This window comes from Streptomyces triculaminicus, from assembly GCF_017349075.1.
In the GTDB taxonomy this organism is placed as follows: domain Bacteria; phylum Actinomycetota; class Actinomycetes; order Streptomycetales; family Streptomycetaceae; genus Streptomyces; species Streptomyces triculaminicus.
In genome coordinates this window covers 631,633-1,089,746 of record NZ_JAFMOF010000001.1, presented here as the reverse complement: position 1 = coordinate 1,089,746, position 458,114 = coordinate 631,633, and the positions used below count along the sequence as shown (strand labels likewise).

The following is a 458,114-nucleotide window of genomic DNA, read 5'->3' as shown; positions in this document are numbered from 1 at the left end:
TTCAGTAGGTGCGATAGCTGCTCGCTCATCACGTCACGCGAGCCGACGGTTCGTCGCACCACTGACTCGTCGAGGATCACCCACAGGTGCGGTGGGCTGGTGCGCTTCAGGATCTCCTGGCGCTTCATGCGGATGTCGACAAGCCGCTCGATCTCTTCGGTGGAGAACCGCATCTCGGAGGCGTGCTGCACAGCCTCGGTATATCGACGCGTCTGCAACAAGCCGGGAACGTAGAGACAGGCGAAATGGTCTTCGCGGACAGCTTCGTCCTCGAGCGTGAGCAGCAGATTGATGTGCTCGGGGATGGAGTCGGCGAAGGAGTTCCACCACCCTTGCTGTTTCACGTCCTTCGCCAGCGCGACGACGGCTGTGCGCTCGGCTTCGGTCGCCCCGTACTCCCGGCACAGGGCATCCACGATGGGCCACTTCACGGGCCCGGCCTGCGTCTCGTACCGGCTCACGGTGGCCTTCGAGACGCCGACGATCCGCCCTGCTTCCTCCAATGTCATGCCTTTGCGCGCCCGCAGCTTGCGCAGGGTCGCACCAAGCTGGCGGCGCCGTGTTGTGCTTCGCGCGGGCATGACATCTGCCTCTCATCGTTGGCCTGGCTTCAGCTCTGACAAGCCAACCAGGCTAAGAGGTCGGCAAGTTGCGTCCCATCAGATTCACTCTCCCGGTTCGTGAGAAGTTGCATGACGAGACTTCTCAGTCGCCATACTCGCCTCAGCGATGCTTACGCAGTGCGGTCGTACGGACACGACCAGGCGCAGCGCTGCCGTGGCGGAGGGACTGGTTCGCATGAGCATGTGTCAGTGCGACGTGCCACCTATGACGTGGGAACTTCCATTCGTGGCGGTTCCCGAACACGTGGCTCGTCTCCGACGGATCGTCGTCACTCCCTTGAGACTCTGGGGAGTCTCGAACCTCGTGGCGGTGGTGCAGCTCTGCCTGACGGAGCTCATCACCAACGTCATCACCCATGTGGGCGCCAAGACCCCGGTCTGGATTGCCCTCTCCCTGCACGGAACGCGGGTACGGGTCGAAGTACGCGACCCCGACCGGCAGGGCTTCCCGGTACTAAGGCAGGCCACCTCGGCACAGGAGACCGGCCGCGGTCTACGTCTGGTCGACGCCGTAGCCGACCGTTGGGGCGTGACCCCCAACGACCACGGCAAAACGATCTGGTGTGAGTTGCCGATTGGCCCTACGCCCACCGCAGGCCGATGTGACTCCGGCCCACGGGTGTCGCCCGCGGAAGCGCTCCTAACTCTGAACAGGCGGACTCCCGTGGTGGGAGGAAGTAGCTCTCTTCTCGGTCATGCGGTCGCCGAAGGAGCGGTAGCTGGGTTGATCGCAGACCTGCTCCACTGGTGTCAGATCCACGGTGATGACCCCAAAACGCTCCTCCGCCATGCGCGGGCACGTTTGACGGCACAGGTGGAACGGACGTGAGGGCCGGCTTCGGTGGCGCAGACCTGGCTGCCATATCTAAGGCGTACGAGAGGGAACGGAGACGGTCGGCCCACGGACTCGACGTGGAGTCGCTTGTTTCAGCAGCGCAGTCATGTGGGTTCTTGGAAGGCATCGTTGTCTACCCCCTGATCCCCGTCAGCGTGGATGACGACAGCCTCTTGGTGACCGCGATCATCGGCCCCTCGGTGGTCGCAAGCTCAACCCCAGTTCAGAGGAGTGAGGTGCTGCCACCGCCGCATCTGGGTGGGTGCGATGCGTTGCACTACGCCCTGGTTCGGATCTGCAACATCGGGTGGCAGCTGCGGTCCGACTTCGCCAAGTGCGTGCGCCTGTGGGGGACTTTCTAGGCGCTGAGCGCCCTTGTGGGGGCGCTCACACTTTTGTTCGCCTGTGTGCCATGGTGATCGCCTCGTTGACACCATGACTCCATGTCGAAACCGATCAAGTTCGGAACCCCGCCTGGCGTGAAGGAAGGCGACTGGTTCGCGGACCACGATGACCTCTATGCCAAGGATGTGCACCGGGGACGGGGGCGGGGCATCTCTGGGACTGCCAAGACGGGCGTCGATTCCATCGTCATGTCAGGTGGATATATCGACGATGATGACCGTGGGGACGAGATCTTCTATACGGGGGCAGGCGGACGTGACCGCGACACTGGTCGCCTCATCAGTGACCAAACTCTTGAAGAACGAGGAAATGCAGGGCTGGTCTTCAATCAGGCCGCCGGCCACCCTGTTCGAGTAATCGAGGGCCTCGAAATACGCGGTAAGAAGCGGCGCCGGGCGACGGGTGGGTATCGGTATCGAGGGCTCTATCGAGTCGCCGATCACTGGATGACGCCCGGTAAAGAGGGGTTTGTCATCTGCCGATTTCACTTGGTGAAAATGGAGCACGATGACGATATATCTCCGCAGCCGGAGGCTGTGTCGACTACCGAAGGTGTAGACGCCGACATGACCCCCTTGGAGGCGCAGGTGCGCCGATACATCAATTCGCGGCAGCTGGCGCGGGACACGGCTGCCGCGAACAGGATTAAGGACATGTACGGGCAAACTTGCCAGATGTGTGACCTGAGGTTGGTCGTGTCCCCTACAGGCGAGGCGTACAGCGAGGCTGCCCACATTCAAGCTCTAGGGAAACCTCACGGTGGACCGGACGTGATAGAGAATATCCTCTGTCTTTGCCCGAACTGTCATGCACTATTCGATCGTGGTGCACTCCAGATAAGCGATTCACTAGACGTCATTGACGGGCTGAGTGGGCAATATCGAAGAGCGCTAACCCGCCTTAGTGAACACCGGATCCAGGTGTCCTATGTCCGCCAACATCGGTCTCGCTGGGCGGATCGTAATGGGCAGATAGGCGTGTTCGAGCTCTAGAAGAGCCCTCTCTGCTGGTTTCGCCAGCAGAGAGGGCCGTCTACTTCCCTGACAGTGCTGTATCGATGTCGCCGAAGCCGTTTAGTATTTCGCGAACTGTCTTCAGTTCGCGCTCGGGGTTTGGCTGGACGCGCGTCTTTCCTGATGTGTGAGCAGTAGCTCCTCGCTGCCTGGCCCATGCATCTGTGGCCGCCAGCCACTCAGTGTCGATTTCGTCCTCCAGGACGCCCAGTGGGAGCAGCATCCGGAGCAGATTTTTCTCTCTTATGCCGTGATTTTTGGTGCGTGCGTAGCTCGTCAGTGAGCTCCTTGCAGAAGAAACCCGACTCGCAAGGTCTGGCGATTTCTTCTGCGGCGGCTGGAGGAGGGATGTCGGCTCACCATATCCAGCCTCGTTGTAAGCGAGGAGAGCGAGTAAGCAAGGTGATATTTGGTTGTAATTGACCCATGCTTCGAAAGCTGTGTTAGCTACGTCAACAACGCGATCCTCTATGAACGATTCGAACTCGGCGTGTGCCAGGACGCGAAATGCTCGAGTGTGGTCGTAGATGTCGTCGCCATAAAGGCCGGTCGGCTCGAAATCCTCTTCTTTTGGAAGTAGGTTATTCCGAAGCTCAGATATTCTCTCCGAGAGGTCATTGAAGCGGCTTGAGTACATTGCGCCGCCTAAGACGACAGTCGGTTGTCGATGAAGCTAGGGATCCTTACCGGTACTCCCAGCTCATCTCGCAAAACCAGGCCCCAGGCAGCCAAGCGTCGGTGAGTCGCCTCGGGGGTCTTTGTGGTGGTTTGAATCGACTCAACAAACTTGGTGTCTCGTGCGCAGAGCTCCTCGAAGGCGCGCTTTACGCTGGCACGATTTGCTGGGAGCGCGTCACGTACTTCTGGGCGACTGAAGTAGTACGTCATGATGTCGAATACTGCGCGATTAAACCGACCTTCGTACCCGCCCTCGGACCAGCGGTGGAAAGAATCGGAGCCAAAGATGTCAAATGTCATCTCGATGGCACGATCGCATTCGCCTGCTGCATCCTTGATCTGAGTGGGGTCTGACGCCCAGATTGTGTTCAATTTTTGCACCGTTTCGTCCAGGAACTTCTTGAGGTTGCCTGAATAGTGCGAAAGGCGGAAGTGGAACGCATAGAACCTCAGGAGTACCTCTACGTCGCGCATCCTGAAGTCTGGGCGATCGATACGGAATGCTTTTTGCAGCCAGACACTACTCGAAGCTGCATCGTCTAGATAGTCGGTGAACTCTCCGGGGTGCAGAGCTTGGCGCAGCTCCTGAGGTGAGAGGCTAACGCTTCCCGTGTTAAGGCGCAGGAATACCAGGTTGAGGAAATCCTCGTTGGGCCAGCTGCGAACGACGACTGTTCGTATCGTTTGGTTGAGGAATGCATTGAGATCGTCGACGCGTTCTGGGTCACTCTCAAGCTTATCGAGAGTCATGCGGCTTAGGTCGTCTCGTACCTCCAGGCCGCTGAGGCCAAACTTGCGGAATCCGGCCTCTCCGCTGCTTGAGCCGAAGGAGGAGCCGGAGGCGAACTGGCTTATTGCCAAGAGTCGCTGTTTTCCGTCGAGAACGATAAACTTACCGCGCCTCTCTTTGTCTTCAGCGAGGACGATCTGAGGAATCGGAAGCCCTAGAATTAGCGATTCAACGAACCGACTCTTGCGCGCCTTATTCCAGGCGTCGCGTCGTTGGAATCTTGGGTTAAGCTGAATGTTCCCCCGGCGGAGTTGGCTAAGGATCGTCTCCGTAGTCCAGTCGGTGTCCGTGACAACTGCCCTCATGGCGTCATCGGAACGGACTTCGCTAGGGTCGCTATTCTCCTCGCCGTCAGCGTCATCCCAGTCGTTCAATTCTGCCACGGTATTCACCTTTCTGTTGATACAGATTTGATGGATGCGTTTTTAGAGACGCGACTGGCAAATCTCACCGATGTAGCCCCGGTCGCTGGGGCCACTCCGCCCCTGGGACAGGCATCGCGGGCGGTGCCCCCCACTGCTGCACCGGAAGCCCCCCGAACGGCGTCGCCCCCACCATCGGCCCCCCGAACGGCCGGGGTACTCCCGCCGTGGCCTGGGCCAGGGCCGGCTGGGCCAGCGTCTTGCGCTGCCACAAGTGGTGGAGCAGTTCCTGCTCCCGTGCCGTGAAGTCGGGGTCGGGGGTGCCGCGGTGGGCGCGGTGGCGGAGGAAGGCCAGGGAGGTGGCGAACGAGATGTACTCGGCGACGGTGCGGGCCGCGGCCGGGCCGCCGGTGCGGCGGGCCACGTCGCGGGCTATGCCGCGGGCGCGCATGGAGGAGAGGGCGAGGGGCTCGGGCGGGGTGAGCCAGCCGGCGGCCTGGTAGGCGGGGAGGTGGGCCTGGATGATGCGGAGCTCGTTCTGGCGGGACCAGATGGTCAGCCAGGTCAGGAGGCCGAAGACCGGGACCATGAAGAGGGCGTAGACGGCCAGGAAGCCGAGGCCGCCCAGGCTCGCCGAGCCGTTCCACAGGCCGTGCAGGAGCATGGCGGTCAGGAGGGCGGTGACGGGTACGAGCACGCGCAGGACGCGGCGCCGCGGTGCCAGCGTCGCGGCCAGGCCGAAGCCGAGGCCGGTCATCGCGGTGAAGAGCGGGTGCGCGAAGGGCGACATCAGCACGCGGATGAAGAAGGTCGCCGCCGTCGTGGAGTGCAGGCCCGAGTAGCCGAAGCTCTGGTCGGAGGCGAAGGCGTTGCCGAGGTAGAGGATGTTCTCCGTGAAGGCGAAGCCGGTCGCCGTGACGCCGGCGACGACCACGCCGTCGACGATGCCGTTGAAGTCCCGCCTGCGGAAGAGGTAGAGCAGGAGGACGGCCGCGGCCTTGCCGCTCTCCTCGACCACCGGCGCGACGAAGGTGGCGCCCACGCTCGAGGCGTCGCCGCGCTCGGAGAAGTCGATCGTGGTGACGAGCCACTTCGTGGCGATGCCGTTGGCCAGCAGCGCCACGAGCGTGGCCGCGCAGGCGCCCCAGGCGAAGGCGAAGATCAGGTTCCGCCAGGGCTTCGGGTCGACCCGGTCCATCCAGCGGAACGCGGCTATGAGCAGCGGTACGGGCAGTACGGCCAGCCCCAGCCCGACCAGGAAGCCCTCGGTGCCGGTCTGCTCGCGCACGAGCGCGAGGATGATCAGACCGCAGAGGGCGAGCAGCAGGAACAGTCCGCCGACGCGTACTGCCTTGTTGTCCCAGAGCGTGTCCCACAGCGCGCGGCGCGGCTTGTAGTGGGCGAACGCCGGAGGGGGCGGGGGCTGCTGGTGGGGCGCGGTGGCGGACTCATGCACGCGTCGACCCTAACCAAGCCCCGCCCGGTGCAGTGACCGTTTTCCGGCCCGGGCGGGGTGGGGCCGCCGGCGTGCTCCCGCCGGGTTCCTACTGGTGCGCGCGGCGGCGGAACAGCAGGTCGTGCACCACGTGCCCCTTGTCCAGGCCCTGACCCTCGAACCGGGTCAGCGGGCGGAACTCCGGGCGCGGGGCGTAGCCGCCGTCGGCCTGGGTGTTCTCGAAGTCCGGGCTGGCCGAGAGCACCTCGAGCATCTGCTCGGCGTACGGCTCCCAGTCCGTCGCGCAGTGCAGCAGGGCACCGGGCGCCAGGCGGGTGGCGGCGAGCGCCAGGAACTCCGGCTGGATCAGGCGGCGCTTGTGGTGGCGCTTCTTGGGCCAGGGGTCCGGGAAGTAGACGCGGAGGCCGGCGAGGGAGTCGGGGGCGAGCATCTCGCGCAGCAGGATGATCGCGTCGCCGTTGGCCACCCGGACGTTGCTCAGGCCGTTCTGCTCGGCGAGGTTGAGCAGGTTGCCCTGGCCGGGGGTGTGCACGTCGCAGCCGAGGATGCCGGTGCCGGGGTCGGCGGCCGCCATCTTGGCCGTCGCCTCGCCCATGCCGAAGCCGATCTCCAGGACGACGGGCAGCTCGGGGTCGCCGAAGAGCTCGCCGAGATCCAGCTTGCTCAGACCGTCGATGTCCAGGCCCCACTTCGGCCACAGGCGGCGCAGAGCTTCGCCCTGCCCGGTCGTGACGCGGCTGCGGCGCGGCTGGAACGAGCGGATGCGGCGCTCGTGGTGCGAACCCGCGGGGTCCGGGGCCGGGCCGTCGGGGAACATCGGTTCCCGCCGGGCGCGGGGCATGGCCGGGCTTGCGGCGGGAGCGGCGGGGGCGGGGGAGGCGTGGTTCTCGGACACAGTTCCCCAAGTCTACGGGCGCCCGGCCCGTCCCCGGAGGGCTGAGGGAAGCGGCGGCCGTCACACCGTTTCGACCCTCGTGACGCCGCATGACGCCGTCCTGGACAGCCGATCATGCGCTCAGCCGATCGTGTGATCAATCGTGTTGGTGGTGTGGCGTCGCCCCTGCCTCGGCCGTCGCCCCTCTTACGCTCCTCGTGGCCCGGCCCACCAGGGCGGAGAACCCTCCCCCTCTTCCTCCGACGGAACCCCCGGAACCCCTCATGCGACTGCGCCTCCCCTCCCTGACCGTGGCGATCACCGCAGCCATCGCCGTCCTCACGCTCGCCGGCACGGGCTGCGGCCCGACCCACTCCGGTGACGACGTCCGCGACGACGACGCCGCGCCGCGCAAGCGCGCAGCCTCCGTCGCTCGCGCCGCCCGCGAAGCCCGCGACGATCAGAGCGACCAGGACAGGTGGAAGCTCGTCTGGTCCGACGAGTTCCAAGGCCCCGCCCGCCGCGGCCCGGACCGCACCAAATGGGGCTTCGAACTGGGCGGGGAGCCCAAGTGGGGCAACCACGAGTGGCAGTACTACACCGACCGCCCCTCCAACGCCTCGCTCGACGGCCACGGCAACCTCGCCCTCACCGCCCGCCACGAACGGCTGCGCGGCATGAGATGCGGCGTCGGGCCCTGCGACATCACCTCCGCGCGGCTGACCACCAAGGGGAGGTTCGCCCGCGCCTACGGCCGCTTCGAGGCCCGCATCAAGATCCCCAGGGGGCAGGGGCTGTGGCCCGCCTTCTGGATGCTCGGCGCGAACTCCGACAGGGTCACCTGGCCCGCCAACGGCGAGATCGACGTCATGGAGGCGCTCGGCAGGGAGCCCGGCACGGCCCACGGCGCCATCCACGGCCCCGGCTACGTCACGCAGGGCCTCGAACGGCACACCGCGCTGCCCAGAGGAGCCAGCCTGGCCGACGGCTTCCACACGTACCGCGTCGACTGGACCCCGGACAAGGTCACCTGGTACCTCGACGGCACGACCTACGGGAACGCGTGCAAGAACCAGCTGCGGCGCGGCCAGAGGTGGGTCTTCGACCACCCGCACTACCTGCTGCTCAACCTGGCGGTCGGCGGCGACTGGCCCGGACCGCCCGACCGCTCCACGCCCTTCCCCGCCCGGATGCTCGTCGACTACGTACGGGCGTACGCGCCCCAACGCTGACCCGCGCCCGGCCCGGCCGTCACCCCCAGGCCGACCCGCACGCCGCCCCCACACCCTTCACTCGAGTCACTCGAGCCCCGCCAGCACCCTCCGCGCCACCTCCCGCCCGATCGGCAGCGACGCCGTCGCCGCGGGCGAGGGGGCGTTGAGGACGTGCACCATGCCCGGAGACTGGGCGAAGAGGAAGTCGTCGACCAGCGTCCCGTCGCGCAGCACCGCCTGCGCCCGTACGCCCGAAGGCGCCGGTATCAGGTCCTCCGCCCGCACCGCCGGCAGCAGCCGCCGCACCGCCGTAGTGAAGGCGCTCCTGGACAGCGAGCGCCGCACCTCGCCCGCGCCGTACCGCCAGTGGCGCCGGGCTATCCGCCACGCGCCCGGGTACGTCACCGTCTCCGCCAGCTCGCCCGGCCGCACCGTCCCCCAGTCGTACCCCTCGCGCGCCAGCGCCGGCACGGCGTTCGGCCCCACGTGCACCGTGCCGTCGACACCCCGGGTGAGGTGGACGCCCAGGAAGGGGAAGGCGGGGTCGGGCACCGGGTAGACGAGGCCGCGCACCAGGTCCGCACGGTCGGCGGCCAGCTCGAAGTACTCACCCCGGAAAGGGACGATCCGCATGCCCGGGTCGTCGCCCGCCAGCCGGGCGATCCGGTCGCTGTGCAACCCCGCGCAGTTGACCAGCGCCCGGGCCCGCAGCACCTCGCCGCCCGCCGTGCGCACCGCGACGGTCGCGCCCCGCCGCCCCACGGTACGCACCTCCGCCCCGTAGCGCACCGAGCCGCCGGCGTCCTCCGCCAGGCGCGCCAGCTGCCGCGCCACGGCGCCGTAGTCGCACACGCCCGTCGTGCCGACGTGGATGGCGGCCAGACCCCGCACCGCCGGTTCGTACTCCGCTATCTGCGCCGGGCCCAGCTCCCGCACCGGAATGCCGTTCTCCCGGCCGCGCTGGACCAGGGCGTGCAGCCGCGGCAGCTCGGACCGCTCGGTGGCGACGATCAGCTTGCCCGTCACCTCGTGCGGCAGGTCGTGCTCGGCGCAGAACCCGACCATCTCCGCCGCGCCACGCACCGCGAAGCGGGCCTTGAAGGAACCGGGGCGGTAATAGATCCCGCTGTGGATCACGCCGCTGTTCCGTCCGGTCTGGTGGCGTGCCGGGCCGCTCTCCTTCTCCAGCACCACCACGCGCGTGCCCGGCGCGGCGCGTGTGATCGCGTAGGCCGTCGACAGGCCCACGATCCCGCCGCCGATCACCAGCACGTCGCAGTCGTACGCCACCCTCACGTCACCTCCCCGCGCTCGCCGCCGTGCATGCCCCTCAGCGCCTCACCCACGCACCCATGATGACCTGTACCACTGACATCGACGCGCCTGATGAGAACACTGAAGATCACTCACGGGCAGCCGGACAGCGATCCGGCCAGCGCGCCGAGGTCGATCGGACAGTGATCCGGCTATGCCGGAGCGAAGAGCAGCGGCCGGGCCCGCTCGCGCAGCTCCGCCACCCGCGGCTCGTTGCCGTACGGCTCCAGCCGGTGCAGCAGATCGCGTACGTACTCCGTCGTACGCGCCGAGGAGATCCGTCCGGCGACCTCCACCGCCCGCGTGCCCGCCGCGCATGCCGCGTCCAGGTTCCCCGACTCCAGCTCGGCGACCGCCGAGACCACCAGCCGCAGGCCGTGCGAGCGTACGAACTCCTCCGTCGGACGGGCCAGCGCCTGCTCCGTGAAGCGCTGCACCTGCCGCGGCATCCGCAGATCGCGGTAGCACTCCGCGGCGTCGGCGGCGAACCGTTCCGGGGAGTAGAAGTCCAGCCAGGACGGGTCGGCGTCGCCCGGACGGGCCCGTTCCAGCCAGCCTTCGGCGGCCTTGAGCGCGGCACCGCAGGCCGGCGCGTCGCCCGCCCTCGCCTGGGCACGCGCCTCGACGAGCCGGAAAAAGCTCATCGTGCGGGCGGTGGCCAGGCCGCGGTTGCGCTCGAGGGCCGCCTGCGCGAGATCGACGCCCTCGTCGCCGTAGCCGCGGTAGGTGGCCTGCAGGCTCATCGACGCCAGGACGTAGCCGCCCAGGGGGACGTCCGCCGCCGCGCGGGCCAGCCGCAGCGCCTGGATGTAGTAGCGCTGGGCCGCCTCCTGCTGGCCGGTGTCGAAAGCCATCCAGCCCGCCAGCCGGGTCAGTTCGGCCGTCGCACCGAACAGCGCGCGCCCCACGTCGTCGCTGTACGAACCCAGCAGCAGGGGAGCCGCGTCGACGCGCAGGCACTCGGGGACCATCGACGAACGCCAGTCGCCGCCGCCGTACTTGGAGTCCCAGCGGCGGGCGTCGTCGGCGGCCTCCCGCAGCTTGGTCACGTCGCTGTGGCCGACCCGCTGCGCTAAAGCGGAGTCCGGGCCGGCGCCGTGGGCGCCGCCGGCACCGTCCGCCCGGATGCTCTCGGCCTCCCTGGCCGCCTGCTGCGGCTCGCGGGCCACCGAACTGTCGGCCGGCGTTATCAGCCAGCGCGAGGCGGGGGTCGAGTAGGCGCTGACGGAGAAGGATCCGGCCAGGCTCTGCCAGATGCCCCCGCCGCCGCGCCGACCGGCGAGATCAAGCCGGTAGAGCTCGGTCGCGGAGCGCACGGCCTGGCCGACATCGCGCGGAAAGGAAAGCCCCACCTCCGGCGCCGGATCCGCGTCCGCGAGCCCGATCTCGTGCAGCGGCACGGGGCGGCCGAGCTTGGCCGCTATGGCCGCGGCGATCAGGTGAGGGGCCGCGCCCTGGGGAACCATGCCCTTGGACACCCAGCGGGCGACGGAGGTCTTGTCGTAGCGGAGGGTCAGTCCGCGCTGCGCACCCAGGTCGTTGACCCTGCGCGCGAGACCGGCGTTGCTGATCCCTGCGAGGGCGAGGACAGTGCCCAGCTTCTCATTCGGCCCGCGTGGCTCCCTGGACATGCGCACCCCTCGACGACACGACGCCCGCCCCGGCATAGGCAGGAGGCATTCGTAAACCCAGCGTAGTTCGCCGCATCCCGACCGTTAAGAGGTGATGTCCCGGATGGCGAGATTCTGGTCCGTATGTGCGTGCATTGAGGGGCACGTGCTCCGGTTGTGTGTGGCCGTGCGCCCATCGTGCGCTCTGTCCGCGCCAACGCGGACGGAGGTTCCATGGAGGAGCGTGGGTCGGCCCGCTGCATTGGATTCAGTGGGCTGGGGGAAGCCGCCGCCTCATTCCCCGCGGGCGGCGGAACGGTCCGGGAGGTGGCTCGCGCCTCCCGGACCGTGATGCCGCAGGCCGCGCCGACGGAAGCGGAAGGCCGCCCGGAATCCGCCCGGGGGCGGCCCGGCCGGCGCCGGCGGCGCGCAGTGCCCCGGCCGCGCCCGCGCGAGCGCACCGGCGGGTGCTCCGGGCGGTGCGCCAAGTGCGCCGCGAGGCTGCGACAGTTGGCGAAAGGTCCGGATTCAACCCCCGCCGTGCGGACGAATCGAATTTGGCCGGATCCGGCCGCCGCAGCAGCCCGCACTCGCATCGTGCGCCACCCGCCCCTGCCGCCAGGCGAGTTGGAGGGGCGAGCGCCCGACGCATCGCCGCAATCAATGTGTTGCACGCCGGATGTCGCAACGGCCGTATCGCTGTGCATGATGACTGCTACCTGTTGGTTGTCCACAGCCTGTGGAGGCGGCGATGCGCTGGTTGGTGGGCTGGAGCCGCACCGCCGCAGGAACCGGACACGGTTCCGGTCCAGGCCCCGGACCCGGTTCCGGTCCAGGCCCCGGACACGGCTCCGGTGAACCCGCCGGCCCCGGCGACCCCGCCGTCCGTCCCGTCGGCGGCCGGCTCCTGTGGGGCGGTACGGCGCCCCTGTGGGCCGTCGGCGACTGGCGCCCCGACGAGATCCGCGTCGTCCAAGCCGATCATGCCACCCGTCTCGCCGTCCTCGGCCGTTGCGGCGCGAGCGACGAGACCCTGCGCTCCGCCCTGTTCGCCGCCCGCGGCGGCGCGCTGCGCCACCTCACCGCCTGGCCGGGCAGCTACACCGCCGTCGCCCAGGCCGGCCGGCGCGTCACCGTCGCCGGGGACCTCGCCGGCGCCCGGCCCGTCTTCCACACCGCCTTCTCCGGCGGCACCGCCTACGCCACGGCCGCGCTGCCCCTGGCCGACCTCGTCGAGGCCCAGCTCGACATCGGCCACCTCGCGGCCCTCCTCGCCTGCCCCGACTCGCCGGAGGCCCTGAGCGACGGCACCCCCTACCTCGGCGTACGGCGCGTCCCGCCCGGCCACGCGCTGATCCTGCGCGACGGCGCCCGCGACATCACCGGCTACGAGCCCACCGCCTCCCTCGCCGTCGCCGCACCCCGACTCGACGTGCGCCAGGCCGTCGAGGACGTACGGGACGCGCTGGTCGAGGCGGTACGCACCCGCCTCGCCGCACCCCACACCACCACGACCCACGACGGGCCGGGCCACAACGGCAACGGTCCGGGCCACCGCGCCCCCGGCCCCGCATCCGAAGGCTTCGGGTCCGGCGCGCCCGGCTCCGCTCCCGCCCCCGGTGCGAGCACCCACCGGCACCGCCAGGCGCTGCACGGACCGGTGCCCGGCGTGGGCGCCGACCTCTCCGGAGGCGTCGCCTCCAGCACGCTGGCGCTGCTGGCCGCCGGGCTGCCGGGCATGCCGGGCCCGCCCTACGGGCCCGGGCGCGGCACGGGAGCCGGGGAACGGCTGCTCGCCGTCACCTTCAACGACCTCGCGGCGGGCGGCGGCCCCGCCCGCGAGTCCGAGCTGGAGCGCGCCCGCGCCATCGCCGCCGACCCTCGCCTGCGGCACGTGATCGTCGCGGCCGGCGCGGAGGCGCTGCCGTACGCGGGCCTGGCCGGCGGCCCGCTGACGGACGAACCCGGACCCGCCCTCGCCACCGCCGGACGGCACCTGCGGCGGCTGGCCGCCGGCAGCGCCGACCACTTCGTCGGACACGGCGCCCGTCAGGTCCTGGACGCCCATCCGGCCCGGCTGGCCGACCTGCTGATGGACCGTCGACGCCGCTATCTCCTGCGTCCGGTCTCGGCGCTGGCCCGCGCGGACAGCTCGTCGACGCACTCGCTGTCCGTCCCGTTCACCGTCTACCGGGCGGCGCGCCGGCTGGCCCGTACGACCTACCGGGAGGGTGTGGAGGAGGCCGCGGCCCGGCTGCTGGCGCCCGGCTTCCGCACGGGCGGGGCCGGGGCGGTGGACGCCTCGCTCGCGGCGCTCGCCTGGTGCCGGCCGGGGCCCGCCGCGCGCTGGCTGACGGGTGAGGCGCTCGCTGAAGTATCGGTTCGCCTTCAGCGCGCGGCCGTCCGCCCGGCGGGTCAGCACCAGCGCCCCGGCGAACGCCGCGCCGCCGCCGCGCTCACCCGCCACGCCGCCGACCACCGCGTCTTCGAGCAGGCCGCGGAGGTACGCGGCCAGCGGCTGCACGCCCCCTTTCTCGACAACCAGGTCGTACGCGCCTGCCGCGCCCTCCCCGAGTCGCTACGGGTACGCCCCGGGGCGCGCGCATCCGTACTGCGCGCCGCCCTGGCCGGTGCCGGCATCCGCGACCTGCCGCCCGGCTGGGGAGCGACGTCCCACGCCTCGCACGCGTCGGCGCTACGGGCCGGGCTCGCTGCCGCCGCCGGCCCGCTCCTGGACCTCTTCGACGCGCCCCTGCTGGCCGAGGCGGGCCTGATCGAGGCCGCGGTCGTCCGGGACGCGCTCCGCGCGGCGGCCGCCGGAGAACCGCTGCCGCTCGACGGACTCGCGGAGATCGTCTCCACCGAGGTCTGGCTGCGCCGCCTCCTCGCCCGGCGCGGCTCCTGCTGGACGGGCACGGCCCCCGAGTCCGGCAGGCGCTCGGTCGTGGGCGGCGGCGCGCCCCATCCCGGCCCGTGAGGGGCGTGCGGGGGCGCGAGGGCTGGCGCTGCTCAGCGGACCGCGCGCGACGCACTCCGTAAAATGACTGGACGGGCGCGAGCGCGCCGGGCTCTACTCGGGCCCCGACCAGGCAAAAGGAACCACGGTGGGCACGGTGGCAGGAATTCCCGAAGACGCGGAGACCGGCAAGGGCGGTCCCGCCCTGCGCGGAGACTGCGAGAGCTGCTTCGGGCTGTGCTGCGTCGCCCTGCCCTTCGCCGCCTCGGCGGACTTCGCGGTCAACAAGCCCGCCGGAAAGCCGTGCACCAACCTGCAGACGGACTTCCGCTGCGGCATCCACACCCGCCTCAGGAAGCAGGGCTTCCCCGGCTGCACCGTCTATGACTGCTTCGGCGCGGGCCAGAAGGTCTCCCAAGTCACCTTCGGCGGGCAGGACTGGCGACAGGCCCCGGACACCGCTCAGCAGATGTTCGACGTGTTCCCGGTCATGCGGCAGCTCCACGAGCTGCTCTGGTACCTGAACGAGGCGCTTGCCCTCCCCGCCGCCCGCCCCGTCCACGCCGACGTGCGCCGCCTCCTCGACGAGACCGAAGCCCTCACCCGCCGCGACTCCGCCTCCCTCCTGGAGGTCGACGTGCCGGGCCACCGGCAGAAGGTCAACGTCCTGCTGCTGCGTACGAGCGAACTCGTCCGCGCCAAGACCGGGCGCAAGACGAAGAACCACCGGGGCGCCGACCTCATGGGCGCCCGGCTCAAGCGGGCCGACCTCCGCGGCGCAAACCTGCGCGGCGCCTACCTCATCGCGGCCGACCTCTCGGGCGCGGACCTGAGAATGGCCGACCTCATCGGCGCCGACTTCCGCGACGCCGACCTCTCGGGCGCCGACCTGACCGGGAGCATCTTCCTCACCCAGCCCCAGATCAACGCCGCCAAGGGCGATGCCGCCACCAAGCTGCCGCCCGCGCTGACCCGTCCCCCGCACTGGACGCCGTCGGCGACCGCAGCGACCCGCAGCTGATCCGCGCGTCGGCCCAGTCCGCGACCGCGACGCGATCCGCCGCGGACCTCGGCTCGACGACCAGGCGCAGCGTCCTGTGGCCCGCCAGAGGCGTGTGGACGGGGACGGCCGGACGGCCGCCCCGCACCAGGCCCGAACTCCACAGGCGCTCGCCGTCCGCGTAGACGGAGAAGGTGACGGCGCCCAGGCCCAGCGTCATGTCGTCCACGCCCGCCAGCGCGTCGTAGGACGTGCAGGAACGGTTCAGTTCGATGGCCACCGACGACGCCGCGTGGACGCTCGCCCCGTCGCGGTACGTCGTACCGCCCACCCGCAGCCCGTACCGCTGCCACAGCCAGCTCCCGCCGAGCCGCACCTCCGGCTCGCCGCCGTCACCGTCACCGATGCCGCTGTACCGCAGCTCATTGAGCGCATAGACGTGCGAGGGAGGCGGCGGGGGAACGGGCGTCGGCCGGTGAGGAGTGGCCGGCGTGGACGGTTTCGCCTTCGGCAGGCTCGGCGACGGCCGGGGCGAGGGCGAGGCAGGCGGTGTGGGAGAAGCGGAAGCGGAGGGGCCGGCGGAAGCGGACACCGACGGCGACGGCGATGGTGACGGTGACAGTGCCGGGGAGGACGACTTCGGGGCGGACTTCGCCACCAGCGCGGGAGGGGCACTGGGCGCGGGCGAGGCCGTCAGGCCCGGCCGTGGCCCCGGCTTGTGCGGCGGCGCCGGTACGACCGGAGCCGCCGTGGCTCTCGCCTGCGGTCTGTCCGGCGGCGCGGGGAGTGCCCGGCGACGGCGTACGCGATGACGGCCCCGGCAGCGGCCAGCACCCCCGCCCCCAGCGCCACCTTCACCGGAAGCCCCAGCCCCTCACCCACCACGGCCCCGGCCCCGGCCCCCGACCGAACCACCACCGGCCCCGGCCCCGGCACTGGCGCCTGCCCCGGCAGCAGCCCCGGCACCAGAGCCCGCACCAGCGGAAGCCGCCCCAGCCCCACTCGCTGCACCGGCCGCCCCCGTGGCACCGGCCGACCCTGCGCCAACCGACCCGGCAGCACCCGCAGCGGCTCCCGCACCAGCGGCCCCGGCCGCCGCACCCGCCCCGACCGCACCAGCCGCCGCACCAGCCGCCGCACCCGCCGCGAGTCCCGCGGCGGCCTTGACCGACCAGCCGGCGGCGAACCAGCCGATGACCGCGACCGGCAGCAGCGCGCGCAGCCGCTCGTTGACGTCCGCGACCTCCAGCGCCGCCGTACGGCACTTCGCGCAGCCCTCGAGATGCCTGCGCATCCCCCGCTCGGCACGCGTACGCAGCCTGCCCCGGGCATACGCGCCGAGCCGGTCGGCGTACTGCGCGCAGTCGCCGCCCGCCATCAGCTGCGTATTCACATGCGCCTGCAGATAGGCCTGCTTCAACCCCTCCCGTGCCCGGTGGGCGAGCACCGCCGTCGCGTTGGCGCTCAGCCCGAGCAGCGGGCCGACATCGCTCGGCGACTCCTCCTCCACCGTCGTGTGCCACAGCACCGTCTGCCATCGCTCGGGCAGGCTCCGGAAGGCCTGCACGGCCAGGGACTCCTCGGCCTCCTGCATGGCCCGCACGTCCGCGCCCAGGTTGAGCGTGTCCTCGTCGGCCGTCACCGACGAGGACGCTGCCGACGTGGCGAACACCGCGAAGTCCTCGACCAGCTGCTCGCGCTTCGCCGTCCTCGCCCAGGCCGCCGCGACCCTTCGCACGGTGGTCAGCAGATACGCCCGTACCGCCGAGTCCGGGCCCGAACCGCCGCGCACCGCCTGCAGGGTGCTGGTGAAGACCTCGTTGGTCAGGTCCTCGGCGGTGTGCTCGTCGCGGCAGCAACTACGGGCGTACCGGCGGACCGCGTCGGCATGGCGTCGGTACAGCTCCTCGTACGCCTCACCGCCCTCGCCGCTGCCACGCAGCTGGGCGACCAGCTCGAGATCCGACGGAGGCCCGTCCGCGTCGCCGGCACCGACCTCGGCACCGACCTTGGCACGGACGCCACTACTGGCGTCGGTCCCGGCACCAGCATCGGCGTCGGTCCTGCCGTCGGCCCCGGCATCAGTACTGGCATCGGTACCGCTACCAGACGGCTCGCGACCTGCCTTGGCGGGAAGGGCCGGAAGCCCCGACCGCGCAGGCGTCCGCTGCTGCGGAACCTCGGGATCAGGGCCGTCGCTCCACAGATCCAAGGAGGCGGAAGCGAACGGACCACCCTGGCCGGGCACCTTGTGCGGCGCCGGTGGGTCGTCCGACTCCTCGCTTCTGCGCGGCTCTTCTCGCCCGTCAACACCCATAGCGGATGCTCCCCGTACACGCCGTCACACACGAATACCGAGCAGCGTGACACACGGGAGTGCCTCGGAATCATTTCGCGAACGGCAACCACTCATCCGGGTTCTGTTCGCGCGCTCGAGCACGGGACGTCACTCGAACAGATGAGGATTACTGAACACCAGCCCCCTTCTGCCGACCTCTTCCGTGGGCTCTCCGGAGAAGGAGGCCCACGGAAGCTCCGCGTCGACGGTGATGACTGCCGTGACGACTGCAGTGAAGACCGCTGTGATGACTGCGATCGCGCCGCGGTTACTGCACGGGCCGCGAACGGAGGCCTTCCAGCAGGATGTCCAGCAGCCGCGAGGACGCCGCCGCCTGCTGCGCCGCGTCCGGAAGCGACGGAGCCGCCGTCGCGATCACCAGCAGCACATCGGCGACCGTCACGTCGGCGCGCAGCTCACCGGCCGCCCGCGCCCGCTCGACCAGCCGGCCCACGACGTCGAGCAGCGCCGCGGCACCCGCGTCGTCCCGCTCGTCGACCGCTGTCGGCCGCTGCTCGACCAGCCGCAGCTCGTGCAGCTGACCGCCACCGATCCCCGGCTGCCGCTGCTGCGGCACACGGGCCCGGTCCGGCACTGCGGCCTGCAGGCGCTGCTCCTCGGACTCCACGTCGACGCCGACCCGCAGGACCTGCGGCGGCAGCAGCCGGCCGGCGCCGGACGCCACCGACGTGCGCAGGAACCGGGACAGCGCCGACCACGGCTCGTCCTCCTGCCCCAGTGCCGTCCGCGCCTGCTCGGTGAGCCGGGCCGTCTCTTCCTCGGCTATGCGCCGGACCAGCACGTCCTTGCTCGGGAAGCGGCGGTAGACCGTCCCCACTCCGACCCGGGCCCGGCGCGCCACGTCCTCCATCGGCGCCCCGTACCCCAGCTCGCCGAAGACCTCGCGAGCCGCCCGCAGCACATGTTCCAGATTGCGCTGTGCGTCCACGCGCAACGGCGTATTACGGCCACCCGTGCCGTCAGCCGTCGCGACAGCAGCAGACCAATGAGAGCTCTGAATGTGCATACGTTCCCCCGGTTATGACGTCTCCCCCCGGAGACTCCCCGCCCTGACTGCCGGGGCACGTCTCGACACCCCGACGGAGTACGAACATAGTTGAGCCCAGGTCAAGAAAGAAGGGGGTAGCTCCGCACAGGCCGTCCCCGATTGGAGTACGGACCTGCTCCCCCTTGATTCTGCACCACCGCACCACCCCGCCGCATCCCCCCTGACCTGCGAGCCTTTCCCGCAGAGCGGCTTTCTCGAGACGGACGGATCAGCTCCGGCACCGGTCATACATTTCGCGAGTCCTGTGGACAAACCACCGACGTCGATGCGTCATGAGGAGGAGTTGTGCCACAACGCGAGAACGACCGAGTACGAGCGAGCACGACGGGTACCCGAGTAGAGCCGAGTACAGCCGACAACTGCCGAGGACGACGCGACGACGCGAGGAGGAAGAGGCCTTGGTGAACGAACCGGCGCGGGAGGGGCAGGCAGGACACGAGGGGCAGACGGAGGAAGCAGGCCGGACAGCGCCGGAAGAGCGGGAAAAGCAGGAGCGGCAGGAACAGCAGCAACCGCAGGAGCGGCAGCAACAGCCCACGCGGCAGGCGCAAACACAGCCCACGCCCCCCGAAGGAAACGCGCAGCCCCCCATCCCCACCCGCATCCTCGTCATCGGCGGCGGCTACGTCGGGATGTACACCGCCCTGCACCTCCAACGGAAGCTCAGGCGCGGCGAGGCGGAGATCCTGGTCATCGACCCCGAGCCGTACATGACCTACCAGCCCTTCCTCCCCGAGGCCGCCGCCGGCTCCATCTCTCCCCGCCACGTCGTCGTCCCGCTGCGACGGGCGCTCGGCGAGTGCCAGGTCGTCACCGGTGAGGCGGTCGCCATCGACCACGCCAAGCGCACGGCCAGCATCAAGACCCTCGCCACCGAGGACGAGGGCACCGGCCCCATCGACATCCACTACGAGGAACTGGTCCTGGCCCCCGGCTCCATCTCCCGCACCCTCCCCATCCCGGGCCTCGCCGACTACGGCATCGGCTTCAAGACGGTCGAGGAGGCCATCGGCCTGCGCAACCATGTCCTCGAACAGCTGGACATCGCCTCCTCCACCCGCGACCCCGAGGTGCGCGACGCGGCGCTGACCTTCGTGTTCGTCGGCGGCGGCTACGCGGGCGTCGAAGCGCTCGGCGAGCTGGAGGACATGGCCCGCTACGCCACGCGCTACTACTACAACATCGAGCCGGACGATCTGAAGTTCATCCTGGTCGAGGCCACCGGCCGCATCCTCCCCGAAGTCGGCGAGGACATGGGCCGGTACGCCGTCCGGGAGCTGCGCGGCCGCAACATCGACGTACGCCTCGACACCCGGCTGGACTCCTGCGAGAACCGCGTGGCCGTCCTCAGCGACGGCTCGCGCTTTCCCACGCGCACGATCGTATGGACGGCCGGCGTCAAGCCGCATCCGATCCTCGCCGCCACCGACCTCCCGCTCGACGAGCGCGGCCGGCTCAAGTGCGCCCCGACCCTGCGGATCGAGGGCGTCGAGCACGCGTGGGCGGCGGGGGACGCCGCGTCCGTCCCCGACCTCACGGCCGAGAACGGCGGTACGACCTGCGCCCCCAACGCCCAGCACGCCGTGCGCCAGGCCAAGGTCCTCGCCGAGAACATCCTGTCGTCGCTGCGCGGCAAGGACCTCCAGGACTACCGCCACAAGTACGTCGGCTCGGTCGCCTCGCTCGGCCTCCACAAAGGCGTCGCCCATGTGTACGGGAAGAAGCTCAAGGGCTACCCCGCATGGTTCATGCACCGCGCCTACCACCTCAGCCGGGTGCCGACCTTCAACCGCAAAATGCGCGTCCTCGCCGAATGGACCCTCGCGGGACTCTTCAAACGTGAGATCGTCTCGCTCGGCTCGCTGGAGAACCCCCGGGCCGAGTTCGAACTGGCCGCAGGCACCGGCCGTCACCCGGAAGCGAGTTGAAGCACGGTCCGCCGGCGGGACATCGCGGCAGGTCGCGGGCGGGGACGGGAACACGCGGCGCGTTCACCCGACACGGCGCCTGACGGATGTCAGTCCTGTCGGCCACACTGGTCGTGTGACCATGGGTGGGCTGGTATCAGCGAAGAGTAATAATCATGAGGATTCGGACGTTTGCTGCATTCCTTCGGGGGCCGTTCCCCGCACCGCCGGCGGCGGCCCCACACCGGGCCCGCGGCTGAGCCACCCCACGTGCCCCGCGCGGCACACCACGCGGCACCCCCTGGGGCAGCACTCCACACGGCACCCCACGTGGCATCCCGCGTCGCCGAGCTGATCCGGAACGACTCCGCGAGGTAATCCTCAGTGAACTTCACCCGCTGGAGCGCCCGGCTCCCCGGCACACAGCGCCGAGCAGCGGCCCGCGCCGACCGCACACCCGCCGCGGCCCCACAGGCCTCCGCCGCGTCCACCGCCGCCGGCACCGGATCTGCAACCGGATCCGGGACCGGTCCCGGGACCGGCACCGGCTCCGTGCCCGCCGCCCGGGCCGAGGCCGCCCCGGCCAAGGACGCCGAGCCCGTCACCCTCGACGGCCTCTCCGTCCACGACATCCTCGGCAAGGTCCCCGCCCTCGCCACCGTCGTCTACGGCCCCGACCACCGCATCGCCTACGTCAACGACGCCTACGCCGCCCTCTTCGGCCCCCGCCCCACCGGAACCCGCGCCCGCGACACCCTCCCCGAGCTCGAGGAACTCGGCCTGCTCCCCCTCATGGACCAGGTCCTGCGCAGCGGCAAGCCCCGCACCGTCAAGTCCCGCCGCGTGACCGTCCCCGCACCACCGGACGGGACCACCGCCCAGCCGGCCACCATCGACCGCGGCCCCCGCCCCCGGCACGGCTACTACACCTTCACCTGCTCCCCGATCGCGGTGGGAGAGGGCAAGGACGCCCAGCGCGGCGTCCTCGTCTTCGCCGCCGACGTCACCGACCAGGTGGAAGCGGCAGAGCGCCTGCGCGTCAGCGAACGCCGCCAGCGCGAGGCGGCCGTCACCCTCCAGCGCAGCCTGCTCCCCCAGGAGCTGGAACAGCCCGACGACCTCCGCGTCGCCGCCACGTACCAGCCCGGCGGCAAGGACACCGCCGTAGGCGGTGACTGGTACGACGTGATCACCCTCGGCGCCGGCCGCACCGCCCTCGTCATCGGCGACGTCATGGGCCGCGGCGTTCGCGCCGCAGCCGTCATGGGCCAGCTGCGCACGGCCGTACGGGCCTACGCGCGCCTCGACCTCCCGCCCCACGAGGTCCTGCAGCTCCTCGACGGCCTCGCCGCCGAGATCGACGCCACCCAGATCGCCACCTGCGTCTACGCCGTCCACGACCCCAACGAGGGACGCCTCGTCTACGCCTCCGCCGGGCACCTGCCCATCCTCGTCCGCGACCCCGACGGCACCGTCCGCCGCGCCGCCGAACCCACCGGCCCCCCGCTCGGCACCGGCGGCTGGCTGCACACCTCCGGCACGGTGCCCCTGTGCCCCGGCTCCAGCGCCGTCCTCTATACGGACGGACTCGTCGAACGCCGCGACGAGGACATCGACGAAGGCGTCGCCGCCCTCGAACGCGCCTTCGCCGGAGCCACCGGCTCCCCTCAGGTCATGTGCGACCGCCTCATCCGCGCCCTCGGCGTGACCCAGGAACACGACGACGACGTCGCCGTCCTCGTACTCCAGCACCCCGCCCGCACGGGACACGACGCCGAGCTCTTCCACAACGCCGCGCTCGAGCTCCTCGGCGGAGTCGAGGCCGCACCCCGCGCCCGCGCGTTCGCCTCCGGCGTCCTGGCCAGCTGGCGCTTCCCCACCGACCTCCGTGACCTGGGCGTCCTGGCGGCGAGCGAGCTCGTCGCCAACTCCCTCCAGCACGGCACACCCCCCATGCGCCTCCGCCTGCGCCGCACCGACCGCCGCCTGATCATCGAGGTCACCGACGGCGACGACCACCTCCCGCGCCGACGCCGCGCCGAGCCCGCGGACGAGGCCGGCCGGGGCATCTCGATCATCGCCACGATCGCCTCGTCCTGGGGCTCCCGCCGCACACCGGGCGGCGGAAAGGCGGTGTGGTGCGAGTTCGCCCTGCCGGCAGGGCACGGATGACGGCAGATGACGACATACGAAAGCGCCGGGGGCGGGAAGTAACGACTTCCCGCCCCCGGCGCTCGCGCATCGGCGCGCAGCTATCTGCAGATACAGATCAGGCAGCTACAGGTCAGGTAGCTACGGATCAGGCGGCTACGGCCACGCGATCGGCTGACTCAACCGGCTCGACCGAGTCCGCCGGCTCAACCGAATCCACGGATCCTGCAGCCGCCAGAGCCTCCGCCCGCCGGGTCCGGCCGACGAACGGGTTGTCCTGGGAGGCGGTGAGCCGACGGCCCAGCCGCAGCGCCAGAACGGTGATGCCGAGCGAGAACATGATCAGCAGCGACACGTACGCGACGTGCAGGCCGAGCCCCACCAGCAGCGCGCCCAGCAGCGGCCCCGAGGCCATCGCCAGCTGCTTCACCAGGGCGAAGGCCGAGTTGTACTGACCGATCAGCGACGCCGGCGCCAGGTCGGCCACCAGCGGTGCCACGGTCGGGGACAGCATCGACTCGCCGACGCCGAACAGCACGTACGTCGAGATCAGCAAACCCGTCGCCACCGCCTGGGCCCCGTGCACCAGACCGGACAGCGCCGCCGCGACCCACGCCACGGTCCAGATCAGCCCGACCAGCGCCATGACCCGGCTGCGCCGGCGCCGCTCCACCAGCTTCAGGACGACGAACTGCGTCACCACGATGGCGGCCGTGTTGGCGAACAGCGCGATGCCCAGCATGGCGGGGGAGACCCGAGTGACCTCGGTGGCGTACGCCGCCAGGCCCGCCTCGAACTGTCCGTAGCAGGCGAAGAACATCACGAAGCCCAGCGCGCACAGCCACACCATCGAGCGATCCCGCATCAGGGCGCGCCACGCACCCTCGGGCCGCTCGCCGGTCGGCACCGCGTCCTCGACCTTGGGGGCGGCGGGCAGCCGTACGGTCGCCACGGTCGCACCCAGCACCAGGAACATCACCGACTCGATCCCGAACAGCCGGATGAAGCTCGACGCGGCGTGCTCGTCGACCATGAGGCCACCGATGAGGCCGCCGACGCCGAGGCCCAGGTTGTTGAGGAAGAACTGCGTGGCGAACGAGCGCGAGCGGGTCAGCGGCGTCGAGCACCACACGATCATCGTCGCGAGCGCCGGCTGGATCACCGCTATACCCGCACCGAGCGCGGCGGCGGAGGCGATCACCAGCGGAGTGCTGCCGGACAGCCCCATCCCCAGCGAACCGATCGCCGCCGAGACCGTACCCACGATGGCCACGGGCAGCGGACCCCGCCGGTCGATCGCCCGACCGGTGAAAGGCAGCACGATCAGCGCCGCGACGGCCAGCGTGAACAGCGTCAAGCCCGCTGTCCCCGCTCCCAGGCCCCGCACCTTCGCCACATAGACGTAGAGATACGGAACCGTGAAGCCGTTGCCGAACGCGCTCAGCGCGTTGCCCAGCTGGATCCGGCGCAGAGCCGCGCCCATCGCGGTGGTCACACTCACCCCTTGAACTTGAAGACTTCAGACCTAAACTTCGAAGCTAAACAGTACATGGCGAAGGTCTTTATGTCGAATGGTTTCTGCCATACTGCGGCTCATGGCTGACACCCCCGGGCCCGCCGAACCGAGCCTCGAAGAGCAGATCGCCGCCTACCAGCGCGAGTTTCAGGGCCTCGATCCCCAGGTGGAGCGGGTCGTCTCCGCCCTCAGCCGCCTGAACCGGCGCATGAACGTCGCGTACGGCCGCCAGACCGCCGAGCTCGGCATCAGCAACGCGGAGTGGGAGGTCCTCAAGGCCCTCGTCCTCGCCGGCGAGCCCTACCGCCTCGGCCCCGGCGACCTCGCCAGGCGCCTCGGCCTCACCCCGGCCGCCATGACCCACCGCATCGACCGCATGGTCGCGGAAGGCCTTGTCACACGGGAGCGCGACGAGAGCAACCGCGTGCGCGTCATCGTGGGCATTACAGAGGAGGGGCGAGCCAAGTGGCTCGAGGGCCTCCGGATGGCCACGGTCTTCGAGGAGGAACTGCTCCAGGACCTCTCCGGCGACGAGCGCACCCAGCTCGGCGCGATGCTGACCCGGCTCCTCCGCCGAGTCGAAGAGGCCCAGCCGGACGCCGGCGGACGCCTCACCGACCTGGACTGAGGGCCGGTCAGAGGCGAGTTGACACGGGTCTACCGGATCCGTAGTGTTCTCCGAGTTGTCGCGGGGCCAGTCGGCTCAACGGCGGCACTTCGAGCCGCACTGGCGGCGATCACCACTTGCACGGCCCTTGAACGGGATGAATTTCGGCGTGCCCGGAATTCTGAACGGGATGGCTCGGGACTCCGATTAGGAGCCGCCGGGAAAATCCGCTAAAGTAGTGATCACGCCGGAAGGCGCGAGAAACCCCGCTCCAACAGGGGGCCGGAAACGAAATCCGAACCGACTGCTTCGAATGTGAAGCGGTAAGGAACGGAAAACGGATCTGGTAAGGTTGGAAACAACGAAGGGAAGCGCCCGGAGGAAAGCCCGAGAGGGTGAGTACAAAGGAAGCGTCCGTTCCTTGAGAACTCAACAGCGTGCCAAAAGTCAACGCCAGATATGTTGACACCCCGTCCATCTCGATGGATGAGGTTCCTTTAAAAGTCCTACCGGGTCCGATTACGGATCGGGTGGGCACACACAGCGAGGACGCTGTGAACGACCGGGCCTATTCCGCCTGGTTGTTCCGCTCAACGCGAGTGTGAACCGGATTACCGGTAAACATTCACGGAGAGTTTGATCCTGGCTCAGGACGAACGCTGGCGGCGTGCTTAACACATGCAAGTCGAACGATGAAGCCCTTCGGGGTGGATTAGTGGCGAACGGGTGAGTAACACGTGGGCAATCTGCCCTGCACTCTGGGACAAGCCCTGGAAACGGGGTCTAATACCGGATACGACCTTCGAGCGCATGCTTGAAGGTGGAAAGCTCCGGCGGTGCAGGATGAGCCCGCGGCCTATCAGCTTGTTGGTGGGGTAATGGCCTACCAAGGCGACGACGGGTAGCCGGCCTGAGAGGGCGACCGGCCACACTGGGACTGAGACACGGCCCAGACTCCTACGGGAGGCAGCAGTGGGGAATATTGCACAATGGGCGAAAGCCTGATGCAGCGACGCCGCGTGAGGGATGACGGCCTTCGGGTTGTAAACCTCTTTCAGCAGGGAAGAAGCGAGAGTGACGGTACCTGCAGAAGAAGCGCCGGCTAACTACGTGCCAGCAGCCGCGGTAATACGTAGGGCGCAAGCGTTGTCCGGAATTATTGGGCGTAAAGAGCTCGTAGGCGGCTTGTCACGTCGGATGTGAAAGCCCGGGGCTTAACCCCGGGTCTGCATTCGATACGGGCAGGCTAGAGTTCGGTAGGGGAGATCGGAATTCCTGGTGTAGCGGTGAAATGCGCAGATATCAGGAGGAACACCGGTGGCGAAGGCGGATCTCTGGGCCGATACTGACGCTGAGGAGCGAAAGCGTGGGGAGCGAACAGGATTAGATACCCTGGTAGTCCACGCCGTAAACGTTGGGAACTAGGTGTGGGCGACATTCCACGTCGTCCGTGCCGCAGCTAACGCATTAAGTTCCCCGCCTGGGGAGTACGGCCGCAAGGCTAAAACTCAAAGGAATTGACGGGGGCCCGCACAAGCAGCGGAGCATGTGGCTTAATTCGACGCAACGCGAAGAACCTTACCAAGGCTTGACATACACCGGAAACGGCCAGAGATGGTCGCCCCCTTGTGGTCGGTGTACAGGTGGTGCATGGCTGTCGTCAGCTCGTGTCGTGAGATGTTGGGTTAAGTCCCGCAACGAGCGCAACCCTTGTCCTGTGTTGCCAGCATGCCCTTCGGGGTGATGGGGACTCACAGGAGACTGCCGGGGTCAACTCGGAGGAAGGTGGGGACGACGTCAAGTCATCATGCCCCTTATGTCTTGGGCTGCACACGTGCTACAATGGCCGGTACAATGAGCTGCGATACCGCGAGGTGGAGCGAATCTCAAAAAGCCGGTCTCAGTTCGGATTGGGGTCTGCAACTCGACCCCATGAAGTTGGAGTTGCTAGTAATCGCAGATCAGCATTGCTGCGGTGAATACGTTCCCGGGCCTTGTACACACCGCCCGTCACGTCACGAAAGTCGGTAACACCCGAAGCCGGTGGCCCAACCCTTGTGGAGGGAGCCGTCGAAGGTGGGACTGGCGATTGGGACGAAGTCGTAACAAGGTAGCCGTACCGGAAGGTGCGGCTGGATCACCTCCTTTCTAAGGAGCACATAGCCGACTGCGAGCGAATGACTCGCACGGTTGCTCATGGGTGGAACGTTGACTATTCGGCACAGTTCTTGAGGGATCACTAGTACTGCTTCGGCGTGGAACGTGAATCTTGAAAGACTGGGCCGGGCACGCTGTTGGGTATCTGAGGGTACGGACTTCGGTCTGAACCTTCGCGATGCCGGCCCCGGTAAAGCTTTGCTTCGGCAGAGTGTGACGGGTGGCTGGTCGTTGCTTGAGAACTGCACAGTGGACGCGAGCATCTGTGGCCAAGTTTTTAAGGGCGCACGGTGGATGCCTTGGCACCAGGAACCGATGAAGGACGTGGGAGGCCGCGATAGGCCCCGGGGAGCTGTCAACCGAGCTTTGATCCGGGGGTGTCCGAATGGGGAAACCCGGCAGTCGTCATGGGCTGTCACCCGCTGCTGAACACATAGGCAGTGTGGAGGGAACGCGGGGAAGTGAAACATCTCAGTACCCGCAGGAAGAGAAAACAACCGTGATTCCGGGAGTAGTGGCGAGCGAAACTGGATGAGGCCAAACCGTATGTGTGTGATACCCGGCAGGGGTTGCGCATGCGGGGTTGTGGGATCTCTTTTTCATGGTCTGCCGGCCATGAGACGAGTCAGAAACCGTTGGTGTAGGCGAAGGACATGCGAAAGGTCCGGCGTAGAGGGTAAGACCCCCGTAGCTGAAACATCAACGGCTCGTTTAAGAGACACCCAAGTAGCACGGGGCCCGAGAAATCCCGTGTGAATCTGGCGGGACCACCCGCTAAGCCTAAATATTCCCTGGTGACCGATAGCGGATAGTACCGTGAGGGAATGGTGAAAAGTACCGCGGGAGCGGAGTGAAATAGTACCTGAAACCGTGTGCCTACAAGCCGTGGGAGCGTCGCGCATCAAGCTTGCTTGGTGCGTCGTGACTGCGTGCCTTTTGAAGAATGAGCCTGCGAGTTTGCGGTGTGTTGCGAGGTTAACCCGTGTGGGGAAGCCGTAGCGAAAGCGAGTCCGAATAGGGCGATTGAGTAGCGCGCCCAAGACCCGAAGCGGAGTGATCTAGCCATGGGCAGGTTGAAGCGGAGGTAAGACTTCGTGGAGGACCGAACCCACCAGGGTTGAAAACCTGGGGGATGACCTGTGGTTAGGGGTGAAAGGCCAATCAAACTCCGTGATAGCTGGTTCTCCCCGAAATGCATTTAGGTGCAGCGTCGTGTGTTTCTTGCCGGAGGTAGAGCACTGGATAGGCGATGGGCCCTACCGGGTTACTGACCTTAGCCAAACTCCGAATGCCGGTAAGTGAGAGCGCGGCAGTGAGACTGTGGGGGATAAGCTCCATGGTCGAGAGGGAAACAGCCCAGAGCATCGACTAAGGCCCCTAAGCGTACGCTAAGTGGGAAAGGATGTGGAGTCGCAGAGACAACCAGGAGGTTGGCTTAGAAGCAGCCACCCTTGAAAGAGTGCGTAATAGCTCACTGGTCAAGTGATTCCGCGCCGACAATGTAGCGGGGCTCAAGCGTACCGCCGAAGTCGTGTCATTCACACAATAACCCCAACGGGTGTGTGGATGGGTAGGGGAGCGTCGTGTGCCGGGTGAAGCAGCCGCGGAAGCGAGTTGTGGACGGTTCACGAGTGAGAATGCAGGCATGAGTAGCGATACACACGTGAGAAACGTGTGCGCCGATTGACTAAGGGTTCCTGGGTCAAGCTGATCTGCCCAGGGTAAGTCGGGACCTAAGGCGAGGCCGACAGGCGTAGTCGATGGACAACCGGTTGATATTCCGGTACCCGCTTTGAAACGCCCAATATCGAATCAGGCGATGCTAAGTCCGTGAAGCCGTCCTGGATCCTTCGGGTGAAGGGGAGTGGTGGAGCCGACGAACCAGACTTGTAGTAGGTAAGCGATGGGGTGACGCAGGAAGGTAGTCCAGCCCGGGCGGTGGTAGTCCCGGGGTAAGGGTGTAGGGCGTTGTGTAGGCAAATCCGCACAACATACAGCCTGAGACCTGATGCCGAGCCGATTGTGGTGAAGTGGATGATCCTATGCTGTCGAGAAAAGCCTCTAGCGAGTTTCATGGCGGCCCGTACCCTAAACCGACTCAGGTGGTCAGGTAGAGAATACCGAGGCGTTCGGGTGAACTATGGTTAAGGAACTCGGCAAAATGCCCCCGTAACTTCGGGAGAAGGGGGGCCATGTCCGGTGATGAGTCTTGCACTCTGAGCTGGGTGTGGCCGCAGAGACCAGCGAGAAGCGACTGTTTACTAAAAACACAGGTCCGTGCGAAGCCGTAAGGCGATGTATACGGACTGACGCCTGCCCGGTGCTGGAACGTTAAGGGGACCGGTTAGCTCTGTTTCGACAGGGCGAAGCTGAGAACTTAAGCGCCAGTAAACGGCGGTGGTAACTATAACCATCCTAAGGTAGCGAAATTCCTTGTCGGGTAAGTTCCGACCTGCACGAATGGCGTAACGACTTCTCGACTGTCTCAACCATAGGCCCGGTGAAATTGCACTACGAGTAAAGATGCTCGTTTCGCGCAGCAGGACGGAAAGACCCCGGGACCTTTACTATAGCTTGATATTGGTGTTCGGTTCGGCTTGTGTAGGATAGGTGGGAGACTGTGAAGTCATGGCGCCAGCCATGGTGGAGTCGTCGTTGAAATACCACTCTGGTCGTGCTGGATGTCTAACCTCGGTCCGTGATCCGGATCAGGGACAGTGTCTGGTGGGTAGTTTAACTGGGGCGGTTGCCTCCTAAAGAGTAACGGAGGCGCCCAAAGGTTCCCTCAGCCTGGTTGGCAATCAGGTGTTGAGTGTAAGTGCACAAGGGAGCTTGACTGTGAGACCGACGGGTCGAGCAGGGACGAAAGTCGGGACTAGTGATCCGGCGGTGGCTTGTGGAAGCGCCGTCGCTCAACGGATAAAAGGTACCCCGGGGATAACAGGCTGATCTTCCCCAAGAGTCCATATCGACGGGATGGTTTGGCACCTCGATGTCGGCTCGTCGCATCCTGGGGCTGGAGTCGGTCCCAAGGGTTGGGCTGTTCGCCCATTAAAGCGGTACGCGAGCTGGGTTTAGAACGTCGTGAGACAGTTCGGTCCCTATCCGCTGCGCGCGCAGGAGTCTTGAGAAGGGCTGTCCCTAGTACGAGAGGACCGGGACGGACGAACCTCTGGTGTGCCAGTTGTCCTGCCAAGGGCATGGCTGGTTGGCTACGTTCGGGAGGGATAACCGCTGAAAGCATCTAAGCGGGAAGCCTGCTTCGAGATGAGGACTCCCACCCACTTGATGGGGTAAGGCTCCCAGTAGACGACTGGGTTGATAGGCCAGGTGTGGAAGACCGGTAACGGTTGGAGCTGACTGGTACTAATAGGCCGAGGGCTTGTCCTCAGTTGCTCGCGTCCACTGTGTTAGTTCTGAAGTAACGAACTCGCCTTGCTGGCTGGAGTTCTAACTTTATAGTGTTTCGGTGGTCATAGCGTTAGGGAAACGCCCGGTTACATTCCGAACCCGGAAGCTAAGCCTTTCAGCGCCGATGGTACTGCAGGGGGGACCCTGTGGGAGAGTAGGACGCCGCCGAACTCCTTTTGAAGAAAGCCCTGGCAGGGTTCCCCTGCCAGGGCTTTCTTGCGTTTCCGGACCTTTTCGCGTTCAGCGCCTTTTATGCGGTCTGGCGCTCATACCGCCACCACTTGGCCCGTCGCCTCACCGTCGCCGTTCTCGTCGCCCCTCCGCACCGCGGCGTTTCGTTCCGCCCAGCCCAGAAGCGCGGTGCGGCAGGCGCGGTCCATGTGCCGTAGCCCGCTCAGGTCCAGTTCGACGCCGTAGCCCGTGCGGGGCAGCGCGTCGAGCTCGTCCAGCAGCCTGGGCAGGCGCAGGAAGTTGGCGTTGCCGAGCACGCGCGCGTGGATGACGCCGTCGGGACGGGTCACCGTCTCGATGTGGACGTGGGAGGTCTCCCAGGCCGCCTTCACGACGGCGGTGAGCAGGCCGACGATGACGCCCTCGAAGAGGTTGGTGACCACGATCGCCGTGGTGGTCGTCAGCAGTACGGCCACTTCACCGCGGTGGTCCCGCCACAGCGGGCCGAGTTCCCTCCCCGGCAGGAGCTTCCAGCCCGCGTGGACGAGCACGCCGGCGAGAGCGGCGACCGGGATGAGCTCGAGGGCCCAGGGCAGAAGGGTGACGAAGACCAGCATCCAGACGCCGTGCAGTACGCGGGAGGCCTTCGTCCGCGCGCCCGCGTTCACATTGGCCGAGCTGCGGACGATCACGGCCGTCATCGGCAGTGAACCGAGCACGCCGCACAGGGTGTTGCCGGCACCTTGCGCGATGAGCTCCTTGTCGTAGTCCGTGTGGGGGCCGTCGTGGAGCCGGTCGACGGCCGCCGCGCTGAACAGCGTTTCCGCGGAGGCGATGAGGGCGAAGGCCAGGACGGTCCCGAGCACGCCGAACTCCGTCAGCCGCGCGAAGTCCCCCCCGCCCGGTGGCTGGATCGCGTCGAAGAGACCGCGCACCTGCACTCGGTCGACGGGCAGCCGCAGCAGTGCGACCACGGCGGTGGCCAGTGCGACCGCCACCAGCGGTCCGGGCACCACCCGCTGGGCCTGCCGCCAGCGCGGCCACAGGGCCAGTACGGCCGCGGTGCCGGCGCCGACCGCGACGGCGGCCATCGCGTCGCCCGAGGCGAGGGTGTCGGTGAGCAGGGTGACGAGGCCGCCCAGCTTCTCCAGGCCCCCGGCGGGCGGGTCCGCGTCGGCGAGCGCGTAGAGCTGACCGGCGATGAGGACGACGCCGATGCCCGCGAGCATTCCCTGCACCACCGCTACGGAGATGGCCCGGAACCAGCGCCCCAGTTTGAGCAGACCCATGGCGACCTGGAGCAGTCCGGCGGTGAGCACCAGCACGCCGAGGGCCCTGAGCCCGTACTCCCGCACGGCTTCGTAGACGAGCACGGTCAGGCCGGCCGCCGGCCCGCTGACCTGCAGGCTGCTGCCCGGTAGCAGCCCGGTGAGGAGGCCGCCGACGATGCCGGTGACGAGGCCCAGTTCGACGGGGACGCCGGACGCGACGGCGATGCCGACCGAGAGCGGCACGGCTATGAGGAAGACGACCAGCGACGCGGTGAAGTCGGCCCGGAGGTTGGCCTTGAGGGTGCTCATCAAGCCAACGCGGGGTCCGGCATTTCGGGCATGGCGGAAGGATTTCTTCTGCATGAGGATGGCCTCCAGCGCGCTCCAGGCGCGCAGCGATGCGATGGGGATCGTTGCGTCGTTGCGGGACAGGCGGAGTGGGGTGTGGCGGCGGTGGGGAGTGAGGTCGAGCAGAACGGTGGTGAGCCGAGGCGAGCGGGGAGCGGTGAATCCGTTAATCACTCGACCATATTTTGGCCAAGTTGTGGTGCGGATCAGCGAGTTGATGTGTAACCACGATGTAAACGCGGTGTCGAGCAAGGTGCCGAACAGCAGGAGCGGACGGTTCCGATCACCCCGGCGGAATCCCACGGGCATGGGTCCGCCACCTCCGCCTCATGCGTACCGATGCCCGGACAAAGAACCCGCACCGCGCCGACGAATGCGAAGATGACCGGCCTACGACCCGTCGATGCCGGCCGGCGCGCACTCGGCCCCCCGCCGGACGACCAGCGCAGCGAGAAGGTGAGCCCGTGAGCCCCGTGGCACAGAAAGTCGCCGTCCTCGGTACCGGAAAGATCGGCGAGGCCCTCCTCAGCGGAATGATCCGCGCCGGCTGGTCGACGGACGACCTGATGTGCACCGCCCGCCGGCCGGAGCGCGCCGAGGTCCTCCGGATCCGCTACGGCGTCGAGGCCGTCACCAACACCGAGGCCGCCAAGGCCGCCGACACCCTCATCCTGGCCGTCAAGCCGCAGGACATGGCGACCCTGCTCGGTGAACTGGCCCCGCACCTGACCGCCGACCGGCTGGTCATCAGCGCCGCGGCCGGCGTGCCCACCGCCTTCTTCGAGGAGCGGCTCCCGGCCGGCACGCCTGTCGTGCGGGTCATGCCCAACACCCCCGTACTCGTCGACGAGGGCATGTCCGTCATCTCCGGCGGCTCCCACGCCACCGAGGAGCACCTCCTCCGCACCGAGGCGATCTTCAAACCCGTGGGCAAGACGCTCCGCGTCCCCGAGACCCAGCAGGACGCGGCGACCGCGCTGTCCGGCTCCGGCCCCGCGTACTTCTACTACCTTGTCGAGGCCATGACCGACGCCGGCATCCTCCTCGGCCTCCCGCGCGACAAGGCCCACGACCTCATCGTCCAGGCCGCCATCGGCGCCGCCGTCATGCTCCGCGACAGCGGCGAGCACCCGGTGAAGCTCCGCGAGGCCGTCACATCCCCCGCCGGTACGACGATCAGCGCGATCCGCGAGCTGGAGAAGCACGGCGTACGAGCCGCCCTGATCGCCGCCCTCGAGGCGGCCCGCGACCGAAGCCGGGAGCTCGCCTCGGGGGGCGCCTGAGAAAACCGGTCCTGAGGAATCCGGTCCTGACGAACCGCTTCTGAACGAGGAGGAGGCCCGGTCCCATGACCGGTGAGGCGGAACGGGCCGGGCGGCGGCGCCTGCGTTTCGCTGTGCTCGGGCCTGTTCGCGCCTGGCGGGGAGACGAGCCGCTGAACACCGGGGCTCCGCAGCAGCGGGCCCTGCGAGCCGCCCTGCTGCTGCGCGGCGGACGGACCGCCACCGCGCCCGAGCTCGTCGACGCCTTGTGGGGCGAGGACCACCCGCGCGCTGCGCCGGCGGCGTTACGGACGTACGCCGCGCGGCTGCGGAAGATGCTCGGCCCGGATGCGGACGCGCTGGTGAGCGAGTCGAGCGGTTACGCGCTCCAGGTCGGCCCCGGCGGGCTCGACATCGACGCGGCCGAGCGGCTGGCGGCGGAGGCCGACACGGCACGCGGCAGCGGGAACCCGGCGCGGGCGCGGGGCCTGATGAACGACGCCCTGGCGCTGTGGCACGGCGAACCCCTGGCCGAGGTGCCGGGACCGTACGCGCAGGCGCAACGAGCACGCTTGGCCGAGCGGCGGCTGAGCCTGCTGGAGACGCGCCTCGCCCTGGACCTCGACGTGGGCGCGCGTGCGGAGTCCGTCTCGGAGCTGACCGCCCTGACGGCCGCGTATCCGCTGCGCGAGCTGCTGCGGGAACTGCTGATGCTCGCGCTGTACCGCAGCGACCGCCGGAGCGAAGCGCTGGCGGTCTACGCCGACACCCGGCGCCTGCTCGCCGACGAACTGGGCGTCGACCCCCGCCCGGAACTCACCGAGCTGCGGCAGCGCATCCTCGACGGCGACGCCGGCCTCGGCGTCTCCTCGACCACGGCCGGCGGCGCTCCGCCCGGACCGGCCTTCATCCGGCCCGCGCAACTCCCGGCGAGCGTCTCCGACTTCACCGGCCGCGCCGCCGCCGCCGTCGACGAGCTCGGCTCTCACATCGCCGCCGCGGCCGGCGAACGCGGCCATGGCGCCGTCGTGGCCGTGGCGGGCATCGGCGGCGTCGGCAAGACGACTCTCGCCGTCCATGCCGCGCACACCGGCCGCCGCCACTTCCCCGACGGCCAGCTCTACGCGGACCTGCAAGGCGCGGGTACGTCCCCGGCCGCCCCCGAGGCCGTCCTCGGCTCTTTCCTCCGCGCCCTGGGACTGCACGATTCCGAGATTCCGGACGGATTGCCGGAACGCGTCGCCCGCTATCGATCCGTCCTCGCCGACCGCCGTGTTCTCGTCCTCCTCGACAACGCCCGCGACGCGTCCCAGGTCCACCCCCTGCTGCCCGGCAACGCCGGCTGCGCGACCCTCGTCACCAGCCGCAACCGCATGATCGACCTTGCCTGCGCGCACGTCGTCGACCTCGGCGTGATGCCCCCGCCCGAGGCACTCGAGCTGTTCACCGCGATCGTCGGAGCCGAGCGGACCGCCGCCGAACCCGACGCCGCGATGGCCGTCCTCTCCGCCTGCGGCTTTCTCCCTCTCGCCATCCGCATCGCCGCCGCCCGCCTGGCCTCCCGGCGCAGCTGGAGCGTCTCGGTACTCGCGCTCAAGCTCGGCGACGAACGCCGCCGCCTCGACGAACTGCACGCCGGCGACCTCGCCGTGACCGCGACCTTCGAACTCGGCTACGCCCTCACCCCCGAGCAGGCCCGGGCCTTCCGCCACCTCAGCGTGGCCGACGCCCCCGACCTCTCGTCCTCCGCGGCCGAGGCCCTCCTCGGCACGCGGACCGCCACCCCCGCCGGCGAATTGCTGAAAGCGCTCGTCGACACCTCACTCCTGGAGACCCCAGCTCCCGGTCGCTACCGCCTGCACGACCTCGTACGCCTCTACGCCCGCACGCGCATCGACAGCGACGAGCAGGCGCAACGGGAAGCCGACGCCGCCACCTCCCGCCTCCTCGACTTCTACCTGGCCACGGCCGCCCGGGTGTACGCGCTGGCGCGCCCCGGCGACCGACTCGTGCACCATCTGGCCCCCACACACCACCCCGGCCTTCCTCTCAGGACGCAGAGCGAGGCCGTCGACTGGCTGTTCACCGAAGCCCGCTGCCTCCTGACCACGGCCGCCCAGGCCTGCCAGGGGAACGCCGGCGTGCGCGGGCCTGCTGGCAGGAGGCGCTGTCGGTCCACGAACGCCTGGAGTCAGCAGAACAGGCCGAGGTCCGTCACCTCCTCGAGTGAACGGGTGACCGGCCCTACCGGGAAGAGCCGCCCGACGGCAGGGGCGGCATCAGGCCGATCGCCCGGTACGCCGCGTCGACCGTCGGCCGGGCGAGCGACCGCGCCTGCTCGGCACCCGCCCGCAGGACCTCGTCCACATGTCCCGGATCGGCGCACAGCCGCGCATGCCGTTCCCTGACGGGTCGCAGCAGCTCAACGACCGCGTCGGCCGTGTCCCGTTTCAGCGCGCCGTACGAGGCGTACGACGCCGCCAGCTCCACCGGACTCCGGTGCGTGCACGCCGCCAGGATCTCCAGCAGGTTGGTGACGCCGGGCTGCCCCTCGCGGTCGTACGTCACCTCGCTCCCGCTGTCGGTCACCGCCCGCATCACCTTCTTGTGCACGACATCCGGCTCGTCGAGCAGATAGACGATGCCGGACGTCTCCGCGTGCGACTTCCCCATCTTGGAGGTCGGGTCCTGCAGGTCCATGACCCGAGCGGCCACCGTAGGGAGCACGGCCCTGGGGACGGTGAAGGCGTGCCCGTAGCGCTGGTTGAAGCGGGCGGCCAGGTCGCGCGTCAGCTCTACGTGCTGAGCCTGGTCGTCACCCACTGGGACCTCGTCCGCCCCATAGGCGAGGATGTCCGCCGCCATGAGGACGGGGTACGTCAGCAGCGACAGCCGTACGCTCCCGCCCGTGGCCCGCTCCCGTGCCGCCTTCTCCTTGTACTGGATCATCCGGCGCATCTCCCCGTCGGTGGCGGTGCACTCGAGGAGATACGCCAGCCGGGTGTGCTCGTCCACGTGACTCTGTACGAACACGGTGCAGTGCGCCGGATCGAGCCCGGCCGCCAGGAGAAGCGTCGCGGCTTGCCGGCTGAGCCTCCGCACGCGGGCCGGGTCGTGCTCGACGGTCAGCGCGTGCAGGTCGACGACGCAGAAGAGGGCCTCGGCGCGGTGCTGGTCCGTGTCCACCCACTGGCGGACGGCGCCGAGGTAGTTGCCGAGGGTCAGGTGGCCCGTGGGCTTGATGCCGCTGAAGATGCGTGTCATGGGTCGGTGCGCTCCTTGTGGATGAGGACGCCACCGCCACAGACAGCAAACCGGCCGCCGAGGCGGCGGCCGGTCGCGTGCATGCGCAAGAGGTGGGCCGCCGTCAGGCGGCCCACCACTGCTGGACGAGCGCATGCTTGGTCATGGGCTGACGGTACGCCGCCGAAACCCCCTTGCGCCACGGGTTTGATGCGGCCTACGCGAGCGTGTAGAGTTCTTCGAGTTGCCGCGGCGTCCCCTGAGGAAGCCGGGGCGGCACTTCGAGCCGCACTGGCGGCGATCACCACTTGCACGGCCCTTGAACGGGATGAATTTCGGCGTGCCCGGAATTCTGAACGGGATGGCTCGGGACTCCGATTAGGAGCCGCCGGGAAAATCCGCTAAAGTAGTGATCACGCCGGAAGGCGCGAGAAACCCCGCTCCAACAGGGGGCCGGAAACGAAATCCGAACCGACTGCTTCGAATGTGAAGCGGTAAGGAACGGAAAACGGATCTGGTAAGGTTGGAAACAACGAAGGGAAGCGCCCGGAGGAAAGCCCGAGAGGGTGAGTACAAAGGAAGCGTCCGTTCCTTGAGAACTCAACAGCGTGCCAAAAGTCAACGCCAGATATGTTGACACCCCGTCCATCTCGATGGATGAGGTTCCTTTAAAAGTCCTACCGGGTCCTTTGCGGATCGGGTGGGCACACACAGCGAGGACGCTGTGAACGACCGGGCCTATTCCGCCTGGTTGTTCCGCTCAACGCGAGTGTGAACCGGATTACCGGTAAACATTCACGGAGAGTTTGATCCTGGCTCAGGACGAACGCTGGCGGCGTGCTTAACACATGCAAGTCGAACGATGAAGCCCTTCGGGGTGGATTAGTGGCGAACGGGTGAGTAACACGTGGGCAATCTGCCCTGCACTCTGGGACAAGCCCTGGAAACGGGGTCTAATACCGGATACGACCTTCGAGCGCATGCTTGAAGGTGGAAAGCTCCGGCGGTGCAGGATGAGCCCGCGGCCTATCAGCTTGTTGGTGGGGTAATGGCCTACCAAGGCGACGACGGGTAGCCGGCCTGAGAGGGCGACCGGCCACACTGGGACTGAGACACGGCCCAGACTCCTACGGGAGGCAGCAGTGGGGAATATTGCACAATGGGCGAAAGCCTGATGCAGCGACGCCGCGTGAGGGATGACGGCCTTCGGGTTGTAAACCTCTTTCAGCAGGGAAGAAGCGAGAGTGACGGTACCTGCAGAAGAAGCGCCGGCTAACTACGTGCCAGCAGCCGCGGTAATACGTAGGGCGCAAGCGTTGTCCGGAATTATTGGGCGTAAAGAGCTCGTAGGCGGCTTGTCACGTCGGATGTGAAAGCCCGGGGCTTAACCCCGGGTCTGCATTCGATACGGGCAGGCTAGAGTTCGGTAGGGGAGATCGGAATTCCTGGTGTAGCGGTGAAATGCGCAGATATCAGGAGGAACACCGGTGGCGAAGGCGGATCTCTGGGCCGATACTGACGCTGAGGAGCGAAAGCGTGGGGAGCGAACAGGATTAGATACCCTGGTAGTCCACGCCGTAAACGTTGGGAACTAGGTGTGGGCGACATTCCACGTCGTCCGTGCCGCAGCTAACGCATTAAGTTCCCCGCCTGGGGAGTACGGCCGCAAGGCTAAAACTCAAAGGAATTGACGGGGGCCCGCACAAGCAGCGGAGCATGTGGCTTAATTCGACGCAACGCGAAGAACCTTACCAAGGCTTGACATACACCGGAAACGGCCAGAGATGGTCGCCCCCTTGTGGTCGGTGTACAGGTGGTGCATGGCTGTCGTCAGCTCGTGTCGTGAGATGTTGGGTTAAGTCCCGCAACGAGCGCAACCCTTGTCCTGTGTTGCCAGCATGCCCTTCGGGGTGATGGGGACTCACAGGAGACTGCCGGGGTCAACTCGGAGGAAGGTGGGGACGACGTCAAGTCATCATGCCCCTTATGTCTTGGGCTGCACACGTGCTACAATGGCCGGTACAATGAGCTGCGATACCGCGAGGTGGAGCGAATCTCAAAAAGCCGGTCTCAGTTCGGATTGGGGTCTGCAACTCGACCCCATGAAGTTGGAGTTGCTAGTAATCGCAGATCAGCATTGCTGCGGTGAATACGTTCCCGGGCCTTGTACACACCGCCCGTCACGTCACGAAAGTCGGTAACACCCGAAGCCGGTGGCCCAACCCTTGTGGAGGGAGCCGTCGAAGGTGGGACTGGCGATTGGGACGAAGTCGTAACAAGGTAGCCGTACCGGAAGGTGCGGCTGGATCACCTCCTTTCTAAGGAGCACATAGCCGACTGCGAGCGAATGACTCGCACGGTTGCTCATGGGTGGAACGTTGACTATTCGGCACAGTTCTTGAGGGATCACTAGTACTGCTTCGGCGTGGAACGTGAATCTTGAAAGACTGGGCCGGGCACGCTGTTGGGTATCTGAGGGTACGGACTTCGGTCTGAACCTTCGCGATGCCGGCCCCGGTAAAGCTTTGCTTCGGCAGAGTGTGACGGGTGGCTGGTCGTTGCTTGAGAACTGCACAGTGGACGCGAGCATCTGTGGCCAAGTTTTTAAGGGCGCACGGTGGATGCCTTGGCACCAGGAACCGATGAAGGACGTGGGAGGCCGCGATAGGCCCCGGGGAGCTGTCAACCGAGCTTTGATCCGGGGGTGTCCGAATGGGGAAACCCGGCAGTCGTCATGGGCTGTCACCCGCTGCTGAACACATAGGCAGTGTGGAGGGAACGCGGGGAAGTGAAACATCTCAGTACCCGCAGGAAGAGAAAACAACCGTGATTCCGGGAGTAGTGGCGAGCGAAACTGGATGAGGCCAAACCGTATGTGTGTGATACCCGGCAGGGGTTGCGCATGCGGGGTTGTGGGATCTCTTTTTCATGGTCTGCCGGCCATGAGACGAGTCAGAAACCGTTGGTGTAGGCGAAGGACATGCGAAAGGTCCGGCGTAGAGGGTAAGACCCCCGTAGCTGAAACATCAACGGCTCGTTTAAGAGACACCCAAGTAGCACGGGGCCCGAGAAATCCCGTGTGAATCTGGCGGGACCACCCGCTAAGCCTAAATATTCCCTGGTGACCGATAGCGGATAGTACCGTGAGGGAATGGTGAAAAGTACCGCGGGAGCGGAGTGAAATAGTACCTGAAACCGTGTGCCTACAAGCCGTGGGAGCGTCGCGCATCAAGCTTGCTTGGTGCGTCGTGACTGCGTGCCTTTTGAAGAATGAGCCTGCGAGTTTGCGGTGTGTTGCGAGGTTAACCCGTGTGGGGAAGCCGTAGCGAAAGCGAGTCCGAATAGGGCGATTGAGTAGCGCGCCCAAGACCCGAAGCGGAGTGATCTAGCCATGGGCAGGTTGAAGCGGAGGTAAGACTTCGTGGAGGACCGAACCCACCAGGGTTGAAAACCTGGGGGATGACCTGTGGTTAGGGGTGAAAGGCCAATCAAACTCCGTGATAGCTGGTTCTCCCCGAAATGCATTTAGGTGCAGCGTCGTGTGTTTCTTGCCGGAGGTAGAGCACTGGATAGGCGATGGGCCCTACCGGGTTACTGACCTTAGCCAAACTCCGAATGCCGGTAAGTGAGAGCGCGGCAGTGAGACTGTGGGGGATAAGCTCCATGGTCGAGAGGGAAACAGCCCAGAGCATCGACTAAGGCCCCTAAGCGTACGCTAAGTGGGAAAGGATGTGGAGTCGCAGAGACAACCAGGAGGTTGGCTTAGAAGCAGCCACCCTTGAAAGAGTGCGTAATAGCTCACTGGTCAAGTGATTCCGCGCCGACAATGTAGCGGGGCTCAAGCGTACCGCCGAAGTCGTGTCATTCACACAATAACCCCAACGGGTGTGTGGATGGGTAGGGGAGCGTCGTGTGCCGGGTGAAGCAGCCGCGGAAGCGAGTTGTGGACGGTTCACGAGTGAGAATGCAGGCATGAGTAGCGATACACACGTGAGAAACGTGTGCGCCGATTGACTAAGGGTTCCTGGGTCAAGCTGATCTGCCCAGGGTAAGTCGGGACCTAAGGCGAGGCCGACAGGCGTAGTCGATGGACAACCGGTTGATATTCCGGTACCCGCTTTGAAACGCCCAATATCGAATCAGGCGATGCTAAGTCCGTGAAGCCGTCCTGGATCCTTCGGGTGAAGGGGAGTGGTGGAGCCGACGAACCAGACTTGTAGTAGGTAAGCGATGGGGTGACGCAGGAAGGTAGTCCAGCCCGGGCGGTGGTAGTCCCGGGGTAAGGGTGTAGGCCGTGTGATAGGCAAATCCGTCACACATTAAGGCTGAGACCTGATGCCGAGCCGATTGTGGTGAAGTGGATGATCCTATGCTGTCGAGAAAAGCCTCTAGCGAGTTTCATGGCGGCCCGTACCCTAAACCGACTCAGGTGGTCAGGTAGAGAATACCGAGGCGTTCGGGTGAACTATGGTTAAGGAACTCGGCAAAATGCCCCCGTAACTTCGGGAGAAGGGGGGCCATGTCCGGTGATGAGTCTTGCACTCTGAGCTGGGTGTGGCCGCAGAGACCAGCGAGAAGCGACTGTTTACTAAAAACACAGGTCCGTGCGAAGCCGTAAGGCGATGTATACGGACTGACGCCTGCCCGGTGCTGGAACGTTAAGGGGACCGGTTAGCTCTGTTTCGACAGGGCGAAGCTGAGAACTTAAGCGCCAGTAAACGGCGGTGGTAACTATAACCATCCTAAGGTAGCGAAATTCCTTGTCGGGTAAGTTCCGACCTGCACGAATGGCGTAACGACTTCTCGACTGTCTCAACCATAGGCCCGGTGAAATTGCACTACGAGTAAAGATGCTCGTTTCGCGCAGCAGGACGGAAAGACCCCGGGACCTTTACTATAGCTTGATATTGGTGTTCGGTTCGGCTTGTGTAGGATAGGTGGGAGACTGTGAAGTCATGGCGCCAGCCATGGTGGAGTCGTCGTTGAAATACCACTCTGGTCGTGCTGGATGTCTAACCTCGGTCCGTGATCCGGATCAGGGACAGTGTCTGGTGGGTAGTTTAACTGGGGCGGTTGCCTCCTAAAGAGTAACGGAGGCGCCCAAAGGTTCCCTCAGCCTGGTTGGCAATCAGGTGTTGAGTGTAAGTGCACAAGGGAGCTTGACTGTGAGACCGACGGGTCGAGCAGGGACGAAAGTCGGGACTAGTGATCCGGCGGTGGCTTGTGGAAGCGCCGTCGCTCAACGGATAAAAGGTACCCCGGGGATAACAGGCTGATCTTCCCCAAGAGTCCATATCGACGGGATGGTTTGGCACCTCGATGTCGGCTCGTCGCATCCTGGGGCTGGAGTCGGTCCCAAGGGTTGGGCTGTTCGCCCATTAAAGCGGTACGCGAGCTGGGTTTAGAACGTCGTGAGACAGTTCGGTCCCTATCCGCTGCGCGCGCAGGAGTCTTGAGAAGGGCTGTCCCTAGTACGAGAGGACCGGGACGGACGAACCTCTGGTGTGCCAGTTGTCCTGCCAAGGGCATGGCTGGTTGGCTACGTTCGGGAGGGATAACCGCTGAAAGCATCTAAGCGGGAAGCCTGCTTCGAGATGAGGACTCCCACCCACTTGATGGGGTAAGGCTCCCAGTAGACGACTGGGTTGATAGGCCAGGTGTGGAAGACCGGTAACGGTTGGAGCTGACTGGTACTAATAGGCCGAGGGCTTGTCCTCAGTTGCTCGCGTCCACTGTGTTAGTTCTGAAGTAACGAACTCGCCTTGCTGGCTGGAGTTCTAACTTTATAGTGTTTCGGTGGTCATAGCGTTAGGGAAACGCCCGGTTACATTCCGAACCCGGAAGCTAAGCCTTTCAGCGCCGATGGTACTGCAGGGGGGACCCTGTGGGAGAGTAGGACGCCGCCGAACTCCTTTTGAAGAAAGCCCTGGCAGGGTTCCCCTGCCAGGGCTTTCTTGCGTTTCCGGCCATGTTGATGGGCTGCGTTTATAGAGCCGTTTAGGGTGGCGCCATGCGCTATGACCTCGTCATCTTCGACAACGACGGCGTGCTGGTCGACAGCGAGCCTCTCGCCAACAGGGTGCTCGCGGAGTACCTGACGGAGCTCGGCCATCCGACGGCCTATGAGGAGTCGATACGCGACTACATGGGTGGTGCCGTCCACCGGGTGCACGACCTGATCCTCGAGCGGACCGGCCGGCGGCTGCCCGCGGAGTTCGACGACACGCTGCACTCGCGTACGTTCGCCGCTTTCGCCCGTGAGCTCCGGCCCGTCAAGGGCGTCACGGAGGTCCTCGAACTGCTGGCCTCCTCCGGCGTTCCCTATTGCGTCGCCTCCTCCGGCAGCCATGAGCGCATCCGGACCGGGCACCGTGCGGCGGGTCTGACGGAGTGGTTCGCGGACGAGGTGATTTTCAGCGCCGAGGACGTCGGCCGGGGCAAGCCGGCGCCGGACCTGTTTCTGCACGCCGCCCGGTCGATGGGGGTGGACCCGGCCCGTTGCGTCGTGGTCGAGGACAGTCCGCTGGGTGTTCAGGCGGCCGTCGCGGCGGGCATCGACGTCTACGCGTTCACGGCGATGACACCCGCCGAGCGTCTGTCCGGTGCGGCCGGCTTCTTCGGCGAGATGACAGAACTCTCCGATTTTCTCGTATGAGTCGTCCATTTGGGTGGGGCCCGTGAGCGCATTACGGTGTCGCCCATGAGCGGCGGCCAGGCACAGTTGATGTGGGACGAGGCGGTAACGGGCTACGACTTCGGTCCGGGGCATCCCATGGATCCCGTGCGCCTGGCGCTCACCATGCGTTTGGTCGAGGCGTACGGGCTGGACCGTGCGGTCCGTACGGTCTCGGCCGCCGCCGCCGGCGAATCGACGCTCCGGCTTGTGCACCGGGCGGACTACATCGCGGCCGTGCGGGCGGCCTCCGCCGACCCGCGGGCCGCCGACGGCTCGTACGGGATCGGCACTGTGGACGATCCGGCGTTCGCGGGGATGCACGACGCGGCCGCGTTGATCGCGGGACAGTCGGTCGCCGCGGCCGAGGCGGTATGGCGCGGGGAGGCCCTGCACGCGGTGAACTTCTCCGGCGGGCTGCATCACGCGATGCCGGGCGGGGCCTCCGGGTTCTGTGTGTACAACGACGCCGCCCTCGCCGTCGCCCGGCTCCTCGAGCTGGGGGCCCAACGGGTCGTGTACGTGGATGTGGACGTGCATCACGGGGACGGCGTCCAGGCGGTGTTCTGGGACGACCCCCGGGTGCTGACGATCTCGCTGCACGAGCATCCGCGCACGCTGTTCCCGCAGACCGGGTGGCCGGAGGAGACGGGCGGTGCCCAGGCGGAGGGCACGGCCGTCAATGTCGCGCTCCCGGCGGGGACGGGGGACGCCGGGTGGCTGCGGGCGTTCCACGCGGTCGTGCCGGAGCTGCTGGCGGCCTTCCGGCCCGAGGTGCTGGTGACCCAGCACGGCGCCGACACCCACTTCGAGGACCCGCTGGCGCACCTCGCCGTCTCCGTCGACGCCCAGCGCCTCGTGGCGGAGGCCTGTCACCGCCTGGCGCACGATCACGCGGGGGCCGCTGGGTCGCGCTGGGCGGCGGGGGTACGCGGTGGCGGAGGTCGTGCCGCGGTCGTGGACCCACCTGGTGGGCATCGCGGCGGGGCGGCCGGTCGACCCGGAGTCCCTCGTGCCGGAGGAGTGGCGCAGCGAAGTGTTCCGTCGGACCCGGCAGTTGGGGCCGTTGCGGATGACGGACGGCCGGCAGCCCGTCTGGCGGGACTTCGCGGAGTCCGGGTACGACCCCGCCGACCGGCTCGATCAGGCGATCCTGGCGACCCGCCGGGCCGTCTTCCCCTCCCACGGGCTCCTTCCGTAGGCCGCAGGGGCCTGCTCATGCCCGCCGTCGGCCCCGCCGTCGGCCGTGTCCGTTAGCCCACCCGTGGGATCCGTGGGGTGAATTCGGCGCGCGGGCGGGTTCGTTGGGCGAGCATCGGCGGCGTGCCGAGCCCCGTTGCCCGCTCCGTCCCCAGTCCGCGAGCTCTGCGCTCGCACCTCCTCTCCAGTAGCCTCGCCGGTGCCGTGGCGACGTCGCGGGAGCGGAGCCTGACGCGTTACCGGATGTTCGCGGCCCGCGACCCCCGCGTGCTGATCGGTCTGGAGCCGAAATACGACTGGTGTTTCGCCGACTTGTTGCACCTGATGAGCCAAAGGTGTGGAGTTTCGGCCGATCCCAAGGACACTTCCGGGCATGATGTGATCGACCCGGATCGCACGATGGTGGCACTCGATGCCTTCGCCGACCGCCTCGCGACGGTGGCCGCGACCGGGGCGCCGGTGCTCCTCGGCACCGGGCACCCGCACCGACTCCTGGGCTTCTACGCCGCCTTGGCGGCAGGCCTCTCGGCGGCCGGGTGCGATGTCCTCACCCCCGCGCAGGGTAGAAGTGTCGACATAACGACCCGGTTCGGCGTACGCACGTACAACCTTGACTACGTCCGGGGAGTCGCGCTGATGCGTGAGCCCGGCGCGCGAAAAGCCGGGAGTGAGCCGGGCGCGCATACGCATTCACCGCTCCCGGTTCGGGTCGTGCTGGCTGCCGCCGCCGACGGTGCCGGGCCCCTGCCGGCCTTGGTCGTCGGGGACCACGGATGGGTCTGCGGGGCAGGTCAGCTGGGCATTGAGGCCATCGGGCTGGCCGACTCGGACGACCCCGCGCTGTTCGTCGGAGAGGCCGAGGGCCGGGTGTCCGTAGCCGTTCCGCTTGATGACACTGTGCGGTCTGATTACTACCGACCGCTTACTCGCTATGTACTCAATCGAGCGTGTCTGTCACAGTAGGCGGCCGATGGCTGCTCCTCTTCCCCACTCGCATCACCCGCCCCTAATCTGGGGAGTGAGCGCGCAGCGACGAGGAGTCACCGGAGGGGAAGCCGGTGCGCGTCATGTGCGGAAGGTTCAGGTGTGTCATGGCTGCTGGCGAAAGGCCTCTCAACGAGGTCGTGTTCCTGACCGTGGCGGAAGTCGCCGCGGTGATGCGAGTCTCCAAGATGACCGTGTACCGCTTGGTGCACAGCGGTCATCTGCCGGCGATCCGGGTGGGCAGGTCGTTCCGGGTCCCAGAACAAGCGGTGCACGAGTACCTCCGAGAGTCCTACGTGGGGGTGGAAACAGCCTGAGGATCCCCTCGGATTACGCTGTTCGCCCGGTGCCGGGTAGGCTGGCCCGATGTAGGTCGTGTGGGCTCGGACGCCCCGCACCGAGTGAATCGATGTAAGCGAGGGTAGTCGTGGGCTCTGTTATCAAGAAGCGGCGCAAGCGGATGGCCAAGAAGAAGCACCGCAAGCTGCTCAAGCGCACGCGTGTTCAGCGTCGCAACAAGAAGTAAGCACGCCGCTAGTGCTCGTCCCGCAGCCCTTCCGCCGGTTCCCGGCGGGAGGGCTGCGGTGCGTTGCGGGGAGTAAGGCCTTCGCTACGGCTTGAAATGACGCCCGACCTGTCCGGCGGTCATCACAGTGCAACAACGACCCGCTACGGTGGCCGCGGCAGGCACCTCTCGGGTCGGAAGGAAGGCGCTGATCTTGGGCAAGGTCGTGCTCGTCACCGGAGTCGCACGGCAACTGGGCGGTCGCTTCGTCCGCCGGATCCAGCGCGAGCCCGACGTCGACCGGGTGATCGGGGTGGACGCAGTGCCACCCGAGCACCATCTCGGCGGGGCCGAATTCCTACGGGCGGACATCCGCCACCCCACGATCGGCAGGGTCCTGGCCGAGCAGGCCGTGGACACCGTCGTCCACATGGACGTCAACGGCACCCCCCTGGGCAAGCGCGGCAGCCGGGCCACGGTCAAGGAGACCAACGTCATCGGCACCATGCAGCTGCTCGGCGCCTGCCAGAAGACTCCGAGCGTCAAGCGACTGGTGGTGAAGTCGAGCACGAACGTGTACGGCTCCGCGCCCCGCGATCCCGCGATCTTCACGGAGACCACGCCTCCCAAATCGCTGCCCAGCGGCGGCTTCGCCAAGGACGTCGTCGAGGTCGAGGGGTATGTGCGCGGCTTCGCCCGCCGCCGCCCCGACGTCGCGGTGTGCGTGCTGCGCTTCGCGAACATCCTCGGGCCGTGCGCCGACTCGCCGCTCGCGGAGTACTTCTCCCTGCCCGTCCTGCCCACGGTCCTCGGCTTCGACCCGCGCCTGCAGTTCGTGCACGAGGACGACGCGATCGAGGTGCTGCGCATCGGCGCCGGCGAGCCCGCCCGCTCCACCCTCAACAGCGGCACCTTCAACATCGCGGGGGACGGCGTGCTGCTGCTCTCCCAGGCCGCCAGGCGCCTCGGGCGCCCCACCCTGCCCTTCTTCCTGCCCACCGTCACCTGGGTGGGCTCGGCGCTGCGGTCGGCCGGTTTCCTGGACTTCTCGCCCGAGCAGATCCGGCTGCTCACCCACGGCCGTGTCGTGGAGACGACGCAGATGCGCGACACGCTGGGCTTCCGTCCCCGCTACACCAGCCCGGAGGCATTCGAGGACTACGCCCGCAGCCGCGGCCCGGGGCTGCTGCCGCCCGAGACCCTCGCCCGTACCGTCGACCGGATCGCCGCGCTGATGCCTGCCGGCCGCGGCCAGAACTGAGGAGCGCACGCACCATGGCCGATGCGAAGGTCATCCCGTTCGGCGAGGAGCCCCGCACCAAGAGGAGGGCCCGGCGCGGCGGTACGGGCCGTACGAACCGGGCGGCCGCGCCGCTGGCGCCCGTACCGGCCCCCGCGACCGAACAGCCGTCGGCCGCGGCCGCCGACGGCGGGCCGGAGCAGGGCGGCGCCGGCGAGGCCCCGGCCGGGGTCGGCGGCTGGGAGCGGAAGGTCGCCCACGGGCTGAACTTCCTGCGGCGCAGGATCACCGGCGAGTACGAGGTCGACGACTTCGGGTACGACCAGGAGCTCACCGACCAGGTGGTGATGTCCGTCCTGCGGCCCTTCAAGGAGAAGTACTTCCGCGTCGAGGTGAAGGGCATCGAGAACATCCCGGAGAAGGGGTCGGCGCTGATCGTCGCCAACCACTCCGGCACCCTGCCCGTCGACGGGCTGATGCTCCAGGCCGCCGTGCACGACCATCACCCGGCCGGGCGCAACGTCCGCATGCTCGCCGCGGACCTGGTCTTCATGCTGCCCGTCATCAACGAGCTCTCCCGCAAGCTCGGGCACACCCTCGCCTGCGCCGAGGACGCCCAGAAGCTGCTGGAGCGCGGCGAGGTGGTGGGGGTGATGCCCGAGGGCTTCAAGGGGATCGGGAAGCCGTTCTCCGAGCGCTACAAGCTGCAGCGCTTCGGGCGGGGCGGCTTCGTACAGACGGCACTGCGTGCCGGGTCGCCGATCGTGCCGTGCTCGATCGTCGGGGCGGAGGAGATCTACCCCATGATCGGCAACTCCAGGACGATGGCCCGGCTGCTGGGCATCCCGTACTTCCCGCTGACGCCGGCCTTCCCCTGGCTCGGGCCGCTGGGGCTGGTGCCGCTGCCGACGAAGTGGACCATCCAGTTCGGCGAGCCGATTCCCACGGACGGCTATCCGCCGGAGGCGGCGGACGACCCGATGCTGATGTTCAACCTCACCGACCAGGTCCGGGAAACCATTCAGCACACGCTGTACAAGCTGCTGGTGCAGCGGCGGTCGGTGTTCTTCTGACGGTGCTTTTCCCAGCGCGGCCATCTCAGCGCGACGACGGTCGGCGTCCCTCCGAGCGGTTCGCTGCGGAGGGACGCCGACCGTCGGCACCCGTCGGTATTACTTGTCGTCCTCGCCGTGGATCCCGAGCCCCGGGAGGATGTCCGGGAGCAGCGGCGGGATCGTGATGTCGGGCTGCTTGGACGGCTTGCCGTCCTTGCCGTGGGCGCGGTCCGGCCCGGCGCTGCCGGAGCTGGGGGGCGGCTGCAGGAGGCCCGTGCCGCCCAGCAGGCCGTCCTGCTCGGCGTGGGCACCCGGCGACGACTGCTGGGGCCCCGCGCCGGGGCGCTTGCCGTCGGAGCGCTCGGGAGCCTTCGAGGCGGGCGCCGAGTGGCCCTTGCTCCCGGGAGAACCGTGGGAGGAGGGCCCCCCGCGGCTCGCGCCGCCCGCCTTGCCGTGCTTGTCCTCCGGCAGCAGCGAGCGCAGCGGCTCGACCTCGTCGTCTATGGCGGCGAAGACCGACGTCACGTCGTCGGCCACGTCGGTGAGCTGGACCGGCAGACGGTCGCGCAGCCGGCTCCAGCCCTCGCGCTGCGAGGAGGAGAAGGACGACAGCCGCTGGATGGCGCCGAGCGAGCCGTCGCGTTGGTAGACGCCGTGCAGCAGGCGGTGGCCCTCGGAGGCGTCGTGGCGCATGCCGGCGAGGGTCCTGCGGATCTCGGTCAGGGACTCGTGGTCGAGCTCGCCGGAGCGGCCGCGCTCCATCAGCCGACGGGCCTCGCCGAGGCGTGTCGTGGCCTGGTCCAGGAGCAGACCGCCCCGGGCGGAGTCACCGTCGGCCATGCCGAGCCTGAAGTCCTCCATCCCGCGCTTGAGGCCGTACAGGGTGTCGCCCGGCAGGGCGTTGGAGCTGGCCGCGGCCACTCCGCCGAAGGCACCCGCCGCCACGCCCACCGTGAGCCCGCCGGCGGCGAGCCCCTTGGACCAGCGGGAGCGCGGCCTGAGCCGGCTCAGCGGGCTCGCCCGGTGCGCCCCGCGGGCGGCACGCTGCTGAGGGACGGCCGCCCCTCCGGCGAACTGGGCTTCCATGGCGGCGATCAGCTGCGCCCGCTGCACGGTTTTGACCTCGGCGTCCAGCTCGGGCGACGGCAGTGCGCCGAGCCCGCTCGCCACGGCCAACAGCTTTGCCCGCTCGGCGTCTTCCGCCGGTGGCTCGGGCTGTGCGGCCGCGGCACTGTGGACTTCCTGGTCCTCCAGGGCCTGGGCGAAGGCGTTCGCCCGCCGGTGCGCCGATACATTCGCGATCACAGGCGGCACCTCCTCTCGTCATGACGATCGACTCCCCTGGGCACCTGAAGGGTTGCACGCCGGGAGAACATCCACTCGATCGAGTGAGTGTTCAGAGGCGTGACGCGGCAGCGGGAAGTCTGCATCCCGGACAACGAGCGGCGCGGCAGTCGGGTTACGCGGCCGGGGCGAGGTGTCCGCCGGTGAGTGAAAGGGGGCATCGGGGGCTGGGGGTGTCAGCGGGCGTCGTCCGGGAGGAGCCGTGCCAGGGTGCGCACCGCGCGGTACTGGAGGGTCTTGATCGCGCCCTCGTTCTTTCCCATGACCCGGGCGGTCTCGGCGACCGAGAGGCCCTGCAGGAAGCGCAGGGTGACGCACTCCTGCTGCTGTGGGTTGAGCTTGCGCACCGCCTCCAACAGGGCGGCGTTGGACAGGGATTCGAGAACCGAGTCCTCGGGGCTGCGCTCGACCTCGTTGGCGTCGAGCATCTCTCCCGTGGTCACCTCGAGCCGGAACCTTGACGACTTGAAGTGGTCGGCGACCAGGTTGCGGGCGATGGTCACGAGCCAGGCGCCGAAGTCGCGGCCCTGCCAGGTGAAGGTGCCGATCCGGCGCAGGGCGCGCAGGAAGGTCTCGCTGGTGAGGTCCTCCGCGGTGGCCCGGCCGCCCACGCGGTAGTAGATGTAGCGGTAGACGGTGTCGGCGTACTGGTCGTAGAGGCGGCCGAAGGCCTCGGCCTCGCCGGCCTGGGCCCGCTCGACCAGGTCGAGCATGCGGGCGCTGTCGCTGTCGGCGCTCGGGCGGCGGGTGGTCGTGGATGTGCCGGTGCCGGAGCCTCGGCGGGCGCGTCTGCCGACGGCCGCGCTGCTCTCGGCGAGGGCGTAGCAGGGGCCGGCGGGTCCGCCCGCTACGGCCGGGGACGGCGTGGCGAAGGCGGGGACGGCGTACGCGGTGGGGACGAAGACGCGCAGACGGTCGAGGACCGCTGCGCGCAGCGTAGCCAGGCCCGAGGCGTCAACCCCGACGTGTGGGTACACGGGACTCCCAGAGGCAGAGCTTCCATCACGTGCAGTGCGGGACCGTTCACTCGTCGTAGGGACAAGCGGGTACCGGCTTGCGTCTGAGGAGAATAACCCTTCGTACAGGCAGCGCTACACCGAGTTGCTCAAATCATCGTTTCCGTTCGTTCTGGGACCTATTGATGACAGATCAAATATCGAACTGAGAACGGAAGTTGACCGGATTTGCCGCTGGTGTGGCCGATTGGGCAGCGTGTTGTGGCAATCCGGACACCGCAGGACTGTCGTGGGCCATGTGGGGGTATGACAACAGGATTGCCTGTGCGGCCTGTTCGGTTACTGGCCGTGGCCAGGAGGCGCGCCGGAGTTGTCGCCCGTTCCGGTGATGTGGCTGATGTGCCCGTGGAGGCCCGGGCGTTCAGCGGCGACGGCGGTGCAGCGCGACGGCGGCAGCGGCGCCGCCCGCGAGGGCGCCCACGCCGGCCGCGGCCGGGAGGCCGATCCGGGCCGCCTTGCGGCCCGTGCGGTAGTCCCGCAGCCGCCAGCCGCGCTCGCGCGCGTGCCTGCGCAGCCTGCTGTCGGGGTTCACCGCGTAGGGGTGGCCGACGAGCGAGAGCATCGGGATGTCGTTGGCGGAGTCGCTGTAGGCCGCGCAGCGCTCCAGGTCCAGGCCCTCGGCCGCGGCCAGCGCCCGGACGGCCTCGGCCTTCGACGGGCCGTGCAGCAGCTCGCCGACGAGCCGGCCGGTGTAGACGCCGCCGATCGACTCGGCGACCGTGCCCAGCGCGCCGGTCAGGCCCAGCCGGCGGGCGATGATCGTCGCGGTCTCGACGGGGGCCGCGGTCACCAGCCAGACCTTCTGCCCGGCGTCCAGGTGGGCCTGGGCCAGGGCGCGGGTGCCGGGCCAGATGCGCTCGGCCATGTACTCGTCGTAGATCTCCTCGCCGATGGTCATCAGCTCGGAGACGCGGTGGCCCTTGACGATCGACAGGACGCTGTCGCGGGCCTCCTGCATGTGCTCGGGGTCCTCGATGCCCGCGAGCCGGAACCAGGTCTGCTGCCAGGCGAAGCGGGCGAGCTCGCGCTTGCCGAAGAAGTGCCGTTTGTACAGTCCGCGGCCGAAGTGGAAGATGGCGGCGCCCTGCATGACCGTGTTGTCGAGGTCGAAAAACGCGGCGGCGCGCTCGTCGCCCGCCACCGGGAACTCCGGCTCCGGCTCCCGGTCGCCGGGGGTGGCGCCTCCGGCCAGGGCCTCTTCGTTTTCCTGCGCGGACTTGCGGGCTGCCTCCGCCGCGGCCTCGCCTGCCAGCACGCTGCGTGCGGTGGCGGAGCGCCTGCGGTGGGTGAGCCATCCGAGTGCGGCCATGCGGCGAGCATAGTCACTTTGTTCGGGGTAACCGGAAGTCGGGACGGTGCGATGGCGTGAACTCTGCGCGTCGGTCCGGTTACCCACCGCGCGGCGCGCCGCGCTCAGCCGCCCAGGGCCTTGCGCAGCCGGTCGGGGTTCACCCGCCAGAAGTCGTGCTGGGCGCCGTCGACGAGGATCACGGGGATCTGCTCCCAGTACTTGCTGTGCAGCTCGGCGTCCTCGGTGATGTCCTTCTTCTCCCAGCGGGCGCCCAGCTCGGCGCAGACCTCGGCGATGACGGCCTCGGCGTCGTCGCACAGGTGGCAGCCGGGCTTGCCGACGAGCGTGACGAGGCTGTCGGCGGGGTTCTTGCGGGGGCTACGGCGCAGCAGGGGGCTCATGGCGGCAATTGTGCCGCCTTCGCCGACGGTCGCGCGGCCGGAATGGGTGCCTGAGTCGACTACCATCATGGGCGATTTGTAGGTGTCCGGGGGTATCGAGGTGAGGAGTGAGCGCCCGTGTCCCCGTCCGCGTGCCCGTGGTGCTCATGTGGCCTGTGTGATCGTCGAGTCCTGCCCGTCCATGGTTCCCGGACCGGGCGGAATCACCGCGTGACACCCATCACGTTGGCCGGGCAAATCGGACACCATCTTTGTGCACGCGTTCACAAAGGCATAGCCTGCGTTCGACGGGGCGGTCCTGGGACAAGGCGCCGCCTACAGCCCCGCTCTACCCGCAGGAGCACCGTGGCAACTGGCCGAACTCACCGACCGGCGACCCGAAGCCGAGGAATCCCCGAGGCCACCGTCGCCCGGCTTCCGCTGTACCTGCGTGCGCTGACCGCGCTCTCCGAGCGTTCGGTCCCCACGGTCTCCTCCGAGGAGCTCGCCACCGCGGCCGGTGTGAACTCCGCCAAGCTCCGCAAGGACTTCAGCTACCTCGGCTCGTACGGCACCCGCGGGGTCGGCTACGACGTCGAGTACCTCGTGTACCAGATCTCCCGTGAGCTCGGCCTGACCCAGGACTGGCCGGTAGTGATCGTCGGTATCGGTAACCTCGGCGCCGCCCTGGCCAACTACGGCGGCTTCGCCTCGCGCGGCTTCCGTGTCGCGGCGCTCATCGACGCCGACCCGGCCATGGCCGGCAAGCCCGTCGCCGGGCTGCCCGTGCGACACACCGACGAGCTCGAGTCGATCATCACCGACAACGGCGTCTCCATCGGCGTCATCGCCACCCCGGCCGGCGCCGCCCAGCAGGTGTGCGACCGCCTGGTGGCCGCCGGGGTCACCTCGATCCTCAACTTCGCGCCGACCGTGCTGTCCGTGCCCGAGGGCGTGGACGTGCGCAAGGTCGACCTCTCCATCGAGCTGCAGATCCTCGCCTTCCACGAGCAGCGCAAGGCCGGCGAGGAGTCCGGGCAGACCGCGACGACGCCCGCGCAGCCCCGCACCGGCGCCCCGGCCCGTACGGCCGCGGCCGCCGTGGGCAGGAAGGGACCGGAGGGGGACGTCCCCGCCGTGATGCCGGCATGAGTCTTCTGGTCGTCGGCCTCAGCCATCGCAGCGCGCCGGTGAGCGTGCTGGAGCGGGCCGCCCTCAGCCGCGAGACCCAGGCGCGTCTCGTGCACGACGCCCTGGCCGCCGAGCCCGCCACCGAGGCGGCGGTGCTGGCCACGTGCAACCGCATCGAGCTCTACGCCGACGTGGACAAGTTCCACGCCGGCGTCGCCGAGCTGTCCACGCTGCTCGCCCGGCACTCGGGCGTGCCCCTGGACGAGCTCACCCCCTACCTCTACGTGCACTACGAGGACCGGGCCGTCCACCACCTCTTCTCGGTGGCGTGCGGACTGGACTCGATGGTCGTCGGCGAGGGGCAGATCCTCGGCCAGATCAAGGACGCCCTCGCCCTCGGCCAGGAGCTGCACACCGCCGGACGGCTGCTGAACGACCTCTTCCAGCAGGCGCTGCGGGTCGGCAAGCGCGCCCACAGCGAGACCGGCATCGACAAGGCCGGCCAGTCGCTGGTCACCTTCGGCCTCGAGCAGCTCGCCGGCCCCGTGGCCGTCGCCGACTGGGCGGCGGGCAAGCGCGCCCTGGTCATCGGCGCGGGCTCGATGTCCTCGCTCGCCGCGGCCACCCTCGCGCGCGCGGGCGTGGCCCACATCGCCGTCGCCAACCGCACCCTGGAGCGGGCCGAGCGCCTGGCCGCCATCCTCACCGAGCCCGGCGGCCCCGGCGCCGGCGCCCTGACGGCCGCGGCCGTCGAGATGGCCGCCGTCCCCGCCGAGCTCGCCCTCGCCGACATCGTCGTCTCCTGCACCGGCGCCACCGGCCTGGTCCTGACGGCCGAGGCGATAGGGCGCGCGCTGGCGGCCCGCGCGGACGTGTGCGCCGTCGAGCCGGGCTGCGGCGCGGTGGCGCTCGCCCTGCTCGACCTCGCCATGCCCCGCGACATCGACGCCGCGGTCCACCGCCTGGAGGGCGACGGCGTCCGCCTGGTCGACATCGAGACCCTCGCCGAGGCCTCCGCCGACGCGCCCATGGCCGCCGACGTCGACCAGGTGCGCGCGATCGTCTCCGACGAGGTCGCCGCCTTCGGCGCCGCCCAGCGGGCCGCCCACATCACGCCCACCGTGGTGGCCCTGCGCACCATGGCCGCCGACGTCGTCGCGGGCGAGATGGCCCGCCTCAACGGCCGGCTGCCCGACCTCGACGACAAGCAGCGCGCGGAGATCACCCAGACCGTCCGCCGCGTCGTCGACAAGCTTCTGCACGCGCCCACCGTGCGGGTCAAGGAGCTCGCCTCCACCCCCGGCGGCGCCGGCTACGCCGACGCCCTGAGGGAACTCTTCGACCTCGACCCTCAGGCGGTCGCGGCCGTCAGCCGGGCTGATCTTCGGCAAGGCAGCCCCAACACAGCACGGGAGTCGGCATGAACGACACCACAACCCCGCAGCGCCCGCTGCGTCTCGGCACCCGCCGCAGTCAGCTCGCCATGGCCCAGTCCGGACAGGTGGCCGAGGCCGTCCGGCGTGTCACCGGCCGTCCGGTCGAGCTGGTCGAGATCACCACGTACGGCGACGTCTCCCGCGAGGCCCTCGCGCAGATCGGCGGCACCGGAGTCTTCGTCTCCGCGCTGCGCGACGCGCTGCTCGCGGGTGAGATCGACTTCGCCGTCCACTCGCTGAAGGACCTGCCGACCGCGCAGCCCGACGACCTCCTCCTGGCCGCGATCCCGCGCCGCGAGGACCCGCGCGACGTACTCGTCGCCCGCGACGGGCTCACCTTCGGGGACCTCCCGCGCGGGGCCCGTATCGGCACCGGCTCGCCGCGCCGCATGGCGCAGCTCAACGCCTGGGCGCGCTCGCTCGGGCAGGAGATCGAGACCGTGCCGATCCGCGGGAACATCGACACCCGAGTCGGCTTCGTCGAGAGCGGCGAGCTGGACGCCGTGGTGCTGGCCGCGGCGGGTCTCACCCGCATCGGCCGGATCGGGGAGGCCACCCAGTTCCTGGAGCCCGACCAGGTTTTGCCCGCCCCCGGCCAGGGGGCCCTGGCGATCGAGTGCGCCGTGACCAACGCACCCCTCGCCGCCGCGCTCGCCGAGCTCGACGACCCGCACACGCGGGCCGCCGTGACCGCCGAGCGTGCCCTGCTCGCCGCCCTGGAGGCCGGCTGCAGTGCGCCCGTTGGCGCACTGGCCGACCTGCTGGCCAGCGGGCAGGTTGTCACCGAAATGCGCCTGCGCGGCGTCGTCGGTTCCACCGACGGCTCGACGCTGGTGCAGCTGTCCACCACCGGTCCCGTACCCGCGTCCGAGGAGGACGCTCTTGCTCTCGGCCGCGGACTCGCCGCCGAGATGCTCGACAAGGGTGCGGCCGGTCTTATGGGGGAGCGAGCACTTTGAACCCCACCGCCCCGAACCACCCCGCGCACGGGCACGTCACCTTCCTCGGTGCCGGCCCCGGAGACCCGGGACTGCTGACGCTGCGCGCCGTGGAGGCACTGGCGGCCGCGGACGTCCTGATCGCCGATCCGCAGGTGCTCGACGTGGTGCGTACGCATGCGCGCGGCACCGTGGACATGCCGGCCCAGACGGTTACCGACGAGTCATCAAAGACCGTTGGTGTGCCGGTCCTTAGGGACACCGCCAATCTTGTCATGACGGCCGCGCGCAGCGGCAAGCGGGTCGTCCGTGCGGTTCTCGGCGACCCCGGCCTCGACGGCAACGCCGGCGACGAGATGCTCGCCTGCGCCGACGGCGGCATCACCTTCGAGGTGGTGCCCGGCGTCGCCACGGCTGTCGGCGTGCCCGCCTACGCCGGAGTGCCGCTGCGTGACGGACAGGGCGGCGACGTCCGCTTCGTCGACGCCCGCACCGCCACCGCCGTCTGCTGGGCCGAGGTCGGCACCAGCGAGGCGACCGCGGTGGTCTCCACCACCCTGGACTCCGTCGTCGCCGCCGCGGGCGAGCTGGTCGCCGGGGGCCGCCGGCCCGAGACGCCCGTCAGCGTCACCGTCGCCGGCACCACCACCCGCCAGCGCACCTGGACGGCCACCCTCGGCACGCTCCAGCAGACCCTCAAGGCCGCGAAGGTGCTGCCGTCCGCGGACGGCTCCCAGCCGGTCATAGCCGTGGTCGGCGAGCGCAGCGCCGCCGAGCGGCGCGAGCGGCTCTCCTGGTTCGAGTCCAAGCCGCTCTTCGGCTGGAACGTGCTCGTGCCGCGCACCAAGGAGCAGGCCGCCTCGCTCTCCGACCAGCTGCGCTCGTACGGCGCCGTGCCCAGCGAGGTGCCGACGATCGCCGTCGAGCCGCCGCGCACCCCGCAGCAGATGGAGCGGGCGGTCAAGGGCCTGGTCACCGGCCGCTACGAGTGGATCGCCTTCACCTCCGTCAACGCCGTCAAGGCGGTGCGGGAGAAGTTCGAGGAGTACGGTCTCGACGCCCGTGCCTTCGCCGGCATCAAGGTCGCGGCCGTCGGCGAGCAGACCGCGAAGTCGCTGATCGAGTTCGGCGTCAAGCCCGACCTGGTGCCGTCCGGCGAGCAGTCCGCCGCCGGCCTGCTCGAGGACTGGCCGCCCTACGACCCGGTCTTCGACCCGATCGACCGCGTCTTCCTGCCGCGCGCCGACATCGCCACCGAGACCCTGGTGGCGGGCCTGATCGAGCTGGGCTGGGAGGTCGACGACGTCACGGCCTACCGGACCGTGCGCGCCTCGCCGCCGCCGGCCGAGACCCGCGAGGCGATCAAGGGCGGCGGTTTCGACGCCGTGCTGTTCACCTCGTCCTCCACGGTGCGGAACCTCGTCGGCATCGCCGGCAAGCCGCACAATGTCACCGTCATCGCCTGCATCGGCCCGGCCACCGCGAAGACCGCGGAGGAGCACGGCCTGCGGGTGGACGTGCTGTCGCCCGAGCCCTCGGTGCACAAGCTGGCCGAGGCGCTCGCGGAGTTCGGCGCGGCCCGGCGCGACGCGGCCCTCGAGGCCGGCGATCCCGTCACCCGCCCGAGCGAGCGGCGGCCCGGATCGCGCAGAAGGGCACGGAGTTGAGCACCACGTACGGCACGTTCCCGGGGTCCCGGCCCCGGCGCCTTCGCACCACCCCCGCCATGCGCCGCATGGTCGCGGAGTACCGGCTGCACCCGTCCGACCTGATCCTTCCCGCCTTCGTGCGGGAGGGCGTCAGCGAGCCGGTGCCGATCTCGGCGATGCCCGGGGTCGTCCAGCACACCCGTGACACCCTGCGGAAGGCCGCCGTCGAGGCGCTGGAGGCCGGCGTCGCCGGCATCATGCTCTTCGGCGTTCCCGAGGAGGCCAAGAAGGACGCGCTCGGCACCCCCGGCACGGACCCCGACGGCATCCTGCAGGTCGCCATCCGCGATGTGAAGGCCGAGGTCGGCGACGAACTCGTCATCATGTCCGACCTGTGCCTGGACGAGTCCACCGACCACGGCCACTGCGGCGTCCTCGACGCCGAGGGCCGTGTCGACAACGACGCCACCCTCGAGCGCTACGCCGAGATGGCCCAGGTCCAGGCCGACGCCGGCGTCCACGTCGTCGGCCCCAGCGGCATGATGGACGGCCAGGTCGGCGTCGTCCGCGACGCCCTCGACCAGACCGGCCACGAGGACGTGTCGATCCTCGCCTACACCGCCAAGTACGCCTCCGCGTTCTACGGCCCCTTCCGCGAGGCCGTCGGCTCCTCGCTGCAGGGCGACCGCAAGACGTACCAGCAGGACCCGGCCAATCTCCGCGAGTCGATGCGCGAGCTGGCGCTCGACCTCGCCGAGGGCGCCGACATGGTGATGGTCAAGCCGGCGCTGCCCTACCTCGACGTCCTCGCCAAGGTCGCCGAGAGCGTCGACGTGCCCGTCGCCGCCTACCAGATCTCCGGCGAGTACGCGATGGTCGAGGCCGCCGCCGCCAACGGCTGGATCGACCGCGACCGCGCGATCATGGAGACCCTCACGGGCATCAAGCGCGCCGGCGCGAACATGATCCTCACCTACTGGGCCACCGAGGTCGCCCGGCAGCTGTAGCGGCCGCTACGGTCGGCACGGCCGCCGCCCGTCACGCAGCGCAATGGCGGTGCCCCCGGACCACGAGGTCCGGGGGCACCGCCATTCGTGTCTCCGAGCCGGACCCGCCGACTGCGAGGGACTCGCGTTTGCGCAGCTCACGCGAGACGGGGTGCATAGTTCACGATCGTCACCCACACAGGTCGTCTCTCGCGGAAACGACGCGGGCGTACCGCACGGGCTCCGACCATCGTTACCGTGTGTGTCAGGCCGCTTACGCTACGGAGGCGTGCATGAGTCATGACCCCGAACTCACGGAGGACTGGGAGTACACGCTCCAAGTCCCCTCCGATCCCATGGCGCCGTGCATCGCACGACGCACGCTCCGCACCATCCTCGAGGAACACGGCTTCCTCGAGCTCGCCGACACCGCCGAGCTCCTCACCTCCGAGCTCGTCACCAACGCCTACCGCTACTCCGACGGCCCCGCCTCGGTACGCGTCAAGCGCGAAGGCGACCGCGTACGGGTCGCCGTATGGGACACCAACCCCCGGCTCCCCGCACTCGACGGCGTCGCCCTGCCCGACGCCACCGAAGCCGCCGAACGCGGCCGCGGCCTCGGAATCGTCCAGTGGTGCGCCGACAGCTGGGGCGGCTTCGCCCTGCGCGACCAGCCCCAGGGGCTGGTCGGCAAGCTCATCTGGTTCGAACTCGGAGCGGGCGCCGGATGACGCCCCCGGCGGCTAGAGCCGCTCGGGCGTACGAATGCCCAGCAGCGCCATGCCCCGGTGGAGCGTACGAGCCGTGAGGTCGCACAGGAACAGGCGGTTCTCCACGACCTCGGCCGGGTTCTCCTCGCTCAGCACCTGGCACTGGTCGTAGAACGACGTGTAGAGCGAGGCCAGCTGGTACAGATACCCGGCCAGCTTGTGCGGCGCGTACTCCCCGGCCGCCTCCGCCACCGTCGCCGCGAACTGGTCCAGGTGCAGACCCAGCGCCCGCTCGGCCGGGGCCAGCGCCAGCTCCGGGTGCGCCACCGGACCGGCCGTCCCCGCCTTGCGCAGGATCGACTGGATACGGGCGAACGCGTACTGCAGGTAGACCGAGGTGTCGCCGTTGAGGGACACCATCTGGTCCAGGTCGAACTTGTAGTCACGGGCCGCCGACGTCGACAGGTCCGCGTACTTCACCGCGCCGATGCCCACCTGGGCGGCACGATCGGCGATCTCCTCCTCGGTCAGGTCCCGGGCCTTCTCCCGCACCACGGCCGCCGCCCGCTCGATCGCCTCGTCGAGCAGGTCCACCAGCCGGACCGTCTCGCCCTCACGCGTCTTGAACGGCTTGCCGTCCTTGCCCAGCACCGTGCCGAAGCCCAGCTGCACGGCCTTGACGTCATCCGTCAGCCAGCCCGCCCGGCGCGCGGTCTCGAAGACCATCTTGAAGTGCAGCGACTGCCGGGTGTCCACCACGTACAGCAGCGTGTCGGCCTTCAGGTTGAAGACACGGTCACGGATCGCGGACAGGTCCGTCGCCGCGTAGCCGAAACCACCGTCGGACTTCTGCACGATCAGCGGGACCGGGTTGCCCTCCGGACCCTTCACATCGTCGAAGAACACGCACAGCGCACCCTCGGAACGCACCGCGACACCCGACTCCTCGAGCATCCGGCAGGTCTCGGCCAGCATGTCGTTGTAGCCCGACTCGCCGACGATGTCCTCGTCGCGGATCTCCACGTCCAGCTTGTCGAAGACCGAGTAGAAGTAGATCTTCGACTCGTCGACGAACTTCTGCCACAGCGCGATCGTCTCCGCGTCGCCCGCCTGCAGATCCACCACCCGGCGCCGGGCCCGCGTCTTGAACTCCTCGTCCGAGTCGAAGAGCGCGCGCGAGGCCTTGTACAGCCGGTTCAGGCTCGACATGGCCTCCTCACCGGACACGCCGCCCTTGTGGTCCAGCTCGTGCGGGTGCTCGATCAGGTACTGGATGAGCATGCCGAACTGGGTGCCCCAGTCGCCGATGTGGTGACGGCTGATCACCTTCTCGCCCGTGAACTCCAGAAGCCGGACGACCGAATTACCGATCACCGTGTTCCGCAGGTGACCGACGTGCATCTCCTTGGCCACGTTCGGCTGCGCCCAGTCGATCACCGTGGCACCCGGGTGCTCCTTGAACGGCACGCCCAGCCGCTCGTCCGCCGCACGCGCGGCCAGCGTCTCGGTGATCGCCCTGTCGGACACCGAGATGTTGAGGAAGCCGGGCCCGGAGACCTCGATCTCCCGCATCAGCTCGCCCTCACCGACCGGCAGCCCCTCGACGACCTTCGCCGCCAGCTCGCGCGGATTGCCCTTCAGCTTCTTCGCCAGCGCCAGCATGCCGTTGGCCTGGAAGTCCGCCCGGTCGCTTCGTCGCAGCAGCGGATCGGCGGCACCGGCCTCCGGCAGGGCAGCCGAGAGAGCGTCCGCGATGCGCTGGTGGAGCGTGGAAGCGAGGGAAGGAACCGAAGCCATGGGATGGGAGCCATTCCGGTAGGCGGCATTTTCGACCCCCCGAGTATCCCATGCATGTACCACAACCCCGCCGGGAATTCCCTCGCGCCCGGGCAACCCAGGGAGCACCCTGACCGTCTGGGACAATGGTCATGCCAGGACCGTAAGGAAGGAAGTGCCGTGGCTCAGGCTCAGAGCACCGAGGCCGACTGGGTCTCCCGTTTCGCCGACGAGGTCATCGCCGAAGGTGAGCGCCGTGCCCCCGGCAAAACCATCGTCGTCGCCTCCGGCCTGTCCCCCTCCGGCCCGATTCACCTCGGCAACCTCCGCGAGGTCATGACCCCGCACCTGGTCGCCGACGAGATCCGCCGCCGCGGCCACGAGGTCCGCCACGTCCTGTCCTGGGACGACTACGACCGCTACCGCAAGGTGCCGGCCGGCGTCGAGGGCATCGACGAGTCCTGGGCCCAGCACATCGGCAAGCCCCTGACCTCCGTCCCCGCCCCCGCCGGGTCCGCGTACGCCAACTGGGCCGAGCACTTCAAGGCCGCGATGGTCGACGCCCTCGCCGAGCTCGGCATCGAGTACGACCCCATCAGCCAGACCGAGCAGTACACCACCGGTGTCTACCGCGAGCAGATCCTGCACGCCATCAAGCACCGCGGCGACATCGACGCGATCCTCGACCAGTACCGGACGAAGGACAAGGCCACCGGCCAGCCGAAGAAGCCCCAGCAGAAGCAGCAGCAGAAGCCCGTCGACGAGGCCGAACTCGAGGCCGCCGAGGGCTCCGGCGCCGCCGCCGAGGACGACGGCAGCTCCGGCGCGGGCTACTTCCCGTACAAGCCCTACTGCGGCGTCTGCGAGCGCGACCTCACCACGGTCACCTCCTACGACGACGACACCACCGCACTCGCCTACACCTGCGTCTGCGGCCACGCCGAGACCGTGCTGCTCAGCGAGTTCAACCGCGGCAAGCTCGTCTGGAAGGTCGACTGGCCCATGCGCTGGGCCTACGAGGGCGTCATCTTCGAGCCCTCCGGCGTCGACCACTCCTCGCCCGGCTCCTCCTTCGTCGTCGGCGGCCAGATCGTCCGTAAGGTCTTCGGCGGCGAGCAGCCCATCGGCCCCATGTACGCCTTCGTCGGCATCAGCGGCATGGCCAAGATGTCCTCCTCCAAGGGCGGCGTCCCCACCCCCGGCGACGCGCTGAAGATCATGGAAGCGCCCCTGCTGCGCTGGCTCTACGCCCGCCGCAAGCCCAACCAGTCCTTCAAGATCGCCTTCGACCAGGAGATCCAGCGGCTCTACGACGAGTGGGACAAGCTCGAGGCCAAGGTCGCCGACGGTACCGTCCTGCCCGCCGACGCCGCGGCCCACAGCCGCGCCGCCCGCACCGCCGCCGGCGAGCTCCCGCGCACCCCGCGCCCGCTGCCGTACCGCACGCTCGCCTCCGTCGTCGACATCACCGCCGGCCACGACGAGCAGACCCTGCGCATCCTCAGCGACCTCGACCCGGCCAACCCGGTCACGTCCCTCGACGAGACCCGGCCCCGCCTGGACCGCGCCCAGCACTGGATCCTCACCCAGGTCCCGGCCGAGAACCGCACCATCGTCCGCGCCACCCCCGACGCCGAACTCCTCGGCTCGCTCGACGACGAGGGCCGCGCCTCCCTGCGCCTCCTCCTCGAGGGCCTGGACGAGCACTGGTCCCTCGACGGGCTCACCACCCTGCTCTACGGCATCCCCAAGGTCCTGGCCGGGCTCGAGCCCCACGCCAAGCCCACCCCGGAGCTCAAGGCCGCCCAGCGCGCCTTCTTCGTGCTCCTCTACCAGCTGCTGGTCAGCCGGGACACCGGCCCGCGCCTGCCCACGCTGCTGCTGGCCGTCGGCGCCGACCGCGTCCGCGAGCTCGTCACGGCGCCGTAAGCGCCCCACGGCACGCGCCCACGCGAAAAGGGCCGCCGCCCGGTGAACATCACCGGGCGGCGGCCCCTTTTTCCGTACCCTTCGCGACTACTTCTTGTTGGCGTCGCCCACCGAGGTCACGACCTCCTTGGCCGCGTCCTGCGCGCCCTTCTTCATGTCGTCCGTGCTCGGCGACTTCGCACCCTCGTAGCCCGCACCGCTGTACTTCACGGTGATCACCACATTCTTGGTCCGCGCGACGACGGTCGCGTTCTTGAAGTCGTTGTCGCCCTTCTTCGAATCCGCGGTCACCACGTTCGCCTCGTCACCGATGCCCGAGGCCTTCTCCGTCTTCGCGTCCTTCGCGCCGTCCGCCGTGGCCGCCACCGTCGTCTGCTTCGCCACGAAATCACCCGCACGCTTCTCGCCCGTACCCAGCGTCGGGTCCGAGACGAACCGCTTCAGCGAAACGGTCATCGTGCGGAACTGCATGTCCTTGACGTCCTCGTCGTCGAGACCGCTCCAGATGCAGCTCGCCGCGTCATTGGTGTCCGTCGCGGGAAGGGCCTTGCCCTCCTTCTTCTCCGCCTTCGGCACCAGCTTGTCGACCGTCTTCTCCGAGACCGTCTTGCAGACCTCCGGCAGCTTGGCGAAAGCCGCCGCCTGCATCGTCGGAGAGGTGTTCGGCGCGGCCGACTGCGTGGGCTTGCCCGATTCCTTCTTCGCCCCCGAATCGTCGTCCGAGGAGCAGCCGGTGGCGACGAGCATCACCGGTACTGCGGCGCAGGCGAGGATTCGGGCGAGTCGCGGGGCTGTACGTCGGTGCATGGGTCCTTCGCTCATTCGGTCAGAGGTGACGGGGGCGCCTGACGGTGCCTACCGGCACGGTACGCGGCCCGCGCCCGGCCTGGGCCGAAGCGGGCCCTGTCGAGGGGGCTAATTGCCGAAGTGCCCCGCATCCAGCTCCCGGGCCAGGCCCTGGGCCTTGCCCTGCAGATCCTGGCTCGCGGGCACATGCTGCTTGTCCGTCGTCCACTGGTCGTACGCGATCGTCACCAGCACGTTCGACGACCGGAAGACCACCGTCACATCCCGGTGCACGCCCGAGCTCGTCGTCGCCAGCACATCGTTGACGAACGCGTCGTCCCCCAGATCGTCCAGCACCCGCGGCGCCAGCCGCGGATCCGCCGACATCGACGGATTCGCCGACGACGGCGCCACCGACGCGTCCGCCAGCTGCGGGCCCGGACCCGGATCGCTCGAACCCGCGCTCCTGCTCGCCCCCGGCGAGGGCGAGGCGGACGCCTTCGGGGAGGGGGACGACTTCGCCGAGGGGGCGGCCGAAGGGATGCGCGCCGCCGTCGCCTGGCGCTCGTACAGCTGCTGCGCCCGCGCCTCGTCGCTCACGCCCGGCTGGTACGACACCACGCGCTCGAAGTCGACCGTCAGGTGCCGGGTGCCGTTGGGCGTCTCCAGCTTCCATCGGCAGCCGACCCGGCGGTCGGTGTCATAGGTGATCGCGGCCGTCCCGCGCAGGAGCTTCTCCGCCTCCTGCTCGTCGCCCTCGCCCGCGCCGGGCAGCATCCGCCGCACCGTCTCCGGGCTCACATAGCCGCACGGCTCCGGCAGGCTGTGGTACTTCCCGGGCGGTCCCGCGGGCACCGCCGAGCCCGCCTGTCCGGCCTTCGCGTCGATGCCCTTGCCGCCGGCCCCGCCGCCCCCGCCGCACCCGGCGAGCGCGGCCGACATCACCGCCGCGGCCAGTGCGGCTACCGGTGCGTACGCCCTCCGCTGCACTGTCCGTGGCTCCCTTCGCCCGAATATTTGGTTGCCGCCGTTGACCGGCGACCGGAAACAATGTCTACCGCACGCGCCGCCGAGTCTGCCGTCCCAGTGTCCTGGACGAGCACTTACGTCCGGCTTTTGCGCTTTGTAGACTTTTCGGGGGAATGAGGAAGTTATGTCGTACACCGAGGTACCCGGAGCCCGCGTACCGATCCGCATGTGGGCGGATCCCGACACGGTCGAGCCCGTGGCCATGCAGCAGCTGCGGAACGTCTCCACCCTGCCCTGGATCCAGGGCCTCGCCGTGATGCCCGACGTCCACTTCGGCAAGGGCGCCACGGTCGGCTCGGTGATCGCCATGCGCGGCGCGGTCTGCCCGGCGGCGGTCGGCGTCGACATCGGCTGCGGCATGTCCGCGGTGAAGACCTCGCTGACGGCCAACGACCTGCCGGGCGATCTCTCGCGACTGCGGTCGAAGATCGAGGAGGCGATTCCGGTCGGCTTCTCGATGCACGACGACCCGGTGGACCCGCGCCGGCTGCACGGACTGCCGACGGCCGGGTGGGACGACTTCTGGGGGCGGTTCGACGGGGTCGCGGAAGCGGTCAAATTCCGTCAGAGTCGGGCGCTGAAGCAGATGGGATCGCTCGGCGGAGGAAACCACTTCATCGAGTTCTGTCTCGATGAGTCGGGTTCGGTCTGGCTGATGCTCCACTCCGGCTCCCGGAACATCGGCAAGGAGCTCGCCGAGTACCACATCGGCGAGGCGCGCAAGCTCTCGCACAACCAGAACCTGGTCGACCGCGACCTGGCCGTCTTCATCGCGGACACCCCGCAGATGGCCGCCTATCGGCACGACCTGTTCTGGGCGCAGGAGTACGCGCGCCACAACCGCGAGATCATGATGGCGATCTTCAAGGACGTCGTCCGCAAGGAGTTCAAGAAGGCCAAGCCCATGTTCGAGGAGGTCATCTCCTGCCACCACAACTACGTGGCCGAGGAGACCTACGAGGGCGTGGACCTGCTGGTCACCCGCAAGGGCGCGATCCGCGCGGGCGGCGGCGAGTACGGCATCATCCCGGGCTCGATGGGCACCGGCTCGTACATCGTGCGCGGTCTGGGCAACGCGGACTCGTTCAACTCCGCCTCGCACGGCGCCGGCCGCCGGATGAGCCGCAACCAGGCGAAGAAGCGGTTCTCCGAGCGGGACCTGGCGGAGCAGACGCAGGGCGTCGAGTGCCGCAAGGACCGTGGCGTGGTCGACGAGATCCCGGCCGCCTACAAGCCGATCGAGCAGGTCATGGAGCAGCAGCGGGACCTCGTCGAGGTCGTGGCGAAGCTCAAGCAGATCGTCTGCGTGAAGGGCTGAGGCCCGGGCGGATCCGCCCGGGCCCGTGCCCCGCCTACGCCTGCTGCTCGCGGTCCTCGGCGTACCAGCGGAGCTCGACCGTGTTGCCGTCCGGGTCGAGGACGTAGAGGGACTCGGCGGTGCCGCGGGCGCCGAAGCGGGGGCCGGGGCCGTCGACGACGGTGAAGGTGCCGGCGGCGACGACCTCCTGCCAGTCCAGGGGGGCGACGGTCAGGCAGATGTGGTCGACGTTGGACTCGCCGCGCTCGCGGGCCACCAGGTCGATGATCGTGGTGGGGCTGACGCGGACCGAGGGGAAGGAGACCTTGCCCGCGCGCCATTCGTCCACGCGGACCGGCTCCAGGCCGAGCGGGCCGGTGTAGAAGGCCAGGGCGCGCTCGACGTCGGAGACGTTGAGGACGAGGTGGTCGAAGGCGATGACGCGCATGGGGCTCCCCCTGTTTCGTACGGGCCGCCCCGCTGCCGGGGCGGCTGTGCGTACGACGGTAGCGCTCCATGATCAACTGCGCATCGGTCGCGGGTCCTGCGACCTCGGTCCCGGCCGGGTCAGCCCTCGCGGTGGACCTTGTAGTTGGAGGCCTGGGCGCGGGGGCGGACGACGAGCAGGTCGACGTTGACGTGCGGGGGGCGGGAGACGGCCCAGGTGATGGTCTCGGCGATGTCGTCGGCGGTGAGGGGGTCGGCCACGCCGGCGTAGACGGCGTCGGCCTTGTCCTGGTCGCCGCGGTAGCGGGTGAGGGCGAATCCCTCGGTGCGGACCATGCCGGGGGCGATCTCGATGACGCGTACGGGCTGGCCGCACAGTTCCAGGCGGAGGGTCTCGGCGAGGACGTGGGCGCCGTGCTTGGCGGCGACGTAGCCGCCGCCGCCCTCGTAGGTGGCGAGGCCGGCGGTGGAGGACAGGACGACGAGGGTGCCCTCGGCCTTGACGAGGCGGGGGAGGAGGGCCTGGGTCACGTTGAGGGTGCCCAGGACGTTGACGTCGTACATGGTGCGCCAGTCGGCGGGGTCGGCGGTGGCGACGGTCTCGGTGCCGATGGCGCCGCCGGCGTTGTTGACCAGGACGTCGATGGGGCCGTATTCGTCGAGGAAGACGGCGAAGGTCATGACGGCGGCGCGGTCGGTGACGTCGAGGGCGTAGGCGACGGCCTGGTGGCCGGCGGCGGTGAGTTCCTCGGTGAGGGCGTGGAGGCGGTCCTCGCGGCGGGCGGTGAGGACGACGCGGTAGCCGGCGGCGGCCAGGTGGCGGGCGGTGGCGGCGCCGATGCCGCTGCTCGCGCCGGTGATGACGGCGGTGGGGGCTGCGGTGCGGGTGCGCATGGGTGGGCCTCCTGGGGCTGGCGTGGTCTGTGCGCAGCATAGGCCGGGAGGCGTCCGGGGTCAGCGGCCGCGCGGCGCGTACATGATCACCGCCACGCCGGCCAGACAGATCAGGGCGCCGGCGATGTCGTAGCGGTCGGGGCGGAAGCCGTCGGCGGCCATGCCCCAGGCGAGGGAGCCGGCGACGAAGACGCCGCCGTACGCGGCGAGGATCCGGCCGAAGTGCGCGTCCGGCTGGAGGGTGGCGACGAAGCCGTAGGCACCCAGGGCGATGATGCCGGCGCCGGCCCAGGTCCATCCGCGGTGCTCGCGGACGCCCTGCCAGACGAGCCAGGCGCCGCCGATCTCGAGGAGGGCGGCGAGGAGGAAGAGGGTGGTGGAGCGGGCGATCGGCATGGGGGAAGGTTAGGGCGTGTCCGCCCCGGGCCCCTCGCCGCCCTTGGGGTGGTTCGGGGTGGTTTCTACGGCCAGACCAGGCAGTACGGCTGGTGTCCCGCCTCGTGCAGGCGGTGGGAGAAGTCCTGCCATTCGTGCAGCAGCCGGTAGACCGAGAAGGCGTCGCGGGGGCCGCCGCGGTCGGGGACCGTGGACCAGATGAACGCCGCCGCGCCCACCGATTCCTCGCCAATACCGCGCAGCGGGTCGACCACGGTCATGGGGAGCTTGACCACGGCGTAGTCGGGGTGGAGAACCACCAGTTCGAGCGGGGGGACCTTGTGCAGGGGTATGCCCTCGATGCCGGTGAGGACCATGGCGGCCACCGTCTCCGGCTTGATCTTGGTGAACATGCCGCCCATGCCCAGCTCGTCGCCGCCGAGCTCCTCGGGGCGCATGGAGATGGGAACCCGGGCCGCGGTCGCGCCGTTGGGGGCCCCGAAGTACTTGTAGGTCACCCCCACTCGGCCACTCCTGCTTCCCGTGCTGTGCTCGATGTGCTCCTGGTGGTGCTCTTCGCGGCGGTGCCGGCCCCGCTGGGCGCGCTGGGCTCGCTCGGGCCCCAGGTCATCGGTGCCCTCGCCCAGTCCGCCACCGCGATGCATATCTCCACCCGACCGCTTTTTTACGCAGCACAGCCCCCGCCGCGCAACCAGATCATCGTCTCAGAGACCTCCCCCGTGGGCGCCGTGCGAAACGCCCGGACGCGACCGGCCGGGACGCTCTGAGACCATGGCTAGCGTGAGCTACCCATACAGTGCCCCAGTCTCGCAGACGCTCTTCGACCGTGCGGCGGTCGTGACGCCCGGTGGCGTGAACTCTCCGGTCCGGGCGTTCCGCGCCGTGGGCGGTACGCCCCGGTTCATGGTTTCCGGCACCGGTCCGTACCTGACGGACGCGGATGGCCGGGAATATGTGGACCTCGTGTGTTCATGGGGGCCGATGATTCTCGGCCATTCCCACCCCGAGGTGATCGCCGCGGTGCAGGAGGCCGTCGCGCGCGGCACCTCCTTCGGTACGCCCGGTGAGGGCGAGGTGGCGCTGGCCGAGGAGATCGTCGCCCGGATCGAGCCGGTCGAGCAGGTGCGTCTGGTGTCCTCGGGCACCGAGGCGACGATGTCGGCGATCCGGCTGGCGCGCGGCTTCACCGGCCGGGCCAAGGTGATCAAGTTCGCGGGCTGCTACCACGGTCACGTGGACGCGCTGCTGGCCGCGGCCGGCTCCGGGCTGGCCACGTTCGGCCTGCCGGACACGCCGGGTGTCACGGGCGCGCAGGCCGGGGACACCATCGTGCTGCCGTACAACGACCTGGAGGCGGTGCACGCCGCCTTCCACGCCCACCCGGGTGAGATCGCCTGCGTGATCACCGAGGCGTCGCCGGGCAACATGGGCGTCGTCCCGCCGCTGCCGGGCTTCAACGCGGGGCTGCGGGACGCCTGCGCCAAGAACGGCGCGCTGTTCATCTCCGACGAGGTGATGACGGGTTTCCGTACGTCGAAGGCGGGCTGGTACGGCATCGACGGCGTCAAGCCGGACCTGATGACGTTCGGCAAGGTCATGGGCGGCGGTTTCCCGGCGGCGGCGTTCGGCGGCCGGGAGGACGTGATGGCCCACCTGGCCCCGGCGGGCCCGGTCTACCAGGCCGGCACGCTCTCGGGTAACCCGGTGGCGACCGCGGCGGGCCTGGCGCAGCTGCGGCTGCTGGACGACGCGGCGTACGAGCGGGTGGACGCGGTGTCCGCCGAGATCAGCGGGCTGGTGGGCGAGGCGCTGACCAAGCAGGGCGTGGCCCACCGTCTGCAGACGGCGAGCAACATGTTCTCGGTGTTCTTCACCAACCGTGAGGTGCGGAACTACGACGAGGCGAAGGCGCAGGAGTCGTTCCGCTTCAACGCCTTCTTCCACTCGATGCTGTCGCAGGGCGTGTACCTGCCGCCGTCGGCGTTCGAGTCGTGGTTCGTCTCGACGGCGCACGACGCGGCGGCGGTGGAGCGGATCGCGGCGGCGCTGCCGGCGGCGGCGCGCGCGGCGGCCGAGGCGACCGAGGAGGGGAAGTAAGTGAGCACGGAGAAGAAGCGGGACGACATCACCGTCGTCCACCTGATGCGTCACGGCGAGGTGCACAACCCGGACGGCGTGCTGTACGGGCGGCGGTCGGGCTATCACCTGTCGGACCTGGGCCGGCGGATGGCGGACCGGGTGGCGGAGCACCTGGCGGACCGGGACGTGACGTACGTCGTGGCCTCCCCGCTGGAGCGGGCGCAGGAGACGGCGATGCCGGTCGCCAAGGCGCACGGGCTGGACCTGGCGACGGACGAGCGGCTGATCGAGGCGGCGAACGTCTTCGAGGGCAAGACCTTCGGGGTGGGCGACGGGGCGCTGCGCAAGCCGGCGAACTGGAAGCACCTGACGAACCCCTTCCGCCCGTCGTGGGGGGAGCCGTACGTCGAGCAGGTGGTGCGGATGATGGGCGCGCTGGACGCGGCGAAGGACGCGGCGCGCGGTCATGAGGCCGTGCTGGTGAGTCATCAGCTGCCGATCTGGATCGTGCGCAGCTTCGTGGAGAAGCGCCGGCTGTGGCACGACCCGCGCAGGCGGCAGTGCACGCTGGCGAGCCTGACGACGTTCACCTACCGGGGGGACAGGATCGTTTCGGTGGGCTACAGCGAGCCCGCGCGTGATCTGGTCCCGGCGCATCTGCTGGCGGGTGCCAAGCCGGTGAAGGGCGGCGCGAAGGCCTTCGGCGCCTAGGGCGTGTCCGATGCGCGGGGGTGTGCGCCCTGGCGCTCGGTCAGGTCCGCACTGCGATACCCCCCTAAAGGCGAGTAAAAGAGCGCAACCGTCGTAGCTCGGCGCGCCCTCATACCCAATGTCCATTTATATGGACGACATATGGTATTGGGGCGCATCGATCTGGACGGAGACGACATGCGCGACATCAGCCGACGAGGTCTCCTCGAACTGGGGGTGGGGGCGGCCGCCGCGCTGGGCACGGTCGCGGGGTGTTCTTCGGGCTCGGGCCCGGCCGGCGGGCCGGGCCCGAAGCAGGTGGATCCCGCCGCCAAGCCGGCCGCCAAGGCCCGGCTCCTGGGCGACGGCTCCACGGCCGACGCGGGCAAGCAGCCCCACCAGCCCCCCAAGCCGGAGCCGCTGGAGCCCGGTCAGAAGCCCCCGCAGTTCGTGATCTTCTCCTGGGACGGGGCGGGCGAGGTCGGCAACGGCCTCTTCCCCCGCTTCCTGAAGCTGGCCCGGGAACACGACGCGAAGATGACGTTCTTCCTCTCCGGCATCTACCTTCTTCCCGAGTCCAAGAAGGAGGTCTACGAGCCGCCGAACAACCCTGTGGGCGCGTCCGACATCGGCTACCTGACCGACGGGCACATCAGGACCACGCTCACCTGCCTGCGCCAGGCCTGGCTCGAGGGCCACGAGGTCGGCACGCACTTCAACGGGCATTTCTGCTCCGGCAGCGGATCGGTCGCCCACTGGACGCCCGCGGACTGGGAATCCGAGATCGAGCAGGCCGTCTCCTTCGTCACCCGCTGGCGGACCCACACCGGATTCACCGACCTCGAGCCGCTGCCCTTCGACTACCGCAAGGAACTCGTCGGCGCCCGCACCCCCTGCCTGCTCGGCCAGGACAATCTCCTGCCGACCGCCGCGAAACTCGGCTGGCGCTACGACGCGAGTTCCGCCGGCGGCCAGCAGGTGTGGCCGGGGAAGAAACACGGGATCTGGGACCTTCCGCTGCAGCAGATGCCCTTCCCGGGTCACTCTTTCGAAGTCCTCTCGATGGACTACAACATCCTCGCCAACCAGTCGAAGAACACGACGCGGGGAGCCTCGTACAACTACCCCGCCTGGCGAAAGCAGGCCACCGAGGCGTACATCGCCGGCTTCGACCGGGCCTACGAGACGAACCGGGCGCCGTTCTTCGTGGGAAACCACTTCGAGGAATGGAACGGCGGGATTTACATGGACGCCGTGGAGGAGGCGTTCAAATACATGGCCGACGACAAGCGGCGTGACGTCCGCGTGGTGTCCTTCCGGCAATTCGTCGACTGGCTCGATGTGCAGAGCCCGGCGGTGCTGAAGAAGCTGCGCCGGCTCGACGTGGGCGAGAAATGGAGCGCCAAGGCCGACTGAGAACGGCGGGCCGCCGCAGGCCGGGCGGTGGAGGGGGCCGAAGCGGACCGAGGGGGGTGCGGAAGATCCCCAAACCGCCCATGCGAAACTTTTCACATGAGTGCCTGCCGCGCCCTTCGACGCCCACTTTCACGCCGTCGTACCACCCTGCCGGCCGCCGCCGTCGCCGTCCTGGCGGCGCTGACGCTCAGCGCCTGCGGTTCCGGCAAGACCTCCGGCAGCGGGGGGCAGACCCAGTTCGTGCAGGGCACGGGCGGGGTGAGCGTGGTCAAGGAGCGCGGGGACCGACAGGCCGCGCCGGACCTCACGGGCAAGACCCTGGAGGGCAAGGACCTCGACGTCGCCGGCGACTACAAGGGCAAGATCGTCGTCCTGAACGTCTGGGGCTCGTGGTGCTCGCCCTGCCGCGCCGAGGCGCCCAACCTCGTCAAGGTCGCCAACGACTACAAGGCCAAGGGCGTGCAGTTCGTCGGGCTCGACACCCGCGACCCCGACCCCGCCCCCGGCCTGAAGTTCGAGAAGGAGTTCGAGGTTCCGTACCCGAGCCTGTACGACTCCTCCGGCAAGCTGCTGCTGCGCTTCCCCAAGGGCAGCCTCAACCCGCAGGCCATCCCCTCGACGATCTTCATCGACCGGGACGGGAAGATCGCGGCCCGCGCCCTGAAGGCGCTGACCGAGGACGAGCTGCGCAAGACGCTCGACCCGCTGGTCGCGGAGAAGTGACCCCGGTGACCGCCACGATCACCCTGGCCGCCGTGGGCGACGTGAACCAGACCGTCGAGACCGGCGCCCTGCTCCTGGCCCTGCCCGTGGCGGTGCTCGGCGGGCTGGTCTCCTTCTTCTCGCCGTGCGTGCTGCCGCTCGTCCCCGGCTACCTCTCCTACGTCACCGGCGTCAGCGGCGCCGACATGGCCGACGCCAAGCGCGGCCGGATGGCCCTGGGCACCTCGCTCTTCGTCCTCGGCTTCACCGCCGTCTTCGTCTCCTTCGGCGCCCTCTTCGGCTTCTTCGGCGAGACGCTGCTCGCCCACAAGCAGACGATCTCCCTGGTGCTGGGCGGCGTGACGATCCTGCTCGGCCTCGGCTTCATGGGGGCCTTCAACCTCTTCGGCCAGCGCGAGTTCCGCTTCCACACCCGGCCCACCATGGGCCTGGTGGGCGCGCCGCTGCTGGGCGTCCTCTTCGGGCTCGGCTGGACGCCGTGCATCGGGCCGACGCTCGGCGCCGTGCTCTCCCTGTCCTCGCAGCAGGCCAGCGCCGGCCGCGGCGCGCTGCTGACCGTCGCCTACTGCGCGGGGCTGGGCGTGCCGTTCGTCCTGGCGGCCGTGGCGTTCCGGCGGGCGCTGGGCGCGTTCGGCTGGGTCAAGCGGCACTATGCGTGGGTCATGCGGATCGGCGGCGGGATGCTCGTCGCGGTCGGCCTGCTCCTCGTCACAGGTTTGTGGGACAGCATGGTCGCGGACCTGCAGACGTGGTCGAGCAACTTCACCCCTGGGATCTGATCGATGGCCAAGACCGATAAGAGCGCATCCGCACCGGCCCCGGAGGAATCCGAGGCCGGCGCCGCGGGCGCGCGGATGTCCACCGCCCCCGCCGAGGACCGGGGCCAGGCGATGCCCGGCTCCTTCGGCGGCGTGCGCGCTCCCGGCGCGCTGGGGTGGCTGGCCTGGTCCGCGCGCGAGGCGACGGGCTGGGTGCGCTGGTTCTGGCGCCAGCTGACGTCCATGCGGGTGGCGCTGCTGCTGCTGTTCCTGCTCTCGCTCGCCACCATCCCCGGCTCGCTCGTGCCGCAGACCGGCGTGGACCAGCTCAAGGCCGAGCAGTGGCAGAAGGAGCACGAGACCCTCGCGCCCCTGTACGAGAAGCTCGGGCTCTTCCACGTCTACAGCTCGGTGTGGTTCTCCGCGATCTACATCCTGCTGTTCGTCTCCCTCATCGGCTGCATCATCCCGCGCACCTGGCAGTTCGTCGGCCAGCTGCGCGGCCGCCCGCCGGCCGCCCCGCGCCACCTGGACCGGATGCCCGCCCACGCCACCTGGCGCACGTCGGCGGAGCCGGAGCAGGTGCTGGCCGCGGCCGGCCGGATCCTCAAGCGGCGCCGCTTCCGCACCGAGACGGCCGCGGACTCGGTCGGCGGCGAGAAGGGCTACCTCCGCGAGGCGGGCAACCTCCTCTTCCACATCTCCCTGATCGTGCTGCTGGTGGCCTTCGCCTCCGGCCAGCTGTGGAAGTCCGAGGGCGGCAAGCTCGTCGTCGAGGGCGACGGCTTCGCGAACAACCTCACCCAGTACGACGACTTCAAGGCCGGCTCGCTGTTCGACGCCGACGACCTCGACCCCTTCGACTTCGACCTCGACAGCTTCTCCGGGAGCTACGAGCGCACCGGCCCCCAGAAGGGCACGCCGCGCGACTACGCCGCCCACGTCACCTACCGGGACAAGCCCGGCGCCGAGCGCCGCAAGGCCACCATCAAGGTGAACGAGCCGCTGGAGACGACCCGCTCGAAGGTCTACCTCATCGGCCACGGCTACGCCCCGATGGTCACCGTCCGCGACGGCAAGGGCGACATCGCCTTCAAGGGCCCGATCCCCTCGCTGCCGCTGGACAGCAACGTCACCGAGACCTCGGTGCTGAAGGTGGCCGACTACCGCGACAAGGACGGCAAGCCCGACGACCTCGGCTTCCAGGGCAACTTCGTGCCGACGCTGGACCTGCGCACCGGCACCATGTTCAGCCAGTTCCCCGCGCTGGACAATCCGCGGCTGGTGCTGACCGCCTACCGGGGCAGCCTCGGCGTCGACTCGGGCGTGCCGCAGAGCGTGTACCAGCTCGACACGACGAAGATGAAGCAGTTCAAGAACCCGGACGGCAGGGCCTTCGCCCAGGCCATGAAGGTCGGCGACACCATGACGCTGCCGGACGGCGCGGGCACGCTGCACTTCGACGGCATCCGGCAGTGGGCCACCTTCCAGGTGTCCCAGAAGCCGGGCAACGGCGCCGCGCTGGCCGGCGCCGTCGCCGCGCTGGTCGGCCTGGCCGGGTCGCTGTTCATCCAGCGCCGCCGCGTGTGGGTGCGGGCGGTCAGGGGCGCGGACGGCACCACGGTCGTGGAGCTGGCCGGCCTCGGCCGCAGCGAGTCCGCCCGGCTGCCCGAGGAGCTCGCCGACCTGGCCGCGGCCCTGCAGCCCGACGCCCCGCAGGTGGCCGGCGACGCCACCGGTGACGCCGAGGGCGACGACTCCGGGGCCGCCGCGCCGGACGCGCCCGCCGACGACGCCCGCGAAGGCGCCTCCCCAGCCCCCGAAGCCCCCGCCGAAACGTCCGAAGGAGCGCGCGCGTGACCCTCGCCGCCGCAACCAACGAGAACCTGGCCCACATCAGCAATGTGCTGGTCTACTCGGCCATGGCCGTCTACACCCTCGCCTTCCTCGCGCACATCGCGGAGTGGGTCTTCGGCAGCCGCAGCGCCGTCGGCCGGACCGCGGCCGCGCTCACGGCGCCGGCCGCGGCCGCGGTGACCGTCACCACCGCCAAGAGCGCGCAGAGCGGCGGCACGGCCGTCCTGGAGCGCCCCAAGGTCGTCACCCGCTCCGCCCCCGGCAGCCGTGACGTCCCCGACGGCCCCGGCGCCGCGGGCGGCAGCGAGAAGGGCGACCTCTACGGCCGCATCGCGGTCTCCCTGACCGTGCTGGCCTTCGCCCTGCACGTGGGCGGCGTGCTCAGCCGCGCCCTGTCGGTGCAGCGGGCGCCGTGGGGCAACATGTACGAGTTCTCCACGACCTTCGCCATGGCCGCCGTCGGCGTCTACCTCGGCCTGCTCGTCGCCAAGAAGAACGTCCGCTGGCTGGGCCTGCCGCTGACCACGTCGATCCTCCTCGACCTGGGCCTGGCCGTCTCCGTGCTCTACACCGACAGCGACCAGCTGGTGCCCGCCCTGCACTCGTACTGGCTGTGGATCCACGTCTCCTGCGCCATCCTCTCGGGCGCGGCGCTGTGGGTGGGCGCGACGTCGAGCCTGTTCTACCTCTTCCGCGACGCCCACGAGGCGCACGCCGCCGAGGGCCGCCCCGCCGGCGCCTGGGACAACGTCCTCTCCCGCCTGCCGTCGGCCGCCACGCTCGACAAGTTCGCGTACCGCATCAACGCCACCGTCTTCCCGCTGTGGACGTTCACGATCATCGCGGGCGCGATCTGGGCCGAGGCCGCCTGGGGCCGCTACTGGGGCTGGGACCCCAAGGAGGTCTGGTCCTTCATCACCTGGGTCGCCTACGCCTGCTACCTCCACGCCCGCGCCACCGCCGGCTGGAAGGGCCGCAAGGCCGCCTACCTGGCCCTGCTGGCCTTCGCCTGCTACCTCTTCAACTACTACGGCGTGAACATCCTGCTGAGCGGCAAGCACTCCTACGCGGGGGTGTGACCGTACCCTCGCGCCACGCGCGCGTACGAAGGCCCGCTTCCTCGTTCGGGGGAGCGGGCCTTCGCGCGAGCGCCGGCAGGCGAGCCGCTGCCGACCGTGTTAGACGTGGACCCATGGAGATCCCCTCCCCCTACGGCGCGTCCGAGACCAAGGGCGACATCCACGTCCTGCGCTACGAGCTGTCGATCCCGTACCCCGTCGACGAGGTGTGGGCCGCCATCGCCACCCCCGAGGGGCTGCCGGCGTGGCTGGCCGTCGCCGATCCGTTCGAGCAGCGCGAGGGCGGGGCGATCACGCTGCGGTGGCAGAACACCGACGCCAAGGGCCACGCCACGGTCGCTCCCGGCCGGGTGACCGCCTGGGATCCGACGCAGCTCGTCGAGTACACCGTCGAGATCCACGGGCGGATCCGCTTCGAGCTGGAGCGCGGGCCGCTGGGCGTGGGCGGGACGCTGCTGCACTTCACCAACGAGATGACCGGGCCCGACGACGTCCGCCTGGACTGCCTCGCCGGCTGGCACCACCACTTCGAGTACCTGCTGCAGGCCCTCGGTGGGCAGCCGGCCGACTGGTCGCAGTGGACGATGGACCGCTGGCGCGAGCTGAGGGAGCGCTACGAGTCCGGGCGGCTGGACTAGCCCGCCGGCCTAACCCTTCGGGCCCTCGCCGCCCGGGTCCTTGTCGTCGTCCTTCCTCAGCGAGCGCAGGAACTCCGGGTTGTCGTCCGGTGCCACCCACTCCCGGCGCGCCGGGCGGGTGTGCGTACGGGTGCGGGGCCGGCCGGCGACCAGCCAGGCCACCGGGCCCACGAGCACCTCGCCGAAGAGCAGGATGACGAACACCCACGCCAGCTTCGGCAGGCCCCGTACCTCGTTCTCCGGAGTGTTCAGGCAGTCGATGAAGGCATAGATCCACAACGCCAGGATCAGCAGGAACGGCAGATACCTGAGCATGGCGGCGGCCCCCGGAGAGCGGTGATGCGGGCCGCTCGGCGGCCCCCGTGACGGGTCCAGGGTAGTGCGTGCTCGATACTGGAACGCATGGCTTACGACGATCTTCGCTCCTTCCTGCGGGCACTGGAGCGCGATGGCGATCTCAAGCGCATCAAGGCTGAAGTCGACCCGTACCTGGAGATCGGGGAGATCGTCGACAGAGTGAACAAGTCGGGCGGTCCCGCGCTGCTCTTCGAGAACGTCAAGGGCGCGGCGATGCCGCTGGCCATGAACGTCTTCGGCACCGACCGCCGGCTCCTCAAGGCCCTCGGCCTCACGTCCTACGAGGAGATCAGCGAGAAGATCGGCGGGCTGCTCAAGCCCGAGCTGCCGCAGGGCTTCATCGGCATGCGGGAGGCCTTCGGCAAGCTGGGCGCGATGGCGCACGTACCGCCGAAGAAGGTCAAGGACGCGCCGGTCCAGGAGGTCGTCCTCACCGGCGACGACGTCGACCTCGAGCAGCTGCCGGCGCTGTTCACCTGGCCCGAGGACGGCGGCTCCTTCTTCAACCTCGGTCTCACCCACACCAAGCACCCCGAGACCGGCGTCCGGAACCTCGGCCTCTACCGCCTGCAGCGCCACGACAAGCGCACCATCGGCATGCACTGGCAGATCCACAAGGACAGCCGCAACCACTACCAGGTGGCCGCCAAGCGCGGCGAGCGCCTGCCGGTCGCCATCGCCTTCGGCTGCCCGCCGGCGGTGACGTACGCCTCCACCGCGCCGCTGCCCGGCGACATCGACGAGTACCTCCTCGCCGGCTTCATCCAGGGCAAGCGGGTCGAGATGGTCGACTGCAAGACCGTGCCGCTGCAGGTCCCGGCCAACGCCGAGGTCGTCATCGAGGGCTGGCTCGAGCCCGGGAAGATGCTTCCCGAGGGCCCCTTCGGCGACCACACCGGCTTCTACACGCCGCAGGAGGACTTCCCGGCGCTCACCATCGACTGCGTCACCATGCGGCGACGCCCGCTGCTGCAGTCGATCGTCGTCGGCCGTCCGCCGACGGAGGACGGGCCGCTGGGCCGGGCCACCGAGCGCTTCTTCCTGCCGCTGCTGAAGGTGATCGTCCCCGACATCGTGGACTACCACCTGCCGGAGTCCGGCGGCTTCCACAACTGCGCGATCGTCTCGATCGACAAGAAGTACCCCAAGCACGCCCAGAAGGTCATGCACGCCATCTGGGGCGCGCACATGATGTCGCTGACCAAGCTGATCATCGTCGTCGACTCCGACTGCGACGTCCACGACCTGCACGAGGTGTCCTGGCGGGCCCTGGGCAACACCGACTACGCCCGCGACCTCACCGTCGTCGAGGGCCCGGTCGACCACCTCGACCACGCCTCCTACCAGCAGTTCTGGGGCGGCAAGGCGGGCATCGACGCCACCGCGAAGTGGCCCGAGGAGGGCTACACCCGCGACGGAGGCTGGCCGCGGATGGTCGAGTCGGACCCCGAGACGGCCGCCACGGTCGACCGCCGCTGGAAGGAGTACGGGCTGTGACCACGGCCGTCGTCGCCCAACCGGGCCGGACCAAGGCGTTCCTGCGCCTGGTGATGATCGAGCACTCGGTCTTCGCGCTGCCCTTCGCCTACATCGCCGCCCTGACGGCGATGTTCCAGCTGGACAGGAACATCCACTGGGTGCGGCTGCTGCTGGTCACCGTCGCCATGGTGGGACTGCGCACCTTCGCGATGGCCTGCAACCGCGTCATCGACCGTGAGATCGACGCCCGCAACCCCCGCACGGCGGGCCGGGAGATGGTGACGGGCGCGGTGTCGGTGCGCTCGGCGTGGACCGGGGCGGGGGTGGCCGTGGTCTTCTTCCTCGGTGCCGCCGCGCTGCTGAACCCGCTGTGCCTGGCGCTCGCGCCGATCGCCGTGATCCCGATGGTGGTCTATCCGTACGGCAAGCGCTTCACCCACTTCCCGCACGCGATCCTGGGCCTCGCCCAGGCCATGGCGCCGGTGGGCGCGTGGCTGGCGGTGACGGGGAAGTGGTCCTGGGAGTCGGTGATCCTGGGCCTCGCCGTGGGCGTCTGGATCGGCGGCTTCGACCTGATCTACGCCTGCCAGGACGTGGAGTCGGACCGTGAGCACGGGGTGAAGTCCACCCCGGCCCGCTTCGGCGTCCCGGCCTCGCTGTACGGCGCGCGGGTCTGTCACGCGATCACCACGGGCCTGCTGGTCTGGTACGCGCTGGCCGTCGGCGCCGGAGTGTTCTTCTGGGCCGGGCTGGTGGTCGTGGCGGGCGCCTTCCTGTACGAGCACACGATCGTCAAGCCGCACGACCTCTCGCGGCTCAACCGCGCGTTCTTCACGGTCAACGGTTTCGTCGGTATCGCGCTTTTCGCCTGCGCGCTGCTCGACCTGCTGGTGCGGGGCCTGACGGTGTCCTGACCGCACGTACGGACACAGCCGTACGGACGTAAAGGGGCGGCCCCACCTTGAGAGGTGGGGCCGCCCCTTTGTGTCCGTCCCGCCGTCAGATGCCTTCGAAGCCGGTCTTCTCCGGGCGCCCGTGCGCCCCGCCCTCGTCGGCGAGTCGGTCGGCGCCCATGGTCATGAGCGCGCGGAGGAGGTCCTGCGGCTTGAGTTCCTGGGCGCCGGAGGGGGCCTCGACGGCCGCGGCGTCGCCGTTCTTGACGGTGATGGTCAGCGGCAGGTGGCCCTTGGCCTTCTTGTCGAACTGGGCGGCGTCGACGGTCAGCCCGGTGAGCGTGCCGTTCTTGATGGCGACGTCGGCCGTGAGCTTCTCGGGGAGGTCCTCGAGGCTGTCGTCCTTGCCCTTGTCCTGCTTGCCGAAAGGATTCAGCTTGTCCTTCAGCGGCTTGAGGCCCTCCTTGACGTCCTCGGCGACCTTCTTCGCGGGGACGGTGACCAGCACGTGGTCCACGCCGTTCTTCTTGCCCGCGTCCTTGAAGTGCGCCTCGTCGCCGAGCGCCTTGCGGAAGGCGTCGAGGAACCGCTTCTGGGACTTGCCGTCCGGCGAGAGGGGGTTCGGCGCGCCGGGGGTGTCGCCGGCGCCCTGGGACTTGGCGAACTCCTCGGCGGCGGCGTTGTCGAGGACGACCCACTCGCCCTTGAGGGCGCTCTTGACCCCGCCCATGTCAGCGGGCAGCCGGTCGGCCTTCTTCGTCATCTCGTCGATGACCGCCCCCGGAGCGCCCGGCTCCGAGCCCCCGCCGTCCTTGCCGGACTTCTGGACGAGGGAGACGACCTCCTTGAGGTCGGTGCGCACATAGGACTTGCCGTCGGTGGAGCGGACCTCGACGAGCTGCTTGCCGCCGCGGACCACCTTGTAGGCGATCTTCGCGCTCTTGTCGTCCTTGTCGGTGACGTCCTTGAGCGGCTTGTCGTAGGTGGCCGAGAAGGAGTACTTCAGGCCCGCGAGCATGTCGGCGTCGCCGCGGTCGAAGTCGTCCGTGTCCTTGAGGACGTCGTAGATCTTCTCCGCGTTCGCGTCGACGGACATCTCGGCGGAGTAGGCCTTCTGCTTGCCCAGGTTGTCGAAGGCCCGCTGGACCTTGGCCGCGGTGCCGACCTTGCCGGGCTCGCAGGCGGTGGATGCGGCGGCTATGAGCGCCAGGCCGCCGAGTGCGGCCAGGCCCTTGTGCGTGCGGTGGATGATGGCCCCCCCAATTGACTGATCCTGGGCAAAACCTAATCAATGCCAGGAAGATTAAGCATGTCAAAGGACTTTTCGGCCGTGACTGCGGCCTGCGGATAGGCTCGGGGCGTGGAGCGGTATGAACACACAACGCAGCGCCGGCCGTGGGTGGTGGGCGTCTCCGGCGCGTCCGGGACGCCGTACGCCGCGGCAGTGGTGCGCGGGCTGCTGGCGGCGGGCGAGGCGGTGGACCTGGTGGTCAGCCGGGCCTCGCGGCTGACGCTGCTGGACGAGACCGGGATCGCGTTCCGGGACGCGCACTGGCGGGACGACCTGCGCGCCTGGCTGGCGCTGGGGGCGGACGGCAAGCCGGCGACCTTCGACGCCGACGTGTCCGACGTGCGGTACTGGGCGGCGGGCGACCTCGCCGCCGGGCCGTCGTCGGGCTCGTACCCCGTGAAGGGGATGCTGATCGTCCCGGCGAGCACGGCCTGTGTGGCCGGAGTGGCCATGGGTCTGTCGAAGGACCTTCTGCAGCGGGTGGCGAGCGTGACGCTCAAGGAGCGACGGCCGTTGATCGTCGCGGTGCGCGAGACGCCGCTCAGCGGTCAGACGCTCAGGCAGCTCGTGGCGCTCGACGAAGCGGGAGCCGTGGTGCTGCCCGCCTCGCCGGCGTTCTACGCGGGGGCGACGCACATCCAGGATCTGGTGGACTTCGTCGCCGGGAGGGTGCTGGACGCGGCGGGGGTGCCGCACCGGCTGTACCGCCGGTGGGAAGGAGAACTCGGTGGTGCCAGTGGTCCCCGCCGCGCGGGTTAGCGCTTCTTGGCGCGGCGGAAGCGGGGCTTCTCGTTCGCGCGGTGCGCGTCGGCGGACTGGTGGGCACGCGAGCGGTTGGCCAGGTCCTGCAGCTCACGCATGCGGGCGTAGGCCATCTCGATCGAGTACACGGGCGCTTCACTCCTGAGATCGAAGGATCGTCGTTGATTCGCTGATCTGGTGAAAGATTTATGGGGCCGGGAGCCCCGTACGCCTTAGATTCTACACGTAAACCGGCGACTTCGCTGATTATTGAAAGGTGCCAGGCAATGGACGCGGTGGACAGGCAGCTCATCCAGGCTCTACGGGAGAACGGCCGGGCCTCGTACGCGGAGCTGGGCAGGCTGGTCGGCCTGTCCGGGCCGAGCGTCACGGACCGGATCAACCGCCTGGAGGCGGCGGGCGTCATCACCGGCTACCGCGCGACCGTCAACTCCGCGTCGCTCGGCCTGGGCGTCACCGCCCTGATCGGCATTCAGCTCTCGGACGCCGCCGACCACGAGGACGTGGCCCGCCGACTGCGCGACCTGGAGGAGATCGAGGACTGCTGGTTCATCGCCGGCGACGACTCGTACATGCTCAAGGTCCGCGTCGGCGACGTGGACGGCCTGGAGCGCACCATCCGCCGCCTGTCCGGCACCAAGGGCGTCAGCCGCACCAGGACGACCATCGTGCTGTCCACCAAGTGGGAGAACCGGGTGGGTGAGCTCCCCGAGGAGGCGTGAGAGCGGGGGAGTACGCTCGTTGAGGTTGCCGCAGCAGCGGAAGTGACAGAGAGGCGGGCGCATCCATGGACGCGGGGCTCAAGCGTGAGCTGGAGGAGAAGGTGCACGCCGGTGAGCGGCTCACCCGCGAGGACGGCATCGCTCTGTACGAGTCCGACGACCTGGCCTGGCTGGGCGGCCTGGCCAACGAGGTGCGCACGCGCAAGAACGGCGACGTCGTCCACTTCAACGTCAACCGCCACCTCAACATGACCAACGTGTGCACGGCGTCGTGCGCGTACTGCTCGTTCCAGCGCAAGCCGGGCGAGAAGGACGCGTACACCATGCGCATCGAGGAGGCCGTCCGCCTCGCCAAGGCGATGGAGAACGACAACCTCACCGAGCTGCACATCGTCAACGGCCTGCACCCGACCCTGCCCTGGCGCTACTACCCGCGCTCCCTGCGGGCGCTGAAGGAAGCGCTGCCGAACGTCTCCCTGAAGGCCTTCACCGCCACCGAGATCCAGCACTTCGAGAAGATCTCCGGGCTGCCCGCCGACGAGATCCTCGACGAGCTGATCGACGCCGGTCTGGAGTCGCTGACCGGTGGCGGTGCGGAGATCTTCGACTGGGAGGTCCGCCAGCACATCGTCGACCACGACACCCACTGGGAGGACTGGTCGCGCATCCACCGTCTGGCGCACTCCAAGGGCCTCAAGGGCCCCTGCACGATGCTCTACGGCCACATCGAGGAGCCCCGCCACCGCGTGGACCACGTGCTGCGGCTGCGCGAGCTGCAGGACGAGACCGGCGGCTTCCACGTCTTCATCCCGCTGCGCTACCAGCACGACTTCGTGGACATGAAGGACGGCAAGATCCGTAACCGCCTGCAGGCGCGCACGTCGATGGCGACGGGCGCCGAGGCGCTCAAGACCTTCGCGGTCTCGCGGCTGCTGTTCGACAACGTGCCGCACGTGAAGGTGTTCTGGGTGATGCACGGCGTCCAGACCGCCCAGCTCGCCCTGCAGTACGGCGCGGACGACATGGACGGCTCGGTCGTGGAGTACAAGATCACCCACGACGCGGACAACTACGGCACGCCCAACAAGCTCACCCGCGACGACCTGCTCGAGCTCATCCGCGAGGCGGGCTTCCGGCCGGTCGAGCGCAACACCCGCTACGAGGTCATCCGCGAGTACCCCGGTCCGGACGCCTCGCTGCGGGAGTCGCCGCAGCCGATGCGGGTCTGAGATCCACTTCGCGGCGTGCTGTACTGGCTGTACCAAAGCCGCACCTTTCGGTCGTCGTCGAGAAGAAGGTCCCGTCCGTGAGTAGCCAGAAGTACGCGTCGCTCCGCTACACCGCCCTGCGTCTGGGCCTGCTCGTCGCATGCTTCGCCCTGGTGTGGGTGCTGTGCTACGCGCACGTCATCCCGCTCGGGGCCGGCGACTCCAACCTGGTCTGGATGGTGCTGCTCGCGCTCATCCTCTCCGCCCCGCTGAGCTGGGTCCTGCTGCGCAAGCAGCGCGACGCCATGTCGGTGCAGATCGTGGAGCGGGTGGACCGGGCCAAGGCCCGCCTCGACGCCAGCGCCGGCCAGGAGGACGGCGCCCAGAACGGCGCGTAAGTCTTCTCACACCTCATCGACGCCCTGTCGCGGAATACCCCTTTCGCGCCAGGGCGTCGACGCGTTTCGGGCATCGTGCGTCTCAAAGTTTCCCTTTGGGTGGCTCAAAGCGCCGGTGTTACCGTGGTCGGCATGTCGACGCCCCCGTCCAACCCGGCGTCCGCTCAGCGCGGGCGCATATCGCGCATCCTCAATGTCCCCTTCTGGGCCCAGATCCTGCTCGCCCTCGTGCTGGGCGCCCTGCTGGGCTGGGTCGCCAAGAGCGGTGACGTCTCCTGGCTGCAGACCGCCCTCGACAAGACCGGCGGCATCTTCGTCCAGCTGCTGATGGTGGTGGTCGCGCCGCTGGTGTTCTTCGCCATCCTGGTGTCGATCACCAACCTGCGGAACGTCTCCAACGCCGCCCGGCTGGCCACCCGGACCCTGCTCTGGTTCATGATCACGTCGCTGATCGCGGTCGTCATCGGCCTCGCCATCGGCCTGCTCACCGACCCGGGCGCCGGCACCGGCCTGACCGCCGCCGACGGCGCCGAGCCCAAGAAGCACGGCTCCTGGCTGGACTTCCTCACCGGCATCGTCCCCACCGACGTCATCACGCCCTTCACCGAGCTGAACGTCCTGCAGATCGTCTTCATGGCCGCCGTCGCCGGCGTCGCCGTGCTGCAGATCGGCGAGAAGGCCCAGCCGCTGCTGACCTTCAGCGAGTCCGTCCTCCAGCTGCTGCAGAAGGTGCTGTGGTGGGTCATCCGCCTCGCCCCGCTCGGCAGCCTGGGCCTGGTCGGCAAGGCCGTCTACACCTACGGCTGGGGCCTGATCAGCAAGTACGCGACCTTCACCGCCGACATCTACGTCGGCTGCGCCATCGTGCTGTTCGGCGTCTACCCGCTGCTGCTGGCCACGGTCGCCAAGGTCAACCCGCTGCGCTTCTTCAAGGGCGCCTGGCCGGCCATCCAGCTGGCCTTCGTCTCCCGCTCCTCCGTCGGCACCATGCCGCTGACGCAGAAGGTCACCGAGCGGCTCGGCGTGCCGAAGGAGTACGCCTCCTTCGCGGTGCCGTTCGGCTCGACGACCAAGATGGACGGCTGCGCCTCGATCTACCCGGCCATCGCCGCGATCTTCGTCGCCCAGGTCTTCGACGTGCCGCTGGAGATCAAGGACTACGTCCTGATCGTCTTCGTCTCGGTCATCGGCTCCGCCGCGACCGCCGGCCTGACCGGCGCCACGGTGATGCTGACCCTGACCCTGTCGACGCTGGGCCTGCCGATGGCGGGCGTGGGCCTGCTGCTGGCCATCGACCCGATCGTGGACATGATGCGCACCGCGACGAACGTCGCCGGGCAGTCGGTGATCCCGATCCTCGTGGCGTCCCGGGAGAAGATCCTGGACCGCGAGGCGTACGAGACGGCCGACGGCTCGCGGCTGGAGCCGGCCGTGCAGGCGGCGCCGGAGCCGGCCGCGGCGTGAGCCGGGCGGCTTGATCCCTACCCTTGACGTCCCTCCTCCCCGTGATATTACCTGCCGGTAACGTGACGGGGGGGAGGGATTTTGTCGTGAATGTCATGAGTTCCATCGAGCCCGTGGAGTCCAGGGCCAAGCGCAAGGCCGGCGGCAGGACCAAACGGATGCCCCGGGAGGTGCGCGAGCGGCAGATGCTCGACGCGGCCGTCGAGGTGTTCGCCCGGCGCGGCTACAACGCCGCGTCCATGGACGAGATCGCCGAGCTGGCCGGCGCCTCCAAGCCACTGGTCTACCTCTATCTGAACTCCAAGGAAGACCTGTTCAGCGCGTGCATCCGGCGCGAGGCCGAGGCGCTGCTCGCGGCGGTGCGGGGCGCGACCGTGCCGGACGCGCCCGCCGACCGGCGGCTGTGGTGCGGGCTGCTCGCCTTCTTCGCGCACACCGCCGAGCACCCCGCGGGGTGGGCGGTCCTCAGCTGCCAGGCGCGGACCCACGGGGAGCCGTTCGCGCTGGTGGTGGCGGGGCTGCGGCAGCAGATCGTCGACCTGGTCACCCGGCTGATCGCGGAGACCGCCCGCTCCGCCGCGCCCGCCGTGCCGCTGGCGCCCCACGAGGCCGCCGGGCTGGCGCACGCGGTCGTGGGCGCCGCCGAGTCCCTGGCGGGCTGGGCCAACTCCGGGGCCGACACCGGCCCCTCGGAGAAGGCGACGGCGGAGACGCTGATGAACGTGGTGTGGGTCGGCCTGGACAACCTCATGAACGGGCGTCGCTGGACGTGTACCGCCCGTCCGTGAGTCGTCCGGCGCCGGCGCGGCCCTGGCCGCCCCCCGCCACCGCGCGTACATTTACGGCCATAGATTTACCGCTGAGTAAGGTTACTTGCCGGTCTCGCATGTGGGTCAGGAGCCGCACGTGTCCGTACCGCCCAGCACCACCTTGCCTCCGCTCGTCCCGCCCCGCACGACGGCCGTCGCCGGCGTCGTCCGCGAGGCCTTCGTCCCCCCGCTCGCCGGACCCGCCCCGCGCGGCTCGCTCGGCGACCTCCCCTTCGACAACGCCGCCGAGGCCCCCGCCGACGTGGTGCTCGGCCGCAGGCAGCCCGACGGGCTGTGGCGCGACGTCACCGCCGCCCGCTTCGCCGCCGAGGTGCGCTCGGTCGCCAAGGGCCTCCTCGCCCACGGGCTGAGGCCCGGCGACCGGCTCGCCATCATGGCCCGTACGTCCTACGAGTGGACGCTGCTGGACTTCGCGGCCTGGGCGGCGGGCCTGGTCACCGTCCCCGTCTACCCCACCTCCTCGCCCGTCCAGACCCACTGGATCCTGCGCGACTCCGGCGCGGTCGCCTGCGTGGTCGAGACCGCCGGCCAGGCGGAGGTCGTCGCCGCCGGGGACCTGCCGGACCTCGCCCACCTCTGGCGCCTGGAGGAGGACGCCGTCGGCGCGCTCGTCGCCGCCGGACGGTCCCTGCCCAACGCCGCGGTGGACGAGCGGCGCGCCGCCCGTACCCCCGACGACATCGCCACCCTCATCTACACCTCCGGCACCACCGGCCGCCCCAAGGGCTGCGTCCTGACGCACGCCAACTTCTTCGCCGAGGTCGACAACGCGACAGGGCTGCTGCACCCGGTCTTCAAGGCCACGACCGGGGAGGCCGCCTCCACCCTGCTCTTCCTGCCGCTCTCGCACGTCTTCGGGCGCATGGTCGCGGTCGGCTGCCTGCGGGCGCGCGTCCGGCTGGGGCACGCCCCCAGCATCCGCCCCGAGGAGCTGCGCGCCGACCTCGCCGGGTTCCGGCCGACGTTCCTGCTGTCCATCCCCTACGTCCTGGAGAAGATCTACAACACCGGCCGGGCGACGGCCGAGCGCATGGGCCGGGCCGGCTCCTTCGACCGCGCGGCCTCCGTCGCCCGCCGCCACGGCGAGGCCGACGCCGCCCGGCGGCACGGCACCGGGCCCGGCCCGGGGCCCCGGCTGAGGGCGGCCCGGGCGCTGTACGACCCGCTGGTCTACCGCCGCATCCGCGCCGCGCTCGGCGGCCGGGTCCGCTATGTCATCAGCGGCGGCTCCCCGCTCGGCCCCCGGCTCGCCGCCTTCTACGCGGGCGCCGGCATCGAGGTCTTCGAGGGCTACGGCCTGACCGAGACCACGGCCGCCGCCACCCTGACGCCGCCGCTGCGCCCCCGCCTGGGGACGGTCGGCTGGCCGCTGCCCGGCGGCGGGGTGCGCATCGCCGAGGACGGCGAGGTGCTGCTGCGCGGCGGGCATGTCTTCGCCGGGTACTGGGACGCCGGCCGGCGGGAGGCGGTGCGGCCGGACGCGGGGGAGTGGTTCGCCACCGGGGACATCGGCGCGCTCGACGACGACGGCTATCTGACCATCACCGGCCGGAAGAAGGAGCTGATCGTCACCTCGGGCGGCAAGAACGTGGCCCCCGCCCCGCTGGAGGACCGGCTGCGGGCGCATCCGCTGGTCGACCAGTGCGTGGTGGTCGGGGACGACCGGCCCTACGTCGGCGCGCTGATCACCCTCGACGCGGACGGCTTCGCGCACTGGCAGAAGATGAACGGGCTGGAGGACGTGCCGCTGCAGGAGCTCGTGGCGGACCCGGCGCTGCGGGCCGCGCTGCAGGAGGCGGTGGACGACGCGAACTCGCTGGTGTCGCGGGCGGAGTCGATCCGGCGGTTCACGGTGCTGCCGGTCGCCTTCACGGAGGAGTCGGGGTACATCACGCCGTCGCTGAAGCTCCGGCGCGCCGCCATCGCGCGGGACTTCGCCGCGGAGATCGCGGCCCTGTACGGCGGGTGAGCCCGGGGCGGGTCCGGGGGCCGCGGCCCCCGGACCCGCCCCGTCCCGCTAGCAGTTGCCGGCGGCGGGCTTGCCCGCGAAGCGGTCGGCCAGCCAGTTGGCCGCCGGTATCGACTCCGTGATCACGCCCAGGACGTGCTCGCCGAACGGCAGCGACTTCCACTGGACCGCCGCGCCCTTGGCGCACCAGTCGGCGCGCAGCTGCTTGCCCACGCCGTACGGGATCAGTTCGTCGATCACCCCGTGGTAGAGGTACACGGGGTGGTCCGGCGCATGGGTGCCCAGGTCGGAGTCGTGCAGGGCGCGCTGCCAGTCGGCGGCCTGGAGGGGGTTGGTGACGGTGACGTCCGAGATGCGCTTGAAGAGGCCGGCGACGGCGCCGACGGCGACGCAGTTCTTCTTCATGAAGTCGATGTAGGAACGGCCCTTGGCGTTGAGGTAGCGGTCCAGGTCGAGCTCGGGGTAGGCGGCGTTCTGGCCGGCGGCGGCCATCAGGGCGAGGCCGGCGCCGATGCCGCCGTCGTTGTACTGGGCGGTCTTGAGCAGGTCGGCGGGCACGCCGCCGGTGGCGGTGCCGCGCACGTCGAGTTCGGGGGCGTACGAGTCGTGCAGCTCGGCCGCCCAACTGGTGGCCTGGCCGCCCTGGGAGTAGCCCATGATGCCGACGGGGCTCTTCGCGCCCAGCCCGGCGGCCGGCAGCCGCTGCGCGGCGCGGGCGGCGTCGAGGACGGCGTGGCCCTCGGCGCGGCCGACGGCGTAGGTGTGATCGCCGGGGGTGCCCAGGCCCTCGTAGTCGGTGACGGCCACGGCCCAGCCGCGCAGGGTGAGTTGCTGGATGAGGTTGGCCTCGAGGGTGGTGCCGCGGGGGAAGCCGGCCGAGGGGGCGCAGTGGTCGGCCAGGCCGACCGTGCCCACGGCGTAGGTGACCAGGGGGCGCGGGCCCTTTCTGCCGTCCTGGGGGACGATCACGGTGCCGGAGACGATGTTGGGCGCGCCCTGGGCGGTGGTGGAGCGGTAGGTGATGTGCCAGGCCTTGGTGAAGGTGGGCTGGCCGGGCAGGGGGTGGAAGGAGGTGGGGGCGGAGGTGACGATGTCGCCGGGCGATCCGGCCGTCTGCCCGGTGGCGGAGGCGGTGCCGTTCGTCAGGCCGAACGAGACGGCCAGCGCGGCGAGCGCGGTGAGGGCTCTGGTGCGCAGGTGCATGCGGTTCTCCCAACTGTCCGGTGTGGCTGAGGCAGTTGGGCCGACGGTAGTGACCGGCGGGTAACACGGCGTTGACCAGGAAGCTCAGCTTCGCTGACCGCGGAGCCGGTAGACGCCCGGGGTGACTCCGGTCCAGCGGCGGAAGGCGCGGTGGAAGGCGGTGTCCTCGGAGAAGCCGAGCCGCGCGGCGAGCTCGGCGATGGGCTCCCGGCCCTCGGCGAGTCCCGCGATGGCCGCGTCCCGCCGCACCTGGTCCTTCAGCCGCTGGTAGGAGGTGCCCTCCTCCTGCAGTCGGCGGCGCAGCGTCGCCGGGCTGACCGCGAGGCGGGCGGCCAGCTGGGCGACCTCCGGCAGCCGGGCCGGGCGGCCCTCGCGCAGCGCCCGTACGAACGTCCGCCGCACCTGCTCGGTGACGGTCGTGCCGTACTCGCGGTGGCTGAGCAGCTCGGCCGGGGCGCCCCGCAGCAGTTCGCGCAGGCTTTCCTCGTCGCGCACCAGGGGTGCCGCGAGCCAGCGGGCGTCGAAGGCGGCGCCCGTGCTCGCCGCCCCGAACCGCACGGGGCAGCCGAGCATCAGGGAGTACTCACCGGCGTGCGGCGGCTCCGGGCAGGAGAAGCAGGCCCGCAGCAGGGGGATGCGCCGTCCGGTCAACCAGCTCGCCAGCCGGTGCCAGACGACGAGGACGCACTCGGCCAGGAAGCGGCCCTCGGGGTGGTCGCGCGGGTCGTCGCGGACGGTGAACACCGCTTGGCCGTCGCGTCGTTCGAGGCACAGGTCGGGGCCGCCGGGGAAGAGCCCGTAGAAGCGGGCGGCCCGTTCCACGGCGCTGCCCAGGTCGCGGCAGCCCAGGCAGGCGTAGCACATCATGGCGAAGCTGCCGGGTCTGCTGGGCGCCGGTCCCAGTCCGAGGAACTCGTCGCCCGTGGCGCGCTGCAGGGCCCGTATCAGGTCGGCGAACCGCTCGGCCGGCACCCGCGCCCGGTCGTCGCCGAGGAGCAGCGGGGGGATGCCCGCCCGCTGCAGCAGCGGCACGGCGTCGATGCCGAGCCGTCGCGCGCCGCCGAGCGCGGCCCGCAGGTGGTGCACGCTGATCGTCGGCATGCTCATGCCCTGCACGGTAGCCCGCCTGAGCGCCGGGGTCAGTGGCGCTGACGTTTCCGGTCATCCCTGTGGGATGGTCGTGCTGCCTAGCGTCGGGTGGGGTGGGACCTATTCCAGGAGGCGGCATGGAGCGCGCACGGCCCGGCACACTCGCGACCTTCATCGACTGGGCGGCCGAACGGTACGGGGGGCTGCCGGCCCTGCGCTTCCGCTCGCGCGAGGAGGGCGGCGGCTGGGCCGAGACGACCTTCACCGCGCTGCGGGAGGAGGTACGGGCGGTCGGGCGCGGCCTGATCGCGCTGGGGGTGCGGCCGGACGACCGGGTGGCCATCGTCTCCGAGACCCGGCCGGAGTGGACGGTGGCCCAGTTCGGCGCGCTGTCCGCCGGGGCCGCGGTGGTGCCGGTCTACCCGACGGCCGGGGAGGACGAGCTGGTCTGGGTGCTGGGCGACTCGGGGGCGTCGGTCGTCGTCTGCGAGGACGCCGCGCAGGCGGCCCGGGTGGCGGCGGTGCGGGCCAAGCTGCCGTTGCTGCGGCATGTGGTGCTGATGGACACGGACGGCTGCGAGCCGGGGGAGCCGGCCCTGCGCCGGCTGCCCGGCGGGGTGGGGCAGGGCGAGCTGGAGAAGCGGAGCGCGGCCCGCCGGGGCGAGGACCTGTGCACCATCATCTACACCTCCGGCACCACCGGCCTGCCCAAGGGCTGCCGCCTCACCCACACCAACGTCATCTCCAACCAGGACGCCACCGTCCACCTCACCGAGAGCGGCCCCGGCGACACCACCTACCTCTACCTCCCGCTCGCCCATGTCCTCGGGCAGATCATCCAGCTGACCTCGCTGCGTCAGGGCGGCACGCTGTGCTACTTCGGCGGGAAGGTGGAGAACGTCGTCGCCGAGCTGGCGGAGGCCCGGCCCACCCACCTGCCGTCGGTCCCCCGGCTCTTCGAGAAGATCCACGCCGAGGTCGTCTCCCTCGCCGAGGCGCAGGGCCCGGGCGGGCGGGCGCGTCTGGAGGAGGCGGTACGGACCGGGGTAGCCGTGGCGGACGCCCGGGCGCGCGGCGAGGAGCCGGCGGGGGAGCTGCGGGCGGCGTGGGAGACGGCGGAGGAGAGCCTGTTCTCGCTCGTACGGGCGGCCTTCGGCGGGCGGCTGCGCTGGGCGCTGACCGGGGCCGCGCCGATCGCGCCGCAGACGCTGGACTTCCTGCGGGCCTGCGGCATCGGCGTCTACGAGGGCTACGGGATGACCGAGGGCTCGGGAGTGATCACGACCAACCACCAGCGCGCGGCCCGGCCCGGCACCGTGGGGCGACCGGTGGAGGGCTACGAGGTGCGGATCGCCGAGGACGGCGAGGTGCTGGCCCGGGGGCCGGGCGTCTTCGCCGGCTATCACAACAATCCGTCCGCGACGGCCGGGGCGGTCGACGCCGACGGCTGGCTGCACACCGGTGACCTGGGCACGCTGGACGCCGACGGCTATCTGACGATCACCGGCCGCAAGAAGGACCTGATCATCACGTCGAGCGGCAAGAACCTCGCGCCCTCGCCGGTGGAGTTCGCCATCCAGCGCTCGCGCTTCGTCTCCCGCGCGGTGATGGTGGGGGACCGCCGCCCGTACCCGGTGGCGCTGCTGACCCTGGACGCGGCGGAGGTCGCGGCGTGGGCGGCCCGCGAGGGGCTGGACCTGGGGGAGGCGGGGCCGGCCCGGCACCCGGAGGTGCGGCGGCTGTGCCAGGAGGCGGTCGACGAGGCCAACGCCCGGGCGGCCCGGCCCGCCCGAATCCGTGCGTTCGCAATCCTGAACGAGGACTTCAGCGTGGAGAACGGCGAGCTGACGCCCACCCTGAAACTCCGCCGGGCGGTGGTCGGTGAACGCTATGCGGCCGAAATCGATGCGCTGTACGAACGAGGGGACAAAAGTTCGGGTGAGGGAAGTGGCGTCAGTGATGGCAGTGACGGCAGTGAAATGAGCGATAAAGCGAGGTGAAAAGGCAGGAGCCCTGCCCTCCGCGGAAACGGAAGGCAGGGCTCCTTGGGTACAGCACGATCGACCGCGATCCGGTCGGCCGGAGAGATCCGAAGATCAGACCGGGGTGACGTTCTCGGCCTGCGGACCCTTGGGGCCCTGCGTGACGTCGAAGTTGACCTGCTGGTTCTCCTCGAGGGAGCGGAAGCCAGAGGCGTTGATCGCGGAGTAGTGAACGAAGACGTCGGGGCCCCCGCCGTCCTGGGCGATGAAGCCAAAGCCCTTTTCAGCGTTGAACCACTTCACGGTTCCGGTAGCCATAAAGCCCTCCTTGGGCCCAAAGGGTTGCCCTGCTCCAGAACCTGCGAGAAGTCTGAAAACTACAAAAGCCTGCGGGTCACATGCTCCGCAGGCTCTGTACTGCAAGGGAAACCAAACTGCAACTTGCGGCGAGCCTAGCACGCCACGTTCTTCCGGGGAAGGAGTCAAAGATCACGCTCACGGGGGGTTTTCCGGCCCTTCGCTCCGGAAAAGATGTCCGATCGGGCCGGAGTGGCGGCACCCCGCCCCGGCGGTCGCCGGAGCCCGGGGCTAGCCTCCGGATGTGGACAATTCAGCCTCAGACGTAGCGATCGCCGACGATGTGCCCGAGCCGCTCCGCAGCCGCCCGCGCGTCGGCCACATCCAGTTCCTCAACTGCGTGCCCCTCTACTGGGGCCTTGCCCGCACCGGCGCGCTGCTCGACCTGGATCTGACCAAGGACACCCCGGAGAAGCTCAGCGAGCAGCTCGTCCGGGGCGACCTCGACATCGCCCCCGTCACCCTGGTCGAGTTCCTCAGGAACGCCGACGAGCTCGTGGCGCTGCCGGACATCGCGGTCGGCTGCGACGGACCGGTCATGTCCTGCGTGATCGTCTCGCAGCTGCCGCTGGAGAAGCTGGACGGCGCCCGGGTCGCCCTCGGCTCCACCTCGCGCACCTCGGTGCGGCTGGCGCAGCTGCTGCTCGCCGAGCGCTACGGCGTGACGCCCGAGTACTACACCTGCCCGCCCGACCTCGGCGCGATGATGCAGGAGGCGGACGCCGCCGTGCTGATCGGGGACGCCGCCCTGCGCGCCTCCCTGCACGACGCGCCCCGGCTGGGCCTGGAGGTCCACGACCTCGGGCAGATGTGGAAGGACTGGACCGGTCTGCCGTTCGTCTTCGCGGTCTGGGCCGCGCGCCGCGACTACCTGGCCCGCGAGCCGCGGATCGTGGCCAAGGTGCACGAGGCGTTCCTGGCCTCCCGGGACCTGTCCCTGGAGGAGGTCGGCAAGGTCGCCGAGCAGGCCGCGCGCTGGGAGGCGTTCGACGCCTCGCTGCTGGAGCGCTACTTCACCACGCTGGACTTCCGCTTCGGCCCGGCGCAGCTGGCCGGGGTCGAGGAGTTCGCCCGCCGCACCGGCGCGGACACCGGCTACCCCGCCGACGTGCGGGTGGAACTGCTGAAGCCCTGACCCCCGCGAGGGGTCAGGGCTTCGGAGCGAGTGACGCGCGGGCCGCCGGGCGGGCGGCGCCGCCGGGCTCCCGGGGAACAGACCGGGGCCCGGCGGGGTGGGGATCAGGGAGCGACGGGGCCTTCCATGTGCTCACTGATCCACTGCATGCTGCCCGCGTCCATGCCCTCGATGTAGGTCTTGGCGTTGTGCCGACCGCCCTCGATCTTCTGCAGGCGCGTGTGGACGGGGCCCCTGTTGCCGTAGGTGGCGAGGAACTTGTCCACGTGCGGGATGACGCTGGACTCCTTCGTTCCGTACTGGAACGCGAGGTAGACGTCCGGCCCCTTGGCGGCGATCAGGTTCTTCGCCAGCACCTCGGGGTTGTTCTCGGCCTTCTCCTTCTCGTGGCCGTTCCACAGCCGCGAGTCCGGGACGATGTCCGGGCCGGAGGCGATCACGGCCTTGAACTTGTCCGGGTGCTTGAGCACGGCCTTCAGGCCGGCGAAGGCGCCGGAGGAGGAGCCCATGAAGGACCAGCCGTCGCGCGACTTGATCGTGCGGAAGTTGGCGCGGATCAGGTCCGGGACGTCCTCGGTGAGCCAGGTGCCCATCTTCGGCTGGCCGGGGATGTCACTGCCGTCCCAGTACAGGCCGCCGGTGTCCGGCTGCGGGTTGAGGACCGGCATGGCGAGGATGAAGGGCTTGCCCTTGCCCTCGTTGTACCACTTGGTGATCGACGACTCGAGGTGCAGGCCTCCGTCGTCCATCCAGTAGTTGTTCGGGAAGCCGGGACCGCCGGGCAGCGCGACCATCACCGGGAAGCCGTGGTCCTTGAACTTCGGGTCGTTGTACGCCTTGGGCGCCCAGACCCACACCTTGCCCTTGAACCCGGACTTCTTGCCGTCCAGGGTCGTGACGGCCACCTGGGTGCCGTCGGACAGGGTGCTGGTGTTCTTGAACTCCGCCTTGGGGCCGGTCGGCAGCGAGACCTTGGAGTCCGGCTTCTGCGCACCGGCGCCGCCCGCCTGGCCGCCGCCGGCCTGGTCCTGGCCGAAGCTGACCGGCTTGCCCTTGTCCGAGAACGGGCCGATCTTGAAGTAGCTCAGGACGCCGGCCGTGATCAGGCCGAGCACGGCTATGGACGCCACGATGATCGTCCATTTTTTGGCGCGGCCGGCCCGGGCGCGGCCCTGGGACTGGTAGGACCCGTCGGGGTCCCAGTCGCCGTCCGGGCGCTGGTACGTCTGGGTCTGCTGGTAGCCACCCTGGTGCGGGGGATAGTCCCCGCCGCCCTGGTAGCCGCCGTGCGGCTGCTGGTATCCCCCGTTGGGCGGCCCGTAGCCCCCGTTGGGTGTGTGCGTCATCGCGTCGCTCCGGATGATGCTGCTGCCCCGAAGGACATGACGGTCTGTTCCGTCCTAGTGGATGGGCAAACCAGGCGTCGGGGTTCCTGGCGGGTGCCGTGAAATGAGTCATAGGCTGATTTCGGGGCCGCAGGGCCCCGCCCGGGGGGAGGCGAAAGGCCCGATGCAGCCACTGACGGCAGAAGATCCGCAGGTCATCGGCGCGTACCGGCTGCTGGGCCGGCTGGGGGCGGGCGGCATGGGCCGGGTGTACCTCGGGCGCAGCGCCGGCGGCCGCACGGTGGCCGTCAAGGCCGTACATCCGCATTTCGCCCTGGACGAGCGGTTCCGGGCCAGATTCCGCCGGGAAGTGGAATCCGCCCGTAAGGTCGGCGGCGCCTGGACGGCGCCCGTGCTGGACGCCGACCCGGACGCCGCCGTGCCGTGGGTGGCCACGGGGTACGTGGCCGGGCCCTCGCTCACCCAGGCCGTCGCCGAGGTGGGGCCGCTGCCGGAGGCGACCGTGCGCACGCTGGGCGCGGGGCTGGCCGAGGCACTGGCGGCGGTGCACGCGCTGGGGCTGGTGCACCGGGACGTCAAGCCGTCGAACGTACTGCTGGCGCTGGACGGCCCCCGGCTGATCGACTTCGGCATCGCCCGCGCCACGGAGGGCACGGCCTCCCTGACCACGACCGGGGTGTCGGTCGGCTCGCCCGGCTACATGGCCCCCGAGCAGATCCTCGGCAAGGGCGTCACCGGGGCGGCGGACGTCTTCTCGCTGGGCGCGGTCCTGGCGTACGCGGCCACCGGCGCGCCGCCCTTCCCCGGCGAGAGCTCGGCGGTGCTGCTGTACAAGGTCGTGCACGAGGAGCCGGTGCTGGGCGAGGGCCTCGGCGGCGAGCTGCGGGAGCTGGTCGTCCGCTGCCTGTCCAAGGCGCCGGAGGACCGGCCGGGCCCGCCCGAGGTGGCCCGCCGGCTCGCCCCCGCCGCGGGCGCGAGCGGACTCGTACGGTCCGGCTGGCTGCCGGCGCCGCTGGTGGAGACGGTGAGCCTGCAGGCGGTGGAGCTGCTGAACCTGGAGGCGGCTGTGGTGGGCGGGGCGTTCGGGCCGCCGGACGGCGCGTACGGGCCGGGGTCCACGCAGCCCTCGCACTCGCCGCGCGCCCCCGGGCGGCGGTGGCCCAAGCGGCGGTCCGCCCCCGCCGCGGAGCCCGCCGCGGACGCGCCGCAGGGCGGCAGGCGGATCTCCCTGGCCGCCACGGCGGGCGGCACCGAGCGGCGCAAGGTGAGCTGCTCCCTCGTGCTCACCGTCACCGGAGTGCTGGCCGCCGGCCTGCTGACCGGCGCCTTCCTCAGCGGCCTGCTGCCCGGCACCGGCGACGGCGGCAGAGACGCCGCGTCCCCGCCCGGGACGACGGCGTCGGCGTCGGCGCCGGGCACCGGGGCGAGCCGCTCCGACGTGCCGGGAGAGTTCCTCGGCACCTGGACCGGCCAGGTCATCCAGGCCGACGGCACGCCCAACGGCACGATCACCAGCACCATCACCTCCGGGGACAAGGGCTCCTACGTGGTCCGCGCGACCTACTCCGTGCTCGGCGTCATGGAGTGCCGGGCCAAGGCGAAGCTGGTCACGGCGACCGCGAACAAGATCACGCTGGAGGAGGTGACCGACGGCGAGCGGAAGGCGCTGTGCACGGGGGCGAAGGCGACCGTGACGTACTCCCTCGCCGGGGGCGGCCACCTCACCTACACCTCCGACGACGCCCAGGGCGGCCGGCCGACCGCCACGCTCGCCAAAGCGGGTGGCTGACCGGCCCGGGCGGGGCCCGGCGGGGCCCCTCGCGTAGGCTGACCCGGTATCGCATACCCCCTCCGAAGGGACGCCCGGTGACCGACGCCGACCTCAAGTCCTTTGATGTCACAGCCGTCCTCGACCGCGCCGCGGCCGGTGGCCGGATCACCCCGGAGGAGGCGCTCGAGCTCTACCGCTCCGCGCCGCTGCACGCCCTGGGGCAGGCGGCCGACGCCGTGCGCCGCCGGCGCTACGCGGGCACCGAGCACATCGCGACGTACATCATCGAGCGCAACATCAACTACACGAACGCATGCGTCACCGCGTGCAAGTTCTGCGCCTTCTTCGCCCCGCCGAAGAGCGAGAAGGTCTGGACCCGCCCGATGGACGACATCCTGCGCCGCTGCGCGGAGACCGTCGAGCTCGGCGGCACCCAGATCATGTTCCAGGGCGGTCACCACCCCGACTACGGCGTGGAGTACTACGAGGAGCACTTCTCGGCGATCAAGAAGGAGTTCCCGCAGCTCGTCATCCACTCCCTCGGCGCCTCCGAGATCGACCACATGGCGCGCATCTCCGGCGTCAGCGCCGAGGAGGCCATCCGCCGCATCCACGCCGCCGGCCTCGACTCCTTCGCGGGCGCCGGCGCCGAGCTGCTGCCGGAGCGGCCGCGCAAGGCCATCGCGCCGCTGAAGGAGTCCGGCGAGCGCTGGCTGGAGATCATGGAGCTCGCCCACAACCTGGGCGTCGAGTCGACCTCCACCATGCTGATGGGCACCGGCGAGACCAACGCCGAGCGCATCGAGCACCTGCGGATGATCCGGGACGTGCAGGACCGCACGGGCGGCTTCCGCGCCTTCATCCCGTACACCTACCAGCCGCAGAACAACGTGCTGAAGGGCCGGACGCAGGCCACCGTCTTCGAGTACCTGCGCATGATCGCCGTCGCCCGGCTGTTCCTCGACAACGTCGCCCACATCCAGGGCTCGTGGCTGACCGTCGGCAAGGAGGCGGGCCAGCTCTCCCTGCACTACGGCGCGGACGACCTGGGCTCGGTGATGCTGGAGGAGAACGTCGTCTCCTCGGCCGGCGCCAAGCACCGCTCCAACCGCATGGAGCTCATCGACCTCATCCGCAAGGCCGGCCGCGTCCCGGCGCAGCGCGCCACGACGTACGAGCACCTCCTCGTCCACGACGACCCGGCCAACGACCCGGTCGACGACCGCGTCGTCTCGCACCTGTCCTCGACGGCGATCGAGGGCGGCACCGCGCACCCCGAGCTGAAGATCGTCCAGGCGAGCTGACGCGCGGACGATGTCCACGGTCCACCGCGTCCGCGCGGTCCGGCTCACGGAGGACGGCGAGCTCCTCGAGGCGCCCGGCGGCTACGCCGTCGCCGTCGCCGGGAGCCTGCTCGCCGCCATCGGCCCGTACGAGCGGGTGCGCGCGGAAGCCGGCGAGCACGCGCGCGTGCGCGAATGGGACGGCGTCCTCGCGCCGGGCCGCCACGAGCCGGACGCCGCCGCGTACCTGGAGGCCGCGTACCACCCCGACCCCCGCGAGGCCGACGCCCTGGGCACCGAGCCCCTGACCGGAGCCGCGCTGGCGGCGCTGGAGATGACGGACACCCGCTGGGGCGGCAGCGCCCGGCGCGGCGTCCAGCGCCTCCTGGCGGCGGGCACGACCAGCCTGTCCGGCCCGTTCGTCCGGGCCTCGGTCCGCACCGCCGTCGAACGCTCCGGCATCCGCGTGCTGCCCGGCCCGCGGCCGGCGGCGCTGACGGTGTCCGCACCCGCCGACTTCGTGGTGTTCGCCGCCGACGGCACCGCGCTGGTGACCGTCCTCGACGGGCGGCTGGTGTACCGGCGCCGATGAGGGCGGCCGGGGCGGCGTGGAAACCCGTTCATTACTTCGGGTGACGCTACCGTCGTATATGGGACCGCGATCCGTACCCGCGTCCACACTCGCGTCCATGGGAGCAGCGATGATCGCAGAACGGCTGGAGAAGGCCACTCCTGAGAACTGGATGTTCCCGCCTGAGGAGGGCTGGACGGTCGACCAGGTCGAGGACCTGGAGCTGCCGTTCGACTGGGAACTCGTGGACGGAGTGATCGCGGTCCGGGGGAGGACGGTGCCGTGGCACAACTTCGTGCGGGCGGGCATCGAGAGGCGTCTGGCGGAGTGCCTGTGTGAGCCCTGTGCCGTGCTGTCGGAGCAGTGCGTGCTGATCGACGGGAAGAACCCGCCGGTTCCCGACATCGTCGTCTTCGACAAAAGGGATTTCGACCTCTTCCAGGCGAAGTACATCCCGGTGGAGAAGGCCGTCCTCCTGGTGGAAGTGGTATCGACGGGTTCACGCTATGACGACCGTGTCCGTAAGCCGGAGATGTACGCGGCCGCGGGCGTGAAGAACTACTGGCGCGTGGAACGCGGCGAGAACGGCATCCCCGAGGTGCACGAGTTCTGGCTCCACAGCGAGACGGGCGAGTACATCTCCGCTCCCGACCGCCCTGTGCATCTCGGGAAGCTGGAGACCGACCGGCCCTTCCCCGTCACGATCGACCTTGCGAGCCTGGTCGAGCTCTGACCAGCCCGTCAGTGATCCGTAAGGACGGCGTCCGCGCACGTCAGGGCCTCATCAAGGGGAGCCGTTCCGGCCGGTTCCGCCCGGCAGGATGAACGGCGCGGGGGCGGCCGCCGAGAACGGCCTCCCGGTGCGGATGTGGAGGGCCCGCCGTCAGGGCGGGCCGTTGAGGACGCGCACCGCCGGTCAAGGAGTCCGATCGCCGAGGGGGCGACGGGCAGGGGGACCGGTGGTCCCGTGGGCGTGGGGGTCCACCGGAACGCGCAACCGCACCGCGAGGCCGTCCGTCCTTCCCGGGCGAGCCGTCCCCGTCCAAGAGCGCCGGGGCCCGTGGTGAACAATGGGCACGTGACCCGAGCATCCCTGGACAAGCAGCCGCATGAAGTCGCCGCGATGTTCGACGACGTGGCGGCGAAGTACGACCTGACCAACGACGTCATCTCGCTCGGCCAGGCCCGGCTGTGGCGCAAGGCCGTGGCGCAGGCGGTCGCCGCCCGCCCGGGGCAGAAGGTCCTCGACCTCGCCGCCGGCACGGGCACGTCCTCGCTGCCCTTCGTCGCCGACGGCGCGTACGTCGTGCCGTGCGACTTCTCCCTCGGCATGCTGCGCGAGGGCAAGAAGCGCAACCCCTGGCTGCCGCTGACCGCCGGCGACGCCACGAAGCTGCCCTTCGCGGACGACGTCTTCGACGCCGTCACCATCTCCTTCGGGCTGCGCAACGTCCAGGAGACCGACACCGCGCTGCGCGAGCTGCTGCGGGTGACCAAGCCCGGCGGGCGCGTGGTGATCTGCGAGTTCAGCCAGCCCACCTGGGCGCCGTTCCGCACCGTCTACACCGAGTACCTGATGCGCGCCCTGCCGCCGATCGCCCGCACGGTCTGCAGCAACCCGGACGCGTACGTCTACCTCGCCGAGTCGGTCCGCGAATGGCCCGACCAGCCCGCGCTCGCCGCGCGGCTGCAGGGTGCCGGCTGGTCGAACGTCGCGTGGCGCAATCTGACCGGTGGCATCGTCGCGCTGCACCGCGGGTTCAAGCCGGCGAACTGAGCCGAAAACGGCGCAAAGGGCGCTGAAACGCCGCGAACAGGTGGTGACCGAGGGGCGAACGAGCGTCCGGAACATGGCGGGAATCCCCGCATGGTCCCGGAGATAGTCCCGCATAGGGGACTTGCTGCGCGTGTCGACGATTGTCATGGGCAGGCTGCGCCGGATCGGTACGATCATGATCGGCCAACTCCGGCCATGCCCCTCCCGCCTCTCGCCCCAGCCTCGGAGCGCCCTATGCCGTCGTTCTGTCCCGCCTGTGGTTCCGCGTTCGTTGAGGACGCGCGCTTCTGCATGAAATGCGGGAAGGAGCGGCCTGAGGGCGACGCGGCGGCCGGTGCCGCCCCGTCGGCCGTGGCCACGGCACCGGCCCCGGCGGCGGTTCCCGCCCAGGCCCCGGCGGCACCCGCCGCGCCCCCGATGCCGGCGACCGTGCCGCCCCGGCCGCGCCCCCGCCGGCCGCGCCCCGGCCCGGACAACCGCCCTTCCCCGCCGCCCCGCCCGGGTACGCCCCCACCCGCAACCCTCCCGCGCCGGCCTGTTCCTGAGCCGCACCTTCGCCGGCGACTGGGTGGGCGCGCTCAAGGTGACCGTGTGGCCCACGGCGCTGCTCCTCTTCCTCGCGACCGTGATCGCGGCGCCGTCCGCCGACGCCTACGAGGCCGCCGAGTTCGGCAACTTCTCCGACCGCTTCCAGGTCGTCCTCGCGCTGCTCCTGCAGGGCCTCGGCGCCACGCTCGAGGTCGAGATGCGCAGCGGCGGGCTGCTGTCGATGTTCATCCGGGGCAGCGGCTCGGTCTCCGTATGGCCGCTGACCATCACGCTCCTGTGGGCCTTCATGGTGGCCCTCGGCGCCAAGCGGCTGCGCGACGCCCGCCCGGCCGGTGCCGGCGGCGGCGCCGAGGCGGCGGTGCGGGTCGCGCTGGTGTGCGGCGTCGTGGTGCTCGTGCTGGGCCTGATCGGCCAGCCGGACGTGCCGGTCGTGGCGGCCTCCACCAACCCCGCCCTCGCCGCGCTGTTCTCGTGCGCGCTCGCGGGCGCGGTGAGCGGTGCGGTGCTCTGCCGCGACGCGCTGGCCGCCCGCCTGGGCCCCGACGCGCGGATGGCCGTACGGGCCTGGGGCACGGCCCTGCGCGCGCTCGGGCTGACGACCGGACTGTGCGCGATCGTCGCCTTCATCGTCGTCGCCTCCCACCAGGAGGACGCCGGCGACTGGGGCTGGCTGATCATCCTGCCGCTCCTGGTCAACGCGGGCGTGGCGACGCTGGGCCTGTCCTGGGGCGCGGGCATCGAGGCCTCCTCCAACGAGGGCAGCCGCCAGGAGGGCGGCACCCTCGGCCTCTCCGAACTCGGCGAGGCGGCGGGCGGTTGGGCCCAGGCCGGTGCCGTGCTGCTCGGCGTGGTGTGCGCGGTGCTGCTGGCGGTCCTGGTGGCGCGGCGCTCGGCGGACCGCCGCGAGCAGGTGCTGTCCGGGGTGTTCTTCCTGGCGGCGCTGTGGCTGCTGTCGCTGGTCTCCGGTGCGTCGATGGAGATGACGGCGGGGACGTCGCTGTCGTACCGCTCGCGCGGGGTCGAGGCGTCGGTCGCCACGAACGCGGGCGAGCTGCTGCTGTTCGGCCTGCTGTGGACGGCGGGTGCGGTGCTGCTGGCGACGCTGGTGATCCGCACGCCGGGCGGCGGCGGGTTCGGCGGATTCGGTGGGTTCGGTGGCCCGGGCGGTCCGGGTGGCGGCGGTGGCGGTACGAAGGGCTTCACGCCCGCGCCGCCGATGCCGGGGTTCGCGCCGGAGGGTTCGACGACGGCGACGCCGGTGGTGCCGCCGCAGGCGCCGGCGCCTGCGTCTGCGCCCGCGGCTCCGGCCACTCCGCCCGCCCCGGCTGCTCCTTCCACTCCCACCGCGCCGCCGGCGCAGGCCCCGGCGCAGCAGCCTCCGGCAGCTCAGCCGCCCACGACCCAGTGGACCCCTCCCGGCCCGCCCTCCGCTTCGTTCACTTCCTCCGCTCCTTCGGCTCTTTCGGTTCCTTCAGGTCCTTCCGCCCCGCGTCCGCGGATGGTCCGGCGGCCGCTCGTGTGGGTGGCGGCCGGCCTGGCGGCGTTCCTCGTCGGCGGCGTCGTGACCGGTGGCCTGATGCTGGTCCGCAAGGGCGACGACAAGCACGACAGCGCGCGCAAGAACGACAAGAGCGTGGTCGTCACCCCCTCGGGCGGGGCGAGCGGGACGCCGTCGCCGGCCGCGCCGAGCACAGGGCCCACGACCGGGCCCTCCCCCTCCGACGCTCCCTCGCCGCTGGCCTCCGGCTCGGCCTCCGTGCCCTCCGGCTACTCCATGGTCGACGACCCGATGGGCTTCAAACTCGCGATCCCCGAGGGCTGGCAGCGCAAGGAGCAGGGCAGCTTCCAGACCGACTACGAGGCGAGCACGGGCGGCTCGTACGTCAGGGTCGGCCTGGTGCTCAAGAGCAAGCAGTCCTCCTACGACCACTTCCTGGAGCTGGAGAAGACGCTCCAGGAGAAGAACAGCACGTACAAGCGGGTCTCGCTGGAGTCCAACACCTTCCAGGGCCTCCCCGGCGCCCGCTGGGAGTTCACCTGGACCGAGCGGAACACGGGCAGGACGATGCACGCGATCGACCAGGCGTACGCGAACGACGCGGGCACGGAGTACGCGATCTACTTCCAGGCGCGCGACGAGTACTGGTCCGGTTCGCGGAAGGTGTTCGACACGGCCGTCTCGACGTGGACGGTCATGCCGGTCGACTTCAACTGACCCCCGCAGGCCGGGCGGGGCCTCCCCCATAGACTGCAGGTGTTTCTCCAACCGACGAGTCTTCGGGAGTCCCCGCCGTGACCGAGTCCCCCTCCGAACACAGCGCTGATGTGATCGTCGTCGGGGCGGGCCCGGCCGGCTCCACGACCGCCTACTACCTGGCCAAGGCGGGGCTCGACGTCCTCCTGCTGGAGAAGACGGCCTTCCCGCGCGAGAAGGTGTGCGGCGACGGCCTCACCCCCCGCGCCACCAAGCAGCTGGTGGCGATGGGCATCGACATCTCCGAGGAAGCGGGCTGGCTGCGCAACAAGGGCCTGCGCATCATCGGCGGCGGCGTCCGCCTCGAGCTCGACTGGCCCGACCTCGCCTCGTACCCGGACTACGGACTCGTCCGCAAGCGCGACGACTTCGACGAGCAGCTCGCCCGCCAGGCGGTCAAGGCCGGCGCCCGGCTGTACGAGCGCTGCAACGTCGGCGCCCCCGTCATCGACGACCGCACGGGCCGGATCACCGGCGTCGAGGCGAAGCTGGGCGAGGAGAAGACCCCCGTCACCTTCCACGCGCCGCTCGTCGTGGCGGCCGACGGCAACTCCTCCCGGCTCTCGCTGGCCATGGGCCTGCACCGGCGCGAGGACCGCCCGATGGGCGTGGCCGTTCGCACATACTTCACCTCCCCGCGTCACGACGACGACTACCTCGAGTCCTGGCTGGAGCTGTGGGACCGCCGCGGCCCCGGCCCGGACCGGCTGCTGCCCGGCTACGGCTGGGTCTTCGGCATGGGCGACGGCACCAGCAACGTCGGCCTCGGCGTTCTCAACACCTCCGACTCCTTCAAGGAACTGGACTGGCGCGAGGTCCTCAAGGCGTGGTGCGCCTCCATGCCCGAGGACTGGGGCTACACCCCGGAGAACATGACGGGCCCGATCCGCGGCGCCGCCCTGCCCATGGCCTTCAACCGCCAGCCGCACTACACCCGCGGCCTGCTGCTCGTCGGTGACGCGGGCGGCCTGGTCAACCCCTTCAACGGCGAGGGCATCGCCTATGCGATGGAGTCCGGCCAGCTGGTCGCCGACGTCATCGTGCAGGCCCACGCCCGGGCCTCGTACGCCCAGCGGGAGCTGGCGCTGCAGCGCTACCCGAAGATCCTCAAGGACACGTACGGGGGCTACTACACCCTCGGCCGCGCCTTCGTGAAGCTCATCGGCAACCCCAAGGTCATGAAGATCGCGGCCGAACGCGGCCTGACCCACCCGCTGCTGATGAAGTTCACGCTGAAGATGCTGGCGAACCTCACGGACCCGACGGGCGGCGACGCCATGGACCGCATCATCAACGGCCTGTCGAAGGTGGCCCCGAAGTCCTGACGACGGGGTCCTGACGATCCGGTTACGGGGGCCGGCCGCTTCTGCGGTCGGCCCCCGCGGCATGTCCGCCCCCGGGCTCAGTGGGCGGCCTTGGCGTGGCGGGCGCGGACACGGTCGGGGTAGCGAGCGGTGAAGGCGGCGGGGAGCGCGAATCCGGCGACCTGTATCGCCGTGGTCACTCCGCTGCCGAGGTGGTTGGCGTCGGCGACGGCGAGCGCGGCGGCGGCCAGGGTGAAAGCGGCCGCCCAGGCGGCGGTGATCGCGACGTTGATGTGGCGGAAGACCGGGGTGTTCCAGACCTCCGGCGGGGCCTGGCGCTTGGCTATGCCGGTGGTGAACGGGCGGCCGACGGCCAGCGTGGCCCAGGCGGTCAGGGCGAGCCAGCCCAGCGACATGGCGCCCCCGAAGTCCTGCAGTGCGCTGTGCGGGAGGGTGAAGGCCAGGGCGGTCAGCGCGGTGAAGAAGCCTGCCGTGCTGAACTCGAGTATCAGCGATTCCCCGGCGGTGCCCGCCGTGCGCTCCTTGATCAGCAGGGCGACGGCGGTGACGAGGCCCGCGGCGGCGCCCCACTGCCAGCCGGAGGAGGAGACGATCGCGAAGGCGATCCAGGGCAGAAAGCCGCGCAGGTAGTTCATCGGAAATCCCCTCGTCAGGTGGCCGTGGCCGGCCGTGTCGGCGCCGGCCCCCGGCCGACGTTCCAACTATGACATGTCAGTTGTGGACTGTCCACCCTCGACATGTCTGTTGTGGAGGGTAGAGTGGGGTCATGAGCCTGAGACACGCGATGCTGGGCCTGCTGGCGAACGAACCGGCCAGTGGATACGACCTGATGAAGGGGTTCGAGACCTCCCTGAGCAATGTCTGGCCGGCCACGCAGAGCCAGGTCTACGGCGAGCTGGCCAAGCTCGCGAAGGCCGGCCTGCTGGAGGTCTCGGCGGAAGGCCCCCGCGGCCGCAAGGAGTACGCCATCACGTCGGATGGCCGCATGGAGCTCCACCGCTGGCTCACCGAGCCCCAGCCCGACACGCCCCGCCGCAGCGACGCCCTGCTGCGGGTCTTCTTCCTCAATCACCTCACGCCCCTCGAGGCGATCACCTATCTCACGGGCGAGGCCGAGCGCGCCTCCCGGCAGCACGAGGCGCTGACGGAGTTGGAGGGGCGGATCGACTGGGGCGACGACCCGCTGTCCGTCAACGGCCGTCTGGCCTTCGAATACGGCCTGCGCTTCACCGCCATGCGCGAGGAATGGGCCCGCTGGGCCGCCGAGGAGCTCGACAAGACCCGGGGGGAGTGAAGGGTGCGATAGCGCCGCACCCCCGCCAACGCACGGCGAAACAGCCGACATTCACCCCTTCGAGTAATTTCCGCACGGTTTCGGCGTGTCCGCTTTGCGGAAATATCGAGGTAAGCCCGGTTCCGGTTGGGGTCGGAACGGCTACCACGTGGAGGGGATGTGGTCGTCATGCGCGACGCGAGGAGACGTGCCCGACGGCTCGTCACCGTCGCGGCGGCAGCCCTGTTGCCGACCGTGGCCCTGCCGGTGACGCCAGCCCGCGCCGAGACCGCCTGCACGGTCAACGGCGTTCCGGCCTCTGGGCCGCTCGTCGCCGGCACCGAGCTTGAGGACCTGATCGTCTGCCACGCCGTCGACGATGGGACCGTCGTCGACGCCCGCGGCGGGGACGACACGGTGATCCTCGACGGCGTCGTGAGCGGCCGGGTCCGCGCCGGCTTCGGCGACGACCGCGTCACGCTGGGCGTCACCGGCGTGGTGGAACCCGGCGCGTTCGTCGACGCCCAACGCGACGACGACGTCCTCGACATCGCCGGCGTCGTCCGCGGCGACGTCGGAGGCGGCGCCCAGAACGACGCCCTCACCGTCCGCGACACGGCACGTATCGAGCCGGGCGGCTCGGCCTTCGGCGCCGCCGGCGACGACGTCCTCCGCGTGGAGACCGGCCCGAACGCCTACGCCGGCCGCGCCGACGGCGGCCCCGGCGCCGACCTCCTCGACCTCCGCACCACGCTGGCCCCCACCGGCCGCGCCCTCGGCGGCGACGGCAACGACTTCCTCCACGTCCACGTCGACCTCGGCGTGACGGACGGAGGCCCAGGCTTCGACGTCTGCCGCGTCGACGCGGGCAACCCGCCGATCGGCTGCGAGCTCTGACCTCCCGCCCGGATTCCGCCAGCTCTGACATCTCGCCCGCACTCCGCCAGCTCTGAGCTTCCGCCCGCACTCCGCCCGCCGTGCGAACGCCCCCGCACGGCGGGCGGTTCCACGCCGGGCCAGGCCCTGGGCGGGGGCATTGAACGTCACTCTCCGGGTTGGCAGGTCAAGTGTGCCGCGCCTCAGTCTCGCGGGTTCGAGCTGGGGGACGGCCGCGCCCATTGACGATCACGTGCGGCGGCGCCAGGTCGCGTACAGGCCCGACAGTGCGATGGCGACCGTCGCCAGCGACTCGGGCGGGACGCCCCGGCAAACGAGGACCGTTCCGGTGAGAAGTACGGAGAGGAAGACGATGAGGTCGTGAACTCGCCTATTGTCGTTGCTCATTCGTCCAGCGTGGGCGGTGGCGGTGGTGCTGCGGCAGTGACAGCGGTGTTGCCGGACTGTCGGCAGCAGTGGTGATCAGGGGGACCAGTGGGGGAGTTACAAGCATTTGGCGGTGGCCTGGCGCCCGAGACACGCGCCCTGGCCCAGGCGTTGCGTGATCTCTTCTCGGGTCTCGGTATCTCCGAGCGTCGCTACGCGGCCCGCCGCAGCTACGACTCCTCCACGATCTCCCGCTATCTGAGCGGACAGCGGCTTCCTCCTTGGGAGTTCGTCCTCCACCTGCTTCACGACGTCGCCGAGGAGCGCGGCACCGTACCGACCGTCGAGACGACGCGGATGCTGCGCGCCCGGCACATGGCGGCGCTGAAGGCCGGCAAGAGTCCGAGCCACAAGGTGCAGCTGCTGGAGCAGCAGCTGGCGTTGGCCGATCAGGAGGCCCGGCGCGTCTCCGCGCGGGAGCGGGTGCTGGAGGACGCCCTGCGGGACCGCGAGTACCGCATCCGGGACCTGCAGCTGCAATTCCGCCAGCTTCAGGCCACGTCGGAGCCGGCGATGACCGACGACGCGCCGGATGACGAGCGGGAACGGCTCCAGGACGAGATCCGCCAGCTGACGGAGGAGCTGGAGCGGACGCGGGAGCTGCACCGGCAGGCGGAGTCGCGGTGCGACCAGCTGGAGCGGCAGCTGGCCGAGTCGGAGCGCCGCACGGACCGCCCGGACGCGCCGGCCGCCCCCGGGTCCGGTGCGGCCGGGAGCGGGGCGACGTCTCCCTTCGCGGATCCCTTCGCGCGAACCGTCATCCACGGTGACGTGCACATGAATACCGGGATCTGGAACGTCGACGAGTCGTTCGTCGACTCCGTCACCGTTCAGGTCGCCGGGGACGCCGTCGGAAACGGGCTGCTCATCGACCCGGTGACCGTGGTGACCACATGGTGGGCCATCTGGACTTCGCGGGGGACGAAGCCCGAGAAGGTGCACGTTTTCGACTTTTCCCGGCGGGTGAGTCTCGCCGCGCAGGTGGTCGAGTCGCTGCCGGCCGAGCATGATGACGCAGCCCGCGGCGCACCTTTTCCGGCCCTTGCGGTGCTGCGGCTGGAATCACCCTGGGAACGTCCCGTCCCAGCGTTCGGCCTCGGCGGACAGCCGGCCCCCGGAAGCCAGCTGATCATCAGCGGGAGAGGTGCGGAAGGCGAGGACTGGGAACCCTACTCCTGCCTGCTGGAGGTGAAGGGTCGCAGTGGAGCGTTGTTGCGCCTCGAGGGAGATTTCATCCACGGGCTGCGAGGGGCTCCCGCTTTCCATACGGGCACGGGCCGGCTGGCGGGGCTGGTGAGCGGCTATTCGCGGCAGGAAAGGCGAGGCGCCCTCGTCCCCGCCGACGCCCTCCGCGGTCTCACCACCCTCGGTTACGGGCCCACCCCCTGATCCGCCCGCACCCACGGCACTACCCGTCCGACCTGCGACGTTTCGCCTCCCGCCCCATCGTTCATACGCCCGATTTCGACTCGGGCCGAAGGGGTTTGCGGGCTCGTTCGCCGGGTGCGCACACTCCAGGTACCGGCACGGGGGGTCCGGGTGCCCGGGGTAACGGGGGTGGGCACCCGGGCACGACAACCCGTCCGGACCATGCGGAAGGCCGCCGCTCCCGAGCGGGGAGAGCGGCGGCCTTCCGGATGAGGCGTGAAGCCCGGTGACGAGGGGGCGGGTCAGAGGACGCGCACGGCACCCGTCGGCGGGGAGTAGCTCAGGGACCGCTCGACGACGCCATCATTCGAGTTCTGCGCGCCGATGAAATTGCCGCCACCCACGTACACGGCCACGTGGGTCGCGCTGCCCGCGGGGCCCCAGTAGAGGATGTCGCCGACCTGCAGGTTCGAGGTCGACACCTGGGTGCCGACCGTCGACTGGTCCTGCGAGACGCGCGGCAGGTCGATGCCGATCTGGCTGTAGGCGGCCATGACCAGGCCGGAGCAGTCGTAGGCGTTCGGACCGGTGGAGCCCATGACGTAGGCCTTGCCGACCTTGCTGTACAGGAAGTCGACCAGGGTGGCCGCGCTGCCCGTCGCGCTGGACTTCTTGGTGGACACGGAGGTGCCCGACTCGTCGGCGGACGCCGACTTGGTGCCCAGGGCAGAGCGCTCGCCGCCGCGGGAGGCACGTGCCTCGTCCGCCTCGGCCTTCTCCTTGGCCTTGCGCTCCGCCTCGGCCTTGCGCTCGGCCTCGTCCTTGGCCTTCTTCGCGTCGGTCTTGGCGTTGTCGAGGGCCTCCTCCACCTGCGCGCGGACCTGGTAGTCGACGGCGGTCTGCTGGGTGGCGACCGCGCTCTGCGCGATGGACGTGGCGAGGTCCGCGTTGAACGCGGGCATCTCCATCGTCGCCTCGGTGGGCTTGTCGGCACTGGCGGAGGCGGAGCCCGCGCCGGCGACGGCCAGGGTGCTGAGGACGCCACCGGCCACACCCGTGCGGACGACCCAAGACTGGGACGCGGGGCGACGGGGCTTCCGGTGGCTGGTTATGTGCGCGTTCGGGGACATGGGACAAGGGACTATCAGTCCGCACTGGGTGAGTTCAAGGTAAGTGACCTGCGCCACATTTGGCGTGTACGCGTCGGAAATTCCCGACTTTGATCACGGGACGGTCACGACGCGGGGGAGGCCCGGACGGCGGAACAGGCGCCTCAGCACGGCTTTTGGACTCCGGCGGCGCATGGATGGCCTCTTATCACCTTTACAGCTCGCGCGTCGAGACTACCCATCAGAACCGGTCGCCGAACCTCCCGTCGCGTGGCGGAACTCACGCAACGCACGTCTCTGTGGAGGCTTGTGAAGCGGTATGCGGATCGGTCGTGCGACGGGAGTGAAGCGGCCCGCCGGGAACGGCACGGGAGCGGTCCGGAAGGATGCCCGGGACGCGTGCTGACCGCCGTCGCCCCAGCGGGTTGCGCACGCTTATCAGTTGACAGTGGATCATGTCAATTTGCGTGCGGGCGGCACTTCTTGATAGTGGCTCACCGCCTCCGACCAGCGCTTCGACCCCCGGATGTCACCCTTGGTCACCGCTCGACCGCTTCGCGTATGAAGATCGCCGATCATCCGACTTGATGATCGTTCGTCAGGTGGTGGAGATCACAAACGTGGTCGTGTACGCCGTGTCGCAGATCACAGACCGGCGGGCATAGGATGCAGTCGACCCGGGCTTGTGAACTGCCTCACATGTCGGCGATCTTCGCCGAGGACCTCCGCCGCCGGGTCCGGTCAGCCAGCAGTCAGCGTCGACAGACTGGAAGGAGCGAGGAGCGGTGAACGCCTACGCGCCCATCCTCGTACTGGGAGCCCTCGGTGCAGGCTTCGCGATCTTCTCCGTGGTCATGGCGTCGATCGTCGGGCCCAAGCGCTACAACCGGGCCAAGCTCGAGGCCTACGAATGCGGCATCGAACCGACCCCGCACCCGGCCGGTGGCGGCCGCTTCCCGATCAAGTACTACCTGACGGCGATGCTCTTCATCGTCTTCGACATCGAGATCGTCTTCCTCTACCCCTGGGCGGTCACCTTCGACTCCCTGGGGATGTTCGGGCTCGTGGAGATGCTCCTCTTCGTGCTCACCGTCTTCGTCGCCTACGCCTACGTATGGCGGCGCGGCGGCCTGGAATGGGACTAAGGGGGCCCCGGATGGGACTCGAGGAGAAGCTGCCGAGCGGCTTTCTGCTGACCACCGTCGAACAGGCCGCGGGGTGGGTGCGCAAGGCATCCGTCTTCCCCGCCACCTTCGGCCTGGCCTGCTGCGCCATCGAGATGATGACCACCGGCGCGGGCCGCTACGACCTGGCCCGCTTCGGCATGGAGGTCTTCCGCGGCTCGCCCCGCCAGGCCGATCTGATGATCGTGGCGGGCCGGGTGAGCCAGAAGATGGCGCCCGTGCTGCGGCAGGTCTACGACCAGATGCCCAACCCCAAGTGGGTGATCTCCATGGGGGTCTGTGCGTCCAGCGGCGGCATGTTCAACAACTACGCGATCGTGCAGGGCGTCGACCACATCGTGCCGGTGGACATCTATCTGCCGGGCTGCCCGCCGCGCCCCGAGATGCTCCTGGACTCGATCCTCAAGCTGCACAAGAAGATCCAGAACGAGAAGCTCGGCGTGCACCGCGAGGAGGCGGAGGAGGAGGCGGAGCGCGTGGCGCTCAAGGCCCTGCCGCTGATCGAGATGAAGGGGCTGCTGCGATGAGCGAGCCGAACCCCAAGAACTCGAACCCCAAGAACTCGGACTCCGAGGGCCCGGACGCCAAGGGATCGAAGCCCAAGGGCCCGACCACCAACGGTTCGAAGGCCAAGGCGGCGGAAGCCAAGGCCCCGGACGCCGCAGGAGCGGCTCCCAAGGCGGCCGACGGGGCCACCGCGGCCAACGCCGCCAACGGCGTCAACCCCGACAAGGAGGCCGCCGCCCAGAACCTCCCCGGCCAGCGGCTCGACCACGGCGAGGTCATCGGCGTCCGGCACGGCATGTTCGGCCCCGACGCCGGCGGTGACACCACCGGCTACGGCCGGCTCGTACGGACCGTACGGCTGCCCGGCCAGGCCACCCGGCCGTACGGGGGGTGGTTCGACGAGGTCGCCGACGAGCTGGAGGGCGCCCTCGAGGAGCAGGGCCTGGTGCCGGAGAACGCGATCGAGAAGACCGTCGTCGACCGCGACGAGCTCACCTTCCACATCGCCCGTGAGCACCTGCCGCGCGTCGCCCGGACCCTGCGCGACGACCCCGCGCTGCGCTTCGAGCTGTGCACGGGCGTGAGCGGGGTGCACCTGCCCGGCGACAAGGGGCGCGAGCTGCACGCCGTCTACCACCTGCGCTCGATCACCCACAACCGGCTGATCAGGCTGGAGGTCGGCGTCCCCGACGACGACCGGCATCTCCCCTCGATCGTCGACGTCTATCCCACCAACGACTGGCACGAGCGCGAGACCTACGACTTCTTCGGTCTCGTCTTCGACGGTCACCCCGCGCTCACGCGGATCATGATGCCGGACGACTGGCAGGGCTTCCCGCAGCGCAAGGACTATCCCCTCGGCGGCATCCCCGTCGAGTACAAGGGCGCCCAGATCCCGGCTCCGGACCAGCGGAGGTCGTACAGCTGATGACCACCCCGAACGACGCCGGCCCCCGCGAGACCACCGAGGGCCCGGTCTACACCGTCACCGGCGGCGACTGGGACGAGATCGCCTCCGCCGCCAGGCAGGCCGACGACGAGCGCATCATCGTCAACATGGGCCCCCAGCACCCCTCCACCCATGGGGTGCTGCGGCTGATCCTGGAGATCGACGGCGAGACGGTCACCGAGGCCCGCTGCGGCATCGGCTACCTCCACACCGGCATCGAGAAGAACCTCGAGTTCCGGACCTGGACCCAGGGCACCACGTTCGTGACGCGCATGGACTACCTCACGCCCTTCTTCAACGAGACGGCGTACTGCCTGGCCGTGGAGAAGCTGCTGGGCATCGAGGGCGAGGTCCCCGACCGGGCCTCGGTGGTCCGGGTCATGCTCATGGAGCTGAACCGAATCTCCTCCCACCTGGTGGCCATCGCCACCGGCGGCATGGAGCTCGGCGCCACCACGATCATGATCTACGGCTTCCGCGACCGCGAGCTCGTCCTCGACATCTTCGAGCTGATCACCGGCCTGCGGATGAACCACGCCTACGTACGCCCCGGCGGCCTCGCCCAGGACCTGCCGCCCGGCGCGGTGGACCAGGTGCGCGAGTTCGTCAAGAAGATGCGCCGGAACCTTCCCGAGTACGACAAGCTCGCCACCGGCAACCCCATCTTCAAGGGCCGCATGCAGGACGTCGGCTACCTCGACCTGACCGGCTGCATGGCGCTGGGCGCCACCGGCCCCATCCTGCGCTCCGCCGGCCTCCCGCACGACCTGCGCAAGGCGCAGCCGTACTGCGGCTACGACACGTACGACTTCGAGGTCCCCACCGCCGACACCTGCGACGCCTACGGGCGGTTCCTGATCCGCCTGGAGGAGATGCGCGAGTCGCTGCGCATCGTCGAGCAGTGCCTGGACCGGCTCCAGCCCGGCCCCGTCATGGTCGCGGACAAGAAGATCGCCTGGCCCGCCCAGCTGGCCCTCGGCCCCGACGGGCTCGGCAACTCCCTCGACCACATCAAGAAGATCATGGGCACCTCGATGGAGGCCCTGATCCACCACTTCAAGCTGGTGACGGAGGGCTTCCGGGTGCCGCCCGGCCAGGCGTACACGGCGGTGGAGTCGCCCAAGGGCGAGCTCGGCGTGCACGTGGTCAGCGACGGCGGCACCCGCCCCTACCGGGTCCACTTCCGCGACCCCTCCTTCACCAACCTGCAGGCCATGGCGGCGATGTGCGAAGGCGGCCAGGTCGCCGACGTCATCGTGGCCGTTGCCTCGATCGACCCCGTCATGGGAGGCGTGGACCGGTGAGCGACGTACAGCTGGGGATGCCGCAGCTCCCCGCGCCCGACTATCCCGCCGACGTACGGGCCCGGCTCGAGGCGGACGCCCGGGAGGTGATCGCCCGTTACCCCGACAGCCGTAGCGCCCTGCTGCCGCTGCTGCACCTGGTGCAGGCCGAGGAGGGGCACGTCAGCCGCACCGGCATCCGCCTGTGCGCCGAACTCCTCGGCCTCACCACGGCCGAGGTCACGGCGGTCGCGACCTTCTACACCATGTACCGGCGCGCGCCCGGCGGCGACTACCAGGTCGGGGTGTGCACCAACACCCTGTGCGCGGTGCTGGGCGGCGACGCCATCTTCGACGACCTCAAGCGCCACCTGGGCGTCGCCAACGGCGGGACCACCGAGGACGGCAGCATCACCCTCGAGCACATCGAGTGCAACGCCGCCTGCGACTTCGCGCCCGTGGTGATGGTCAACTGGGAGTTCTTCGACAACCAGACCGTCGAGAGCGCCCGGCGGCTCGTCGACGACCTCCGCGCGGGCCGCACCGTCGAGCCCACCCGCGGTGCGCCCCTGTGCACGTACAAGGAGACGGCCCGCATCCTGGCCGGCTTCCCCGACCGGCGGCCCGGCGCCGTCGAGGCGGGCGGCGGCGCCGGACCCGCCTCGCTGGCGGGGCTGCGGCTGGCCAAGGGCGAGGCCGGACCGGCGCGCGTCGGGCCCCCGCGCGGCGCGCCGCCCCACGACGAGCGCCCCCCGGAGCACCTCAGCTCCCACGACGCGCCCCAGAAGACATCCGCCTCGGACCCCGATCACCCCAGCGGGCCGGTCGCCGAGGAGGGGGAGGGATGACCGTGGCACCCGAGATCTTCGAGACCAGCCCCGAGAAGCTGCTCGCTCCCGTCCTCAGCGCGTTCTGGGACGAGCCCCGCTCCTGGACGCTGGAGACCTACCTGCGGCACGAGGGCTACGAAGGCGCGCGCAAGGCGCTCGCCATGACCCCCGACGACGTCATCGCCTACGTCAAGGACTCGGGTCTGCGCGGCCGCGGCGGCGCCGGTTTCCCGACCGGCATGAAGTGGCAGTTCATCCCGCAGGGCGACGGCAAGCCGCACTACCTCGTCGTCAACGCCGACGAGTCCGAGCCCGGCACCTGCAAGGACATCCCGCTCCTGTTCGCCAACCCGCACTCCCTCATCGAGGGCATGCTGATCGCCTGCTGGGCGATCCGCTCCAGCCGCGCGTTCATCTACCTGCGTGGCGAGACCGTGCCCGTGCTGCGCCGGCTGCACGAGGCCGTGCGCGAGGCGTACGCGGCGGGCTACCTCGGCCGGAACGTCCTCGGCAGCGGGCTCGACCTGGACATCACCGTGCACGCCGGGGCGGGCGCGTACATCTGCGGCGAGGAGACCGCCCTCCTCGACTCCCTCGAGGGCCGGCGCGGCCAGCCCAGGCTCCGGCCCCCCTTCCCGGCCGTCGCGGGCCTGTACGCCTGCCCCACGGTGGTCAACAACGTCGAGTCCATCGCCTCCGTGCCCGCGATCCTCAACAAGGGCAAGGAGTGGTTCCGTTCGATGGGCAGCGAGAAGTCCCCGGGCTTCACGCTCTACTCCCTCAGCGGCCACGTCGCCAACCCCGGCCAGTACGAGGCGCCGCTGGGCATCACGCTCGGCCAGCTGCTCGGCATGAGCGGCGGCATGCGCCCCGGCCACCGGCTCAAGTTCTGGACGCCCGGCGGCTCCTCGACCCCGCTGCTCACCGACGAGCACCTGGACGTGCCGCTGGACTACGAGGCCGTGGGCGCGGCCGGCTCGATGCTCGGCACCAAGGCCCTGCAGTGCTTCGACGAGACCACCTGCGTCGTGCGGGCCGTCACGCGCTGGACCGAGTTCTACGCCCACGAGTCCTGCGGCAAGTGCACCCCCTGCCGTGAAGGGACGTACTGGCTGGTGCAGTTGCTGCGCGACATCGAGGCCGGCAAGGGCCGCATGAGTGACCTCGACAAGCTCGCCGACATCGCCGACAACATCAACGGCAAGTCCTTCTGCGCGCTCGGCGACGGCGCGGCGAGCCCCATCTTCTCCTCGCTGAAGTACTTCCGCGCGGAGTACGAGCAGCACGTCAAGGGCCGGGGCTGCCCCTTCGACCCGGCGAGGTCCACCGTCTGGGCCGACGACCCCGACAACCACCGGCACTCTCCCGTGGGAGTGAACGCATGACCGTCACCACGTCCGCTCCCTCCGGCGGGGGGAGCGCGCCCGTACCGCCCGAGGACCTGGTGTCCGTCACCATCGACGGCATCCAGATCTCCGTCCCCAAGGGGACGCTGGTCATCCGGGCCGCCGAGCTACTCGGCATCGAGATCCCGCGCTTCTGCGACCACCCGCTGCTGGACCCGGTCGGCGCCTGCCGGCAGTGCATCGTCGAGGTCGAGGGCCAGCGCAAGCCGATGGCCTCCTGCACGATCACCTGCACCGACGGCATGGTGGTGCGCACCCAGCTCACGTCGGCCGTCGCCGAGAAGGCGCAGCGCGGCGTGATGGAGCTGCTGCTGATCAACCACCCGCTCGACTGCCCGGTCTGCGACAAGGGCGGCGAGTGCCCGCTGCAGAACCAGGCCATGTCCGCGGGCCAGGCCGACAGCCGTTTCGAGGGCCGCAAGCGCACCTACCAGAAGCCGGTGCCCATCTCCCCGCAGATCCTGCTGGACCGCGAGCGGTGCGTGCTGTGCGCGCGCTGCACCCGCTTCTCCAACGAGATCGCCGGCGACCCGATGATCGAGCTGCTCGAGCGCGGGGCGCTGGAGCAGGTCGGCACGGGCGAGGGCGACCCCTTCCGGTCGTACTTCTCCGGCAACACCATCCAGATCTGCCCGGTGGGCGCGCTCACCTCGGCGGCGTACCGCTTCCGCGCCCGGCCGTTCGACCTGGTCTCCTCGCCGACGGTGTGCGAGCACTGCGCGGGCGGCTGCGCGACGCGTACGGACCACCGGCGCGGCAAGGTGATGCGCCGCCTGGCCGCCGAGGACCCGGAGGTCAACGAGGAGTGGCTGTGCGACAAGGGCCGCTTCGCGTTCCGCTACGCGCAGCGGCCGGAGCGCTTCGGGACGCCGCTGGTGCGGGGCGCCTCGGGGGCGCTGGAGCCGGCGAGCTGGCCGGAGGCCCTGGCGGCGGCGGCCCAAGGGCTGGCGGCGGCCAGGGGCCGGGCCGGGGTGCTGCCGGGCGGGCGGCTGACGGTGGAGGACGCGTACGCCTACGCCAAGTTCGCGCGCGTGGCGCTCGACACCCATGACGTCGACTTCCGGGCGCGGGTCCACAGCGGCGAGGAGGCCGACTTCCTCGCGGCCCAGGTGGCCGGGCGCGGGCGGGACGTGGACGGCACGGGCGTGACGTACACGGCGCTGGAGCAGGCGCCGGCCGTGCTGCTGGCCGGCTTCGAGGCGGAGGAGGAGGCCCCCGGCGTCTTCCTGCGGCTGCGCAAGGCCTGGCGCAAGCGCGGCCTGCGGACGTTCTCGCTGGCCACCCACCTCACCCCGGGGCTGGTGAAGGCGGGCGGCACGCTGCTGCCGGCGGCGCCGGGCACCGAGACCGAGTGGCTGCGGGCGCTGGCGGGCTCCTCGGGCCTGGACGCGGACGGGCGGGCGGCCGCCGAGGCGCTACGGGCACCTGGCGCGCTGATCGTCGTCGGCGAGCGCCTGGCGGGCGTGCCGGGCGCGCTGACGGCCGCCGTGGCGGCGGCCGGGGCCACGGGCGCGCGCCTGGTGTGGATCCCGCGCCGGGCGGGCGAGCGCGGCGCGCTCGAGGCGGGCGCCCTGCCGGGCCTGCTGCCGGGCGGCCGGCCGACGACCGACCCGCGGGCGCGGGAGGAGACGGCGGCGGCCTGGGGCGTGGACGAGCTGCCCCGCAGCCCCGGCCGGGACACGGGCCAGATCCTGGAGGCGGCGGCCCGGGGCGAGCTGGGCGCGCTGCTCGTGGGCGGCGTGGAGGTCGCGGACCTGCCCGATCCGGCGCGGGCGCGCGAGGCGCTGGACGCGGTCGGGTTCCTGGTCAGCCTGGAACAGCGGCCGAGCGAGGTGTCGGACCGCGCGGACGTGGTGCTGCCGGTCGCGGCCGTGGTGGAGAAGGCGGGCACGTTCCTGAACTGGGAGGGCCGGGCCCGGCCGTTCGAGGTGGCCGTCAAGCCGGACCAGGTGACGCGGCGGCACACGCTGCCGGACGCCCGGGTGCTGCACATGCTGGCCGACGCGATGGGCACGGACCTGCGGCTGCCGGACGTGCACGCGGTGCGGGCGGAGCTCGCGGGGCTGGGCGCGTGGTCCGGTGAGCGGGCCGCGGGCCCGGACGAGCCGGGGCGGCCGCTGCCGCGCCCGGAGAAGGGCGAGGCGGTGCTCGCCGGGCACCGGCTGCTGCTCGACCGGGGCAGGCTGCAGGACGGCGACGAGGCGCTGGCCGGCACGCGGCACGAGGCGCTCGCCCGGCTGTCGCCGGCGACCGCCGCCGAGGCGGGGGTGCGCGACGGCGAGGTGCTGGCGGTGACCGGCCCGGCCGGCACCGTACGCCTGCCGCTGCGGGTGACCCCGATGCCGGACCGGGTGGTATGGCTGCCGCTGAACTCCGTGGGCGGCGGCGTGGCCTCCGACGCGGGGGCGCGGCCGGGGGAGCTCGTACGGATCGGCGCGGATGTCGACGAGAGCGCCGGCGACACCGGCGACGCGGGACGGGAGGTGCGGCCGTGAGCCCTGCGCTGAGTGGTACCGGACTGGTGGGGCTGGCCGCGGAGGACCTGTCGGTGTTCGGCAGGGATCCGTGGTGGCTGGTGGTGGTGAAGGCCGTCTTCTGCTTCGCGTTCCTGATGGTGACGGTGCTGTTCTCCATCGTCTGGGAGCGCAAGGTCGTCGCCTGGATGCAGCTGCGCATCGGCCCCAACCGGCACGGCCCGTGGGGGATGCTGCAGTCGCTGGCCGACGGCATCAAGCTGATGCTCAAGGAGGACGTGATCGTCCGGCGCGCCGACAAGGTCGTCTACGTGCTGGCGCCGGTCGTGGCCGCGATCCCGGCCTTCATGGCGATCGCCGTGATCCCCTTCGGCCCCTCCGGCAACGAGGTCTCGATCTTCGGCCACCGCACGACCATGCAGCTGACCGACCTGCCGATCGCGGTGCTCTACATCCTCGCGGTCGCCTCGGTCGGCATCTACGGCATCGTGCTGGCCGGCTGGTCGTCGGGCTCGACGTATCCGCTGCTGGGCGGCCTGCGGTCGTGCGCGCAGATGATCTCGTACGAGATCGCGATGGGCGCGGCCTTCGCTTCGGTGTTCCTCTACTCCGGCTCGATGTCGACCTCGGCGATCGTCGAGGCGCAGCACGACCGCTGGTACGTCCTGCTGCTGCCGGTGTCGTTCCTGATCTACATCGCGACGATGGTCGGAGAGACCAACCGGGCCCCCTTCGACATGCCGGAGTCCGAGGGCGACCTGGTCGGCGGCTTCAACACCGAGTACTCCTCGATCAAGTTCGCGATGTTCATGCTCGCCGAGTACGTGAACATGGTGACGGTCTCGGCGGTCGCGGCCACCCTCTTCCTGGGCGGCTGGCGGGCCCCGTACCCCGTCTCCACCTTCTGGGAGGGCGCCAACCACGGCTGGTGGCCGATGCTGTGGTTCGTCATCAAGGTGCAGCTGCTGCTCTTCTTCTTCATCTGGCTGCGCGGCACGCTGCCCCGGGTGCGCTACGACCAGCTGATGAAGCTGGGCTGGAAGGTGCTCATCCCGGTCTCGGTGACCTGGCTGATGCTCGTGGCGACCGTCCGGGCGCTGCGGAACGAGAACTACGACTTCCAGGACATCGTGCTCTACGTCGGGGGCGCCGTCCTCGCCGTCCTGCTGCTGTCGATGCTCGCCGACCTCTTCCGCGGCCGCGGCCGGGACGGCGAGCGGGGCGGGGAGCCGGCCGCGGGCCCGCCGCCCGCGTTCGACCCGATGGCGGGCGGCTTCCCTGTGCCGCCGCTGCCCGGCCAGACCCCGCCCCCCGTGCCCCGGCGCCGCTCCCGGCAGGACCGGGAGCTCATTGTCAGTGGCGGGGTGGACACTCCTCGTGACCGAAAGGAGGCCGACGGTGTCTGAGTTCCAGAACCCCGTGGCCGGCTTCGGCGTGACCTTCAAGGCCATGTTCAAGAAGCGGCTGACCGAGCAGTATCCGGAGGAGAAGAAGCACACGGCGCCGCGCTTCCACGGCCGCCACCAGCTCAACCGCCATCCGGACGGGCTGGAGAAGTGCATCGGCTGTGAGCTGTGCGCCTGGGCCTGCCCGGCGGACGCCATCTACGTCGAGGGCGCGGACAACACCGACGAGGAGCGCTACTCCCCGGGCGAGCGGTACGGCCGCGTCTACCAGATCAACTACCTCCGCTGCATCCTGTGCGGCCTGTGCGTCGAGGCCTGCCCGACCCGGGCCCTGACGATGACGAACGAGTACGAACTGGCCGACGCCAGCCGCGAGTCGCTCATCTACACCAAGGAACAGCTGCTGGCGGGGCTGGAGGACCGCATGGTCGACACCCCGCACGCCATCTTCCCCGGCATGACGGAGAAGGACTACTACCGCGGCCTGGTGACCGAGGCCGCGCCGGGGACGGAGCGCCAAGTGGCCGTCTCCAAGGGGGAGAAGCCCGAGGGCGAAGGGGTGGAGGCATGAGTTCGCTCGCCGCTGCCGCCTCGAGCACCTCCACCGGCGAGGCGGTCCAGTTCTGGGTGCTGGCGGTCGTCGCCGTGGCGGGCGCGCTGGGCGCGGTGCTGATGAAGAAGGCCGTGCACAGCGCCCTCTCCCTCGCCGGGACGATGATCGTCCTGGCGGTCTTCTACCTCGCCAACGGCGCCTACTTCCTGGGCATCGTGCAGATCGTGGTCTACACCGGCGCGATCATGATGCTGTTCCTGTTCGTGGTGATGCTGGTGGGCGTCACCGCCGCCGACTCGCTGAAGGAGACGATCCGGGGCCAGCGCCTGCTCGCCGGGCTGTGCGTGCTGGGCTTCGGCATCCTGCTCGGGGCCGGCATCGCCAACGCCTCGCTGCGGGACTTCAACGGCCTCGGCCAGGCCAACGCCGGCGGCAACGTCCAGGGCCTGGCCGCGCTGATCTTCACCAAGTACGTCTTCGCCTTCGAGATCACCGGCGCCCTGCTCATCACCGCGGTCGTCGGCGCGATGGTCCTCACCCACCGCGAGCGCACCGGCCGCCCCGCCACCCAGCGCGAACGCTCCGAGGCGCGCGTGCGCGGCAAGCACCTCCCGCCGCTGCCCGCCCCCGGCGTCTACGCCCGGCACAACGCCGTCGACATCCCCGGCCTGCTGCCCGACGGCACGCCGTCGGAGCTCACGGTCAACCCGACGCTGCGCGCCCGCGGCCAGGTCCGCGACGTCTCCGGCGAGGCGCTCGAGGACCTGGCGGCCCTGGAGCAGCGCTCCAAGGAATGGCTGGAGAGGAACAACGACCGTTCCGAGGAGCGTGCCCAGTGAACCCGGCCAACTACCTCTACCTGGCGGCCCTGCTGTTCACCATCGGCGCCGCCGGCGTGCTCATCCGGCGGAACGCGATCGTCATCTTCATGTGCGTCGAGCTGATGCTGAACGCCTGCAACCTGGCCTTCGTCACCTTCTCCCGGCTGCACGGCAACCTCGACGGCCAGATCATCGCCTTCTTCACGATGGTCGTGGCCGCCGCCGAGGTCGTGATCGGCCTGGCCATCATCGTGACGATCTTCCGCTCCCGCCACTCGGCCTCGGTCGACGACGCCAGCCTGCTGAAGCTGTAAGGGGACACCACGGTGGAGAACCTCATCGGATTGCTCGTCCTGGCCCCCTTGCTGGGCGCGGGCGTGCTGCTGTGCGGCGGCCGACGGCTCGACCGCACCGGGCACTGGATCGGCACCCTGCTCGCGGCCGCGTCCTTCGTCATCGGCGTGGTGCTCTTCGCCGACCTCCTCGGCCGGCCCGCCGACGACCGCGAGCTGGGCACGACCGTCTTCAGCTGGGTGCCCGTCGGCGGCTTCCGCGCCGACGTGGGCTTCCAGCTCGACCAGCTGTCGATGACCTTCGTGCTGCTGATCACCGGCGTGGGCTCGCTGATCCACCTCTACTCGGTCGGCTACATGGAGCACGACGAGCGGCGGCGGCGCTTCTTCGGCTATCTGAACCTCTTCCTCGCGGCGATGCTGCTGCTGGTCCTCGCCGACAACTACCTCCTGCTGTACGTGGGCTGGGAGGGCGTCGGCCTCGCCTCGTACCTGCTGATCGGCTTCTGGCAGCACAAGCCGAGCGCCGCCACGGCGGCCAAGAAGGCCTTCCTCGTCAACCGCGTCGGCGACATGGGCCTGTCGATCGCCGTGATGCTGATGTTCACCACGTTCGGCACCTTCGCCTTCGGCCCGGTGCTCGAGCACGCGGACCAGGCGGGCGAGGGCAAGCTGACCGCCATCGGGCTCATGCTCCTCCTCGCCGCCTGCGGAAAGTCGGCGCAGGTCCCGCTGCAGAGCTGGCTCGGCGACGCCATGGAGGGCCCGACGCCCGTCTCCGCGCTCATCCACGCGGCGACGATGGTGACCGCCGGCGTCTATCTCATCGTCCGGTCCGGGGCGATCTTCGACGCGGCCCCCGACGCGCAGACGGCCGTGGTCACGGTGGGCGCGGTGACGCTGCTCTTCGGTGCGATCGTCGGTTGCGCGAAGGACGACATCAAGAAGGCCCTGGCGGGCTCGACGATGTCCCAGATCGGCTACATGATCCTCGCCGCCGGCCTCGGCCCGATCGGCTATGTCTTCGCGATCATGCACCTGGTCACCCACGGCTTCTTCAAGGCCGGGCTCTTCCTCGGCGCCGGCTCGGTGATGCACGGCATGAACGACGAGGTCGACATGCGGCGTTACGGCGGCCTGCGGACGTACATGCCGGTCACGTTCGTGACGTTCGGGCTCGGCTACCTCGCCATCATCGGCTTCCCGGGCCTGTCCGGCTTCTTCTCCAAGGACAAGATCATCGAGGCGGCCTTCGCCAGGGGCGGCACCGAGGGCTGGATCCTGGGCGGCGCCGCGCTGCTGGGCGCGGCCATCACGGCGTACTACATGACGCGGGTGATGCTGCTGACGTTCTTCGGCGAGAAGCGCTGGCAGCCGGACGCCGACGGGAAGCTGCCGCACCCCCACGAGTCCCCCCGGACGATGACGATCCCCATGATCGTCCTCGCCTTCGGATCGGTCTTCGCCGGCGGCCTGTTCAGCCTGAACGACGCCTTCCTGAAGTGGCTGGAGCCGGTCACCGGCCACGCCGAGGGCGACTCCCCGCTCACCGCCACGCAGGTCACCGCGGCCACGATGGTGGTGCTCGTGGTGGGCGTGGCGCTGGCCTGGGCGCAGTACGGACGCCGGCCGGTGCCGGTCACGGCGCCGCCCGGCGGGCTGCTGGTGCGGGCCGCCCGGCGCGACCTGCTGCAGGACGACTTCAACCACGTCGTGCTGGTCCGCGGCGGCGAGCACCTCACCCGCAGCCTCGTCTACGTCGACCACACGCTGGTCGACGGCGTCGTCAACGGCACCGCCGCCTCCGTCGGCGGCCTGTCGGGCCGGATGCGCAGGCTGCAGAACGGCTTCGCGCGGTCGTACGCGGTCTCGATGTTCGGCGGTGCGGCGGTGCTCATCGCCGCGACCCTGCTGATGAGGGCGGTCTAGTCATGTCATTTCCCCTCCTGACGGCCACGGCCGTGGTGCCCGCGGCCGGCGCCCTCGCCACGGCCGCCGTCCCGGCCGCGCGGCGCACGGCCGCCAAGTGGCTGGCGCTGGGCGTCTCGCTCGCCACGCTGCTGCTCGCGGCGGCGCAGCTGGTGCGCTTCGACCCGGACGCCGCGGGCCCGTTCCAGCTCACCGAATCGCACGCCTGGATCAAGGACTTCGGGGTCCGCTACGACCTGGGCGTGGACGGCATCTCGGTGGTGCTCATCGCGCTCACCGCGCTGCTGATCCCCTTCGTCGTCCTGGCGGGCTGGCACGACGCCGACCCCCTCGAGGACTCCTCCACGCGCTGGCGGCCCACGCAGGGCTTCTTCGCGCTGATCCTCATGGTCGAGGCGATGGTGGTGATCGCCTTCGAGGCCACCGACGTCTTCCTCTTCTACATCTTCTTCGAAGCCATGCTCATCCCGATGTACTTCCTCATCGGCGGCTTCGGGGACCGGGCGGGCGAGCGCGGCGAGGCCGAGACGGCCGCCCAACGCTCGTACGCCGCCGTGAAGTTCCTGCTCTACAATCTCGTCGGCGGCCTGATCATGCTGGCCGCCGTCATCGGGCTCTACGCGGTCACCGCCCACCAGCTGGGCACCGGCACCTTCTCCCTCACGGAGATCGTCCAGGCCCGCGCCGACGGCAGGCTGGAGTTCGCCACCACCACCGAACGCGCCCTGTTCCTCGGCTTCTTCTTCGCCTTCGCGGTCAAGGCGCCGCTGTGGCCGCTGCACACCTGGCTGCCCAACGCCATGGGCGAGGCCACCGCCCCCGTCGCCGTGCTGATCACCGCGGTGGTCGACAAGGTCGGCACGTTCGCGATGCTGCGCTTCTGCCTCCAGCTGTTCCCGGAGGCCTCGAAGTGGGCCACGCCGGTGATCCTGGTGCTGTCGCTGATCAGCATCCTCTACGGGGCGCTGCTGGCCGTCGGCCAGCGGGACATCAAGCGCCTGATCGCCTATGCCTCGATCTCCCACTTCGGCTTCATCGTCCTGGGCATCTTCGCGATGACCACCCAGGGCCAGGGCGGCGCCACGCTCTACATGGTCAACCACGGGATCTCCACGGCCGCGCTGATGCTGGTGGCCGGCTTCCTGATCTCCCGGCGCGGCTCGCGGCTCATCGCCGACTACGGCGGCGTGCAGAAGGTCGCCCCGGTCCTGGCCGGCACCTTCCTCGTCGGCGGTCTGGCCACGCTCTCGCTGCCGGGGCTCGCGCCCTTCGTCTCCGAATTCCTGGTGCTGGTGGGCACGTTCAGCCGCTACCCGGTCATCGGCGTCCTGGCGACCGTGGGCATCGTGCTCGCCGCGCTGTACGTCCTCGTGCTCTACCAGCGCACGATGACCGGGCCGGTGGCCGAGCCCGTGCGGGGGATGCCGGACCTGCGGGTGCGCGAGCTCGTCGTGGTGGCGCCGCTGATCGTGCTGCTGCTGGTCCTCGGCATCTACCCCAAGCCGGTGACCCGGATCGTCGATCCGGCCGTCGAGCACACGATGTCGCAGGTGCACCAAAGCGACCCGAAGCCCGACGTACACGTGAACGATGTGGAGGCCGCGAAGTGAGCCACGCAGCAACCGTCCACAGCCTGTGGACAGCGGCGGCGGCCGAGCCGCCGGTCAGGATCCCCGGGCCGCACATCGAGTACGCCCAGCTCTCGCCGACGCTCATCGTGCTCGGCGCCGCCCTGCTGGGCGTCCTCGCCGAGGCCTTCCTGCCGCGCCGCGTCCGCCACCACGCCCAGCTCCTGCTGACCGTGGTCGGCCTGGCCGCCGCCTTCGCCGCAGTGATCGCGCTCGCCGCGGGCGGCTACGCCGGCGACAAGGCGCGCATCGCCGCCATGGGGGCGGTCGCCGTCGACGGCCCGGCGCTGTTCCTGCAGGGCACCATTCTCCTCGTCGGCCTGGTCGCGGCGTTCACCTTCGCCGAGCGCCGCCTCGAGCCGATGGCGCACGGCCGGCCCGTCGACTCCTTCGCCGCGCAGGGCGCCGCCGTGCCGGGCGGCGAGGCGGAGCGCAAGGCCGTGGCGGCGGGCATGACGACCACCGAGGTCTTCCCGCTCGTGCTGTTCGCCATCGGCGGCATGCTCGTCTTCCCCGCCGCGAACGACCTGCTGACCCTCTTCGTCGCCCTCGAGGTGTTCTCCCTCCCGCTGTACGTGCTGTGCGCGCTCGCGCGCCGCCAGCGGCTGCTGTCGCAGGAGTCGGCCGTCAAGTACTTCCTGCTGGGCGCCTTCTCCTCGGCGTTCCTGCTGTTCGGGGTGGCGCTGCTGTACGGCTACGCCGGCACGGTCACGTACTCCGGCATCGCCGACGTCGTCGGCGGCACCACGCGGACCCTCGACCCGGCGCTCGCGTCGACGACCGGCAATGACGCGCTGCTGCTGATCGGCGGCGCGATGGTGCTGGTGGGGCTGCTGTTCAAGGTGGGCGCGGTGCCGTTCCACATGTGGACCCCCGACGTCTACCAGGGCGCTCCCACCCCGGTCACGGGCTTCATGGCGGCCGCGACGAAGGTCGCCGCGTTCGGCGCCCTGCTGCGGCTGTTGTACGTCGTGCTGCCGGGCATGCGCTGGGACTGGCGGCCGGTGATGTGGGGCGTCGCGATCGTCACGATGCTGGTGGGCGCGGTCGTGGCCGTCACCCAGACCGATGTGAAGCGGCTGCTGGCCTACTCCTCCATCGCCCACGCCGGGTTCATCCTCGCCGGCGTCATCGCCACCACCCCCGACGGCGTCTCCTCGGTGCTCTTCTACCTGGGCGCCTACTCCTTCGTCACCCTGGGCGCCTTCGCGGTCGTGACGCTGGTGCGCGACGCGGGCGGCGAGGCGACGCACCTGTCGAAGTGGGCCGGGCTGGGCCGCCGTTCGCCGCTGCTCGCGGCAGTCTTCGCGGTCTTCCTGCTGGCCTTCGCGGGCATCCCGCTGACCAGCGGCTTCGCCGGGAAGTTCGCCGTCTTCAAGGCGGCGGCGCAGGGCGGCGCGGCGCCGCTGGTCATCGTGGGCGTGCTGTCCTCGGCGATCGCCGCGTTCTTCTACATCCGGGTCATCGTGCTGATGTTCTTCAGCGAGCCGAAGGCGGAGGGCCCGACCGTCTCGGTGCCGAGCCCGCTGACGTCCACGGCCATCGCGCTGGGCGTCGTGGTGACGCTGGTGCTCGGTGTGGCCCCGCAGTACTTCCTCGATCTGGCGGGCCAGGCGGGGACGTTCGTGCGCTGATTGCACCGCGGCCGGCCCGCCGGTCCGTACGACGACGCCGCTGCCCGGCACCCCCGCGAGGGGTGCCGGGCAGCGGCGTATACGTCCGACCGGAAGGTCAGTTGCCGGGCTTGACGGGGAGGCCGGCCGGAAGCCCCGCGAGCTTGGTGAGCTTGTCCTGCGTGCCCGAGTCCCAGGCCACCGTGAAGGACTTGCCGTCGAAGCTCTTGACGGTGCCCGTGGTGTGACCGGGGCAGTTCTTCATGGTCAGGGTGACCGGCTGGGCGTTGTCGACGACCTGCCCGGTGCACGTGGCCTTTCCGGCGATCACCACATGCGACTTGGTGAAGGTGTAGGACTGCAGGCTGTTGTCCCCGTGCTTGCCGCCGTTGGTCCAGCTGCCCTCGAGGTCGGCGGCCGTGACCTGCTTGGCCGGGGTCTCGGCCGGCTTGTCCTTCGGGGCGTCGGCGGGCTTCGAGGCCTCGGTCGGGGCCGGCTGGCCCGTCTCCTTGTCCTTCTCGCCGCCGCTGCTGCCGCAACCCGTCATCAGTACAGCGGCGATGACCGCCGCCCCCGTGATCTGTACTGCCTTGCGCACGTGCGCCCTTTCCTTTGTCATGTCCCGGCCCGGGTGGGCCGGGCACGACAAGCTAGCAGCACCCGGACGGCTCAATCGCCTCCGCCGCAGCCCCCGCCACAGCCTCCGTGGCCGCCGCACCCGTGGCCTCCGGCATCGCCGCCGCCCCCGCTGCTGCCGCCGCCGGAATCGGAGTCGCGCAGGACGTTGCGGTACACCGCGGAGGCGATCCACGCCTCACGCCGCAGGCCGCGCAGTCGCTTGCGTTCGCTCCGGCCGCCCCAGCCCGGGTAGAGGGCCTTCGCGACGCCCGTCGCGGACACCAGGGCGGCCAGCGCCTGGCTGCGCGGGTCGGGGAAGCCCGCCTGCCGGGCGGCCTCGAAGCGCTGCCGGGTCGGCGCGGTCAGGTCGTTCGGGCCCACGACGTAGCGCCGCCCGCGGATGACCGCGAACCGGTCGGGAGCCTGCGCGGTGAGCGCCTGGCGCTCCAGCAGCCCCAGGAGCCACGGTTCCTCCACCTGGCGGGAGGTCTCCCGTATCCACTGGTGCGCCTTCTTGCGCCCCTTGGCGCCGTGCGCGGGCAGATCCGCCAGCGGCTGGGCGAGCCGCGGGTCCGCCGGGCGGGTGCCGGCGGCCCTGCCCGGCCGCCCGCCCTCGTGCGTGATGAGCCCGTGCAGCTGCAGCTCGGCCAGGACGGCCCCGGCCAGGCCGTACTGCAGGTTCCGGCCGGGGGCCAGCCGCTTGCCGTCGGCCGGGCCGTGGGCGAGCAGGAGGAGCTCCTCCGGCAGCGTCAGGCCGGAGGCGGGGAGGGCGCTCACGCGCCCGGTGGCGCCGTGCGCGCCGGGGTGATGCGACCGGTGACCTCGCCGAGGCCGATGCGCGCGCCGTTCGCGCCGGGCGCCCACGCCGTGAGCGTGACCTCGTCGCCGTCGGCGAGGAACGGGCCCTTGCCCCGGGTGAGCTCGAGCAGGCAGCCCAGCTGGTCGGGCTCGGGGCCGCTGACCGTGCCGGAGGCGTAGAAGTCGCCGGTGCGCAGGGAGGCGCCGTTGACGGTCATGTGGGCCAGCTGCTGGGCGGCCGTCCAGTACATGGCGGAGAACGGCGGCCGGGAGACGGTCTCGCCGTTGATGGTCACCTCGATGCGCAGGTCGATGCCGCCGGGCTCGTCGGCGGAGTCGTCGAGGTAGGGCAGCAGGGGGTACGTGCGCGCCGGCGGCGCCGTCCGGGAGGCGTCGAAGGCGTCCAGCGGGGTGATCCAGGCCGAGACGGAGGTCGCGAAGGACTTGCCCAGGAAGGGGCCGAGCGGCACGTACTCCCAGGACTGCAGGTCGCGGGAGGACCAGTCGTTGACCAGGCAGACGCCGAAGACATGCTCGCGGAAGTCGCTCAGCGGGACGGGAGTGTTGTCCGGGGCGGGGGTGCCGACGACGAAGCCGACCTCGGCCTCGATGTCGAGGCGCAGCGACGGCCCGAAGGTGGGCAGGTCGTCGCCGGGCGCCTTGCGCTGGCCCTGGGGGCGCACGACGTCCGTGCCGGTCACCACGACCGTGCCGGCGCGCCCGTGGTACCCGATCGGCAGGTGCTTCCAGTTGGGCGTGAGGGCCTCACCGCCCGGGCGGAAGATGCGGCCGACGTTGGCGGCGTGGTGCTCGCTGGCGTAGAAGTCGACGTAGTCGGCGACCTCGAACGGCAGGTGGAGGGTGACCTCCTCCAGCGGGTGGAAGTACGGCTCGTCCAGCCAGCCGCGCACCTCGGCGCGTACGGCCTGCCACGCGGGGCGGCCGGCGGCCATCAGCGGATTGAGCGTGGGCGCTGCCAGCAGGTCCGCGTAAGCGGAACCGTGCGCGGCGGCTGCCGCCGCGGCGTCCAGGACGTGCGCGCCGTAGCGGACGCCGACCCGGGGGCGGTCGGGCGCGTCAGGGGTGGTGAACACGCCGTACGGGAGGGTGTCCGGGCCGAAGGGGTCGCCTTCGGCCAGGTCACGCGGGTGGTGCTGGGGCATGGAACGCTGCCTCGCCTTCGTCCTGGACGGTTCGTCAGCCGGGGGCCGGTTGGAGCGGTGCTCACACTACGTCGCGGTGGCCTTTCGGCACGAGGGCCAGGACAGGTGTCCGACCGCTGGCTAAAGGGAGGGCAATGTCCGGTAACTCCTTGCTGGAGGTGTCGATTCCGAAGTAGCGTCCTAAGTCGGGTCACACACAGTGGGGGGCCGCTGAGGCTGGGTGGCCGAGGGGGGTGCTGGTGGCGAGCAGGAGCGCGCCGGTGGCGGTGGACCGGTCCGTACCCGGGTTGATTCTCAAGATCGGCGACTATCCGCTCCACCACGGTGGGGTCGGCGCGATCCGCAGCCTCGGACGGCTCGGCGTCCCGATGTACGCCGTCACCGAGGACAGATGGACTCCCGCCGCCGTCTCCCGCTATCTGCGCTCCGGTTTCGTCTGGCCGACCACCGGCACGGAACGTCCCGAGGAGCTGGTGGCCGGGCTGCTGCGGATCGGGCGGCGGATCGGCCGTCCGGCCGTGCTGATCCCCACCGACGAGGAGGCGGCGGTGCTGATCGCCGAGCACGCCGCGGAGCTGGCGGGCTCGTTCCTCTTCCCGCCCGTGGAGCGGGGGCTGCCGCGCCGGCTGGCCAGCAAGCAGGGGCTCCACGAACTGTGCGTGGAGCACGGTGTGCCGTCGCCGGCGACGCTGTTCCCGGCCTCGTACGAGGAGATCGAGAAGTACGCGTCGGTCGCCGTCTTCCCGCTGGTCGCCAAGAACCGCGAGGCCTTCGAGCGGCGTCGGCACCCGGCCGTGCAGGGCACCACGCGCATCGGCGGCCCCCGGGAGCTGCTGGGGCTGGCGCGCGACTGGGGGCCCTCGCCGGGGGTGATCCTGCAGGAGTACCTCCCCCGCGAGGAGGCGGAGGACTGGATCGTCCACGCCTACTTCGACGCCGAGAGCACGCCGCTGGCGATGTTCACCGGAGTCAAGGTGCGCTCCTGGCCGCCGCACGCGGGCATGACCGCCAACGCGTACATCGTCGACAACCCCGAACTGGCCGCCATGGCCGCGCAGTTCATCAAGCAGATCGGCTTCAGCGGGATCGTCGACCTGGACTGGCGCTTCGACCGCCGCGACGGGCGGTACAAACTCCTGGACTTCAACCCCCGCATGGGCGCCCAGTTCCGCATGTTCGAGAACGAGGCGGGCATCGACGTCGTCCGCGCCCAGCATCTGGACCTCACCGGGCGGGCCGTGCCCGAGGGCGAGCAGCTCACGGGCCGCCGCTTCGTCGTGGAGAACATCGACCTGCCCGCCTTCGCGGCCTACCGCCGCAGCGGCTACACCACCCCGCACGCCCCCGCCCGTGCCAGCGGCACGGAGCTGGCCTGGGCCGCGCGGGACGACATGAAGCCGTTCTTCACCATGCTCGCCCGGTTCGTCCGGCCGGGCATGCGCCATCTGTGGCAGCTGTGGCGTTCCAGGCGCCGCTCCGCCGCCGTCTCCGAATGACCGAGCGACCGAGCGACCGAGCGGCCGAGTGACCCAGCGACCCGCGTGACCGAATGACCATGTGATCGACCGTGTGACCGAGTGACAACCGCGTGCAATGTGCCCGGCAGCAACGCCCTGGAGGGGACTCGTGACACTTCCGGTAGCCGTCATCGGGGCCGGCCCGTACGGCCTGTCGACCGCAGCCCATCTGAAAGCGCGCGCCGTACCGACGCGCGTCTTCGGCTCGCCGATGGTGAGCTGGCGCGAACAGATGCCCGTCGGGATGCTGCTGAAATCCACCCCCTCCGCGTCGAACATCGACGCACCGCAGCCCGGGCACACCCTCTTCGACTACTGCCAGGACATGGGGGAGCGGCGCTTCGAGTCGGACTGGGACACCATCCCCGTCGAGACCTTCGCCGGCTACGGACTGTGGTTCCAGCAGCGGCTGGTGCCCCAGCTGGAGCACGAGCGGGTGGTCTCGGTGGAGCGGCGCGACTCCGGCGGCGGCTTCGAGCTGAAGCTGGACTCCGGGGAGCAGTTCGCCGCCCGTGCCGTGGTCGTGGCCACGGGCCTGAGCGGGCTGGCCCAGCTGCCGCCCGAGCTGGCCTCCGCCGTCCCGTCCGGGCCCTCGCCCGCCGGGCCCGTCTCGCACAGCTCCCAGCACCGCGACCTGTCGGTGTTCGCCGGGCGCGAGGTGGTGGTCGTCGGCGCCGGGCAGTCGGCGCTGGAGAGCGCGGTGCTGCTGGCCGAGGCGGGCGCGGCGGTGCGGGTGGTCGCGCGGCGGCGCGGCGCGGTCCGCTTCGGCGCGGCGCCGGACGGGCAGTCGCCGTTCAAGCCCGACACCCCCTTCGGGCGGGCCTGGTCGCTGTACGCGTTCTCGTACCACGCGGACGGCTTCCGGCACCTGCCGGCGCCGACGCGGCGCTATCTGGTGCGCCGGGTGCTGGGGCCGCTGGGCGCGTGGTGGCTGCGCGAGAGGTTCGTGGGCCGGGTGCGGGTCACCGAGGGGAAGCGGATCGTACGCACCCGGGTGGAGTCCGGGCGTCCGGTGCTGACGCTCGCCGGTGAGGGCGAGGGCGCGCCCGAGAGCGAGCTGCGCGCCGACCACGTGATCGCCGCGACGGGCTACCGGGTGGACGTGGCGGCGCTGGACTTCCTCGGCCCCGGCCTGCGCACCCGCCTCGCGGTCGCCGCGGGCGGGCCGCGACTGGGCGCCGGCTACCGCTCGTCGGTGCCGGGGCTGTTCTTCACCGGGCTGCCGGCGGCCGCGAGTTTCGGGCCGGTCATGCGGTTCGTGTGCGGCACGGAATACGCCTCGCCCCGGCTGGCCAGGGCGGTGGGTCAGGGATAGACCGGGCATTTCCCCAGACACCGGGCGGGCTGAGTCGTCAGCCCGCCCGGTGTTCGATGGCTGGGGAGCGCCACGGGGAGGTCGGCGGGGAGCGTCTGAAAGGGACGGCGCCCACGGTGATCGAGAGCCGACCGGATACGCTGACTTTTGGTGAAGACAGCGACACATCGACAATCCCCGTGTTCGCAGGCAGACAGGAGTACCCCTCGTGACCGTCGTCGGGCCTTTCGGGCTGAGCGTGCGGGACCAGGCTCTTGAAGCCGATGTCCAGGCCGGGTTGGCCGCCGTCGAGGAGGGCCTCCTCGAGGCCACCAAGAGCGGCGTCCCCTTCATCACCGAGGCCGCCCAGCACCTGGTCCGGGCCGGAGGCAAGCGGTTCCGCCCGCTGCTGGTCGCGCTCGCCGCGCAGTTCGGCGACCCCTACGCCCCGGGCGTGGTGCCCTCGGCCGTGGTGGTCGAGCTCACCCACCTGGCCACGCTCTACCACGACGACGTCATGGACGAGGCCGACGTGCGCCGCGGCGTGGCCAGCGCCAACGCCCGCTGGGGCAACTCCCTGGCCGTCCTGACGGGTGACTTCCTCTTCGCCCGCGCCTCGCACATACTGGCCGATCTCGGCCCCGAGGCCGTACGCATCCAGGCCGAGGCGTTCGAGCGGTTGGTAACCGGCCAGATCCTGGAGACCGCCGGCCCGCGCGACGGCCGCGACCCCATCGAGCACTACCTGGACGTCATCGCCGGCAAGACCGGCTCGCTGATCGCCGTCGCGGGGCGCTTCGGCGCGATGATGTCCGGCGCCGACGAGCGGACCGTGGAGATCCTCACCCACTACGGGGAGCGGCTCGGCGTCGCCTTCCAGCTCGCCGACGACGTCCTCGACATCGCCAGCGACTCCCACGAGTCCGGCAAGACCCCCGGCACCGACCTGCGCGAGGGCATCCCCACGCTGCCCGTGCTGCACCTGCGCGCCCGCGCCGCGGCCTCCGGCGACCGGGACGACGTCGAACTGTGCGAGCTGCTCGACGGCGACCTCGCGGACGACGCCCGGCTCGCCGAGGTGCTGCGCCGGCTGCGCACCCACCCCGCGCTCGAGCAGGCCCGGCGCGACACCGTCCGCTACGCCGAGGAGGCGCGGGCGACGCTGGCCCCGCTGCCGCAGTGCTCCGCCAAGGCGGCGCTCGAGGAGCTCTGCGACCTCGTGGTGCACCGCGCCGGCTGACCCGGGCCGGCGCCGGTGCGCGTCCCGCCGCTCCGCCCTCCGGCGGGCGTGCCCCTAAGGGGCGTCATACCGAAGGCGTACGGTGACTTGATCCCGTCGGCTGACGACTTCTGGTGGCCGGTTTGGTGGAATCGAAAGCGTCTTCCTCCGGGGGAAACCCCGGACTCCAGCGCCTCCACCGTGCGGTCGGGCCACAATGAGCCTAGGTGTGGGCGTGTGCACGACGCGAAAGACCGCCGCCGACGACGGAGGTAGAGCACATGGCACGGATCCAACCGACACCGGGCACCGACGGCGCCACCGGGCCCGACGGGGACGGTACGGGAACGGGCCGCCGCCGTAAGGCCGTCCGCTACGCGGTCCCGGTCGCGGTGGCGGGCGTGGCGGCCGCGACGATCGGCATCACGTCGGCGTTCGCCGGCACGGGCGACCCCGATCTGCCGAGGATCAGCGCGCAGGACCTCATAGCCAAGATGGCCCAGTCCGACACCCAGCGGATGTCGGGCACGGTCAAGATCAGCACCGACCTGGGCCTGCCCTCGCTCCCCTCCGGCGCCTCCTTCGGGGCGGACGGCAAGGACGGCAAGGGCGGCAAGGGCGGTGGCCACGACGGCGGGAAGGGCGGCGCGGCCCCCTCCCCGGAGTCCAAGCTCACCGAGCTCCTCTCCGGCACCCACACGCTGCGCGTCGCCGCCGACGGCCCCGACAAGCAGCGCCTGTCGCTCGTCGAGCGCGCCGCCGAGTACAGCGTCATCCGCAACGGCGACCAGCTCTGGGCGTACGACAGCGCGAGCAACACCGTCTACCACTCCGAGGCCCCCAAGGCCCCGGCCGAGGGCAAGGGCGGCAAGGCCGGGCAGGACATGCCCAAGGGCCTCGGCGCGGCCTCTCCGCAGGAGCTGTCGAAGAAGGTCCTCGCCGCGGCCGACGAGTCGACGTCCATCACCGTCGACGGCACGGCCAAGGTGGCCGGCCGCGACGCCTACCAGCTCGTGATCAAGCCCAAGCAGGGCGAGTCGACGGTCGGCTCGGTGCGGATCGCGGTCGACGCCAAGAGCGGCGTGCCGCTGAAGTTCACCCTCGCCGCCAAGAGCGGCGGCAAGGCGGTCGTCGACGCCGGCTTCACCAAGGTCGACTTCGGCAAGCCCTCCGCCGGCACGTTCGCCTTCACCCCGCCCAAGGGCGCCAAGGTGACGGAGGCCGACGAGAAGGCCGTCGGAGCCGGCCGCGACCACAAGAACGACCACAAGAGCGGCCTGCCCGAGGCGCTGGGCCTGCCCGGCGTCGGCGGCGACGCCTCCGTCGCCCCCGAGGTGACCGGCGAGGGCTGGGCGTCGATCGCCCGGTTCTCGGCGGGCAAGGACGCCGGGACGGCCGTCACCGGCAAGGCCAAGAGCGGTGCCAAGGGCGGCGAGAAGAACGCCGCCGACGCCGGGGCGCTGCTCGACAGCTTCGGCACCAAGGTCTCCGGCGGCTTCGGCTCCGGCCGGGTCTTCAGCACGAAGATCGTCAACGCCCTGGTGACGGACGACGGAAAGGTCTACGTCGGCGCGGTCGACAAGGACGCGCTGGTCAAGGCCGCGAACGCCGCCAAGTAGCGGGCTGTTTGCCCCGTGTGGCCCGGGCTCCGGCGATCGTCGCCGCGCCCGGGCCCGACGCGGCCGCGGGCCGCACACCCGAGAGGAGACAGCGTGGAGGGCCGGTCCAGGCCGGAGCCGTGGCCCGGCGCCACCGAAGGGGCTCCCGTGGTCGAGACGCGTGCGCTGACCAAGCGCTTCGGCGGTCAGCTCGCCGTCGACGGCCTCGACCTGGTCGTGCCGCGCGGCAGTGTCTTCGGCTTCCTCGGGCCCAACGGGTCCGGCAAGACCACCACCATCCGCATGCTCATGGGCCTCATCGAGCCGACCTCCGGGACCGCCCGGGTGCTGGGCGAGGAGATGCCCCGCGGCACCCGGCGGGTGCTGCCCAGGGTGGGCGCCCTGATCGAAGGGCCCGCCCTCTACGGCTTCCTGTCCGGCCGTGACAACCTCACGCGCTTCGACGCCGCCGACCCCACCGCCGACGCCCGCACCCGCCGGGCCCGCGTCGGCCACGCCCTGGACCGGGTGGGGCTCACGGGCGCGGCGGGCAAGAAGGCCCGCGCGTACTCCCTCGGCATGAAGCAGCGCCTGGGCCTGGCCGCCGCCCTGCTCCAGCCCCGCGAGCTGCTCGTGCTGGACGAGCCCACCAACGGCCTCGACCCGCAGGGCATGCGCGAGATCCGCACGCTGGTGCGCTCGCTGGCCTCGGAGGGCACCACCGTCTTCCTCTCCTCCCACCTCCTCGACGAGATCGAGCAGGTCTGCACGCACGTCGCCGTCATGGCCCGGGGCCGGCTCCTGATCCAGGGGACGGTGGGCGAGCTGGCCTCCTCCGCCCGCGGCAGGCTGGCCGTCACCACCCCCGACACGGCGGAGGCCGTGCGGGTCCTCAAGGAGCACGGAGTGAACGACCTCGCGGTCCTGGACGACCGGGTCACCGGCGAGCTGCCGGCCGGCCCGGCGACGGAGCTCGCGGACCTCAACGCCGCGCTCGTCCGGGCGGACGTGCGCGTACGGGCCTTCGGCGCCGAACGCGCCTCGCTGGAGGACGCGTTCGTCGCGCTCACGGGGGAGGGCTTCGATGTCGCGGGCTGAGGCGGCGCCCGCGGGCGCGACGGCGGTCCCGGCCTCGGCCGCGGCCCGGCGGTGGGGGCTCTCGCTCCTGATCAGCGAGGTGACCACGACCTTCCGGAGGTGGCGCACCCTTGCCCTGCTGGGGGTGCTCGCGGCCGTCCCGGTGCTGATCGGCATCGCCGTGAAGATCGAGACCGGCGACGACGGCGCTCACGGCGGCGGGGGACCGGCCTTCATCAGCCAGGTCACCAACAACGGTCTCTTCCTGGTCTTCACCTCGCTCGCCGCGACCCTGCCGTTCTTCCTGCCGATGGCGATCGGGGTGATCGCGGGCGACTCCGTCGCGGGCGAGGCGGGCTCGGGCACGCTGCGCTATCTGCTGGTGGCCCCGGCCGGACGGACCCGGCTGCTGTTCGCCAAGTACGCGACGACGATGGCGTTCTGCTTCGCCGCGACGCTCGTCGTGGCCGTCTCGGCGCTGGCGGTGGGGGCGCTGCTCTTCCCGCTCGGCGAGGTCACGCTGATCAGCGGTACGACCATCGGATTCGGCGAGGGGCTGCTGCGCGCGCTGGCGATCGCCGTGGTGGTGGCGCTGTCGCTGGTCGGCGTCGCCGCGCTGGGGCTGTTCGTCTCCACGCTCACCAACAGCGGCGTGGCGGCGATGGCGACCACGGTCGGGCTGCTGATCACGGTCCAGATCCTCGACCAGTTCCCGCAGCTCAGTGCCATTCAGCCGTATCTCTTCCCGCACTACTGGCTGAGCTTCGCGGACCTGCTGCGCGACCCGGTCCTCTGGGACCAGGTGCTGCGCAATCTGGGCCTGCAGGCGCTGTACGCGGCCGTGTTCGGCTCGGCGGCGTGGGCGCGCTTCACGGCGAAGGACATCACCGTGTGAGCCGCATGAGCGGACCGTATGGGACGAACGGGTGTGGACGGCATGGGACGAACGGGTGCCGGGCCGTGGTGGGCCGGCCCGGCACCCGCTCCATGGGGGGTTAGAACGTGAGCTTCCAGCTGGCGATGTGGCCGGAGTCCTGCGCGGCCACGTCCTGGACGCGGAGTTTCCATGTGCCGTTCGCCGTCTCGGCCGAGGCGTTGACGGTGTAGGTCTCGGTGACGTCCGCCGCCGAGTCGTTGCTGCTGGAGTTCTTCAGCCGGTACGCCTTGCCGCTCGGGCCGACCAGGTCGACGACGAGGTCGCCGCGGTAGGTGTGCCGGATGTCGACGGTGGCCTTGAGGGCGCCGGGGGCGTTGCCCTGCACGCCGCCGACGGTGATCGAGGACTCCACGGCCGCGCCCGCGTCGGGGATGTCGACCTGGGACTTGCTCTCGAAGACCTTGCCGGTGGGCGGCGTGGTGGAGCCGCTGCTCAGGGTCCACACCGCGTGGGCGATGGCGTCGGAGTTGTTGTCCAGCGCCGTGTCGTTGATGTTCGCCGTGGTGTCGCAGGAGGCGTGGTAGCAGCGGTCGAAGGGCTGGCCCGCGGTGCCGCCCCACTTGGCCGCCTGGTCGGCGGTCTTGGTGTAGTCGGCGCCGCTGAAGAGGCCGCCGACGCGGACGCCCGCGTTCTTGAAGGGGGCGTGGTCGGAACGGCCGTCGCCCTCGGTCTCGATCTCGGTGGCGATGTTCTTGGTGGCGAAGTAGTCCTTGAAGACGCCCTCGAGCTGGGGGTCGTCGTCGTAGACGAAGTAGCCGGGGTTGGGCGAGCCGATCATGTCGAAGTTCAGATAGGCGTCGATCTTCGACCGCTCGGCGGCGGGCAGCTGCCGGACGTAGTTCTGCGAGCCGACCAGGCCCAGCTCCTCGGCTCCCCACCAGGCGAACCGCAGGTGCTTGCCGGGCTTGTAGCCCTCCTTGGCCACGGTGAGGGCGACCTCGAGGATGCCCGCCGAGCCGGAGCCGTTGTCGTTGATCCCGGCGCCGCGCGAGACGGAGTCGAGGTGGGCTCCGGCGAAGATGACGTGGTCGGCGTCGCCGCCGGGCCAGTCGGCGATGAGGTTGTAGCCGGTCGAGCCGTTCGAGGTGAACTGCTGGACGCTGGTGGTGAATCCGGCGGCGTCCAGCTTGCCCTTCACATAGTCGATGGACGCCTTGTAGCCGCTGCGGCCGTGGGCGCGGTTGCCGCCGTTGGCGTTGGCTATGGACTGCAGCTGGTTCAGGTGGGCCTTGACGTTGGCCACGGAGATGTCGGGCGCGGCGGCCGCCCGGGCGGCGGTCTTCCCGGCGGTCGCGGTCGCGGTCGTGGCGGCGGCGGTGGTGGGAACCGCGTTGGCCTGGACCGAGGAGACGCCGAGCAGCGCGGCGGTCACGGCCGCGCCGGTGGCGAGCAGGACCGCGGCGCGTCGTGATCTCCGGGGCAGGGTTGGTCCGTTGAGTTCAAGCATGGGGGGCTCCCAACTCCATTTGACGTGGCCATGATGTTGAGGTCCTCCTGACGCTCCGTCAAGGGCGGTTTTCGGACGCCGATCACCGGTTTCCGGATATCGGGCAGGTGCTCATGCCCCCTGAGCTGTGGTTTCTGTGATTTCTGCGCTCTGCGGGGCAATTGTGTTTTCTGTGTTACCAGTTGTCGCGCGCACCCGGGCCGCCTCCAACTCCACCCGAGCGTGACGGGCCGTACGCACCGCGTCCCAGGTGAGCATCGCCAGCGCCAGCCACACAAGTGCGAAGCCCGCCCAACGCTCGGCCGGCATCGCCTCGTGGAAGACCAGCAGTCCGAGGGCGAACTGGAAGACGGGGGCGAGGTACTGCAGCATGCCCAGCACCGACAGCGGCAGCCGCACGGCCGCCGCGCCGAAGGAGATCAGCGGCACCGCGGTGATGATGCCGGTGCCCAGCAGGAGCAGGGTGTGGCCGCCGCCCTCGGAGGCGAAGGTGGAGTGCCCGCGCGCCCCCAGGAAGATCAGGACGGCGAGTGCCGGGAGGAACTGCACGGCCGTCTCGACGGCCATCGACTCCAGCCCGCCGAGGCCGACCTTCTTCTTCACGAGGCTGTACGTGCTGAAGGTGGCCGCGATCGCGAGTGCGATCCACGGCGGCTTGCCGTAGCCGACGGCCAGCACGACGACGGCGACCAGGCCGACGCCCACCGCCGCCCACTGTGCCGTCCGCAGCCGCTCGCGCAGCACGAGGACGCCGAGGGCGATGGTGGCGAGGGGGTTGATGAAGTAGCCCAGGGACGTCTCCACGACGTGCCCGGAATTGACGGCCCAGATGTACACCCACCAGTTCGCCGAGATGACGACCGCGCCGAGCGCGGCGATGCCGAGTCGCTTGGGCTGCCGCAGCAGCGGGCGTATCCACTGCCAGCGCCGGGTGACGGCCAGGGCGGCCGCGACGGTGACGAGCGACCACACCATGCGGTGGGCGAGGATCTCGATCGCTCCGGCCGGCTCCAGCAGCGGCCAGTAGAGGGGGAAGAGCCCCCAGATCCCGTAGGCGGCGACGCCGTACAGCAGTCCTGTACGGGTCTCGCCGGATGACGGAGTGGGTGGCGGCGTGGGTGACGGAGTGGGTGACATCGGGGGTCCTTCCCGGGGGCTCGGCGCAGGCGACCTTGCGACGGTAGACCCCGGTGCGGCGGGCTGTCATGCCCGTATCGCATTACGGTCGTGGCGTGCCCTCCCCGGCGCCGGACCGCTGCCGCTGGATCGCCCGGGTGACGTCGAACGGCAGGATCGTCACGGCCACGTTCGGCAGCTGCTCCAGGACCCTGGCCATCTCCTCCGCCGTGCCGCGGTGCAGCAGCCGCCCCCAGGACGTGGAGTACGTGCGGCGCGGGATCAGCAGGGTCAGGGCCGTCGTCCCGTCCGCCGTGGTGCGGGCGGCGTGCGCGGCCACCGCGTGGCGCAGCCGGCGGTCGGGGCAGTCGACGAGCTCCAGCGGCACGGTGGTGCCGGAGGAGCGGTCCCAGCGTTCGGCCAGGTGCCGGCCCCGGGACTCGTCGATGACGAAGTGCAGGGCCCGCACCTCGTCGGGCCGCAGCTCGTGGGCGTAGCGCAGGGCCTTGATCGTGGCCAGGTCGAGGGAGTCGACGAGGATGTGGACCACGTGCCGGCGCCAGTGGGGGCGGTCGGTGGTGAAGGAGGGCACGTTGTCCAGGGCGGCGGCCTCCTGGCGGTACTGCCGGTTGATGCGGATCAGTGCCCACACCCCGAGGGGGAAGACCACCACGACCAGCCAGGCGCCCTCGGTGAACTTCGTGACCGCGAAGATCGCGACGACGAGCGCGGAGACCACCGCGGCGGCCAGGTTGGCCGCGATCTTCGCGTGGCTCTCCCGGCGCCGCCAGTGGTGGGCCGTCATCCCGGAGGCGGCCATGGTGAAGCCGGTGAAGACGCCGATGGCGTACAGGGCGACGAGCCTGTCGACGCTGGCGCCGGTCACCAGCAGCAGCGCCAGCGAGATCACCGTCAGGCAGATGATGCCGTTGGAGAAGGCCAGCCGGTGTCCGCGCCGCGTCAGCTGGCGGGGCAGGAAGCGGTCCTCGGCGACGAAGCTGGCGAGGAAGGGGAAGCCGGTGAAGGGCGTGTTGGCGCCCGTGTAGAGGATGAGGGCGGTGGCGAGCTGGACGTAGACCAGTCCCACCGTGCCCGCCCAGCCGTCGCCGAAGACGAGGTGGGCCTCCTGGGCGATGACGGTGGGGTTGCCGTCCTCGTAGGGGATGGCGTGGGTGAAGTGGGCGAGGGTGGAGACGCCCAGCACCATCATGCCCAGGACGCAGCTCATGACGGTCAGGGTGCGCCGGGCGTTGACGCCCTGGGGGCGGCGGAAGGCCGAGACGGAGTTGGAGATCGCCTCGAGGCCGGTCAGCGAGGAGCCGCCGTTGGCGAAGGCGCGCAGCACCATGAACACCGACACCCCGTACAGCCAGCCGTGCCCGGGCTCGCCCAGCGGAACGGCCCCCGCCGCGTGGATGTCCGCGTGCGGCAGGCCGCCGTCCAGCGCCCGGATCAGGCCCACGACGAGTATCAGCGCCACCGCGAGCATGAAGAGGTACGCAGGCGTCGCGAAGGCCCGTCCCGCCTCCCGGACCCCGCGCAGATTCCCGTACATCAGGATCACCACCACTCCCGCCGTGATGGGGAGCTTGAGGTGGTCGATGCCGGTGTAGCCCTCGCCGGTGAGGTGGGCGAGGGAGATCAGGGCGTCGGTGCCGGCGGCGGTCTGCACGGCGACGGTGACGATGTAGTCGACGAGCAGGGCGACGGCGGCGATCTGCGCCACGCGCGGCCCGAAGTTCTCGCGGGCGACGACGTAGGAGCCGCCGGCCCGGGTGTACACGGAGACGACGTCGCGGTAGGAGAGGGTCAGCAGCACCAGGACGAACAGGATCGCGCCGGTCACCGGCATCAGCAGGCTGAAGGCGGCCGCCCCCGCGACGGGGACCAGGATGCGCAGCATCTCCTCGCTGCCGTAGGCGGTGGAGGAGATGCAGTCGGAGGCGAGGACGCCGAGCGCCATCGGGTTGGAGAGCTTCTCGGTCGCCAGCTGCTCGGTGACCAGCGGCGGCCCGAGGACCAGGCGCTTGACGCGGTACGCGAGCCGGTCGCGCACCTCCGGCGCCGGGGGCGTCGTGGCGGCACGCGGATCGGCGGCATCGGGATCGGCCATACCCATATGAGAGCGCCTTCCCCGCCGAAGCCCCGTCAGACGCCCCGGCCGGGCACCCGTTTCGGGTGTCCGGCCGGGGAACGGGCGGGCGTACGGGCGTACGGGCTAGCCGACGACCGTCCAGGTGTCGTTGCCGGCCAGGAGCGCGGCCAGGTCGCCCTTGCCCTTCTCCTCGATGGCGGCCTCGAGCTGGTCGGACATCAGGGTGTCGTAGACCGGGCGGTCGACGCTGCGCAGCACGCCGATGGGCGTGTGGTGCAGCGTGTCGGGGTCGGCCAGGCGCGAGAGGGCGAAGGCGGTGGTGGGGGAGGCGGCGTGCGCGTCGTGCACCAGGACGTCGGAGGCGTTCTCCGGCGTGACCGTGACGACCTTCAGGTCGCCGGTGGCCCGGTCGCGTACGACGCCCTTCTCGTTCTCCGCGCCGAAGCGGATCGGCTGACCGTGCTCCAGGCGGATGACCGCCTCCTGGGCCCGCTGCTTGTCCTTGAGGGCTTCGAAGGCGCCGTCGTTGAAGATGTTGCAGTTCTGGTAGATCTCCACCAGCGCTGTGCCGGGGTGGGCGGCGGCCTGGCGCAGCACCTCGGTGAGGTGCTTGCGGTCGGAATCGACCGTACGGGCCACGAACGAGGCCTCCGCGCCGATCGCCAGGGAGACGGGGTTGAAGGGCGCGTCCAGCGAGCCCATCGGCGTGGACTTGGTGATCTTGCCGACCTCGGAGGTGGGCGAGTACTGGCCCTTGGTCAGGCCGTAGATCCGGTTGTTGAACAGCAGGATCTTCAGGTTGACGTTGCGGCGCAGCGCGTGGATGAGGTGGTTGCCGCCGATGGACAGCGCGTCGCCGTCACCGGTGACGACCCACACCGACAGGTCGCGGCGGGAGGAGGCGAGGCCGGTGGCGATGGCGGGGGCACGGCCGTGGATGGAGTGCATCCCGTAGGTGTTCATGTAGTACGGGAAACGGGAGGAGCAGCCGATGCCGGAGACGAAGACGATGTTCTCCTTCGCCAGGCCGAGCTCGGGCATGAAGCCCTGCACGGCGGCGAGGATGGCGTAGTCGCCGCAGCCGGGGCACCAGCGCACTTCCTGGTCGGACTTGAAGTCCTTCATGGACTGCACGGCCTCGGCCTTGGGCACCAGCGAGAGCGCCTCGATCATCGACCCTGTCGTCTCAGCCATGGTGGATGGCCTCCTTCAGCACGGTGGCGAGCTGCTCGGCCTTGAACGGCATTCCGCTCACCTGGGTGTAGGAGCGGATGTCGGTCAGATATCTCGCTCGCAGCAGGGTGGCGAGCTGACCGAGGTTCATCTCCGGTACGACCACCTTGTCGTAACGCGCCAGCACCTCCCCGAGATTCCCGGGGAAGGGGTTGAGGTGGCGCAGATGGGCCTGGGCGACGCGCTCGCCCTCGGCGCGCACGCGGCGCACGGCCGCCGTGACGGGCCCGTAGGTGGACCCCCAGCCGAGCACGAGCGTGCGGGCCTCGCCGGAGGGGTCGTCGACCTCGACGTCGGGCACGGCGATGCCGTCGACCTTGGCCTGCCGGGTGCGGACCATGAAGTCGTGGTTGGCCGGGTCGTAGGAGATGTTGCCCGTGCCGTCCTGCTTCTCGATGCCGCCGATGCGGTGCTCGAGGCCGGGGGTGCCGGGCACGGCCCAGGGGCGGGCCAGGGTGTGCGGGTCGCGCTTGTACGGCCAGAACACCTCGGTGCCGTCGGCGAGCTCGTGGTTGGGGCCGGAGGCGAACTGGACGCGCAGGTCGGGCAGTTCGTCGGTGTCCGGCACCCGCCAGGGCTCGGAGCCGTTGGCGAGGTAGCCGTCGCTCAGCAGGAAGACCGGGGTCCGGTAGATGAGCGCGATGCGGGCCGCGTCGATCGCCGCGTCGAAGCAGTCGGCGGGCGTGCGGGGGGCCACGATCGGCACCGGCGCCTCGCCGTTGCGCCCGTACATCGCCTGCAGCAGGTCCGCCTGCTCGGTCTTGGTGGGCAGGCCGGTGGAGGGGCCGCCGCGCTGGATGTCGACGATCAGCAGCGGCAGTTCGAGGGAGACGGCCAGGCCGATGGCCTCCGACTTCAGGGCGACGCCCGGGCCCGAGGTGGTCGTCACGGCGAGCGCGCCGCCGAAGGCCGCGCCCAGCGCCGCGCCGATGCCGGCGATCTCGTCCTCGGCCTGGAAGGTGCGCACGCCGAAGTTCTTGTGCTTCGACAGCTCGTGGAGGATGTCCGAGGCCGGGGTGATCGGGTACGAGCCGAGGTAGAGCGGCAGGTCCGCCTGGCGGGAGGCGGCGATCAGGCCGTAGGAGAGCGCGAGGTTGCCGGAGATGTTGCGGTAGGTGCCGGGCGGGAAGGCCGAGGTGGCCGGGGCGACCTCGTAGGAGACCGCGAAGTCCTCCGTCGTCTCGCCGAAGTTCCAGCCGGCCCGGAAGGCCGCGACGTTGGCCTCCGCGATCTGCGGCTTCTTCGCGAACTTCTTCCGCAGGAACGCCTCGGTGCTCTCGGTCGGCCGGTGGTACATCCACGACAGCAGGCCGAGCGCGAACATGTTCTTGCTGCGCTCGGCCTCCTTGCGGGACAGGCCGTAGTCCTTGAGCGCCTCGATCGTCAGCGTCGTCAGCGGCACCGGGTGGACGTTGTACGCGTCCAGGGAGCCGTCCTCCAGCGGGCTGGCGTCGTAGCCCACCTTGGCCATGGGGCGCTTGGTGAACTCGTCCGTGTTGACGATGATCTCCGCGCCGTGGGGCACGTCCGCGATGTTGGCCTTGAGCGCGGCCGGGTTCATCGCGACCAGCACGTTCGGCGCGTCGCCGGGGGTGAGGATGTCGTGGTCGGCGAAGTGCAGCTGGAACGAGGACACGCCCGGGAGCGTGCCGGCGGGAGCCCGGATCTCGGCGGGGAAGTTCGGCAGGGTGGAGAGATCGTTGCCGAACGACGCCGTCTCGGAGGTGAACCGGTCTCCCGTGAGCTGCATGCCGTCACCGGAGTCGCCCGCGAAACGGATGATGACCCGGTCCAGCCGGCGCACCTCCTTGGCGGGCGGATCGGCTGGTGCGGCCCCCTCGGCCGTGCTGCTGACCTGGCTGGTCACTGCTTCGGACCTCCCTCGTGGCGGCGCCGCGCCTTCGGTGGCGCCCAACGGCGTTCCCACGGTCATCGTATGTTCGGACGATCATGTACGGGTATGAAGTTTGCCTCGGCGCTCTGATGCCGCACTGACGGCCGATGCCGCGTCGGTGCGGACCGCACCGCCGACAGTAGGCCGTCACCCCAGACGGTAGGCCGTCGCCGCCGACGGTAGGTCGTCACGACCGGAGGTAGGTGAGAACCGCGAGCACCCGCCGGTGATCCCCGTCGCTGGGCGACAGCCCCAGCTTCAGGAAGATGTTGCTGACGTGCTTCTCCACCGCTCCGTCGCTGACCACCAGCTGCCGGGCGATGGCGGAGTTCGTGCGCCCCTCGGCCATCAGCCCGAGGACCTCCCGCTCGCGCGGGGTGAGCCCGGCCAGCACGTCCTGCTTGCGGCTGCGGCCCAGCAGCTGCGCGACGACCTCCGGGTCCAGCGCCGTGCCGCCCCGGGCGACCCGGACCACCGCGTCCACGAACTCGCGCACCTCGGCGACCCGGTCCTTCAGCAGATACCCCACGCCCCGGCTGCTGCCGGCCAGCAGCTCCGTGGCGTACTGCTCCTCCACGTACTGCGACAGCACCAGCACCCCCAGCTCGGGGTGGTCCCGGCGCAGCCGCACGGCCGCCCGGACGCCCTCGTCGGTGTGGGTCGGGGGCATCCGCACGTCCGCGACCACCACGTCCGGCAGGCCGTCCCCGGCGGCGAGGTCCGTGATGGTCTTGATCAGCGCCTCGCCGTCGCCCACCCCCGCCACCACGTCGTGGCCCCGGTCGGTCAGCAACCGGGTCAGGCCCTCCCGCAGCAGCACCGAGTCCTCGGCGATGACCACCCGCACCCTGTCCTCAACGATCACGATCTTCCGGCCCCCAGGCAGCGACGCTTGAACGAACGCCCCCAGCATCGCAGCATCCGGCCCCGGAGCGGGCGGCTCCGGGGCCGGTCGGCGGGGCGGGCGGGCGCCCGCGCGGGGATCAGCCGCGCCAGGGCAGCTCGGCCGTGACGACCGTCGGGCCGCCGGCGGGGAGTCCACGAGCAGCAGCCCGTCCACCGCCTCCAGCCGCTCGGCCAGCCCGGCCAGTCCGCCGCCGCCGGCCGTCCGGGCGCCGCCGCGCCCGTCGTCGGTGACCTGCAGCATCAGCCGGTCCGCCGTGCGCCACACGTCCACCCGTGCCGAGGTCGCCTGGCTGTGCTTGCTGATGTTCTGCAGGAGCTCGGAGACGGTGAAGTAGGCGATGCCCTCGATGGCCGGCGCCGGGCGCGCGGCCAGGTCCACCTCGGCCGTCACGGGCACCGTGCAGCGCGCGGCCAGCGCGGACAGGGCGGGGCCGAGTCCGCGGTCGGTGAGGATGGCGGGGTGGATGCCGCGGGCGAGGTCGCGCAGCTCCTGGAGGGCGAGCTTCACCTCGCCGTGCGCCTCGTCCACCATCCGGGCCGCCGCCTCCGGGTCCTCGTCGAGCTTCTCCTTGGCCAGCCCCAGGTCCATGGCGAGGGCGACGAGGCGGGCCTGGGCGCCGTCGTGCAGGTCGCGTTCGATGCGGCGCAGGTCGGCGGCGGCGGTGTCGACCACCACGCCCCGGTCCTCCTCCAGCTCCCACACCCGCGCCGCCAGCCGCGACGGCCCCAGCAGCCCCGACACCATCAGCCGGTCCACCTGCGCCAGGCCCCGGACGACCCACGGCGTGCCCAGGACCACCAGCAGGCCGAGGCCGCTGGTCACGAGGATCTCGAAGGGGCTGTCGAGGTAGAAGCTCTGCCCACCCGCCTCGCCGTAGAGCTGGATGCCCGGCTGGTCGAGGTACGTCGGATGGATCCACTGCCACGCCGGGTAGAGGAACAGCCCCCAGCCGACCGTCATCAGCACCAGCGACGTCACGAACGTGAAGATCGCCCACGGGAAGTGCAGCACCATGTACAGCAGGTGCCGCCAGGACGTCCCGCTCTTGAGCAGCGCCCCCACCCACGCCATCAGGCCGCCCCGCTGCCTGCCCCTGGCGCTCACGCGCCGGGGCCGTACGGGCTCGGGATCGGCGACGTCCAGCCGCAGCAGCCCCCGGGCGCGCATCCGCTCCAGCGCGCCCAGACCGCGCGCCCCCGCGAGCGTCGCCGCCAGCACCGGCACCCCGAGGAAGGTGACCAGCAGGCCGACGCCCAGCGCGGTCATCGTCACGGCGTACGAGAACAGGACGACCGAGACCGGCAGACCGGTCAGGAAGTAGAGGAACTCCCGCCAGGTGCGGCCCTCCAGCGGCGCGCGCAGCACGGCGGGCACGCGCGGCGGGCCCGCCGCCGCCCGTCGCCGGTCGGTTCCGTAGTCGATGGCCATCCTCGCCGTCCTCGTCCTCGTCGTCCGCGGTGCCGGTCCCGCCCGTCGCGGGGCTCCCGGCCTTCCGCAAGGCTCCCGTCCGAGGGGGGTGCGCGGCCATGCGGCGAGTCGGTGTTCCGGGGGTGGGGCTGTCCCCACCCCCGCCGTGACGTCAGCCGCCGGTACGGTCCCGGGCGTCAGCCGCCGGCACGGTCCCGCCAGGGCAGCTCGGCCGTGACGACCGTCGGGCCGCCGGCGGGGGAGTCCACCACGAACAGCCCGTCGACCGACCCCAGCCGCTCGGCCAGCCCGGCCAGTCCGCTGCCCCCGGCCGTGGAGGCGCCGCCGCGCCCGTCGTCGCGCACCTGGATCAGCAGCCGGTCCCGCTTCCGCCACACCTCGACGTCCGCCATGGCCGCCCGGCTGTGCTTGCTGACGTTCTGCAGGAGCTCGGAGACGGTGAAGTAGGCGATGCCCTCGATCGCGGGCGCCGGCCGGGCCGGCAGGTCCACCGCGACCCGCACCGGGACCGTGCAGCGCGTCGCCACCGACGACAGCGCCGGGCCGAGCCCCCGGTCGGTGAGGATCGCCGGGTGGATGCCGCGGGCGAGGTCGCGCAGCTCCTGGAGGGCGAGCTTCACCTCGCCGTGCGCCTCGTCGACCATCCGCGCCGCCGCGTCCGGATCCTCCAGCAGCTTCTCCTTGGCCAGGCCGAGGCCCATGGCGAGGGCGACGAGGCGGGCCTGGGCACCGTCGTGCAGGTCGCGCTCGATGCGGCGCAGGTCGGCGGCGGCGGTGTCGACCACCACGCCCCGGTCCTCCTCCAGCTCGGCCACCCGCCGCTCCAGCTCGCTCGAGGGGGACAGCAGGCCGCGCACCATCGCCCGGTCCACGAGCGTCAGGGCCCGCGCCAGATGCCCCAGAACCGGCCAGGCGACGAACAGCGAGACCAGGGTGACGCAGAACGTGAGAACACCCCATGGCAATCGTATGAACGCGTACAGCGTGCTGCGCCACGCCACCGGGTCCTTCAGCGTCGCCCACAGCCAGCCGAAGAAGCCCCGGTCCGCCCGGCCGCGCGCCAGCGGGCTGGGCTCGTCGATCCGCACGCCCAGCAGGCGGCGCGCCCGCCCCGCTCCACCCGCCCCAGCACCCGGGCCCCCATCAGGCCCAGCGCCAGCAGCGGCAGGCCCACGACGGTGACGGCCAGGGCGACGCCCGCGTAGAGCCAGAGGGAGACGTAGAGGAAGCCGAGGATGCCCTCGGGCAGGTTGAGGAGGAGGTGTGCCACCTCCTTCCAGGTCCGCGCCCCGAAGGCGAAACGAGCGGGTGGCAGGTGGTCCTCGGCGGAAGCGGAATCAGCGGTTTCGCTGCCGGCGCTGCTGGCGTTCATACGGCAAGCCTGCCCGGCCCGTACCGGCCGTCGCCATGGGGGCCATGGGTGGGGGCGGGTGGGGATAACCCCACCTCCGGCCGGACAGCGCGGCTCACCCCGGCCCTGGCAGGGCCTAGACTCGCGTGCGTACAGATCGTCGAACAAACAGGACAGGGAACGAGGGGCGGACGTGCCGGAGGCAACCGTGCGCACCAGCAGCGCCGATGTCCAGCTCGCGTCGGAGTACTTCCACGCCTATTCCGTGGTCGGCCTCGTCGCGGTGATCGGAGTGCTCTTCGTCGCCGTGGCCTTCGGGGCCGGACGGCTCCTGCGGCCGGTGGCGCCGACGCCGGAGAAACTGCTCACCTACGAGTGCGGCGTGGACCCCGTCGGCGAGGGCTGGGCGCACACCCAGGTCCGCTACTACGTCTACGCCTTCCTATACGTGATCTTCGCGGTGGACTCGATCTTCCTGTTCCCCTGGGCGACGGTGTTCGCCGCGCCGGGCTTCGGCGGAGCGACGCTGGTGGAGATGTTCATCTTCCTCGGCTTCCTCGCCGTGGGCCTGTTGTACGCATGGAAGAAGGGCGTCCTCGAATGGACGTGACACCCCCAGTGACCGCGCCCGTGGACCTCCCGGAGCCGCGCCGCCTCGGGCCGCTGGCCCGCCTCGCGCCCGAGCCCATGAAGGTCGTCCTGAACTGGGGCCGGCGCTACAGCCTGTGGGTCTTCAACTTCGGGCTGGCCTGCTGCGCGATCGAGTTCATCGCCGCCTCCATGGCCCGGCACGACTTCATCCGCCTCGGCGTCATCCCCTTCGCGCCGGGCCCCCGGCAGGCCGACCTCATGATCGTCTCCGGCACGGTGACGGACAAGATGGCACCGGCCGTCAAGCGGCTGTACGAGCAGATGCCCGAGCCGAAGTACGTCATCTCCTTCGGCGCCTGCTCGAACTGCGGCGGCCCCTACTGGGACTCGTACTCCGTGACCAAGGGCGTCGACCAGATCATCCCCGTGGACGTCTACGTACCGGGCTGCCCGCCGCGCCCCGAGGCGCTGCTGCAGGGAATCATCAAGCTGCAGGAAAAGATCGCCCAGGAGTCGCTGGGCGAGCGGTACGGCTCCGCCGCGGGCGGCCGGGCCTCGGTCGGCCAGCTGCGCAGCGGCCTGGTGACCCCGCCGGCGGCGCCCACGGCGCCGCAGGCGCCGGACACGACGGGCCAGGGTGCCGAGGAGACGGACCGATGAGCGAGCCGACCCAGCCGGATGCGACACCGTCCGACGCGACACCGCCTGACGCGACGGTGGCCGACGTGACGTTGGCCGACGTGACCCAGCCGGCCGTGGGCTGGCTGCCCGCCGGCGCCGCCGAGCTGTTCGGCGAGGGCGCGAGCGCCGAGGAGGCCTACGGCCTGCTCACCGTCGACGTCCCCGCCGAGGCCTGGATCACCGCGCTCGAGACCGCCCGGGACCGGCTCGGCTGCACCTTCTTCGACTGGCTCAGCGCCGTCGACGAGCCCGGCACGGGCTTCCGCGTGTGCTCCCACGTGGCCGCACTGCCCGGCGCCGGCGAGGGCCCGCACGGCATCCGCCGACTGCTCCTGCGTACGACCGTGCCGCACGACGCTCCCGCGCTGCCGACCGCCGTCGGCGTCTACGCCGGCGCGGCGTGGCACGAGCGGGAGACCCACGAGATGTTCGGCGTCGACTTCACCGGCCACCCCCACCTCGTGCCGCTGCTCCTGCCGGAGAACTTCGAGGGCCACCCCCTCCGCAAGGACTTCGTCCTCGCGGCCCGCGTGGTCAAGGCCTGGCCGGGCGCCAAGGAGCCGGGCGAGGCGGCGGAGGGCGGCCCCAAGCGCCGCCAGATGCTCCCGCCGGGCGTCCCCGACCCCAACGAATGGGGCCCCCTCAAGGGCCAACTCCCACCGGCCCCCGCCCGCCCCACCCGCACCCCCGCGCGACCGCCGGCGCGGGCGCCGGCACGGACCGCCCGGTGCGCCGTGCGCGCAGCGTGACGGAGGGCTCGGCGAGCCAGGCCGGCGAGGCCGCGCCGCGCCGTGCGCGGAGTGCGACGGAGGGTTCCGCGAGCCAGGCCGGCGAGGCCGCGCCTCGGCGTACGCGGAGCGTGGCGGACGGCTCGGCGAGCCAGGCGGAGGGCGCTGCGCCCACGCCGCGTCGCACCCGCAGTGCGGCAGAGGGCTCGGCCAGTCAGGCCGGCGAGGCTGCGCCCCGGCGTACCCGCAGTGCGGCGGACGGTTCGGCGAGCCAGGCGGAGGGCGCTGCGCCCACGCCCCGGCGTACCCGCAGCGCGGCGGACGGTTCGGCCAGTCAGGCCGGCGAGGCGGCCGCGGAGCCGCAGGCCACGCGCCCGCGCCCGGCGCCCCGCTCGTCCGACGCCCCCTGGCACCACGCCCGCCCGGCCTTCGACGACCCCACGGCGAAACCGGCCCCCGAGACCCCGGCGAGGCCGAGCCCGCTTCTTCCCGCCGCGACGGCGGCGAGCCCACGCGGCCCGCCCCGGCGGTGCCGACCGGCCCGGAGCCCCAGGCCCCGGCCCCGGCCGCGGACGCCCCCGGCGAAGCCGAGCCCTCAGCCGCCACCGGCGAACCCGGCAAGCCCGGCGCAGCCGAACCGGCAGCCGAACCCGCTGAGGCCGAAGAACCCCGCAAGCCCGGCGCAGCCGGAAGCGGCGGGACCGAGAACGACACGAACCCCGCCGGAGGCGACCCCGCATGAGCGACATTCTGGACGTCGTCCTGCGCCTCGCCGCCGTCTTCGTCGTCTTCCTGGTGCTGCCGCTGGCCATCGGGCAGACGGAGCACAAGGTGATGGCGCACATGCAGGGCCGTCTGGGCCCGATGTACGCCGGTGGGTTCCACGGCTGGGCGCAGCTGGTGGCGGACGGTGTGAAGTTCGCGCAGAAGGAAGACATCGTGCCGACGGGCGCGGACCGGAGGATCTTCCAGCTCGCGCCGGCGGTGGCGTTGCTGCCGTATCTGCTGGTGCTGGTGGCGATCCCGGTAGGGCCCGGCAACGCGGTGGGTCAGTTCATCGACGCGGGCATCTTCTTCGTGCTGGCGGTCATGGGCGTCGGCGTGCTGGGTTCGCTGATGGCGGGCTGGGCCTCGGCGAACAAGTTCTCGCTGCTCGGCGGCCTGCGGACCGCGGCACAGCTGATGGCGTACGAGCTGCCGATGCTGCTGGCGGCGGCCTCGGTGGCGATGGCGGCGGGCACGGTGTCGCTGCCGGGGATCGTGGACGCCTTCCACTGGTGGTGGGTGCCGTGGCAGATCGTCGGCGGGCTCGTGTTCTTCACGGCGGGTCTGGCGGAGCTGCAGCGGCCGCCGTTCGACATGCCGGTGGCCGACTCGGAGATCATCTTCGGCGCGTACACCGAGTACACGGGCCTGCGCTTCGCGATGTTCCTGCTCGCGGAGTACGCGGGCATCGTCGTGCTGTGCGGTCTGACGACGGTGCTCTTCCTCGGCGGCTGGCACGGCCCGTTCGGGGCCGACGGCCTGGGCTGGCTGTGGACGCTGCTGAAGACGGCGCTGCTGGCCTTCGTCGTCATCTGGCTGCGGGTGAGCTATCCGCGGTTGCGCGAGGACCAGCTGCAGAAGCTGGCGTGGACCGTTCTCATTCCGCTCGCACTGGCGCAGATCGCGCTGACCGGCGTCGTCAAGGTGGTGACCCAGTAATGCCCATTCCCGGCTCCGGCCTGGCCAAGGGCCTGGCCGTCACCCTGCGGACGATGACCCGTCGCTCGGTGACCGCGCAGTACCCCGAGGTGCAGCCCGAGCTGCCGCCCCGCACGCGCGGCGTCATCGGGTTGTTCGAGGAGAACTGCACGGTGTGCATGCTGTGTGCGCGCGAGTGCCCGGACTGGTGCATCTACATCGACTCCCACAAGGAGACGGTGCCGGCCGCCACCCCGGGGGGCCGCGAGCGCAGCCGTAACGTCCTCGACCGCTTCGCGATCGACTTCGCCCTGTGCATGTACTGCGGCATCTGCATCGAGGTGTGTCCGTTCGACGCGCTCTTCTGGTCGCCGGAGTTCGAGTACGCGGAGACGGACATCCACGAGCTGACCCACGAGCGGGACAAGCTCCGCGAGTGGATGTGGACCGTGCCCGAGCCGCCCGCGCTCGATCCGGCGGCCGAGGAGCCGAAGGAGATCGCGGCGGCCCGTAAGACGGCCGAGAAGCTGGCCGCGCAGGCCCAGGAGAAGGCCGAGGAAAAGCCCCAGGAGAAGCCCCAGGAGAAGGAGGACGACGCATGACCGGCACCACCGTGCTCGCCGCGAACGCGCCCGGCTTCCTCTCCCCGTCCGGTGTCGAGATCGCCTTCCTCCTGGTGGGCATCGCGACCCTGGGGGCGGCCGTCGTCACCGTCACCACCAAGCAGCTGGTGCACGCCGCGCTCTGGCTGGTGATGGCGCTCGGCGGGCTGGCCGTGGAGTACCTGCTGCTGACGGCGGAGTTCATCGCCTGGGTGCAGGTGCTGATCTACGTCGGCTCGGTCGTGGTCCTGCTCCTCTTCGGGCTGATGCTCACCAAGGCGCCCATCGGCCGCTCGCCGGACGCCGACTCGGCCAACCGGTGGCCCGCCCTCGGCGTGGCCGTCGCGGCCGCCGCCGCGCTGGTCTGGGTGGTCGTGGACGCCTTCCGTACGACCTGGATCGACCTGCGCGGCGCGCCTCAGGGCTCCACCAAGGTCTCCGGGGAGATCCTCTTCCGGCACTGGGTGCTGCCGTTCGAGGCGTTGTCCGTGCTGCTGCTCGCCGCGCTCGTCGGCGCGATCGTCCTCTCCCGCAGGAAGAAGGAGGAGCGCTGATGCACCTCGTCTACGCGGCCGTCCTCGCGGCCCTCCTCTTCTGCGTGGGCCTGTACGGCGTGCTCGCCCGGCGCAACGCGATCCTCGTCCTGATGTCCGTCGAGCTGATGCTCAACGCCGTCAACCTCAACCTCGTCGCCTTCGATGTGTGGCTGCGCGACACGCTCCACGCGGGTCAGGCGCTCACCCTCTTCACCATCGCCATCGCCGCCGCCGAGATCGGCATCGGCCTGGCGATCGTCCTGCAGGTGTACCGCAACCGCGGCACCGCCGACGTCGACCGGCTCCGCGACCTCGGCGAGGACGCCCACCGACCCGACCCCGACCGCGCAGACCGCGAGGAGAAGGCCGAGGCCGCCGCGTGAGCACCACGACCACCGCCGTCCTCGTCCCCCTGCTGCCCTTCCTCGGCGCCGCCGCCGGCCTTCTGCTCGGCCGCCGCGCGCCCGGAGCCGTACGGCCGCTGGCCGTGCTGCCGACGCTGGCCGCCGCCGTGCTCGCGGTCGTCGTCGCCTGGCAGCAGGGCGGGGAGAAGCCCCTCGACGCCTCGACCCGGCTCACCCCCACCGGGTCCGTGCCCATCGACCTCGCCCTGCACCTGGACGGCTTCGCCGTGCTGGTCGCCGTGCTCGTCGGGATCGTGGCGACCTGCGTCCAGCTCTACTCGACCGCCTACCTGCGCGACGACCCCCGCTACCCCTCGTACGCGGCCCTCGTCTCCCTCTTCACCTCGGCGATGCTGCTCGTCGTCTACTCCGGCGACCTGATGGTGCTGCTGGTCGGCTGGGAGGTCATGGGCATCTGCTCGTACTTCCTCGTCGGCCACTACTGGGAGACCCGGGCCGCCCGGTCCGCCTCCCTCAAGGCCTTCCTGGTCACCAAGCTGGGCGACGTCCCCTTCCTGATCGGCGTCTTCGCGCTGGCCGCCGACGCCGGAACCTTCCGGATCAACGGCATCCTCACGACGGCCGTCTCGGGCGGCATCGAGCACCCCACCCTGGTGGCGCTGCTGCTCCTGGCCGGCGTCGCGGGCAAGTCCGCGCAGTTCCCCCTGCACACCTGGCTGCCCGACGCGATGGCCGGCCCCACCCCGGTGTCGGCGCTGATCCACGCCGCGACGATGGTCGCGGCCGGCGTCTACCTCATCGCCCGGCTCCTCCCCGTCTTCGCCGCCTCGGCGGCGGCCCTGGTCGTGATGGCCGTGATGGCCGCGGTCACCATGGCCGGCTCGGCGCTCGCCGCCCTCGCCCAGGACGACATCAAGCGCGTCCTGGCCTATTCGACCGTCGGCCAGCTCGGCTACATGACCGGCGCCCTCGCCGTCGGCGACCGCGGCGCGGCCGTCTTCCACCTCATCTCGCACGGCGCGTTCAAGGCCCTCCTCTTCCTCGGCGCGGGCGTGATCATCCACGCGGCGGGGACCAACTCGCTCGCCGCGATGTCGCGGATGAACCACCTCGCCAAGCGCGTCCCCGACGCCTACTGGACGATGACCGTCGGCCTCCTCGCCCTCGCCGCGATCCCGCCCTTCAGCGGCTTCTTCTCCAAGGAGGCCGTCCTCGGCGCGGCCGAGCACGCGACCACCGGCGACGCCCACGGCATCCCGGCCGCCGCCGGCTGGATCGTGCTGGTCGCGGGCCTGCTCACCGCCCTGCTCACCGCCGGCTACGCCACCCGCCTGTGGCTGCTGGCCTTCCACGGCAAGGGCGCCGAGGCCGCCGGGCACGGCCGCGAGCCGCTCGCCATGAACGCCGTCCTGTGGGTCCTCTTCCTCCCCACCGCCGCGCTCGGCCTGGCCGCCTGGAAGCTGCCCGACTGGTTCGACGGGGGTTCGCTGACCCCGACGCTCACCACCTCCGTCCTCTCCACCGGCCTCGCCCTCGCCGGCGTGATCGTCATGTACGCGGCCTGGCGCAGGACCGCCGCGTACGCCGCCCGCACCCCCTTGGGCGCCGTGGCCGCGGACCCCGGAGCCGCCCCGTACGTCTCCGAGGAGGAGACCATCGCCACCCACGAGGCCGCCTACGGCGGCATCGCGGGCGCCCCCGACCCCGCCGACCCGGGCAGGCTCCTGCTCGGCCCCCTGCACCGCCACGCGGTCGGCGGCTTCCACCTCGACGCCGTGTACTCCGTGCTCTTCGTCCGGCCGACGCGTGCCGCCGCCCGCCTCGCCCGCTTCCTCGACCGCGAGGTCGTCGAGGCGTACGTGCGCGGCGCGGGCGGCGCCCCCCGCCTGCTCGGCGCGGCCGTCCGCCGCGCCCAGACCGGCAACGTGCAGACCTACCTCAGCGCCCTGCTCGCCGGCTCCGTCGTCCTGGCCGTCGCCGCCGTACTCGTCGCCACCGGAGCCTGACCGTGAGTCATACCGTGCTGCAGATCCTCCTCGCCGCGATCGTGGTCCTCCCCCTCGTCGGCGCCGTCGCCGCCCTGCTCCCCGCCCCGCCCGGGCTGAAGGGCAAGGACCCGGACCAGGCCGTGCTCCGTCACGGCGTGACCGTCACCGGCGCCGTCCTCGCGCTGTCCGTGGCCCTGGCCGCCGGCTTCGACCACGACCACCCGGCGCGCATGCAGGCGACCACCGACATCAGCTGGATCCCGGCGCTCGGCGTGCGGATCCACCTCGGCGTCGACGGCATCTCGCTACCCCTCCTCGTCCTGACGGCGCTGCTGACCTTCCTCTGCGCGCTGTACAGCTACTCCAAGATGCCGTCGGGCCCGTCCCCCAAGGCATTCGTCGCGCTGCTCCTCGTGCTCGAGTCCGGCACCCTGGCGACCTTCGCCGTCCTCGACCTGATGCTGTTCTTCCTGGCCTTCGAGATGGTGCTCATCCCGATGTACTTCCTCATCGCCCGCTGGGGCGGCGAGGGCAGGGAGCGCGCCGCGTGGCGGTTCATCCTCTACACCCTGCTCGGCTCCGTCGTGATGCTGCTCGGCCTCCTCCTCATCGGCATCAAGGGCGGCACGTTCGACATGGTGGCACTGGCCACTGACAACGGGTCCGGGCTCGGTCACACCACGCAGGTCATCGCGGTCCTGGCCATCGGGATCGGCCTGGCCGTCAAGGCCCCGATGTGGCCCCTGCACAGCTGGCTGCCCGACGCCCACACCGCCGCCCCGACCGCCGGCTCGGTGCTGCTGGCGGGCGTCCTGCTGAAGATGGGCACATACGGCTTCGTCCGGATCGTCCTGCCGATCGCGCCGGAGGGCGCCCACGCCTTCGCGCCCTACCTCGCGGCCTTCGCCGCCGTCGGCATCGTCTACGGCTCGCTGGTCTGCCTGGCCCTGGCCCGTTCCGGCGGGAAGGGCGACCTCAAGCGCCTGATCGCCTACTCCTCCGTCGGCCACATGGGCTTCGTGCTGCTGGGCATCGCCACGCTCACCCCCACCGGGATCAACGGCGCGCTGTTCGCCAACATCGCCCACGGCCTGATCACCGGCCTGCTCTTCTTCCTCGTCGGCGCCATCAAGGACCGCTACGGCACCAGCGACCTCGACGAGCTCTCCGGCCTCACGGGTGCGGCGCTCTACGGCAGGGCCCCCCGCCTGGGCGGCCTGCTGGCCTTCGGCGCCGTGGCCTCCCTCGGACTGCCCGGCCTCGCCGGGTTCTGGGGCGAGATGCTGGCGATGTTCGGCTCCTTCCGCCCCGCCGACGGGCTCAGCCGCCCCGCGTTCCTCACCTTCATGGCCCTGGCCGGCCTCGGCACGCTGTTGACGGCCGCGTACCTGCTCGTCGTCGTCCGCCGGGTGTGCATGGGCGGCGACGGGGACGGGGACGGCGTCACGCCCGCCACCGCCCCCGGCCCGTCCGGCGCGCTCGCGGACGTCCGTCCGTACGAGTTCGCCGCCTGGACCCCCCTCGTCGCCCTCACCGTCCTCGCCGGACTCTGGCCCGCGGCCCTCCTCGGCCTCACCGACCCGGCCGTTCAGCAGCTCCTCGGAGGTGGCAACTGATGGGCTCCTCCCTGGTCCAGTCCGTCGACTGGCTCGCCATCGCCCCGCCCACGATCACGGCCGTCGTGGCGCTGGGCATCCTGGTGGCCGACCTCTTCCTGCCGGAGGGCAGGAAACCCCTCCTCGGGTGGATCGCCGTCACCGGCCTGATCCTCGCCGGGCTCTCGCTCCTGCCGCTGCTGGACGGCGACCGCTCGACGTTCTGCCTCACCGGCACCACGGGCGGCGGCGCCTGCAGCTACACCGCCGACCACTTCACGCTCGTCATCCAGCTGCTCGTGCTGGGCGGAGCGCTGCTGACGGCCCTGCTGTCCTTCAGCGACATCGCGGATTCCGAACTCCCCGCCGGGGAGTTCTGGTTCCTGCTCCTGTCCTCCGCCGCCGGCGCGGCGCTGCTGCCCGCCTCCCGGGACCTCGCGACCCTCGTCGTGGCCCTCGAGGTGGCCTCGCTGCCCGCCTTCGCGCTGGTCGGCCTGCGCCGCGGCGACAGCCGCTCCTCCGAGGCGGCGCTGAAGTTCTTCCTCTCCTCCGTCACCGCGACTGCGGTCACGCTGCTGGGCGCGAGCTTCGTCTACGCCGCCACCGGCACCCTGCACCTCACCCGCATCGCCGACGGCCTCACCCACGTCGACCCGCGCCTGGCCGTCCTGGCCCAGGCGGGCGTCGCCCTGACGCTCGTCGGCTTCGCCTTCAAGACCGCGGCCGTCCCCTTCCACTTCTGGGTTCCCGACACCTACGCGGGCGCCCCGCTGCCGGTCGCCGCCTACCTGTCGGTCATCGGCAAGGCCGTCGGCTTCACCGGGCTCATCCTGGTGACGGTCGTCGCCTTCCCCTCGTACGCCGACGTGTGGGCCCCGGCCCTCGCCGTGCTCGCCGCGCTCACCATGACCGCCGGCAACGTCGCCGCCCTGCGCCAGCGCTCCGACCGCGAGCGCAGCGCCGTCCGGCTGCTGGCCTGGTCCTCGGTCGGCCAGGCGGGCTACCTGCTGGTCCCGATCGCCGCCGCCGGCTACGCCGACGACGCCTCCCGGGCCATCGGCTCCACCGTCGCGTACGCCCTGATGTACGCCGCCGTGAACCTCGGCGCCTTCGCCGTCGCCGCCCTGGTGGCCCGCACGAGCCCGGCCAACCGGATCGACGACTACCGCGGCCTGTACGCCCGTCGCCCGCTCGCCGCCCTCGCCCTGGGCTTCTTCCTGCTGTGCCTGGCGGGCCTGCCGCCGGGCGTCATCGGCCTGTTCGCGAAGGTCACCGTCTTCTCGGCGGCGGTCGACGCGGGGCTGGGCTGGCTGGCGGTCGTCATGGCCGTCAACGTCGTGATCGCCCTCTACTACTACCTGCGGTGGACGGCGGTGCTCTTCCGCGGCGCCGGGACCGAAGCGGAGCGGGTGCCGCTGCGCACCTCGCGCAGCCTGACCGCGGCCATCGCCCTGGCGGCCGTGACCGGCGTGGTGCTCTCCGGCGCCCCGCAGCTGGTGCTGCGCTTCGCCTCGCAGGCGCTGCTGTAGGAGCGCTGCCGCAGGCGGGCGGCCGGGCGGTCGGGCCGCGGCGGAATCACCCGGTCGCGGCGGGAATCACCCGGCCGGTCCAGGGCCGGGCGGGGTGGGCGGGGGAACTGGCGGTCCCCGCCTGGCGTTGACCAGTTCGAAAGGTTCCACTGGTTCAAGGGTTCCCCTGCCGCACCATTTGGAGGGCGTACCGTGCACCGCCGGCACAACGGGCTCCGGACGGCCGTGCTCCTCGGAGGGCTGTCCGCGCTCATCATCGTCATCGGCAGTATGTTCGGGCGTACGGGCCTGATCGTCGCCGTCCTGGTGGCGCTCGGCACCAACGCCTACGCCTACTGGAACAGCGACAAGATCGCCCTGCGCGCGATGCGGGCCCGCCCGGTCAGCGAGTTCGAGGCCCCCCAGCTCTACCGCATGGTGCGCGAGCTCTCCACGGCCGCCCGCCAGCCCATGCCCCGCCTCTACATCTCCCCGACCGAGGCCCCCAACGCCTTCGCCACCGGCCGCAATCCCCGCAACGCCGCCGTCTGCTGCACCGACGGCATCCTGCGCCTGCTCGACGAGCGCGAGCTGCGCGGCGTCATCGGCCACGAGCTCAGCCACGTCTACAACCGCGACATCCTCATCTCCTCCGTGGCGGGCGCGCTGGCGTCGGTGGTGATGTTCCTGGTCAACTTCGCCTGGCTGATCCCCATCGGCCGCTCGGACGACGACGAGGGCCCCGGCATCATCGGCATGATCATGATCATGCTGCTGGGCCCCATCGCGGCCTCCCTCATCCAACTGGCCGTCAGCCGCTCCCGGGAGTACGAGGCCGACGCCTCCGGCGCCCGCCTGACCGGCGACCCCCTGGCCCTCGCCTCCGCCCTCCGCAAGCTCGAGGCGGGCACCCAGCGGCTGCCCCTGCCGCCCGAGCCGCGCTTGGAGACGGCGAGCCACATGATGATCGCGAACCCGTTCCGCGCGGGGGAGGGCATGACCAAGCTCTTCTCCACCCACCCCCCGATGCGCGAGCGCATCGGCCGCCTGGAGCGGATGGCCGGCGGCCAGGGCGGCTAGGGCGCGTCCGAACCGGGGACGGGAACGTCAAAGCCGAGGATCTGGCCGTCCTGCGAGCCCCCGGCGCAGACCTTCTGCAGGGTGGGCGCGAGGAACGTGCCGCCCACGCTCACCCCGATCGTCCCGCCCCCTTCCAGGCACTCCTTGGGCCCGGTGTCCCCCGGCCCCGCCGCGTGGGCCCGGGCGCCGCCGAACGCGCCCAGGGCGGCCAGCGCCACTGCCGCGAGGGCCGTTGCGGTCATGAGGTGTACGCGCATGGGAGCTCCTCGGTCGCGGTCCGCGCGGACGGGGTCATTCCCCCCATGACCGCACGCGCGAGGGGAAGCGGCACGCCGCGTTGCCCCATCCGGGGGCCGGGCGAGGGCCGCCGTTCCGTCCCCGCCATCCCCTAGGGGGCATCTCAGGGTCTCCCACCTGCGGGAACCCGCAACCGCGGATCACCCTTCCGGAGTCTCACTGGTCGGAGAACCGGTCGCCTGAGAGGCTTGGAAACATGAGGTTGATCCTGAATCTTGTCTGGTTGGTCCTCTGCGGACTCTGGATGGCGATCGGGTACGTCGTCGCGGGCGTGATCTGCTGCCTGCTCATCGTGACCATCCCGTTCGGCATCGCGTCCTTCAGGATCGCCGGCTACGCCCTGTGGCCCTTCGGCCGTACGACGGTCGAGCGGCGGGACGCCGGTGCGGGCTCGCTCATCGGCAACATCATCTGGATCGTCTTCGCCGGGTGGTGGCTGGCGCTGGGGCACATCTTCACCGGCATCGCGCTCTGCGTGACGATCATCGGCATTCCGCTGGGCATCGCGAACTTCAAGCTGATCCCGATCTCGCTGATGCCGCTGGGCCGTGAAATCGTCCCGACGGACCGGCCGTTCGCGACGCGCTGAGCCACCGGGCGCCGGTACGTGACACACGAGAGGGCGCGCCGGGAGCGGAGACAACTCCGCTCCCGGCGCGCCCTCTTGGCGTGCGGTTCCGCCTGCCGGCCGACGGCTAGCGGTAGTTCACGAACTGGATCGCGAAGTCCAGGTCCTTGCCCTTGAGAAGGGCGATGATGGCCTGCAGATCGTCGCGGCTCTTGGAGGAGACGCGCAGCTCCTCGCCCTGGACCTGGGCCTTGACACCCTTCGGGCCCTCGTCGCGGATGATCTTGGCGACCTTCTTGGCGTTCTCCTGGGAGATGCCCTCCACGATCGAGGCGAAGAGCTTGTATTCCTTGCCGGAGGGCTGCGGCTCGCCGGCGTCCAGGGCCTTCAGGGAGATGCCGCGCTTGATCAGCTTGGACTGGAAGGCGTCGAGAATCGCGTTGACCCGCTCCTCGGAGTTGGCCCGCATCTCGATCTTCTCGCCCGACCATGCGATCGAGGCGCCGACGCCCTTGAAGTCGTAGCGCTGCGAGATCTCCTTGGCGGCCTGGTTGAGGGCGTTGTCGACCTCCTGCCGCTCGACCTTCGAGACGATGTCGAAACTGGAGTCGGCCATATTGAGTTGGCTCCTCGTGCGTAGATCCGTCAGGGGGGAGCGGCCCGGCGAGGGCCGCGTGGTCAGCCTAGTCACCCGGGGGGTGATCGAGGGGCCGCGAACCGAGTGGCGGACCACCCCAGGTCATCGGGTATGGTTTACGTCGTTGCCCCGGAGCGGCTCGAAAGAGCGACCGAGGCGACCACCCATGGCGGTGTGCCCGAGTGGCCAATGGGAGCGGACTGTAAATCCGTCGGCTTAGCCTACCCAGGTTCGAATCCTGGCGCCGCCACGGAATGAGGCCCCTGACCTGAAAAGGTCAGGGGCTTCTTTCGTTGTTCGGGACCGTGCCGGGGTCGTCCCGGGGCCGGTGTCGCGGCCCGTCTAGGGCGCCACTGCCTTGACCGCCTCCGCCACCGGCGTGTCGCCGCCGATCAGCTCCAGCGTCAGGCCCACGCTTCCCCGCTCGTCCTCCAGCAGGGCCGCCAGCACGGCCGCCACGTCGTCGCGGGGCACCGCGCCCCGGCCCGTGGAGCCCGTGGAGAGGGTCACCAGGCCCGTGCCGGGTTCGTCCGTCAGGGCGCCCGGGCGCAGGATCGTCCAGTCGAGCCCGGGCCGGGAGCGGATGTCCGCGTCGGCGGCGCCCTTGGCCCGCAGGTAGGCGGCGAAGACGGGGTCCGTGCCCGGCGGGGGCTCGCGGTCGGCGCCCATCGAGGAGACCACGAGGAAGCGCCGCACCCCGGCGGCCTCCGCCGCGTCGGCGAAGAGGACGGCGGCCGCGCGGTCGACGGTGTCCTTGCGTTCGGCGCCGCTGCCGGGGCCCGCGCCGGCCGCGAAGACGGCGGCGTCCGCGCCCTCCAGGTGCCGGGCGATGTCCCCGACCGTTGCCGACTCCAGGTCGCACACGACCGGCTCGGCGCCGGCCGCCAGCAGGTCTCCCGCCTGTCCCGGGCGGCGGATGACGCCCGCCACCTCATCGCCGCGCCCGGCGAGCAACCGCTCGAGCCGTAGCGCGATCCGACCGTGTCCTCCAGCGATGACAATGCGCATGATCCGACCGTACGCCCCGGCCTCCCGGCTCAGGCCGGATCTCCGCCGCGTGGCGACTGGCGGGGCAGGTCGAGGGCCACGGTGGCCTGGACGTCGCCGTACTCCCGCACCGCGCTCGTACGGGCCACCACGCGCCCCTTGTGCACCACGAGCCGGCTGTAGCCCAGGGACAGCACCGCGGCCACCCCGCCGCCCCGCACCGCCAGCAGCTCGGCCGGGAACCCCGCCTCCACCCGCACCTCCGGCAGCCCCAGCGCCGCCCGGGCGTGCCCGCTCACGGCCTCGTACGCCTGCTCCGGGCTCAGCTCGCCGCGCGAGGCCAGCAGGAAGGCCGCCTCCAGGGGATCGCCCCGGCCGACGGGGTTGGCGGCGTCGCGCAGCGCCCCGCTGCCCGCGGTCACCCGTACGCCCGCCGCCCGCAGCAGCCGTACGGGCACGCCCCACGGCCCCCTGGCGGCCCCCGGAGCGCCGCAGTCGCCCTGGGGCAGGCAGACCACCGTCACCCCGGCCGCGGCCAGCTGCTGGGCCGCTCGCACGGCCTGGTCGTACGGAAGCCGCGCGAGGCCCCCGCACGGGCCGATGGTCACGCCCGGCCGCAGCCCGCCCGCCATGGCGGCCAGGCGCCCCAGCCGGGCCGGGTCGGCGGCGTCGGTGTGCAGGTCGACGGCGCAGCCGTGCTCGGCGGCGATGCCGAGGACGGCCTCGGCGTAGCCCGTCGGGTCGGGGTCGAGGTCGGGGCAGCCGCCGACGACGGTGGCGCCCATCTTGACCGCGTCCCGCAGCATGGCCAGCCCGTCGGCCCCGGCGGCGCCCGTCAGCAGCCGGGGCACCGCCACGGCGCTGAGCTCGGTCAGCCCGCGCAGCGCCCGCCGGGCCTGCAGCACGGCCTCCAGCGCCCGCAGCTCCCGCACGTCGCCGATCCGCACATGGGAGCGCACGGCGGTCACGCCGTGGCCCAGCTGGAGCAGCGCGGCCTCGGTGGCCCGGCGCTGGACCTCCTCGGGGGCGTGCGGGACGGGCCCGCCGAGGTCGGCGGTGAGCGCGGTGTCGTAGTGGGCGTGCGGCTCGGCGGGGGCGGGCAGCAGGACGTAGCCGCCGAGGTCGACCCGCGGGCCCGGGGCGAGGCTGCCGGCCGTGCCGACGGCCTCGATGCGGCCGCCGCTCAGGCGCACGTCCACGACCCGGCCGTCGGCGAGCCGGGCGCCGCAGAGCACCAGGGGGCCGTCGCCGGACTGCGGGGCGGCGGCGTCGCCGTCGGGGCTTCTGGCGGGCTGCGGCTGACTGTCGGGCATCGCGATCCTCCGGTCTGCCGGGGCGGGCATGATCACGCAGCGTGGTCCGAGCGTAGGCCGCCTAGGAAGCCGGTTCGAGCAGGCGACGAATAGTCGTACTGGTGTGGTCCTCGGGCCGGGCGGGAGAGCCGTGGAGAAGGGCCTGGCGGGGGCGGCCGGATACGGATTTCACCTTCGGCCGCAGACCGTGTAATGTCTTCCTCGCTCGCCCCAATAGCTCAGTCGGCAGAGCGTCTCCATGGTAAGGAGAAGGTCAACGGTTCGATTCCGTTTTGGGGCTCTGGTGTGGAAGGTTTCCCCGTCTTAGGACGGGGAAGCTCTCCCGCATCAAAGCGGTGTAGCTCAGTCGGTAGAGCAAGCGGCTCATAATCGCTGTGTCACCGGTTCAAGTCCGGTCACCGCTACACACAGTAGCCGATTGTGGGGTCGGTCCTCCGATCGGCTACTCTTTTCTGCGTTAAATCCGTCCATTCCGTCAAGGAGCACTCACGTGGCTGCCACCGACGTCCGCCCGAAGATCACGCTGGCCTGCGTGGAGTGCAAGGAGCGGAACTACATCACCAAGAAGAACCGGCGCAACGACCCGGACCGCCTTGAGATGAAGAAGCACTGCCCGCGCTGCAACGCCCACACGGCGCACCGCGAAACGCGCTGACGCAAAGTCTCGACCATGAGGCCGCCCCCAGATGCTGGGGGCGGCCTCATGGTGTATTCACTCCCGGTTCCACCAGTCCAGCAGGAGGTACCGAGCCAATGGCGCTCGACCAGTCCTTCGTCGGACGGATCTACCCGGCCACCGACCCCTACGAAGTCGGCCGGGAGAAGATCCGCGAATTCGCCGAGGCCGTCGGCGACGCCAATCCGGCCTACACCGACTCCGCGGCGGCCGTCGCGCTCGGCCATCCGGATGTGATCGCCCCGCCGACTTTTGTGTTCGCCATCACTTTCAAGGCCGCCGGCAAGGTCATCGAGGACCCGCAGCTGGGACTGGATTACTCGCGTGTGGTGCACGGCGACCAGAAGTTCGTCTACACCCGCCCGATTCACGCGGGCGACCGGCTGACGGTCACCTCCACGATCGAGTCGATCAAGTCCCTGGCGGGCAACGACGTGCTGTCGGTGCGCGGCGAGGTCCACGACGCGGACGGCGGGCACGTCGTGACCGCGTACACGACGCTGGTGGCGCGCGCCGCCGAGGAGGCGTGATGGCCGCCAAGATCTCCTACGCCGACGTCGAGGTCGGCACCGAGCTGCCCGCTCAGTCCTTCCGTGTGGACCGCGCCACCCTGGTGCGCTACGCGGGTGCCTCCGGCGACTTCAACCCGATCCACTGGAACGAGAAGTTCGCCAAGGAGGTCGGCCTCCCCGACGTGATCGCCCACGGCATGTTCACCATGGCCGAGGCGATCCGCGTGGTGACCGACTGGGCCGGCGACCCGGCGGCCGTGGTCGAGTACGGCGTCCGCTTCACCAAGCCGGTCGTCGTCCCCAACGACGACAAGGGCGCGGTCATCGAGGTCAGCGGCAAGATCGCGGCCATGCTCGACGACGAGGCCCGCACGGTCCGCGTCGACCTGGTGGCCATGAACGAGGGCCGCAAGGTCCTCGGCATGTCCCGCGCGGTCGTCCGGCTCGCCTGACGCGACACACGGTAAGGGGCGCACCTCCTTGGAGGTGCGCCCCTTACTGCGTGAAGGCGGTGGCGAAGGCCGGTCCCCGCGTCCCCGTACCCTGGTGCGCGTGCAGGAACGACACGACGCCCCCCTCGCCCCCCTGACCACCTTCCGCCTCGGCGGCCCGGCGACCCGTCTGATCACGGCCGTCACCGACGCCGAGGTGATCGACGCGGTCCGCGAGGCCGACGCGAGCGGCACCCCGCTGCTGATCATCGGCGGCGGAAGCAACCTCGTCATCTCCGACAAGGGCTTCGAGGGCACCGCCCTGCGCATCGCCACCACCGGCTTCGACCTCCAGGGCACCCGCCTCGAGCTCGCCGCCGGCGAGAACTGGTCCGACGCCGTCGCCCGCACCGTGGAGGCCGGTCTCGCCGGCATCGAGTGCATGGCCGGCATCCCCGGCTCGGCCGGCGCCACGCCCATCCAGAACGTCGGCGCCTACGGCCAGGACGTCTCCGCCACGATCACCGAGGTCGTCGCCTACGACCGCCGGTCCGGCGAGACGGTGGTCGTCCCCAACGCCGAGTGCGCGTTCTCCTACCGCCACAGCCGGTTCAAGGAGGACCCCACGCGCTACGTCGTCCTGCGCGTCCGCTTCGAGCTGGAGGACGCCGGAGGGCTCTCCGCGCCCCTGAAGTACCCCGAGACCGCCCGCGTCCTCGGCGTCGAGGCCGGAGACCGCGTCCCGGCCGCCCGCGCCCGTGAGACGGTCCTCAAGCTCCGCGCCGGCAAGGGCATGGTCCTCGACCCCCAGGACCACGACACGTGGTCGGCCGGGTCGTTCTTCACCAACCCCGTCCTCACCGCCGCCGAGCACACCGCGTTCCTGACCCGCGTGGCCGAGCGCCTCGGCCCGGACGTGGCGCCGCCGGCCTTCCCGGCCGGGGACGGCCTGGTCAAGACGTCCGCCGCGTGGCTGATCGACCGGGCGGGCTTCACCAAGGGCTACGGATCCGGGCCCGCCCGGATCTCCACCAAGCACACGCTCGCCCTGACCAACCGCGGCGAGGCCACCACGGAGGACCTGCTGGCCCTGGCCCGCGAGGTCCGTGACGGTGTCCACGAGGCGTTCGGGGTCACGCTCGTGAACGAGCCCGTGACGGTGGGCGTCAGCCTGTAGGGGCCAGCCAGGCGTCGATGTCCGCCAGCAGCCCCGCCCGGACGTCCGCCGGCGCCGCCGAGCCCCGTACGGACTGCCGCGCCAGCTCCGCCAGCTCCGCGTCCGTGAAGGCGTGGTGCTCGCGCGCCAGCTCGTACTGGGCGGCCAGCCGGGAGCCGAAGAGCAGGGGGTCGTCCGCGCCCAGCGCTATCGGCACGCCCGCCTCGAACAGCGTGCGCAGCGGCACGTCGCCCGGCTTGTCGTAGACGCCCAGGGCGACGTTCGACGACGGGCAGACCTCGCACGTCACGCCGCGCTCCGCGAGCTTGCGCAGCAGCCGCGGGTCCTCGGCGGCCCGCACGCCGTGCCCGACACGGGCCGCGTGCAGGTCGTCCAGGCAGTCCCGCACGCTGCTCGGCCCGGTGAGCTCGCCGCCGTGCGGGGCGGCCAGCAGACCGCCCTCACGGGCGATCTCGAAGGCCCGGTCGAAGTCGCGGGCGAGCCCGCGCCGCTCGTCGTTGGAGAGCCCGAAGCCGACGACGCCGCGGTCGGCGTAGCGCACCGCGAGCCGGGCGAGGGTCCGGGCGTCCAGCGGGTGCTTCATGCGGTTGGCGGCGACGAGCACCCGCATGCCCAGGCCCGTGTCCCGGGAAGCCGTCTCCACCGCGTCGAGGATGATCTCCAGCGCCGGGATCAGGCCGCCCAGCCGGGGCGCGTACGAGGTGGGGTCGACCTGGATCTCCAGCCACCGGGAGCCGTCCCGGACGTCCTCCTCGGCGGCCTCGCGCACCAGCCGCCGGATGTCGTCCTCGGAGCGCAGGCACGAGCGGGCGATGTCGTAGAGCCGCTGGAAGCGGAACCAGCCCCGTTCGTCCGTGGCCCGCAGCTTCGGCGGTTCCCCGCCCTGCAGCGCCTCCGGCAGGTGCACGCCGTACTTGTCGGCGAGCTCCATCAGGGTCGAGGGGCGCATCGACCCCGTGAAGTGCAGGTGCAGATGGGCTTTCGGCAGCAGCCGGACGTCACGAACACTCTCCATCCCAGGATCTTGCCGTAACCGTCCGGCAACCGGAAGGGACTTTTCCCGAAGGACGCCGAAGGGGCGCCGCCCCGAAAACACATGCGGGAACACATGCGGGAACACGTGCGGGCCGAAAAAACGTGCGGGCCCCGGCCGGAGCCGGGAGCCCGCACGGAAGCGAGGGGGACGGCGGCTACGCCTTCGCCTCCGCCAGCAGCTTCTGGATCCGCGAGACGCCCTCGACGAGATCCTCGTCACCCAGCGCGTAGGACAGGCGCAGGTAGCCCGGCGTGCCGAACGCCTCACCCGGGACCACGGCGACCTCGGCCTCGTCCAGGATCAGCGCGGCCAGCTCGACGGACGTCTGCGGCCGGCGGCCGCGGATCTCCTTGCCGAGCAGCTCCTTGACCGACGGGTAGGCGTAGAAGGCGCCCTCGGGCTCGGGGCAGAGGACGCCGTCGATCTCGTTGAGCATCCGCACGATCGTGCGCCGGCGCCGGTCGAAGGCGACCTTCATCTCCTCGACGGCCGTCAGGTCGCCGGAGACGGCGGCCAGGGCGGCCACCTGGGCCACGTTCGAGACGTTCGACGTGGCGTGCGACTGCAGGTTGGTGGCGGCCTTGACGACGTCCTTCGGGCCGATGATCCAGCCCACGCGCCAGCCCGTCATCGCGTACGTCTTGGCGACGCCGTTGACGACGACGCACTTGTCCCGCAGCTCCGGCACGACCACCGGCAGCGAGGAGAACTCCGCGTCGCCGTAGACGAGGTGCTCGTAGATCTCGTCCGTGAGCACCCACAGGCCGTGCTCGGCGGCCCAGCGGCCGACGGCCTCCACCTGCTCGCGGGAGTAGACCGCGCCGGTGGGGTTCGAGGGGGAGACGAAGAGCAGGACCTTCGTCCGCTCCGTGCGCGCCGCCTCCAGCTGCTCGACCGAGACCCGGTAGCCCGTGGTCTCGTCGGCGACGACGTCCACCGGCACGCCGCCCGCGAGGCGGATCGACTCGGGGTAGGTGGTCCAGTACGGGGCCGGGACGATGACCTCGTCGCCCGGGTCGAGGATGGCGGCGAAGGCCTCGTAGATGGCCTGCTTGCCGCCGTTGGTGACGAGCACCTGGGAGGCCTCGACCTCGTAGCCCGAGTCGCGCAGCGTCTTGGCGGCGATGGCGGCCTTGAGCTCGGGGAGACCGCCGGCCGGGGTGTAGCGGTGGTAGCGGGGGTCGCGGCAGGCCTCGATGGCGGCGTCGACGATGTACCCGGGAGTGGGGAAGTCGGGCTCGCCGGCGCCGAAGCCGATCACCGGACGCCCGGCGGCCTTGAGGGCCTTGGCCTTGGCGTCCACGGCGAGGGTGGCGGACTCGGAGATCGCACCGATGCGGGCCGACACCCGGCGTTCGGTGGGGTGCTGGGCGGGAGGAGTGGCGTCGCTCATGGGGGCATCGTCCCAGACCGGCAGGGGGCCGGACACACACGTTTCGGATGCCGGGCGAGGCCCTTCGCGGACGGCCCCGAAGGCCCTTCCGGGGGTCCGTCGCAGGCCGCCGCGCCCCCGGCTGTTCGACGGCAGCGCCAGGACCACGTACACTCATGCGTCGTTGGCCCCTCACAGGCGAATCGCTCCATGCATGCACACCGTGCCCCGTGCACACCGTGCTTCCGGGTGGATGCGGTACGTTGGGGGAACCACAAAGGGTCGTAGCTCAATTGGTAGAGCACTGGTCTCCAAAACCAGCGGTTGGGGGTTCAAGTCCCTTCGGCCCTGCTACACGCATCGTCACCAGGGTGCGTGCATGCGTACGCACTGAAATGCACCGCCGTGCGGCTCAAACCGGGCGCGGCACGGCCACGACCCGGATTCAGGTGAGGACGTAGTGACGGAAGCCCTTGGCTCCACCGCGACGCCTGAGAGCGGTCGTCCCGAGGACGAGGTGGCCGCCAAGAAGGGCCGCCGTGGCGGGAAGCGCGGGAAGAAGGGCCCTCTGGGACGCCTCGCGCTCTTTTACCGTCAGGTAGTAGCAGAGCTCCGTAAGGTCGTCTGGCCCACCCGGAGCCAGCTGTCGACGTACACCACCGTGGTGATCGTCTTCGTTGTCATCGTCATTGGTCTGGTGACCGTGATTGACTATGGGTTTGAGCAGGCCGTCAAGTACGTCTTCGGCTGAGCCGGCCCCGTGCGTAAGGCGGCCCTCCCCGAGAGCCGCCTCTTCGCTCGTTCCACCCCTTGAAGCCAGGAAGAAGCAGCCACGTGTCTGACCCGAACCTGAACGACGCCGCCGAGCCCGTCGCGGCTGAGGCCAACGTTGACGAGGCTGTCTCGGCCGAGGTCGAGGACGACACCGCGCAGGAGATCGTCGAGAACGCCGACGGCGCCGACGAGCTGGACGCCGAGGAAGCCGCCGCGGGCGAGCCGGCCGAAGAGGCCGCGCTGCACGTCGAGGGCGACGAGGCCGAGTCCGGCTCCGAGGAGGCCGCCGAGGCCGTCGAGGCCGAGGAAGCCGCTCCGGTCGACCCGGTCGACGCGCTCCGCGACGAGCTGCGTGGCCTGCCCGGCGAGTGGTACGTCATCCACACCTACGCCGGTTACGAGAACCGCGTGAAGACCAACCTCGAGCAGCGCGCCGTCTCGCTGAACGTCGAGGACTACATCTTCCAGGCCGAGGTGCCGCAGGAAGAGGTCGTCCAGATCAAGAACGGCGACCGCCGCACCGTCCGCCAGAACAAGCTCCCCGGCTACGTGCTGGTGCGCATGGACCTGACGAACGAGTCCTGGGGCGTCGTCCGCAACACCCCCGGCGTCACCGGCTTCGTGGGCAACGCCTACGACCCGTACCCGCTGACCCTGGACGAGATCGTCAAGATGCTCGCCCCCGAGGCCGAGGCGAAGGCCGCCAAGGAGGCCGCCGAGGCCGAGGGCCGGCCGGCCCCCAGCCGCAAGGTCGAGGTCCAGGTCCTGGACTTCGAGGTGGGCGACTCGGTCACGGTCACCGACGGTCCGTTCGCGACGCTGCAGGCCACGATCAACGAGATCAACGCCGACTCGAAGAAGGTCAAGGGCCTCGTCGAGATCTTCGGCCGCGAGACCCCGGTCGAGCTCAGCTTCGACCAGATCCAGAAGAACTGACACTTCTGAGCAAACGCTTCCGAACAGGTCAGACCGTGCATACAGCCGGTCTGACCTGTCGGTTTTTGGCCCGGCCGCGTTACCCGTTATCGTGGTGCGGTATGCCTGCGCGCAGTGTGCGTAGGCAAAAAAACTCTCACTAGGACCCGGAGAGAGCAATGCCTCCCAAGAAGAAGAAGATCACGGGGCTTATCAAGCTCCAGATCAACGCCGGTGCCGCCAACCCGGCTCCGCCGGTCGGCCCCGCGCTGGGTCAGCACGGCGTCAACATCATGGAGTTCTGCAAGGCCTACAACGCCGCGACCGAGTCGCAGCGTGGCATGGTCGTGCCGGTGGAGATCACGGTCTACGAGGACCGTTCCTTCACCTTCGTGACCAAGACTCCGCCGGCCGCCAAGCTGATCCTGAAGGCCGCGGGCGTGCAGAAGGGCTCCGGCGAGCCGCACAAGACCAAGGTCGGCAAGATCACCGAGGCTCAGGTCCGCGAGATCGCCACGACCAAGATGCCCGACCTGAACGCCAACGACCTGGACGCCGCGACGAAGATCGTCGCCGGCACCGCCCGTTCCATGGGCATCACGGTCGAGGGCTGATCTCCACCCCCCTGTAGCACCCCGTGGAAGGGCCTGCGCGGCCCGCACCACGACTCCAATCACCACTGAGGAGTTTCAGTGAAGCGCAGCAAGACTCTTCGCAACGCGGACGCGAAGATCGACCGGGAGCGTCTGTACGCCCCGCTCGAGGCCGTCCGTCTGGCGAAGGACACGACCTCCGTCAAGTTCGACGCGACCGTCGAGGTCGCCATGCGTCTGGGTGTCGACCCGCGCAAGGCCGACCAGATGGTCCGCGGCACCGTGAACCTTCCGCACGGCACCGGTAAGACCGCCCGGGTCCTGGTCTTCGCGACCGGTGACCGTGCCGAGGCCGCGCGTGCCGCCGGCGCCGACATCGTCGGCGCCGACGAGCTCATCGACGAGGTCGCCAAGGGCCGCCTGGACTTCGACTCCGTCGTCGCCACCCCGGACCTCATGGGCAAGGTCGGCCGCCTGGGCCGCGTGCTCGGTCCCCGTGGTCTGATGCCGAACCCGAAGACCGGCACCGTCACCCCCGACGTGGCGAAGGCTGTCACGGAGATCAAGGGCGGCAAGATCGAGTTCCGCGTCGACAAGCACTCGAACCTGCACTTCATCATCGGCAAGGTCTCGTTCGACGAGGCCAAGCTGGTGGAGAACTACGCCGCCGCGCTCGAGGAGATCACCCGCCTCAAGCCGTCCGCCGCGAAGGGCCGCTACATCAAGAAGGCGACCCTGACCACCACGATGGGCCCCGGCATCGCGCTGGACCCGAACCGCACCCGCAACCTCCTGGTCGAGGACGAGACCGTCTGAGGACTCTCTCGTAGCGCGTGACGCGACGTGGGCCGGGCCCCGCACCCCTTTCGGGGGGTGCGGGGCCCGGTTCGTTGGCGGGCCGCACACGGGGCCTTTACAGGCCCGCAGGGCCGGTTTCCGCTCGATTTGCGTCTTCGTGACGCCATCACCTAAGGTATCGAAAGCCAAAGACCGCTGGTCGTTGCTGTGCCTCCTCCTGGAGGTGTGGTGACCGAAGGATCCGCTAGCTGCGGGCGACCTGCGCAGGTGATTTGTGGTTGCACTCCCGTCGAGACGTAAGAGCATTACGTCCCCGCGGTCGAGTCACGCCCCGAGCGCCTGCGCCGGGGCGTTTCGTTTTGCCCAGGTCCCTTCTCGCGCCTATGCGGTCCGATGAATCACCCGGAAGGAGGCCGAGGCTCATGGCGACGTCCGCCAAGGCTTCTGCGGTTGCCGAGCTGACGGACAAGTTCCGCAGCTCGAACGCCGCAGTGCTGACTGAGTACCGCGGTCTCACCGTGGCGCAGCTCAAGACGCTGCGCCGTTCGCTCGGTGAGAACGCCCAGTACGCCGTGGTGAAGAACACGCTGACCCAGATCGCCGCCCGTGAGGCCGGGATCACGCTGGAGGACCAGCTCTTCGCTGGCCCGACGGCCGTTGCCTTCGTCACCGGTGACCCGGTGGAGTCGGCGAAGGGTCTTCGTGACTTCGCCAAGGAGAACCCCAACCTGATCATCAAGGGCGGTGTCCTTGACGGTAAGGCGCTGTCCGCCGATGAGATCAAGAAGCTTGCGGACCTCGAGTCCCGCGAGGTTCTGCTCAGCAAGCTGGCCGGTGCCATGAAGGGCAAGCAGTCCCAGGCTGCCTCGCTCTTCCAGGCGCTGCCGACGAAGCTCGTCCGCACTGCGGACGCGCTGCGCGCCAAGCTCGCCGAGCAGGGCGGTGCCGAGTAATTCGGCTCGCGCATTGATCGGTGCCACCCGGCACCGGTCGTAGCGGGCCGTACGCCCGCCGACATGTACATCCGGCACCTGCCGAATTAGTGGAAGGACCGCCATCATGGCGAAGCTCACCCAGGACGAGCTGCTCGCGCAGTTCGAGGAGATGACCCTCATCGAGCTGTCCGCGTTCGTCGCGGCGTTCGAGGAGAAGTTCGACGTCACCGCCGCCGCTGCCGCGCCGGTCATGGTCGCCGGTGTCGCCGGTGGCGACGCCGCCGCCGCCGTCGAGGAGCAGGACGAGTTCGACGTCATCCTCACCGCCGCCGGTGACAAGAAGATCCAGGTCATCAAGGTCGTGCGCGAGCTGACCTCCCTGGGTCTGAAGGAGGCCAAGGACCTCGTCGACGGCACCCCGAAGCCGGTCCTCGAGAAGGTCGCCAAGGACGCCGCGGAGAAGGCCGCCGAGGCCCTCAAGGGCGCCGGCGCCTCCGTCGAGGTCAAGTGACTTCACGGAGTCCGTTGACTCCTGTCTGACGTAAGTCAGTAACCTAAGGGCGATCACCCATGCGGGTGGTCGCCCTTAGGCGTTCCCGGGAGGGATGCGCGCGGTAGCTCGCGGGGACGAGTATGGTGATCTTCGTTGTCCTGTCGTGGCCGCGTCCACCGGGGCCGCCGTCGGCGGGCCGTGCGGCCGCCACGAGGGGCCGGCCGGAGGCCGAGAGGCCTTGACGAACGGCACGCCGCGCGCGATTCTCAGGACGCGTCGCAGGACGCACCGCCGCATCGGTCCTCCCTCCGAGGCATGGATCGAAGGCGGAGAGGGAAGTATGGTCATGCGCTCGTGGCGCATGGCATTGCGTCGGGCAGGCGCCGGGCGAAGAGAACAACAGAGGATCCCGGAGGGAGAGATTGGTATCGCACCGGTCTCCGGAAATCCGCTCTGGACATCAGTGGGCCAAGTGGCTACACTGACCCTTTGCGCTGCCTGTTAGCTGCTCCCTGCCCGTCACCAGGGGCATGCCCACTTCCGAGCACAGCTGATGGAAACCCCCTGAGCTGGGATTTCTCTCCTATGTGCGGAGTGGGACCGGTACGCGCGTAGTGAGTCCGAGCCCTCGGAAGGACCCCCTCTTGGCCGCCTCGCGCAACGCCTCGACCGCCAATACGAACAACGGCGCCAGCACCGCCCCGCTGCGCATCTCTTTTGCGAAGATCAAGGAGCCCCTCGAGGTTCCGAACCTCCTTGCGCTGCAGACCGAGAGCTTCGACTGGCTGCTCGGCAACGCCGCCTGGAAGGCTCGCGTCGAGGCTGCGCTGGAGTCTGGTCAGGACGTCCCCACCAAGTCCGGTCTGGAGGAGATCTTCGAGGAGATCTCCCCGATCGAGGACTTCAGCGGGTCGATGTCGCTGACTTTCCGCGACCACCGTTTCGAGCCCCCGAAGAACTCCATCGACGAGTGCAAGGAGCGCGACTTCACGTACGCGGCTCCGCTCTTCGTCACGGCCGAGTTCACGAACAACGAGACCGGTGAGATCAAGTCCCAGACGGTCTTCATGGGCGACTTCCCGCTCATGACGCCCAAGGGCACCTTCTGCATCAATGGCACCGAGCGTGTCGTCGTCTCGCAGCTGGTCCGCTCGCCCGGTGTCTACTTCGACTCCTCCATCGACAAGACGTCCGACAAGGACATCTTCACCGCCAAGATCATCCCGTCCCGGGGTGCCTGGCTGGAGATGGAGGTCGACAAGCGCGACATGGTCGGTGTCCGCATCGACCGCAAGCGCAAGCAGTCCGTCACCGTCCTCCTGAAGGCTCTCGGCTGGACCACCGAGCAGATCCTCGAGGAGTTCGGCGAGTACGAGTCCATGCGCGCCACCCTGGAGAAGGACCACACCCAGGGCCAGGACGACGCGCTGCTCGACATCTACCGCAAGCTGCGTCCGGGCGAGCCGCCGACCCGTGAGGCCGCGCAGACGCTGCTCGAGAACCTCTACTTCAACCCCAAGCGCTACGACCTCGCGAAGGTCGGCCGCTACAAGGTCAACAAGAAGCTGGGCGCCGACGCTCCGCTCGACGCGGGTGTGCTGACCACGGACGACGTCATCGCGACGATCAAGTACCTGGTCAAGCTGCACGCCGGCGAGCAGGAGACCATCGGCGAGAACGGCACCTCGATCGTCGTCGAGACCGACGACATCGACCACTTCGGTAACCGTCGTCTGCGCAACGTCGGCGAGCTCATCCAGAACCAGGTCCGTACCGGCCTGGCTCGTATGGAGCGCGTCGTCCGCGAGCGGATGACCACCCAGGACGTCGAGGCGATCACGCCGCAGACCCTGATCAACATCCGGCCGGTCGTCGCCTCCATCAAGGAGTTCTTCGGCACCAGCCAGCTGTCCCAGTTCATGGACCAGACCAACCCGCTGTCGGGTCTGACCCACAAGCGTCGTCTGTCGGCGCTGGGCCCGGGTGGTCTCTCCCGTGAGCGGGCCGGCTTCGAGGTCCGAGACGTTCACCCGTCGCACTACGGCCGCATGTGCCCGATCGAGACGCCCGAAGGCCCGAACATCGGTCTGATCGGCTCGCTCGCCTCGTACGGCCGCGTCAACGCGTTCGGTTTCGTCGAGACCCCGTACCGCAAGGTCGTCGAGGGCGTCGTCACCGACGAGGTCGACTACCTGACGGCCGACGAGGAAGACCGCTTCGTCATCGCCCAGGCGAACGCCCCCCTCACCGAGGACATGCGTTACGCCGAGTCCCGCGTGCTGGTCCGCCGCCGTGGCGGCGAGATCGACTACATCGCCGGCGACGACGTCGACTACATGGACGTCTCCCCGCGCCAGATGGTGTCGGTCGCGACCGCGATGATCCCGTTCCTCGAGCACGACGACGCCAACCGCGCGCTCATGGGATCGAACATGATGCGCCAGGCCGTTCCGCTGATCAAGGCGGAGGCCCCGCTGGTCGGCACCGGCATGGAGTACCGCTGTGCGGTCGACGCCGGCGACGTCATCAAGGCCGAGAAGGACGGTGTCGTCCAGGAGGTCTCCGCCGACTACGTGACGGTGGCCAACGACGACGGCACGTACAACACGTACCGGGTCGCCAAGTTCTCCCGCTCGAACCAGGGCACGTCCTTCAACCAGAAGGTCGTCGTGGACGAGGGCGCCCGCGTGACCACCGGCCAGGTGCTCGCCGACGGCCCGTCCACGGACGAGGGCGAGATGGCGCTGGGCAAGAACCTGCTCGTGGCGTTCATGCCGTGGGAGGGTCACAACTACGAGGACGCGATCATCCTGTCGCAGCGCCTCGTGCAGGACGACGTCCTCTCCTCGATCCACATCGAGGAGCACGAGGTCGACGCCCGTGACACCAAGCTGGGCCCCGAGGAGATCACGCGGGACATCCCCAACGTCTCCGAGGAGGTCCTCGCCGACCTCGACGAGCGCGGCATCATCCGCATCGGTGCCGAGGTCGTCGCCGGCGACATCCTGGTCGGCAAGGTCACCCCGAAGGGTGAGACCGAGCTGACCCCGGAGGAGCGCCTGCTCCGCGCGATCTTCGGTGAGAAGGCCCGTGAGGTCCGTGACACCTCGCTGAAGGTGCCGCACGGTGAGATCGGCAAGGTCATCGGCGTCCGCGTCTTCGACCGCGAAGAGGGCGACGAGCTGCCGCCGGGCGTGAACCAGCTGGTCCGCGTCTACGTCGCGCAGAAGCGCAAGATCACCGACGGTGACAAGCTCGCCGGCCGTCACGGCAACAAGGGTGTCATCTCCAAGATCCTCCCCGTCGAGGACATGCCGTTCCTCGAGGACGGCACCCCGGTCGACATCATCCTCAACCCGCTCGGTGTCCCGTCCCGAATGAACCCGGGACAGGTCCTCGAGATCCACCTCGGCTGGCTCGCCAGCCGCGGCTGGAAGGTCGAGGGCGACGAGGAGTGGATGAAGCGACTCCAGGCGATCGGCGCCGACGACGTCGCCGCCGGCACCAACGTCGCGACCCCGGTCTTCGACGGCGCCCGCGAGGACGAGATCGCCGGTCTCTTCGAGTCCACGATCCCCAACCGCGACGGCGAGCGCCTGGTGCTCCCGTCCGGTAAGGCCCGGATGTTCGACGGCCGCTCCGGCGAGCCGTTCCCGGACCCGATCTCGGTCGGGTACATGTACATCCTCAAGCTGCACCACCTGGTCGACGACAAGCTTCACGCCCGTTCGACCGGCCCGTACTCCATGATCACCCAGCAGCCGCTGGGTGGTAAGGCTCAGTTCGGTGGCCAGCGCTTCGGCGAGATGGAGGTGTGGGCGCTGGAGGCTTATGGCGCCGCGTACGCCCTCCAGGAGCTGCTGACCATCAAGTCCGACGACGTCACCGGCCGCGTGAAGGTCTACGAGGCGATCGTCAAGGGCGAGAACATCCCCGAGCCCGGCATCCCCGAGTCCTTCAAGGTGCTCATCAAGGAGATGCAGTCCCTCTGCCTCAACGTGGAGGTGCTGTCCTCGGACGGCATGTCCATCGAGATGCGGGACACCGACGAGGACGTCTTCCGCGCGGCGGAGGAGCTCGGTATCGACCTGTCCCGGCGCGAGCCGAGCAGCGTCGAAGAGGTCTGACGGGTCTGGTGGGGGGCTTCCCCGGAAGCCCCCCACCGTCCCCGGACCCCCAGACCACTGATGTAGAGCCCATAACTCGCTAGCGCGAGGGGGCACGAACCCTGAAAGAGGGATTGACGACAAGTGCTCGACGTCAACTTCTTCGACGAGCTGCGGATCGGCCTGGCGACCGCGGACGACATCCGAACCTGGTCCCACGGCGAGGTCAAGAAGCCGGAGACCATCAACTACCGCACCCTGAAGCCCGAAAAGGACGGACTCTTCTGCGAGAAGATCTTCGGTCCGACCCGGGACTGGGAGTGCTACTGCGGCAAGTACAAGCGTGTCCGCTTCAAGGGCATCATCTGTGAGCGCTGTGGCGTCGAGGTCACCCGCGCCAAGGTGCGCCGTGAGCGGATGGGCCACATCGAGCTTGCCGCTCCCGTCACCCACATCTGGTACTTCAAGGGCGTCCCGTCGCGTCTGGGCTACCTGCTCGACCTGGCCCCGAAGGACCTCGAGAAGGTCATCTACTTCGCCGCCTACATGATCACGTGGGTGGACGAGGAGCGCCGCACGCGCGACCTGCCCTCGCTGGAGGCCCACGTCTCCGTCGAGCGTCAGCAGATCGAGCAGCGCCGCGACGCCGACCTCGAGGCTCGCGCCAAGAAGCTCGAGTCCGACCTGGCCGAGCTCGAGGCCGAGGGTGCCAAGGCCGACGTGCGCCGCAAGGTGCGCGAGGGCGCCGAGCGTGAGATGAAGCAGCTGCGCGACCGCGCGCAGCGCGAGATCGACCGCCTCGACGAGGTGTGGAGCCGCTTCAAGAACCTCAAGGTCCAGGACCTCGAGGGCGACGAGCTGCTCTACCGCGAGCTGCGTGACCGCTTCGGCACGTACTTCATGGGTGCGATGGGCGCCGCCGCGCTGCAGAAGCGCCTGGAGTCCTTCGACCTCGACGAGGAGGCCGAGCGCCTCCGCGAGATCATCCGGACCGGCAAGGGCCAGAAGAAGACCCGTGCGCTCAAGCGCCTCAAGGTCGTCTCCGCCTTCCTGCAGACCCGCAACAGCCCCACCGGCATGGTGCTGGACTGCATCCCCGTGATCCCGCCGGACCTGCGTCCGATGGTGCAGCTGGACGGTGGCCGCTTCGCGACCTCCGACCTGAACGACCTGTACCGCCGTGTGATCAACCGCAACAACCGTCTGAAGCGTCTGCTCGACCTCGGTGCCCCCGAGATCATCGTGAACAACGAGAAGCGGATGCTCCAGGAGGCGGTCGACGCCCTCTTCGACAACGGCCGTCGTGGTCGCCCGGTCACGGGCCCCGGCAACCGTCCGCTGAAGTCCCTCAGCGACATGCTGAAGGGCAAGCAGGGTCGTTTCCGTCAGAACCTGCTCGGTAAGCGTGTCGACTACTCGGCCCGTTCCGTCATCGTCGTCGGCCCGCAGCTGAAGCTGCACCAGTGTGGTCTGCCCAAGGCCATGGCGCTGGAGCTCTTCAAGCCGTTCGTGATGAAGCGCCTGGTCGACCTGAACCACGCGCAGAACATCAAGTCGGCCAAGCGCATGGTCGAGCGTGGTCGCACCGTGGTGTACGACGTCCTCGAAGAGGTCATCGCCGAGCACCCGGTGCTGCTGAACCGTGCGCCCACGCTGCACCGCCTCGGCATCCAGGCCTTCGAGCCGCAGCTGGTCGAGGGCAAGGCCATCCAGATCCACCCGCTCGTCTGCACCGCGTTCAACGCGGACTTCGACGGTGACCAGATGGCCGTCCACCTGCCGCTCTCCGCGGAGGCGCAGGCCGAGGCCCGCATCCTGATGCTGTCCTCGAACAACATCCTCAAGCCGGCCGACGGCCGTCCGGTCACCATGCCGACCCAGGACATGGTGCTCGGTCTGTTCTTCCTCACCACCGACGAGGAAGAGCGCAAGGTCATCGGCGAGGGCCGGTCCTTCGGCTCGGTCGCCGAGGCGATCATGGCGTTCGACGCCCGTGAGCTCTCGCTCCAGGCGAAGGTCGACATCCGCTTCCCGATCGGCACCGTTCCCCCGCGCGGCTGGGTTCCCCCGGTCGCCGAGGAGGGCGAGCCGGAGTGGCAGCAGGGCGACTCGTTCCGCCTGCGCACCACCCTGGGCCGCGCGCTCTTCAACGAGCTGCTGCCCGAGGACTACCCGTTCGTCGACTACTCGGTGGGCAAGAAGCAGCTCTCCGAGATCGTCAACGACCTGGCCGAGCGCTACCCCAAGGTCATCGTGGCGGCGACGCTCGACAACCTGAAGGCGGCCGGTTTCCACTGGGCCACTCGTTCCGGCGTCACCGTCGCCGTCTCCGACATCGTCGTGCCGGAGGCCAAGAAGGAGATCGTCAAGGGCTACGAGGCCCAGGACGAGAAGGTCCAGAAGCAGTACGAGCGCGGTCTGATCACCAAGGACGAGCGCACGCAGGAGCTCATCGCGATCTGGACCAAGGCGACCAACGAGGTTGCCGAGGCGATGAACGCGAACTTCCCCAAGACGAACCCCATCTTCATGATGGTTGACTCGGGTGCCCGAGGAAACATGATGCAGATGAGGCAGATCGCCGGTATGCGTGGTCTGGTGTCGAACGCGAAGAACGAGACCATTCCGCGACCCATTAAGGCGTCGTTCCGTGAGGGTCTCTCCGTGCTGGAGTACTTCATCTCCACCCACGGTGCCCGTAAGGGTCTCGCGGACACCGCCCTGCGTACCGCCGACTCGGGTTACCTCACCCGTCGTCTGGTCGACGTCTCCCAGGACGTGATCATCCGCGAGGAGGACTGCGGCACCGAGCGCGGCCTCAAGCTGGCGATCGCCGTCAAGGGCGAGGACGGCGTCCTGCGCAAGACGGACGACGTCGAGACGAGCGTCTACGCCCGCATGCTGGCCGAGGACGTCGTCGTCGACGGCAAGGTCATCGCGCCGGCCAACGTCGACCTCGGTGACGTGCTCATCGGCCAGCTCGTCGCCCACGGCGTCGAGACGGTCAAGACCCGTTCGGTCCTCACCTGTGAGTCCGCGGTCGGCACCTGTGCCTTCTGCTACGGCCGCTCGCTGGCGACCGGCAAGCTGGTGGACATCGGTGAGGCGGTCGGCATCATCGCCGCCCAGTCCATCGGTGAGCCCGGTACCCAGCTGACGATGCGTACCTTCCACACCGGTGGTGTGGCCGGTGACGACATCACCCAGGGTCTGCCCCGTGTCGTCGAGCTCTTCGAGGCCCGTACGCCCAAGGGTGTCGCCCCGATCTCCGAGGCCGCCGGCCGCGTGCGGATCGAGGAGACCGAGAAGACCAAGAAGCTCGTCGTCACTCCGGACGACGGCAGCGACGAGACGGCGTTCCCGATCTCGAAGCGTGCCCGTCTGCTGGTCAGCGAGGGTGAGCACGTCGAGGTGGGCCAGAAGCTCACCGTGGGTGCCACCAACCCGCACGACGTCCTGCGCATCCTCGGCCAGCGCGCCGTCCAGGTCCACCTGGTCGGCGAGGTCCAGAAGGTCTACAACTCGCAGGGTGTGTCGATCCACGACAAGCACATCGAGATCATCATCCGGCAGATGCTGCGCCGCGTGACGATCATCGAGTCCGGCGACGCGGAGCTGCTGCCGGGCGAGCTCGTGGAGCGTTCGCGCTTCGAGTCCGAGAACCGTCGTGTGGTCACCGAGGGCGGTCACCCCGCCTCCGGCCGTCCGCAGCTGATGGGTATCACCAAGGCCTCGCTCGCGACCGAGTCCTGGCTGTCGGCGGCGTCCTTCCAGGAGACGACCCGGGTTCTGACCGATGCGGCGATCAACGCCAAGTCGGACTCCCTGATCGGCCTCAAGGAGAACGTCATCATCGGTAAGCTCATCCCGGCCGGTACGGGCCTGTCCCGCTACCGCAACATCCGGGTGGAGCCCACCGAGGAGGCCAAGGCCGCGATGTACTCGGCCGTCGGTTACGACGACATCGACTACTCGCCCTTCGGCACCGGCTCCGGCCAGGCGGTCCCGCTGGAGGACTACGACTACGGTCCGTACAACCAGTAGTCATCGCTGCCTCGTCAGGGCGGTCACCCCGATCATGGGGTGGCCGCCCTGCGGCGTTTCCAGGGGTGCTTCCAGGGGCCGGGTCAGTACGCAGGCCCCAGCAGGAGCGTCGCCTCCCGGATCTCCGCTATCGCCGCCTCCACCTCGTAGTACCGGTCGGCGACCGCCCGGTCCGGCTCGAGGTCGACGACGCCGGCGTCCAGGTCGCGCAGCCGGTCCCCGATGGCGTTGAGCCGCACCTCCAGCGCGAACTTGCCCTGGGTCGCGGGCCCCGCCCAGGCCAGCTCGCCGGCCGCGGCGGACAGGGCGGCGTGCGCCCGCTCGCGGATGGGGGTGAGCGTGCGGAGCAGCTCCGCCAGCGTGGCGTAGAGGTCGCCGAGGCCGTTGACGAGCTCGTTCAGCCGCTCCATGGTGGGAGCGCAGGAGGAGATGTACTCCGTGAGGTACTCGGCGGCCGGTGTCAGCGACTCGAAGTCCGCCTCGTCCGCGCCCTCGCGCCACGAGACGCGCACCTTCTCGTACTCCGCAGACCTGTCGCGGGCGTCGCGCCGGAGGTTCTCTACGTCCGGCAGCCGCGCGCGGATCGACCGGGCCGGCAGGCCGGCGCCCTCGTCGAGCAGCTCCTCGACGGCGGCCCGCATGTCGGTCAGCGTCTCGAAGGTCTCCATGGTCATGCGGAGCGAGTCGTCCGCCATGTCGAGCATCCCCGCGAAGCCCTCCCGGGCCTCCGCCAGCATCTCCTCGTAGGAGGGCTTCGCCCGCTTGCGTCCCCACATGACCGCTTCCCCGCCCCTCTCCCGTATCCCCGGCATCTCCCCGCGCCTGGCGGCGTAATCGATCTTACGTTCAAACCGGTCGTCCGGTCTGTATCACAGAACGTCCTCCTGAGGAGACGGAGTGTCAGAGTGGCGGTTTGTTGCGTCTACGCAATGAACCGTCCTCAGCTTGCGTGCGAGAGCGCAACAAGCGAGCTTCGGGCGACTCTCCGCGCCTGCCGTCACGGCGGCAACGCACCAGATAGCCCAACCTCTGGCGTGGATTTCCCCCGCGAGGTAGCCAGTTGCGGGCACGCACTCCATCCTGGTTATTGCGTGCGCGATCGGACGCTAGGGTGCTGGGTGCGGAGGGAGCGTGTCATGGGCGAAAAGGGCTCGGACATGGAGCGGTTCGCGGGCTGGGTCGAGCATCTGATGCGGGAGCGCGGATACGACATCGACAGCCCGCGGGGCGGTGGCAGGTCGCGGCTGGCGGAGGACGCCGGGGTGCATCGCGCGGCGGTGACCCGGTTGCTGCAGCGCCGGAGCCTGCCGGACCTGGAGACCATGCGCGCGCTGGCGCGGGTCCTGGGCGTCGGGCTGCGCGACATGCTGATCGAGTCCGGGAAGGCGTCCGCGGAGGACCTCCCGCTGCCGGGCGGGACGCCCGCCGGGCGCGTGACGCCGCCGGAGGCCGCCGAGATGCTGGGCATCCCGGACAGTCACCGCCGCCAGTTCGTGGAGATGACGGAGATGATCCTCGCCGTCAGTGGGGCCCGTCCGGAGGAGACCCGCCCCGCTCCGGGGGGCGTGTCGGCCGACCGCCGAGTGTGGCCGACGTCACCCGTTCGGCGACCCCCGGCGCGCCCCGCGAGGCCCCTTTGATCCGCGACCTGCGCAGGCCACAGGGGTGTCCTCCGTGTGTGCATTTGTTTTGACCCCAGCCCATGCGGTAGGTACGCTCTGACCTTGTGCCTGGGGTGTCCCTGGGCTCTCGTGCGTGCCTTCAAACCGTGCGAGAAGCTCGGAACCGGACGGAGCTGAACCGTTCGGAGACACCGAAATCTGCTCAATCCACCATTCGGTGGGATCTGCAGCCTTCGACACACCCGACCGCGTGGGTCGGTGGTTCCAGGTTAGTTTTATCGTGATCGGCACACAGAAACCGGAGAAACGGTGCCTACGATCCAGCAGCTGGTCCGAAAGGGCCGGCAGGACAAGGTCGAGAAGAACAAGACGCCCGCACTCGAGGGTTCGCCCCAGCGTCGTGGCGTCTGCACGCGTGTTTTCACGACCACCCCGAAGAAGCCGAACTCGGCGCTCCGTAAGGTCGCGCGTGTGCGTCTGACCTCCGGCATCGAGGTCACCGCTTACATTCCGGGTGAGGGCCACAACCTGCAGGAGCACTCCATCGTGCTCGTCCGCGGTGGCCGTGTGAAGGACCTGCCGGGTGTTCGCTACAAGATCATCCGTGGTTCCCTCGACACGCAGGGCGTCAAGAACCGTAAGCAGGCTCGCAGCCGCTACGGCGCCAAGAAGGAGAAGTAAGAATGCCTCGTAAGGGCCCCGCCCCGAAGCGCCCGGTCATCATCGACCCGGTTTACGGCTCCCCCCTGGTGACGTCGCTGATCAACAAGATCCTCCTGCACGGCAAGCGCTCCACCGCCGAGCGCATCGTGTACGGCGCCATGGAGGGTCTGCGCGAGAAGACCGGCAACGACCCGGTCATCACCCTCAAGCGCGCTCTCGAGAACGTGAAGCCGGCTCTCGAGGTCAAGTCCCGCCGTGTCGGTGGCGCCACCTACCAGGTGCCGGTCGAGGTCCGTCCGGGCCGCGCCTCCACCCTGGCGCTGCGCTGGCTGGTCGGTTACTCCCGCGCCCGTCGCGAGAAGACCATGACCGAGCGCCTCATGAACGAGCTGCTGGACGCCTCGAACGGTCTCGGCGCCTCGGTCAAGAAGCGTGAGGACACGCACAAGATGGCCGAGTCCAACAAGGCCTTCGCGCACTACCGCTGGTAGTCGCTACCCCCATCGAGAACCGAGAGAAGACTGAGCCATATGGCCACCACTTCGCTTGACCTGGCCAAGGTCCGCAACATCGGGATCATGGCCCACATCGACGCGGGCAAGACGACCACCACCGAGCGGATCCTGTTCTACACCGGTGTTTCGTACAAGATCGGTGAAGTCCACGACGGCGCTGCCACGATGGACTGGATGGAGCAGGAGCAGGAGCGCGGCATCACGATCACGTCTGCCGCGACGACCTGCCACTGGCCGCTGAACGACGTCGACCACACCATCAACATCATCGACACCCCGGGCCACGTCGACTTCACCGTCGAGGTGGAGCGTTCGCTGCGCGTGCTCGACGGTGCCGTGACGGTGTTCGACGGCGTCGCCGGTGTTGAGCCCCAGTCCGAGACCGTTTGGCGTCAGGCGGACCGCTACGGCGTGCCGCGTATCTGCTTCGTCAACAAGCTGGACCGTACGGGTGCCGAGTTCCACCGCTGCGTCGACATGATCGTCGACCGCCTCGGTGCGGTTCCGCTGGTCATGCAGCTGCCGATCGGTGCCGAGGCCGACTTCAAGGGCGTGGTCGACCTCGTCCAGATGAAGGCTCTGGTCTGGTCCGCCGAGGCTGCCAAGGGCGAGATGTACGACGTCGTCGACATCCCGGCCACGCACACCGAGGCTGCCGAGGAATGGCGCGGCAAGCTCCTCGAGGGTGTCGCCGAGCACGACGACGCCATGATGGAGCTCTTCCTCGAGGGCCAGGAGCCCACCGAGGAGCAGCTGATGGCGGCCATCCGCCGCATCACGCTGGCCTCCCGTGGCGGCGCCGACTCCGTCACCGTCACCCCGGTGTTCTGTGGCACCGCGTTCAAGAACAAGGGCGTTCAGCCCCTGCTCGACGCGGTCGTGCGCTACCTGCCGTCGCCGCTCGACATCGAGGCCGTTGAGGGCCACGCGGTCAACAACGCCGACGAGGTCGTCAAGCGCAAGCCGTCCGACGACGAGCCGTTCTCCGGTCTTGCCTTCAAGATCATGAGCGACCCGCACCTCGGCAAGCTCACCTTCGTCCGGGTCTACTCGGGCCGCATGGAGGCTGGATCCCAGGTCCAGAACTCCGTGAAGGGCAAGAAGGAGCGCATCGGCAAGATCTACCGGATGCACGCGAACAAGCGTGAGGAGATCGAGTCGGTGGGTGCCGGTGACATCGTCGCCGTCATGGGTCTGAAGCAGACCACCACCGGTGAGACCCTCTGCGACGCCGCGAACCCGGTGATCCTCGAGTCGATGGACTTCCCGGCGCCGGTCATCCAGGTCGCCATCGAGCCCAAGTCCAAGGGCGACCAGGAGAAGCTGGGTGTCGCCATCCAGCGCCTGGCCGAGGAGGACCCGTCCTTCCAGGTCCACACGGACGACGAGACGGGCCAGACCATCATCGCGGGTATGGGCGAGCTGCACCTCGACGTGCTGGTCGACCGTATGAAGCGTGAGTTCAAGGTCGAGGCCAACGTCGGCAAGCCGCAGGTCGCGTACCGCGAGACGATCCGCAAGGCCGTCGAGCGTATCGACTACACGCACAAGAAGCAGACTGGTGGTTCCGGCCAGTTCGCGAAGGTGCAGATCGCGATCGCGCCCCTCGAGGGCGACGGTTACGAGTTCGAGAACAAGGTCACCGGTGGTCGTATCCCGCGGGAGTACATCCCGTCCGTGGACGCGGGTTGCCAGGAGGCCATGGAGTTCGGTGTTCTGGCCGGCTACCCGCTGACCGGCGTCAAGGTGACGCTGCTCGACGGTGCCTTCCACGACGTCGACTCCTCGGAGCTCGCGTTCAAGATCGCCGGTTCCATGGCGTTCAAGGAGGGTGCTCGCAAGGCGTCTCCGGCTCTGCTTGAGCCGATGATGTCGGTCGAGGTCACCACCCCCGAGGACTACATGGGCGACGTCATCGGTGACATCAACTCCCGCCGTGGCCAGATCGAGGCCATGGAGGACCGTCACGGCGCCAAGCTCGTCAAGGGCCTGGTTCCGCTGTCGGAGATGTTCGGCTACGTCGGCGACCTCCGCAGCAAGACCTCGGGTCGCGCAAGCTACTCGATGCAGTTCCACTCCTACGCCGAGGTTCCGCGGAACGTCGCCGAGGAGATCATCGCGAAGGCCAAGGGCGAGTAACGAGCTCCGTCTCCACAGACGAGGCTCACGCCGTAGGCTTGACACCGACTGTTGGGGCATACCACGGCAAACCGTAAGGTTTCGCCGCGGGTGCCCCGGCAGCCGGCTCCCCAGCAAAGATCCCTGGCGCCGATCGAAGTAAGGCGTACAGAACCACTCCCAGGAGGACCCCAGTGGCGAAGGCGAAGTTCGAGCGGACTAAGCCGCACGTCAACATCGGCACCATCGGTCACGTCGACCACGGTAAGACGACTCTTACCGCGGCGATCACCAAGGTGCTGCACGACGCGTACCCGGACCTGAACCCCTTCACGCCTTTCGACGAGATCGACAAGGCCCCGGAGGAGCGTCAGCGCGGTATCACCATCTCGATCGCGCACGTCGAGTACCAGACCGAGTCGCGTCACTACGCCCACGTTGACTGCCCGGGTCACGCGGACTACATCAAGAACATGATCACCGGTGCCGCCCAGATGGACGGCGCGATCCTCGTGGTCGCCGCGACCGACGGTCCGATGCCGCAGACCAAGGAGCACGTGCTCCTCGCCCGCCAGTCGGGTGTTCCGTACATCGTCGTCGCCCTGAACAAGGCCGACATGGTGGACGACGAGGAGATCCTGGAGCTCGTCGAGCTCGAGGTTCGTGAGCTCCTCAACGAGTACGAGTTCGCCGGTGACGACGCTCCGGTCGTCCGCGTCTCCGCGCTGAAGGCGCTGGAGGGCGACAAGGAGTGGGGCGAGAAGCTCCTCGGCCTGATGTCGGCCGTCGACGAGCACATCCCGCAGCCCGAGCGTGACGTCGACAAGCCGTTCCTGATGCCGATCGAGGACGTCTTCACGATCACCGGTCGTGGCACCGTCGTCACCGGTCGTATCGAGCGTGGTGTCCTGAAGGTCAACGAGACCGTCGACATCATCGGCATCAAGACCGAGAAGACCACCACCACGGTCACCGGTATCGAGATGTTCCGCAAGCTGCTCGACGAGGGCCAGGCCGGTGAGAACGTCGGTCTGCTCCTCCGTGGCATCAAGCGCGAGGACGTCGAGCGCGGCCAGTGCATCATCAAGCCGGGTTCGGTCACCCCGCACACCGAGTTCGAGGCCACGGCCTACATCCTGTCGAAGGACGAGGGTGGCCGTCACACCCCGTTCTTCAACAACTACCGTCCGCAGTTCTACTTCCGTACGACTGACGTGACCGGTGTTGTGACCCTCAAGGAGGGCACGGAGATGGTCATGCCCGGCGACAACGCCGACATGTCCGTCTCCCTGATCCAGCCTGTCGCGATGGAGGAGGGCCTGCGCTTCACCATCCGTGAGGGCGGCCGCACCGTCGGCGCCGGCCAGGTCACCAAGATCAACAAGTAAGTTCTCTCTTACTTGACGGTCTGAGAGGGCCCGCACACCTTCGGGTGTGCGGGCCCTCTCGCCTTTTCCCGGACCGTTTCGGGCTCTTCCCGGACCGCTTCCGGCCGCTCAGGCCTCTTCCGGGACGTACGGCAGGATCTGCCGCAGCAGCCCCTTGGGGTGGCCCCGGCGCCGCCATTCCCTCGGATAGCCGATCGAGACCTCCTCGAACCGGACCCCGTCGTACCAGGTGGTCCGGGGGATGTGCAGATGGCCGTACACCACCGCGGCGGTGTTGAACCGGGTGTGCCAGTCCCGGGTGAGGACGGTGCCGCACCACTGGGTGAACTCCTGGTACGTCATGACCTCCGTGGGCTCGCGCACCAGCGGCCAGTGGTTGACGAGCACCAGCGGTACGGACGGGTCGTGCGCCGCCAGCCGCTCCTCGGTGGCCGCGACCCGCGCCCGGCACCAGTCCTCGGCGCCCTCGTACGGCTCGGTGTGCAGCAGGTACTCGTCCGTGCACACGATGCCCGCCGCCCGGGCCTGGGCCAGCGACTCCTGCTTGGTGGCGGCCGTGGGGGTGCGGAAGGTGTAGTCGTACAGCGTGAACAGCGGCGCCACGGCCACCGGGCCGCCCTCGCCGTCCCATACCGGCCAGGGGTCCTCCGGCGTCACCACGCCCATGCCCCGGCACAGCTCGACCAGCCGCTCGTAGCGGGCCGGGCCGCGCAGGGCGACCGGGTCCGGGCGGGGCGTCCACAGCTCGTGGTTGCCCGGGGTCCAGACGACCTTGGCGAAGCGGCCGGCGAGCAGCTTGAGCGTGCGCTCGACGTCCGCGAACTTCTCGGCGACGTCGCCGGCCACGATCAGCCAGTCGTCGTCGGTGGTGGGGCGCAGTGATTCGGCGATGGGCACGTTGTCGGTCATGCCGGTGTGCAGGTCGCTGACGGCCAAGAGCCGTCGGCCTGGGCTGGGCGAATTCGGCTGCTGCATGGGCCTACGGTAGGCCGTACGATCCGACGGTCCGTCAGCAGCCGGTCCGTGGGCGGCCCGGGCGGCCGCGCGGCTCAGCCGGCCCCGCCCCGCGCGAGCGGCCCCCGGCCGTTGAGCAGGTCCCGGCCCAGGACGCTGAGGGTGTGGTACGCCCGGCCGTTCGTACGGTTCGTGGTGATCAGCCCGGCGGCCCGCAGGACGGTGGCGTGGTGGCTGGCCGTGGCCATGGCGATGCGCACCTTGCGGGCGAGCTCGCTGGTGGTGCAGCCGCGCGCGGTGGCCTCCAGGACCTCGGCCCGGGTACGGCCCAGCAGGGCGGCCAGCGGCGGCTCGCCGCGGTGCTCGCGTGGGCCGTGGACGTCCAGGAGCCAGCCGGGGTCGTGGACGACCGGGTAGACGAGTACGGGCGGCAGCTCCGGATCCCGCAGCACGGTCGGGGCGCGCCAGCAGAAGAAGGAGGGCACGAGCCTCAGCCCGCGCCCCTCCAGATGGACGTCCTCGTCGGTGCCGGGGATCGCCACCTCCAGCACGGGCGGGTTCCAGCGCACGGCCGGGTGGAGGGTGGACAGCAGGTGCTCGCCGCCGCTGTGCAGCATGGACTGCGAGCGGGCGGCCCGGTCGGCCGAAATGTGCTCCCGCAGCTTGTCGAGGTAGGGCCGCACCGCCAGGTCGTGGAAGGCGGTGATGCCGTCGCCCAGGGCGTGCAGGGCCGTGCTCTCGCCCTCGGCGAGGGCGCGGACGAAGTGCAGGTCACGGCGGTCGGGCGTCAGCAGCGCCAGGTCGCGGCGGAGGGTGCGGCGGGGCAGCGACAGCATGGCGTCGAGGCCGTCGCGCAGCCCCTCGGCGGATTCCGGCGGGGTGAGGAAGTCGGGGGAGTAGCCCCGGGGCGGGGCCAGGGCCAGCAGCCGGCGCATGGGGTCCGTCAGCCGGCCGCGGATCCGCTCGCGCCACTGCCCGAAGACCAGGGGCCCCTGGCCCGTCTGGACCATGTGGGCGGCCAACAGGTTCTCCCACATGATGTCGGGCTCCGCCGACACCCTGATCCGGCCGAGGTCGACGCCCGTGAAGTGAATGCGCACGCCCTTGCCATTGCCCCTGTGGGGCGCGGCTTGAACGTGGCGGTGGCCGAGGAGGGGTCCTCCTCGGCCATTCGGGTGAAACCGGCGCGTACGGAGCCTCAGGCGCCGGAGCCCGGCGCCGGGCGCCACACCCAGGGGGTGGCGTCCGGGCTCAGGCCCACGGCGCACAGCCGGTGGGCCGCGTCGGTGAGCAGGGCGGGGGAGCCCACGGGCACGTAGGCGGTGGGCGGGAGCAGCGGGGAGTCCCCGGACTCGGCGTCGGTGAGCTGTATCCCGCCGCTCACCGCGCGGCCGAGGACCATCATCGAGTCGGTGCGGCCGCGCCGGGGGACGGTGGCCGCGGAGAGCTCCCCGTAGCCGGCGAAGGAGCGCAGGCCGGTGCCCGTGGTGCGGTCGGTTCCGGAGCCGTCGGCGGTGAGGCGGTAGGCGGCGGGCTCGGCGGTGGCCGGCGTGCGGTAGACGACGGTGAGCGCGCCGTCCGGGCCGAGGGCGGCGCCCACCCGGTCGCCGCCGGGGCCCGGCAGGCCCTTGAGCGGCATGTGGCGCACCGGCTTGCCGGGGGCCTCCTGGCTCCAGTGGTGCACGGTGTCGCGGCCGACGCCGAAGACGTGGACGCGGTTCTGCCGGTCCAGGGTGACGGTCAGCCCCTCCTGGATCTCCTGGCCGTGCAGGCTCTGCCACTTGCCCCAGGTGCCGTCGGCCTCGCGGACGCGGCTGGAGAGGCCCTTGCCGGCGTTGCGGACGAAGAGGTGGACCCGGCCGTCGGGGGTGGCGACGGCGGCGGGCATGCCCACCCGGCGGCCGCGCTCGGTCTTGCGCTCGGGGTTGCCCAGGCCCGTCCAGGCCTTGAAGGAGCCGCCGGGGGTGCGCTGCTCCAGGACGACGATCTCGCGGCTGTTGGAGCGGCCCTGGCCCTCCAGGCCGGAGAAGCGCAGGGCGAACAGCAGGCGGCGGCCCTTGGCGTCCTTGACGGCGGCCAGGGAGGGCGCCAGCGGCCCACCGCCCAGGTTCTGCGGCGCGCCCCAGCGGCCGCTCCCGGGGGCGGACTCCTGCCAGCGCACGGCCTGCAGGCCGAGGACGCCGTAGGCCTCCAGCCGGCCGGAGCGGTCGCTGTCGGCGGCGACGGTGGCGCCGGGGTAGCGGTAGTGGGTGGAGCGGATCCAGCCCTTGCGGTTCTTCAGGGGGCGGTCGCCGCCCTGGCCGTAGTCGCCGCAGCCGGCGGTGTTGCCGCACTGCCAGGAGGGCTCGCCGCCGTAGGCCTCGACCAGGCGGTGCTTGCCGTCGACGACCTCGGTGGGGAGGTTGTGGGGCCAGCGCTGGTTGTAGTAGCCGCGGAAGGAGTTGACCGTGAAGCGCGGCGGGTGCCCGGCCCGCCGGGTGGTCTCCCCGACCCACTGGGAGAGCGCCTTCCAGGTGAAGAGGGCGGTCGGGGTGTGGTCGCGGTGGTCCGAGCACGCCCCGTAGTCGTTGTCCTTGGGGTGCGTGGCGTCGTGGACCTGGTAGTCGGGGTCGGGGTCCATGGTGTGCACGACCGTCGGCTCGTACTTCGCCATGATCCCGGCGAGCGCGTCCACCAGGGTCTTGTGGCGGTAGCTGCTGACGGTGGTGCACGGCGAGCCGGTGGCCACCATGCTCTGCATCACGGCGTACGGGCGCTCCCACAGCTGGGGCAGCCGGGTGTTGCCGGCGGAGAGCATGGCGATGTTGAGGAAGATCAGCCGGGCCGCGCGTCTGCCGTTGGTCAGCTCGTCGATCTCGGCCCGGACACCACCCGGAAGGTCGATCACGGACTTCTTCCAGGGGGTGAACCTGTCCTTGCCGATCATCTCGGCGTAGGCCTGGCGCAGGCCCTGGTGGCGGGCGGAGGAGTAGGCGGCCTTGTCGGTCCTGGGCGGGGGCATGCCCGGGATCCAGTTCTGGCCGACGGCCTCGCCTGCGGTGACGTAGACGGAGACGACGGGGACGCCCGCGGTGACCAGGTGCTGGGCGTCGGGGTTCATGAAGAACAGGTCGTCGTCGGGGTGCGCCATGATCTGCAGCAGCAGGGCGTCCTTGGCGTTGTTGAACGACTGCGTAGCGCGGGGGTCCACGGACTCCATGGCGTCGGGGGAGGCCACCCGCCCCGAGCTCGAGCCGCTGCAGCCGGCCGCCGTCGCCGCCGTCACGGCGGTGATACCGGCGAGTACGGCCCGGCGTGATACGCCCCTGCGCTGTGAGATGTTCAACTAAGTGTCTCCGTCCCGTCGTGCAGCGCGCGCGGCCCCCGGCTGCCCCAGCGTGTTAGGGAGACGGTGGAGGCCGGACATGGGTTGCCCAAGCCACGACAAAGCCTTCTCGTACTCTTGGAACCGGCGGGTGGCCTGCCCGGCCGTGCCGCCGAACGGGTGACGGCCGTGATGCCGGGTTGTTCGGCACCATAGTGTCCCGTATGTCGGCGGGGTGGTTTGACAAGTGCGCCGGTCGGGGTACGGTCTTCTGCTTCGATTGGCGTCTCTTCGGGACCGTATGGCACACTGTTCAGGTTGCTCGGTTGAGTGCCGATGCTGCGCGCCTCCCGCCGGGAGGACTGGAAGCGAGTCCCGCAGTACTCGTCGTCCCTTATGAGGGGCGGAAGTACGGGAATCTTCCGGGAAGCGTCAGCGGGGCCCCAACCAGGCGCTCGGTGGGTGTTCTTCCCCCACAAACCCCTTCATCAGGGAATTCCTTAGGGAATTTTGCTGGAAGGGGCGCGACACGCCCGACCGCGTGGGTCGGAGGTGGAGTGAGGAAGGGCAGCATCCGGAAGGCCTCCGGAGGCAGCCGACCGAGTCCCAGAGCGTTACGAGAGACAGGACTACTGAGTAGCCATGGCGGGACAGAAGATCCGCATCCGGCTCAAGGCCTACGACCACGAGGTCATCGACTCCTCGGCGAAGAAGATCGTCGAGACGGTGACCCGCACTGGTGCGTCGGTCGCGGGCCCGGTGCCGCTGCCCACTGAGAAGAACGTGTACTGCGTCATCAAGTCGCCGCACAAGTACAAGGACTCGCGCGAGCACTTCGAGATGCGCACGCACAAGCGCCTCATCGACATCCTCGACCCCACGCCGAAGACGGTTGACTCGCTCATGCGCCTCGACCTGCCGGCGGGCGTCGACATCGAGATCAAGCTCTGAGGTGACGCGCGAGATGGCTAAGAACATTAAGGGCGTCCTGGGCGAGAAGCTCGGCATGACCCAGGTCTGGGACGAGAACAACCGTGTCGTCCCGGTGACCGTCGTCAAGGCCGGGCCCTGTGTCGTCACCCAGGTCCGCACCAACGACAGCGACGGCTACGAGTCGGTCCAGATCGCCTTCGGCGAGATTGACCCGCGCAAGGTGAACAAGCCCCTCAAGGGTCACTTCGCCAAGGCCGACGTCACCCCGCGCCGCCACCTGGTGGAGCTGCGTACCGCTGACGCCAGCGAGTACACGCTCGGCCAGGAGATCACCGCTGCCGTGTTCGAGTCCGGCGTCAAGGTTGACGTCACGGGCAAGAGCAAGGGCAAGGGCTTCGCCGGTGTCATGAAGCGTCACAACTTCAAGGGCCTCGGCGCCGGTCACGGCACCCAGCGCAAGCACCGCTCCCCCGGTTCCATCGGTGGCTGCGCCACCCCGGGCCGTGTGTTCAAGGGCCTCCGCATGGCGGGCCGCATGGGCAACGAGCGGGTCACCACCCAGAACCTGACCGTCCACGCCGTTGACGCGGAGAAGGGCCTGCTCCTCATCAAGGGCGCGGTTCCTGGTCCGAACGGCGGCCTCGTCCTGGTCCGTACCGCGGCCAAGGGGGCCTGAGGTAACGATGAGCACCATTGACATCCTTTCGCCGGCAGGCGACAAGGCCGGGACCGTCGAGCTCCCCGCGGAGATCTTCGACGCGAAGGTCAGCATCCCGCTGATCCACCAGGTCGTCGTCGCGCAGCTGGCCGCTGCCCGTCAGGGCACGCACAAGACCAAGACTCGTGGCGAGGTCCGCGGCGGTGGCCGCAAGCCTTACCGCCAGAAGGGCACCGGTCGCGCCCGTCAGGGTTCGACCCGCGCGCCGCAGTTCGCCGGTGGTGGCGTCGTGCACGGTCCCGTGCCGCGTGACTACTCGCAGCGCACCCCGAAGAAGATGAAGGCCGCCGCCCTGCGCGGTGCCCTCACCGACCGGGCGCGCCACAGCCGCATCCACGTCGTCTCCGGCGTGGTCGACGGTGCGGTGTCCACCAAGGCCGCCAAGGCCCTCATCGGCAAGGTCAGCGAGCGCAAGAACGTGCTCCTGGTCGTCGAGCGTGCCGACGAGGCCGCGTGGCTGTCCGCCCGCAACCTGCCCCAGGTTCACATCCTGGAGCCGGGCCAGCTGAACACGTACGACGTGCTCGTCTCCGACGACGTGGTCTTCACCCAGGCCGCCTTCGAGTCCTTCGTGTCTGGCCCCAAGGCCGTTGAGACCGAAGGGAGCGAGGCCTGATGACTGAGGCCGTCGTCACCAGCAAGACCTTCTCGGACCCGCGCGACCTGCTGGTCAAGCCGGTTGTCTCGGAGAAGAGCTACGCGCTGCTGGACGAGAACAAGTACACGTTCATCGTCGACCCGCGCGCCAACAAGACCCAGATCAAGCAGGCCGTCGAGGCGGTCTTCTCGGTCAAGGTCACCGGGGTCAACACGATCAACCGTCAGGGTAAGCGCAAGCGCACCAAGACCGGTTTCGGCAAGCGCGCCAACACCAAGCGCGCCATCGTGACCCTCGCCGAGGGCGACCGTATCGACATCTTCGGCGGTCCGACCGCCTAAGGGCGGTCTGGATCGTCCGGAATCGGACGAGGACTGAGAAATGGGTATCCGCAAGTACAAGCCGACGACCCCGGGCCGTCGTGGCTCCAGCGTCGCCGACTTTGTCGAGATCACGCGGTCCACGCCGGAGAAGTCGCTGGTCCGCCCGCTGCACAGCAAGGGCGGCCGTAACAACACCGGTCGTGTGACCGTCCGCCACCAGGGCGGTGGCCACAAGCGCGCCTACCGAGTGATCGACTTCCGTCGTCACGACAAGGACGGCGTGCCGGCGAAGGTCGCTCACATCGAGTACGACCCGAACCGCACCGCGCGCATCGCGCTCCTGCACTACGCGGACGGCGAGAAGCGCTACATCATCGCTCCGGCGAAGCTCAACCAGGGCGACCGGGTTGAGAACGGCCCCACGGCCGACATCAAGCCGGGCAACAACCTCCCGCTGCGCAACATCCCGGTCGGTACCACGATCCACGCGATCGAGCTCCGTCCCGGTGGTGGCGCCAAGTTCGCCCGCTCGGCCGGTTCGTCCGTCCAGCTGCTGGCGAAGGAGGGCACCTACGCCCACCTGCGCATGCCGTCCGGCGAGGTCCGCCTGGTCGACGTCCGCTGCCGCGCCACCGTTGGCGAGGTCGGCAACGCCGAGCAGTCGAACATCAACTGGGGCAAGGCCGGCCGTATGCGCTGGAAGGGCGTTCGCCCGACCGTCCGCGGTGTCGCGATGAACCCGGTTGACCACCCGCACGGTGGTGGTGAGGGTAAGACCTCCGGTGGTCGCCACCCGGTCTCCCCGTGGGGTCAGAAGGAGGGTCGTACTCGTTCTCCCAAGAAGGCGAGCAACAAGTACATCGTCCGCCGCCGCAAGACGAACAAGAAGCGCTAGGAGCGGGTTTAGATGCCGCGTAGTCTCAAGAAGGGACCCTTCGTCGACGGACACCTCATCAAGAAGGTGGACGCTCAGAACGAGGCTGGTACCAAGAACGTCATCAAGACCTGGTCCCGTCGCTCCATGATCGTGCCGGCCATGCTCGGCCACACGCTCGCGGTGCACAACGGCAAGACGCACGTCCCGGTGTTTGTCACCGAGTCGATGGTCGGCCACAAGCTCGGCGAGTTCTCGCCGACCCGCACCTTCCGCGGCCACGTCAAGGACGACCGCAAGTCGAAGCGCCGCTAAAGGCGGGGTGTGAACGACTATGACTGACACCGAAGGGACAACCATGGAAGCCAGGGCCCAGGCGCGGTACATCCGCGTCACGCCCATGAAGGCCCGCCGCGTGGTGGACCTCATCCGTGGCATGGATGCCACGGAGGCTCAGGCGGTCCTGCGTTTCGCCCCGCAGGCCGCGAGCGTGCCGGTGGGCAAGGTGCTTGACAGCGCCATTGCCAACGCCGCGCACAACTACGACCACACGGACGCTTCGTCGCTGTACATCAGCGAAGCGTTCGTGGACGAGGGCCCGACCCTGAAGCGGTTCCGTCCGCGTGCTCAGGGCCGTGCCTACCGGATCCGCAAGCGGACCAGCCACATCACCGTGGTCGTCAGCAGCAAGGAAGGAACCCGGTAATGGGCCAGAAGGTTAACCCGCACGGGTTCCGGCTCGGCATCACCACGGACTTCAAGTCCCGTTGGTACGCCGACAAGCTGTACAAGGACTACGTCAAGGAAGACGTTGCCATTCGTCGCATGATGACGAAGGGCATGGAGCGCGCCGGTATCTCGAAGGTTGAGATCGAGCGCACCCGCGACCGCGTCCGCGTTGACATCCACACCGCCCGCCCGGGCATCGTCATCGGCCGCCGTGGCGCCGAGGCCGACCGCATCCGTGGCGAGCTGGAGAAGCTGACCGGCAAGCAGGTCCAGCTGAACATCCTCGAGGTCAAGAACCCCGAGGTCGACGCTCAGCTGGTGGCCCAGGCCGTCGCCGAGCAGCTGTCCTCCCGCGTCTCCTTCCGTCGCGCCATGCGTAAGAGCATGCAGTCGACGATGAAGGCCGGCGCCAAGGGCATCAAGATCCAGTGCGGTGGCCGTCTCGGCGGCGCCGAGATGTCCCGCTCGGAGTTCTACCGCGAGGGCCGTGTGCCCCTGCACACGCTCCGCGCGAACGTCGACTACGGCTTCTTCGAGGCCAAGACCACCTTCGGCCGCATCGGCGTGAAGGTCTGGATCTACAAGGGCGACGTCAAGAACATCGCCGAGGTCCGCGCCGAGAACGCTGCCGCTCGTGCGGGCAACCGCCCGTCGCGTGGTGGCGCCCAGGACCGCCCGGCCCGTGGTGGCCGTGGTGGCGAGCGTGGCGGCCGCGGCCGCAAGCCGCAGCAGTCCGCCGAGGCCCCCAAGGCCGAGGCCACCGCTGCTCCGGCTGAGTCCACCGGAACGGAGGCCTGACCGACATGCTGATCCCTCGCAGGGTCAAGCACCGCAAGCAGCACCACCCCAAGCGGAACGGCATGGCCAAGGGTGGCACCGAGCTCGCGTTCGGTGAGTACGGCATCCAGGCCCTGACCCCGGCCTACGTGACGAACCGGCAGATCGAGTCCGCTCGTATCGCCATGACCCGTCACATCAAGCGTGGCGGCAAGGTCTGGATCAACATCTACCCGGACCGTCCGCTGACGAAGAAGCCGGCCGAGACCCGCATGGGTTCCGGTAAGGGTTCTCCGGAGTGGTGGATCGCGAACGTCAAGCCCGGTCGGGTGATGTTCGAGCTGTCCTTCCCGAATGAAAAGGTCGCTAAGGAGGCGCTCACCCGCGCCGCCCACAAGCTTCCGATGAAGTGCCGCATTGTTCGGCGCGAGGCAGGTGAGTCGTGATGGCCGCTGGTATCAAGGCGACCGAGCTGCGCGAGCTCAACGACGAGGACCTCGTCGCGAAGCTCCGTGAGGCCAAGGAAGAGCTGTTCAACCTCCGCTTCCAGGCGGCGACCGGGCAGCTTGAGAACCACGGTCGGCTCAAGTCCGTCCGTAAGGACATCGCCCGGATCTACACCCTGATGCGCGAGCGCGAGCTGGGCATCGAGACGGTGGAGAGCGCCTGATGAGCGAGAAGAATGTGACTGAGACGAACGAGCGCGGTTTCCGCAAGACCCGCGAGGGTCTCGTCGTCAGCGACAAGATGGACAAGACCGTCGTCGTCGCCGTCGAGGACCGCGTCAAGCACGCGCTGTACGGCAAGGTCATCCGCCGTACGAACAAGCTCAAGGCGCACGACGAGCAGAACGCTGCCGGCGTCGGCGACCGCGTCCTCCTGATGGAGACGCGTCCGCTGTCGGCGTCCAAGCGCTGGCGCGTCGTCGAGATCCTCGAGAAGGCCAAGTAATTTCTGAGGGGTTTCCCTCGGATAAGTTCCGCCAGGCTCGGCAGGGGCTCCTCGGAGCCCCTGCCGGGAACCGGCAGACGATCAGGAGATAGACGTGATCCAGCAGGAGTCGCGACTTCGGGTCGCCGACAACACTGGTGCCAAGGAGATCCTTTGCATCCGTGTTCTCGGTGGTTCGGGTCGCCGCTACGCGGGCATCGGTGACGTCATCGTCGCCACCGTCAAGGACGCGATCCCCGGTGGCAACGTGAAGAAGGGTGACGTCATCAAGGCCGTCATCGTTCGCACCGTCAAGGAGCGCCGCCGTCCGGATGGCTCGTACATCCGTTTCGACGAGAACGCCGCTGTCGTTCTCAAGAATGACGGTGACCCCCGCGGCACCCGTATCTTCGGCCCCGTGGGCCGAGAGCTGCGCGAGAAGAAGTTCATGAAGATCGTCTCGCTCGCGCCGGAGGTGCTGTAACCGATGAAGATCAAGAAGGGCGACCTGGTCCAGGTCATCACCGGTAAGGACAAGGGCAAGCAGGGCAAGGTCATCGTGGCCATGCCCAGCGAGAACCGCGTCCTCGTCGAGGGTGTCAACCGGGTCAAGAAGCACACCAAGGCCGGCCAGACCGCTCGTGGTTCGCAGACCGGCGGCATTGTCACGACCGAGGCCCCCATCCACGTGAGCAACGTTCAGCTCATCGTGGAGAAGGACGGCAAGAAGGTCGTCACGCGTGTCGGTTACCGCTTCGACGAGAACGGCAACAAGATCCGCGTTGCCAAGCGCACCGGTGAGGACATCTGATGACTGCCACCACCAACGCGCCGCGTCTCAAGCTGCGCTACCGCGAAGAGATCGTCGGCAAGCTGCGTGAGGAGTTCTCCTACGAGAACATCATGCAGGTTCCCGGCCTGACCAAGATCGTGGTCAACATGGGTGTGGGCGACGCCGCCCGCGACTCCAAGCTGATCGAGGGCGCCATCCGCGACCTCACCACGATCACGGGCCAGAAGCCCGCCGTCACCAAGGCTCGCAAGTCCATCGCGCAGTTCAAGCTGCGTGAGGGCCAGCCGATCGGCGCCCACGTCACCCTCCGTGGTGACCGCATGTGGGAGTTCCTGGACCGTACCCTGTCGCTCGCGCTGCCGCGCATCCGCGACTTCCGTGGTCTGTCCCCGAAGCAGTTCGACGGTCGGGGCAACTACACCTTCGGTCTCACGGAGCAGGTCATGTTCCACGAGATCGACCAGGACAAGATCGACCGTGTCCGGGGTATGGACATCACCGTGGTGACCACGGCGACCAACGACGACGAGGGCCGCGCCCTCCTCCGTCACCTCGGCTTCCCCTTCAAGGAGGCGTGACCGAGATGGCGAAGAAGTCTCTGATCGCGAAGGCCGCGCGCAAGCCCAAGTTCGCGGTCCGTGCGTACACCCGTTGCAACCGCTGCGGCCGTCCGCACTCCGTGTACCGCAAGTTCGGCCTCTGCCGCGTGTGCCTTCGTGAGATGGCTCACCGTGGCGAGCTGCCGGGCGTGACCAAGAGCTCCTGGTAACAACCCACTTGGGTTGACCAGGGCTCTCGGTAAGCATCAAGGATGGTGGGGCCCAGTCCTTCACTCGCGTAGAGTTGAAGGGTTGGGCGCCCGCCGCCCATGACCGTCTTACTACGCCGTAGGTCCCCGCACCGCACCCGCTCCGACTGATGTTCGGGGAGAGGGATGGCGCAGATAGGAAACCACGGCGAGAGAGGCCGAAGGCCAAACATGACCATGACCGATCCGATCGCAGACATGCTGACCCGTCTGCGGAACGCGAACTCGGCTTACCACGACTCCGTGGCGATGCCCCACAGCAAGATCAAGGCGCACATCGCCGAGATCCTGCAGCAGGAGGGCTACATCGCCGGCTGGAAGGTCGAGGACGCCGAGGTCGGCAAGAAGCTCGTCGTCGACCTCAAGTTCGGCCCGAACCGTGAGCGCTCCATCGCGGGCATCAAGCGGATCTCGAAGCCGGGCCTCCGGGTCTACGCAAAGTCCACCAACCTGCCGAAGGTCCTCGGCGGCCTGGGCGTGGCGATCATCTCCACGTCCCACGGTCTCCTGACCGGCCAGCAGGCCAGCAAGAAGGGCGTGGGTGGGGAAGTCCTCGCCTACGTCTGGTAATCGGGAACGGAGGAAAAGCTAATGTCGCGTATTGGCAAGCTGCCCATCCAGGTTCCCGCTGGTGTGGACGTCACCATCGATGGCCGCACGGTTTCGGTGAAGGGTCCCAAGGGCACCCTGACCCACACCGTGTCCGCGCCCATCGAGATCGCCAAGGGTGAGGACGGCGTCCTGAACGTCACCCGCCCCAACGACGAGCGTCAGAACAAGGCCCTGCACGGCCTGTCCCGCACGCTGGTGGCGAACATGATCACCGGCGTGACCCAGGGCTACAGCAAGGCTCTTGAGATCAGCGGTGTCGGCTACCGCGTCCAGGCGAAGGGCTCCAACCTGGAGTTCGCCCTGGGCTACAGCCACCCGATCCTGGTCGAGGCCCCCGAGGGCATCACCTTCAAGGTCGAGTCGCCCACCAAGCTCAGCGTCGAGGGCATCGACAAGCAGAAGGTCGGCGAGGTTGCCGCCAACATCCGCAAGCTTCGCAAGCCCGACCCCTACAAGGCCAAGGGCGTGAAGTATGCGGGTGAGGTCATCCGCCGCAAGGTCGGAAAGGCTGGTAAGTAAGCCATGGCATACGGTGTGAAGATCGCCAAGGGTGACGCGTACAAGCGCGCTGCCAAGGCCCGCCGCCACATCCGCATCCGCAAGAACCTGTCGGGTACGGCCGAGCGCCCGCGTCTCGTCGTGACGCGCTCCAACCGTGGCATCACCGCCCAGGTGATCGACGACCTCAAGGGTCACACCCTGGCGTCGGCGTCCCACCTGGACGCGTCCATCCGCGGTGGCGAGGGCGACAAGAGCGCCCAGGCCAAGAAGGTCGGCGCCCTGGTTGCCGAGCGTGCCAAGGCCGCCGGTGTCGAGGCTGTCGTGTTCGACCGCGGTGGCAACCAGTACGCCGGGCGCATTGCCGCTCTGGCGGACGCCGCCCGCGAAGCCGGGCTGAAGTTCTAAGCCCCGGTTCCGGAGCTAGCGGACGTAACAGAGAGAGGTAAATCCAATGGCTGGACCCCAGCGCCGCGGAAGCGGTGCCGGTGGCGGCGAGCGGCGGGACCGGAAGGGTCGCGACGGTGGCGCTGCCGCCGAGAAGACCGCGTACGTTGAGCGCGTAGTCGCGATCAACCGCGTCGCCAAGGTTGTCAAGGGTGGTCGCCGCTTCAGCTTCACCGCGCTGGTCGTGGTGGGCGACGGTGACGGCACGGTCGGTGTCGGTTACGGCAAGGCCAAGGAAGTTCCGGCTGCCATCGCCAAGGGCGTGGAAGAGGCCAAGAAGAACTTCTTCAAGGTCCCCCGTATCCAGGGCACCGTGCCTCACCCGATCACTGGCGAGAAGGCGGCCGGTGTCGTGCTGCTCAAGCCTGCTTCCCCCGGTACCGGTGTTATCGCCGGTGGCCCGGTGCGAGCGGTGCTCGAGTGCGCCGGCATCCACGACATCCTGTCGAAGTCGCTCGGTTCGTCGAACCCGATCAACATCGTGCACGCCACGGTGACGGCCCTCAAGGGACTGCAGCGTCCCGAGGAGATCGCCGCTCGTCGTGGTCTGCCGCTGGAGGACGTCGCCCCCGCCGCACTGCTGCGGGCGCGTGCAGGGGCGGGTGCGTAATGGCTCGCCTCAAGGTCACGCAGGTCAAGTCCTACATCGGTAGCAAGCAGAACCACCGCGACACCCTTCGTTCGCTTGGTCTCAAGCGCATGAACGACGTGGTGGTCAAGGAGGACCGTCCCGAGATCCGCGGCATGGTGCACACCGTCCGCCACCTCGTGACGGTTGAGGAGGTCGACTGACATGGCGGAGAACAACCCGCTGAAGGTCCACAACCTCCGGCCCGCCCCGGGCGCCAAGACCGCCAAGACCCGTGTCGGTCGTGGTGAGGCGTCCAAGGGTAAGACCGCCGGTCGTGGTACCAAGGGCACCAAGGCCCGTTACCAGGTTCCGGAGCGCTTCGAGGGTGGGCAGATGCCCCTCCACATGCGCCTCCCGAAGCTGAAGGGCTTCAAGAACCCCGCCCACAAGCAGTTCCAGGTCGTGAACCTGGACAAGCTGGCCGCGCTCTACCCGCAGGGTGGCGAGGTCACGGTGGCCGATCTGGTCGCCAAGGGCGCGGTGCGCAACAACGAGCTCGTCAAGGTCCTGGGCCAGGGCGAGATCACCGTGGCGCTGCAGGTGACGGTGGACGCCGTCTCCAGCTCCGCCAAGGAGAAGATCGCTGCCGCCGGCGGCAGCGTTTCCGAGCTCATCTGAGTTCGTTGATCTGACAACCGGGGATGTCCCAAAAGGGGCATCCCCGGTTGGTCGTTCCAAGGGGGGCACGGTCGCCGGTAAGGTGGCGTGCACTGTTGCTGTATCAGTGGAGGCCCATGCCTCCGAGCCGCCCGGCCTGTGTCCGGGTGGACTTGACAGTTAAGTATTCGTCGAACCACAACACCGTCACCTCTCACGTGGCTGCGTGAGAGGCGCAGGAGGCACCGTGCTCACCGCGTTCGCCCGGGCGTTCAGGACGCCCGACCTGCGCAAGAAGCTGCTGTTCACGTTGGGCATCATGGTGCTCTTCCGGCTCGGCGCCCATGTGCCCGTGCCCGGTGTCGACTACCGCAATGTCCAGACCTGCATGGACCAGGCCAAGAGCGGGATGGGCCTCTTCGGCCTCGTGAACATGTTCAGCGGTGGTGCGCTGCTGCAGATCACGATCTTCGCGCTGGGCATCATGCCCTACATCACGGCGAGCATCATCCTTCAGCTGCTCACCGTCGTGATCCCGCGTCTGGAAGCCCTCAAGAAGGAGGGCCAGTCGGGCCAGGCCAAGATCACGCAGTACACGCGCTATCTGACCGTCGCCCTGGCGATCCTGCAGGGCACCGGACTCGTCGCGACCGCCAGCAACGGCGCGCTGTTCGGCAACTGCACCGTCGGCAACCAGATCGTCCCGGACAAGTCGGTCTTCGCCACCGCCGTCATGGTCATCACCATGACCGCCGGCACCGCGATCATCATGTGGCTGGGCGAGCTCATTACCGACCGCGGCATCGGCAACGGCATGTCGATCCTGATGTTCACCTCCATCGCCGCCGGCTTCCCGGGCGCCCTCTGGGCGATCAAGATGCAGGGCAAGCTGATGGGCGGCTGGCTGGAATTCGGCCTGGTGATCCTCTGCGGTCTGGCCATGGTCGCGCTGGTGGTCTTCGTGGAGCAGGCTCAGCGCCGCATCCCCGTGCAGTACGCGAAGCGCATGATCGGCCGCCGTTCCTACGGCGGCACGTCCACCTACATCCCGCTCAAGGTGAACCAGGCCGGTGTGATCCCGGTCATCTTCGCCTCGTCGCTGCTCTACATCCCGGCCTTGCTCGTGCAGTTCACCGGCTCCAAGGCGGACTGGGCGAACTGGGTCCAGGCCAACCTGGTCAAGGGTGACCACCCGATCTACATGGTCACGTACTTCCTGCTGATCGTCTTCTTCGCGTTCTTCTACGTCGCCATCTCCTTCAACCCCGAAGAAGTTGCCGACAATATGAAGAAGTATGGTGGCTTTATCCCGGGCATCCGGGCCGGCCGTCCCACGGCCGAGTACCTGAGCTACGTGCTGAACCGCATCACGTGGCCGGGTTCGCTCTACCTGGGTCTGATCGCCCTTGTGCCCACCGTGGCACTGGTCACACTCAACGCGAATCAGAACTTTCCGTTCGGTGGAACCAGCATCCTGATCATCGTGGGTGTCGGTCTTGAGACTGTGAAGCAGATCGAGAGCCAGCTTCAGCAGCGCAACTACGAAGGGTTCCTCCGCTGATGCGAATCGTCCTCGTCGGGCCGCCCGGCGCCGGCAAGGGTACGCAGGCCGCGTACCTCGCCAAGAACCTCGCCATCCCGCACATCTCCACGGGCGACCTGTTCCGGGCGAACATCAGCCAGGGCACGCCCCTGGGCCAGAAGGCCCAGGAGTACATGCGCGCCGGCCAGCTCGTGCCGGACGAGGTCACCATCGGGATGGCCAAGGACCGCATGCACCAGCCGGACGCCGCGAGCGGCTTCCTGCTGGACGGCTTCCCGCGAAACCTCGCCCAGGCCGAGGCGCTGGACGGGATCCTCAAGGCCGACGACCTCAAGCTGGACGCGGTGCTGGACCTCGAGGTCCCCGAGGACGAGGTGGTCAAGCGGATCGCCGGTCGCCGGATCTGCCGCAAGGACAGCAGCCACGTCTTCCACGCGATCTACAACCCGCCGGCCGCGGAGGGTGTCTGCGACACCTGCGGCGGCGAGCTGTACCAGCGCGAGGACGACAGCGAGGACACCGTCCGCAAGCGGCTCGAGGTCTACCACAGCGAGACCGAGCCGATCATCGACTACTACAAGGCCCAGGGCCTCGTGGTGACGATCTCGGCGCTCGGCAAGGTCGCCGAGGTCACCCAGCGCGCGATGGCCGCGCTGGAGCGTGAAGGTTCCTGACCCACTCGGGTCGCATACGGCCGCGATGCCCTGCCGGGCATCGCGGCCGTATTGTGTTGTGGCGGGCGGGCCCGTGCCCCGGGCGGCCCGCCACGGCTTCGCCGGGCGGGTGCGGACACCCCGCCCGTGCCGCGGGTCGCCGCCGGGAGCGGCGGGTGCCCGCGGACACGTTTCATCCGTCGTTCAGAAAGGCGCCAGCCGTCATGGTCGAGATCAAGACCCCGGAGCAGATCGCGAAGATGCGTGAGGCGGGGCTGGTCGTCGCCGCCATCCACGCGGCCACCCGGGAGGCCGCCGTGCCCGGTGCCACCACCAAGGACCTGGACGAGGTCGCCCGCAAGGTGCTGGCCGAGCACGGGGCCAGGTCGAACTTCCTCGGCTACGGCGGCTTCCCCGCCACCATCTGCACCTCGGTGAACGAGGTCGTCGTCCACGGCATCCCGGACACGAAGACCGTCCTGAAGGACGGCGACATCATCTCCATCGACGCCGGCGCCATCGTGGACGGCTGGCACGGCGACGCGGCCTTCACGGCCTTCGTGGGCACCGGTCACGCTCCGGAGCTCATCGAGCTCTCCCGGGTGACCGAGGAGTCCATGTGGGCGGGCATCGCGGCGGTCAAGGGCGGCAACCGCCTGGTGGACATCTCCAAGGCCATCGAGGGCTACATCCGCCGCCAGCCCCGCCCGGCCTCGGGGAAGTACGGGATCATCGAGGACTACGGCGGCCACGGCATCGGCTCCGAGATGCACATGGACCCCCACCTGCTGAACTACGTCTCCCGCAAGCGCGGCAAGGGCCCGAAGCTGGTGCCGGGCTTCTGCATCGCGATCGAGCCCATGGTGAGCCTGGGCACGGCGAAGACGCACGTCCTCCCGGACGACTGGACGGTCCTCACGGACGACAAGAGCTGGTCCTCCCACTGGGAGCACTCCGTCGCCCTGACGGAGGACGGCCCGCTGGTCCTGACGGCCGTCGACGGCGGCCGGGCGAAGCTGGCCCAGTACGGGGTGACGGCGGCGCCGGATCCCTTGGCTTAAGGATCTCTGCGGCGGGGCAAGCACCCTGGATTAGGCTTTCCGGTTGCCCTGACGTAGACTGATGCGTCGGCTCTCGTGTATCCGCATGCCTGCGTGCATATGGGGGAGTCGATCAAGGTAGCCGATTCGAAAGGCGAAGCGTGGCCAAGAAGCAAGGTGCCATCGAGATCGAGGGCACCGTGATCGAGTCTCTGCCGAACGCCATGTTCAAGGTAGAGCTCCAGAACGGTCACAAGGTCCTCGCGCACATCAGCGGCAAGATGCGGATGCACTACATCCGCATCCTTCCGGATGACCGGGTCGTCGTGGAGCTTTCTCCCTACGACCTGACGCGTGGCCGGATCGTCTACCGCTACAAGTAGATCTTGTCGGCGCCCCACCGCTGTGGGGTGACGGCACTGACCCGGAGAACCTCACACCCATGAAGGTCAAGCCGAGCGTCAAGAAGATCTGCGACAAGTGCAAGGTGATCCGCCGCCACGGCCGGGTCATGGTCATCTGCGACAACCTGCGCCACAAGCAGCGCCAGGGCTGACGCAGAACCTGCACTCCGCAGTTTCTTCGCGCGACGCACAGCAATACGTACATACGCAGAGCCCGTCCAGCCCAGGCTGGCGACACCTCCGGCGGGGGCCGGGGACCCGGAACGTACCTAGTACGGCGGCCGGGAACGGCTCTGTGTCAGACCCCCGAGAACATCTGGAGCCATTGAATGGCACGCGTTTCCGGTGTTGACATCCCGCGCGACAAGCGCGTGGAGGTTGCACTCACCTACGTCTTCGGTATCGGCCGTACCCAGTCGCAGGCGACTCTCGCCGCCACTGGCGTGAACCCGAACACCCGCGTTCGTGACCTTCCCGAAGAGGACCTGGTCAAGATCCGCGAGTACGTGGACGCCAACCTCAAGACCGAGGGTGACCTCCGTCGCGAGATCCAGGCCGACATCCGCCGCAAGGTCGAGATCGGCTGCTACCAGGGTCTGCGTCACCGTCGTGGCCTGCCGGTCCACGGTCAGCGCACCAGCACGAACGCTCGTACCCGCAAGGGCCCGCGTCGCGCGATCGCCGGCAAGAAGAAGCCGGGCAAGAAGTAGTCCGCAGCGGACGCTCACCAGCGGTCTTCGCTGTAGGACCGATCACCTCCACTCCACAGGAGTAAGACATGCCCCCCAAGGGTCGTCAGGGCGCTGCCAAGAAGGTGCGCCGCAAGGAAAAGAAGAACGTCGCTCACGGCCACGCGCACATCAAGAGCACGTTCAACAACACCATCGTTTCGATCACCGACCCCACGGGCAACGTGATCTCCTGGGCCTCCGCCGGCCACGTCGGCTTCAAGGGCTCGCGCAAGTCCACCCCGTTCGCCGCGCAGATGGCCGCCGAGTCGGCCGCTCGCCGCGCGCAGGAGCACGGCATGCGCAAGGTTGACGTCTTCGTCAAGGGCCCGGGCTCCGGTCGCGAGACCGCCATCCGTTCGCTCCAGGCGACCGGCCTCGAGGTTGGCTCCATCCAGGACGTCACCCCGACCCCGCACAACGGCTGCCGTCCGCCGAAGCGCCGCCGCGTCTGATCCGTCGGGCCGCGAGGCCCGCTGATCATCATCGCGCCGCTTCGTAACGGCACACGGGCGGTACGGCTCCTCGGGGCCGTATCGCCCGTACCCTTGTAGTACCTCAGGACATCAAATAGTGGGTGTCCATGACTGAAGGATTCACACCATGCTGATCGCTCAGCGTCCCTCGCTGACCGAAGAGGTCGTCGACGAGTTCCGCTCGCGGTTCGTGATCGAGCCGCTGGAGCCGGGCTTCGGCTACACCCTCGGCAACTCCCTGCGTCGTACGCTCCTCTCCTCGATCCCGGGTGCGGCGGTCACGTCCATCCGCATCGACGGTGTCCTGCACGAGTTCACCACCGTGCCGGGCGTCAAGGAGGACGTCACCGACCTCATCCTGAACATCAAGCAGCTGGTCGTCTCCTCCGAGCACGACGAGCCGGTCGTGATGTACCTGCGCAAGCAGGGTCCCGGCCTGGTCACCGCTGCGGACATCGCCCCCCCGGCCGGCGTCGAGGTGCACAACCCCGACCTGGTCCTGGCGACCCTGAACGCCAAGGGCAAGCTGGAGATGGAGCTGACCGTCGAGCGCGGTCGCGGCTACGTCTCCGCCGTCCAGAACAAGCAGGTGGGCCAGGAGATCGGCCGTATCCCGGTCGACTCCATCTACTCGCCGGTTCTCAAGGTCACCTACAAGGTCGAGGCGACCCGTGTCGAGCAGCGCACCGACTTCGACAAGCTGATCGTCGACGTCGAGACCAAGCAGGCCATGCGCCCGCGCGACGCCATGGCGTCCGCCGGTAAGACCCTGGTCGAGCTGTTCGGTCTGGCCCGCGAGCTCAACATCGACGCCGAGGGCATCGACATGGGCCCGTCCCCCACGGACGCCGCCCTGGCCGCCGACCTGGCGCTGCCGATCGAGGAGCTCGAGCTCACCGTTCGGTCGTACAACTGCCTCAAGCGCGAGGGCATCCACTCCGTGGGTGAGCTCGTCGCCCGCTCCGAGGCCGACCTGCTCGACATCCGCAACTTCGGTGCGAAGTCGATCGACGAGGTCAAGGCGAAGCTGGCCGGCATGGGCCTGGCCCTCAAGGACAGCCCGCCCGGATTCGACCCGACCGCTGCCGCCGACGCCTTTGGTGCCGACGACGACGCGGACGCCGGGTTCGTGGAGACTGAGCAGTACTAAGAGCTCGGGCCTCACGGTTCTGTAGCCTTCCCGCGCCCCTTCGGGGGCGCGGGTCTTCGACGGGCGACCGCCCGCTCGGATACTGACTCCGGTACCTGATACGGCCGGGGCAGACACCTAGGAGAAACACCATGCCGCGTCCCACCAAGGGTGCCCGTCTGGGCGGCGGTGCCGCGCACGAGAAGCTGATGCTGGCGAACCTCGCCAAGTCGCTCTTCGAGCACGGCCGCATCACGACGACCGAGGCCAAGGCCCGCCGCCTGCGTCCGGTCGCCGAGCGCCTGATCACCAAGGCGAAGAAGGGCGACATCCACAACCGTCGCCAGGTGCTGCAGACGATCACCGACAAGGGCATCGTCCACACCCTCTTCACCGAGATCGCCCCGCGTTTCGCCGAGCGTCCGGGTGGCTACACCCGTATCACCAAGATCGGTAACCGTCGTGGCGACAACGCCCCGATGGCCGTTATCGAGCTGGTCGAGGGCGAGATCGCGAAGAAGGCGACCGTCGCCGAGGCCGAGGCCGCCACCAAGCGTGCGGTCAAGGAGTCCGAGGCTGCTGCCGAGGCTCCGGCCGAGGAGTCGAAGGACGCCTGACAACGCTGATGCGTGTCAGTGACGGGCCCGCCCCTTCCGGGGGCGGGCCCGTCCCGCATTTCTGAGAGGAACACTCGGTGAGTGACGAGGTGGCGCCCGGTTTCGTCCGGGTGCGGCTGGACCTGTCCTACGACGGCAAGGACTTCTCCGGCTGGGCGAAGCAGCGCGAGGGACAGCGCACGGTCCAGGGTGAGATCGAGGCCGCGATCCGGACCGTGACCCGGTCCCAGGAGACGTACGAGCTGACGGTCGCCGGGCGTACGGACGCCGGGGTGCACGCCCGCGGGCAGGTCGCGCATGTCGATCTGCCGGCCGAGGTGTGGGCCGAGCACGAGGACAAGCTGCTGCGCCGGCTCGCCGGCCGGCTGTCGCACGACGTCCGCGTGTGGAAGGTCGCCGAGGCGCCGGCCGGTTTCAACGCGCGCTTCTCCGCGATCTGGCGGCGCTACGCGTACCGGGTCGTCGACCACGTCGGTGGGGTCGACCCGCTGTTGCGCGGTCATGTCCTGTGGCACGACTGGCCGTTGGACGTGGACGCGATGAACGCCGCCGCGCGTGCGCTCGTCGGCGAGCACGACTTCGCCGCGTACTGCAAGAAGCGCGAGGGCGCGACGACCATCCGCACGCTCCAGCAGCTGAGCTGGGAGCGGGACGCGTCGGGTGTCATCACAGCGACCGTGCGCGCGGACGCGTTCTGCCACAACATGGTGCGTTCGCTGGTGGGCGCGATGCTGTTCGTCGGCGACGGTCACCGTCCGGTCGACTGGCCGGGGAAGGTGCTGGCCGCCGGGGTGCGGGACTCGGCGGTGCATGTCGTGCGGCCGCACGGGCTGACGCTGGAGGAGGTCGGCTATCCGGCCGACTCCGAGCTGGCGGCGCGGAACCTGGCGGCCCGCAACAAGCGGACGCTTCCCGGCGCGGGCTGCTGCTGATCCATCAGGTGGGCCTGGCGATGCGTCAGGCCCACCTGATGTCGTATCAGGCCTCTTCGGTGGCGGGAACGTTCACGGCCAGGTCGCTGGACATGGTGAAGTACGGGCGGACGCCCGAGACCGTGGGGTAGAGGTCGGTCTTGTTGCGGTCGACGATGTCGCCGATGAGCCGGCCGACGCGGATCGGCTCCGCGTCGGGGGTGATCCGCAGGGCCAGGTCCCACGTCGTGGCCTCGCCGTCGGACCGCGCGGCGCGCAGCGCCTCGTAGGGGAGGGTGACGCGGAAGGACGCGGGGTCCACGACCTCGACGTCCGCCGACACCTCGGACGCGGTCTCGCCGCGCGGGGTGCCGATGACCACGGGGTTGCTCTCGGAGGTGAACTCCGCGCCGTGCAGGGTGCCTTCGACCGTGAGCGCGTCGTCGCCCGAGCGCACCGAGCGGGCCTCGGCGTGGGCGTCGCGGTGCCAGGCGCGCAGGGCGAGGTAGCCGTCGACGGTGGGGTAGGGCACCCACCAGGTGAACGGGCCGCCCGGCAGGGGCTCGAGCTCGACCAGGCCGCGGCCCTCGGCGAGGTGCGAGACCACGCGGCGGCGGGCCTTGTCCTCGGCGCGCACCACGTGCAGGTCCCAGCGGCCCTCGCCCAGGCGCAGCGCGCTCCGTTCGAGTACGGCCGTCCAGGGGGCGCCGTCGGTGGCGGGCGGCCGCAGCGGCACGGCGATCGGCTTGCCCTCCTTGCGGCGGGTGACGGTCAGGGAGAGCGTTTCGCCGCTGACGCCCTTGGGCTGGACGAGGACGTGGATGTCGCCGGCGGCGTCGACGCGGCAGGAGGCCACCGGGCGCAGCGGCTTGCGGACGACGATGTCCTTGAGGACGGTCTTGACCGGCGGCTTGGCGGCCTTGGCCACCGGGCGGCGCAGCGGTCGGATGATCTTTCCGGCGGTGCGGCGCAGCAGCTTGCCGAGCGGGATCTGCTCGGGCTCGGCGGCGGCGGTGGCGGCGGGCGCGGACGCGGGCTCGGTGGTGCGGGGGCGGGGGCCGCCGAGGCTGTCGATCAGTTCGAGGTACGCGTCGGCGATGCGTTCGGGGGCGTATCGCTGGGCGGATTTCCTGGCGGCGGCGCCCATGGCGCGGCGCAGCTCGTCGTCCTCGATGAGCTTGAGGAGTCCCTTGGCGATGGCGTCGCTGTCGCCGACGGGGACGAGCAGGCCGTCCGTGCCGTCGGTGATGATCTCGCCGGGGCCGTGCGGGCAGTCGGTGGCGACGACGGGGACGCCGCAGCCCATGGCCTCGACGATCGTCATGCCGAAGGACTCCTCGCGGGAGGTCACGGCGGCGATGGAGCCCTTGGCCCACTCGGTCTCGATGGGGGAGTGGGCGCCCATCAGGGTCACGGCCTCGGCGAGGCCGAGCCGATCGATCTGGGCGCGGAGCTTGGGCAGCTCGGGGCCGCGGCCGTAGATGCGCAGCTTCCAGTCGGGGCGGGTGGCGGCGACGGTCTCCCAGGCCTTGACCAGCAGGTCGTAGCGCTTGACGGGGATGAGGCGGCCGGCGGCGACGACGAGCTTGGCGCTGCCGTCGGAGGGCTCGACCTCGGACGGGGGGCAGCCGTTGGGCAGGCAGACGAGCTTGGTCCTGACGTCCGGGAACCGCTCGCGGTGGGTGCGCGCGTCCGCCTCGGAGACGGTGGTGTGGGCGTCCAGGTGCGGGATGGCGGCGTCCTGGTAGGCGCGGATGGTCGGCTCGTGGGTGCCGTAGATCCGGTGCTCCTGGCCGATCCGCAGATAGCGGTCCTGGCCGAACTCCGCGAGGTACATCACCAGGCCGGGGCGGGTGGCCACCACGACGTCGGCGTCGGTCTCCGCGAGGTGTGCGGCGACACGCTGGTCGGTGAGGGCGTTGAAGTGGGCGCCCTTCGCCTCCACCGGCGGGATGTACCCGCTGTCCTGCGTGAGCAGGGCGTTCTCGCGGTCTGCGCCCTTCTCGGCCCGCTGGTCGATGAGGTTGACCAGCTTGACCTTGGGGTGCAGGGGGAGGCTGGGCTTCTCGCCGGTGCGCATGGTGGACACGATCTCGACGTCGTGCCGGGCGGCGAGTGCGCTCGCGACATTGAACGTGGACCGGATCGTGCCGCCGATGCCGTAGGCGTTCTGCAAAAGGAAAGAGATCTTCATGGCGGTGTGTGCGCGGCCCGTCGTCGGCGGCGCGTCCGTCCTTCCCCCGTGGCCTGGGTGATGTCCGGGTCGTCCCGTGCTGATCGGCCCGATGGTTTGGTTGTGCGGTCCGATCCGCCGGTTAAGACCGTTGGGAGGGATTTCGGTTGCCTGCGCAGCCTACATTGTGGCTTGGGTCACGTCGCAAGAAGGTGTGAGGAGGACCGGCGCGGTGGGTGCTGGGAGGCGGGGAAGAGTGCGGAGGCGGTCGGTGGCGGCGGGTGTCGCCACGGCCGCGGTGCTGGGGCTGGTGGTCGGCTGTCAGGGCGGCGGGCCCGGCGCGGAGGGCGGTGCCGGGAGTGCCGAGACCGTCGAGGGCAAGGACGAGCCACGGGTGGTGGGGGCCCGGGAGGCCGGCCGGCTCGGGCATGTGGAGCTGGGGCCGGGGGAGGTGCCGGGCCTGGTGATCGAGCGGGGCTCCGCGGCCACCGCCGGGCACGGCCGCCCGGACACGGACCGGGAGGCCTGCCGTCCGCTGGTGGTCGCGCTGGGCTCGCAGCCGCAGCCCGCGCCCGTGGCGTCCGTCGTGGACACGTTCGCGGCGCCCGCCGGGGGCCGGGGCTCCCAGGGGCTGCTGGGCACGATCCGGGTCTCCGCCTACGAGGGCGACGGCGCGAGCAGGACGCTGGGCGAGCTGCGCGAGGCCGCGGCGGAGTGCGCGGACGGCTTCGGGATGACGACGGGCGAGGGCGAGCCACAGCGGTTCGAGGCGGTTCGGGTCCTGGGCGCGCCGGCGCTCGGCGACGAGGCCATGGCGTACCGGCTGGTCAACGCGGCCGAGCGGGCGCCGAGCCTGGTCACGGTCGTGCGCAGCGGGAGCACCCTGTCGATGTTCTTCGCCACCAATCTGGCCGATCCCGGGGGCGTGGAGATCCCGGAGCGGCTGGTGGCCGCGCAGGTCGCGAAGGTGGAGCGACCGGTCCGGTCCGGCCGGCCGGCGGTCGTGGCGACCGCCCGCCCGCACCTCGCCGAGGCGGGGGAGGCGGGTGCCGACGACGGCGGCGAGGCGGCGGAGTAGCCGGGCGGTCGGTGGCCGGGCGGTCAGCTCTCCTCCTTCTTGGGGGAGGCCGATCCGGACGGCGAGCCGGAGGGGCTCGCCGGCTGCGAGGGCTTCGTGGACGCCGCGGCGGAAGGCTTGCCGGAGGCGGCCGCCTGGGCGTTGGCGCGGGCCATGATGCGGCGGAAGGTGTAGCCGGACACGTCCCGGCCGGCCTGGAGGGCCTTGGTGTCGTCGGAGGGCACGGCCTCGCCGTTGGTGTAGCCGGCGACGGTGAAGTAGGCGTAGCGGCCCTCGGCGTTCGCCGTCAGCCGGCAGGCGGTGTTGCGGCAGAAGTCGGGCGCGTCGCCGCCGGTGAGGGACTCGATGTTGCCGGTGGACTTGGCCTTGGCCTTGTCGGCGGCGGCCTTGTCGTCGAACACGGCGACGCCGACGGTGACCGCGACGCCGTCGCGTACGTAGGTGGCGCGCAGCACCTTGCGGCAGCCGCTGTCCTTGAGGACCTGGCCGAGGCCGTTCTGGGCGGCCGTGTCGCAGTCGTCGGTGGTGGCCGTGTCGACGCGCTTGTAGACGCGCTTGTCGAGGCTGGGCCGGGAGTGCGGGAAGAGCGTCTTGGTGGTGAGCGGCGCCTTGTCCTTGTCCTGGCTGGCGATGAACTCACGGGGGTTGGGCGGGGCCACCGGGGAGAAGGTGGGCTCGGGGCTGCCCGAGGCGCTGGGGCGCTTGTCGGCGACCGACTTGCTCTTGTCGCCCTTGTCCGACATGACCACGGCCGTGGCCACGACGGCGGCCAGCGCTGCGGCGGCCAGCACGCCGCCGCCGATCATCAGCACCTTGCGGCGCCGGCCGCGCGCGGCGGTGGAGTCGGCGAGGTGGTTCCAGTCGGGGCCTGGCCGCCGGGCCGGGTATCTGGTGCGGCGTGCCGCCGCCGAAAACGGGCGGCTGGGGCTGGGGCTGGGGGTGCGGCTGCGGCTGGTGCGGGGCTGGGCCGCGGCTTGGGGGTGGGGCTGGGGCTGCTGAGCCGGCTGAGGCTGAGGCTGGGGCTGGGGCTGTCCCCAGGCCGAGCGGGGGTCGGGGGCGTGTCCGGGCGCGGGCTGCTGCGGCTGCCACGGGGGCAGGGGGCGCCCCCGCCCTGCGGCGCGGCGGGAGGCTGCGGTGCGGGTGCGGGTGCGGGTGCGGGTGCGGGTGCGGGGACCGGAGCGGGCGCGGGGGCCGGGGCCGGAGCGGGCGGCTGCGGCTGCTGGGGCTGCTGCGGCCCTTGAGCCTCCGGGGTCTGCCCGGCCGGGGCCGGTGCGGCCCCTGGTGCGCCCCCCGGTGCGGCCGGCTGCGCCGGCGGGGGCGGCGGCCCCCACGGCGGCGTGGACGGCTGAGACTCCCCCGGGGGCCCGTACGGCCCTGCCTGCCCGAAACTCATGGCGTGCATCGTAAACCGTTGGTCAAGGGCCCTCGGCACCGGCGAGAATCGCCCTCATGGGACATGTGGAAGCGGCGCATCTGGAGTATCACCTTCCGGACGGGAGGACGCTGCTCGGCGATGTGTCGTTCCGGGTGGGCGAAGGGGCCTCGGTGGCCCTCGTCGGGGCCAACGGCGCGGGCAAGACCACGCTGCTGCGGCTGATCTCCGGCGAGCTCCAGCCGCATGGCGGCTCGGTGACGGTCAGCGGCGGTCTCGGCGTGATGCCGCAGTTCGTGGGATCCGTCCGGGACGACCGTACGGTCCGTGACCTGCTGGTCTCCGTGGCCCACCCGCGCATCCGCGAGGCGGCCCGGGCCGTCGACGTGGCCGAGCTCGCGATCATGGAGCGGGACGACGAGGCCGCGCAGATGGCCTACGCGCAGGCGCTCAGCGACTGGGCCGAGGCCCACGGCTACGAGGCCGAGACCACCTGGGACATCTGCACCATGGCCGCGCTCGGCGTCCCGTACGACCAGGCCCAGTGGCGCAAGGTGCGCACGCTCTCCGGCGGTGAGCAGAAGCGCCTGGTGCTCGAGTCGCTGCTGCGCGGCACCGACGAGGTGCTGCTGCTGGACGAGCCGGACAACTACCTCGACGTCCCCGGCAAGCGCTGGCTGGAGGAGAGGCTGCGCGAGACGAAGAAGACCGTGCTCTTCGTCTCCCACGACCGCGAGCTGCTGGCCCGCTCCGCCGAGAAGATCATCAGCGTCGAGCCGGGCCCGGCGGGCAGCGACGTATGGGTGCACGGCGGCGGCTTCGGCACGTACCACGACGCCCGCAAGGAGCGCTTCGCCCGCTTCGAGGAGCTGCGCAAGCGCTGGGACGAGAAGCACGCCCAGCTGAAGAAGCTGGTGATCAACCTGCGGCAGGCCGCGGCGGTCAGCCACGAGATGGCCTCCCGCTACGCCGCCGCCCAGACCCGGCTGCGCAAGTTCGAGGAGGCCGGTCCGCCGCCGGAGCCGCCGCGCGAGCAGGACATCCGGATGCGGCTGCGCGGCGGCCGCACCGGCGTGCGGGCGCTGACCTGCGAGAAGCTGGAGCTCACGGGGCTGATGAAGCCCTTCGACCTGGAGGTCTTCTACGGCGAGCGGGTGGCGGTGCTGGGCTCGAACGGCTCCGGGAAGTCGCACTTCCTGCGCCTGCTCGCCGGGGACGCCGAGAACCCGGTGGCCCACACGGGCATGTGGAAGCTGGGCGCGCGCGTCGTGCCCGGGCACTTCGCGCAGACCCACGCCCACCCGGAGCTCATGGGGCGCACCCTGACCGACATCCTGTGGACCGAGCACGCCCGGGACCGGGGCCAGGCGATGTCGGCGCTGCGCCGCTACGAGCTGGAGAAGCAGGGCGACCAGCCCTTCGAGAAGCTCTCGGGCGGGCAGCAGGCGCGCTTCCAGATCCTGCTGCTGGAGCTGGTGGGGACGACGGCCCTGCTGCTGGACGAGCCCACGGACAACCTGGACCTGGAGAGCGCGGAGGCGCTGCAGGAGGGGCTGGAGGCGTACGACGGGACGGTGCTGGCGGTGACGCACGACCGCTGGTTCGCACGCTCGTTCGACCGCTTCCTGGTCTTCGGCGCGGACGGGACCGTCCGCGAGGTCCCGGAGCCGGTGTGGGACGAGGGCCGGGTGGCCCGTAAACGCTAGGGCGCGGGTGTCCGGTGGGACCATGTTTTGACCCGGCCAGTGGGCGCCCGGTACTCTACGAGTTCGTTATGCGTATTGGCTTGGTCGTTCTCACGCGAGGGGCCCTTACGCTTGTCCGCCAGGGTGATCGCCGCTGGCCGGCACGCGGGTTGCGTCCCCGTTGTGCGGCCGTTGCTGCGTGATCGTCCCAGGCGGGCCGTGTCAGGACCCACTCACTGAAGAAGCGAAGGCTACGACCGTGCGTACGTTCAGCCCCAAGCCCGGCGATGTCCAGCGCCAGTGGCACATCATCGACGCGCAGGACGTCGTCCTGGGCCGTCTGGCCTCTCAGGCCGCCTCCCTGCTGCGCGGCAAGCACAAGCCTGTGTACGCCCCGCACATGGACATGGGTGACTTCGTCGTCATCATCAACGCCGACAAGGTGCACCTGTCCGGCAACAAGAAGACCCAGAAGATGGCCTACCGCCACTCTGGCTTCCCGGGTGGTCTGCGCTCCGTCCGCTACGACGAGCTGCTCGACAAGAACCCCGAGAAGGCCGTCGAGAAGGCGATCAAGGGCATGCTGCCCAAGAACTCCCTCGGCCGTCAGATGCTCACGAAGCTGAAGGTCTACTCGGGCGACCAGCACCCGCACGCCGCCCAGCAGCCGCAGCCGTTCGAGATCACCCAGGTCAAGCAGGGCTAAGTCCCGGCCACCGCCGAACCAGAAAGTCTGAGGAGAATCGTGGCTGAGACCACCGCCGAGATGCCGGTCGAGGGCGTCGAGGAGTACACCACCGAGACCGAGGTCGTGGAGTCGGAGTACACCTCCGAGTCCCTCGCGTCCCGCTTCGGCGACCCGCAGCCGGCCGCCGGCCTGGGCCGTCGCAAGAACGCCATCGCCCGCGTCCGGATCGTTCCGGGCTCCGGCAAGTGGAAGATCAACGGTCGCACCCTTGAGGACTACTTCCCCAACAAGGTGCACCAGCAGGAAGTCAACGAGCCCTTCAAGGTGCTCGAGCTCGACGACCGCTACGACGTCATCGCCCGCATCGCGGGTGGCGGCGTGTCCGGCCAGGCCGGCGCCCTGCGCCTCGGTGTGGCCCGCGCCCTGAACGAGGCGGACGTGGACAACAACCGCGGCCCGCTGAAGAAGGCCGGCTTCCTGAGCCGCGACGACCGTGCGGTCGAGCGCAAGAAGGCCGGTCTGAAGAAGGCCCGCAAGGCTCCGCAGTACAGCAAGCGCTAAATCCGCGCTTTGCAGCACTGCCCGAACGCCCCGGCGGCACGTTCCGTGCCCGCCGGGGCGTTCGGCCATTACCGGTCAGTACTTGGTACGTATGTTCGGGGCCTCGCGGCGTGGCCCCGCCCCGCTTTTTGGGAGGACACCAGTGGGACGACTCTTCGGTACGGACGGCGTGCGCGGTGTCGCCAACGCCGATCTGACGGCTGAGCTCGCGCTCGGCCTGTCGGTCGCGGCGGCGCACGTGCTCGCCGAGGCGGGTACGTTCGAGGGCCATCGGCCGGTGGCGGTGGTCGGGCGTGATCCGCGTGCGTCCGGGGAGTTCCTCGAGGCCGCCGTGGTGGCCGGACTCGCCAGCGCGGGCGTGGACGTCCTGCGGGTGGGCGTGCTGCCCACCCCGGCCGTCGCCTACCTCACCGGCGTGCTCGGCGCCGACCTCGGCGTGATGCTCTCCGCCAGCCACAACGCCATGCCCGACAACGGCATCAAGTTCTTCGCCCGCGGCGGCCACAAGCTCGCCGACGAGCTCGAGGACCGCATCGAGGAGACCTACCGGTCCCACGCCTCCGGCGAGCCCTGGGACCGCCCCACCGGCGCCGGCGTCGGCCGCGTCCGCGACTACGACCAGGGCTTCGACAACTACGTCGCCCACCTGATCGGCGTCCTGCCCAACCGCCTCGACGGCATCAAGGTCGTCATCGACGGCGCCCACGGCGCCGCGTCCCGCGTCTCGCCCGAGGCCTTCTCGCGCGCCGGCGCCGAGGTCGTCACCATCGGCACCGAGCCCGACGGCCTCAACATCAACCACGAGTGCGGCTCCACCCACCTGGACAAGCTGCGCGCCGCCGTCGTCGAGCACGGCGCCGACCTGGGCGTCGCCCACGACGGCGACGCCGACCGCTGCCTGGCCGTGGACGCCAAGGGCACCGAGATCGACGGCGACCAGATCCTCGCCGTCCTGGCGCTCGCCATGCGCGAGGCGGACTCGCTGCGCAAGAACACGGTCGTCGCGACCGTCATGTCCAACCTGGGCTTCAAGCTGGCCATGGAGCGCGAGGGCGTCCAGCTCGTCCAGACGGCGGTCGGCGACCGCTACGTCCTGGAGGAGATGAAGGCGAACGGCTTCGCCCTGGGCGGCGAGCAGTCCGGCCACGTCATCGTCCTGGACCACGCCACGACCGGCGACGGCACCCTCACCGGCCTGATGCTGGCCGCCCGCGTCGCCGCCACCGGCCGCACGCTGGCCGACCTGGCCGGCGTCATGGAGCGCCTGCCGCAGGTCCTGATCAACGTCCGTGACGTCGACAAGTCCCGCGTGGGCTCCTCCACCGAGCTCGCCGCGGCCGTCAACGCCGCCGAGCAGGAGCTGGGCTCCACCGGCCGCGTCCTGCTGCGCTCCTCCGGCACCGAGCCGCTCGTCCGGGTGATGGTCGAGGCCGCCGACATCGAGCAGGCGCGCGCCGTGGCGCAGCGCCTGGCCGACGTCGTGAAGTCGGCGCTGGGCTAGCTTCCCGCCTGTCGCGCGGTGCGCTCGCGCTGCCTCGCCCAGAACCACTTCTGGGCGAGGAGCGTGAGCGTGCCGGCCGCGATGATCCCCAGCAGGTTCAGCGCCAGCTGCACGGCCGAGCCGCGGGTCTCCGACCAGTTGCCGTAGGAGAGGGCCACGGCGGCGTTCGCCGCTGCCGGAACCGTCGTCACGGAGATCGCCACGCCGATCAGCGCCCCCGACTTCGCCGACGTCAGGGAGAGGATTCCGGCGATGCCGGCCAGGAACGCCACGATGAAGGAGAAGGCGTCCGGCTGCCAGATGAACGCCGTCTGGGGGCGGGGCGCGAGGAACCTCGCCTCGTGGAAGAGGCCCAGCCAGTCCATCAGCACGCTGAAGCCGCCCGTCAGCGCCATCGCCACGGGGAAGCCCACGAGCAGCGCGGTCAGCGACCGCCAGGCCAGGCGCGGCGCCCGTCGCACGACGGCCGTGCACAGCCCGGCGAGCGGGCCGAACTCCGGGCCCACCGCCATCGCGCCCACGATCAGGATCGCGCTGTCGATGATCACGCCGCACGCGGCGAGCATCGTGGCGACCGTGAGGAACACCAGGAAGGTCACGGTCAGCGAGGACTCCTCGTGGGTCTCGCCGACCAGCGACTCCCAGACGACGGCGTCGGCGCCGTCGCCCGGCGCCTCCTCCTCGGCGACGTCCGCGCGCCGGGAGAGCACCAGGTCCGGCTCCTCGACGGAGACCGCCCCCCAGTCCCGCACCCCGGCCTCGCCCAGCTTCTCCAGCAGTTCGTCGGCGGCCTCGCGGGCCACGTCGCACAGCACGACGTCCCCCTGAGGGTCGCGGGCGGCCCCCGTCAGCACCGCCAGGTGGGTGGCGCCGACGGTGCGCTCGACGAGGGCGACGACCTCGTCGGTGCGGTCGGCGGGCGTCATCATCCGCAGATGGAGCATGGGCGAAATCGTCCCCGGAGTCTCAGAGCTTGCGCAACGACAGCCGCTGCACCTTGTGGTCCGGTCCCTTGCGCAGGATCAGGTTGGAGCGGCCGCGGGTGGGCGCCACGTTCTCCAGCAGGTTCGGCTTGTTGATGGTGCGCCAGTTGCGGCGCGCGTAGTCCAGCGCCTCCTCCTCGGAGACCTGGGTGTAGCGGCGGAAGTAGGAGTCGGGGTCCTGGAAGGCCGTGGCCCGCAGCTTTCTGAACCGCTCGTAGTACCAGCGCTCGATGTCCTCGGCGCGGGCGTCCACGTAGACGCTGAAGTCGAAGAAGTCGGCGAGCGAGACGCGGGTGCGGCCGTCCTGGCCGGGCTGGGCCGGCTGCAGGACGTTGAGCCCCTCGATGATCAGGATGTCGGGGCGGTGCACGGTCAGCCGCTCGCCGGGCACGATGTCGTAGATGAGGTGGGAGTAGACCGGCGCGGAGACCTCGTCCTTGCCGGCCTTCACGTCCGCGACGAAGCGGGTCAGGGCCCGGCGGTCGTAGGACTCGGGGAAGCCCTTCCGCGACATCAGGCCCCGGGCCTGCAGCTCGGCGTTGGGCAGCAGGAAGCCGTCCGTCGTGACCAGCTCGACGCGCGGGTGCTCGGGCCAGCGGGCCAGCAGGGCCTGCAGCAGGCGGGCCGTGGTCGACTTGCCCACCGCGACGCTGCCGGCGACGCCTATGACGAAGGGCGTGCCGCGCTGGGCCCCCTTCTCGCCCAGGAAGGTGTTGAGCGCCCCGCGCAGGCTGCCGGTGGCCCCGACATAGAGGTTGAGCAGGCGGGACAGCGGCAGGTAGATGTCGCGGACCTCGTCCAGGTCGATGACGTCACCGAGTCCGCGCAGGCGCTCGACCTCGTCGGCGGTCAGCGGCAGGGGGGTGTTCTCACGCAGCGCGCTCCACTCCGCCCGGGTCAGGTCCACGAACGGCGAGGAGTCTGCGCGGCGCCTTTGCTGCGGCTGCTCAATGGTGGTCGGCACGGGCCCATTGTGCGCGGCGGGCGCGTCGGCATCACTTCGGGGGGCCCGAGGGGCTCGCGCGCAGGCAGTGACGCAAGGGATCGGAGGGGTACCAGTGGGTGAAGTTTCTCGCCGGGGTCTGTACTTACTTGCCGGTCAGGAATAACGTCCAGCGTCCTGTCCGCACGCATCACGCGAGGAGCCCGGCTCCGTGTTCGTCTTCCTGCTCGTACTCCGCCGCGTCCGACTCGCCCGGCAGGGCGTCCTCCGCCTCGTGCGCCGCGGGGCGCCGCCCGCGCACACCGCCCTCGGGACGCGGCCCTCCCTCGCCGACCGGGTGCACGGCGACCTGTCCGCCGAGCTGCCCGACGAGGACCTCGGGCAGGACCTCGACGACTGCCTCGACCGGTACGTTCTCGGCAGCAAACCGCGCTGCGAGGAGGTCGAGTACCTGGAGCTCGTGCAGGAGGCCATCGACCGGATCGAGCGCGGGCGTTGACCCACGGGCGCCGACCCCCGGCCCGTACGCTGCACACCATGTGCGGAATCGTTGGCTATGTGGGAGGGCAGTGCGCCCTCGATGTCGTATTGGCAGGGCTGCGGCGCCTGGAGTACCGCGGCTACGACTCGGCCGGGGTGGCGGTCCTGGCCGACGGCGGGCTGGCGTCGGCGAAGAAGGCCGGCAAGCTCGCCAACCTGGAGAAGGAGCTCGCCGACCGGCCGCTCCCGTCCGGGCCGACGGCCATCGGGCACACCCGCTGGGCCACGCACGGCGGCCCGACGGACGCCAACGCCCACCCCCACCTCGACAACCCGGGCCGGGTGGCCGTCGTCCACAACGGCATCATCGAGAACTTCGCCGCGCTGCGCGCCGAGCTGGCCGAGAGGGGGCACGCCCTGGGCTCGGAGACCGACACCGAGGTCGTCGCCCACCTGCTGTCCGAGGCCTTCTCCTCGTGCGGCGACCTCGCCGAGGCCATGCGGCAGGTCTGCCGCCGGCTCCAGGGCGCGTTCACGCTCGTGGCGGTGCACGCGGACGAGCCGGACGTGGTCGTGGGCGCGCGGCGCAACTCCCCGCTGGTCGTCGGCGTCGGCGACGGCGAGAACTTCCTCGCCTCCGACGTCGCCGCCTTCATCGCCCACACCCGCGAGGCCATCGAGCTCGGCCAGGACCAGGTCGTCGAGCTGCGGCGCGACGGCGTGACCGTCACCGGCTTCGACGGCGCCCCCGCGGACGACGTGCGCACGTACCACGTGGACTGGGACGCCTCGGCGGCCGAGAAGGGCGGCTACGACTACTTCATGCTCAAGGAGATCGCCGAGCAGCCCAAGGCCGTCGCCGACACGCTGCTGGGCCGCATCGACGCGGCGGGCTCCCTGACGCTGGACGAGGTGCGCATCCCCGACTCCGTGCTGCGGGAGGTCGACAAGGTCGTCATCGTCGCCTGCGGCACGGCCTACCACGCGGGCCTGATCGCCAAGTACGCCATCGAGCACTGGACGCGCATCCCGTGCGAGACGGAGCTGGCCAGCGAGTTCCGCTACCGCGACCCGATCCTCGACCAGCGCACGCTCGTCGTCGCGATCAGCCAGTCCGGCGAGACCATGGACACCCTCATGGCGCTGCGGCACGCCCGTGAGCAGGGCGCCAAGGTGCTGGCCATCTGCAACACCAACGGTTCGACGATCCCCCGCGAGTCGGACGCCGTCCTCTACACCCACGCCGGCCCCGAGGTGGCGGTCGCCTCCACGAAGGCGTTCCTGACCCAGCTGGTCGCCTGCTACCTGGTGGCGCTGTACCTGGGCCAGGTGCGCGGCACCAAGTGGGGCGACGAGGTGCGCGGCGTGGTCCGCGAGCTGTCGGTGATCGGCGCCCAGGTGGAGGAGGTGCTCGCCACCATGGAGCCGGTGCGCGAGCTGGCCCGCTCCCTGGCCGACAAGAACACCGTGCTCTTCCTGGGCCGTCACGTGGGCTACCCGGTGGCCCTCGAGGGCGCCCTGAAGCTCAAGGAGCTCGCCTACATGCACGCCGAGGGGTTCGCGGCCGGAGAGCTCAAGCACGGGCCGATCGCGCTGATCGAGAAGGACGTGCCGGTGGTGGTGGTCGTGCCCTCGCCACGCGGGCGCTCGGTCCTGCACGACAAGATCGTCTCCAATATCCAGGAGATCCGGGCGCGCGGCGCCCGCACCATCGTGATCGCCGAACGGGGCGACGAGGCGGTACGCCCCTACGCCGACCACCTGGTGGAGGTCCCGGCGACGCCGGTGCTGCTGCAGCCGCTGGTGGCCACCGTGCCGCTGCAGGTCTTCGCGTGCGAACTGGCGACGGCCCGGGGCAACGAGGTCGACCAGCCGCGCAACCTCGCGAAGTCGGTGACGGTCGAATGATCGTCGGAGTGGGGATCGACGTCGCCGAGATCGAGCGGTTCGACGCGGCGCTGCGGCGCACGCCCGCCATGGCGGGCCGGCTGTTCGTGGAGCGCGAGCTGTACCTGCCCACCGGCGAGCGGCGGGGCATCGCCTCGCTGGCCGCCCGCTTCGCCGCGAAGGAGGCCCTGGCCAAGGCCCTGGGCGCGCCCGGCGGGCTGCTCTGGACGGACGCGGAGGTCGTGACCGAGGGCAGCGGCCAGCCGCGGCTGGTGGTCACGGGAACGGTGGCCGCGCGCGCGGAGGCGCTGGGGGTGACGTCCTGGCACGTCTCGCTGAGCCATGACGCGGGGGTGGCCTCGGCGGTGGTGATCGCGGAGAAGTAGGGGGTCCGAGGGGCCGGGGGCCGTGGCCTGCGGCTCCTCACACCTCCCCGGCGTCGTGGACCAGCAGCGCGATCTGCACCCGGTTGTTCAGGTCCAGCTTGGTGAGGATGCGCGAGACGTGCGTCTTGACCGTGGGGACGGACATGTAGAGCTCCGCCGCGATCTCGGCGTTCGCCTTGCCCCGCCCCACGGCGGTGGCGACCTCGCGCTCCCGCTCGCCCAGGACCGCCAGCCGCTCGCGGGCCGCCTCCGCCCGCGGGCGCCGCTGCGCGTCGCCGCCCGACACCTGGGCGATGAGCTGCTGCGTCACAGCCGGGGACAGCACGGGCTCCCCGGCCGCCACCTTCCGTACCGCCTCCACGATCTCCCGTGGCGGGGTGTCCTTGAGGACGAACCCGGCCGCGCCCGCCCGCAGGGCGCGCAGCACGTGCTCGTCGGTGTGGAACGTGGTCAGCACGATCACCTCGGGCGGCTCCGGCCGCCCGCGCAGCGCCTCGGTGGCGGCCAGCCCGTCCGTGCCCGGCATCCGGATGTCCATCAGCACGACGTCGGGGGAGTGCGCCGCGACCAGCGGCCCCACCTCGCCGCCGTCGGCGGCCTCGGCGACCACCTCGAGGTCGGGTGCGCCGCCGAGCATCAGGCGCAGCCCGGCCCGTACCAGCGGGTCGTCGTCGACGAGGAGCACGCGGATGCTCACGGCGGGGCCTCACATTCGGGGGCGGTGCGGGCGGTGCGGGTGCCGGACCGGGCGCGGCGCTCCCGGCCGTCCGGCCTCATCCGGCCGGCGGCGGTTCGCGGTGCGGGTCCGCGGGCCAGGGTAGCCAGGCGGCCAGCCGGAAGTCCGCCCCGTCCCGGCCGTGCTCGAGCCGTCCGCCGGCCAGCGCGGCCCGTTCCCCGAGCCCGATGAGCCCCTGCCCGGCCCCGGGAATGGCCGGCCCGGCCGACGAGGGCCCGCCCGCCGTGGCATCGGGCAGGGCGTTGCGCACCTCGATGCCGAGGCCGCCGCCCGGCCCGCCGGAGATCCTCACGCGCACCGGGACGTCCGGGGCGTGCTTACGGGCGTTGGTGAGGGCCTCCTGGACGATGCGGTAGGCGGTGCGTCCCAGGGCGGCCGGGGCCGCCCCGGTCTCCGCCTCGCCGGGCGGCTCGTAGTCGATCCGCGTGCCCGCCTTCCGCGCCTCCTCCACCAGCCGGGCCACGTCGCCGAGCGTCGGCTGCGGCCGCCCGTCGCCCACGGGCGCGCGCAGCACCCCGATGACCTCGCGCAGGTCCTGCAGCGCCTGGTGCGCGCTGTCGCGGATCACTCCGGCAGCGCGCCCGATCTCGGCGGGTGGGGCCCCCGGGTTGTACTCCAGCGCCCCCGCGTGGACGCTCAGCAGCGACAGCCGGTGCGCGAGCACGTCGTGCATCTCCCGCGCGATCTCCTCACGGGCCCGCTGGGTCGCCCGGGCGGCCCGCAGGGCCGACTCGGCCTCCGCCAGTTCGGCCCGCTCCCGCAGCGAGTCGATGAGCTGCCGCCGGGAGCGGCGGAACAGCCCCCACCCGAGGGCCCCGGCGATCAGCGCGAAGTAGGTGAGCGCCGCGCCGGCCCGGCTCTCGTCCGTCTCCGGCAGCTCGTAGAGGAACACCGGCAGCGGGGCGAACGCGAGGGCCGCGACCCACGCGGTGACGCGCCACGGCCGGCCGGCGGCGACGGTGAACACCGCGACCAGGGCCGGGCCCGTCATGTAGTGCGCCAGGCTCCCGGCCACCAGCAGCGCCACGGCCAGCTGCACCGGCCACCGCCGCCGCAGGAACACGGCCGCGCACCCGAGCCCGCCCACCACCTGGTCGGCGGCCTGCCAGCCCGGGCCCATGTCCTGCGGCAGCGGGATCGACCGCGAGCTGATCGCGGCGAAGCAGGCCGCGAAGAGGAACAGCCCGATGTCGGCGGCCCAGTCGCGGCGGGTTCGGTGAACGTGGTGCATGACGGCGAATCTACGGTTCTGTTCGAGGGCGCCGGGCCGCCGCCGGGCGGGCGGATACTTTCGGATGACGGGCGGCCGTGCGGCCGGAGACTTTGGTCGCCTCACGGCCCTCGAACCGGCTCCCTACGGCCGATGCGGGGCACGGCCCGCCCTTCGTACCGTCGGGGCATGAACAATCCCCTCAAGCGCCTGCTGGGCTTCGTCAGCTTCGTCCTGATCGTCGGCGGCATCAGCTGCCTGCTCCACGAATGGCTCGGATGGTTCCGCCTGTTCGGCTTCCTGCGCTTCCTCGCGCCCGGCGGCTACGAGGTCTACAGCTACGTCGTGATGATCGCCCTGGGCATAGCGGTGGGCGCGGCGAGCGAGGCCGTGGGCCGGGAGCGGCCCCGCCCGTAGGACCGCCAGGACGGTCCGAAGCGGTGTCCGTGCCTACGCTTTGACTCTCCAGCGACGGGAGACACCAAGGTGGCGGGCATGGACGGCGACACCTCCCTCTACTCCATCGGCGAGCTGGCTCGTCTGACCGGTCTCACGGTCAAGACGATCCGGTTCTGGTCCGACGAGGGCGTGGTGCCGCCGGCCGACCGTACGCCCGCCGGCTACCGGCTCTACGGGCAGGACGCCCTGGCCCGGCTCGGCCTCGTCCGTACGCTGCGCGACCTCGGGGTCGGCCTCGCGACCATCCGGCAGGTGCTGGAGCGCGAAGTGACCGTCGCCGAGGTCGCCGCGGTGCACGCCGAGGCGCTGGAGACGCAGATCCGCACCCTGCGGCTGCGCCAGGCCGTCCTCCGAGCCGTCGCCGGACGCGGGTCCACACCGGAGGAGATGGAACTCATGCACACTCTCGCCCACCTGACCGACCGGGAACGCCGCCGCCTCATCCACGACTTCATCGACAACGCCTTCGAGGGCCTGGACGTCGACCCCGGCTTCCTGGCCACCCTGCGCGACGCCATGCCGGTCCTGCCCGACGACCCGGCGCCGGAGCAGGTCGACGCCTGGGTGGAGCTCGCCGGGCTCGTCCAGGACGAGGACTTCCGCGCCGGCATGCGACGCGCCGCCGAGGACCAGATCCGGGCGCGGGACGAGGCCGGGCAGCCCGAGCCGGACGAGGCGCGAAGGCTGGCCGACCTGATCCGCGAGCGGACCGCCGAGGCGCGGAAGGCCGGCCTCGCACCGGAGTCGGAGGCGGCGCGGCCGCTCGTCGACGAGCTGGCGCGGCAGTGCGCCGGGCTCGCCGGGCGCGAGGACGGCCCGGAGTTCCGGCGGTGGCTGCTGGAGCGGCTGGAGATCGGCAACGACTCCCGCTACGAGCGCTACTGGCGGCTCCTCGCCGTGATCAACGGCTGGCCCGCGCCGGATATGGGGCCTGCCGTCGAATGGCTGATCGCCGGGCTGCGCGCCGCCTGATGTGATCCCCCGTCCCCCGCCGTCCTGCTGTCGTATCGTCAGGTGGGACGGCGGAGGCGAAGGGGGCGGCGGCGTGCATCCGGCAAGGGAGCGCATTGCGGCGGTGTTCGGCGGGCGAACCCAGGGCAGCGGCTATCTGCTGGCACCGAACCTCGTCCTGACCGCGGCACACGTCGTCGGCGACTGCGAGGCCCCCACGGTGATCGTCCCCGGCGGGGTCGGCAAGGTGCGCTGCCGGGTGGCATGGGCGCGCGACGACAACCGCCGCTGTGACGTCGCCCTGCTCGTCGCCGAGCGGGACGTCGTCGACGAGGAGACGGCCGCCGCCTTCGAGCCGCTGGTGTGGGGGCGCGCGTACGACCTGCGGGCCTGGCCCGGCGCGCAGGCCATCGGCTACCCGCACGTCCAGCGGGACGCGGCGGGCGACCTCGACACCGAACAGGTCGTCGGCGCTCTCAAGCCCGGCAGCCATCTCCTCAGCGGCCGGCACGTCCTCGACAGCGACCACGGCGCGCCGGCGCCGCAGCCCGACGGCGGTTCGCCGTGGGCCGGGATGTCGGGGGCCGCCGTCTTCGTGGACGGGCTGCTCGCCGGCGTCGTGTGCGCCGACCCGGGCGGGTGGCGGCACGGGCGGCTGACGGTCACGCCGTCGGAGACGCTGTGGCAGGACTTCCGCTTCCTGCAGGAGTGCCTGCTCGCCGGCCACAAGCCGGAGTCGCGTTCGCTCGCCTCGCCCCAGCAGCTCGAGGTGGAGGCGTTCGAACGCCGGTTACGCGACTTCATCGTCGGCAAGTCCGGCGAGCTGACCATCATCGGGCTGACGCTCGGCGACGGCGACGGGGAGACCTGGCCGCTGGACGCCGCCTACCTCAGCCTCGAGCTGTCGGGCGGCGGCCGGGTCATGACCGCGGAGGGCTTCGAACTGCCCGGCGGCGGCCCGACGGCCCGGTCCGTGCCGTCGCCCAAGCGCGCGGAGGAGGCGCTCTCCGGGCACAAACGGGTGCTGCTGCGGGGCGCGGCCGGCTCGGGCAAGACCACGCTGCTGCAGTGGCTCGCCACGATCACCGCCCGGGGAGAGCTGCCCCCGGGGTTAGGCCACCTGAGCGGATGCATGCCGCTGACCCTGCCCCTGCGGACGCTCATCCGGCGCGGCGAACTCCCACAGCCCGAGGAGTTCCTCGAGGCCGCCGCCCGACCGCTGGCCGGACTGCCCGCCGCCCGGGGATGGGCCACCCGGCGGCTGACCGAGGGCACGGCACTGCTGCTCATCGACGGCGTCGACGAGGTCCCCGAGGCCGACCGCCGCCGCACCCTGGCCTGGGTCAAGGATCTGCTGGCCGCCTACCCCGAGGCCCGGTACGTCATCACGACCCGCCCCTCCGCCGTACGCGAGGGCTGGCTGGCCGACGCCGGCTTCACCGAGCTCGAGCTCCTGCCCATGAGCCGCGGCGACGTCCTGGCCTTCATCCACCGCTGGCACGACGCGGCGGGCCTGCGGCACGACGAACGGCTACGGGCCTTCCGCGACGCCCTGTCGGCGGCGGTCGTCGCCAAACGCGACCTGGGACGGCTGGCCACCAACCCCCTGATGTGCGCCCTGATCTGCGCACTCAACCGCTCGCGCCGCGGATACCTCCCCCACGGCCGCATGGAGCTCTACCGCGCCGCACTGGACCTCCTCCTCATCCGGCGGGACCGCGAGCGCGAGATCGCCGTCGGCCTGGAGGGCCCCGAGCTGGAACAGGCGCAGACCGCCCTCCTCCAGAAGATCGCCTACTGGCTGATCAGAAACGGCCGCTCCGAGATCGAGTGGCACAAGGCCGTGGAGATCCTGGAACGGGCCCTGCCCGCCATGCCGGCGGTGGCGGCCCGGGGGAGCGCCGAGGACATATTGCGGCACCTGGTGGTACGCAGCGGCCTGCTCCGGCAGCCGACGAGCGAGACCCTGGACTTCGTCCACCGCACCTTCCAGGACTACCTGGGCGCCCAGGCCGCCGTCGACGACTGGGACTTCGACCTGCTCGTCAACCACGCCCACGACGATCAGTGGGAGGACGTCCTGCGCATGGCGGTGGGCCACGCGCCGCCCCGGGCGCGGGCCGAGCTGCTGCGGATGCTGCTGGAGCGGGGGCAGAAGGAAGAGGCCTATAGGGCTCGCCTGCACCTGCTGGCCGCCGCCTGCCTCGAGCACGCCACCGAGGTCGACTGGGAGGTGCGTACGCGAGTCGAGCAGGCGGCGGCCGAGCTGGTGCCGCCGCGCGACATGGAGTCCGCGAAGGAGCTCGCGACGGTAGGGCCGGTGGTGCTGGACTTGCTGCCGGGGCCGGAGGGCCTGTCGGAGGAGGTTGCCTACGCGGTGGTCGTCGCGGCGACGACGGTGGCGGACGACCAGGCGATTCCACTGCTGGCGCGGTACGCGGACCACCCGTCGCTGGGGGTCCGGGCGCAGCTGGCGTGGGCCTGGGACCGCTTCGACACGCAGCGGTACGCGGACGCGGTGATCGCGCGGCTGGCCCACGAGGACAATGGCTGGGGCCGGCTGGCCTTCGTGGTGAAGTCCGGCGAGCACGTCGCCGCGCTCAAACGGCTCGGGGGCCGGCCCGAGGTGCAGGTCGACGGCCTGCTGACCGCCGAGGACCTTGCCGACCTCGACACTCCGGCGCTGACGAACCTCAACGTCCGCTCGTTCGATCCGTCAGGGGAGCTGCCGTTGCCGCCCGGGCTGACGTATCTCTCCTTGGGCTCTGACGCCGGCGGCATCCGGCTGACAGGCCTGAGTCACCACTCTCGTCTGGAGACGGTGTTCTTTGGCCACCCGGGCGCGGATCTGCGGCAGTACGGCCTGGAGACGCTCCCCCGGCTGACCGGGCTGGGCTGGTGCGAGGCGGACCTGACCTCGCTGGCGCAGGTGCGGCCGATGCCCCAGGTGCGGCAGCTTTACTTGCAAGCGCCCACCGGCCTCGAGGGCCTGGCCCTTCTGTCGAAAGCCTTCCCGATGATCGAACGCGTGACTGTCGTTGCTGATGGCGCCGACAGCGAGCCGATCGACCTGGCACACCTGCGGGACTCCACACCATTCAGTCTGTGCATCCACTACCCGGGGCCCATCCTGAACCGCGAGCTGCTCGGCGACGGCTGGGACCTGGACTTCGAGACACTGTTCTAGCCGACGGACCCCTGACCGCCCCCTCACCCCTCTGCCACATCCCGCCAAACCTCCCGCAGCGCCCCCGCCACACCAAGAGCCGTGAGCGGCGCGGTCCCGAGCCGGCGGGCGGCCAGGCCGTGCAGGTACGCCCCCACCGCCGCCGCGTCGATCGCCGGGAGGCCCGCGGCCAGCAGGGAGCCGGTCAGTCCGGACAGGACGTCGCCGCTTCCGGCCGTGGCCAGCCAGGGGGTGCCGGTCGGGTTGGCCCGGACCGGGCCGGTGGCGTCGGCGACGAGGGTGGTGGAGCCCTTGAGCAGGGCGGTCACGCCGTAGCGGTCGGCCAGCGCCCGTACCGAGGCCAGGCGCTGGGTCTCGACCTCCTCGCGGGAGACACCGAGCAGTACGGCGGCCTCGCCGGCGTGCGGGGTGATCAGCGTCCGGGCGGCCCGGGCGCGTACCGCCTCCGGGTCGAGCAGTCGTAGGCCGTCCGCGTCGATGAGTACCGGCACGTCGGAGGCGAGGACGTCCTCGAGTGCCTGCCGGGCGTCCGCGCCGTCGCCGAGGCCGGGGCCGACGACCCAGGCCTGTACGCGGCCGGCCTTGGACGGCGGGCCGGTCGTCACCAGGGTCTCGGGGAAGCGCGAGATCACCGCGTCGACCGCCGGGCCCGCGTAGCGCACGGCGCCCGCGCCGCCGCTCAGGGCGCCGGCGACGGCGAGGACCGCCGCGCCGGGGTAGCGGGCGGAGCCGGCGACGATGCCGATGACGCCGCGCCGGTACTTGTCGCTCTCGGCGGCCGGGTACGGCAGCAGGCGGGCGATGTCGGCGTGCTGCGGCGCCTCCACGTCCGGTTCGGCCGGCAGCCACGGGCCCAGGCCGATGTCGACGAGCCGCAGCGCGCCGGCGTACTCGCGCGCCGGGTCGATGAGGAGGCCGGGCTTGTACGCGCCGAAGGTCACCGTCGCGTCCGCCCGTACGGCCGCGCCGCGTACCTCGCCCGTGTCGGCGTCGACGCCGCTGGGCAGGTCGACGGCGACGATCAGCGCGCCCGCGTCCTCGGCGGCGAGGACCAGGGCCTCGGCCTCCGGGCGCAGCCCGCCCTTGCCGCCGATTCCGACGATGCCGTCGACGACGAGGTCGGCGCGCCGCACGGCGCGTACGCCGTCGTCGGCGGGCACGACGCGCCCGCCGGCCGCGCGCAGGGCGCGCAGGCCGCCCTCGTGCGCCCTTCCGGGGGCCGTCAGGACCGCCGTGACGCCCGCGCCGCGCCGGGCGAGGCGGGCGCCGGCGTAGAGGGCGTCGCCGCCGTTGTCGCCGCTGCCGGTCAGGAGGGTGACGCGGGCGCCGTAGACGCGGCGGCCGAGCAGGTCGGCGCAGGCGGCCGCGAGACCGGCGGCCGCGCGCTGCATCAGGGTGCCGGGTGGCAGCTCGGCCATGAGAGCTCGCTCGGCGGTCCGTACGGTTTCCACGCTGTGGGCAGTCCTCATGGGGCCAGCCTGGCGCAGGCGGGCGGCCTGTGACCACCGGGCCGGTGGCCAGGGGGGAGCGGGGTCGCCCCGGCGGCAGCCAGACCAATACGTTCCCGGCAAACGGACCGCTGCGTTCCCCCAGGCGATCCGCCCGGCGGCCCGGCCTGAGACACTGGCGGGGATGAGTGAGACACCGATGCGCGCCCGTGCTGTGGTCGACCTGGCCGCCCTGCGGGCCAACGTACGTGCTCTGCGGGCTCGCGCCCCCCGGGCGCAGCTGATGGCCGTCGTCAAGGCCGACGCGTACGGGCACGGGGCGGTGCCCTGTGCGCGGGCGGCCCGGCAGGCCGGTGCCGAGTGGCTCGGTACGGCCACGCCGCAGGAGGCGCTGGCGCTGCGTGCCGCGGGCGACACGGGTCGGCTGCTGTGCTGGCTGTGGACGCCCGGCGGGCCGTGGCGGGAGGCCGTGGAGGCCGACATCGACGTCTCGGTCAGCGGCCTGTGGGCCCTGGAGGAGGTCACCGCGGCCGTGCGCGCGGCGGGCCGTCCCGCCCGCGTGCAGCTGAAGATCGACACCGGTCTCGGTCGCAACGGCTGCCAGCCCGGCGACTGGGAGAAGCTCGTCGCCGCCGCCCGTGACGCCGAGCGGGCCGGTCTGGTCAAGGTCACCGGCGTGTGGTCGCACTTCGCGTGCGCCGACGAGCCGGGCCATCCCTCGATCCGCGCCCAGCTGGGCGTCTTCGAGGACGCGCTGTCCTATGCCGCGCGCGAGGGGCTGACCCCCGAGGTCCGCCACATCGCCAACTCGCCGGCCACCCTCACCCTCCCCGAGACCCACTACGACCTGGTGCGGACGGGCGTGGCGATGTACGGCATATCGCCCAGCCCCGAGGTCGGCCTTCCCGAGGACTTCGGCCTCAGGCCCGTCATGACGCTCACCGCGTCCCTGGCCTCCGTCAAGCGGGTGCCGGGCGGGCACGGGGTCTCTTACGGCCATCTCTACGTCACCCCCGGCGAGACCACCCTCGCGCTGGTCCCCGTGGGCTACGCGGACGGCATCCCGCGCGCCGCCAGCGGCACCGGTCCGGTGCTGGTGGGAGGCAAGTGGCGGACGGTCGCGGGCCGTGTCGCCATGGACCAGTTCGTGGTGGATCTGGGCGGCGACACCGCCCGCGTCGGCGACGAGGCGGTGCTGTTCGGCCCCGGTGACCGGGGCGAGCCGACCGCCGAGGACTGGGCCAGGGCGACCGGAACCATCGCCTATGAAGTCGTCACGCGCATCTCGGCACGCGTGCCCCGCGTCTATACCGGGGAGATCCCGGAGGACAGCACGAGCCACGACACGGGGGAGTGACGACATGGGCGAGGGCGGCGACAGCGCGGGCACGGCGGCGGAAGCGGTAGCGGCCGCGGCGGCGGCCGCGAGGACCGGCGGGGTCGCGGGCATGGGCGCCGCGGCCTGGCGGCGCGGGGCGGGTGTCGCCGGGGCCGCGGTCGGCCTGGTCGCCGCCGGGGCCGCGGTCGGCGTCGCCGTCGAGCGGCTGACCGTGGGGCGCGGAATGCGCCGCAAGGCCCGGCTCGCCCTGGACGCGGTGGGCCCGTACGGCACCCTGCGCGGCACGCCCGGCGTCGCCGTCGCCGACGACGGAACGTCCCTCCACTACGAGGTGGACGAGGTGGAGGGGCAGCCGGCGGACGGCGGGCGTCCCCGGTTGCTCGGGCGGAAGCCGGCCCCTCCCGTCACCGTCGTGTTCAGCCACGGCTACTGCCTCAACCAGGACTCCTGGCACTTCCAGCGCGCCGCCCTGCGCGGCGTCGTGCGCACGGTCTTCTGGGACCAGCGCAGCCACGGCCGCTCCGGGCGCGGCAAGGCGCGGCGCGACGGCGGCGAGCCCGTGACCATCGACCGGCTCGGCCGTGACCTCAAGGCCGTCATCGACGCCGCCGCCCCCGAGGGGCCGCTGGTGCTGGTGGGGCATTCGATGGGCGGCATGACGATGATGGCGCTGGCCGACCAGTTCCCGTCCCTGATCGCGGAGCGGGTGGCCGCGGCGGCCTTCGTCGGCACGTCCCCGGGCCTGCTGTCCGAGGTGACGTACGGGCTGCCGGTCGCCGGGATGAACCTCGTGCGCCGGGCGGTGCTGCCCGGGGCCTTCAAGCTGATGACGGACCGGACCGACCTGGTCGAGAAGGGTCGCCGGGCCACCTCCGACATCGTCGGCGCGATCATCAAGCGCTATTCGTTCGGCACGCGGGACGTCGATCCCGTGGTGGCCCGGTTCGCCGAGCGGCTGATCGAGGCGACGCCGGTGGACGTGGTCGCCGAGTTCTATCCGGCCTTCGACGCGCATGACAAGGTCGCCGCGCTGAGCGCCTTCGCGGGCCGGCCCGTGCTCGTCCTCGCGGGCGAGAAGGACCTGATCACCCCGAGCTCCCACAGCGAGGTCATCGCCGACGCCCTGCCGCACGCGGGCCTGGTGGTCGTGCCCGGCGCGGGGCACCTGGTGATGCTCGAGCAGCCGCAGCTGGTGTGCGAGAAGCTGTCGGAGCTGCTGGCGCAGGTGCCCGCCGGCCTGGCCGGCAGCCGCTCCGGCGGCCGCGGAGCATGGGCGCGCGGCGAGCACCGGGCCGCGCCCGAGTAGGGCTCCGCGCCACGCCACGGCACCCCGTACCATCGGCGGATATGAACGTCCCGCACGACACCTCCGCCGCCACGGCCGCGCGGCTCACCGTCAAGTCGGCTGAAGACATGCGCGAGTTGGGCCGCAGGCTGGCCGCGCTGCTCCGGCCGGGCGACCTGGTCCTGCTCTCCGGCGAGCTGGGTGCCGGCAAGACGACGATGACCCGCGGGCTGGGCGAGGGCCTCGGCGTGCGCGGCGCCGTCACCTCCCCGACCTTCGTCATCGCCCGCGTCCACCCGCCGCTCGGCGACGGCCCGGCGCTGGTCCACGTCGACGCCTACCGGCTGTCCGGCGGCCTGGACGAGATGGAGGACCTGGACCTGGACGTCTCGCTGCCCGAGTCGGTCGTCGTCGTGGAGTGGGGCGACGGCAAGGTCGAGGACCTGTCCGAGGACCGCCTGCGCGTCGTCATCGAGCGGGCGGTCGGCGCGGACGCCCCGACTGTCGTCGACGGGGACGACGCCGACGCGGCGGACGACGTGCGCAGCGTGACCGTCACCGGCGTCGGCGAGCGCTGGACGGGCGTGGACCTCACCCCGCTGGGCTAGGGCCAGGGCGACGGGGGCTGGGCAACGGGTCGGGAACGGGCCGGGGAACGGGTCGGGCTGTACTTTCCGACAAGCCGTCGGGAAGATGTTGCGCGCGCGGTGTCGCGCGTGGTCACATGGAGAACGGAGAGATGGTTAGGCCTGCCTAACCGCTCTCCCGGCCCGAGCTGCTCCAGGAGGCATTCATGACGGCCCACGAGCCCGCTGCCCCCCTGACGGACCGCTCGGAGGAGCGTCCGCGCCCCCTGTCGGTGCGCGATGTCCTCGCCGCCTGCGCCGCGGCCGACGCGGTCTCCACGCCGCCGAAGGCCCCCCGCGCCACCCGCGAGCCCGACGAGAACACGTCGCACACCCCGCACACCGGCCACCACGCCGAGGAGCGCGACGCCGCCTGACGCGCCGACGCGCGCGACACGGCCCCGAATAGCCCGAACGGGGGACGCGGCCGCTGCCACGCCCCCCGAACGCCAGGTCTTTACGTTCGTCGCCCGGCTACGGGACGACGACCACCTTGGTGTTGTTCACCGCGAACTCCCACATCGCCCGCCCGTCCGCGGGCTGCTCGCGGATGCCGCCGGTCTTCTTCGCCGGGTCCGGCTTCGGCGACGAGCCGTCGACGGCGGCGCTGAAGCCGAAGACGATCCCGGTGGCGTCCTTGTGGAAGCGCACCACGTGCTCGATCGGAATGCCGTCCGAGCCGGTGACCTGCGGGGAGCGCGAGGTGACCGTGTACGCGCCGGGCGGCGGGCTGACGGTGCTGGGCGCCACCTCGTACGTCCGGGTGGCCTTGCCGTCCGAGCCGACCAGCCACACGCGCTTCTGCGCGAGCCCGTAGACCACTCGCAGCCCGGTGCCGGAGTTCTCCGGAACGGCGTTCTGCGCCTGGCCCTGGTCCGCCCCGGCGCCGCCGGTCTTGTCCTTGCCGCCCGTGTCCTCGGTCTTGTCCTTGCCGGCCTTGGCCGGGGCGTGCGCGCTCGCGGGGCGGTCCGGAGCGGCCTCCGCCTGGAACGCGAGGAAACCGACCCCGCCCAGCGCCGCCGCCGTGAGCACGGCCACGATCGCCCCCGAGCTGCTGCGTGCCACGGTGCGCACCCTTTCGTCCCGCGTACGGGTCCGTCCGTACCGGCCCGTGCCGGTCGTACCCGCCCGTACTCGTCGTACGTCCTGCTCATACAGCCGCTCGCACGGCTATGCGGCTGACGGTAGCACCCACCCGCGACCCCGCCGCGCCCCCGGCGAAGGCCAATGCGCGCACCGGACGCCCCATGGCGCGCCGTAGGCTTGTCACGTGCTGCTGCTCGCTCTGGATACCGCCACCCCCGCTGTCACCGTCGCCCTCCACGACGGCGAGTCCGTCATCGCCGAGTCGAGCCAGGTCGACGCCCGCCGGCACGGGGAGCTGCTGCTGCCCGCCGTGGACCGGGTGCTGGCCGAGGCGGGGCGCAAGCTGGACGCCGTGACCGGCATCGTCGTGGGCGTCGGCCCCGGCCCCTACACCGGCCTGCGCGTCGGCATCGTCACCGCCGCGACCTTCGCCTCCGTGCTGGAGGTGCCCGTCCACAGCCTGTGCACGCTCGACGGCATCGCCTTCGCCGCCGGGCAGGCGGGCCTCGAGGGCGAATTCGTCGTCGCGACGGACGCCCGCCGCAAGGAGGTCTACTGGGCGCGGTACGCCGACGCCCGCACCCGCGTCACCGAACCCGCCGTGGACCGCCCGGCCGAGCTCGCCGAGCGCGTGGAGGGCCTGACCGCCGTCGGCGCGGGCGCCGCCCTCTACCCCGACTCCTTCACCGACGTACGCGCCGACCTGCCGCAGCACCAGTCTGCGGGCGCGCTCGCCGCCCTGGCGGTCGAGAAGCTGCGCACCGGCGGCGAGTTCCTGCCCCCTCAGCCGCTGTACCTGCGCCGCCCCGACGCCCAGGTGCCGGCCAACTACAAGGTGGTCACACCGCAGTGACCGGGTCAGCCGCGGCGGTCGGCATCCGCGAGATGCGCTGGTGGGACATCGGGCCGGTGCTGGAGCTGGAGAAGGCGCTCTTCCCGCAGGACGCCTGGTCCAAGGGCCTGTTCTGGTCGGAGCTGGCGCACGCGCGCGGCGCGAACGCCAACCGCCGCTACGTCGTCGCGGTCGACCCGGACGGCCGGATCGTCGGCTACGCCGGCCTCGCCGCCATCGACGGCACGGGCGACGTGCAGACCATCGCCGTCGCCCAGGAGCACTGGAGCACCGGCCTGGGCGCCCGGCTGCTCACCGAACTCCTCACGACCGCGACCGCCTTCGAGTGCCGCGAGGTACTGCTCGAGGTGCGCGTCGACAACACCCGCGCCCAGCGCCTGTACGAACGCTTCGGCTTCGAGCCCGTAGGCGTCCGCCGGGGCTACTACCAGCCCGGCAACATCGACGCGCTCGTGATGCGTCTGACCGATCCGAACTTCGCAGTGCAAGGAATGACCCATGGCTCGTAAGGCTGACGAACCCCTCGTCCTCGGCATCGAGACCTCCTGCGACGAGACCGGCGTCGGCATCGTCCGAGGCCACACGCTGCTCGCCGACGCCGTCGCCTCCAGCGTCGACGAGCACGCCCGCTTCGGCGGCGTGGTCCCCGAGGTCGCCAGCCGGGCGCACCTGGAGGCCATGGTCCCGACGATCCAGCGCGCCCTGAAGGACGCCGGGGTCAGCGCGAAGGACCTCGACGGCATCGCCGTCACCGCCGGCCCCGGCCTCGCCGGCGCCCTCCTCGTCGGCGTCTCCGCCGCCAAGGCCTACGCCTACGCCCTGGGCAAGCCGCTCTACGGCGTCAACCACCTCGCCTCGCACATCTGCGTCGACCAGCTCGAGCACGGCGCCCTCCCCGAGCCGACCATGGCCCTGCTGGTCAGCGGCGGCCACTCCTCCCTGCTGCTGGCCCCGGACATCACCGCCGACGTCCGCCCCCTCGGCTCCACCATCGACGACGCGGCCGGCGAGGCCTTCGACAAGATCGCCCGCGTGCTGAACCTCGGCTTCCCCGGCGGCCCGGTCATCGACCGCTACGCCCGCGAGGGCGACCCCGACGCCATCCGCTTCCCGCGCGGCCTCACCGGCCCGCGCGACCCGATATACGACTTCTCCTTCTCCGGCCTCAAGACCGCCGTCGCCCGCTGGATCGAGGCCAAGCGCGCCGCCGGCGAGAACGTCCCCGTCGCGGACGTCGCCGCCTCCTTCCAGGAGGCGGTCGTGGACGTCCTCACGAGGAAGGCCGTCCGCGCCTGCAAGGACCACGGCGTCGACCACCTCATGATCGGCGGCGGCGTCGCGGCGAACACGAGGCTGCGCGCCATGGCCCAGCGCCGCTGCGAGGACGCCGGCATCACGCTGCGCGTCCCGCGCCCCAAGCTCTGCACCGACAACGGCGCGATGGTCGCCGCCCTCGGCGCCGAAATGGTCGCCCGAAACCGCGCGGCCTCCTCCTGGGACCTGTCGGCGGACTCCTCCCTGCCGGTCACGGAGCCGCACGTACCGGGTGCCGACGGGCACGACCATGAGCACGGGCACGGGCACGGGCACGGTCATGAGCACAGCCACGACCACTTCCACGAGCTGAGCAAGGACAACCTGTACTCGTAGACGGCCGTCGGGCGGGCGTTCGCGCGCCTGCCCGATCAGGTGGTCGTATGCCTGTTTGACCTGGGTACGGTGGGCGCACGGAACAGAATCCTGTCCATGGGAGAACCTATGACCGCCGATGTTCCCGAGCGCCCGCTGATCCCGCAGCCGCCGACTACGGTGACCCATTTGCGGCGAGCCGTCGCGAAGATCATGCCTGCCTCGCTGCCCGAATTCGCCAGTCAGCTGGACGACGCGGTGGACGAGGCCGTGGATCCGGCTCAGCAACGAGCGGAATTCGGCCCCCTGTGGCGGTTCACCACGCGCTGGGCCGTCTACGTGTGGATCCAGCGCCAGCCGCGCGTGGCGGCACGGTTCCAGGAGCTCGAGGACCTTGCGGTCACGTTGGACGATCGGGAGCAGATCCGCGCGGCGACATCCGAGCTCGGCCGCATTCTCGACGATGCCCACGAGGCGATCGGGTACGGGCGGCGTTGAGCGATGTCTGGTCCTGGGAGTACGACCCGGACCGCGAGCACGTCGCGGGAGGCGTTCCCGGCGACTTTGTGGCTGAAGTCGAGCGTCTCGTCGCCGAACTCGTCGAGCTGGCGGGCATGGGGGCGGATATCGAGAACGTGGGAATCGGCCCGAAGCGCGGGGGTGGGATGAGGGAGTTGCATGCCTATGGCGGCTACTTCTACTTTCTCCCACTGCGTCGAAAACGATTGATCGTCGTCACGAGAATCACCCCGCCCTTCAAGGACCTCTGACGCGGACGGTGCGTGCGCCCAGGGACACCTGGGCACCGCCGGGTGGCCCCCGCCCGCTCAGCCGCGCGGGCGGACGTGCAGGTCCAGCCCGGTCGTCCCCGCCGCCTCCACGCCCGGCAACAGCCGCATGTCGTGGTCGTAGTCGCTGCCGACGAGCGTGCGGTACGGGACCGGCTCGTCCGTGAACAGCGTGTCGAGCCGCCGCCCGTACGCCCGCTTCGCGGCCTCGAAGCGCTCCTCCGGCAGGTCGTTCGAGCCGTACACCGCGAAGGGTTCGAGCGGTGCCATGCCGGTGAACCAGAACAGGCCGTGCTGCAGAGGGTGGAGGACGTCCTCCAGCCGCCCGTGGATGCCCCGGTCGGAGAACGCCGACTCGCGGGCGCCGGCCGTCACCGATATCAGCGCCCGCCGCCCCGCCAGGGTGCCCTCGCTGTAGGGCGGGGGGACCTTCGGGCCGTAGGCGAACCCGCTGGTGAACACCCGGTCGATCCAGCCCTTCAGGATTGCGGGCGCCGAGAACCACCACATCGGGAACTGCAGGATCACCGCGTCCGACCAGCGCACCTTCTCCTGCTCCTCCGCGATGTCCGGCGACAGCCGCCCCGCCAGCGTGGCGCGCTCCGAGGCGCCCATCACCTGCAGCCGCCGGTCCCCGGTGTGGTCGGGGAAGTCGTCGGCGTCCACCGTCGCCTTCCACTTCATCGCGTGGAGGTCGGACACCCGCACCTCGTGCCCCGCCGCGCGCAGCCTCTCCACCGCGAACGCGGCCAGCGCGGCGTTGAGCGAACGGGGTTCGGGGTGGGCGCTGACGACGAGGATCTTCTTCGGCTGCTGCGGCGTGGTTTCGGTCATGCCGCTACGTTCTCCCGGGCGCGACCGGGCAGCCAGCACCCTGTTCAACGGCGGAACGACAATCCTGGTACTGCGAGGGCCACCCATACTGGAACGCATGAACGGGGTGGACCGCATCGACGGGATCGGCGACAACGGACGGGCGCTCGGCGGCTTTCTGCGCGCCCGCCGGGGCCGTGTCGCACCGGAGCACGTCGGCCTCACCGGCGGCCGTCGCCGACGCGTACGCGGGCTGCGCCGCGAGGAGTTGGCCCAGCTCGCCGGGATCAGTGTGGACTACTACGTGCGCCTCGAACAGGGCCGTGCCACCCAGCCGTCCCCCGAGGTGCTCGATGCGCTCGCCACGGCACTCGGCCTCGACGCGGCGGAACGCGGACACCTCGCCACCCTGGCCTGCGCCGGGCGCGGCCCCGCGCCCCGTGCCCGGGTCAGCCCCCTCCTCCAGCGGCTTCTCGACGCCATGGCCCACTTTCCGGCCTTCGTGACGGACCACCGGCTCGACGTCGTGGCCTGGAACAGCCTGGGCGACGACCTCATGGGCGGCCTCTCCGACCCGGCCCGCCGCGACCGGAACCAGGCCCGGTTCCTCTTCCTCGACCCCGCCTCCCGCGCCGTCTTCCCGGAGTGGGAGGACCGGGCGGTGGAGGCCGTGGGCCAACTACGGGTCGCCGCGGGCCGCTACCCCGACGACGCGGAACTCTCCGCCCTCATCACCGACCTGTCCGCCCGCAGCGACGACTTCCGGCGCATCTGGGCCACCGGCGAGGTCGTGATGTGCGCGGCGGGCCGCAAGCGCGTACGGCACCCGACGGCCGGCCTGCTCACCCTCGACTACGAGACCCTCCACGTCCCGGCGGCGCCCGGCGAGACCGGCCTGGTCGTGCACGTCTTCAGCGCCGAGAGAGGCAGCCGCGAGGCCGCCGCCCTCGCCCGTTCGGGGCGGGAGGATCAGGGCGTTCGGGGCGCGAGCCCGTGATGGCCGCCTCAGGCCGTCGGCTGCAGGAGCAGCAGCGCGATGTCGTCCGCGTGCTGGCCGGTGGGGCAGGCGTGCTGGACGAGGCTGTCGATGACGTGGTGCAGGGGGAGGCCGCTCGCGTCGGCGAGGGCGCGCGCGATGTCCGCGGTGGTCTCGTCGATGTCGGTGCCGGACGTCTCCACGAGCCCGTCGGTGTAGAGGGCGAGGACGGCCCCGGCCGGCACGGACAGCGTGGTCACGGCGTACGGGGCGTCGAAGCCGATGCCCAGCGGTGGACCGGGGTCGACGTCCACGGTGCCGGCCCGGTGTCCCGGCCGGTGCAGGAGCGGGGGCGGGTGACCGGCGCTGGCGAGGGTGATCCGCCGGCTCGCGAGGTCCAGGTGGGCGTAGAGGCAGGTGATGAACCGGCCGGGGTCCATGTCCGTGAGGTCGCGGTTCGTCCGGCCGAGGACCTCGTCGGGGTACGCGCCGGCACCGGACGTGGCGTGGGAGTGGATCACCGTACGGACCTGCCCCATCAGCGCGGCGGCGGTCACGTCGTGGCCCTGCACGTCGCCGATGACGGCGGCGACCGTGGTGTCCGTCAGGCGGACCAGGTCGTAGAAGTCGCCGCCGATGTCGAGGCCGTGGCTGGTCGGGAGGTAGCGGGCGGCGACGTTCAGCCCGGCGACGGTGGGCAGGGCGCGGGGCAGCAGGCGCTTCTGCAGGGCGTGGGCGAGGTTGTGCTTGGCGTCGTAGAGCCGGGCCCGGTCCAGGGCCTGGGCGATGAGGCTCGCCAGGGGGGTGAGGGTGGCGCGTTCGTCGACGGAGAAGTCGTGCGGCCGGCTGTAGGCGAGCACGCAGCAGCCGATGGGGCGCCCCGAGGTGATCAGCGGCAGGAACGCCCATGCCTGCTTGTCGCTGAGCTGTGGAGTGTCGGGGTAGCCGTGGGACAGTTCGGCGCGGTTGGCGAAGAAGGACGGGGCACCGGTGGCCAGGGCGTGCCCGACGGGGGTGGTGTCGGCGTCCATCGGCAGCCCCTCCAGCTGGTCGATCAGCGCCGGGTCGTAGCCGAGGGAGCCGATGGACACCAGCCGGCCGGCTTCGGCCGTTGCCATGATCAGGCCGTCGGCGCCGAAGGTGGGGAGGACCAGCTCCTCGATCAGGTCGACGACGTCCTGCACGCTCACGGTCTCCGTCAGCGCCGCAGCCAGGTGCATCAGCTGGTGGATCCGGCCCGCGGCGGCGGCGGATTCCGCCGCTGCCCCGACCGGACGGCGCTGCGCGGCGTCGGCGGTCCGGCTGGGGGCGATGAGAACGCTGATGCCGCCGGCATCCGGGTAGAGACGGATGTCGAGCCACCGGCCCGGCGGGCGCTCAGCGGTGCAGGCCACCGGCTCACCGCTGAACCAAGCGGCGCGGTACGTCTCCATGCACGCACCGGTCCCCAGCCACGGCACGGCCTCCCACAGCACCCGGCCCAGCAACTGCTCGTGCGTACGGCCCAGCAGGTCGACGGCCGTGTTGCTGACGAACGTGACGCGTCCCGTGCGGTCCATGGCCAGGACGCCCTCCGGCAGGCGCTCGACCAGGTCGGCCGCCGCGAGGGCGGGCTGCACCGGCTCCGCGGCGGCCAGGTGCACGGGGACGACACGCGGGCGGTCCGGGATCTCCGGACGGTCGCCGGCCTCGTCCAGAACGCGGGCGATGCGCCGGGCGCTGAAGAGGATCTGACCGCGCTCCCGCCGGGTGATCCGCGACGACCGGCCGACGTGCCACGACAGCGAGAGCGCCCCCCAGCAGCGGTGTACGCCCCTGAGCGGAGTACACGCCATCGTCGTCCGATGGGGGAAGGTCGCCGCACCGCGCGGATACTGGCGCGCCATGTCCTCCTGGGAGCCCACCCACACCAGACGGTCCTCGCGCACGGCCTGCGGCGCCGGGCTCTGGCGACTGACAGCCAGACGCCACCACGGCTCGGTGACCTCGGCGGGCCCACCACACATCACCGCCGTGACCAGCGTCTGCTCCTCCTGGTCCAGCAGATAGACGCTGCCGCCCGAGGCGCCTGTGCGGTGCACGGCCCTGACCAGGGCCTCATCCAGAAGACCGGCCGCGTCCGGCTGCTTGCCGCGACCGGACATACCTGAACGATATGCCGGACGGGCGGTCGCGGCACATCGGGCCCCACCTGGGTCAGGGCGCCGTGAGGGGGTGACGTTGCCGATCCCCGGCGCCGGGGCGCTCATGCGTGGCTACTTTGAGTGGTAGCGATGGGAAGGGGTGGCCCATGGGAGAAGCGGACTCTCAGCCGCCGATCGGGTGGCGGTACTGCGGAGACCAGCTGAAGCGGTGGCGGGAGCGGTCCGGGGTCTCGCGGGAAACGCTCGCCAAGGAGGCCGGATACGGCTACGAGGCCATCAAGTCGATGGAGCAGGGGCGGCGGCGGCCGAGTTTGCGGGTGCTGCAGGTCGCGGATCAGATGTGCGGGGCGGGTGGGTTGCTCGAGGCGGCGCATCCATATCTGACTCCGGAGGGCCCCCGGCCTGCGGCGCAGGACTTCTTCCGGTACGAGGCCGAGGCGATCGCGATCAGTTCGAGTGAGCCGATGCTCATTCCCGGCCTGCTGCAGACGGAGGAAACCGCACGGGCGCTGTTCGGCAGGTGCTGGCCGCCGGTGGATGACGAGACGATCGAGGAGCGGGTCTCCGTCAGGTTGGGGCGTCATCGCGTGCTGGACACGCAGTCGACAGCGTTCTCCTTCGTCATCGGCGAGATGCCTTTGTGCCGCCCACTTGCCGATGTCGCGACCCATAAGGGGCAGTTGCGTCACCTGCTGGAAGTTGCGGTACGGCGCAATGTGAACATCCAAGTCATGCCGATCGGTGCACTACAGGTGGAGCTCAACGGTTCAGTCGTCATGATGGAGCTGCCCGGCCAGGAGCGGATTGCCTACCAGGAGGGCGGCTTCGCGGGTGTACTGGTAACCGACCCTGAAAGGGTCGGTCTCATTGCGCATGGGCTCTCGCTGATCCACCAAGTTGCCCTCAGCCCGGTTGAGTCCACGCGTTTCATCGCGGCCCTGTTGGAGAAGCTGTGAACGGCACGTTGGCATGGTTCAAATCCAGCTACAGCAACATGACGGGTGACAACTGCGTCGAGGTGTTGCGCTCCGGGCCCCGGGAGGTGCGGGTCCGGGACTCGAAGCGAATAACCGGACCGGAACTGACCGTCCCGACGCCGTCCTGGACGGCGTTCGTCGCGGCGCTCGGCGGGGCCGGGGCTTGAGCTCCGGGCTCCGAGCCCTTTCTGTAAGGAATGGGTGGTCGGGTCTGAACCCACCCACCCTCCCCAATGGCGCGTATACCACGCGGAGTTCACTTTGTGTGATCCGGTTGCGACGCACGGTCGCAACCCTCTAGCGTCCGGAACAGCAAACGACCCCGGCAGGTGCTAGCAACACCAGGCCGGGGTCTGACCATCAAGATCGAAAAGGACTCGATCTCATGGCTGACGCCAACCCTAGCGCCGCCGTGCGCTCCCCGCACGCCTTCCCGATGGCCAAGCCCGGCTACGGCAAGAAGAGCGCGCCGGGCCAAGCCCCGCGTACCGCCACCGACTTCGCGCACCTGCCGCCCCGTGAGGCGCAGATCGCCGCGTTCGTCGACCGCCTGCCCGAGGGCGCGGCCATGGACGCCAAAACCCTCGCCGCCCAGCTCCCCGCCTACGGCCAGGCCGCGTGCCGCACGGCGCTGCGGCGCCTGTCGGAGGCCGGGCACCTGCGACGGGTGAAGGAGCACCTCAAGGGTGACGACGGGGCGTATCACTGGGTGACGCGCACGTACTTCTCGCGCACCGCGCGGGACGACGCCTGGTGGACCGCCGTCCTCACGGGCAACACACCCCGGCCGGAGGCCCCACCCGCACCGCGCTCACGCGCGTACGCCCTCCTGGCCACCCTCGGCCGCACGGACCCCCGCATGACGCTGTCGCACGCCGACTGCGTCGCCCTCGAACCGCTGGCAGCGCCATGGCTGGAACGAGGCGCCACCGAAGCCGAAGTCGTCCGCGCGCTCACGGCCGGGCTGCCGCCGGAAGTGCATCGCGCCGCCGCGCTCGCCCGCCGTCGACTCGTCGACAAGTTGCCGCCCGAGCCGCAGCCGGCGGCAGCCACACGCCTCCTGCTCGTCGAGTGCACCGTCTGTGCCACCCCCGGCCGCCCCGAAGCACTCCCCGGCGGCCTCTGCCGGGACTGCCGGGGCGAACCACACACGGCCGCCCTGGCGGCGCCCCTCTCGCCCGAGGAGGTCCACGCCAGGGCGGCCCTCCTCCGGTACATCAACCGCGAACCCGAAAGGAATCACGCATGACCGCTGTGCATGACGCGCCACCCGATGTCGGGGCACGATGGGGGCAAGGAGGCGACACCATGACCCCCAGCACCGCTGATCAGCCCCTGCTCCTCGCCGAAGAGTTCGAAGAGCTGGCCCGCATGGCGCCCGAGACCGTGCGCCTGGAGTTCATCAACGGAAAGATCGAGGTCAAGCCGGTGCCGGACGGGGATCACGACGAGATCATCATGTGGCTCCGGGATATCTGCACGGAACGATTCCCGAACCTGCGTCTATACGGTGAGAGGGGCTTGAAGGTCGAGAGCTACCGGAAGGGACGTGCCCGCCCCGATGGACTTCTCGCGCCTCACCGGCACTTCTCCGGGCACGGCGAGTGGTCCGACCCCGACGGCCTCCTGATGGTCGTCGAGGTCACCTCGCACGACACCGACACGAACCGGCGCGACCGCATCGAGAAGCGCGACGGTTACGCGGCGGCGGACATCCCCGTCTACCTCCTGATCGACCGCGAGCATGGCACCGTCACCGTGTACTCGGAGCCGAAGGACGGGACGTACCAGAGCCTGACGGCGCGTCCGTACGGCACGCCGATCGAGCTCCCCGCCCCGGTGGGGTTCACGCTGGAGACCGAGGAGCTCAAGGCTTTCGCTCAATAGGCAACGGAGGCGTTCCATGACCACACCGCGGGACTTGTTGATCACCGTCATGGACGAGGTGCCCGGCGACCCCGCCGAGCGAGGCGAGGTGTCGCTGGGGCTGGCAGGTGCCGAGCTGATCGACCTGCTGGCCGCCGGGGCCGTCACGCTGGGCGGCGATGAGGGCGATCGGATCGTGCCCGGCGGGCCGACGGGCATGGACGACCGCCTGCTGGACCAGGCGAGGGCGTCGCTCGTTGCGGAGGCGCCGTACGAGTCGGTCGGCGACTGGCTGTGGCGCAGGGGACGGGACCTGGCCTCGGCCTATCTGGCCGCCCTTGAGGCGGACGGGCTCGTGACGCGTCAGCGCCGCGGCTGGATGTCCTTCAGGCCCGGCCAACCCGTGCTGGCCGATTCGCTCGAGCACCGCCTGGCGGGGGACCACCGGCGGTCGAACGAGCCCGTCCTCGCCGCTCTCGTCACGGCCGTCGGGATCCGCGACGAGGAGGACGACGGGGACGCCCCGGGCGTGGCCGACGACGCGGTGGACACCGTGCTCGCCGCCGTCAACGACGCAGCGCTGGAACTGGAGGCCCTGCGGCAGCGGCGGGAGATCGAGCAGTCGGCCTTCGACAACATCTGGCGGGGCGAGTGACCCCTGGGGCGTGTCCGCCCTAGCCCTTCGCCACCGCCTGCCCCAGCAGCATCGTCGGCGCGCCGGCGACCCGCGTCAGCACGACGACGCAGGAGTTCGGCCCGTCGAGCTTGAGCTTCTTGCGCAGGTCCTCCGGCTCGACGGCCGAGCCGCGCTTCTTGATGACGGCCACGCCGATCCGGCGCTCGCGCACGATCGCCTTCAGCCGCTTCAGATTGAACGGCAGTACGTCCGTGATCTCGTACGCCGCCGCGTAGGCCGTCTCGCGCAGCTCGTCCGACGTCACGTACGCGATGGTCTCGTCGATCAGGCCGCCGTCGCCGAGCTGCGCCGCGACGTCCGCGACCAGGTGCGCGCGGATGACGGCGCCGTCCGGCTCGTAGAGGTAGCGCCCCACCGGCCGTACGGCCGGATCCGGCAGCCCCTGCCCCACCAGTGACGCGCCGCCCGGCAGCAGGGTCGCCCGCCGGGCGCCCGGTTCCGTGCCGAACCACAGCACGGCTTCCTTCACGTCGCCGCCGTCCGAAATCCATTCCGCTTCCGCGTCGTCCGGGATCGCCTCGTGCGGCACGCCCGGGGCGATCTTCAGGGCGGCGCGGGGGGCCGTACGGGCGGCCTCGATGGCCCAGGACAGGGGCGGCGAGTACGCCTCGGGGTCGAAGATGCGGCCGCGGCCGCCGCGCCTCGCCGGGTCGACGAAGACGGCGTCGTACGTCGACGTGTCGACCTCCGCGACATCGGCGCAGCGCACCTCGATGAGGTCGGACAGGCCCAGGGCCTCGGCGTTGGCGCGGGCGACCTCGCAGGTCAGGGGGTCGCGGTCGACGGCCAGTACGGAGATGCCGGCGCGGGCGAGGGCGATCGCGTCGCCGCCGTTGCCGCAGCACAGGTCGGCGAGGCGGCGCACGCCCAACGCCTGGAAGCGCTGGGCGCGGTGGAGCGCGACGGAGGCGCGCGTGGCCTGTTCCACGCCGTGGGGCGTGAAGAACATGCGGTACGCGTCCTCCGCGCCGAACTTCGCAACCGCGCGCTGCCTCAGCCGCGCCTGGCCGAGCGCCGCCGAGACCAGCTCGGCGGGGTGCTCGCGGCGCAGCCGGGTGGCCGTGGCGAGCTCCTGGGAGGGGTCGTAGTCGCGCAGGCCGTCGAGGAGGGCGCGCCCCTCGGCCGTCAGGAGGGCGGTGAAGGCGGCGGTGGCGTCGGCGGCGGGGTTCGGCGCGGGGTTCGGTGCGGGCACGTGGCTCATTCTCCCTTGCGGGCCACGACCGCACGTCGCGACCGCACGCCGCAACCGCCCGCCACCGCAGGCCCGGCCCCCCGCGCGCGGATCGAACGTATGCACAAGAATCGTTCGGGTGAGCCTGTCTGTTTCCGGCCGTCGTGGCCGACGCCCCGCCGCCGTCCTCGCCTGTGCCGCCCTGCTGCTGACCGGAGTCCTGTCCGGGTGCTCCGGATCGTCGTCCTCCGGCTCCTCGGGGCCGTCCGGCCGCGCGGGGGCGTCGCGGCCGGCGGGGACGCCCGCGCCGTCCGCCACGCCCGACGACGCGTACCGCCGCTGGGGACTGGACAAGCCCCTCGCCGCCCCGCCGGCCCCGCCCGCGAAGAAGCCCGTGGCGACCGCAGGCCCCGGCGGCACCCCTCCGATCGTGCGGCGCATACCGACCAACGACAAGGTCGTCTTCATCACCATCGACGACGGGGCCGAGAAGGACCCGGAGTTCGTGAAGATGGCGCAGGACCTGAAGCTGCCCTTCTCGATGTTCCTCACCGACGACATCGCCCGCGCGGGCAGCGGTTACGGCTACTTCGACCGGCTGCGCGCCCTCGGCAACGGCGTCCACAACCACACCCTCAGTCACCCCAACCTGCGCACGCTGTCGGCGGATGCGCAGCGGCGCGAGATATGCGGGCAGCAGGACGCCCTGGAGAAGCGGTTCGGCACCCGGCCCGCGCTCTTCCGGCCGCCCTACGGCAACTACAACGACGCCACTCTGACCGCGGCCGGCGGTTGCGGGGTGCGGGCGGTCGTGCTGTGGGAGGTCACGATGCAGATCAACGACATGCGCTACCAGGACGGGGACAAGCTGCGGCCCGGCGACATCGTGCTGGCCCACTTCCGCGGGCCGGGGGAGCTCAAGGGCACCTCGATGACCAAGATGGTCACCAACATGCTGCGCAGCATCCAGCGGCAGGGATACACGGTGGCCCGGCTCGAGGACTACCTCTAGGGCCGCGAGGGGGAGTGCGGTGATCCCGGGCTGGGTAGAGCACCCCTCGGCCACGCCGACGCCGCCCCCAGCCACCGAAACCAGGGGCTCGCCGCACGGCGAATTGGCACTCCGCTTGACCGAGTGCTAACCGCGTCATAGTCTCGGCACCGTTGGCACTCTCCACTGGTGAGTGCCAAACACAGCGACGGGCAGATCCGGCACCCGCGACGACGGATCTACCAGGTCGCCACCTCAGACAATTGACCCCGTGAGATCTCCGAAGGGGGAGGTCGGATCGTGACGACCGCCAGCTCCAAGGTTGCCATCAAGCCGCTTGAGGACCGCATTGTGGTCCAGCCGCTCGACGCCGAGCAGACCACGGCCTCCGGCCTGGTCATTCCGGACACCGCCAAGGAGAAGCCCCAGGAGGGCGTCGTCCTGGCCGTGGGCCCGGGCCGCTTCGAGGACGGCAACCGCCTTCCGCTCGACGTCCAGGTCGGTGACGTCGTGCTGTACAGCAAGTACGGCGGCACCGAGGTGAAGTACAACGGCGAGGAGTACCTCGTCCTCTCGGCCCGCGACGTTCTCGCGATCGTCGAGAAGTAGTTCACTCGAAGCTGTTCGAGCTCTCGAAGAGGCTTTCGAAGCTTTTGATCTGTGCCCCTGGTTCCCGTGCCTGCTAGCCGGGCGCCGGGGGCGCAGTTCGTTTGAGATTACGGCGAAGGATACGTAACCCATGGCCAAGACCCTGAAGTTCGACGAGGACGCCCGTCGCGCCCTTGAGCGCGGCGTCAACAAGCTCGCCGACACCGTGAAGGTGACGATCGGCCCCAAGGGCCGCAACGTCGTCATCGACAAGAAGTTCGGCGCCCCCACCATCACCAACGACGGCGTCACCATCGCCCGTGAGGTCGAGCTCGACGACGCGTACGAGAACCTCGGCGCCCAGCTCGTCAAGGAGGTGGCGACCAAGACCAACGACATCGCGGGTGACGGCACCACCACCGCGACCGTCCTGGCCCAGGCGCTGGTCCGCGAGGGTCTGCGCAACGTCGCCGCCGGCGCCTCCCCGGCCTCCCTGAAGAAGGGCATCGACGCCGCCGTCAAGGCCGTCTCCGAGGAGCTGCTGGCGACCGCCCGCCCGATCGAGGACAAGTCCGACATCGCCGCCGTGGCCGCGCTCTCCGCGCAGGACCAGCAGGTCGGCGAGCTCATCGCCGAGGCGATGGACAAGGTCGGCAAGGACGGTGTCATCACCGTCGAGGAGTCCAACACCTTCGGCCTGGAGCTCGACTTCACCGAGGGCATGGCCTTCGACAAGGGTTACCTCTCGCCGTACATGGTCACCGACCAGGAGCGTATGGAGGCCGTCCTCGACGACCCGTACATCCTGATCCACCAGGGCAAGATCTCGTCCATCCAGGACCTGCTCCCCCTGCTCGAGAAGATCATCCAGGGCGGTGCCTCCAAGCCGCTGCTGATCATCGCCGAGGACGTCGAGGGCGAGGCCCTCTCCACCCTCGTCGTCAACAAGATCCGTGGCACCTTCAACGCCGTGGCCGTCAAGGCCCCCGGCTTCGGCGACCGCCGCAAGGCGATGCTGGGCGACATGGCCACCCTCACCGGTGCCACCGTCATCGCCGAGGAGGTCGGCCTCAAGCTCGACCAGGCCGGTCTGGACGTGCTGGGCTCCGCCCGCCGCGTGACCATCACCAAGGACGACACCACGATCGTCGACGGTGGCGGCAACCACGCCGACGTCGAGGGCCGCGTCGCCCAGATCAAGGCCGAGATCGAGACCACGGACTCGGACTGGGACCGCGAGAAGCTCCAGGAGCGCCTCGCCAAGCTCGCCGGTGGCGTCTGCGTCATCCGCGTGGGTGCGGCCACCGAGGTCGAGCTCAAGGAGAAGAAGCACCGTCTGGAGGACGCCATCTCCGCGACCCGCGCCGCGGTCGAGGAGGGCATCGTCTCCGGTGGTGGCTCCGCTCTCGTCCACGCCGTCAAGGTGCTGGACGGCGGCCTGGGCAAGGAGGGTGACGAGGCCACCGGTGTCGCCGTCGTCCGCCGCGCCGCCGTCGAGCCGCTGCGCTGGATCGCCGAGAACGCCGGCCTCGAGGGCTACGTCATCACCTCCAAGGTGGCGGAGCTCGAGAAGGGCCAGGGCTTCAACGCCGCGACCGGCGAGTACGGCGACCTGGTGAAGGCCGGCGTCATCGACCCGGTCAAGGTCACCCGTTCCGCGCTGGAGAACGCCGCGTCCATCGCCTCCCTGCTGCTCACGACCGAGACCCTGGTCGTCGAGAAGAAGGAAGAGGAGCCCGCCGACGCCGGTCACGGCCACGGTCACGGCCACGCGCACTGACGCACGCCTTCCGTAACGGCCCGGCCCGGTCTCCCCGCGAGGGAGGCCGGGCCGGGCCGTTTCTCTGTGAGTTCAGAGTTTTCGTGAGCTCAGGGTTTTCTACGAGCTCACGGCACCCAGCCGACGCAGCAGCCCCAGCATGTCGTAGACCCACCAGCTCTCCGCGATCTTCCCGTCGACGAAGCGGTGGATCGTCACCCCGTCCATGGTGACCGTCTGCCCCGTCGGCTGCAGGCCCATGAAGTCGCCCTGGTGGCTGCCCCGCCACGTCCAGTGGGTGGTGACCTCGTCGCCCTCGGCCAGCTGACGGTGCAGGGTGAAGCCGAAGTCGAAGGCGTCCCGCCAGCCCGCCACGTCCTGCTTCATGGCCTCGCACCCGACCACGGCCTGCTCCGCCTTGCCGATGTCGTGGTCGACGTGGTCGGCGGTGAGGAGCTCGTCGAGGAGGTCCAGGTTGCCGCCGACGGCCACGTCGTCGTAGAAGCGCCGTGCGGTCGCCTTGTTCAGCTGCTCGTCGCGCACCACGTCGAGGTCGGTGAAGGTCGGCATCCCGTCGCAGAGCGAGACCATCTCCTCGAAGATCCGGTTGGTCTCGGGGAGGTTCGAGTTCTCCATCGCCTTGGCGTAGGAGGGGAACTCGATGATCTCCACGAAGTGCTCGCTGTCGGTGTGGTCGCGGCCGACGATGGAGTGGGTGGCGGTGCGCTTGCCCTCGGTGGCGGCGACCCAGTCGTCCATGAGCCGGTTCATGTCGTCGTACCGACGCGTCTTGCAGTCGATTACCTGTACGAAAGTCATGGCGCCTCCCGGGTGATATATCCAGGTTAGTCCTGGATCGGCACACCCGAGAGGCCCGCTGTTCCGTCAGTTCGGCTCCGGCTGTCCGGCTCGCCGGTTCGCTTCCGTCAGTTCGGCCCGTACCTGCGCCCGGTCGTGGCCCCCGCCCGCGAGACCGCCCGGCGCGGGGCCAGCTTCATCAGGCCGGCCAGCGCCTTGTAGCGCGGGTCCGGAATGGACAGCGACTTGCCGCGCGCCAGGTCCTTCAGCGCGGCCTCCACCAGCTTGTCCGCGTCCAGCCACATCCAGCCCGGGACGTTGTCCACGCCCATGCCGGCCCGCTGGTGGAACTCCGTCCGTACGAAACCGGGGCACAGCGCCATCAGCCGCACCCCGCTCCCCGCCAGGTCCCGCGCGGCACCCTGGGTGAACTGCACCACCCACGCCTTGCTCGCCCCGTACGTCCCGCGCGGCACGAACGCGGCCACCGACGCCACGTTGACGACTCCGCCGCGCCTGCGCTCGCGCATGCCCTTGGCCGCGGCCGACGTCAGCCGCAGGACCGCCTCGCAGTGCACCTTGAGCATGGTCAGCTCGTCGGCCATCGAGACCTCGAGGTAGCGGCCCTTGTTACCGAAGCCGGCATTGTTGACCAGCAGGTCCACCGGGTTCTTGCGGTCCGAGAGCCGGGCCTCGACGGCCGCGATGCCCTCCTCCTCCGACAGGTCCGCGCGGAGCACCTCCACCTCCACCTGGTGGCGGTCGTGGAGTTCGGTCGCCTGTTCGTTCAGCCGCTTCTCGTCGCGCGCCACGAGCACCAGGTTGTGCCCGTCGGCCGCCAGACGCCGGGCGAAGGCCGCGCCGATGCCCGCCGTCGCCCCCGTGATCAGTGCAGTCGTCATACAGGAACGTTAGTGCTCGGCGTGACCCCGTGAAGCCCTTCCCGTCCCTCTCGCCGCCCCTGGGGGCCCTACGCGCCGGGCTCCTGACGTGCCGTACCCGCCTCCTGGCGCTCCACATAGGTCAGCGCCTTCCGCCGCACCTCCGGATCGAGCGCGTCACCGGCGGCCAGGACGGCGGGCAGCAGCGCACGTTCGGTCGTCATGGCGCGGAAGACGACGGAGACGGACACCTCGTGGCCGGGCCGGTGGACGACCGTGACGGGGTCGCCCGCCCGGATCTCGCCGGGCGTGACGACGCGCAGGTACGCGCCCGGCGCCGCCTGCTGGGTGAACCGCCGGATCCAGCCGGCCTCTCCCAGCCAGTCCGCGAACGTACGGCAGGGAATGCGCGGCGAGGCCACCTCCAGCACCAGATCCGTACCTATGCGCCAACGCTCCCCGATCCGCGCGCCGTTGACGTCGAGCCCGCCGGTGGTCAGGTTCTCGCCGAAGGAACCGTCCGGCAGCCGCCGGCCCAGCTCGCGCTCCCAGCCGTCGAGGTCCTCGCGCGCGAACGCGTACACCGCCTGGTGGTCCCCGCCGTGATGGCGCAGGTTCACCACCGTGTCGCCGGCGAGGCCGCTGCCCGCGACGCCCTTGGGGCCGGGCGCGGCCACGGCGACCGGGCCGGTCACCGGGCGCTTGTCGATGCCGGTGCGCAGGCCGTCCGCGAAGGCGCCGCCGGGGCCGGAGCGGTCGTCGGAGGTGCGGTCGCGGCCGGTGTTCACGGAGATCAGGTGCATGGGGAAAGGGTAGGCGGGAGGCTCTCCCCGCCGGCGGGTAACCGTCCTCAAAGTCACTGGCCGGTATTTCCTGATCGGCCCCAAGGTGGGCTTATGCTCGAGGCATGATCGAGGCTCGTCATCTAAGGGTGCTGCGCGCGGTGGCCGGCACCGGCTCCTTCTCGGCCGCGGCCCGCGAGCTGGGCTGCACACAGCCCGCCGTGAGCCAGCAGATGAAGGCCCTGGAGCAGTCCACGGGCACGCCCCTGCTGATCCGTACGGGCCGGGAGATGCGGCTGACGGAGGCGGGCGCGGCCCTGGTGCGGCACGCCGCCGGGATCCTGGCGGGGCTGACCGCCGCCGAGGAGGAGATCGCGGCGATCGCCGGGCTGCGGGCCGGGCGGGTGCGGCTGGTCTCCTTCCCCAGCGGCAGTTCGACGCTGGTGCCGACCGCGCTCGCGGACATGCGCGCGGCGCACCCGGGCACCCAGGTGTCGCTGGTGGAGGCGGAGCCGCCGCGTTCGGTGGAGATGCTGCGCGAGGGCGACTGCGAGATCGCCCTGGCCTTCCGCTACCCCGACGTGCGCGGCGCCGATCCGGCCGCCGGCGCCGAGTGGGACGACCTGGTCGTACGGCCGCTGCTGACCGATCGCCTCATCGGCGTGGTCCCCGAGGGGCACCGGCTCGCCGGGGCGGAGCGGATCGCGATAGCGGAGCTGGAGAAGGAGCCGTGGATCGCGGGCTGCCCGCGCTGCCGGCGGCATCTGGTCGAGGTGTGCGAGTCCGCGGGGTTCACGCCGCGCATCGACTTCGCGACGGACGACTACCCGGCGGTCTTCGGTCTCGTCGGCGCCGGCCTCGGCGTGGCGGTGATGCCCGAGCTGGCGCTGGAGTCGGTGCGGCCCAAGGGGGCGCGGATCGTGCCGGTGGAGCCGGTGGTGCAGCGCGAGATCGTGGCGCTCACGCTGCCGGACCTGGCCCGGGTGCCGGCGGTCGGCGCGATGCTGGACCGGCTGGCGGCCGCGGCGAGCCGGTGAGCCGGTGAGGCTGTCCGGACCGTGCGAGGCGGCCTTGCCCGCGCGAGCTGCCCGGCCCGCGCGAGGCCGGCGGGCCGGCGCGGTGAGCGCCCGGTCCGGAGCCTGCGGGTGAGCGGGGAGCCGCTCGACTACTGAAACGTTTTTTCGTGGAGCCCGGCGTGGCGGCGGGAGCTCAGGCGGTCATCGCGCCGGCGCCGGCGCCGCTCGCCGTGATGGAGCGGTGCCGTGCGCGCCCCATGAGCTCCTCGCGCTCGTCCTCGGTGAGGCCGCCCCACACGCCGTAGGGCTCCCTCACCGCCAGCGCGTGCGCCGCGCACTCGGCGCGTACCGGGCAGCGCATGCACACCTCCTTCGCCGAGGTCTCCCGAGCGCTGCGGGCGGCACCGCGCTCGCCCTCGGGATGGAAGAAGAGCGAGCTGTCGACCCCTCGGCACGCCGCCAGGAGCTGCCAGTCCCACAGGTCGGCGTTGGGACCGGGAAGGCGGGAGAAATCTGCCATTGCTTATCCCCTCGAAGCGATCGTCGCAGCGATTGGTGCTGTGACCTTGACGGGTGACCTGGTCGAAGCGATCTCATGCAGTGCCCATGCCGTTCATCCGCTATGTGAGCAGATGAAAATATGACTCATTGCGAATCTAGCCATAGACAGCAGCAAATGGGAAGAAAAACAGGCCCGAGTGGGCAAATGGGGCATAGCTTGGTCCACGGGCCGGGCGCCCCCCGTGCGCCCTGCTCCGTGTCCGCGCCCTCACGTAGAGTGCCGAACACGACCGACCGAGACCGTAACTCTTTCGGGTGACCGTCGTTGAGAGTGCGGAGACGGTTGACGCGTGAAGCAGTCGGGCGGGTGGCAGGTGCCCGGGCGTCGTCAACCGCACAGGTGACGATCAGTACCAGCCTCTGGAGGCTCAAGGTGACGCGCATCAGCTGCGGAGGGCGGCCATGACATCCGTCCTCGTCTGCGACGACTCCCCGCTTGCCCGAGAAGCGCTCAGGCGCGCGGTGGCGACCGTGCCCGGCGTCGAGCGCGTGACGACGGCGGCCAACGGCGAGGAAGTCCTCCGCCGCTGGGGCGCCGATCGTTCGGACCTCATTCTGATGGACGTACGCATGCCCGGACTGGGCGGTGTGGAGACCGTGCGCCGGCTGCTCTCCGCCGACCCCGGCGCCCGGATCATCATGCTCACGGTGGCCGAGGACCTGGACGGCGTCGCGCTCGCGGTCGCCGCCGGGGCGCGCGGCTACCTCCACAAGGACGCCTCGCGCGCCGAGCTGCGCGCCACGGTGACCCAGGCCCTCGCCGACCCGACCTGGCGGCTCGCCCCGCGCCGGCTGCGCTCGGCGGAGATGGGCGCGGCGCCCACGCTCACCGCGCGTGAGATCCAGGTGCTGGAGGGCATGAGCCACGGGCGCTCCAACGCCGAGATCGGCCGGGAGCTGTTCCTCTCGGAGGACACCGTCAAGACCCACGCCCGGCGACTGTTCAAGAAGCTGGGCGCCTCGGACCGGGCCCACGCGGTGGCGCTCGGATTCCGCTGGGGTCTGGTCCGCTAGGGCGGGACGTGGCGCGTGGCGCCGTGCGGTCGCGGTACGCGTCACTCGGACAGGTGGTGCGCACCGCGGCCTCATGTCGCCGCTCACGGCCCCGTCGGCCCCGGTCCCCCTGGTCGCGGGTCCGCGATCACGCCGGTCGAGGGTGCGCGCTCAGGCGTGCGATCACCCGGTGACGGGCGTCCGACTCCGAAACCCCGAGGGATGCCGCATCCTTGGAGTGTGACTCCTCCCCGGCGGAGGCCGAGGTTTCTCACTCGGCCGGAAGAGACCTCATGACGGACAGGCCCTGCCCGATGCCACGCGGCACGGGCTCAAGCTATCGGTGGAGTCGTGGGCGCGGGGCGGGTATACCCGGAAGGGGGCGACGCGAGACGTGAGTGCGAGGACACCGACGCGTAACGGTTCGACGTACAACGATGAAGGCGATGCCGTGGATCGCTTGACGTCAAGGCACCATGGACCGATGCGTGACGACGAGACCCCGGAGCCCCCCGTGGCTGCCGGACCGGGGGAGATCGGCGCCCTCGTCAGCCGCGCGGTCGAGGGGGACCGGCGGGCCACCCACGATCTGCTCGCCCTGGTGCACCCGCTCGCCCTGCGCTACTGCCGCACCCGGCTGTCGCGGCTGCCGGGCGACGCCCGGCACTTCGTGGACGACCTCGCCCAGGAGGTCTGCCTCGCGGTGCTGTGCGCCCTGCCGCGCTACCGCGACACCGGGCGCCCCTTCGAGGCCTTCGTCGTGGCCATCGCCGCGCACAAGGTCGCCGACCTGCAGCGCGCCGCCATGCGCCACCCCGGCAGCACGGCCGTGCCCTCCGACGAGATGCCCGAGCAGCCCGACGACTCGCTGGGGCCGGAGGAGCGGGCGCTGCTCAGCAGCGACGCCGAGTGGGCCAAGAAACTGCTCGCCAACCTGCCGGAGAACCAGCGCGAGCTGGTCCTGCTGCGGGTCGCGGTCGGGCTGACGGCGGAGGAGACCGGACAGATGCTGGGCATGTCGCCCGGTGCCGTGCGGGTGGCCCAGCACCGGGCGCTCAGCAGGCTGCGCGCGCTCGCCGAGCAGTGAACGCGTGCGAATTCGTAGGAATCTCTAAGTGATGCGGGACTCAGTCATCGTGGAATGGGACACGCGTGGCGGCCGTTAGCATGGGAGTCCTCGCTGGGGCAAGACCATTTGGGAAGGTGTCATGACTGACAACGTCGACGGAATGCCCGGAAAATTCGCGATGCTCGGTCTGACATACGACGACGTCCTGCTGCTGCCGGGCGCCTCCGAGGTCCTGCCGAACGGCGTGGACACCTCCTCCCGGGTTTCGCGGAACGTACGAGTCAACATCCCGCTGCTGTCCGCCGCCATGGACAAGGTCACCGAGGCGCGCATGGCCATCGCCATGGCCCGTCAGGGTGGCGCGGGCGTGCTGCACCGCAACCTCTCCATCGAGGACCAGGCCAACCAGGTCGACCTCGTCAAGCGCTCCGAGTCCGGCATGGTCTCGGACCCGATCACGGTCCGCCCGGACGCCACGCTGGCCGAGGCGGACGCCCTGTGCGCCAAGTTCCGCATCAGCGGCGTGCCGGTCACCGACCCGGCGGGCAAGCTGCTGGGCATCGTCACCAACCGCGACATGGCCTTCGAGGTGGACCGCAGCCGCGCCGTCCGCGAGATCATGACCCCGATGCCGCTGGTCACGGGCAAGGTCGGCATCTCCGGCGAGGACGCCATGGAGCTGCTGCGCCGCCACAAGATCGAGAAGCTGCCGCTGGTGGACGACGCCGGCGTGCTCAAGGGCCTCATCACGGTCAAGGACTTCGTCAAGGCCGAGAAGTACCCCAACGCCGCCAAGGACGCCGAGGGCCGCCTGGTCGTCGGTGCCGCGGTGGGCGTCGGCCCCGAGGCCTTCGAGCGCGCCCAGGCGCTCGTCGAGGCCGGTGCCGACTTCCTGGTCGTCGACAGCGCCCACGGCCACAGCCGCGGCATCCTCGACATGATCGCCAAGGTCAAGTCCAACATCAACGTCGACGTGGTCGGCGGCAACGTCGCCACCCGCGACGGCGCCCAGGCCCTGATCGACGCCGGCGTGGACGGCGTCAAGGTCGGCGTCGGCCCGGGCTCGATCTGCACCACCCGCGTCGTCGCCGGCATCGGTGTCCCGCAGGTCACCGCCATCTACGAGGCAGCCCAGGCCTGCCACGCCGCCGGCGTCCCGCTGATCGGCGACGGCGGCCTGCAGTACTCGGGCGACATCGCCAAGGCGATCGCCGCCGGCGCCGACACGGTGATGCTCGGCTCGCTGCTCGCGGGCTGCGAGGAGTCGCCGGGCGAGATGGTCTTCATCAACGGCAAGCAGTTCAAGTCGTACCGCGGCATGGGCTCCCTGGGCGCCATGCAGTCCCGCGGCCAGGCGCGCTCCTTCTCCAAGGACCGCTACTTCCAGGACAACGTCCTCTCCGAGGACAAGCTGGTCCCCGAGGGCATCGAGGGCCAGGTTCCCTACCGCGGCCCGCTCTCCTCGGTGGCCCACCAGCTCATCGGCGGCCTGCGCGCCTCCATGGGCTACGTCGGCTCGGCGGACATCCAGGAGCTCAAGGACAAGGGCCGCTTCGTGCGGATCACGTCCGCGGGCCTCAAGGAGAGCCACCCGCACGACATCCAGATGACGGTTGAAGCCCCGAACTACTCCCGCCGGTAGTAGTAGGAGCTTCGCACAGCGCCCCCGGAGCCCGCAGCCGCCAGGCCGCGGGCTCCGCCGCGTCGGGGATACTGGTATGCGGCAGACGGAGCGCCAAGGAAAGTGAAAGGCCACAGACGTGACTGAGATCGAGATCGGGCGCGGCAAGCGCGGCCGCCGGGCGTACGCGTTCGACGACATCGCCGTCGTCCCGAGTCGCCGTACCCGCGACCCCAAGGAGGTCTCGATCGCCTGGCAGATCGACGCCTACCGCTTCGAGCTGCCGTTCCTGGCCGCCCCCATGGACTCGGTCGTCTCGCCCGAGACCGCCATCCGCATCGGTGAGCTGGGCGGCCTGGGCGTGCTGAACCTCGAGGGTCTGTGGACCCGCCACGAGGACCCGGAGCCGCTGCTCGCCGAGATCGCCGAACTGGACGAGACCGCCGCGACCAAGCGTCTCCAGGAGATCTACGCCGAGTCGATCAAGGAAGAGCTGATCGGGCAGCGCATCAAGGAGGTCCGCGACTCCGGTGTCGTGACCGCCGCCGCGCTCTCCCCGCAGCGCACCGCGCAGTTCTCCAAGGCCGTCGTCGACGCCGGCGTGGACATCTTCGTCATCCGCGGCACGACGGTCTCCGCCGAGCACGTCTCCGGCGCCTCCGAGCCGCTGAACCTGAAGCAGTTCATCTACGAGCTCGACGTGCCGGTCATCGTCGGCGGCTGCGCCACGTACACCGCCGCCCTGCACCTGATGCGGACCGGTGCCGCCGGTGTCCTCGTCGGCTTCGGCGGTGGCGCCGCGCACACCACCCGTAACGTCCTGGGCATCCAGGTCCCGATGGCGACCGCCGTCGCCGACGTCGCCGCCGCCCGCCGCGACTACATGGACGAGTCCGGCGGCCGCTACGTCCACGTCATCGCCGACGGTGGCGTGGGCTGGTCCGGCGACCTGCCCAAGGCCATCGCCTGCGGTGCCGACGCCGTGATGATGGGCTCCCCGCTCGCCCGCGCCACCGACGCGCCGGGCCGGGGCTTCCACTGGGGCATGGAGGCCGTCCACGAGGACGTGCCGCGCGGCAAGCGCATGAACCTGGGCACGGTCGGCTCCACCGAGGAGATCCTCACCGGTCCCTCGCACACCCCGGACGGCTCCATGAACATGTTCGGCGCCCTGCGCCGCGCCATGGCCACCACCGGCTACAGCGACCTGAAGGAGTTCCAGCGTGTCGAGGTGACGGTCGCTCCGTCGCAGCACGACAAGCGCTGACGCCTCGTCGGTGACTTCGCGCAGGGCCCGGGCCGCTTCGGCGGTCCGGGCCCTTTGCCGTGTCGCCTTGTCGTGACTGCGGGGGTTGTTCGCTCTGTTCGCTCCGTATAAAGGTTCGAGCATAGGGAATACTGGCGACTTATGGCGCAAAGCAAGTCGTTCAGCGGCAGGGACATGGGCATCGACCTCGGCACCGCCAACACGCTGGTGTATGTGCGGGGGAAGGGGGTGGTGCTCAACGAACCGTCGGTCGTCGCCGTCAACGCCGAGGACGGCAGCGTGCTGTCGGTCGGCTTCGAGGCCAAGGAGACCATCGGCCGCACGCCCTCGAACATCGTGGCCATCCGCCCGATGCGGGACGGCGTCATCGCCGACTTCGAGGTGGCCGAGCGGATGCTGCGGCACTTCATCAAGAAGGTCATGGGCAACCGCCGCTTCTCCCGGCCGCGCGTCGTGGTGTGCGTCCCGTCCGGCATCACGGGCGTCGAGCGTCGCGCCGTCATCGAGGCCGCGTCGCAGGCCGGAGCCCGTCAGGTGCACCTGGTCGAGGAGCCGATGGCGGCGGCGATCGGCGCGGGCCTGCCGGTCAGCGAGCCCACCGGCTGCATGGTCGTCGACATCGGCGGCGGCACCACCGAGGTCGCCGTGATCTCCCTGGGCGGCATCGTCACCGCGCGCTCGGTGCGGACGGCCGGCGACGCGATGGACGCGGCGATCATGTCGTACATCAAGAAGGAGTACGCCCTCGCGATCGGTGAACGCACCGCCGAGGAGATCAAGATGAGCATCGGCTCGGCCTCGCCCACCGGCTACTCGTCGTCGGACGCGGCCGGCGGCGACCCGGAGGAGACCCAGGGCCTGCGGCCCGGGGACCGGCTCACCATCCGGGGCCGCGACCAGGTCAGCGGCCTGCCCAAGACGCTGGAGCTGACCGCCGACGAGATCCGGCACGCCCTGACCGAGCCGGTGGACGCGATCGTGATGGCCGTGCGCCAGACCCTCGACGAGACGCCGCCCGAGCTGTCCGGCGACATCATGGACCGCGGCATCGTCCTGACCGGCGGCGGCGCGTTGCTGCGCGGCCTCGACGTGCGGCTGAGCCAGGAGCTCGACATTCCGGTGATCGTCGCCGACGAGCCGCTCGACTGCGTGGCCGTCGGCACCGGGCGTTGCGTGGAGAACTTCGCCTCGCTGCGCACGGTCCTGGACGCGCAGCCCCGGATGCTGTCGGGACGGCTGTAGGGGCGGCTGTAGGGACGGGCTTTCGACAGGCCGTACAACCCCAGGCCTAGAGCCGGTGGGCGCCGGCGGGGCTCGCGCCGCGGGTGTCCAGCAGGAGCTGGGCCTTGACCGTGAGCCCCTGCAGGTCGTACGAGCGGTGGTGCTGGAGAAGCACCGTCAGGTCGGCGGCGGCAGCGGCCTCCAGCGGGCAGTCGGCTCGGGGCACGGGCTGGCCCAGGACGCGCCACTGCGGCACGTGCGGGTCGTGGTACCTCAGCTGGGCGCCCATCTCCGTCAGCCGGGCGGCGATCTCCCGGGCGGGCGAGCCCTCCTGGTCGCCCAGGTCGGCCTTGTAGCCGACGCCCAGCAGCAGCACGCGGGCCCCGCGCGCGGACTTGCCGTGCTCGTTGAGCAGGGTGGCGCAGCGCTGGATGACGTAGCGCGGCATCCGGCCGTTGACCTCCTGCGCCAGCTCCACCATGCGCAGCGGGTAGCCGAGGCTGCGGCCCCTGTAGGAGATGTAGTTGGGGTCGATGGGCACCCCGTGGCCGCCCACGCCCGGGCCCGGGCGGAAGGCCTGGAAGCCGAACGGCTTGGTCTCGGCGCAGCGCACGACGTCCCAGAGGTCGACGCCGATGTCGTGGCAGAAGACGGCCATCTCGTTGGCGAGCGCGATGTTGACGTGCCGGTAGTTGGTCTCCAGCACCTTGACCGCCTCGGCCTCCCGGGGGCCGCGCGCGCGGACGACGCGTTCGCAGATGCGTCCGTAGAAGGCGGCCGCGGCCTCCGTGCAGGCCGGGGTGAGGCCGCCGATGACCTTGGGGGTGTTGGTGTAGCCGTACTCGCGGTTGCCGGGGTCGAGGCGGCTGGGGGAGTAGGCGAGGTGGAAGTCCTTGCCGGCGCGCAGGCCGGAGCCCTCCTCGAGGATGGGGCGGAGGTAGTCCTCCGTGGTGCCGGGGTAGACGGCGGACTCCAGGAGCACGGTGGTGCGCGGGCGCAGCCGGGCCGCGAGGGCACGGGCGGCCTCGCCGATGGGGCTCAGGTCCAGCGCCCGGTCCTCGCCGAGCCGGGTGGGGGCGCAGATCACGGCCGTACGCACCCTGCCGAGCTCGGCGTCCTCGGTCGTGGCGCGGAAGCCGGCCGAGAGCATGCGGCGGATGCCGGCGGCGGTCAGGGATCCGTCGCAGACCTCGGAGGGGACGCGGCCGGCCCGCAGCTCGGCGACCCTCCGGGGGTCGGTGTCGTAGCCGACGGTGGCGATGGCGGCGGCGGTGGCGGCCTGGGCGAGGGGCAGTCCCAGGTGGCCGAGACCGATGACGGCGAGATCTGCGGGCATAGGGGGAGGCGGTCCTTCCCGGAGGGGATTACCGGCGGGTTTCCGGCGGGTAGGCCGTTACATCAGGTTAGGCGGATATATGACTGTTTTCCGGTATTGCCGTGGGAGAGTCGGTGCCGCGCCGGGGTGGTGACGCGGTTCCGGCGCGGCCCGCACGGCGGATCTGGGGCAGCATCGAAGGAGGACGGGTGCCCGCCCGGCGCGGCGAGGGAGCGACGGGCGGCGTGCGGCGGCGGCAGTGACGGGTCACCGGCAACGACGGCGAGAGCGGTCAGGCGGGAGGCAATGGTGAGGACGGCGACACTCGGTCCGGCCGAGCGCGGTGAGGCGCTCGCCCGGATGGCGGAGCGGGAACTGGACATCCTGGTGGTCGGCGCCGGCGTCGTCGGCGCGGGCACCGCGCTGGACGCGGCCACGCGCGGGCTCACGACCGGGCTCGTCGAGGCGCGCGACTGGGCCGCGGGCACCTCCAGCCGGTCCAGCAAGCTCATCCACGGCGGCCTGCGCTACCTGGAGATGCTGGACTTCGCCCTGGTGCGCGAGGCCCTGAAGGAGCGCGGCCTGCTGCTGCAGCGGCTCGCCCCGCACCTGGTGAAGCCCGTGCCCTTCCTCTACCCGCTCCAGCACAGAGGCTGGGAGCGCTTCTACGCCGGGTCGGGCGTGGCCCTCTACGACGCGATGTCCGTCTCCTCCGGCCATGGCCGCGGCCTGCCCACGCACCGTCACCTCACCCGCAGGAAGGCGCTGAGCGTCGCGCCGTGCCTGCGCAAGGACGCCCTGATCGGCGCCCTGCAGTACTACGACGCCCAGATGGACGACGCGCGCTACGTCACCACCCTCGTGCGCACGGCCGCCGCCTACGGCGCCGACGTCGCCAACCGGGCGCGGGTCGTGGGCTTCCTGCGCGAGGGCGAGCGCGTGGTCGGGGTGCGCGTACGGGACCTGGAACAGGGCGGCGAATTCGAGGTCCGCGCCCGCCAGATCGTCAACGCCACCGGAGTGTGGACGGACGACACCCAGCAGCTCATCGCCGAACGCGGACAGTTCCACGTACGCGCCTCCAAGGGCATCCACCTGGTCGTGCCCAAGGACCGCATCCACTCCACCACGGGCCTGATCCTGCGCACGGAGAAGAGCGTGCTCTTCGTGATCCCCTGGGGCAGGCACTGGATCATCGGCACCACGGACACCGACTGGGACCTGGACAAGGCCCACCCCGCCGCCTCCAGCGCCGACATCGACTACCTGCTGGAGCACGTGAACTCCGTGCTCGCGGTCCCCCTGACGCGCGACGACGTGCAGGGCGTCTACGCGGGGCTGCGCCCGCTGCTGGCCGGCGAGTCGGACGCCACCAGCAAGCTCTCACGAGAGCACACCGTGGCCCATCCGGTGCCCGGGCTCGTGGTCGTGGCGGGCGGCAAGTACACCACGTACCGCGTGATGGCGAAGGACGCCGTGGACGAGGCGGTGCACGGGCTCGCCCAGCGGGTGGCGGACTGCGTCACGGAGGACGTCCCCCTGGTGGGCGCCGAGGGCTACCGCGCGCTGTGGAACGGCCGCGCCCAGCTCGCGCGGCGCACGGGCCTGCACGTGGCCCGCGTGGAGCACCTGCTCAACCGCTACGGCTCGCTGGTGGACGAGGTGCTCTCCTACGTCCTGGCCGACCCCGCGCTCGGCGAGCCGCTGACCGGGGCCGAGGACTATCTGCGCGCGGAGGTCGTCTACGCCGCCTCGCACGAGGGGGCGCGCCATCTCGACGACGTCCTCACGCGGCGGACACGGATCTCGATCGAGACCTTCGACCGGGGGACGCGCAGCGCCCGGGAGACCGCCGAGCTCATCGCGCCCGTGCTGGGCTGGGACGCGGCGCAGGTCGACAAGGAGGTCGAGCACTACGAGAAGCGCGTGGAGGCCGAGCGCGAGTCGCAGCGGCAGCCCGACGACCTGACGGCGGACGCGGCCCGGCTGGGGGCGCCGGAGATCCAGCCGGTCTAGCCGGTCCGGCCGGTGCGGTGGGTGGGGCAGAACGCCGTGCTCAGGAGCTTCGCTTCGGCCGTCCGGGAGATGTCCGCGTCGCTGTTGGCGCGGTAGCTGACCACACGTCGGCCGTCGGCGGTGGCGAGGGTCTGTACGTACGAGCCGTTGATCTCGCCGTTGTGCCCCCACACCGTGCGCCGGCAGGGCAGCCGGACGGGGAACAGGCCCAGGCCGTACCGGCCGCCGGACGCCGTGGTGTCCCGCATGGCCCGCAGCTGCGCCGGGGGCAGCAGGCCCCCGCCGAGCAGGGCAGCGAAGAAACGGTTGAGGTCGGGGAGGGTGGAGACCAGCTCGCCCGCGGCGCCCGCGGCGGACGGGTTGAGGTCCGTGACGTCGGTGACCCCGTCGTCCCGGCCGGGGCCTGACGGGCTGTACGCCCGGCCGTGCGGGGCGGGGAGCGTGGTCCGGACGCCGGGGAAGCTGGTGCCGGTGAGGCGCAGGGGGGTGATGACCCGGTGCCGGGCCTCGGTGGCGTAGGACCGTCCGGTGACCTGACGGATGACCATGCCGAGGAGGAGGTAGTCGGTGTTGGAGTAGCGGTAGCCGCTGCCGGGCGGCGCGTACGCGGGGTGGGCGAGCGCGGTCCGCAGCAGGGTGCCGGCGGTGTGGCGCTCGTAGCGGTGGGCGGCGAAGCCGGCGCCGAAGACGCGACCGAAGAAGGCGCTGTCGTCGGTGTAGGAGAAAAGGCCGCTGGTGTGCCCGAGGAGTTGGCGGACCGTGACCGGGCGGTCGTGTTCCGGGAGGTCGTGCCCTGGGCGTTCGTATTCCGAGCGATCGGGCCCTGAGCGGCGCAGGGCGGCTGCCGCGTCGGCCGGGAGGTGGCGGGTGACCGGATCGTCCAGATCGAGCCGGTGTTCGGCCACGAGCTGGAGGACGACGGTGGCGATGACCGTCTTGGTGATGCTCCCGGCGCGGAAGCGGTCGGTGGGAAGGATGCGGCGTCCGGTACGGACGTCCGCGACGCCCGCCGTGGTGAACCGGACCGCCCCATGAGCGTCTTGTGACAGCTCGGCCGCGCCGGGAACCGTACGTTCCGAAACGAGGTCCTCTACAGGGGAGCGGGCGACGGCGCCACCGCCTCCCGTCGTCACCGAAACCGCCACGGCGCAGCTCAGCGCGGCCATGGCCGCCGTGAGGCGTGGGAAGGCGGCACGCGTCGGCATGCGCTTATCATCCATGGCCTCTCGGACCCTGGCCTTCCGCCGGTCCGCGGATGAGAGACAATGGTCGCTCTGCCAGGGTCGGTTGGTCGCAGAGCTGATTGCCAGAGGGGACGCATGTCGGAGGCGGAGCAGACGCAGGGCACGGCAGGGCGCCTCCTCGCCGGGCGGTACCGCCTCGGGGACGTCCTCGGGCGTGGTGGCATGGGCACGGTCTGGCGGGCTACGGACGAGACCCTGGGCCGAGTGGTCGCGGTGAAGGAGCTGCGCTTCCCGGCCAACATCGACGAGGACGAGAAGCGCCGCCTCATCACGCGCACGCTGCGTGAGGCGAAGGCCATTGCCCGCATCCGCAGCGCCGGCGCGGTCACGGTCTACGACGTCGTGCACGAGGACGACCGTCCGTGGATCGTCATGGAGCTCATCGAGGGCCGCTCCCTCGCCGACGTCATCCGCGAGGACGGGCCGCTGAAGTGGCGCAGAGCCGCCGAGGTGGGTCTCGCCGTGCTCGACGTGCTGCGCGCCGCGCACCGCGAGGGCATCCTGCACCGCGACGTGAAGCCGTCCAACGTCCTCATCGCCGACGACGGCCGTGTCGTCCTCACCGACTTCGGCATCGCCCAGGTCGAGGGCGACCCGTCGGTCACCTCGACCGGCATGCTGGTCGGCGCCCCCTCGTACATATCCCCCGAACGGGCCCGCGGCCAGAAGCCCGGCCCCCCGGCCGACCTGTGGTCCCTGGGCGGCCTGCTCTACGCCGCCGTCGAGGGCGTTCCGCCCTACGACAAGGGCTCGGCCATAGCGACCCTCACCGCCGTCATGACGGAGCCCCTGGGGCCGCCGCGCAACGCCGGGCCGCTGGCCGAGGTGATGTACGGACTGCTCGCCAAGGACCCGCAGAAGCGGCTCGACGAGGCCGGCGCGCGGGCGCTGCTCACCGACGCCGTCAACGCCCCGGACGAGCGCCTGCCCAAGCCTCCGGAGCCCGTCACCCCCGACCTGGACGCCACCCAGGCCATCGCCGTTCCGGTCATACCGGAGAAGCCCTCCGCCTCGTCCTTCCGCTCGTCGTCCAAGGCGAAGAGGGACGACTACGGCTACGGCGGCCGTTCGTCGTCGGCGTCCTCATCGGCCCCGTCCACGGGCTCCTCGTCCGGACGGTCCTCCTCCCGGTCCTCGTACTCGGCCTCCGCCGGCGGGGCGCGCCCCGGCGACGCGGCCACCGAACGGACCCGCGGCGCCTTCCGCCCCCTGCGGGACGACACCCCCTCGAGCTCGTCCGTCACGGCCGACCCGGAGGGGTCGGACCAGCCCGTGCGGCTGCGCGTGGGGAGCGTCGCCGCCAACGCCCGCAGCAACCGTGGCGGGCGCGTCACGACGTACGGCCGTGCGTCGATCACCGACGTCGTACCGCGCCGCGTCCTGCTCGTCGCGGCGGTCGTCGTCGTGCTGGCCGTCATCGGCACCGTCCTCGCCCTCGCCCTGAGCGGCGAGGACAAGGGCGACAACGGCAAGAGCGGCTCCACCCCGCACAAGAAGGCCTCGGTCTCCGTCTCCGTCCCCGTCGTGGCACCCCTGGACGGGGTCGGGGCGTACGAAGAGTAGGACGGCGCCCGCGGATCGTTCCGCGCGCAAACGGACGGCGCGAACAGCGTGAACCGGCCCGCCCTCCCCGCGGGAGCCGCCCCCGAGGCATACCCGTTGCCGGGCCGGGGGACGTACTGAGCCGTACGGGCCCGAAGGGGCGGGTTCGGCACGTATCGTGAGTCCTCGTGGACCGTACGCAGCCGCAATAAGCAGTGGAACGACCGGCTTTGACGGTTGTTCGGGCAATGGTGGTGGATCGCACGTTTGGGCGGATCGCACGATTGGGGAGGCGTCGTGGACGACTACGCGGGCCGGGTGCTCGCCGACCGCTACCGCCTTCCGTTGCCACCTTCCGAGGCGTTCGACCTCGTGGAGACCCGGGCCTTCGACACATACAGCGGTCAGGAGGTCCTGGTCCGGCAGATCCCCCTGCCGGAGGTCGTGGACGCCGAGGTCGTCGGCGACGGGAAGCCGTACGGCGGGGCAGGGCCCCGGGGCGGCGGCAGAGCGGGGAGCGCAGGCACGGGGCGTGGCGGCGCCGACCCCGCGGTGCGCCGTGCGCTGGCGGCCGCGACCGCCGCCGCGCAGGTTCCCGACCACCCTCGGCTCGACCAGGTCTTCCACGTCTTCGCCGAGGCCGGCAGCCTCTGGATCGTCAGCGAACTGGTCTCCGCCCGCCCCCTCGCCGCTCTCCTCGCCGAGCGCACCCTCTCCCCGCACCGCGCCGCCGAGGTGGCCGCCGACGTCCTCGCCGCCCTGCGCGCGCTGCACTCCCAGGGCTGGACCCACCGCAACATCACCGCCCGCACGGTCCTCATCTGCGACGACGGCCGCGCCATCCTCACCGGCCTGGCCGCCGGCGCGGCCGAGGAGGCGCTGTGCGGCTACGACCCCGTCCCCGGCCCCCGGCGGCCCGGCGTCCCCGTACGCCCCGGGCCAGGGCGGCGCCGTCCTGCCGCGTCAGGGCGTGCCGGGTGCCGCGGGCAGCGGACCGGCCGCAGGGCGCGGGGCCGGCGTTCAGGGCGGTGCGGCCGGTGGCGGCTCCGGCACCAGGCCGGGCAGTGGGGCCGGAGGGAAGACGGCCGGTGTGCCGCCGCAGGGCGGCCCCGCCTACCGGGACCAGGGACCGGCGGGCCCCGCCGCGCGCACCGACGCCGCCGGCGGTGGCCCGAACGCACCCCAGAGCTCTCGGGCCGTACGCTCCGGAGCCATCGCCGCCTACCACGCGGCGGCCCGTGCCGCCGCGCGCGCGGCCGCCGAGAACGGCTCCACGCCGTCGACCGGGGCGTCCACCTGGGGCGGCGGCAGCGCCGCCAGCGGCACGGCGCCCGCGCCCGACGCCACGCCGCCGTGGAGCGCGGGATCCCTGGTGCACGGCCCGCCCTCGAGCCGCGACGCGCGCCCCGGCAACGCCGCCCCGCCGTCGGCGGGCGTCCGGCCCGACAGGCCCGGGGCCCCGGATGCGGCCGCGCCGGGGAAGGCCCGGCCCGGCGGCGAGTCGGCTGTCCCTTCCGCCACTCCTGCCGCTCCCTCTGCTTCCGCCGTCCGGCCCTCCGGCGAGAGCTGGGGCCCGCCCGCCGGCCCCGGCAGCGCCCTCGACGCCGAACGGACCCGGCAGGCGCGCATGGTCGTCGTCGGCGCCGTCACCGAGCGCTGGGCACCGGAACAGGCCTGGCCGGTGCGGGAGAACTGGCAGCTCGCGCCGCCCGTGGGCCCCGCCGCCGACCTGTGGGCGCTGGGCGCCCTGCTCTTCCGCGTCGTCCAGGGCCACGCCCCCTACCCCGAGGAGAGCACCGCCGAGCTCGTCCAGGTCGTCTGCGCGGAGCCGCCCGCGTACGCCGAGGAGTGCGGCGCCCTGCGTCCCGTCGTCGAATCACTGATGCGCAAGGACCCGGGCGAGCGGCCGGAGTTCGAGGAGCTCCGTGGCTGGCTCCGCTCGCTGATCCGCTCGGCCCCGGAACCGGACATCGGCAGCCGTACGGTCACCGTGCCGTCGATCGGCCCCGCTGCGCCGACCGACGTGCGCCGCCTGCCGGTGGTCCGGCGACGCGGTGAGGTGGCCCGCCGCCGCGGCCGTACCTCCGCCGCCGGCCCGGCGGCGCCGGGCGGTCACGGGCGCCACAAGCGGACGGCCAAGGAGCGGGGCGGAGCCGCGCAGAGCCACGGCCACGGCGGCTTCACCACGGGACACCTGCAGGAGCAGTTCGTGGGCACCGCGCCCTCCCCGCAACGCCTGGGACGGCTGCTGCTGGGCCTGATCCTGCTCGCCCTGATCGGAGCCGTGCTCTACGCCCTGCTGTTCATGCCGCGAACGGACGAGAGCGCGGGCGGGGCCCCGGCCGACCGTACCGGCACCGCCGGAGCGCTGAGCGCGGCCACCGGCAGCCCCGCCGCCGCCGAAGGCCGGAGCGGCCGTGCCACCGCCACCGGTGCCCAGGAGGAACGGACCGAGGGGACCGGCAGCCTCCCCAAGGAATTCGCCCTGCGCAAGGACCCCAGGGGATTCAGCGTGGCCGTGGCGGAGGACTGGCGGCGGCGCGGCGAGAACGAACGCGGCCAGGTCGTCTACGTCGGCGGGGACTACGAGCTGATCATCGTGCCCGGCCGGGACAAGGTCGCGGAGTTCGGCAGCGACCCGATGGCCTACCAGCAGGACAAGGAGCCCGAGCTCGCCCCCTACCGGTCCTCCTCCTGGTCCGGCTCCTCCGGCCTGCGCCGCGGCGACGTCGGCGGCTCGGCGACCGCCGAGGGCGCCTTCAACTGGAACGACAGCAGCGGCCGTCAGGTCTACGTACGCAACGCCGCCATGATCCTTTCGGGCCGCTATCACCTCGTGCAGGTCAGGGGCCCGATGGACGAACAGCGCTCGGTCGACGCCTTCTTCGAGCGGGCCAGGGACACCTACCGCGCCCAGGAATGAGTCTGCTGCGGTAACTGAGCCAGGCGGTCAGGGTGATCAGCCGGAGAAGCGCTCGCGCAGCTGGTACTTGAGCACCTTGCGAAGGGTGTCGTTGCGCGGCAGTTCCTCCACGAGCTCCAGCTGCTCGGGGAGCTTGTGCACCGCCAGCCCGGCGGCCCGCAGGTGGGTCGTCACGGCGTCGAGGGTCAGCGGCTCGGCCGCCGGGGGCTGCTGGACGACCGCGCAGACGCGTTCCCCCCGGGCGGGGTCGGGCAGACCGATGACGGCGACGTCCGCCACGCCCGGATGACCGTGGAGCAGCTGCTCGATCTCCAGCGCGGAGACGTTCTCGCCCTTGCGGATGATGATGTCCTTCGTGCGCCCGGTGAGCACGAGGTACCCGTCCTCGGTGAGGTGTCCGAGGTCGCCGGTGATGAGCCGGCCGTCCGCGTCGAACGCCTCGGCGGTGCGCTCCGGGTCGAGGTACCCCTGGCACACGGCTTCGCCCCGCAGCCGTACCTCCCCCTCGACGCCGGCCGGCACCGGGCGTCCGTCCGCGCCCACGACGCTGATCTCCATCCCGGCGGGAGGACGCCCCTCCGTGGTGGCCAGCCTGTCCGGGGGATCGTCCGGGGAGCCCATCGTGATCATGGGCGCCTCCGTCATGCCGTAGCCGTGGGCCAGGACGCACCCCAGCTCGCGGACGACCTCGTCGTACAGCCCCGGCGGCCGGGGCGCGCCCCCGCCCGCCAGGAGCCGGAGGGTGGGGATCAGCCTGCGGGTGGGGTCCTTGCGCTGTTCGGCGAGGAACATCGCGTAGAAGGCGGTCGAGCCGCCCGCCATGGTCACGCCGTGCCGCCGGTACGCGCCGAGCGACTCCGGCAGGGCGAAGTGCTCCAGCAGGAGGGAGGGGATGCCCTCGAGGAGCGTCATCACCGTGTAGTCGGGGCCGGCCACGTGCGCGTAGGGGAAGGCCATGGAACCCACGTCGTCGGGCGTGAGGCCGAGGGCGTCGGCGAGGCAGGATCCGGCGGCGATGAGGCCCCGGTCCGTGTGGAGGGCGCCCTTGGGGGCGGAGGTCGTGCCGGACGTCCAGTACACCCAGCGGACCTCCGTGCCGTCGGCGGGCGGCGGCGGGAGAACCGTGGCGTCGGCCTCGGGGAGGGTGCCGTGGACGGTGAGGACCAGGGGCCGGGCGGCCAGGGTGGGGGTGAGACGGCGGGCCATCGCGAGGTGGTCGAACCCGCGCCACACCCCTGGCACCACGAAGACCTGGGCCCCAGTGGCCCGCAGGGCGTGGCCGACCTCCCGGTCGCGGCAGGAGGGGATGAGGGGCGTCTGCAGGGCGCCCAGCCGGGCCAGCGCGAACGTCAGGACGACGGTCTCGATGCGCGTGGGCAGCTGCCAGGCCACCCGGCTCCCGGGCCGCACCCCCAGGAGGTGGAGCCACGCCGCGACACGTTCCGCCCGGGCCCGCAGGTCGCCGAACGTCAGGCTCCGGTCGCCGTCGGCTTCGCCGGCACGTCCGCCCATGGGGCCCCGGGTGGGTTCGCCGGCCTGGATCAGCGCGAGCGCCCGTGGTGTGAGGGCGGCACGGCGGTCCAGCAGCTCCCACAGGGCGCGTGAGCCGGCCAGTTCGTGTGCGGTGCCGGACAGCATCGCGGCCCCCCTCCTCGAGATGACGCATCGTCACATCCGCCGGGAGCGTAGGCCCACACGCCTTGTCGGTCCAGGGGGTGCGGTCTAGCCTCGCTATAACTGACGGAACGTCAGATGTGGAGGGAGTCCCCATGGACCTGCCGCGCATCGTCAGCGTCGACGACCATGTCATCGAGCCCGCCCACCTCTTCGAGACCTGGCTGCCGGCCAAGTACCGCGACCGCGGCCCCCGGCCCCTGACCCACGGCATCGGCGAGCTGCGGTACATCGGCGGCGCGTACCGGCTCACCATGGACCCCGACGGGCCGCCGGCCGACTGGTGGATCTACGAGGACCTCCGCTTCCCGTACAAGCGCACCATCGCCGCCGTCGGATTCGACCGCGACGACATGACCCTCGAGGGCATCACCCGCGAGGAGATGCGGCCCGGCTGCTGGGATCCCGCGGAACGCCTGAAGGACATGGACCTCAACCACGTCGAGGCATCCCTGTGCTTCCCGACCTTCCCCCGCTTCTGCGGCCAGACCTTCGCCGAGGCGCACGACAAGGAGGTGGCCCTCGCGTGTGTCCGCGCCTACAACGACTGGATGGTCGAGGAGTGGTGCGGCGACAGCGGCGGGCGGCTCATCCCCCTGTGCATCGTCCCGCTCTGGGACGTCGGCCTCGCCGTCGCGGAGATCCGCCGGAACGCTGCCCGTGGCGTCCGCGCCATGACCTTCAGCGAGCTCCCCACCCACCTGGGTCTGCCCAGCATCCACACGGGCTACTGGGATCCCCTCTTCGCCGCCTGCCAGGAGACCGGCACCGTCGTCAACATGCACATCGGCTCCTCCTCGCAGATGCCCGCCGCCTCCCCCGACGCACCGGCCGCCGTCCAGGCGACCCTGTCCTTCAACAACGCCATGGCGTCGATGTCCGACTACCTCTTCAGCGGCGTCCTCGTCCGCTTCCCCCGGTTGAAACTCGCCTACAGCGAGGGCCAGATGGGCTGGATACCGTACGCCCTGGAGCGGGCGGACGACGTCTGGCGCGAGCACCGGGCCTGGGGCGGCGTGCGCGACCTGATCCCCGAACCGCCCTCCACGTACTACTACCGGCAGATCTTCTGCTGCTTCTTCCGCGACAAACACGGCATCGCGTCCCTCGACGCGGTGGGCCGCGACAACGCCACCTTCGAGACCGACTACCCCCACGTCGACTCCACCTTCCCGCACACCAAACAGGTGGCTCTCGACCACGTCCGCGGCCTGGACGAGGAAACCGTCCACAAGCTGATGCGAGGCAACGCCATCCGGATGCTCGGCCTGGACCTCGACGCGGCCCCGTCCCCGGACCCGATTTCGGAGCCGATTTCGGACTCGGTGCCGGCCCCGGAGCGCGGCGTCGGACCTGCGGACGTGTGACCGCTGTGGACCTCACCCGCACCCGCGAAGAGGAAGACTTCCGCCGCCGGCTGCGCGACTGGCTGCACAGGACGCTTCCCACCCTGCCCCCCAAGCCGTCCCCGGCCGACTGGCCCGCCCGGCGCGCCTACGACTGCGCCTGGCAGCGGGCACTGTACGACGCCGGATATGCGGGCCTGCACTGGCCGGCCGACGCGGGCGGACAGGGTGCCACCCCCACCCAGCACCTGATCTTCCTCGAGGAGACCGAGCTCGCGGGGGCGCCCTACGTGGGCGCCAACTTCGTCGGGCTGCTGCACGCCGGCCCCACCATCGCCGTGGAGGGCACCGCCACCCAGCGGGCCCGCTGGCTGCCACCCATCCTGCGCGGTGAGGAGGTCTGGTGCCAGGGCTTCTCGGAGCCCGAGGCCGGCTCCGACCTGGCCTCCCTGCGTACCCGCGCGGTCCGCGACGGGGACGCGTACGTCGTCACCGGCAGCAAGACATGGACCTCGCACGCGGAGGTCGCCGACTGGTGCGAGCTGCTCGTCCGCACCGACCTCTCGGCCCCCGGCCACCGGGGCCTGTCCTGGCTCGCGATGCGCATGGACGCCCCGGGGGTCACTGTCCGCCCGCTGCGCACCCTCGCCGGATCCACGGAATTCGCCGAGGTGTTCCTGGACGAGGTACGCGTGCCGGTCGCCCAGCGGGTCGGCGCGGAGAACGACGGCTGGCGCGTCACCATGGTCACCCTCTCCTTCGAGCGCGGCACCGCCTTCGCCGGAGAAGTCGTCGCCTGCCGACGCACCCTGGCCCTGCTCGCCCGCGCGGCACAGGAGAACGGACAATGGGAGGACGCTGCCCTGCGCCGCCGCCTCGGCCGCCTGAACGCCGAATTCACGGCCCTGTGGCGGCTCGCCCAGTGGAATGCGAGCGAGGCCGCTCACGCGTTGCGGACGGGTGGCCGTGGTGTACCGGGTGTGGGCGCCTCGGTCTTCAAGTTGCGCTATTCCCATGCCCGTCAGGACCTTTACGACGCGGCCGCCGAGGCTCTCGGCCCTCTGTCGCTCGACGCCGGCCATGAGTGGACCCTCGAGCGCCTCTCCTCCCTCTCGTACACCATCGCCGCCGGCACGTCCCAGATCCAGCAGAACATCATTGCCGAGCGCATCCTCGGACTTCCCAGAGGGCGGTGACAGCGATCATGGATTTCCGGCTGAGTGAGGACCAGCGGGCCCTGCGAGCGGGAATGCGCGATCTCCTGGCGGCGCGTTTTCCCCGAGAGAAGCTACGGAAGTCGGCCGAAGCCGATCCGGCGAAGCGGGCTCCTCTCGACCGCGCCCTGTGGCGGGAGTTGGGGGAGATCGGGATGTTCTCACTGCGCCTTTCGGAGAAGGAAGGGGGCGCCGGGCTCGGACTGCCCGAAGCGGTGCTCGTCTTCGAGGAAGCCGGCCGAGCCCTGCTGCCGGGCCCGCTGGCCGCCACGCACCTCGCCGCGGGGCTCGTGCCAGGTGCCGCGGACGGCGCGACGGTGGTGACGGCCCTGGAGGGAGACGGAGTCGTCGAGCAACTCGACGCGGCCGACGCCGTGCTGCTGCTCGAGGGCCCGACGGTCCGGGCGCTCCCGGTGGACGACGGGACGGGGGCCCTGGCAGCGGCCCGGCCCTTGCGATCGGTGGACCCGACCACCCCGCTCCACTACCTGCCGCCCGCCGATGAAGCCATGCAGGGGGCCGAAAGGGCGGGTCAGGCAAAGGGGTTGGCCGTCGGTCGTCTGTGCGGTGAGGCGGCGCTTCTGACCGCCGCCCAGCAACTCGGCAGCGCGGCCCGCACCCTGGAGATGGCCGTTGCCTACGTGAAGGTCCGCACCCAGTTCGCCAGGCCGATCGGAGCCTTCCAGGCCGTTCAGCATGTGTGCGCGCGCATGCTCGCGCGTACGGAAATCGCACGCAGTAGCGTCTATGCGGCCTCCTTGACGATGACGCTCGGTGACACATGTGCGGCCAAACTGCTCGCTGATGAGGCTGCTGTCCGTAATGCCCGTGACTGTTTGCAACTGCATGGAGGCTTGGGTTTCACCTGGGACGCCGATGTTCATCTCCATCTGAAGCGAGCATGGGTCCGGCAGGCTCAGTGGCAGTCGGCGGCGAAGGCCGAGGAGGCCCTGGCGGCGGCCCTCCTGGAAGACCCCGGGGATTGCATGACGGAAACCGCGAACCGAGCGAATGGGGCCGTGTAATCGGTGTGGGTGAATTACCGCCTTCCACCCGATAAGTGATCACTCTGCGTCGATATCGACTTGTGTTCTTCGTGTAACTCGTCACGGTACGGAGTCGGGCCGGACCTCGGGTACTCTCCGTCGGGTGCGAGTGGTTCAAGGGTGGAACAAAGTCGGTACGGCCGAAGCGGCGGTGCCGAGTGCGGTGGAAACCCTCGCTCGCCATGTTCCGGGGCGTACAGCGCCCCTCTGTTCGAGTCCCCGCAGTGCGCGTCGCACAGTATGCAGTACGCATACTCCTTTGCGCCGGAATATGCCCGAAGCGCTTGTTGGGGTAACTGTACGTCAACCATGCTGTCCTCGACGGGGATCACGTTCAGTGATCTCTTCGGGACGCGAGGCGTTGTGTCCGCCGGTTCGGATGGTGTGAGCGGTGCAGGTGCTTCAGATGCAGATGGAGGTCCGGGCCGACCCCGCGGAAGTGGGGCGGGCTCGCAGGTGGGCGCGGTCCCGGCTGGCCGGGTCGGGCATAGGGGTCGACGAGCCACTGGCCGAGACCCTGATCCTGCTGATCTCCGAGCTGGTCACCAACGCCGTGGTGCACACGGGGTGCCCCGCTGTGCTGCGGATGCTCCTCCCCGGTGTGGCCGGGCCCGCCGGCGCGGCGGCCGGAGGCGTCGGTACGGTCCGCGTCGAGGTGGCCGACATCAGCGCTCGTGCGCCGCGACGACGACGGGCCCAGGGCGACGAGACCGGGGGCAGGGGCCTGGAGTTGGTGGACGGCCTCGCCGACCGCTGGGGCTGGCATCGCGAAGGCGCCGGCAAGCGCATCTGGTGCGAGGTCGATCGCGGAGAACCGTGCTGGAGTGGCGCTTTTGAGCCACAACACGCAGCGACAAATCGGGCTTAGTCGACAAAGTCCAGACCAGGTGTTGACGTGAAGTGGTCACGTGATCACCCTTGGATGCAGCGATTCGTTGCGAGGGGACGTCGAGAGGCCCGTCTGTCGGGCTGCTTGGCGAGTGCGGGTCGCGATCCGGCGCGACAACAGGGCTCAGGCGCCGGAGCTGGGTGGCGGCGCACGGTGCCGTGCTCGGGGTGCGCATCTGTGCGCCGCCGCCCGCCCGTCTTCCGAACGGGCCCGGGAGCCCGCGTGATGGTGCCGCGTGAGGCGGTCTCCTCAGAAGACGGCCACCGGCGCCACCGGTGTTCCCGTCCCGCCCACGAACGGCTCCGGCATCGCCGCCAGCAGGAACGCGTAGCGCCCTGATGTGGCGCAGGCCTCGGAAAGCGCCTCCAGATTCCAGTTCTGGCCCTGCGGCATACCCATCTCGACCAGGTCCAGTGCGTGGACGGGCATCCACAGGTTCTCGATCTCCGGCGGGAAGATCTCGAAGGTGAGGGTGTCATTGGCGACGGCGGCGACATCGCGCGTGTGGAACCACTCGGGCGTGCGGATCGAAAGGCCGGGCGAAGGATAGGCGTACGCCTGTTTGTCTCCCGCCAGGTAGTGCTGGATCTGGCCAGTCCGCACCAGCACGATGTCGCCGGGCCGCACGGTCACCCGCGCCAACTCCTCGGCCGCCTCCAGGTCCTCGGGCGTCACGGCGTGTTCGCCGGCGAGCCGGTCCACCCCCCTGGCGCGGGCGACGTCCAGCAGGACGCCGCGCGAGACGATGTGCCCGGCCTTCTCGACGCCGTGGAACGCGGCGCCCCCCTGGGCGGTGATCGAATCCGCCGGCCGGCCGTTGTAGAGCCTGCCGCCGTGCGAGACATGGGAGAGGCCGTCCCAGTGGGTGCCGGCCTGAAGGCCCATGGTCACGACGTCGTCGCTGGTGGCGACGGTCCCCGGCCCGAAGAACTCGGCGTTGATCGCGACCATGGTGTGCAGGGGGTTGACCCTGCCGGGTATCAGCCCGGTCTGCACGCCGTCCTGCCGGAGAGGCAGGGCCAGCGGGACGCGGCGCCCGCTGGTGACCGTCGACGCGGCGGCCCGTACGACCTCGTCCGTGATGAGGTTGAGCGTACCGATCTCGTCGTAGTCGCCCCAGCGACCCCAGTTGTTCAGTCGTTTGGCCAGCTCGTGGAACTCCGTCGGCAATGACATGGATTCCTCCCGCAGTCGTGGCCGTGTCGGCCGTTTTCCGCTTCTCCAGGTCTTGTGCTCGGGACCGCCCTGCTCAAAAATCTAACGGTCCGTCAGAAAATGCGGGAAGGGGGCGCGCCATGGGGAACTTCCTGGCCGGCAAGGTGGTCGCCGTCACCGGAGCGGGGCGGGGCATCGGCCGGGCGGTGGCCCTGGCCTGCGCCGCCGAAGGTGCTCGTGTCGTCGTGAACGACTACGGCGTGTCCGTCACGGGCGACGAGCCGGCGAGCGAGGTCGCGGCAGCCGTGGTCAAGGAGATCGAAGCGGCGGGCGGGGAGGCCGTCGCCGTCGCCGACGACGTCTCGACCATGGCCGGTGGCCAGCGGATCGTCGACACCGCCCTGGCCCGGTACGGACGGATCGACGGTGCCGTATGCGTGGCGGGGATCCTGCGTGAGCGCATGATCTTCAATATGACCGAGCAGGAGTGGGATCCGGTCGTCGCCACTCACCTCAAGGGCACCTTCACCGTCTTCCGCGCCGCCTCCGCGGTGATGCGCAGACAGCGCGGCGGCGCCCTCATCGGCTTCACCAGCGGCAACCACCAGGGCAGCGTCTCCCAGGCCAACTACGCCGCCGCCAAGGGCGGCATCATCTCCCTCGTGCGCAGCGCCGCCCTGGGGCTGCACAAGTACGGGGTGACGGCCAACTGCGTGGCCCCCGTGGCCCGTACCCGCATGTCCGCCAACGTGCCCATGGAGCTCAAGGAGATCGGCGAGCCGGAGGACGTGGCCGCGCTCGTCGTCTATCTGCTCAGCGAGCGCGCCCGTCAGGAGGGGATCACCGGGCAGGTCTACACCGTCGCCGGCCCGAAGATCGCGGTCTGGGCCCAGCCCCGCGAACTGCGCGCCGCCTACGCGGAGGGCTCCTGGACCCCCGAGCGGATCGCCGACCTCCTCCCGGGGATGGTCGGCACCGACCCGATGCCCATGCTGGACAGGCTGGGAGCGATGGCCGACGCGGCCGCGGCCGGCGAGCGTCCCAACGCCTGAGACCTCGAACGGCGAAGGAGTGGGGATGGACTTCGCATTCGGACCGGAGGACGAGGCGTTCCGCCACGAGGCGCGTGCCTGGCTGGCCGAGCACCTCGCCGGCGACCTGCCTCCCGTCCCCGGCCGCGCCTGGGAGCGCGAACTGGGTACGGGCGGCTGGATCGGCCTCGGCTGGAGCGACGCACGCGGCACCTACGGGAACCGGACCGCGACCCTCGGCGGGCAGGTCGTCTGGGCGGAGGAGTACGCCCGGGCCCACGCGCCCGCCCGCCTCGGCCACCTCGGCGAGAACCTCCTGGGCCCCACCCTCCTCGCTCACGGCGACGCCGCTCAGCGCACTCGCTTCCTCCCCGCCATCGCCCGGGGCGAGGAGCTCTGGTGCCAGGGCTACAGCGAACCCGGCGCCGGGTCGGACCTCGCCGCCGTACGGACCGTCGCCGTGCGGGCCGATGGTGGCGGTGCGTACCGGATCAGCGGACAGAAGACCTGGACCTCCCATGCCCACGAGGCCGACTGGTGCTTCGTCCTGGCGCGCACCACCCCGGGGTCGCGACGCCATCACGGACTCTCCCTTCTTCTCGTGCCGATGGGCCAGCCCGGCCGGATCGAGGTCCGCCCGATCCGGCAGCTGTCGGGCGACGCCGACTTCAACGAGGTGTTCTTCGACGGCGCCGAGGCCCGTGCCGAACACGTCGTCGGCGGAGAAGGCAATGGCTGGCGGGTCGCCCTGGGCCTCCTCGCGCGCGAGCGCGGCGTGTCCACCCTCACCCAGCAGATCGGCTTCGCCGCCGAACTGGCGAGAGTGATCCGGCTCGCGGTACGGACCGGCGCCGCAGAGGAGCCGGCGGTACGGGACCGGCTCGTACGGCAATGGGCCGAACTGCAGACGATGCGCTGGCACGCCCTGCGGACCCTGGCGGGCGACGACGCACCGGGGGCGCCCAACGTGGCCAAGCTGCTGTGGGCCGGCTGGCACAGGCGGCTCGGCGAACTGGCGATGCAGGTGCGCGGCGCACCCGCCGTCCTGGGACCGGACGACTGGCACCCCGACAGGCCGTACCGACTGGACGCCCTGCAACGCCTGTTCCTCTTCAGCCGAGCCGACACCATCTACGGCGGCTCGGACGAGATCCAGCGCGGCATCATCGCCGAGCGCGTGCTCGGCCTGCCGAAGGAGGCCCGGCCATGACGACGTACGGTCACTGGACCGCCGGCGCGTGGCGTGCGCCGGAAAAAGGGCACTATCCAATTGTCAATCCGGCGACCGAAGAGGTCGTCGGGGAGGCCCCGGAGTCGACTCCCGCCGAAGTCGCCGACGCCGTGGCCGCCGCGCAGGCCGCGCGGAGCGGCTGGTCCCGCACCGATCCGCGCGAGCGCGCGGCGGTCCTGGACCGGATCGCAGATCTGTTGTCGGAACGCAGAGGGGAACTCGTCCCTCTGCTTCAGGCCGAGACGGGCGCGACCCTGTGCGTCGCCAAGAGCCTGCAGATGACTCCGGCCGTGGACCGCTTCCGGCGCTACGCCCGGGGCGCCCTGGAACCGGACGTTGTCCCGCTCGCGCCGTCGCCCGTCCCGGCCGGGCCGCCGGCTCCCGGCGGCCTGATGAACGCCGCCGCGGTCCGGCGCCCGGTGGGCGTCGTCGGTTGCATCACCTCCTACAACTTCCCGGTCGTCAATCTCGCGGGCAAAGTGGGCCCCGCCCTGGCCATGGGAAACACGGTCGTCGCCAAGCCGGCCCCCCAGGACCCGCTCTGCTGCCTCGAACTGGGCCCCCTCTTCCAGGAGGCCGGCCTGCCGGACGGGGTGTTCAACGTGGTCACCGGATCGGGCGCGGACGCCGGAGAGGCGCTCGTCGCCCACCCCGGCGTCGACATGATCAGCTTCACCGGCTCCACCGGAGTGGGAAGGAAGATCGCCGAGACCGCGGGGAGGTCGATGAAGCGCACCCTGATGGAGCTGGGCGGCAAGGGCGCGGCCATCGTCCTGGAGGACGCCGACGACAAGGTGCTCGAGTCGGCGATCGGGGCGGTCGGTTCGGTCTGGTCCTTCCACAGCGGGCAGTTCTGCACAGCGCCGACCCGGGCGCTCGTCCATCGATCGCTGTACGAGCGGGTCGTCACCGGTCTGCAACGCTACGCCGGAGCGCTGACGATCGGGAGCCCTGTGGATAACTCCACGATCGTCGGCCCGTTGATCTCCGCCGCGCAGCGCGATCGCGTCGAGGCCTACATCGCCGGGGCCCGTGACCAGGGCGCCCGCATCGTCGCGGGCGGCAGCCGCCCCGCCATGCGGCCCGGCTTCTACGTCGCACCGACCCTCATCGCCGACGCCACGCCGGAGATGGCCGTCGCCCGCGAGGAGATCTTCGGACCCGTCGTCGTGGTCATGCCCTTCGACGACGAGGACGAGGCGGTCCGTATCGCCAACGGGACCTCGTACGGCCTCTACGACTATGTCTTCAGCGCCGACACCGGCCGCGCCTGGGCCCTCGCCGCCCGGCTGCACAGCGGAAACGTGGGTATCAACACCGTCCGCAGGCACCCCGAGACGCCGTTCGGCGGATTCAAGAAGAGCGGCATCGGCCGCGACGGCGGCTCCTTCGCCCTCCACGCGTACAGCGAACTCCAGTCGCTCGTCTGGCCGTCCTGACCACCCAGCCTGCCGGAGAGGACAACCAACCATGCGAGGCGTCATCTTCGACGGCAAGTCCCCACAGGTCGTCGACGATCTGGAAGTCCGCGATCCGGGCGTCGGCGAGGTCCTGGTCGCCGTCGCCGCCGCGGGTCTGTGCCACAGCGACCTGTCGGTCATCGACGGCACCATTCCGTATCCCGCGCCCGTCGTCCTCGGCCACGAGGGCGCGGGCGTGGTGGAGGCCGTCGGGCCAGGCGTCACACACGTCACGCCCGGCGACCACGTCGCACTGTCCACGCTCGCCAACTGCGGTGCCTGCGCCGACTGCGACCGCGGCCGGCCCACCATGTGCCGCTCGGCCATCGGCAGGCCCGGCCGGCCGTTCGCCCGGCGAGGACAAAGGCTGTTCCAGTTCGCGTCCAACTCCGCCTTCGCGGAGCGCACCGTCCTCAAGGCCGTACAGGCGGTCAAGATCCCCGACGACATGCCGTTGCTCTCGGCGGCTGTCATCGGCTGCGGCGTCCTGACGGGCGTCGGGGCGGCCCTCAACCGCGCCCGGGTGGGCCAGGGCGAGTCCGTACTCGTCATCGGTGCCGGCGGCATCGGGCTGAACGTGCTGCAGGGCGCGCGGATCGCCGGGGCCTCCACCGTCGTCGCCGTCGACGTGGACGCGCGCAAGGAGCCACCGGCCCGCCGCTTCGGCGCCACGCACTTCATCGACGCCTCCGCCGTCTCCGACATCCCGGCCGCGGTGCGGCGGATCCTCCCCACAGGCGTCGACCACGCCTTCGAGTGCGTCGGGGACACCCGCCTCATCCGGCAGGCGATCGACCTCCTCGACCGGCACGGCCAAGCGGTTCTGCTGGGAGTGCCGCCCGCCGACGCGGAGGCGTCCTTCCGCGTCTCCTCGCTCTATCTCGACAAGTCGATTCTGGGCTGCCGCTACGGCTCCTCCCGTCCCCAGCGCGACATCGCGCTCTACGCACGGCTGTACCGCGAGGGCCGGCTCCTCCTGGACGAGCTGGTCACCAAGGTCTATCCGGTCGAGGATTTCGAGCGCGCGGCAGCCGAGCTGAACAACCCTTCGGTGGCGCGCTGCGTCCTCTCCTTCGACCGGAAGCCGGGGCTCCCCGACGTGTGATCCCTGCCGCAGTTTTCGCACAGAACGCTGCCTGAGTGCGGGGTGTGATCGTACTGTTGCCCGAGCCGCCTTGATTCGGGGCAACCTGGATCATTCGGCAGGAATGCACCGCCCGGGCAGCTCATTTGTGCTGCCCGGACTCACAGTCGGTGGGCCGATGAGCACCGAGCGCGGTCTTCGGGCTCTTCGCAGCGGAACCTCTCGACCTCTGGGGGACTCATTTCGGGAGAGGGAGGGGCGGAGATGACACAGCAGGCCGAGCCGCATGTGATAGGGGGCGACGCGCCCGACGCCACGTCCGCCGAGAGGTGTGACCGGTCCGGGCGCGCGCCGCACGGCGACGGCTTCGGTGCCGCGTTCTGCGCCTCGATGGCCGCGCTGTGCGCGGAGGCCGTCATCGGCGGGACGGCTGCCGTGCTGGTCATGCTCTCCCGCGAACACGACGGAATTCCCGGGAACATCCCGCTGGTTCTGGCCCTCGCGCTGGGGGTGCTGCTCCTGACCGTGCTCGTCAGCGGCTTCGTCACCGCTTCGGTCGTGATGCCCGCACTGGCGCTCGCCCGCAGGTTCGCGCGTACCCGTGACACCGCCGGCCCGTGGTGGACCGTCGGCGCCGTGCCCGTGGTCTCGGCCGTGACGGTGGCCGTATTCGGTGCCGTGGCGGCGCTCGGCAGCCTTTCCTTGGCGCCGCCGCTCGCCTACCTCCTGTGGTGGGGGGCGCTCACCGGCGTACTGCTGCCCGCGACCCTGGCCGGCCGGGCCGCCGCTCGGCGGGTCCGCGAGGGCCGCGCCGGGAGCGTGGCCCGGAGGGTGACGCGCGACGGCCTGCTGGCATCGCTGGTCGTCGGCGCGCTGGGGGCGGGGGCGTACGGAACGGGTCTGGTGAGCGTGTACGAGCCGCCGCGGCTGGCCACGTCGGACTTCGCGGGTATGTGGACCGACGGCCGTGGGGGCACCGTCAGACTCGCGTCCGACGGGAACGCCGTCGCCCATGGGCTCGACAACTTCGTCTGGGACGGCACGGGCAAGGACAGGCCGACGGACTGCGACGGCTCCGGAACCTGGAAGCCGGTCAGGACGGAGGGCACGGTGCGGGGCGTCTTCCTGAGGATCGGCGCCTGCGACCTCACGCGCGACTGGACCGCCATCGGTACGCAGAAGGGGCCGCGGATCTACCACGAGATCGGCAAGCCGGGCTCGGGCAAGCGGTACGTGCTGACCAAGGTGGTCAGGCACAGGAAGTAGCGGGGCCGCCGCACCGCCTGGTCCGGCCTTCGTACGTCGCGAACTCAGCCCTCGTATGTTCCGAACGCGTCGAAGGCGCCGAACGCGCCCCGGTGGAACAGCAGTGGCCCGGCGTCCGCCGCGCCCGGATCGGCTCCGAGAGCCTCCACGCGTCCGACCACGATGAGGTGGTCCCCGCCGGTGTGCACGGCGTGGATCGTGCAGTCGACCCAGGCGGACGCGTCAGCGAGCCGTGGCGAACCGGTCACCGGAGACGGCTCGTGTGTCACTCCGGCGAACTTGTCGGCTGTTTGTGAGCTTCTGGCGGCGAAACCTCTGCAGAGGTCCTTCTGCCCGGAACCGAGGATGTTGGCGCAGAAGACTCCGGCCCGCGCGATGCGCGGCCAACTCGTCGACGCACGGCCCACCATGAACGTGACGAGAGGCGGGTCGAGTGACAGCGAGCAGAAGGACTGGCAGGCGAACCCCGCAGGGGGTTCCCCGTCTTCGCCCGGTGCGGTGATGACGGTCACCCCGCTGGCGAAGTGGCCGAGGACGTTCCGGAATTCCTCCGGCGTCGGCGGGGGCGGCTCGTCCGCCCGTACGGCCCGCAGTCGGGGGCGGGGCGAGGGGTCGCGAGGCTGCGCGGTGAGGGCCGGTGAGCCCGTGGACCGCAGACAGCGCACCGCGATGGCCGCCATTCCGGCGTGTCCCATCATGCGGCCCATTGAATCCGATGAGCCATGAGATCGGAACCCTTCCGGCACGCGCCGCGACCGCCGTGAGCCGGTGCCTCGCACGGCATACGTTCAGCGCCCCCGGAACGCGGCGTCGCGCCGCTCCACGAAGGCGACCACGCCCTCGGCCGCGTCCGCCGTCGCCGAATTGATCTCCTGCGCGGCCGCCTCGGCGGCGAAGGCCGCCGCCCTGCCCCCTTCGAGAGAGGCGTTGACCAGCTGCTTCGTCAGCGCGAGCGCTCGGGTCGGGCCGCTCGCCAGCCGTTCGGCCCAGGTGCGGGCAGTCCCGGCCAGCTCCTCGTCCGGCACCACGCGATTGACCAGCCCGAAACGTTCCGCCTCGGCCGCGGAAAGGGTGTCGCCGAAAAACATCAGCTCCTTCGCGCGCTGCGGCCCGACGAGCCGTGGCAGGAGATAGGCGCCGCCGCCGTCGGGGACCAGGCCGCGCCGCACGAACACCTCGGTGAACCGCGCCGATTCCGCGGCCAGCACCAGGTCGCAGGCGAGCGCGAGATGCGCCCCGAGCCCCGCCGCGGTGCCGTTCACGGCCGCGATCACGGGCTTCTCGCAGTCCAGCACCGCGCTGATCAGCCGCTGGGCGCCGTCCTTGATCATGCGGGCCACGTCGCCGGGTACGCGCTCGGCCAGCCCCGCGGCCGGGGCCGCGCGCAGGTCCGCGCCGGAGCAGAAGCCCCGGCCGGCACCGGTGATGACCACCGCTCGGACGGCGTGGTCCGCCGAGTCGCGAAAAAGCCGGGAAATCAGGTGTTCGCGCTGGTCGGAGGTGATGGCGTTGAGTGCGTGGGGCCGGTTGAGCGTGATCCACGAGACTCCGTTGTCAGTGGTGTGCAGTACCAATGACTCAACGGATTCGGTGGACGTCGCGGACCCGTCGGCTTCGCCGTGTCCATCGCAGCCGACGGGTGTCTCACGGGGGGAGAGGCTCATGCGAAGGCTCCTTGGTTCGGCGGCAGAACGTGGTTCAGCGGCAGAACGCCAGCGCGTCGAGTGCCACGGCGCCCTGGCCTCGCTCGAGCACCACGAGGGGGTTGATGTCGAGCTCGGCCAGGCCGTCGAGCTCGAGGGCCATGTGCTGGACGCGCAGGACGGTCTCGACGAGGGCGTCCACGTCGGCCGGGGGAGCCCCCCGGACGCCGCCCAGCAGGGCTTTTCCACGGAGTTCGCCGATCATCGTCCGTGCCTGGCCCTCGTCGAACGGCGGCACGCGTACGGCCGTGTCGGCGAGGACCTCCACCAGCACGCCGCCCAGGCCCGCCGTCACCGTGGGGCCGAAGAGGCTGTCGTGGGTGATGCCCACGGCCATCTCGACGCCCGGGCCGACCATCTGGCAGACGAGGACGCCGTCCAGGGGAAGGTCTTCGTAGCGCGCGATGTCGGTGAGCTCGCGATAGGTGTCGCGCACCTGGCTGGCGGAGGTCAACGCGATCCTGACGAGACCGAGTTCGCTCTTGTGGGCCAGCTGCGGGCCCGAGGCCTTCATGACCACCGGGTAGCCCACCTGGGCCGCCGCTCGCACGGCCGCCGCGGCGCTGGTCACCAGCTGTTCGCGGGGCACGCGGATGCCGTACGCGCGCAGGAGTTGCTTCGCCGCGTGCTCGCTGAGCTGCTCGCCCGGGCGCAGCAGTGCCTGCGCCTTGCGCGCCGAGGGGGAAAGGGAGCGGGGCGCGTCGTCGAAGGGGGAGCGGTAGCCGGCCGTGAAGCGGTGGTGGTCCAGATAGGCGCGGACGGCCGTGACGCAGTTGGAGAAGGTGCGGAAGGTGGCCACGCGCGAGGAGCCGAGGAGGGTGGTGCGGTAGGCGTCCTCGGTGCCGACCGGGGAGCCCCACACCACGCACACCAGCTTGTCCGTGGTCTCCGCCGCGTCGACGAGGTCCCGAACGAGCCTGTCGCTCAGGGGCGGGAAGGGGCCGGTGACGGGGCACACGAGGACGCCGATGGCGGGGTCGGCGAGCACGGCGTCGATGATCTTGCGGCCGCGCCAGTCGCCGACGGGGTGACCGCCGTTGTCGATGGGGTTGGCCACGCTCAGGTAGCCGGGTATCCACTGGTGCAGTTCGCTCTGTTTGCCGGGGGACAGGACGGGCAGTTCGAGGCCGGCCGCCGTGGCCAGGTCCGCGAAGTGGGCGCCGGTGCCGCCGGAGATCGAATACACGGCGACGCCCGTGGTCCGGGGCGGCCGGGCCCGGGCGAGCAGGGCGGCGGTGTCCTGAAGCTCGTCCAGGCCGTTCACCCGGATCACGCCGAACTGCCGCATGGCGGCGTCCACCACATCGTCCGCGCCGGTCAGCTTGCCGGTGTGGGTCGCGGCGGTGCGGGCGCCGGTCTCGGTCCTGCCGACCTTGACGGCGACGACGGGCACCTTGTGGCGGGCGGCGCGGTCGGCGGCGAGCAGGAAGGCCCGCCCGTCCTTGAGGCCCTCCACATAGGCGGCGATCGCCCCGACCTCGGGCCGGGTGGCGAAGTAGGAGATGAAGTCGGCGCATTCCAGGTCCGCCTCGTTGCCGGTCGGGGCCCAGTGGGAGAGGCGGATGCCCAGCTCCTGCAGGGCGAAGACCGGCCGGCCCTGGTGGCCTGACTGGGTGATCAGGGCGATCGCCGGGCCCTGGAGATCGTCGCGGAAGTGCTCGAAGGCGTTGAGGTTGGTGTTCGGGCCGAGGAGGCGGATGCCGGCGCGTCGGACGGCCGCGGCGAGCCGGGCCTGGGCGGCGGCGCCCTCGCCTCCGGCCTCGGCGAATCCGGAGGCGAAGGCGACGGCGAACTTGATCTTGCAGTCGGCCAGTTCCTCGATGACGGGGGTCGGGTCGCCGACGAGGAGGACGGCGAGATCGACCTGCTCGGGCAGGTCGCGGACCGAGGGGTGGCAGGGGAGGCCGAAGACGGTGGTTCTCGTGGGGTGTACGGGGTGGACGCGGGCACCGACGCGCTCGGCCCAGGCGATCAGTTGGCGGGTGATGCCGGTGTTGGGGCGTCCTTCGGTCTCCGAGGCGCCGATGACGGCCACGGACTCGGGCCGGAAGAACCGGTCCAGGTCGGGGACGTCCGACCGCAGAGGACGTCCGCTGACGTCCACGTCCTCGGCGGCAGCGGTGCCGTGGACCACCGGGCCGGGGCGTTTGCCGCAGGCCACCACGCGGGCCGGACGGGAGGTGGTGGTGAGGGTGCCGTGAGTCGATCCGAGCATCGTTCTCGCCCACTCCTGCTCGCTGGCCGATAAGCTGACGTTGAGTCAGATTACAGATTTGACAAGCCGTCAGGAACGGTCTTGCGCCGGAACGGTCCGAACAGTCCGGAACAGATGACGAGGTGGGCACCGTGAACGGATCGCCGCGCTCCGACGTGCCGGAGATCGACGACTTCACACGGCCGTACTGGGACGCCGCGGCCGTCGGCCGGCTGCTGATACGCCGCTGCCACGCCGCCGGCTGCGGGAAGGCGCACCACTATCCGCGCGAATTCTGCCCGCGGTGCTGGAGCGCGGAGGTCGCCTGGGAGGAGGCGAGCGGCCGCGCCCGGCTCTACACCTGGTCCGTGATCCATGTGAACGACCTTCCGCCCTTCGGGGCCAGGCTGCCGTACACGGCCGCCGTGGTCGATCTCGAGGAAGGGCCGCGCATGATGACCGAGGTGATCGACTGCCCCGAGCGGGAACTGCGCATCGGCATGCGGCTTCGGGTGGCCTTCCGCCGGGATCCCGGCGTCCCGGTGGCGATACCGGTGTTCCGGCCGGAGTGAGGCGGCCGGTCGGGTGCGAGGGGGGTGAGGGGGGCGGTCAGTCGCGGCCGAGGACGACCGTGCCGGAGGAGCAGAACCAGCCGCCGGTCCCCGAGGCGACGGCGAGCCGGGGCGCGGCGCCGTCGGCCGTCCGCACCTGGCGGCCCTCCTCGGCCTCGCCGCGCAGCTGGCGCACGGCCTCCACCAGGAGGAACAGTCCTCGCATGCCGGGATGGCAGGCGGAGAGGCCGCCGCCGTCGGTGTTGACGGGAAGGCCGCCGTGGACGGTCAGCCGCCCGTCCGCGGCGAACGCTCCGCCCTCGCCCTTCGCGCAGAAGCCCAGGTCCTCCAGCGTCACAAGGGTCATGTAGGTGAAGGCGTCGTAGAGCTCCGCCACGTCGATCTCGTGCGGTGCGACGCCGGCGCGCTCGAAGGCCAGGCGTCCGGACACGGCCGCGGGGGTGACCGTGAAGTCCTCCCACTCGGACATCGCGGTGTGCGACACGGCCGTGCCCGCTCCCAGCACCCACACCGGCGGCTTCGCGACGTCGGCGACGTACTCCTCGGCCGCCAGGAGGACGGCGCAGCCGCCGTCGGAGCGGATGCAGCACTGGAGCTTGGTGAAGGGGTCGGCGATCACGGGGCCGGAGAGCACGTCGTCGATCGTCAGGGGGGTGCGGTACATGGCGTGCGGGTTGTGTGCGGCGTTGGCGCGGGCCTGCACGGCGATGTCGGCCAGCTGGGCCGGGGTCGTCCCGTACTGGTGCATGTGGCGCCGGGCCGCCATCGCGTACTTGGCGATGAGGGTGTGGCCGTAGGGGGCTTCGAACTGCGCGGGGCCCCGGTTGCCGAAGGAGAGGGCGGCGGTGCGGCGGCCGGCCCGGATGTCGGCGCGGGCGGTGGAGCCGTACACCAGCAGGACGGCGTTCGCGTGCCCGGCGGCGATGGCGTCGGCGGCGTGGGCGGCCATGACCTCCCAGGTGGAGCCGCCGACGGCGGTGGAGTCCACCCAGGTGGGCCGCAGGCCCAGGTATTCCGCGACGTCGGCGGGGGCGAGCGTGCCCAGCCCGGCGGAGGCGAATCCGTCGACGAGGTCCTTGCCGAGGCCGGAGTCGGCGAGGGCGCGGCGGGCGGCCTGGGCGTGCAGGGCGTACGGCGTGGTCGTGTCGAGGCGGCCGCAGTCCGCGAGGGCGACACCGAGGACGGCGGCTCTGCGCTTGCCTGGAGTCATGGATCTGACGGTACATCAGCTGCGCTCTGGGAAAGCCGGTCGTGCCAACCTAATATGACTGCCCGTCAGTTCCGCCGAGAGGGGTGCCGCTCATGGATGCCACGGTCAGCGAGGAGCAGCGGGAGATCCGGCGTACCGTCCGTGATGTGCTGCTCAAGCACTGCGGTTCCGGTGATGTCAGAGCGGCGGCACTGACCCCGGGCGGCTACGACGAGGAGCTGTGGCGGCGGCTCGGGTGCGAGCTGGGGCTGGCGGGGCTGGCGGTGGAGGAACGGTACGGGGGAGCCGGCTACGGGCCGATGGAGCTCGCCCTGGCGTGCGAGGAGACCGGGCGCGCGCTGTGCCCCTCGCCGCTGTTCGCGACGGCGGCGCTCACCACGCCGCTCGTGGCCGCGCTCGGCACCCGGGAGCAGCGCGAGAGGCTGCTGCCTCGCCTCGCCTCCGGCGAGCTGACCGGAACGCTCGTGCTGCCGAGCGGCACCCTTCCGGCCGCCCTCGGCCTGACCGACCGGGCCGCTGCCATCAGCAGGAAGGAGGCCGGCGGGAACGCGGCCGACTGGTCCGGCGGGGGCCGGTCGGGCGGCGTGCAGGCACGGCGGACGGACGACGGCTGGCGGCTCTACGGCGAGGCCGGCCAGGTGCTGGACGGGCACAGCGCCGGCCTCCTGCTGGTCGCCGCGCACACCGGCGGATACGCGCGCGGCCGGACGCTGCTCTTCCTCGTCCGGCCGGAGGAGGCGCGCGGTGCGGTCCGCAGGCGGCTGACCGCTCTCGACGAGACCCGGCCCCAGGCCCGCGTCCAGCTGCGGGACGTACGGGCCGAGCGGCTGGGCGAGGCGGACGACGCTGCGGACGACGACGTGGGCGGCGCCCTGGCGGCGCTGGGCGGCACCGTGGCGGCCGTCCTGGCGGCGGAGGCGGTCGGCGCGGCGGACCGGGTGCTGGAGAGAACTGTGGAGTACGCGCGCGTGCGGGAGCAGTTCGGCAGGCCGATCGGCTCCTTCCAGGCCGTGGGGCACCGGCTGGCGGATCTCCACGTGGCCGTACAGGCGGCCCGCTCGGCGGCGTACTACGCGGCGTGGGCCGCCGGTGCGGGGCAGGCGGCCGCCGGCGCGGCCGTCGCGGGCGTGGCGCTCGCGAGGGCGCTGGAGACGGCCCGGCTGGTCGCCGGGGAGGCCATTCAGCTGCATGGAGGCATAGGGGTGACCTGGGACCACGACGCGCAGCTGTACTTCAAACGGGCGACGTCTGACGAGCTGCTGTTCGGGCCGGTGCACGGTCTGCGCGCGCGGGCGGCGGCAGCGGCCGGGCTGTTTGACGCGACGGACGACCGGGAAGCGGTGGTGCTGTGATGGCCGCCTTGGTGCGCCTGGTGCAGAGGGTGTCCTCGAGTCGTACGTTCGCCAGGGTCGCCCCGCATTTCCTCCCGGCCGTGGACCGGGCGGTGCACCGGTTGACGGGCGGAAGGGCGCTGCTGAGCGCTCGCATGCTGCCCAGCGTCGTCCTGACGTCCACGGGCGCCAGGAGCGGCCAGGCCCGGCGGACCCCCCTGGCGTGCATGCCGGAGCGGGGCACGGGCGATGACACATGGGTTCTGATCGGCAGCAACTTCGGGCGGCCCGGTCACCCCGCCTGGACGGTGAATCTGCTGAAGCACCCGGACGCGGAGATCAGCTGGAAGGGGCACGACATTCCCGTGCGGGCACGGCTGCTGCGGGGGGCGGAGCGGGAGGCCACGTGGGCGGCGGTGCTCGACTTCTGGCCTCCGTACGCGCGGTATCAGGCGCGTATCGAGCGGGAGATCCGGCTCTTCCGGCTGGAACGGCGATAGTCGCGGTGAGCGGGCGACAGCCGCGGTGAGCGGACGCGGGCGACGGGCGCGGAGGGCGAGCGCGGTGGGTGCGGTGCGGAGTAGGCGAACGCGCGAGCGGCGTCCGCTGACGCGTCGCACCGCGGCGGGCCGCACGGGGCCGAGCCCGAGCGGCCCGCCGCTGCGATGACAGGACGTGCGTGGTGCGGCGCTCCCGCGCCGGATCGCCGTGCGCCGGGGCCTGTTCGGCCGGCGGCTCCGGGCGTTACTTGGTCGGCTTCTTGCCCGTGATGCCCAGGTGCACCAGGAGCGCCAGGTTGGGCTTGAGCTCGGCCTGCTTGACGCCCCAGCTCTGGAAGCCCTTCTGGTGCGAGGCCACGGCGGCGAGCATGGCGACGAGCGCGCCGGCCACGGCGGCCGGGTTGACGTCCTTGTCCACCTTGTTCTTGGCCTGGAGCTCCTTGACGGAGTCCGTCAGGGAGTTGGTGACGGCGTTGAGGATCTTCATGCGGATCTTGTAGAACCGCTTGTCGCCCTCGGCCGCCCCGAGATCGACGACGCGGAGGATCGCGTCGTGCTTCCGCCAGAAGGCCAGGAAGCCGTCGACGAGTTCCTCGGCCGTCTGCCAGCCGGACCTGCCCACCCATGAGCGCCCTGCGACGAATTCGGTCAGGCTTGCGCCTTCCTTCGCCATTTCCTCCGCGATCTCGAGGACGGCGCCCTCGACGTCGGGGAAGTACTGGTAGAAGGTCGCGGGTGAGGTGCCGGCCCTGCGGGCGACGTCGATGACCTTGACATCCCGGTAGGGCGAGGAGCTGAGCATTTCACTGAGGCAGTCGAGCAGCTTCTGCCGCGTCGCCTGGCCGCGCCGACCGGCCACCCGGCCGTCGACGGTGCGTACTTGTCCTGTCATGCCGTCAGCTTACCGAGGGGTGATCGGAGCGCGATTCGGCCGCATGCAAATGGGGGCGGGGGTCTGCGGTGGGGTACAACCGCAGGTCAGAGCCGTTGTGAGAGCCCGGGAAGACAGTTGAACCGGATTGGCCCGTACCGGTGAATTGTCCTATGAACAAGCTGTAGACGCGGATATCCACAGGCCCATTCCCGGCGCTGTCCACAGGCCGCGCGGGATCGGGGAAAGCCCCTTACCGTGGCAGCGAGAACACCCGGTGCGCCGGGTGTCGTGTCCACCTCGCACAGCCCGGTCGCGCAGTCCGGTCGCGCGGGAAGGAGCCGACCATGAGCACAGCCACGGACGGAATCCAGGAAGGCGTGCCCTGCTGGGCGGATGTGATGCTGTCCGACGTCGAGGCCGGCAAGCGGTTCTACGGCGAACTCCTCGGCTGGACCTTCCAGGACAGCGGCGGCGAGTACGGCCACTACACCCAGGCCTTCCACGACGGGAAGAACGTCGCGGCGCTCGCGCCCAAGCCCGACGGCCGGATGCCGACGGCCTGGTCCGTCTACTTCGCCTCCGCCGACGCCGCCGCCACGGCGGACCGGATCCGGGCCGCGGGCGGGCAGATCATCATGGGGCCGATGGCGGTCGGCCCGTTCGGCACGATGCTCATGGCCGTCGACCCCGGAGGGGCGGTGTTCGGGGTCTGGCAGGCGGGCAGCCACAAGGGCTTCGAGAAGCGGGGCGAGCCCGGCTCGTTCGGCTGGGCCGAGGTGTTCACCTGGGACGTCAAGGCGATCGACCCCTTCTACGAGGCGGTCTTCGGCTTCAGCACCCATGACGTGAGCGACGAGGCGGGCATCGAGTTCGCGATATGGACGCCCGCCGGAAAGGCCGCCGCCCCGGAGAACGCCGTGGTGGGCCGGGCCGTCATGGACGGTCGGTTCCCTCAGGAGATGCCCGCCCACTTCCTCGTCTACTTCGTCGTCGAGGACTGCGACGACACGGTGCGCACGGCGCTGCGTCTGCGCGGCCGGGTCCGCCGGGATCCGCAGGAGACGCCCTACGGGCGCTTCGCCGTGCTCGCCGACGACCAGGGGGCCGACTTCGCCGTCATCGATGTCTCCGACGTCACCGGGCCGGGACAGGGGTAGCCGGGGCTGGGCGGGACGGGGGAGGGGAGAAAAACGCGAGGTGAGGAGGGGGTGTAGGGGTGAGTGATCCGCATGTGATGGCATATGACCGGATATGGCGGAGACACGGCGAAGCGTGCCCCGGGTTCGCAACCGGGGGCTTCGCCAGGAAGAATCAGGGTGCGTACCCCGGGATAATTTCGCGGTGAGACGCTGCACGGGGCTGAAACTCTTCAAGCCCCCACGGGGAGGTGGCAGGTCAGTGGTGGAGCAGCTTACGCAGCACGACCCGAGACGGATCGGCCCGTTCGAGGTGCTCGGCCGACTCGGTGCCGGCGGCATGGGGCTGGTCTATCTCGCCCGCTCGGCGTCCGGCCGGCGCGTGGCGATCAAGACGGTGCGTACGGAGCTCGCGGAGGACCAGCTCTTCCGCGTCCGCTTCACCCGTGAGGTGGAAGCGGCTCGTGCGGTCAGCGGTTTCTACACCGCCGCCGTCGTGGACGCCGATCCGCGGGCGGCCGTGCCCTGGCTGGCCACCGCGTACGTCCCTGCGCCCTCGCTCGAGGAGATAGTCAATGAGTGCGGGCCGCTCCCGGCCCAGGCCGTGCGCTGGCTGGCCGCCGGCATCGCGGAGGCGCTGCAGTCCATCCACGGCGCCGGGCTCGTGCACCGCGACCTCAAGCCGTCGAACGTGCTCGTGGTGGAGGACGGTCCGCGGGTCATCGACTTCGGCATCGCGTCGGGTGTCTCCAACACGCGACTGACCATGACCAATGTGGCCGTCGGCACCCCCGCGTACATGTCACCCGAACAGGCGCGCGATTCCCGCAGCGTCACGGGCGCCAGCGACATCTTCTCCCTGGGCTCCACGCTGGTCTTCGCCGCGACCGGGCACGCCCCCTTCCATGGCGCCAACCCCGTCGAGACGGTCTTCATGCTGCTCAGGGAGGGCCCGGACCTGAGCGGCCTGCCGGACGAGCTGCGACCGCTCATCGACTCCTGCATGCAGATGGCGGCGGAGAGCCGCCCCAGCCCGGCCGACCTGCAGTCCCAGCTCGCCCCGCACCTGTTCGCCTCCGGCGGGGACGACGACAGCGGCACGGCCTCCGCGTGGCTGCCCGACAACGCCGTCTCCCTGATCGAGCAGCGCCGGGCCGGGCACCGCCCGCCCGCCGCCGGAGGGGCCCGTGGCGGCGGCCGGAGCCGGTCGAGCGTGCCGCCCCGGCCCGCCCAGCCGCCGACTCCCGCCCGCACCCCCGAGCCGGCCTACGAGCCGTCGGGCGGCCGCGCCCCGGCCGGCTGGGGCGACGGCCATGCGAGCGGCCCGGTCGCCGGCCGGTCCGCCGTGGGTGCGCCCGACCCCCGGGGCGGGCTGAGCGGTCCGCACGCCGCACGCTCCGGGGTGGCCCCCATCAGCCCGCAGGGCCGGCACGCCGCCGTCCCGGCGGCCGCCGCGCCCGACGGGACCGTCCGGCTGGCGGGCTCGCAGGTGCCGATCGGGCCGGGGCCGCGCGTCGCCGACGCCCGCGATCCGCTCGACCGTACGGGCGCGAGCTCCACGACCGGCTGGGTACGCCCCCCGGCCGGCTCGCCCATGGCGGCCGTGCCCGCCCAGCCGCCGGCGCCCGCGCCGGAAGCGACGCCGGACAGCGGCGCCAACACCCAGGAGACCCCGGGACGTTGGCGGCCGTGGCGGTTCCGCATGTCCAACGACGTGTGGGGCACCCCCGTCGTCTCCGAGGACCTGCTGTACGTCACGTCCTTCGAGGTCCACGCCCTCGATGTGGCCAGCGGACGACGGCAGTTCAAGACCCGCGACGTGGCCTGGGCCATGGCCGTCGCCGACGGCCGCATACACGCCTCCGACGGCCCGACCCTCTACGCGCTCGACGCCGCCGACGGTACGGAACGGTGGCGGCTGGCGACCGACGGGTGGGTGTACTCCCTCAAGGCCGACCGGGGCACCGTGGTCACGGGCACCCGTGGCGGCGGCGTCCAGGCGTGGGAGGCCGCCAACGGCGAGCTGCTGTGGGAGATGAGCGGGGCGCAGACCGACTTCGAGACCCCCGACTGCGGGCCGGTCGTCCACGACGGCACGGTGTACGTGTGGGCCGACGCGCGGCTGCGCGCGCTCGAGGCCCGCACGGGCGTGGAGCGCTGGTCGTACCCCGTGGGCGACACGGCGGCCTGCGGCGGCGTGCCGGTGCGGCTGCTGCAGGCGCCCGACGGCGTCGTCTACGTCGCCGCCGGGACGCGCGTCCTCGCGATCGACGTGGCGCGGGGCGACGTGCGCTGGCGCTTCGAGGCGCCGGCGGTGTTCCTGAGCGCGCCCGCGTTCGCCTCCGGGCCCGCGGTGACCGGCGGCGGCGTCTACATCGCCGACTACCTGGGCACGGTGTACGCCCTGGATGCGACGACCGGTCGGGACCGCTGGCGTATCGCCACCGAGGCCCGCCAGTCGACCGAGCCGGTGCTGGTCTCGGCCGGGGCGGTGCACCTGGGCAGCGGCAGCGCGCTGTACACGCTGGACGCCGTCACGGGCACGCCCAGGTGGCGGTTCGCGGCGGGTGGCGAGATCGTCGGGGCCCCCGTCGTCGCCGACGGCAGGGTCCACTTCGGCTCGGCCGACCACTGTCTCTACACGGTGGACGCGGCGGGCGGGCAGCTCCGCTGGAAGCTGGCCACGGGCGGCGAGATCACCGGCTCGCCGGTGGCGGCCGCCGGCGTCGTCTACGCGTGCAGCAAGGACCGGTGCGTCTACGCGCTGGACGCGGCGAAGGGGACGGGTCTGTCGCGGCGGTGACGGCCCGCGGTCACCGCACCCGGTGGTCGCGGGTGCGGGCGGCGAAGCGTGCCGCCTGGTCCGCCGGCGGCAGGCTCCCCAGCGAGACGAGGTGGGGGGCCAGGGCGAAGGCGTGCGCGCGGGCGGCCTCCTTGGCCGCCCACAGGGCGCGCACGGTGCCCTGGACCGCCTCGGTCGGACAGGCGGCGATCACGGCCGCCACGCGCAGGGCCGAGGCCACGGCCTCGCCCGGCGGGGTGAGCTCCGAGACCAGCCCGATGTCGTACGCGCGGCGGGCGGAGAGGCGCTCGGCCGTGCCCGTCAGCGCCATGCGCGCGGCCTCGCCGAACGGCATGCGCTGGGCCATGTGAAGGGACTCGTAGGCGCTGACCATGCCGTACGAGGTGTGGGGGTCGAAGAAGGTCGCGTTCTCGGAGGCGACGAGGAACTCCGACTCGCCCAGCAGGTAGAACGCCCCGCCGCAGGCCATGCCGCCGACGGCCGCCACGACCGGTTTCCACAGGTCGGCGGCCTTGGGGCCGACGTCCAGGAGAGGGTCGTCCAGGGAGTACGGGGAGCCGGGCTGCGGGACGTCCGCCGAGCGGTCGATGCCCGTGCAGAAGGCGCGGTCCCCCGCACCGGTCAGCACGACGGCCCGGACGCCGTCGTCGCGGCGGAACTCGCCCCACAGCCGCTTCAGCCGGGCGGCCGTGGGGAGGTCGATGGCGTTGTGGCGTTCGGGCCGGTCCAGCGTGACGAGCGCGACCCCGTCCGGCCGGACGTCGGTGCGGACGGTCATCGGCCCTCCAGGATCCAGCGCGGCACGGTGACGCCGGGCGCGACCTCGGCGAACACCGCCGTGACGGGAGCGCCGATCCGCAGCCGCGAGGGCGGTACCGAGCCGAGGCCGGCATCGGCCGCCGCCACCACATTGCCGACCAGACGGATGCCGGGGGAGTCGGCGAGCTCCACGATGACGACGTTGTACGGCACCTGTGCGGCGTACGCGGGCAGGAGAGGCGGATGGGGCAGGACGTACGACCAGATGTGCCCGCGCCCGGACATCCGGCGCCACTCGGTGGCGAACGAACCGCAGCCGGGGCAGCAGGGGCGGGGCGGGAAACGCGGCGCGTGACAGTCCGCGCAGGCCTGAACGCGCAGCTCACCACGTGCGGCGTACTCCCAGAACGGCAGGCCGTCCGCGTCCGCCACGGGCAGCAGCGGCCCGTTGTCAGTGGTGCCCCTCATCATGGAGGACATGAGCACTCAACTCCTCAGCAGAAGTGCCGAAGTGGGGACGCCCTCGCCCGCCGTGACCAGGCACGTCGTGGCGCCGGGCACCTGCGCGGTGGAGCTGCCGCGGAGTTGCCGGACACCTTCGGTGATGAGGTTGAAGCCATGGACGTAGGCCTCGCTCAGCCCGCCGCCACCGGTGTTGATGGGCAGCCGGCCGCCGATCTCGAGGGCGCCGCCCTCGGAGAAGGCCGCGCCCTCGCCGCGCCCGCAGAAGCCGTAGCCCTCGAGCGAGAGCGGGATCAGCGGGGTGAACGCGTCGTAGATCTGGGCCACATGGACGTCGGCGGGGCCGAAGTCGGCGTGCTTCCACAGCTGCCGGGCGGCGGCCCAGGAGGGGCCGGTCAGCGGGTCGTCGGTCCAGTAGTTGACCATGCCGTGGTGCTGGGCGGGCAGCCCCTGGGCGGCGGAGTGCACATACACGGGGGCGCGGCGGCAGTCGCGTGCGCGGTCGGCGGAGACGACGACGCAGGCCAGTGCGCCGTCCGTTTCCAGGCAGTTGTCGAAGAGGCAGAGCGGATCGCTGATCCAGCGCGAGGTCATGTACATCTCGCGGGTCAGCGGACGGTCGTACATCATCGCGGCGGGATTCTGGTTGGCGCGGTTGCGGCAGGCCAGAGCGACGTCGAAGAGGTGGTCCCGGGTGGCGCCGTACTCGTGCATATAGCGGCGGGCGAGCATCGCGATCTCGTCCACCGGGCGCAGGAGTCCATAGGGGCGGGTCCACTGGGCCGGGGTGGGGAGCTGGGCCCGGGTCTCGGTCCACGGGCGCGGGCCGGAGCCGCGCTTGCGTGAGCGCCAGGCCACGCCGACGGTCGCCTGACCGGTGGTGATCGCGGCGGCGAGGTGCGCGACGGTGGCGCAGGAACCGCCGCCGCCGTAGCCGACGCGGGAGAAGAAGGTCGCGTCGCCCGCGCCGATGGCCTTGGCGAGCTCGACCTCGTCGGTCTCCTCCATGGTGTACGAGGCGAAGGCGTCGACCTGGGAAGGGGGGATGCCGGCGTCGTCCAGCGCGGCGAGGACGGCGCGACAGGCCAGGGTTTTCTCGGATTCGGGGAGTTGTCGGGCGAAGGGGGTCTGACCTATGCCGACGATCGCAGTGGTGTCCTTGAGCGTTGCCGTCATCGCGGCCTCCGGACTGCTGGTCCTGCTGACAGCGCGGAAGGGTATCGCTAATCTGACGAACAGTCAGCTCATGGGGATGCCGGGTACGGGGCGCCGGGCGACGCCTGGGGCCCGGGAGGGCGTGCGATGCGCGGTGACCTGGAATTCGGCTCGATACCCCGGCTCGTCCATACGGCGGCCGCCCGGTACGCCGATCGCGAGGCCGTCGTCGACGGCCGCACCCGCCTTACGTACCGGGAGCTCGGCGAGCGGGTCGACCGGGCCGCCGCCGCGTGCCTGGCCCTCGGGGTCGAAGCGGGTGACCGGGTCGCCGTATGGGCACCGAATACGGTGGACTGGATCGTCTCCGCCCTGGGGGCCGTGACGGCCGGCGCGGTGCTGGTCCCGGTCAACACCCGCTTCAAGGGCGCCGAGGCGGTCCAGGTGCTCGCGCGCACCCGGGCCAGGCTGCTCTTCGTCACCGGCACGTTTCTCGGTACCTCCTACGTCGCCACCCTGCGCAGTGCGGCGAGGGCGGGAGCCGGAGCGGCACCGGGAGCGGGATCCGAGGTGGCGGGCCCGCTGCCCGGGTTGCCGGAGCTACGGGACGTCGTCGTCCTGGCCGATGACGCGCCCGCCGACTTCCACGGCTGGAAGGAGTTCCTCGCCGCCGGGAACGCGGTGCCCGCCCGGTCCGTCCAGGCGCGGGCCGACTCCGTCGACCCGGACGCGCCCTCGGACATCCTCTTCACCTCGGGCACCACGGGGGTGCCCAAGGGAGCCGTCATCACCCACGCCCAGACCCTGCGGGCCTTCGGGGACTGGAGCACGCTGGCCGGACTGCGGGAAGGAGACCACTATCTGATCGTCAACCCGTTCTTCCACACCTTCGGCTACAAGGCGGGCGTCATCGCCTCGCTGATGCGCGGGGCCACGATGGTTCCCCAGGCCGTCTTCACCCCGGAGGCCGTGCTGGCCACCGTCGCGGCCGAGCGGATCACCGTGCTGCCGGGGCCGCCCACGCTCTACCAGTCGCTGCTCGACCACCCGGCGAGGGGCGGGCACGACCTCTCGTCGCTGCGGGTGGTCGTGACGGGGGCGGCGGTCGTGCCGCGGCCGCTGATCGACCGGCTGCGCGGCGAACTGGGCGTGCCCACGGTGCTGACCGCCTACGGCATGAGCGAGGCCACCGGGCTGGTCACCATGTGCCGGCGAGGCGATCCGGCGGAGAAGGTCGCGACGACGTCGGGGCGGGCCGTGCCGGGCACCGAGGTGAAGGTGGTGGGGGCCGACGGGGCCCTGCTGCCGCCCGGCGGGGCGGGGGAGATCCTGGTGCGCGGCTACCAGGTGATGTCCGGCTACTTCGAGGACGCCGAGGCCACGGCGCGGGCCGTGGACCGGGAGGGATGGCTGCACACCGGGGACGTCGGAGTCCTCGATGGCGAGGGCAATCTCCGGATCACCGACCGGGTGAAGGACATGTTCGTCGTCGGCGGCTTCAACGTGTACCCCGCCGAGGTGGAGCGCGTGCTGGCGCGGCATCCCGGAATCGCGGAGGTCGCGGTCGTCGGCATGCCGGACGCGCGGCTGGGGGAGGTCGGCAGGGCATTCGTGGTGCGGCGTGCCGGGGTGGAGCCGGAGCTCACCGCGGAGCGGCTGATCGCCTGGGCGCGGCGCGAGATGGCCAACTACAAGGTGCCGCGCGGGGTGGAGTTCGTCCCGTCGCTGCCACGGAACGCGGCGGGCAAGGTGCTCAAGCGGAAGCTGAGGGACCTGCCTTAGGGCGCCGCCTGGGGCAGGGCTCAGGCGCTCGGCGTTCAACAGCCGGACGGGCTCCCCTCGGCCCGTCCGGCCTGCCCGTCGTCAGCCGATGCGGTCGTACGAGACGGCGTCAGGGTGGTCGTCACCGCCGCCGGCGGGGTGGTCGTCGAAGACCCGCTGCGCCTGCACGGTGGCGGTCTCGTCCGCCGGGTGGTCGTCGTCGGCGACCGCCGGGACGGCGCCGATGATCGCCGCGGCCGCGGCGACGCCGAGTATCGCGAGCGCCCTTCTGCCGCGTGCCGTCTTGGCGATCGTGGTCGTGCGGTTCATCGCTACTCCTCTGTTCGGGGGTTGATGCGTGGGCCGGTTGGTCCCGGGTGCTCCGTGGTGCTCCGTCGGCGGGTGCCGTGGTGGGGCACGGCTCCGCCTGGGACGCCACGCAGGGGCCGGCATCGACGGCTCCCCCTCCCCGCCGTCGACGCCGGCCCCTGACGATCCCCGTTGCTCAACCCCCGTTCCCCCGATTCCCCCGTTCCCCCGTATCCCCCGTTGGACCCGTTCCCCCGTGTCCCCGTTGAGCCTGACCCCCGTTTCCCCGTGGGTCCGTCCCCCGTTTCCCCGTGGTCCCCGTTGGACTCAGCCCCGCGTTTCCCCGTTGGGCTGAGTCCCCGTTCCCCCGTTTTCCCCCGTGCCCCCGTTACCTCCGTTGGACCGGCCCCCGTTCCCCGTTGGCCTGTCCCTCGGTTTCCCCTGTGGCCCTGGTTCCCCGTGTCCCCTGGACCGTTCCCCGTGACCCCCGTGATTCCCCGTGGTTCCCCGGTGGCCTTCGTGCACCCTCTCCGTACCCGTCCCCTGATTTCCCCCGTTGCCCCCAGGGGAGCCGGTGGGCCCGGGAGCTTCCGGCCGATGTGTGGCGGAAGCTCCCCGGCTCACGCCGTGGGTCGGAAAGCTCTTGGAAAGCTGTGGAGCGTGAGAGCCGCGGCTAGAACGGCTTCTCGGTGGTCGGGTGGTCGTCCAGCAGGCGGAGCGGCGGAGGACTCGTGGGGTGGTCGTCCATCAGGACGAACGGCTCGGTCCCCGTCGGGTGGTCGTCCCCCGGCCGGGCCTGGACCGCGACCAGCGGTTCGGTCCCCGTCGGGTGGTCGTCCTGCGGTATTGCGTCGACCGGCTTGAGCTGTCGCTCGTCGCTCATCGTCTTCTCCAGATGGTCAGTGCGAGTCGTAAGGTTCGATGGGGACTGCAGAACCCGCCCGGCGACTCCCCCGAGGACCGCCGGACGGGCACATCAGGGCTGTTCACCCTGGAGGTGAGGCCTCACCTACGACCCGCCTGCCCCCCGACGCGACGGATCGACATCCCTTAGAGTGCCGTACCGCGATAAACGATCGATGAACGGGCACGTGACAGCGTTTTTGCGGCCCGCACCAGGCCCTTTCGGGGCCTTTTCGGGGCCCGGACGGGGCCCTTCCGGGCCGTTCCGGGGCATGCGCAACAGCCCATGAAAGGGCGAAGAGTCCCGCAAGGAATCCCGCAAAAAACCCGCCGCCCCGGCCCCCGCCGCCCCCGCCCCCTCCGCTACGCGGCCGCGACCGGCGTCAGCAGGCTGCGTACCTCCATGGCCTCGGACGAGCCCAGCTGCTCGAAGATGGCCAGGGCCTCCGTCCAGCAGGCCTGTGCGCGGCCCGGCTGGCCCAGGGCGTTCAGGGAACGGCCCAGTACGGTCAGGACGTTTCCGCGCCGCCTGGCGCCGCCGATGCCGCGCAGCTGTGCCAGCGCCTGCTCGGCGTGGGCTGCGGCCTGGGCGGGCCGGCGGGCGGCGAAGTGGAGCTCGGCCATGCGGAAGACGGTCATGCCCTCCCACAGCCGCTGCCGGTTGTCGCGGAAGATGGGCAGGGCTTCGTTGAGCCGCTTGAGCGCGTCGTCGAAGCGCCCGGCCTTGGTGAGGGCCAGTGCGTAGGCGTAGAGGCCGTTGGCGAGCCGCCAGGAGACGTTGATCTCGCGGTAGATGGCCAGGGCCTGTTCGGCGAGGCGGACGGCGGACTGGACCTGTCCCATGCCCAGGTGGACCCGGGAGAGGTTGCTCAGGGTGCTCGCCTCGCCGGGGCGGTTGCCGTCGGCGCGGAAGTAGCTGAGGGCCTGGTTGACGAAGGCCTCGGCGTCCTCGTGGCGCTGCTGGTAGATGGCGGCGATGGCGCGGTTGTTGGAGCCGTAGCAGCAGGCGATGGGGTCGCCGGTGGAGCGGCCGAGCCGCACGGCGTGGCGGCCGTGCTCGTCGGCCAGGGCGAAGCGGTCGGACCAGTTGTAGACGTGGGTCAGCACGGTCCGCGCGCGGCCCTCGGCGCGGGCGTCGCCGGCGGCCTGGGTGGCGGCCAGGAGGGACGTGGCGGCCAGTTCGTACTGGCGGGCGTCGGCGCCGGACTCGGCGAGGTCCTTGGCGGCCAGCAGCAGGTCGACGGCGCGCCGCAGGGTGTCGCCGCCGGAGTCGGCGTGCTGGCGCACGCAGGCGAGCAGGCACCCGGCCTCGACGTAGAGCCAGTCGCCGGCCGCGCTGCGGTCGGTGAAGGTGAGCCCGGGGTGGGTGGTGGGCGTCAGGTGGGCGAGGAGCTGGTCGCCGGGCCGTTCCATGACGTACACGCCGGCGGCGGTGGCGAGGTAGAAGTCGAGCAGGCGCGACATCGCGGCGGCGCGTTCGGCGGGCGGCTGTTCGTCGCGTTCGGCGCATGCACGCGCGTAGAGGCGTACGAGGTCGTGGAAGCGGTACCGGCCCGGGGCGGCGGATTCCAGGAGCGAGGTGTCGACGAGCGACTCGAGGAGCTCCTCGGTGTCCTCGAGGTCCAGGTCGAGGACGGCGGCCGCGGCGGCCAGCGAGATGTCGGGGCCGTCGGCCAGTCCCAGCAGGCGGAAGGCGCGGGCCTGGCCGGGTTCGAGCTGTCCGTAGCCGAGCTCGAAGGTGGCCTTCACGGCCAGGTCGCCGGCCCGCAGTTCGTCCAGGCGGCGGCGTTCGTCGCCGAGCTTGCGGGCCAGGACCGACACGGTCCAGGTGCGGCGGGCGGCCAGCCGGGAGGCCGCGATGCGGATGGCGAGCGGCAGGAAGCCGCAGGCGGCCACGACGTCCATGGCGGCGTCGCGTTCGGCGCCGACCCGCTCGGAGCCGACGATGCGGGTGAAGAGGACGAGCGCTTCCTCCGGGCTCATCACGTCGAGGTCGACGAGGTGGGCGCCGGCGAGGTCGACCATGCGGATGCGGCTGGTGACCAGGGCCGCGCAGCCTTCGGTGCCGGGCAGCAGGGGGCGGACCTGGGCGGCGTCGCGGGCGTTGTCGAGCAGGGTGAGCACGCGGCGGCCGTCGAGGGTGGAGCGGAAGAGGGCGGCGCGTTCCTCGACGCCGTCCGGAATAGCGGAATCCGGGATTCCGAGGGCGCGGAGGAAGGAGCCGAGGATGGCTTCCGGTTCGGCGACGACCGGCCCGGCGCCCTGCAGGTCCACGTACAGCTGGCCGTCGGGGAAGTGGTTCCGCGCGGCGTGCGCGACATGCACGGCGAGGGTGGTCTTGCCGACGCCGCCGATGCCCGCGACGGCGGAGACCGCCATGATGCGGCCCTCGGCCGTCGCCAGCTGCTCGCTGAGCTCGTCGACGAAGGCGGCGCGGCCGGTGAAGTCCGAGACGGTCGCCGGCAGCTGGGCCGGGCGGACGAAGGTGGGGCCGGCCGCGACGCGGTCGGCGGTGGTGAAGTGGACGGTGAGGTCGGCGTCGGCGTTGAGGATGCGCTGCTGCAGCTCCGACAGCTCCGGGCAGGGGTCGACGCCCAGTTCGTCGGCGAGCAGGCGCCGGGTGTCGGCGTAGACGGCCAGGGCCTCGGCCTGGCGGCCGCTGCGGTACAGCGCGAGCATCAGCAGCTCCCGCAGCCGCTCGCGCAGCGGATGCGCGGCCGTCAGGGCGGTCAGCTCCGAGACGGCCTCCGCGTGCCCGCCGACCTCCAGATCGACGTCCAGCCGGGCCTCCAGCAGGCTCAGCCGCCACTCCTCCAGCCGCGCCCGCTGCGTGTCGGCGTACGGCCCGGACAGGCCCGCCAGCGGCTCGCCGTCCCACAGCGCCAGGGCGTCGTTCATCAGCTCGCGCGCCCGCAGCCGGTCCCCGCTGCCGTGCGCCTTGTCGGCCTCCGCCGCCAGCCGCTCGGCCACGTCGATGTCGAGCCCGTCCACCGGGACGCGTATCGCGTATCCGCCCGCCTCGCTCACCAGGGCGTCCGCGTCCGGCCCGAACGCCTTCCGCAGCCGCGAGGCGTACGTGCGCAGCGCGGCCAGCGCCGCGTGCGGCGGCTCGCCGCCCCACAGGGCGTCGACGAGCTCGGGCGCGGTGGCGGTGCGTCCGCCGCGCAGCAGCAGGGCGGCGAGCAGGGCCCGCTGCTGCGGAGACCCGGTGTTGAGCGGTGTCTCTCCCCGCCAGGCGCGAACGGGCCCGAGCACAGCGAAACGCAGCTCCAGCCCGTGCCCTGTATCACCGGCCATCGTGACCCCCTGCCTGTCCTGCTCGGTCGCACCGGCCAGTCTGCCTTGTTCGGGCCCTCTGCGTCAGCAGGGGTCTCCGGCCTCTCGCCTCCGCCCACCAAGGGCCTTCCCCGAGCGTTACTGACGAAGCGTCAGATCGGCGCTAACGTGTCGGCCATGGCGAGCTTCCCCGCGATAATCTCGGTGGACGACCACACGGTCGAGCCCTCCGACGTCTGGCGGAACCGGCTTCCGTCGAAATTCCGCGACGTCGGGCCACGGATCGTAAGGGCGCCGGTGAAGGAGATGACGTTCACCGGCGGACGCTTCGCGACCGTCATGGGCGCCCCGGGGGACGAAGGGCCCGTGGCGGACTGGTGGGTCTATGAGGATTTGTTCCGTCCTCTCACACGGCTTGATACCGCCGTCGGATACTCCAGAGACGAGATCCGGCTCGAGGGGATCACCTACGAACGGATGCGGCCGGGTTCGTACAGCGTTCCCGAGCGACTGGCCGACATGGACCTCAACCACGTCCAGTCGGCTCTGTGCTTCCCGACGTTCCCGCGCTTCTGCGGGCAGACCTTCACCGAGGCCGCCGACCGCGAGCTGGCGCTGCTGTGCGTGCGGGCCTACAACGACTGGATGGTCGAGGAGTGGTGCGGCCCGGCCGCCGGGGGCCGGCTGATCCCGCTCGCCATCGTGCCCCTGTGGGACGCGCGCCTCGCCGCCGAGGAGGTGCGGCGCAACGCCGCCCGCGGCGTCCGCGCGGTGTGCTTCTCCGAGATCCCGCCCCGCCTGGGCCTGCCGTCCGTCCATTCCGACGGCTGGGACCCCTTCCTGCGCGCCTGCGCGGAGACCGGGACGGTCGTGGCCATGCACATCGGCTCCTCCTCGCGCATGCCCTCCACGTCGGAGGACGCCCCGCCCGCCGTCAGCTCGGCCCTCACCTTCGCCAACTGCTGCTTCTCGCTGGCCGACTGGCTGATGTCGGGCACGTTCGACCGCTTCCCCGGCCTTCGCATCATGTACGCGGAGGGGCAGATCGGTTGGATTCCGTACATCCTGGAGCGGGCGGACGTGGTGTGGGAGGAGAACCGCGGCTGGGGCGGCATCGGGGACAAGGTGCTGCGGCCGCCGTCGGAGGCGTTCGCGGAGCATGTCTACGGCTGCTTCTTCGACGACGCCTTCGGCCTGCGCAACCTCGACGCCATCGGCGCCGGGAACGTCCTCTACGAGACCGACTACCCGCACTCCGACTCCACCTGGCCCAGGTCGCGGCAGGTGGCCGAGGAGCAGATGGCGCATCTGTCGCCCGAGGTCACCGAGCGCGTCGTGCGCGGCAACGCCATCGAGCTGCTGGGGCTCACGCCGGAGGGGCTGTGGGTCGGCGGGTGAGAGCGCCTGCCGGTGGGGGTCGCTCCATGAGGGCGTCCGCGGAACCCCGCCATGGGCCTCTTCGGCCTCTTGACGCTCCCCGCGCGCGGTGCCACAGTCGCACCTACTTGATCTGACGGTACGTCAGAAACCTTGGAAGACGGGCGGTGGCCACCGTGGAATTCGGGATCTTCGTGCAGGGCTACGTACCGGCGACCCGCTCGCGGGCCGATCCGCGAGCCGAGCACCACGCGCTGATGGAGGAGACCGAGTACGTCATCCAGGCGGACAGGGCGGGCTTCAAGTACGCCTGGGCCTCCGAGCACCACTTCCTCGACGAGTACTCCCACCTGTCCGCCAACGACGTCTTCCTCGGCTACCTCGCCCACGCCACCGAACGCATCCACCTCGGCTCGGGCATCTTCAACCCGTTGCCGCAGGTCAACCACCCCGTCAAGGTCGCCGAGAAGGCCGCCATGCTCGACCACCTCTCCGGCGGGCGGTTCGAGTTCGGCACCGGCCGGGGCGCGGGCAGCCACGAGATCCTGGGCTTCCTCCCGGGCGTCACCGACATGGACGCCACGAAGGAGATCTGGGAGGAGACGATCGCCGAGTTCCCGAAGATGTGGCGGGAGGGGGAGTACGAGGGCTTCGCGGGCCGGCACTGGTCGCTGCCGCCGCGCCGGATCCTGCCCAAGCCGTACGGCCCCTCCCACCCCGCCATGTGGTACGCCGCCGGCTCGCCCTCCTCGTACGCCATGGCCGCCCGCAAGGGGCTGGGCGTGCTGGGCTTCAGCGTGCAGAAGGTCTCCGACATGGAGTGGGTCGTCGACTCCTACCGCACGGCCGTCCGGGAGGCCGAGGCCGTGGGCGACTTCGTCAACGACAACGTCATGGTCACCACCACCGCCATCTGCGCCGAGACCCACCAGGAGGCGGTGCGGATCGCGGCGAGCAGCAACCTCCACTACCTGCAGTCGCTGCTCTTCCGCTACCACGACACCTTCCCGCGCCCCGAGGGCATCCCCGAGTGGCCCGAGCTGCTGCCCGAGTACACCGAGGAGATCATCGAGCTGCTCATCGCCGAGGAACTGATGATCTGCGGCGACCCGGACGAGGTGTTCCGCCAGTGCAAGCGCTGGGAACAGGCGGGCGCCGACCAGCTCTCCTTCGGGCTGCCGGTGGGCGTGCCGTACGAGGACACGATGCGGACCATCCGGCTCATCGGCGAGCACGTCGTCCCGAAGATCGACACCGATCCGGTCCACCGCACGACGCGCTTCCGCCAGGCCGCCGCCACGGCCTGAGCGCCGCGCCCCCGCGCACCGGGGCGGCGCCTCCCGGGCCGCCGCCCCGGCCCCGCTCGTAGGCCCCTGCGGGTACGCACGCGTGCCCGCTGCGTACGACGAGCACGCGTGCCCGCGCACACGACGAGGACGAGTGAGAGGACCCGACCGTGCTGGACCACCTCTACCGCCGCGCCACCGTCGTCGACGGCACCGGAGGAGCCTCCTACGTCGCCGACGTCGGCATACGGGAGGGCCGGATCGCGGTGATCGAGCGCGGCAGTCACGGCAGGGCCGCCGTGAAGGCGGGCGGGCGGCTGGGTGAGCGGGCGCGCACCGAGGAGGACGCGGACGGGCTGGTCCTCGCCCCCGGCTTCGTCGACCCGCACACCCACTACGACGCGCAGCTCTTCTGGGATCCCTACGCCACCCCGTCCATGAGCCACGGCGTCACCACCGTCGTCGGTGGCAACTGCGGCTTCACCCTCGCGCCGCTCGACCCCGCCCGCCCGGCCGACGCCGACTACACGCGGCGGATGATGAGCAGGGTCGAGGGCATGCCGCTGTCGGCCCTCGAAGAGGGCGCGCCGTGGGACTGGTCGTCGTTCGGCGACTACCTGGACGCCCTGGAGGGCGGCGGCATCGCCGTCAACGCCGGGTTCATGGTGGGCCACTGCGCGCTGCGGCGGTACGCGATGGGGGCCGACGCCGTGGGCGGTACACCCGACGAGGCGCAGTCGCGGCGGATGCTCGCGCTGCTGCACGAGGCCATGGACGCCGGCGCCTGGGGGCTGTCCACCACCCAGTCGGACACCCACTCCGACGGGGCGGGCGACCCCGTGGCCTCCCGGCACGCCCTGCCCGGCGAGCTGCTCGCGCTCGCCCGCGCGGTCGGCGAGCACGAGGGGACGCAGCTGGAGGCGATCGTCGCCGGCTGCCTGGACCGCTTCTCGGCGGCGGAGGCCGAGCTGCTGGTGGGCATGACGGAGGCCGCACGGCGGCCGCTGAACTGGAACGTCCTCACCATCGACTCGGCCGTGCCCGGGCGCGTGCCGCACCAGCTCGCCGCGAGCGAGCGGGCACGCACGCGTGGCGGCAGGATCGTCGCCCTGACCATGCCGATCCTCACCCCCATGAACATGTCGCTGGGCACCTTCTGCGCGCTGAACCTCATCCCGGGCTGGGGCGCCGTCCTGGCGCTGCCCGTGCCCGAGCGGATCGACCGGCTGCGCGACCCGGCGGTACGGGCGGAGCTGCTGCGGGGTGCGGCGAGCCCGGAGGCGGGCGTCTTCCGGCGGCTGGCCGACTTCGGCCGCTACGTCATCGGGGACACGTACACCAAGGAGAACGACGGCCTGACCGGTCGCGTCGTCCGCGACATCGCCGCCGAGCGGGGCACCGACCCCTTCGCCACGCTCGTCGACATCTGCGTCGCCGACGAGCTGCGTACGGTCCTGTGGCCGATGCCGACGGACGACGACCCGGCGAGCTGGGAGCTGCGCCGCCAGGCCTGGGACCACGAGGACGTGCTGCTCGGCGGCTCCGACGCGGGGGCGCACCTGGACCGGATGTGCGGAGCGCCCTACACGACGCGTTTTCTCGGCGACTGCCTGCGAGGGCGGCGGCTGGTGCCGCTGGAGCGGGCGGTGCGGATGCTGAGCGACGAGCCCGCGCGGTTGTTCGGGCTGCGCGGGCGGGGGCGGATCGCCCAGGGGTGGTGCGCGGACCTGGTGCTCTTCGACCCGGGGCGGATCGACGCCGGGGCGGCGACGCTGGTGCGCGACCTGCCGGGCGGCGGGGCGCGGTTGGACGCGCGGGCGGTGGGGGTGGTGAGCGTACGGGTCAACGGGGTCGAGACCGTGCGGCACGACGTGGTGACGGGGGCGGTGCCGGGGCGCGTGCTGCGGTCGGGACGGGATACGGAGACGGTGGGGACGGGAAATTTTTGAACCGGGATAAAAGGGGCGGCGTTGCGGTTACCGTAGCGGGCTCCGGGGGCGCTCGAGCCGAGGTGTTACCGGTCGTAACGTGTGTGCTGCCTTTATTTGCGAGGTCAATCGCCGGGAATCATGCGCCTGTTCAAGGTTCGATGTCCGGATGTTTGTCCTCCGGTTGCGGAAACAGCACCGCTTAACGTCCTCGCCATGGTTCAGGTACACGCACGGCCAGGGGCCGGAGACACGGTAATGAACGTCGCGGGCCGCGACGCGGGAGATGTGCGCGCCAAGGGACTCAGCGGGAACTCCGTCGGCCTGCTGGGCAGCGCCGTCATCGGGATCTCCACCGTCGCGCCCGTCTACTGCCTGACCTCCACCCTCGGCCCCACCGTCGGCCAGGTCGGGGTGCAGATGCCCGCCGTCTTCCTCGCGGGCTTCCTCCCGATGCTGCTCGTCGCCTTCGCCTACCGCGAGCTGAACGCCGTACTGCCCGACTGCGGCACGTCCTTCACCTGGACCGTACGGGCCTTCGGGCCCCGCATCGGCTGGATGTGCGGCTGGGGCCTGGTCATCGCGACCATCATCGTGCTGTCCAACCTGGCAGGCGTCGCGACCTCCTTCTTCTATCTCCTGCTGGGCGAGATCACGGGCAGCGACGCCGTCGCCGCCCTCGACGACAACCGGATCGCGCACGTCGGTACCTGCCTGGCCTTCATCGCCGTCGCGACCGCCGTCAGCTACCGCGGCATGACCGCGACCAAGGGCGTGCAGTACGCGCTCGTCGGCCTCCAGCTGGCCGTCCTCGCCGTGTTCGTCGCCATGGCGATCGTGAAGGCGCGCTCCGGCGACCTCCCCGGTTCCATCGACTTCTCGTGGAGCTGGCTGAACCCCTTCGGCGTCGAGTCCTTCAGCGCCTTCACGGCGGGACTGTCGCTGTCGATCTTCATGTACTGGGGCTGGGACGCCTGCCTCACCGTCAACGAGGAGACCGAGGGCAGCGCCAGGACCCCCGGCCGGGCCGCGCTCCTCGCCATGGTCGTGCTCGTCGGCTCCTACCTGCTGACGGCCGTCGCGGCGCAGATGTTCTCCGGCGTGGGGGAGAAGGGCACCGGCCTCGGCAACCCCGACACCGCCGGCAACGTCTTCGCCGCCCTGGCCGACCCCGTGCTGGGCACGGCGCTCGGCGTACTGCTCTTCGTCGCCGTCCTGGCCTCCGCCGCCGCGAGCCTGCAGACCACGTTCCTGCCCGTCGCGCGGACCGTGCTCGCCATGAGCACCTACCAGGCCCTGCCCCCGTCCTTCGCCCGCGTCCACCCGCGCTTCAAGTCCCCGGGCCGCGCCACGATCGCCGCCGGCGTGGCGACCGGCGTCTTCTACGCCGTCATGAGCTTCCTCAGCGAGAACGTGCTGATCGACACGGTCTACGCGCTGGGCCTGATGATCTGCTTCTACTACTCGATCACGGCGTTCGCGTGCGCCTGGTTCTTCCGCCACGAGCTCCGCAACTCGGTGCGCGACGCGTGTTTCAAGGGCGTCTTCCCGCTCATGGGCGGCGTGTTGCTGGCGGCCGTCTTCTGCAAGACGCTCTACGACATGTGGAACCCGGCCTACGGCAGCGGCAGCGCGGTCGCCGGCGTCGGCTCGGTCTTCGTCATCGGCGTCGGCCTGCTGCTCCTCGGCCTCGTCCTGATGCTCCTGATGCAGCGCCGCAGCCCGGCGTTCTTCCGCGGCGAGGTACTGACCCGCTCGACGCCGGCGCTGGTGGCGGAGGACTGAGGGGGCGGGGTCGCGGGGCCGCCGGGCCGCGGGGCTGCGAGGCCGCGGGGCCGCCGGGCTGCGGGGCCACGGGGGCGGCCTGGTAACCGGCGTGCCCTGTCGGTCTCCAGGCGGAGGGGACGTTCGCCCGTGCGGGGGAGCGGGATGGTCCTCCGGCACGAAGTGGGCGTCCGCGGTGATCGGCAGCATGGGGTGCATGAACGTTGCCGCGGACGCCAGTGCCGCCGTCACCCTGATCCGTCGCACACTGCTCCGGCCCGCCCGGCCGGTGCCCGCGCGGGTTCGCGTACGGGTGGCCGCGTTGCTGTCGGTGGCGGGGTCGCTGGTGTACACGGGGCAGAAGGTGTACATGGCCGCGCACGGGCAGGTCGGCATGCCCGGCCATCCCGCTCCCCCCTCCGTGCAGGCGCAGTTCGAGCATCCCGGGCTGGCCCAGGCGGGCAACGCCTCGCTCGGCCTCGTCGCGGCGCTGGTGGCGTGGGCGACCGTCGCGCGCTGGGGCGACCGCGTCCCCCGGTGGGCGCTGCTGTCCGCCCTGGCGGTCGCGGCGGTGATGCAGTCACTGGGCGCGGTGATCATGATGGGGCGCGCGGACCTCGCCCCGGGGCACCTCGGCTGGAACGCCGTCTACGACGTCGTGTCGGGAAGCGTCGGGCTCGCGGCCTGGGCCGTGGTGACGGTCTCCTACTGGCTGCGGACACGCACGCGTGCCCGTAACGACTCCCCGGGCCGTGGCCGTACAGGCGGCGCCGCCCGGCCCGCCCACACGGCGGTCGCGGCCCATGCCGCCCTCGGCTGTGCCCTGGCCTACGGCCTGATGAAGCTCGACTGGGCGCTGGGCGGCGAATTCCTCATGCGGCAGGCCCCGGTGCCGTCCGCCCCCCTGAACGACCTGCTGAACCGCACCCCCGGCGCGGTCGCCGGGCACTGGGCGTCCGTGGCGCTGGCCCTGGTGGGCGTGGCGGCCGCGCTGCACCTGTCCGGCCGCTTCGGGCCGCTCGGAAGGATCCGCCGCACGGCGCTGCTCGCCGGCTCGTGGGCGGGCTGCGCGTTCATGGTGACGCGTGCCGTCGGCCTCGTGGGCTACGGATTCGCCGGCGACGTGCGCGTGCTGGCAGGCCTGGGCTCCGTACCGTCCGCCTACGAGGACCTCGCGCGCGACCAGGCGTTCTGGGACCTCGTCCTGTGGTCGCCGTACTGGCTGTTCTTCGGTACGTGCTGGGGTGTCGCGGCCTGGCGCTACCGCAGGGCCCGGTAGGGCCCGGTAGGGCCCCGGGGGCGCCGAACCGGCGCGGTCGGCTCAGGAGCGGGCGATCAGCGCGGCGACGCCGTCCAGGATGCGTTCCAGGCCGAAGTCGAGCGGGTCGTCGTCGTGGGGGGCGAAGGCTCCGGCGGCGATGGCGGCGGTCAGTGCGGGGTAGCGGTGGCCGTGGCGTTCCAGTACGTCCGCGGCGAGCCGGTTCCACTCCTGGTCGCCGGTCTCGTCGGCGTCGACGAGCTGCTGGGCGAGGTTTCGGATGTGCCCGATGACCAACAGGACGGTGTCGTGCTGTCGTGCGGCGGGCAGCCCGGTCGGCTCGAGGGCGGCCAGCGCCGCGTCGAGCCAGGCCAGTTGGTTGGGGCCCATGAGCTGGCGGCGCATCGCGGTGGCGGTGAGGATCCAGGGGTGGCGGCGGTAGAGCGCCCAGCACTGGCGGGCCCATTCCGTCAGCCGGGGACGCCACTCGCCCGGGTCGGCGGTGTGCGCGGTGTGCGCCGGGGGCGTGCCGAGGGCGGTGTCGACCATCAGGTCGATCAGTTCGGCCTTGCCCGGCACGTAGCGGTAGAGCGCCATCGTGGTGACCTCGAGCTCCGAGGCGACCCGCTGCATGGAGAGCGCGTCCAGGCCCTCCCCGTCCGCGATCGCGATGGCGCCCGTGACGATGCGCTCGGCGGTCAGTGAGGGCTTCGGGCCGCGACGCGGCTGCTCCTGCTCCCCCCACAGCAGCGCCAGGCTCGCCTTCGGGTCGCGCTTCTTCTCCCTGCTCCCGGCCATGCCGGCTCCTCCCGGACGCTCCACCGGCGGTCGTTCGTTGACGGCCGTCCAGGAACTGTGTATAACATAAACTCAATTGCGTACGACATAAACAGTTCACGGGTCGGCGCAGTCGCCGAAGTCGTTTCAGGGGGAGTACCAGTGATCAGCCTCGTTCTCATGACGTCCGCCGCCGCCCTCGCCGCACCCGTGGCCGGGGCGCTGGGCCACCGGCGGCTCCAGCAGGCCCGCAACGCCCGGCTGATGCGGATCGACACCCCGAACGGCATCGACGAGCAGGGCTTCGTCCGCATCGGCGGCATCGACCAGTGGATCTCGATCCGTGGCGAGAGCCTCGACAACCCCGTGATCCTCGAGATCCACGGCGGCCCCGGCTCCTCCAACTCGGCCTACGGACCGCGCACCCGCTCCTGGGAGAAGCACTTCACGATCGTGCGCTGGGACATGCGCGGCACCGGCAAGACCCTCGGCCGCACCGGCGCCGACGGCCAGGGCGGGATGAGCTTCGCGCGGCTGTACGAGGACGCGCTCGAGGTCACCCGGCACGTCCACGCCCGCCTCGGCGTCGACCGCGTCGTGCTCGTGGCCAACTCCTTCGGCAGCGTCTTCGGCCTGCACCTGGCCCGCCGGCACCCCGAGCTGTACTCGGCCTATGTCGGCACCGACCAGAACATCCACGACGCCGGCCGCGACGACTCCGCCCGCCGCGCGCTCCTGGCACGCCTGCGTGCGGCGGGCAAGCGCAAGGAGGCCTCCATCGTGGAGGAGATGGGCCCCGACAAGCGCGCCTGGACCGCCGGGCAGTACGCCGCCTACGCCAAGATCACCGTCACCACCGACGCGCTGACCTTCGCCACCATGAAGAGCGTGGTCATGAAGTCGCTGTGGTTCTCGCCGCTCCACTCGCTGCGCGAACTGGGCGACCTCGCCAAGGGCATGTCGTTCTCCGAGCGGATCCTCCCCGAGACCGCCACGTTCGACGACTGGGCCGACGGCACCCGGTTCGACCTGCCCTTCTTCGTCTTCCAGGGCGACCAGGACGTGCTCACCCCGCCGGAGCGCGCGCAGCGGTTCTTCGACGACGTGCAGGCGCCGGTCAAGGACTTCGCCCTGATCGACGACGCCGCCCACTTCGCGTCGTTCCGGCACCCCGAGCGGTTCCTGGACCTGATGCTGACCAAGGTGCGGCCCGTGGTCACGGGCCGGCGGCAGGCGGTCGTCGCGCGGTAGCGGACGTGTCCAATTCGTGGATGCCGCGACCTGCACCGCCGTACGATGCCCGCACATGCGTGTTGAGGAGGGGGACGGAGATGCTTGGGGAGTCATTGACGGCCTTAGCAACGGCGTTGGGCGCGGCGGTCGTTCAGGCCGTCGGTACGGACGCGTGGGCCGGCTTCCGGGGGCGGCTGGCCCGGCTGGTGGGGCTGGGCGACAGCGGGCGCGAGCGTGTCGAACTGGAGCGGCTCGACCGGACGGCCGCGGCGCTCTCGGAACCGGCCGGGGAGGCGGGCGAAAGGGAGCGGCAGCGCCAGCAGGTGGTCTGGGAGACGCGCGTCGCGGACCTCATGGAGAGCCTGCCGGACGATCAGCGCGCCCGGTTCGCGGTCGAGTGCAGGGCGCTCCTCGAGGAGGCGGCCCGGCGGGCGGAGCGAGGCGGCGCAGGCGGAGGGGGAGGCGTGTCCGGCAACACCTTCCACGGCCCCGCCGCCGTGCAGACCGGCAGCTACAACCAGCAGCACAACCACTTCGGGCGGGGCGCGTGAGCGAGCCCGGTGCCGGTGGCCGGCCGGGCCATGGCGGTACGTCCGGGAACGAATTCCACGGTCCCGCCGCCGCGCAGGCCGGTCAGTACAACACCCAGGTCAACCACTACGCCCCACCGCGCAGCAAGGTATGGCTCGCGGTGACCGGGGCCGCGGCAGTGGTGCTGACCGTCGGTACCGTGCTGGCCCTGCTCAAGTTCGGCGATGACTCGGACGGTTCGCCGCGGGACGGGGGCGGGGCCGCCGTTCCGCCGGGCGTCGCGTCCTCACCCTCGGCCGCGGGGCTCGCCACCGTTCCGGTCCCGGCGCAGAACGGGTCCGGCCCGACTCCCTCGGGAGCCGCCGCGCCGGCCGACGCGGTCCAGTGGACCGGGGCCGTCCGTATCGCGGAGACCGGTCCGAAGCTCGACGCGGTCCCGCCGACGACGGAGAGGTACGGGCTCGACATCCGCCTGGGCATGGTCAGCCCGCCCCGGCTCTTCGGCGCCGACATGGCGTCCAGCACCACGAACCTTGCCGAGTGGAAGGGCCCCGGCAAGCCGACCCGGAAGGCGTGCGCCGACCTGGTCGCCAGTCAGGGGCTCTGGCAGTTCGGGGAGGTCAAGGAGGGCACTGTGATCTGTGTCCGAACGAACGGCGGACGCACGGCCGTTCTGACCGTCACGTCCATCAGCGACAGCTTCGGTACGGGCGTCATGGCTGACGCGATCGTCTGGTCCCAGGTCTCCGGAGGGCGCTGAGGGCCGGACCGTGCCGCGCCATGACAGGTGGCGGGGCCGCCCGTTCAACTCCGGGTGCGCCACGGGGGTGGGGGCGGGGCCGGGGCGGATGGGCCGGGCCCTTACGGGACTGGATTATTTACGGCCCGGAGCCGTTCCACGGAGATGATTGGCCCGCACTTGGGCCGCAAATAACCCTGACGTCCCTCTCAGGGCCCGGCCCATCCCGCCCCGGCCCCTCCGGCCGTCAGTCGAGCGGGCGGCGTCGATGAGGTTGTCGGCCACTTCCGTTGTGGCGCCCGTTACTTCACGCGCGCGTGCCGGACCGCTGGAGCGCGGGGCAGGGGGTGATTAGTGTCGTGTCCCGTGAGTGAATCCTCCCCCTCGCCGCATGCGACGGCGCACGCGACGGCCCAGGCGTACAACGACGTCGCCGCCCTCTATGCCGAGCTCGTCCGCGACGCGCTCGACCACCTTCCGCTGGACCGCGCCGTGCTCGCCGCGTTCGCCGAGTCGGTACGGGCCGCCGGCGCCGGGCCGGTCGGGGACCTCGGATGCGGGCCCGGGCACATGACCGCGCTCCTGCGCGACCTGGGACTGGACGCCTTCGGCGTCGACCTGTCGCCGGCGATGATCGACCTGGCCCGCCGGGCACACCCCGACCTGCGCTTCGAGCTCGGTTCGATCGACGCGCTGGAGTCTGCCGACGGGGAGTTGGGCGGCGTCGTCTCCTGGTACTCGGTCATCCACGCCCTGCCGCAGGATGTCGCGTCCTACCTGGCCGAGTTCCGGCGGGTGCTGGCCCCAGGAGGCCATCTCCTGCTTGCGTTCTTCGAGTCCGAGGGCGGCCCGGTGGTGGCGTTCGACCACAAGGTGACCACGGCGTACCGGTGGCCGGTTGACGATCTTGCGGGGCTGGCGTACGAGGCCGGGTTCGACGAGGTCGGTCGGATGCTGCGCGAGCCCCTCGAGGGTGAGCGGTACCGCCGGGGGCATCTGCTGATGCGCAGGCGGTAGGTCCGGGCTCGGGCAGTGGGTTCGGGCTCAGGGGACTAGGACGACCTTGCCCAGGTTGCGGCGCTCTTCGATGACGGCGTGGGCCCGGGCTGCCTCGGCGAGCGGGATCTCCTCGTGCACGGCAGTGCGCAGCGTGCCCGCGTCGCGCAGCTGCCACAGCTCGCGCAGCCAGCGGTCGTACAGCTCGGGCTTGCCGAGGGCGACGGCCCGCATCTGGAAGCCGATCATCGAGGCGCCGCGCACCAGGAGCTCGTACGCCTCCACCGTCCCGCCGCCGGAGCTGAAGGCCACCAGGCGGCCGCCCGTCCCCAGGGCCCGTACGGCGCGGCCGAGCAGGTCGCCGCCCACGCCGTCGATGATCGCGTCGTACGGGGCGCCCCAGTCGGCGTCCTCGTACAGGACGACCTCGTCGGCGCCCAGGCCCCGGACGAAGTCGGCCTTGTCGGCGCTGCCGACGGCGGCGACGACCCGTCCCGCCCCGCCGGCCTTGGCGAACTGCAGCGCGAGTGTGCCGACCGCGCTGGCCGCCGCCGTGACCAGGACCGATTCGCCGGGCTCCACGCGTGCGGCCTCGTAGGCGCCGCGCGCCACCAGTCCGCTGCGGACCAGCGCGACCGCCTCCACGGCGCTCGCGCCGTCCGGTATCCGGGAGACCATCGCGGTGTTCAGGACGGCGTACTCGGCGTAGGCGTCGGTGAAGCACAGGCCGGTGACGCGGTCCCCGACGGCGAAGTCGGCGACTCCCGCGCCGACGGCGACGATCTCCCCGGCGACCTCGCCCCCGAACGACGTCGGCTCGCTGCCCTCGCGCACCTTGCGCACGGTGGGCAGCGTCACCCCGACCGCCTCGGACCGGATCAGTACCTCCCCCTCGCCCGCCTCCGGCCGGTCGACCTCCTCGGCGAACAGCACCTCGGGCCCACCGTTGACCTCATGGCGAATGCGCAGCACAGGACCTCCCCGATCCGATCCGGTTAATTCATTGGGTGCCCCAACGGTAAGGGGAAAGTCGTGGGGAAGTCCAACGGTTTTCGTTAGAGTGCTCGCATGACCTCACCGCTCCAGCACATCCAGTCCCTGCCGACCTGGCTCGTCGGCCGTGTCGCGGCACGTGGCCGGGGTCTGGTCGCCGACGCGATCGCCGCCGAGGGGCTGAAGCTGATGCAGCACGCTGTTCTGGCCGCGACCGCCGAGTACGGTCCCGTCGCCCAGGCCGACCTGGGCCGCCGGCTCGCCGTCGATCCCAAGGACATGGTCGGCATCCTGAACCACCTCCAGGACGCGGGCCTCGTCCTGCGCGCCCCGGACCCCGCCGACCGCCGCAAGAACGCCGTCACCGTCACCCCGGACGGCGAGGCCGTCCTCCGCCGCTGCGCAGCCCTCGCCGAGGCCGCCAACGACGAGCTGCTCTCGCCGCTCGCCCCGCAGGAGCGGCAGCAGCTCATGGCCCTGCTGACCCGGCTCCACGAAGCGCCGTAAGGCGTGAAGGCGTGGCTGTGAGGCGGGTGTGAGAGGGTGACCCCCGGCCTGCGGGGAGTGTGTTCGTCCGCAGTGGACGACAACAACAAAGGCGAAGGGGTGTACCCACCCTTCGCCACTCTTAACTTATAGCGCACGGGGGGCCTTGCGGCAAGGCCCCGGTCATGCCGCACAATCGACCGCTCGAGGCCGGAACCTGCGGAAATGAGACCCATGAACTCCCTGACCACCAGCGCGTTTGATCTTCCCGAGCGCCTGGCCGCCAAGGCCGCCCCGAAACTGATCGCCGACGACGAGCAGCACTTCGCCGCCCTCGGGGAGAGCCTCGAGCAGGCGATCACCGAGCTGTCCGACAGCCTCGACGCCCTGCGCAGGGCCCCTGGCGGCCTGGGTCGGGAGGCCATGGACCGGGACGCGGAGATCCACCGGATCACCGCTCGCCTGCGCGCCCTGCGCCGCTTCGGCCTGGACCTGTGCCTCGGTCGTATCGTCAGCGCCGACGACCCCGAGCCCGTGTACATCGGACGGCTCGGCCTCACCGACGGCGAGGGGCGCCGGCTGCTGATCGACTGGCGTTCGCCGGCGGCCGAGCCGTTCTTCGCCGCGACCCACGCCAACCCGATGGGCCTGGCCAGCCGCCGCCGGTACCGGTGGACCCGCGGCCGTATCGGCGACTACTGGGACGAGGTCTTCACCGCCGACGGCTTCGAAGGCCACGCCGCCCTCGACGACCAGTCCGCGTTCATCGCCAGCCTCGGCAGCCACCGGTCGCCCCGGATGCGCGACGTCCTCGGCACCATCCAGGCCGACCAGGACGCCATCATCCGCGCCGGTTCCCGTGGCGCCCTCGTCGTCGACGGCGGCCCGGGTACGGGAAAGACCGTCGTCGCCCTGCACCGCTCCGCCCACCTCCTCTACTCCGACCCCCGCCTCGGCCACCGTCGCGGCGGCGTGCTCTTCGTCGGCCCCCACCAGCCCTACCTCGCCTACGTCGCCGACGTCCTGCCCAGCCTCGGCGAGGAGGGCGTGCAGACCTGCACCGTGCGCGACCTCGTCACCGAGGGAGCCGCGGCGGCCCTCGAGGCCGACCCCGAGGTGGCGCGCCTGAAGGCGAACGCGGACATGGTGAAGGCGATCGAGAAGGCCGTCAGCATCTACGAGGAGCCCCCGACCACGGGGATGACGGTCTCGACCACCTGGGCCGACATCCGGCTGACCGCCGACGACTGGGCCGAGGCGTTCGACGCGGCAGCCGGTACCCCGCACAACGAGGGGCGCGAGCTGATCTGGGAGGAACTCGTCACCATCCTGCTGGACCGGTGCGACAACGAGGACCTCCCGCAGGACCTGTTCCGCAGGGCGCTGCGACACGACCAGGAGCTCGTCGGAACCCTCAACCGCGCGTGGCCCCTGCTCGAGGCGGCCGACCTCGTCGGAGACCTGTGGGAGGTGCCTGCCTACCTGCGTCTTTGCGCCCCCTGGCTCAGTGCGGACGAGATACGCAAGCTGCAGCGCAAGGACGCCCCCCAGGCCTGGACGGTCTCCGACCTGCCGCTCCTCGACGCCGCACGGCAGCGCCTCGGCGACCCGGAGTCCGACCGGCGACAGCGCCGCCACAAGGCCGCCATCGCCGCCCAGCGCGCCCGCATGGCCACCGTGATCGACAACGTCCTCGCCTCCGACGAAGACGGCGAAGGCGCGGTCACCATGCTGCGCGGACAGGACCTGCAGGACACCCTCATCGACGAGTCCGCCCTCCCCACCGCCGACCCGGACCGGCTCGCCGGCCCCTTCGCGCACATCGTCGTCGACGAGGCCCAGGAACTCACCGACGCCGAGTGGCAGATGCTGCTCCTGCGCTGCCCGTCCCGCAGCTTCACCATCGTCGGCGACCGCGCCCAGGCCAGGGACGGCTTCGCCGAGTCCTGGCAGGAGCGGCTCGAGCGGATCGGGCTCGACCGCGTCAACGTGGCCTCGCTGAGCGTCAACTACCGGACGCCGGCCGAGGTCATGACCGAAGCCGAGCCCGTCATCCGGGCCGTGCTCCCCGACGCCAACGTGCCGACCTCCATCCGCAGCAGCGGCATCCCCGTCGTCCACGGATCCGTCGCCGACCTGGACTCCATCCTCGGCGCCTGGCTGGCCGAGAACGCCGACGGTATCGCTTGCGTCATCGGCGATCCGACGTTCCGGGCGACGTCCCGCGTCCGGTCGCTCACCCCCGAGCTCTCGAAGGGCCTCGAGTTCGACCTGGTGGTCGTCGTCGACCCGGAGGCGTTCGGCGAGGGCATCGCCGGAGGCGTCGACCGCTATGTCGCGATGACGCGAGCGACCCAGCAGCTCGTCGTCCTCACGAGCGCCTGACCCGGAGGGCGAGGAGGACAAGGAGCCCGAAAGCGATCGCGGCAGTGAGGGTGCGGGCGTCGTTGAACAGTTCCCAGCGGCGCAGGATCGCCGCGTAGCCGTCCGGTGGCTCGGTGGCGGCCCACTGCTTGATGCGGCCGTTGATGGGGACGTTCCCGAACCGTGTGATCAGGAACGACGCGACCACCAGGGCTCCCGCCGCGCCGGCCAGGACGCGGGCCCGGCCGCGCTCCGTGGCGGCCAGGGCGAGGGTGGTGAGGGCGGAGACCGCCATCGTGGCTTGCATGGTGATGCCGTTCATCTTCATCAGCTGGGCGTGGAAGTCGAGCCTCATGTCGATCGGCACGGCGTTGAACGTCGGGACGAGGTTGGCGGCGCCGTAGCCGAAGGCGCCGGCCAGCAGGCCGGTGGAGAACAGCGAGAGTGCCTGGAGAAGTCGGGTACGCATGTCTTTCACCGCCCGGTGAAGGTGAATCGGCTGCCCGGCTCGCCGCGGAGGCGGCCGTGCGCGAGCCTGCGGCCGAAGGCGAGCAGGAGGAGGTCCTGGGCTGCGCCGTACACCGGCGCCCCGGAACCGTAGGACCAGTCCATGTCCTCGGCGCACAGCCGCACTCCGCGGAGGTCGACGCCGAAGAACTTCAGGCCGCTCGGCTTGATGTCGTCCAGCAGGAAGCGCAGCCGCTCCTCGGGTACGCGCCGGTCGAGTCCGAGGGCGACGGTGACGTCCAGCCCGTGCACCACGTCATGACCGAGGGCCGCGACGAACCCACCGACCGGCGGCGTCCAGGGGTGGTCCGCGTTGTCCCGCAGGAACGCGCTGAGCTCGCCGACGGAGTGGGCGGCCGCGTCCCTTCGCGCGACGCGGTCGGTCATGCGGTGCAGATTCCCGCGCGCCTTGACCAGTTCGCCCAGCGTGGCGGGCAGGGAGAGCCGGAACCCCATCGACATGTGGGCTACGACCTCGCGGACCCTCCACCCCTCGCACAGGCTGGGCGCGTTCCATTCATCGGCCGACAGGCCCTTGAAGAGACCGGCCAGCTCCCGGCGTTCCGCCGCGATAGCGGCCCTGACGTCCGTCTCGACGCCGGCCTGCTTGCCGGGGCGCCCCGTCGCGTTGTGCATGTGATCAAGCGTGCGGGCGGCCGATCCATACGTCCAATAGATGGTTGTGCTGCCGCCTAGCATTGACGCTTATGGAACTTCGTCAGCTGCGCTACTTCGTCGCCGTCGTCGATGAAGGCGGATTCACGCGCGCGGCCGCCCGCCTGCACCTGGCCCAGCCCGGCCTGAGCGCTCAGATCCGCCAGCTGGAACAGGAGCTCGGGCAGCCGTTGCTCGACCGCTCCCACCGGTCGGTGACGCTGACCGAGACGGGCCGGGCCGTCCTGCCGTACGCCCGCGCCGCCCTGGCCGCCGCCGATGCGGTCAGGCAGACCGTCGACGCGTACACCGGGCTGCTGCGCGGCCGCGTCTCGCTCGGACTGGTCTCCGGGGCCACCGGCAACGCCTTCGACATCGCCTCGTTCCTCGCGGACTTCCACGACGCCCACCCCGCCCTGGAGGTCGCCCTCACCGAAGACACCTCCGAGCGCATGCAGGCCGCGCTCCTGGCCGGCGAACTCGACATCGCCCTCCTCGGACCGACCGACGAGGTCCCCCCGGCCGGCCTGTCCCTCCAGACGGTCATCGACGCCCCGCTTGCCGTCGCCGTCGCCCCCGGAGACCCGCTCCTGGGTCCGGCCGACCGTACGAGCATCCCGCTCGCCGAGCTGCGCGACCGCGCCCTGATCTGTCTGCCGCGCGGTACCGGGGTGCGCGCGGCGCTCGAACGCGCCTGTGTGCAGGCCGGATTCCGGCCCCGCGTCACCTTCGAGGCGGCGGCGCCGCACGTGCTCGCGCAGCTCGCCGCCCGGGGCCTGGGCGTTGCGGTGCTCCCCGCGGGCGAGGGCCGCACGGCCTTCGACGGGCAGCTGCGGACACTGACCATCACCCGCCCGGGCATCCGCGCCCGCATCGCCCTCGCCTGGCGGTCCACCGGCCCGGCGAGCCCTGCCGCCCGAGCGCTGCTCGACGCCCTGCGCGGGGCCCTGCCGGCGGTGCCGGTGCGCTAGCCGGCTAGGTGCCGGTCAGGCGGTCGGCCTGGACCTCGCGGATGAACGAGGTCCAGGCCGCGGCCGGTATGACGACGGCGGGGCCGTTGTTCTGTTTCGTGTCGCGGATGCCGACCCGGTCGGTGAGCGGTGCGATCGAGACGCAGCTGGCTGCCCCGGTGTCAGTGCTGTAGGACGACTTGAACCAGGACTTCTCGTTGGCTATTTCCAAGGCTGTCGGGCCGACTTCAGTGATCATCGAGTTCTCTCGCTAGTCGGTGCAGGAATTCGGCTGTCTTGGCCGGGGCCAGAGCGCCTTCGCGCATGGCATCGAACTTCCGGGCGTGCATCCAGACCTCGCGCCGCTTGTCGGACACCGTCATGACAGCCGGGCCGTCCTGCATCACGACGGGATCGAGTCCACCGTCGAAGTCGAGAATGACGAAGTTGTCGGCTGCACGGTACGTGGCGAGGTTCTGCGGCAGGATCTGCACCGTCACGTGATCAAGCGCAGCCAGCTTTTCGATCTCCTCGTACTGCTCGCGCATCACGTCCGGGCCACCGATCACACGACGCAGCGCCGACTCGTCGAGGACCACGCGGAGTTCCACCGGGTCCTCCCCGTAGAGGATCTCCTTGCGTCGCATGCGGAGAGTCACGTTGCTCTCGACGAACTCGGTTGTTCTTTCGTAGACGGGCTTCGATGCTACGAACATGGCTCGCGTGTAGCTCTCGCTCTGCAGGAGCCCGAAGACGACCTGTGAATGCCATGCGCGCATGGCGGCTGCATCCGACTCCAGCCCCATGTAGAGCAGCTGTCCTGAGGGCAGGAAGTTTTGGTACGGCCTGTACCAGTCGGCGCTGAGCGAGTCGCGGTGCAGCATCAGTAGGTGCTCGCGATCGGCGGGGTCGTGGACGCCGTACAGCTCGAGCAGGTCTTCCATATCGCGCACGCGTGGCAGTTGGTTGTGGCCGGACTCAACCCTGTTGAGTTTTGACTCCGAGCTCTCGATGGCTTCGGCCGCTGCCTTTGTGGTGTACCCCTTTCTCTCACGCAGGCGTCGGAGCTCCTTGCCCAGCTCCCTCCGGCGGAACGTCGGACCGCGTCGTGCTGCCACTTTCGAGCCCTTCCGGTGCCTTACCCGTAGGCGCGCCCCTGTACGCCGTTGGCGCAGCCCTGTTGGTCTCCGGGGGCCCTCTGTTGCCTCTGAAAGCCGCCCTGTTGGCAGTCTTCCAGTCCCTGTTGGGGCTCGGGGAAGCGATGCCCGGATTTGGCATATTCCAATTTCTCACCCTTTTTGGGGCTCGCTTGCGATCGAACTTTGGGCTGCGGGACCGTGGTTACGCCAGCGGCGCGAGCCGACTGGCACCCCCCACCGCTGCTCTCGAAGGAGCCGCCATGCCCTTCTTCCCCCGGACCGCGAACAGCGGTCCCGCGCTGACCGGCAGGGCCGGGCCACGGCCCTGGCTGGGGCGCGAGTCGATCGAGGACGTGATCCGCGAGGCCGCCGGCACCGGCAGCTGGTTTCCCGATCGCGGCGGGTGCGGGCGGTGACCGCGCGGCTTCGGGTGTTCGTGCAGGAGAGGGCCTACGACGTGGAGGTCGCCGCCCGGGCGCGGGCGGTCGGCGATCCGGTCCGGGGCCCGGCGCTCGCCGCCGTGCGGGAGGCGCGGTACCGGCTGGGGCTGGGGCCGGGGGACGGGTACGCGTCGGCGATCACGTTCGCCCGGAGCCTGGGGCGGGCGGCCGAGGACCTGCTGCATCACGAGCGGCGGCTGCGGCGGGAGGAGGCGTGAGGCGCCTGTGGCCCCTGGGGCGCCGCCGGGCGGAGGCACCCCAGCCCCCGCCCCCGAGCAGGCCCCGCCCCATGCTCCTCGCCCACGCCTCCGGACCCCCACCCTGCCGGAACGGCACCTGGCTGCGGCGACGCGGGCCGGGTACGCGCCGTTGTTCACGCGCCCGGCCGGCTGTACCTGCGCGGCGCGGCGCGAAACGTGGGGTGCGCGTCGTTGACGCCATCCGAGGCCCAGCCACACAGTAAAAAACGTGGATCAGCGCCGCATCGCCTTCGTGCTCTTCGACGGCTTCCAGTCCCTCGACCTCTTCGGCCCGTACGAGGTGTTCCAGCATGCCCACCGGCTCACCGGCGGGTACGACTGCCGGATCGCGGCCCCGCGGCCGGGGCCGGTGCGGTCGGCCAGTGGTCTTTCGGTGCACGCTCCCTACGGCGTGGCCGATCTGGACCCGGAGACGATCGACACCGTGGTGGTGGCGGGCGGTGACGGCGTCGACGAGGCCCGGCACGATCCGGCGCTGACCGAGTGGATCGCCGCCACGGGGGTGAGTGCCCGGCGCGTCGCGTCGGTCTGCAGCGGGGTGTTCCTGTTGGCCGCCGCCGGATTGCTCGAGGGGCGGAAGGTGACGACCCACTGGGCGCGTGAGCAGCAGCTCATGCGGGAGCATCCCGAAGTGGTCGTCGACTGCGATCCCATTTTCCTCAGGGACGGGCGGGTGTGGACGTCGGCGGGCGTGACGGCGGGGATGGATCTCGCGCTCGCCCTGGTGGAGGACGACCTGGGCCGGGAGGTCGCCCACGCCACGGCGCAGGAGATGGTGCTGTTCCTGCGTCGCCCCGGCACGCAGTCGCAGTTCAGCGTGCCGTTGTGGTCGGCGCAGCCGGCCACGGATCCGATCCGGGCGGTGGTGTCGGCGATCCACGCCGATCCCGGTGCCCGGCACGGCGTCGCCGAGCTCGCGTCGCACGCCGGGCTGAGCCCCCGCCATCTGCAGCGCCGATTTGCTGCAGAGCTCGGCGTCGGGCCCGCCGCGTATGTCGAGGGCGTACGCATCGAGGCCGCCAAGCGGGCGCTCGCCGAGAGCGAGCATCCCGTCGAGACCATCGCGCGGCGGTACGGATTCGGCACGGCGGAGACGCTGCGCCGCGCGTTCCACCGGCATCTGGGTGTCGCGCCGTCCGACTACCGCGACCGTTTCCGATCCACCAGGGAGTACATGTGACCACCTATGGCCTGCTGATCTTCGACGGGGCCGAGGAGCTGGACTTCGTCGGGCCGTGGGAGGTGTTCACCGCCTCCTCCATGCTGCGCGACCACGCCGACACCGTGGTGCTGATCGCCGACGGCTCCGACGCTGTTCGCTGCAACAAGGGCATGCGGGTCCTGCCGGACCACACGCTGCACGACCACCCTCCGCTGGACGTCCTGCTGGTGCCGGGTGGCAACGGAACCCGCCGCGAGGTGTCCAACCCCGTGCTCATCGACTGGATCCGCGAGACCGCGACGAACGTCGCCTGGACGACCAGCGTGTGCACCGGGGCCCTGCTCCTGCACAAGGCGGGCCCGGCACGCGGCCGTCGGGTGGCGACCCACTTCCAGTTCGAGGACGACCTCGAGGCCAGGGGCGACGTCACCGTGGTCCGCGACGCGCGCTTCGTCGTCGACGGGAACGTGGTCACCAGCCAGGGCGTGTCCGCCGGGATCGACATGGCCCTGTGGCTCATCGGCCGTCTTCACGGCCGTGAGCACGCCCGGGCGGTCCGCCGGTACATCCAGTACGAGCCGGCCCCGCCCTACCTGTCCGACGAGCCGGTCGCCGCCTGAGAGCGCCGCTCCAGGAACACCGGGTTCGTCAGGGCCACCATCGCCCCCGACGACCGGCGGATCTCCGCCCGTACGTACGCCGACCGGGCGGGCGTGGTGTGCCACTCGAGGGTTCCGTCGGCCGGAACGGGGGCCGTGAACAGCACGCCCTGGTCCGTCACGAAGGTCGCGGTGCAGCCGGTGGCGCCCTTGGTGGTCAGGCGGAGGGTCACGGCGTCGTCCGTGCGCAGGCGTTCGCCGAGGCCCGCGTGGCCGCCACGGGTGTCCGCGGCGGTGAACGTCAGGTCGATCGCGCGGGACTCGGCGATCCAGCTGTGGCCCGCCCGCAACCCGGCCAGCAGGGCGTCGTGCGAGAGGTCGTCGGCCAGGACGACCGTGTGCGGCAGGCCCACCACCTGCGGCTCGCGGTGGGCGTCGCTGTTGCCCATCGCCGGCAGCCACCGGCCGCCCGATCGGGCGGCCGTCGCCAGCATCGCGTCCCAGGCGGCCACGGCCATCTCGTCGTCCGGGGTCCAGGTGCCGTTCCAGACCTCCAGCGCGTCGGCGTGCTCGTAGCCGAACTTCCAGTTGCAGCCGACGCAGGCGCCGAAGGGGTGGGCCGGGACGACCATGCCGCCTGTTTGCCGGATTCTGCGGGCGAAACGTCCGAACAGGTCGTCTCTCGCGCGGTAGCGCCAGTCGATGAAGGTGCCGGGGTCCGTGCCGAGCGCCACGATGTGGCCGTTGCGGGTGGTGACCTCCTCGCCGGTGAGGATCAGCAGGTCGTCGCCCCACAGGCCCTGCCAGGCGGCGTGGGAGGAGGTGGTGTTGTGCTCGGTGGTCGTGATCCAGTCCAGGCCGGCGGCGCGGGCGGCCGCGGCGATCTCGGCGGGGGTGCGGAGGCCGTCGGAGTGGACGCTGTGGAGGTGGTTGTCGCCCCGGTACCAGGCGCGGCCGCGGCCCTTCGCCCGGCGCGGCGGATGGACCGGATGCGGGGTGGCGCCCTGGCGCCCGTACCGCAGGGTGACCCTGACCTCGTAGGCGAGGCCCTGAGGGGCGACGGTGTAGGGGCCGAGGACGACGTGCCAGGTGCCGGGGCGGACGGGGCCGGGGAGATAGCCGGGGGTGGCCCGTTCGGCGCTGATGGCGAACTCCGTGCGGGCGCCGCCCGACCAGCCGCGGAAGCCGAGGCCGCCGAGCGCGGTGCCGCGCTCGTCGAAGATGCCGATGTCGCAGGCGTTGCCCTGGGTGCCTGGTGGGACGGACGGTTTGTCGTACGTATAGGAGACGGCGATCTCGCGGACGCCGCGCGGTACTTCCACGGGGAGGTAGACGAAGTCCGCGGTGTCGGCCGGAAGCCGGCCGGTGAGCGTGCGGGTCTCCTCGTCCGGGGTACGGGCGGGGCCGTCGGCGTGGGCGGAACTCACGCCGTCGAGCGTAAGCACGGTGACGGCTCCGGCGATAGCCGTCGTTCTGAGGACGTCGCGGCGGCGCATGGCCGCAGTGTGGCGGAGGGACGCCCGTGTGGGCCAGTGGTGTGTCGGCTGATTGTCGTGGGGGTCACGGTGCCCCGGCAGGGCTTACCTTTGGTCACACGCGACGACAGGGGTGCCCGGCATGCGCATCGCCACCACGACCTTCCTCACCGACGAGACGATCACTCCGGTCCGGCTCGCCCATGAGCTGGAGCAGCGTGGTTTCGCCGGTCTCTTCCTGCCCGAGCACACACATGTCCCGGTCAGCCGGGTGACGCCGGCGCCGGCGGGCGATCCGCTCCCGCGCGAGTACGGGCGCGCCCTGGACCCGTTCGTGGCGCTCTCCCAGGCGGCGGCCGTCACCCACAGGATCGAGCTGGGGACGGGCGTGACGCTGGTCGCGCAGCACGACCCCATCGTGCTGGCCAAGCAGGTGGCCTCGCTGGACTTCCTCAGCGGTGGCCGGTTCACGTTCGGCGTCGGCTACGGCTGGAACGTGGAGGAGGCCGCCGACCACGGCGTGGAGTGGCACACGCGCCGCGATCTGGTGCGCGACCGGATGGCGCTGATGCGGGCGCTGTGGGCCGGGGAACCGACGGCGTTCGCCGGGGGCTTCGGGTCCGTGGAGGCCAGCTGGGCGCATCCCAAGCCGGTGCGGGCGCCGCGCGAGCGCAAGGGCGTCGAGCCGCTGACCGGGCCTCGGACGCTGATCGGCGGGTCGGCCGGGCCGAAGCTCTTCGCGCACATCGCGGAGTACGCGGACGGCTGGATGCCCGTCGGCGGCAGCGGGCTGGGGGAGTCGCTGCCGGAGCTGCGCCGGGTGTGGTCGGAGGCGGGCCGTCCGGGGGAGCCGGAGGTGGTGCCGTACGCGGTGCATCCCTCGGCGGGAAAGCTCGCGCACTACGCCGATCTGGGCATCGCCGAGGTGGTGGTGGGGCTTCCGTCGGCGCCCGAGTCCGAGGTGCTCAGGGCGCTGGACGCGCATGCGGAGTTCCTCTAGGCGTTCAGGACAGAGCGTCCTCGGCCGTGGTCAGCCAGTACGTGACGCGCAGCGAGTCGTCGATGTGCACGCCCTCGGCCGGGAGGGCGACTTCGGTCATCTTGTCGCTGCCCTGGAAGCCGATCTCCAGGCTCCGGGCCGTGTAGCCCTTGCCACCCCGGCCGTCACCGGCGGACAGGATCACGCCCGCGTAGCCCTTCTTGCCGGGCCGGAGCGAGGTGACCGCCTGCGGCTTGGTGTGCTCCATGACCGGCGGGACGGACTGGGCGCCCTCGAACTTGACGATGGGGTAGTCCGCCAGGTCGCACAGGGTGGAGCCCGTGTTGGTGATCGTCAGCAGCATGTGGTTGAGCGGGCGGGAGACCGGGGTGGCCACGACCTCGGTGTTGTCGGCGGTGCAGGGCACGCGGTTCTCCGGGGCGCCCGGGTCGGCGTCAGCGGCCGGCGCCGACGCGTGGCCCCCTCCCTTGCCGGTGCCCGTACCGCCCGTGCCCGTACCGCCCGTCCTCTTCGCGGCCGGGGTCTTGGCGGCGGCCGTCCCGCCAGGCGTGGTGGCGGGCTTGTCCTGGGCCGGTGACTGCGGGGACCGGGCGGGCTGCGAGGCGGCGCCCTCCTCGCGGATTCCCTCTCCCTTGTCGCACGCCGTCAGGGCGAGCGAGGCGATCGCGAGGGAGGCGACGGCGAGCAGACGGGGTCGGCGGACGGAGGCGCGCATGGCGGATCTCTTTCTTCACGGGTGGGCAGCGGAGCGCCGCTCGACCGGATCCGGGAGCGGCGTGCTTGGATGACGAAAGCTTGTGCGACGCCGTGTCCTGGGCGCCAGCTTCACTGGCCGGTTAGGGACGCTGGAACGTTGACACCGGCTCTGACCTGGGGGAATGGGTGTTCTCTGGAACGAGGACATGGGATGGAGGAGTGGCGTGGGGGCAAGCGATCTCGCGGAGGCGCTGCGATCGCTGAAGGAGCGGTCCGGCCTGAGTTACGGAGTGCTGGCCAAGCGGCTGCACGTCAGTACGTCGACCTTGCACCGGTACTGCAACGGGTCCACCGTGCCGACGGAGTTCGCTCCGGTCGAGCGGTTGGCGCGCCTGTGCAAGGCCACTCCGGAAGAGCTGCTCCAGGTCCACCGGCTGTGGATCCTCGCGGACGCGACGCGCAGCCGTAAGCCGAGGGCGGACGGAGCGTCAGCCGACGCCGTCCAGCCGGAACCCGCGGCTCCGGTAGAGCCGGAACCCATGGTTCCGGTAGAGGAGGCGGCTACGGCACCGGTGCCCGACGTGGCGGCCGCTCCTCCCGGTCCCGCCGGCACGCGGTCGAGCGGGCCGACTCCCCCGGCCTCCCCGGCTTCGTCGAACGGCCGCCCACAGCGGGAACGGCGGTTCCGGAAGGCCGTGCTGGCCGCCCTGGCCGTCACCTGTGTGATGGGCTCCACCGCGCTCGCCGTCGGCCTCGCCGATGGCGGCGACGACGACAAAAGGCCCCGGCGCCCTGGAGCCTCCTCTTCCAGGGGTGCCGAGGCGGCCCGGCCCGGCAGGCCCGGGACGAGCCCGGTCGCCACGCCGTCCTCCTCCCCGGGGGAGGAAGAGGGGAAGGAGAGCGGCGAGCCCGCCGCCTCCGCCGGGCCGGACGGCACCGCGTCTCCTTCCTCCGCCGGCAAGCAGGACGGCGGTGACGACCAGGGCGACGTTCCGCTGACCGTCCACACCCGGCCCTACGCCTACGAGAGCCCCTGCTCCCAGAGCTATTTGGTCAACCGGGGCCCCGACCAGATGCCGAAGCCTCCCTTCGAGCAGGACGCGCCCGCCTGGGTGTCCGAGCTCGGAGCCGTCTCCGCCGACAACCAGTTCGTCAAGGTCACCTTGCAGGGGACCGGCACGAGCACGGTCGTGCTCGAAGAACTGCACGTCCGGGTGGACGGCACGAACGCGCCGCTCGCCTGGAACACCTACGCCACGGGCGTCGGCTGCGGCGGTGACGTGGCGACGCGGTCCTTCGGCGTCGACCTTGACGCCGGGTCACCCGCCCTCACCCCGATCGCCGGCCAGCGCGCCTTCCCGTACAAGGTCAGCCGGACCGACCCCGAGGTCTTCTACGTCAAGGCCGACGCCAAGCAGCACGATGTGCGGTGGCACCTGGAAGTGCAGTGGTCCAGCGGCAGCCGGCGCGGGGTGCTCAGGATCGACGACCAGGGCAGGCCCTTCCGCACCAGCGGTTCCACGGGCAGGCCCTCGTATCAGCAGCCGCCGGGGGACACCCGGTGGTCGCCCGCCCCCCAGGGCTGACCGTCCGCGTTCCACCGAGGCGTTCCACGGCCTGGCATGTGCGCAGGTCGGATCGACGACAGCGCGGCCGTCACCTCCTGGCAGTCCCATGCCGCCGACGCCTTGGTGTGGTGACAACGGCGCTGCCCCAGCCAGGAGAAGACCGCCCGGATATTCCGGAGGATGCCTCCGTATGACGTGACAAGAGGCACATGGAACCGGCGCATCCAGTACGTCACGGCGTCAGCGGGCGCTCGTATGCTCGGACAATGACTTCGAGCGCACAGCGACCCGAGCAGCCCGCACCGACCGCCAACGCGATGCGGCGCGCGCTCAGGCGCGCCCGGGACGGCGTGGCGCTCGACGTCACCGAGGCGGCCGTGCTGCTGCAGGCGCGCGGCGACGACCTCGTCGACCTGTGTGCCTCCGCCGCCCGGGTCCGCGACGCGGGCCTGGAGGCGGCGGGCCGGCCCGGAGTCATCACCTACTCCAAGAGCGTCTTCATCCCGCTCACCCGCCTCTGCCGCGACAAGTGCCACTACTGCACCTTCGCCACCGTCCCCGGCAAGCTGCGGCGCGCGGGCCACGGGATGTTCATGTCGCCCGACGAGGTCCTCGCCATCGCCCGGCGCGGCGCCGAACTCGGCTGCAAGGAAGCCCTCATCACCCTCGGCGACAAGCCCGAGGACCGCTGGCCCGAGGCCCGCGAGTGGCTCGAGGCCGAGGGCTACGACGACACCATCGCGTACGTACGCGCCATGGCGATCCGCATCCTTGAAGAGACCGGGCTGCTGCCGCACCTGAACCCCGGCGTGATGTCCTGGACGGACTTCCAGCGGCTCAAGCCCGTCTCCCCGTCGATGGGCATGATGCTCGAGACCACGGCGACCCGCCTGTGGAGCGAGCCCGGCGGCCCGCACCACGGCTCGCCGGACAAGGAACCGGCCGTCCGGCTGCGCGTCCTGGAGGACGCCGGGCGCAGCTCCGTGCCGTTCACCAGCGGGCTGCTGATCGGGATCGGCGAGACCTATGAGGAGCGCGCGGACTCGCTGTTCGCGCTGCGCCGCGTCTCCCGCGCCTATCACGGCATCCAGGAACTCATCATGCAGAACTTCCGCGCCAAGCCGGACACGGCCATGCGCGGCATGCCCGACGCGGAGATGGACGAGCTCGTCGCCACCGTCGCCGTCGCCCGGCACATCATGGGCCCCTCCGCCTGCCTGCAGGCGCCGCCCAACCTGGTGGACGACGAGTACGCCCGCCTGATCGGCGCCGGCATCGACGACTGGGGCGGCGTCTCGCCCCTGACGCCGGATCACGTCAACCCCGAGCGCCCCTGGCCCCAGATCGAGGAGCTCGCCGAGCGCTCGGCCGCCGCCGGCTTCGAGCTGAAGGAACGGCTCGCGGTCTACCCCGAGTTCGTCCTGCGCGGCGAGCCCTGGCTGGACCCGCGCCTGCTGCCGCACGTACGGGCGCTGGCCGACCCCGAGACGGGCCTGGCCCGCCCCGACGCCGTCGTCGAGGGTCACCCCTGGCAGGAGCCCGAGGAGGTCTTCGTCCCCAGCGGGCGCACGGACCTGCACCGCACCGTCGACACCGAGGGCCGCACCGCCGACCGGCGCGACGACTTCGACGAGGTGTACGGCGACTGGGAGGCGCTGCGCGAGGCCGCGGCGCCCGGCATGGTGCCCGAGCGGATCGACACCGACGTGCGCGAGGCACTGTCCCAGGCCGCCGACGATCCCACCCGGCTCACCGACGCCCAGGCGCTGGCCCTGCTGCACGCCGACGGCCCCGCGCTGGACGCGCTGTGCGGCATCGCCGACGACCTGCGGCGGGCCACGGTCGGCGACGACGTCACCTACATCGTCACGCGCAACATCAACTTCACCAACGTCTGCTACACCGGCTGCCGCTTCTGCGCCTTCGCCCAGCGCCGCACGGACGCCGACGCCTACACCCTCTCCCTGGACCAGGTCGCCGACCGCGCCCAGCAGGCGTGGGACGTGGGCGCGGTCGAGGTGTGCATGCAGGGCGGCATCCACCCCGACCTGCCGGGCACGGCCTACTTCGACGTCGCGCGGGCGGTCAAGGAGCGCGTGCCGGGCATGCACGTGCACGCCTTCTCCCCCATGGAGATCGTCAACGGCGCCACCCGCACGGGCCTGTCCCTGCGCGAGTGGCTCACCGCCGCCAAGGAGGCCGGGCTCGACACCATCCCCGGCACCGCCGCCGAGATCCTCGACGACGAGGTCCGCTGGGTCCTCACCAAGGGCAAGCTGCCCACGGCCACCTGGATCGAGGTCGTCAAGACCGCGCACGAGGTCGGCATCCGCTCGTCCTCCACGATGATGTACGGCCACGTGGACCAGCCCCGGCACTGGCTGGGCCACCTGCGCACGCTGGCGGAGATCCAGAAGGAGACCGGCGGGTTCACGGAGTTCGTGACCCTCCCCTTCATCCACACCAACGCCCCCGTCTACCTCGCCGGCATCGCCCGCCCCGGACCGACCCACCGCGACAACCGCGCGGTCACCGCCATGGCCCGGGTGCTGCTCCACCCGCACATCACCAACATCCAGACGAGCTGGGTGAAGCTGGGCGCCGACGGGGCGGCGGAGATGCTCCGCTCGGGCGCCAACGACCTGGGCGGCACGCTGATGGAGGAGACCATCTCCCGCATGGCGGGCTCGTCGTACGGGTCGTACCGCTCGATCCACGACCTGGTGGCCATAGCGGAGAAGGCCGGACGGCCGGCGCGGCCGCGCACGACGGTGTACGGCACGGTGTCCCAGGAGCGGCAGGACGCGGCGCTGGCCTCGGACGGCCATCTGCCCGACCTGCTGCCGGTGCTGGGGAACGACTGACAACCGCTGGGGAACGACTGACAACCCGTATTCGCACAAGTGTTGCGGTTCTGTCGCCGCCCGCCGACCCGGCGGCGACAGACCCCGCATAGGGTTTCCCGCATGTCTTGGCCCCAGAACCCTCAGCAGCCGCAGCAGCCCGAGCAGCCGCAGGACCCTCAGGCGTCACAGGGCGGCTTCGGCCCGGCGCCCGCGTGGGGCCCGAACGGCGACGGACACGCACAGCCCACGATGCTCTCCCAGCCGGCCGTGCCGGCGCCGCCGGGACCGGCGCACGGTGGCCCCGGCATGCCCCCGCCCCCGCCGGGTCCGGCGCAGGGCGGCGCCCACGCACAGCCCACGATGCTCTCCCAGCCGGCCGTCCCGCCCCCGCCGGGACCGGCAGGGCGGCGCCCACGCACAGCCCACGATGCTCTCCCAGCCGGCCGTCCCGCCCCCGCCGGGACCGGCACACGGCGGCGGCCCCGGCATGGCCCCGCCCCCCGCCGCCCGCGCCGTACGGCGGCCCCGGCATGGCCCCGCCGCCCGGAGCCCATCAGGCGCACCAGGCGCCGCAGCAGCAGCCGCAGTACGGGATGCCCCCGGGCATGCAGCAGCCGGGCATGCAGCCGGGCGGCCCCGCGCCGCGCCCGCCGAAGAAGAACACCACGCTCCTCGCCGTCGTCGGCGGCGTCGTGGCGCTGGCGGTCATCGGCGGTGCAGGCGTCTACTTCCTGACCGGCGACGACGGCGACAAGAAGGCCGACGAGTCCCAGGGCGCGCCCAAGAACCCGGGCAACGAGAAGGACAAGCAGCCGGAGGCGCCCGCCCAGGGCGACGACGGCGGCGCCTCGGCCGCCCCCGGCTCCTCCCAGCCGATGGTCGCCGGCTGGCAGACCCAGATGCGCCAGGAGCACTTCTTCCAGTACGACGTGCCGGGCAAGGCCGACAAGTGGAAGGTCTTCCCCACGGACACCGCCGTCTCCTACACCGAGAACGGCAAGCCGGCCGTCGTGATGTCCGGCACCGCCAACTTCAAGGAGGGCGGCTGCGCCTCGTCCGCCAACCCCGACTCGGTCGGCGAGGCCGGCAAGGGCCAGCTCGCCACGGTCGGCACCACCGGCGGCGGCCGGGACGGCGACCTCAAGACGAACGCCCGGAACTGGGCGGGCAACTGGGGCTTCTTCGCCTACGGCGGCAAGGAGCACAAGCCGAAGATCGAGATCACGGACGAGAAGGCCTGGACGCGCAACGGCCTCGAGGGCTGGACCGCCACCGCCAAGGTGACGATCGCCAACCGCCCGAGCCCCTGCGTGCCGGCCACCGCGATCGTCAAGAGCATCGCCCAGAAGATGCCCGACGGCACCTTCCACGGCTGGGTCCTCTACGCCGACCAGGGGGTCCCGGACGCCCTGACCACCGAGCAGATCGACAAGATCATGGGGACGGTCCGGCCGCTCAAGAAGAGCTGACGGGCCGGAAGGTCCGGTGGACATGACGGAGCCCTCTCGGCCGGGACGGCGTGCCAGGCGAGAGGGCTCTGTGCGGCGGTGTCCTCACGGCGATCGCGGTGATGGCGACGCTGTGCCGGAGGACCCGCGGCTGATCAGAGAGCGCGCGAACCGTCGTTGACGACCGCCACGAACGCGGACCAGTTCTCGGGGGTGAAGGCGAGGGACGGGCGCTGCGGGTCCTTCGAGTCACGGACCGCGATCGTGTGCCGCACAGGGGAGGCGACCTCCACGCAGTCGCCGTGGGCCAGCGAGTACGAGGACTTCCGCCACGTGGTCTTTCCCTGCTGAATCGCCATGAGTTGCTCCGATGCCATTGAGGTACAGCTGTGTGCTGATGAGCCCTGATCCTTTGGTGGATCAGACCGCCGGTTTCCCGAGGCGCGATCGACGTTACGCGCCAACATCACCGGATGAACGGGCTCATCACTCGACCGGATGGCGTATTCCATTCATCCCTTCCGTGGGGAGGGGGAGCGGTGTATCTTCCCTCCCTCACGAGCGGACGGACGGAATTCGGTGGCAGTAGAGCTGGATGGGGCCGGACGGGCCCTGAGGGAACGGGCCTTGGGGCACCGTCCCTCGGGCGGCGGCGTCCCTCGGGCCGCGGCCGCTCAGCCCTCGCCGGCCCCCGCCCAGTCCTCGGCGATCTGGAGGATGAACCGCCGGGAGTCCTCGGCGTTGAGAGCCTGCATCCGCAAATGCTCGTACATCACGCTGTAGGCCTGGACGTCATTGGGCTTCTCCAGATAAAGATCGCTGGTGATCCCCTCCAGGTACACCGTGCTGGCGTCCTGCGGGTCATGGAATTCAAGAATCGAGAATTTTCCGTACATGCCGGGATGAGCGCCCACCGAATAAGGCAGCACCTGCACCGTGATGTGCGGCTGGAGGCTGAACTCCACCAAATGTTCCATCTGTTCCCGCATGATGGAGCCGCTGCCCACGATCCGGCGCAGCGCCGACTCGTCGATCACCGCCCACAGGCGCATCGGGTTCTCCGGGTCGGTGATGCGCTCCTGGCGCCGCATGCGCACCTGCACCCGCCGCTCGACATCCGCCGCCGTCGCCTCGGGCCAGGAACCCTCGGTCACCGCACTGGCGTAATTCGGGGTCTGCAGCAGACCCGGAACGAGCGACGCCTCGTACACCCGCAACGAGGCGGCGTCGGTTTCCAGGCCGATATAGACGCTGTAGGGAATGTCGCCGAAGGCGTGCCACCAGCCCTGCTGGCGCGACTCCTTGGCCATCTGCATCAGGGAATCCACGATGCGGTGGTCCTCGACCCCGTACACGCTGCACAGGTCCCGGACGTCACGCTGGCTGATGCTGCGGCGGCCGTTCTCCAGCCGGCTGATCTTCGACTGCGATGCCAGTAGCCGCTCGGCCACCTCCTCGGCGGTCATGCCCTTGAGTTCTCGGAGCTTGCGCAGCTCCTGCCCCAAGCGGCGCCGCCTTACGGTGGGGTTGACACTGGACGCCACGGGACGCACCTCCGGCTCCGTCATGCTGCTTCTCTCCTGCTCCGCAGCCTGCCACCACTGGCCTGGGCGGCGCTGGAAAATGCTTACACCAAGTCCGCTTGCGGCGACCGGCACTGGGGGCGCGTGACGTAGGGCGTCTACGCGCGGGCGCGCGGACAGGCGCGCGGGGCGGCGGGGCCGTGTCGTCGGGGTCGACGCCACGGCCCGCCGCCCCGCGCGCTGTCGCGGCTACCGGACCGGCTCGTGGGGACTGCGGTGCGGTCGGGTGGAGCGGAAGGCGATGCGTGGTTCAGCGGCTGCTGAACCGTTTCACGAGACGCCCGCGCGGGCCATGACGCCATGGTGCTGCGCCTGCTGCGCGGCGGCCACCCCGGCCGCCTCGGAGGGCGGCCGTACGGCCGTGCCCCGGCGTCCCGTTCCATTGCCGCCGGCCGTCGCCGGCGCCCGTCGCGGCTGTGCCGCGACGCCGTTCTGCACGTCCATCACGGCGTGCGCCACCAGCCCGCCCATGGGGTCGTGCCGGATCAGGTCCCGGAGCCGGGAACGCGAGGAGCGGCCCTCGTTCCCCGGGTAGAGGTGCTTTCCGAGACCGACCGCGTGGGCCAGCGCGGCGAGCGCCGCGGTCCGCGGGTCCGGCGGGACGCCGGTGCGGATCGCGCTGTCCAGCCGGGTCCTGATCTCCCGGCTGATGGCCGTGTCCGTCGCCTGGTAGCGCGTGGTCGGCAGCACCCCGCACATCTGGCCCGCCACGGCATGCACCATGCCGCACCGCTCCAGGTGCGTGAGATACGTCTGACGCAGCCCCAGCCGGGGCCCGCCGATCCAGTGCACGGCCCGCACCGGGCTGCCGCGACGGCGCAGCAGTTCGAGTGCGGTGTCCAGCGTCGGATCTCCTGTCGGCCGTGGGTGGACCACGGCGATACGATCCCCGTCTGGGGCTATCCGTCCGGCCAGAGCCAGCTCCACGAGCTGTGCTCCGGCGAGACCGAGGTCGAGCGACTGCGGCTGCGCCGTTGTTCCCGTCGCCGGGTCCAAGGCGAGCAGCAGAAGCTCCTCCGGAATTGTTCTGCGGCTCCTGCCCATCCATGCCTCCCCGCGTGGATGAATGACAGGGTGACCCCTCTCACATTGGTCTGTCGAGAGTGCGTGGTGGCTTCGGGCGGGAACCGGTAGGTATGTCGTCTCGTCTTGCACGTGGGTGAAGACCCGACGATGTCCTCTGACGTACGGTGCGCTGCGACGTGACGTGCCAGAGGACACTGGTACACGTTGAGAGCATCGGGGAGCGGGGCGACCAGTCGCCCCGCCCTCGGCGTATGGCGCGGGAATTCGAGGAGGCATCGGTGGCGGGCGAGTCCCCCGACAAGTCGGAGCAGCGGAAGTCGTCGGGGGAGACGACTGGCACGACCGGCGGCGAACGCGATCCCAGGCTCGGAGTCATCCGGGAAACGGGGTCTTCGGTGAAGACGGCCGTGAAGCCGTCCTCGGCCGCGCCCGGCTCTGAGGACGTTTCCCCCGAGGAGAGCACGGACGCGGCCCGGGCCGACGCCGGAGCCGGCCCCGGCAAGGGCACTGGGAAGGCTGCTGACGGGGCCTCTGCGTCCGCAAAGGCCCCGGGCGGCGACGACCGCCTGAAGGCCGCTGTGGAGGCGTGGGTGGCCGGGGCGGACGAGGACGAGGCCGACGAGGCCGACTCCGGTGCCGACGCCGGCGAAGGCGATGCGGAGACCGGCGGCGCCGCCTCCGCTCCCGCGGAGAAGCCGGACCCGAAGCCCGCTGTCGACAAGCCGACCGCGGTCTTCAAGACCGTCACCCCGAAGGACGCCAAGGCCGACGAGGGCGCCAAGGACGCCAAGGCCGACGAGGACGCCAAGGGTGGCAAGGCCTGTGAGGCCGACAAGCCCGCCGCCGACCAGCCGACCGCCGTCTTCCGTACGATGCCGGCGAAGACCGAAAAGGCTGACAAGGCTGACAAGAGCGAGAAGGCCGAGAAGGCCGACAAGCCTGCGGCCGATCAGCCGACCGCCGTCTTCCGTACGATGCCGCCGAAGGCCGAGGGCAAGCAGGACGACTCGTCCGCCGACGACAAGCCTGCCGTCGACAAGCCCACCGCGGTCTTCAAGGCCGTGGCCCCGAAGGACGCCAAGGACTCGAAGGACGCCAAGGGCGGCAACGAGGCCAAGGCCGGCGGCAAGCCCGCCGCCGCCAAGCCCGCCATCGAGGAGCCCACCGAGCTCCTCAAGGCGCCCACCCCGCTCCCGACCCCCGGTCAGGAGCGCAAGAGCCAGTTCGTCCCGCTCAAGAAGGACGACGAGGCCCCCGCCAAGCCCGCGACGCCCAAGCCCGCGACGGCGAAGCCCGCCACGCCCAAGGCCGGCGCGCCCGCGAAGCCGGCGGCGCCCAAGCCCGCCGTGCCCGGCAAGCCGTCCGTGCCCGGCAAGCCCGGCGTCCCGGTGTCGGCTCCGCCGCCCGTCGGGCCGCCCGGGGGTGCCGCGGCGCGTCCTCAGGGGCCGCAGCAGCCGCCGGCGCCGCTGGACCTGCTGGCTCAGCTGACCAACACTCCGCCGCCGCCGGAGACGCCCGTCCGCACGTTCGCGCGCCGGGTGAAGATCTGGACGCCGCTGGTGATCCTGCTGGGGATCGTCTTCGTCGTCGTGCAGTCGTTCCGGCCGCTGCCGGAGCCGAAGCTCTCGCTGGCCGGGAAGAAGTCCTTCACGTTCGCGGGCGAGCAGCCCGACATGGCCTGGCCGCAGCAGGGTCAGTCCGCGGTGAAGGTGCTGGGTTCCGGTGACGTGGGCACGTCCGGCGACCAGAAGCCCGTGCCGACGGCGAGCGTCGCCAAGGTGATGACGGCGTACGTGATCCTCAAGGACCACCCGCTGAAGCCGGGCGAGAAGGGCTCGCCGATCACCATCGACGCCCAGGCGGCCGCCGAGTCCCAGGCCAAGGACGAGTCGCGCCTGGTCGTGACGGAGAATCAGCAGTTCTCGCAGTACGACATGCTGCAGATGCTGCTCATCCCCTCCGGCAACAACATCGCCCGCCAGCTGGCGCGCTGGGACTCGAAGTCCGAGGAGGAGTTCGTCACGAAGATGAACGCCGCCGCCAAGGACCTCGGCATGACGAACACGACGTACACCGACCCCAGCGGTCTGAAGGAGACGACCAAGAGCACCGCCTCGGACCAGGTGAAGCTGGCCGAGGTGATCATCAAGAACCCGGTCGTCCGCGAGATCGTGGGCAAGCCCAACGCGACCATTCAGGGCCTGAACGAGCCGATCTACAACAACAACGACAAGCTGCTGACCAAGGGCACCGGCGTGCTGGGCGTCAAGACCGGCTCCAGCGGCCCGGCCGGCGGCGCGCTGATGTGGGCGGCCAAGCGGACGATCGACGGCAAGGAGCGGCTGATCGTCGGCGCCACCATGGACCAGCGCAACCCGCGCTCGAACGACGCCAACGCCCACCTCGCGGTGGTGCTCGAGAACAGCTACAAGCAGACGCTGGCCGTCCAGAAGTCCCTGACCTCGGCGCCCGTGATCAAGAAGGGCGACGTCGTCGGCCATGTCGAGGACGGTCTCGGCGGCCGCACCCCGGTCGTGGCCACGAAGGACGTCACGGCCGTGGGCTGGGCGGGCTTCACGACCAAGTTCACGCTGAGCGACGCCGGCCGCAAGCTCCCGCACTCGGCGAAGGCCGGGACCGAGGTCGGCGAGCTGACCGTGGGCAGCGGCGCGGACGCGGTCAAGGTGCCGGTGGCGCTGAAGGCGCCCCTGGCCGAGCCGTCCTTCGGCTCGAAGCTGACGCGTCTGGGCTGACGAGTCCGGGCCGAGGCTCCCGGTCCGTACTCCGCGTACGGGCCGGGAGCCGCCGCACGGCCCCGGAGATGTGTGGAGGCGTGTCAGGACGTGGGGGTTTGCTCGCCACGACCGGGCATGCGTGAAGATGGGGTGATTGGAACCTCGGGGGAAAGACGGGGAGAGCCGCAGTGAGCACCGTGGGGCCGGCGCGTGCCGGTAGGCCGGGAGAGCCGGACAGTGAGAGATCCGGCGACGGCGCCACCGGACCGTATCCGGCGCCCGGAGCGTCCGGCCGGCGCCGCCCGTCGTGGGCGGTGGTGCCGGGCCACCGGCGCGACGGCGGGTGGGCGCTCCTCACCCGGACCGTCCCCCTGACCCTCCTCGTGGCCGCGGTGCTGAACCTGCTGTGGGTGCTGGTCTTCGCCAACAGCGGCGGCGACCTGGCCGCGCAGGACGCGTGGGCGGAGTTCGCGCTGCAGCACCCGGAGTCGGCGTACAACCTCGCCTGGTACGGCGGGATGCACCCCGTCTCGTACAGCGTGATCTCGCCCTACCTCATGGCGCTGCTGGGCGTGCGCACCACGATGATGATCGCGAGCACGGTCTCGGCCGGGTTGATCGCGCTGCTGCTCGTGCGCAGCCGGGTGGTGAAGCGGCCGCTGTGGCCGGCGCTGTACGGAACGTTCGCGCTGCTGTGCAACGCCATATCCGGGCGGGTGACCTTCGCGCTCGGCGTGATGTTCGGGCTGGCGGCCGTGGCGACGATCTTCGCGTGGCCGGCGGCCTGGCGCGCGGACGGCCGCTACCGCTGGGGGCGGGCGGCGCTGGCCGGGCTGACGGCGGGGCTGGCGACGGCCTCGAGCCCGGTGGCGGGCCTGTACGTGGGCATCGTGGCCGCCGCGCTGTGGCTGGGCGCCCGCCGTCCGGCGGCGTACGCGCTGGGGCTGACGCCGGTGCTGGTCGTGGGGCTGTCGGCGTGGCTGTTCCCGTTCTCCGGGCAGCAGCCGATGTCGTTCGCCTCGGTGATCCTGCCCCTCCTCGCGGGCGTCTTCGGGATGGCGTTCACGCCCTCCTCGTGGCGGACGGTCCGCGTCGTCTCGGCGCTGTACGTGCTGGGCGTGCTGCTGGTCTGGCTGATCCCCTCGCAGATCGGGACGAACATCTCCCGGCTCGGCATGATCTTCGGCGGGGTGGTGCTGATCGCGGCCCTGATGGAGATCGAGGTCCCGCCGCGGGCCGAGCTGTTCCGGCGCGGCCGGGTCTGGACCGCGAGCGTGCTGGCGGTGCTGACCCTCACGGTCTGGCAGTCCGCCAACTCCATCAGCGACATCATCCACACCACCCCCGCCGCCTCCTGGGCCCGCGAGCTGGCCCCCCTGGTGGACCGGCTGCAGCGGGTGGACGCCTCGCGCGGCCGGGTCGAGGTCGTGCCGGCGCGCAGCCACCGCGAAGCCTCGGCGCTGTTCCCGTACGTGAACCTGGCCCGCGGCTGGAACCGGCAGGCCGACCTCAAGCGCAACCCGCTCTTCTACGAGGAGGGCCTGCTCACCCCGGCCAGCTACCGCGACTGGCTCGACCGCTGGGCCGTGCACTACGTGGTGCTGCCCACCGACGAGCCGGACAACGCGGGCGTCGAGGAGGCCAAGCTGGTCGGCGCCGGGCAGACGTACCTGCGCGAGATCTGGTCGGACGCCAACTGGCGGCTGTTCGAGGTCAAGGACCCCACGCCGCTCGCGGACCCGCCGGCGACGGTGGACAAGGTGAAGGCCAACGAGATCACCGTCACCGTGCGGTCGGCGGGCGTGGTGCGGGTCCGTATCCCGTACTCGCCGTGGCTGGCGCTGGTGGACGAGGGCGGCAAGGCGCTCCAGCCGCCCAAGGCGGGGCCGCGCGGTGAGCCGCCGGTCAACATCCACGGCTGCCTGGCCAAGCAGGTGGTGCCCGCGAAGGCGGGCGAGCCGGAGGACGACTGGACCCTGCTGCGCGCCCCGCGCGGGGGGACGTACCGCATCGCGTCGCCGTACAAGCTGCCGCGCGGCACGGGCTGCCCGGACGATCTGGTGCCCTGACGCCGACGGAACGCACCACAACGCGAGTCGAACGGGTGACCGAGGGTAGTGCCTCGGTCACCCGTTCGTCGTCCGCCGGGCTGCGGGCCGGGGGGATCGCGGCTTCGCTCGGCATAGAGAAGCGCGGAAACCCGACTCCGCTGCGGCACATCGGCGTGCCGCGTCCGCGCTCACGGAGGAAGCATGCGTACTGCACGAGTGCTCACCGGGGCCGCCCTCGCCATAACGGCACCGGTCCTGTCGAGCGGCCCCGCGCACGCCGACGACGCCTTCGGACAGCTGGAGGTCAGCCCGAGCAGCGTGCGGCCGGGCGCGACGGTCACGGTGAACACCACCGCCTGCGGCCCCAAGGGACACGGCACGGGTGACGCCAGCGCGGTCGGCGGCCCGGCGTCGTTCGACCTCACGCCCGGCAGCCACAAGGAGGTCGTGGTGGGCCGGTTCAAGGTGCCCGATTCGGCCAAGCCCGGCACGTACGGCATCGGCGCCAAGTGCGACGACGGCAAGGAGGCCACGGGCGACCTGATGGTCACCGAGGGCGCCGGAGGCTCCCGGTCCGCCTCGTCCTCCGCCCCCGCATCGGCCCCCGCCTCCGCCGCTCCCGCCTCGCAGCCGGCCGCGCCGAGCATGCCGGCGACCATGCCGGCGACGCCCGCCTCGCCCCCATGGGCGGCATGCGCACCGGCGTCGGCGGGACGAGCGAGAGCTCGGGCACGGCCGAGATCGTGGCGGGCGCGGCCGTGCTGGCCACGGCGGCCGTCGCCGGCACCTGGTTCCTGCGCCGCCGCGGCGGCGGCAGCCGGGTCTGACCGAGGCCCTCCCGGGTGCCGGCCGGTCCGCCCCTCGGTCCCCGGACGCGCGCACGGCGTCCGGGGCCTGGGACGGCCCCGGAGGGTTCCCGGGCAGCGGCGCCTTCCTGCGGGCCGCGCCCGCGCCCCGGGGCGCCCTGAGGACCGCGTCGAGCGCGACGCCCGGCGCAAGGCGCTGCTCGCCGCCGTGCTCATGGTCGCGCTGCTGGCGGGCAGCTGGCTCATCGAGCACGGCGCCAAGGACCAGGCGCCGCCGCCCCAGCCCTCCAGGGCCGAGGCGTTCGCCGCCCCGGACGAGCCCTCCTCGGCCCGCGCCGCAACGAGCGGGCCGTCCGCCGCTGCCGCCCGCCGCCCCCACGCGCGTGGTCATCCCCGCCATCCGGGTCGACGCCCCCCTGATGCCGCTCGGGCTGCTGCCGGACCGGAGCCTGGCGAGCCCGCCGGAGGCGGACACCAACCTCGCCGGGTGGTACGCCGCCGGCACCGCGCCCGGCGCGTCCGGCACCGCCGTCGTCGCCGGGCACGTCGACAACGAGAGCGGCCCGGCGGTCTTCTACAACCTCGGCGCCCTGAAGAAGGCCGACACCGTGGAGATGGCCCGCGCGGACGGGCGGACCGCCGTCTTCACCATCGACGCCATCGAGGTCTACGACCGGCAGCGCTTCCCGTCCGCGAAGGTGTACGGCTCCTCCGGGCGGGCCGAGCTGCGGCTGATCACCTGCGGCGGAGGCTTCTCGACGGAGGACGACGCCTACCTGGGCAACGTGGTCGTCTACGCCCACCTGACCGGGGTGCGCGTGACACCCCGGCCTGCGGGCGACTGGAAGGCCCCGGCCCGGGACCGAGGTCGAGACCGAGGCCCGAGGGCGCCCTAGAACTCCTCGGAAGTCCTCAGAAGTCCTCGAAGGGGGGTTCCTCGTCGCCCCAGTGCGGCTCCTCCTCGGGCCACGGCGGCTCGTCCCCGGCCGTCGGCCGGGGGGCCGCCGGGCGGGCCTGCTGCGGCCGGCTGTCCGCGCGCGGCGCGGGCACCTGCGGCGCCGGGGCGTGCGGCGCGGCAGGTGCGACCGGCGCGGCCGGGCTGTCCGCGGCGTCCGCCCCGGCGTCGCCGAGCCCCGTGAGCACCTCGAGGATCTGCTCGCCGTACTTCGCGAGCTTGTTCTCGCCGACGCCGCCCACCGCGGACAACGTCCCGAGCGAGGCCGGCCGGGCCGTGGCGATCTCGCGCAGCGTGGCGTCGTGGAAGATCACGTACGCGGGCACGCCCTGCTCCCGCGCGGCCGCCGCCCGCCAGGCGCGCAGCGCCTCGAAGACCGGCACCGCGGAGGCGGGCAGGTCGACCGGGGCGGCGCGCTTGCCCGTACCCGAGGACTTCGCGGACTTGGACGAGCGGGCCGGCTTCTTCGGCTCGCGGCGCAGCGGCACCTGGCGGCGCGAGCCGAGCACGTCCGCGCTGGCGTCGGTGAGGACGAGCGTGCCGTAGTCGCCCTCCACGGCCAGCAGGCCCTGGGCCAGCAGCTGCCGCACCACGCCCCGCCACTCGGCGACGGACAGCTCGGCGCCGATGCCGAAGACGGACAGGGCGTCGTGGTCGAACTGGATGACCTTCGCGGTCTTCTTGCCCATCAGGATGTCGATGATGTGGCCCGCGCCGAACTTCTGCCGCCGCTCCCGGGCCAGCCGGAAGATCGCCGACAGGAACTTCTGGGCGGCGACCGTGCCGTCCCAGGTTTCCGGCGGGGTCAGGCACGTGTCGCAGTTGCCGCATGCGCTGCTCGGCTGGCCGAAGTACTCCAGCAGCCGCACGCGACGGCAGGAGACCGTCTCGCACAGGGCCAGCATGGCGTCCAGGTGGGTGCCCAGGCGGCGGCGGTGCGCGTCGTCGCCCTCCGAGCCGTCGATCATCTTGCGCTGCTGGACGACATCCTGCAGACCGTAGGCCAGCCAGGCTGTCGAGGGCAGGCCGTCACGGCCGGCGCGGCCGGTCTCCTGGTAGTACCCCTCGACGGACTTGGGGAGGTCCAGGTGGGCCACGAAGCGGACGTCCGGCTTGTCGATGCCCATGCCGAAGGCGATCGTCGCGACCATGACGACGCCGTCCTCGCGCAGGAAGCGCGACTGGTTGGCCGCGCGCGTGCCCGCGTCCAGACCCGCGTGGTACGGCAGGGCCTCGACGCCGTGCTGGGCCAGGAACGCGGCGGTGTCCTCCACCCCCTTGCGCGAGAGGCAGTAGACGACGCCCGCGTCGCCTGCGTGCTCGGTGCGCAGCAGCTCCAGCAGCTGCTTCTTCGGGTCGTTCTTGGGCTCGATGCGGTACTGGATGTTGGGCCGGTCGAAGCTGGCGACGAAATGCCGGGCCTCGCGCAGGTTCAGCCGCGTGGCGATCTCCGTGCGCGTGGCGTCGGTGGCGGTCGCGGTCAGGGCGATGCGCGGCACGTCCGGCCAGCGCTCGTGCAGCGCGGACAGGGCGAGGTAGTCGGGCCGGAAGTCGTGGCCCCACTGGGCCACACAGTGCGCCTCGTCGATGGCGAAGAGGGAGATCTTGCCCCGCTCGAGCAGCCGCAGCGTGGCGTCCACGCGCAGCCGCTCGGGCGCCAGGTAGAGCAGGTCCAGCTCGCCGGCGAGGAACTCGGCCTCCACCGTGCGGCGTTCGTCGAAGTCCTGCGTGGAGTTCAGGAAGCCGGCCCGCACGCCGAGCGCCCGCAGCGCGTCGACCTGGTCCTGCATGAGCGCGATCAGCGGCGAGACGACGACGCCCACGCCCGGCCGGACGAGCGCCGGGATCTGGTAGCACAGCGACTTGCCGCCGCCGGTCGGCATCAGGACGAGCGCGTCGCCGCCGGCGACGACATGCTCGATGATCTCTTCCTGATCGCCGCGGAAGGCGTCGTAGCCGAAGACGCGGCTCAGGCAGGCCAGGGCGTCGCTGCCGGCGGCTTCGATGATCGTTGTGGGGTCGGCCATTGAAGAAGTCTACGAGCCGCCACCGACACCCGGCGGTGGATCACACGATCGGGCCGGGCCGGGCGGTCAGGCGACGTCGATCAGGCCATGTCGGTCAGGCCACGTCGATCCCGTAGTCGCGCACGAGCGCCTCGAGCCCGCCCGGGTACCCCTTGCCGCCGATCACGAAGTCCCAGTCGCCGCTCGCCCGCCTGCGGAAGGAGCCCAGCACCAGCGCCTTCTCGCCGGGCCGCCCGTCGGAGACCTCCAGCCGCCCCAGCTCGGCGCCGGAGGCGTCGGCCAGGCGTATCCGGGCGTCGGTGAAGTGCGAGAGATCGGCGTCCGGATCGACCGCCGGGTCTATCGCCGCCACCAGCACCAGCCGGTCCGCGCCGGACGGCAGCGCGTCGAAGGCGACCCGCAGCGCCGCCTTGTCGGCGAGCGTGGGCTCCGCCGCGCGCACGGAGCCGTCGGGGGTGCGCGGGTTGTTGTAGAAGACGAAGTGATCGTCGCTGAGGACGCGGGTGCCGTCGCAGACCAGCGCGCAGACGTCGAGGGCGACGCCCCCGGACCAGGACATGCCGAGCAGGTTGTGGTCGTCCGGCGGCGCGGCGGCGGCCCGCCGGCCGCGCGGCGCGCCGCCCCCCAGCCGCCCGCGCAGCCCGTGCTGGGCCAGCAGCTCCACCAGCTCCTCCCCGGGCACCAGCGTCAGCGGCTTGCCGTTGGCGAAGGCGTACGAACCGGGGCCGAACCCCGAGGTGGTCACGAGCACGCCCTTGTTGGCCCCGGCCCCCTGCACGGTGCCGTACAGGTCGCGCACGGCGGTCGGCGGGACGGTCTTGCGGTAGCGCTTGACCTGCACGATGATCCGGCCGCCGCTGATCGGGTCCGGGTCGACGGCCTCGACGTCCACGCCGCCGTCGTTGGAGCGCTGGGTGGTCACCGCGCGCATGCCCCGGGCCCGGAACAGCTCGGCGACCAGTCCCTCGAACGCGACGGGGTCCATCTCGAAGAGGTCCGGGTCGTCGTCGCCGCCGTGCGAGACGACGCCGCGGCCGACCTCGTCCGGCCGCCGCCCCGGCCGCACGGCCGCCATCTGCTCGGGGCGGGCGGCCAGCTGCCCGCCGAGCGCCTCGGTCAGGCACTCCACGGCGCTCACCTGCTCCAGGCGCAGCCCCGCGAAGACGCTCCGGGAGACGGTGACGGCCGCGAGGAAGATCTGCGCGGGCCTGCCGGTGGCCGGGTCGTTGCCGTCGACGAACCCGTTCAGCGCCACGGACTCCAGCGCCCCGAACCCGTCCGCCGCGAACAGCTCGTGCACCGCCAGCAGCACGCACTGCGCCAGCACGTCCCGGTACAGCGCCCGGCGCTGTGTGACGGGCCGGGACATCTCCTTCTGCTCGTCGGCGTTGACCATGTAGCGCACCGACTTCACGTCGGGGACGACCTCCGGGCCGGGCAGCTCCCAGTCGAGCACCAGCTGCCGGGCGGCCGGGTCGTAGGCGGCGGCGATCCGGTGGGGGAAGTCCTCGGGCCAGGCGCCGGAGGCGTAGAGCGCGGCGGAGAAGTACTCCACCACCGCCTCCGGGTCGCCCTCCCGCAGCGCGGCCGCCATCTCCCCGATGCCGGCGTTGTACTCGCGGGTCTCGGCGAGCGTGGCCGCGGCCCACCGGTCGTACTGCTGCCGGTACTCCTCCAGCCGCCGCAGCCGCTCGGTCTCGGCGGCCTGCGCGGCGTACCAGTCGTCCTCGAAGCCCCGCCGGTCGCGCTGGTAGCGGGGGTCGTAGGGGTCCGGCATGACGATGGGCCGGGCCAGGTCGCCGGGGTTGAACGGCTCAAGCCGCTCGGACCGGGCCAGCGCCGCGGTGGTGAACGCCGGCGCCCCGCAGCCGGCCGCCAGCATGCCCTCCAGCGCCGCGACCTTCTCCTCGAGTTCCTCCGTCAGCCGCCGGGCCTCCGCCTCGCGCGCCTGCCGGTAGGCCTGCCGGCGCTCCCGGTCCTGGCGGGCCATCTCGCGGTCGTGCGCCCGCTGTTGCCGCTCCTGGTCCCGCTGCTGCTGCGCCGCCGCCCGCTGCCGGGCCTCGTGCTGGCGCTGCTGCTGCCGCTGGGCCTCCGCCCAGACGCCCATCAGTCCACTGGAGCGGCGGCTCATCGGCTGTGTTCCCTCCCCCGGATACGCCACAGGGCCCCCGGACCACACGTCAGTACTGGCCCGATGACCAGCGGCGATCCCCCAACTCTAATGGGCGGAGGACAAACTGGTCACGGTGTGGTCACAAGGGCCCCGTGGAGGAGAGGAATCCGGTCAGCTCAGCGGGGGATGGGCGTAGGTGGTCGCCAGCAGGGGATGACGCGTCGCGCCGTCACCGTGCACCAGATGACGCACCGACGAGGGGATGAGCCCCCCGAACAGCGTGCCGACCAGCCCCGCCGCCTGGCAGCGGAGGTTGAAGTCGTACGTCGCCATCGCCGCCCGCACCGCGCTGACGCGGTAGCCGTGGGCTCCCGCCCAGCTGTCCGCCCGGTCCAGGTCGGCGTACACCGCGACGATGCCCGCGGCGGTGGAGAACTCCCGCTGCACGCCCAGGTCCTCGGCCGGTCCGAGCACGTCGAGATCGGCCAGGTAGGAGGTCTCCTCGGCGGTCACCCGGTAGACGCCGGGCTCGGCGCCCTCGCTGCGGAACGCGAAGACGAAGCCCTCCAGCGGGCCCGCCACCTCGTCCAGGCCCCAGTCGTCGCGGTCCCGGCGCAGCACCTCGCCCACCCGCGCGAGGATCACGTCGGTGCGTACGGGCGTCTGCGCGTACTGCAGCGAGGAGCGCCGCAGCGCGAGCGTGTCCCGCAGGTCGTGGACCGGCCGCAGGTCCTCGGCCTCCGGGGCCGGGGCGACGGGCACGGCGTTCGCGAACGGCACCGGCCGGCGCTCCGCGGCCAGGCCGTCCGAGGCGCTCGTCCGGGAGGTGAGCCCCTCCAGGACGGACCTCATGGTGTCCAGATCGCTCCTCATGCCGTTCCTCCCAGGGTCGCGACGGCGACGACGGGCTCGTCGGCCGGTGACGTGCCGAGCACATGGGCCAGGGCGTCGTCGTCCCAGTCCGGTGCCGGGGCGAAGCCCAGCCCCAGGTGCCGCGCGACCTCCCGGGCACTGGTCAGCCCGCAGCCGGCGTCCAGGAACGCCAGCCGGAAGCCGAACGTGCCGTATTTGGTCATGACCTTCTTCAGATCGCCGGTGACGACGATCTCGCACGGCGCGTCGCCCGCGGGCACCGCGCTCGAGACGGCCGCGAGCGTGTGGCTGCCCACGGCGTACGCGTAGACGCCCCGGGGCAGCACCCGGTCGTCGCGCAGCACCACATAGGCCGTGGTGCAGCCGATGTTCCCCGCCGCCGCGGTCCAGCGCTTGACGCGCTCCGGCGTGCTCTCGTCGTCCTTGATGCCGAAGGCGACCTTCAGTACCAGCCCGAGGGCGTCCGCGGTGAGCGGGACGTCGCCGGGGGACTCCTCGGGCCGCCCGGCCCCGGCGAGCACGGAGAGGTCGGGGGCCGGAAGCGCCGTGTGCGGCCGGCTCGGCCAGTCCTTGAACTGCGACTGCAGACGCAGGTTGGACGCGTAGTAGTGCGCCTGATGGTCCTTCGGGGACAGGAACGCGCGCGGCGGGATCGCGACCGATGCCTCATAGACGGCGCCGGCCGGTGCCTGCGGCGCGACCGGCCCCGTCGCGTACGAGCATCGCGGGCACCCCGGACGGCTGACCGCGGGGCGGTAGGTCGTGGCGAGGGTCGCGGCGTCGATCACGCTGGAGTCGATCGGCAGGTGCGTGATCGTGGACCGCGCCACCAGCGCGGTGACGTGGTGCGAGGCCAGGCCGGCGACAAGGTCGCGCAGGTGCTCGGGCGGCTCGCCGGACGGGGCCGCCTCACCGTGGCGGCCGCACTCCAGACAGGGCGTGATCGCGGGATCGACGTACGGGCCGACGACGATCGTCGTGGCGTCGGCGCGCACCCTCAGCAGCGGGCGCCCGTCCTTGTGGCAGCGTTCCTCGGTGGCGGCGAGCAGCGCGGTCGACGAGGCCGTCTCGAAGAACACGGTGAGCTCGTCCCCGGGTCCGGACGGGCCGGACGGGTCCTCGACCACCTGGCACACCCCCCGCAGCGCCGCCCGGGCGGCGGCGACGAGGGCGGAGTCGCCCTCGAGCCGCACCGGGCGCCGCACCAGCCGCGCCACGGCGTCCGCCCAGGACGGGTTCGCCCCGGTGGAGTTGCCCAGCCGGGAGAGGAACACGGCGAGCTCGGGAGCCACGCCCGGCTCCTCGCCGGACGCCGCCTCCTCCACCACGCCGGCCGTCCACAGCAGGGCCAGGCACTTGTAGACCGCCGCCTCGTCGAGCCCGAGCTCGCGCGCCAGCGCCGCGTGATCGCGGGTGCCGTCGCACGCCTCGGCCAACGGCACCAGTCCTTCGCGCGCGAACGCGCCGGAGAACGCCTGCCCCCGGTCCGCGCCGTCGAGCACGACGGAGTCCCCGGCCCGGCGCAGCCTCACCCCGCGTCGCAGGACGGGCCGGACCGGAACCGTCAACTGCATGTCCGTACGCGCCGCCCGGCCGATCTGCTCGGCCTTCATCTCGGCAACCATGACCAATCCCCCTCTTTACCGCAGCAGTTCCGGAACCGGCATCGCGCTCGCCGCGCGCTCCTCGGCGAACCGGTCCCCGCACCGCGGGCACCGGTTCACCGACACCGTCGCCGCGGCCGAGACCGCCCCCGAGACGAGGTTGAAGGTCCGCACGGTGCCCCCGATCCCCGTGACGCCCGAGGCGATCTCGGTCAGGGCGAGCTCCACCAGGCCCGAGGCGACGGCCAGGTGCTGCGGGCCGAACCCCTCGGACAGGCCGGACAGGGACGCGTCGATGTCGTAGTGGCGGGCCGAGCCCGCGTGCTGCGCGGCACGCTTGCGGTGGCAGGCGAAGCACGCCGTCCGGCCCGGGACCACCACGGGCCCGCAGACGATCCGGGTCGGCTGCAGCTGGAGTCCGACGGACGGGGTGCCCCGCTCCGCGCAGATCCGGTCGATCTCGTCGCGGAGCTCCTCGTCGCCACCGGAGTGCACGGCGACGACGACGTCCGCGTGCGGTGCCGTGCCGTCGCGGAACTCCTCGAAGGACACCCGCCGCTCCGGAGGAACACCGCGGTGGTCCATGAGTCTTTGGCCGAAGGCGTCACCGATGACGTACAGGCACTGCGGGCGCGGGTCGTGCGGCATGCTGCTCTGCTCCTTCTTCGCGCTCACGCGAACGGCTGGTGCTCGGGGTTGATCGCGTCCTCGGGGTGGCTCGGGTGGCCCATCGCGCGGGGGGCGTCGTACAGGCGCTGCGTGCCGAGGAAGCGCTCGCCGTGCACGAACGACACGGGCATCGCCTCGGGCACGAGCACCTTCACCGCCCGCATGCCGACCTGACGCGCCTCGTCCGTGGTGATGTCGGCGACGAGCACCTCGGCGCCCCGCTCCGCGAGCCGGGAGACCGCGGTGTCCAGCGGGTCCGCCCCGGCCGGCAGGGCCGGCATGCCCTCGAGGCCGTACGACGGGCGCTCGCCCTCCAGCAGGAAGTCGAAGACGTCGCGCCGGGCGCGCGCCCCGTTGTGGACGGCGCCGCCGACCACGCTCACCTTGGCCGGGTCGAGCTCGCGCCCGGCATAGGCGGACACGTAGCCGCGCAGGGCCACCCGCAGGGAGGACAGTTCGCGGTAGATCTTGCCCAGGGCCCGGTCCGGATCGATGTCGCAGGTGGCGGCGACGACCTGGGCGAGGGTGGGATCGGCGTCGGAGAGCTGCACCGCGTAGATCACCGGGATGCCGAAGTCCGTCGTCGCGTCGAACAGCCTCACGCGCAGGTCCGTCGAGGTGCCGACGCGGTAGTACTCGCGGGTGACGGGGTCGAGCCGCTCCGGGTCCACGGCCAGCTCGGGCAGCCGCAGCCGCTGGAGCCAGACCATGGCGATGGCGTCCCGCTCGACGACCTCCAGCAGCCCGCCGAGCACCGCGGTCCGCACGTCGGAGTGGACCGCGGCGCCCGTGGTGATGCCACGGGTGAACCGCTCGGACTCCGACTCGTAGGGCATGTGCAGATAGACGGAGATGGCGGGCACGAGCACCGGCACCCGCCGGGTGAGCGACCAGGCGCGCACCCAGCGGATCGGGACGGACGGGTCGTACTCGGCCAGGCTGCAGTCCTCGCGCGCGAGCTCCGTGGGGGACAGCTTGGGCCACCGCGACGGCGAGATGAACTCCTCGTCGAGGTCGTTCTCGGCGGCGAGCACCATCGCGTCGTCGTCCCACGCGCACGTGGAGTACCGCTCGAGCGCCTCCGCGATGGAGATCAGCTCGGCGCGTTCGGGCGTGAGCCCGGTGCCCGCGCCGTCGGCGTTGCCCAGGTCCTCGTCATGGGCCCATGTGTGGAGGTTGGCGAGCGCGCGGGACGGGACACCGAGGTACGCCAGGTGGACGGCGAAGGACGGTTCGCCCTCGCGCACCGGCAGTGACGCGGTGCGCGAGACCAGTCCGTACGGCGAGACGAGGTCCTTGAGACCGCGCAGCTCGGCCGAGATGTGCTCCTGGGGCCTGCTCAGATCCATGTGGTTCTTCTTCCTGCGGTCGTGTGGTCTCCGTGCTCGCGCCGCGTCACTCCGCGGCCGGTGCGGAGACCGCCGCCATGCGCCGGGCCAGCCCGTCGAGCTCGTCCTGGAGCACCTGCATGGGCTTCCCGACGACCTCTTCGTTGGCCCGGGCGGCGACGTAGCAGAAGACGTAGCGCTCCGCCAGGCTGAAGCCGAGGGTGTACAGGCAGCTGTAGAGCATGCTGGTCTGCAGCCGGAAAGCCATGAAATCGGCGTCGCGGTTCATCAGGCGATCCAGCTCGGCACTGGGCGGCGTATGGAAACGCGTCGGTTCGACCGGACCGCCTCGCTCGCGGACGAGATCCTCGAGCGTTCGGCCGGCGTTGACGACGGTACCGTCCAGGAAGTCCTCCGCCAGCGAGCCGGATCTGGACACGATGAACTCGGACCATTGCCGGACCGGTGTACCGGCCGTCAGTACGTTACCTGGATCGCCGCATTCCGCGATGAATTCCCGAGTGACGGATCCAACCTGTTCATAGAACCTTGCGCAGGCCGCTTCGAAGGATTCCGGATCCTTACTGCGCGCATAGATCGCCTCGTAATGGGAGCGGTAGCTCAATAGGCGCAGGGATAGCAGATCCCGGAATGCATACCCCTCGAGTTCTCTTTGCGGAGACCTCAGCAGGGTCGATCTGCTGTGCGCGACCATGAGGCGGATCGCATCAAGCGCCGGCGTCAGTGAATCCTGTTCATGCATCGTGCGATGCATGAACGAAACGAGGATCGGTGCGGCTTCCTGGAAGAGCCGCTTGGAGGAAGCGGAGAATCCAGTTCCGTCGAAGCCGGCGTTCCAGAGGGGCGACGGGACCTGGTCCAGCGGCGTCTCCTCGACCCGAGGTGTGCAACCGAAGGCCTGTGCCACGCCGCGCAGTTGATCGCGGAAGGCGTCGGGATCGGTGACCCCGTCGACGCTGATCTGCAGGACCTCCGCACCGGCCCGGCCGTCCCACGTACGGACGAAGTAGTAAGGGCCGTGCGTGCTCGTGCGCTCGGGCGAGAAGAGCTCTCCTATGAGGGGCGCGAACGTCTCCTTATAGGTGGAACCCTCGGGCTGCGGGATGGTGACAAACAAATGCACAGGTAGATCCCCCCAGATCTGAGCCCGCCCAGATCGGCCGACACGTGTACTGGCCGCCGACCGTAACTCACATGATCATCACGGTGAAGGGCGCGTGTAGTGTGATCCACGCCACCTTGAATATCGCTTGCATGCCGCTCGAGCGAATAGCTAACTTCTGAGCACACCAACAAACCCAAAAGGGGGTGCTTCAAAATGGAGCAGCAGATGGACCTCAACGTTCTCGAGATCTCCGACCTGATCGCCGGCGCCGGCGAGAACGACGACCTGGCGCAGGTCATGGCCGCCTCGTGCACGACCAGCAGCGTCTCGACGTCTTCCTCGTCGTCCTCGTCCTGATCCAGGGCTAGCAAATAGTTGAGCCACCGTCGAGGTGCACCTCGGCGGTGGCCTTCTGTTCTCTTACGCGCGTAATCAGAAATATTTAAACCGCGAACTTAACCGGTTCGGTGGAATGACAGGCGGGCTCCGAAGCGACGGGCCCCCTTCTCCACGGCCCGGCCCCCGACGTCCGCACGCCGTGGTGAACCGGGCCCGCGTGACGAAGCTGGGGGATTCCTATGGGTGTGAGTGTCAGTCCGTACGTCGTCTACCGACGGAGCAGGCTCCCACTGGGTGAGCTCGAGGGGATGTCGTTCACCACCGCCTGGTCGCGCGTCGACGAACTGCACGCCCTGCGCGAGGAGATCGGCAAGCGGGCCGCCGGCCTGTCCGACCGCCTCGGCGAAGCCGTGCCCACGCTGGACGACAGCGCCCGGGCCGATCTGATCCGGGTGCGGCGCGACGTGCACAACCTGCGCCACGACCGGGCTGCCGCACGCCTGGACTCACTGCGCCCGCACCTCGGCACCGAGACGCTCGCCGAGCTCGAGAGCTGGTGCGCCCTCGGCGTGCGCGCCGAACAGTGCGAGCGCGAGGGCCAAGAGGCGCTCGAGAACGAGAAGAAGCAGGCGGTCGCGGGCTTCCGCGCGCTCTTCGAACACGATGCGATGGCCCGGAGCATCCAGCTCTCCGGCGACCAGCTCTACCGCGGCCTGCACGACTTCGTCACCGGCGAGGGCGGGTCCCTCAAGCCCAGCAAGGCCCGCGTGCGCGAGTCGTCGCTCGTCAACTTCGCCTACCGGGCCGCCCTGAAGCCGTCGCCCTTCGGGCGCTTCACGGAGATCGGCGCGTTCCCTCCGGACGACCCGGGCGCCGCGGCGCCCGCCCGGGACCACGGGCCGGACGCGTCGGACGCGTCGGTCACGGTGCTCAACCGGCTGCTCGTGAACTGGGTGCTCGCCGCGCTGCCGCGCATACCGGGCGGCCTGGAGACGGGTCACCTGGTGGTGAACTCGACCCTGCGGGCCGGCGCCGAGGCGATCGAGTTCATCGGGGTCGCCCCCGGCACCCACGACGGCGAGAACATCGCCTCCGAGACGGTCCTCCGGATGCGCCGCGAGGCGCTGTTCGACACGCTGCTCGCGGCGATGCCCGGAGGATCCGCCCCCGCCGCCACCGTGTTGGGCGCGCTCACCGCCGTCACCAAGAGCGACGAGCTGAGCCGCAAGGTCGTCCACGGCCTGATCCGGGCCGGCGTCCTGTTCTTCCGCCCCGAGGTCGACGACCACGACCCCGAGTACTCCACGAAGCTCGACGGGATGCTCGCCGCCGGCGGCACGGCGGAGACGGCGGAGCTGCGCGAGCACTTCACCGAACTCAGGCGCCTGGAGCAGGACTTCGCCGCCGCGACGGCCGAGGAGCGCCAGCGGCTGCTCGACTCGGCGTACCGGGCGATCGGCGGCATCGCCGAGCTGTGCAAGGTGTCCCCGCCCCCCGAGTCGGTCCTGAAGTCCCCGGTCTTCGAGGACACCCCCGCCGCCACGGCACCCCAGGCATGGAGCCTGCCGACGGTGGAGGGAAGCGTCCCTGCCCTGACAGGCCTCTGGCGGCTGGCCTCGATGCTGGACAACGGCCAGGTGAAGCGCATCGGCCTGCACGCCTTCGCGACCCGTGTGCTCGGCGACCGCCGCACCATGCCGTTCCTGGAGTTCTTCAAGGCGTTCTCGTCGCTGACCGATCAGGACCAGCTCGATGTGCTCATGGGCCGTGGCGTGGCGGCGGCCGAGACGTACCGGGTGCAGCGGGCCGAGGCCCTGCGCACGATCCGGGAGCGTCTCGTGCCCGGCGACGGCGCCGTGCACCTGGACCCCGCGGACATCGAGCGGGCCTGCGCGGGCGTGGAAGACCTCGTGGACACCGAATCCGTGACCTTCCGGGCGCAGTTCGCCCAGGGTGTCCTGCCGGACCGGGACCGGACGCTCGTCGTCAACGGCCTGCTCACCGGCTACGGCGTCTACTTCTCGCGGTTCGGCTCGTTCGTCGCGGGCACCGAGGACTGGTCCCTGCAGGAGGCGCAGCGGAAGCACCTGGCCGACCGGTTCCCCGGCCAGGTCGACCTCAACTCCGTGCTCGGCTTCAACTTCAACCTCCACCCCCCGGTGACCCCGGGCGTCGTGAACTACCCCGGCGCGGTGACGCTCGGCGCGGACCGGACGGTGTACGGGCCGGAGCGTCTGGAGGTCCGCGCGGACCACGCCACCCGGTCGGTGCGCCTCCACGACCCGGAGTCGGGGGAGGACCTCGGCCTCGTGCCCATGAACTTCCTGACCCCGATCGGGGTGCCGCTGCTCTACCGCCTGCTCGAGGCGCTGTCCCCGTCCAACCGCTACATGTGGAAGCCCCTGGACGACATCCGGGACGTCGGAGGCTCCGTCGAGTACACGGGGACGACGCCCCGCCTCGTCGTGGGCGACGTCGTGGCCGACCGCAGGTCCTGGACCGTGGCCGCCGCGGACATCCCCATGCTCCAGGACCTGAGCCGGGACTCGTACGAAGCCCTCGTGGCCTTCGACGCGTGGCGCCGGTCCCAGGGCCTTCCCCGGCACGCCTTCGTGCTGTGCCAGACGGCCGAGGAGCGCGACGTGATGGCCGGACGCGGCAGGAAGGTGACCCGCAAGTGGGCCGACTACGCCCACCTGCGCCGCGCCAGCGTCCACAAGCCGATGTACGTCGACTTCCGGAACCCCTACCTGGTCCGGAGCTGGGCCAAGTCCGCGCTGTCGCGCGGCGACGTGCTCGTGTCGATCCGCGAGTGCCTTCCTTCGGTGGACGACTACGGCCCGGAAACGGGCTGGACCGCAGCAGAGGAGTTCTTCGTTGAACTGCACACAGACCAGCAGTGAGCAGACCGGGACGGCCCAGTGGCGTCCGGTGCACATCCACATCCCGCCCTCGCTGCACACCTCCTTCCTGTGCGACGTGGTCGGCCCGCTGCTCGAGGACGAGGGACTCCGGGACCACTTCTTCTTCCTCCGGTACTGGCAGGGCGGGCCCCATGTGCGGCTGCGGATGCTCTGCGGCCCGGAGGCCGGCTCGGCGGAGGCGGCCGAACGGGTCGTCGCGCGCCTGGCCGACGCCATGCCGGAGTTCGACGCCGCGGCCCGTGAGGAGTACGCGGTCGGGCTGAGGCTCCAGGACGAGCTCGCACGCCTGGAGGGCGAGACCTCCCGGGAGGGGCAGCCCCTCGGCGCCCTCGCCCCGGTGACCTACGAGCCGGAGTTCCGCAAGTACGGCGGCACGGAGGGCGTGGCGATCGCCGAGACCGTCTTCCGGAAGTCGTCCGTGGCGGTCCTCGACCTGCTGGCCCGGCAACCGGCGGCCGCCGGCGCCGGGCGGGCACCCGTCGGCGAGGCCGCCAAGATCATGGTGATGTTCCTGCACGGGGCGGGCCTCGACCCGGAGGCCGCCACGCGGTTCCTCCGCGAATACGAGGACTACTGGCGGAAGTACGCCCCCGAGAACGTGCAGAGCGCCTGGCCGAAGATGTACGAAGGCGTCTCGTCGCAGCTCACGAACCTGTGCGCCGCGGTCTGGCGCGGCGAGGGCACGGGCGACGTCTTCCACGGAATGAGCGTCGAGGCCACCGCCCGCGCCCGTGCCGTGTGCGGTGCGGAGGCCGACGCCGACGTCCACGAGCTGCGGCTCGACGGCACGCCGTACCTGAGCTGCGTCTCGAACTACGTGCACACCACCAACAACCGCCTGGGGCTGATCCCCGCCGGTGAGGGGCTCGTCGCCTACCTCGTCCGCCGGGGGCTCGAAGGACTGGTCGGCTAGCGGACGTCGTGAAGCCGGGCGAGTGACCTCGCCCGGCTTTCGGCTGCGCCCGTCAGGACGGGTGCCTCACCTCAAGGCGCGTGCCTCAGCACGTCACCGGGAGCTTGTGCAGTCCGTACACGCCCATGCTGTCCTTGAACGACAGCTCCGCCACCGGAGCGGCCAGCTTCAGGCCGGGGATCCTGGCGAAGAGGGTGGTGAAGACGACCTCCAGCTCCATCTTGGCGAGGTTCTGGCCGATGCACTGGTGGATGCCGTGGCCGAAGGCCAGGTGGTGCTTGCCGCCCCGGTCGATGTCCAGCCGGTCCGGGTCGGAGTACACCGCCTCGTCGAAGTTGCCGGAGGCGCTCAGCCCGATGACGCCTTCGCCTGCGCGGATCAGCACCCCGCCGATCTCGATGTCCGCCGTCATCACGCGGGAGGTCACCTGGTCGGCGATGCTGAAGTAGCGCAGCAGCTCGTCGACGGCCTGCGGGGCCAGAGCGGGGTCGGCCGTCAGCTTGGCCAGCTGGTCGGGGTTCTCCAGCAGGCCCACGACGCCGAGGGAGATCATGTTCGCGGTGGTCTCGAACCCGCCGACCAGCAGGACGTTCGCCATCCCGACCAGGCCGTTGTGGTCGAGCGTGCCGGTCTCGCGGTTCTTCAGGACGAGCCTGCTGAGCAGGTCGTCCCCGGGGTCCGCCTCCTTGGCGGTGATCAGCTCGGCGAAGTACGCCTGCAGATCCTGATGCGCCTGGTTCCGCTCCTGGGGGTCGGTGTCGACCGAAACGATCTTCTTGGAGCAGTCCTGGAAGAACTCGCGGTCCTCGTAGGGCACGCCGAGCAGCTCGGAGATCGCCAGGGACGGCACGGGAAGGGCGAGCGCCTCGACCAGATCGACCGGCCCCTCGGCGGCGAGCATGGCGGTGACGCACTCGTCCACGATCTCCTGGATGCGGGGACGCAGCTGGAGCACCCGCTTGACGGTGAACTCCGGGATCACCATCTTGCGCTGCGCGGTGTGCACCGGGGGATCCATGGCGAGCATCACCGGACGCATCTGCTCCATGACCTCCGCCGGGATGTCGAAGTGGAGCGGATAGCCGGGGTGGGCCATATTCGAGCTCACGTCGGGACTGGCGAGCAACTGCCGGATGTGCTCATGGCGGGTGAGCAGCCAGGCGGTCCGCCCGGAGGCCAGGGTTATCTTGCTGATCGGCTGTTCGGCGCGCAGGGAGGAGTACTCCTTGGGCGGCTGGAGAGGGCAGGTCCTCGGATAGGGGAAAGCGCCGATCTGACTGTCCGTCATGGTCTGCTCCGCTGGCAACTCAAGGGAATTTGCTGACGCACTCTATCCGGCTCTATTCGCCGCCACGGGATAATGAGGCCGATCTCACGCGACGCGATGTGATTAACCCGGGTGTATACCACCTGGGTTCACCTGCGGAATCGTGCCATCCGTTCTCTCTGTACCGGAGAAGACGCACGTGGGGGCGGGGGTGGTCACCGGAACAACTCCCTCCGGATAAGCCGGTTCTGATGCCCGGTGGGCCCTCGTGCGGGCACGTCATGACAGGTAGTCTGCGGGAGGGAATCCACACCGTGGAGTTGTCGAAGTCAGCCGTGCGTATGGGGGCGTTGGGTTATGTACGTTTCGATCGTCATGTGGGATCTGAAGAAGTCGGAGGCCACTGTCGAGAGCCTCAGGGATTACCTGCGTGACTATGCCGTCGACGCCTACTCCACGCTGGACGGCATGCGGCTCAAGGCGTGGTTCTCCAACGCCGAACGGCAGGTGTGGGGCGCGGTCTATCTGTGGGACCGGCCCGATCAGATGCAGAGCCTGTTCAGCGTCAGCAAGGCGATCGAAATCATCGGCTATCCGCCGACATCGGTCGGCGCCTTCGCCCTCGAGGCGATAGCCGAGGGAAACAGCGTGCACGAGACACTGACCGGCCTGGGGCTCGCCCTGGAGAGCGGTCTCGAGGCGGGGCCGGAGACCGGGCCGGCGGCCGGGGTCTGATACGACATGCCAAAACGCCGACCTGGGGAAGAAACCCCAGGTCGGCGCGTTGTCGCTGGTGCCCCCGGGCAGATTCGAACTGCCGACACCCGCTTTAGGAGAGCGGTGCTCTATCCCCTGAGCTACGGAGGCTGGACCGCCGTCAGTGTAGCGGGTGCCGGGGCGGCGGGGGCAGGGCGGCCGAGGCGCGGGTCAGGCGTGGTGGGCCGGTGGGCGCGTGCGGGTGACGGCAACGCGATACGCGCCGGACGGAGTCCGTTCCAGGACGTCGATCGTGACGCCCGCCGTCGTCAGGCTCTGGCCGGGGCGGTAGGCGGCGTCCGTCATGTCCGCCGCCACATTGGGGTCGCCCCGGTGGCAGCCGCGGCTGCCCGGCGTGGCGTCGGCGGTGCGGACCGGGCCGGCGCCGGAGGAGAGGTCCGAGGCGATCGTGCTCACCACGACGCCCGGGCGGCAGACCGCGTGGTCGAGCCGGCCCGGGGCGCGGGCCTCCAGCGTGATCGCCCGGGTGCGGGTGAGGGGGACCACGGCCAGCTTGGCGCCGCCCGGCGCCGAGGTGGGGGTGAGGGTCACGGTCCGGGTGCCGGGGCGGGCCAGGCAGTGGACCTGGCCGGGGCCGAGCCAGCCCAGCTTCCACTTGTGCCAGGCCATGAAGTCGTTCGAGGGGCCCCAGTCCTCGTCCATGAGATCCCAGTGGCCCACCGGGGTGTGCCCCGCGCGGGCGCGGCCGCCGTAGTAGAGGTCGGGCAGGCCGAAGCTGTGGGCGTTCTCGTGGTTGAGGACACGGAAGGGGCTGTCCCCGGTCTGGCGGCTCCAGATGAAGGACACGTTCTGGATGTCGACGCCGTCGTCGGTCTCCAGGCCCGTGGGCGCGCCGGCGAAGGTCACCGAGCGCACGTCCCGGGTGGCGGGCGGCCCGGCGTTGGGCGCGGCCAGCACGTTGATCAGGTCGTAGCGCCGGAAGTCGACGTCCTCGTCGACGGCGTCGAGGATCTCGCGGGCGATCGCGTGGTAGCCGTCGTTGCGCGCCGGGTCGAAGGTCGTGCCGCGGGTGATGCCGTACGAGCGGTACGGGCGGGACATGCGGATCCAGCGGGGCACCGGGGTGGAGCGGTAGTCGAGGCGCCCGTAGGAGCTGGCGCGGAAGTAGTCGGCGACCGCGGGGAAGAACTCGGCGTACCGCTTCCGGGGGCTGATGCGCGCCGGGGCGTCGGGGAAGTCGATGAAGAAGGTGATCGCGCGCACCCGGCCGCTGGAGGGGGCGAAGCCGCGGGGCGTGCGGGCGCCCTCGGAGACATCGCGGCTGAGGGTGCGCAGCGCGCAGGGGCCGTACGGGCGGACGCCCGCGCCGGCCGGCGCGCCGGGGGCCGCCGGGCTCTGCTTCCCGGCCCGGGTCGGGGCCGGGGCGGCCAGGGCCAGCACCGCGGCGATCGTGACGGCGATGACCAGGGTCTTCATGCCGTCCACACTTCGCCGGGCCGCCCGGGGGCGCCCGCCGGGTTGCGGCAGATGGCCGCAGCCCCCTCCCCGGGGTGTGACGCGCATCTCATTCGGAGGCGAAATATCCGGGGAGCTTCTCCCCGTTTAACTGAGCGTTCCTGCCAAACGGGGAGTCCATCCCCGATTGCGGAACAGCCCAGAGCAAGAGCCCAGAGCGGGCCCGGTGCGGAGCCCCAAGGCCCGGACGGGCCCCGACAAGCCCAGGTAAGGAGTGATCGGCCGTGGTCACAGCCCCGCAGCCGCGTCTTCGCGCCGACGCGCTCCGCAACCGCGAGCGGATCGTCGCGGCCGCCCGCGAGGCGCTCGTCGAACACGGTGCCGATTCCTCGCTCGATGAAATCGCTCGACGCGCCGGGGTCGGAAATGCCACGCTGTACCGGCACTTCGCGGACCGCCGCGAGCTGATCCACCATGTCACCCTCTCCGTCATGGACCGCATCGCGGACCAGGCCGAGCAGGCACGAGCCGAGGAGCCCGATGCTTTCCGCGCGCTGAGGCGCTTCGTTCACGCCGCCGCCGACGAGCGGATCGGGGCACTGTGTCCGCTGCTGCGCGAAGGCGGCGTCGACCAGGACCACCCCGAACACGTCGTGGCGCGCGAGCGCCTGGAGACGGGGATCGAGGCGCTGATCGAGGCCGCCCACGCGTCCGGCCAGCTGCGCCCCGATGTGGCCATCGGCGACCTGATGGTGGCGATCACTCAGCTCACCAGGCCGGTGCCCGGCACGGACTGCCTCGGCTTCGAGGACTTCTCGCGGCGCCATCTCCAGCTGTTCCTGGACGGGCTGATGACCCCGGTCCGCTCGGAACTCCCCGGCTCCCCCACGACTTTGGAGGACCTGCGTCGTGCGGCGCGGGAGTCCTCCGTGCTCCACCGCTGACGCACTACGAGCACCACGCACCACTGGCGCCACGCACCACCGGCGCCAGGCCCGACTCCTCCACCACCTCTCCGCAACCCGCTAGGTAGGCCTCATCCATGCCTGACGCTCTGTCGCAAGCCGACCCCAAGCGCTGGAAAGCGCTCATATTCATCGCCCTGGCCCAGCTGATGGTCGTGCTCGACGCGACCATCGTGAACATCGCCCTGCCCTCCGCCCAGTCCGACCTCGGCATCTCGGACGGCAACAGGCAGTGGGTCATCACGGCCTACGCCCTCGCCTTCGGTGGTCTGCTGCTCTTCGGCGGCCGCATCTCCGACCTGTGGGGCCGCAAGCGCGCGTTCGTCGTCGGCCTGATCGGCTTCGCCGCCGCGTCCGCGCTCGGCGGCGCCGCCGTCAACACCGGCATGCTGCTGGGCGCCCGCGCCCTGCAGGGCGTCTTCGGCGCGCTGCTCGCCCCGGCGGCCCTGTCGCTGCTCGCCGTCCTCTTCACCGAGGCGAAGGAGCGCGCCAAGGCGTTCGGCATCTTCGGTGCCATCGCCGGTGCCGGCGGTGGTGTCGGCCTGATCCTCGGCGGCCTGTTCACCGAGTACCTCAACTGGCGCTGGACGTTCTTCGTGAACATCCCCTTCGCCGTCGTCGCCGCGGCCGGCGCGATCGCCGTGATCCACGAGCCCGAGGGCAGCCGCAACCCCTCGAAGCTCGACATCCCCGGCGTCATCCTGGCCACCCTCGGCCTGGTCTCGCTGGTCTACGGCTTCACCCGCGCCGAGTCCGACGGCTGGACCGCCGGCAGCACCCTCGGCCTGTTCGCCGCGGCGGCGCTGCTGCTGCTCGCCTTCGTGCTCGTCGAGCGGAAGGTCAAGGCGCCGCTGCTGCCGCTGCGCGTGCTCACCGACCGCAACCGCGGCGGCATCTACGTCTCGCTGGCCCTCGCCGCCATCGCGATGTTCGGCCTCTTCCTCTTCCTGACCTACTACCTCCAGGTCGTCCGGGGGTACTCGCCCGTCAAGACCGGCCTCGCGTTCCTGCCGATGATCGCCGCGATGATCACCGGTTCCACGCAGATCGGCGCCCGTCTGATGACCCGCGTCCCGGCACGGCTGCTGATGGGCCCGGGCTTCCTGCTCGCGGCCGTCGGCATGGTCGTGCTGACCCAGATCGACCTGGACACCTCGTACACCACCGTCGTCCTGCCCGGCCTGGTGCTGATGGGCCTCGGCATGGGTACGGCCTTCATGCCGGCCATGAGCCTGTCCACGCACGGCGTCCAGGCCCGTGACGCCGGTGTCGCCTCGGCGATGGTCAACACCTCGCAGCAGGTCGGCGGCGCCATCGGCACCGCGCTGCTCAACACCATCGCCGCCAGCGCCACCACGGACTACTTCAAGGACCACATGGGGTCCGGCGCCAACCCGAAGCTGCTCACCTTCCAGTCGATGGTGCACGGCTACTCCACCGCCGTGTGGTGGGCGGCCGGCATCCTGACGGTGTCCGCGGTCGTCGCGCTCGTCGCCATCAACGCCGGCCACCAGGGCGGCCCGGTCGCCGGTTCGGCCGACGGCGAGGGTGCCGAGGACGTCGTCCCGGTGATGGCCCACTGATCGGCTAGTACCGCACAGGCGCCTACCAGCACGCGAAAGCCCTCGCCGTTCCCCGGCGGGGGCTTTCGCGTCGTGTGCGTACGTCGTGGTGCGTACGTCGTGTGCGTAAGGCGTCGGCAGTCGTGCGCGTAAGGCGTCAGCGCAGCCAGGGCAGGTCCGCCCCCGCTGGCTGCAGGCCCGCCGCGATGATGCGGCAGGCCTCGCCGAACTGGGCGGCCTGTTCCGGGGTGAGGCGGTCGAAGACCGCGGCGCGGACGGCCTCGACGTGGCCCGGCGCCGACCGCCGCAGCATCTCGAAGCCGGCGTCGGTCAGCACGGCCAGCTGGCCCCGCTTGTCGGAGGGGCACTCCTCGCGGCGCACCCAGCCGTTCTTCTCCAGCCGGGCGATGGCGTGCGACAGCCGCGAGCGGGTGATCTTGGCGGACTGGGCGAGCTCGGTCATCCGCATCCGGCGGCGCGGCGCCTCCGAGAGCTGTACCAGCAGCCCGTAGTAGATGTGCGGCATCCCCGCGTCCCGTTGCAGCTGCCGGTCGAGGTGATCCTCCAGGAGCGTGTAGGCGTGCATGTACGCCCGCCAGGTGTCCTGCTCCGCCGGGGTCAGCCAGCGGGGTTCGGCGGCGGCCCCGGGGGTCTCGGCGGACGGGGCCTCGGCTCGGGCCTCGGCGCTCGCCGCGGGTCGGTTCTTCATAACGTCCACTGTTTCACTCGCTGCCTCCCCGGCGCGTGCCCGGAGCTCGATGCTTGAAGTTTAAATAAGTATGAACTAAGGTCGGACGCAGAGCTTGATATTTCAAGTAGATCCTCGAGGAGGCCCTCATGCGCATGCCCGCCCTCTACCTCTCGCACGGCGCGCCGCCCCTCGCGGACGACCCCGTATGGCCGGGCCAGCTGGCCGACTGGGCCGCCGACCTGCCCCGCCCCCGCGCGATCCTGATGATCTCCGCCCACTGGGAGGAGGCCCCGCTCGCGCTGGGCGCGACCGGGACCGTCCCCCTCGTGTACGACTTCTGGGGCTTCCCCGAGCACTACTACCGCGTCCACTACCCCGCCCCCGGGGCCCCCGAACTCGCCGACCGGGTGCGCCGCACGCTGCGCGGCGCCGGTACGCCCGTGCAGGACCTGCCGGAGCGGGGCCTCGACCACGGCGCGTACGTCCCGCTGGTCGAGATGTACCCCGACGCCGGCGTACCCGTGCTCCAGATGTCGCTGCCCACGCTCGACCCGCGACGGCTGATGGACATCGGCCGCAGGCTCGCGCCGCTGCGCGACGAGGGTGTGCTGATCGTCGGCAGCGGCTTCTTCACCCACAACCTCGCCGCGCTCAAGCACGCGGGATCCGGGCCGCCCTCCTGGTCGGCGGAGTTCGACGCGTGGGGGCGCGAGGCGCTCGAGGCCGGGGACGTCGACGTGCTCGCCGACTTCGCCCACAAGGCCCCGGCGGGCCGGCTGGCCCACCCCCGCACCGAGCACTTCGCGCCGCTCTTCGTGGCCATGGGCGCCGCCGAGGGCGACCTCGGCGGGCAGCGCAGCGTCATCGACGGCTTCTGGATGGGGCTGGCCAAGCGCTCGGTGCAGTTCGGGTGACTCCCGGCGCCCGCCTCCGGGAAGGAGTACGGGCGCCGGGCGCGGGTAGCCGCGTTCAGTGTTCGTGCCAGTAGAAGATGTAGTACGACGCGAGGCCCATGCCCAGGCCGAAGGCGAGCCCCACGAAGCAGGAGTCGAGGACCGACGCCCCGCTCAGGCTGCGCAGGAAGCCCATCGAGACTCCGAAGAGGGTGCCGAACGCCGCCGCGCGCACCTCGGTGATCATCCGGTTGCGCTCGTGGATCACGGCGTAGCCCAGGGCGGCCGCGATCACGCCGGCGACGATGCCCAGCACCCAGCCGCCGCCCTCGGAGAAGCCGTTGTCGTGGGCGAGGAAGACGGCGTAGAGGCCGAGGACCACGCCGCCCGCGACGGGGACGGCCCGGACGGCGCGGGAGGCCCGCCCCTCGTGGCGCACATGGCCGGTCCGGGAGACCGGTCCGGGGGCTTCGTGGGCGGGGTACCGCCCGGTGATCGAGTGCGTCGGCATGACGGGCTCCTCTCACTCACCCTCCGTCCCACCAGCGCACACCCGGCCACCGGGCCCGGCAACTCGATCATCCGGCGGAACACGGCCGTCACCTGGTGGAACGCGGCCGTCACCCGGCGGGACGGCGGCCCGGGAAACCGACCTTCCGGGATTTCTCCGGGCAACCGGAGCCCGCCGGGCGGCGTCTGTGCAGGGGAAGGGTGGCCACGGACGGACGGCGCCGGAATGTGACGGCCGTCTCATGGACGCCCTGGCCGCGCGGTGGCGCGGCGGGCGCGACGACGGCGTCGCCGCCCGTCTGACCTGCGCTTCCGTCCGGACCGGCCGGCCGGCCGCCCCGGTTGCGACCGCGCAGGATACTGCATGATCACAAAAAAGAAGAAAGCTTCGGGGAATTCTGTCCGGATTCCGGCCGTTCTTTACTTCGGACGGGGCGCCCTACCGGTCGCCCGGCCCACCCCGCGACCGTCTCATCGCAAGGGAGTACGCATGGCAACCCGTGCCGTCGCCCGTCGTCGGACCACCAGCGCCACCGGTGGAACGGACGAGGCAAGCAGCGTTCGCGTGTCCTCAGGCGGGGAGATCGCCGATCGCGACCTGGTCGGCATGTACCTGGACGAGATCGCGCGTACGCCCCTGCTCGACGCCGCCAAGGAGGTCGAGCTCTCGCAGACCATCGAGGCGGGCGTCTACGCCCAGCAGATCCTCGACGGCCTCGAGGACGGCGGTGACAAGGCCGGCGCGGCATCCCGCGAGGAGCTGGAGGCGATAGCCGCCGACGGCGCCCGCGCCAAGGACGTCTTCATCAAGTCCAACCTCCGCCTCGTCGTCGCCGTGGCCCGTCGCTACCCGCGCAGCGGCCTGCCGCTCCTCGACCTCATCCAGGAGGGCAACGCCGGCCTGGTGCGCGCGGTGGAGAAGTTCGACTACGCCAAGGGATTCAAGTTCTCCACGTACGCCACGTGGTGGATCCGCCAGGCCATCACGCGTTCGATCGCCGACCAGTCGCGCACGATCCGGCTGCCCGTCCACCTGGTCGAGGAGCTCGGCCGCATCCGACGGGTCCAGCGCGAGTTCAACCGCGAGAACGGCCGCGACCCCGAGCACGCCGAGATCGCCACCGAGCTGGGCACCACGCCCCAGCGCGTCGGCGACGTGCTCGACTGGGCCCGCGACCCGGTCAGCCTGAACATGCACGTGGACGACGAGGGGGAGACCCAGTTCGGCGACCTGCTGGAGGACACCTCCGCCGTATCGCCCGAGCAGTCCGTCATCGCGCTCCTGCGCAGCGAGGAGCTCGAGGGCCTCATCGGCCGCCTCGACCACCGCACCGCGTCGATCATCAAGGCGCGCTACGGCATCGAGGACGGGCGCGAGCGCACGCTCACCGAGGTCGGCAAGCAGCACGGCCTCACGCGCGAGCGCATCCGGCAGATCGAGAAGCATGCTCTGTTGGAGCTGAAGAAGATGGCTCACGACACCGGGTTCGACGCGGCGGCGTAAAAGGGCATACCCTCATAGACCGGGCCCCGGCGCCTCCCCCCCTTGCGCCGGGGCCCTTCTCTCTGCCCGTTTTCCGCCTGCTTGCCGCCCCACAGGGCTCAGCGCGCGGCCGCCGCGCGGCTGATCCGGGCGCCCAGCCCCTCCAGGAGCTCGACCAGCTCCCGCGGCTCCTCCACGGTGAACTCGCAGTCCACCATCGCCAGCCGGAAGGCCACCCACTCCAGCGCGTCCGACGACGTCACGTCCAGCCGGCAGGCGTCGTCGCCGTCCGCGGCGGGCACCCCGAGCCAGTTCGGCAGCCGCGCCGCCACGAACTCCACGGGCGCCCGGAACGTCGCCACCAGGCGGTACGTCGGCTGCAGCCGGGCCATCGACCGCTTGAGGAACTCCGCCGCGTCCGCCACCGGCAGCTCGCGCGGGGCGAAGCGCGCCCCCGTGGCGAACGGCTCGCTCACCCGGTCGACGCGGAAGGTGCGCCAGTCGTCGCGGTCGATGTCGTAGGCGACGAGGTACCACCGGCGGCCGGTGCTGATCAGCCGGTGCGGCTCGACCAGCCGCTTCGTCTCGGTGCCGTCGCCCGTACGGTAGGTGAAGCGCAGCCGCTCGTGGCCGGTGGCGGACGAGGCCATGACGGTCAGCGTGCGCGGGTCGACGGTCGCGCCGTCGCCGGAGGTGAGCGGCACCGTCGCCGCCTGCAGGGCGGAGACGCGATGCCGCAGCCGGGACGGAAGGACCTGCTCCAGCTTGGCCAGGGCGCGCACCGACGCCTCCTCGATACCCTCCACGGCATGGCCCGCGCCCGCCCGCAGCCCCACCGCGATGGCGACCGCCTCCTCGTCGTCGAGCACCAGCGGCGGCAGGGCGGCTCCGGCCGCCAGCCGGTACCCGCCCTCCGCTCCCATCGTTGCCTGTACGGGGTAGCCGAGATCGCGGAGCCGCTCGATGTCCCGCCGGATCGTGCGGGAGCTGACGCCGAGCCGGTCCGCGAGCTCGCTGCCGGGCCATTCACGAGGCGTCTGGAGGAGGGACAACAGATTCAGTAGCCGTACCGGGGTGTCCGTCATGGTCCTCACAGTGTCAGGGATGTAGGACTCCTTTTGTCCTACATCCGGGTTAGCTTTTCCCGAGCGACATGGACGACACCGGACGAACCCGGCGAACGACAAGGAAGGCCCCGCTTGTGACCACCACCGCGACCACCGATCCGCCCCTCGAGGGCGCCGCCGACCGCCGCCGCTGGCTGGCGCTCGCCGTGGTGATGACCGCGTCCTTCATGGACCTCGTCGACGTCACCATCGTCAACATCGCCATGCCGAGCATCCAGAAGGACATCGGCGCCTCCTTCAGCATCCTGCAGTGGATCACCGAGGGGTACGCGCTCGCCTTCGCCGCCGGCCTGATCACCGGCGGCCGCCTCGGCGACATATACGGGCGCCGCCGCGTCTTCCTCCTGGGCATGGGCGGCTTCACCGTCGCCTCGATGCTCTGCGGCCTGGCCGGCGACCCGCAGCTGCTCGTCGCGGCCCGCGTCCTGCAGGGCGCGACGGCGGCGCTGATGGTGCCGCAGGTGCTCGCCATCGTCCACGCCACGTTCCCCGCGCACGAGCGCGGCAAGGTCTTCGGCCTCTTCGGCGCCATCGTCGGGCTGGGCGCGGTCTCCGGGCCGATCCTCGGCGCGCTGCTGACCCAGTGGAACCTCTTCGGGCTCGAGTGGCGCCCGATCTTCCTCGTCAACCTTCCGGTCGGCGTCGCGGGCCTGATCCTGGGCCGTAAGTTCATCTCCGAGTCCAAGGCGCCGCAGGCCCTCAAGCTCGACCTCGTGGGCGTCGTCCTCGCCACCGGCGGCCTGCTGATGCTGCTCTACCCGCTCACCCAGGGCCGTGAGCTGGGCTGGCCGCTGTGGGGCCACCTGTGCATGGCCGGCAGCGTGCTGGTCTTCGCCGCCTTCGTGGCGTACGAGCGGTACAAGACCCGCAAGGACGGGTCGCCGCTGGTCGAACTGTCGCTGTTCAAGGTCAAGAGCTTCGCCGCCGGCATCGGCGTCGAGATCGCCTTCGGCATCGTCTGCGGCATCTTCTTCCTCATCTGGACGCTCTACATGCAGATCGGCCTCGGCTGGAGCCCGCTGCGGGCCGGCCTGACCGGCATCCCGTTCTCGATCGGCGTCTCGGTGGCGGCGGGCATCTCGGTGCAGAAGCTCGTCCCGAAGTTCGGCCGCAAGGTCCTGCAGGCCGGCGCGCTGTCCATGATGGGCGGCGTCGTCCTCTACATCTGGGAGACCGAGCACTTCGGGCTGGACATAGCGCCCTGGCAGATGGCCCTTCCGCTGATCGTCATGGGCCTCGGCATGGGCCTGATCGTCGCCCCGCTGACGGAGACCGTCATCGCCGAGGTCCCGCGCGAGCACTCCGGCTCCGCGTCCGGTCTGATCAACACCACGCAGCAGCTGGGCAACGCGATCGGCCTCGGCCTGGTCTCGGTCGTCTTCTTCAACGCCCTGGACGAGAAGAAGATGGCCCAGGGCCAGGCGGGCGAGGCGTTCGCGGGAGCGTTCCGCCACGGCATGTGGTGGGCGGCCGGCGTGCTCGTCGTCGTGCTGGCCCTGATGTTCGCGCTGCCCCGCAAGCCCACGGCTCCCGCCGAGGTAGTCGAGGACGCCGCGGCGGGCGACGCCTCCGCCGACGCGTCGGCCACCGGCAAGGAGACGGCCGCGACGCGCTGAACCGACGCCTGAGGGCCCGGTCCTCCCCCGTGGGGACCGGGCCCTCGCGCGTGGTGCGCCGGACGTCTTTCCCCCGTTGCCCCCGCCGCTTCATTCTTCCTTTCCGCCCGTACCGGCCGGAAGCGAGCAGTCATGCGCAGGCGGGCGGGATTGATAACGTTGCCTGCATGGCGAAGGGCAGCGTGTCCGATCCGAGCGTGCGCCAACTGCGACTGCTGCTCGTCCTGTCGGAGGAACTGCACTTCGGACGGGCGGCACAGCGGCTGTTCATCAGCCAGCCGGCCTTCAGCCGGCAGATCCGGGCCCTCGAGGAACGCCTCGGCCTCACCCTCGTCGAACGCTCCACGCGACGCGTGGAACTCACCACCGCCGGAGAGGCCCTCCTGCCCCACGCACGAGCCATGGTGGACGCCGCCGACGGACTGCGCCAGGCCGTGGACACGGCGCGGCGGACCCGGACCCTGTCCGGGCGGCTGGTCTTCGGCGCGTACGCCGTCGCCCTGCCCGTCATCCGGGCCGTCGTCGAGCGGATGGGCCGGCTCCACCCCGGCCTGGACGTCGAGCTCCGCGAGGTCACCTTCGCCGAGCAGGCGCAGGTACTCCTCGAGGACCGCGTCGACGCGGTCCTGTGCTTCGGCCCCCTGCCGCCCGGCCTGCAGACCCTGGAGGTGGCGACCCAGCACCGGCTCGTCTGCCTCCCCGACGGCCACCCCCTCGCCCACCGCGACCGGGTGACCATCGCCGAACTGGCCGGCATCCCGCTCGTCAACGTCGCCGACCGCGTCCCCCGCGTCTACCGCGAATTCTGGTCCGTGGACCCGCGCCCCGACGGCTCGCCCGTCCTGGCCACGGACCACCGCGCGACCACGCTCGACACCCTCATGTCCGCCGTCTGCCTCGGCCAGGGCATCACCTTCGCGGCGGCCGACGTCCGTGAGCTCATGCCCCGCCCGGGCATCAGCTACGTCGAGGTCACCGACCTGTCGCCGTGCAGCGTGGTCCTCGCCTGGGCGGCGGCACGGCGGGAGAAACCGGCGATCGTCGCGCTGCGCGGCGTCGTGCGCGAGGTGTGCGGCGCGACCGCGGGGGCCGGGCCGAACGCCCGGTGGTGGGACACGCCCCCGCCCACGCCCACGCCCCCGGCTCAGTCCGGCCAGACGCCGTAGCGGCGGGCGAACGTCACCTCGGCCGCCTTCAGGCCGAGCTCCTCCTGCACGGTCGGCGGACGCAGATTGGACGTGGGCGTACGCCAGGTCGTCCCGTTGGGGTGCCGGACGCTGGCCATGCGGTCGGCATCGATGGCGGTCACCTTGCCCCGCCCGCCGGTGACGGTGTCCACCGCGTTGGCCCCGACCTCGATCTCGACCTCGACCCCCATCAGCGACCCGCCCCCGTCCCCGCCTCGATCACCCGCGCGAGATCCCGCGCCGCGTGCGGCCGCACCATCCCGAGGTCGACGAACACCGTCTCGCTCATCCCGGGCGCGGTGTGCAGACCGAGGGCCGGCAGCGCGATTCTGGCGCCGAAGAGCGCCTCACGGAGCGTGGCCAGCGCGGCTTCGGCCTCGTCGAACGGGTCGAGAGTGGCGTGTGGGACGGGGGTGGGCATGAAGACCTCGGATTGTGTTCGGGTGTTCACTCGTTCGAGCGGGTCAACTACTTTGCCGGAGACCAGGGTTGCGCACGGTGCGTACCGTCGGTAGGGGGTGGGGATCCCAACCCCGACCATGGGATAGGGGGCGGTGCGTATGGCTCGGCGCGTACGGGAACTCACGCCGGAGAAGTCGGCCCGACACCTGTTCGGCGCGGAGATCCGGCGCCGCCGCGAGCAGGCCGGGATGACGCTGGACGGACTGTCGGAGGTCGTGCGCTACAGCCGCAGCCACCTTTCGCGCATCGAGATCGCGGACTATGTGCCACCGCCGGACCTCGCGGCGAAGCTGGATGCGGCGTTCGGGACGGACGGGCTTTTTGAGCGTATCTACGCGCTGGCGCGCCACGAGGTTCATCCGGATCAGTACCGGCGCCGGATGGAGATGGAGGCGCAAGCACGCGTCATCCACGAGTACGCGGGGCAGTTCGTCCCCGGACTCGTGCAGACGGAGGCCTACGCTCGGACTCTCTTCCGCGTCGGCGACCCCAGGCGGACGGAGGACAAGGTCGCCGAGATGCTGGCGGCCCGCCTGAATCGGCAAGCCCTGCTGAAGACGGAGCGCGCACCGGACTTCGCGTGTGTGCTCGACGAGGCGGTTCTACGGCGTCCCGTGGGCGGGCCTTCGATCTGGCGCGAGCAGCTGGCCGCGTTGATCGCGATCGTGGACACGCCCACGACTACTGTGCAGGTTCTGCCGTTCGAGCACGGGGAACATGCCTTGATGGGTGGGTCGCTGGCACTCTTCATCGCCGAAGACGGCCATGCCATTGCTTACGAGGAAAGCAACAGCACGGGGCAGTTGCTGGAGGATCCGGAGGTCGTCAGCCGTCGGCGACGTGCCTACGATCGGCTCAGGTCCTATGCCTTGTCGCCAAATGATTCGGCGGCCTTCATCCGTCACGTCATGGAGGAACTACCCTCGTGAACGCCACTCCGGACCTGTCCAAAACGGTGTGGACCAAGTCCAGCTACAGCAATCCCGACGGCGGCGGCTGCGTCGAGTGGGCTCCTGCCACAGCCAGAACCGGTGTCATACCCATACGCGACTCCAAGCGCCCCGAACGCACCCCGCTCCTCTTCGCCCCCGGAACGTGGGCGGCGTTCGTCGCGACGCTCAAGTCGTAGACCGGTAGAGCTCGCGGTACGAGGGGAAGACGCCGCCCGGCCCGTCGACGCTCTCCGCCGCGAGCACGCCCTTGACCACCGCCCGCGTCAGCACGTCCGCGCCCGCCGCCAGGATCTCGTTGACCGCGCCGGCGGCGAAGTCGGCGCTGCCGGGCAGGTGTTCCTCGTGCGGCAGCGGCCGGCGGCCCGTGGCCATGGCGAAGACCGTGTCGCCGTCGGTCAGCAGGTGTACGGGCCGCACCGCGCGGGCCAGGCCGTCGTGGGCCGTGCCCGCCAGCTTCTGCGCCTGGGCGCGGGTGAGGACGGCGTCGGTGGCGACCACGGCGATGGTCGTGTTCAGCGGCGGGTGCGCCGACGCCGCCCAGCGCCGCGCCGACTCCTGGCGGGCCGCGTCCAGGGCCCGCTGGGCGGAGGCGTGGCGCTCCGGCTCCGGGTACTCGACGCGGCCGCCCTCGACATAGCGGCCGTAGAGCACGCCGGTCGCCGGGTCGGCCACGGACCCGGCCGCGTTCACGGCCGCGAGGGCCGCGACCGTCACCCCGGAGGGCAGCACGAGGCTGGCCGTGCCGATGCCGCCCTTCAGACCGCCGGCCACCGCGCCCGTGCCGGCGCCCACATTGCCCTGCACCACGGGGTCGCCGGGGCGGCTGCGGGCCGCCGCCTCGGCCGCCTCCCGGCCGAGGGCGGCGTCCGGGCGGGCGCGCCAGTCGCCGCCGCGGCCGAGGTCGAACAGGGCCGCCGCCGGGACGACCGGTACGACCTGGGCCGGGTCCGGGCCCACGCGGAAGCCGCGGCCGGCGTCCTCGAGGAACGCCATGACCCCGGCCGCCGCCTCCAGGCCGAAGGCGCTGCCGCCGGTCAGGACGACGGCCTCGACGCGCTGGACGAGATTGCGCGGGTCGAGGGCGTCGGTCTCCCGTGTGCCGGGCCCGCCGCCGCGCACGTCCACGGCGGTCACGACCCCGCCCGCGCCCGTTCCCGTGCCTGGGTCGGTGAGGACGACGGTGGTGCCGGTCAGGGCGCCGTCACCGGTGCGTTGCGCGTGACCCACGCGCAGGCCGGGCACGTCCGTGAGGGCGTCGAGGGGGCCGGGGATCGGGGCGGGCCGCGTGGTCGTCATGCGGCATGCGTACCACGGGACGGACGTTCGGACAGGCCCGTTTCCCCTCTCGCCGCCAGCACCGCTCCCACCGCCACCGTCGCCGCCGCCACCAACCCCGCGAGCAGCACCGCCGCGCTGCCCGCGAACGTGCAGGCCAGGACTGCCACGGACGCGGTCGGCAAGGTCAACTGCTGTGCGGGGCCCCGTTTGTAGTGGCGGGAGTGGAGGAGCCAGACCGAGAACGTGAAGAGGGCCGCCGGGACGGTCACCGTGGCCGACGCGGCGAAGGTGGAGATGTGGGCCTTGCCGATGACCTGCTCGACCGCCACCTCGATGCCGGCGCCCATGGCCGCCGCCGAGCAGAAGACCACGTAGTGGCCGTAGCCCCAGAGGAAGGCCTGGCGGTTGGAGGCCAGGTGGAGGTGGATGGGGACCGCGAAGTAGATCCAGTAGGCGGCGAAGATCAGGAGCAGGCCGCCGGCCGCGATCGGCACCAGGGTGCCCAGGGCCTCGTGCTCGTCCGCGGCCGACTGGACCGCCGTCGTGGCGGCCGCCACCGTCTCGCCGAGGACGATGATGGTGAACAGGCCGTACCGCTCGGCGATGTGATGCGGGTGCCAGGCGGTCGCCCGGCCGCGTTCGGCGACGACGGGGACCGTCATCTCCGCGATCGCCATCACCACGAAGACCCACGGCTCGGCGCGGTCGGGCAGGACCAGTAGGCCCAGCCAGCCGACCTGGCAGAGGCACACGCCGATGGCGTACCGCAGGGCCGTGCGTCTCTCGGCCCCCGTCGACGCGTGCGCCGCGCGCAGCCACTGGAAGACCAGCGCCAGGCGCATCACCAGATACCCGAACCACACCAGCGAGAAGTCGCTCGCGTCGAACGCGCGGGGGATGCCCGCCGCCAGGATCAGCACGCCGGCGATCTGCACCAGCGTCACCACGCGGTAGAGCGCGTCGTCCGTGTCGTACGCGGACGAGAACCAGGAGAAGTTCATCCAGGCCCACCAGATGGCGAAGAACATCATCAGGTAGCCCGGGATGCCGTGGCCCGGATGACCTTCCGCGAGCGCGTGCACCAGCTGCCGGCCGGCCTGGGCGACCGCGACCACGAAACAGAGGTCGAAGAAGAGCTCCAGCGGGGTCGCCGTCCGGTGCTCCTCCTCGCGCCCGCGCTCGGTCATGGGCCGCAGCAGGCCCGAGCTCCGGGCGGGAGGCGATTCCTCGCTCATAGGGCGATTGTCGCCGGGGCGCCCGCCCGTCGCCCGGCGAACGCCGCCCGTCGCCCACTGAACGCCTGTCGCCCGTCGCCCGCCGACCGCCCGCCGCTGGGCCCGCCCGTACCCTGGAGGCATGAGTACCGCCCCCGAACCGCGCACGCCCCGGCGTGACCCGGCCACCGCAGCCGCGCTGATCTTCGACGACCCGCTGTCGCAGCAGTCCTCGGACGACACCGACCGTGGGTGGGGCGACCGCCCGGCCTCCGGCGGTGGCGACAGCGCCGCCGACCTGGCCCGCTTCCTGGACGAGAAGCCGCCCCACCACGTCTGACGGGCGCACCGGTGCCGCCCGCCGCGCGTCCGCCTAGCGGGGGGCCGGCACCGAGTCCGAGCCCGGGCCCCGGCGCTGCTCGATCAGGGTGTCGCGGATCTGGGCCAGCAGCTCGATCTCCGTCGGCTCGGCGGGCTTGTTCTCCACCGGGGCCTTGGCGGCCTGGCGGTCCTGCCAGCGCTTCATCGGCAGCAGCATGAGGAAGTAGACCACCGCCGCCGTGATCAGGAACGTGAGCGAGGCGCTGAGCACCGCGCCCCACTGGATGTAGACCCCCTTGGTCACCTCTCCCGTCGCGCTGCGCGCGCAGGGGCCCTTCAGGCAGGCCGCGTAATGATCGAGGTCCTTGGTGCCGAACGCACCGACGACCGGGTTGATGACGCCCTTGACCACAGAGTTCACGATGTTGGTGAACGCCGCCCCGATGACGACGGCGACCGCGAGGTCCACGACGTTGCCTCGCATCAGGAATGCCTTGAAGCCTCCAAGGACCCCTGTCTTCTTCTCGCTCACCGAACAACCTCTCTCTGTGCGTACCTGTGACGGAATGGTCGATTCCATAACATACGAGAGAATCTGGCTGCCCTGTGACATCCCCAAACACGATCAGCCCAGCCGCCGGCGGACCGGCCGCGCCGCCCGCTCACGCGCACCGGAGCGAAGAGCGGCACGCGTCGGCGCGGGGGCGTCCACGGCGGAGGCGGAGGGGGAAGCGGAGAAGGGGACAGAGGGGGAGGGGGAGTGGGAGCAGGCATGCCGGGCCACCGCCTTTCGTGAGGAGCGCGAGCGCGTTCTCGGCGCTCCTCACGATCCCGGCTTTTCCCGGACCCCGCCCGGGCCTGTGGACTACCGCCCGGTTGTGGAAAACCCCGTGCCCCGTGTGGGGGTGACGCAGGCATCACCCCACGCGGCCCCGGCCGGTTACGGCAGCTCGATCCCCAGGTCCCAGCCGTCGTGGGCGCGGGTGCACAGGCAGTCGCGGTCCTCGGTCTTCGGCAGCGCCGCCACCGCGTCGAAGAGCACCTCGCGCAGCCGTGCCACGTTCTCGCCGAAGACCCGCAGCACGTCCTCGTGGGTGACGCCTTCGCCCGTCTCGGCCCCCGCGTCCAGGTCCGTGACCAGCGACAGCGAGGTGTAGCAGAGGCCCAGCTCGCGGGCGAGGACGGCCTCCGGGTGCCCGGTCATGCCGACCACCGACCAGCCCTGCGCCGCGTGCCAGAGCGACTCGGCGCGGGTCGAGAAGCGCGGGCCCTCGATCACCACCATCGTCCCGCCGTCCACCGGCTCCCAGTCGCGCCCGCGCGCCGCGCCCAGCGCCACCGCGCGCCCCACCGGGCAGTAGGGGTCGGCGAAGGTCATGTGGACGACCTCGGGGACCGTGCCGTCGGCCAGCGGCGTCCCGTCGAAGAAGGTCTGCGTGCGGGCCTTGGTGCGGTCGACCAGCTGGTCCGGCACGAGCAGCGTCCCCGGCCCGTACTCCTCGCGCAGCCCGCCCACCGCGCACGGCCCCAGCACCTGGCGCACGCCGAGCGAGCGCAGGGCCCAGAGGTTGGCGCGGTAGTTGATGCGGTGCGGCGGAACGGTGTGGGTGCGGCCGTGGCGGGGGAGGAAGGCGACCTTCCGGCCGGCCAGTTCGCCGAGGAAGAGCGAGTCGCTCGGCGCCCCGTAGGGCGTCTCCATCGTGATCTCGGTCACGTCCTCGAGGAAGGAGTAGAACCCCGATCCCCCGATGACGCCTATCTCCGCCGTGCCTGCTGATGCGCTGATCGTGTCGGCCATGCGGTCACCCTAGCGGGACCGCCCCGCCCGGCCCCGGCTGGACATACGACGAAGCCCGTCGCCCCCCAGTGGGGGCGACGGGCTCCGGTGCATACGTGAGGCTGCGCGTCAGGCGGCCGAGCTGCTGCTGCTCGAGCCCGATGACGCGGCGGGCGCGGAGGAGGTGCTCTTCGACGCAGAGGACGACGCGGAGGGCGACGCGGACGACGAGCCGGTCGACGTGGACGTCGACGACTTCGTGGCCGGGCTGCTGCTGGACGACGAGCCGCGGCTGTCGTTCCGGTAGAAGCCGGAGCCCTTGAAGACGATGCCTACCGCCGAGAACACCTTCTTCAGGCGGCCGTCGCACTGCGGGCATACGGTCAAGGCGTCGTCGGTGAACTTCTGCACCGCCTCGAGGCCTTCCCCGCACTCGGTGCACTGGTACTGGTAAGTCGGCACTTGCTCCTCCTGGCACTCTCACTCAATGAGTGCTAACGATGCTCAATAGTGCAGTATTCCGGTCCGTCAGTCCACCGAAACGGGCTGACGGTGACCGACCCCACGTGCCGCGACGACCGACTCCGACCGAGGGGTCAGGGCCTTGCGCAGCGTGAACAGCACCACCAGGGCGATGGCCGTGCCGACCAGCGGCACCAGGAAACCGGTGCTCGCGCCATGGGCGTCGATCAGCCGTCCGCCCACGGTCGCGCCGGCCGCCTGGCCCAGGCCGACGGCGCCCGTCAGCCAGGTGAACGCCTCGGTGCGGGCGCTCGCCGGGACCAGCTTCTCCACCAGCGTGTAGCCGGTGATCAGCGAGGGCGCGATGCACAGGCCCACCAGCATGCCCACGGCACCCAGCAGCACCATGGAGTCCGCGGCCCACAGCGGGGAGGTGGCCAGCACCAGCAGCGGGAAGGCCGTCAGCAGCCGGCGCTGCGGGCTGGACTTCCACGCCACGAGGCCGCAGACGATGCCGGCGATCATGTTTCCGGCCGCGAACGCGCCGTACATCAGACCGTTCAGGCCGGGCTCGCCCAGCTCCTTGGTGAAGGCCGTCATCGACACCTGCATGCCGCCGAAGACGGTGCCGATGCCGAGCATGACGACCGCCAGCACCCGCACGCCGGGCACGGACAGCGCGGAGGCGCGCTTGCCGTCCGCCGCGCCGGCCGCCGAGCGGCTCGGCTGCGGCTGCGTACGCCGCTGCGTGGCGAAGAGCAGGCCGCCGGCCAGGGTCAGCACGGCCTCCGCGACCAGGCCGGCGGCCGGGTGGACGCCGGTGCACAGCGCGGTGGCCAGCACCGGGCCGATCACGAAGGTGAACTCGTCGGTGACGGACTCGAAGGCCGCCGCCGTGGACATCAGCGGCGAGCCCTCGAGCTTGTTCGCCCACCGGGCCCGCACCATCGGCCCGATCTGCGGGGTCGAGGCGCCGGCCGGCACGGCGGCCGCCAGCAGCGCCCACAGGGGCGCGTGCGACAGCGCGAGCACCGTCAGCAGCGAGATCGCGGCGGCGTGCACGACGACGCCGGGGATCAGCACCGCGGCCTGGCCGAAGCGGTCCGCGAGCTTGCCGCTCTGCGGCGCGAAGAGCGCCATGGCCACGCCGGCGGTCGCCGAGACGGTGCCGGCGGTGCCGTACGAGCCGGTGGTGTCGTTGACCAGCAGCAGGATGCCGATGGTCAGCATCGCGAAGGGCTGCCGGGCCAGGAAGCCGGGGAGCAGGAACGTCCAGGCGCCGCGGGTGCGCAGCAGCTGTCCGTATCCGGGGCGGGCCCCGGCGGAGTCGTTGACCGTGGATGCCACGGCCGGCCTTTCCGCTGCCTGGTAGCGCGCTCCGGACGGGTGTCGCACGGAGCGCGCCGAGAGCTGTCCTCTCGCGCAGGACCGTGGTAGATGCCTATCCGGCCGCCTTGTGGCACCAGGGGCCACGCGACCGCGGCCGCCGTGCGGTCGCGCCAGCCCTGCATCAGGCAGAGTTGGTTCGGTGTGAAGGTCAGACACGGTGCGTAACGAAACTCCCGTTACGCACGTGAATAAGCGGATAGCTTACTTAACTGACTTCCTCTTTACCAGACCCCACTTTGCTTTGGGCTTCGCGACCGCATCGCCCACCACGTTTCCCGCGCCCAGCCAGCCGGCCAGCTTGCCGCCCTCGCCGACCGCCCGCAGCCGTCGCTCGGTGGCGTCGCGCACCGGGTCGGTGGCCACGACCATCAGCTCGTCGCCCTTGCGCAGGACGGTCGTGGGCCCCGGCACGAAGCTGGCGTCGTCGCGGACGACCAGGGTGACGGCGGCGCCCGGGGGCAGGCGCAGCTCGGAGACCTCGACGCCGTGCATCTTCGAGCCCTCGGGGATGGCCACGGACAGCAGGTGCCCGCGCAGCCGCTCCAGCGGCGCGGACTCGATGCCCAGGTCCTCCGCCTCGTTGTCGCCGAGCCGGAGCCGGCTCGCCAGCCAGGGCAGGGTCGGGCCCTGCACCAGGGTGTAGACGATCACCAGCACGAAGACGATGTTGAAGATCCGGCGGCTGTCCTGGACCCCGGCCACCATGGGGATGGTGGCCAGGACGATCGGTACGGCCCCGCGGAGTCCCGCCCAGGACAGCAGCACCTTCTCCTGCCAGGGCGTACGGAACGGCGCCGTGCTCAGGAAGACGGACACGGGCCGGGCCACCATGGTCAGCACCAGGCCGACCATGAGCGCGGGGATGATGTCGTCGAACAGCTCGTGCGGGGTGACCAGCAGGCCGAGCAGGACGAACATGCCGATCTGGGCGATCCAGCCGAGCCCCTCGGCGAAGCCGCGGGTGGCCGGCCAGTGCGGCAGCCGGGCGTTGCCGAGGATCAGCGCGGCGAGGTAGACGGCCAGGAAGCCGGAGCCGTGGGCGAGCGCGCCGCCCGCGTAGGCGGTGACGGCGATGGCCATCACGGCGATGGGGTAGAGGCCGGAGGCGGGGAGGGCGACGTGTCGCAGCCCGTAGGCGCCCAGCGTGCCGATCGCGAGGCCGACGGCCGCGCCGATCGCCAGTTCCAGGGCGATCCTGCCGAGCAGGACGTACCAGTGGTCGACCGGGCCGGCGGCCGAGAAGGCGACGACGAGGATGACGACGGGGGCGTCGTTGAAGCCGGACTCGGCCTCCAGGACACCGGTGAGCCGGCCGGGCAGCGGGACGTTGCGCAGGACGGAGAAGACGGCCGCGGCGTCCGTGGAGGACACGACGGCGCCGATGATCAGGGCCTGGCGCCAGTCGATGCCGGCCAGGTAGTGCGCGGCGGCCGCGGTGACGCCGACGCTCACCGCGACGCCGAAGGTGGAGAGCACGGCGGCGGCCGGCAGGGCGGGCTTGATCTCCTGCCACTTGGTGCCGAGGCCGCCCTCGGCGAGGATCACGACCAGGGCGGCGTAGCCGATGACCTGGGTGAGGCCGACGTCATTGAAGGAGATGCCTATGCCGTCCTGCCCGATGGCGACGCCTATCCCCAGGTAGATGAGCAGGCTGGGAAGCCCGCTGCGCGAGGAGATGCGGACCGCCGCCACCGCGACGAGCAGGACGAGCGAGCAGAGCAGCAGGAGTTCGTTGAGGTGGTGGACAGTCAGGGGCCGGTCCCTTCACGAGGTTTTGACACGGTCTCTTCCGCCGACCGACCGGAACGTTTCACCAGCCGATGGGAAGTTCGTTTCCTAATCTAATATTTTACGGGTTCTTGACGCGGTCGCGACGGGGAGGTCCCCGGGCCGGGCAGGGGACCGGGCGTGGGAGGCGACTCCGCGTCGGGGCCTTCCCCGCCCTGCGCCTATGGTTGCTTCCAGCATTCCAGGACCACCTGCCCCTCTAAGGACAGCGATGCCCGCCAACAAGAACGGCCCCGGCAAGAAGAAGAAGGGGCGACGCGCCCGCCTGCTCGTGATCACATTCGTGCTGCTGCTCGTGGCGGGCGTCGCCTTCGGCGCGTACTGGAGTGTCAGTACCGTGCGCGCCTCCTTCCCCACGACGGACGGCACCCTGAAGCTCAAGGGTTTGTCGGGCGAGGTGAAGGTCGTCCGGGACGACCACGGCATCCCCCAGATCTACGCGGACAACGCCGAGGACCTCTTCCGCGCCCAGGGCTTCGTCCAGGCGCAGGACCGGTTCTGGGAGATGGACGTCCGCCGCCATCTGACGGCGGGACGGCTCTCCGAGATGTTCGGCTCCGGCCAGGTCGAGACCGACGCCTTCCTGCGCACCATGGGCTGGCGCCGGGTCGCGCAGCAGGAGTACGACACCAAGCTGTCGCCGGCCACCAAGAAGCACCTCCAGGCGTATTCCGACGGAGTCAACGCCTACCTCAAGGACCACAAGGGCAAGTCGCTCTCCGTCGAGTACGCGGCCCTGGAGTTCGAGAACGACTACAAGCCCGAGGCCTGGACCCCGGTCGACTCGGTCGCCTGGCTCAAGGCCATGGCCTGGGACCTGCGCGGCAACATGCAGGAGGAGATCGACCGCTCGCTGGCCTCCTCCCGGCTGAGCCCGAAGCAGATCGAGCAGCTGTACCCGGCGTACCCGTACGACCGGAACAAGCCGATCACCGAGGGCGGAACGGTCGATACCGCCACGAAGACGTACGACCCGAAGGGCGCCGCGGGCACCGGCACACAGGCCGGCGCAGGTCAGAACGCCACGACCGGCGGCGGCGCCGCGGCCGGCGGGCTGCGCTCCAGCCTGTCCTCGCTGTCGAGCACCCTGGAGAAGGTCCCGGCGCTGCTCGGCCCGAACGGCAACGGCATCGGCTCCAACTCGTGGGTGGTCTCCGGCAAGTACACGACCACCGGCAAGCCGCTGCTGGCCAACGACCCGCACCTCGCGCCGCAGATGCCCTCGCTCTGGTACCAGGTGGGCCTGCACTGCACCAAGACCGGCGCCCAGTGCCCGTACGACGTCGCCGGCTACAGCTTCTCCGGCATGCCGGGCGTGATAATCGGCCACAACAAGGACATCGCCTGGGGCATGACCAACCTGGGCGCGGACGTCTCCGACCTCTACCTGGAGAAGGTCACCGCCGACTCCTACCTCTACGACGGCAAGCAGAAGCCGTTCGTCACCCGCAAGGAGACCATCAAGGTCGCGGGCGAGAAGAGCCGCGAGATCACCGTCCGCGAGACCAACAACGGCCCGATCGTCTCCGACCGCAACGACGAGCTCGTCAAGGTCGGCGCGAAGGCGCCCGTCAAGGACCCGGCCCCCGACCGCGCCGACGGCTACGCCGTCGCGCTGCGCTGGACCGCGCTGGACGCGGGCAAGACCATGGACGGCCTGTTCGCGCTGAACAAGGCGAACGACTTCCAGTCCTTCCGCAAGGCGGCCGCCGACTTCGACGTCCCCTCGCAGAACCTGATCTACGCCGACACCAAGGGCAACATCGGTTACCAGGCCCCGGGCCGCATCCCGGTCCGCGGCAAGGCGGGCGAGGCCAAGGGTGAGGCCAAGGGCGAGGACCAGGCGACCGGCCAGACCGGCCAGACCGGTGCCAACGGCACGACCGCCCGGACCGACACCAACGGCGACGGCCGGATCGACGCCAAGGACGAGGCGAAGACCGACGGCAAGACCGACGCCCAGGCCGCGGCCCCCGACGGCCGCCTCCCGGCCCCCGGCTGGGACCCGGCCTACCAGTGGACCGGCTGGATCCCGCAGTCCGCGCTGCCGTACGACTACAACCCCGAGCGCGGCTACATCGTCACCGCCAACCAGGCCGTCGCCGACAAGAAGTACCCCTACCTCCTCACGCAGGACTGGGGCTACGGCGCCCGCAGCCAGCGGATCAACGAGCTCATCCAGTCGAAGATCAAGGACGGCGGGAAGATCTCGACGGACGACATGCAGAAGATGCAGCTGGACAACAGCAGCGAGATCGCCAAGCTGCTGACGCCCTACCTGCTGAAGATCGACGTCAAGGGCGCCAACGAGCGCGAGACGAAGTACGTCCGCGAGGCCCAGAAGCTGCTCAAGGACTGGGACTACAACCAGGAGGCCGACTCGGCCGCCGCCGCGTACTTCAACGCCGTCTGGCGCAACACCCTCAAGCTGGCCTTCGGCAACAAGCTCCCCAAGGAGCTGCGGGTCAAGGACCAGTGCCTGCGGGTGCGGCCGGCGGACGACTCGCGTCCGCAGGAGGACCTGGACGGCAACACCCGCCTGGTCCTGGAGTGCGGCGAGCGCGAGCCGGACAACGCCCAGCCGGACGGCGGCGACCGCTGGTTCGAGGTCGTCCGCAGCATCCTCGACAAGCCTGAGGACTCCTGGTGGAAGACCAGCGGCACCCGCACCAACCCGGGCGCCAAGAACCGCGACGAGCTGCTGGAGCGCGCCATGAAGGACGCGCGCTGGGAGCTCACCTCCAAGCTCGGCAAGGACGTCACGTCCTGGAGCTGGGGCCGGCTGCACCAGCTGAACCTCAAGAACCAGACCCTCGGCAAGGAGGGCCCCGGCATCGTGAAGTGGATGCTCAACCGGGGGCCCTGGAACCTCGCCGGCGGCGAGGCCGCGGTCAACGCCGCGGGCTGGAACGCGGCGGGCGGCTACGACGTGATCTGGGTGCCGTCCATGCGGATGGTCGTCAACCTCGACGACCTCGACAAGTCCCGCTGGATCAACCTCACCGGTGCCTCCGGCCACGCCTACAACGCCCACTACTACGACCAGACGGACAAGTGGGCCAAGGGCGAGCTGCTGCCGTGGGCCTTCAGCCCGGACGCGGTGAAGAAGTCGGGCGACGCGACGCTCACGCTCAAGCCGTAGCCGGCCTCGGCGCTAGCCGAAGCGGCGCACCCCGCCAGGGGTGACCACCGCGTGCACGGGGTGGTCGTGCGGTTCCTCCGGGACCCGCGCGACCACCTCGTCGTCGTAGAGGAGGACCACGCGCGCCGGGTCGGCCCCGGCCCGCTCCAGGCGGGCCAGCACCCGGTCGTACGAACCGCCGCCCCGGCCCAGCCGCAGGCCGCGGTCGTCCACCGCCAGCCCCGGCAGCAGCACGGCGTCGGCGCCGGTGACCGCGTCGGGGCCCAGCCGCTCGCCGTCGGGCTCCAGCAGGCCCTTGGAGGCGCGCACGAGACGGTCCGCGCCCCGGTAGGGCGCCCAGTCGAGGTCGTTGTCGGGCAGCAGGACCGGCAGCAGGACGCGCACGCCCCGCGCGCGCAGCGCGTCCAGCAGGGCGCGGGTGCCCGGCTCGCTCCCCACCGAGACATAGGCGGCCACCGTCCGCGCCCCGGCGAGCTCGGGCAGCTCCAGCGCCCGGCGCGCCAGAGCGGCCTCGGCCGCCGCGATGTCATCCGAGGTCAACCCGGATCTCACGGCCAGGAGGGAGCGCCGCAACCCGCTTTTACTAGGCTGGGGAGGGCCTGGAAACGCATTGGCTTCGATCATTGTTCGTACAAACTCCTCGCCTCAGGTCATACTCGGCGGAGTAACATCTTCCGCCCAAACGCAACGGATAGTGTTCGGCTCATGACTCAATCGCGCCCTCGGATCAGCAAGGCTGTCATCCCTGCCGCCGGGCTCGGAACCCGCTTTCTCCCGGCCACCAAGGCCACCCCCAAGGAGATGCTCCCGGTGGTCGACAAGCCGGCGATCCAGTATGTGGTGGAAGAGGCGGTGCACGCGGGCCTGTCCGACGTGCTCATGATCACCGGACGGAACAAGCGGCCGCTTGAGGATCATTTCGACCGCAATTACGAGCTCGAGGAGATGCTGCGCCGCAAGGGCGACGCGTCCCGGCTCGCGAGGGTCCAGGAGTCCAGCGACCTGGCGACCATGCACTACGTCCGCCAGGGCGACCCCCGGGGCCTGGGCCACGCCGTGCTGTGCGCCGCCCCGCACGTCGGCGACGAGCCCTTCGCCGTCCTGCTCGGCGACGACCTGATCGACGCCCGCGACCCGCTGCTGTCCCACATGGTCGACATCCAGCGGCTGCACGGCGGCAGCGTGATCGCCCTCATGGAGGTCGACCCCGCCCAGATCGGCCTCTACGGCTGCGCGGCCGTCAAGCCCACCGACACCGAGGGCGTCGTCGAGATCACCGGCCTGGTCGAGAAGCCCGACCCCGAGGAGGCGCCGAGCAACTACGCCGTCATCGGCCGCTACGTCCTCGACCCGGCCGTCTTCGACGTGCTCCGCGAGACCGAGCCGGGCCGCGGCGGCGAGATCCAGCTCACCGACGCCCTCCAGGCGCTGGCCGCCGAGCCGGGCCTCGGCGGACCCGTGCACGGCGTGGTCTTCAAGGGCCGCCGCTACGACACCGGCGACCGTGGTGACTACCTGCGTGCCATTGTCAGACTGGCATGCGAACGGGAAGACCTGGGGCCGGACTTCCGGGCCTGGCTCCGCAGTTACGTCACCGAGGAGATGTAGCGCTTTGAGCACCAGCACGGGCACGGGCACGCCCCCCGCCACGACCGCGGACACGGACCGTCTCTGGTCGGTGGACGAGCACCTCGACGACATCCTCGGGAAGCTCCGCCCGCTGGAGCCCATCGAGCTGCAACTGCTCGACGCCCAGGGCTGCGTGCTGGTGGAGGACGTCACCGTCCCCGCCGCCCTGCCACCCTTCGACAACAGCTCCATGGACGGCTACGCCGTCCGGGTCGCCGACGTCGAAGGGGCGAGCGAGGAATTCCCCGCGGTGCTCACGATCGTCGGCGACATCGCGGCGGGCAGCGGCGAGCTGCCCGCCGTCGGCCCCGGCGAGGCCGTGCGCATCATGACCGGCGCCCCGGTGCCGCCCGGCGCCGAGGCCGTCGTGCCGGTCGAATGGACCGACGGCGGCACGGGCGGCGGCCGGGCCGACGCGATGACCGCCGGGCGGCCCGCCGCGGACGGCGACGGCCCCGGCCTCGGCGAGGTGCGGGTCCACCGCCCCGCCGCCGCCCGCGCCCACATCCGCGACCGCGGCAGCGACGTCGGCGCCGGCGAGATCGCCGTCCGCGCGGGCACGGTCCTCGGCCCCTCCCAGATCGGCCTCCTCGCCGCCATCGGCCGCGCGTCCGTGACCGTACGCCCCCGCCCCCGCGTCGTCGTGGTGTCCACCGGCAGCGAGCTCGTCCCGCCCGGCGAGGCCCTGACCGCCGGGCGGATCCACGACTCCAACAGCTTCATGCTCACCGCCTGCGCCCGCGACGCCGGTGCCATCGCGTACCGCGTCGGCGCCGTCGACGACGAGCCCGCCACCCTGCGGTCCACGCTGGACGACCAGCTGGTGCGCGCCGACGCGGTCGTCACCAGCGGGGGAGTGAGCGTCGGCGCGTACGACGTGGTCAAGGAGGCCCTCTCCGGGCTGACCGCCGAGGAGGGCAGGGTCTCCTTCCGCCGCCTGGCCATGCAGCCCGGCAAGCCCCAGGGCTTCGGCCGCATCGGCCCCGACCGCACCCCGCTGTTCGCCCTGCCGGGCAACCCCGTCAGCGCGTACGTCTCCTTCGAGCTCTTCGTACGGCCCGCCGTCCGGGCGCTCATGGGCCTCCCGCCCTTCGGCGACCGCCGGACCGTGCGCGCGGTGTGCCCGCAGGGCGTCGCCTCCTCGCCCCGGGGACGCCGGCAGTACCTGCGCGGCCACTACGCCGACGGCCGGGTGACCACGGTCGGGGGAGCGGGCTCCCACCTGGTCAAGGCGCTCGCCGACGCCAACGCCCTGATCGTCGTGCCCGAGAACGTCACCTCGCTGGCGGCGGGCGCCGAAGTGGACGTGGTCCTTCTCGACTGACGGCCCGCCCCGCCGGGTACGGTGGCTGCCCACAGGCACCACAGGGGCCCGGACCGGGAGAACGATGAGCAGCGCCCAGGAGCATCTCACCCACCTCGACGACACGGGCGCGGCCCGCATGGTCGACGTCTCCGCCAAGGAGGTCACCGCGCGCACCGCCCGCGCGAGCGGCCGGGTGCTCGTCTCCCCCCGCGTCGTGGAACTGCTGCGCGGCGAGGGCATGCCCAAGGGCGACGCCCTCGCCACCGCCCGCATCGCCGGGATCATGGGCGCCAAGCGCACCCCCGAGCTGATCCCGCTGTGCCACCCGCTCGCCCTGTCCGGCGTCACGGTCGACCTCGCGGTCGCCGACGACGCCGTCGAGATCCTCGCCACCGTGAGGACGACGGACCGCACGGGCGTGGAGATGGAGGCGCTGACGGCGGTCTCCGTCGCCGCGCTGACCGTGGTCGACATGGTCAAGGCCGTGGACAAGGGCGCGGTCGTCACCGACGTCCGCGTCGAGGAGAAGACGGGCGGGAAGTCCGGGAAGTGGAGCCGCGGGTGAGAGCGCTCGTCGTGACGGCGTCGAACCGGGCGGCCGCGGGCGTGTACGCCGACAAGGGGGGCCCGCTGCTGGCGGAGGGGCTCACGGCCATGGGCTTCGCCGTCGACGGCCCGCGCGTCGTGCCCGACGGCGACCCCGTCGAGGCCGCCCTGCGCGAGGCGGTGGCGGGCGCGTACGACGTGGTGCTGACCACAGGCGGTACGGGCATCTCGCCCACCGACCGCACCCCCGAGGCGACGCGGCGCGTCCTCGACTACGAGATCCCGGGCATCCCCGAGGCCCTGCGGGCCGAGGGGCTGGCGAAGGTCCCCACGGCGGCGCTCTCGCGGGGCCTGGCCGGGGTCGCGGGGCGCACACTGATCGTGAACCTGCCCGGTTCGACCGGCGGGGTGCGCGACGGGCTGGCCGTGCTGGAGCGCCTGCTGGTGCACGCGGTGGAGCAGATCCACGGCGGTGACCACTCCCGCCCCTCCGCATGAGCGTCCGGCCCGAGCGACCGGCCGGTGACCGGGGTGAGCGTGTGAGCGGTGTCGGGCGGGTGAGCGCATGAACTTCTGGCCGGTGACGCTGATGGACGGCGATGTGGCCCTGCGCCCGATAAAGGTGCGCGACCAGCGGGCGTGGCGCGAGGTCAACCAGCGCAACCGGGACTGGCTGCGCCCCTGGGAGGCCACGATCCCCCCGCCGCCGCCCGGCGTGCCCCCGGCGCGACGGCCCACGTACCGGCAGATGGTCCGGCATCTGCGCGCCGAGGCGCACGCCGGGCGCATGCTGCCGTTCGTGATCGAGTACCGCGGCCGGCTGGTGGGCCAGCTGACCGTGGCGGGGATCACCTGGGGCTCCATGTGCTCGGCCCACGTCGGCTACTGGGTGGACGAGGCCGTGGCGGGCCGGGGCGTGATGCCGACGGCCGTGGCGCTGGTGGTGGACCACTGCTTCCACCGCGTCGGACTGCACCGCGTCGAGGTGTGCATCCGGCCGGAGAACCTGCCCAGTCGCCGGGTGGTGGAGAAACTCGGATTCCGTGAGGAGGGGCTGCGCCCGGGGTATCTCCACATCGACGGCGCCTGGCGCGACCACCTGGTCTACGCGCTGACCGCCGACGAGGTCCCGGAGGGGCTGGTGGCCAGGTGGCACCGGCGCTCCCCGGAAATAAAATAAACGTTCGAAATCGACTGTCAATTGACGGTATTCGTAGGGTTCCGGTCTCAACAATCACAAAAAAAGTTCGAGATATCAGCCGGATCGTGCGACACACCGCGCCAATTGGCGGAATCCCCCGCGCGTCCCCCTCTACCGTGTGAAGGGTGAGCAGCAGCGGCCTGATCTACGCAGTCATCGTCGGGGCCTGGGCCGCCTACTTGGTGCCGATGTGGCTCCGTAGGCAGGACGAGCTCAATGAAGCCCGTCCGACGGAACGCTTCAGCACAGCCATCCGGCTTCTGTCCGGACGGGCGGGCATGGAGCGCCGTTACGCCAAGGACCTCGAGGGGCGCGCCTCCGGCGACGCCCCGGCGCCGGAGGACCCCACGGGGTCCGAGCCCGGCGCGCCCGAGCCGGACGCCGCGACCGACCCGGTCGCCGTCCGGTCCTTCGGCGCGCCCGCGTCCGGCGCGGAGCCGGACCGGCCGGCCGCCCCCGCGAGCCCGGCCGCCCAGAGCGCCGCCGCCCAGAGCGCCGCCGAGCGGGCCCGCCGCTCCAAGGTCCTCGCCCGGCGCCGGCGCACCACGGTGCTGCTCTTCCTCGCCTTCACCCTCGGCGCGGTCGTCGCGGGCGTCGGCGGGCTGGCGTTCCTGTGGGCTCCGGCGGGGCCCGCGGCGCTGCTCAGCGCGTACATCGTCTACCTGAGGCTCCAGGAGCGCCGCCGGTTCGCCTTCACCATGGACCAGCGCCGCGCCGAACAGGCCGCCCAGCGGCTGCGTGAGGGCCGTGCCCGCCCTCACGCGGCGGCGCCCGAGAGCGACCCGGCCGCCGCTGACACCGTTGTCCACCACCAGGTTCCCGCGCCGCCGGCGATGTCCGCCCACAGCGCGGGCCGCCGCGCGCTGGTCGAGCAGACCGACCACGCCGAGTGGGTCGACCAGCAGCGTGACCGCGGCACCGGCGAGGGCTGGGAGCCCGTGCCCGTGCCGCTGCCCACGTACGTCTCGGCGCCGGTCGCCCCGCGCGCCACCGGCGCCGGCGCGGACGCCTGGAGCTCGGCCCGCTCCAGCACCGTGGAGCCGTCCTCCGACCGCAAGCCCGCCGCCGAGGAGCGCCGCCCCGCCCGCTCCCGCCGCCCCCGCCGCGAGCGCGGCCGCACGCCGCTCTTCGACCAGTACGCCGACGACGACCGCCCCCGCGCCGCCAACGATGATCGGATCCCGGACCGGCCCCGGCGTTGACCAGCGGGGAGTCGCGGGGGAGCGGATTTCCGAGCACCCGGATGGAAGTGCTAGAGTTCCACTCGTTGCAAGGGCCTGTGGCGCAGTCCGGTAGCGCACCTCGTTCGCATCGAGGGGGTCAGGGGTTCGAATCCCCTCAGGTCCACCGCACATGAAAGCCCCCGTCGGGAATCCGACGGGGGCTTTCGCATGCCCGGGATCCCACAGCGCCCGGCGGGCCCGCGCGGGTTCGCGCGGGGCGGGCGCAACGGGCTCAGCCGGTGGCGAGGTTGCGTTCCAGGAGGGACAGCAGCCGGGACAGCTCGGCGCGGTCGGCCTCGGTGAGGCCCGCGACCGTACGCTCCTCGAGGTCCCGCCACACCTGCTCCACCTCCTCGCGCAGCGCCTCGCCCGCCGGGGTGGTCTCGATGAGGACGGCCCGGCGGTCGCCGGGGTGGGCGCAGCGGCTGATCAGCCCGGCCTGCTCCAGCCGCTGGACCATGCGGGTCACGGTGGAGGGGTCGAGCTCCATCAGTTTGATCAGTTCGGACTGGCGCTGCGGGCCGGCCTCCCACAGACGCATCATCAGCAGCTCCTGCCCCGGGTAGAGCCCGAGGCGCCGCAGCAGGTGCCCGGCCGTGGTGCGGTGGGACCGGGCGACGCGGGCGAGGGCGTGGCTGACCTGGCCGCCGCACGCGGGGCGTGCGGAGGGGGCGGGGAGGCGGCTGTGCCGCTCTGCGGGGTGGGGCCGGGCATGAGGTGCTTCCTTCGCCGGGGAATGGTTCCCCACCATTATGTTGGCTGGCCAAGTAATGGGCTACAGTGGCTCCCGGCCCGATTACTTGGCTGGCCAATAACTTGTGGAGGGGACAGCTATGACCACTGCGTTTGATCCGATCGATGTTGCCGGTATGCGGCTTGCGAACCGCATCGCGATGGCACCGATGACGCGTAGCCGTGCCGGGGCGGGCGGGATCGCGACCGACCTGATGGTGGAGTACTACTCCCAGCGTGCGAGCGCGGGTCTGATCATCACCGAGGGCGTGCAGCCGTCCGTGGTGGGCCAGGGCTACCCCTGGACCCCGGGCCTGCACAGCGACGAGCAGATCGCTTCCTGGCGCAAGGTCACCGACGCGGTCCACGCCAAGGGCGGCCGGATCTTCGCGCAGATCATGCACACCGGCCGGGTCGGCCACCCCGTGCTCCTGCCCGAGGGCATGACCCCGGTCGCCCCGTCCGCGATCGCGGCCCAGGGCCAGGTCTTCACGGCCGAGGGCATGAAGGAGTTCGTCACCCCGCGCGAGCTGACCGAGGACGAGATCCTCGCCACGGTCACCGACTTCGTCACCGCGTCCCGCAACGCGATCGAGGCCGGCTTCGACGGTGTCGAGCTCCACGGCGCGAACGGTTACCTGATCCACCAGTTCCTCGCCCCGAACTCCAACCACCGCACCGACCGGTGGGGCGGCAGCGTGGAGAACCGCATCCGCTTCGCCGTCGAGGTCGTGCGCGCGGTCGTCGCCGAGATCGGCGCGGACAAGACCGGCCTGCGGATCTCGCCCTCGAACGCCCTGAACACCATCGAGGAGCCGGAGCCCGCCCCGGTCTACACCGCCCTGGTCGACGCGATCGAGCCGCTCGGACTGGCCTACCTCCACATCCTGGAGTCCACCGACATCCGCGAGCTCACCCTCGACCTGCGCAAGCGCTTCACGGGCACCCTGATCCTCAACGCCCTCACCGAAGGCCCCACCGGCCCGGACGCCCTCCACCTCATCGAGGACGGCATCACCGACGTCCTCTCCTACGGCTTCCTCTTCGTCGCCAACCCCGACCTCCCCGCCCGCCTCAAGGCCGGAGGCCCTTCAACACCCCCGACCCCACCACCCTCTACGGCGGCGACGCCAAGGGCTACACCGACTACCCCACCCTCTGACCCCACGCGAAACGGCGGACCCCTCCGCGCCTCCCCGCTGTCGAAGAGCGGCGGAGGCGCGGAGGGGTGAGGGAACAGGACGCCGGGCGACCAGGACGCCCGGCGCCCTGTGCGTCGGACGTCCTCGTCGTCACACGAGGACGTCACACGACGCGAAGATGCGCGGGCGCGTCACACGACGCGGAAGTTCGCCATCATTCCCATCGCCGCGTGGTCGAACATGTGGCAGTGGTAGACGTAGGTGCCCCGGTAACCGGTGAAGGTCGCCTGAATCTTGACCGTCTCGCCGGCCTTGACGCTGACCGTGTCCTTCAGACCGCTGTCGTTGCCGGAGACGACCGGCTGGCCGTTGCGCTCCAGCACCCGGAACTGCACCAGGTGCATGTGGAAGTTGTGCGGCGCGCGGGCGTTGGCGTTGTGGACGGTCCAGATCTCCGTGGCGCCGTACTGGATCTCGGTGTCGATCCGGTCCATCTCGTAGATCTTGCCGTTGATGTACGCCTGGGCGTGCTCGCCGCCGGTCTCGTCCATCAGCAGCTCGATGTTCCGCTGCACCGTGGCGGCCGGCAGCGCCGGCAGCGTGCGCAGGGTCGCCGGGACGGTGCTGGTGTCCGTGGCCGTACGGGTCACGCGGAACTGCATCACCTTGCCGACGAGGTCCATCGGGGTGCCGGGCGGGCCGGGCTCGGTGTTCTCCACCACGAGGGTGGTGCCCACCGGGTACTTGGAGAAGTCGATGACGATGTCGGCGCGCTCGCCCGGGGACAGCGCCAGCGAGGTCGTCGTGTACGGCTTCTCCAGCAGGCCGCCGTCCGTGCCGATCTGCGTGAACGGGGAGCCGTCGGACAGCTTGAGGGTGAAGAACCGCACGTTGGCGGTGTTGTAGAGGCGGAAGCGGTACTTGCGCGCCGCCACCTCGAAGTACGGCCACGGCTTGCCGTTGGCCAGGATCACCGTGCGGCCCGCGATGTCGCCCATGGTGTAGGCGAACTGCCCGGCGTCGTGGAAGCGGGCGTCGCGGATGGCGATGGGCACGTCGTAGCTGCCGGACGGCAGGTTGAGGTTCTTCTCGACGCTGTCCGTCAGGAGGTAGAAGCCGGTGAGGCCGCGGAAGACGTTCTCCGACTCCTCGTGGTGCGCGTGGTCGTGGAACCACAGGTTCGCGTGCGGCTGGTCGTTGGGGTACGTGTAGGTCTTCGTACCGCCGCCCGGCGCGAGGACGTCCATCGGCGAGCCGTCGCTGGACTCGGGGACGTGGGCGCCGTGCAGGTGCACCGAGACCGGGACGCCCAGCGCGTTGGTCTGCCGGACCACGACCCGCTGCCCGGACTCCGCCTTGATCACGGGGCCGGGGAAGACGCCGTTGTACGCCCGTACCCGGGTCAGCTTCCCGGGCAGGATCTGGGCGTTGGCCTCCTTCATCGTGACGTCGTAGTAGCTCGTCGTCCCCGAGACGGACGTCGGCTTCAGGACCGGCGGCACCGGCATCTTCTGCTGGAACTGCGGGATCGTCGTCGGGTCGAGGTCCGTGGCCGCGGCCGTGGCCGTGGGGCTCAGCGCGGGCACCAGCAGCCCGGCGCCGCCGATGGCGCCCGAGACCACCGCGCCGGCCTTGAGGAAGGATCTGCGTTGGATCATGGTTCCCCCCAGGGGCGAGAAAAGGGCCGAGGATGTGGGCGCGGCCACGCCGGACTGGGCAGGCGTGGCCGCTGTTAGGGGTGTGGCGCGGGCTACTGAGCGAGGGTGGGGTAGTCGGTGTAGCCCTTGGCGTCGCCGCCGTAGAGGGTGGTGGGGTCGGGGGTGTTGAAGGGGCCTCCGGCCTTGAGGCGGGCGGGGAGGTCGGGGTTGGCGACGAAGAGGAAGCCGTAGGAGAGGACGTCGGTGATGCCGTCCTCGATGAGGTGGAGGGCGTCCGGGCCGGTGGGGCCTTCGGTGAGGGCGTTGAGGATCAGGGTGCCCGTGAAGCGCTTGCGCAGGTCGAGGGTGAGCTCGCGGATGTCGGTGGACTCCAGGATGTGGAGGTAGGCCAGTCCGAGCGGCTCGATCGCGTCGACCAGGGCGGTGTAGACCGGGGCGGGCTCCGGCTCCTCGATGGTGTTCAGGGCGTTCGAGGGCGAGATCCGCAGGCCGGTCTTGTCCGCGCCGATCTCGGCGACGACCGCGCGCACGACCTCGACGGCGAAGCGGATGCGGTTCTCCACGCTGCCGCCCCACCGGTCGGTGCGGTGGTTGGAGTTCGGGGCGAGGAACTGGTGGATCAGGTAACCGTTCGCGCCGTGGAGCTCGACACCGTCGAAGCCGGCCTCGATCGCGTTGCGGGACGCGGTGACGAAGTCGGTGACCGTGGCGAGGATCTCGTCCTCGGTCAGCTCGCGCGGGGTGATGAACTCCTTCATGCCCTCGGCCGTGAAGACCTGGCCCTGGGCCGCGATCGCGGACGGGGCGACCGGGGTCATGCCCTCGGGCAGGAGCACGGGGTGGCCGACCCGGCCGGTGTGCATGATCTGCGCGAAGATCCGGCCGCCCTTGGCGTGGACCGCGTCGGTGACCTTGCGCCAGGAAGCGATCTGCTCGTCGCTGTGCAGGCCCGGGGTCCAGGGGTAGCCCTGGCCCACCACGGACGGCTGCACGCCCTCGGTGATGATCAGACCCGCGCTCGCACGCTGGGAGTAGTACTCCACCATCAGGTCGGTCGCGATCCCGCCCGCCCCGGCACGGCTACGCGTCATCGGTGCCATCGCGATGCGGTTCGCAAGCCGCATACCGGCAACATCGATCGGATCAAACGCAGTGGTCATGGAGAACTCCCAGGACGTAGTGAACAAGGGGATCGCACGAGGTGCGGGGCACAGCGTGTCCGGAGTTGCTCCAGGGACGCTTGAGCACAGCTGGAAAACCGCGGGTGCCGCCCTCGGGCCCGCGTCGGACCCCCTGGTCCGGGCCGAATCGGAGGGACTCCACTCGCTTTCGGAGGGCCCCCGGGAGGCCGCCTAGGAGCGGGGGCGGATGGGCAGGTGGATCTCCAGGCGGGTGCCGCCCTCACCGGGCCCGCGGATGGTCAGCCGCCCGCCCAGGTCCTCCAGGCGCTCGCGCATCGAGCGCAGGCCCCGCGCGGGGCGGCCGGGCACAAGCGGCGCCTCGGCGTCGAAGCCCCGGCCGTCGTCCTCCACGCGGGCGTACACGTAGAGGCGGGTGAAGCGCAGGGAGACCGCCACCTCGTCCGCCCCGGAGTGCGTGAAGCTGTTGCGCAGCGCCTCGCGGATGCCGAGGAACAGCTCCCGCCGGCAGACGTCGGAGACGAGCGTCTCCTTGCCGGTGGCGGAGATCTCGAAACGCACTCCGGCGGGCGCGGTGGTCTCGGCGAACTCGCGCAGCGCCGGGACCAGCGCGGGGACGGCGGTGGCGTGGTGGAGGCCGTCCACCGCGTGCTCGGTCAGCTTGATGGCCTCCCGCAGCGCCGCACGGGCGGCCTCGAGATCGGCGGGGTCGCCCGGCCCGCTGTCGTAGCGCTCCATGTGGTGCGCCACGAGGGACAACGTGGTGCCCAGCTCGTCGTGCAGGCCGCGGGCCAGGCGGCGGCCCGCGCGCCAGGAGGCGTCCGGGTCGGCGCCGCCGGGTTCGTACGGCAGGGTCAGCGGGCCGGAGGCAGCGTAGGCGAGGGCGTGCCTGGAGGGCGGGCGGTCCTCACGTGCGGCGTCGCCGCCCGCGCCGTGGTGCGTCGCGTAGGCGGTGGCCCGGTTGCGGGCGTACTGGGAGCGGCTGAGGCCGGCCTGCAGGGCCCGGGTGAATCCCTGGCCCACCATGGCCTCCAGGCGTGCCAGGCCGAGGGAGTTGGAGGTTTCGGGGCTGCTTGTGGTGACAGAAGAGGCACCCACCAGCGTCTCCTTGCACATGCGTGTGGTGGACGCCCTCGCCGGGCGGCGAAAGCGCTGTACCTGTCGCGCTAGCGGCCCTGGAAGCTAACAAACCGAGGAGGCGGTTTGTCAACGACGTTCAAGTGTGATCGATCCGGCACCCGCGGGCTCGCCCGGTCCGTACGGCGGTTACTCCGCGCCGCCGCCGGCCCGGGATGGCGCGGCGCTCGCGGTGTGCACCGGAGTGGGCCGCACCCCGGCCTTCGGGCAGGCCAGCTGAGGCAGCATCAGCCGCCAGAATCCGGTCAGCGAGGTCTGGCCGGCCCACCTCCGGTCCCGGTGGCTGAGGACCGCGAGGCCCACGGTGACGCCCGTGACCGCCACGGCGGCGTCGCGCATCGGGACGCCGCCGGCCAGGGCTCCCTCGTCGCGCGCCGCAGCCAGCAGCGTGCGCACACAGGAGTGCCAACGCTCGCTCAGCGGAAGGCCGTTCGTGCGCGTGGTGTCGTAGCTGAGCCGGAACCCGGCCCGTACCACCGAGTCCTCGCGCAGCACGGCGGCCAGTGAGTGCGAGGCGTCGACGAGCGCCTGCAGCGCGCCCGAAGGGCGTACCCTGGCCATCTCGCCGGCTCGGTGCAGCGCGGCCGAGGCCTCGGCCTCCACGGCGTCGGCGAGCGCCTCCTTGTTGTCGAAGTGGAAGTGCAGGGCGCCGCTGCTCACTCCGGCGCGGCGGCAGACGTCATTGAGGGTCGTGCGGGCGAAGCCGTGCTGCTCGAACGCGGCGGCGGCGCAACGGATCAGCTCGCGACGGGTGCGGGCAGCCCGATCCTGCATGGCCACTGACAGGCTCCGTTTCCGGTCGGCCCGCACCGTTGCGGGCGTTCTCCGCGCCGGCGGGCGTCGGTCGGCGATATTAAACCGCCCAGATGGTTTTGATGCCAGGCCCTACGGAGGGGGAGCGGACCTTCGGGTATTCCCGGTCGCATGGCCTCTACCTGCGGTAATAGCACTGTGAACGCCATGTTTCAGGGGCCGTTGAAGATTCCGGAGGGAATGGTTCCAGAGAGTGACGAGCAACGCACTGACTGCTATTGCCAACCGCTTCGTCGGTTTGTAGCGTCCCCGATAGTGCAACTCGATCCCGGCATTGCGCATGTACAGGAGATCCTCATGGCACCGCCTGACCCATCCGGTCCCACCATCCGCCCCCTGGCCGCGAGCCGCGTGGGCTGACCCGTGCGTCCACTGGCCGTCCAGCGGCCCGGTTGGGTCGCCGTTCTGATCGTCGTCACGGTGCAGATCGTCTGCGTCGTCACCGCCGCCGCCCTCGACCCGCTCAACGGTCAAACGGGTTGGTGGACCGTCCTGTTCGCCATGCTGACCACCGCGGCGCTGTGCGTCGCCGTGCCGGCCGGGGCCTGTCTCCACTCCCCGGGCGTCGTCCCTCACCGCCGGTGGGCGCCGCTGGTGCCGCTCACCGTCCTGGGGATCTCCACTCTCGTCCTGCCGCTCGGCGGCCTCGTCTACGTCGCGTTCACCGCGGTGGCCTCGACCGCCGCCGTCTACGGTCTGCGCCGCTGTCTGGTGGCGCTGGAGGCGCAGCGGCGGCGTGCCGTCGCCGAGCGCCGGCACGCCATGGAGGAGCGCCGCCGCCTCCAGCGCGACCTGCACGACCTGCTCGGCTACAGCCTCACCGCCGTCGCCGTGCAGGCGGAGCTGCTCGACACCCGGCTCGCCTCGGGACTCGTCCCGGAGCGGCTGGAGGTCGCGGAGCTGGTCTCGCTGTCGCGCAAGGCGCTCGCCGAGGTGCGCGCCGTCTCGGCGGGCCCGCGGAACATGTCGCTCAGCGGCGAACTCGTCTCCGTCTCCACGGTTCTGGGCGCGGCGGGCGTGGTGACCGAGGTGGAGGGCGAGGCCCCCGCGGTCGCCGATCCCCGCCTGGCCACGACCCTGGCGGCGGTCCTGCGCGAGGGCGCCACCAACATCCTGCGGCACAGCGAGGCGCGGCGCTGCCGGATCACGCTGCGCGAGGAGGCCGGCGTGGTCGTCCTGGCGATGGCCAACGACGGCTACGACCCGGCGGGCGACGGCGAGCCGGGCACCGGGCTCGACAGCCTCACCGCGCGGATCGCCGCCGTGGGCGGCACGCTCACCTGGTCGCACGACGGCGAGTGGTTCCGCCTGCGCGCGGTCTGTCCGGCCGAGACCGTCACAGCCATCCCGACTGCTCGGCGATACGTACGGCGTCCAGCCGGTTCCGCGCGTGCAGCTTGGTGACGGCGGCGGTGAGGTAGTTGCGCACCGTTCCGGTGGACAAGTGCATGCGCTGGGCGATCTCCGTCGGTTCGGCGCCGCTCGCGGCGTGGCGCAGCACGTCCGACTCCCGTGTGGTCAGCGGGCTGGTGTCGATGTCCCAGGAGGCCACCGCGAGTTCGCGGTCGATGACCCGGCCGCCCTGCGCTATCCGGCGGATCGCCGCCGCCAGCTCCTGCGGCTTCGCGTCCTTCAGGAGGTATCCGCTGACGCGGGCGGCCAGGGCGCGCTGGAGCGTGCCCGGCCGGCCCAGCGCGGTGAGGACCAGCGTGCGGCACTCCGGAAGTCGCTTGTGCAGGGCGGCGGCCGCGGTCAGGCCGTCCAGGCCCGGAAGGTCGATGTCGAGGACGGCCACGTCCGGCCGGACCTCCAGTGCCGTGGGCACGATGTGGTCGCCGCGCTCGACCTCCGCCACCACCTGCAGGCCGCTCTCGCGGGCCAGGAGAGCGACCAGAGCGCCGCGGATCATGTGCATGTCCTCGGCCAGCATCACCCGTATCACGTCTTGCTCCCCCCGTCCGGGGCAGTCGACGAAGCTCCCCGGAGCGGCCTGAATCATACACAGCCGGTATCGGGCATTTCATGTCATTTCTCTCACATCAGCACATCAACACAGCCGCGCGACCGTAGCGCGCGCACCTGTACACCCCCCTGGAAAGAGGCGTCGTGGAGTTCGGAATATTCAGCATCGGTGCCATGGCACCCCACCCGGTCACGGGCGAGGTGATGACCGAGCGCGAGAGACTGCGCGGGGTCGTCGAACTCGGCGTGCTCACCGAGCAGGTGGGCATGGACGTCTTCGCCGTCGGCGAGCACCACGACGGACCGTATGTCACAAGCTCACCCACCGTGATCCTCGGCCACCTCGCCGCGCGCACCACGCGCCTGCGGCTGAGCACCGCCGTCACCGTCCTGACCACCCTGGACCCGGTCCGGGTCGCCGAGGACTTCGCCACGCTTTCGCAACTCAGCGACGGCCGCGTGGACCTGATGATCGGCAAGGGTGTCTCCTGGCGCACGTTCCCGATGTTCGGGCGGGATCCGCAGGACCAGGACGCGCTGCTGGAGGAGAACCACCTGCTGCTGCGCAAGCTGTGGCGCGAGACCGACCTCGAATGGTCCGGCCGCTACCGCACTCCGTTGCGCAGGGTGACCATTCTGCCGCGCCCGTACGGCGAGCCCCCGGTCATGTGGCACGGCGCCGTGCGCAGCCCGGCGACCGCCGAGACCGCCGCCCGGTACGGCGAACCCCTCTTCCTCAACAACCTCTTCGGCCCGCTGGAGCACTTCGGCGCCCTCGCCGACCACTACCGCCGCGCCTGGGCCGCGCACGGCAGGAACCCCCAGGACGCCGTCCTCGGCGCCGGTGGACAGTTGCACATCGCGCGCCGCAGCCAGGACGCCGTCGCCGGCTTCCGCCCGTACCACTCCGCGCTCATCGCCTCGCGCGGCGGCTTCCCCACCCCGGGCGGCCTCGAGCGCGAGATGGCCGGCACCACCCTGACCGTCGGCAGCCCCCAGCAGGTCGTGGAGGCCGTGCTGAGCTTCCGCGAGCGCTACGGCCACCAGCGGCAGCTGTTCGCGCTGGACATGCCCGGCATGCCCTACTCCGAAGTCGCCGAACAGATCGAGCTGTTCGGCGCCGAGGTGCTGCCCCACCTGCGCCAGGCGACCGGACCCGCTCGAGGCGCCCTCAGCGGCGCCTCGAGCACCGGCGGCGAGGATGGCCTGTCCCCGCAGCTCACCGAAAGGGCCCTGTGACGATGCACCGCCTCGACGACGCCTTCGACCCCGTCGGCGTGTGGCGCCTGGTCGCCTACTACGACGTCGACGAGGCCGGGCGCACCAGCGACGGCCCGCTGGGGTCCGCCCCGCAGGGCATGCTCGTCTACACCGCCGACGGCCACCTCTCGGTGAGCATGATGCGGGCCCTGGACGGCGCGGGCGGCGGCACGGAGACCTTCATGGGCTACGCGGGCCGCTGGCACCTGGAGGGCGCCCGGATGGTGCACGAGGTGGCCGTCAGCGCCCACCCGCACATCGTCGGCACCGACATGGTCCGCGAGGTCGAACTCGACGGCGAGGACCTGCTGCTGGGCGGCACCGCGCAGATCGAGGGGCGGTCCCAGCGCCGCCTGCTGCGCTGGCGGCGGGCCGCCGCCTTCGAGAGGACGGGGGCGCCCGCGGCGACGTGAGCGCCCCGCGGCCGGACGGGGATCCCGGCCGCACCGCCACCCGCCGGACCGGCCCTCCAGGAGCCGGTCCGGCGGGTGCGGCTTTTCCCGCCCGGCCGGAGTCCTCTTCCCCCCAACGCAAAGCGGCGCCGGGGGCCCGTGGAGGTACGGGTCCCCGGCGCCGTTCGTGCGCGCGCGTGCGGAGAGGTCTCCGGGCGGAGAGGTCAGAGACCGAACGTGTGCGAGGCGTACAGCGTGGCCGCCGGGTCGAAGGCCAGCAGCACATGGGTGGAGATGGAGTTCACGTCGCGCCAGGCGCGCTGCAGCGGGCTGTCCGTGGCCTGCCCGGAGGTGCCGGCGGTCGAGAACAGGCGGTTGACCGCGCTCACGGTCATCTCGGCGGAGAGCGCGCAGTCGCGCAGGTTGCGGGCCGTCTCCCCGGCGGTGACGGCCGGGCCCTTGTCCGCGAGGCGGGAGGCGCGCTCGAGCAGCAGCTGGGCGCTGTCGATCTCGCCGGCGCTGCGGGACAGGGCGGCCTCGTAGGTGGTCCGCACGGGCCCCGGCATCCCGGGCCTGCCCGCGCCCCGGGCCAGGCGGCCGGCCGTCTCGGTGGTCCACCGGGCGAGCGCGCCCCGGGCGGCGCCCACGGCGGGCACCGCGAACGACAGACCGTTGGCGGCCTGCAGCGGCACCGTGTGGCACGCGGCGTCCGACCCCAGCGGCGCACCGTCGAAGAGCCGGCGGCGGCTGTAGCTGTGCGTCTCGGGGACGAACACGTCGTCCGCGATCAGGGTGTTGCTGCCCGTGCCGCGCATGCCGGAGCTGGTCCAGGTGTCCTTGACGGCGTACGCGCCGCGCGGCAGCGCGAAGATCCGGGCCGGCGGCGGGCCGTCCTGCGGCTCCCCCTCGGCCCGGGGGACGACGGCGCACACCAGCGCCCAGTCGGAGTAGTCGATGCCGCTGATGTACGCCCAGGAGCCGCTGACCCGCCAGCCGCCGGGCGCCGGAGTGGCCTTGCCCAGCGGCGACAGGGTGCCCACCAGGAAGGTGTCGGGCCCCTCGCGCCACACGTCCGCGTGCGCCTCCGTGGGGAGGTAGGCGGCCATGCGGGACAGGCTCGCCGCGATCGACGCGCACCACGCGGTGGCCGTGTCGGCCTCGGCGACGGTGATCAGCGCCTGGGTGAGCTCCTCGAACGTGCCGTCCTCGCCGCCCTGGGCGGTCGGCGTGAAGTGCCGTGCGAAGCCCGTCCGGAGCATGTGCTCGACCACGTCGGGCGTCAGCCGGCGCTGCTCCTCCGCGTCCTGGGCGCGATGCCGGGCCAGTTCGGCCAGTTCGACGGACCGGGACGTCAGCCCGGTCCCTTCCGGAGCCTGTGTGCGCATCCTCGCCCTCCTAGTGCCGGCGTTCGGGAGGGCCGATCCTGCGCGACGCCGATGGAACGCCGCTCGGGGCGGGCTCGAGTCGCGGCGAGGGCCGGTCCGTTCCGCCCCCGTGGCGGAATGGACCGGCCCTCTCTTGACACAAAACCGCTGAGCTGGTTTCTTTCAGTGGTCGGTCTGGGAAGGGGCGGTTCCGACGCCACCCCCGCTCAGGACGTCACGTCGGATCAGGACGTGACCCGCCCGTCAGCTCGCCGAGACGCTGAAGGAGGCCACCTGAAGCTGAGCCCCCTGCCCCCACAGGCGGTTGCCGGCCAGGCTCTGGTCGTCGAAGAAGGACTGCGCGGTGGGCGCGCCGACTGACGGCTTGTAGTAGGAGTTGGCCGTCGAGTCCAGCTTGACCAGGCCCTTGCCGTCCGCTCCCGACCCGTCGAGCAGCGTGAACGTCCCCAGTGCGCACTGCATCTGGCGCGGGGCGACGACCTCGTCGTTGCCGCCGTGGTCGATCAGCAGGTACTTGCGGTCGAGGGCGCGCGTGCCGATCTTGCTGACGGTCAGCATGGTGACCCCGTTGACCTTCCAGCGGGCACGGGTGCGCTGCTGGTCGAGGGTGATGCTGTACGCCACCTGCTGGCCCTTGGTGATGGTCATCACCGGCACGGCGTAGCTGAACGAGGCGTAGGTGCTCCCCGGGGAGCGCAGGCGCTCGTAGAACGCGTACACCGTGTTGTTGGTGACGAAGAAGTCGAAGACCATGTTGGTCTCCTGGTCGAAGGAGACCAGCGCGCCGGAGGCGAGGCGGGGGTCGGTCTGGGCGTTGGAGACCGCGGCGCCGAACGGGTGCTTGTCGGTGTTGGTGGTCGTCACCCCCATCCGGGTGTTGCACGACTGCGTGCCGAAGTCGGGCGTGTCCCAGCCGGGGAAGCCCTTCGTCGAGTAGTGCCGCGGTGAGGTCAGGTACTTCAGGTGGTCGGCGTCACCCTGGCCGCCGGCCGATTGCTGGCCCGTGGTGTACGCGAAGGCGGGGTTGCCGGCGGAGTCCTTGCCGCTCGGGACGACCTTCAGGCCCGCCGAGGATGTGCTGGTGATGCCGTCACCGCTGGTCAGCCCGCCCACGGGCATCTGGAACCACTTGTTCGTGGTGTCGAAGCCCGACTGGAAGTTGTCGCTGAAGACGGTGTGCGAGCCCTCCTCGCCGTCCTCGGCGGCGTTGGCCGTGGCCGGAACGAAAGCGACGAACAGCGCCGTCGCCAGGGCGGTACCGCTCAACCGTGCCCTCAGACCCATGTGCGTTCCCTCCGTAGGTTGTTCGTTGGCGGCCATCGTGAGGGGCTCCCCATGAACATCACTTGAGCGCGGCATCCGGTGTGCCTCGAGCCGGGACCGAAAGGCTTCGGCCAGAACCGAAGCGATCCCCCGAGGAGAAGAACATGTCGCCGAAGCTCACCGAAGTGGCGGAGAACGTCCACGCCTACGTCCAGCCCGACGGCGGTTGGTGCGTGAACAACGCGGGTGTCGTGGTGGCGGACGGCGAGGCGCTGTTGATCGACACCGCCGCCACCGAGGCCCGCGCCCACGCCCTGCGCGACGCCGTCAAGGGTGTGAATCCGGCCGCGCCCAGGATGCTGGTCAACACCCACTCGCACGGCGACCACACCTTCGGCAACTTCGTCTTCCCCGAGGCCGTCGTCATCGGTCACCGGCGCACCCGCGACGAGGTGCTGCAGATCGGTCTGCACCTGACGACGCTGTGGCCCGACGTGTGCTGGGGCGACGTCGAACTGACCCCGCCGCAGGTGACCTTCGACGACCGGCTGACCCTCCACGCCGGCTCCGTGCGGGTGGAGCTGATGCACCTGGGCCCGGCCCACACCACCAACGACACGGTGGTGTGGCTGCCCGAGCAGCGGGTGCTGTTCACCGGCGACCTGGTGATGTCCGGCGCCACGCCGTTCTGCCCGATGGGCTCGGTGTCCGGGTCGCTCGCGGCGGTGGACGCCCTGCGCGCGCTCGGCCCCGAGGTCGTGGTCTCCGGGCACGGGCCGGTGGCCGGCCCGGAGCTGCTCGACAGCACGGAGGGCTACTTCCGCATGCTCCAGCGGCTCGCCAGGGAGGGCGTCGCGGCGGGCCTGACCCCGGTGGAGGTGGCGCGCGAGACCGACCTGGGCGAGTACAAGGGCCTGCTGGACTCCGAGCGGATCGTGCCCAACCTGCACCGCGCCTACCTCGAGGAGAAGGGCGTCGCCCCGGGCTCGCCGGTCGACATGCCCGCGGTCTTCGCCGAGATGGTCGAGTTCAACGGCGGGCTCCCCGCCTGCCACGCCTGACCCGGGCGCCGGGAGCTCTCCCGCACATCTCCCACGCGTCTCCCGGAGGGGGGACTTCCAGGCAGTTTCCAGCATGCCTCGAGCCGTGCACCACAGCCTCGGACGGCATCACTGCCCTGCAGACCAGCCGTCTTCCGGGGCGGTCTCCTCGTGACCGTCCCGGCCGACCTCAGTGTGAAGGACGAGAAGTGAGCCTGCGTAAGGTGTTGATCGCCAATCGTGGCGAAATCGCTGTCCGTGTCGCTCGTGCGTGCCGGGACGCGGGGATCGCCAGTGTGGCGGTCTATGCCGATCCGGATCGTGACGCGTTGCATGTCCGGGCGGCTGACGAGGCGTACGCGCTGGGCGGTGACACTCCCGCCACCAGCTATCTGGACATGGCCAAGGTCCTCGCCGCGGCCGCCGAATCCGGAGCGGATGCCATCCACCCCGGCTACGGGTTCCTCTCCGAGAACGCCGAGTTCGCCCAGGCCGTCCTCGATGCCGGGCTGACCTGGATCGGTCCGCCCCCGCAGGCCATCCGCGACCTCGGCGACAAGGTCGCGGCCCGCCACATCGCCCAGCGTGCCGGCGCGCCCCTGGTCGCCGGCACCCCCGACCCCGTCAGCGGCGCGGACGAGGTCGTCGCCTTCGCCCGCGAGCACGGCCTGCCGATCGCGATCAAGGCCGCCTTCGGCGGCGGCGGCCGTGGCCTGAAGGTCGCCCGGACCCTGGACGAGGTCCCCGAGCTCTACGACTCCGCCGTCCGCGAAGCCGTCGCAGCGTTCGGCCGCGGCGAGTGCTTCGTCGAGCGCTACCTCGACAAGCCCCGCCACGTCGAAACCCAGTGCCTCGCAGACCAGCATGGCAACGTCGTGGTCGTCTCCACCCGCGACTGCTCCCTCCAGCGCCGCCACCAGAAACTGGTGGAAGAAGCGCCGGCGCCGTTCCTGTCGGACGAGCAGAACGCCCAGCTCTACACGGCCTCCAAGGCGATCCTCAAGGAAGCCGGCTACGTCGGCGCGGGCACGGTGGAGTTCCTCGTCGGCGCGGACGGCACGATCTCCTTCCTCGAGGTCAACACCCGCCTGCAGGTCGAACACCCCGTCACCGAAGAAGTCACCGGCCTCGACCTCGTGCGCGAGATGTTCCGCATCGCCGACGGCGAGGAACTCGGCTACGACGACCCGGTCGTGCGCGGGCACTCCTTCGAGTTCCGGATCAACGGCGAGGACCCGGGCCGTAACTTCCTGCCCGCCCCCGGCACCGTCACCCGCTTCGCACCCCCACCGGCCCCGGCGTCCGCCTCGACGCGGGCGTCGAATCCGGATCGGTGATCGGTCCGGCGTGGGACTCGCTGCTGGCCAAGCTCATCGTGACCGGTGCGAGCCGTGAGCAGGCGCTGCAGCGGGCGGCGCGGGCGCTGGCGGAGTTCCAGGTCGAGGGCATGGCCACCGCCATCCCCTTCCACCAGGCCGTCGTCACCGACCCCGCCTTCACCTCCGACCCGTTCCGTATCCACACCCGGTGGATCGAGACCGAGTTCGACAACACCATCACCCCCTTCACCGGCGTCACCCCGGACGAGGACGAGGAAACCCCCGGCCGCGAGACCGTCGTCGTCGAGGTCGGCGGCAAACGCCTCGAGGTCACGCTCCCGGCCTCCCTCGGGGCCGTGGCGGCCGCTCCCGCCACCGCCAGGCCCAAGCAACGGCGCGCGGCCCGGAAATCCGGCCCCGCCGTGTCCGGAGACGCATTGATGTCGCCGATGCAGGGCACCATCGTCAAGGTGGCCGTGGCGGACGGGCAGGAGGTCCAGGAGGGCGACCTGGTCATCGTCCTGGAGGCGATGAAGATGGAGCAGCCGCTCAACGCCCACCGCAGCGGCACGGTCAAGGACCTGGCGGCGGAGGTCGGGGCATCGGTATCGTCCGGCGCTGTGATCTGCACCATCAAGGACTGATAAGGACCGGGTATGAGATTTTCATACCCACTCATGCCCCATGCACTGGTTGAAGCCGAAACCTGGCTGCGATGCTCCAGTCATGCAAATCGAAGTTCTGGGACCGATCGCGGCACGGGTGAACGGCACCTCGATTGTGCCGACCGCAGGGAAGCCCCGACAGATTCTCGCTCTGCTCGCCATTCGCGCGGGCCGTGTCGTCGCGGTGGAAACCCTGATGACCGAAGTGTGGGGCGACGCCATTCCGCGTAGCGCCGCCACCACACTGCAGACCTACATCCTTCAGCTCCGCCGGAAGATCAGCGAGGCGGGGCCGCAGGAGGACGGCCGTACGGCCAAGGACATCCTGGCGACCTGCTACGGCGGGTACCAGCTCAACCCGATGGAGTACTCCTGCGACCTGCTGGAGTTCCAGCAGCTCGTCCGGCGCGGCAGCCGCGCCATGGGGGAGAACGACCCCGCCACCGCCACCGCCGAGCTGAGCCGGGCGCTGGAGCTGTGGCGGGGTCCCGCGCTCGTCGACGTACCGGTCGGCGAGGTGCTGGGCATGGAGATCATCGGCATGCAGGAGGAGCGCACCCGCGCCCTCGAGCTGCGCATCGAGGCCGACCTCCAGCTCGGCCGGCACGCCGAACTCATCGGCGAGCTGCGCATGCTGGTCGCCCAGCAGCCGATGCACGAGGCGCTGTGCGCCCAGCTGATGACCGCCCTGTACCGGGCAGGCCACCCCTGGCGGGCGCTCGACGCCTTCCAGTCGCTGCGCCGCGCCCTGGTCGAGGAGCTCGGCGTGGAGCCGTCGCCTCGGCTGCAGCGCCTGCACCAGGCCGTCCTCGCCAACGACGAGCGGCTCGAAGTGCCCGCCCCCACCCATGCGTTGCTCACCGCGTAGAGCGGTGAGGAGGGCGGCGGGCTAGTCGGCGAACCGATACCCGGGAGACCGGGTCTGGGCCGTACTCACGACATACGAGTCGTCGGCGTCGATCCAGTGGGTGGTGAACTCCCACTCCACCGGATGCGCCGGCGCCCCCTCGGCGTCGCGCAGTACGGCCCTGTCGTCGTCCACCGCGAACCCGAACTCGCGGAAGGGCAGCCGCATGCCGACGCCGATGGCCTTGGTGTAGGCCTCCTTCAGGGTCCACAGCCGCAGCATCGCCCGGCCCCGCTCACCGGCCGGCAGGTCGCCCAGGGCCTCCATCTCGGCGTCCGTGCACACCCGGCGCACCAGCGCCGGGTTGCACATCGACCGGCTGAGCGCCTCGCTGTCGGCGCCGACGCGGCCCGTGGCGCTCAGCGCGAGCACCAGCAGGTCGCCCGTGTGGCTCAGGCTCAGCCCGAGCCAGCCGCAACCGCGCAGGTACTTGCGGCCGCCCGGGCTGATCGCCAGCTCCAGCGTCCAGGGGGAGACGCCGAGTACCGCCGACGCCGCGTACTTGATCAGCCGCCGGGAGGCCACGAACCGGTCCTTGCAGGCGGGGTGCCGCGTGGAGGCGTAGCGGCGGTGCTCGCGGCCCAGCAGCAGGGACAGCTCCGGGCTGTCGGGCGCCTTCCACTCCTCGACGAGGCAGTGCAGGACCACGGTCCGGCCCTCGCGTACGGCCGTGGACACCGACGTCGCCCAGGCGCCGCCCGGGCCGTCGGCGTGCACGAGCTCTACAGCGGGCATGGGGGGACCTTTCCGGCCTTCGGGGGAGGGAGGGATCACACGCCGGCCAGCTGGCGGGCGGCCGAGCGCGCGGTCCGCACCACGACCGACGACGTGCGGCAGTACAGGTCCGCCTCGTCGAACAGGGCCCCGCTCAGCTCGGCGTCGGGACCGGCCGGCTCCCGGTCGAGCCGTACCGCCAGCCGGGACAGCGCCCCCACCAGGCGGGTCAGGTCCGCGAGCCGGTGCTGCCGGTGGCCCTTGCGGCGCTGCCAGTCGTCGACGCACGCGGCGGCCGCGGTCAGCAGCGCGTAGCGGTCCGCCCGTGCCCAGTCCCGTGCCGTCGGACTGCCCTCGGACAGGGCGCAGTCGTCGATCAGCTGCCGGCGTTCGCGCTCCAGATCGTCCAGCATCCTGTGCAGGGCGGTGGGCAGGGACATCGGCCGCACCGACGTCATGGGGCGCGAGAGCCGGTCGTCGCCGTAGAGCGGCAGGGACAGCCGCTCCACCACCGCCATCAGGCGTTCCTCGTGGTCCGGGTGCCACATCGCCTCACCGAGCAGGCGGGCCCGGCGCCGGTACTCGGCGCTGGCCCGGCTCGCCCGGTGCAGCTCGGTCCCCAGCAGCACGGTCAGCCCGTCGACGCTCTCCATCAGCAGGCGCGGCACGAGGAAACGGGCGCTGGCGGATCTGATTCCCCCGTCGGCGCGCAGCAGCCGCTCGCACGCCCACAGATCCAGATAGGCGGCACCGGCCGCTGCCTTGGCCAGCCGGGACGGCGTACGGGCGGTCGCGGCCGCCATGGCGCTGCGCAGCGCTGCGTCCGCGTGGGCCAGCAGCCGTTCCGGGGTCGGCGACGCCTTCATCGGCTCAGACCAGCTGGTCGTAGCTGACGGAGCGGGAGCGCAGCAGGATCTCGCCGTCCGTCAGGTCGATGACGTCGTGCACCACGGTGCTCGGCCAGACCTCCGGCTGCTCGTTGGGGCGCACGCGGATGATCAGGGCGTAGACGGTGGAGCGGAGGCTGCCGTCCTCCTGGGGGTCGAGGATCATCTGGTTGAAGTAGTGGCGGCGCTGGGTGGGGTCGTCGTCGTACTTCTTCAGGAAGGAGCGCAGCTCGGCGAGGATGTTGTCGCGGCCGAGCACGGGGTCGATGCCGGGGGAGTGCTGGAAGCTGCCGTCCTTGGTGAAGGTGGCGGCGTACTCCTCGATCCGGCCGTTGTCCAGGGCCTGCATCTGGCGCGCGTAGAAGTGCTGCACCTGCGTGTAGAGGTCGCTGCTGACGGTCGTCGCGGTCATCTCGGTCCCTTACGGAGTGGCTGACGGGGTTCCGCAAGAATCGCGGCCCCGCCTCGAATCGCCCTTGAGAACCGTCGGGGCGTCGGCGGAGGGCCGCAAGGTGCCTTCCAGGGGCGTTCCAGCGCGACGCGAGGAATCCCCGACAGGCTCGGCGCCGGACCTGCCCACAGCAGCTATTCGGGAGAAGCACATGGCACAGGAAGTCAAGCCGGTCGCCCTCGTCACGGGCGCGACCAGCGGGATCGGCCTCGAGATCGCCCGCCGGCTCGCCGGGCTCGGCGCCCGCGTCTACCTCTGCGCCCGCCAGGCCGACCAGCTGGCCGCCACGATCAAGGAGCTGAGCGACGAGGGGTTCGAGGTCGACGGCACCACCTGTGACGTCGCGGACCCGGCCCAGATCAAGGCGTTCGTGGCGTCCGCGGTGGACCGCTTCGGCACGGTCGACATCCTCGTCAACAACGCCGGCCGCAGCGGTGGCGGCGCGACCAACGAGGTCCCCGACGAGCTGTGGTTCGACGTGATCAACACCAACCTCAACAGCGTCTTCCTGATGACCAAGGAGGTGCTGAACGCCGGCGGCATGCTCGAGAAGAAGCGCGGCCGCATCATCAGCATCGCTTCCACCGGCGGCAAGCAGGGCGTCGTCCACGCCGCCCCCTACTCGGCGTCCAAGCACGGCGTCGTCGGCTTCAGCAAGGCGCTCGGCCTGGAGCTGGCCCGCACCGGCATCACCGTGAACGCCGTGTGCCCCGGCTTCGTCGAGACGCCGATGGCCGAGCGGGTGCGCGGTCACTACTCCGGCATCTGGGGCGTCAGCGAGCAGGAAGCCCACGACCGCATCACCACCCGGGTGCCGCTGGGCCGCTACGTGGAGACCCGCGAGGTCGCCGCCATGGTCGAGTACCTGGTCAGCGACGACGCGGCCGCCGTCACCGCGCAGGCCCTCAACGTCTGCGGCGGCCTGGGCAACTACTGACCGGCCCGCACACCGCACTCCCGCCCGCGCCCCCTCCCGTTCCCCCGGGAGGGGGCGCGGGCGCGTCGCGTGGGCGCGTCGTTGGGCCGGGCGAACACGACGACGCCGGCCTCCGCACCCTTCCGGGTCCGGAAGCCGGCGTCGTCGTGGGGGACGGACGCGGGCGGCGCCCTACGCGGTCACGCCGCCGTGCTCCTTGGCGTACGCGGCCGCGTGGGTCATCGTCGCCAGGCTGTTGCGGCCCAGGGCCTCGCGGATGAAGGTCCGCGCGTCGTCGAGCGTGGCCTGCTCGCCCAGGACCTCGGTGACGGTCGCCGGGTTGAGGGCCACCGTGTGGCGGGCCGTGGCCAGCGGGCCGTCCGGGCCGTCGGTGAAGGTCCACAGACCGCTGTGGCCGGTCAGCAGCTTCGGCAGGATGCTCTGCTTGTAGGCGATCCACGAGGGGGCCTTGCAGATGCGGGTCGAGCGCGTGGTGTGCGTCGAACCGTCCGCGGTCAGGGTCTCCATGCGCAGGTCCTGCACCCCGGGGACGTCCTCGGTCAGCACCACGCTGCTGACGTGCGGCAGCCGCTCGGCCCACAGGTCGGCGCGGTTGACGAAGTCGTACGCGGACTCGGCGCCGCCCTCCAGCGGGACGATGTCGGTGAAGGAGAACACGATGTCCTCGACCGGGTGGCCGAGCTCCGCCACCCGGGCCAGGGCCGCCAGCTCCTCGCCGCTGTTGCGGTCCAGCGCGGCCAGCAGGTTCTGCACGGCCTGCGGGTCGTCGCCCTCCACGCTGAAGCGGTGCCGCAGCACGACCTCGGTGCGGCCGTCGGGCAGGGAGCGGAAGAGCCAGCCGCCGCCCATCGAGGTGACGGGCGGGAAGCTGCGCTGCTGCCGGAAGCTCACATAGAGCCGCTCGGGGTCCAGGGCCCGCCGCGAGGTCCAGTTGGCGACCTTGCCGTTGACCTGGGCCCAGATCTCGAACACCTCGGAGCGCTCGGTGCGCTCGAGGTGACGGACGTGCACGCTCGGCCCGAACACGGCCGGCCACAGCGTGACGTCGGAGACCAGGTCGTAGAGCACCCGGGCGGGCGCGGAGACGACGAGGGTGTGCTCGGTGCGGTGGATCACGGGTCGTTCCATGAGAGGTTCTCCTCGGCTTGAGCGGTGCGCCTGCCCGGCGCTGATGGGCAGGGGCCCGTATCCCCCCGCCGGGCGGGATACGGGCCCCATGGGTCGCCGGCCGGCGGATCAGGCGGCGGCGACCTCGGTGGCGTTCACCAGGTCGAGGAGGGCGCGGGGCGTCTCCACGTCGCCGACGGCGTCGTCGGAGAGGTCGATGCCGTACTCCTGCTTGATCCGGGCGGTGCTCTCCATCAGGGCGAGGGAGTCGTAGCCGAGGTCCTCGAAGCTGATGTCGAGGATGTCGCCGGTGAGGTCGATGCTGTCGTCCTCACCCGCGCAGGCGATCAGGATGCGCCGCAGGTCGTCGATGCCGAGCTGTGCCATGAGGGTCTCTCCTGTGGAAGTGCGGGATGTCAGTTGCTGTGCCGGGTCACGACGACCGCGGAGTTGAAGCCCCAGCGGCCGCGGGCCAGCACCAGGGCGGCCCCGACGGGCTTCGTGCGCGGCTCGCCGACCACCAGGTCGATGCCGTACTCCTCGGGGATCCGCGAGGAGTGGCCGCTGGCGGGGACGACGCCGTCGCGGATCGACAGCAGCGCCGCCACCAGGTCGGCGGGGCCGCCGCCGGCGTACATGCGGCCGGTCAGCGCCTTGGGGGCGGTCACCGCCACCCCGCGCACGCCGAAGATCGCGCGCAGCGCCGCGGCCTCCTCGCGGTCCTTGTCCGGCAGGCCGGAGGCGTCGGCGAACACCACGTCGATGTCGGCGGGCACCAGGCCCGCGTCCTCGATGGCGAGTTCGGCGGCCCGGCGCAGGCCCGGCTCCCGGCCGGACTCCGGCTTGGGGTCGAACGTGGAGGCGTAGCCGGCGATCTCGCCGTAGATCTGCGGCGCGCCGCGCTCGAGCGCGGAGGCGGAGTCCTCGGCGATGAGGATCGCCCCGCCCTCGCCGGGCACATAGCCCGCGGCCCGCTCGTCGAACGGCAGATACGCGGCCTCGGGGTCGGCGACCGTGCTGACCAGGCCGCCCGCCAGCTGGGAGGCCCAGCCCCACGGGTCGAACGCCGCGTCGACGCCGCCGGAGACCACCAGCTTGGTGCCGCGCCGCACGGTGCGCCGGGCGTGACCGATGGCGTCCAGGCCGCCCGCCTGCTCGCCCACCAGCGCTGCGCTGGGGCCGCGCAGCTTGTGGCGGATGGAGATCTGGCCGGTGTTGACGGCGTAGAACCAGGCGAACGACTCGTAGACGCTGACGAACTCCGAGCCCTTGGACCAGAGCTTGTTGAACTCCTGGTGGGTGAACTCGAAGCCGCCCAGGGCGTTGGAGGTGACCGTGCCCATGTCGTAGTCGGGCAGCGTCTCCTCGGTGACGCCCGCGTTCTCCAGCGCCCACGCGGCCGCCGTCAGGGCGTAGCGGGTGGAGACGTCGGTCTGCGGCAGCAGCCGGCTGGGCAGGTGCGCCTTGGCGTCGTAGTCCGTGATCTGCCCGGCCAGCCGGGAGGCGTACTTCGAGACGTCGAAGCCGGTCAGCTCCTTGACGGCGTTGTGGCCGGCCAGGGTGGCCTTCCAGAACTCCTCGGCGCCCAGGCCGTTGGGCGTGACCGCGCCGATGCCAGTGATGACGGTGCTCATACGGAAGCCACCTCCGGGCGGTGCAGGACCATCGCGCTCTGGAAACCGCCGAACCCGCTGCCCACGGTGAGGACCGTGTCGACGCGCTGCTCGCGCGCGGTCAGCGGCACGTAGTCCAGGTCGCACTCGGGGTCGGGGGTGTGCAGGTTGGCCGTCGGCGGCACGACGTTGTGCTCGATCGCCAGCAGCGAGGCGGCGATCTCGACGGAACCGATGGCGCCCAGCGAGTGGCCCACCATCGACTTGATGGAGCTCACCGGGACGTTGTAGGCGTGGTCGCCCAGGCTGCGCTTGAACGCGGCCGTCTCGTGGCGGTCGTTCTGCTTGGTGCCCGAGCCGTGCGCGTTGATGTAGTCGATCGTGGTGCCGTCGAGGCGGGCCTCGTCGAGGGACACCCGGATCGCCTCGGCCATCTCGCGGCCGTCCTTGCGCAGACCGGTCATGTGGTGGGCGTTGCAGCGGGTGGCGTAGCCGCCGACCTCCGCGTAGATGTGCGCGCCGCGCTTCTTGGCCGCCTCGTACTCCTCGAGCACGAACATGGCCGCGCCCTCGGCGAGGACGAACCCGTTGCGGGTGCCGTCGAAGGGCCGGGAGGCGTGCGCGGGGTCGTCGTTGCGCGTCGTCGTCGCCTTGATCGCGTCGAAGCAGGCGACCACGATCGGCGAGACGGGGGTGTCCGCGGCGCCGGCGACGACGGTGTCGACCGTGCCCTCGCGGATCAGCTGGACGGCGTACCCGACCGAGTCCAGGCCGGAGGTGCAGCCGTCGGACACCATCGTCACGGGGCCCTCGGCGCCGACCTCCCAGGCCACCTCGGCCGGCATGACGCCGGGGCTGAGGTAGTCGAACATGTGCGGCGACAGGTAGGCCGGGTCGACCTCCCAGGACTTGCCCGCGTCCGACATCACCAGGTACTCGTTCTCCAGGCTCGTCGCCGAGGCGACGGCGCTGCCCAGGCTCACGCCGACCCGGTGCGGGTCGACGGAGCCCAGGTCGAGCCCGCTGTCCGCGAGCGCGTCGCGGGTGCAGGCCACGGCGAACTGGGTCGCCCGGTCCATGCGACGGATCTCGCGCGGGCTGAATCCCTCGGCGACCGCATCGAAGTCGACCTCGCCGGCGATCCGGGACCGGAACTGCGATGCGTCGAAGAAGGAGATGTTCCGTGTGGCGGTACGGCCGTTCGACAGCAGGTCCCAGAACGCCTTTGTTCCGTTCCCGCCGGGGGCGCGCACGCCGATTCCGGTAATCACCACGCGCCGGGTCATATCTGGCCCGCGTTTGTAGAGAACATCGCTGTTCTGTCCTTTCGCCTCTGCACACCGGGACTTACGTCATTGCAGGCTGCGGCCGGATGCTCGAGCACTGCTCGAAGCCGCCTCGGGCAGTCGGGGACGCCCGCGGACCCCGTGAACGCTCCACCGGCGCTCGAGCCGGCGGCGGTCCACTTCGCGTGCCAACCCCCAAGGACGGAGCGCACGATGACCGACCGCCCCCACCCCGGCGCACCGGCCGCACCGGCCCGGCCGGTCCTGGTCACGCTGCTGCTGGTGAGCATGCTGACGGTGATGGCCGGCGCGACGATCTCGCCCGCGCTGCCCGCCATGCGGCGGCACTTCGCGGACGTCGACGACATCACCTTCCTGGTCCGCCTGGTCCTCACCGTGCCCGCCCTGGCGATCGCGGTGGGCGCGCCGGTGGCCGGACTCCTGGTGGACCGGGCGGGCCGCAAGCCCGTCCTCGTCGGCTCGGTGGTGCTCTACGGTCTGGCGGGCGGCTCGGGCCTGGTGCTGGGCGACGTCTACGCCATCCTGGCCGGCCGGGTGCTGCTCGGCCTCGCGGTGGCCGGGGTGATGACGGCGGCCACGGCGCTGGTGGCCGACCTGTACTCCGGCCCCGAGCGCTCCCGGGTGCTCGGCCTGCAGGCCGGGGCCATGGGGATGGGCGGCGTGGTGTTCCTCTCGGTCGGCGGGCTGCTGGCCGGCCTCGACTGGCGGGGCCCCTTCGCGGTCTACCTGGCGGCCCTGCCGCTGGCCGCCCTGGTCGCGCTGGTCGTCAAGGAGCCGGCCCGGGCCGAGCCCCCGGTCCGGCGGGCGGGGACCACGGGCGGCCGGGCGCTGCCGGGCGCCGCCCTCGCCATCTTCGCGCTGGCCTTCGTGGGCCAGGCCGTGTTCTACACGGTCCCCACCCAGCTCCCCTTCCACCTGGCCGACCTGGCGGGCGTCGGGGCGGTCGGCAGCGGTCTGATCCTCGCCTCGATGAGCGCGGTGCAGGCGACCGTCTCGGCCAACTACGGGCGCATCGCCCGGGGCCGGCGCGAGGCGGCCCTGGCCGCGGTCGTCTTCGCCGTCCTGGGCGCGGGCGCCGCGCTGATCGGCTTCGCGCCCGGCGTGCCCGTCGTCCTGGCGGGCCTGGCCCTGATCGGCACCGGAGTGGGGCTGCTCGTCCCGCACTTGAACACCTGGCTGGTGGCGCGGACGCCGGCCGAGGTGCGCGGCCGCACCCTCAGCGGGATCACGGCCGCCATGTTCCTGGGCCAGTTCCTCTCGCCCGTCGCCGCCCAGCCGCTGGCCGGCGAGGGCCTGGACACGGTCTACCTCGCCGCGGCCGCCGTCGCCCTCGCGGTCTCCGTCACCGTCGCGCTCGCCTGGCGGCGCCCCGCGCGGGAGGAGGCCGCCCCGGAGGGCGCCGGGGCCCCTCGCGAGCGGAACGCCACGGGGAGGACGGGGGCTTAGGCCTCCGGGCCCGTAGCACCGACGCGTCGAAGGGCGGCCCGCCTGTGCGGGCCGCCCTTCGACGCTTTCCGGCGGAGAGGGCAGGATTCGAACCTGCGAGGGGTGGTGCGATCACCCCGACCGGAAGAGCTTCCGGACCTCGTTGGGCCGCTTCGAGTACCTCTCCTTGACGTGGACAACACTGCCAGGGGGCGCTGACGCGGCGCTGACACGCGGGGTGGTCCAGACCTACCGCCCATTGTGATCCAGATCATCGTTTAGCTCCGGAGAAACGGTTCTGCGGACATGTCGGGTCATGACACGATCATGCGAATCGCTACCGCGAGTATCTCTGCCGTGTGATGCGGTCCACGGGTGCCAACTCCCCCCGTACCGCCCCCACCTCACGCACACAAGGACTCAACTTTGCGCAGAACCACCAGGTATGCCGTTTTACCTGCACTGACCGCCGCGTCCCTGCTGGCCGTCACCGCCTGCTCGTCGGGCGGCTCCTCCGCCGCCGGTAAGGCGACCGACGCCGAACCGGTCGCCGCCACCGCCGCGCCCACGGACCCGGGGCTCGCCGTCGCGGCAGCGCCGGCCGGGGCCGGTGCCCCGAGCGCGGTGGCCCGCGCCGACAAGGGGACGGGCGTCAAGGCGGCCAAGTCGTCGCTGAAGGTCGCCTCGTTCGACCAGAAGAGCGGCAAGGCCGTCATCGCCGCCGCGCCCGCGGCCGGCAAGAAGAAGCCGGACAAGGGCGTCGCGCCCAAGCCGTCGCAGTCCGCGCGGGAGGGCGTCGCCGTCGGCGACGTCATCGCCAGCGCGCCCGCGCCCGGCGCTCCCCACGGCGTCCTGGCCAAGGTCACCAAGGTGGTCGGCGCCACGGACAAGGGCACCGAGGTCAACACGGCCCCGGCCACCCTGGACGCGCTGCTCGGCGACTCCGAGGCCAAGGGCAAGGTCCCCGTGGACCCCTCGGCCGTCAAGGTCGTGCCGCTGATGAAGGGCGTCCAGGTCTCCTGGACCAAGCCCGACGGCATCCACGCCGGCCCCAAGGGCGCCAAGGTGCCCCTGGGCAACCTCCGCCTGGACGTCGGCGCCTCCATCCCCACCCCCGAGGGCTCCCCGGTCTCGGCCGAGGCCTCGGCCTCCGGCTTCGTCCAGCTGGCCCCCGAGGTGGACTTCTCCTACAACGGCAAGGGCACCGGCTCGAGCGGCGGCCCCGGCACCGCGTCGCTGGCCCTGAACGGCAACTGGTCCTCGGCCTGGGAGCTCAAGGGCGAGGCGAAGGCCACCACGGCGGACAAGCCGCTGCGGCTGCCCTTCGCCAAGCTGCACGCGGACCCGGTCCTCCAGGTCGGGCCCGTGCCGGTCGTCATCAACCTCGACCTCACCTGCTACCTGCAGGTCGACGCCGAGGGCAAGCTCAGCGTCGACGTCAAGCAGGAGATGAAGGGCGACTTCACCGTCGGCGGCTCCTACAGCTGGGGCAAGGGCTGGACGGGCATCAGCAAGGCGAACTCCGAGGTCAGCCCGGTGCGCGCCACGGCCTCCGCCTCCGGCAAGGTCAAGGCGTCCCTCGGCACCGAGGCGTCCGTCGGGCTGTACGGCGCGGTGGGCGTGAGCGCCGACCTCGCCCCCTACCTGCGGGCCGAGGGCGAGGCCAGCGCCACCGCGTCCAGCGACGGCAAGGCCTCGGCCTCCGGCAAGTGGGCGGCGTACGGCGGCGTGGACCTCACCGGTGCGCTGTCGGCGCACCTGAAGATCTTCGGTACGCCGCTGTTCGAGCGGCGCATCCCGCTGGACCTCTACCACCACGAGTGGAAGCTCGCGGGCGGCGAGGGCAGCGTGAGCACGCCGAAGAACGGTGTCGCCCCCAAGAAGAAGGCCGCGGCCTCCTAGGCCACGCCACGCATCACGAGGACGCCGGACGGGCCACGGCCCGCCCGGCGTTCGCGTTATTCAGAGGAAGTCCTCGGCCGGGACTACAGCCGGGACGCCACCATGCGGGCGATCCGCACGAGGTCCCCGGCCGGCCGCGTCCGTACGGCCGGCGGCTGCCGGGTCCAGCGGTCCTCCAGCGCGAACCAGTCGACCGGCCGGGGCGCGCGGCCGTTCTCCAGGGCCTCGTCCAGCGCCGTGAAGTACGTCTTCCAGCGCAGCCGGTAGAGGCCGCCGACCAGCCCGGACCACTCGCGGTTGGCGTAGTCGTGCAGCTTGCCGCCGTCGGCGGAGGCGCGCGGGCCCCAGACCGTCAGCAGGGAGAGCGCGTCGGCCTGCAGCCGCTCGCGTTCGTCGGCGGTGGAGCCCCAGGCGCGGGCGTCGGCGAGCCAGCGGCCCAGCAGGTGCCGCTCGTCGGTGGCCACCACCTGCTCGAGCAGGGCCATCCACTCCATCCACTGGTCCGCCAGCTCCCCGAAGCGGTCCCGCTCCCCGGCGTCGTACGCCGCCTTGAGGCGCGGCAGCAGCAGCCGGCTGCGGTTGGCCACGCACTGCCGGGCGACGTCCAGCAGGTCGTAGCGGTAGGCGGAGCTGTCGCGCAGCGCGGGGGCGACCGCCAGGAGCGCGGGCAGCGCCTTGTCGAACTCGGCCGCGTCGTAGCGCAGTTTTCGCGGCGACCAGGCGGCGGCGCGGTTCACGGCCAGGTCGGGACGGGCGCCGAAGAGGCCGTCGGCCTGCTCGCTCCAGCCGTCCTCCCGCGAGGTGCCGTACGCGGTGCGGCGCAGCACGTCCCAGGCGCGCACGGCGTCGGCGTCCGTACCGCCGTAGCGCTGGACGGGCCACCGCTCGAACCAGCCCTTGAGGTCGACGGGCCCGTCCGTCCAGGCCAGGTCGGAGAAGAGGGCGAGGGCGGCGGGGTTGTTGTCGGCGGCCTCGGGCATGAGGGCGATGCCGCGCAGGGCGCTGCCCGGCTTGGTTCTCCACCGGTCGTACAGCCGCGCCCAGTCGGGGGCGTTGGCGCCCAGGGCGGTGTGGCCGCCGAAGTTCCAGATGGTGCCGAAGGCGTACGGCGTGCCGGCCCAGTCCGCCTCGCGGTCGGTGACCTTGGAGTAGTGGTCGGAGACGCCGTCGAGGATGAGCATCCGCGAGCGGTCGACGGCGTCGATGATGGCCCGCTTGGGGTTCTCCTGCCAGCCCAGGATGGCCCAGGTCGCGCCGGGGTGGGCGGTGCGCAGCGCCTTCTCCACGGCGCGGGCGGCGTCGCCGACGGGCACGTCGCCGGGGTTGCCGCCCTCGTGCAGCAGGTCCATCTTGTACATCGGGCTCGCGCCGTAGAGCTCTCGCTGCACGCGGTAGAAGGTGCGGGCGACGGCGGCGAAGTGGGGGGTGCGCGGGTCGAGCCAGTCGGGGCGGGGGAAGCCGCCCCAGTCGCCCTGGGGGATGACGCGGGCGCCCTTGTTGCGCTCGGGGAAGCCGGGCGGGACGGTGCCGTAGTAGCCGGGCAGTACGGGCGTCATGCCCAGCTCGCGCAGCCGGCGCACGATCTTGCGCGCGAGGTCGGTGCGGCGGTCGAGGAGCTCCCGGGAGACGGGCCCGCCGTAGGACGCCATGTTCTGCAGCAGCCACCACGGCTGGTGGGCGGGGCCGGGAACCCACCGGCGCACTTCGGCGTCGCTGTAACCATGTTCGATAAAGGTGCGGTGGTAGACGGCGTCGGCTCCGGCGTAGACGAGCACCTCGTTGAAGCCGTGCAGGGCCAGGACGTCGATCTCGCGTTCCCAGTAGTCCCAGCCGTGGTACGGGCCGGTGTAGCCGTCGTTGGTGTCGTTGAGCGCGAAGCGGTGGACGGCGTTGGAGGTCCCGGCCAGCGGGGCGCCGACGGCGGGGAGGCGGTCGGGGAGGCGGCCGGTCTGGGTGCCGCTCCAGGAGAAGTGGGCGTGCGCGACCTGCCGCAGGTACCGGTGGAAGCCGGTGAGCTGGACGGCCGGGGTGGTGCCCTCGACGGTGATCCGGCCGGCCTCTCCCGACACCCGGAAGGCGTCCCGGCCGCCCCGGCGGGGAACGGTACGGAAGGTGACCTGTCCGTGGTGCCGGGGCAACAGGCGGGCCAGCGCGGCGGCCGCGCCCGCCGGGGCCGGCGCGGCCCCCGCGGCGGACACGCCCGCGGTCCCGAGTGCGGCGGAGCCGGCGAGGGCGCCGAGGAGCGTGCGACGGGCGATGTGCATGGGTGACCTCCACCGTGACGCGGGAGCGACTGGCTGGACCGGACCACGTGAGCGCGCAGATCCTATGAGCCGGCGAAGGGAATCGGTCAAGGGCACGGGCGTCGAACCAGCCACGCCGGTTACATTTGGCACGAATGGCCCCACGGGCCGCTCGGGGCCTGCTAGGCCCGCCCCGTCCTGCCCGACCTGCCCCGTTCGTACGGCCCGTTCGCCCCGTCAGACCGCCCTGCCCCGTCCGTCCCGCGTCCCGACAGCATGAGGAATCCCGTGCGACCACTGAACGCGGCACTCGGCGCCGTGGCCCTGACCGCCGGCCTGCTGAACGGGCTGCTGTGCGGCTGCGCCGACCCGGGCGGGCTCAAGGTCGCCGGTCCCGCGCAGACCGCCGCCCCCACCGCCGGGCCGGTCCAGGTCGTGGAGGGGCCCGGTCAACCCCCGCTGCGCCGCCCGGCGTCCTTCGTGATCGGCGACTCCGTCCGGCTGACCGGCCTGCGCTGGCGCACCTGGGGCGGGCCGACCGCCGAGGCCACCGGCGAGGTGTCCGGCAACTGGTGCCTGCCCGCCTGCCGCGCCACCCCCTACCAGGCCAGGGTCACGCTCGCCGGCCTGGTCCGGAAGGACCGTTCCGCCTACTACGGCCGGGCCGAGGTCGTGGCCGACGGGCTCCCGCCCGAACAGCACCGCGAGCTGCGCGACCTGCGGCTCTTCGTCCCCCAGCGCTAGCAGCGCCGCAGCCGAGGAGAAGACGGGCCCATGGGACTGCGCACGAAGATCGGGGTGGCGATCACCGCCACCGCCGCGCTGGTCGCCGTCCTCATCGGCCTCGTCGTCCACCACCGCACCGCCGTCAACCAGCTCGAGACCGCGCGCGACGCCCTCGACCAGCGCCTGGTCTCGGCCGCCGAGGACCACGCCGCCGGCGTCGACCGCCCCCGCGTGATCCTCAACCCCTACCGCCTGCCCGCGCCCCTGCGCCGGGCCGCCGAGCAGGGAAAGCGCGCCACCTACCTGGACCGCTCGGGCCCCGAGCCCGTCCTGTGGGCGGCGACGAAGGTCCGCGACGACATCGTCGTGCTCAAGCACTCCTACCTCCGCCAGACCCGCAACCTCCAGGGCCTCGACGAGGACCTCTGGCTGGCCGGCGGCGTGGGCACCGCGCTCGCCGGCGTCGTCGGGGTGGGCCTGGCGACCGTGGCCGGCCGCCGCCTCAACGCCTCCGCGCGCACCGCCGAGCGCATCGCCGGCGGCGACCTCGTCGCCCGGCTGCGGCCGCGCGGCGGCAAGGACGAGATCGCCCGGCTGACCCACGCCGTCAACACGATGGCCGACTCCCTCGCCGCCCGCCTCCAGGCCGAGCGCGAGGTCACCGCCAACATCGCCCACGAACTGCGCACCCCTGTCGCCGGGCTGGTCGCGGCCGCCGAGCTGCTGCCGCCGGGCCGCCCCGCCGAGATGGTCCGCGAACGCGCCCAGCGGGTGCGGTCGCTGGTGGAGGACGTCCTGGAGGTGGCCCGCCTCGACGGCGCCGACGAGCGCGCCGAGACGGACGTACGGGCGCTGGGCGAGCTGACCCGGCGGGCGGTGCGGGCGGCGGCCGGCGACGGGCAGGAGACGGCGGAGGTGCGGATCACCGGCGACTGCCTGGTGGAGACGGACGCCCGGCGCGTGGAGCGGATACTGGCCAACCTCGTCACCAACGCCTTCCGGCACGGCGCCGGGCCCGTCGTCGCCGAGGTTGAGGACGGCGTCATACGGGTCCGCGACCAAGGGCCCGGCTTCCCCGGGCACCTGCTCGCCGGCGGCCCGCAGCGCTTCCGCACGGGCTCGGGAGCGGGCCTCGGCCTGGGGCTGACGATCGCCCAGGGCCAGGCCCGGGTGCTGGGCGCCCGGCTGACCTTCGCCAACCTCCGGGACGGGGGAGCGGAGGCGACGCTGGACCTGCGGGACGCGGTGCGGCCGGCTCCGCCGGAGGGCGGCGGCTGAGGTGCGGGGCACGGGCCGGGGCACAAGAGTGGATGCCATGAACGACAACATCCTCTTCCTGTCCGTGTCCTCGGCCGACAAGGGCCACCGCGCCCTGGACGCCCTGCGCCAGGCGCACACCGACGGCGGCCTGACCCTGCGCGAGGGCGCGGTGATCGCACGGGACGCGGAAGGCGTCCTGGACTTCCCCGACGCCGTCGACAACACCGGCACGGCCACGGCCTTCGCCATGGGCGGCCTGCTCGGCGGGCTGCTGGGCATCCTCGGGGGCCCGCTCGGCGTGCTGGTCGGCTTCGGCGCGGGCGGCCTGATCGGCGGCGCCCACGACGCCCGCCGGGCCACCGCCTCCAACGCCGCCCTGGAGATGCTGGCGGCGGAGGTGCCGCCGGGCAGCACGGTGCTGATGGCCGAGGTCCGCGAGGAGGACCACGCGGTGGCGGACGGTGCGTTCGCGCCGTACGGCGAGGTGCGCCGCTACCCGGCGGAGAAGATCCGCGAGGAGGTCGAGGCGGCCATCGCGGGACACGGCGGAGCTTCGTAGGCCGCGCCCGCCGGCCCCTCAGCCGCTCAGCCGCCGGTGAGCGGCTTGGCGAAGCAGAGGCTGGAGTCGTAGGTGCGGTAGAACCCGAACTTCGGCACGGCGGGCTCGTAGCCGCTGGAGCGGTACAGGGCTATCGCCTCCGGCTGCCGGTCCCCGGTCGACAGCACCATGCGCGTACGGCCCGCCGCCCGCGCGCTGTCCTCCAGCGCCGCCAGGATCCGCCGGGCCAGCCCCTGGCCGCGCGCCTCGCGGACCACGAACATCCGCTTCACCTCGGCGTCGCCGTCCGCGTACTCCTCACCTCTTTCATCGTCTCGCTCCATCGACCGCCAGCCGCCGGACGCCAAAGGCGTGCCGTCGGGGCCGTAGGCGATGAGATACAGGCCACGCGGCGGGGCGAACTGCGCGGGGTCCATAGGGGCGAGATCGGTGTCGCCGTAGCGCTCGAGGTACTCCGATTGCACCTGGTCATCGAGCTTTGCGGCGTCCGGATGATCAACGGGGACAGGCAAGATCCTCATGACGGCAGCGTAGGGTCGGGGAGCCGGTGGTCGGCACCGGTTTTCGGGAGTGGGTATCGTGCCGGGAATGTCGAACCTGACCGTAACCACCGCAAATGTGAACGGACTGCGCGCCGCCGCCAAGAAGGGCTTCGTGGAGTGGCTGGCCGCGACCGAGGCCGACGTCGTCTGCCTGCAGGAAGTCCGCGCCGAGGCCCACCAGCTGCCCGACGAGGTGCGCGAGCCCGAGGGCTGGCACGTGGTGCACGCCCCGGCGGCGGCCAAGGGCCGGGCGGGCGTCTCGCTCTACTCCCGGCGCGAGCCGGACGCGGTGCGCGTGGGATTCGGCTCGGCTGAGTTCGACGGCAGCGGCCGGTACGCCGAGATCGACCTGCCGGGCGTGACGGTGGCCAGCCTCTACCTGCCCTCGGGCGAGGTCGGCACGGAGCGCCAGGACGAGAAGGAACGCTTCATGGCGGAGTTCCTCCCCTACCTCGTCGACCTCAAGGCCCGGGCCGCGGCCGACGGCCGCGAGGTGCTGGTCTGCGGCGACTGGAACATCGCCCACACCGAGGCCGACCTGAAGAACTGGAAGGCCAACCGCAAGAGCGCCGGCTTCCTCCCCGAGGAGCGGGAGTGGCTGACCAAGGTCTTCACGGAGTACGTGGACGTCGTCCGCGCCCTCCACCCGGGCGCCCCGGGCCCCTACTCCTGGTGGTCCTACCGCGGCCGCGCCTTCGACAACGACTCCGGCTGGCGCATCGACTACCTCGCCGCCACCCCCGGCCTCGCCGACCGCGCCCTCAAGGCCCGCGTGGAGCGCGCCGCCACCCACACGGAGCGCTGGAGCGACCACGCCCCCGTCACGGCGGTCTTCGGCGCGTAGCGCTCACCCTTCCGGGGCCCCGGCAGACTCCCGGCCCCCGGAGGTGCGACCCGCGGTAACTCCCGTTGTCCACAACCATGTACGGCCGGTAGGCCTCTCCCCTACGCTCGCCACTGTGCCAGTAATCGCTGGCACCGTTGTGTCGAGTGTGTCGACCGGGAGGCTGCGGCATGGCCGAGCATGAGCGTCAGCACGTACGCGTGGCGGTGATCGGTTCCGGGTTCGGAGGGCTGGGGGCGGCCGTGCGGTTGCGCCGCGAGGGCGTCACCGACTTCGTGGTCCTGGAACGCGCCGGCGCCGTCGGCGGGACCTGGCGGGACAACACCTACCCCGGCTGCACCTGCGACGTCCCCTCCCACCTGTACTCCTTCTCCTTCGCCCCCAACCCCGAGTGGCCGCGCACCTTCTCCGGCCAGTCCGCCATCCGCGGCTACCTCGAGCACATCGTGGACACCTTCCGCCTGCGGCCGCACCTGCGGCTGAACTGCGAGGTCACCGCCCTGCGCTGGGACGCCGACGAGCTGCGCTGGGAGGTCGCCACCGCCGACGGCCCCGGCTGGACCGCCGACGTCGTCGTCTCCGCCACCGGCGCGCTGTCCGACCCCAGCGTCCCCGACGTGCCCGGCATCGACGGCTTCCCCGGCAAGGTCTTCCACTCCGCCCGCTGGGACCACGACTACGACCTGCGCGGCAAGCGCGTCGCCGTGATCGGCACCGGCGCCTCCGCCATCCAGATCGTGCCCGCCATCCAGCCGGACGTCCGCCGGCTCACGCTCTTCCAGCGCACCCCGCCCTGGGTCCTGCCGCGCTCCGACCGCAGGATCACCGCCGCCGAGCAGTGGCTGCACGCGAAGGTGCCCGCCACCGCCGCGCTGCGCCGGGGCACCGTGTGGGGCATCCGGGAGCTGCAGGTCGGGCTCTTCACCAAGTGGCCGGACCGGCTGCGGCTGGTGGAGAGCACCGCCAGATCCCATCTGCGCAAGGCCGTCAAGGACCCCGCCCTGCGCGCCCGGCTCACGCCCGACTACCGCATCGGCTGCAAGCGCATCCTGCTGTCCAACGACTACTACCCCGCGCTCACCCGCCCCAACGTCGACGTGGTCGCCTCCGGCCTCGCCGCGGTGCGCGGCTCCACGCTCGTGGCCGCCGACGGCACCGAGGCCGAGGCGGACGCCATCGTCTTCGGCACCGGCTTCCACGTCACCGACCTGCCGATCGCCGACCGCATCACGGGCGTGGAGGGCACCACGCTGGCCGAGGAGTGGAAGGACGGCATGGCGGCCCTGCGCGGCGCCAGCGCCGCCGGCTTCCCCAACTTCCTCACCGTCGTGGGCCCCAACACCGGGCTGGGGAACAGCTCGATGATCCTCATCATCGAGGCCCAGCTGAACTACCTGGCCGACTTCCTCCGCCAGCTCGACACCCTCGGCGGCCGGGCCGCCCTCGACGCCCGCCCCTCGGCCGTCCGCGCCTGGAACCGCAGGGTCCAGCAGCGCATGGAGCGGACGGTGTGGAGCACCGGCTGCAGCAGCTGGTACCTGGACGCGAACGGTCGCAACACCACGCTCTGGCCCGGCACGACGTCCGAGTTCCGCAAGGAGACCCGGCGGCTGGACCTCGCCGAGTACCAGATCATGCGGCTGCCCGGAGCGCGACGGGCGCCGGCCGCCGCGAAGGAGGCGACGCGATGAGGCCCCGTACGAGCCTCGCCGGCCAGGTCGCCGTCGTCACCGGGGCGGCCCGCGGCGTAGGGGAGTTACTGGCCCGCAAGCTGTCCGCGCGCGGGGCGAGCGTGGCGCTGGTGGGGCTCGAGCCGGACGAACTGCGCCGGGTCGCGGGGACGCTGCGCTCCGACACCGCCCACTGGCACGCCGACGTCACCGACCACGAGGCGATGGAGCGCGTGGCGGGCGAGGTGAAGGACCGGTTCGGCAAGGTGGACGTCGTCGTCGCCAACGCGGGCGTGGCCACCGGCGGTCCGCTCGCGGAGTCGGACCTCGCCGCATGGCGCCGCGTCATCGAGGTCAACCTCGTCGGCAGCGCCGTCACCGGCCGCGCCTTTCTGCCCGTGCTGTCCGAGAGCCGCGGCTACCTCCTCCAGATCGCCTCGCTGGCCGCCCTCGCCCCCGCGCCGATGATGACGGCGTACTGCGCGTCCAAGGCGGGCGTCGAGGCGTACGCGCACAGCCTGCGCGCCGAGGTCGCGCACAAGGGCGTACGGGTCGGGGTCGGGTATCTGAGCTGGACCGACACGGACATGGTGCGCGGCGCCGACGAGTTCGAGGTGATGCGCGAGATGCGCCGGCGGCTGCCGTGGCCGGCCAACCGCACCTATCCGGCGGGCCCGGCCGTGGACCGGCTGGTGGCGGGCATCGAGCGGCGCTCGGCGCATGTCTACGCCCAGTCCTGGCTGCGCGCGATGCAGCCGCTGCGGGGAGCGCTGCCGGGCCTCGTCGCCCTGGGCGGCCCGCGCGAGATGCGGCGCGTGGAACCTCGTCTGGGCGGGGTGCGCGTGGGCCTGGTGGGGGCGGGCGGGGCCGCCGACGCGGGAGCGAGCACGGAGCGTCACTGATCGAAATGCGCGGTTCGTCCCGGCGTGTGAGGCTGATCGCGGCCCCGATTCCCCGATCTCCCCTAGGAGTGAACACGCATGGGCATCAAGGACGAGATGCAGAACAAGGCGCAGAAGGCCAAGCAGAAGGCCGAGCAGACCAAGCAGCAGGCGCAGCAGAAGGGGCAGCAGGCCCAGCAGAAGGTGCAGCAGGGCCAGCAGAAGGGCCAGCAGAAGAGCCAGCAGGAGCAGGAGCGCCTCCGGCAGCAACAGCAGGGCCGCCAGGGCTCCATCGACGACATCCAGGACGACCTGGACGACCGTCTCTGAGTCGCTCCTGGTCGCGGTCGAGGGGCGCACCCGAGCAGGGTGCGCCCCTCTGTCATGCCACGACTGTCATGTCACAACTGTCATGCCACGACTGTCACGTCATGACGATCACGCGTCAGACGCGGGCCGGCTCGCGCTTCCCGTCGAGGTCGGGGTCGGCTTCGGTGTCACCGGACGCCGCCGCCGGCGCCGCCGGCGCGAGGTGCTTCTGCAGCCCCTCGCCCTCGACGTCCACGTTCGGCAGGACCTTGGAGAGCCAGCGCGGCAGCCACCAGGCCGTCTTGCCCAGCAGGGCCAGCACCGCCGGCACGATCGCCATGCGGACCACGAACGCGTCGAAGAAGACGGCGATGGCGAGGCCGAAGCCGATCATCTTGATCATCTGCTCGGACGAGCCGATGAAGCCGGCGAACACGCTCATCATGATGACGGCGGCCGCGGTGACGACCCGCGCGCCGTGCCGGAAGCCGGTCACGACGGCCTCGTCCGGGCGCTCGCCGTGGACGTAGGCCTCGCGCATCCGCGTGACGAGGAAGACCTCGTAGTCCATGGCGAGGCCGAAGACGACGCCCACCATGAAGATCGGCATCATGCTCATGATCGGGCCGGTCTCCTCGACCCCGAAGAGGCCGCCCAGCCAGCCCCACTGGAAGACCGCGACGACGGCGCCGAGCGCGGCGACGACCGACAGCAGGAAGCCCAGCGCGGCCTTCAGCGGCACCAGCACGGAGCGGAAGACGACCATCAGCAGCAGGAAGGCCAGGCCCACGACGAGCGCCAGGTAGGGCAGCAGCGCGTCGTTGAGCTTCTGCGAGACGTCGATGTTCATCGCCGTCGAGCCCGTGACCAGCACCTTGGCGCCGGTCTCGGACTTCAGCGAGGCGCTCTCGCCGCGGATGGCGTGGACGAGGTCCTCGGTCTCGGTGCTGGTCGGCTTGGACTTCGGGACGACCATGAGCATCGCCGCGTCCTCGGCCTTGTTGAACTGGGCCGGGGTGACGGTGGCGACGTCGTCCAGCTTCTCCAGGGTGTCGTGGACCCGCTGGGCCGCGCCCTTGGCGTCCTTCGCCCCGGACAGGTCCATGACGCCGATGAGCGGGCCGTTGAAGCCCGGGCCGAAGCCCTCGGACAGCAGGTCGTAGGCCTTGCGCTGGGTGGTGTTCTTGGACGCCGCGCCGTCGTCGGGCAGGCCCAGCTCCAGGGAGGCGGCGGGCACGGCGATCGCGCCCAGGCCCAGCACGCCGGCCGCGAGCACCAGCACCGGCCGGCGCAGCACCAGGCGGGCCCAGCGGGTGCCCATGTTCGGCTTGTCCTCGGCGGCCGCGTCCGGTTTGGCCTTGCGGGTCTTGCGGGCGAGGACCTGCTTGCCCGCGAAGCCCAGCAGCGCGGGGATGAGGGAGAGCGCGATCAGCACGGCGATGGTGACCGTGCCGGCCGCGGCCATGCCCATCTTGGTCAGCATCGGGATGTTGACGACCGCGAGGCCGGCCAGCGCGATGACGACCGTCAGGCCCGCGAAGACCACCGCGGAGCCGGCGGTGCCGACGGCGCGGCCCGCGGCCTCCTCGCGCTCGCGGCCCTCGGCGAGCTCCGCGCGGTAGCGGGAGACGATGAAGAGGGCGTAGTCGATGCCGACCGCGAGGCCGATCATCATGGCGAGCGTGGAGGTGTTGCTGGACAGGTCCAGGACGGGCGCCAGCGCGGCGATCGAGGAGACGCCGATGCCCACGCCGATGATGGCGGTCAGCAGCGGCAGGCCGGCCGCGATCAGCGAGCCGAAGGTGATGACCAGGACGACCGCCGACACGGCGATGCCGATGATCTCCGAGCCGCCCTCGGGCATCTGCTGCAGGACGCTGCCGCCGACCTCCACGGTCAGCCCGGCGTCGCGCCCGCGCCGGGCGGCGTCCTTGAGCTCGTCGCGCGAGGACTCGGTGAGGTCGGTGGACTTGACCTTGTACGCGGCGGACGCGTAGCCGATGGTCTCGTCCTTGTTGACGGTCTTGCCCTCGAACGGGTCGGCGGCGCCGGCCACCTGGGAGCTCTTGCGGAGGTCACCGATGACCCGCTCGACGGCCTTCTTGTTCTTCGCGTCCGTCAGCTTCTGGCCGTCGGGGGCCTTGAAGACGACGCGGGCGCTCGCGTTCTGTTCGGTGTTTCCGGGGAAACGCTTCTCCAGCAGGTCGAACGCCTGCTGCGCCTCCGTGCCGGGGATCGAGAAGTCGTTGTTGGTGGACTTGGACGCCGTGGCGGCGCCGACACCGGCCAGCACCAGCAGCAACACCCATATCAGGGCGAAGTACCAGCGCCGCCGGAAGGCGAGCCGGCCGAGTCGGTAGAGGAACGTGGCCACGAGTGTGGTGCTCCCTGTCGGGTCGGATTCGTGACGAATCGGATACGTGAGAACTGGAATGCGGAACCAGCCCGACGAGAGCGGTGCGTCAGGTGGGGCCTCAGTGGGGGTGTGGGTGTGAGTGGGGGGATCAGACGCCGAGAGCGGGGAGGATCACGGCGTCGATGTAGCGGGAGAGATAGCCGGCGTCCGGCACCCGGTCCTCGATGAGCGGACAGGCCAGGAAGCCGCCGATCATCATGTGCGCGACGAAGGGGATGGCGGGGTTGTCCGCCGCCAGTTCGCCGCGGTCGACCGCGCGCCGGAGCAGGGTGTCCAGCCACACCAGCTCGGGCTCGATCAGCCACTCGCGCAGCGCCCGGTGGAGTTCCGGGTTGGTGTGCACGGAGTGGCCGAGCCCGCGCATCAGGGCGGTGTCCTTCTCCATCTGCTCCGTATCGGCCTGGCACACCATGGCGTGGAAGTCACCGCGCACCGAACCGGTGTCGATGCTCTCGATGCCGCCAGGTTTGTTGTGCCGCAGGGCCTTGGCCACCAGCTCCGGCTTGCCGTTCCACTGGCGGTAGAGGGTCGCCTTGCTGGAGTGGGTACGCGCGGCCACGGCGTCCATGGTCAGGGCGTCGTAGCCGACCTCGCGCAGCAGCGCGAGCACCGCCTCGTAGAGCTCGGCCTCGCGCTCGGGGGTCAAACGGGTGCGGCGCGCCGCCGGCTTGGGTGGTTCCGTGGACATGCCGCCCCCCTCACGAGAAGTCGTACGAAACGGTTTCGTACCGATACGAGGATACGTCCGCGACGTCCGGCGGCTCATCGAAACGACATCGTTTCGACGGTGTTCTCCGTCACGAACCGAGTTGCCGGGGCTCCCGGGCGCCGAAACCATGGGATGCGTGAGCGACGACGCCTACCTCCGCTTCCCCCATCTGCACGGCGACCGGCTCTGCTTCGCCGCCGAGGACGACCTCTGGCTGGCCCCGCTGCCCGCCGCCGGGGAGGGCGCCGCGCGGGCCTGGCGGCTGACCGTCGACCGGACCAGGGTCGGGCACCCGCGCTTCTCCCCCGACGGGCGGCACATCGCCTTCACCAGCTGGCGCAGCCTCGACCCGGAGATCCACCTGGCCTCCGTCGACGGCGGCCCGGCCCGCCGGCTCACCTACTGGGGCAGCACCGACACCCGGGTCTGCGGCTGGACACCCCCCGAGAACGGCGTCTCCCACATCCTCGCCGTCAGCTCGCACGGCCAGCCGTTCTCGTACTACTCCTGGGCCTACAAGGTGCCCACCGACGGCGACCCCGGCGGCAAGCAGCCCTGGGGCCCGCTGTCCGACATCGCCGTCGCCGACGTGGGCGGCGAGCACAAGACCCTGATCCTCACCGGCAAGCCCCCGCACGAGCCCGCCTCCTGGAAGCGCTACCGGGGCGGCGCGACAGGCCGGCTGTGGCTGGGGGGCACCCGGCTGCTACCGGACCTCGGCGGCCACCTCGACTCGGTGATGTTCGTCGGCGACCGCATCGCCTTCCTCTCCGACCACGAGGGCATCGGCAACCTCTACTCCTGCCGGCACGACGGCTCCGACCTGCGCCGCCACACCGACCACGCCGACTTCTACGCCCGCCACGCCTCCACCGACGGCGAGCGCGTCGTCTACCAGTGCGCCGGCGACGTCTGGCTCGCCGAGGACCTCTCCGCCGACGGCACCCCGCGCCGGCTCGGCATCCGCCTCGGCGGGCCGCGCGCCGGGCGGCGCACGTACCAGGTGCAGGCCTCCCGCCACATCCAGTCGCTGAGCGTCGACCGTACGGGCCGCGCCAGCGCCGTCCAGGTGCGCGGCGGCCTGTACTGGCTGACCCACCGCGACGGCCCCGCCCGCGCCCTCGCCGACACCCCGGGCGTACGGGTGCGGCTGCCGGAGATGCTGGGGGCGACCGGCCGCATCGCCTACGTCACCGACGCCGACGGCGAGGACGCCGTCGAGATCGCCCAGCTGCCGCGCGCCGCCGGCCCCTCCGCACCGCGCCGCCTGGCCGCGGGCCGCATCGGGCGGGTGCACGAGCTGATCGCCGCCCCGGACGGCGGACGCCTGGCCGTCGCCGCCCACGACGGGCGGCTGCTGCTCGTCGACGCCACCCCCGAAGGGGACGGCGAGGTCACCGAGCTCGTCCGGTCCGCCAACGGGCCCGTGCGCGACCTCGCCTTCTCGCCCGACTCCGGCTGGCTGACCTGGTCGCACCCGGGCATCGGGCGCTCGCTGCGGCAGATCAAGGTCGGCAGGCTCTCGGACCGGACGGTCGTGGACGTCACCGACGGCCGCTTCGAGGACGAGCAGCCGGTCTTCACCCGCGACGGCCGCTACCTCGCCTTCCTCTCCTGGCGCGGCTTCGACCCGGTCTACGACGTGCACACCGGCGACCTGTCCTTCCCGCTGGGCTGCCGCCCCTACCTCGTCCCGCTCTCCTCCGCCACGCCCTCGCCCTTCGCGCTCTCCACGGAGGGCCGCCCGGCCGGCGGCGGCCTGGACCTGGAGGACGCCGGCGACACCGAGGGCGCGGTGACGGTGGAGGCGGAGGGGCTCGAGAGCCGGGTGACGCCCTTCCCGGTGGCCGCCTCGAAGTACTCCTCCCTCCACCCCGTCCACGGCGGCGGCCTGGTGTGGCTGCGCTGGCCCATCTCCGGCGCGCTGGGCGAGACCTTCGCCAACCCCACCGACACCTCCGGCCGCCCCACGCTCGAGCACTTCGACCTCGTCAAGGCCAAGCGCACCGAACTCACCTCCTCCGTGGACTGGTTCGCGGTCAGCGGCGACGGCACCCGCCTGGTCCTCAACGACGAGGGCGACCTGCGGGCGGTGCCCGCCACGGACCCCGGGGACAGCGACACGACCGTCTACATCGACATGCGGCGCATCCTGCACGAGGTCGACCCGGCCGCCGAGTGGCGGCAGGCCTACGCCGAGGCGGGCCGGATCATCCGGGCGTACTTCTGGGAGCCGGGCATGTGCGGCGTCGACTGGGACGGGGTGCTGGAGCAGTACCGTCCGCTGGTCGAACGCGTCGCCTCGCCCGACGAGTTCGCCGACCTGCTGCGCGAGGTCCTCGGCGAGCTGGGCACCTCCCACGCCTACGTCACCCCCGCCCGCCGCAACGAGGGCCCGCCGCACTACCAGCGCGCCATCGGCCTGCTCGGCGCCAACCTCACCCACCGCAAGGACGGCTCGTGGGCCGTGCGGCGCATCCTGCCCGGCGACTCCTCCGACTCCAAGGCCCGCTCCCCGCTGGCCGGTTCCGGCATCCGCGAGGGCGCGGTGCTCACCCACGTCGACGGCCGCCCCGTCGACCCCGTCACCGGCCCGTCCCCGCTGCTGTCGGCGGCGGGCGGCACGACGGTCGAGCTGACCTTCACCACCCCCGAGGGCGAGGGGCACGAACGCCGGGTCGCGGTCGTGCCGCTGGTCGACGAGCGGCCGCTGCGCTACCAGGACTGGGTGGCCAAGCGCCGCGCGGTGGTCCGCGAGGTCAGCGGCGGCCGGTGCGGCTACCTCCACATCCCCGACATGGGCGGCTCCGGCTGGGCGCAGTTCAACCGCGACCTGCGCCGGGAGATGTCCATGCCGGCGCTGATCGTGGACGTCCGCGGCAACGCCGGCGGCAACATCAGCGAGCTGGTGGTGGAGCAGCTCACCCGCACCATCATCGGCTGGGACCTCACCCGCGACGCCGAGCCCGTGTCGTACGCCTCCAACGCCCCGCGCGGCCCGGTCGTCGCCATCGCCGACGAGATGACGTCCTCCGACGGCGACATGATCACCGCGGCCTTCCGGCTGCAGGGCATCGGGCCGGTGGTCGGCCTGCGCACCTGGGGCGGCGTCGTCGGGATGACGGGCCGCCACCGGCTCGTGGACGGCACCTCGATCACCGTGCCGATGAACGCGGCGTGGTTCGACGAGTACGGCTGGAGCGTGGAGAACCACGGCGTCGAACCCGACATCGAGGTCGACCGCACCCCGCTGGACTGGGCGGAGGGCCGCCACAAGCAGCTCGACGACGCGGTGCGCGTGGCCCTGGACCTGCTGGAGCGGCACGGCGCGACGGAACCGCCGGACTACTCGGGCGTGCCGGACCTGAGGCGGCCGGAACTCCCGCCGAGGTCCTGACCCGGCCCCCGCAGGGCGGCCCGCAGCCCCACGTTCCCGATGAGGATCCCGCCGTCGACGGGCAGCGTGACGCCCGTGATCCAGGCGGCGTCCGGCGACGCCAGGAACGCCACCGCCGCGGCGACGTCCTCCGGCCGCCCCACCCGCCCCAGCGGGTAGAAGGCCGCAGCCCGCTCCAGCGCCTCCTCGCGGCCGTCCCAGTTGGGCGTGTGCACCGTGCCCGGCGCCACCAGGTTCACCCGCACGCCCCGGGGCGCGCACTGGCCCGCCAGGGTGCGGGTCAGGCTCGCCAGGCCCGCCTTGGCCGCGCTGTAGGCGTGGTTGCCGAAGTCCTGCTCGCCGTTGACCGAGCCGACGCTCACCACCGAGCCCCGGCCGCCCGCCGCCGCCAGGTGCGGCATGGCCGCCCGTACGCAGCGCAGGGCGCCGGTCAGCGTGACGTCCAGGTCCCGGGCCCAGACCTCGTCCGGATAGTCCTCCACCAGCGGCGGGTCCGGCTGACAGGAGAAGGCGTTGTTGACCAGGACGTCCAGCCGGCCGAAACGGTCCACCGCGCGGTCCACCGCCGCCCGGACCGCGGCGTCGTCGGCGACGTCGCACGCCAGCGACTCGGCCCCCAGCCCGTCCGTCCGCAGCGCCGCCGCGGCCTTCGCGGCCCGCTCGCCGTCCACGTCCGTCAGCAGCACCGCCGCGCCCTCCGACGCGAAGCGGCGCGCCGTGGCCGCCCCGATGCCGCGCCCCGCGCCCGTGATCAGTACCGCGTGGCCCTCGAAACGCCCCGTCGCCGCCATGCGGCGAGCACTACCCCGCCAGCGCCCTGCCAACCGCCCGCACCAGGGCCTGGGCGCGCGGGTCGGCCGTCACGTTCTTCTGCATGCCGTTGGTGACGTAGCCGAACGCGATCCCCGACTCGGGGTCGGCGAAGGCCAGCGACCCGCCGCGGCCCGGGTGGCCGAAGGAGCCGGGCGCCAGCAGCGGCGAGGCCGGGCCGTGGAGCATGTATCCGAGGCCGAAGCGGGTGTTCACGACCAGGACGCGGTCAGGGCCCGCCGACTCCTCCGTGCGGGCCATGGTCAGCGTGGCGGGGGCGAACAGGCGCCGGCCGCCGTCCACCACGCCGATGAGCGAGGCGTAGAAGCGGGCCAGCGCGTCGGCCGTGGCGATGCCCGCCGAGGCGGGCAGCTCGGCGGCGCGGTAGGCGGGGTCGTTCTCGTCGGCGGGCGGCTCGATCGCGGCGAACGCCCGGTGCGTCAGCGACGCCGGGTCGCGGTAGGCGTCGGCGACCGACGTCTTGGGGCGTACGCGCAGGCCGGCGGAGGCGGGGGCGGCCGGGGCCGTGACGGGGGCGACGCGGCCCACCCGGGCGCGTTCGGCGTCCGGCAGGCCGATCCACAGGTCCAGGCCCAGCGGGCCGGATATCTCCTCCGCCACCCACGCGCCGATGCTCCGCCCGGTCACCCGCAGCACCAGCTCGCCGAGCAGCCAGCTGTACGTCTGCGCGTGGTAGCCGTGGTCGGTGCCCGGCTCCCAGGCCGGGGCCTGTGCGGCGACGGCCCGCGGCCCGCTGACGCCGTCGACGGCCTGGGCGGGGGTGAGCGGGGTGTCCAGCACGGGCAGCCCGGCGCGGTGCGCGAGCAGGTGCCGCACGAGGACGCGGTCCTTGCCGTTCGCCTTGAACTCCGGCCAGTACGTGCCCACCGGGGCGTCCAGGTCGACCTGCCCGCGCTGGTGCAGCACGAGCAGGACCGCGGCGGCCACGCCCTTGGTGGCGGAGCGGACGACCTGCGCGGTGCCGCGCCGCCACGGCTCCGTGCCCCCGTCGGCGTCGCGCGCGCCGCCCCACAGGTCGACGACCCTGCGCCCGTCCCGGTAGACGGTCAGGGCCGCGCCGCGCTCACCGCGCCGGGCGAAGTTGTCGGCGAAGGCGTCCCGGACCGGTTCGAAACCGTCCGCCACCGTGCCCTGGACGTCCACGTCCACGTCCCCGTCCGCCACTGTTTCCCGCTTCCACGTGCCGATCACAACAAATCCATCCACCATGGTGCATCGTGACCGGCCGGGCCCGTGGACCGGGGGCCTCGGGCGGGCTCAGCCCCGCAGGGCCACCGAGCGCGGGTCGAAGCCGAACGGCAGCTCCAGCCGGTGCGCGGCCATCAGCTCCTCGTCGCACAAAAGCTCCCGCGTGGGGCCGTCCGCGGCGATGACGCCGTCGCTGAGCACCACCGAACGCTCGCACAGCTCCAGGGCGTACGGCAGGTCGTGGGTGACCATCAGCACGGTGACGTCCAGGGAGCGCAGGATGTCGGCGAGCTCCCGGCGGGAGGCCGGGTCGAGGTTGGAGGACGGCTCGTCGAGGACGAGGATCTCCGGCTCCATGGCCAGGACGGTGGCCACGGCCACCCGCCGCCGCTGGCCGAAGGAGAGGTGGTGCGGGGGCCGGTCGGCGTAGCCGGACATGCCGACCCGGGCCAGCGCCCGGTCCACGCAGGCGGCCAGCTCCGCCCCGCGCAGCCCGGCCGCCGCCGGGCCGAAGGCCACGTCCTCGCGCACGGTGGGCATGAAGAGCTGGTCGTCGGGGTCCTGGAAGACGATGCCGACGCGGCGGCGGATCTCGGCGAGGTGGCGCTTGTCCACGGGCAGCCCGGCCACCCGCACCGAGCCCGCGCCGCCGCCGAGGATGCCGTTGAGGTGGAGGACGAGCGTGGTCTTGCCGGCGCCGTTGGGCCCGAGCAGGGCGACGCGCTCGCCGCGCCCGACGGACAGCTCGACGCCGAAGAGGGCCTGGTGGCCGTCGGGGTAGGCGAAGGCGAGGCCGGAGACCTCGAGCGAGGGGGGCGTGGCAGGGGTCATGTCAGCATCCATCCGGTCAGGCAGACCGCCAGCGCGGCCAGCGGCAGCGCGGCGGCGTACGTCCACTGCGCACGCGTCGCCGTCACCTCGTCGATCACGGGCATCGTGCCCGTGTAGCCCCGGCTCACCATGGCCAGGTGGACGCGCTCGCCGCGCTCGTAGGAGCGGATGAACAGCGCCCCCGCCGAGGTGGCCAGCACCTTCCAGTGGCGTACGCCGCGCGCGGTGAAGCCGCGGGACTCGCGGGCGATGCGCATGCGGCGCATCTCGTCCGTGACCACGTCGCCGTAGCGGATCATGAAGGACGCGATCTGGACCAGCAGCGGGGGCATCCGCAGCCGCTGCAGCCCCAGCAGCAGCGCGCGCAGCTCGGTCGTCGAGGCCAGCAGCACCGACGCGGCGACGCCCAGCGTCCCCTTGGCGAGGATGTTCCAGGCGCCCCACAGGCCGGACTCGCTGAGCGACAGTCCCCAGACCGTCACCCGCTCGCCCTGGGCCACGAACGGCAGCAGCACGGCGAAGGCCACGAACGGCACCTCGATCAGCAGCCGGCGCAGCAGGAAGGCCGCCGGGACGCGGGCCGCGGCCGTGACGACGGCCAGCAGCAGCGCGTACAGCCCGAAGGCCCACAGCGCCTCGCGCGGGGTGGCGACCACGACGAGTACGAAGCAGAAGACGGCCGCGATCTTGCAGTGCGGCGGCAGGGCGTGCACGGGCGAGCGCGCGTGCCGGTAGAGCTTGTGGGCGTGACCCGCTCCCATGTCAGACGGCCTCGGATCCCGCCGGGGCGGCCGCGGCCCGGGAGCGGCGCCGGCGGACGGTCAGGAACACGCCCGTGCCCACCGCCAGCGTCGCCCCCACGCCGATCACGCCGGCCAGGCCGCCGGAGATCCGCGCGTCGCCGACGTCCTTGACCTGGTAGTCCGCCAGCGGCGAGTCCTTGGCGGCGTGCTCCTCGGCCTTGCTGTCGATGCCCTTGTCGTGGGCGACCTTCTCCAGGCCGTCGGGGCTGGTGGAGGCGTAGTAGCTGACGAAGCCGGCGAGGGCGAGGGCGGCGAGGAGGCCGACGAGCGCGAGGCGGCGGACCGGGCGCGGGGCGACGGGCGAGATCACGGGCTCGATCACCGTTCCGTCGGCCCTGCGCAGCTCGAGCGGCTTGGCCAGCCCGCGCGCGCCGTACACCAGGTCGGGCCGCACGGCCACGACCGCGCCCACGGTCAGCGCGGTGATCGCCGCCTCGCCGAGGCCGATGAGGACGTGCACGCCGACCATGGCCGTGAACACCTTGCCGATCGGCACGTCCGTCGTGCCGCCCAGCGCGTACAGGAGGGTGAAGGCCCCGGCCGCGGCCGGTACGGACACCAGCGCGGCCACGAACGCGGCGGCGGTCACCGAGGAGCGCCGCCGCGGCAGCACGGTCGCCAGCAGCCGGAAGAGGGCGTAGGCGACGACCGTCGTGACGACGGCCATGTCGCAGACGTTCACGCCGAGCGCGGTGAGACCGCCGTCCGCGAACAGCACGCCCTGCATCAGCAGCACCACGGATATACAGAGGACGCCGGTATAGGGGCCGACGAGGATCGCCGCCAGCGCGCCGCCCAGCAGATGCCCGCTGGTGCCGGCGGCGACGGGGAAGTTCAGCATCTGGACGGCGAAGACGAACGCGGCCACGAGCCCGGCCAGCGGGGCCGTCCGCTCGTCGAGCTCCCGCCGCGCCCCGCGCAGGCTGACCGCGACGGCCGTGGCGGCGACGGCACCGGCGGCCAGGGAGACGGGGGCATTGATGAACCCGTCGGGTACGTGCATGGCGGTGCTCCGTCCGTTTGCGCTTTCGTCACTGGTCCAGGCGTTTCCACTCCTCGCGTGAACCGCTCGTCGTGAGCGCTCGATGATAGGGGGCAGCTGCGAACAAGTGGCAAGAGCGTGCGACACGCGACTGCGCGCCCCTGGCTCGGCCCCGCGCCCGCCAGAGGTGGCGCGGCCGGGCGGCTGACCGAATGCTGGGCACGGGAGGTACGTCACGATGACCACGGCCACCGCAACCGCCCCGCCCGCACCCCCGGCGCTCGGCCGCCGCCGCACCAACCTCGTCTTCGTCACGATCGTGCTCGGCATGCTGCTCGCCGCCCTCGACCAGACGATCGTCTCGACCGCGCTGCCCACGATCGTCGCGGACCTGGGCGGCGGCGGGCACATGGCCTGGGTGGTGACGGCCTACCTGCTGGCCGAGACGGTCTCCACGGTCCTGGTCGGCAAGTTCGGCGACCTGTTCGGCCGCAAGGTGGTCTTCCAGGTCAGCGCGGTCGTCTTCGTCGGCGGCTCGGTCTTCGCGGGCGCCGCGACCTCCATGCCCATGCTGATCGCCGCCCGCGCCGTGCAGGGCGTCGGCGGGGGCGGGCTGATGGTCACGGCCATGGCGCTGATCGCGGACGTCATCCCGCTGCGCGAGCGCGGCAAGTACCAGGGGGCCCTCGGCGCCGTCTTCGGCGTGACCACCGTCGTCGGGCCGACCCTCGGCGGCGTCTTCACCGACCACGCCACCTGGCGCTGGTGCTTCTACGTCAACGTCCCCGTGGCGATCGTCATGGTCGTCATGGCCGCCCGGACCATCCCGGTCGTCCGCTCGGCCGTCCGCCCGGTCGTCGACTACGCGGGCATCGTGCTCGTCGCCCTCGGCTCCTCGGGGCTGGTCCTGGCCCTGGAGTGGGGCGGGAACGAGTACGCCTGGGGCTCGTCGGTGATCACCGGGCTGCTCGTGGGCGCGGTGCTGCTGCTCGCCGCCTTCGTCCTCGTGGAGCTCCGGGCGAAGGAGCCCATGCTCCCCATGCACCTCTTCCGCAACCCCGTCTTCACCGTCTGCTCCATCCTCAGCTTCATCGTCGGCTTCGCGCTGCTCGGGGCGATGACCTACCTGCCGACCTACCTGCAGTACGTCGACGGGGTCTCCGCCACCATGTCGGGCGTACGGACCCTGCCGCTGGTCGCCGGACTGCTGGGCACCTCGATGCTCTCCGGCACGGTCGTCAGCCGCACCGGCCGCTACCGCTGGTTCCCGGTCTCCGGAATGGCCGTCACCGCCCTCGGCCTGTATCTGATGTCCACGATGGGCCGGACCACGGGCGTGTGGCTGGAGTCGCTGTACATGCTCGTCCTCGGGCTCGGCATCGGCCTGGCCATGCAGGTGCTGACCATCGCCGTGCAGAACACGGTCGCGTACCGCGAACTGGGCACGGCCACCTCCGGCGTCACCTTCTTCCGCACCCTCGGCAGCTCCTTCGGCACGGCCGTCTTCGGCACCCTCTACAGCGGCCGGCTCGAGCCCAACCTGCTGGACGCGCTCGGCCGGGCGCCCGGGGTGCCCGTCTCGGCCGTCCTGAGCCCCCAGGACCTGCGGGCGCTCCCGCCCGACCTGGCCGCGCCGGTGATCGACGCCTACGCGGCGACCGTGGACTACGTCTTCCGGTGGGTCGTGCCGGTCGCGCTGCTCGGCTTCGTCGTGGCCTGGTTCCTCAAGGAGGTGCCGCTGCGCGACAGCGCGCGGGCGGGCGCCTCGGACATGGGGGAGGCGTTCGCCGCGCCGGACTCGGCCGAGGCCGACCGGCAGCTGGAGCGCGCGGTGGCCGGTGTGATGCGCGCGGCCAAGGACGGGCCGGTCAGCCTGCAGGTCCTCGAGTCGTCCGGCAGCCGGCTCGGCCCGGTCGAGGCGTGGACCCTCGGCCAGATCCACTGGCGGCTGCGCGTGCGCGGCGAGGCGAGCCTCGCGTCGGTGGCGACGGCCCACCGGATGCCGCCGGAGGTGCTGGAGCCGGCCTTCGCCCGGACGGCCGCCGCCGGGTACGCGCGCGTGGACGGCGACCGGCTGCTCCTGACGCCCGCCGGCGAGGCGGAACTCGACCGGCTGGGCGCGGCCTGGCGCTCATGGCTCGCCGACCACCTCGACGACTGGGACCTCGCCGACCCGGAGGACCGGGCGCGCATGGACCGCGCCCTGGACAGCCTCGCGGAACGGCTGCTGGAGGAGGACGAGCACGCGCGGGACCGGACGGGCGTGTGAGGGGTCGGCAAGCATCAGGGCCGGGCGGGTGAATTCATCACCTCTGCGGTGTATGCGGCCTTTTTCGGCGCACTCCTCAAGCAGCTGCATCGGCTTGTCGCCAGAGAAGGAGATTGCATGCGTTCCCAGGACATATCCGGACGCCGGTACCGCCGCCCGATCCTCGCGTCCCTCACCGCAGCCGCCGCCCTGGTGCTGGCGGCGCTCCCGGCCACCGACGCCCACGCCCTCCCCCCACCCGGCCCGGACTTCGTGCACGGACTCTCCGTACGGCCGCTGGAGGCCGCCCGGCCGATGGACTACGAGGAGGTCGACTGCGAGGGCCCGTCGGCATGGGAGGGGGACATCTACACGACGCCCCCGAAGGTCGCGCCCAAGGACCCGAAGGAGAACAACGAGCCCAAGGAGAACAAGGAGAACAACGAGAGCAAGGAGCACGCGGCCCCCAAGGCCGAGCACGACGAGAACGCGCACCACCACAAGACGGGCCCGGCGGACATGCCCGTCAAGGCGGCGTCCGACGCGCCCGCCAAGACCCCGGCGGACCCCGCCAAGGCGGCGTCGCACATGCCCGCGAAGACCCCGGCGAAGCCCGCCAAGGCCGCGCCGGACATGCCCGCCAAGACCCCGGCGAACCCCGCCAAGGCCGTCGTGGACCCCGCCAAGGCCGCACCGGCCGCGCCGGGCGCCCACGGCAGCTACCGCAGCTTCCCCGCGAAGTGGCCCAAGAACGTCCCGGACCGCGACGAGGCCACGCGCCTGCTGCAGGACCTGGACGTCAAGCCCTTCAACAGCAAGGGCTACGACCGCAAGCACTTCGGCGGCGCCTCCTGCTGGGCCCTGCACGGCCCCAACCGGTGCACCACCCGTGACCTCGCCCTCAAGATCCAGTCCGTCGTGCCCGCCACGCTCGACGGACCGTGCCGGGTGGTCGGCGGCGAGTGGCGCAGCGAGTACGACGGCCGGAAGGTCATCGACCCGATGCACGTGGACGTCGACCACATCGTGCCGCTGCGGCACGCGTGGGGTTCGGGGGCGAACAACTGGTCGCCCGAGAAGCGCCTGGAGTTCGCCAACGACCTGACCGCCGCGCCGCAGCTGATCGTGGTGTCCACCTGGAGCAACCGCACCAAGGGCGACAAGGGCCCGGAGAAGTGGCTGCCGAAGGGCGCCGAGTGCCCCTACAGCCAGGCGTGGGTCGCGGTGAAGGACTACTACGGGCTGAGCGTCACCCAGGAGGAGAAGGAGAAGCTGCTGCAGATCCTCGGCAAGTGCTGACCGCCGGTCGTCCGTAGCGGGGGCCGGGCGGGGCGGACCGAGAGGTCACAGCGCCGCCCGGCTTCCCGTGCTCACCGGGGTCGTCGCGTCCGCCGCACGCCGTGCGGCGGACGCGACCTGGCCGGCGGTCAGGACGTAGCCGGTCTCCGCGTCGGCGGTGGAGCGGGCGAAGACGACGCCGTAGACCTTGCCGGACGTCGTCAGCAGCGGGCCGCCGGAGTTGCCCGGGCGGACCGTGGAGCGCACGGAGTAGACCTCGCGGGTGGTGATGCCGTCGCCGTAGATGTCCTGGCCCTTGGCGCGCACCTCGTTGGCGACGGTGGCGGCCCGCAGGTCCAGGCCGCCGTTCTCGGGGAAGCCCGCGACGACCGCCGCGTCGCCGCGCTTGGCGCTCTTGTCGAAGGGCAGCACGGGCGCCGGCAGCCCCGGCACGTCGAGGACGGCCACGTCCGTCCTGGGGTCGAAGAGGACCACCTTCGCGCGGTAGGCGCGCCCGACGCCGCCGACCTTGACGGTCGGGTCGTTCACGCCGGCGACCACGTGCGCGTTGGTCATCACGTGCTCGTGGGAGAAGACGAAGCCGCTGCCCTCCTGGCCGCGCCGGCCGCCGCCGACGTCCGCGACGCCCTCGACCTTGACGACGCTCGTGCGCGCCGCCTGGGTCGCGGTGGGGGTGACCGCGTCGCCGGACGGCGGGGCGACGCTCGTGGCGGGCTCGCTCTCGAAGGGGTTGAAGACCTGCGGGAAGCCCGCCCCCGCCAGCGCGTCCGTGGTGCGGCTGAACCAGGTGGGGGCCTGCTCCGGCATGGCCCTCTGCACCGCGCCCAGCAGCGTCGACTCCTTGATCTCCCGGGTCAGCAGCGTCGAGTTCGCGGAGACCAGCACGCTCGCGGCCATCCAGCCCACCAGCAGCACGGCCAGCGAGTTGACCACCGCGCCGCCCACCCCGTCGACGCCCCGCACAGGCGCCCACGTCAGCCGCGAGCGCAGCCGCCAGGCGAGGCGGGCGGCCAGGGCGTGGCCCATGGCGGCCGGTACGAGCACGACGAGCACCGCGACGATCGCGGCGGTCGCCGTCCCCGCCTCGAAGGGCCGCAGCACGTAGGGCAGCGCCCATACGCCCAGCACGGCGCCGCCGAGGAACCCGGCGAGCAGCACGGCGCTGGCCACCAGGCCGCGCCGGTAGCCGGACACGGCATAGCCGACGACTATCAGCAACAGCAGCAGATCGATCAGGTTCAACGCGGAGCCCTTTCTTCACGCACGCGCCCCCCGACCGCGTCCACAGGTGTGGACCCGTAAAAACGCCCGTACGGACGTCCGTGGTTCCCCTTCATGGCGAATTCATGGCGTACGCCACGTCGGTCCGCTTCGCGCCGGGCCCGCGCCCCCGACCGCGCGGCGCCCCCGGGACTCCCACAGGCTCGTTCCCTACGATGGCGCGGTGACCAGTGACACCGCGACGCATGCCCGGCAGGGCCGACCGACGGACGAGCAGCCGCCTCCGTGGCAGCGCAGACTCCGCCGCTTCGGCTACGCGGGCCCCCGCCACGCGACGGCACTGACCGGGGTGCGCGAGCGGCTGGTGCCGCCGTACCCCGAGCCCGGCACGCGGCTGTGGGCGGCGATGGGTGCCTCCCCGGCGGCCGCGCGCCTGCTCGCGCTGTCCATGGGATGGGCCGGTCCGCTGCTGGTGGCGCTGCTGGCCGGGGGGATCCGGTTCTGGCACCTGGGCAGCCCCAAGGCCGTCATATTCGACGAGACGTACTACGCCAAGGACGCCTGGGCCCTGCTGAAGAACGGCTACGAGGCCGACTGGGGCAAGGACAAGGACATCAACGACCGGATCGTCGCCGGTCATACCGACGTCCCGGACGCCATCGGCTACGTCGTCCACCCGCCCGTCGGCAAGTGGGTCATCGCCGCCGGCGAGTGGCTGCACGGGCTGAACCCCTACGGCTGGCGCTTCATGGTGGCGCTGCTGGGCACCCTGTCGGTGCTCATGCTGTGCCGCATCGGGCGGCGGATGTTCCGGTCGACGTTCCTGGGGTGCCTGGCGGGCGCGCTGCTCGCCGTGGACGGGCTGCACTTCGTGATGAGCCGCACGGCGCTGCTGGACTCGGTGCTGATGTTCTTCGTGCTGGCCGCCTTCGGGTGCCTGCTCGTGGACCGGGACGCGGCGCGCGGGCGCCTGGCGGCGGAGCTCGCCGACGGCCCGGAGGCGCTGCCGGACGCCGACGTCGGGGACCGGCTGGGGCTGGGGTGGCGGCCCTGGCGGCTGGCGGCCGGGGTGTGCCTGGGGCTGGCCTTCGCCACCAAGTGGAACGGCGCCGTCTATCTGGCGGCGTTCGGGCTGCTGACGGTGCTGTGGGACGTGGGCTCGCGGCGGGTGGCGGGGGCCCGGCGGCCGTGGCGCTCGACGCTGCGGCGGGACGTGCCCTGGGCGTTCGCGTCCACCGTGCCGGTGGCGCTGGGCGTCTACGTCGCCTCCTGGACGGGCTGGTTCGCCAACAGCGGTACGTACGGCGAGACCACCGGCTGGCAGAAGAGCGGCTACTACCGGCACTGGGCGGAGACCGAGGGCGGCTACAGCCCCGACGGCTTCCTCGCCGGGATCCTCAACCCGCTGCGCAGCCTGTGGCATTACGAGGAGCAGGTGTGGGACTTCAACACCAACCTCACCTCGCCGCACACCTACCAGTCGAACCCCTGGAGCTGGCTGGTCCAGTCCCGGCCGGTGTCGTACTTCTACGAGTCCCCGGGCCCCGGCCGCGACGGCTGCCCGGTGGACGCCGGCGACAAGTGCGCGCGCGAGGTGCTCGCGCTGGGCACCCCGCTGCTGTGGTGGGCGGCGTGCTTCGCGCTGCTGTACCTGCTCTACCGGTGGGCGCTGCGGCGCGACTGGCGCGCCGGCGGGATCCTGTGCGCGGTGGCGGCGGGCTACCTGCCGTGGTTCCTGTACCAGGAGCGGACGATTTTCGTCTTCTACGCGGTGGTCTTCGTGCCGTTCCTGTGTCTGGCGGTGGCCATGATGATCGGGGCGATGCTGGGGCCGAAGGAGGCCTCGGAACGGCGCCGGGTCGTGGGCGCGGTCGGGGCGGGCACGCTGGTCCTGCTCATCGCGTGGAACTTCGTCTACTTCTTCCCGCTCTACACGGGCCAGGCGATTCCGCTGGACGCCTGGCGCAACCGGATGTGGTTCGACACCTGGATCTGACCCCCGCGCAAGGGTCTGTTTCCGGCCAATTCACTCCCATGCGTCACTGAGGTCCCGTACAGTGCGACCCGGGTTTTGATCGGGTGATTAAAACCCGGGGGAGGGGCTGGGGAGATGCGTACTGGTGTGAAGATCGCCGTCGGCGGTGTCACCGTCGCGATCGTGGGGGCGGCCGGGCTGGGGGCCTACAACCTGGTGGACGCCGTCGCGGGCGGCAACGACTCGGGCGGCACGCGCGCGGCGCCCGCGCCGACCGGACCGCCCACGGCGGCCGAGACCGAGAGAACCGCGCGCGCGTTCCTCGCCGCGTGGGCGGCCGGCGACTCCGGCAAGGCCGCCGGCCTGACCGACGACGCGCGGGCGGCCACGGCGGCGCTGACCGGCTACCACGACGCCGCCCACGTGCAGAAGGTGACGTTCAAGCAGGGACCGGCCACGGGCGCTACGGTGCCGTACGCCGTCACCGCCGAGGTCGTCCACGGCAAGCAGCGCTCGACCTGGACGTACGACGCCTCGCTGGCCGTCGTCCGCGGCGCCGCGGGCCGCCCGGTCGTCGGCTGGCGGCCCACGGTCCTGCACCCGGACCTCGCGCCGGGCCAGGCGCTGACGACCGGCGCCGTCGGGGCGCCGCCGGTCACCGTCGTCGACCGCGACGGAGCCGAACTGGACGTCAAGACCTACCCCTCGCTGACCCACCTCCTGCCCGAACTGCGCAAGCGCTTCGGCGAGAAGGCGGGCGGCGAGCCGGCGATCGAGGTACGGGCCGGCGCCCCGGGCGTCACGGCCGCCCGGACCCTGCACACCGTCTCCCAGGGCAAGGCCGCCCGGCTGAAAACCACCCTCAGCGCGAACGTCCAGCGGGCCGCCGAGTCGGCCGTCTCCCGCCGTGCCGACGCCTCCGTCGTCGCCGTGAAGCCGAGCACCGGCGAGATCCTGGCGATCGCCAATGCGCAGAAGACGGAGTTCAACCCGGCGCTCAACGGCCAGACGGCGCCCGGCTCCACGATGAAGGTCGTCACCGCCGCGCTGCTGCTCGAGCAGGGCAAGGCCGCGCCGGGCAAGGCGCTGCCGTGCCCGAAGAACGCCACCTACGGCATGACCTTCCACAACGTCGAGGACAGCGAGAACCCCAAGGCCACCTTCGCCCAGGACTTCGCCGCCTCCTGCAACACCGCCTTCATCTCGCTGGCCGGCCAGGTCGGTGACGACGCGCTCGCCGCCCAGGCCCGGGACGTCTTCGGCCTCGGGCTCGACTGGAAGGTCGGCGTGGGCGCCTTCGACGGCAAGGTGCCCGCCGACGCCGGCGCCGGCAAGGCCGCCGCGATGATCGGTCAGGGCCGGGTGCAGATGAGCCCGCTGAACATGGCCTCGGTCGCCGCGACCGTGCACACCGGCTCGTTCCACCAGCCCTACCTCGTGGACCCCGCGCTGGACGACCGTCAGGTGGCCAAGGCCGCCCGGTCGCTGTCGCCGTCCGCCGCCCGGGACCTGCGCTCGATGATGCGGCTGACGGCCGTCTCCGGTACGGGCGCGCGGGCGATGTCCGGGCTGGGCGGGGACGTCGGCGCCAAGACCGGCTCCGCCGAGGTCGACGGCCAGAGCGCGCCCAACGGCTGGTTCACCGCCTACCGGGGCGACGTCGCCGCGGCCGCGGTCGTCCCGCAGGGCGGGCACGGCGGCGACTCGGCCGGACCGATCGTCGCCGCGGTCCTGCGCGCGGACTAGCGTGACCCCGCTCGTCGCCGCCGCGCCCCCTGACGCGCCGCCGGGCGGGTGACGAACGACCACCGGGGCCGTCGACTCGAGTATTCCTGGCATTCCATTCCAGATGGAGGGATACCGAGACCATGCGCATCCGTGAGGCGATCGGCATCGCCGCAGGCGCCGCCACCCTGACCGCTACCGCCGCCGTCACCGGGGCCGCCCCGCAGGCCGCGGCCGCACCCGTCCGCCCACCGAACCACCTCGCCATCGACCACGTCGGCCACCTCGCCCCCGACGGAACCGTCACCCTCACCGGCACCTACCGCTGCGCCCCCTCGCCCCGCCCGCCGGCACCGTCTACATCGGCAGCAACCTCAAGCAGGGCGGCCTCAACGACAGCGTCACCAACGGCATCGGCGGCTCCACCGCGACCTGCGACGGCAAGGAGCACCGCTGGCGCCACGCCTCCCTCCCCTACCGCATGCGCTACCGGGCCGGAACGGCCCGCGCCGACGGCATGCTGATGCAGTTCAAGAAGAACCGGCAGGGCATCCCGCTGCCGCACTTCATCACCATCGCCCCCGAGCGCGAGATCACACTCGTCGCCGGGCCCTAGCGCGCGACGGCCCAGCGCGCCGCCGTGCCCGGGCCGGGGTCCTGCGAGGATGGAGGGGTGACTGGAACGCTCGTACTCGCAGGAACCCCCATCGGCGACGTCGCCGACGCGCCCCCACGGCTGGCCGCCGAGCTCCTGGCCGCCGAGGTGATCGCCGCCGAGGACACCCGCCGGCTGCGCCGGCTCACCCAGGCCCTGGGGGTGCACACCACCGGCCGGGTGGTCTCCTACTTCGAGGGCAACGAGTCCGCCCGTACGCCCGAGCTGGTCGAGGCCCTCGTCGGCGGCGCCCGGGTGCTGCTGGTCACCGACGCCGGGATGCCGTCGGTGTCCGACCCCGGCTACCGGCTGGTCGCGGCCGCCGTCGAGCAGGGCGTGAAGGTCACGGCCGTGCCCGGCCCCTCGGCCGTGCTGACGGCGCTGGCGGTCTCGGGCCTTCCGGTGGACCGGTTCTGCTTCGAGGGCTTCCTGCCGCGCAAGGCGGGCGAGCGGCTGGGCCGGCTCCGCGAGGTGGCGGACGAGCGCCGCACGCTCGTCTACTTCGAGGCCCCGCACCGGCTGGACGACACCCTCGCCGCCATGGCCGAGGCCTTCGGCGAGGACCGCCGGGCGGCGGTGTGCCGGGAGCTGACCAAGACCTACGAGGAGGTCCGGCGCGGCCCGCTGAAGGAGCTGGCCGAGTGGGCCGCCGAGGGCGTGCGCGGCGAGATCACGATCGTCGTCGAGGGCGCCGCCGAGCGCGGCCCGGCCGAGCTGGACCCCGCCGAGCTGGTGCGCAGGGTGCGGGTGCGCGAGGAGGCGGGCGAGCGCCGCAAGGAGGCGATCGCGGCCGTCGCGGCCGAAACCGGCCTGCCCAAGCGCGAGGTGTTCGACGCGGTCGTAGCGGCAAAAAATGCCGCACAGCAGGATCGACCGTAAAGTAAAGGGCTAATCTGAAAAGCAAAGCTTAGGCATGGCAGCCGGCGCCTCAGGGCATGTGGTCGCCAAGTTTGTCCCAATTCGCGGGTCGGGCTGCTGCGCCATCGACGGGATGGGCGTTCCCTGGTTGTGGGACGTCCGATCCCGGAGAGACTTGTCCAGCGGACAAGAGGAGCTGCCATGAGCGAGACCGCAGGAGCCTCGAGCGGTGTTCAACCCGCCCCCGTGACGCGCACCCTCACCCAGCAGGGTGCGGGCGCTCTCGAGACGGTGCACGAGTCATATGCCTTCGCCTGCATGAGGTGCGGGTACGGCTGGGAACAGTCGTACGCGATAGAACACCACATCGACGCGGAGGGCCGGCCCTTCGTTCTCTACTACGCGGACGGCGAGCGTGTGCCGTCCCCGCTGACCCGCCCGACCTGCTCCAACTGCGGCGAGCACGTGGTGCGCATCATGAAATCCGGGCAGGTGTCCCAGGTCGCCGATGCCCTGCACCTGCCCGGTCGTACGGTCGTCCCCCAGGCGACCGCGGGCCCGCTGCAGAACGGCGGATCGCACGAACCGCACGAGGACCGGCACCACTGGCACCTGTCGGACCTGCTCAAACCCTTCCACCGCAAGTGATCCCGGCCGCGCGCGGTACCTAGAATCGCGCTCATGGCGGCAACAGCATCGAACAACGGCCCGGTCAGCGGCGAGCGGAAGAAGAACGACGACAAGGACGTCCCCCCGCCGCTCCCGGAGCCGTTGAACGTGCCCGTGGCCGACTCCCACACCCACCTCGACATGCAGGCCGGGACCGTGGAGGACGCGCTGGCGAAGGCGGCCTCCGTGGGCGTGACCACGGTGATCCAGGTCGGCTGCGACCTCGCCGGATCGCGCTGGGCGGCCGAGACGGCCGCCGCCCACGACGCCGTCTGGGCGACCGTGGCCCTCCACCCGAACGAAGCCCCCCGCATCGTCCTCGGCGACCCCGACGGCTGGTCGCGCCAGGGCGTCCGCACCCCGGGCGGCGACGCGGCGCTGGACGCCGCGCTCGAGGAGATCGACCGGCTCGCCGCCCTCCCGCAGGTCCGCGGCGTCGGCGAGACCGGCCTCGACTACTTCCGCACCGGCCCCGAAGGCATGGCCGCCCAGGAGTACTCCTTCCGCCGGCACATCGACATCGCCAAGCGGCACGGCAAGGCCCTGGTCATTCACGACCGCGACGCCCACGACGACGTGCTGCGGGTGCTGGCCGAGGAGGGCGCTCCCGAGACCGTCGTCTTCCACTGCTACTCCGGCGACGCCGAGATGGCCAAGATCTGCGCCGAGCGCGGCTACTACCTGTCCTTCGCCGGGAACGTCACCTTCAAGAACGCCGGGCACCTGCGCGACGCCCTCGCCGTGGCCCCCCTCGAGCGGGTGCTCGTGGAGACCGACGCACCTTTCCTCACCCCGATGCCGTATCGCGGACGGCCCAACGCGCCCTACCTCGTTCCGGTCACTTTGCGGGCGATGGCCGAAACGAAGCGCGTCCACGAGGACGCCCTGGCCACGGCAGTCGCCGCGAATACCGCACGCGCCTTCGGATACTGACCCCTGAATTCGCGACACCGTGTGACTATGCGACTTTGGAGGGTGAGGGCGGCTCCGCTACAGTCCCGGGCCTAGCCGGACCCATGGAGTGTCGTGAGTCATGCACAGGGCAGTCCCCACGCCTCGTCCCGCGCCGCGACGGAGACGCAGCCGTACGACCCGTACGCGCCGCACGACCCGTACGGGACGCCCGAGCCGCAGGGGGCCTTCGAGCCGCACGGGGCGGTGTACGAGCCGCACGAGGCGTACGAGCCGCCGTACGAGGCGTACGAGCCCTTCGGGCAGCACCGGCTGCCCCGGCAGGCCGTCGCGCCCGGCCGGGCGGGCACCGAGAACCCCTACGGGCCCTCCTACGGCCCGCCGCCCGTCCTCCCGCACGAACCCCCGGCCCGCACCCTCTACGCCCCCGTCGACATCGCGCTGCCCGACCTCGACCCCGAGGTCGAGCCGCCCGTCACCGGCGGCCGGGCCGCCGCCCGCCGGGCGGCCGCGGGCGACCGCCGCAAGCGCACCGGCACCCGCGAACGCACCCGGGAGAAGCCGCGCGAGCGCACCCCCGAGCCGCTGCGCAGGCTGCTGCCCCAGGCCCTGGTGGTGGCCTTCCTCGCCGGCGGCACCTCCGCCTTCGTCGCCAGCGACAAGGCCGTCCAGCTCAGCGTCGACGGCAAGCCCCGCACCCTGCACACCTTCGCCGGCGACGTCGGGGAACTGCTGGCCGACGAGGGCATGACCGTGGGCGAGCACGACATCGTCGCCCCCGGCAGGCATCACGACCTGGCCTCCGGCGACCGCGTCATCGTCCGCTACGGCCGCCCCGTCGCCCTCACCCTCGACGGCGAACGCCGCGAGGTGTGGACCACCGCCCGCACCGTCGACGGCGCCCTGCGCCAGCTCGGCGTGCGTGCCGAGGGCGCCTACCTCTCCGCCTCCCGCTCCGCCCCCATCGGGCGTCACGGCCTGGACCTGCACGTCCGCACCGAGCGCACCGTCACCTTCGTGGCCGACGGGCGCGAGCGCACCGTGCGCACCAACGCCGCCACCGTCCGCGAGGCCATCGAGGCGGCCGGCATCACCCTGCACGGCCAGGACACCACCTCCGTCGACCCCGGCAGCTTCCCGCGCGAGGGCCAGACGATCTCCGTCATGCGCATCACCGGCGGCGAGGAGGCCCGCGAGGAGCCCATCGCCTACAGCACCGAGCGCCGCGAGGACCCCGCGCTCTACAAGGGCACCGAGGTCGTCGCCCAGCACGGCGAGATGGGCGTCGAGCGCGTCACCTACGCCCTGCGGACCGTCAACGGCGTCCGGCAGAAGCCCCGCAAGATCTCCTCGGAGATCGTCAGGCAGCCCCGCACCCAGATCGTCAAGGTCGGCACCAAGGCCCGCCCCGTCTCCGTCCAGGGCGCCGACGGCCTGAACTGGTCCGGGCTCGCCCAGTGCGAGGCCGGCGGCCGCCCCGGCGCGGTCGATCCCTCGGGCACCTACGGCGGGCTGTACCAGTTCGACGTCCACACCTGGCACTCCCTCGGCGGCAGCGGCCGCCCGCAGGACGCGTCGGCCGCCGAGCAGACCTCGCGCGCCAAGAAGCTGTACGTCAGCCGGGGGGCGAGCCCGTGGCCCGTGTGCGGCCGTAAACTTCACGGGTGAGCTCCAGCCCCAGCACAGACGATTCCGGCGCCCTCCTCGGCCCGGCCGACATCCGCGAACTGGCCGCCGCCCTCGGGGTCCGCCCCACCAAGCAGCGCGGCCAGAACTTCGTGATCGACGCCAACACCGTCCGGCGCATCGTCCGTACCGCCGAGGTACGGCCCGACGACGTCGTGGTGGAGGTCGGCCCCGGGCTCGGGTCGCTGACCCTCGCCCTGCTGGAGGCCGCCGACCGGGTCGTCGCCGTCGAGATCGACGACGTGCTCGCCGCGGCCCTGCCCGCCACCATCGCCGCCCGCATGCCCGCCCGCGCCGACCGCTTCTCGCTCGTCCACAGCGACGCCATGCACGTCCAGGAGCTGCCCGGCCCGCCCACCGCGCTCGTGGCCAACCTGCCCTACAACGTCGCCGTGCCCGTGCTGCTGCACATGCTCGACCGCTTCCCCAGCATCGAGCGCACGCTCGTCATGGTGCAGGCCGAGGTCGCCGACCGGCTCGCCGCCACACCCGGCAACAAGGTCTACGGCGTCCCCTCGGTCAAGGCCAACTGGTACGCCCAGGTCAAGCGCGCCGGCGCGATCGGCCGCAACGTCTTCTGGCCCGCCCCGAACGTCGACTCCGGCCTGGTCTCCCTGGTCCGGCGCGACAAGCCGATCGAGACGTCGGCCACCAAGGCCGAGGTCTTCGCCGTCGTCGACGCCGCCTTCGCCCAGCGCCGCAAGACGCTGCGCGCGGCGCTCGCCGGCTGGGCCGGCTCCGCCGCGGCCGCCGAGGCCGCCCTCGTGGCCGCCGGCGTCTCGCCGCAGGCCCGCGGCGAGTCGCTGACCGTGCACGAGTTCGTCGCCATCGCCGAGCAGAAGGGCGCCACCACGTGACCGCCTCCGTCACGGTCCGCGTACCGGCCAAGGTCAACGTCCAGCTCGCCGTCGGCCCGGTGCGGCCCGACGGCTTCCACGACCTGGCCAACGTCTTCCTGGCCGTCGGACTCCACGACGAGGTCACCGTGCGCCCGGCGGACGAGCTGCGCGTCACGTGCGAGGGGCCGGACGCCGGCCAGGTGCCGCTGGACGCGAGCAACCTCGCCGCCCGCGCCGCCCTCGCCCTCGCCGCCCGGTACGGCCGCGAGGCGAACGTCCACATCCACATCGCCAAGGACATCCCGGTGGCCGGCGGCATGGCCGGCGGCAGCGCCGACGGCGCGGGCGCGCTGCTCGCCTGCGACGCCCTGTGGGGCACCGGCGCCTCCCGCGAGGAACTGCTCGAGATCTGCGCGGAGCTGGGCAGCGACGTGCCCTTCAGCCTCGTCGGCGGCGCCGCCCTCGGCCGCGGCCGAGGCGAGCTGCTGACGCCGCTCGAGACCGGCGGCACCTTCCACTGGGTCTTCGCCGTCGCCGACGGCGGACTGTCCACGCCCGCCGTCTACGCGGAGTGCGACCGCCTGCGCGGCGCCGCCGAGGTGCCCGAACCGCTGGCGTCGGCCGCCCTGCTGGACGCCCTGCGCACGGGTGACGCGAAGGCCCTGGCCGACGCCGTCAGCAACGACCTGCAGCCCGCCGCCGTCTCCCTGCGCCCGTCCCTCGCCGCGACCCTGGCCGCCGGCGAGGAGGCCGGCGCCCTGGCAGCCATGGTCTCCGGCTCGGGTCCGACGACGGCGTTCCTGACCGCCGACCCCGCGAGCGCCGACCAGGTGGCACAGGCCCTGCACGCCTCGGGCACCTGCCGCGCGGTCCGTATCGCCTCGGGCCCGGTGAAGGGCGCGACCGTCCTGGCGTAAAGCCGGTCGCGACGGGGGTCCGGGGCGAAGCCCCGGGAAGGCGCCCCACCGGCGCGTGGGATCCTGGTGGGAGTCCCACGAATCAAGGAGCGGCAGCGCCATGGCAGCCAACCTGGTCAACCTGGAAGCCGTCGACAAGGTGTACGGAACCCGTGCCCTTCTCGACGGCATCTCCCTCGGCGTCAACGAGGGCGACCGGATCGGTGTGGTCGGCCGCAACGGCGACGGCAAGACCACCCTGATCCGCATCCTCGCCAAGCTCGAGGACGCCGACAAGGGGCGCGTCACCCACGCCGGCCACGTGCGCCTCGGCGTGCTCACCCAGCACGATTCCCTCGACCCCGCCGCCACCGTGCGGCACGAGGTCCTCGGGGACATGGCCGACCACGAGTGGGCGGGCAACGCCAAGATCCGCGACGTGCTGACCGGGCTGTTCGGCGGGCTGGACCTGCCGTCCTTCCCGCAGGGCCTGGACACCGTCATCGCCCCGCTCTCCGGCGGTGAGCGCCGCCGCATCGCGCTGGCCAAGCTCCTGATCGCCGACCAGGACCTCATCGTCCTCGACGAGCCCACCAACCACCTGGACGTCGAGGGCATCTCCTGGCTCGCCCGCCACCTCCAGCAGCGCCGCTCGGCGCTGGTGTGCGTCACCCACGACCGCTGGTTCCTCGACCAGGTCTGCACCCGCATGTGGGACGTGCAGCGCGGCACGGTCCACGAGTACGAGGGCGGCTACAGCGACTACGTCTTCGCCCGGGCCGAGCGGGAGCGGATCGCCGCCACCGAGGAGGCCAAGCGGCAGAACCTGATGCGCAAGGAGCTCGCCTGGCTGCGCCGCGGCGCCCCGGCCCGTACCAGCAAGCCGCGCTTCCGCATCGAGGCCGCCAACGAGCTCATCGCCGACGTGCCGCCGCCGCGCGACAGCGCCGAGCTGATGAAGTTCGCGAGCTCGCGCCTGGGCCGGACGGTCTTCGACCTGGAGAACGTCACCGTCCAGGCCGGCCCCAAGGCGCTCATCGAGCACCTGACCTGGCAGCTGGGCCCCGGCGACCGGATCGGCCTGGTCGGCGTGAACGGCGCGGGCAAGACCTCGCTGCTGCGCACCCTCGCCGAGGCGGCCGCCACCGAGGGCGAGAAGCAGCCCGCGGGCGGCAAGGTCGTCGTCGGCAAGACCGTGAAGCTGGCCTACCTCTCGCAGGAGGTCGTCGAACTCGACCCCACCAAGCGGGTCCTGGAGGCCGTGCAGCAGGTGCGCGACCGCGTGGACCTCGGCAAGGGCCGGGAGATGACGGCGGGGCAGCTGTGCGAGAAGTTCGGCTTCACCAAGGAGAAGCAGTGGACGCCGGTCGGCGACCTGTCCGGTGGTGAGCGGCGGCGGCTGCAGATCCTGCGGCTGCTGATGGACGAGCCCAACGTCCTGTTCCTGGACGAGCCGACGAACGACCTGGACATCGAGACGCTGACGCAGCTGGAGGACCTCCTCGACGGCTGGCCCGGCTCGATGGTCGTCATCAGCCACGACCGGTACTTCGTCGAGCGCACCACGGACCGGGTGTTCGCGCTGCTCGGCGACCGCGCGCTGCGGATGCTGCCGCGCGGCCTGGACGAGTACCTGGAACGGCGTCAGCGTGTGCTGGAGGCCGCGGCGGCGGCCGTTCCGGCCGTCGCTCCGGCGGCCGCCAAGGCCAAGCCGGCCGCCGACGCCCGCGCGGCCAAGAAGGAGCTGCAGAAGATCGAGCGGCGGCTGGACCGGATCAGCGAGCAGGAGGCGAAGCTGCACGCCCGGATCGCCGAACAGGCCACGGACTTCGAGGCGGTCGCCAAGCTGGACGCCGAGCTGCGCGAACTGGCGGGCGAGCGGGACGAGCTCGAGCTGCGCTGGCTCGAACTCGCCGACGACGTCTGAGCGGTGCTCGCGCGCGCACGGAGCGGTCCAGCGCAACAGTCTCGTCACGGGCCGGTCTCAGGTGGTGGATAGGTCTGAGATCGGCTCCTGGGCTGTCAGCGACGGGTGGTACAAAGAACATCCGCTCGCCTGCCGCACACTGGCGGGATTCATGTCCTGGACCCGCGCGTAAAGAGGAAGCTGATGTCACAGCCGCCCCAGCCCCCACAGCCACCGCAGGGCCCTCCGGTCCCGCCGGGCGGAGGCTTCGGCGCGCCGCAGGCACCGCCTCCCGGCTTCGGCGCTCCGCCGCAGGTTCCCCCGCCCCGCCCGGCGCGCCCGCGCAGCCGCCGGCGCAGCCGGGCTACGGCTACCCCCAGACCCCGCCGCCGGGCGCGGCCTCGCAGGGCCCGCCCCTGCCCCCGCCCCCGCCGGGCGCTCCGCCGGCCCCGCCGGGCGCACCCCAGGCCCCGCCGCCCCCTCCGGGCGGTTACGGCTATCCCGCACAGCCCGGACCCGGCGTCCCGGGCCGCCCCGACATGCCCACCCAGGCCTTCGGTGCGGCCCCGCCGCCCGCGCAGCAGCAGTTCGGGATGTACCCGCCCACCGCGCAGTTCCCGTCCGGCGCCCCGGGCGGCGCGCCGGACGGCAAGGCCCGGCAGCGCATGATGATCATCATCGCCGCCGTGGTCGCGCTGGTGCTGGTCGCCGGCGCCGGCTTCTTCTTCCTCACCAAGGGCGGTGACAAGGACGACGAGGCCAAGGGCGGCGGCTCCAACAGCCAGGACAGCGGCAAGCAGGGCGCCGACGGCGGCAAGCCCGCGCCCAAGACCGTCGACGGCAAGCTGCTGTTCAGCGTCGAGTCGCCCAAGGTCGACGACCTGATCACGGTCAAGGGCATGTGGGTCAGCGACAAGGCCTTCGCCAAGGCCGACGTCTACAAGATCAACGGCTATGGCCTGTCCGGCGGCCAGAAGTGGGAGTACCCGCTCGACGGCGAGCTGTGCTGGGGCTCCAAGCAGACCTCGCCCGACGGCAAGATCGCGCTGGTGGTCAAGGACGGCAAGCCGAACGCCGAGCACAAGTACGGCGGTCCCTGCACCCAGGTCGTCGTGCTCGACATCAACACCGGCAAGAAGGTCTGGCAGCAGACCGTCAAGGACGGCGACCGCGACGTCATCTTCGACGAGGTCACCATCGGCGGCGGCACGGTCGCCGCGGGCGGCATCCGCGGCGGCGCCGCCTGGACGCTGGCCGACGGCAAGGAGCTGTGGAAGCCCAAGGGCGGCGAGAGCTGCCGTGACGACGGCTACGGCGGCGGCTCCAAGCTCGTCGCGGTCCGCCGCTGCGGCGACTACGGCAAGCCCCAGATGCTGGTGCAGACCGTCAACCCGCAGTCGGGCGCGATCCAGTCGGAGTACAAGGTCCCGGCCGGCCTGTCGTACGTGCACGTGGCGTCCACCGACCCGCTGGTCATCGCGGTCGACGCGGGCGACTCCACCGGCAGCGCGGCCTCCGACTTCCTGGTGATCGACGACAGCGCCAAGGAAGGCAAGCTGCGCAGCAAGATCTCCACGCAGAACGGCAAGTTCACGCCGAAGTGCCCCGCGACGGACGTCGAGGGCTGCCAGAAGCTGGCCGTCACCAAGGACACGCTCTACCTGCCCACCGAGGACCACCAGAGCGGCGACTCCCAGCAGCCCGGCCGGATCAACGAGATCGTCGGCTTCGACCTGGCCACCGGCCAGTCCAAGGGCAAGACGGACGGCGTCCCCGGCTCCACGCTGGTGCCGCTCGGCCTGGACAAGGACGGCTACCCGATCGGTTACCAGGAGCCGACGTACCGCAAGGGCGGCAGCGTGGTCCGGATCGATCCCAAGACGTTCAAGACCGATGTGCTGCTGCGCAATCCGGACTCCTCGGCCGAGACCGAGGGGCGGCTCTCGCCCTCCATCCACCAGGGTCTGTGGGCCCAGGGCCGGCTCTACCTGGGCGGCAGCTACGCCAACAAGCCCAGCTCGTACAGCCTGGGCAAGGACTACCTGACGATGGTCTTCGGCGGGAGCTGATACTGATCGTTTGAGGAACGCCTCGAGCCGTATCCCTGTCCATCGCGCGTACATGCCTGAACGATCCGTTTCAGTCGCGAAGTACACGTGATTGGCAGGGATTTCGGCATTCCGGGGGACTTCTCACCGGTAAGGGGCGCGGAACGTCGAACAAGCGTGTAGCTTCCGGGGGCAAGAGGGTGCCGGAAGGCCGTGGGCGGGCGGGCAGAGGGCGGCAGCGGGCGACAGGGGGAAACGCATGGGCGTGCGGCTCATGGTGGTCGACGACCATCGTCTGCTGGCCGAGGCCCTCGCCTCGGCACTGAAGTTGCGCGGCCACCGCGTGCTGGCCGCGGCCGCGCCCAGCGCCGGAGCGGCCGACCTGGTCATCAGCCGGGCCCCCGAGGTCTGCCTGCTGGGCACCGCGGCCCCGGCCGAGCCGGGCGCCTTCGACCCGGTCGTACGCATCAAGCGCGAGCGGCCGCAGGTCGCGGTCGTCGTGCTGGGGCCGGTGCCGAGCCCGCTGGGCATCGCGGCCGCCTTCGCCGCCGGCGCCTCCGGCTACGTACGGCACAACGAACGCATCGAGGGCGTCGAGCGCGCCATGATGAAGGCCCGGGCGGGCGAGGCCGCGGTCGATCCCCAGCTGCTGCAGGGCTCCTTCGCCGAGCTGCTCAACCCCGCCGCCCAGCCCGACGACGAGGGCGCCCGGCTGCTGCAGCTGCTGACCCCGCGTGAGGTCGAGGTGCTGGTGCGGGTCGCCGAGGGCGAGGACACCCGCCTGATCGCCGCGGGCATGGGGATAGCGCCCAGCACGGCCCGTACGCACGTCCAGCGCGTCCTGATGAAGCTCGGGGTGGGCTCCCGCCTGGAGGCGGCGGCCCTGGCCGCCCGTACGGGCCTGCTGGACCGGGCCACAAGCGGCGGCGGGGGCCGGATCCCGCCGCAGGCGCCGCCGCGCGGCGTCCCCGGGGCGCCGTAGCCCCTCATGCACCGTTGACCGGGTTGTCCGGTCGTGATTCTTTGTGTTCGCTTCTGAGTGGTGGTGTGTGAGGAGGCGGCGTGAAGAAGACGGCGACCCGGCTCGCGGACGGCCGTGAGCTGATCTACTACGACTCCCGCGACGACGCCGTGCGCGACGCCGCCGACCTGCGGCCGGCGCGGCCGTCGCGCTCGACGACCGAGGTCCGCCGCGACCCGCTGCTCGGCGACGACGTCGTCATCGCCTCCCACCGCCAGGCGCGGACGTACCACCCGCCGCCCGACCTGTGCCCGCTGTGCCCTT

At 71.2% G+C, this 458,114-nt stretch carries 397 protein-coding genes, 7 tRNA genes, 6 rRNA genes and 12 pseudogenes (2 of these 422 only partly in view); 277 read left to right on the top strand and 145 right to left on the bottom strand.

From position 1 onward, the window contains the following. Window positions 1–581: the 5' portion of a helix-turn-helix domain-containing protein gene (locus J1792_RS05005; RefSeq protein WP_086570998.1), read on the bottom strand. The gene continues 265 nt to the left of window position 1, outside the view; only the first 581 of its 846 coding nucleotides appear in the window; it begins with the start codon at window positions 579–581; its stop codon lies beyond the left edge, outside the window. 148 nt (window positions 582–729) lie between these two features. Between J1792_RS05005 and J1792_RS35700 the strand changes: the two genes are divergently transcribed. Beyond that, a complete protein-coding gene (locus tag J1792_RS35700) occupies window positions 730–1,452 on the top strand; it encodes an ATP-binding protein (protein ID WP_372446069.1) in 723 nt (240 codons plus the stop codon). Window positions 1,453–1,901: 449 nt separating this feature from the next. Then, window positions 1,902–2,855, top strand: a complete 954-nt coding sequence (locus tag J1792_RS33860) for a YDG/SRA domain-containing protein (protein WP_086570992.1) — start codon at window positions 1,902–1,904, stop codon at window positions 2,853–2,855. A gap of 40 nt (window positions 2,856–2,895) precedes the next feature. On the opposite strand, the gene J1792_RS04990 is transcribed toward J1792_RS33860, so the two are convergent. The 4 genes from J1792_RS04990 to trmB form a co-directional block, all read right to left on the bottom strand. Beyond that, on the bottom strand, window positions 2,896–3,513 hold the full coding sequence (locus tag J1792_RS04990; RefSeq protein WP_143587695.1) for a HEPN domain-containing protein: 618 nt from the start codon (window positions 3,511–3,513) through the stop codon (window positions 2,896–2,898). 8 nt (window positions 3,514–3,521) lie between these two features. Next, entirely contained in the window at window positions 3,522–4,727 is a 1,206-nt protein-coding gene (locus J1792_RS04985; RefSeq protein WP_086570990.1) for a DUF262 domain-containing protein, read from the bottom strand. A gap of 64 nt (window positions 4,728–4,791) precedes the next feature. Next, a complete protein-coding gene (locus tag J1792_RS04980; protein ID WP_086570988.1) occupies window positions 4,792–6,162 on the bottom strand; it encodes a PrsW family intramembrane metalloprotease in 1,371 nt (456 codons plus the stop codon). An 88-nt stretch (window positions 6,163–6,250) separates the two neighbouring features. Beyond that, window positions 6,251–7,003, bottom strand: coding sequence for a tRNA (guanosine(46)-N7)-methyltransferase TrmB (trmB, locus tag J1792_RS04975; RefSeq protein ID WP_086570987.1), 753 nt, complete (start codon window positions 7,001–7,003; stop codon window positions 6,251–6,253). A gap of 317 nt (window positions 7,004–7,320) precedes the next feature. On the opposite strand from trmB, the gene J1792_RS04970 reads away from it, so the two are divergent. Then, complete coding sequence (locus J1792_RS04970) at window positions 7,321–8,268, top strand: glycoside hydrolase family 16 protein (RefSeq protein WP_207246707.1); 948 nt, start codon at window positions 7,321–7,323, stop codon at window positions 8,266–8,268. 66 nt (window positions 8,269–8,334) lie between these two features. On the opposite strand, the gene lhgD is transcribed toward J1792_RS04970, so the two are convergent. Beyond that, window positions 8,335–9,546, bottom strand: coding sequence for an L-2-hydroxyglutarate dehydrogenase (lhgD, locus tag J1792_RS04965; protein ID WP_086573804.1), 1,212 nt, complete (start codon window positions 9,544–9,546; stop codon window positions 8,335–8,337). Between the two features lie 170 nt (window positions 9,547–9,716). Continuing rightward, a complete protein-coding gene (locus J1792_RS04960; RefSeq protein WP_086573802.1) occupies window positions 9,717–11,195 on the bottom strand; it encodes an NsdA family TPR-like regulatory protein in 1,479 nt (492 codons plus the stop codon). Window positions 11,196–11,925: 730 nt separating this feature from the next. Between J1792_RS04960 and J1792_RS04955 the strand changes: the two genes are divergently transcribed. Then, a complete protein-coding gene (locus J1792_RS04955; RefSeq protein WP_207246706.1) occupies window positions 11,926–14,151 on the top strand; it encodes an asparagine synthase-related protein in 2,226 nt (741 codons plus the stop codon). Window positions 14,152–14,287: 136 nt separating this feature from the next. Then, window positions 14,288–15,151: a pentapeptide repeat-containing protein gene (locus tag J1792_RS04950; RefSeq protein WP_242705004.1), complete on the top strand. Its 864-nt coding sequence runs from the start codon at window positions 14,288–14,290 to the stop codon at window positions 15,149–15,151. On the opposite strand, the gene J1792_RS35695 is transcribed toward J1792_RS04950, so the two are convergent. The 3 genes and pseudogenes from J1792_RS35695 to J1792_RS04940 all read right to left on the bottom strand — a co-directional run bounded on the left by J1792_RS35695 (window position 15,054) and on the right by J1792_RS04940 (window position 18,495). After that, window positions 15,054–15,506 carry an NPCBM/NEW2 domain-containing protein gene (locus J1792_RS35695; protein ID WP_179199061.1) on the bottom strand — a complete coding sequence of 151 codons (453 nt, stop codon included), beginning with the start codon at window positions 15,504–15,506 and terminating at the stop codon, window positions 15,054–15,056. The genes J1792_RS04950 and J1792_RS35695 overlap by 98 nt on opposite strands. Window positions 15,507–15,725: 219 nt before the next feature. Then, a pseudogene (locus J1792_RS35690) lies at window positions 15,726–17,447 on the bottom strand (sigma-70 family RNA polymerase sigma factor); the annotation flags it as partial. A 289-nt stretch (window positions 17,448–17,736) separates the two neighbouring features. After that, the gene (locus tag J1792_RS04940; RefSeq protein WP_086572981.1) at window positions 17,737–18,495 is read right to left on the bottom strand and encodes a TetR/AcrR family transcriptional regulator; all 759 of its coding nucleotides are present in this window, start codon (window positions 18,493–18,495) and stop codon (window positions 17,737–17,739) included. 632 nt (window positions 18,496–19,127) lie between these two features. Here J1792_RS04940 and J1792_RS04935 point away from each other — a divergent pair. Both J1792_RS04935 and J1792_RS04930 read left to right on the top strand, forming a co-directional pair. Beyond that, complete coding sequence (locus J1792_RS04935; RefSeq protein WP_278251605.1) at window positions 19,128–20,465, top strand: NAD(P)/FAD-dependent oxidoreductase; 1,338 nt, start codon at window positions 19,128–19,130, stop codon at window positions 20,463–20,465. A 363-nt stretch (window positions 20,466–20,828) separates the two neighbouring features. Continuing rightward, the gene (locus J1792_RS04930; protein WP_207246705.1) at window positions 20,829–22,616 is read left to right on the top strand and encodes an ATP-binding SpoIIE family protein phosphatase; all 1,788 of its coding nucleotides are present in this window, start codon (window positions 20,829–20,831) and stop codon (window positions 22,614–22,616) included. A gap of 127 nt (window positions 22,617–22,743) precedes the next feature. On the opposite strand, the gene J1792_RS04925 is transcribed toward J1792_RS04930, so the two are convergent. Beyond that, complete coding sequence (locus tag J1792_RS04925) at window positions 22,744–24,090, bottom strand: MFS transporter (protein ID WP_207246704.1); 1,347 nt, start codon at window positions 24,088–24,090, stop codon at window positions 22,744–22,746. A gap of 100 nt (window positions 24,091–24,190) precedes the next feature. Between J1792_RS04925 and J1792_RS04920 the strand changes: the two genes are divergently transcribed. From J1792_RS04920 to rrf (J1792_RS04905), 4 genes are all read left to right on the top strand, one after another. Further along, window positions 24,191–24,739: a MarR family winged helix-turn-helix transcriptional regulator gene (locus J1792_RS04920; protein ID WP_086574500.1), complete on the top strand. Its 549-nt coding sequence runs from the start codon at window positions 24,191–24,193 to the stop codon at window positions 24,737–24,739. 603 nt (window positions 24,740–25,342) lie between these two features. Next, window positions 25,343–26,866, top strand: a 16S ribosomal RNA gene (locus J1792_RS04915). A gap of 276 nt (window positions 26,867–27,142) precedes the next feature. Further along, a 23S ribosomal RNA gene (locus J1792_RS04910) occupies window positions 27,143–30,265 on the top strand. A 75-nt stretch (window positions 30,266–30,340) separates the two neighbouring features. Beyond that, a 5S ribosomal RNA gene (gene rrf, locus J1792_RS04905) occupies window positions 30,341–30,457 on the top strand. Together the 16S, 23S and 5S rRNA genes form the textbook arrangement of a ribosomal RNA operon. Window positions 30,458–30,552: 95 nt before the next feature. Here the strand turns inward: rrf (J1792_RS04905) and J1792_RS04900 are convergent. Further along, entirely contained in the window at window positions 30,553–32,037 is a 1,485-nt protein-coding gene (locus J1792_RS04900) for a SulP family inorganic anion transporter (protein ID WP_086574556.1), read from the bottom strand. A gap of 512 nt (window positions 32,038–32,549) precedes the next feature. Here J1792_RS04900 and proC point away from each other — a divergent pair. Further along, entirely contained in the window at window positions 32,550–33,359 is an 810-nt protein-coding gene (proC, locus tag J1792_RS04895) for a pyrroline-5-carboxylate reductase (RefSeq protein ID WP_086574562.1), read from the top strand. Window positions 33,360–33,424: 65 nt separating this feature from the next. Next, window positions 33,425–35,644, top strand: a pseudogene (locus J1792_RS04890) (AfsR/SARP family transcriptional regulator); the annotation flags it as partial. On the opposite strand, the gene trpS reads toward J1792_RS04890, so the two are convergent. Then, window positions 35,583–36,602: a tryptophan--tRNA ligase gene (gene trpS / locus J1792_RS04885; RefSeq protein ID WP_086574560.1), complete on the bottom strand. Its 1,020-nt coding sequence runs from the start codon at window positions 36,600–36,602 to the stop codon at window positions 35,583–35,585. The pseudogene J1792_RS04890 and the gene trpS overlap by 62 nt on opposite strands. Before the next feature lie 773 nt (window positions 36,603–37,375). Here trpS and J1792_RS04880 point away from each other — a divergent pair. From J1792_RS04880 to J1792_RS04835, 10 genes and pseudogenes are all read left to right on the top strand, one after another. Beyond that, window positions 37,376–38,899, top strand: a 16S ribosomal RNA gene (locus tag J1792_RS04880). 276 nt (window positions 38,900–39,175) lie between these two features. Further along, a 23S ribosomal RNA gene (locus J1792_RS04875) occupies window positions 39,176–42,298 on the top strand. 75 nt (window positions 42,299–42,373) lie between these two features. Then, a 5S ribosomal RNA gene (gene rrf / locus J1792_RS04870) occupies window positions 42,374–42,490 on the top strand. Between the two features lie 101 nt (window positions 42,491–42,591). Next, window positions 42,592–43,236, top strand: coding sequence for an HAD family hydrolase (locus J1792_RS04865; RefSeq protein WP_086573532.1), 645 nt, complete (start codon window positions 42,592–42,594; stop codon window positions 43,234–43,236). 69 nt (window positions 43,237–43,305) lie between these two features. Further along, window positions 43,306–44,455 (top strand): annotated as a pseudogene (locus J1792_RS04860) (acetoin utilization protein AcuC). 122 nt (window positions 44,456–44,577) lie between these two features. After that, window positions 44,578–45,417 (top strand): phosphatase, encoded by an 840-nt coding sequence (locus J1792_RS04855; RefSeq protein ID WP_307842901.1) that lies wholly within the window; start codon window positions 44,578–44,580, stop codon window positions 45,415–45,417. Between the two features lie 128 nt (window positions 45,418–45,545). Further along, on the top strand, window positions 45,546–45,755 hold the full coding sequence (locus J1792_RS04850) for a helix-turn-helix domain-containing protein (RefSeq protein WP_067299677.1): 210 nt from the start codon (window positions 45,546–45,548) through the stop codon (window positions 45,753–45,755). Between the two features lie 110 nt (window positions 45,756–45,865). After that, window positions 45,866–45,964 carry a 30S ribosomal protein bS22 gene (locus tag J1792_RS04845; RefSeq protein WP_003948845.1) on the top strand — a complete coding sequence of 33 codons (99 nt, stop codon included), beginning with the start codon at window positions 45,866–45,868 and terminating at the stop codon, window positions 45,962–45,964. A gap of 193 nt (window positions 45,965–46,157) precedes the next feature. Further along, window positions 46,158–47,204, top strand: coding sequence for an NAD-dependent epimerase/dehydratase family protein (locus J1792_RS04840; RefSeq protein ID WP_086573527.1), 1,047 nt, complete (start codon window positions 46,158–46,160; stop codon window positions 47,202–47,204). A gap of 14 nt (window positions 47,205–47,218) precedes the next feature. Then, window positions 47,219–48,256, top strand: coding sequence for a lysophospholipid acyltransferase family protein (locus tag J1792_RS04835; protein ID WP_086573526.1), 1,038 nt, complete (start codon window positions 47,219–47,221; stop codon window positions 48,254–48,256). Window positions 48,257–48,355: 99 nt separating this feature from the next. Here J1792_RS04835 and J1792_RS04830 read toward each other — a convergent pair whose 3' ends face one another. The 4 genes from J1792_RS04830 to J1792_RS04815 form a co-directional block, all read right to left on the bottom strand. Then, complete coding sequence (locus tag J1792_RS04830) at window positions 48,356–49,543, bottom strand: DUF5667 domain-containing protein (protein ID WP_207246703.1); 1,188 nt, start codon at window positions 49,541–49,543, stop codon at window positions 48,356–48,358. A gap of 215 nt (window positions 49,544–49,758) precedes the next feature. Next, window positions 49,759–50,559, bottom strand: coding sequence for an ECF subfamily RNA polymerase sigma factor, BldN family (locus tag J1792_RS04825; RefSeq protein WP_086567549.1), 801 nt, complete (start codon window positions 50,557–50,559; stop codon window positions 49,759–49,761). A gap of 400 nt (window positions 50,560–50,959) precedes the next feature. Continuing rightward, the gene (locus J1792_RS04820) at window positions 50,960–51,907 is read right to left on the bottom strand and encodes an HAD family hydrolase (RefSeq protein ID WP_086567551.1); all 948 of its coding nucleotides are present in this window, start codon (window positions 51,905–51,907) and stop codon (window positions 50,960–50,962) included. A gap of 104 nt (window positions 51,908–52,011) precedes the next feature. Beyond that, a complete protein-coding gene (locus J1792_RS04815) occupies window positions 52,012–52,290 on the bottom strand; it encodes a glutaredoxin family protein (protein ID WP_086567552.1) in 279 nt (92 codons plus the stop codon). Between the two features lie 345 nt (window positions 52,291–52,635). Between J1792_RS04815 and J1792_RS04810 the strand changes: the two genes are divergently transcribed. From J1792_RS04810 to J1792_RS04785, 6 genes are all read left to right on the top strand, one after another. Beyond that, entirely contained in the window at window positions 52,636–53,421 is a 786-nt protein-coding gene (locus J1792_RS04810) for a redox-sensing transcriptional repressor Rex (RefSeq protein ID WP_086567554.1), read from the top strand. Next, window positions 53,418–54,824 (top strand): glutamyl-tRNA reductase, encoded by a 1,407-nt coding sequence (locus J1792_RS04805; RefSeq protein ID WP_086567555.1) that lies wholly within the window; start codon window positions 53,418–53,420, stop codon window positions 54,822–54,824. The genes J1792_RS04810 and J1792_RS04805 overlap by 4 nt, the downstream gene beginning before the upstream one ends. Beyond that, window positions 54,821–55,795, top strand: coding sequence for a hydroxymethylbilane synthase (hemC, locus tag J1792_RS04800; protein ID WP_086567557.1), 975 nt, complete (start codon window positions 54,821–54,823; stop codon window positions 55,793–55,795). Before J1792_RS04805 ends, hemC begins: the two co-directional genes overlap by 4 nt. Beyond that, the gene (locus J1792_RS04795) at window positions 55,792–57,441 is read left to right on the top strand and encodes a bifunctional uroporphyrinogen-III C-methyltransferase/uroporphyrinogen-III synthase (RefSeq protein WP_086567558.1); all 1,650 of its coding nucleotides are present in this window, start codon (window positions 55,792–55,794) and stop codon (window positions 57,439–57,441) included. Before hemC ends, J1792_RS04795 begins: the two co-directional genes overlap by 4 nt. Then, window positions 57,438–58,430: a porphobilinogen synthase gene (gene hemB / locus J1792_RS04790; RefSeq protein ID WP_086567560.1), complete on the top strand. Its 993-nt coding sequence runs from the start codon at window positions 57,438–57,440 to the stop codon at window positions 58,428–58,430. Before J1792_RS04795 ends, hemB begins: the two co-directional genes overlap by 4 nt. A 272-nt stretch (window positions 58,431–58,702) precedes the next feature. Beyond that, window positions 58,703–59,140 (top strand): ATP-binding protein, encoded by a 438-nt coding sequence (locus tag J1792_RS04785; RefSeq protein WP_086567562.1) that lies wholly within the window; start codon window positions 58,703–58,705, stop codon window positions 59,138–59,140. 12 nt (window positions 59,141–59,152) lie between these two features. On the opposite strand, the gene argS is transcribed toward J1792_RS04785, so the two are convergent. Continuing rightward, window positions 59,153–60,916, bottom strand: coding sequence for an arginine--tRNA ligase (gene argS, locus J1792_RS04780; protein ID WP_086567564.1), 1,764 nt, complete (start codon window positions 60,914–60,916; stop codon window positions 59,153–59,155). Between the two features lie 159 nt (window positions 60,917–61,075). On the opposite strand from argS, the gene lysS reads away from it, so the two are divergent. Continuing rightward, window positions 61,076–62,824, top strand: a complete 1,749-nt coding sequence (gene lysS / locus J1792_RS04775) for a lysine--tRNA ligase (protein WP_086567565.1) — start codon at window positions 61,076–61,078, stop codon at window positions 62,822–62,824. 87 nt (window positions 62,825–62,911) lie between these two features. Here the strand turns inward: lysS and J1792_RS04770 are convergent, their stop codons facing one another. Further along, window positions 62,912–63,631, bottom strand: a complete 720-nt coding sequence (locus J1792_RS04770; protein ID WP_086567567.1) for a hypothetical protein — start codon at window positions 63,629–63,631, stop codon at window positions 62,912–62,914. A 108-nt stretch (window positions 63,632–63,739) separates the two neighbouring features. After that, window positions 63,740–64,600 carry a hypothetical protein gene (locus J1792_RS04765; protein ID WP_207246702.1) on the bottom strand — a complete coding sequence of 287 codons (861 nt, stop codon included), beginning with the start codon at window positions 64,598–64,600 and terminating at the stop codon, window positions 63,740–63,742. Window positions 64,601–64,763: 163 nt separating this feature from the next. Between J1792_RS04765 and J1792_RS04760 the strand changes: the two genes are divergently transcribed. Continuing rightward, window positions 64,764–65,957 (top strand): RtcB family protein, encoded by a 1,194-nt coding sequence (locus tag J1792_RS04760; protein ID WP_086567571.1) that lies wholly within the window; start codon window positions 64,764–64,766, stop codon window positions 65,955–65,957. A gap of 34 nt (window positions 65,958–65,991) precedes the next feature. Here J1792_RS04760 and J1792_RS04755 read toward each other — a convergent pair whose 3' ends face one another. The 4 genes from J1792_RS04755 to J1792_RS04740 form a co-directional block, all read right to left on the bottom strand. Next, window positions 65,992–66,384 (bottom strand): VOC family protein, encoded by a 393-nt coding sequence (locus J1792_RS04755; protein ID WP_086567572.1) that lies wholly within the window; start codon window positions 66,382–66,384, stop codon window positions 65,992–65,994. 119 nt (window positions 66,385–66,503) lie between these two features. Beyond that, window positions 66,504–67,277 (bottom strand): SDR family NAD(P)-dependent oxidoreductase, encoded by a 774-nt coding sequence (locus J1792_RS04750; protein ID WP_086567574.1) that lies wholly within the window; start codon window positions 67,275–67,277, stop codon window positions 66,504–66,506. Between the two features lie 60 nt (window positions 67,278–67,337). Continuing rightward, a complete protein-coding gene (locus tag J1792_RS04745) occupies window positions 67,338–67,673 on the bottom strand; it encodes a YnfA family protein (RefSeq protein ID WP_086567575.1) in 336 nt (111 codons plus the stop codon). 65 nt (window positions 67,674–67,738) lie between these two features. Further along, window positions 67,739–68,317, bottom strand: coding sequence for a hypothetical protein (locus J1792_RS04740; protein ID WP_086567577.1), 579 nt, complete (start codon window positions 68,315–68,317; stop codon window positions 67,739–67,741). 127 nt (window positions 68,318–68,444) lie between these two features. On the opposite strand from J1792_RS04740, the gene hemL reads away from it, so the two are divergent. From hemL to J1792_RS04700, 8 genes are all read left to right on the top strand, one after another. Continuing rightward, window positions 68,445–69,770: a glutamate-1-semialdehyde 2,1-aminomutase gene (gene hemL / locus J1792_RS04735; protein ID WP_086567578.1), complete on the top strand. Its 1,326-nt coding sequence runs from the start codon at window positions 68,445–68,447 to the stop codon at window positions 69,768–69,770. A 45-nt stretch (window positions 69,771–69,815) separates the two neighbouring features. Then, the gene (locus J1792_RS04730; protein WP_086567608.1) at window positions 69,816–70,463 is read left to right on the top strand and encodes a histidine phosphatase family protein; all 648 of its coding nucleotides are present in this window, start codon (window positions 69,816–69,818) and stop codon (window positions 70,461–70,463) included. A 177-nt stretch (window positions 70,464–70,640) separates the two neighbouring features. Continuing rightward, window positions 70,641–71,858, top strand: coding sequence for a polysaccharide deacetylase family protein (locus J1792_RS04725; RefSeq protein WP_086567610.1), 1,218 nt, complete (start codon window positions 70,641–70,643; stop codon window positions 71,856–71,858). Window positions 71,859–71,954: 96 nt separating this feature from the next. Then, window positions 71,955–72,581, top strand: coding sequence for a TlpA family protein disulfide reductase (locus J1792_RS04720; RefSeq protein ID WP_086567580.1), 627 nt, complete (start codon window positions 71,955–71,957; stop codon window positions 72,579–72,581). Between the two features lie 5 nt (window positions 72,582–72,586). Next, a complete protein-coding gene (locus J1792_RS04715) occupies window positions 72,587–73,360 on the top strand; it encodes a cytochrome c biogenesis CcdA family protein (protein ID WP_086567611.1) in 774 nt (257 codons plus the stop codon). A gap of 3 nt (window positions 73,361–73,363) precedes the next feature. Further along, entirely contained in the window at window positions 73,364–75,199 is a 1,836-nt protein-coding gene (gene resB / locus J1792_RS04710) for a cytochrome c biogenesis protein ResB (protein WP_086567582.1), read from the top strand. Continuing rightward, the gene (gene ccsB, locus J1792_RS04705) at window positions 75,196–76,275 is read left to right on the top strand and encodes a c-type cytochrome biogenesis protein CcsB (protein WP_086567584.1); all 1,080 of its coding nucleotides are present in this window, start codon (window positions 75,196–75,198) and stop codon (window positions 76,273–76,275) included. Before resB ends, ccsB begins: the two co-directional genes overlap by 4 nt. 113 nt (window positions 76,276–76,388) lie before the next feature. Next, complete coding sequence (locus J1792_RS04700; RefSeq protein WP_086567586.1) at window positions 76,389–76,913, top strand: SRPBCC domain-containing protein; 525 nt, start codon at window positions 76,389–76,391, stop codon at window positions 76,911–76,913. A 9-nt stretch (window positions 76,914–76,922) separates the two neighbouring features. Here the strand turns inward: J1792_RS04700 and J1792_RS04695 are convergent, their stop codons facing one another. Continuing rightward, window positions 76,923–77,228: a PLD nuclease N-terminal domain-containing protein gene (locus J1792_RS04695; RefSeq protein ID WP_086567589.1), complete on the bottom strand. Its 306-nt coding sequence runs from the start codon at window positions 77,226–77,228 to the stop codon at window positions 76,923–76,925. An 87-nt stretch (window positions 77,229–77,315) separates the two neighbouring features. Here J1792_RS04695 and J1792_RS04690 point away from each other — a divergent pair, with 87 nt between their 5' ends. Further along, a complete protein-coding gene (locus J1792_RS04690; RefSeq protein WP_086567591.1) occupies window positions 77,316–78,767 on the top strand; it encodes a menaquinone biosynthesis decarboxylase in 1,452 nt (483 codons plus the stop codon). After that, entirely contained in the window at window positions 78,764–79,663 is a 900-nt protein-coding gene (gene mqnP, locus J1792_RS04685) for a menaquinone biosynthesis prenyltransferase MqnP (RefSeq protein WP_086567593.1), read from the top strand. Before J1792_RS04690 ends, mqnP begins: the two co-directional genes overlap by 4 nt. Window positions 79,664–79,748: 85 nt before the next feature. On the opposite strand, the gene J1792_RS04680 is transcribed toward mqnP, so the two are convergent. Continuing rightward, entirely contained in the window at window positions 79,749–80,738 is a 990-nt protein-coding gene (locus J1792_RS04680; RefSeq protein ID WP_086567595.1) for a hypothetical protein, read from the bottom strand. Between the two features lie 264 nt (window positions 80,739–81,002). Here J1792_RS04680 and J1792_RS04675 point away from each other — a divergent pair, with 264 nt between their 5' ends. Further along, window positions 81,003–81,692 carry a UbiX family flavin prenyltransferase gene (locus tag J1792_RS04675; protein WP_086567596.1) on the top strand — a complete coding sequence of 230 codons (690 nt, stop codon included), beginning with the start codon at window positions 81,003–81,005 and terminating at the stop codon, window positions 81,690–81,692. Here the strand turns inward: J1792_RS04675 and J1792_RS35000 are convergent. Continuing rightward, a complete protein-coding gene (locus J1792_RS35000) occupies window positions 81,689–81,823 on the bottom strand; it encodes a hypothetical protein (RefSeq protein WP_278186245.1) in 135 nt (44 codons plus the stop codon). The two genes, J1792_RS04675 and J1792_RS35000, sit on opposite strands and share 4 nt — an antisense overlap. Before the next feature lie 138 nt (window positions 81,824–81,961). On the opposite strand from J1792_RS35000, the gene J1792_RS04670 reads away from it, so the two are divergent. From J1792_RS04670 to J1792_RS04645, 6 genes are all read left to right on the top strand, one after another. After that, the gene (locus tag J1792_RS04670; RefSeq protein WP_086567598.1) at window positions 81,962–82,417 is read left to right on the top strand and encodes an Lrp/AsnC family transcriptional regulator; all 456 of its coding nucleotides are present in this window, start codon (window positions 81,962–81,964) and stop codon (window positions 82,415–82,417) included. A 65-nt stretch (window positions 82,418–82,482) separates the two neighbouring features. Further along, complete coding sequence (gene mqnE, locus J1792_RS04665) at window positions 82,483–83,646, top strand: aminofutalosine synthase MqnE (protein WP_086567599.1); 1,164 nt, start codon at window positions 82,483–82,485, stop codon at window positions 83,644–83,646. A 77-nt stretch (window positions 83,647–83,723) separates the two neighbouring features. Then, window positions 83,724–84,023 carry a DUF4229 domain-containing protein gene (locus tag J1792_RS04660; protein WP_086567601.1) on the top strand — a complete coding sequence of 100 codons (300 nt, stop codon included), beginning with the start codon at window positions 83,724–83,726 and terminating at the stop codon, window positions 84,021–84,023. A 132-nt stretch (window positions 84,024–84,155) separates the two neighbouring features. After that, on the top strand, window positions 84,156–85,487 hold the full coding sequence (locus J1792_RS04655) for a dicarboxylate/amino acid:cation symporter (RefSeq protein WP_086567613.1): 1,332 nt from the start codon (window positions 84,156–84,158) through the stop codon (window positions 85,485–85,487). 95 nt (window positions 85,488–85,582) lie between these two features. After that, on the top strand, window positions 85,583–86,275 hold the full coding sequence (locus J1792_RS04650) for a TetR/AcrR family transcriptional regulator (RefSeq protein ID WP_242645438.1): 693 nt from the start codon (window positions 85,583–85,585) through the stop codon (window positions 86,273–86,275). Between the two features lie 118 nt (window positions 86,276–86,393). Beyond that, complete coding sequence (locus J1792_RS04645; protein ID WP_086567602.1) at window positions 86,394–88,286, top strand: AMP-dependent synthetase/ligase; 1,893 nt, start codon at window positions 86,394–86,396, stop codon at window positions 88,284–88,286. A gap of 48 nt (window positions 88,287–88,334) precedes the next feature. Here J1792_RS04645 and J1792_RS04640 read toward each other — a convergent pair whose 3' ends face one another. Further along, entirely contained in the window at window positions 88,335–89,489 is a 1,155-nt protein-coding gene (locus J1792_RS04640) for a lipase family protein (RefSeq protein WP_086567604.1), read from the bottom strand. 84 nt (window positions 89,490–89,573) lie between these two features. Next, a complete protein-coding gene (locus J1792_RS04635; RefSeq protein ID WP_086567605.1) occupies window positions 89,574–90,596 on the bottom strand; it encodes an AraC family transcriptional regulator in 1,023 nt (340 codons plus the stop codon). A gap of 119 nt (window positions 90,597–90,715) precedes the next feature. Here J1792_RS04635 and J1792_RS04630 point away from each other — a divergent pair, with 119 nt between their 5' ends. Then, a complete protein-coding gene (locus J1792_RS04630) occupies window positions 90,716–92,578 on the top strand; it encodes an AMP-dependent synthetase/ligase (RefSeq protein WP_207246701.1) in 1,863 nt (620 codons plus the stop codon). 96 nt (window positions 92,579–92,674) lie between these two features. On the opposite strand, the gene J1792_RS04625 is transcribed toward J1792_RS04630, so the two are convergent. Further along, window positions 92,675–92,878 carry a cold-shock protein gene (locus tag J1792_RS04625; RefSeq protein ID WP_003984261.1) on the bottom strand — a complete coding sequence of 68 codons (204 nt, stop codon included), beginning with the start codon at window positions 92,876–92,878 and terminating at the stop codon, window positions 92,675–92,677. A 283-nt stretch (window positions 92,879–93,161) separates the two neighbouring features. Between J1792_RS04625 and J1792_RS04620 the strand changes: the two genes are divergently transcribed. Further along, window positions 93,162–94,052, top strand: coding sequence for a menaquinone biosynthetic enzyme MqnA/MqnD family protein (locus tag J1792_RS04620; protein WP_307842900.1), 891 nt, complete (start codon window positions 93,162–93,164; stop codon window positions 94,050–94,052). A 104-nt stretch (window positions 94,053–94,156) separates the two neighbouring features. Here J1792_RS04620 and J1792_RS04615 read toward each other — a convergent pair whose 3' ends face one another. Next, window positions 94,157–95,398, bottom strand: a complete 1,242-nt coding sequence (locus J1792_RS04615; RefSeq protein WP_086573309.1) for an alpha/beta hydrolase — start codon at window positions 95,396–95,398, stop codon at window positions 94,157–94,159. A 163-nt stretch (window positions 95,399–95,561) separates the two neighbouring features. Here J1792_RS04615 and J1792_RS04610 point away from each other — a divergent pair, with 163 nt between their 5' ends. From J1792_RS04610 to J1792_RS04580, 7 genes are all read left to right on the top strand, one after another. Then, the gene (locus J1792_RS04610; protein ID WP_086573310.1) at window positions 95,562–97,187 is read left to right on the top strand and encodes a serine/threonine-protein kinase; all 1,626 of its coding nucleotides are present in this window, start codon (window positions 95,562–95,564) and stop codon (window positions 97,185–97,187) included. Between the two features lie 77 nt (window positions 97,188–97,264). Continuing rightward, a complete protein-coding gene (gene mqnC, locus J1792_RS04605) occupies window positions 97,265–98,473 on the top strand; it encodes a cyclic dehypoxanthinyl futalosine synthase (protein ID WP_086573312.1) in 1,209 nt (402 codons plus the stop codon). Between the two features lie 10 nt (window positions 98,474–98,483). After that, complete coding sequence (locus tag J1792_RS04600) at window positions 98,484–99,044, top strand: hypothetical protein (RefSeq protein ID WP_086573314.1); 561 nt, start codon at window positions 98,484–98,486, stop codon at window positions 99,042–99,044. Between the two features lie 97 nt (window positions 99,045–99,141). After that, entirely contained in the window at window positions 99,142–99,756 is a 615-nt protein-coding gene (locus J1792_RS04595) for a Uma2 family endonuclease (protein ID WP_242645437.1), read from the top strand. A gap of 345 nt (window positions 99,757–100,101) precedes the next feature. Then, window positions 100,102–100,800 carry a demethylmenaquinone methyltransferase gene (locus tag J1792_RS04590; protein ID WP_086573317.1) on the top strand — a complete coding sequence of 233 codons (699 nt, stop codon included), beginning with the start codon at window positions 100,102–100,104 and terminating at the stop codon, window positions 100,798–100,800. A 568-nt stretch (window positions 100,801–101,368) separates the two neighbouring features. Further along, a complete protein-coding gene (locus J1792_RS04585; protein WP_207246700.1) occupies window positions 101,369–103,564 on the top strand; it encodes a serine/threonine kinase C-terminal domain-containing protein in 2,196 nt (731 codons plus the stop codon). Window positions 103,565–103,641: 77 nt separating this feature from the next. Continuing rightward, complete coding sequence (locus J1792_RS04580; protein ID WP_086573118.1) at window positions 103,642–104,928, top strand: geranylgeranyl reductase family protein; 1,287 nt, start codon at window positions 103,642–103,644, stop codon at window positions 104,926–104,928. A 77-nt stretch (window positions 104,929–105,005) separates the two neighbouring features. Here J1792_RS04580 and J1792_RS04575 read toward each other — a convergent pair whose 3' ends face one another. Continuing rightward, window positions 105,006–105,563, bottom strand: coding sequence for a hypothetical protein (locus J1792_RS04575; RefSeq protein WP_207246699.1), 558 nt, complete (start codon window positions 105,561–105,563; stop codon window positions 105,006–105,008). Between the two features lie 131 nt (window positions 105,564–105,694). On the opposite strand from J1792_RS04575, the gene J1792_RS04570 reads away from it, so the two are divergent. Together J1792_RS04570 and J1792_RS04565 are read left to right on the top strand one after the other, a co-directional pair. Beyond that, on the top strand, window positions 105,695–106,222 hold the full coding sequence (locus J1792_RS04570; protein WP_086573120.1) for a PadR family transcriptional regulator: 528 nt from the start codon (window positions 105,695–105,697) through the stop codon (window positions 106,220–106,222). A gap of 168 nt (window positions 106,223–106,390) precedes the next feature. After that, window positions 106,391–107,098: a hypothetical protein gene (locus tag J1792_RS04565; RefSeq protein ID WP_143587784.1), complete on the top strand. Its 708-nt coding sequence runs from the start codon at window positions 106,391–106,393 to the stop codon at window positions 107,096–107,098. A 228-nt stretch (window positions 107,099–107,326) separates the two neighbouring features. Here J1792_RS04565 and J1792_RS04560 read toward each other — a convergent pair whose 3' ends face one another. After that, window positions 107,327–107,485, bottom strand: coding sequence for a hypothetical protein (locus J1792_RS04560; protein WP_179199022.1), 159 nt, complete (start codon window positions 107,483–107,485; stop codon window positions 107,327–107,329). Window positions 107,486–107,572: 87 nt separating this feature from the next. Between J1792_RS04560 and J1792_RS04555 the strand changes: the two genes are divergently transcribed. Then, entirely contained in the window at window positions 107,573–108,913 is a 1,341-nt protein-coding gene (locus J1792_RS04555) for a hypothetical protein (protein ID WP_086573123.1), read from the top strand. A gap of 281 nt (window positions 108,914–109,194) precedes the next feature. On the opposite strand, the gene J1792_RS04550 is transcribed toward J1792_RS04555, so the two are convergent. After that, window positions 109,195–110,022 (bottom strand): C40 family peptidase, encoded by an 828-nt coding sequence (locus J1792_RS04550; protein ID WP_086568363.1) that lies wholly within the window; start codon window positions 110,020–110,022, stop codon window positions 109,195–109,197. Window positions 110,023–110,786: 764 nt separating this feature from the next. Between J1792_RS04550 and J1792_RS04545 the strand changes: the two genes are divergently transcribed. The 14 genes from J1792_RS04545 to nuoN are packed head-to-tail and all read left to right on the top strand — an operon-like array spanning window position 110,787 to window position 126,898. Then, window positions 110,787–111,146, top strand: a complete 360-nt coding sequence (locus J1792_RS04545) for an NADH-quinone oxidoreductase subunit A (protein ID WP_086568361.1) — start codon at window positions 110,787–110,789, stop codon at window positions 111,144–111,146. A gap of 11 nt (window positions 111,147–111,157) precedes the next feature. Next, entirely contained in the window at window positions 111,158–111,712 is a 555-nt protein-coding gene (locus J1792_RS04540) for a NuoB/complex I 20 kDa subunit family protein (protein WP_086568360.1), read from the top strand. Continuing rightward, complete coding sequence (locus tag J1792_RS04535) at window positions 111,709–112,620, top strand: NADH-quinone oxidoreductase subunit C (protein WP_086568358.1); 912 nt, start codon at window positions 111,709–111,711, stop codon at window positions 112,618–112,620. The genes J1792_RS04540 and J1792_RS04535 overlap by 4 nt, the downstream gene beginning before the upstream one ends. Beyond that, window positions 112,620–113,945 carry an NADH-quinone oxidoreductase subunit D gene (locus J1792_RS04530; RefSeq protein ID WP_086568356.1) on the top strand — a complete coding sequence of 442 codons (1,326 nt, stop codon included), beginning with the start codon at window positions 112,620–112,622 and terminating at the stop codon, window positions 113,943–113,945. The genes J1792_RS04535 and J1792_RS04530 overlap by 1 nt, the downstream gene beginning before the upstream one ends. Before the next feature lie 17 nt (window positions 113,946–113,962). After that, window positions 113,963–114,772 carry an NADH-quinone oxidoreductase subunit NuoE gene (nuoE, locus tag J1792_RS04525; RefSeq protein WP_086568368.1) on the top strand — a complete coding sequence of 270 codons (810 nt, stop codon included), beginning with the start codon at window positions 113,963–113,965 and terminating at the stop codon, window positions 114,770–114,772. Continuing rightward, window positions 114,769–116,139 carry an NADH-quinone oxidoreductase subunit NuoF gene (gene nuoF / locus J1792_RS04520; RefSeq protein ID WP_086568354.1) on the top strand — a complete coding sequence of 457 codons (1,371 nt, stop codon included), beginning with the start codon at window positions 114,769–114,771 and terminating at the stop codon, window positions 116,137–116,139. Before nuoE ends, nuoF begins: the two co-directional genes overlap by 4 nt. Further along, on the top strand, window positions 116,136–118,655 hold the full coding sequence (locus J1792_RS04515; protein WP_207246698.1) for an NADH-quinone oxidoreductase subunit G: 2,520 nt from the start codon (window positions 116,136–116,138) through the stop codon (window positions 118,653–118,655). Before nuoF ends, J1792_RS04515 begins: the two co-directional genes overlap by 4 nt. Then, a complete protein-coding gene (gene nuoH / locus J1792_RS04510; RefSeq protein ID WP_372446068.1) occupies window positions 118,652–120,040 on the top strand; it encodes an NADH-quinone oxidoreductase subunit NuoH in 1,389 nt (462 codons plus the stop codon). The genes J1792_RS04515 and nuoH overlap by 4 nt, the downstream gene beginning before the upstream one ends. Continuing rightward, the gene (nuoI, locus tag J1792_RS04505; protein ID WP_179198837.1) at window positions 120,033–120,611 is read left to right on the top strand and encodes an NADH-quinone oxidoreductase subunit NuoI; all 579 of its coding nucleotides are present in this window, start codon (window positions 120,033–120,035) and stop codon (window positions 120,609–120,611) included. The genes nuoH and nuoI overlap by 8 nt, the downstream gene beginning before the upstream one ends. Next, window positions 120,608–121,432: an NADH-quinone oxidoreductase subunit J gene (locus tag J1792_RS04500; protein ID WP_086568349.1), complete on the top strand. Its 825-nt coding sequence runs from the start codon at window positions 120,608–120,610 to the stop codon at window positions 121,430–121,432. Before nuoI ends, J1792_RS04500 begins: the two co-directional genes overlap by 4 nt. After that, window positions 121,429–121,728 (top strand): NADH-quinone oxidoreductase subunit NuoK, encoded by a 300-nt coding sequence (nuoK, locus tag J1792_RS04495; RefSeq protein ID WP_086568347.1) that lies wholly within the window; start codon window positions 121,429–121,431, stop codon window positions 121,726–121,728. Before J1792_RS04500 ends, nuoK (J1792_RS04495) begins: the two co-directional genes overlap by 4 nt. Window positions 121,729–121,740: 12 nt before the next feature. Further along, window positions 121,741–123,636 (top strand): NADH-quinone oxidoreductase subunit L, encoded by a 1,896-nt coding sequence (nuoL, locus tag J1792_RS04490; protein WP_086568345.1) that lies wholly within the window; start codon window positions 121,741–121,743, stop codon window positions 123,634–123,636. Window positions 123,637–123,638: 2 nt separating this feature from the next. After that, window positions 123,639–125,246 carry an NADH-quinone oxidoreductase subunit M gene (locus J1792_RS04485; protein ID WP_086568343.1) on the top strand — a complete coding sequence of 536 codons (1,608 nt, stop codon included), beginning with the start codon at window positions 123,639–123,641 and terminating at the stop codon, window positions 125,244–125,246. Further along, a complete protein-coding gene (nuoN, locus tag J1792_RS04480) occupies window positions 125,243–126,898 on the top strand; it encodes an NADH-quinone oxidoreductase subunit NuoN (protein ID WP_086568341.1) in 1,656 nt (551 codons plus the stop codon). The genes J1792_RS04485 and nuoN overlap by 4 nt, the downstream gene beginning before the upstream one ends. A gap of 97 nt (window positions 126,899–126,995) precedes the next feature. On the opposite strand, the gene J1792_RS04475 is transcribed toward nuoN, so the two are convergent. From J1792_RS04475 to J1792_RS04465, 3 genes are all read right to left on the bottom strand, one after another. Further along, window positions 126,996–127,475, bottom strand: a complete 480-nt coding sequence (locus tag J1792_RS04475) for a hypothetical protein (protein ID WP_086568339.1) — start codon at window positions 127,473–127,475, stop codon at window positions 126,996–126,998. Window positions 127,476–127,546: 71 nt separating this feature from the next. Continuing rightward, window positions 127,547–128,272 (bottom strand): GOLPH3/VPS74 family protein, encoded by a 726-nt coding sequence (locus tag J1792_RS04470; RefSeq protein ID WP_207246697.1) that lies wholly within the window; start codon window positions 128,270–128,272, stop codon window positions 127,547–127,549. Further along, a complete protein-coding gene (locus J1792_RS04465; protein WP_086568336.1) occupies window positions 128,269–129,456 on the bottom strand; it encodes a fumarylacetoacetate hydrolase family protein in 1,188 nt (395 codons plus the stop codon). The genes J1792_RS04470 and J1792_RS04465 overlap by 4 nt, the downstream gene beginning before the upstream one ends. 239 nt (window positions 129,457–129,695) lie before the next feature. Here J1792_RS04465 and J1792_RS04460 point away from each other — a divergent pair, with 239 nt between their 5' ends. The 6 genes from J1792_RS04460 to J1792_RS04435 all read left to right on the top strand — a co-directional run bounded on the left by J1792_RS04460 (window position 129,696) and on the right by J1792_RS04435 (window position 137,056). Beyond that, on the top strand, window positions 129,696–130,952 hold the full coding sequence (locus J1792_RS04460) for a carboxylate--amine ligase (RefSeq protein ID WP_242705009.1): 1,257 nt from the start codon (window positions 129,696–129,698) through the stop codon (window positions 130,950–130,952). A 130-nt stretch (window positions 130,953–131,082) separates the two neighbouring features. Next, window positions 131,083–132,288, top strand: coding sequence for an NAD(P)-binding domain-containing protein (locus J1792_RS04455; protein WP_086568335.1), 1,206 nt, complete (start codon window positions 131,083–131,085; stop codon window positions 132,286–132,288). A 208-nt stretch (window positions 132,289–132,496) separates the two neighbouring features. Further along, window positions 132,497–133,507, top strand: a complete 1,011-nt coding sequence (locus J1792_RS04450; protein WP_086568333.1) for a polyprenyl synthetase family protein — start codon at window positions 132,497–132,499, stop codon at window positions 133,505–133,507. Between the two features lie 260 nt (window positions 133,508–133,767). Next, window positions 133,768–135,105 carry a LolA family protein gene (locus J1792_RS04445; RefSeq protein WP_207246696.1) on the top strand — a complete coding sequence of 446 codons (1,338 nt, stop codon included), beginning with the start codon at window positions 133,768–133,770 and terminating at the stop codon, window positions 135,103–135,105. Between the two features lie 93 nt (window positions 135,106–135,198). Continuing rightward, window positions 135,199–136,182: an ABC transporter ATP-binding protein gene (locus J1792_RS04440; protein ID WP_207246695.1), complete on the top strand. Its 984-nt coding sequence runs from the start codon at window positions 135,199–135,201 to the stop codon at window positions 136,180–136,182. Then, window positions 136,169–137,056 carry an ABC transporter permease gene (locus J1792_RS04435; RefSeq protein WP_086568328.1) on the top strand — a complete coding sequence of 296 codons (888 nt, stop codon included), beginning with the start codon at window positions 136,169–136,171 and terminating at the stop codon, window positions 137,054–137,056. Before J1792_RS04440 ends, J1792_RS04435 begins: the two co-directional genes overlap by 14 nt. 100 nt (window positions 137,057–137,156) lie before the next feature. Here J1792_RS04435 and J1792_RS04430 read toward each other — a convergent pair whose 3' ends face one another. The 8 genes and pseudogenes from J1792_RS04430 to J1792_RS04395 all read right to left on the bottom strand — a co-directional run bounded on the left by J1792_RS04430 (window position 137,157) and on the right by J1792_RS04395 (window position 148,590). Then, a complete protein-coding gene (locus J1792_RS04430) occupies window positions 137,157–138,545 on the bottom strand; it encodes a M28 family metallopeptidase (RefSeq protein ID WP_086568326.1) in 1,389 nt (462 codons plus the stop codon). A 111-nt stretch (window positions 138,546–138,656) separates the two neighbouring features. Further along, window positions 138,657–139,682: an EamA family transporter RarD gene (rarD, locus tag J1792_RS04425; RefSeq protein ID WP_086568324.1), complete on the bottom strand. Its 1,026-nt coding sequence runs from the start codon at window positions 139,680–139,682 to the stop codon at window positions 138,657–138,659. Window positions 139,683–139,764: 82 nt separating this feature from the next. Beyond that, entirely contained in the window at window positions 139,765–141,774 is a 2,010-nt protein-coding gene (locus tag J1792_RS04420) for an APC family permease (RefSeq protein ID WP_086568322.1), read from the bottom strand. A 105-nt stretch (window positions 141,775–141,879) separates the two neighbouring features. After that, complete coding sequence (locus J1792_RS04415; RefSeq protein WP_372446067.1) at window positions 141,880–142,950, bottom strand: 2-oxoacid:ferredoxin oxidoreductase subunit beta; 1,071 nt, start codon at window positions 142,948–142,950, stop codon at window positions 141,880–141,882. After that, a complete protein-coding gene (locus J1792_RS04410; protein WP_086568319.1) occupies window positions 142,943–144,856 on the bottom strand; it encodes a 2-oxoacid:acceptor oxidoreductase subunit alpha in 1,914 nt (637 codons plus the stop codon). Before J1792_RS04410 ends, J1792_RS04415 begins: the two co-directional genes overlap by 8 nt. A gap of 214 nt (window positions 144,857–145,070) precedes the next feature. Further along, window positions 145,071–145,712, bottom strand: a pseudogene (locus J1792_RS04405) (LuxR C-terminal-related transcriptional regulator); the annotation flags it as partial. A gap of 154 nt (window positions 145,713–145,866) precedes the next feature. Next, window positions 145,867–147,218 (bottom strand): annotated as a pseudogene (locus J1792_RS04400) (sensor histidine kinase). A 176-nt stretch (window positions 147,219–147,394) separates the two neighbouring features. Further along, window positions 147,395–148,590, bottom strand: a pseudogene (locus J1792_RS04395) (sensor histidine kinase). Window positions 148,591–148,762: 172 nt separating this feature from the next. On the opposite strand from J1792_RS04395, the gene J1792_RS04390 reads away from it, so the two are divergent. The 11 genes from J1792_RS04390 to htpX all read left to right on the top strand — a co-directional run bounded on the left by J1792_RS04390 (window position 148,763) and on the right by htpX (window position 159,926). Then, window positions 148,763–149,179 carry an NADH-quinone oxidoreductase subunit A gene (locus J1792_RS04390; RefSeq protein ID WP_207246693.1) on the top strand — a complete coding sequence of 139 codons (417 nt, stop codon included), beginning with the start codon at window positions 148,763–148,765 and terminating at the stop codon, window positions 149,177–149,179. Beyond that, the gene (locus tag J1792_RS04385) at window positions 149,170–149,820 is read left to right on the top strand and encodes an NADH-quinone oxidoreductase subunit B (protein WP_207246692.1); all 651 of its coding nucleotides are present in this window, start codon (window positions 149,170–149,172) and stop codon (window positions 149,818–149,820) included. Before J1792_RS04390 ends, J1792_RS04385 begins: the two co-directional genes overlap by 10 nt. Then, a complete protein-coding gene (locus J1792_RS04380) occupies window positions 149,817–150,590 on the top strand; it encodes an NADH-quinone oxidoreductase subunit C (RefSeq protein ID WP_242645435.1) in 774 nt (257 codons plus the stop codon). The genes J1792_RS04385 and J1792_RS04380 overlap by 4 nt, the downstream gene beginning before the upstream one ends. A gap of 717 nt (window positions 150,591–151,307) precedes the next feature. Then, window positions 151,308–152,273, top strand: coding sequence for a complex I subunit 1/NuoH family protein (locus J1792_RS04375; RefSeq protein WP_207246691.1), 966 nt, complete (start codon window positions 151,308–151,310; stop codon window positions 152,271–152,273). Further along, window positions 152,273–152,854, top strand: a complete 582-nt coding sequence (locus J1792_RS04370) for a NuoI/complex I 23 kDa subunit family protein (RefSeq protein ID WP_207247082.1) — start codon at window positions 152,273–152,275, stop codon at window positions 152,852–152,854. Before J1792_RS04375 ends, J1792_RS04370 begins: the two co-directional genes overlap by 1 nt. Beyond that, window positions 152,851–153,408: an NADH-quinone oxidoreductase subunit J family protein gene (locus tag J1792_RS04365; protein WP_086567344.1), complete on the top strand. Its 558-nt coding sequence runs from the start codon at window positions 152,851–152,853 to the stop codon at window positions 153,406–153,408. The genes J1792_RS04370 and J1792_RS04365 overlap by 4 nt, the downstream gene beginning before the upstream one ends. Next, window positions 153,408–153,773 carry an NADH-quinone oxidoreductase subunit NuoK gene (gene nuoK, locus J1792_RS04360; RefSeq protein WP_086567342.1) on the top strand — a complete coding sequence of 122 codons (366 nt, stop codon included), beginning with the start codon at window positions 153,408–153,410 and terminating at the stop codon, window positions 153,771–153,773. The genes J1792_RS04365 and nuoK (J1792_RS04360) overlap by 1 nt, the downstream gene beginning before the upstream one ends. Then, window positions 153,770–155,761 carry an NADH-quinone oxidoreductase subunit 5 family protein gene (locus J1792_RS04355; RefSeq protein ID WP_086567340.1) on the top strand — a complete coding sequence of 664 codons (1,992 nt, stop codon included), beginning with the start codon at window positions 153,770–153,772 and terminating at the stop codon, window positions 155,759–155,761. Before nuoK (J1792_RS04360) ends, J1792_RS04355 begins: the two co-directional genes overlap by 4 nt. A gap of 2 nt (window positions 155,762–155,763) precedes the next feature. Continuing rightward, on the top strand, window positions 155,764–157,359 hold the full coding sequence (locus J1792_RS04350; protein WP_207246690.1) for a complex I subunit 4 family protein: 1,596 nt from the start codon (window positions 155,764–155,766) through the stop codon (window positions 157,357–157,359). Continuing rightward, window positions 157,359–158,867, top strand: coding sequence for an NADH-quinone oxidoreductase subunit N (locus J1792_RS04345; RefSeq protein WP_207246689.1), 1,509 nt, complete (start codon window positions 157,359–157,361; stop codon window positions 158,865–158,867). Before J1792_RS04350 ends, J1792_RS04345 begins: the two co-directional genes overlap by 1 nt. Before the next feature lie 192 nt (window positions 158,868–159,059). Continuing rightward, the gene (gene htpX, locus J1792_RS04340) at window positions 159,060–159,926 is read left to right on the top strand and encodes a zinc metalloprotease HtpX (RefSeq protein ID WP_086567337.1); all 867 of its coding nucleotides are present in this window, start codon (window positions 159,060–159,062) and stop codon (window positions 159,924–159,926) included. On the opposite strand, the gene J1792_RS04335 is transcribed toward htpX, so the two are convergent. Then, the gene (locus J1792_RS04335) at window positions 159,923–160,183 is read right to left on the bottom strand and encodes a hypothetical protein (protein WP_086567336.1); all 261 of its coding nucleotides are present in this window, start codon (window positions 160,181–160,183) and stop codon (window positions 159,923–159,925) included. The two genes, htpX and J1792_RS04335, sit on opposite strands and share 4 nt — an antisense overlap. Before the next feature lie 236 nt (window positions 160,184–160,419). Between J1792_RS04335 and J1792_RS04330 the strand changes: the two genes are divergently transcribed. Further along, window positions 160,420–160,812: a YccF domain-containing protein gene (locus J1792_RS04330; RefSeq protein WP_086567334.1), complete on the top strand. Its 393-nt coding sequence runs from the start codon at window positions 160,420–160,422 to the stop codon at window positions 160,810–160,812. Window positions 160,813–160,918: 106 nt separating this feature from the next. On the opposite strand, the gene J1792_RS04325 is transcribed toward J1792_RS04330, so the two are convergent. Then, on the bottom strand, window positions 160,919–161,407 hold the full coding sequence (locus tag J1792_RS04325; protein WP_086567332.1) for a YajQ family cyclic di-GMP-binding protein: 489 nt from the start codon (window positions 161,405–161,407) through the stop codon (window positions 160,919–160,921). Window positions 161,408–161,596: 189 nt separating this feature from the next. On the opposite strand from J1792_RS04325, the gene J1792_RS04320 reads away from it, so the two are divergent. After that, a tRNA-Tyr gene (locus tag J1792_RS04320) sits at window positions 161,597–161,678 on the top strand. Between the two features lie 92 nt (window positions 161,679–161,770). Here J1792_RS04320 and J1792_RS04315 read toward each other — a convergent pair. Both J1792_RS04315 and J1792_RS04310 read right to left on the bottom strand, forming a co-directional pair. Then, window positions 161,771–162,436, bottom strand: coding sequence for an NAD(P)H-binding protein (locus J1792_RS04315; protein ID WP_207246688.1), 666 nt, complete (start codon window positions 162,434–162,436; stop codon window positions 161,771–161,773). Between the two features lie 29 nt (window positions 162,437–162,465). Next, window positions 162,466–163,728: an amidohydrolase family protein gene (locus J1792_RS04310; RefSeq protein ID WP_086567329.1), complete on the bottom strand. Its 1,263-nt coding sequence runs from the start codon at window positions 163,726–163,728 to the stop codon at window positions 162,466–162,468. A 207-nt stretch (window positions 163,729–163,935) separates the two neighbouring features. Between J1792_RS04310 and J1792_RS04305 the strand changes: the two genes are divergently transcribed. The 6 genes from J1792_RS04305 (at window position 163,936) to J1792_RS04280 (ending at window position 166,524) form a co-directional block, all read left to right on the top strand. Continuing rightward, window positions 163,936–164,008: transfer RNA gene (locus J1792_RS04305), tRNA-Thr, on the top strand. A 51-nt stretch (window positions 164,009–164,059) separates the two neighbouring features. After that, window positions 164,060–164,132, top strand: a tRNA-Met gene (locus tag J1792_RS04300). An 86-nt stretch (window positions 164,133–164,218) separates the two neighbouring features. After that, window positions 164,219–164,383: a 50S ribosomal protein L33 gene (gene rpmG / locus J1792_RS04295; protein ID WP_004571794.1), complete on the top strand. Its 165-nt coding sequence runs from the start codon at window positions 164,219–164,221 to the stop codon at window positions 164,381–164,383. Window positions 164,384–164,481: 98 nt separating this feature from the next. Further along, entirely contained in the window at window positions 164,482–164,934 is a 453-nt protein-coding gene (locus J1792_RS04290; RefSeq protein WP_086567326.1) for a MaoC family dehydratase N-terminal domain-containing protein, read from the top strand. Next, complete coding sequence (locus J1792_RS04285) at window positions 164,934–165,368, top strand: MaoC family dehydratase (RefSeq protein WP_086567325.1); 435 nt, start codon at window positions 164,934–164,936, stop codon at window positions 165,366–165,368. Before J1792_RS04290 ends, J1792_RS04285 begins: the two co-directional genes overlap by 1 nt. A 100-nt stretch (window positions 165,369–165,468) precedes the next feature. Beyond that, the gene (locus J1792_RS04280; RefSeq protein WP_086567353.1) at window positions 165,469–166,524 is read left to right on the top strand and encodes a UDP-N-acetylmuramate dehydrogenase; all 1,056 of its coding nucleotides are present in this window, start codon (window positions 165,469–165,471) and stop codon (window positions 166,522–166,524) included. Here J1792_RS04280 and J1792_RS04275 read toward each other — a convergent pair. Next, window positions 166,514–167,539 carry an adenosine deaminase gene (locus J1792_RS04275; protein WP_086567323.1) on the bottom strand — a complete coding sequence of 342 codons (1,026 nt, stop codon included), beginning with the start codon at window positions 167,537–167,539 and terminating at the stop codon, window positions 166,514–166,516. The genes J1792_RS04280 and J1792_RS04275 overlap by 11 nt on opposite strands. A 175-nt stretch (window positions 167,540–167,714) precedes the next feature. Then, window positions 167,715–168,953: a pyridoxal phosphate-dependent aminotransferase gene (locus tag J1792_RS04270; RefSeq protein WP_086567322.1), complete on the bottom strand. Its 1,239-nt coding sequence runs from the start codon at window positions 168,951–168,953 to the stop codon at window positions 167,715–167,717. Window positions 168,954–169,210: 257 nt separating this feature from the next. Here J1792_RS04270 and J1792_RS04265 point away from each other — a divergent pair. From J1792_RS04265 to J1792_RS04225, 9 genes are all read left to right on the top strand, one after another. Beyond that, a tRNA-Trp gene (locus J1792_RS04265) sits at window positions 169,211–169,283 on the top strand. 109 nt (window positions 169,284–169,392) lie between these two features. After that, window positions 169,393–169,683, top strand: a complete 291-nt coding sequence (gene secE / locus J1792_RS04260) for a preprotein translocase subunit SecE (protein WP_086567320.1) — start codon at window positions 169,393–169,395, stop codon at window positions 169,681–169,683. Between the two features lie 83 nt (window positions 169,684–169,766). Beyond that, window positions 169,767–170,642, top strand: coding sequence for a transcription termination/antitermination protein NusG (gene nusG, locus J1792_RS04255; RefSeq protein ID WP_086567319.1), 876 nt, complete (start codon window positions 169,767–169,769; stop codon window positions 170,640–170,642). Between the two features lie 158 nt (window positions 170,643–170,800). Continuing rightward, a complete protein-coding gene (rplK, locus tag J1792_RS04250; RefSeq protein WP_086567317.1) occupies window positions 170,801–171,235 on the top strand; it encodes a 50S ribosomal protein L11 in 435 nt (144 codons plus the stop codon). Between the two features lie 78 nt (window positions 171,236–171,313). Continuing rightward, the gene (gene rplA, locus J1792_RS04245; protein WP_086567315.1) at window positions 171,314–172,030 is read left to right on the top strand and encodes a 50S ribosomal protein L1; all 717 of its coding nucleotides are present in this window, start codon (window positions 171,314–171,316) and stop codon (window positions 172,028–172,030) included. Between the two features lie 404 nt (window positions 172,031–172,434). Then, a complete protein-coding gene (gene rplJ / locus J1792_RS04240; RefSeq protein WP_086567313.1) occupies window positions 172,435–172,965 on the top strand; it encodes a 50S ribosomal protein L10 in 531 nt (176 codons plus the stop codon). A gap of 106 nt (window positions 172,966–173,071) precedes the next feature. After that, window positions 173,072–173,458, top strand: a complete 387-nt coding sequence (gene rplL, locus J1792_RS04235) for a 50S ribosomal protein L7/L12 (RefSeq protein ID WP_086567312.1) — start codon at window positions 173,072–173,074, stop codon at window positions 173,456–173,458. A gap of 626 nt (window positions 173,459–174,084) precedes the next feature. Beyond that, window positions 174,085–177,567 (top strand): DNA-directed RNA polymerase subunit beta, encoded by a 3,483-nt coding sequence (rpoB, locus tag J1792_RS04230; protein WP_086567310.1) that lies wholly within the window; start codon window positions 174,085–174,087, stop codon window positions 177,565–177,567. 123 nt (window positions 177,568–177,690) lie between these two features. Next, window positions 177,691–181,590 (top strand): DNA-directed RNA polymerase subunit beta', encoded by a 3,900-nt coding sequence (locus J1792_RS04225; RefSeq protein WP_207246687.1) that lies wholly within the window; start codon window positions 177,691–177,693, stop codon window positions 181,588–181,590. 83 nt (window positions 181,591–181,673) lie between these two features. Here J1792_RS04225 and J1792_RS04220 read toward each other — a convergent pair whose 3' ends face one another. Continuing rightward, window positions 181,674–182,366, bottom strand: a complete 693-nt coding sequence (locus tag J1792_RS04220; RefSeq protein WP_086567307.1) for a hypothetical protein — start codon at window positions 182,364–182,366, stop codon at window positions 181,674–181,676. Between the two features lie 360 nt (window positions 182,367–182,726). Between J1792_RS04220 and J1792_RS04215 the strand changes: the two genes are divergently transcribed. The 5 genes from J1792_RS04215 to tuf all read left to right on the top strand — a co-directional run bounded on the left by J1792_RS04215 (window position 182,727) and on the right by tuf (window position 187,896). Further along, window positions 182,727–183,230: a helix-turn-helix domain-containing protein gene (locus J1792_RS04215; protein WP_086567305.1), complete on the top strand. Its 504-nt coding sequence runs from the start codon at window positions 182,727–182,729 to the stop codon at window positions 183,228–183,230. Between the two features lie 291 nt (window positions 183,231–183,521). Further along, entirely contained in the window at window positions 183,522–183,893 is a 372-nt protein-coding gene (gene rpsL / locus J1792_RS04210) for a 30S ribosomal protein S12 (protein WP_003948652.1), read from the top strand. A 2-nt stretch (window positions 183,894–183,895) separates the two neighbouring features. Further along, on the top strand, window positions 183,896–184,366 hold the full coding sequence (gene rpsG / locus J1792_RS04205; RefSeq protein WP_004950419.1) for a 30S ribosomal protein S7: 471 nt from the start codon (window positions 183,896–183,898) through the stop codon (window positions 184,364–184,366). Between the two features lie 39 nt (window positions 184,367–184,405). Then, complete coding sequence (gene fusA, locus J1792_RS04200) at window positions 184,406–186,529, top strand: elongation factor G (protein WP_086567303.1); 2,124 nt, start codon at window positions 184,406–184,408, stop codon at window positions 186,527–186,529. A 173-nt stretch (window positions 186,530–186,702) separates the two neighbouring features. After that, window positions 186,703–187,896 (top strand): elongation factor Tu, encoded by a 1,194-nt coding sequence (gene tuf / locus J1792_RS04195; protein WP_086567302.1) that lies wholly within the window; start codon window positions 186,703–186,705, stop codon window positions 187,894–187,896. Window positions 187,897–188,004: 108 nt separating this feature from the next. Here tuf and J1792_RS04190 read toward each other — a convergent pair whose 3' ends face one another. The 3 genes from J1792_RS04190 to J1792_RS04180 all read right to left on the bottom strand — a co-directional run bounded on the left by J1792_RS04190 (window position 188,005) and on the right by J1792_RS04180 (window position 192,175). Then, window positions 188,005–188,871 (bottom strand): metallophosphoesterase family protein, encoded by an 867-nt coding sequence (locus tag J1792_RS04190; RefSeq protein WP_086567300.1) that lies wholly within the window; start codon window positions 188,869–188,871, stop codon window positions 188,005–188,007. Between the two features lie 74 nt (window positions 188,872–188,945). Beyond that, window positions 188,946–189,950 (bottom strand): ArsR/SmtB family transcription factor, encoded by a 1,005-nt coding sequence (locus J1792_RS35310; protein ID WP_307842898.1) that lies wholly within the window; start codon window positions 189,948–189,950, stop codon window positions 188,946–188,948. Window positions 189,951–190,048: 98 nt separating this feature from the next. Then, window positions 190,049–192,175 carry a PIG-L family deacetylase gene (locus tag J1792_RS04180; RefSeq protein WP_086567299.1) on the bottom strand — a complete coding sequence of 709 codons (2,127 nt, stop codon included), beginning with the start codon at window positions 192,173–192,175 and terminating at the stop codon, window positions 190,049–190,051. Between the two features lie 621 nt (window positions 192,176–192,796). Between J1792_RS04180 and rpsJ the strand changes: the two genes are divergently transcribed. From rpsJ to truA, 31 genes are all read left to right on the top strand, one after another. Further along, window positions 192,797–193,105, top strand: a complete 309-nt coding sequence (gene rpsJ / locus J1792_RS04175) for a 30S ribosomal protein S10 (RefSeq protein ID WP_003948644.1) — start codon at window positions 192,797–192,799, stop codon at window positions 193,103–193,105. Between the two features lie 13 nt (window positions 193,106–193,118). Beyond that, window positions 193,119–193,763, top strand: a complete 645-nt coding sequence (gene rplC, locus J1792_RS04170) for a 50S ribosomal protein L3 (protein WP_086567349.1) — start codon at window positions 193,119–193,121, stop codon at window positions 193,761–193,763. A 7-nt stretch (window positions 193,764–193,770) separates the two neighbouring features. After that, a complete protein-coding gene (gene rplD, locus J1792_RS04165; protein WP_086567297.1) occupies window positions 193,771–194,421 on the top strand; it encodes a 50S ribosomal protein L4 in 651 nt (216 codons plus the stop codon). Beyond that, the gene (gene rplW / locus J1792_RS04160) at window positions 194,421–194,744 is read left to right on the top strand and encodes a 50S ribosomal protein L23 (protein WP_030368414.1); all 324 of its coding nucleotides are present in this window, start codon (window positions 194,421–194,423) and stop codon (window positions 194,742–194,744) included. The genes rplD and rplW overlap by 1 nt, the downstream gene beginning before the upstream one ends. Before the next feature lie 40 nt (window positions 194,745–194,784). Further along, window positions 194,785–195,621 carry a 50S ribosomal protein L2 gene (gene rplB, locus J1792_RS04155; RefSeq protein ID WP_086567295.1) on the top strand — a complete coding sequence of 279 codons (837 nt, stop codon included), beginning with the start codon at window positions 194,785–194,787 and terminating at the stop codon, window positions 195,619–195,621. Between the two features lie 12 nt (window positions 195,622–195,633). After that, the gene (rpsS, locus tag J1792_RS04150; RefSeq protein ID WP_004950443.1) at window positions 195,634–195,915 is read left to right on the top strand and encodes a 30S ribosomal protein S19; all 282 of its coding nucleotides are present in this window, start codon (window positions 195,634–195,636) and stop codon (window positions 195,913–195,915) included. A 43-nt stretch (window positions 195,916–195,958) separates the two neighbouring features. Next, window positions 195,959–196,306, top strand: coding sequence for a 50S ribosomal protein L22 (rplV, locus tag J1792_RS04145; RefSeq protein WP_031012097.1), 348 nt, complete (start codon window positions 195,959–195,961; stop codon window positions 196,304–196,306). Then, complete coding sequence (rpsC, locus tag J1792_RS04140) at window positions 196,306–197,127, top strand: 30S ribosomal protein S3 (RefSeq protein ID WP_086567293.1); 822 nt, start codon at window positions 196,306–196,308, stop codon at window positions 197,125–197,127. Before rplV ends, rpsC begins: the two co-directional genes overlap by 1 nt. 5 nt (window positions 197,128–197,132) lie before the next feature. After that, entirely contained in the window at window positions 197,133–197,552 is a 420-nt protein-coding gene (gene rplP, locus J1792_RS04135; protein ID WP_030368409.1) for a 50S ribosomal protein L16, read from the top strand. After that, window positions 197,552–197,776, top strand: coding sequence for a 50S ribosomal protein L29 (gene rpmC / locus J1792_RS04130; protein ID WP_030368408.1), 225 nt, complete (start codon window positions 197,552–197,554; stop codon window positions 197,774–197,776). The genes rplP and rpmC overlap by 1 nt, the downstream gene beginning before the upstream one ends. After that, on the top strand, window positions 197,776–198,057 hold the full coding sequence (gene rpsQ, locus J1792_RS04125; protein ID WP_086567292.1) for a 30S ribosomal protein S17: 282 nt from the start codon (window positions 197,776–197,778) through the stop codon (window positions 198,055–198,057). Before rpmC ends, rpsQ begins: the two co-directional genes overlap by 1 nt. Before the next feature lie 94 nt (window positions 198,058–198,151). After that, on the top strand, window positions 198,152–198,520 hold the full coding sequence (gene rplN / locus J1792_RS04120; RefSeq protein WP_030368406.1) for a 50S ribosomal protein L14: 369 nt from the start codon (window positions 198,152–198,154) through the stop codon (window positions 198,518–198,520). 3 nt (window positions 198,521–198,523) lie between these two features. Then, a complete protein-coding gene (gene rplX / locus J1792_RS04115; RefSeq protein ID WP_086567290.1) occupies window positions 198,524–198,847 on the top strand; it encodes a 50S ribosomal protein L24 in 324 nt (107 codons plus the stop codon). Beyond that, window positions 198,847–199,407 carry a 50S ribosomal protein L5 gene (gene rplE / locus J1792_RS04110; RefSeq protein ID WP_086567288.1) on the top strand — a complete coding sequence of 187 codons (561 nt, stop codon included), beginning with the start codon at window positions 198,847–198,849 and terminating at the stop codon, window positions 199,405–199,407. Before rplX ends, rplE begins: the two co-directional genes overlap by 1 nt. A 5-nt stretch (window positions 199,408–199,412) precedes the next feature. Further along, window positions 199,413–199,598 carry a type Z 30S ribosomal protein S14 gene (locus J1792_RS04105; protein ID WP_071964550.1) on the top strand — a complete coding sequence of 62 codons (186 nt, stop codon included), beginning with the start codon at window positions 199,413–199,415 and terminating at the stop codon, window positions 199,596–199,598. Window positions 199,599–199,808: 210 nt separating this feature from the next. Beyond that, entirely contained in the window at window positions 199,809–200,207 is a 399-nt protein-coding gene (rpsH, locus tag J1792_RS04100; RefSeq protein ID WP_071964540.1) for a 30S ribosomal protein S8, read from the top strand. Window positions 200,208–200,228: 21 nt separating this feature from the next. Continuing rightward, window positions 200,229–200,768 (top strand): 50S ribosomal protein L6, encoded by a 540-nt coding sequence (gene rplF / locus J1792_RS04095; RefSeq protein WP_086567286.1) that lies wholly within the window; start codon window positions 200,229–200,231, stop codon window positions 200,766–200,768. A gap of 3 nt (window positions 200,769–200,771) precedes the next feature. Continuing rightward, a complete protein-coding gene (gene rplR, locus J1792_RS04090) occupies window positions 200,772–201,155 on the top strand; it encodes a 50S ribosomal protein L18 (RefSeq protein ID WP_086567285.1) in 384 nt (127 codons plus the stop codon). A gap of 46 nt (window positions 201,156–201,201) precedes the next feature. Beyond that, the gene (rpsE, locus tag J1792_RS04085; protein WP_086567283.1) at window positions 201,202–201,804 is read left to right on the top strand and encodes a 30S ribosomal protein S5; all 603 of its coding nucleotides are present in this window, start codon (window positions 201,202–201,204) and stop codon (window positions 201,802–201,804) included. After that, complete coding sequence (gene rpmD / locus J1792_RS04080; RefSeq protein WP_086567281.1) at window positions 201,804–201,986, top strand: 50S ribosomal protein L30; 183 nt, start codon at window positions 201,804–201,806, stop codon at window positions 201,984–201,986. Before rpsE ends, rpmD begins: the two co-directional genes overlap by 1 nt. Window position 201,987: 1 nt before the next feature. Further along, window positions 201,988–202,443 (top strand): 50S ribosomal protein L15, encoded by a 456-nt coding sequence (gene rplO / locus J1792_RS04075; RefSeq protein WP_086567279.1) that lies wholly within the window; start codon window positions 201,988–201,990, stop codon window positions 202,441–202,443. A 226-nt stretch (window positions 202,444–202,669) separates the two neighbouring features. Further along, window positions 202,670–203,983 (top strand): preprotein translocase subunit SecY, encoded by a 1,314-nt coding sequence (secY, locus tag J1792_RS04070; protein ID WP_086567277.1) that lies wholly within the window; start codon window positions 202,670–202,672, stop codon window positions 203,981–203,983. Further along, a complete protein-coding gene (locus J1792_RS04065) occupies window positions 203,983–204,639 on the top strand; it encodes an adenylate kinase (protein ID WP_086567275.1) in 657 nt (218 codons plus the stop codon). Before secY ends, J1792_RS04065 begins: the two co-directional genes overlap by 1 nt. A gap of 203 nt (window positions 204,640–204,842) precedes the next feature. After that, window positions 204,843–205,679 (top strand): type I methionyl aminopeptidase, encoded by an 837-nt coding sequence (gene map / locus J1792_RS04060; protein ID WP_086567274.1) that lies wholly within the window; start codon window positions 204,843–204,845, stop codon window positions 205,677–205,679. A 140-nt stretch (window positions 205,680–205,819) separates the two neighbouring features. Then, the gene (infA, locus tag J1792_RS04055; RefSeq protein ID WP_003956442.1) at window positions 205,820–206,041 is read left to right on the top strand and encodes a translation initiation factor IF-1; all 222 of its coding nucleotides are present in this window, start codon (window positions 205,820–205,822) and stop codon (window positions 206,039–206,041) included. 59 nt (window positions 206,042–206,100) lie between these two features. Further along, complete coding sequence (rpmJ, locus tag J1792_RS04050) at window positions 206,101–206,214, top strand: 50S ribosomal protein L36 (protein ID WP_003956441.1); 114 nt, start codon at window positions 206,101–206,103, stop codon at window positions 206,212–206,214. A gap of 177 nt (window positions 206,215–206,391) precedes the next feature. Next, on the top strand, window positions 206,392–206,772 hold the full coding sequence (rpsM, locus tag J1792_RS04045; protein ID WP_030368393.1) for a 30S ribosomal protein S13: 381 nt from the start codon (window positions 206,392–206,394) through the stop codon (window positions 206,770–206,772). A gap of 68 nt (window positions 206,773–206,840) precedes the next feature. Further along, window positions 206,841–207,245, top strand: coding sequence for a 30S ribosomal protein S11 (gene rpsK, locus J1792_RS04040; protein ID WP_003948617.1), 405 nt, complete (start codon window positions 206,841–206,843; stop codon window positions 207,243–207,245). Between the two features lie 148 nt (window positions 207,246–207,393). After that, window positions 207,394–208,416 (top strand): DNA-directed RNA polymerase subunit alpha, encoded by a 1,023-nt coding sequence (locus J1792_RS04035; protein WP_004946635.1) that lies wholly within the window; start codon window positions 207,394–207,396, stop codon window positions 208,414–208,416. A 131-nt stretch (window positions 208,417–208,547) separates the two neighbouring features. Beyond that, the gene (rplQ, locus tag J1792_RS04030; protein WP_086567272.1) at window positions 208,548–209,012 is read left to right on the top strand and encodes a 50S ribosomal protein L17; all 465 of its coding nucleotides are present in this window, start codon (window positions 208,548–208,550) and stop codon (window positions 209,010–209,012) included. Between the two features lie 77 nt (window positions 209,013–209,089). After that, window positions 209,090–209,944 carry a tRNA pseudouridine(38-40) synthase TruA gene (gene truA, locus J1792_RS04025; RefSeq protein WP_086567271.1) on the top strand — a complete coding sequence of 285 codons (855 nt, stop codon included), beginning with the start codon at window positions 209,090–209,092 and terminating at the stop codon, window positions 209,942–209,944. 46 nt (window positions 209,945–209,990) lie between these two features. On the opposite strand, the gene J1792_RS04020 is transcribed toward truA, so the two are convergent. Then, complete coding sequence (locus tag J1792_RS04020; RefSeq protein ID WP_086567269.1) at window positions 209,991–212,117, bottom strand: glycosyltransferase family 4 protein; 2,127 nt, start codon at window positions 212,115–212,117, stop codon at window positions 209,991–209,993. A 250-nt stretch (window positions 212,118–212,367) separates the two neighbouring features. On the opposite strand from J1792_RS04020, the gene J1792_RS04015 reads away from it, so the two are divergent. After that, a complete protein-coding gene (locus tag J1792_RS04015; protein ID WP_207246686.1) occupies window positions 212,368–213,174 on the top strand; it encodes a hypothetical protein in 807 nt (268 codons plus the stop codon). Window positions 213,175–213,197: 23 nt separating this feature from the next. On the opposite strand, the gene J1792_RS04010 is transcribed toward J1792_RS04015, so the two are convergent. Next, window positions 213,198–213,980, bottom strand: a complete 783-nt coding sequence (locus J1792_RS04010; RefSeq protein ID WP_207246685.1) for a hypothetical protein — start codon at window positions 213,978–213,980, stop codon at window positions 213,198–213,200. 7 nt (window positions 213,981–213,987) lie between these two features. On the opposite strand from J1792_RS04010, the gene J1792_RS04005 reads away from it, so the two are divergent. From J1792_RS04005 to glmM, 5 genes are all read left to right on the top strand, one after another. Continuing rightward, window positions 213,988–214,173: a hypothetical protein gene (locus J1792_RS04005; protein WP_207246684.1), complete on the top strand. Its 186-nt coding sequence runs from the start codon at window positions 213,988–213,990 to the stop codon at window positions 214,171–214,173. Window positions 214,174–214,623: 450 nt separating this feature from the next. Further along, the gene (locus tag J1792_RS04000) at window positions 214,624–216,252 is read left to right on the top strand and encodes an ABC-F family ATP-binding cassette domain-containing protein (RefSeq protein ID WP_207246683.1); all 1,629 of its coding nucleotides are present in this window, start codon (window positions 214,624–214,626) and stop codon (window positions 216,250–216,252) included. 238 nt (window positions 216,253–216,490) lie between these two features. Further along, window positions 216,491–216,937 (top strand): 50S ribosomal protein L13, encoded by a 447-nt coding sequence (gene rplM, locus J1792_RS03995; protein ID WP_086569066.1) that lies wholly within the window; start codon window positions 216,491–216,493, stop codon window positions 216,935–216,937. Between the two features lie 39 nt (window positions 216,938–216,976). Beyond that, complete coding sequence (gene rpsI / locus J1792_RS03990) at window positions 216,977–217,480, top strand: 30S ribosomal protein S9 (protein ID WP_086569064.1); 504 nt, start codon at window positions 216,977–216,979, stop codon at window positions 217,478–217,480. Between the two features lie 142 nt (window positions 217,481–217,622). Beyond that, a complete protein-coding gene (glmM, locus tag J1792_RS03985; protein WP_207246682.1) occupies window positions 217,623–218,981 on the top strand; it encodes a phosphoglucosamine mutase in 1,359 nt (452 codons plus the stop codon). Here glmM and J1792_RS03980 read toward each other — a convergent pair. Further along, window positions 218,978–219,925, bottom strand: coding sequence for a DUF389 domain-containing protein (locus J1792_RS03980; RefSeq protein WP_086569061.1), 948 nt, complete (start codon window positions 219,923–219,925; stop codon window positions 218,978–218,980). The genes glmM and J1792_RS03980 overlap by 4 nt on opposite strands. 22 nt (window positions 219,926–219,947) lie before the next feature. Further along, entirely contained in the window at window positions 219,948–220,928 is a 981-nt protein-coding gene (gene coaA / locus J1792_RS03975; RefSeq protein ID WP_086569060.1) for a type I pantothenate kinase, read from the bottom strand. Window positions 220,929–221,118: 190 nt separating this feature from the next. Between coaA and J1792_RS03970 the strand changes: the two genes are divergently transcribed. The 3 genes from J1792_RS03970 to J1792_RS03960 are packed head-to-tail and all read left to right on the top strand — an operon-like array spanning window position 221,119 to window position 223,660. After that, window positions 221,119–221,406, top strand: a complete 288-nt coding sequence (locus J1792_RS03970; RefSeq protein ID WP_107431038.1) for a hypothetical protein — start codon at window positions 221,119–221,121, stop codon at window positions 221,404–221,406. Between the two features lie 38 nt (window positions 221,407–221,444). Further along, the gene (glmS, locus tag J1792_RS03965; RefSeq protein ID WP_086569069.1) at window positions 221,445–223,295 is read left to right on the top strand and encodes a glutamine--fructose-6-phosphate transaminase (isomerizing); all 1,851 of its coding nucleotides are present in this window, start codon (window positions 221,445–221,447) and stop codon (window positions 223,293–223,295) included. Next, the gene (locus tag J1792_RS03960) at window positions 223,292–223,660 is read left to right on the top strand and encodes a holo-ACP synthase (RefSeq protein ID WP_086569058.1); all 369 of its coding nucleotides are present in this window, start codon (window positions 223,292–223,294) and stop codon (window positions 223,658–223,660) included. The genes glmS and J1792_RS03960 overlap by 4 nt, the downstream gene beginning before the upstream one ends. Before the next feature lie 37 nt (window positions 223,661–223,697). On the opposite strand, the gene J1792_RS03955 is transcribed toward J1792_RS03960, so the two are convergent. Together J1792_RS03955 and J1792_RS03950 are read right to left on the bottom strand one after the other, a co-directional pair. Next, the gene (locus tag J1792_RS03955; RefSeq protein ID WP_207246681.1) at window positions 223,698–224,357 is read right to left on the bottom strand and encodes a response regulator; all 660 of its coding nucleotides are present in this window, start codon (window positions 224,355–224,357) and stop codon (window positions 223,698–223,700) included. 76 nt (window positions 224,358–224,433) lie between these two features. After that, complete coding sequence (locus tag J1792_RS03950) at window positions 224,434–225,627, bottom strand: sensor histidine kinase (protein ID WP_207246680.1); 1,194 nt, start codon at window positions 225,625–225,627, stop codon at window positions 224,434–224,436. Window positions 225,628–225,795: 168 nt separating this feature from the next. Here J1792_RS03950 and J1792_RS03945 point away from each other — a divergent pair, with 168 nt between their 5' ends. The 3 genes from J1792_RS03945 (at window position 225,796) to J1792_RS03935 (ending at window position 230,203) form a co-directional block, all read left to right on the top strand. Further along, entirely contained in the window at window positions 225,796–226,023 is a 228-nt protein-coding gene (locus J1792_RS03945; RefSeq protein WP_086569053.1) for a hypothetical protein, read from the top strand. A 78-nt stretch (window positions 226,024–226,101) separates the two neighbouring features. Then, window positions 226,102–227,037, top strand: a complete 936-nt coding sequence (locus tag J1792_RS03940) for a MerR family transcriptional regulator (RefSeq protein ID WP_207246679.1) — start codon at window positions 226,102–226,104, stop codon at window positions 227,035–227,037. Between the two features lie 103 nt (window positions 227,038–227,140). Further along, the gene (locus J1792_RS03935; protein WP_207246678.1) at window positions 227,141–230,203 is read left to right on the top strand and encodes a serine protease; all 3,063 of its coding nucleotides are present in this window, start codon (window positions 227,141–227,143) and stop codon (window positions 230,201–230,203) included. 23 nt (window positions 230,204–230,226) lie between these two features. On the opposite strand, the gene J1792_RS03930 is transcribed toward J1792_RS03935, so the two are convergent. Further along, entirely contained in the window at window positions 230,227–231,672 is a 1,446-nt protein-coding gene (locus J1792_RS03930; protein ID WP_086567981.1) for an NAD(P)H-hydrate dehydratase, read from the bottom strand. Window positions 231,673–231,835: 163 nt separating this feature from the next. On the opposite strand from J1792_RS03930, the gene alr reads away from it, so the two are divergent. From alr to J1792_RS03910, 4 genes are all read left to right on the top strand, one after another. Then, entirely contained in the window at window positions 231,836–233,008 is a 1,173-nt protein-coding gene (alr, locus tag J1792_RS03925; protein ID WP_086567982.1) for an alanine racemase, read from the top strand. Window positions 233,009–233,012: 4 nt separating this feature from the next. Further along, complete coding sequence (locus J1792_RS03920; protein WP_086567984.1) at window positions 233,013–234,296, top strand: alpha/beta fold hydrolase; 1,284 nt, start codon at window positions 233,013–233,015, stop codon at window positions 234,294–234,296. 41 nt (window positions 234,297–234,337) lie between these two features. Beyond that, window positions 234,338–234,883: a tRNA (adenosine(37)-N6)-threonylcarbamoyltransferase complex ATPase subunit type 1 TsaE gene (gene tsaE / locus J1792_RS03915; RefSeq protein ID WP_086567985.1), complete on the top strand. Its 546-nt coding sequence runs from the start codon at window positions 234,338–234,340 to the stop codon at window positions 234,881–234,883. Window positions 234,884–235,068: 185 nt separating this feature from the next. Further along, a complete protein-coding gene (locus J1792_RS03910; protein WP_086567987.1) occupies window positions 235,069–235,278 on the top strand; it encodes a hypothetical protein in 210 nt (69 codons plus the stop codon). A gap of 97 nt (window positions 235,279–235,375) precedes the next feature. Here the strand turns inward: J1792_RS03910 and J1792_RS03905 are convergent, their stop codons facing one another. Then, on the bottom strand, window positions 235,376–235,966 hold the full coding sequence (locus tag J1792_RS03905) for a hypothetical protein (RefSeq protein WP_086567998.1): 591 nt from the start codon (window positions 235,964–235,966) through the stop codon (window positions 235,376–235,378). A 205-nt stretch (window positions 235,967–236,171) separates the two neighbouring features. Between J1792_RS03905 and tsaB the strand changes: the two genes are divergently transcribed. The 5 genes from tsaB (at window position 236,172) to J1792_RS03880 (ending at window position 239,239) form a co-directional block, all read left to right on the top strand. Then, a complete protein-coding gene (gene tsaB, locus J1792_RS03900) occupies window positions 236,172–236,840 on the top strand; it encodes a tRNA (adenosine(37)-N6)-threonylcarbamoyltransferase complex dimerization subunit type 1 TsaB (protein ID WP_086567988.1) in 669 nt (222 codons plus the stop codon). Between the two features lie 32 nt (window positions 236,841–236,872). Beyond that, window positions 236,873–237,349, top strand: coding sequence for a ribosomal protein S18-alanine N-acetyltransferase (rimI, locus tag J1792_RS03895; protein ID WP_086568000.1), 477 nt, complete (start codon window positions 236,873–236,875; stop codon window positions 237,347–237,349). Beyond that, window positions 237,339–238,490: a tRNA (adenosine(37)-N6)-threonylcarbamoyltransferase complex transferase subunit TsaD gene (gene tsaD, locus J1792_RS03890; protein ID WP_207246677.1), complete on the top strand. Its 1,152-nt coding sequence runs from the start codon at window positions 237,339–237,341 to the stop codon at window positions 238,488–238,490. The genes rimI and tsaD overlap by 11 nt, the downstream gene beginning before the upstream one ends. Before the next feature lie 108 nt (window positions 238,491–238,598). After that, window positions 238,599–238,967 carry a hypothetical protein gene (locus tag J1792_RS03885; RefSeq protein ID WP_086567992.1) on the top strand — a complete coding sequence of 123 codons (369 nt, stop codon included), beginning with the start codon at window positions 238,599–238,601 and terminating at the stop codon, window positions 238,965–238,967. After that, window positions 238,964–239,239 (top strand): hypothetical protein, encoded by a 276-nt coding sequence (locus J1792_RS03880; protein ID WP_086567993.1) that lies wholly within the window; start codon window positions 238,964–238,966, stop codon window positions 239,237–239,239. Before J1792_RS03885 ends, J1792_RS03880 begins: the two co-directional genes overlap by 4 nt. Before the next feature lie 57 nt (window positions 239,240–239,296). On the opposite strand, the gene J1792_RS03875 is transcribed toward J1792_RS03880, so the two are convergent. After that, the gene (locus J1792_RS03875; protein WP_207246676.1) at window positions 239,297–240,091 is read right to left on the bottom strand and encodes an NAD(P)H-dependent oxidoreductase; all 795 of its coding nucleotides are present in this window, start codon (window positions 240,089–240,091) and stop codon (window positions 239,297–239,299) included. A gap of 97 nt (window positions 240,092–240,188) precedes the next feature. On the opposite strand from J1792_RS03875, the gene J1792_RS03870 reads away from it, so the two are divergent. Then, a complete protein-coding gene (locus tag J1792_RS03870) occupies window positions 240,189–241,067 on the top strand; it encodes a helix-turn-helix domain-containing protein (RefSeq protein WP_207246675.1) in 879 nt (292 codons plus the stop codon). A gap of 8 nt (window positions 241,068–241,075) precedes the next feature. Here the strand turns inward: J1792_RS03870 and J1792_RS03865 are convergent, their stop codons facing one another. Further along, on the bottom strand, window positions 241,076–243,190 hold the full coding sequence (locus J1792_RS03865; protein WP_207246674.1) for a SpoIIE family protein phosphatase: 2,115 nt from the start codon (window positions 243,188–243,190) through the stop codon (window positions 241,076–241,078). A gap of 146 nt (window positions 243,191–243,336) precedes the next feature. On the opposite strand from J1792_RS03865, the gene J1792_RS03860 reads away from it, so the two are divergent. The 5 genes from J1792_RS03860 to J1792_RS03840 all read left to right on the top strand — a co-directional run bounded on the left by J1792_RS03860 (window position 243,337) and on the right by J1792_RS03840 (window position 246,688). Further along, the gene (locus tag J1792_RS03860) at window positions 243,337–244,146 is read left to right on the top strand and encodes a helix-turn-helix domain-containing protein (RefSeq protein WP_086567997.1); all 810 of its coding nucleotides are present in this window, start codon (window positions 243,337–243,339) and stop codon (window positions 244,144–244,146) included. After that, window positions 244,143–244,334: a DUF397 domain-containing protein gene (locus tag J1792_RS03855; RefSeq protein WP_207246673.1), complete on the top strand. Its 192-nt coding sequence runs from the start codon at window positions 244,143–244,145 to the stop codon at window positions 244,332–244,334. Before J1792_RS03860 ends, J1792_RS03855 begins: the two co-directional genes overlap by 4 nt. Window positions 244,335–244,552: 218 nt before the next feature. Continuing rightward, on the top strand, window positions 244,553–245,416 hold the full coding sequence (locus tag J1792_RS03850) for a hypothetical protein (protein ID WP_207246672.1): 864 nt from the start codon (window positions 244,553–244,555) through the stop codon (window positions 245,414–245,416). A 59-nt stretch (window positions 245,417–245,475) separates the two neighbouring features. Continuing rightward, window positions 245,476–246,054, top strand: a complete 579-nt coding sequence (locus tag J1792_RS03845; RefSeq protein WP_086567098.1) for a Uma2 family endonuclease — start codon at window positions 245,476–245,478, stop codon at window positions 246,052–246,054. A 16-nt stretch (window positions 246,055–246,070) separates the two neighbouring features. Next, window positions 246,071–246,688, top strand: a complete 618-nt coding sequence (locus J1792_RS03840) for a GOLPH3/VPS74 family protein (RefSeq protein WP_086567100.1) — start codon at window positions 246,071–246,073, stop codon at window positions 246,686–246,688. A gap of 19 nt (window positions 246,689–246,707) precedes the next feature. On the opposite strand, the gene J1792_RS03835 is transcribed toward J1792_RS03840, so the two are convergent. Further along, on the bottom strand, window positions 246,708–247,931 hold the full coding sequence (locus tag J1792_RS03835) for a THUMP-like domain-containing protein (RefSeq protein ID WP_207246671.1): 1,224 nt from the start codon (window positions 247,929–247,931) through the stop codon (window positions 246,708–246,710). A 109-nt stretch (window positions 247,932–248,040) separates the two neighbouring features. Between J1792_RS03835 and J1792_RS03830 the strand changes: the two genes are divergently transcribed. The 3 genes from J1792_RS03830 (at window position 248,041) to groL (ending at window position 251,260) form a co-directional block, all read left to right on the top strand. Then, complete coding sequence (locus J1792_RS03830; RefSeq protein WP_307842896.1) at window positions 248,041–248,913, top strand: polysaccharide deacetylase family protein; 873 nt, start codon at window positions 248,041–248,043, stop codon at window positions 248,911–248,913. A gap of 279 nt (window positions 248,914–249,192) precedes the next feature. Then, window positions 249,193–249,501, top strand: coding sequence for a co-chaperone GroES (gene groES, locus J1792_RS03825; protein ID WP_086567103.1), 309 nt, complete (start codon window positions 249,193–249,195; stop codon window positions 249,499–249,501). A 130-nt stretch (window positions 249,502–249,631) separates the two neighbouring features. After that, window positions 249,632–251,260, top strand: coding sequence for a chaperonin GroEL (groL, locus tag J1792_RS03820; RefSeq protein ID WP_086567105.1), 1,629 nt, complete (start codon window positions 249,632–249,634; stop codon window positions 251,258–251,260). 99 nt (window positions 251,261–251,359) lie between these two features. Here groL and J1792_RS03815 read toward each other — a convergent pair whose 3' ends face one another. The 3 genes from J1792_RS03815 to J1792_RS03805 form a co-directional block, all read right to left on the bottom strand. After that, the gene (locus tag J1792_RS03815; protein WP_086567107.1) at window positions 251,360–252,058 is read right to left on the bottom strand and encodes an ester cyclase; all 699 of its coding nucleotides are present in this window, start codon (window positions 252,056–252,058) and stop codon (window positions 251,360–251,362) included. A gap of 107 nt (window positions 252,059–252,165) precedes the next feature. Continuing rightward, entirely contained in the window at window positions 252,166–252,939 is a 774-nt protein-coding gene (locus J1792_RS03810; protein WP_086567108.1) for an SDR family NAD(P)-dependent oxidoreductase, read from the bottom strand. 68 nt (window positions 252,940–253,007) lie between these two features. Further along, window positions 253,008–253,721 (bottom strand): MOSC domain-containing protein, encoded by a 714-nt coding sequence (locus J1792_RS03805; RefSeq protein WP_207246670.1) that lies wholly within the window; start codon window positions 253,719–253,721, stop codon window positions 253,008–253,010. Window positions 253,722–253,825: 104 nt separating this feature from the next. On the opposite strand from J1792_RS03805, the gene J1792_RS03800 reads away from it, so the two are divergent. After that, window positions 253,826–254,737, top strand: a complete 912-nt coding sequence (locus J1792_RS03800; RefSeq protein WP_086567111.1) for a LysR family transcriptional regulator — start codon at window positions 253,826–253,828, stop codon at window positions 254,735–254,737. A 172-nt stretch (window positions 254,738–254,909) separates the two neighbouring features. Here the strand turns inward: J1792_RS03800 and J1792_RS03795 are convergent, their stop codons facing one another. Then, window positions 254,910–255,236 carry a WhiB family transcriptional regulator gene (locus tag J1792_RS03795; protein ID WP_099199465.1) on the bottom strand — a complete coding sequence of 109 codons (327 nt, stop codon included), beginning with the start codon at window positions 255,234–255,236 and terminating at the stop codon, window positions 254,910–254,912. 443 nt (window positions 255,237–255,679) lie between these two features. Here J1792_RS03795 and J1792_RS03790 point away from each other — a divergent pair, with 443 nt between their 5' ends. From J1792_RS03790 to J1792_RS03770, 5 genes are all read left to right on the top strand, one after another. After that, complete coding sequence (locus J1792_RS03790) at window positions 255,680–256,291, top strand: response regulator transcription factor (protein ID WP_003948568.1); 612 nt, start codon at window positions 255,680–255,682, stop codon at window positions 256,289–256,291. A 463-nt stretch (window positions 256,292–256,754) separates the two neighbouring features. Next, a complete protein-coding gene (locus J1792_RS03785) occupies window positions 256,755–257,357 on the top strand; it encodes a sigma-70 family RNA polymerase sigma factor (RefSeq protein WP_086567115.1) in 603 nt (200 codons plus the stop codon). 121 nt (window positions 257,358–257,478) lie between these two features. Continuing rightward, the gene (gene guaB, locus J1792_RS03780; protein ID WP_086567117.1) at window positions 257,479–258,981 is read left to right on the top strand and encodes an IMP dehydrogenase; all 1,503 of its coding nucleotides are present in this window, start codon (window positions 257,479–257,481) and stop codon (window positions 258,979–258,981) included. A 118-nt stretch (window positions 258,982–259,099) separates the two neighbouring features. After that, the gene (locus J1792_RS03775) at window positions 259,100–260,227 is read left to right on the top strand and encodes a GuaB3 family IMP dehydrogenase-related protein (protein ID WP_207246669.1); all 1,128 of its coding nucleotides are present in this window, start codon (window positions 259,100–259,102) and stop codon (window positions 260,225–260,227) included. Between the two features lie 141 nt (window positions 260,228–260,368). Further along, on the top strand, window positions 260,369–261,469 hold the full coding sequence (locus J1792_RS03770; protein ID WP_086567120.1) for a rod shape-determining protein: 1,101 nt from the start codon (window positions 260,369–260,371) through the stop codon (window positions 261,467–261,469). 46 nt (window positions 261,470–261,515) lie between these two features. Here J1792_RS03770 and J1792_RS03765 read toward each other — a convergent pair whose 3' ends face one another. Next, entirely contained in the window at window positions 261,516–262,784 is a 1,269-nt protein-coding gene (locus tag J1792_RS03765; RefSeq protein ID WP_086567123.1) for a nucleotide sugar dehydrogenase, read from the bottom strand. A gap of 288 nt (window positions 262,785–263,072) precedes the next feature. Between J1792_RS03765 and J1792_RS03760 the strand changes: the two genes are divergently transcribed. Then, window positions 263,073–264,779, top strand: a complete 1,707-nt coding sequence (locus tag J1792_RS03760) for a glycerol-3-phosphate dehydrogenase/oxidase (protein WP_207246668.1) — start codon at window positions 263,073–263,075, stop codon at window positions 264,777–264,779. Here J1792_RS03760 and J1792_RS03755 read toward each other — a convergent pair. Continuing rightward, window positions 264,776–265,984, bottom strand: coding sequence for a serine hydrolase domain-containing protein (locus J1792_RS03755; protein ID WP_086567124.1), 1,209 nt, complete (start codon window positions 265,982–265,984; stop codon window positions 264,776–264,778). The genes J1792_RS03760 and J1792_RS03755 overlap by 4 nt on opposite strands. 114 nt (window positions 265,985–266,098) lie before the next feature. Here J1792_RS03755 and J1792_RS03750 point away from each other — a divergent pair. After that, window positions 266,099–267,005, top strand: a pseudogene (locus J1792_RS03750) (serine/threonine-protein kinase); the annotation flags it as partial. An 857-nt stretch (window positions 267,006–267,862) separates the two neighbouring features. Continuing rightward, a pseudogene (locus J1792_RS03745) lies at window positions 267,863–270,488 on the top strand (serine/threonine kinase C-terminal domain-containing protein). Window positions 270,489–270,524: 36 nt separating this feature from the next. On the opposite strand, the gene J1792_RS03740 reads toward J1792_RS03745, so the two are convergent. Beyond that, on the bottom strand, window positions 270,525–272,126 hold the full coding sequence (locus J1792_RS03740; RefSeq protein WP_207246667.1) for a class I adenylate-forming enzyme family protein: 1,602 nt from the start codon (window positions 272,124–272,126) through the stop codon (window positions 270,525–270,527). A gap of 131 nt (window positions 272,127–272,257) precedes the next feature. On the opposite strand from J1792_RS03740, the gene J1792_RS03735 reads away from it, so the two are divergent. The 4 genes from J1792_RS03735 (at window position 272,258) to J1792_RS03720 (ending at window position 276,636) form a co-directional block, all read left to right on the top strand. Continuing rightward, on the top strand, window positions 272,258–273,529 hold the full coding sequence (locus J1792_RS03735) for an amidohydrolase family protein (protein WP_242645433.1): 1,272 nt from the start codon (window positions 272,258–272,260) through the stop codon (window positions 273,527–273,529). Window positions 273,530–273,534: 5 nt separating this feature from the next. Next, window positions 273,535–274,704, top strand: coding sequence for an acyl-CoA dehydrogenase family protein (locus J1792_RS03730; protein ID WP_086574389.1), 1,170 nt, complete (start codon window positions 273,535–273,537; stop codon window positions 274,702–274,704). 8 nt (window positions 274,705–274,712) lie between these two features. Next, a complete protein-coding gene (locus tag J1792_RS03725) occupies window positions 274,713–275,747 on the top strand; it encodes an acyl-CoA dehydrogenase family protein (protein ID WP_207246666.1) in 1,035 nt (344 codons plus the stop codon). A 412-nt stretch (window positions 275,748–276,159) separates the two neighbouring features. Then, entirely contained in the window at window positions 276,160–276,636 is a 477-nt protein-coding gene (locus tag J1792_RS03720) for an ATP-binding protein (RefSeq protein WP_179199102.1), read from the top strand. A 270-nt stretch (window positions 276,637–276,906) separates the two neighbouring features. Here the strand turns inward: J1792_RS03720 and J1792_RS03715 are convergent, their stop codons facing one another. Then, window positions 276,907–277,833 (bottom strand): cyclase family protein, encoded by a 927-nt coding sequence (locus J1792_RS03715; protein ID WP_086574391.1) that lies wholly within the window; start codon window positions 277,831–277,833, stop codon window positions 276,907–276,909. 119 nt (window positions 277,834–277,952) lie between these two features. Here J1792_RS03715 and J1792_RS03710 point away from each other — a divergent pair, with 119 nt between their 5' ends. From J1792_RS03710 to J1792_RS03690, 5 genes are all read left to right on the top strand, one after another. Then, window positions 277,953–278,864 carry an SDR family oxidoreductase gene (locus tag J1792_RS03710; protein ID WP_086574393.1) on the top strand — a complete coding sequence of 304 codons (912 nt, stop codon included), beginning with the start codon at window positions 277,953–277,955 and terminating at the stop codon, window positions 278,862–278,864. A gap of 25 nt (window positions 278,865–278,889) precedes the next feature. Beyond that, window positions 278,890–280,053 (top strand): acyl-CoA dehydrogenase family protein, encoded by a 1,164-nt coding sequence (locus J1792_RS03705; protein ID WP_086574395.1) that lies wholly within the window; start codon window positions 278,890–278,892, stop codon window positions 280,051–280,053. After that, the gene (locus J1792_RS03700) at window positions 280,050–281,513 is read left to right on the top strand and encodes an aldehyde dehydrogenase family protein (RefSeq protein WP_207246665.1); all 1,464 of its coding nucleotides are present in this window, start codon (window positions 280,050–280,052) and stop codon (window positions 281,511–281,513) included. The genes J1792_RS03705 and J1792_RS03700 overlap by 4 nt, the downstream gene beginning before the upstream one ends. A gap of 31 nt (window positions 281,514–281,544) precedes the next feature. After that, on the top strand, window positions 281,545–282,639 hold the full coding sequence (locus J1792_RS03695) for a Zn-dependent alcohol dehydrogenase (protein ID WP_086574399.1): 1,095 nt from the start codon (window positions 281,545–281,547) through the stop codon (window positions 282,637–282,639). A gap of 243 nt (window positions 282,640–282,882) precedes the next feature. Next, window positions 282,883–283,884, top strand: a complete 1,002-nt coding sequence (locus J1792_RS03690) for a hypothetical protein (RefSeq protein WP_086574401.1) — start codon at window positions 282,883–282,885, stop codon at window positions 283,882–283,884. 44 nt (window positions 283,885–283,928) lie between these two features. Here the strand turns inward: J1792_RS03690 and J1792_RS03685 are convergent, their stop codons facing one another. The 3 genes from J1792_RS03685 to J1792_RS03675 form a co-directional block, all read right to left on the bottom strand. Beyond that, window positions 283,929–284,579, bottom strand: coding sequence for a flavin reductase family protein (locus J1792_RS03685; protein WP_242645633.1), 651 nt, complete (start codon window positions 284,577–284,579; stop codon window positions 283,929–283,931). 93 nt (window positions 284,580–284,672) lie between these two features. After that, window positions 284,673–285,548, bottom strand: coding sequence for an enoyl-CoA hydratase/isomerase family protein (locus J1792_RS03680; RefSeq protein ID WP_086574403.1), 876 nt, complete (start codon window positions 285,546–285,548; stop codon window positions 284,673–284,675). A gap of 34 nt (window positions 285,549–285,582) precedes the next feature. Continuing rightward, window positions 285,583–287,802, bottom strand: a complete 2,220-nt coding sequence (locus J1792_RS03675) for an acetate--CoA ligase family protein (protein WP_086574405.1) — start codon at window positions 287,800–287,802, stop codon at window positions 285,583–285,585. 131 nt (window positions 287,803–287,933) lie between these two features. Here J1792_RS03675 and J1792_RS03670 point away from each other — a divergent pair, with 131 nt between their 5' ends. Further along, a complete protein-coding gene (locus tag J1792_RS03670) occupies window positions 287,934–288,353 on the top strand; it encodes a Zn-ribbon domain-containing OB-fold protein (protein WP_086574416.1) in 420 nt (139 codons plus the stop codon). A 37-nt stretch (window positions 288,354–288,390) separates the two neighbouring features. On the opposite strand, the gene J1792_RS03665 is transcribed toward J1792_RS03670, so the two are convergent. After that, entirely contained in the window at window positions 288,391–289,563 is a 1,173-nt protein-coding gene (locus J1792_RS03665) for a thiolase C-terminal domain-containing protein (protein WP_086574407.1), read from the bottom strand. Window positions 289,564–289,655: 92 nt separating this feature from the next. Here J1792_RS03665 and J1792_RS03660 point away from each other — a divergent pair, with 92 nt between their 5' ends. Further along, complete coding sequence (locus J1792_RS03660) at window positions 289,656–290,915, top strand: acyl-CoA dehydrogenase family protein (protein ID WP_086574418.1); 1,260 nt, start codon at window positions 289,656–289,658, stop codon at window positions 290,913–290,915. Then, window positions 290,915–291,394 carry a nitroreductase family deazaflavin-dependent oxidoreductase gene (locus J1792_RS03655; protein ID WP_086574419.1) on the top strand — a complete coding sequence of 160 codons (480 nt, stop codon included), beginning with the start codon at window positions 290,915–290,917 and terminating at the stop codon, window positions 291,392–291,394. The genes J1792_RS03660 and J1792_RS03655 overlap by 1 nt, the downstream gene beginning before the upstream one ends. A 244-nt stretch (window positions 291,395–291,638) precedes the next feature. Here the strand turns inward: J1792_RS03655 and J1792_RS03650 are convergent, their stop codons facing one another. Beyond that, complete coding sequence (locus J1792_RS03650; protein ID WP_086574409.1) at window positions 291,639–292,286, bottom strand: TetR/AcrR family transcriptional regulator; 648 nt, start codon at window positions 292,284–292,286, stop codon at window positions 291,639–291,641. A 326-nt stretch (window positions 292,287–292,612) separates the two neighbouring features. Between J1792_RS03650 and kbpA the strand changes: the two genes are divergently transcribed. Further along, window positions 292,613–293,425: an AfsK-binding protein KbpA gene (gene kbpA, locus J1792_RS03645; RefSeq protein ID WP_207246664.1), complete on the top strand. Its 813-nt coding sequence runs from the start codon at window positions 292,613–292,615 to the stop codon at window positions 293,423–293,425. A gap of 241 nt (window positions 293,426–293,666) precedes the next feature. Next, a complete protein-coding gene (gene afsK, locus J1792_RS03640; RefSeq protein WP_086574995.1) occupies window positions 293,667–296,207 on the top strand; it encodes a protein serine/threonine kinase AfsK in 2,541 nt (846 codons plus the stop codon). Window positions 296,208–296,217: 10 nt separating this feature from the next. Here the strand turns inward: afsK and J1792_RS03635 are convergent, their stop codons facing one another. Genes J1792_RS03635 through J1792_RS03625 form a run of 3 tightly spaced genes read right to left on the bottom strand, consistent with a single transcriptional unit; the run spans window position 296,218 to window position 298,604 of the window. Further along, complete coding sequence (locus J1792_RS03635; protein ID WP_086574993.1) at window positions 296,218–296,985, bottom strand: enoyl-CoA hydratase/isomerase family protein; 768 nt, start codon at window positions 296,983–296,985, stop codon at window positions 296,218–296,220. After that, window positions 296,982–297,446, bottom strand: a complete 465-nt coding sequence (locus J1792_RS03630; protein WP_086574997.1) for a Zn-ribbon domain-containing OB-fold protein — start codon at window positions 297,444–297,446, stop codon at window positions 296,982–296,984. The genes J1792_RS03635 and J1792_RS03630 overlap by 4 nt, the downstream gene beginning before the upstream one ends. 6 nt (window positions 297,447–297,452) lie before the next feature. After that, entirely contained in the window at window positions 297,453–298,604 is a 1,152-nt protein-coding gene (locus tag J1792_RS03625; protein WP_086574991.1) for a lipid-transfer protein, read from the bottom strand. A 126-nt stretch (window positions 298,605–298,730) separates the two neighbouring features. Between J1792_RS03625 and J1792_RS03620 the strand changes: the two genes are divergently transcribed. Beyond that, window positions 298,731–300,365 (top strand): FadD3 family acyl-CoA ligase, encoded by a 1,635-nt coding sequence (locus tag J1792_RS03620; protein WP_207246663.1) that lies wholly within the window; start codon window positions 298,731–298,733, stop codon window positions 300,363–300,365. An 81-nt stretch (window positions 300,366–300,446) separates the two neighbouring features. Here the strand turns inward: J1792_RS03620 and J1792_RS03615 are convergent, their stop codons facing one another. The 3 genes from J1792_RS03615 to afsR all read right to left on the bottom strand — a co-directional run bounded on the left by J1792_RS03615 (window position 300,447) and on the right by afsR (window position 304,853). Next, complete coding sequence (locus tag J1792_RS03615; protein ID WP_086575364.1) at window positions 300,447–300,674, bottom strand: hypothetical protein; 228 nt, start codon at window positions 300,672–300,674, stop codon at window positions 300,447–300,449. Window positions 300,675–301,326: 652 nt separating this feature from the next. Continuing rightward, a complete protein-coding gene (locus tag J1792_RS03610; protein ID WP_207246662.1) occupies window positions 301,327–301,536 on the bottom strand; it encodes a hypothetical protein in 210 nt (69 codons plus the stop codon). Between the two features lie 383 nt (window positions 301,537–301,919). After that, entirely contained in the window at window positions 301,920–304,853 is a 2,934-nt protein-coding gene (gene afsR, locus J1792_RS03605) for an SARP-family global regulator AfsR (RefSeq protein ID WP_086573426.1), read from the bottom strand. A gap of 156 nt (window positions 304,854–305,009) precedes the next feature. On the opposite strand from afsR, the gene J1792_RS03600 reads away from it, so the two are divergent. The 5 genes from J1792_RS03600 to J1792_RS03580 all read left to right on the top strand — a co-directional run bounded on the left by J1792_RS03600 (window position 305,010) and on the right by J1792_RS03580 (window position 312,466). Beyond that, window positions 305,010–306,230: an amidohydrolase family protein gene (locus tag J1792_RS03600; protein ID WP_086573424.1), complete on the top strand. Its 1,221-nt coding sequence runs from the start codon at window positions 305,010–305,012 to the stop codon at window positions 306,228–306,230. A 155-nt stretch (window positions 306,231–306,385) separates the two neighbouring features. Beyond that, window positions 306,386–307,516, top strand: a complete 1,131-nt coding sequence (locus J1792_RS03595) for an LLM class flavin-dependent oxidoreductase (RefSeq protein WP_086573428.1) — start codon at window positions 306,386–306,388, stop codon at window positions 307,514–307,516. A 149-nt stretch (window positions 307,517–307,665) separates the two neighbouring features. Beyond that, the gene (locus J1792_RS03590; RefSeq protein WP_086573423.1) at window positions 307,666–309,444 is read left to right on the top strand and encodes an N-acyl-D-amino-acid deacylase family protein; all 1,779 of its coding nucleotides are present in this window, start codon (window positions 307,666–307,668) and stop codon (window positions 309,442–309,444) included. A 195-nt stretch (window positions 309,445–309,639) separates the two neighbouring features. Then, window positions 309,640–311,208 carry an APC family permease gene (locus tag J1792_RS03585; protein ID WP_207246661.1) on the top strand — a complete coding sequence of 523 codons (1,569 nt, stop codon included), beginning with the start codon at window positions 309,640–309,642 and terminating at the stop codon, window positions 311,206–311,208. Window positions 311,209–311,404: 196 nt separating this feature from the next. Then, on the top strand, window positions 311,405–312,466 hold the full coding sequence (locus J1792_RS03580) for a DUF3995 domain-containing protein (RefSeq protein WP_207246660.1): 1,062 nt from the start codon (window positions 311,405–311,407) through the stop codon (window positions 312,464–312,466). 42 nt (window positions 312,467–312,508) lie between these two features. Here J1792_RS03580 and J1792_RS03575 read toward each other — a convergent pair whose 3' ends face one another. Continuing rightward, window positions 312,509–313,243: a TetR/AcrR family transcriptional regulator gene (locus tag J1792_RS03575; RefSeq protein ID WP_086574651.1), complete on the bottom strand. Its 735-nt coding sequence runs from the start codon at window positions 313,241–313,243 to the stop codon at window positions 312,509–312,511. A gap of 159 nt (window positions 313,244–313,402) precedes the next feature. On the opposite strand from J1792_RS03575, the gene J1792_RS03570 reads away from it, so the two are divergent. The 4 genes from J1792_RS03570 to J1792_RS03555 all read left to right on the top strand — a co-directional run bounded on the left by J1792_RS03570 (window position 313,403) and on the right by J1792_RS03555 (window position 316,742). Further along, entirely contained in the window at window positions 313,403–314,473 is a 1,071-nt protein-coding gene (locus J1792_RS03570) for an alpha/beta fold hydrolase (protein WP_086574657.1), read from the top strand. A gap of 95 nt (window positions 314,474–314,568) precedes the next feature. Next, on the top strand, window positions 314,569–315,006 hold the full coding sequence (locus J1792_RS03565; RefSeq protein ID WP_207246659.1) for a hypothetical protein: 438 nt from the start codon (window positions 314,569–314,571) through the stop codon (window positions 315,004–315,006). Beyond that, window positions 315,003–315,746 (top strand): hypothetical protein, encoded by a 744-nt coding sequence (locus J1792_RS03560; RefSeq protein WP_086574655.1) that lies wholly within the window; start codon window positions 315,003–315,005, stop codon window positions 315,744–315,746. The genes J1792_RS03565 and J1792_RS03560 overlap by 4 nt, the downstream gene beginning before the upstream one ends. A gap of 345 nt (window positions 315,747–316,091) precedes the next feature. Next, the gene (locus J1792_RS03555; RefSeq protein ID WP_086573869.1) at window positions 316,092–316,742 is read left to right on the top strand and encodes a class I SAM-dependent methyltransferase; all 651 of its coding nucleotides are present in this window, start codon (window positions 316,092–316,094) and stop codon (window positions 316,740–316,742) included. Window positions 316,743–316,769: 27 nt separating this feature from the next. Here the strand turns inward: J1792_RS03555 and J1792_RS03550 are convergent, their stop codons facing one another. Further along, complete coding sequence (locus J1792_RS03550) at window positions 316,770–317,693, bottom strand: quinone oxidoreductase family protein (RefSeq protein WP_086573867.1); 924 nt, start codon at window positions 317,691–317,693, stop codon at window positions 316,770–316,772. Window positions 317,694–317,789: 96 nt separating this feature from the next. Here J1792_RS03550 and J1792_RS03545 point away from each other — a divergent pair, with 96 nt between their 5' ends. Together J1792_RS03545 and helR are read left to right on the top strand one after the other, a co-directional pair. Continuing rightward, window positions 317,790–318,221: a MarR family winged helix-turn-helix transcriptional regulator gene (locus tag J1792_RS03545; protein ID WP_086573865.1), complete on the top strand. Its 432-nt coding sequence runs from the start codon at window positions 317,790–317,792 to the stop codon at window positions 318,219–318,221. A 213-nt stretch (window positions 318,222–318,434) separates the two neighbouring features. Continuing rightward, window positions 318,435–320,585: an RNA polymerase recycling motor ATPase HelR gene (helR, locus tag J1792_RS03540; RefSeq protein ID WP_086573863.1), complete on the top strand. Its 2,151-nt coding sequence runs from the start codon at window positions 318,435–318,437 to the stop codon at window positions 320,583–320,585. Here helR and J1792_RS03535 read toward each other — a convergent pair. Next, window positions 320,572–321,033, bottom strand: coding sequence for an anthrone oxygenase family protein (locus tag J1792_RS03535; RefSeq protein ID WP_086573862.1), 462 nt, complete (start codon window positions 321,031–321,033; stop codon window positions 320,572–320,574). The genes helR and J1792_RS03535 overlap by 14 nt on opposite strands. A 5-nt stretch (window positions 321,034–321,038) precedes the next feature. Further along, the gene (locus tag J1792_RS03530) at window positions 321,039–321,707 is read right to left on the bottom strand and encodes a maleylpyruvate isomerase family mycothiol-dependent enzyme (RefSeq protein WP_086573860.1); all 669 of its coding nucleotides are present in this window, start codon (window positions 321,705–321,707) and stop codon (window positions 321,039–321,041) included. A 71-nt stretch (window positions 321,708–321,778) separates the two neighbouring features. On the opposite strand from J1792_RS03530, the gene J1792_RS03525 reads away from it, so the two are divergent. Beyond that, window positions 321,779–322,696, top strand: a complete 918-nt coding sequence (locus tag J1792_RS03525; RefSeq protein WP_207246658.1) for a LysR family transcriptional regulator — start codon at window positions 321,779–321,781, stop codon at window positions 322,694–322,696. Between the two features lie 4 nt (window positions 322,697–322,700). Here the strand turns inward: J1792_RS03525 and J1792_RS03520 are convergent, their stop codons facing one another. Both J1792_RS03520 and J1792_RS03515 read right to left on the bottom strand, forming a co-directional pair. Beyond that, a complete protein-coding gene (locus tag J1792_RS03520; RefSeq protein ID WP_207246657.1) occupies window positions 322,701–322,934 on the bottom strand; it encodes a DUF397 domain-containing protein in 234 nt (77 codons plus the stop codon). After that, window positions 322,924–323,793, bottom strand: a complete 870-nt coding sequence (locus tag J1792_RS03515; protein WP_207246656.1) for a helix-turn-helix domain-containing protein — start codon at window positions 323,791–323,793, stop codon at window positions 322,924–322,926. Before J1792_RS03515 ends, J1792_RS03520 begins: the two co-directional genes overlap by 11 nt. 281 nt (window positions 323,794–324,074) lie before the next feature. Here J1792_RS03515 and J1792_RS03510 point away from each other — a divergent pair, with 281 nt between their 5' ends. The 4 genes from J1792_RS03510 to J1792_RS03495 all read left to right on the top strand — a co-directional run bounded on the left by J1792_RS03510 (window position 324,075) and on the right by J1792_RS03495 (window position 326,296). Beyond that, complete coding sequence (locus J1792_RS03510) at window positions 324,075–324,230, top strand: hypothetical protein (RefSeq protein ID WP_207246655.1); 156 nt, start codon at window positions 324,075–324,077, stop codon at window positions 324,228–324,230. Continuing rightward, complete coding sequence (locus J1792_RS03505; protein ID WP_207246654.1) at window positions 324,227–324,472, top strand: DUF6415 family natural product biosynthesis protein; 246 nt, start codon at window positions 324,227–324,229, stop codon at window positions 324,470–324,472. The genes J1792_RS03510 and J1792_RS03505 overlap by 4 nt, the downstream gene beginning before the upstream one ends. A 250-nt stretch (window positions 324,473–324,722) precedes the next feature. Next, window positions 324,723–325,694, top strand: a complete 972-nt coding sequence (locus J1792_RS03500; RefSeq protein ID WP_207246653.1) for a GlxA family transcriptional regulator — start codon at window positions 324,723–324,725, stop codon at window positions 325,692–325,694. Continuing rightward, window positions 325,691–326,296, top strand: coding sequence for a DJ-1/PfpI family protein (locus tag J1792_RS03495; RefSeq protein ID WP_086573341.1), 606 nt, complete (start codon window positions 325,691–325,693; stop codon window positions 326,294–326,296). Before J1792_RS03500 ends, J1792_RS03495 begins: the two co-directional genes overlap by 4 nt. On the opposite strand, the gene J1792_RS03490 is transcribed toward J1792_RS03495, so the two are convergent. Beyond that, window positions 326,266–327,771, bottom strand: coding sequence for a CehA/McbA family metallohydrolase (locus J1792_RS03490; protein ID WP_207246652.1), 1,506 nt, complete (start codon window positions 327,769–327,771; stop codon window positions 326,266–326,268). The two genes, J1792_RS03495 and J1792_RS03490, sit on opposite strands and share 31 nt — an antisense overlap. A 121-nt stretch (window positions 327,772–327,892) precedes the next feature. Between J1792_RS03490 and J1792_RS03485 the strand changes: the two genes are divergently transcribed. Then, a complete protein-coding gene (locus tag J1792_RS03485; RefSeq protein WP_207246651.1) occupies window positions 327,893–328,750 on the top strand; it encodes a TIGR03619 family F420-dependent LLM class oxidoreductase in 858 nt (285 codons plus the stop codon). 4 nt (window positions 328,751–328,754) lie between these two features. Here J1792_RS03485 and J1792_RS03480 read toward each other — a convergent pair whose 3' ends face one another. Beyond that, on the bottom strand, window positions 328,755–329,465 hold the full coding sequence (locus tag J1792_RS03480) for a DUF4232 domain-containing protein (protein WP_086573338.1): 711 nt from the start codon (window positions 329,463–329,465) through the stop codon (window positions 328,755–328,757). A 205-nt stretch (window positions 329,466–329,670) separates the two neighbouring features. On the opposite strand from J1792_RS03480, the gene J1792_RS03475 reads away from it, so the two are divergent. The 3 genes from J1792_RS03475 to J1792_RS03465 all read left to right on the top strand — a co-directional run bounded on the left by J1792_RS03475 (window position 329,671) and on the right by J1792_RS03465 (window position 335,329). After that, entirely contained in the window at window positions 329,671–331,032 is a 1,362-nt protein-coding gene (locus J1792_RS03475; protein ID WP_307842895.1) for a transcriptional regulator, read from the top strand. Between the two features lie 248 nt (window positions 331,033–331,280). After that, a complete protein-coding gene (locus J1792_RS03470; RefSeq protein WP_086573336.1) occupies window positions 331,281–333,878 on the top strand; it encodes a bifunctional FO biosynthesis protein CofGH in 2,598 nt (865 codons plus the stop codon). A 512-nt stretch (window positions 333,879–334,390) separates the two neighbouring features. Then, on the top strand, window positions 334,391–335,329 hold the full coding sequence (locus J1792_RS03465; protein ID WP_242645432.1) for a DUF8017 domain-containing protein: 939 nt from the start codon (window positions 334,391–334,393) through the stop codon (window positions 335,327–335,329). A 134-nt stretch (window positions 335,330–335,463) separates the two neighbouring features. Here J1792_RS03465 and J1792_RS03460 read toward each other — a convergent pair whose 3' ends face one another. From J1792_RS03460 to J1792_RS03450, 3 genes are all read right to left on the bottom strand, one after another. After that, window positions 335,464–335,667 carry a DUF397 domain-containing protein gene (locus J1792_RS03460; RefSeq protein ID WP_086574626.1) on the bottom strand — a complete coding sequence of 68 codons (204 nt, stop codon included), beginning with the start codon at window positions 335,665–335,667 and terminating at the stop codon, window positions 335,464–335,466. A gap of 315 nt (window positions 335,668–335,982) precedes the next feature. Further along, complete coding sequence (locus J1792_RS03455; protein ID WP_207247079.1) at window positions 335,983–336,852, bottom strand: helix-turn-helix domain-containing protein; 870 nt, start codon at window positions 336,850–336,852, stop codon at window positions 335,983–335,985. 309 nt (window positions 336,853–337,161) lie between these two features. After that, window positions 337,162–337,935 (bottom strand): GOLPH3/VPS74 family protein, encoded by a 774-nt coding sequence (locus J1792_RS03450; RefSeq protein WP_207246649.1) that lies wholly within the window; start codon window positions 337,933–337,935, stop codon window positions 337,162–337,164. Between the two features lie 233 nt (window positions 337,936–338,168). On the opposite strand from J1792_RS03450, the gene J1792_RS03445 reads away from it, so the two are divergent. From J1792_RS03445 to J1792_RS03430, 4 genes and pseudogenes are all read left to right on the top strand, one after another. Then, window positions 338,169–340,670, top strand: coding sequence for a D-alanyl-D-alanine carboxypeptidase (locus J1792_RS03445; RefSeq protein ID WP_242645430.1), 2,502 nt, complete (start codon window positions 338,169–338,171; stop codon window positions 340,668–340,670). A gap of 170 nt (window positions 340,671–340,840) precedes the next feature. After that, window positions 340,841–342,721, top strand: coding sequence for a DUF8823 domain-containing protein (locus tag J1792_RS03440; protein WP_086574621.1), 1,881 nt, complete (start codon window positions 340,841–340,843; stop codon window positions 342,719–342,721). Between the two features lie 674 nt (window positions 342,722–343,395). Continuing rightward, entirely contained in the window at window positions 343,396–343,530 is a 135-nt protein-coding gene (locus J1792_RS34995; protein ID WP_278186244.1) for a GVDTG sorting domain-containing protein, read from the top strand. A gap of 193 nt (window positions 343,531–343,723) precedes the next feature. Next, window positions 343,724–344,405: pseudogene (locus J1792_RS03430) on the top strand (class F sortase). A gap of 16 nt (window positions 344,406–344,421) precedes the next feature. Here J1792_RS03430 and recQ read toward each other — a convergent pair. From recQ to J1792_RS03395, 7 genes are all read right to left on the bottom strand, one after another. After that, the gene (gene recQ, locus J1792_RS03425; RefSeq protein ID WP_207246648.1) at window positions 344,422–346,491 is read right to left on the bottom strand and encodes a DNA helicase RecQ; all 2,070 of its coding nucleotides are present in this window, start codon (window positions 346,489–346,491) and stop codon (window positions 344,422–344,424) included. Between the two features lie 94 nt (window positions 346,492–346,585). Further along, window positions 346,586–348,622: a restriction endonuclease gene (locus J1792_RS03420; protein ID WP_207246647.1), complete on the bottom strand. Its 2,037-nt coding sequence runs from the start codon at window positions 348,620–348,622 to the stop codon at window positions 346,586–346,588. Window positions 348,623–348,775: 153 nt separating this feature from the next. Further along, window positions 348,776–349,477: a tpaF gene (locus tag J1792_RS03415; protein ID WP_207246646.1), complete on the bottom strand. Its 702-nt coding sequence runs from the start codon at window positions 349,475–349,477 to the stop codon at window positions 348,776–348,778. Next, window positions 349,474–351,102: a tpaE gene (locus J1792_RS03410; RefSeq protein ID WP_207246645.1), complete on the bottom strand. Its 1,629-nt coding sequence runs from the start codon at window positions 351,100–351,102 to the stop codon at window positions 349,474–349,476. Before J1792_RS03410 ends, J1792_RS03415 begins: the two co-directional genes overlap by 4 nt. A gap of 15 nt (window positions 351,103–351,117) precedes the next feature. Beyond that, window positions 351,118–351,756: a TOMM precursor leader peptide-binding protein gene (locus J1792_RS03405; protein ID WP_207246644.1), complete on the bottom strand. Its 639-nt coding sequence runs from the start codon at window positions 351,754–351,756 to the stop codon at window positions 351,118–351,120. Next, window positions 351,753–353,099: a YcaO-like family protein gene (locus tag J1792_RS03400; RefSeq protein ID WP_242645429.1), complete on the bottom strand. Its 1,347-nt coding sequence runs from the start codon at window positions 353,097–353,099 to the stop codon at window positions 351,753–351,755. Before J1792_RS03400 ends, J1792_RS03405 begins: the two co-directional genes overlap by 4 nt. A 46-nt stretch (window positions 353,100–353,145) precedes the next feature. Further along, window positions 353,146–354,222 carry a hypothetical protein gene (locus J1792_RS03395; RefSeq protein WP_207246643.1) on the bottom strand — a complete coding sequence of 359 codons (1,077 nt, stop codon included), beginning with the start codon at window positions 354,220–354,222 and terminating at the stop codon, window positions 353,146–353,148. A 195-nt stretch (window positions 354,223–354,417) separates the two neighbouring features. Here J1792_RS03395 and J1792_RS03390 point away from each other — a divergent pair, with 195 nt between their 5' ends. From J1792_RS03390 to J1792_RS03380, 3 genes are all read left to right on the top strand, one after another. Continuing rightward, on the top strand, window positions 354,418–354,561 hold the full coding sequence (locus J1792_RS03390; protein WP_190067116.1) for a thiocillin/thiostrepton family thiazolyl peptide: 144 nt from the start codon (window positions 354,418–354,420) through the stop codon (window positions 354,559–354,561). Between the two features lie 290 nt (window positions 354,562–354,851). Further along, entirely contained in the window at window positions 354,852–357,446 is a 2,595-nt protein-coding gene (locus J1792_RS03385) for a lantibiotic dehydratase (protein WP_242645428.1), read from the top strand. Beyond that, window positions 357,421–358,380 carry a thiopeptide-type bacteriocin biosynthesis protein gene (locus J1792_RS03380; RefSeq protein WP_086571032.1) on the top strand — a complete coding sequence of 320 codons (960 nt, stop codon included), beginning with the start codon at window positions 357,421–357,423 and terminating at the stop codon, window positions 358,378–358,380. Before J1792_RS03385 ends, J1792_RS03380 begins: the two co-directional genes overlap by 26 nt. A gap of 85 nt (window positions 358,381–358,465) precedes the next feature. Here the strand turns inward: J1792_RS03380 and J1792_RS03375 are convergent, their stop codons facing one another. Next, a complete protein-coding gene (locus tag J1792_RS03375) occupies window positions 358,466–359,668 on the bottom strand; it encodes a cytochrome P450 (protein WP_086571034.1) in 1,203 nt (400 codons plus the stop codon). A 336-nt stretch (window positions 359,669–360,004) separates the two neighbouring features. Here J1792_RS03375 and J1792_RS03370 point away from each other — a divergent pair, with 336 nt between their 5' ends. Continuing rightward, window positions 360,005–360,382, top strand: a complete 378-nt coding sequence (locus tag J1792_RS03370; RefSeq protein ID WP_086571036.1) for a hypothetical protein — start codon at window positions 360,005–360,007, stop codon at window positions 360,380–360,382. Between the two features lie 56 nt (window positions 360,383–360,438). On the opposite strand, the gene J1792_RS03365 is transcribed toward J1792_RS03370, so the two are convergent. Then, a tRNA-Arg gene (locus J1792_RS03365) sits at window positions 360,439–360,514 on the bottom strand. Between the two features lie 60 nt (window positions 360,515–360,574). Further along, window positions 360,575–361,840, bottom strand: coding sequence for a M6 family metalloprotease domain-containing protein (locus J1792_RS03360; RefSeq protein WP_207246641.1), 1,266 nt, complete (start codon window positions 361,838–361,840; stop codon window positions 360,575–360,577). A gap of 263 nt (window positions 361,841–362,103) precedes the next feature. Between J1792_RS03360 and J1792_RS03355 the strand changes: the two genes are divergently transcribed. Beyond that, the gene (locus J1792_RS03355) at window positions 362,104–362,763 is read left to right on the top strand and encodes a TetR/AcrR family transcriptional regulator (protein WP_086574445.1); all 660 of its coding nucleotides are present in this window, start codon (window positions 362,104–362,106) and stop codon (window positions 362,761–362,763) included. Between the two features lie 98 nt (window positions 362,764–362,861). After that, window positions 362,862–364,367, top strand: coding sequence for an MFS transporter (locus tag J1792_RS03350; protein ID WP_086574447.1), 1,506 nt, complete (start codon window positions 362,862–362,864; stop codon window positions 364,365–364,367). Between the two features lie 136 nt (window positions 364,368–364,503). Here the strand turns inward: J1792_RS03350 and J1792_RS03345 are convergent, their stop codons facing one another. Next, the gene (locus tag J1792_RS03345; protein WP_086574448.1) at window positions 364,504–365,055 is read right to left on the bottom strand and encodes a MarR family winged helix-turn-helix transcriptional regulator; all 552 of its coding nucleotides are present in this window, start codon (window positions 365,053–365,055) and stop codon (window positions 364,504–364,506) included. 128 nt (window positions 365,056–365,183) lie between these two features. On the opposite strand from J1792_RS03345, the gene J1792_RS03340 reads away from it, so the two are divergent. Further along, a complete protein-coding gene (locus J1792_RS03340) occupies window positions 365,184–365,951 on the top strand; it encodes a dioxygenase family protein (protein WP_086574450.1) in 768 nt (255 codons plus the stop codon). A 55-nt stretch (window positions 365,952–366,006) separates the two neighbouring features. On the opposite strand, the gene J1792_RS03335 is transcribed toward J1792_RS03340, so the two are convergent. Beyond that, entirely contained in the window at window positions 366,007–366,441 is a 435-nt protein-coding gene (locus J1792_RS03335) for a hypothetical protein (RefSeq protein WP_086574452.1), read from the bottom strand. Window positions 366,442–366,930: 489 nt separating this feature from the next. Between J1792_RS03335 and J1792_RS03330 the strand changes: the two genes are divergently transcribed. After that, window positions 366,931–367,944: a sigma-70 family RNA polymerase sigma factor gene (locus J1792_RS03330; protein WP_086574454.1), complete on the top strand. Its 1,014-nt coding sequence runs from the start codon at window positions 366,931–366,933 to the stop codon at window positions 367,942–367,944. Between the two features lie 98 nt (window positions 367,945–368,042). Here the strand turns inward: J1792_RS03330 and J1792_RS03325 are convergent, their stop codons facing one another. After that, a complete protein-coding gene (locus J1792_RS03325; RefSeq protein ID WP_086574456.1) occupies window positions 368,043–369,008 on the bottom strand; it encodes a helix-turn-helix transcriptional regulator in 966 nt (321 codons plus the stop codon). Between the two features lie 194 nt (window positions 369,009–369,202). On the opposite strand from J1792_RS03325, the gene J1792_RS03320 reads away from it, so the two are divergent. Continuing rightward, entirely contained in the window at window positions 369,203–370,666 is a 1,464-nt protein-coding gene (locus tag J1792_RS03320) for an MFS transporter (RefSeq protein WP_242645622.1), read from the top strand. 167 nt (window positions 370,667–370,833) lie between these two features. Then, complete coding sequence (locus J1792_RS03315; RefSeq protein WP_086574459.1) at window positions 370,834–371,832, top strand: LysR family transcriptional regulator; 999 nt, start codon at window positions 370,834–370,836, stop codon at window positions 371,830–371,832. On the opposite strand, the gene J1792_RS03310 is transcribed toward J1792_RS03315, so the two are convergent. Together J1792_RS03310 and J1792_RS03305 are read right to left on the bottom strand one after the other, a co-directional pair. Next, window positions 371,811–372,044 (bottom strand): hypothetical protein, encoded by a 234-nt coding sequence (locus J1792_RS03310; protein WP_086574461.1) that lies wholly within the window; start codon window positions 372,042–372,044, stop codon window positions 371,811–371,813. The two genes, J1792_RS03315 and J1792_RS03310, sit on opposite strands and share 22 nt — an antisense overlap. After that, window positions 372,044–372,274: a hypothetical protein gene (locus tag J1792_RS03305; RefSeq protein WP_086574463.1), complete on the bottom strand. Its 231-nt coding sequence runs from the start codon at window positions 372,272–372,274 to the stop codon at window positions 372,044–372,046. The genes J1792_RS03310 and J1792_RS03305 overlap by 1 nt, the downstream gene beginning before the upstream one ends. A gap of 139 nt (window positions 372,275–372,413) precedes the next feature. Here J1792_RS03305 and J1792_RS03300 point away from each other — a divergent pair, with 139 nt between their 5' ends. Beyond that, window positions 372,414–373,244, top strand: a complete 831-nt coding sequence (locus J1792_RS03300; protein ID WP_086574465.1) for a helix-turn-helix domain-containing protein — start codon at window positions 372,414–372,416, stop codon at window positions 373,242–373,244. Beyond that, window positions 373,241–373,444: a DUF397 domain-containing protein gene (locus tag J1792_RS03295; protein ID WP_086574467.1), complete on the top strand. Its 204-nt coding sequence runs from the start codon at window positions 373,241–373,243 to the stop codon at window positions 373,442–373,444. Before J1792_RS03300 ends, J1792_RS03295 begins: the two co-directional genes overlap by 4 nt. Here the strand turns inward: J1792_RS03295 and J1792_RS03290 are convergent. Then, the gene (locus tag J1792_RS03290; protein ID WP_207246640.1) at window positions 373,434–374,564 is read right to left on the bottom strand and encodes a P1 family peptidase; all 1,131 of its coding nucleotides are present in this window, start codon (window positions 374,562–374,564) and stop codon (window positions 373,434–373,436) included. The genes J1792_RS03295 and J1792_RS03290 overlap by 11 nt on opposite strands. Further along, window positions 374,561–375,781, bottom strand: a complete 1,221-nt coding sequence (locus J1792_RS03285; protein ID WP_207246639.1) for a low temperature requirement protein A — start codon at window positions 375,779–375,781, stop codon at window positions 374,561–374,563. Before J1792_RS03285 ends, J1792_RS03290 begins: the two co-directional genes overlap by 4 nt. Window positions 375,782–375,902: 121 nt before the next feature. Here J1792_RS03285 and J1792_RS03280 point away from each other — a divergent pair, with 121 nt between their 5' ends. After that, window positions 375,903–376,100, top strand: coding sequence for a hypothetical protein (locus J1792_RS03280; protein ID WP_086574828.1), 198 nt, complete (start codon window positions 375,903–375,905; stop codon window positions 376,098–376,100). A 33-nt stretch (window positions 376,101–376,133) separates the two neighbouring features. On the opposite strand, the gene mscL is transcribed toward J1792_RS03280, so the two are convergent. From mscL to J1792_RS03255, 5 genes are all read right to left on the bottom strand, one after another. Further along, a complete protein-coding gene (mscL, locus tag J1792_RS03275) occupies window positions 376,134–376,613 on the bottom strand; it encodes a large conductance mechanosensitive channel protein MscL (protein ID WP_086574826.1) in 480 nt (159 codons plus the stop codon). A gap of 408 nt (window positions 376,614–377,021) precedes the next feature. Next, entirely contained in the window at window positions 377,022–377,879 is an 858-nt protein-coding gene (locus tag J1792_RS03270) for an S-methyl-5'-thioadenosine phosphorylase (RefSeq protein ID WP_086572004.1), read from the bottom strand. Window positions 377,880–377,987: 108 nt separating this feature from the next. Further along, window positions 377,988–378,320, bottom strand: a complete 333-nt coding sequence (locus tag J1792_RS03265) for an FmdB family zinc ribbon protein (RefSeq protein WP_086572006.1) — start codon at window positions 378,318–378,320, stop codon at window positions 377,988–377,990. 66 nt (window positions 378,321–378,386) lie between these two features. Beyond that, complete coding sequence (locus J1792_RS03260) at window positions 378,387–379,667, bottom strand: MFS transporter (protein ID WP_086572008.1); 1,281 nt, start codon at window positions 379,665–379,667, stop codon at window positions 378,387–378,389. A 243-nt stretch (window positions 379,668–379,910) separates the two neighbouring features. Then, window positions 379,911–381,461, bottom strand: a complete 1,551-nt coding sequence (locus tag J1792_RS03255) for a potassium/proton antiporter (RefSeq protein ID WP_242645618.1) — start codon at window positions 381,459–381,461, stop codon at window positions 379,911–379,913. A 247-nt stretch (window positions 381,462–381,708) separates the two neighbouring features. On the opposite strand from J1792_RS03255, the gene J1792_RS03250 reads away from it, so the two are divergent. Next, window positions 381,709–384,639 (top strand): penicillin acylase family protein, encoded by a 2,931-nt coding sequence (locus J1792_RS03250; protein WP_086572009.1) that lies wholly within the window; start codon window positions 381,709–381,711, stop codon window positions 384,637–384,639. A 12-nt stretch (window positions 384,640–384,651) separates the two neighbouring features. On the opposite strand, the gene J1792_RS03245 is transcribed toward J1792_RS03250, so the two are convergent. Continuing rightward, the gene (locus J1792_RS03245; protein WP_086572012.1) at window positions 384,652–385,263 is read right to left on the bottom strand and encodes a 5-formyltetrahydrofolate cyclo-ligase; all 612 of its coding nucleotides are present in this window, start codon (window positions 385,261–385,263) and stop codon (window positions 384,652–384,654) included. Window positions 385,264–385,344: 81 nt separating this feature from the next. Here J1792_RS03245 and galU point away from each other — a divergent pair, with 81 nt between their 5' ends. The 7 genes from galU to J1792_RS03210 all read left to right on the top strand — a co-directional run bounded on the left by galU (window position 385,345) and on the right by J1792_RS03210 (window position 390,668). Further along, a complete protein-coding gene (galU, locus tag J1792_RS03240) occupies window positions 385,345–386,247 on the top strand; it encodes a UTP--glucose-1-phosphate uridylyltransferase GalU (RefSeq protein ID WP_086572014.1) in 903 nt (300 codons plus the stop codon). Between the two features lie 4 nt (window positions 386,248–386,251). Beyond that, window positions 386,252–387,592 carry a molybdotransferase-like divisome protein Glp gene (gene glp, locus J1792_RS03235; protein ID WP_086572016.1) on the top strand — a complete coding sequence of 447 codons (1,341 nt, stop codon included), beginning with the start codon at window positions 386,252–386,254 and terminating at the stop codon, window positions 387,590–387,592. Window positions 387,593–387,656: 64 nt separating this feature from the next. After that, a complete protein-coding gene (moaC, locus tag J1792_RS03230) occupies window positions 387,657–388,139 on the top strand; it encodes a cyclic pyranopterin monophosphate synthase MoaC (RefSeq protein WP_207246638.1) in 483 nt (160 codons plus the stop codon). After that, window positions 388,124–388,618: a MogA/MoaB family molybdenum cofactor biosynthesis protein gene (locus tag J1792_RS03225; RefSeq protein WP_086572019.1), complete on the top strand. Its 495-nt coding sequence runs from the start codon at window positions 388,124–388,126 to the stop codon at window positions 388,616–388,618. Before moaC ends, J1792_RS03225 begins: the two co-directional genes overlap by 16 nt. Window positions 388,619–388,685: 67 nt before the next feature. Next, entirely contained in the window at window positions 388,686–389,300 is a 615-nt protein-coding gene (locus J1792_RS03220; RefSeq protein WP_207246637.1) for a GNAT family N-acetyltransferase, read from the top strand. Between the two features lie 146 nt (window positions 389,301–389,446). After that, window positions 389,447–390,523 (top strand): divisome protein SepX/GlpR, encoded by a 1,077-nt coding sequence (gene sepX, locus J1792_RS03215; protein ID WP_207246636.1) that lies wholly within the window; start codon window positions 389,447–389,449, stop codon window positions 390,521–390,523. A 71-nt stretch (window positions 390,524–390,594) separates the two neighbouring features. Next, a tRNA-Ala gene (locus J1792_RS03210) sits at window positions 390,595–390,668 on the top strand. Between the two features lie 108 nt (window positions 390,669–390,776). Here J1792_RS03210 and J1792_RS03205 read toward each other — a convergent pair. Further along, entirely contained in the window at window positions 390,777–391,292 is a 516-nt protein-coding gene (locus J1792_RS03205; protein ID WP_307842892.1) for a MarR family winged helix-turn-helix transcriptional regulator, read from the bottom strand. Between the two features lie 85 nt (window positions 391,293–391,377). On the opposite strand from J1792_RS03205, the pseudogene J1792_RS03200 reads away from it, so the two are divergent. Continuing rightward, window positions 391,378–392,438: pseudogene (locus tag J1792_RS03200) on the top strand (alkene reductase). 171 nt (window positions 392,439–392,609) lie between these two features. Here the strand turns inward: J1792_RS03200 and J1792_RS03195 are convergent. From J1792_RS03195 to J1792_RS03180, 4 genes are all read right to left on the bottom strand, one after another. After that, window positions 392,610–394,076, bottom strand: a complete 1,467-nt coding sequence (locus J1792_RS03195) for a multicopper oxidase family protein (protein WP_207246634.1) — start codon at window positions 394,074–394,076, stop codon at window positions 392,610–392,612. A gap of 92 nt (window positions 394,077–394,168) precedes the next feature. Next, entirely contained in the window at window positions 394,169–395,236 is a 1,068-nt protein-coding gene (locus tag J1792_RS03190) for an alkene reductase (protein ID WP_086566523.1), read from the bottom strand. A 192-nt stretch (window positions 395,237–395,428) separates the two neighbouring features. Next, window positions 395,429–396,313 (bottom strand): sensor histidine kinase, encoded by an 885-nt coding sequence (locus tag J1792_RS03185; protein ID WP_307842891.1) that lies wholly within the window; start codon window positions 396,311–396,313, stop codon window positions 395,429–395,431. 168 nt (window positions 396,314–396,481) lie between these two features. Beyond that, window positions 396,482–397,126 carry a ScbR family autoregulator-binding transcription factor gene (locus J1792_RS03180; protein WP_242645615.1) on the bottom strand — a complete coding sequence of 215 codons (645 nt, stop codon included), beginning with the start codon at window positions 397,124–397,126 and terminating at the stop codon, window positions 396,482–396,484. Window positions 397,127–397,528: 402 nt separating this feature from the next. Here J1792_RS03180 and J1792_RS03175 point away from each other — a divergent pair, with 402 nt between their 5' ends. Beyond that, window positions 397,529–398,569: a sensor histidine kinase gene (locus J1792_RS03175; protein WP_086566520.1), complete on the top strand. Its 1,041-nt coding sequence runs from the start codon at window positions 397,529–397,531 to the stop codon at window positions 398,567–398,569. Here J1792_RS03175 and J1792_RS03170 read toward each other — a convergent pair. Further along, complete coding sequence (locus J1792_RS03170; protein WP_086566518.1) at window positions 398,502–399,107, bottom strand: response regulator transcription factor; 606 nt, start codon at window positions 399,105–399,107, stop codon at window positions 398,502–398,504. The genes J1792_RS03175 and J1792_RS03170 overlap by 68 nt on opposite strands. Before the next feature lie 194 nt (window positions 399,108–399,301). Here J1792_RS03170 and J1792_RS03165 point away from each other — a divergent pair, with 194 nt between their 5' ends. Together J1792_RS03165 and J1792_RS03160 are read left to right on the top strand one after the other, a co-directional pair. Continuing rightward, on the top strand, window positions 399,302–400,366 hold the full coding sequence (locus J1792_RS03165; RefSeq protein WP_207246633.1) for an LLM class flavin-dependent oxidoreductase: 1,065 nt from the start codon (window positions 399,302–399,304) through the stop codon (window positions 400,364–400,366). 2 nt (window positions 400,367–400,368) lie between these two features. Further along, window positions 400,369–400,800, top strand: a complete 432-nt coding sequence (locus tag J1792_RS03160; RefSeq protein ID WP_207247075.1) for a lipocalin-like domain-containing protein — start codon at window positions 400,369–400,371, stop codon at window positions 400,798–400,800. A 203-nt stretch (window positions 400,801–401,003) separates the two neighbouring features. Here the strand turns inward: J1792_RS03160 and J1792_RS03155 are convergent, their stop codons facing one another. Both J1792_RS03155 and J1792_RS03150 read right to left on the bottom strand, forming a co-directional pair. Further along, window positions 401,004–402,164, bottom strand: a complete 1,161-nt coding sequence (locus tag J1792_RS03155; RefSeq protein WP_086566517.1) for an acyl-CoA dehydrogenase family protein — start codon at window positions 402,162–402,164, stop codon at window positions 401,004–401,006. 243 nt (window positions 402,165–402,407) lie between these two features. After that, a complete protein-coding gene (locus J1792_RS03150; RefSeq protein WP_179198749.1) occupies window positions 402,408–403,448 on the bottom strand; it encodes a DUF6081 family protein in 1,041 nt (346 codons plus the stop codon). A 143-nt stretch (window positions 403,449–403,591) separates the two neighbouring features. Between J1792_RS03150 and J1792_RS03145 the strand changes: the two genes are divergently transcribed. The 3 genes and pseudogenes from J1792_RS03145 to J1792_RS03135 all read left to right on the top strand — a co-directional run bounded on the left by J1792_RS03145 (window position 403,592) and on the right by J1792_RS03135 (window position 407,319). Further along, a complete protein-coding gene (locus tag J1792_RS03145; protein WP_086566515.1) occupies window positions 403,592–404,488 on the top strand; it encodes an MBL fold metallo-hydrolase in 897 nt (298 codons plus the stop codon). A 194-nt stretch (window positions 404,489–404,682) separates the two neighbouring features. Beyond that, window positions 404,683–406,430, top strand: a pseudogene (locus J1792_RS03140) (acetyl/propionyl/methylcrotonyl-CoA carboxylase subunit alpha). Between the two features lie 82 nt (window positions 406,431–406,512). Next, entirely contained in the window at window positions 406,513–407,319 is an 807-nt protein-coding gene (locus tag J1792_RS03135; RefSeq protein WP_086567709.1) for an AfsR/SARP family transcriptional regulator, read from the top strand. A 21-nt stretch (window positions 407,320–407,340) separates the two neighbouring features. Here J1792_RS03135 and J1792_RS03130 read toward each other — a convergent pair whose 3' ends face one another. The 3 genes from J1792_RS03130 to J1792_RS03120 are packed head-to-tail and all read right to left on the bottom strand — an operon-like array spanning window position 407,341 to window position 409,371. Beyond that, complete coding sequence (locus J1792_RS03130; protein WP_207246632.1) at window positions 407,341–408,093, bottom strand: 4'-phosphopantetheinyl transferase family protein; 753 nt, start codon at window positions 408,091–408,093, stop codon at window positions 407,341–407,343. A 35-nt stretch (window positions 408,094–408,128) separates the two neighbouring features. Continuing rightward, window positions 408,129–408,938: a hypothetical protein gene (locus tag J1792_RS03125; protein WP_086567712.1), complete on the bottom strand. Its 810-nt coding sequence runs from the start codon at window positions 408,936–408,938 to the stop codon at window positions 408,129–408,131. Window positions 408,939–408,942: 4 nt separating this feature from the next. Further along, a complete protein-coding gene (locus J1792_RS03120) occupies window positions 408,943–409,371 on the bottom strand; it encodes a nuclear transport factor 2 family protein (RefSeq protein WP_086567714.1) in 429 nt (142 codons plus the stop codon). A gap of 190 nt (window positions 409,372–409,561) precedes the next feature. Here J1792_RS03120 and J1792_RS03115 point away from each other — a divergent pair, with 190 nt between their 5' ends. Continuing rightward, the gene (locus tag J1792_RS03115; protein ID WP_086567716.1) at window positions 409,562–410,347 is read left to right on the top strand and encodes a 3-oxoacyl-ACP reductase; all 786 of its coding nucleotides are present in this window, start codon (window positions 409,562–409,564) and stop codon (window positions 410,345–410,347) included. Between the two features lie 171 nt (window positions 410,348–410,518). Here J1792_RS03115 and J1792_RS03110 read toward each other — a convergent pair whose 3' ends face one another. From J1792_RS03110 to J1792_RS03095, 4 genes are all read right to left on the bottom strand, one after another. Next, window positions 410,519–411,475 carry an aromatase/cyclase gene (locus J1792_RS03110; protein ID WP_086567718.1) on the bottom strand — a complete coding sequence of 319 codons (957 nt, stop codon included), beginning with the start codon at window positions 411,473–411,475 and terminating at the stop codon, window positions 410,519–410,521. A gap of 108 nt (window positions 411,476–411,583) precedes the next feature. Next, on the bottom strand, window positions 411,584–411,841 hold the full coding sequence (locus tag J1792_RS03105; protein WP_086567720.1) for an acyl carrier protein: 258 nt from the start codon (window positions 411,839–411,841) through the stop codon (window positions 411,584–411,586). A gap of 29 nt (window positions 411,842–411,870) precedes the next feature. Next, a complete protein-coding gene (locus J1792_RS03100) occupies window positions 411,871–413,088 on the bottom strand; it encodes a ketosynthase chain-length factor (protein ID WP_086567721.1) in 1,218 nt (405 codons plus the stop codon). Next, on the bottom strand, window positions 413,085–414,353 hold the full coding sequence (locus tag J1792_RS03095) for a beta-ketoacyl-[acyl-carrier-protein] synthase family protein (protein ID WP_086567723.1): 1,269 nt from the start codon (window positions 414,351–414,353) through the stop codon (window positions 413,085–413,087). Before J1792_RS03095 ends, J1792_RS03100 begins: the two co-directional genes overlap by 4 nt. A 213-nt stretch (window positions 414,354–414,566) precedes the next feature. On the opposite strand from J1792_RS03095, the gene J1792_RS03090 reads away from it, so the two are divergent. Next, a complete protein-coding gene (locus J1792_RS03090; RefSeq protein WP_207246631.1) occupies window positions 414,567–415,820 on the top strand; it encodes an MFS transporter in 1,254 nt (417 codons plus the stop codon). Window positions 415,821–415,892: 72 nt separating this feature from the next. On the opposite strand, the gene J1792_RS03085 is transcribed toward J1792_RS03090, so the two are convergent. After that, a tRNA-OTHER gene (locus J1792_RS03085) sits at window positions 415,893–415,986 on the bottom strand. A gap of 239 nt (window positions 415,987–416,225) precedes the next feature. On the opposite strand from J1792_RS03085, the gene J1792_RS03080 reads away from it, so the two are divergent. Then, a complete protein-coding gene (locus J1792_RS03080; RefSeq protein ID WP_086567726.1) occupies window positions 416,226–417,701 on the top strand; it encodes a hypothetical protein in 1,476 nt (491 codons plus the stop codon). Between the two features lie 83 nt (window positions 417,702–417,784). Here the strand turns inward: J1792_RS03080 and J1792_RS03075 are convergent, their stop codons facing one another. Continuing rightward, a complete protein-coding gene (locus J1792_RS03075; RefSeq protein WP_207246630.1) occupies window positions 417,785–419,965 on the bottom strand; it encodes an alpha-N-acetylglucosaminidase in 2,181 nt (726 codons plus the stop codon). Window positions 419,966–420,232: 267 nt separating this feature from the next. Between J1792_RS03075 and J1792_RS03070 the strand changes: the two genes are divergently transcribed. Genes J1792_RS03070 through J1792_RS03060 form a run of 3 tightly spaced genes read left to right on the top strand, consistent with a single transcriptional unit; the run spans window position 420,233 to window position 422,489 of the window. Further along, entirely contained in the window at window positions 420,233–420,688 is a 456-nt protein-coding gene (locus J1792_RS03070) for a hypothetical protein (RefSeq protein ID WP_143587591.1), read from the top strand. Window positions 420,689–420,718: 30 nt separating this feature from the next. Continuing rightward, on the top strand, window positions 420,719–421,948 hold the full coding sequence (locus J1792_RS03065; RefSeq protein WP_086567731.1) for a sensor histidine kinase: 1,230 nt from the start codon (window positions 420,719–420,721) through the stop codon (window positions 421,946–421,948). A gap of 37 nt (window positions 421,949–421,985) precedes the next feature. Continuing rightward, on the top strand, window positions 421,986–422,489 hold the full coding sequence (locus J1792_RS03060) for a hypothetical protein (protein ID WP_086567732.1): 504 nt from the start codon (window positions 421,986–421,988) through the stop codon (window positions 422,487–422,489). Between the two features lie 26 nt (window positions 422,490–422,515). Here the strand turns inward: J1792_RS03060 and J1792_RS03055 are convergent, their stop codons facing one another. Continuing rightward, window positions 422,516–423,010, bottom strand: a complete 495-nt coding sequence (locus J1792_RS03055) for a GNAT family N-acetyltransferase (protein ID WP_086567734.1) — start codon at window positions 423,008–423,010, stop codon at window positions 422,516–422,518. A 67-nt stretch (window positions 423,011–423,077) separates the two neighbouring features. On the opposite strand from J1792_RS03055, the gene J1792_RS03050 reads away from it, so the two are divergent. The 4 genes from J1792_RS03050 to J1792_RS03035 all read left to right on the top strand — a co-directional run bounded on the left by J1792_RS03050 (window position 423,078) and on the right by J1792_RS03035 (window position 426,756). Continuing rightward, on the top strand, window positions 423,078–423,875 hold the full coding sequence (locus J1792_RS03050; RefSeq protein ID WP_086567735.1) for an exodeoxyribonuclease III: 798 nt from the start codon (window positions 423,078–423,080) through the stop codon (window positions 423,873–423,875). Between the two features lie 170 nt (window positions 423,876–424,045). Next, window positions 424,046–425,566: a flavin-containing monooxygenase gene (locus tag J1792_RS03045; RefSeq protein ID WP_086567737.1), complete on the top strand. Its 1,521-nt coding sequence runs from the start codon at window positions 424,046–424,048 to the stop codon at window positions 425,564–425,566. After that, window positions 425,563–426,447, top strand: a complete 885-nt coding sequence (locus J1792_RS03040) for an SDR family oxidoreductase (protein WP_207246629.1) — start codon at window positions 425,563–425,565, stop codon at window positions 426,445–426,447. The genes J1792_RS03045 and J1792_RS03040 overlap by 4 nt, the downstream gene beginning before the upstream one ends. A 78-nt stretch (window positions 426,448–426,525) precedes the next feature. After that, window positions 426,526–426,756: a hypothetical protein gene (locus J1792_RS03035; protein WP_207246628.1), complete on the top strand. Its 231-nt coding sequence runs from the start codon at window positions 426,526–426,528 to the stop codon at window positions 426,754–426,756. Window positions 426,757–426,871: 115 nt separating this feature from the next. On the opposite strand, the gene J1792_RS03030 is transcribed toward J1792_RS03035, so the two are convergent. Both J1792_RS03030 and J1792_RS03025 read right to left on the bottom strand, forming a co-directional pair. Further along, entirely contained in the window at window positions 426,872–429,109 is a 2,238-nt protein-coding gene (locus J1792_RS03030; protein ID WP_207246627.1) for an MMPL family transporter, read from the bottom strand. Between the two features lie 130 nt (window positions 429,110–429,239). Continuing rightward, window positions 429,240–429,839: a TetR/AcrR family transcriptional regulator gene (locus J1792_RS03025; protein WP_086571937.1), complete on the bottom strand. Its 600-nt coding sequence runs from the start codon at window positions 429,837–429,839 to the stop codon at window positions 429,240–429,242. A 148-nt stretch (window positions 429,840–429,987) separates the two neighbouring features. Here J1792_RS03025 and J1792_RS03020 point away from each other — a divergent pair, with 148 nt between their 5' ends. After that, window positions 429,988–433,257, top strand: a complete 3,270-nt coding sequence (locus J1792_RS03020) for a S41 family peptidase (RefSeq protein WP_207246626.1) — start codon at window positions 429,988–429,990, stop codon at window positions 433,255–433,257. Here J1792_RS03020 and J1792_RS03015 read toward each other — a convergent pair. The 5 genes from J1792_RS03015 to J1792_RS02995 form a co-directional block, all read right to left on the bottom strand. Next, window positions 433,206–434,048 carry an SDR family NAD(P)-dependent oxidoreductase gene (locus tag J1792_RS03015; protein WP_207246625.1) on the bottom strand — a complete coding sequence of 281 codons (843 nt, stop codon included), beginning with the start codon at window positions 434,046–434,048 and terminating at the stop codon, window positions 433,206–433,208. The genes J1792_RS03020 and J1792_RS03015 overlap by 52 nt on opposite strands. 10 nt (window positions 434,049–434,058) lie before the next feature. Continuing rightward, window positions 434,059–435,231: a serine hydrolase domain-containing protein gene (locus J1792_RS03010; RefSeq protein ID WP_307842938.1), complete on the bottom strand. Its 1,173-nt coding sequence runs from the start codon at window positions 435,229–435,231 to the stop codon at window positions 434,059–434,061. Window positions 435,232–435,345: 114 nt separating this feature from the next. Then, entirely contained in the window at window positions 435,346–436,107 is a 762-nt protein-coding gene (locus J1792_RS03005; RefSeq protein WP_179198877.1) for an energy-coupling factor ABC transporter ATP-binding protein, read from the bottom strand. Continuing rightward, window positions 436,104–436,868: a cobalt ECF transporter T component CbiQ gene (gene cbiQ / locus J1792_RS03000; RefSeq protein ID WP_086569530.1), complete on the bottom strand. Its 765-nt coding sequence runs from the start codon at window positions 436,866–436,868 to the stop codon at window positions 436,104–436,106. The genes J1792_RS03005 and cbiQ overlap by 4 nt, the downstream gene beginning before the upstream one ends. 1 nt (window position 436,869) lies before the next feature. Then, window positions 436,870–437,913, bottom strand: a complete 1,044-nt coding sequence (locus J1792_RS02995; protein ID WP_086569528.1) for an energy-coupling factor ABC transporter permease — start codon at window positions 437,911–437,913, stop codon at window positions 436,870–436,872. A gap of 217 nt (window positions 437,914–438,130) precedes the next feature. On the opposite strand from J1792_RS02995, the gene J1792_RS02990 reads away from it, so the two are divergent. Next, window positions 438,131–440,161 carry an MDR family MFS transporter gene (locus J1792_RS02990; RefSeq protein ID WP_207246623.1) on the top strand — a complete coding sequence of 677 codons (2,031 nt, stop codon included), beginning with the start codon at window positions 438,131–438,133 and terminating at the stop codon, window positions 440,159–440,161. 117 nt (window positions 440,162–440,278) lie between these two features. After that, entirely contained in the window at window positions 440,279–441,439 is a 1,161-nt protein-coding gene (locus J1792_RS02985) for an HNH endonuclease family protein (RefSeq protein WP_086569525.1), read from the top strand. A gap of 45 nt (window positions 441,440–441,484) precedes the next feature. On the opposite strand, the gene J1792_RS02980 is transcribed toward J1792_RS02985, so the two are convergent. Then, the gene (locus tag J1792_RS02980) at window positions 441,485–442,681 is read right to left on the bottom strand and encodes a MarP family serine protease (RefSeq protein WP_086569523.1); all 1,197 of its coding nucleotides are present in this window, start codon (window positions 442,679–442,681) and stop codon (window positions 441,485–441,487) included. 202 nt (window positions 442,682–442,883) lie between these two features. Between J1792_RS02980 and J1792_RS02975 the strand changes: the two genes are divergently transcribed. From J1792_RS02975 to galT, 14 genes and pseudogenes are all read left to right on the top strand, one after another. Next, window positions 442,884–444,656 (top strand): dolichyl-phosphate-mannose--protein mannosyltransferase, encoded by a 1,773-nt coding sequence (locus tag J1792_RS02975; RefSeq protein WP_086569521.1) that lies wholly within the window; start codon window positions 442,884–442,886, stop codon window positions 444,654–444,656. A 114-nt stretch (window positions 444,657–444,770) separates the two neighbouring features. Then, window positions 444,771–446,381: a penicillin-binding transpeptidase domain-containing protein gene (locus J1792_RS02970; protein WP_086569519.1), complete on the top strand. Its 1,611-nt coding sequence runs from the start codon at window positions 444,771–444,773 to the stop codon at window positions 446,379–446,381. 122 nt (window positions 446,382–446,503) lie between these two features. Further along, a pseudogene (locus J1792_RS35685) lies at window positions 446,504–446,731 on the top strand (DUF6299 family protein); the annotation flags it as partial. Continuing rightward, a complete protein-coding gene (locus tag J1792_RS33850) occupies window positions 446,686–446,976 on the top strand; it encodes a DUF6299 family protein (protein ID WP_242645612.1) in 291 nt (96 codons plus the stop codon). The pseudogene J1792_RS35685 and the gene J1792_RS33850, both read left to right, overlap by 46 nt. Before the next feature lie 57 nt (window positions 446,977–447,033). Further along, a complete protein-coding gene (gene rsmI / locus J1792_RS02965; RefSeq protein WP_086569516.1) occupies window positions 447,034–447,894 on the top strand; it encodes a 16S rRNA (cytidine(1402)-2'-O)-methyltransferase in 861 nt (286 codons plus the stop codon). A 180-nt stretch (window positions 447,895–448,074) separates the two neighbouring features. After that, complete coding sequence (locus J1792_RS02960; RefSeq protein WP_179198876.1) at window positions 448,075–448,521, top strand: hypothetical protein; 447 nt, start codon at window positions 448,075–448,077, stop codon at window positions 448,519–448,521. 33 nt (window positions 448,522–448,554) lie between these two features. Continuing rightward, the gene (locus J1792_RS02955) at window positions 448,555–449,475 is read left to right on the top strand and encodes a TatD family hydrolase (protein WP_086569514.1); all 921 of its coding nucleotides are present in this window, start codon (window positions 448,555–448,557) and stop codon (window positions 449,473–449,475) included. Between the two features lie 93 nt (window positions 449,476–449,568). Then, a complete protein-coding gene (locus J1792_RS02950; RefSeq protein WP_086569512.1) occupies window positions 449,569–451,122 on the top strand; it encodes a resuscitation-promoting factor in 1,554 nt (517 codons plus the stop codon). Further along, on the top strand, window positions 451,119–451,997 hold the full coding sequence (rsmA, locus tag J1792_RS02945) for a 16S rRNA (adenine(1518)-N(6)/adenine(1519)-N(6))-dimethyltransferase RsmA (protein WP_207246622.1): 879 nt from the start codon (window positions 451,119–451,121) through the stop codon (window positions 451,995–451,997). The genes J1792_RS02950 and rsmA overlap by 4 nt, the downstream gene beginning before the upstream one ends. Continuing rightward, the gene (locus J1792_RS02940) at window positions 451,994–452,896 is read left to right on the top strand and encodes a 4-(cytidine 5'-diphospho)-2-C-methyl-D-erythritol kinase (RefSeq protein WP_207246621.1); all 903 of its coding nucleotides are present in this window, start codon (window positions 451,994–451,996) and stop codon (window positions 452,894–452,896) included. Before rsmA ends, J1792_RS02940 begins: the two co-directional genes overlap by 4 nt. Before the next feature lie 100 nt (window positions 452,897–452,996). Then, complete coding sequence (locus J1792_RS02935) at window positions 452,997–454,802, top strand: ABC-F family ATP-binding cassette domain-containing protein (protein ID WP_086569506.1); 1,806 nt, start codon at window positions 452,997–452,999, stop codon at window positions 454,800–454,802. 518 nt (window positions 454,803–455,320) lie between these two features. Next, the gene (locus J1792_RS02930; protein ID WP_242645427.1) at window positions 455,321–456,850 is read left to right on the top strand and encodes an outer membrane protein assembly factor BamB family protein; all 1,530 of its coding nucleotides are present in this window, start codon (window positions 455,321–455,323) and stop codon (window positions 456,848–456,850) included. Between the two features lie 238 nt (window positions 456,851–457,088). Then, complete coding sequence (locus J1792_RS02925) at window positions 457,089–457,811, top strand: helix-turn-helix transcriptional regulator (RefSeq protein WP_086573241.1); 723 nt, start codon at window positions 457,089–457,091, stop codon at window positions 457,809–457,811. Between the two features lie 80 nt (window positions 457,812–457,891). Further along, a protein-coding gene (galT, locus tag J1792_RS02920) for a galactose-1-phosphate uridylyltransferase (RefSeq protein WP_207246620.1) crosses the window boundary here: on the top strand, window positions 457,892–458,114 show its start. Its footprint extends 824 nt past the window's final position; 223 of the gene's 1,047 nt are visible here — the first part of the coding sequence; it begins with the start codon at window positions 457,892–457,894; its stop codon lies beyond the right edge, outside the window.

Coding starts and splice junctions, on each gene's coding strand:
- J1792_RS04725 (WP_086567610.1), top strand. CDS start 70,641: ATGCGCGACATCAGCCGACGAGGTCTCCTCGAACTGGGGGTGGGGGCG.
- rplQ (WP_086567272.1), top strand. CDS start 208,548: ATGCCGCGTCCCACCAAGGGTGCCCGTCTGGGCGGCGGTGCCGCGCAC.
- J1792_RS04575 (WP_207246699.1), bottom strand. CDS start 105,563: ATGAACTACCTGCGCGGCTTTCTGCCCTGGATCGCCTTCGCGATCGTC.
- J1792_RS03885 (WP_086567992.1), top strand. CDS start 238,599: ATGACCGCCGATGTTCCCGAGCGCCCGCTGATCCCGCAGCCGCCGACT.
- J1792_RS04630 (WP_207246701.1), top strand. CDS start 90,716: ATGGAGCGCGCACGGCCCGGCACACTCGCGACCTTCATCGACTGGGCG.
- J1792_RS03755 (WP_086567124.1), bottom strand. CDS start 265,984: ATGCCGACGCGTGCCGCCTTCCCACGCCTCACGGCGGCCATGGCCGCG.
- J1792_RS04065 (WP_086567275.1), top strand. CDS start 203,983: ATGCGAATCGTCCTCGTCGGGCCGCCCGGCGCCGGCAAGGGTACGCAG.
- J1792_RS03710 (WP_086574393.1), top strand. CDS start 277,953: ATGGGGAACTTCCTGGCCGGCAAGGTGGTCGCCGTCACCGGAGCGGGG.
- hemC (WP_086567557.1), top strand. CDS start 54,821: ATGAACGACACCACAACCCCGCAGCGCCCGCTGCGTCTCGGCACCCGC.
- J1792_RS04310 (WP_086567329.1), bottom strand. CDS start 163,728: ATGCCCGACAGTCAGCCGCAGCCCGCCAGAAGCCCCGACGGCGACGCC.
- J1792_RS03650 (WP_086574409.1), bottom strand. CDS start 292,286: ATGACAGGACAAGTACGCACCGTCGACGGCCGGGTGGCCGGTCGGCGC.
- J1792_RS04270 (WP_086567322.1), bottom strand. CDS start 168,953: ATGAGCGACGCCACTCCTCCCGCCCAGCACCCCACCGAACGCCGGGTG.
- rplL (WP_086567312.1), top strand. CDS start 173,072: ATGGCGAAGCTCACCCAGGACGAGCTGCTCGCGCAGTTCGAGGAGATG.
- J1792_RS03315 (WP_086574459.1), top strand. CDS start 370,834: ATGGCGAAGGGCAGCGTGTCCGATCCGAGCGTGCGCCAACTGCGACTG.
- recQ (WP_207246648.1), bottom strand. CDS start 346,491: ATGGCCGACCCCACAACGATCATCGAAGCCGCCGGCAGCGACGCCCTG.
- nuoE (WP_086568368.1), top strand. CDS start 113,963: ATGCCGCAGCTCCCCGCGCCCGACTATCCCGCCGACGTACGGGCCCGG.
- J1792_RS04010 (WP_207246685.1), bottom strand. CDS start 213,980: ATGATCGGCGGCGGCGTGCTGGCCGCCGCAGCGCTGGCCGCCGTCGTG.
- J1792_RS04770 (WP_086567567.1), bottom strand. CDS start 63,631: ATGCACCGACGTACAGCCCCGCGACTCGCCCGAATCCTCGCCTGCGCC.
- J1792_RS03025 (WP_086571937.1), bottom strand. CDS start 429,839: ATGTCCACGGAACCACCCAAGCCGGCGGCGCGCCGCACCCGTTTGACC.
- J1792_RS03770 (WP_086567120.1), top strand. CDS start 260,369: ATGGCGCAAAGCAAGTCGTTCAGCGGCAGGGACATGGGCATCGACCTC.
- rplV (WP_031012097.1), top strand. CDS start 195,959: ATGGAAGCCAGGGCCCAGGCGCGGTACATCCGCGTCACGCCCATGAAG.
- J1792_RS03725 (WP_207246666.1), top strand. CDS start 274,713: ATGGATTTCCGGCTGAGTGAGGACCAGCGGGCCCTGCGAGCGGGAATG.
- J1792_RS04820 (WP_086567551.1), bottom strand. CDS start 51,907: ATGGCCGCACTCGGATGGCTCACCCACCGCAGGCGCTCCGCCACCGCA.
- J1792_RS04035 (WP_004946635.1), top strand. CDS start 207,394: ATGCTGATCGCTCAGCGTCCCTCGCTGACCGAAGAGGTCGTCGACGAG.
- J1792_RS04865 (WP_086573532.1), top strand. CDS start 42,592: ATGCGCTATGACCTCGTCATCTTCGACAACGACGGCGTGCTGGTCGAC.
- J1792_RS04315 (WP_207246688.1), bottom strand. CDS start 162,436: ATGCGCATTGTCATCGCTGGAGGACACGGTCGGATCGCGCTACGGCTC.
- J1792_RS04640 (WP_086567604.1), bottom strand. CDS start 89,489: ATGCACCTGCGCACCAGAGCCCTCACCGCGCTCGCCGCGCTGGCCGTC.
- J1792_RS04805 (WP_086567555.1), top strand. CDS start 53,418: ATGAGTCTTCTGGTCGTCGGCCTCAGCCATCGCAGCGCGCCGGTGAGC.
- J1792_RS03180 (WP_242645615.1), bottom strand. CDS start 397,126: ATGCAGGATCGGGCTGCCCGCACCCGTCGCGAGCTGATCCGTTGCGCC.
- J1792_RS04385 (WP_207246692.1), top strand. CDS start 149,170: ATGGACGTGACACCCCCAGTGACCGCGCCCGTGGACCTCCCGGAGCCG.
- J1792_RS03325 (WP_086574456.1), bottom strand. CDS start 369,008: ATGACGGACACCCCGGTACGGCTACTGAATCTGTTGTCCCTCCTCCAG.
- J1792_RS03385 (WP_242645428.1), top strand. CDS start 354,852: ATGTCGTTCACCACCGCCTGGTCGCGCGTCGACGAACTGCACGCCCTG.
- guaB (WP_086567117.1), top strand. CDS start 257,479: ATGACTGACAACGTCGACGGAATGCCCGGAAAATTCGCGATGCTCGGT.
- J1792_RS03340 (WP_086574450.1), top strand. CDS start 365,184: ATGCGCATGCCCGCCCTCTACCTCTCGCACGGCGCGCCGCCCCTCGCG.
- rplJ (WP_086567313.1), top strand. CDS start 172,435: ATGGCGACGTCCGCCAAGGCTTCTGCGGTTGCCGAGCTGACGGACAAG.
- J1792_RS03155 (WP_086566517.1), bottom strand. CDS start 402,164: ATGCGCACACAGGCTCCGGAAGGGACCGGGCTGACGTCCCGGTCCGTC.
- trpS (WP_086574560.1), bottom strand. CDS start 36,602: ATGACACGCATCTTCAGCGGCATCAAGCCCACGGGCCACCTGACCCTC.
- rpsG (WP_004950419.1), top strand. CDS start 183,896: ATGCCTCGTAAGGGCCCCGCCCCGAAGCGCCCGGTCATCATCGACCCG.
- J1792_RS03135 (WP_086567709.1), top strand. CDS start 406,513: ATGCAAATCGAAGTTCTGGGACCGATCGCGGCACGGGTGAACGGCACC.
- J1792_RS33860 (WP_086570992.1), top strand. CDS start 1,902: ATGTCGAAACCGATCAAGTTCGGAACCCCGCCTGGCGTGAAGGAAGGC.
- map (WP_086567274.1), top strand. CDS start 204,843: ATGGTCGAGATCAAGACCCCGGAGCAGATCGCGAAGATGCGTGAGGCG.
- J1792_RS03835 (WP_207246671.1), bottom strand. CDS start 247,931: ATGAGCCACGTGCCCGCACCGAACCCCGCGCCGAACCCCGCCGCCGAC.
- J1792_RS04375 (WP_207246691.1), top strand. CDS start 151,308: ATGAGCGACATTCTGGACGTCGTCCTGCGCCTCGCCGCCGTCTTCGTC.
- J1792_RS04615 (WP_086573309.1), bottom strand. CDS start 95,398: ATGACGCACACACCCAACGGGGGCTACGGGCCGCCCAACGGGGGATAC.
- J1792_RS03600 (WP_086573424.1), top strand. CDS start 305,010: ATGGCGAGCTTCCCCGCGATAATCTCGGTGGACGACCACACGGTCGAG.
- rpmD (WP_086567281.1), top strand. CDS start 201,804: ATGGCTCGCCTCAAGGTCACGCAGGTCAAGTCCTACATCGGTAGCAAG.
- J1792_RS03930 (WP_086567981.1), bottom strand. CDS start 231,672: ATGAGGACTGCCCACAGCGTGGAAACCGTACGGACCGCCGAGCGAGCT.
- rplC (WP_086567349.1), top strand. CDS start 193,119: ATGGCTAAGAACATTAAGGGCGTCCTGGGCGAGAAGCTCGGCATGACC.
- J1792_RS03765 (WP_086567123.1), bottom strand. CDS start 262,784: ATGCCCGCAGATCTCGCCGTCATCGGTCTCGGCCACCTGGGACTGCCC.
- J1792_RS03245 (WP_086572012.1), bottom strand. CDS start 385,263: ATGATCGAAGCCAATGCGTTTCCAGGCCCTCCCCAGCCTAGTAAAAGC.
- J1792_RS04000 (WP_207246683.1), top strand. CDS start 214,624: ATGGGACATGTGGAAGCGGCGCATCTGGAGTATCACCTTCCGGACGGG.
- J1792_RS04730 (WP_086567608.1), top strand. CDS start 69,816: ATGCGTCACGGCGAGGTGCACAACCCGGACGGCGTGCTGTACGGGCGG.
- J1792_RS03220 (WP_207246637.1), top strand. CDS start 388,686: ATGAACTTCTGGCCGGTGACGCTGATGGACGGCGATGTGGCCCTGCGC.
- J1792_RS03660 (WP_086574418.1), top strand. CDS start 289,656: ATGGATGCCACGGTCAGCGAGGAGCAGCGGGAGATCCGGCGTACCGTC.
- rplK (WP_086567317.1), top strand. CDS start 170,801: ATGCCTCCCAAGAAGAAGAAGATCACGGGGCTTATCAAGCTCCAGATC.
- J1792_RS03580 (WP_207246660.1), top strand. CDS start 311,405: ATGAACGTTGCCGCGGACGCCAGTGCCGCCGTCACCCTGATCCGTCGC.
- J1792_RS04940 (WP_086572981.1), bottom strand. CDS start 18,495: ATGCACATTCAGAGCTCTCATTGGTCTGCTGCTGTCGCGACGGCTGAC.
- J1792_RS03285 (WP_207246639.1), bottom strand. CDS start 375,781: ATGAGCGAGGAATCGCCTCCCGCCCGGAGCTCGGGCCTGCTGCGGCCC.
- rpsM (WP_030368393.1), top strand. CDS start 206,392: ATGGCACGCGTTTCCGGTGTTGACATCCCGCGCGACAAGCGCGTGGAG.
- hemL (WP_086567578.1), top strand. CDS start 68,445: ATGGCTAGCGTGAGCTACCCATACAGTGCCCCAGTCTCGCAGACGCTC.
- J1792_RS02995 (WP_086569528.1), bottom strand. CDS start 437,913: ATGCACGTACCCGACGGGTTCATCAATGCCCCCGTCTCCCTGGCCGCC.
- J1792_RS03805 (WP_207246670.1), bottom strand. CDS start 253,721: ATGCACCTGATCTCCGTGAACACCGGCCGCGACCGCACCTCCGACGAC.
- J1792_RS03120 (WP_086567714.1), bottom strand. CDS start 409,371: ATGACCGCGACGACCGTCAGCAGCGACCTCTACACGCAGGTGCAGCAC.
- J1792_RS03845 (WP_086567098.1), top strand. CDS start 245,476: ATGACCCCCAGCACCGCTGATCAGCCCCTGCTCCTCGCCGAAGAGTTC.
- J1792_RS03015 (WP_207246625.1), bottom strand. CDS start 434,048: ATGGCGGCGACGGGGCGTTTCGAGGGCCACGCGGTACTGATCACGGGC.
- J1792_RS03160 (WP_207247075.1), top strand. CDS start 400,369: ATGCACCGCCTCGACGACGCCTTCGACCCCGTCGGCGTGTGGCGCCTG.
- mqnE (WP_086567599.1), top strand. CDS start 82,483: ATGGACGCGGGGCTCAAGCGTGAGCTGGAGGAGAAGGTGCACGCCGGT.
- J1792_RS04750 (WP_086567574.1), bottom strand. CDS start 67,277: ATGCGCACCCGCACCGCAGCCCCCACCGCCGTCATCACCGGCGCGAGC.
- J1792_RS03330 (WP_086574454.1), top strand. CDS start 366,931: ATGGCAACCCGTGCCGTCGCCCGTCGTCGGACCACCAGCGCCACCGGT.
- J1792_RS04625 (WP_003984261.1), bottom strand. CDS start 92,878: ATGGCTACCGGAACCGTGAAGTGGTTCAACGCTGAAAAGGGCTTTGGC.
- J1792_RS03920 (WP_086567984.1), top strand. CDS start 233,013: ATGGGCGAGGGCGGCGACAGCGCGGGCACGGCGGCGGAAGCGGTAGCG.
- J1792_RS03415 (WP_207246646.1), bottom strand. CDS start 349,477: ATGAGGAGCGATCTGGACACCATGAGGTCCGTCCTGGAGGGGCTCACC.
- J1792_RS03735 (WP_242645433.1), top strand. CDS start 272,258: ATGGACCTGCCGCGCATCGTCAGCGTCGACGACCATGTCATCGAGCCC.
- J1792_RS03810 (WP_086567108.1), bottom strand. CDS start 252,939: ATGACGACTGCACTGATCACGGGGGCGACGGCGGGCATCGGCGCGGCC.
- J1792_RS03250 (WP_086572009.1), top strand. CDS start 381,709: ATGCCCGCCAACAAGAACGGCCCCGGCAAGAAGAAGAAGGGGCGACGC.
- J1792_RS04565 (WP_143587784.1), top strand. CDS start 106,391: ATGCGCGACGCGAGGAGACGTGCCCGACGGCTCGTCACCGTCGCGGCG.
- J1792_RS03115 (WP_086567716.1), top strand. CDS start 409,562: ATGGCACAGGAAGTCAAGCCGGTCGCCCTCGTCACGGGCGCGACCAGC.
- J1792_RS03850 (WP_207246672.1), top strand. CDS start 244,553: ATGGCTGACGCCAACCCTAGCGCCGCCGTGCGCTCCCCGCACGCCTTC.
- J1792_RS03130 (WP_207246632.1), bottom strand. CDS start 408,093: ATGCCCGCTGTAGAGCTCGTGCACGCCGACGGCCCGGGCGGCGCCTGG.
- J1792_RS03945 (WP_086569053.1), top strand. CDS start 225,796: ATGAACAATCCCCTCAAGCGCCTGCTGGGCTTCGTCAGCTTCGTCCTG.
- J1792_RS03045 (WP_086567737.1), top strand. CDS start 424,046: ATGGCCGAGCATGAGCGTCAGCACGTACGCGTGGCGGTGATCGGTTCC.
- J1792_RS03150 (WP_179198749.1), bottom strand. CDS start 403,448: ATGGGTCTGAGGGCACGGTTGAGCGGTACCGCCCTGGCGACGGCGCTG.
- J1792_RS04650 (WP_242645438.1), top strand. CDS start 85,583: ATGAGTTCCATCGAGCCCGTGGAGTCCAGGGCCAAGCGCAAGGCCGGC.
- J1792_RS03520 (WP_207246657.1), bottom strand. CDS start 322,934: ATGATCACTGAAGTCGGCCCGACAGCCTTGGAAATAGCCAACGAGAAG.
- J1792_RS03790 (WP_003948568.1), top strand. CDS start 255,680: ATGACATCCGTCCTCGTCTGCGACGACTCCCCGCTTGCCCGAGAAGCG.
- rplE (WP_086567288.1), top strand. CDS start 198,847: ATGACTGCCACCACCAACGCGCCGCGTCTCAAGCTGCGCTACCGCGAA.
- J1792_RS03635 (WP_086574993.1), bottom strand. CDS start 296,985: ATGACCGTCCGCACCGACGTCCGGCCGGACGGGGTCGCGCTCGTCACG.
- J1792_RS03370 (WP_086571036.1), top strand. CDS start 360,005: ATGTACGTTTCGATCGTCATGTGGGATCTGAAGAAGTCGGAGGCCACT.
- J1792_RS04760 (WP_086567571.1), top strand. CDS start 64,764: ATGTCGTACACCGAGGTACCCGGAGCCCGCGTACCGATCCGCATGTGG.
- J1792_RS04325 (WP_086567332.1), bottom strand. CDS start 161,407: ATGGCCGACTCCAGTTTCGACATCGTCTCGAAGGTCGAGCGGCAGGAG.
- J1792_RS03950 (WP_207246680.1), bottom strand. CDS start 225,627: ATGCACCACGTTCACCGAACCCGCCGCGACTGGGCCGCCGACATCGGG.
- J1792_RS04610 (WP_086573310.1), top strand. CDS start 95,562: ATGCAGCCACTGACGGCAGAAGATCCGCAGGTCATCGGCGCGTACCGG.
- J1792_RS03535 (WP_086573862.1), bottom strand. CDS start 321,033: ATGCGTACCCGACTTCTCCAGGCACTCTCGCTGTTCTCCACCGGCCTG.
- J1792_RS03740 (WP_207246667.1), bottom strand. CDS start 272,126: ATGCTGTCCGGCACCGCACACGAACTGGCCGGCTCACGCGCCCTGTGG.
- J1792_RS03910 (WP_086567987.1), top strand. CDS start 235,069: ATGACGGCCCACGAGCCCGCTGCCCCCCTGACGGACCGCTCGGAGGAG.
- J1792_RS04835 (WP_086573526.1), top strand. CDS start 47,219: ATGGCCGATGCGAAGGTCATCCCGTTCGGCGAGGAGCCCCGCACCAAG.
- J1792_RS04365 (WP_086567344.1), top strand. CDS start 152,851: ATGACCGGCACCACCGTGCTCGCCGCGAACGCGCCCGGCTTCCTCTCC.
- J1792_RS04695 (WP_086567589.1), bottom strand. CDS start 77,228: ATGCTCAGGTATCTGCCGTTCCTGCTGATCCTGGCGTTGTGGATCTAT.
- J1792_RS03060 (WP_086567732.1), top strand. CDS start 421,986: ATGAACGACAACATCCTCTTCCTGTCCGTGTCCTCGGCCGACAAGGGC.
- J1792_RS04955 (WP_207246706.1), top strand. CDS start 11,926: ATGCGCTGGTTGGTGGGCTGGAGCCGCACCGCCGCAGGAACCGGACAC.
- J1792_RS04515 (WP_207246698.1), top strand. CDS start 116,136: ATGACCGTCACCACGTCCGCTCCCTCCGGCGGGGGGAGCGCGCCCGTA.
- J1792_RS03485 (WP_207246651.1), top strand. CDS start 327,893: ATGCGCATCGCCACCACGACCTTCCTCACCGACGAGACGATCACTCCG.
- J1792_RS04330 (WP_086567334.1), top strand. CDS start 160,420: ATGAGGTTGATCCTGAATCTTGTCTGGTTGGTCCTCTGCGGACTCTGG.
- rpmC (WP_030368408.1), top strand. CDS start 197,552: ATGGCCGCTGGTATCAAGGCGACCGAGCTGCGCGAGCTCAACGACGAG.
- rplB (WP_086567295.1), top strand. CDS start 194,785: ATGGGTATCCGCAAGTACAAGCCGACGACCCCGGGCCGTCGTGGCTCC.
- J1792_RS03420 (WP_207246647.1), bottom strand. CDS start 348,622: ATGAGCCGCCGCTCCAGTGGACTGATGGGCGTCTGGGCGGAGGCCCAG.
- J1792_RS04215 (WP_086567305.1), top strand. CDS start 182,727: ATGGGCGAAAAGGGCTCGGACATGGAGCGGTTCGCGGGCTGGGTCGAG.
- J1792_RS03040 (WP_207246629.1), top strand. CDS start 425,563: ATGAGGCCCCGTACGAGCCTCGCCGGCCAGGTCGCCGTCGTCACCGGG.
- rplF (WP_086567286.1), top strand. CDS start 200,229: ATGTCGCGTATTGGCAAGCTGCCCATCCAGGTTCCCGCTGGTGTGGAC.
- rpsE (WP_086567283.1), top strand. CDS start 201,202: ATGGCTGGACCCCAGCGCCGCGGAAGCGGTGCCGGTGGCGGCGAGCGG.
- J1792_RS03815 (WP_086567107.1), bottom strand. CDS start 252,058: ATGACTTTCGTACAGGTAATCGACTGCAAGACGCGTCGGTACGACGAC.
- J1792_RS02955 (WP_086569514.1), top strand. CDS start 448,555: ATGGCGGCAACAGCATCGAACAACGGCCCGGTCAGCGGCGAGCGGAAG.
- J1792_RS04380 (WP_242645435.1), top strand. CDS start 149,817: ATGAGCGAGCCGACCCAGCCGGATGCGACACCGTCCGACGCGACACCG.
- rpsJ (WP_003948644.1), top strand. CDS start 192,797: ATGGCGGGACAGAAGATCCGCATCCGGCTCAAGGCCTACGACCACGAG.
- J1792_RS03695 (WP_086574399.1), top strand. CDS start 281,545: ATGCGAGGCGTCATCTTCGACGGCAAGTCCCCACAGGTCGTCGACGAT.
- J1792_RS02990 (WP_207246623.1), top strand. CDS start 438,131: ATGACCACGGCCACCGCAACCGCCCCGCCCGCACCCCCGGCGCTCGGC.
- J1792_RS03125 (WP_086567712.1), bottom strand. CDS start 408,938: ATGAAGGCGTCGCCGACCCCGGAACGGCTGCTGGCCCACGCGGACGCA.
- J1792_RS03875 (WP_207246676.1), bottom strand. CDS start 240,091: ATGACCGAAACCACGCCGCAGCAGCCGAAGAAGATCCTCGTCGTCAGC.
- J1792_RS02960 (WP_179198876.1), top strand. CDS start 448,075: ATGAGCGAGACCGCAGGAGCCTCGAGCGGTGTTCAACCCGCCCCCGTG.
- J1792_RS04595 (WP_242645437.1), top strand. CDS start 99,142: ATGGGAGCAGCGATGATCGCAGAACGGCTGGAGAAGGCCACTCCTGAG.
- rplO (WP_086567279.1), top strand. CDS start 201,988: ATGGCGGAGAACAACCCGCTGAAGGTCCACAACCTCCGGCCCGCCCCG.
- J1792_RS04635 (WP_086567605.1), bottom strand. CDS start 90,596: ATGAGCATGCCGACGATCAGCGTGCACCACCTGCGGGCCGCGCTCGGC.
- J1792_RS04785 (WP_086567562.1), top strand. CDS start 58,703: ATGAGTCATGACCCCGAACTCACGGAGGACTGGGAGTACACGCTCCAA.
- J1792_RS03450 (WP_207246649.1), bottom strand. CDS start 337,935: ATGGGCAGGAGCCGCAGAACAATTCCGGAGGAGCTTCTGCTGCTCGCC.
- J1792_RS03390 (WP_190067116.1), top strand. CDS start 354,418: ATGGAGCAGCAGATGGACCTCAACGTTCTCGAGATCTCCGACCTGATC.
- afsR (WP_086573426.1), bottom strand. CDS start 304,853: ATGGCCGGTGATACAGGGCACGGGCTGGAGCTGCGTTTCGCTGTGCTC.
- J1792_RS04900 (WP_086574556.1), bottom strand. CDS start 32,037: ATGAGCACCCTCAAGGCCAACCTCCGGGCCGACTTCACCGCGTCGCTG.
- glmS (WP_086569069.1), top strand. CDS start 221,445: ATGTGCGGAATCGTTGGCTATGTGGGAGGGCAGTGCGCCCTCGATGTC.
- J1792_RS04190 (WP_086567300.1), bottom strand. CDS start 188,871: ATGCAGCAGCCGAATTCGCCCAGCCCAGGCCGACGGCTCTTGGCCGTC.
- J1792_RS04690 (WP_086567591.1), top strand. CDS start 77,316: ATGGCTTACGACGATCTTCGCTCCTTCCTGCGGGCACTGGAGCGCGAT.
- J1792_RS04550 (WP_086568363.1), bottom strand. CDS start 110,022: ATGTCCCCGAACGCGCACATAACCAGCCACCGGAAGCCCCGTCGCCCC.
- J1792_RS03005 (WP_179198877.1), bottom strand. CDS start 436,107: ATGACCCCTGCCACGCCCCCCTCGCTCGAGGTCTCCGGCCTCGCCTTC.
- J1792_RS04990 (WP_143587695.1), bottom strand. CDS start 3,513: ATGTACTCAAGCCGCTTCAATGACCTCTCGGAGAGAATATCTGAGCTT.
- J1792_RS03055 (WP_086567734.1), bottom strand. CDS start 423,010: ATGAGGATCTTGCCTGTCCCCGTTGATCATCCGGACGCCGCAAAGCTC.
- J1792_RS03400 (WP_242645429.1), bottom strand. CDS start 353,099: ATGGATCTGAGCAGGCCCCAGGAGCACATCTCGGCCGAGCTGCGCGGT.
- J1792_RS04420 (WP_086568322.1), bottom strand. CDS start 141,774: ATGGCCGATCCCGATGCCGCCGATCCGCGTGCCGCCACGACGCCCCCG.
- J1792_RS04755 (WP_086567572.1), bottom strand. CDS start 66,384: ATGCGCGTCATCGCCTTCGACCACCTCGTCCTCAACGTCTCCGACGTC.
- J1792_RS04700 (WP_086567586.1), top strand. CDS start 76,389: ATGGAGATCCCCTCCCCCTACGGCGCGTCCGAGACCAAGGGCGACATC.
- rpsC (WP_086567293.1), top strand. CDS start 196,306: ATGGGCCAGAAGGTTAACCCGCACGGGTTCCGGCTCGGCATCACCACG.
- resB (WP_086567582.1), top strand. CDS start 73,364: ATGGCCAAGACCGATAAGAGCGCATCCGCACCGGCCCCGGAGGAATCC.
- J1792_RS03675 (WP_086574405.1), bottom strand. CDS start 287,802: ATGCTCGGATCGACTCACGGCACCCTCACCACCACCTCCCGTCCGGCC.
- J1792_RS03525 (WP_207246658.1), top strand. CDS start 321,779: ATGGAACTTCGTCAGCTGCGCTACTTCGTCGCCGTCGTCGATGAAGGC.
- J1792_RS03335 (WP_086574452.1), bottom strand. CDS start 366,441: ATGCCGACGCACTCGATCACCGGGCGGTACCCCGCCCACGAAGCCCCC.
- J1792_RS04465 (WP_086568336.1), bottom strand. CDS start 129,456: ATGCCCCAGCACCACCCGCGTGACCTGGCCGAAGGCGACCCCTTCGGC.
- rplX (WP_086567290.1), top strand. CDS start 198,524: ATGAAGATCAAGAAGGGCGACCTGGTCCAGGTCATCACCGGTAAGGAC.
- J1792_RS04540 (WP_086568360.1), top strand. CDS start 111,158: ATGGGACTCGAGGAGAAGCTGCCGAGCGGCTTTCTGCTGACCACCGTC.
- J1792_RS03350 (WP_086574447.1), top strand. CDS start 362,862: ATGCCTGACGCTCTGTCGCAAGCCGACCCCAAGCGCTGGAAAGCGCTC.
- J1792_RS03065 (WP_086567731.1), top strand. CDS start 420,719: ATGGGACTGCGCACGAAGATCGGGGTGGCGATCACCGCCACCGCCGCG.
- J1792_RS03705 (WP_086574395.1), top strand. CDS start 278,890: ATGGACTTCGCATTCGGACCGGAGGACGAGGCGTTCCGCCACGAGGCG.
- J1792_RS03100 (WP_086567721.1), bottom strand. CDS start 413,088: ATGAGCACCGTCATCACTGGCATCGGCGCGGTCACGCCCAACGGCCTG.
- rpmJ (WP_003956441.1), top strand. CDS start 206,101: ATGAAGGTCAAGCCGAGCGTCAAGAAGATCTGCGACAAGTGCAAGGTG.
- J1792_RS03470 (WP_086573336.1), top strand. CDS start 331,281: ATGACTTCGAGCGCACAGCGACCCGAGCAGCCCGCACCGACCGCCAAC.
- J1792_RS03280 (WP_086574828.1), top strand. CDS start 375,903: ATGAGTACCGCCCCCGAACCGCGCACGCCCCGGCGTGACCCGGCCACC.
- J1792_RS03870 (WP_207246675.1), top strand. CDS start 240,189: ATGAACGGGGTGGACCGCATCGACGGGATCGGCGACAACGGACGGGCG.
- J1792_RS03700 (WP_207246665.1), top strand. CDS start 280,050: ATGACGACGTACGGTCACTGGACCGCCGGCGCGTGGCGTGCGCCGGAA.
- moaC (WP_207246638.1), top strand. CDS start 387,657: ATGAGCAGCGCCCAGGAGCATCTCACCCACCTCGACGACACGGGCGCG.
- J1792_RS03980 (WP_086569061.1), bottom strand. CDS start 219,925: ATGCTCCATCTGCGGATGATGACGCCCGCCGACCGCACCGACGAGGTC.
- J1792_RS04445 (WP_207246696.1), top strand. CDS start 133,768: ATGGCACGGATCCAACCGACACCGGGCACCGACGGCGCCACCGGGCCC.
- rplR (WP_086567285.1), top strand. CDS start 200,772: ATGGCATACGGTGTGAAGATCGCCAAGGGTGACGCGTACAAGCGCGCT.
- J1792_RS04720 (WP_086567580.1), top strand. CDS start 71,955: ATGAGTGCCTGCCGCGCCCTTCGACGCCCACTTTCACGCCGTCGTACC.
- J1792_RS04530 (WP_086568356.1), top strand. CDS start 112,620: ATGACCACCCCGAACGACGCCGGCCCCCGCGAGACCACCGAGGGCCCG.
- J1792_RS04560 (WP_179199022.1), bottom strand. CDS start 107,485: ATGAGCAACGACAATAGGCGAGTTCACGACCTCATCGTCTTCCTCTCC.
- J1792_RS04220 (WP_086567307.1), bottom strand. CDS start 182,366: ATGTGGGGACGCAAGCGGGCGAAGCCCTCCTACGAGGAGATGCTGGCG.
- J1792_RS04435 (WP_086568328.1), top strand. CDS start 136,169: ATGTCGCGGGCTGAGGCGGCGCCCGCGGGCGCGACGGCGGTCCCGGCC.
- J1792_RS03680 (WP_086574403.1), bottom strand. CDS start 285,548: ATGAGCCTCTCCCCCCGTGAGACACCCGTCGGCTGCGATGGACACGGC.
- J1792_RS03020 (WP_207246626.1), top strand. CDS start 429,988: ATGGGATGCGTGAGCGACGACGCCTACCTCCGCTTCCCCCATCTGCAC.
- J1792_RS04105 (WP_071964550.1), top strand. CDS start 199,413: ATGGCGAAGAAGTCTCTGATCGCGAAGGCCGCGCGCAAGCCCAAGTTC.
- rimI (WP_086568000.1), top strand. CDS start 236,873: ATGCGCTGGTGGGACATCGGGCCGGTGCTGGAGCTGGAGAAGGCGCTC.
- J1792_RS03545 (WP_086573865.1), top strand. CDS start 317,790: ATGACCTCACCGCTCCAGCACATCCAGTCCCTGCCGACCTGGCTCGTC.
- J1792_RS03630 (WP_086574997.1), bottom strand. CDS start 297,446: ATGTCCTCCATGATGAGGGGCACCACTGACAACGGGCCGCTGCTGCCC.
- J1792_RS03410 (WP_207246645.1), bottom strand. CDS start 351,102: ATGGTTGCCGAGATGAAGGCCGAGCAGATCGGCCGGGCGGCGCGTACG.
- J1792_RS03625 (WP_086574991.1), bottom strand. CDS start 298,604: ATGACGGCAACGCTCAAGGACACCACTGCGATCGTCGGCATAGGTCAG.
- cbiQ (WP_086569530.1), bottom strand. CDS start 436,868: ATGGGAGCGGGTCACGCCCACAAGCTCTACCGGCACGCGCGCTCGCCC.
- trmB (WP_086570987.1), bottom strand. CDS start 7,003: ATGCCCCGCGCCCGGCGGGAACCGATGTTCCCCGACGGCCCGGCCCCG.
- J1792_RS03465 (WP_242645432.1), top strand. CDS start 334,391: ATGGCCCCGCCGCCCGGAGCCCATCAGGCGCACCAGGCGCCGCAGCAG.
- J1792_RS04920 (WP_086574500.1), top strand. CDS start 24,191: ATGGCTGACACCCCCGGGCCCGCCGAACCGAGCCTCGAAGAGCAGATC.
- tsaD (WP_207246677.1), top strand. CDS start 237,339: ATGGCTCGTAAGGCTGACGAACCCCTCGTCCTCGGCATCGAGACCTCC.
- J1792_RS04535 (WP_086568358.1), top strand. CDS start 111,709: ATGAGCGAGCCGAACCCCAAGAACTCGAACCCCAAGAACTCGGACTCC.
- J1792_RS03960 (WP_086569058.1), top strand. CDS start 223,292: ATGATCGTCGGAGTGGGGATCGACGTCGCCGAGATCGAGCGGTTCGAC.
- galU (WP_086572014.1), top strand. CDS start 385,345: ATGACTCAATCGCGCCCTCGGATCAGCAAGGCTGTCATCCCTGCCGCC.
- groL (WP_086567105.1), top strand. CDS start 249,632: ATGGCCAAGACCCTGAAGTTCGACGAGGACGCCCGTCGCGCCCTTGAG.
- rplW (WP_030368414.1), top strand. CDS start 194,421: ATGACTGAGGCCGTCGTCACCAGCAAGACCTTCTCGGACCCGCGCGAC.
- J1792_RS04680 (WP_086567595.1), bottom strand. CDS start 80,738: ATGTCCGTCGACGCGAACGCGGAGAAGATCTACGACGTCCTCAAGGAC.
- nuoF (WP_086568354.1), top strand. CDS start 114,769: ATGACCGTGGCACCCGAGATCTTCGAGACCAGCCCCGAGAAGCTGCTC.
- J1792_RS03685 (WP_242645633.1), bottom strand. CDS start 284,579: ATGGGACACGCCGGAATGGCGGCCATCGCGGTGCGCTGTCTGCGGTCC.
- fusA (WP_086567303.1), top strand. CDS start 184,406: ATGGCCACCACTTCGCTTGACCTGGCCAAGGTCCGCAACATCGGGATC.
- J1792_RS03940 (WP_207246679.1), top strand. CDS start 226,102: ATGGACGGCGACACCTCCCTCTACTCCATCGGCGAGCTGGCTCGTCTG.
- rplD (WP_086567297.1), top strand. CDS start 193,771: ATGAGCACCATTGACATCCTTTCGCCGGCAGGCGACAAGGCCGGGACC.
- J1792_RS02985 (WP_086569525.1), top strand. CDS start 440,279: ATGCGTTCCCAGGACATATCCGGACGCCGGTACCGCCGCCCGATCCTC.
- alr (WP_086567982.1), top strand. CDS start 231,836: ATGAGTGAGACACCGATGCGCGCCCGTGCTGTGGTCGACCTGGCCGCC.
- J1792_RS03075 (WP_207246630.1), bottom strand. CDS start 419,965: ATGCACATCGCCCGTCGCACGCTCCTCGGCGCCCTCGCCGGCTCCGCC.
- J1792_RS04275 (WP_086567323.1), bottom strand. CDS start 167,539: ATGGAGAGTGTTCGTGACGTCCGGCTGCTGCCGAAAGCCCATCTGCAC.
- J1792_RS03865 (WP_207246674.1), bottom strand. CDS start 243,190: ATGTCCGGTCGCGGCAAGCAGCCGGACGCGGCCGGTCTTCTGGATGAG.
- J1792_RS03375 (WP_086571034.1), bottom strand. CDS start 359,668: ATGACGGACAGTCAGATCGGCGCTTTCCCCTATCCGAGGACCTGCCCT.
- J1792_RS03445 (WP_242645430.1), top strand. CDS start 338,169: ATGGCGCGGGAATTCGAGGAGGCATCGGTGGCGGGCGAGTCCCCCGAC.
- rpsQ (WP_086567292.1), top strand. CDS start 197,776: ATGAGCGAGAAGAATGTGACTGAGACGAACGAGCGCGGTTTCCGCAAG.
- J1792_RS03795 (WP_099199465.1), bottom strand. CDS start 255,236: ATGGCAGATTTCTCCCGCCTTCCCGGTCCCAACGCCGACCTGTGGGAC.
- J1792_RS04430 (WP_086568326.1), bottom strand. CDS start 138,545: ATGCTTGAACTCAACGGACCAACCCTGCCCCGGAGATCACGACGCGCC.
- J1792_RS04670 (WP_086567598.1), top strand. CDS start 81,962: ATGGACGCGGTGGACAGGCAGCTCATCCAGGCTCTACGGGAGAACGGC.
- J1792_RS03585 (WP_207246661.1), top strand. CDS start 309,640: ATGGTTCAGGTACACGCACGGCCAGGGGCCGGAGACACGGTAATGAAC.
- J1792_RS03460 (WP_086574626.1), bottom strand. CDS start 335,667: ATGGCGATTCAGCAGGGAAAGACCACGTGGCGGAAGTCCTCGTACTCG.
- rpsS (WP_004950443.1), top strand. CDS start 195,634: ATGCCGCGTAGTCTCAAGAAGGGACCCTTCGTCGACGGACACCTCATC.
- J1792_RS03105 (WP_086567720.1), bottom strand. CDS start 411,841: ATGGCACAGCTCGGCATCGACGACCTGCGGCGCATCCTGATCGCCTGC.
- J1792_RS02930 (WP_242645427.1), top strand. CDS start 455,321: ATGCCCACCCAGGCCTTCGGTGCGGCCCCGCCGCCCGCGCAGCAGCAG.
- J1792_RS02970 (WP_086569519.1), top strand. CDS start 444,771: ATGCGTACTGGTGTGAAGATCGCCGTCGGCGGTGTCACCGTCGCGATC.
- J1792_RS03145 (WP_086566515.1), top strand. CDS start 403,592: ATGTCGCCGAAGCTCACCGAAGTGGCGGAGAACGTCCACGCCTACGTC.
- J1792_RS03050 (WP_086567735.1), top strand. CDS start 423,078: ATGTCGAACCTGACCGTAACCACCGCAAATGTGAACGGACTGCGCGCC.
- J1792_RS03480 (WP_086573338.1), bottom strand. CDS start 329,465: ATGCGCGCCTCCGTCCGCCGACCCCGTCTGCTCGCCGTCGCCTCCCTC.
- J1792_RS04745 (WP_086567575.1), bottom strand. CDS start 67,673: ATGCCGATCGCCCGCTCCACCACCCTCTTCCTCCTCGCCGCCCTCCTC.
- J1792_RS03615 (WP_086575364.1), bottom strand. CDS start 300,674: ATGAACCGCACGACCACGATCGCCAAGACGGCACGCGGCAGAAGGGCG.
- J1792_RS04570 (WP_086573120.1), top strand. CDS start 105,695: ATGAGCCTGAGACACGCGATGCTGGGCCTGCTGGCGAACGAACCGGCC.
- J1792_RS04655 (WP_086567613.1), top strand. CDS start 84,156: ATGTCGACGCCCCCGTCCAACCCGGCGTCCGCTCAGCGCGGGCGCATA.
- rplP (WP_030368409.1), top strand. CDS start 197,133: ATGCTGATCCCTCGCAGGGTCAAGCACCGCAAGCAGCACCACCCCAAG.
- J1792_RS03095 (WP_086567723.1), bottom strand. CDS start 414,353: ATGACCCGGCGCGTGGTGATTACCGGAATCGGCGTGCGCGCCCCCGGC.
- J1792_RS03800 (WP_086567111.1), top strand. CDS start 253,826: ATGATCGAGGCTCGTCATCTAAGGGTGCTGCGCGCGGTGGCCGGCACC.
- rarD (WP_086568324.1), bottom strand. CDS start 139,682: ATGTCACCCACTCCGTCACCCACGCCGCCACCCACTCCGTCATCCGGC.
- J1792_RS04415 (WP_372446067.1), bottom strand. CDS start 142,950: ATGGCTGAGACGACAGGGTCGATGATCGAGGCGCTCTCGCTGGTGCCC.
- J1792_RS03195 (WP_207246634.1), bottom strand. CDS start 394,076: ATGATCCAACGCAGATCCTTCCTCAAGGCCGGCGCGGTGGTCTCGGGC.
- J1792_RS03310 (WP_086574461.1), bottom strand. CDS start 372,044: ATGGGGGTCGAGGTCGAGATCGAGGTCGGGGCCAACGCGGTGGACACC.
- J1792_RS03090 (WP_207246631.1), top strand. CDS start 414,567: ATGACCGACCGCCCCCACCCCGGCGCACCGGCCGCACCGGCCCGGCCG.
- J1792_RS03665 (WP_086574407.1), bottom strand. CDS start 289,563: ATGACTCCAGGCAAGCGCAGAGCCGCCGTCCTCGGTGTCGCCCTCGCG.
- J1792_RS03530 (WP_086573860.1), bottom strand. CDS start 321,707: ATGCACAACGCGACGGGGCGCCCCGGCAAGCAGGCCGGCGTCGAGACG.
- J1792_RS03785 (WP_086567115.1), top strand. CDS start 256,755: ATGCGTGACGACGAGACCCCGGAGCCCCCCGTGGCTGCCGGACCGGGG.
- J1792_RS03510 (WP_207246655.1), top strand. CDS start 324,075: ATGCCCTTCTTCCCCCGGACCGCGAACAGCGGTCCCGCGCTGACCGGC.
- J1792_RS04020 (WP_086567269.1), bottom strand. CDS start 212,117: ATGAAGATCTCTTTCCTTTTGCAGAACGCCTACGGCATCGGCGGCACG.
- J1792_RS04335 (WP_086567336.1), bottom strand. CDS start 160,183: ATGCGCGTACACCTCATGACCGCAACGGCCCTCGCGGCAGTGGCGCTG.
- rpsH (WP_071964540.1), top strand. CDS start 199,809: ATGACCATGACCGATCCGATCGCAGACATGCTGACCCGTCTGCGGAAC.
- J1792_RS04500 (WP_086568349.1), top strand. CDS start 120,608: ATGAGTTCGCTCGCCGCTGCCGCCTCGAGCACCTCCACCGGCGAGGCG.
- J1792_RS03165 (WP_207246633.1), top strand. CDS start 399,302: ATGGCACCCCACCCGGTCACGGGCGAGGTGATGACCGAGCGCGAGAGA.
- J1792_RS03290 (WP_207246640.1), bottom strand. CDS start 374,564: ATGACGACCACGCGGCCCGCCCCGATCCCCGGCCCCCTCGACGCCCTC.
- J1792_RS04815 (WP_086567552.1), bottom strand. CDS start 52,290: ATGAGCCCCCTGCTGCGCCGTAGCCCCCGCAAGAACCCCGCCGACAGC.
- J1792_RS35700 (WP_372446069.1), top strand. CDS start 730: ATGCTTACGCAGTGCGGTCGTACGGACACGACCAGGCGCAGCGCTGCC.
- J1792_RS04960 (WP_086573802.1), bottom strand. CDS start 11,195: ATGTCCAGGGAGCCACGCGGGCCGAATGAGAAGCTGGGCACTGTCCTC.
- J1792_RS03320 (WP_242645622.1), top strand. CDS start 369,203: ATGACCGCGTCCTTCATGGACCTCGTCGACGTCACCATCGTCAACATC.
- helR (WP_086573863.1), top strand. CDS start 318,435: ATGAACTCCCTGACCACCAGCGCGTTTGATCTTCCCGAGCGCCTGGCC.
- J1792_RS02925 (WP_086573241.1), top strand. CDS start 457,089: ATGGGCGTGCGGCTCATGGTGGTCGACGACCATCGTCTGCTGGCCGAG.
- J1792_RS03190 (WP_086566523.1), bottom strand. CDS start 395,236: ATGACCACTGCGTTTGATCCGATCGATGTTGCCGGTATGCGGCTTGCG.
- rpsK (WP_003948617.1), top strand. CDS start 206,841: ATGCCCCCCAAGGGTCGTCAGGGCGCTGCCAAGAAGGTGCGCCGCAAG.
- J1792_RS04290 (WP_086567326.1), top strand. CDS start 164,482: ATGGCGCTCGACCAGTCCTTCGTCGGACGGATCTACCCGGCCACCGAC.
- J1792_RS04970 (WP_207246707.1), top strand. CDS start 7,321: ATGCGACTGCGCCTCCCCTCCCTGACCGTGGCGATCACCGCAGCCATC.
- J1792_RS03305 (WP_086574463.1), bottom strand. CDS start 372,274: ATGCCCACCCCCGTCCCACACGCCACTCTCGACCCGTTCGACGAGGCC.
- J1792_RS04370 (WP_207247082.1), top strand. CDS start 152,273: ATGCCCATTCCCGGCTCCGGCCTGGCCAAGGGCCTGGCCGTCACCCTG.
- J1792_RS03300 (WP_086574465.1), top strand. CDS start 372,414: ATGGCTCGGCGCGTACGGGAACTCACGCCGGAGAAGTCGGCCCGACAC.
- J1792_RS02935 (WP_086569506.1), top strand. CDS start 452,997: ATGGCAGCCAACCTGGTCAACCTGGAAGCCGTCGACAAGGTGTACGGA.
- J1792_RS04345 (WP_207246689.1), top strand. CDS start 157,359: ATGGGCTCCTCCCTGGTCCAGTCCGTCGACTGGCTCGCCATCGCCCCG.
- J1792_RS03575 (WP_086574651.1), bottom strand. CDS start 313,243: ATGGCCGGGAGCAGGGAGAAGAAGCGCGACCCGAAGGCGAGCCTGGCG.
- J1792_RS04740 (WP_086567577.1), bottom strand. CDS start 68,317: ATGCATCGCGGTGGCGGACTGGGCGAGGGCACCGATGACCTGGGGCCC.
- J1792_RS03345 (WP_086574448.1), bottom strand. CDS start 365,055: ATGAAGAACCGACCCGCGGCGAGCGCCGAGGCCCGAGCCGAGGCCCCG.
- J1792_RS04485 (WP_086568343.1), top strand. CDS start 123,639: ATGTCATTTCCCCTCCTGACGGCCACGGCCGTGGTGCCCGCGGCCGGC.
- nuoK (WP_086567342.1), top strand. CDS start 153,408: ATGCACCTCGTCTACGCGGCCGTCCTCGCGGCCCTCCTCTTCTGCGTG.
- J1792_RS04850 (WP_067299677.1), top strand. CDS start 45,546: ATGGCTGCTGGCGAAAGGCCTCTCAACGAGGTCGTGTTCCTGACCGTG.
- kbpA (WP_207246664.1), top strand. CDS start 292,613: ATGAGCACAGCCACGGACGGAATCCAGGAAGGCGTGCCCTGCTGGGCG.
- tsaE (WP_086567985.1), top strand. CDS start 234,338: ATGAACGTCCCGCACGACACCTCCGCCGCCACGGCCGCGCGGCTCACC.
- J1792_RS04285 (WP_086567325.1), top strand. CDS start 164,934: ATGGCCGCCAAGATCTCCTACGCCGACGTCGAGGTCGGCACCGAGCTG.
- J1792_RS03610 (WP_207246662.1), bottom strand. CDS start 301,536: ATGAGCGACGAGCGACAGCTCAAGCCGGTCGACGCAATACCGCAGGAC.
- argS (WP_086567564.1), bottom strand. CDS start 60,916: ATGGCTTCGGTTCCTTCCCTCGCTTCCACGCTCCACCAGCGCATCGCG.
- J1792_RS03690 (WP_086574401.1), top strand. CDS start 282,883: ATGACACAGCAGGCCGAGCCGCATGTGATAGGGGGCGACGCGCCCGAC.
- J1792_RS34995 (WP_278186244.1), top strand. CDS start 343,396: ATGCGCACCGGCGTCGGCGGGACGAGCGAGAGCTCGGGCACGGCCGAG.
- J1792_RS03035 (WP_207246628.1), top strand. CDS start 426,526: ATGGGCATCAAGGACGAGATGCAGAACAAGGCGCAGAAGGCCAAGCAG.
- J1792_RS04600 (WP_086573314.1), top strand. CDS start 98,484: ATGTCCACGGTCCACCGCGTCCGCGCGGTCCGGCTCACGGAGGACGGC.
- J1792_RS03860 (WP_086567997.1), top strand. CDS start 243,337: ATGGGAGAAGCGGACTCTCAGCCGCCGATCGGGTGGCGGTACTGCGGA.
- J1792_RS03270 (WP_086572004.1), bottom strand. CDS start 377,879: ATGGCCGACACGATCAGCGCATCAGCAGGCACGGCGGAGATAGGCGTC.
- J1792_RS03360 (WP_207246641.1), bottom strand. CDS start 361,840: ATGAAGACCCTGGTCATCGCCGTCACGATCGCCGCGGTGCTGGCCCTG.
- J1792_RS03655 (WP_086574419.1), top strand. CDS start 290,915: ATGGCCGCCTTGGTGCGCCTGGTGCAGAGGGTGTCCTCGAGTCGTACG.
- J1792_RS03570 (WP_086574657.1), top strand. CDS start 313,403: ATGACGTCCGCCGCCGCCCTCGCCGCACCCGTGGCCGGGGCGCTGGGC.
- J1792_RS03620 (WP_207246663.1), top strand. CDS start 298,731: ATGCGCGGTGACCTGGAATTCGGCTCGATACCCCGGCTCGTCCATACG.
- J1792_RS03110 (WP_086567718.1), bottom strand. CDS start 411,475: ATGGAACGACCCGTGATCCACCGCACCGAGCACACCCTCGTCGTCTCC.
- J1792_RS03715 (WP_086574391.1), bottom strand. CDS start 277,833: ATGTCATTGCCGACGGAGTTCCACGAGCTGGCCAAACGACTGAACAAC.
- J1792_RS03490 (WP_207246652.1), bottom strand. CDS start 327,771: ATGCGCCGCCGCGACGTCCTCAGAACGACGGCTATCGCCGGAGCCGTC.
- J1792_RS03840 (WP_086567100.1), top strand. CDS start 246,071: ATGACCACACCGCGGGACTTGTTGATCACCGTCATGGACGAGGTGCCC.